The organism is Hyunsoonleella jejuensis, assembly GCF_900111025.1.
In the GTDB taxonomy this organism is placed as follows: domain Bacteria; phylum Bacteroidota; class Bacteroidia; order Flavobacteriales; family Flavobacteriaceae; genus Jejuia; species Jejuia jejuensis.
On the sequence record NZ_FOFN01000001.1, the window covers coordinates 461372 to 922744 of the forward strand.

The window sequence follows — 461373 nt, forward strand, 5'->3', positions numbered from 1 at the left end:
ATAACTCCTCCTATAGGCTGCAATAGATTTTGTAATGTTTTATCTAAACCAGAACCATAAAATATATTATCTCCTAAAATTAATGCAACACCGTCGTTACCTATAAAGTTTTCACCGATAATAAAAGCTTCCGCTAATCCATTAGGTTCTTCTTGCACAGCAAATTGAAGTTTACAACCATAATCACTTCCGTCACCTAAAAGTTCTTTAAATTTTGGCAAATCTTTTGAGGTGGAAATTATTAGAACCTCTCTAATACCTGCAGATAACAGTGTGGTAAGCGGATAATAAATCATGGGCTTATCATAAACAGGCATCAATTGTTTGCTTATTACTTTAGTAATTGGATATAATCGAGTTCCTGAGCCTCCTGCTAATATAATTCCTTTCATTATACCTTATATTTTTGAATATACCAATTGACAGTTTTTCTTATACCTGTTTCAAAATTTTCTTTTGCGTGCCATCCTAATTCTCGTGTAATTTTAGTAGAGTCTATTGCATACCTAAAATCATGCCCTGGCCTATCTTTAACAAAGGTTATTTGTTCATTATACGATGTCGATTTTGGTAAAATTTCATCTAATATGTTGCATATTGCATGTGCTATATATAAATTATCTCTTTCGTTGTTACCTCCGATATTATAAGTTTCTCCTGTTTCGCCTTGGTTAAATGCTAAACAAATTCCTTCGCAATGGTCTTCAACATACAACCAATCTCGTATGTTTTTACCATCACCATAAATAGGAATATCATCACCATGTAAAGCCCTCTTAATAATTGTTGGTATCAATTTTTCATCATGTTGTTTTGGACCGTAATTGTTTGAACAGTTAGTGGTAACAACATTTAATCCATAGGTGTGAAAATAGCTTCTTACAATGAAATCTGAAGATGCTTTTGATGCACTGTATGGGCTATTTGGAGCATATGGTGTTTGTTCTGTGAAAAGACCTTCTTTACCTAGGCTACCATAGACCTCATCCGTTGATATATGGATAAATCTCGATTTTAAATGTTCTTGTTTTACTTGATGCGGCGATTTCATCCAACAGTTTCTGGCTGCATCAAGCACGTTGAAAGTACCCAAAATATTCGTATTGATAAATATTAATGGTGATTTTATAGAGTTATCGACATGTGATTCAGCCGCAAAGTTTATAACACCCTTGAAGTTATACTTATCAAATAAACTATTAATTAATTTTCTGTTACAGATATCCCCTTTTACAAATTTATAATTTGAATGATGACTGACCTCTTTAAGATTAGATAAATCAGCTGCGTAAGTTAGCTTATCAATATTTACAATTTTAACATGTGGATAGCTATTAAGGTATTTAACAATGAAGTTAGATCCTATAAAACCAGCTCCCCCAGTTACTAATATGTTATCAAAAGCTTCTATTTTAGCTACATTAATAGACGTTCCTCTTCTTTCTCAATATATTTTTTTAACCCAATAAATAGAAATATTAAAAACGTAATTATCAAAAACAAAATTGGGACTCTTATTTTACTCTTGTCTGTAAATTTATCAACATTATATCCAGCATCTGGAAATTCTGAAATAACATTAACAATATTTTTGCTTTGAACCCTTCCTTTATAGGTGTTTTGTATTTCATTATCAAGCTCTAATTTTCGTTCTATTAATTGAGTTTCATCAACTATTAGATTTTGTTGCTTTAAAGCATCTCCTAAAAATAGGTTTGTGCCTCCGGTTGATTGTGAAACATCTTTCTGTGACTCTGTTTTTCTAATGTCCAAGTATGTCAATACTAAAGAATCATATACATTTTTTTGTATCTCCAAACTCTTTTCCCTTCTTACGAAATTCTCCATTGTTACATCTCGAATTTCTTTTAGATAACTATTATTGTTAGCTAAATTATGCTTTAAACTATCATTTAGTTTAGGGAAAATAAATTTATCTGTAGAAATAACGCTGATCTGATGTGTTTCAAAACTGTGGGATGTTAATCCATCTAAATAATCATTATAAGTAAACGTACTTTTCGTTAAAGAATCTAGTTGTGCTCTAAAATCTGAAAAAAGTTTCATTTTATCATTTTCGTCAATATCTGGTTCGATTGAAAACCCAAGTATAGACCCGGCTTCACTTAAAGATATTCCAAAGCGTTTTGCTAATTCAACCGTATCTCTGTCTTTAGACGCTAATTGGTTTAAAAAACTTATATTTTCATAAACCTGTCTTGCCGATTTATATTTTGTCTCTACTTGCATGTTACCGGCATATAAATAAGGAGCAGACTTATCTAAAAAATAGCCAATTACAACCCCAAGAACTATCGCAAAAAGGTACCATTTTAGTCTTTTAAAAAGATGAATAAGTAACATTAAAAAAATGTTATATACTCGATTTAAAACATTTCCTATAAACTTAAAAAACCTATCAAACATATTCCCAATCATCTTGAAAAGCTGTCCTAAATCTACTTCTTCAGATTGCTGTGGTTGCTGTGGCAAATCCTTACTCATAATTATATTTTATTAATTTAATATTTGTTCTAATATAGTTCTTGTTATTACATATGTTGGTTTCACACCAGAAGTCCCTAAACCTCCAGATGCAAGCGTACTGCCTGTTTTTAATGGATTATCACTGGCATAATAGGCATACCTAACTTTAACATCTGCCCTTATGTTACCTCTTACTTTTGAGGCTGCCTGAATTGCTTTTTGGTAATGTGCGCCTTCCATTTCTAACCCTATCACACTCCAGGTTGATTCAAAAAAGAACTTCAAAATATCCTTGTTTTGAAGTGATGTCCCCAACACCGTAATCATGGAACCTTCACATACATTTACCCCTGGGTATTCTAAATCCTCCTTTTTTAATTCGTTATGAAACGGATAATTATCTGCAGTTCCTTCAAAAATATGCGCTGAAGGAATCATGATATCTCCTTTATTTCCATCTAAAATTCCTGCTTTCCCCATAATAGAAACCGACTCCACATTTAAATGAATAGTTTCTTTTTTTTGCTTAAAAGGCTTCAGTAATTCATCAATGGTCTCATAAGCCTGTTCTCCAAAGGCATAATCCATGACTAATATAACAGGTTTTTTCGATTTCAAAGTGATTTCATCTACTTTAATGTCCAGTTTTGCAGTATCAATTTTTTGGGTGTCAAATATTTGAACGTCTATATTGGCACCAGAGGTATCATCAATATATATCATACCCTCTTGTAACGCCTCCTTTTCTACTTTTTTTCTTAGCTCTACATTATCGTTATTACTTAGCATTTTGTACACATCAAAAACATCGTGCTTTGCGGCTAATGTTTTAAGTGCACTTGGTGTAAAAAGTGTGTTCATTACGCTATGCATATTGGCACTTATAACATGTATTGGCCTATGTATTAATTTATGCTTGTGAAGTGTTTCTTTTATGGTGTTTGCCCAAACTTCTCCATGAATATGGTGACCAATTTCCTCACGTAATACTGGACTAAATCTTACTTCTCGCTTTATATTTGCTGTTTGCTCTTTAATGGCTAATTTACCCAGCCAATAGATAATATGCAGCAATCGTTCTGGTTGAGCGGTAATTGCAAACTCACTATATATCTTGCTTATTTCGCTAAAAGTCCTACCTAAAATATTCGCAGCATGTGTAATGGCTACTTCACGTTCTTTTTGGGTTAATTTTTTACTATTACTTACAACGTGTTCTAATTTTATCCAGTCTCTTGTAGTGCTTCCATTTTCGTCAATAAGCACACTTTTACTTATCTTATGCGATTCAATAAACAAAAATGTAAGGTGCGTTAAAATATCATAAATTTCAGAGCGTCCTCTTGTAATTTCAATATTCATCTGCTCTTCATCAATCCTGTAACAATTGCGTCTTCGTTTTTCGGGAATTATTGGCTTGAAATGAGAGTTAGAATATCCTTCGTCGCTGGTAAGGTTTATTACTGTGCACTCCTCTATGCCTCTTGGTAATCTGTCTATTACATATAATAATCCTTCTAACTCTACTTTTTCCTCAGCAATAGAACCATAAATTTCTGGACGAAGTAGCAATAACGATTGCCGTAAAGTTTCGCCCGAAACACCCATTGGTTTATAAAAGCCTCGATTGAACAAGTGCCGCATAGTAATATACATGCGTTCTATGGCATTAGAGCTTTCCTGAGCTCTTGTTCTTATATGACTTTTCTTGCTAGACATGTAATACGTAAAATCTCGCCAAAGATACTATTATTTAGTATTTGAGATATACCATTTGTATAGAGTTTTTACACCTTCTTCAATTTCTACGTTGTGTTTCCAGCCTAAGGCATTTATTTTCGAGGTATCGGTTAGTTTTTTTAAAGTTCCGTCTGGTTTTTCAGAATTAAACACAAAATCACCTTGGTAATCCACCGTTGTTTTTATTATTAGTGCCAGGTCTTTAATGGAAATATCTTTACCTGTCCCTATATTAATATGCGTGTTTCTTATTTCCATTTGAGATTCAGAAAACATGTCCTTAAAATCTCTGTTTTCCATTATAAAAATGCAAGCATCGGCCATATCTTCACTCCATAAAAATTCTCGTTTTGGTTTTCCTGTTCCCCAAATTTCAACACTTTTTGCAGACACGCCCATTTTTAAGAGATATAATTTTGCCTCATCTATGGATTTTAAATTCAGATCTTTTAAAACCGCATCGTAATCTGCGTTAGATAACAATTTAGCTAAATGCGTTTTCCGAATTAATGCCGGCAATACATGAGACGTTTCTAAATCAAAATTATCATATGGACCATATAAGTTTGTTGGCATTACCGAAATAAAATTAGTGCCATACTGTATGTTGTAGCTTTCGCACATTTTAATTCCCGCTATTTTAGCAATAGCGTAGGGTTCATTAGTATATTCAAGAGTATCTGTAAGCAAATACTCTTCTTTCATGGGTTGGGGACAGTTTTTTGGATAAATGCATGTGCTACCCAAAAACAACAGTTTCTTTACGTTGTTTACATAACTTTGATGAATTACATTATTTTGAATCATAAGATTCTCATATATAAAATCTGCACGATAGCTATTATTTGCCATAATACCGCCTACTTTGGCTGCTGCTAAAAACACGTATTCTGGCTTTTCCTCAGCAAAAAACTTAGCAACAGCTTCTTGCTGCACTAGATCGAGTTGTGCATGAGTTTTGGTGATAACATTAGAATATCCTCTGTTCTTAAGGTTTCTCAAAATGGCGGACCCCACTAAACCTTTATGACCAGCAACAAATATTTTTGAAGTTTTATTCAAAGTAATTTTTAACGGAGTAACCCCCTTCTTTTAAATATTGTTCTTTCTGCATTAATTTTAAATCACTATCCATCATATCCTCTACTAAATCTTTCAAATCGTACTTTGGTTCCCATCCTAGTTTTTTCTTAGCTTTAGATGCATCTCCTATTAACATATCCACTTCCGTGGGACGATAATATTTATCATCAATGGCAATTACCTCTTTTCCTATTTCAATTTGATAGTTTTCATTGTTACATGATTTTACAACCCCTTTTTCATGAATGCCCTCCCCTACAAATTCAAGCTCAACGCCAATATGAGCAAAACACATTTTTACTAAATCTCTTATCGCTGTAGTTTTTCCTGTTGCAATAACCCAGTCTTCGGGCGTATCCGCCTGCAAGACCATCCACATCATTCTTACATAATCTTTAGCGTGCCCCCAATCTCTTTTGGCGTCTAAATTCCCCAAATATAATTTATCTTGAAGTCCCAATGCTATCCTAGACGTGGCTCGGGTTATTTTTCTTGTTACAAAAGTTTCGCCTCTTATAGGTGATTCATGGTTAAACAAAATACCATTACAAGCAAAAATACCATAAGCTTCCCTGTAATTAACGGTAATCCAGTACGCATATAATTTCGCAATGGCATAAGGGCTTCTGGGGTAAAATGGCGTTGTCTCCGTTTGAGGCACTTCCTGAACCTTTCCATAAAGCTCTGATGTGGACGCTTGGTACACTTTGGTTTTCTTAACTAAGCCTAAAAGCCTTACCGCTTCTAAAATGCGTAAGGCGCCTATGCCATCGGTATCAGCCGTATATTCAGCCATTTCAAAAGAAACGTGTACATGACTCATTGCTGCCAAATTATAAATCTCATCTGGCTGCACTTGCTTAATAATTCTTGTTAAATTCGTGCTATCGGTTAAGTCTCCATAATGTAGAATAAAATTTCTATCTTTCTCATGAGGGTCTTGATACAAATGGTCTATCCTATCTGTGTTAAACAAAGAAGCTCTTCGTTTTATACCATGAACTTCATAGCCTTTTTTCAACAAAAACTCACTTAAATAAGCGCCATCTTGCCCAGTAACTCCAGTAATTAATGCAACTTTTTTTGGCATACTATAGTTTTTTAGTCATTCTATATCAAAACAAAAGTAATGTAATTAAGTTTCTGTTTTTTGTGCAGATAATACATCAGCTATCTTTCTATCATTCGATAACCTTGGGATTTTATTTTGTCCACCTAATTTTCCAACAGATTTCATATATTCCTGAAAACCATTTTCTTTCACTCTTGTAATTTTCAATTGCTGTAATACCTTACCTTCAATTAAATCAAAATAATAGGAGTTCTGTTTTTGAAGCGATGCATCAATCCTTTCGGCCAATTTCAATACATCTTTTGGCTCATTTTCGAATTCCACAAACCACTCGTGATAGGGTAAGCCTTCAACTGGATTTATCTGAGGTGCTACCGTGAATTCTGAAATTCGGATATCTGTTCCCTCGATAGCCTCCTGCATCGCTTGTTCAACCTCTTTTCCTATAACGTGCTCTCCAAAGGCCGAAATAAAGTGTTTTATTCTTCCTGAAACAATAATCCTGTATGGGGCTGTTGATGTAAATTGAACCGTGTCGCCAATATTATAGCCCCAAAGGCCTGCATTTGTTGAAATTATCATCACATAGTTCACGTTCACCTCAACATCTTTTATGGTAATACGCTTGGGATTATCGTTAAAAAACTCATCGGCTTTTATAAACTCATAAAATATACCTGAATTTAATTGAAGCAGCATACCTTTTTCATCCTGCTTGTCTTGAAATGCAAAAAAGCCTTCACTTGCCGGATACAATTCTATACTATCTACTTTTCTGCCAATTAAATTTTCGAATTTGGCACGATAGGGTTCGTAATTTACACCGCCAAAAATGAACAGGTTGAAATTTTTAAAAATATCTCCAACCTTTTTACCTGTTTTTTGCTGTAGTTTTTCAAAATACATCTGTACCCATGATGGAATTCCTGAAATAACCGTCATATTCTCAGGCAATGTTTCCTCAACAATGGCATCTACTTTAGTTTCCCAGTCTTCAATACAATTGGTTTCCCAAGAAGGCAATCGGTTTTTTTGAAGATATTTAGGCACATAATGTGCTACAATACCCGATAACCTTCCTAACTGAATACCATTTTGTTCGTTTAAAATCGGGCTACCTTGAAGAAAAATCATCTTGCCGTCCACAAATTTAGCATTGCCCGTTTCATTAATATACATTAAAATAGCATTTCGTGCAGCTTCCACATGGGTTGGCATGCTTTCCTTTGTAATGGGAATGTATTTAGAACCCGAAGTTGTGCCAGAGGTTTTGGCAAAATATATGGGTTTCCCTTTCCAAAGTACATCTTCCTCTCCTGCTACTACCCGCTCCACGTATGGTTTTAAAGTTTCATAATCTCTAATGGGAACGCGCTGTGCGAAATCTTCATATGTGGTAATACTATCAAAATCATGATCTTTTCCAAAAATGGTGGTGCTTGCATCTTTTATTAAACGCTTAAAGACCATTTCTTGTGTTTCAACAGGATTATTTGCCCATTTTTCAATTTTCTTCGCCACTATTTTGGCAAAAGGTTTCGCTAGTAGTGATTTTATGGACATTGTTTATTCGAAATCTATAAAGTTAGTGGGGTTAATAGGGTAGCCATCGCTCCAAAGTTCAAAATGTAAATGTGGCCCCGTGGATAATTCGCCTGTATTACCAGACGTAGCAATAACCTCTCCCGCTTTCACCAAATCGCCTTGACTTTTGGTAAGGGATGCATTGTGTTTATACACCGAAATTAAACCGTAACTATGTTCTAAAATAATAACATGGCCTGTACCCGCAGTCCATTCGGCAAAAATTACAATACCATCGGCCGTTGCTTTTATGGGTGTATCTTTTGGAACTACAATATCTACGGCATAGTGCTTTTCTTTTACATTATAAGCATCACTAATAGTACCTGTAACTGGTGGAAATAATACAAAATTGGTAATAGATGTGGCCGATTCAAACAAATTATACTTATCCTCTTTCTCTACCTTGGCCCTTAACAAGGAATCTTCTTTGGTAGGGCTTAAATCCACCTCGCTAATTTCAAGTTTTGTTGCTTCTACAATAGAATCTCTATTTAATTCTTCTGAAGTTACATCGCCTTTAAGTACTTTTTTTATAGAGCTAAAATATAGCTCGTTCATAGCTAAAACTTGCTGTAACGAATCGGTTTTAAAACTCAAATCGGTAGCCTTCTTCTTTAATGCGGTAGAAGAATATCCAGGGATATACTCCTTTAACGGTGAATATGCAATTAGTAAAATGGTGAGGCCCACTAGCAAAATACCCGATAAAGTAACCACCACAAATACGTTTAATCTGGTGAGTTTTAATGATAAACGTTCCTCGAACGTGTTTTCGTTAAGTATCACCAAACGGTACTTGTCTAGCAGTTTTCTTTTAATTTTTTTTGGTTTCTTTTTTGCCATGTTGCACACAAAATTAAATAAAATAATTTCAAGGATTTGGTTTTATCGTAATGAAACCTCTAGTAATAGTGTTAAAAACGATTTTATTAAACTTTAATTATTAACTTTGTACTTTAAATACAATTATTATGAGTTTTTATACATTACCATTAGCTATTGGAGCCCCACAAATTATTTTAATAGTAGTTGTGGTATTACTGTTGTTTGGAGGAAAAAAAATTCCTGAGTTAATGCGTGGCTTAGGTAGCGGCATTAAAGAGTTTAAGGACGCCAGTAAGGAAGACGAACCAAAAAAAGATAAAGCTGAATAAGTTTTAATCTCAATAAAAATAAAAACCAACACGCTTGTGTTGGTTTTTTTTGTGGGTTTTGTTTTGGTAAAGATTAATTCCCAATCTCAATCGTCTTAATTATCGCCTCTAATTCAAACATATAGTCGCGCTTTTCCACTGAAGGCGCAAAGGCGAACCCTTCGGCTACAATCCAGCGTTTGTTTATTTTATCTTCTATAGCATAATTGATATATGGGCCAGCCATAAATGCATTTTTTACTTGCCACATCCCCTTAGTTTCCAAAGTAGGTTTGTTATCCAAAATAGTTTCACCATGAAAAGGTGTGTATGCCATTTCGGTAGACATATAAGAACCTTCAACAGGACCTTCTATATATTTTTGCCCTATAGAATCTCTAATAGCTACAATTTTATTGACAACACTATCGGTTTTCTTAATGGCACCATAGGGCAACTCATAAAGCATTAAATTTAAAGTTCCCGTGCGGATATCTCTTCGTATCCAGAAAAAATCATCATCTTCCTTGGCAATTCTGTATGCGTTGGGGAACTCAATACTTACACCTAGCTTTTCATTAATCACTTTAGAATTATATAATGCTTTTCGCATTTGGTTTTGGCGTGCTGCCAATTCAATTTTTCTAAAGGTTTCAATTATTTTCGCTGAGTTTTCATTTAAGATAGTGATAATTTCATCTTTCGTTTTCCCTGCAATTACTATTACTTTTTGAGGTTTGGCATACACATTATCACGAATAACCATACCTGCCTTTTTTCCCATTTCAATTTTTAAAACAGTCCTCGTTCTAGTGATAAAATCTGTAAAAACTTGAGGTGGAATTTGGTTGATATTAAAGATGGGTTCGTCCTGCGGTAAACCATAAACCGGTTCTGTAAGAATATTGCGTATGGCTTCACCCAAGCGCCCTTTCCAGTTTTCATTATCTATAACTACAGAAATGTCATTAATCCTGCCTTCGGAATCAAAAAGTATCCTTTGGTTTTTAGATTTGTCGTTACACGATATAAACAATACTGCAATTATTAAAATACCTATTAGTTTTCTCATTGTGTTTGTTTTTTGGGAAGTTAGCTTTTTCCGATTTTTAACTTCATTCCTGGTTTTAGTTTATTACCACTAATACCGTTCCAATCTTTAATATTTTGGATAGAAACTCCAGAAAATTTTTGGGAAATGCTCCAAAGTGAGTCTCCATTTTGCACCGTATAGATAATTACCTCTCCCGAAATAGGCTTTGGTTTTGGTGTGTTTACAGCAACTGTAGGCTTTGAAACCACAGGTTTTCTTGGATAAATAGAAAGGCGTTGGCCAATTTTTAAATCGTTGCTTCGCAATCCATTCCAACGCTTAATATCGCTTACGCGTACCCCATAAATTCTTGCAATTTTTCCTAAATAATCACCCGATTTTACACGATAACGAATTCTATCATTTGCATTAAAAAACTGCGGTAATGGTTTTTCACGTTTTTCTAATTCTTCTTTAGCGTAAGCATATATTTTTTCTTCGTTATTTACAAAAACTCCTATAACATCAGTTGGCAATCGCAACGTATAATTTTCACCTTTAACTACAGGAATAATATCCAACTTGTAAGATGGGTTTAAAAACTGAAGCTGCTCTACGGGCGTTCCCGTAATTTCAGAAACCTGATCGAGTGTTATCATTTGCTTTACCACTACGGTATCGGTTTCAAAATATACCAATTCTGGTTTGTAACGCTTAAAACCGTGCTCTTTGGCGTACTCAAAAATGTACATGTTTGCTAAAAACGCTGGTAAATAACCTGCGGTCTCTCGAGGCAAATTATGGCGAATATTCCAATAATTTTTATATCCTCCAGAGCGGCGAATGGCTTTTGTTACGTTTCCTGGGCCCGAATTGTAAGCCGCCAAAGCCAAATCCCAATCGCCAAAAATCTGATATAATTTTGCTAAATATTTCGATGCAGCCGTTGTAGATTTTATGGGGTCGCTGCGTTCATCAACATAACTGCTTACATCTAAACCGTATTCCTTTCCTGTGCCAAACATAAACTGCCATAAACCCGTAGCGCCAACCCTAGATTTTGCATTGGGTTTTAAGGCAGATTCTACAACGGCTAAATATTTAATTTCAAGTGGAATATTTTGATTGTCCAGCTCCTGCTCAAACAGCGGAAAGTAAAACGCACTCATGGTCATGAGTTTCTGTAAGTGTTTGCGCCTGTGTTTTAAATAGGATTTTATAACACTTTCTAACGACGGATTGTAAGCCACATTAAACGGTGTTCTTGCATCCAGTTCCTTCAATCTCTTCTTTAGCGTATCAGTGGGTAGTTCTGGGTAATCTACCTCTTCAAAAGTCATTTCTGTAACCGACTTATAAATAGTATCAAACAGCGTATTATTATAGAGCTCTTCTCGCCATTTTTTGTCTATTTCTGCAAGATATTCATCATCCTTAAGCACTTTAATATTAAGGCTGTCCTCTAAAGGAATTGCCTCAATAGGGGTTACCACAATTTGTTTGGTATCCACCAAAGTGTCCTTAATTGTCTTGTTAGCCACATTGGTAGAATCTTGCTCTTGCGCTAAGCAAAACCCATTGGCAAAGAGAAAACATATGATAAAAAACCGAAAGCCCATAACTTCTAATTCGTCGCTTGTAAACGATATTATGGCTAAAATCGTATTTTTTAGTTGAAATACAAAAATAAAGACCTCATAGCGTTTAAATCTATGAGGTCTTTTCAATGTTTATATTTCAAAATCTGTTACGTATTTTGAAAAAATTCTGTCAGTTCGAGTTAATTCTACGATTGAAATGCTCAAAACTACTAGAACTTACGTTTGGCTTGATTTCTATTTTAATATCGCAGCAATACCTGGCAATGTTTTACCTTCTAAACTTTCTAACATCGCACCGCCACCAGTACTTACATAACTTACTTTGTCTTCGAAACCAAATTGCTTAACTGCCGCTACAGAATCGCCACCACCAACTAGTGAGAACGCTCCATTTTTGGTAGCTTCTGCTATAGAATTTCCAAGTTCTATAGTACCCTTTGCAAAAGTTTCCATTTCAAAAACACCAAGCGGTCCGTTCCAAAGAATAGTTTTAGAAGCCATTACCACCTTGTGGAATTGCGCTCTAGATTTTGGACCTGCATCAACACCTTCCCATCCGTCAGGAATGGCATTGATATCGCATACTTGCGTATTGGCATCATTACTAAACGCATCTGCAGCAATAGTGTCTACAGGAATATGTATTTGTACATTTTTAGCTTTAGCCTGCTCTAAAATTTCAAGCGCTAACCCCATCTTATCATCCTCACAAATAGAGTTGCCTATTGTTCCACCTTGCGCTTTTACAAAGGTAAATGCCATACCACCTCCAATTATTAAATGGTCTACTTTATCTAAAATATTTTCAATAATGGTAATTTTAGAAGATACCTTTGCACCACCAAGAATGGCTAAAACTGGTTTTTCTCCAGTTTCCATTACTTTTTTAATGCTCTCAATTTCTTGTGCCAATAAATTCCCGAAACATTTTTTGCCTTCGAAAAACTGCGCTACAATAGTTGTAGAAGCATGTGCTCTGTGAGCCGTACCAAATGCGTCGTTAACGTAAATATCGCCTAGTTTCGAAAGTTTTTCGGCAAAGGCTTCGTCGCCCGCAGTTTCTTCTTTGTAGTATCTTAGGTTTTCTAGCAATAAAATTTCTCCTGGTTCTAGGTTTGCCGCTGCAGTTTCAGCCTCTTCACCAATACAATCTGAAACAAACTTTACACCTACGCCTAAAACATCTTCTACTTTAGATACGATATGCTTTAACGAAAACTCATCTTGAAAGCCTTTTGGGCGCCCTAAATGCGACATTAAAATACAGCTGCCGCCATCTTCTAAAATTTTGATGATTGTAGGTTTTGCAGATACAATTCTTGTGGCATCGGTAACCTCAAAATTTTCGTTTAGTGGCACATTAAAATCTACACGTATTAATGCTTTTTTATTTTCGAAATTGAAATCGTTTAGCGTCTTCATTATTATGGTTTTATATCTAATTAGAACACAAATGTAACTAATTAAACAGCCATAAAAAATGACTTTTTTCACGAAAACGTTTGAAGTCCCATAATTTTTTTGAGATTAGTTTTTTGTTTGATGATAGCGTCTTGATTTTGTGAGAAAAAAATGATAACTTCGTTTAACGGCGAATATAGGGCATTCCAACGGCGCGTATCCATAAACCCATTGGCAACAATATGAAAAAACTCAAAATGCCGAAAATAAATGACTCTCATAAAAAGAATTTGCGAACAGCAATCTTTTTTGTCTTAGGCGTAATTTGCACGCTTGCAATAACGAGTCTGTGGAATAAAGCACTACCAGAAGAGCCAATTATTGTAAAAGAAGTTAGCGATTCAATAAAAGTTGTCCACGAATATAAAATTCCAAAAATTGATGATTCGTTGGAGATAACTTTAAAGAAAAAGTTAGAAAACTTGGAATTATTGAATAACTACGAAAAGGAAATCGATAATAGAATTAAGCGCATTGAAAACAAATCTAAAAATTCTGCAATTCCAAACCTTATATCTTTAAAATTTTCAGAATCTTATGAATCTAAAGGTTACACTCAAGGAAACGCAAATAGCTTTTTTAAAATGGAATGTCCGAATATTAATTCTGCGGAATTTATAGACTTCAGATTTGACTTTTTTAATCCAAAAATTCTTGATGAAATTGCCTTTCTTAGATTAAACATTTACAAGTTTGAAAAAACATCTGATAAAGAATCAAGAAGTTATATCCTAAATCAATTTTACGAACCTTACGAAAACAATGACAACTTTATCAGAATAGAAAACAATTTAAAAAGTGGGAAATACGAAATAATGATTGGATTTACATTAAAAAAAGATTTGAATAAAAAGTATCCTGACTTTTATATGAAGAAATGTATTCTAACGAAAAAATAAAAAAACTACAGCCAACAACGTATAAAATTCATTGCTAGTTCTAGCCTACTTACGAAAGTCCTCGCGGACTTTCTATCTGTGATTTATTTACTAACTTTAGTACTTAAAACACTCAACTGATCTTATACAAAACCGTTAAACGAACCCTTCCAAAAACCAGCAGTCTCCTCTCCAAAACATAGCTTCTGCAAATAACCCCGCGTTAGGGATTGCAGCCCTTCGACTCCGCTCAGGATAAACTTCATCCTTTTTAAAAACTTGAAGACGACAAGTATATAGAGCTCTTAATTGATGTAGATTGCCTGGTCGTAAACTCCTCACAATAACGTAATTTTAAAAAGATATAGCGGAAAGCCCGACCGAAGCGATCCTGCAAGGTTTCTAAAAAACCTTGTAGGTATGAGCGAAGGGAACGCCCAAAATATTTAAAAAATTCATTTACTTTTGTGCGATGCTGTTTCAGGATATTTTAGGGCAAGAACATATTAAAGCGCACTTAACGCAAAGCGCGGATAATGGGCGCATTCCACATGCGCAGCTATTTGTAGGGCCAGAAGGTAGTGGTACCTTGCCCATGGCTATTGCCTATGCGCAGTATATTTTATGTAATAATAGTGAAGGTGAAAATATAGCTGGTAACGAGGCGTGCAATTTAAAGTTTAAAAACGTTTCGCACCCTGATTTGCATTTTGCGTTTCCGGTAACTACCAGCGATAAGGTAAAAAGCAAACCTGTTTCTAGTTTCTATCTAGAGGAATGGCGACAGCTATTAAAGGAGCAGCCTTACGGCAATTTATTCGATTGGTATAAATTACTGGGTGTTGATAATAAGCAAGGGCAGATTGGTGTAGATGAGGCGCATGAGATTGTAAAATCGCTAGCCTTAAAGTCTTACGAAGGCGGTTACAAGGTGATGCTGATTTGGATGGCGGAAAAAATGAATACCCAATGTGCCAATAAATTATTGAAACTTATTGAAGAGCCGCCCAACAAAACCATTTTTTTGCTGATTGCTGAGGATGAGGAACAAATTATTAATACCATTAGATCGCGTTGCCAGATATTACATTTTCCGCCTTTGGCTGAAGCCGTGATAAAAGACGCTATTATAAACAACTACAATTTAGAAGCGTCGATTGCTACAAAAATTGCGCATCAAGCCAATGGTAATTACAATAAGGCGTGCGATTTGGTATATCATGATTCTGAAGATACCCAATTTGAAACTTGGTTTATTGCTTGGGTACGCAGTGCGTTTAAAGCGAAGGGGAACAAAGCCGCCATACACGATTTAATTTCCTGGAGTGAGGAAATAGCCAAAACTGGCCGTGAGACCCAAAAACAATTTCTCAATTTCTGTTTGGATTTTTTCCGTCAGGCATTACTACTTAATTATAACGCTACAGATTTGGTGTATCTAGAACCGAAAACGGAAAAATTTCAGCTAGAAAAGTTTGCGCCTTTTGTGCACGGGAATAACATTATGGATATTAGTAACGAACTACAAGATGCCATTTATCATATTGAACGTAATGGGAATTCTAAAATAATACTTACCGATTTATCTATTAAATTAACGCGGTTGTTGCATAAAAAAGCATAAAAAAAGCCAGACTATATGTCTGACTTTCAGTTTTTTATAAATTCAAAATCGCTTTTTATTCTTTCTTGTACTCAGCATTTAAAGCATCTAGAATTGTTTGCGTTAAGTCATTTTCTTCAGTACCATAAAGTACAGAGGCTGCAGCATCACTAGTTCCTAAAATGTAGGTATAGCCATTTTTCTTACCGTAGTCTTTTACGAAATCTTTCACTTCAACAATAAGTGTATCAATATCTGCTTGAAACGCTATTTGAATAGATTGCTGCTCTTGCTGAATTCTTTGGCTCAACAATTGCTCTTTCTGTTGAATTTCTTGCGATAATTTTTGAAGATTAGCCTGCGACATGCGTTTTGCTTTAATCTGCGCTTCTTTTAAATCTAGCTGATACGCATTCACCATGCTATCCCTTCTTTTGTTAAAAGCTTGCTCTCTTCCTTTATAACGCTCTTCTAAATCTTTTTTAGCTTGGTAATCATTAATTACGATACTATTATCTACATAACCAATTTTATTTGGTTTTTGGCAAGATGCTAAAACTAGCATCGCGAGCATTACATAAATTATGTTTTTCATTTTTTTAGTTTTTAGTTTGAATTGATTTTTTCAAATCCGCACAAATGTAATAAAGTATGCGAAATTGAAACCTGTAATGCTTGAATTTTTGTGTATAAGCAATAATTATATCAATTTGATTTTGAAATAAGAATTATCTATTAAAAACAAACGCAAATAAAGCGTTCTAAGCGACGATTAGATTTTGCTCTTGAATTTAGCGTCTTACTTGAAAAGAGGAAAGAAACTTTGTTATAATTGCTTTTAGCTGTTTTTTATGATATAAATTAAAGATGAAGCCTCTTTAGTGCGTAAGGCCTTGATATTTGATAGTAGGCCAATCCAAAATCCTTTAATTGGATTCATCTTTCCGTTTTTATATTTTTCAGAAAGCAAGCTCACATAAAATGCATCGAACCACATGGGTTTAGTTTTTACAACGTTGAAATCAAACTTAGAAACTAATCTAGAAATCGAATCACGATTAAAATGCCAAAGATGTCTGGGCACATCATAAGCAGCCCAAAACTGTTTATAATGTTTTGCATCATAGCTTTTATAATTTGGGACAGCAATTATTAAAGTGCCATTTGGTTTTAAAAGGGTTTTGAAAATTGCTATCTGATCATCTAAATTTGGTAAATGTTCCAACACATGCCAAAGTGTAATTACATCGAAACTTGACGTTTCAAATTTTAAAAGTTGTTTGGTTTCAAAAACAGAATTATTAGTTTTTTTATTTGCAATTTCTCGTGCTTGTTCGTTAGGTTCAATTCCGGTAACCAGCCAATTATTTTCTAATGCTGTTTGCAAAAAATCGCCTGTTCCGCATCCAATATCTAAAAGCTTTTTCTCTTCTGAATTTTTATGCTGAGGCTCTCGAAGCAAATAAGTATTAATTAAACCTAATTTCTTTTTCAAGGAAATACTTCGAACAATGTGATATACTTTTTCAAACACATTTCTTCTTGCATCTGTATGAGAAATGTAATCTTCACTCTCGTAATATTCGGGTAATTTTTCTTTTGAAGGTTGGGGTGTCGTTTCAAGAAAGCCGCATTCAGAATTCTCAATTAATTGAAATTCTTCTCCCGATACCGAATGGTCTTTTACAGTTAAAACAACGGTTTTATTTTTCATTTGAAATAGATTCTGAACTTGATTCAGAATGACAAAAAAAGAAAATTAAATTAGATGTTCCACGTGGAACGTTTATAAATAATTCTTAAAATTACTGGAAATTATCTCCCCATATACACGAGTAAAACAGAAATATCGTTTGGTGATACACCGCTAATTCGTGATGCCTGCGACACTGTAGCTGGTTGAATTTTTTTCAACTTTTCCCGCGCTTCATAACTCATAGATTTAATCTGTGCATAGTCAAAATTCTCAGGGATTTTTACATACTCCAATCTGTTTAGCTTATCAGCATTGTTCTTTTCCTTGGCAATGTATCCTGAATATTTTACTTGAATTTCTGTTTGCTCTATCACTTCCCTATCCAAATTATTCTCTTGAATGTATGCTTCAACGGCCTCCACTTTTCTTACATCATCCATCTCAATATTAGGTCTCGCAAATATTTTAAAAAGCTTTCCAGACTGCTTTACGGGCGCCGAATTATTAGCCTCTAAAATTGGATTTATCTCTTCGGGCTTTACACTCTGAGTTTCAAAAAAGTTAACGAATTTCTCAGCAGCTTCATGCTTTTCTTCCATGCGTTTTAAACGCTTTTCAGAAGCTAACCCTAGTTCATAGCCTTTTGGCGTTAATCGTAAATCCGCATTATCTTGACGCAACAACGTTCTGTATTCCGCTCTTGATGTAAACATGCGATACGGTTCTTCGGTGCCTTTGGTGATTAAATCGTCCACCAAAACACCGATATACGCTTCGTCTCTTTTCAGCATAAATGGCTCCTTTTCTTGAACTTTTAAGCTCGCATTTATTCCAGCCATCAACCCTTGCGATGCTGCTTCTTCGTATCCAGTAGTCCCATTAATTTGTCCTGCAAAATATAAACCCTTTACCAGCTTGGTTTCCAAAGTATGCTTTAATTGCGTTGGTGGAAAATAATCATATTCAATCGCATAACCAGGTCTAAAGAATTTCACATTTTCAAATCCAGCCACAGAACGTAGCGCTTTAAATTGCACATCTTCTGGAAGCGATGTTGAGAACCCATTTACATATACCTCTACTGTATTCCAGCCTTCCGGTTCAATAAACAATTGGTGTCTATCCTTGTCTGCAAACCGATTGATTTTATCTTCTATAGAAGGGCAATAGCGTGGTCCTAAACTTTTGATTCTACCATTAAACATTGGCGACCTGTCGAACCCTTCCCGAAGCAAGTCGTGTACTTCAGGGCTTGTATATGTCATATAACACGAACGTTGCTTTTGTAGCGGTCTAGTAATATCTAAATAAGAGAATTTCTCTGGATTTTGGTCACCCGGTTGTTCTGTCATTTTTGAGAAATCCAATGATCTGCCGTCAACTCTTGGCGGGGTTCCTGTTTTCATTCTACCAGAATCAAAACCTAAATCAACAAGCTGTTCTGTAATACCTGTCGCTGCTTTTTCTCCTGCTCTACCTCCCCCAAAGTTCTTGTCTCCTATATGAATTAAACCGTTTAAAAACGTGCCGTTTGTTAGCACCACTGTTTTAGATTTTATTTCAACCCCGAGAGATGTTTTAATACCAACAACGTTATCGCCTTCTATTAACAATCCAGACACCATTTCTTGGTAGAAATCCAAGTTAGGCGTTTGTTCCAAAAGCAGTCTCCAATCTTCAGCAAAACGCATTCTGTCGCTTTGAACCCTAGGGCTCCACATTGCTGGTCCTTTAGACTTGTTCAACATCTTGAACTGAATTGCAGATGTGTCAGACACGATACCACTGTAACCACCAAGCGCATCAATCTCCCTTACAATTTGTCCTTTGGCAATGCCGCCCATAGCAGGATTACAAGACATTTGTGCAATGTTTTGCAAATTCATTGTAACCAATAGGGTTTTACTCCCCATATTGGCAGCGGCCGCGGCAGCTTCACTACCTGCATGTCCAGCTCCAACTACAATTACATCATAAAGGTCATTAAACATAACTAAATCATTCTTTACTTAATTTATCACGCTGAACTAAATTCAGCACTTTAAGACTCAATAAGATTCTGAAACATATCCAGAATGACAAATTGTGATTATCAATGTTCCACGTGGAACATCGCTCAAATTTCGGTTTGCAAATATACGTTGAAATTTTAATTCATAGGAAATCTGCCAATATAGTAGTTTTCTTTTTCACGCATTACCTTGGCGTCATCGTCGGTTTTGTCTTTGTACCCGCAGTAATGCAATACGCCGTGTATAATCACGCGATGCAACTCATCTTCAAAAGAAACTTCAAAGTCTTTAGCGTTATCCCTTACTCTTTCCACGGATATAAAAATATCTCCTTGTATTATTTTACCTACAGAATAATCAAAACTGATGATGTCTGTTAGGGTGTCATGATGCAAAAATTCAACATTCAATTTATGTAAATACGCATCATCACAAAACACGTAATTGATTTCTTCTAATTTATGTTCCTCGCATTTAATGGTGTCAATAATCCACTTCGAAATTAAATGCTCTGAACTTAATTTAAAATCAGTTTCGTAATTAAAATTAATCATTTACTTTTTTAAAATATTGCTGCACTTTCTTTTTATAAACTTGCTGCAAAGGTAAAGCTTGACGGTTTAAAATCTCTGTAGTTTGAAAATATTGTTTTGCTTGGGGAATTTGACTTTTAGAATTATTATCAAATTGGTTTTTATTGGTTTCAGATTCACGCTTGTTGTCTTCGCCTTGTTGAAAGGTGGCGTTTTCTAATTTTAACAATTGGTGCTTCAAATTTGTCATTTTTTGAAGCGTTTCATTCGTAAAACCTTTATTTAATAAATCCAGTTCTATATCTTCCATTTGTTTGGATAGCCTATCACCAATACCGCCTTTGCCTTCCTTCTCCAAGCGCTTATCTAATGCTTCACGTAATTGCTGTTGTTTCTGATATATTTCATAAAGCAATCCTTCGTTATCAAAATAATCGCCCTGCCCTTCTCCTTCGCCACCAGATTGTTGTCCGTTTTCACCTTGCTCCCCTGGTTTTCCGTCTTTTCCTTTTTGTTGACCCTTCTCACCTTGCTTCCCGTCTTCACCTTGTTCTCCATCCTTCTCGCCTTTCCCCTTTTCATCTCCTTCTCCCTCCTTAGGTTTGCCTTTTTCGCCTTTCTTCAAACCATTTTGCATCATTTGATTTAGTTGTTCTTGACTCATTATAATGTCAGGCAACTGCATTTCTCCCTCTCCGTTTTGACTCATGGACATGCTCATGTTTTCTTGCATGTTATCTAAAATATCACTGAGCATATCGGCCAAATTATTGGTGGCCGTTATGGCAAACTGTTGACTAGAAACACCTTGATACAATTGGTTTTCAGCAAGAAGTTCTAAGGCCTTATCGATGTTAAAATAAACTTCAGAAATTTGCTTATTTACATCCTCAGACATTTTAGGCTGCCGTAAGGATAAGGCAAATAAACTATCATCAATATGCTCGAAATGCTCCTTTAAATAACTCTGTTTTTTTAAATATGTCGCATATTTATCGTTATTCTCATCAATAGTCCTAAACTCCTCCATTAAAGCTTCTTCTTCAAAAGAAAACAATACCAGATTGTCCAAAATCTGACGCAACATGTCTACATCCTCCTGCATCTGTTCACCACTCATAGACTGCATACTGCTTTGCATTTTACCAGCCATTTGTTTCATTTTTTGGGCTGCATTCTTCTGACTTTTCTGAGCGTTCTTTAGGTTTTGTTGTTGGCTATTGGGCTCACTTTGTTCTGTCTCTTGTTGTTCTCCACCCTCCTTATTTTCTTCTTGCTCCTTTTGCTCTAGTGCCTCAGTAGCTTTTTGAAGCTCATCATTAACTTCTCTTTCGTCCAATTTGTCCCGTGGAATTTCTATTGGCTTTTTCAAAGCTTTGCTCTCTTTCTCAAGTTCTTCTATTTGTTTTTGAAATTCTTCAAAATTGTCATTTACAGCATCCTGCTTTTCCTTTGTGTTTTCTTTTTCCTCAGCCTTGGATAATTGCTCTTGCTCTTTAGCCAATTGATTTAAATCATCGGCGAGTTTCTCTAACTTTTTCTCAACATAAAAACGTTTGGTAAGTTCCAACAACTGCTCTAAACTTCGCTTTTTGTTTTTGTTTTGTTTAGCAACTTCTTCAAGCTTTTTAATCAACTCTTCATTGTTAATTTTCTCCTGAAGCTTTTTCAGTTCATCTAAAACTTTCTCGTCTTTTTTTAGCTGCGCTTCATTATCCTCTAATCGCTTCTTTAGGTCTTCTTTAAAAGGATCTTGGTTTTGATTATCCTTCTGAAATTCCTCAAGATTCTCCTTTAACTTCTTATTGAAGTTTTTCATCATGTCGTCCTGTTGTTTCTGACGATTAAAAAACGATGCTAATTTCTTCTTATCATTAAAGTTTAGACTCTTTTTTTCCTTTCCCGTTTTTGTTAATTCATCCAAGCGCTTTTCTTGCTCTTCAAATTTTTTGAGCGATTTATCTAGGTCCTTTATCGTTTCCCCTTGTTGTTCTAATTGTTTTTCTTTTTCTTCTTCTTGAGTACGCCTGCGGTAATTGAAAATTGTGCTCTTTTTGCTTTTAAAACGATTTACCCTATCATTGTCGAACACTTGAAAATAGAGTTGATACGGCACACCCGATTCTATATCTAAATTATCAGGAAACGCCGAAATAAAATCCAGCACATTCGAAGTGGTGATTGGAATCTCTTTAGTTTTTTTGTCTTTTTCATTTTCGGAAGGATAATACACTAATTGTAGTTTGCTCAAGCCATAATCATCACTTACCTGTCCATAAAAATACAGGGTTTGCAAATCCAGACTATCCACCTTCATTTGTACGTTTAATTCTGGATATTCATCCTTTACCACATCTATCGAAAACGTAAGGTTCTCGTAATCTTTTAGGTTTTTATTGCTTGTGCTTATTGTATAATCGTAGTTTCTAAAAAGGCTTTTAGAAGTTTTAAACACATTATCTGATTCTACATTAAAATTCACCGTATCCTTCGCATATAAGAATACATTATCTGTTGATTTTGTCTTTAATCGCCATGTTACTTTGGTTCCCTCAGGCACGACCGCATTTCCGGTACTTTTTAAGGTTTCATTTCGTTTTTTGGTGTGCTTTGGATAATTCAGAACCATCTCAAAACCTAACAGCGTAGGTACTTCAACAATAGCAATATCATACGATTTAGAATTAACAGCGTTAGCAGATAAACTAAAGGTCACAGACTTCTGAAGTTGGGGGAAAATATATTCAAAAGCCCCTACGCCTGTTTGCTGTAAAAAATATGATTCATTATTAAAGGTGATTTGGGCATTCTCTGGAACCACATCACCTGCAGTTTTTACCAATAGCTTAAAATCCTTGCCTTCAATAGCTTTTAACTCTTCATTCACAACAAAAAACTGAAACGGGGCTGGTGGCTCATAAGCGGTTTTGTAATCTACAACACGTTTGTAACTATCGCTAAACCAATCGAAATTTCCAGTAGCATATACCAGCAGTAGTATAATAACCGGTATAATAGCATACTTTAAATAGGAGAGGTTTTGTTTAAAATTAACCGCCAATTTAAATGGAATAGGGTTGAGCTCTACCGATTTTTGATCAATACTCGCCAACAGTAATTCAGAGTCCCCGTTACTATCCTTAAGCTGAATAACATTTAGTAATTTATCATCAACTTCAGGAAAGTGCTTGCCAATGATTCTGGCTGCGCTTTCATAATCAATCCCTTTTTTAAGCTTAAATAACTTGGCTAATGGTATAGCCACAAATTTGGTAAGCAACGCTAATTCTACAGCAATAAACACCCAAAATAAAACAGTTCTGGCGGTAGTATTCAACCATAAAAAATGTTCTATGAGCAGTGTAAACAAGAAATATAAAAACCCAATGGCAAAAAACAAAATCGCACCTTTTAACAATTCGTTGGTGTGATAGCGCCTAATAAAGTGCTCTAATTTTTGCTGTATATGCTTAAAATTATCCATAGTTTGGGGTAAAACCTGTGCTTATAAGGCATTTAAACTACTAAACTACAATTTTATTTTCTTCAGCCTTTATAATTATGTGTTAATTGTATCTTTGCCAAAAATAACAAAACATGACCAAAAATGTTCGTGTGCGTTTTGCACCAAGCCCAACGGGGCCTTTACATATTGGCGGTGTTCGTACCGCTTTGTTCAACTATTTGTTTGCTAAAAAACACAACGGTACTTTTATTTTACGTATTGAAGATACCGACCAAAACAGATATGTTGAAGGCGCAGAACACTACATTATTGATGCCTTAAACTGGTGCGGCATGCCCCCAGATGAAAGCCCTGTGAATGGTGGAGCATTTGGGCCATATCGTCAAAGCGAGCGTAAAGATTTATACAAACAATATGCAGACGCCTTAATTGCTTCTGGAAATGCTTATTATGCGTTTGATACTGCTGAAGAATTAGATTTTCATAGAAAAGACCATGAAGCCAAAGGCAAAACGTTTATATATAATTGGCACAATCGTTTAAAACTGAAAAACTCCTTAGCACTTTCAAAAGAAGAAGTTGAAGCTAAATTAGAAGCTGGAGAGGATTATGTAATTCGTTTTAAATCTCCTCAAGATGAAACCTTACATCTGAAAGACATCATTCGTGGTGATATTAAAATTGACACTAATATTTTAGACGATAAAGTATTATTTAAAAGTGATGGTATGCCTACCTATCATTTAGCCAATATTGTAGACGACCATTTAATGGAAATAACACATGTTATTAGAGGTGAAGAGTGGTTGCCATCTTTAGCGTTACATTACCAATTATACCAAGCTTTTGGATGGGAAGCCTCAGAATTTGCACATTTACCATTAATTTTAAAACCTACAGGTAAAGGCAAATTAAGCAAACGTGATGGAGATAAACTAGGGTTTCCTGTATTTCCATTAGAATGGAAGGACCCAAAGACAGGTGAAGTATCCAGAGGCTATAAAGAAGATGGGTATTTTCCGGAAGCTATGGTTAATTTCTTAGCGTTTTTAGGTTGGAATCCAGGAACTGAACAAGAAATTTTTAGTTTAGAGGAGCTAGTTGCTGACTTTGATTTAGGCCGCGTCAACAAATCTGGAGCGCGTTTTGATCCTGATAAAACCAAGTGGTTTAATCACCATTACATGCAGGAGCAAAATAATGATGTGCTAGCTGAAGCTTTTAAACAATCTCAACCTGAACTTTCGGAAATTGATGTTGATTATATTTCATTGGTAATAGGCCTAATAAAAGAACGCGCAACCTTTGTATCTGATTTTTGGGAATTAAGCCATTTCTTTTTTACCGCGCCAACTTCTTATGATGAGAAAGCAGCTAAAAAAGCATTTAAGGATGGTACAGCCGATATATTAAAAACGGTGAAAAACATAATTTTGCATATAGACGATTTTACGGTTATTGCACTACAAAAAGATATTAAAGGTTGGATAACCGAAAACGACATTGGTTTTGGAAAAGTAATGATGCCACTGCGTTTAGCCTTAGTCGGTGCTTTACAAGGCCCCGATGTTTTTGATATTATGTTTATGATTGGGAAAAATGAAACGGTAAAACGCATTGAAAACGCAATTAAAAGCCTTTAACTAAAAAGAAACTACAGCCCCTAGAACTAACATATTCTGATTTCCTTTAAATCGGGCATCACCACCGGTTGTATCTAAATTTTGGTTTTCCAGCTTGCTCAATATATTGGTAAACCCATATATGTATTGTGCTCTCAACATAAAATTCCGAATACCTAAAGAAGCGCCTACCACACCATTTAGGTTAAATTGCGAAATATTAATAATATCTTCAGCCATTAAATTGGTGTAGTTGTTAATGTAATAACCTTCTTGTTCTTTATTTTTTATCTCAAGCTTGCCGTTGTATTGTAACATCGGGCCAACATCTATTGTAAAATGGTTTTCTATCACTTTTACGTTAAGTAACATTGCAACTTGTGCTTCAAACATTTTATAGTTAATAAATTCGTTTTCAGTACTTACTAAAGCTGGTCTTCCTAAAATATCAATATTACTTTCAGACAATTGCATCCCAAAACTTACATTGTACCAGCGCAAGGGAATATCAACGGTGGCCGACATTCCACCCAAAAATCCGTCGCCTTGGGATGTCACAAAATTATCAGTGGCAATATCAAATTTTGTAATGCCCCCAAAAATAGAAAAGCCATTAGTTATTGGGTACCTGCCTTTTTGAGCATGGTTAGTTGTAACAAAAGTTAGGGTAAATGCTACTAATAGAATAAGTTTATTAATTTTCATGGATTTAGGGTTAATTGCCTCAAATATAACGTAAATTAGTAATTCCATTTTTAATCATTAAAAAACACAACTATGAACTTCTTTTACATCCCATTCATCGTCTTGGGATTAATTATTTTAATCTCATCATTCTTTATTGTTAAACAACAAACTGCAGCCATAATAGAGCGTTTTGGTAAATTTCAAAGTATTCGTCAATCTGGCTTACAATTAAAAATTCCTTTAGTAGACCGTATAGCAGGAAGATTGAGTTTAAAAATTCAACAATTAGATGTTATTATAGAAACCAAAACTCTGGATGATGTTTTTGTTCGCTTAAAAGTATCTGTGCAATACAAGGTAATACGCGAAAAAGTGTATGATGCATTTTATAAGCTAGATTATCCACATGATCAAATTACATCTTATGTGTTTGATGTGGTACGTGCTGAAGTGCCAAAAATGAAGTTGGATGATGTTTTTGTGCGTAAAGATGATATTGCTATTGCCGTAAAAGCCGAATTGAATGATGCGATGATGGAATACGGTTATGATATTATTAAAACCCTGGTAACAGATATTGACCCAGACGCGCAAGTAAAAGCAGCCATGAACCGTATTAATGCCTCTGAGCGTGAAAAAATAGCTGCACAATTTGAAGGAGATGCTGCCAGAATTTTAATAGTGGAAAAAGCAAAGGCAGAAGCAGAAAGCAAGCGTTTACAAGGGCAAGGTATTGCAGACCAACGTCGTGAGATTGCTCGTGGATTAGAGGAGTCTGTTGAAGTTTTAAATCGCGTTGGAATTAACAGTCAAGAAGCTTCAGCGTTAATTGTTGTAACCCAGCATTATGATACGTTGCAATCTTTGGGTGAAGAAACTAATAGTAACTTGATTTTATTACCAAATGCACCACAAGCGGGAAGCAATATGCTGAATGATATGGTAGCGAGTTTTGCCGCAAGTAACCAAATTGGTGAGGCCATGAAACAAGCTAAAAAGAATCCTCCTAAATAGGTAAATTCTTTTTATTGATATTAAAAAAACCTCCTAGAAAATCTCGGAGGTTTTTTTATAATTTTTAATTTTAGTTCAAATTCACTTCGTAGAACTAAAAAATCAAATATCTTTTATTTAAGTATTGCTTTAGCTAAAAGGATGTCTCTCCTCCCAATCTTGCGAGGGATTCATAAAACGAAATACTTGTTTTAAAATACCGTTAAGAATATTATTTGTATGCTTTAAATACATTACCATGGGCTTAGGTTTCGCACCAACAGAACTCTTAATTTCCATAGCGGTTCTGGCATAAATAATTTGCTCAAAACCGTTTTCAATGCCAAACTTAGCCATGTCGTAAAGCATATTTAAATATAGCTGATTGGGATATTGGAGTTCCGCATCATACCCTAAAAAATAGGTTTCCAATTGTTTTCCGTTAAGAATTAAAGTGAAAAAACCAATGAGTTCGTCCTTCAAATAATATCCAAAAACCCTGAATTTGTCACCCAAATGAAGTTTATAAGTGTAAAAATGATTTTCAGGCAAAATAAAAGTGTTAAACTTAGCATTGTTCGATACATTAAGATACAAACTATGAAGTAGCCTAGAGTTTGCTTTAATGGCCTCTAAATCCATTTCTTTACAAACTATGCTATTTAGCTTCTTTTTAGCACGCTTGTATCGCGTTCTGTACTTTTTGTTCATACACGAGACATAATCCATATTTTTACACCAATCTTCCCTAATATTCATTATCATATTGGGTTGAACTGTGGCTTTGTGCAACTTTTCGTGTTTAAAATAAGAATGATGCAACACGATATCATCAACAAAAAAATCCTTTAGAAGAATGGCTCTAATAGTTTTTCTATCTTGTGTTTTTATAATCTTTTGTAATTCTGATATCCCTTTAAAAATCTCATTATAGAACGCTGTTACAGTAATATGTTCGGCATCAAAATATAAACCATGTTGCCCTGTGTGTGTTAAGTTGCCAACTACTAAAATGTTTCCCTTAAGCACTTTTGAAATAGTATCTTTAAAAAACGTTTTAAGACAAGATACCCGAGTATCTCTAAACATATCTTTTAAATATAATTGCACGCGTTGAATTAACGCCACACCTATTAGGGCTTCATCCTTAAAAACACCGATATAAAATAAATTTATATTAGAGGGCGAAGCAGCTTCTAAAGCCTTTAAGTAAGATGCACACAAAAGCGCATCATGTGCAACCAAAGCATCCCACTGGGAAGGGACCTCATCTATACTCTTGTAAATGTTATACTTTATCAATACAAAAAAGAAAAGACTGAAAATTACGATTCTCAGTCTTTAAATATGTTAAAACTTTACAAATTTATTATTGCCATCCACAAATAATAGCGCCCATAATCGCCATAACTACCATCCAATAGCCACTATTAATTAGAATATACTTTGCACCTTTACGTTCAAACAGTGCATTTGTACCAAGCACAGGAAGTACAATAAATACCGCTGCAAAAAACCCATGTAGAGCGCCATGGCCAAAAGTTCTATGCGCTGTACCATAATCGGCCATAAATGCGGTGTAGGAGGGAAGCGCATTTTCAATATCGCCGCCTACCATTCCCATTGCTCCTGTTTGATGAATGGTTAACGTTAACATACTCATAGCCAATAAAACAGCAAAGATAAAAGCCATCGCAAATATTTTTCCCATATTAGCGCTTTTCATTTTTTCTTCGGTCATATCTGCTACGTTCATCCAGGCAGTTCCAAAAACCTTAGGATTATACCAAACAAAACCAACAACAAGTGCAGAAATTGCAGCAACTAAGATTGCTAAAAAATTAATTTCCATGATTTTAAAGTTATAGTTAGTACCTAAATATAATCAAAAAATAAATGCAATTGTTTTTTTAACTTTTTGAAAATCAAGAAAATCTATACTCTTTTTGCCTCTGTAACCAGCACGTCATTTTTATCCTCTAGCGCCTTTTCTATAAAATTGTTTATGGCTTCGTTCCGTTCCAAACCATTATTTAATAGTACGCTTAACGTTAGCACTGTAGCTATACGAGTTCCTACTTTTTTCACCGCTGTACTAAACAACGGCTCCAATTCTTCATAAGTTACATTTTTCGCAAGTTCTAAAATTTCGGCACGAACATTTTGCTGTTTAGCTTCGGGTAAATTAGTGTACTTTTTTCCTAGTTGCTTAATGCTATCTATCGCCTTCCTTTTGGGTTGATGATTTGCAGATTTTTGTGACGGATTGCTAGGTTGGGTTGGTTTTTGTTTTGCCCAAGTATCCCGTAAACCAACTGTTTTATTAAATACCAATGTATCAGAAGTGGTGTCTTCATCTACATTGAAATAACCCAATCTTTGAAATTGATAACGGTCACCAACGTTAGCATCTGCAAGGCTTGGCTCCACAAAAGCTGTTATTGTTTTTAAGGAATTCGGATTTAAGAATTCCATAAAATCTTTATCCTGATGGCTGTCTGGTGCTTCGTCCATAAACAGTCTATCGTACTCTCTAACCTCGGCCTTTATAGCATGTTGAATAGACACCCAATGCAGCGTGCCTTTTACTCTTCTATCTGTGTCTTCTGAATATGTACAATGTATCTCTATAACTTCTCCTTTGGCATCCTTAACAACACTTTCGGCTTTAATTATGTAGGCGTTTTTCAACCTAACTTCTCCACCTAATTTTAATCTAAAAAACTTATTGCTTGCTTCTTCTTTAAAATCTTCTTTTTCAATATACAATTCCTTCGAAAACGGCACTTTTCTGTAACCTGCACTTTCGTCTTCCTGATTGTTTTCAGCATCCATCCATTCTACTTTATCTTCAGGATAATTTGTTATTACCAACTTTACAGGGTTTAATACAGCCATAACACGAGGCGCTGTTTTGTTTAAATCCTCACGTATACAAAATTCCAACAGCGATACGTCTATCACATTATCGCGTTTTGCTACACCAACCGTTTCTACAAACTTTCTTAATGCTGCTGGGGTATAACCTCTGCGTCTTAGTCCGGAGATTGTGGGCATTCTTGGGTCATCCCAACCTTTTACGATACCATCTTCAACTAATTTAAGCAACTTACGCTTGCTCATAATGGTATAGCTTAAGTTTAAACGTGCAAATTCGCGTTGTTTTGGCCTAAGTTTGTTTGGGTCTGCAACTTGGTCTAAAAACCAATCGTAAAGCTCTCTGTGGGGTTTAAATTCCAAGGAACATAAAGAGTGTGATATCTGCTCTATGTAATCACTCTCACCGTGTGTCCAATCGTACATAGGGTAAATGCACCAATCACTTCCTGTTCTATGGTGTTCTTTTTTTACAACACGATACATTATTGGGTCGCGCATTAACATATTCGGGTGTTGCATATCAATTTTTGCACGCAAAATATGTTCTCCTTCATCAAATTCACCATTTTTCATGCGGTTGAACAAATCAAGATTTTCGTTAACCGTTCTATTTCGGTAAGGACTATCTACTCCTGGTTCTGTTGGTGTGCCTTTTTGTTCAGCCATGGCTTCACTAGACTGGGAATCTACATAGGCTTTTCCATTTTTTATGAGCATAATGGCCCAATCATAAAGCTGCTGAAAATAATCTGAAGAGAATAAAACTTTGTCCCACTTGTAACCCAACCAAGCAATGTCGCGCTTTATAGCATCAACATACTCCTGTTCTTCCTTTGCTGGGTTTGTATCATCAAAACGCAGGTTCACAGGGGCATTGTAATATTCGCCCAAACCAAAACTGATACCTATGGCCTTAGTATGCCCAATGTGCAAATAGCCATTAGGTTCTGGTGGAAACCTAAAACGCAAATCGTTTTTAGACATTCCATTCGCCAAATCATCCTCTATAATTTGCTCTATAAAATTGAGTGATTTTCTTTCTTCAGACATAAACTCCGATACAATTATTAGTTTCTAACTAGAAACTCCATATATTAAACAAAAATATGGGCAAAATTAGGTAATTTTAGCGACTTAAAATCTGTTATAATGGGAATTATAAAAGTTTCGAATATTCGAGTATTTGCGCATCATGGCTGCCTTAAGGAGGAAACAAAAATAGGAAGTGAGTATCGTGTAGATTTAAAGGTTTCGGCCGATTTACAGACCTCCGCAAAAACTGATATGTTAGAGGATACAGTGGATTATGTTTTTTTAAACAAGGTGATTAAAGAGGAAATGGACAAACCTTCTAAATTATTGGAAACTGTTTCTAGAAGAATTCTAGATCGTATTTTTAACGAAGACGAACTGGTAAAAAAAGCAACTGTAAGTATTAGCAAGATAAATCCTCCGATAGGTGGAGATGTTGAAAAAGTTACTGTAAAGATGACGGATAAACGTAAAAAGTAATTTTATATAAGTAAAAGTCCTAATTTTTTTTACATTTGCAGCATCAATTAGGCGTCGTGGCCGAGTGGCTTAGGCACAGGTCTGCAAAACCTGCTACAGCGGTTCGATTCCGCTCGACGCCTCAAAAAAAAAGAGATACATGTGTATCTCTTTTTTATTTTATTGGATTCACTTTGTCGAACTGTTCTTTTATAAGTTCTTTTTCTTCTGGAAAAAACCCTTGAACCAATAATAAAACCCCAAAACCTAGAATTACTAATGCAATTAATTTTTTTGTTTTGAATATTAGCCTAGGGGTTAGCTTGTTTTTAAGCTTTTTTGCCACAACAATTTTTATAAGATCTACTAAAAAATAAACCAAGAGAATAGTAAAGAGAAAAGCAACAACACCATTTTCTGATTCTGTTATAGTATTGGCCAATACTATAAATGCCACCCAACCCAGCAGTACACCAATATTAATAAAATTTAATAAAAAGCCTTTTAAGAACAACTTCCCGTAACCTTTTTTAATTTCTACTTTATGATATTCCCTTACTATAGAGCGAAAGGATTTCGATGTTTTTATAAACGAAATTAGGCCATATGCCACCAAAAGTACGCCTCCAAAAATCAAAAAATTAGGGTCGTCTTTTATTTTATCTAATAGTTTATTGGTACTGAAAAACGCCACAATAATAAATAGAATATCAGCTAAAATAACGCCGCAGTCAAAAATCAATGCGCTTTTAAAACCCTTGGTGGCACTGGTTTCTAGGAGTACAAAAAATACAGGGCCTATTGTAAAGGCCAAAATTATACCAAAAGGTATTGCGGCAATTATATCGTCTAACATGTAATTTAAAAATTGCCCTACAAAGTAAAGAAATATTTTATAACCACTGTTTACCGCCAATCAATTAAGCACATAAAAAAAGCGCACCAAATATGGTGCACTTTAATTATCTAATACGTTTTTGTATTCTATTATTGCTTTACAAGCTTAACACTACTAGTACCAGAAACAGTTTCAATTTTTGCAAAATAGATTCCTTTCATAAGAGAGGCTCCATCTATCTTGGTCTCAATGGTATTTGGAGATAACATCATTACATTTTTCCCTAAAACATCATAAACTTTAATATTTGTAATTTTAGTATTTTGTGCTTTAATAGTCCAGCTTTCTTGTGTTGGGTTGGGGTAAACTGAAAATGATGTTGATTCAAAATCGTCTACACCTAAAACATTTGAAGTGCTAAAGTATATATTATCAAAATAGATTGTGCCTCCATCACTAGTAAATTTGGTTTCCTTAATATCTGTTCCATCCCATGTACCATTAGTTAAAGCCGCATAATTTGCAAAGTCAGATAAAGGAATGAAAACACTTGTCCAAGCACCAAGAACTAAAGGTTCGTCCTGTCCAGAAGGCGCTGGACCAAATCTATACCTTGGTTCTTCACCGCTTCCACAACAGATAGTCGCGGACAATGAATCATCTATTAAAAAAAATTCAAACCATGTACCTGAAACGGCATAATAGTCTAAATGCACATAGGTATATGCTGTAGTTACATCAATTGGAGTCCAGCCTGAACCAAAAAAATCTAAATTGGCTAGCTTACCTACTTTATTTCCACTAAGTGTTTCTTCGCTAATAGTAACGCCTCCGTTAAACGCGGTAAAGTTAAACCCTGGTAAGTCAGATTCGCCAACAGCTGATAATCCGCTATAAGCATACAAGTCTGTACCCGTAGAGGCAAGCTCCGATGGTGCATCTGTAGGGTCTTCAATACATGCGCTACAGTCGGGACCTCCACAATCAACACCAGTCTCGTCTCCATTCATAAGACCATCATCACATGTCGGTTCCGCGGGCGCGCCTCCAGTAACGACAATGTTATCCACAAGAAAAGTTCCTCCAGCCCCAACAAAAGCTCCAGCCGCCATATTAAAGTAAAAATATAATTCCGTTCCAGCATTATTAAATTCAGCTGGATTAGGCGTCATGTCAAAAGTTAGAGGAATCCATCCACCGCCTACGGCAACATCATTTTGAACGTTGTTGTGTGTTACAACAACTACACCTCCACCAACTTTAGAAACCTGAGTTTCAAATACTAAATTAGTACCAGTAAGGGCGGCATCAATTTTGACGTCCATCGATATACTCACGCTTCCAGAAGTACCAAAATCAAATGATGCATTATTATAGCGAAATATGTAAGCTCGCCCTGCAACATCAGAAGTATTAATACCTGATAATAAAGTTGCACCCGTAGGGTTTCCATTTGCATCGAAAGCAATATTGACTTCCGACGGATTTGAAGCAGCATCTGCAATTGGTGTCCAAACAGATTCTGAACCAGCTGCATCAAAAGACAGATTTAGCAATTCTGTTTGAGAAAAACCCAATGAAAAGCTCAAAAAAGTTAACAATAATAAAGTAATTTTTTTCATCATAATTTTGTTTTGATTAATTAATAATTATCTTAAAAGTTTAGTAGTTTCTCAAAGTTAAACCTCATTTATTGATAAAGTGGTATTTGACACCCCTACAATAAGTATACAATCTAGAAAAAACATATTCTGGTTTAACAAAAACAAAAAAGACACTGTTTAATGGTGTTTAGCGTGTTTCTAATCATCTCTAGCACGTATGAACTAGTTTTAAAACTCAGTAATGTTGTGGTAATGTTGTGGTAATGTTTTCAATTAGAAACACCATTCAATTAAAATGATAAGATTGATTGTGATTTTTAAAGAAAGAAAGGCTTAAAAATTGTATGTAAGTTTCAGATAAACAACTATTTATCTAACCTAAAAACAGAAATGGGTTCGTTGTTATTGGCTATTATTAAATACGTTTTACCATCAATATCTAAGGGCGTAATTTGCCTACTATCAGAAGGAACATAGAATCCACTTTCTTGTAAATTTGTAACTTCAAAATTATTGTTTCCATCGCCAATAAGAACACTCCCTATACCAGCGTCGTAACGTGTGGTTTCCACCTCAACACCGAAGTGATTTCCAACCGTTAGGATATCATTATTACCATCCTTATTTACGTCCATAACTAATGCAGATTTTATGGGCGCAATTTGTAATTCGTTTGGTAAAGCTTGCCTCAGTAGCTTTCCGTTATCATTTATTAGTATAATACTCTCAAAACTTTTGATTTCGTAAACTACCGCATCTTCCACTTTATTCTCGGGTAAAATTTCAACCAGTTTAGATGAAGCAAACGTGTGGTAATCCTTAAATTTTTCTGCTACATAGGGCATCTGTTGGCTAGTGCATTCTCTTCCTCTTACAGGAACATAATCATCTTTGTAAAACTTAGCTAAAACCACATCATTAGTACCGTTTTCATCAAAATCGTTAGCGTACAATTTAAAAGGATGCTCATTTGATGCCTTAAATTTATTGTTAAGTCCTAAATTACCTAAAATGTAATCGTCGTCACCATCATTGTCAAAATCGTTCGCCGTAATAGACCACCAAATACCTCTTGAATCCTCTAATCCATATTTTTCTGTTGCTTTTTCAAATAAACCCTTATCGTTTATTAGAATTTCTATATTCATCCATTCGCCGACTATTATAAGATCTTCATCTTCATCATTATCAATATCTGTGAAAACAGCATCTGTAACCATTCCAATATCCTGAAGGCTTGGAGCCTTATCAACTGATGCCTTAGTAAACTTTCCATTGTTATTGATGAGTATATAACTAGTAGGAGGGAAGCCATATTTACCGGAAATAAGACGCACACCAACAAACAAATCTAGATCACCATCTTTATCAATATCAGAGGTTTTTACACATTGTGAGCTTTCAAAAATATTTGGCAGTGCATTGCTTGTTGTAAATAAACCTGAGCCATCGTTGAGGTAAAGCCTATCTTTAAGTAAGGCATCACCTCTTTTATATTCGCTTCCTCCACTGGCAACATACAAATCTAAATCACCGTCATTATCAGCATCAAAAAATAATGCCTGCAGATCTTCTGCTGCCTTATCTGATTGCCATGGTTGTGATTGGGCTTCTACGAAGTTTCCTTCTTTGTTTTGAATATATAATATGCCGCTTTGTCCTGCAGCACCGCCAATAAACAGATCTTCCAGATTATCACCATTTACATCAGAAACTGCCATAAAAGGTCCATTTTGTGAAACATTATGTGGTAATAAAATCTCACGCTGATACTCGTTAAAATCATTTTCTTTGTGCGAATAACGTATTCCCAGTTCGGCCGGATTTACGCTAGATATAATTGTTTCCGGAGTTATTTGGCTTCTTTCCTCCTTACGAGACTTCGAGTACTTCGCTGTTAGTTCAATATTTGCGCCTATATCCTTAAAACTATTTGTTTTGCCATCTGGCCATATCACCTCAACCTTATCAACATTAGTGTCTTTTCCTAATCCAAAAAACAATCCGGGTTCAACAGAAGAGAGATAACCGCGACTAACCGTATTCTCTGCTACTTGCTTTTTACCGTTATGATGTATAATAACCTTGGTGCCATAGCCAAATTTATTGTTTTCAGACCCTTCTAAAGTAACTTTTAAAAAGTTTCCTGATGCATTATTCTTATACACGAATGCAACTGCATCCATATTGTTAATTACTACGTCTAAATCGCCATCATTATCTAAATCGCCATAGGCCATTCCGCTCGAAAAACCAGGAAAATCGAAACCCCAATCCTTTGCCACCTTCTCGAATTTCAAATCACCCATATTCTTGAAAGCATAATTGGACAAAGGAACAGAGGGGGCTTTCTTAGCCATTTCGTAAAACTCTTGAGATCCTGTTTCGAGCTTCTGATTTAATTCCACTAAAAAATCATTATTTCTTACATCTTTTTTAACACCATTGGAAATAATAATATCTCTATTACCGTCATTATCCAGATCAACCAATAAGCCTGCCCAACTCCAATCTGTTTTAGCAATACCTGCTATATTCGATACATCGGAAAAACTCTTGCCTCCTCTATTTATTTGTAAGGTGTTTGTCATGTATTGATAGTGATTACCAGCGTTAACCAGACTATCGAACTTAGCGGTGCTCATTGAACCCATATTTGTTTTGGATCTGTAATGATCAGCAGCCGCCATATCGAGGGTAATTAAATCTGTAAACCCATCATTATTAATATCTCCAGTATCGGTACCCATGCTAAATTGGGAGATGTGTTTTATTTTTTCATGAATTACATTTTTGAATGTGCCATCGCCATTATTGTAATACAAGAAATCTGGTCCATCATAGTCATTTGCTATGTAAAGATCTACCCATCCATCATTGTTGAAGTCGGCTGCACTTACGCTTAATCCATATGTTAATTCCCTAGAAATACCAGCGTTTTCGGAGACATCGTAGTATCTACCTCCCTCATTTTTATACAATTTATCACTGTAAAATTTCTCACGTTCTTTAGGAATATTAATGTAACGCATAAAAAGCCTTGCGTCTGGAAGTTGATTTACTTGATACATATCTAAATCCCCATCATTATCCATATCGAAAAACACTGCTTGAGATGAAAAGCCGGCATCTGCAAGCCCATAAGCCATTGCAGACTCTGTAAACGTAAGGTCTTGGTTATTGATGTATAATTGATTTTTACGGTCTTCGGGAACCATTGATTCGCCATTTCTGGAAACATAAATGTCTAAATACCCGTCCGAATTTACATCGGCCATCGTAACACCCCAAGACCAACCAGAATTTCGAGCTACTCTCGATTTCTTCGTTATATCCTCGAATTGAAAATTTCCTTTATTTAGAAATAATCTATCTGATACCTGATTGCCACAGAAAAAAATATCTGAAAGACCATCGTTGTTAATATCGCCAATTGCTACTCCAGCACCACTATAGATTTGATTGTAGTATAAATGGTTCACCTTTTCAGATTCCTTGATAGAATTATTGAAGTCAATTCCTGTGGTTTCTGAATCTAATAAAGTAAAGCCTCCAACAAGTGTTTCAGGATATAAGTCTCGAACTGGTTCTTGGCAAGAAACCAGGACAATGCTAAGTAACACACTTATTTTCAAATAAATGAACTTAATTTTCATTTGTATAAACCGTTTTTAAATTTTATTAAGGTGTTTTGTTCGCAAGTAAATATTATTATAAAAATATCAAAAAAAAGAACTTAATTTTTGATATACTTCTAAATTTCAGGTCCTAAACAAACCTATTTCTGTTTCTTAAAGACAATGGCTTTTTATAAAACTTAGGGATTTCATTCTTGTCCCATAAACCCCAATATGCGCCAACATCTCCTTCGGTTCCAACTTTCCACGACTCATCAAATGATGAAAAATAGAAAATGTCGATATCTTCTTCTTGAGCCCATAATTGCGTATTTATAAAATACTTCATTGCATTGTCTTTAGATGGAAATGCGCTATTAATACCGTTGCCTTCACTAGGCCATCCTGTTTCAGATATTATCACCTTCTTACCGTTACCTGCTTTAAGGGCTTTATTGTACATATCCTTCATATAAATTAGAGCATACTCAATGCTACAACCTTCCCAGTATGGGTAACAATTGGCTAAAATAACGTCACAGGCCTCTGTAATTTTTGGGCGTAACGTGAACTCATAATAGGCATCAACATAGCCTACTGGAATATTGTTAATGTCCTTTTTCACATCATAAATAAAACTCAATAATTCATCTTCAGTTAAGTCTCCCCTGTACATCACCTCATTTCCTACGGCAGCAATATCAACAGCGTCGTTTTTCGCTAATTCCTTCAATCCTGCAATTTCTTTTTGATTAATTTCGGGATCATCACCTAACCAGGCACCTACCATAGTTTTCATGCCCATTTCTTTAGCTATTATCGGAATTAGTTCATTACCTTCTGTACAAGAAAACGAACGTACCCATTTTGTATAAGGTTTAATAATTTTTAAACGTCGTCTAATCTGTTTTTCTGAAAGCTGATCTCCTGGTTGTTGTCCTTCTTTATATGGACTAAAACCTATACCATGCATACCGCCTTTTAAAATTCGTTTAAAACAGTTTTGGAGGCCTTTTGATGTTTTATTATCTAAATTATATCCAGATAACGACATCAATTTATGCGATCTATACGAGGACATTTTCTGTAATTTTTTAATTTAATTCTTTCTCTTTTCTTTTATTTAATTCTGCTCTTATCACGTTAGCACGTTCTTCAGTAACATCATAGTCATGCATTATATACATAGCAAATAGTGTTCCTGCCATCGGAAAGAAGCAAAAGAATGCATGCAATCCATCAACAGCAGTTTGTTGATCTACTGTTGCCAAATCTGGATTGAAGCCCACAATGGCAATAATAATACCGCTAAGTCCTCCTGCTATTGCAAAACCAACCTTAACCATCCACCAGTAAATAGCGCCAAAAATACCTTCTCTTCTCAATCCAGAGTTTAATTCATCAATATCAATAACGTCAGCCGTCATAGACATCATAATGGTAAACAAGCTACCTATTCCGAAGGAAAAAAACGGTAATGCAATAATGTACATCCACGGTTTGCCGGGAACAAATAAAAACCATAGCATTATATACCCTATAACAGAGATACCCTGAGACAATAAAAACGCATTTTTTTTACCCATAATTTTAGACATCCAAGTAACTATAGGAATTACAATAAAGGTTGTACCCAAAGCACCTATACACCCAAATAAGGACACCCAAATACCGCTTGCCGCGGCATCGCCGTTAAACAATTTATATACAATAACAAAAAAGGTAAGTGCTGCAACAGTGTTGAAGGCATTAAAAATTAAAAAAGTAGCGGCGCACAGTTTCCTAAACTCTTTAATCTTGAAGGCTTCGATAAAACTACGCAGTATATTAATTAAGCTACTGCCTACACTTGCTATATTCAAAGGCTCATAATCTTCGTTAACAGTAGATTTGCTCTTAATGAATAATGCTGGAACCATTGCGCAAATGGTACAAGGAATGGCTACCCAAATTGCTAGTTCTCTTGCCGCGACATCTGCAGACGGAAACCATTCTGGGTCGTACATTATAATCCAAAAAAGTGGTGCAATTACCCATGCCCATTGCCCAATCCACTGAGCCACTGCCATGATATTTGTGCGCTCATGAAAGTCATCGCTCATCTCATAGCCCATAGCAACGTAAGGCACGCTAAAAAACGTAAGACCCAAATAAAAAAGAATAGACCATAAGAAAAAATACCAAAAATTATAATCGAGACTATTGTCCTTATACAGTTGCCACATAAATACATACGCAATACCCATCATGATTGCGCCGATTAAAACATATGGTCTTCTACGTCCCCATTTTGATTTAGTATTGTCTGAAACATAACCCATTATAGGATCTGTAATCGCATCAAATATTCTTGGAAAGAAATAAATTAATGACCACATCCACCCTGGAAAACCCAAGTCTTGTACCAAAACCACCATGAATATACCCAGAATAGCAGGAAACATTTGGTTGGCTAGCATACCAATACCAAAGGCCACCTTTTGTCCTGTTGACACTTTTTTTCTAGATATTATTTCACTCATTTACTTCATAAAGTTATTTTAATATGTTGTCATGCATTACAACAAAACATTCTATTTGTTTTTAAAATTTTAAATTCTCATGCTTATCCCAAAGCCCCCAATAGGCACCAACATCACCCTCGTCACCAGTTTTCCATGATTCATCGAAAGATGAAAAGTAAAAAACAGGAATGTCGTTTTCTTTGGTCCATCTAATTGTATCTATAAAATACTTCATAGCCCCTTCTTCTGTAGCTATTGCTCCATCAAGTCCTCCGCCTTGACTAGGCCATCCTGTTTCAGTAATAATTATAGGTTTTCCTTGGGCCGCATCTATAACAGAACCATACATCGCTTGCATATGACCTAAAGCATACTCTATAGGACAACCTTCCCAATACGGATATAAATTAGCCAAAACCACATCAGTACTTTCAACCAAAATTGGATGTCTTGAAAATTCGTAATAGGCATCTACATAGCCAACGGGGATATCTAATCCTGAGAGCGCTTCTTTAACACGGTTTATATAACCAACTAACTCTTCTAAAGTTAAATCGTTTCTATATAACACTTCATTACCTACTGCAGCAACATCTACGTGCCCAGCTTTAGCCAATTCAATTAAACCCTCTATTTCCCTTTCATTATCGGTTTTATCATCGCTAAGCCATGCCCCAACCAATGTTTTTAATCCATGCTTTTTTGCCATCATTGGCACAAATTCATTTCCTTCAATGCATGAAAACGATCGAATAGCACCCACATAAGGCTTTAATATTTTGATTCGCTCCTCTACTTGAGCCTTACTAATGTCGTCCCCTGGAGACTGCCCGTCTCTATACATACTAAAGCATATACCGTGAAACCCGTCATGAATAGTTTTATGCCATAGCGCCTTCAATTCTTCTAATGAATAGTCTTCTAGGTTAATACCTTTTGTGGCAATTTGACTGTAATTAGATGTATAATATGATTTTTCTCTGTAAGACATTGCTAAATTGTTTTATTTAATTATTCATTTTTAGTTTAGAAATAATTCATTTCTATCTAAAACACTCCTCTACAATTTTTACGGGTATATATTTTTATTCTATCTACTTCTTTTGCTCCAGCGGGTATTTCTTCAAGTTCTAATCCAGGATAATCGTCTGCTGCTTTCCAATTTACAATGGTAGTAGTAAAAAAATCTGAAGCTTCTGTGTCTGCTTCATAAACTATCAAATCGTAAGCTTCTCCTAAGTCTCCCCCAAAACGAGTAACTACCTGCCATTCGCCATCCCGTTTATAGGATGTGTTTGTATGGTCTGATTGTGGATAATAACGATCATCCGTTGGCCGTATTAGCACCCAAATATCCTTTTCGTTGCCTTCTGGATATACACCCATTGTAAGAATTCTGCAATCCACGGAGTCTTTATCTATTGGGGAAATAACTTTTGCCGTACTTACTGGACCTTCAATTCTTAGCTTATTACCAATAGAAATTTGTTCAATTTGTCTGTTGTACTTTACAAGATCAGATGAGTAGCTCGAATAAATCAATACTAAAACCCCTATGATTCCTGATGGTATTCCAAATTTGGTGCTAATAAATGATGCACCTGAGTTCTTTTTTATACTGCTAAGGATTGCAATTAATATCAATACAATTCCTACTATAATTAATACTTTTGTTGACATTATATTCTGGTTTTTTAGTTAGACGCTTGCGCAATTACAGAACGCCTCTTTTTTCCTCTAATTCAGCTTTAATTTCTCTTGCTCGTTCTTCGGATAAACTGTATTTCCACATTACCCAAATTGCCAAAGCTGCCGTTACCACGGGTATAACTATATCTGCTATTCTAAGTTTTGTTAATGTGTCTGCAGTTTGTGTCGCGGCATTACCATCAAAACCTATTAAACTCAATACAAGACCTCCTAAAACCAATGCTAAGCCTTGACCAAGCTTTACAACCCACCAGTACAAGGCTCCAAAAGTTCCCTCTTTCCTAGGTCTGCCGTTTCTAAGTTCATCTAAATCACAAACATCCGCGGTCATACTCATCATTAACGTAAATAAACTTCCTAAACCGAATGACATTAAAGGGATTGGAATAAATGATAACCAAACATTATCTGGTGTAAAAGACCACCACTTTAAAATATACCCAATAATAGAAAGTGCTGTTGAGATAATAAAAGCTTTCTTTTTACCCCACTTTGTAGCCATTTTTGACACAATTGGAATAACTAGAAATGCCGACACCAAAGCTCCAATGGAACTAAACCATGCTGGCCATGTTGCTGTTGCCTCGTAACTTCCATTAAAAATATAAAAAACGAAAATAAAGAAGCTAAAAGATGCCACAATTTGGTAACCATTAAATACTAAAAATGTTGCCCCACATAATTTCATAAAAGGCTTATTCTTAACAGCTTCTCCTATACTTTTAAATAAGTCTTTCATATTAGCCATTATATTTTTAAGTGATAGGGGTTTTCTATCTCCCATATTACCAGTATCTATACCTCTACAAAAAATGGCTGGTAATATTCCTAATATTAAACAAGCAATACCAACATAAATAGCCATTGTTCTTACTCCTTCAGCTTGATCTTTAAATATATCAGGGTCTGCAATAATTACCCAAAACCAAGGCACTATTACCCAAGCTATTAAGCCTACTGTTTGAGAAAAAGCCATCAATCGTGTTCTCTCGTTGTAGTCTGAAGTCATTTCATACCCTAAGCCTACAAGAGGTGTAGCAAACATGGTATTTCCAATTAAGAATACCATGGACATTATTAAAAAATACCAAAAGTTGAAGTTAGAAGAGTTGTTCTCGTCTAGTTGCCATAGAAGCACAAATGTTATAGCGCTTAAAATACCTCCAACAAAAATATAGGGTCTACGCCTGCCCCATTTTGAACTTGTATTATCAGAGACGAATCCCATAATAGGATCAGTAATTGCATCAAAAAATCTAGGTAATCCTCCCAAAAGGCCTGCTAAAAATGGATCCATACCAAAAGCAGTTAGCAAGAAGAACATGAAGAAACCTAATGCTCCAGGATACAGGTTTAAAACCAAGTGTCCTGCTCCAAAAGCTGCTTTTTGCCCTAATGGTACTCTATCGCTTGCTGCTGTTTTTACGTTTGACATATCTTTTTGATTTAGTTAGTTTTCATTTTAGGTTTTCGGAATTACAACAGTTTGAATTGCTTGCGCATCTATTGCAAAACCAACATTTTTGCCATTTAGTGATAAGCTAATAGATTTAGGGGTTTTTGTTTCATTAAAGAGTACTACTACAGTTGAACCGTTAGGGTTTACAGCTGCAGTTGCCATTAATTGCTCATCAGAGTTCTCTAATCCAATAACTTTAGCCTCTGGCCTTATGTATTTGCTAAAATGCGCCATGGTATAATACAAAGGTGTGAAGTACACCTCATCAGTATCTGGATTCACAATTACTGGCGCAATACACCAATTTTTAAACCAGTTTGGTCCTCCTTTAGTGTCCAAAACCATATTCCAATCTACCCAACCATCAACCCAATTATTTAAGCAACCAATAATATCCCTGGCGTAACGGTTTACTGGGGCATATTTCGGGTGCATGTGCTTGTCTTCTTCTGGTGCCCATTGAAAACCCCAGTCGGTAGCTTCTTTCTTCCAGTACCAAGCATCATCATTCCAAACAGGAACCTCAGCATCCACACAAGCCTCAGATTGAATTAAAAGTTTATTTGGAGCTTTGTTATGAGCATACTGTAATTCTTCAGGAAAATAATGAAATGTACTTGCATACCAATGAATGGCGGTACCATCAAAATATTTAGAAGTTGCTTCATTTTTAAATTGAGCATCAATCCATTCCTTTAAATGTTCCCTGTTTTGATCGTAGCCCAAAATTTTTAAATCACCTTTTCCATCTGCCTCCAGTTTTGGCCCTAAATGATTCATAACAAAGTTGGTCATTTCATCTGGCGTGAAATGCATACTTTCCCAGTTGTTGCCGTTTCCTAGTGGTTCGTTTTCAACCGTAAAACCCCAAATATCAATACCTTCAGCTTTATAAGCATCTGCATACTTCGAAAAAAACAAAGCCCAACTGTCATAATATTCGGGTAGCAACTTACCACCAACCCATGCGTTATTATCTTTCATCCATGGCGCGGCTGTCCATGGTGACCCAAAAATTTTAAAGCCATCTGAAGACGCTGCCATGGCTTCTTTTATGAACGGAATTAAATCATCTTTATCCTCTTCAATAGAAAAATGTTCTAGATTTTTATCGCCTTCAACAGGTGTATAAGAATAGTTGCTTAGAGCAAAATCACAAGAATTCATATGGGTTCTTGTTAACGAATAATGCGCACCTTCTTTACTGAAATAGGCATTGATAATCTTTTTTCGATTTTCTTTACTTAGCTTATTTAATAAGTATGCCGATGCCTCTGTAAATGCACCTCCAAAACCTGTGATGGTTTGAAACTTTTGCTCAGGATTTAAGTTGATAACGACTTTCTCTTCAGTAGTTTTAAACTGAGTGATCTTAGACAATTTATGCCCCCCCTCTGAAGTTTCAAAAACTTCAATTGCCAATGTTTTATCTTCTGTATTACAACCTATCATAAGCAATGCTACCGTAAAAACCGTTATGTATTTTATAACTTTCATTGAACTAAGTTTATTACTATTAATTTGCATGCCATTCCTCGGCATTTGGAGGAACTTCAACATCTTTCATCATAGCGTCTTTATCTCCGTTATAGGTTTTTGTTATCCGGTTGCCATTTCGTGTTAGCCCATCAAATGTTCCTTTGTCCACTTCGCCCCAAAGTGCATATTTTGCTTTTCCATCAACTTTGAACAACCCAAAGTGTTTTTCAGAATTTCCTGAGTTTTCTCCACCTTTCCATGGCTCGTCAAAGCCTTCAAAGTAAAAACATGACATACCAGCCCCGTTAGTCCAATCTCTCATATGCTGATAATACAAGGCTTCTTTGTATTCATCACAAGCTTTTGAGCCTGTTGTACCATAATGTCCTGAAGAGAAACTCGCCCATCCTGTTTCGCCAATGTGAATTGGCTTGTTAACTCCAAGACTTTCCATATATTTCTTCACATTAGCTGTTTGGGTGATGGCATATTCCTTAGCCCTTAACATGGATATTTCTATTTTTTCCATATCTGTTTTACCTTCAAGACCATCTTGATTTAACCAAAATTCAGGTTGATAATGTGTATCATGCATAGGGTAGGTGTGAACCGAAAGAAAATCTACTGCCTTGATTAAATTGTTCAAATCTTCAACATGGTATTCCTCGCCGCCACCGCCCCAAGAGGCAAAATTATCGGAACTTGTTACCCATACATCCTGAGATAACTTTCCTTCTTTCTTTAAATCTTGAAGATAATTCACCCATTTCAAGATTACCCAAGGCTCAACATAATAACTGGCTGCCCATTTTACCATAGCTTCGTTACCTACAGCAATTACTTTTACAATATCTGGATACTGGTTTGCTAGAGCAACAGCTTTTTCCATTTGTGGTTTATTGGCTTCACTTTCTTCGTTATGAATTGGTTCTTGGTCTGTCCAAGCATTTTTACAGTCAATCCAAGCACCCAACATTACATACATTTCAAAACTTGGGTCGTTTGCTTTTAGCTCGCTTATAGCTTGTAAAAGATTTTCGGCTTGGGGCAAATGCACTTTGTAGGTACGAACTATTCTGATACCCATAGCATGCAGAATTTTCATGTCGTCCTTAAGTTCTTCTAGTGTAGGCTCAATACTATGATCGGCATACCTATATCCTCCATAAGACATGGCCAAATACTTTGGGTTTCCCAAAATATCTTTTGCGGTTAGTTGCTTGTTTTCTTCTCCTTTGTTCACATTACTCTTTTTGGAATTATTGCAAGACCACATAAAACAGGCTAATAGTATGATTAGAACCTTTTTCATAATTAATAATTAAATGTCATTTCAGTTCTTAACGGTGGAATATGAACTTCTGAAAGTAAATCTTCCTTGCTCCCGTTATACGTTTTGGTAATTGAACGACCGTCTCTGGTTAAACCCTTAAAAATACCCTTGTCCACCAAATCCCAAATGGCATATTTTGCTTCACCTTTTAGATTAATTAGCCCAAAATGGTTTTCAGATCCTAAAGGGTTATTAGCGTCTTTCCATGGTTCATCAAATGCTTCAAAATAAAAACAAGATATCTCTTCGCTATTTGTCCAATCTCTCATCAACTGAAAATATCGTCCTGATTTATATTCGTCTGCCGCTTTTGAACCATCGGCCCCGTAATGTTCGTTAGATAAAGTAGCCCAACCTGTTTCGCCTATATGAACGGGCTTGTTAATACCCAAACGCCTCATATAATTTACCACTGCATCAAATTGTTGTTGAGAAAACAGTAAAGCGCGTTGCATTGCCGATTCTATCTTCTCTAGATCTGATAATACTGCCTCTTCCTCTGGAACTAACCAAAATTTAGGATTATAATGTGAATTATGCATAGGGTAGGTGTGCATTGAAATATAATCTACTGCTCTAATAAGCTCATTTAAATCTTCGGTGTGATAGATTTTGTCACCACCGCCCCAAGACGAAAAATCATCTGAACTCGTTATCCATAGGTCCTTGGATAATTCTCCTTCTTTTTTTAAGTTTTGTAAATGATTTACCCATTTAAGTATAACCTTAGGACGCACAAAATAACTTGTGGCCCAGTGCACCATAGCTTCATTACCAACAGCAATAATTTTTACAATGTCTGGGTACTGTTTTGCTAGTGCCACGGCCCTGTCTATTTCACCAGCATTTTGTTCGCTTTCAATCTCATGGTTAGGCGCCAAATCTGTCCATGCGTTCTTACAATCAATCCACGCACCCAACATTACATACATTTCAAAACTTGAGTCTTTAGCTTTTAACTCCGATATCGCTCTCAATAGGTTAGGGGCTTGCTGTAATTGCACATTATAAGTTCGCAATATCCTAACGCCCATTGCAAACAATATTTTCATATCGTCCTTAAGTTCAGATATCGTAGGTTGAATATCTCGAGTTTTATGGCGATAACCCCCATAGGAAATAGCTAAATAATTAGGGTTTCCTAATATATCCGCAGCTGTAATATGTTTTTTTTTGTTAGATCTCATCATTTCGTTAGGCCTCTATTTTACTATAGAAACGATAATTTTATTTACTTCGCCCTTTCTTTCAAAAATTGATTTGGAAGCTGCCCAATCTAGCTCTAGCGAATCGAAAACTACAAGTCTACCATTATTGAAAAACACCTGTGTCTTTTCTTTGTCAGACAATTTGTAGACAATCGGCACTTGGCAATAAGTAAACCCTAAAGTGTTTTCTTCCATTGCCATTTCTTCAGTTTCTCCTTTTACATTAGTGAAAATGAAAACTGAAGATGCTTTTAAGAACTCCTTGGTTTGTAACAAACTAGGTTTGAAGCTTAATTTTCCGTCTTTAACAAAAACGCCTAATTCGCCAAAACGACTCAGAATATCTTCTTTTACTTGCCCCGTCATTCCAGGCTGTTGTGCACCTTTTGTAGCCGGCGTATGCGAATATGGATCGGTTGGGAAAGCTCCATATAATTCTGGTGATTTATGTACGCCAATACCTGCATTAATTTCGTAATAATGATCTAATAGTCTGCCAACAACTTCTGGTGTTTCGTTAGTGTCTACTGCAAGCAAACAATTCTCTTGAACAGCCAATAATAATTTCGACACCATATGCCAATAAATTGAGCCTAAACCTTCATAACCAAAGAAGGTTCCGGAACGCCCCGTGAAGGATTTATGGTCAAAAATATCCTCAAATAATTGCAGTAAAGCCCCTTCTTCCTTTTCAACTAAACCTTGATAAGAATCATCTAAATTTGATAATGCTGTTTTTAAACTATTAGCATTGTTAAAGTTGCCATTAAAGTGATACCCACCTTTAATATCTTTCTCAATTATGTGTCGGTTTCCATCCTCCAGCAATCGCTTTAATAAAAGTGATTGGTTAACTTTTTCCGAAGGAATATTGTTCTTTTTATCAAATCTTGGTAGCTCTTTATTTGGGTATAATATATAGCTGTATTGATCTTCTCTAAATAGTGCGCTTTCTTTTAAACCATCTAATAAATTGAGTGCCTGAGCAGGGGAGAGATAACCCGAACTTAAAGCCGCAACCTGACCTTCTAACATTTCCGATAGATAAGAGATAGAAACCTCATCATGGTTCTCAACCGTCATTAAATTATAGGCGTGATACATGTTGTCATCACGCTTATTGGCACCAATACTATGTTCTAAATATGATTTTGTAACTTCAATAAAACTAGAAATTTCATCTAGGCTTAATATTGATTTCTTACTTGTAAAACCTTCTTTATAAATGGTTTCTCTATAATTGCTTCCCGCATTTCCTAAGCCATCAAGTACAGTTTTACGGTCTTTATCTGAAATCGGACCTGATAAAATGTTGGCATTATCTTGAAGCGTTGCCTTAACTTTACCAAAAAATGTTAATAGTTCTTCTGAAATCGTAACTTCTTTTATTTCAGTTTTAGCAACGATTTTTTCAAAGAAATTTAAAAACCTGTAAATGTAATACAGGGTCACCATAGATACGCCATTACCAACCAAAGCGTTGTTAGCGTCGTTCCATTCAGGACGTTGTGTGTTTAACCAAATACCGCCTTCTGGAATAAAATTAGAAATTTTTGAAAGTACTGTAGCCAGTAATTTTTCAATAAAATTAACTTTATGAATACCGTCTTTTTGGTTTCTTAGCAATGCACCATCTGCACCAATTTCCTTTCTTCTCTCGTTGATTAATGCATCTAACTTGTGATCGAAATCAATAGTGTCTTTAGGGTTTTTTAATGTATCTGCATAGCTTTTGATTTTGTATGGCACATTGGCATATACAAATACATCCTGATTGAAACGCTTTTCTAGAGCATTGGGGTAGTGGTTTTGGATAATCTCTAGAAACTTTAGTAAATAAATAATTTGATGATCGCCCCAATAACCAATGTAAGACCAAGGATCATGTTCTTCTATAACCTCCCAATCAAAACCATCTTTAGTCACACGATAAGGATTGTACCCTTCAAAAGTTGTAGCGTTTAAAAACTTGTGAATCATCCCTTCCAGAAACTCAGGATATGACAGCGATAGCGCTTCCCAATTTTGGAAAATATCGCGCCAGTTGCCTTCGTAGTCTAAAATTTTAGATCCATCTACTTCACTTCGGGTATTAATAGAAAATTTATTCCATGGACGACTTGGGTCACCATGTCTTCTACTGAACTTTAGAGGTAAATATTCAAAACATAAACGTTTGAAGTTTGTATTGCTACTTTTTTCAGCAAATCCATAAATATCATTAATACTAAAGTTTTCGGGTAACGTAGTTAAAGTGTTTTGTTTTTCCTTGTAAACTTGATTATTTGCCTTTAAAATATAAGTAATGAAATCTCCCTTTTCAATAGTGTAGCCGTCATCAAAAATACCACCTCTCATAATATTGAAAAGCGTATTAGAAAAATGACGCACGTTAATTAAGGGGTCTTCTGTGACCTGCAACCCATCTGACGCTGCGGCTAACTTTATCAAGTTCTCGGTTCCTAGATCAATGTTTTTTTGAACCAGAGCATCTAAGTTGGTTTCATTTTTTATTAGCTCACAAATCTCTACCACATCTGAAATTGATTGATTTACATTGGCAGCAAACAACCAGCTTTCTTTGTCTCCAGCAGGTATTTCTAAATCAGCTGAAACAAAATAAGCGCCTTTTTCCGCTTTAACATCCACTTCTTCAGTAATACTTTCTCCTCTTCTAAAATTATCCAACTGCAAAGATGAAATAAGATGTGTGGGGTTTTCTAATCCTGTAGACCAAACTATATTTGCTTTTAAAGCCTCACTAGGTTCTGCTTTGTCAACTATTACCGCACTAAGCGCATAAATACCTAAGCCTGCATCTTGTTGAAGTTCACTTTTCTTGTAGGCATCCACTAAATTACTTCTACTATTCTGCAAATCGGCTGTTACGCTTGCAGGCAAAAGATTCTGTAAGCCATCAAGGACCGTTACTTTAAGAGTCGCATCTGAGTTGTTAATTAAGGATGCCTTTTTAATAAACCCATATTTATTACTAGAATTCCACTCATATCTATAAGTAATGCCAATATCTGTATTCTGTTGTTCAAAGATTATTTTATTGCCATAGATGTTCTTGTAAAGATTGGTTTCTGTTTTGTAAATGCCCATTTGACGAATTGAAAAAGGTTCCCAAATACTGGATTTTCCTTCAATATCAATCTGAAGAATCGTCTTACTCCCGGTAAACTCCGCCATTTCAGTGATTTTGTCGTCTGTGTAGTAAGGAAACAGTGAGTACTCAGCATTTTTACGTCCCGCCGTTAAGCCACCGTTACTTGAAATAAACATCCAATGGTTAGAGTCGCTTACGATACTCATAAAAAACGGTCGCATCTTATCACTATTGGAAATCTTATAGAATTGCTCGCCATCGAGATTTACTAATTCTCCCTTTACCCCTTTCATTTGGTTAAAAATTTTTGGTTTGTCTTTTAAGACTATTGTGGTTATTATAGTTTGGTAAAAAAAGGCTAGCCAAAATAAACTTAAGCCAGCCCTTTTAATGTCTTTTATTAAAAAATTATAACTGTTTAACTACTACGTCATCAATGTATACAACACCGCCACCATCAGCATTACCACTTCCAGTTAACTGAAGTAACAATGAAATACCTTCTGCAATATCTCCAGCAGTTTCAAATGTGCCTGTAAAAGTATTCCAAGTATTTAAAGGTTGATCTGTTGCATTGCCCAAATTATGCTCAACAGCTCCTTCCGTTTTTTCAGAAAAAGCCAAGACTTGTAAAATCGACCCTGTTCCAAGTGCGGTTGTAAATCTATATTTAAAAGTTACTTCCACTGTAGTTCCTGGAGCAATAGTTGATGCAAAACGCTCCCATTTAATATTCGGTGCTTGATTAGCTCCAGTAGTTAATTTTGCAGAATAGGTACCCGTGTTTGCTTGCTCGGTACTAACAGCAGCAATTCCTCCGTTTAAATTAAACTGCCAACAAGCGCCATCGCCATTATTAGCTTCAAAACCACCATTAGCTAGCAACTCTCCAGAAGGAGGTTCAGGACAAGCGCCACCTCCGCCGCCGCCTCCACCGGAGCCGCCGCTGTTAAGTTTTAAATCGTCAAAGTAATAGACATTGGTATTTGCTGGCCCTTCTAGATCAAAGAATATTACTAACCTATCATAAATACCACTATCAGCAGTTCCAAACGGAATGGTCAGTTCTTCCCAGTCGTTCGTTTTAGTTGTTACAGCAGAGAACCTGTCTCCAGAATTTGTAGCTCCTGAGGATGTTTTATCTTCTAGTTTCAATGCCACCTTATAACCCGATACTGGGGAAAAGACTTTTATAGAGAAACTATCTCCATCTGAAAAAGTAAATTTTTCATCAAAATCTATCTGTAGATTATCCCATGGTTGTACGCCAGATTTAGTTACTTTTCCAACTTTACAGGAGGTATTTACCGACCCATTAAAATCTGGATTGTCAACATACTCATACGTTACGTTATCTTGGAAGAATTTATTTGACTCGGACCCTTGAGTAGCTGTCGTGCCTGGGTCGTTCATAAAAGTCAAATTTAAATCAGATGGACTTAAAGACTGCATGGTTTCAGCAGTACAGCCGCCTCCACCGCCTCCGCCACCCCCGAGGTTAAGCTTAATGTCATCTATGTAGTACGCATTCGTATTTGCAACGCCTTGTAAATCAAAGAAAATCACCATCTTATCATAAATACCACTCGCGCTAGCATTAAATGGAATGGTTAACTCTTCCCATTCGTTCGTTTTTGTAGTTTGAGTTGTAGATAATACATCACCAGAATTTATAGCTCCAGCCGAACCTTTATCTTCTAGTTTCAAGGTAACGTTATAGCCAGCAACCGGCGAGTATATTTTCATTGTAATACTTGAGCCGTCTGTAAACGTAAATTTATCATCGAAATTTATTTGTAGGTTATCCCATGGTTGCACGCCAGATTTAGTAATTTTACCAACTTTACACGATTTGTTTACATCATTGTCAACATCTGGGTTGTTTACATATTCGTAGGTTACATTATCCTCGAATATACTAACCCCTCCACCGGCAACTTCAGGATCGGTTAAGAAAGTAATATTAAGGTCTGCCGTATCATAGGACTCTTCGGTTTCTGCCTCACATGCAATAGCAGAAACTATTACCGTTCTTTCAACTTCATCTGCTGCGTTACCTTGAGAATCCGAAACATTATACGTTATTACATAAGTACCCTCTGTACTCGTGTCTACAGTATCGCCTCCAACAACGATATTAGCGGTAATATCACCATCAACTTCATCAAGCGCTGTAGCACCAGGATCTGTGAATGTATCCCCTAATGTTACATTTATTGTTGCATCTCCTACTAAGGCAATTAGTGGCGCTTCGGTATCTAATACCATTATTGTTGACTCGAACGTATCTGAAGCTCCAGCAACATTTGTTGCAGTTAATTTTACCGTGTAAGATCCAATTCCATAGGCAAATACAGGATTAATTAAGCTTGAGGTCGTATTATTTTGATCACCAAAATTCCAAGTATACTTATTAGCATTCTCTGATACATTTATAAACGTAGCTACCCCTGCATCGCTTAGCGTATAGGTAAAACCTGCAGTAACTGTTGGTAAAACCGCATCATCTTCTTCGCAACCAATAAAAGCTATCGCTAAAATTAGTAATGAAATTTGTTTAAATTTTATAAATAATTGTTTCATTGTCTTTTTTATTTTGAGTTAGTTGTTTCTTTTATATACTCGCACATAATCTACCAGCATGGTTTGTGGAAAAACGGTTTCTGCGTCAGGATTTCCAGGAAGTGATCCGCCAACCGCTACATTTAAAATTATATAAAACGGGCCTCTGTTAAAGACCCATTCGCCAGGGACATCTTCTGGTGTAATTTGACTGTATAACTTGTCGTCTACATACCAATTGATATAATCTGGCCCCCATTCTATTCCGAAAATGTGGAAACCTGAGTCAAACCTAGCGCCTTCCAACTCATAAGATTTACTAATTGATTCTCCTCCAGAATATCCAGGACCATGTACAGTTCCAAAGACTGTTGTTGGTTCGTCTCCAACATATTCCATGATATCAATTTCGCCAATTTGAGGCCAAATCTCAGTGCCATTGGAATCATCACCCAAAAGCCAAAAAGCAGGCCATAACCCTTTTCCATTGGGTAACTTAATACGTGCTTCAAAACGCCCGTAGGTTTGCTCTAGCTTGCCCTTAGTAAGCAGTCTTGCCGAAGTGTAGTTTGATCCCTGAAATTGCTCTTGTTTTGCAGTTATAATAAGGAAACCATTTTGAACAGTTACATTTTCTGGGCGGTCTGTATAATACTGCAATTCGTTATTTCCCCATCCATTTTGTCCAGTACCAATTTCATACCCCCAAATACCAGGGTTAGGTGCGCCATCTGTATCAAACTCATCTGCCATAACAAGGTTCCTAAAAGTGGCTACGGTTTGAGTTTCATCTGTTTCACAGCTATAGATAACAAATACCGCTATCAATAGAAAAGACATAAACAGTAAGGTTTTTTCCTTAATATTATCATTTATTGTTTTATTCATCTTTTATCTTTTTGAATTTTAAATAATATAAATTACTCACTATAGAAGTAAATGTTGTCTAAAATGAAATTTGGTCCTCCAGCTAAGATGAGGGCTCCTAAATTGTTCTTTTGAGCAGTAAGGTCTCCATCTAAAGGAATATCTAAAGATGTCCAAGCTCCAACAGTTAAACCAGTAGCATCAAATCTTTTATCCTTGTCATCTCCATCAGGCAAACCAGTGAAGATATTTGTTTCTATCTCGCCATTCGCTCCAACGTCTCTAATTTGTATATTAATATTGGTTCCTGCTTCTTCTGTATAAATATCGACATGCATGTGTGTTAATGTTGACGCATCCACTCGATTATTAAAGAGTATTCCTGTAAAATTATTATTGGCATAAACTTGAACTAACTGTCCTGGAGGTCCAACCTCCGTAACCTCTGTAGTTGATCCACCGAAACCAGGACTAAAATTACTTTCCGTGACCGCAGTATAAACATCACTATATATAGATTTAACATTGGCAGCTGGCCTCATTGGCACCGGAGCTAGAGGCAACGCACCGCTAGAGGTTACTGTTAAAGATCCTTCTGCTTTAACACCTGCTAATTCTGCTGTTATTTCAGTCGCTCCTTCTCCAATAACGCTAACAATACCTAGTTGATTTACAATAGCAACATCGCTATCTGAAGAAATGAAATCGAAATATGCTGGAGCTCCACTAACTTCCACATTATCACCAGCAACATCGTATTTTATTGATAGGCCTTGGGATGCAATATTTAATTCGCTTCCTGTAAAGGTTTGTTGCACTAAATCCTGCCCACTAAATACAATTGGTCTTGGTTGAGAAACAATTCCTGTTTTTTCGAACTTCAACTCATCGATCCAAAAAGTCCAAGCTATTTCATTTCCATTCGGACCATCTCCAAGTGAGTCAAAACCGCCTGCAGCAAAGAAGAACATACCAGTTTCTTGAATTAACTTTGATGGATCTGGTATCGGAACTATATATTTCTTCCATCCAGTGGTCATTTGTATAACATTGGCAACAGCGTAGGAAGGTTCACTTTCTAATCGATCAAAATCGGTACCAAAACCAACTTCTACGGTTCCAGATGTAGTTCCTTGCGCCCAGAACGTTAGGGCATCATATCCTGTTAAATTTCTTCCCGCTCCACGGTCTTCAAAAATTCCGCCAATAAAGTTTCCATTGGGATCGTTAGAAGCGGGTACATCAATTCTTATCGCAGAAGTTCCTTTGTAGAATGTGTTATTATCTACACCAAAACCGTCAGTATTTGCGCCTGCTGCTGGATCGAAAGATCTAAAAAATTGATCTGTAAGTCCTACTGGGGCATCTATAAAGATGTCACCTGCTGTTGGGAATTTAGCAAATGTTGCTTCATCAGAAAGCTCTCTTTCGCAACTAAGAACAAGCACCATCGTACACGTTAAAAGGAATGTGTACTTGAAATATGTAAATTTTATATTTTTCATTTTCATCTTATTTACCGATATTAATATGTATATATGTTCTGATTTCCCATTCATTTCCATTGTCGAAACCTACCGGACTTAATGGAGGAACGCCAGGAAATGTATTTGGTGGAACCGCGGTAGGTGCATACCTTGGTGAGAACTCATCTAATGAACGCCAAATACCACGGATACCAATTTTAGTTTCTGGCATAATAAACCAATCTGGTTTGCTAATTGATGTAGAAATATCAATCATGTTTTGCACAGGGAATGTTAAATTAAAGTCACGATGGTAATCAAAAGGCCCCCAATCGTTAATTTTACAACTGTACTCCATTTTCCACTTTTTGTAAATCATTTTGATATCGCCACCAAAGCGGTCTATAGTTCTATCGCTATCACCTTGGGCTTGCGCTGTACCTCCATAAAAATTACCAATTATGCCTATATCTGGACTAACCCTAGATACAATACGAGAGCTTAACTCCCATAAATCTTGTGCTGGCGCAGCTTGAGGAAATGCGAAAAAAGTACGATTCGCTAAGAAACCAATATGTGCGTCTTGTGCTGTTGGATGGTGTCTATACACAAAACCTAAGTTAAAGGCAAACTTTGCATCCTCTGCCCTGTCGTTATCCCATTCGTAGAACCATGATCCCGGAGTAGGGTCGAAGGTTAAAAGCAACTCTCCTGCCGTAGTTTCTCTGTTGCCTCCTCGGACAGCAAAAGGATCGTCAATAAAATTTCTTAATCTTCCTGGAGCTGAAACATCGTTTGGCATTGGGTCTACCAACGGTTTTTGCCAAAGAAAATTAGGTGCTATTTGCCAATTTCCTATTAGGTAAGTAAATCCAGAAAGTATGTTGGTTTGGTTACCACTTCCAGAATCTTTAAGCTTCCATCCTGTAAAAGTTCTAGTAGCATCTGCACCACCATTGGCTACCAAGCCCATATAAGCTGCTTGTCCATACCAGTTAAACTTACCGGCTTGAAGGGTTATTTTAGCTTTCCCTCCCCAGTTATCATCTGAGTTTATTTTGTCTTGGTAAACTGTATAGTTACCTGGCCCTCCTGTTACATCTTGGAAGGTACTACCATTTAATGGACTACCTCCCCAAATTCCCCCAAGTGAAATACCTAATTTTCCAAATTCTTTTTCAAGAACCAAAGTTGCACGTTCTGTTGGCCATGGTGGAATTACACCCGATCTAACTTGGTTAGGATCCAAAATTCGACGACCGTTTTCATCAAAACTTAGTGAAGTGTTTACATCTCTATGATAAATCCCGGTAATATCCCAGTGTTTAAATTGGGTTCGGTATTTTAAAAGCATTGTTGGATTTGCGCCCCACCATAATTGCGGCCCAAATGCTGCTTTTAAACCTTTAAAGGCACGCTTTCCGTCTATCTCTAGTCCTAAAATTTCACCGTTGTAAATGTCTAGGTTAGGCCCATAATTCGCTTCTGGATACAACCCGAAAAAATCACCTTCATATCCCCAGTGGTAGTGCCCTGTTCTGTAAAAGCCTCTTACATCTGCATGTTTTGTTTGCCAATCAAACTCCGCATTGTAAACTCTTAGGCGATTATTATCTGTAATTACAATTTCTTCACCATTATCATTAATCACAGTAATTGGCCTGCCAACATTCTCGTAGAAAATCTCGTTAATCGGGTTTTGTGCCACATTTCCCAAGATATTGAAGTTGACCTCTGCAGTCATATTAGATGTTGGTTTCCCCTCAACCCCTACATAGTAAGATTGCATATGATCGAAACCAAGTTGGTTTGGAAATGTATTTGTATCTGGATCTGCATTTTCCGGGGTGGTAATTAAACTACCTCCTGTGTTAAAAGTTGTAAACTCCGCTCTAAGATTGCTTAATTTAATTTTTCCACCGCTTTGAGCATCAAGGGCTGCCTTATCTCCCCGTGCTGTTAAAACTGCATCCATTAAATTGATGCTGTTAAAATAATTTTGAATGAAATCTTGATTGACACCTTCATCGTAAGGATTCAATTGATGGGCTTCTTTTAGTGCATAGTATGCTGCTCTTGGATATAAATCGTATAAACCTCTTGGGCTTGTTGGGCCTTTGGCGCAGATACCAAACCACTCTTCATTCATATTATTTTCACCTGGTGCTAGGTCTATTGAGTATCCACCATTAGCCCATGATGCATTATTATCATGCACGTCGGCATTTTCTCTTTTATCGAAACCATACTTCCACCAGCCATCACTGAATTGAAATGTAAACCCTCCTATAGAGTTTTGTGCTTTTCCTAAACCAGCAGCATTTGCATAAATTTCTCTCCAGTTTTCTACCATGTAATAGGCCTGAGACTTCTGGTCTTCTTTATTTTCAATAGCATTGAACGCATCTGCACCGAACTCTGTAAACATAATTGGTTTATCCAATTTCGTTTTAACAACATCAAACATGTCTGTGAATGATGAGCCTCGATAAGAGTTTACGCCATAGATATCCACATCCTTACATTCCTCAGCCACAATATCAATAAATAACACATCTCCATTACATATTGCTACTGGATGTGAATCATCCATCTCTTTCATTATCTTTGCAGCCTCGTTCATTAATTTATACATGGGCCTTCCACGACTTTCTCCAATAAAGTTTATTCTGCCTTCATCATCAGGGAAATCTTCTGTTTCTGCTCCTGCCCAAAACAACCCATAGTTGTTTTCGTTACCCAATAGGTACAGCAACAGACCTGGCGTGTTTTTATATTCCTTTACTAAGTTCTTAACTTCAGAAATTAGAAATTCACTTGTTTTTGGATCATCGTATATTGTTACTGGTGTCCAAACGCCTTCAAGCGTTAATCCGTAGCGTCCAAATGAATGATTTAGCATAGTGTATATGCCATAGTTTTCGTAGATATACTTAATCCACCTTGCCGGCACACCTGTATACTGTCGAATCACATTAACATTCATGTTTCTAAGTAAAGACATCTCGGTATCTAAACCCGCTTTTATGACATCGTCTGATTTGTTCCAAAAATCAGCATTAACAGTGTTGGTGCCAATAGGAATATAATCCCAGTTCATACCATTAATCATGAAATCCTCTCCATTGACCACTAACTTCTGGCCCTCTTCATTTTCAACGACCTGTACTTTTGCTGCTTGAGCAAAAACAGAGCATGTAAATAAGAAGAAAAAGAATCGTAGAAATTTGTTTTTCATTGTTATAGTTATTTTAAGTTGTTAGTTTTATGTAGTGAAACAATTTCATGTCTTCACCGATTTATGAAATGAGGCAGGATAGTAAAATTACCTTAAAAGATTACAAATTCAATATAATTTACCCCAACAAAAAACATACATGTTAAAAAAACACCCCAAAAAATAGCAAATACGTAATAATAGAAAGGGTTTCTTGATAATTCCTTCCTATCAATTTGCAATCGATTTAATTAAATAAAAGCTTAAATGTTGTGGTAATGTATAGGTGTTTGGAGGTGTTGTATGGGATTATATCTCTAAAATATAATCTGAAAGGCTGGCTTCATGGGGTAAATCCATTTTTTTTCTTAGTCTGTAGCGCTTTACCTCCACGCTTCTAGATGAGATATTAAGCAATGGCGCTATTTCTTTGGAAGTTAAATTGAGGCGTAAATAAGCACAAAGCCTTAAATCGTTAGATGTTAAACTAGGATGCAGTTCTTTAATTTTTTTAAGGAAATCTTTATCCGCGTTATTGAAGGCTTCTTGAAACAAGTTCCAATCGTCGTTGTTATTTAAATTTCTATCGATGATTTTTATCACTTTACCCAAGGCTTTAGTGTCCTTTATACTTTCAAGCTCTTGTTTTAAACTACTTAAGAACTCATTCTTTTTAATAAGGCTCATTGTGGATATACCAAGCTCTCGGTTTTTATTTTCAATATCTTCCCTAAGTTTTTCGTTTTTGAAACGCATCAATTGTTGTTTGTTCTCAAGCTCCTTAAGCTCAAACTCTCTTGTTGATTTTTTTATCAAACGTTCTCTTTGTTTTCTATAATACCGTTTATAAATATTATGCATTAACAAAGAAAAGAGTAGAACAACTAAAACATACAGCCCAATAGCTAAATTAGATAACAACAAAGGTCGTTTAATTCGAAACGCGTAAGTGGCATTATTGGATGTTATCTGATTACCAACCCTTCCCTTTACAACAAAATTATAATCGCCGTAAGGTAGGTTTTCAAACAAAACACTTCCACGCGTTGACCAATCGCTCCATTCATCATAAATACCTTCCAATTTATAACTATATTCCGGCCTTTCAGTTTTTGAAAACTCTGAAATACTATATCTAATTCTGAGATTGTTTTCTTTATTTCTTAACTCTGGTTTTGTTGATAAATCCATGAATGTAATATCGCTTCCGCCTTTAGATGTATTTACTGTAACCCGATTGATATCGATTTTATGGTCATGGCTTTTAATTTTATCTAAATCTAAAATAACATATCCGGTGGTAGAGCCCAGTAAAAATTGCTGTTCTTCAATTGGTGTAACGCTCTCGTAACCCCTCACGTCTTCACGAATGTCTTCTGGAAAAGGAACGGTAAATATCTTTTGCTCACCACTAAGTTTAGACGGTGCTAAGTAATGTATCCCTCTGGATGAAAAACTCCATATTTTATTTGTTTTAGAATCGGCTATTATTTTTGCCGAAGTGAAATGTTCTATATTTATTAATTTACTTAATGTACTGTCTTTTTCAAAAGCCTTACGTGCTCTATTATAACTAAATACTCCATTTTTATGTGCATACAACAGGTTATCGTTATAACGAATAAGACTAGAATTTAGACCTTTTTTTAATAGTGTGTCTTTTGAATAGGTAAGTACTTCCGTAAGATCTTCGCTTAAGGTTAATTTAAAGACACCTTTATATTCATGACTTAAATAAATCTCGTTTGTATCTGCAAACTCAAAATATCTGCTTGAAATATTGAAACCCTTAACTTTATGTTTTAAGCGCCATTCTCCATTACTTTTATTCAAAATATATAATCCATCGTAATTACCCTGAATTAATTCATTAGGCTTATTCGGTAATTTTTTTATTTGCCATGTACCTTGCACATTTGCGATTTTCGAAGCCGTTGACTTGTTAATTATGAACGTTCCAGAATTATGACCACAGAACAGCGTATTTTCAATGATATTTAAAAACCAAACCTGTCCTTGTGTGCCTTCAATAAATTTAAAGTCTTCGTCACTTTTTAAAGGTTTGTAAAACAAACCTTGGTTAGTTCCCAGATACAACATTTCGTCGAACACTTTGGAAGCATAAACACTTCCAATAACGCCAGTTTTGTCAAAATAAAACTTAAAAGGAGAATTACTATTTATGCAGTTTATACCATTATCTAACCCAAGCCAAATATTATTATCTAAATCTTCAAAAACAGATAAGACCGTATTGTTGGTTAAACCTTCTTTTTGATTTATTTGGTATTTTATCTCTCCATTAATAGAAATATGTATAATACCGTCACCAATAGTACCTATTACATAGCTCTTGTCCTTTAATTGAATACTACTAAAAGCACTTACGTCTTGTAACATAGTATTAGCTGGAATATCCCAAGATGATAGACGATTATTCTCAAGCTTTAAGAACCCTTTATCCTGAGTAAGTATATATAATGCATTGTTACGATTATATATATTTACAATAAGATTGTTTTTCAAAATACTATCATTTGAAACTAAAACAGCATTACCGTTTTTTATAACAAATAACCCGTTGTTTATAGTCTGAAAATATATATCAGTATTTACCTTGAATACACCGGTAATTTTTGATTTTTGATCTATATAGGTGTAAGATTTTGTCTCCTTGTTATAAATATGAATTCTATCTAAAGACTGAAAAATAATAACATCTCCTAGTGTAAGTATTTTCCAAAACTCTTCGTCTTCTAGAAACTTTATTTGAAGTTCTTTAGCCAGCGAGGTATATTGTAATCTGCCAAACCTGTTTTTTTTCCAATACCCAAAGTCATGATAACTGCCAGTATAGATTAAATCATCTATTACTGTTACAGCACGAATTATTGTTTCATTAGGAGACCTGTATAAATTCCAAATTGCACCATTATATTCCAACAAACCTTTATTGTTGGCCACATAAATAAATCGGTTTTGAGATTGAGAAATAGACCAGTTTTGAGATTCCCCCTGATAATCGCTAGGATAAAATACATTAATAGGCGGACTCTCTTGCCCCGCTATTTTTAAAAATAAACCAGATATTACAAACAGTATACAATAACTGATGCGTTTCACATGAATTAGTTTTGTTGGGTTGTGAAGATAGTAAAATCAGGGGTTATAACCAACTTTGTATAGTTAGTGTATAGTACAATTAATAATATACATATACTTACAAAGTAAAAATTTAAGTTTTAAACAATTTTCAGTACTCGAAAAATAGTTCGAACTATTATTCTGTAACACGTTTAATTCTACCGCCAAGTACCCTGCTTTCGTCTATGCTTTCTGGGTTTCCATAAATAAATATATCACCTCCCGCACGTACTTTAGCTGTTACTTTTTTGGTAGCGTAAACATGCGCTTCGCCTGCAGCCCTGATGGATACTTCGGTTTGCTCAGTAATTAGTGTTTCGCCATTATAATCGCCCCCAGTATAAATTGATACATCTTGATGTTCAGCTTTACCTGAGGCATGTATATCTCCTCCTGTAACCGCCCTCACATTTATGTATTTTACATCAACTTTTACCTTAATTTCTGCACCTTCTTGAGCGTTCAAATCTATTTCAAATTGTTTTATAACATCATCTGAATAAATTTTTGTCCCCTCGTTTCCATCAATTACATCGATGTTGGTGTAGTGTAATTTTATTTTTGTGTTGCTGCCATCGAAGGCTTCCTCTAGCTTCATTTTAATTTTTAAGGTGCCATTCTTGTTATTTACTACAACATCGTTTTTATTCTTTCCTGTGATAACAACCTTATCAAAATCAGACTTAATTAATTCTACTTCAATTAAATCATACACTTTAAGTTCGCTAAACTCACCAACAGTTTTTTCTATTGTTTTTTGTGCTGAAGCAGTTAAAGACATTAAACATACGAGTATAATCGCTAAATATTTCATGTTATGGTTTTAGTTTATTGCTAAACACAAAATTATCAATAATTATTCCTTTGTTGCTTCGCTTTAAGAAAATATAAACATTTTAAACTAAAACCTTTACCGCTGTACCTGTAACGGAAACGAAAAAATACATACCAGAAGAGGTTTCAAAATCCAATGTAATTCCCACTACAGCGTTAGCGCCTAGTTGCGCTGCATTAGATTTTAAATTTTGAAACGCCTCTTCCTTGGCTTCGTCTATCAATGAAGACGTAATTTCTAAATTTTTCTCGGTTTTAAAAGAGTACTTCTTTTTTAAATTACTTGAAACTCCAGTAACTATTCCTAAATAATCTTTGATCTTATGGTCTTCTATAGAGTTTGTTGTTGTTAAAATCATTTGTTCTTGTTTTAAAGCAGTACTAAGATAAAAATTCTCTTTGACTGTTTTGAGGCGAATTGATTATGTACAAATTTTCATTTAACTTCGTTAATATTAGATTCGATAAATTCATACTAAAACATAAAATATGCTATCAAGATTTTACAATATTAAAAATTTAAAAAGTGACTTTACAGGTGGGTTAGTAGCTGGTGTAGTAGCTCTACCATTAGCTTTAGCTTTTGGGGTTCAATCTGGTATGGGTGCTACTGCAGGTTTATATGGTGCTATAGCCGTAGGCATATTTGCGGCGTTACTTGGTGGTACAGAAACACAAGCTAGTGGGCCTACTGGACCAATGACCGTAGTTTCAGCAACATTGGTAGCAGCAGCAATTGAAATAACGGGAAGCCTTGAAAGCGCCATGAGTATCGTTTTATTGGCCTTTCTGCTAGGTGGATTATTCCAAATAATTTTTGGGTTTCTAAACATCGCTAGTTACGTAAAGTACTTTCCTTACCCTGTAGTTTCAGGGTTTATGAGTGGTGTTGGCTTAATTATTATTATTTTACAATTATTCCCGTTTGCTGGTTTAAGTTCAGCTAAATCTACATTGGCTGTTATTCAAGATCTACCCCGCTTGTTTTCTGAAGCAAACCTAAATGCACTTCTACTCGGGGGTATCACAATTCTTATTTATTTTGTGTTTCCAAAAATTTCGAAGGCTATACCAAGTGCTTTGGTGGCACTAATAACCGCAACCCTAATAGCATATTTTATGAAAATGGATGTGCCTTTAATTGGTGAAATACCTTCAGGGTTACCCTCGTTTCAATTAGGTGGTATTTTAGAGGTAGATTCTAGTACCTATGGTATTATTTTGGAATACGCCGTAGTTCTTGCTGTTTTAGGAAGTATAGATTCTTTATTAACCTCCGTAATTGCTGATAACATGACCAAAACCAAACATAATAGCAACCGAGAACTTATTGGTCAGGGTATAGGTAATATGATTGCTGCTGCTATTGGTGGTATTCCTGGTGCTGGTGCTACAAAAGGTACTGTAGTAAATATCAATGCCGGCGGGAAAACACGCTTGTCTGGTGTATTTCATGGAATTTTTCTTTTAGCAGTTCTCTTGGGGTTAGGGCAATTGGCAGCACATATTCCGCTTTGTGTATTGGCTGGTTTATTAATTCCTATAGGTTTTAAAATTGTCGATTTTAAGGGGTTAAAACACTTGCTAAAAGTGCCTCGTGCTGATGCTGTAGTATTAATATTGGTGTTACTAATAACTACTTTTGGAAGTTTAATTCAAGCTGTGGGTATAGGTGTTGCATTGGCGTGCTTGCTATTTATGAAAAAATCTGGAGACATAAGCGAACAAGGTATGGAGGTTGGTGCAGTAGCAGATTTAGATGGCTCTAAACCATGGCAAGATGAAATAGAATTTTATGATACCTATAAAGATAAAGTTATTATTAAACATCTTTATGGGTCGTTGTTTTTTGGATTTACCTCTTATTTTAAGGATCAGATTTCACAGTTACCAAATGAAGTTAAAGCCGTAATATTTAGAATGGACCGTGTACCATATATGGATCAATCTGGTTTATATGCTTTAGAGGATATTATTTTTGATTTACGCAATGAAAACATAGAAGTTCTTTTAGTTGGTTTAAAGGAACAACCAAAAGATATGCTTGAAGGAGTTGATATTATTCCAGATTTAGTACCTAAAGAAGATATATTTGATGATATTGATGACGCCTTTATTTATTTAAAAGGGCGGTTAAGGTTAAATGAAATTAAAACATAGTTGAATACGTGCTTTTCAAAACAAAAATTATAGGTTATATCGTTTTAATGTTTGGTTTTTTATACACTTCTTGTAAGGAGGAAAAAAGAATTATCAATTTTCCTTACACGGACCTCTCAAAATCCTATTTCATACCCAAGCCTTTAAAGGTAATACCTACCCATAGCGGATTTCCTTTAGACAAGTTTACTGCTATTCATATAGGTGAAACGACAAAAGATTTTAAAAATATAGCGGGTTTTCTTGCTGAAAAAATAACGAAACAAACAGGTATTTCTCCTCATTTAAAAGCAAATGATTCTACTGAAAGTATTATTTACATCAATGCATCAAACGATTTTGATTTAGAACACCCTGAAGCGTATCATTTGAAGGTTTTAAAAGACTCAATTATTTTAACATCAAATACAGCTACGGGAGCTTTTAGAGGTATTCAAACCTTGAGACAACTAATTCCAAACAAAGCTAATGACACACTCGCTAAAAATGATATTTGGGTAATTCCTTCAGGAGAAATTACCGATACACCACAATTTGAATATAGAGGCACCATGCTTGATGTAGCAAGGCATTTTTTCAGCGTTGAGGATATAAAAAAGTATATCGATGTTTTAAGTTATTATAAAATAAACGTATTGCATTTGCATTTATCAGACGATCAAGGTTGGCGCATAGAAATTAAATCGTGGCCAAAATTGACCGAAATAGGTAGTATTACCGAAGTTGGCGGTACCAAAGGTGGTTTTTACACCCAGAAAGATTACACCGAAATTGTTAATTACGCGGCGTTACACCATATCACTATTGTTCCAGAAATTGATATGCCAGGGCATACTAATGCAGCATCATTATCGTATCGTATCTTAAACGGCAATGGTAAAGCAGTAAAGCCATATACGGGCATGCGTGTTGGTTTTAGTACTTTCGATACGCGAAAAGATACTGTTTATACTTTTATTAATGATGTTGTAAGAGAACTAGCTGCAATTACTCCAGGACCTTATTTTCATATTGGTGGCGACGAAAGTCATGTTACCAAAAAAGAAGACTACAACTATTTTGTTAATAAGGTTGAAGCAATAGTTCAAAAACATGGTAAACGCATGATTGGCTGGGATGAAACAGCTAATGCAGGTGTTGATTCTACCTCAATTGCACAAATATGGCACAGTGAAAAGAACATGAAAACTGCTATTAAAAAAGGTATGAAACTAATACTTTCTCCTGCTAAAAATGCTTATTTAGATATGAAATATGATGCGTCATCTAAATTTGGATTGGACTGGGCTGGTTTTGTTCCCGTTAATGTTGCTTACAATTGGTATCCTGAAACCATGGCTCCTAAAGCAAATATTCTAGGTATTGAAGCGCCCTTATGGTCTGAGACTATTGGTACACTATCAGAATTAGAATATTTAGCTTTTCCAAGAATTATTGGACATGCAGAAATAGGCTGGTCATTAAAAGAACATCGCAATTGGGAGGATTATAAAACACGATTAGCGCATCAATATTCATTCTTAAATCGTAATGGTGTAAATTATTACGCATCACCTTTAGTTAATTGGATGAAGGACGATTTTTAACTTTTAAATTAGTGCTTAAAATTATTCTGTTTTAGAATTTCACTTAAACTCATAGATTTATTTCAATAATTAGAAACTTTAGTTTGCTTTTCCAATTAAATTGAAATCTAAATGTTTTTTTACTAAATCAGTGTTCTTAACTTTTACAATAACTTCATCACCAAGTTGATAAACTTTTCCGTTACTTCTTCCAACCATAGCATATAAATCCTGATCGAATGCATAATGATCGTCTTTCATATCACGAACACTTACCATTCCTTCACATTTGTTTTGAATAATTTCAACATAAATACCCCAATCTGTCACCCCAGAAATTACACCTACAAACTCTTCATCCTTATGATCTTCCATAAAACGAATTTGCATGTATTTAATAGAATCGCGTTCCGCTTTTGTGGCTAACATTTCCATATTACTAGAATGTTGGCATTTTTCTTCATAATCTGCTTCATTTGCAGACTTTCCACCGTCCAAATAGCGCTGTAATAAGCGATGTGCCATTACATCAGGATAACGACGAATTGGTGAGGTAAAATGGCTATAGTAATCAAACGCTAAACCATAATGCCCAATATTATGTGTGGTATATTCAGCTTTACTCATACTTCGTATAGCTAAAGTATCTACTAAATTTTGCTCTTTCTTACCAACAACGTCCTGTAACAAATTGTTTAAGGATGCTGTTGTAGATTTTCTATCCTTGAAATTAAGTTTGTACCCAAAACGACTTACTACATTTTGTAACGAAGCAAGTTTACTTTCATCTGGTTCGTCATGCACCCGATATACAAACGTTTTTTTAGGTGATTGTTTTCCTATAAATTCTGATACTTTTCGGTTTGCTAAAAGCATGAATTCTTCAATCAACTTATTAGCAGCTTTACTGGTTTTAAAGTATACGCCTTCTGGATTATTATCTTTATCTAAATTGAATTTTACTTCAACTTTATCAAATGAAATAGCACCATCGCGCATGCGTTTACTTCTCATAATTTTAGCGAGTCTGTCTAGAGTTAAAATAGCTTTTGCTAACTCTGGTGTGGTATTGTACGCTTTTCCTGTAAGCGCAACTTCTTGTGGAATTTGAGTATTAATTTGTGACGTTTCGACTGCGCTCAACGTGACATTCGCATTATTTTCGATAACCGCTTGTGCTTCTTCATAAGCATAACGGGCATCACTGTAAGTAACGGTTCTTCCAAACCATTGGTTTTTAATTTCAGCTTTATCATTCATTTGAAATACTGCAGAAAATGTATATTTCTCTTCATTTGGACGCAGTGAACACGCATTATTTGATAATACTTCCGGCAGCATTGGTACTACACGATCTACTAAATACACTGAGGTTGCACGCTCGTAAGCTTCGTCATCTAAAACTGTACCTTCTTGTAAATAATGCGATACATCAGCAATATGAATGCCTATTTCGTATAATCCATTATCTAACACTTCAAAAGAGAGCGCATCGTCAAAATCCTTAGCATCTTTTGGATCTATAGTAAAGGTTAAATCTTTACGCATATCCCTACGTTTTGCAATTTCTGCTTCAGTAATAGAGGTATCCAATTCATTAGCAAAAGCTTCTACTTCATAAGGAAATTCGTGTGGTAATCCGTACTCTGCTAAAATCGCATGGATTTCAGTGTTATGTTCTCCAGGTTTTCCTAGAATTTTTAAAACCTTTCCATACGGTGAATCTGCTTTTTCTGGCCAATCTTCAAGCGATACTAAAACTTTATCTCCATCTTCGGCTTTTAAGGTTTTATTAATTGGTACAAAAATATCTTTGTACATTTTATTGCTATCTGGAATTACAAAAGCGTAATTACTATTCTTTTGAATTTGAATAACACCAACATATTCAGATTTTGCACGTTTAATAATATTGGTTATTTCCCCTTCAACCTTGCCACGTTTCCTTCTCTTGTACGCATAGAATTCTACTTCATCCCCATTCAAGGCTTTATTAATATTGTTTGATGCGATAAAAACATCTTCTTCAAAATCATCTGATATAATATAACCAGATCCTTTTGCAGACATATCTAAAACACCTGTGTGATATTCGGTATTCACTATAGCTTTAAATTTACCGCGTTCTACTTGTTCTATTTCTTGTTTTGCAGCAAGTTTAGCTAAGGTTTTTATTATTTGATTGCGACTACTAGCATCGTTTACACCAAGTTTTGCAGCTATTTGTTTGTAGTTAAAGGCTTGGTTTCTTTCTTTTTTTAATATACTTAAGATTGTATTTGTTAGGTTGGAAATCCCTTTTTTTCCGGATTTACCTTTTCTTTTTTTACTCATTTAATTTTGTAATCATATTCATTTCCTAAAAGTGTTAGGAATTCATTCTAAATAAACTCAATAGAAGGTGAAGTAAAGCTATTAAGTTTTTACAAAGCTACGGTTTTAATATTAAACTATATAAAATCTTTGTTAAATCGAAGTTATCCACATTATATATTATATAATAATTTTTCTTTTAAAATTTAAAAAAATAAATGATGGTTATTATAGTGTGTTGATAGCGGTATAACTTTTTTAAGTTTTATTTTGATATATATGTTATTGAATGTTGTTGATAGGAAATTAACAGCTTTAATAATTGTAATAACTTAAAATTTAGTTGATTTCAATTTACTATGAACAATTGTTCACAACCTAAACTAACAGCTATTTTTTAATAAGTATTTTAATTAACAACACTTAAAAGTACACAATGAAGTGCTGATAACTTAACTAAAAATTTACATTAACTTATTTGCATGTAAACTAAAGGTTACGGATTGAAAATTTTAAGTGATTTTCCTAATAATTTTTATAAAAATCCATCAATAGATATTAACAAGTGATTAAAAGTTTAGTGAACAGAAATTGCTTTTAGTAACTTTGCAACATAAATGTATTATTTTAATTATTATGACAATCTCTATAGGAAACGATCACGCAGGAACAGATTATAAATTTGCGATAAAAACGTTATTAGAAAGTAAAGGTATTACAGTTAATAATTATGGTACCGATACTAATGATAGTGCTGATTATTCAGACTTTGTACATCCTGTAGCAGAAGATGTAGAAAATGGTAAATCTAAATACGGCATCTTAATTTGTGGTAGTGGTAATGGTGTAGCTATGACGGCAAATAAACATCAAAATATTAGAGCTGGTTTGTGCTGGAATAAGGAAATTGTCCATCTAACCCGCAGTCATAATAATGCTAATATTTTATGTATTCCTGCAAGATATACGGCTTTAAAACAAGCTGTAGAAATGGTAGAGGTATTTTTAAATACAGAATTTGAAGGCGGTAGACATAAAAGGCGTATAGATAAAATACCATTATCTTGTTAATATATGTCACATTCTCATGGTCATAATCACTCGCATCATCACCATGGCGACTTAAAAGGTCGTAATCTTTTCATATCTATTTTACTAAATATAGTTATTACTGTAGCTCAGGTTATTGGTGGTATAATTTCCGGTAGTTTATCACTTTTAAGTGATGCGCTACATAATTTTAGTGATGTACTTTCACTTATTATCAGTTATGTAGCTAATAAACTAACTAAAAAAAAGGCCTCAACAAAAAAAACATTTGGTTATAAACGTGCTGAAATTTTAGCAGCGTTTATTAATGCGGCCACATTAATTATTGTGGCTATTTTATTAATAATTGAAGCTGTAAAACGTTTTCAAAATCCACAAGAAATAGAATCTAATTTAGTGATTTGGTTATCTTTTATTGCAATTTTAGGTAATGGTTTTAGTGTTTTATTACTCAAGAAGGACTCTGAAACTAATATGAATATGAGAAGTGCATATTTACATTTATTAACCGATATGATGGCCAGTGTAGCAGTTTTAGTAGGAGGCTTATTAATGAAATATTACGAATTGTATTGGGTTGATAGTGTTTTAACATTTATAATTGCGTTGTATTTAGTTTGGATGGGGTATGATTTATTAAAAAACTCAACAAAAGTATTGATGTTATTTACACCTGATGCTATTCCTATTCAAAAAATAGTAGATGAAATAAATGCTTTTGATGCTATAGAAAATGTTCATCATGTACATGTATGGCAACTAAATGAAGAAGAAATACATCTTGAAGCACATATTGATTTTACTGAAGATATCACGTTATCAAAGTTCGATGAGATCTTAAAAGATATTGAAACTTTAGTATTCAAAAAGTATGACATTAACCATGTAAATATTCAGCCAGAATATGGTAAAGATGATGCAAAAGAAGTAATTGTTCAGGATTAAGTTATGATAGATATTAAAGTAAAATATTTTAAAGAACTTAGTATAAATGAGCTTTACGCTATGCTTCAATTACGCAGTGAGGTATTTGTTGTAGAACAGGACTGTGTATATCAAGATATTGATGGTAAAGATCAAAAAGCGTTACATGTTTTAGGGTTTAAAAATGGAACATTAGTAGCATATACGCGACTTTTTAAGCCAAGTGATTATTTTAAAGAAGCTAGCATTGGTAGGGTAGTTGTGAAACAAGACTTTAGAGACTATAAATATGGATATGACATTATGAAAGCTTCTATAGATGCAATAGAAACGTATTTTAATGAAAGCAAAATAAAAATTTCAGCTCAAGAATATTTGAAACAATTTTATACTAATTTAGGTTTTAAACATCTAGGAACATCTTATTTAGAAGATGGTATTCCACATATAGCTATGATTAAAACATAAGTTTAACGTTTAAGAGCAAAATAACCTCTTAATATTTCTCTATTATTTAAGGTAATTTCGTACCAATAGCTATCGTTTGGTAGACGCTGTCCATTAAAGGTACCATCCCAACCTTGAGAATTTCTGGGTAGATATTTAATAAGTTTTCCAAACCTATCGTAAATTGAAATTGTGTTCACAATATTATTAGTATCACGTACTTGCCAAAAATCTCGTTTCCCATCGTTATTTGGTGTAAAGAACTTAGGAATAAATACACCATTATCTGAAATAAATACGTTAAAACTAGATTGGTTTTCGTAACAACTATTTTTAATATAAATATATATGGTTTGTGATGTGGTAATATTGGTACCAGCATTTAATTGTACTCCTGCACCAAAAGCTTGTGTAAAATAATTTCCAAATGATAGAATGGGAAGTGTATATGATGGTGCAACTACATCATCAAGAACATCAATTTCAAGAAAATCATTTACCACGGTCGCGCATTCATCCCTAGAAGCAACAAATCTAGATTGTGTATCAATATTGGTCCAATTTGTTGTACTGTAAAGAACATCATCCACAAAAACACAAACCAGCTCACCGTTTAAAGTGGCATCAAAAAGCTGCATGTTCGTATTATTAGAGTTATTAACATATAACTGACATAACTTATTATTACTACAGTCAAGAATATTTAATAGTGAATTATTGGAAACGTCAAGCGCTTCAATAAAATTACCTTGACAATACAGTTCTTCTAAATTATTATTAACGCTTAGATTTAATTCTGATAGTTGGTTTTCACCACAGCTTAATACTTGTAGACCAGTAGTGTTTGTAAGATTTAGTGCATTGAGATTATTTGATAAGCAATAGAGCCATCTTAGATTTCTATTAAAGGATAAGTCAATAGTCTCTATATTATTATACTCAAAATTAAAATCCAAAAGCAAAGGATTATTAGTAACATCAAGCGTATTTAAATCATTATTTCCACAATGAAAAATTTGTAATTCGGTATTCGAACTAACATCAATATTTGATAATTGGTTACCAATACAGAAAAGCGTGTTTAAAGATGTGTTATTAGAAACATTAAGCTCTAACAATAAATTGTTATTACAAATTAACGACAATAGATTGGGGTTATTAGAAAGATCTAAAGTTGGGATTTTATTAAAATTACACCAAAGTATGCGTAATCTAGGGTTAAAAGAGACATTTAAAGCGGTAATACCATTAAAAGCACAAAACAATTGAATCAGATTTGTATTGTTAGAGATGTTTAGTGCCGTCAAATCGTTTTCAGAGCAATCTAATACTTCTAAGGCTGTAAAATCTTCTATTCCGGTTAAATCGTTAATGTTCAATAAAGAGACATCTAGCTCTCTTACAGTGTTAATGTTTGCTGTTGGCACAAAATTATCTAGAGGTGCAACATCGTAGCCTAAATTAATTAAAGCTTGCTCAAAATTATCATCTGGAACAAAGGTGTTTTGAGCTACACCAATAAAATTGATTAGTAAAAGGAAAAAAGAGAAAAAGTAGAGATTGTTTCTCAATTAAAAAAGGTTTTATTTAAATAGAATTTGTTTTGACAGAGATCAATTAAGCTCTTCGTATGTAATTATTTCTAGATATAATTATCGTTTTAAAGCAAAATACCCTCTTATAATTTCTTTGTTATTTAACACTATTTCGTACCAATAGCTATCATTAGGTAAGTCTTTACTTTTAAATGTCCCGTCCCAGCCCTCGGATGCTGAATTTAAAGATTTTAATAACTGTCCATACCTGTTATAAATAGAAATATTGTTTATTAAGTTTTTATTATCAATTACTTTCCAAACATCATTTTTACCATCATTGTTTGGAGTAAAATATTTAGGAATTAAATAACAGTCTTCTGTTATTAAAACTTTAAAACTAGATTCATTACTAAAACAATCATCCTCATTATATATATATATTGTTTGTGATGACATTATTGTTTCACCTTCAAACAAAGGTACCCCACCTCCTTGAGAAGAGCTATAATAATCTCCATGAATTAATTTTGGCAAAGTGTATGATATCCCTATAAAGTCCTCAAAACTATCAACAGGTATTCTCATATTGCATTCATTTACAGATATAACATAATTTAGGAAATTTAAAGGAGCCCAAAAAGATCGATCACTATTTATATCATCTACAACGACACAAGTTAAATCTATATTACCAGTAAAATCAATTAATATGGTATCTTCATTATTTCCGTTATTTAAATTTAAATAACATAACTCATTGTTGCTACAATTCAACTCGATTAATTCAGTTTGTAAAGACAAGTCGAGTTCGGTAATAAAATTATTAGAACAGTTTAGAATATTAATTTTAGTATTATTAATTAAGTTTAATAAAGTAAGATTATTGCCATCACAATTCAATTGAGAAAGATTAATATTCGCTTTTAAATCTAAATTTCTAATAGAATTATTACTACAAATTAACCTACTTAATTTTAAATTTGAAGACACATCTAATGTTGAAAGATTATTGTTTTCACAAGTTAAAACGGTTAATTCAGTGTTATTAGATATATCTAAAGTTGTTAAACCATTCCCTTCGCATCGAAAAGAAGTTAGGTTTAAATTTTTACTTACATCGATGCTAGGTAACATATTGTTAAAACACCAAAAAATCTGTAAATTTTTGTTGTCACTCACATCTATTGTGCTCAATCTATTACCTTGAACAAATAACTGTGTTAATGCCTCAAAACCTTCTATCCCAGTGAGGTCTTGAATATTTCTACTACCTAAAGTTAAACTTTGAACATTAATAATATTTGCTGTTGGTACATAGTCGTCTAATGGAAGGGTGTCAAAACCTAAATCAATAAGTATCTGCTCAAAATTATCATCTGGAACAAAGGTGTTTTGAGAAAACCCTATAAGAGTTGATAAAATTAACAAGCTAACTAAAGGGTAAAATTTGTAGCACATCACTAATTATTTAGTGTTGTCTCCAACATACGTAATTAAAATCTCTACGCGCCTATCAAATTTTGGGTCACCACCCAAGGGAAAACGTCTTCGCATACCTACGAAACGCATACGTTTTTTATCTACGCCTTTTTTAGCAAAATAATCGTACACATATTTAGCCCTGGCAACCGAAAGATTTCGTTTTTTAGTTCTTTTATCAACAGCATCTCTTGTGTATTTAGTGCAACATACGTGGCCCTGAATGGTAAAATAAATATCATCGCGCTCAACTAAAGCTTTCGCTATTTCCTCCAATGTTTTTTTCGAGGAAGATACAACGGTACTATATCCCGTTTTAAAAAGAATATTTTCAAATATAATTTTATCCCCAACGTTTAAATCTCCCTTTATGCGTTCTGGAACGGTAAGGTTTTCAGTTATTTGTTCTGTATCCGGTTCTTGTTTAGCTTTGGGCTCGGGTACTTTTTCAGTAACAATAATTTCTACTTTTCTATTAAGCCCCCTAATTTTAAGAATGTCTTTTTCGTCAACTATTTTAAGAAGTATTTCCCCTTTGCCATCAACATTTCTGATTAAGGATTCGCTTATTTCATTATTTGAGAAAATCGTTTTAATTTCATCTGCACGTTGTTGAGATAGTATCATATTATAAGAATCTGCACCTACATCATCACAAAAACCATAAATTACGATAGATTCAATTTCTAAATCCTGAAGTTTGGAAATAAAAAGGAGTAACCGATTTTCTTCCGTTTTAGGCACTACAAATTCGTCAGTATTAAAATATACATCGTGTGTGTATTGGGTTTGAGAAAACCCTACACATATTTGAAAGCATAACAATATGATTACAAGTAGTCTATGCATTCTTGGGGAAAATCTATTAAAGGTTAAAGATAGTATTTTTTAGAAATCTACCTTAAATAATCCATGTACGTCATGGTATTACCGAGGATTTGCGCACTTTTCTGTATATGCTCATCATTACTTTTATAATACTCGTACAAACCTTCGCGATAAGCGTAACGCTTTACAATTTCCTCCGTGAGTGATTGTAAAATGAAATCTTTGTGTTCATCTATGGCCTGATCTTTTGAGTCTTTTAAGCCAGAAATTAATGCGTCGTAATCTGTTTTTATATCATCATTTAAATTTTCTTTAATAGAAGTCTCATAAGCCTTATATAGTGCTTTTTCAGTATCGGTTGTAAAGGAGAAATTGTTATTATCTAAATACTTTTTAAATGCATTAAAATCAGTATCATTTAATTTTAAATTATCAATATGTAATGACGGGTTATTATAATAATAGTCCGTTGCAAAATCAAAAATTAAATCGCTGCTAAGTATGGCTTTTGTAATTGTGGTGTTTTTTACTTTATTTATTGTAACATCAGGAAATATACCACCACCATCAAAAACCTTACGCCCGTTTTTGGTTTTAAATTCATTGTAGTTTTCTTGTTTTACACGAACCGCTTCACCTTTTTCATTTCTATTCCAATAATCTAAAGATTGAATACACCTTCCAGAGGGTGTATAATACCTCGAAATAGTAATTTTTATTTGTGTGCCATAAGTAAGTTGTTTTGGGCGTTGCACCAAACCTTTGCCAAAACTGCGCGCACCAACAATTACAGCCCTATCTAAATCTTGTAAAGTACCTGATACAATTTCACTGGCCGATGCGCTCGAACCATCTATTAAAACCACTAATGGAATTTCGGTATCTAAAGGATCCCTAGTTGTAAAGTATTGTTTGTTATATTTTTTTACTTTAGATTTTGTAGTAACCACCAATTGGCCTTTTGGCACAAATAGATTTACAATATTTACAGCTTCGTTTAGCAATCCACCAGGATTACCTCTTAAATCTAAAATGAGGCGTTCAGCACCTTGCGCTTTTAAGTCTCTTACGGCATAACTGGTTTCAGCAGAAGCTTTACGGTTAAATTTACTCAATACCACATACCCTGTTTTTTTATCTACCATAGAGTAATGAGGTACGGCTTTTATATCAACTTCTGCACGTTCTATGGTCGCGGTTTTTGTTTCATTATTCCTTTTAAAAGTAACATTTACTGTGCTTCCGGAGGCGCCTTTAAGCAAATTTCCAGAATCTTCCTTGTAGTCAGACACAAGAATATCTCCAACTTTTATAATTTCGTCCCCAGCTTTTAAGCCGGCTTTATCTGCGGGATAATCTTTGTAAGGTTCTACAATAACCAATTTATCTTTTAAGGTTTTTACGCGCGCACCAATACCAGTATAGTCTCCCGTGTTATTAATTCTTGCAGCCTCTACATCCTGTTCGTTCATAAAACGGGTGTAAGGGTCTAAATCGTCCAACATACTTTTTATGGCTGTATCCATTAAATCTGCAGGATTGGTTTCATCCACATAATTCATATTGATTTCTTTATATAGCGTAGTGAAAATTTCTATTTGCTTCGCTATTTCAAAAAAATCATTTTTAAATGCTGTTGTACTTAAGAACAAAACACATAAAAATGTTGGAACCAATATTTTCTTTTGAAGTAGTTTTTTCATGAGAACTATTATTTTTTATTTTTTTTAAGATAACGCCTTAACAAAAACACACCAACCCCAACGATAATAACTAAAGGCCAAATATAAAGCAGGCCTAAAAAGAATATTGAAATACCATTAAAACCGCCTTTTACTGCATTCCACATTTTTGTGCCATAACTTGATGCTATTGGGGCTTCAGAGGTTAGTTTATAAAATTCAATATCAATTGTACTTAACGATACTTTATTTTGAAGGTATTTTAAACGCCCTTGTTTTGCTTCAATTTCTTCTCTAATATTAGATAATTCTCGTTCAATTTCGAGAATTTCCTTAACATTTTTAGCTTTGTCTAAAAGCTCTAGATAACGTTTTTCTAAAGTCTGTTTTGCTTTTAATCGTGCTTCTAAGTCTATAAACTCCTCAGTTACATCTTTGGCTGAAATGCGTTTATTGTCAAAATAAGATATATTTTTACTAATAGAATCTATTGTGGGTTGAAAGTTTGAGGTTGGAACTCTTATAGTTAACCTCCTTGTAATTGTGTTATAAGATTTATTAGAGTTATCGTCTTGCACAAAACCCTTATTGGCCTTTACTGCTGAAATAATTTGATGATAACTTTTTTCTAAGTCCTGTGTTTCAAATTTTAAGTAGGAGGTCTTTATTATTTTTTGAGGCGCTTCTTCGGGTATGGGTGATACCAAACCATTAATAGTCGAAGCGTCTTTGTAAACAGTTTCAGGAGCGGATGTAAAAGTGTCATTTTCTGATGGAGGGGACGAGCACAATAAAGGCAATGTAAGCAGCAAAAAGTAGGACAATAATTTCATAACACATGTTTTAATCGTTTGAACCGACGGTTAGAAATTTTTCAAATAGCCGTTTCATACTGGTTTCAACTTGGGCAAATGTGGGTTTTTCTTTGCCAATGTACAAAATCATAAACGCGTGTTGTGTTGTTAAATTGTTAAAATAATGCGATTTATTTAACCTGTAAGCCTCTCTTAGTAAACGTTTTATTCTATTTCTATCCACTGCGGTTTTAAAATGACGTTTACTAACCGAAACTCCGGTTTTTACCAAAACGTCTTCATTAAAAGTCGTGCTTAAATATACCAGACGCAAAGGAAAAGCAGAAACTGATTGTCCTTCAGCAAAAAGCTGGTCTATCAATTTTTTGCTTTTGAGTTTTTCTTTTTTTGGGTAGGTATATTTCAAGTTATAGGAATTGTGGCGTTAAAGGTAATGAAATGGTGGAATTTTTATTTTTGTGTTACTCCAATTGATTTTGATGAAGGTAATAAAAAAAGCCTCTACTTATTTCTTTAAGTAAAGGCTTTCATTACTATAAATTGAGATATTTTACCCAACAATATGCAATTCAGTAAATTCTTTTGTTAAGGTTAAAGAATTATCTCCGTTAATCTTCAAGTCTTTTAAGTTAATATCAACATTATCCACTTGTACCTTTTTAATTTTAAAAGGCAACCCATGTAATTTCAGCTTAAAGGTCTTGTATGTTGTTGTAAACTTCCCTGTTTTGTGTTGCTGGATAATCAACTCATTTTTCTTTCCTAGCAACTTAAATGTTCTTAAACTATATCTACCCTTAATGTAATCATAACCGTCATTAGCATCTTCATATACCATAGATTCTTCTTTACCTTCTGTATAATATACATCGAGCGATAATTCATCAATGGTTTTCTCACCAACATACTGTTGAATAGGATATTTAGGTATTATAGCACCTTCTTTAACAAAAATTGGCATACTGTCTAAATCTGCATCAACCCAGATCTCTTGTCCTCCCGTAACCAACTCATCCGTCCAGAAATTATACCATTTACCTCTTGGAATATACATACGGCGACCTTTTTGGTTAGGGCCGTTTACAGGGCACACCAATATTTTTTCACCAAAAACAAACTCATCGTTTCTGTAATGTGTTTGAGGGTCTTCTTGATCGTAAAGTACTAATGATTTTAAAATTGGAATACCTTCCTCTGCATATCGCCAAAACGCTGTGTATAAGTAAGGTAATAACTGGTACCTTAACTCAATAAACTTTCTTACAACATCTGTAATGGTTTTTCCAAAAGCCCAAGGTTCTTGGTCTCCATGATCCCCAGAAGAATGCGTTCTGCAGAATGGGTGGAAAATACCTAATTGTATCCAACGCGCATATAATTCACCGTTAGGCTGCTCTGCAAAACCACCAATGTCTGATCCTACGAATGAGAATCCTGACATTGCCATACGCTGCGCCTGTAGATTTGCAATATTTAAGTGATCCCAGGTTGCGATGTTATCACCTGTCCAACTTGAGGTATAACGCTGTGTACCAGAATAAGCAGCTCTTGTTATCACAAAAGGTCGTTTTGGATAAGAGAATTTTTTTAAGCCCTGGTATGTGGCGCGTGCCATTTGCATACCGTAAACGTTATGTGCTTTTCTATGACTACAATGGTTCCCGTCATAATCATGCCTAACATCGTTAGGGAAAGTCTTTCCTGGAACATCCATTACTGCAGGCTCGTTCATATCGTTCCAAACACCTTTTACCCCTATATCTTCTACTAGTTCTTTAAAAAGATTAGACCACCAGTCTCTTACTTCTGGATTGGTAAAATCTGGGAAGTAACATTCACCAGGCCATACCTTACCTTTCATATATGGGCCATCAGCGCGCTTACAGAAATAATCTTTTTCTAGCCCTTCCTTAAACACAGAATAATCCATGTCTATTTTAATTCCCGGATCTATAATAACAATGGTTTTAAAACCATCATCCGCCAATTCCTTTACCATGCGTTTAGGGTTTGGAAAATATTCCTTACTCCAAGTAAAGCATCTAAACCCTTCCATGTAATCGATATCCAAATAAATGGCATCACAAGGAATTTGTAGTTCTCTAAATTTCGCAGTGATTTCTTTTACATTCGACTCTGGATAATAACTCCATTTACACTGGTGGTACCCTAAAGTCCAAAGTGCAGGCATTTCATGTGGCTTACCAGTTAAGTCTGTATAATTGGCGACAACCTCAGACATTTCGGGCCCGTAAATAAAATAATAATTCATTTCCCCACCATGCGCCCAAAAACTTGTGATATTTCTTCGTTCTGAACAAAAATCAAAGAACGAACGAAACGTATTATCAAAAAAGATACCGTAAGCTTTTTTATGGTGTAACGCTGTGTAGAACGGAATTGCTTTGTAGATAGGGTCTGTTTCTCTTCCGTAAGCATAAGAATCCGTTACCCAATTTTCAAAACGCTTACCTTTTAGATTGTTGTCTACAGGCTTGTCTCCAAGGCCATAGTAGCTTTCACCAGGTTGTGCCGTTTTAGACATTTTTACAACATCACCACCAAACTCATAACTTTCTTCCCAGTGGAATCCTAGTTCGTCTTCACAAATTAAGGTTTTGTCTTTAGCGTCAAAAATGGAAGCTCTTAAATCTGTTTTTGAAATATTACAGATTAACTTTGATGTTGTTATAATGTAATAGTCATCATCTTCGGTTACTTCTAAGTGGTTGTAACCTCTACTTGCATATTTTGTAATAGCATAAGAGAAGTCGTTTTCAAAAATACCAGTTGTTGTAAACCTGAATCGCAAAATACTATCGCGACGTACGGTTACTTCTAAAACTACGCCATTATCGGCAGTAAATGAGAGCACGTTAAGGTTTTTTTCGTACTTGACTATTTTTGACGGAAATAAATTCCCTTTATATTCTAATTCTGTATTTAATATCATGCAAACGAGTATTAAAATTAATTAACGAAAGTACTAAATTTTAAATGCTTGAATACGTTATTTTTATAAAAAAAAGGGTTAATTAATTAGACAAAATATAATAATAGTTAGGTTAAACTATTAAGTTTTTAAGAATGTATTAATTGGCTATTTTTTATGGTCTTAGTTGGTGATGGAATTTGAAAAAACCGCTTTTAACAGTATAATATTGTTAAGAAATTACTTTAAAAGCTTCTTTTTTGAAACCGAACATTAAAAAAAGTGCGCAATACGGTAATTACGCACTTTAAAATATAGTTTTATAAGCGCCGAGTAGCACCTTAAGATAAATCTAATTTTCTTCTATGGGCATTTTATTTAAACTCAAAAACAGTAATAGCAAGAGGCGGCAGTGTTATTTCTGCAGAATATGCCTTACCATTCCAAATTTCTTTTTTAATTGTGATTTGTTTTTTATTAGCAATACCGCTTCCTCCGAATTCCTTACTGTCGCTATTAAAAATCTCAACAAGCTTACCTTTAAAGGGTACGCCTATTTTGTAATTTTTTCTAACGGAAGGTGTTAAGTTACATACCACAGCTACACTTTCCGTTTCATTATAACCTTTTCTCATATACGAAATCACGCAATTTTCATGATCGTCATAACTAATCCATTCAAATCCTTCATTAGTAAAGGCTTTTTCATAAAGCGCTGGTGTATTTTTATAAAGTTTGTTTAGGTGTTTAAAGTAATTTTGAGTGTCTTCGTGGGGTTTAAAATCTAATAAATTCCAATCTAAACTACCCTGAAAATCCCATTCATTGTATTGCCCAAATTCACCACCCATAAACAAAAGTTTCGTTCCAGGATGCGTAAACATATAGCCATATAACAACCTTAAATTTGCAAAACGCTGCCATTCATCTCCAGGCATTCGTCCTAAAATGGAGTTTTTACCGTATACTACTTCGTCGTGCGATAGTGGCAACATAAAATTTTCGGTAAATGCATATGCCAAACTAAAAGTAATTTCGTTTTGGTGATATTTCCTATATATAGGGTCTTTTGCAAAATATTCCAATGTATCGTGCATCCAGCCCATCATCCATTTCATTCCAAAACCTAAGCCTCCCATAAAAGTTGGTTTAGATACCATTGGAAAAGCCGTAGATTCTTCAGCTATGGTTTGCACATCTGGGAAAGACGCATAAACTTCTTCGTTTAATTGCTTTAAAAAGTCAATAACAGCAAGGTTTTCCCTTCCACCGTAAATATTTGGTTCCCATTCGCCATCTTCTCTAGAGTAATCTAAAAATAGCATAGAGGCAACGGCGTCAACTCTTAATCCGTCAGCATGATATTGGTCTAACCAAAAAATAGCATTGCTGATTAAAAACGAACGTACTTCATTTCGCTCATAGTTAAAAATTAAACTTTTCCAATCTTGGTGGTAACCTTTGCGCCTATCGGGATGTTCGTATAAATGTGATCCGTCGAAAAACCCGAGCCCGTGTGCATCTTCAGGAAAGTGTGATGGCACCCAATCTAAAATAATACCTATATCGTTTTGATGGAGCTTATCCACTAAGAATTTAAACTCTTCTGGATAACCATAGCGTGATGTTGGGGCAAAATAGCCCGTTAATTGATAACCCCAAGACGGATCGTATGGGTATTCCATAATAGGCATTAACTCTACGTGTGTAAAGTTCATTTCCTTAACGTAGTTTACTAAATCATCAGCCAATTCATGATATGACATGAAACGGTTTTCTTCTACGTTTTTTTTCCACGAGCCTAAATGTACTTCGTAAACAGAATAAGGCGCATCAATAGCGTTATTCTTTTTACGTTTCTTCATCCAATTACTGTCTTTCCATTTGTAATTATCGTCCCAAACAATAGAGGCCGTTTTTGGTGGATGCTCACAGCGTCTTGCATACGGATCTGCTTTTTCGGTTTTTACATCATTATGATGGCTCTGTATTTTGTATTTGTATATAGCGCCTTTTCCAACTAATGGTATAAAGCCTTCCCAAATACCACTGGCATCCCAACGCACATTAAGTTGATGTTCTCCTTCCATCCAAAAATTAAAATCTCCAATTACAGAGACCTGTTTGGCGCTTGGTGCCCAAACAGCGAAATATGTGCCTTCAATACCATCAACGGTAACAAGATGCGACCCGAACTTCTCATAAAGGCGGAAATGTTTTCCTCCTTTGAAGAGGTTAATATCGAATTCTGTAAATAAACTGTACGGTTTAACGTGTGCCATAGTTTGTTGTTAGTTATTTATAATGTTTGAAATTCCCTTTAAAGGAATAATTGCCCATTGCGGACGAGAATTAAGCTCGTAACCTAACTCGTAAACAGCCTTTTCTAATAAGGCGTATTTTAATAAAAATATGCGTTCTTGGTTATAACCAATATTTAAATTAGCATCTCTAACTTCACTAATATAAGTACCTAAAAATAAACCGTTAATATAATCATATAGTACTTCTCCTGCCGAAAAAAGCACTTCGGTTTTTTCTGTTTCAGAATAATTGAAAATTGTGGTATAAATGGCATAATGAAAGCTCCTGAATAAACCGGCCACATCCTTTAAAGGAGGTTGTTTTACTTTTCTATCACGAATGGTACTTTCGGGCTCCCCTTCAAAATCTAAGATATAAAAATCGTTGTCTTTTACTAAAATTTGCCCTAGATGATAATCACCATGAACCCTGATGCGTTGCCCTTTAAGTTTGGTCCAATCAAAATTCACAAAACGTTTTCTAATACTATTCTTTTTATTCAAAAATTCCCGAGCCAACTCCAGTGCCATCCCATCTAGTTTGTGCAGACTATTTTCTACTGTATTTAATCTATTTTGAAACTGATACAGCAATCTGTTTTTTAGCCAAACTTCATAATCACCATTGTAATGCGCCGGTGTAAATGCCATTTCTTCAAACTCCGAGCCTAGAGCTACGTGCATCTCTGCAGTACGCTTTGCTAGAGTTTGAATTTTCTTTAAAAAATCTAAACCAACCCAATCTATCAGGATTGGAGGGATATCATTAATGTTAAGTTTTAAAAATTGCTCTGTTTTTGGAACATCGCTTATCGTGATATTTTTATCATGAAACGCTTTAAATATCCTTTGAAACTCCTTTAACATATAATCCCACGCATCCCCTTCGTTTGGAATTAGTTTTTGCATTAGGGCAATCGTGATGATATCTTTTTCAGAATCAATAATATTGATACTCCCTAAATACGGAGGCGTATTTTTAAAATCTTGTTTTTCAGATAAGTATCGGCTCATTTCGTAGTCAGGATTCTTGTCAGAGTAAATCCTTCTAAAGAACTTTAATACGCAACCATTGTTATAAATAATGGATGTGTTGCTTTGTTCTAGGCCCATAAATTTTGATGATACGTATGATGTATCTTCAAGTAAAGCACTTTTATGGTACCTCACCTTAGTACGGTCTATTGGTTCGGCAGTTAAAATACGTTCGAAAGCCAGTTTTCTAAAGGCTTCAAGGTTAACGGCATCAATTATATAGCCTTCGCTACCATTTATGGAAATGGGTAATATTCTGTCTTTATCTGCTAAGGTTTCATCGGTTACAAAAGCGATAGGTAAAAAATAGTGTTGATAAAAGGCTTCAACAAAATTTACTTCTAATATCAATCCGTAATACACTTCTTCATTCTGCTGAATCCTAAAATATTCAGATAATTCTATGTATTTTAACTTGCTGGCCTTTCCACCATACCAACGCTGTTTTTGAATGTACTCTTCTAAAACATCAGATAAAAACACTGTTATAAAGTTAGAGTCGTCTAGAAGTTGTTCCCAGGCAACATCAAAAACTAAAGGTGCTTTTATGTTATGTTTAGAAGCGGTTTCGGGCATATATTTACTTGTTAATATTGAAAATATGGAACGGTAGTGTGGGGTGTAATTCCACAAAATTCCATTCACTATGCCAGTTGTAGCGATTATCGGTTATTAAATCATGCATTTCCAAATGATGTCCCGCGTGAACGCCCAATTCATGTAACGGTAGTTGTACGGTGCCTTGTTGCGAATTGTGCGCATCTAAACTTATTACCACAAAAATATGATTGGTTTTAGCGTCGTTCCATTTGTAAAAGGCCATTAAATTATCGTTTTCAACATAACAAAATTTTATATTGTTTGTTTGCTGAAGTGCTTCATTATGGTGCCTGATGTAATTGATTTTCGCAATCACTGTGGTGAGCTTATTTTGAATATTCCAATCGTAATGTGCTATCTGGAATTTTTCAGAATTGAGATATTCTTCCTTACCAAGCAATGAATCAGATAACATATACTCGAAAACTGGCCCATAAATACCAATACTGGAGCTTAAGGTAGCGGCCAATACATAGCGTTGTATATGTTTAGATTCTCCAGTACCTTGAAGCGGAAATGGATTAATATCTGGCGTATTTGGCCAAAAATTGGGTTGCATGTATTCCCGAAGTTCTGTTTTGGTTAATTCTTCAACATACTCTATTAATTCATGTTTGGTATTTCGCCAAGTAAAGTAGGTATAGGATTGGGTATAGCCTTGTTTTGCTAATTGTTGCATTACTTTTGGAGCTGTAAATGCTTCAGCTAAAAATATAACATTAGGGTGCTTTTCTTTTACTTTGGTAATAATCCAATGCCAAAAATAGAAAGGTTTTGTGTGTGGGTTGTCTACCCTAAAAATTTCTACACCACAATCTATCCAATGCATTAAAACACTTAGACATTCGTCCCATAGTGCTTTGTAATCTTTACTTTCCCAATAAATGGGTAAAATATCCTGATATTTTTTTGGTGGGTTTTCGGCATATTGCACAGTACCGTCAGGTCGCCATTTAAACCATTGAGGGTGCTCTTTTACCCAAGGATGGTCTGGAGCTGCTTGCAAAGCATAATCCATAGCGATTTCTAAATCTTGCTCTTTTGCTTTTTGAATTAGGGACTTAAAATCATCTAAACTACCCAATTGTGGATGTATGGCTTTATGGCCTCCATGTTTTGAACCAACGCCCCACGTAGAACCAACATCGCCTTCTTTTGCTTCAGTGGTATTGTTTTTACCCTTTCTATTTACTTCACCAATAGGATGAATAGGAGGTAGGTACACTACATCAAACCCCATATTTTTTATTCTTGGGAGTAAACGCTCACAGTCTTTAAACGTACCGTGTACCCCTTCTTGTTGTGAAGCAGAACGGGGAAAAAACTCGTACCAAGTACTGAACCTCGCTTTTTTTCTGTCTACATACACCTGAAACGTTTTAGAGGTGTTTTCTAAATGTTTAATAGGATGGTTATAGAAAATGCTATGAAGCTTATCTGAAACCGCTTCATTTATAGCTTCACCATAAGCATCTTCATTTTTAAAAATAGACTCAAGGTGTTTTAAATAGTCTTTGTCCTCTTTTGAAGATACCTTTTTTAGAATTTGAGTGACGTATTCAGCGCCTTCCAACAATTCAGAACGCACATATTGGCCATCTTCAATCTTTCTAATGATACCATGTTGCCAGTTTAAGGCGTAATCTACCCATGCTTCAACCTTATAGTTGTAAAACCCTTGTTTTTCTACTGAAAAAGTAGCTTGCCATTCATCATTAAAATCTAAGGTCATTCTAAATTCGCTCCAGGTTTTATCGCTCTCGTGCTTTAACAACACTGAAGCTCCCAATACATCATGGCCGTCGGCTAGAATAAAAGCTCTTACATTAACAATTTCATTTACAATACGTTTGATATAAAAATCACCACAATTTACACTTGGTGAAACATAGTCTATTACAACTCTTTTTTGGTCTTGCATACTAGTTTGTTGGTTAAAAAAGTAAGATGAGATTTATTGAATGGTAAATTTCTTTGGTAGAACAGCTCCTTTTTTAATCACCACAATACCGTCTTTAATACAATAGTCGTCAGTTTCTGTATCTTCCAAATGCTTTCCTCCATTAATTTTTACATCGTCACCAATACGACAATTTTTATCAATAATAGCATTTTTAATAAAACAACGTTGCCCAATTCCCATGAGAATTTCAGTCTTGTTTTGATTTATTTCCTCAAGTGTTTCATACTTATCACAACCCATCATATAGGTGTTAATAACTGTAGATTCGTCTCCAATTCTAGAACGGATACCAATAACAGATTTCTCAATTTTAGCTGCACTGATGATGCACCCTTCCGCAATAACAGATTTCTCAACAACCGTATTGGCTAATTTTGTAGTTGGCAACATTCTTGCCCTAGTGTAAATACGCTTACTTTTATCGTATAAATCAAATTTTGGTATATCGTCTGTTAAACCAATATTTGCGTCAAAGAACGAGTCGATATTTCCAATATCTGTCCAATAGCCTTCATATTGGTAGCTCAAGGTTTTGTGTTTATCTATAGCGCCAGGGATAATCTCTTTACCAAAATCATTAGTATCAGGATTTTCCATAAGTTTCACTAGCAAATCTCTGTTGAAAATGTAAATACCCATGGATGCCAAATAATGACGTCCTTGGTTTTTCATATCGCCACTTACTTCTGAAATCCATTCAGGTAATAGGTCTGCAGCTGGTTTTTCTATAAAAGATGTGATGACATTTTTATCGTCAGATTTTAAAATTCCAAACTCCGTGGCTTCTTTAGCTGTTACCGGTATTGTTGCAATAGAAATTTCCGCACCGCTTTCTTCATGAGCATTTATCATCAAATCATAATCCATTTGATATAATTGATCTCCTGATAGTATTAAAAAATAATCAAAATCATGTCGTAAAAAGTGATGCATACTTTGGCGCACGGCATCAGCAGTACCTTGAAACCAAGTTTTGTTTTGTGGTGTTTGTTCTGCAGCTAGTACATCCACAAAAGCACTACTAAAAAAACTAAAGTGATATGTATTTTTTATGTGGCGATTTAACGATGCCGAATTAAATTGTGTTAAAACGTACATGCGTTTGATATCAGAGTTGATACAGTTTGAAATAGGAATATCTACCAAACGGTATTTCCCTGCGATTGGAACTGCTGGTTTTGATCTGTCCTTAGTTAAAGGATACAGTCTTGATCCTTGTCCACCACCTAAAATAATAGACAACACCTTATTATTAATCATATCTAGTTGTTTTTAGTAATTTTTGTTTCGTTTTATATTAATGATCTGTATAGTTCTTCTACTTGTTTTGCTATTGCCACCCAATCAAAATAATCCTCTACCCGCTTTCTTCCTTTAGTGGCCATAGATTCTCTAAGGTCTTTGTTTGAAATCACTTTGTTTACACCATCTGCCAGATCTCTAGCAAATTTATCAGGATTAATAGGTTCAAAAGGTGCCTCGGTTTGTTGTTCTAGCGGAATTAACAGACCGGTTTCGCCATGAACTACTACCTCTTTAATACCACCTACCGCACTAGCAACTACTGCCGTATTACAGGCCATGGCTTCAATATTAATAATGCCGAAAGGCTCGTAAATTGACGGACAACAAAACACATCGGCATGAGAGTACAGTTGGATAATCTCTTGCTTAGTTACCATTTTATCAATCCAAATCACGTTATCACGTGTTCGCTTCACCTCATTTACGGCATCTTCCATTTCTTTACCAATTTCCTTGGTATCAGGAGCACCAGCACAAAGTACTATTTGTGTATCTGGATCTATATACTTTATAGCATTTACTAAATGAATAATACCTTTTTGGCGCGTAATTCTACCTACAAAAAGCACATAAGGTTTGTTTTTGTTAACACCATATTCGTCAAGTGTTGAACTTTCAGAAGTTTGCACGTATTGTTGCAAGTTAATACCGTTGTATATCACCTTAACTTTATCTTCATCAACATTAAAATGTTTAATAACATCTTCTTTGGTTTCTTCAGATACGGCAATTAAGACATCCGCCATTTCAATAGCCGTTTTTTCTACCCAAGAAGAGGCATCGTAGCCTCTGCCCAATTGCTCACGTTTCCATGGGCGCAATGGTTCTAACGAGTGCGTGGTGATTACTAATGGTGTGCCATAGCACAATTTTGAAATAATACCAGCAAAGTGCGCATACCATGTGTGGCAATGCACCACATCAGCATCTACCGCATCGGCATTCATATGAAGCGAGGTGCTTAGCGTTTTAAAAACCGATTTTAGTTTATCATCTGAATTTTTAAAAACCCCATCTTCAAAAGGAAACCCTTTCACACTTAAATTACCATCTTTAGAATTTTGATCCCCAAAACATCTTACATCCAGTTCCATTAGTTTCGACAGCTCATCTGCTAAATATTCAACGTGTACGCCAGCGCCTCCATAAACATATGGTGGAAATTCTCGTGTGTAAAAAAGTGCCTTCATATAAAATTAAGTAAGGATTTTCAATTATAAAATCAACATCAAAAGAAAGAAATTAGTAGGATACAATACCTTCTTTTTTAACTATTATTTTAAAAATTATTAAATCAGTTTTATAATGTTGTAATCGTTTGAAATATAATAAGGTACATTACAAAACAATGCGAAATTGTTAATAACAACTTCTGTATTTTCGAGCAACCTACTACCTATGCCAACCGATTAAAACACTGTGTTTTTGGGATACCTAGCAATATGTTGCTTAACATAGCAATGCTAGAGAGGTAATTTACAAAATAATTTATTAACAATTTTAAATGAAAACACTTTTAAAGAAAAACAGGTGTTTTTTACTTTACAAGAAATTTTTAATAAAAATTTTGGAGTTATAGTAATTACTATTGAAGAATATCGATGATTTATTTAAAAAGTATGAAGAAAATAAAAAAGCTATTCCAGTTTTGGGAATAGCTCTTAATAGAAGCTTTTTGGATTAGTTTATAGCTGGGATTTAGCTAAATTCCACACTAGAGACAATGCGAGTATTTTTTTTGGTACTATTAAGTTTTGTTATCAATAAAGAGATCCCTTTTTTTCAAAGGAATTTCTGGTTAATCATTAAGCTTTAGTACTGCCATGAACGCTTGCTGAGGTATCTCTACATTACCTACTTGACGCATACGTTTTTTACCCTTTTTCTGCTTCTCTAAAAGTTTACGTTTACGAGAAATATCACCACCGTAACATTTAGCCGTAACATCTTTTCTAAGTGCTTTTACGGTTTCTCTAGATATAATTTTTGCACCAATGGCAGCTTGGATTGGAATATCGAATTGTTGACGAGGAATTAATTCCTTTAATTTTTCACACATTTTTTTTCCAATGTGCTGTGCATTATCGGCATGTATTAATGCTGAAAGCGCATCAACAGATTGGGCATTCAGTAAAATATCTAAACGCACCAATTTAGATGGCTTCATTCCAATTGGATGGTAATCAAATGAGGCATAGCCTTTAGAAACGGTTTTTAGTCTGTCATAAAAATCGAAAACAATTTCGGCTAAAGGCATTTCGAACGTTAATTCAACACGCTCTGTGGTTAAATAGGTTTGATTGATAATAAGCCCTCGTTTTTCTATACAAAGAGACATAACGTTACCAACAAAATCAGCTTTTGTGATAATTGTAGCTTTTATAAAAGGCTCTTCAACACGATTTAAAGTTGAAGGTTCTGGTAAATCTGACGGATTATTTACAACAATAATTTCATCTGGATTTTTATTAGTGAACGCATGATAGGATACGTTTGGTACAGTGGTAATTACCGTCATATCAAATTCTCGCTCTAAACGTTCTTGGATAATTTCCATATGAAGCATACCTAAGAACCCACAACGGAACCCAAACCCTAAGGCTGCTGAACTCTCTGGTTGAAAAACTAAAGAAGCATCATTTAGTTGTAACTTCTCCATAGAAGCCCGAAGTTCTTCATAATCCTCAGTATCTACAGGGTAAATACCCGCAAATACCATAGGTTTTACGTCCTCAAAGCCTTCAACAATATTAGTAGTTGGTTTTGCAAAATCTGTAATGGTATCACCTACTTTTACTTCTTTTGCAGTTTTAATGCCTGTAATCAAATAACCTACATCACCGGTTTTTATACTTTGTTTTGCTACTTGATTTAGTTTTAACGTCCCAACCTCATCGGCATAATAATCCTTATTTGTAGCAACGAATTTTATATGCTGCCCTTTTTTAATTTCACCATTAAACACCCTAAAATAGGTTTCAATACCGCGAAATGTATTATAAACAGAATCAAAAATTAAGGCTTGTAATGGTGCGTTAGGGTCACCTTTAGGTGCAGGAATACGCTCAATTATGGCAGATAAGACATTATCTACACCAAATCCAGTTTTTCCACTGGCGTGAATTACCTCCTCGGGGTCGCAACCTAGGAGATCTACAATATCATCGGTAACTTCCTCTGGGTTTGCGCTTGGTAAATCTACCTTGTTCAATACAGGTATAATTTCCAAATCGTTTTCCAAGGCAAGGTATAAATTAGAAATCGTTTGTGCTTGAATACTTTGTGCTGCATCTACAATAAGAAGTGCGCCTTCACATGCAGCAATAGAACGTGATACTTCATAGGAAAAATCTACGTGACCTGGAGTATCAATTAAGTTTAAAATATACTTTTCTCCGTTATATTCATAGTCCATTTGTATGGCGTGCGACTTGATGGTGATACCTCGTTCGCGCTCCAAATCCATATTATCTAATAATTGATCTTGCTTTTCTCTGGCCGTAACAGAACCGGTGTGGTCTAGCAAACGGTCTGCTAATGTACTCTTGCCATGATCTATATGTGCAATGATGCAAAAATTTCTAATGTTTTTCATAAAGGAATCTAAAAACCAGATGTAATTTGCAAATATAGACGATTTATCGGTTTATATCTACAGTTTTTTTCGCTTGTTAAAACCTAAATGAAGCCTATTCTATAAGCGTTGGATAACAAAAACAGAATAGGCAGAAATTATCTCACCATTATTTTTCTAACAATAGTAGTACCATCTATATTAATCATTAATATATTAAATCCATGTGCTAGCTGGTCAATGGTATAGGCACCCTGACTATTAGGCTTAATGTGTTTTATATTTTTAAGTAATACACCTCTAATATCGAATACTTTTATAGAATTAATTGCCTGCTTGGTTGTTATAAATACCTTACCATCATTGGTTGGATTAGGAAACACTTTAGCTATGGCATTTGTATCAAAACTATCAGCACTAAGAGATCCTGTAGTTGAATTCCACACTAATTTGGCCTCAGAATTCTGCGTTCCTGTAGCAATAATTTCGAAGAAATATTTCGTACCAAGAGTCAAACCATTTGCTGTATAACTTCTGTCTGAAGCTCCAAGAGTGGCTAATGGCGTGAAATTAATACCATCCGTAGAAACATTAATTTGAAATCCTGTAGGGTTTGCTCCAGAAGCAATATCCCAACTTAAATCTAATGAAGTGTCGGCCGCATTACCTGCCATGGCGTTTATTACGGTAGATTCTTTACCTCCAGTAATCACTACTTTGTAGTCTTCCGTTTCACCGAAAGCTGCAGAATCACAGGCTCCTGAGATGGGATTGAAATAAGAACGAAATCTAATTCTAGTTTCGCCATTTACTGCATCGCTAGGGATATTAATGTTGATTGTTGCTTGTTCAAAATTCCCTCCTAAATCACTAAAAGTACCATCTTGATTTGTGTCTAAATATACCTGAAAATAGCCCACAGTACCGAATCCTTGATTTTCTCTTGCAATAGTGTATGAATTTCCTGCAACTAAATTTATGGCAGGAGTGCTGTAATAATCTGAATAACCATCGTTATCTGTGGTTCCACAGTCAGCGTTTGTTGAAACATGTTCAAAATTTATACTAGCAATGGCTATTTTAGAAATACCATAAGTGTTTCCGCAACCACTAGCACTCGATGGTGGGCAGTAATTTGAACTGTAGTCAGGGGTATTAATAATAACAGACTCGCTATATACACTTCCAGATTCTTTTTTTACACGATATTCAACTTGAGTATTTGGTGGCGCCATCGTGTCACTGAAAGTATTAACGGTGCCATCAGCAGTTTTGTCAATTTCAATAAAATTAATGCCATCAATACTTCGTTCAACAATAAATGGATAGCTATCAAGGGCATCTGTCCAATTCAAATCAACTTCTTTGGTCGTATTATTAAATGTAGCCATCAAATTTTGAGGGGCTTGTTCCGCAACAAGCTTAACGACATAATCTTCAGTCTCACTAAAATTATAAAAATCGGTTGGACTTTCTGTAGAGTTTTGTGATGTACATCGCACCCTAAGTCTCGTAAAACCTGCCGTGGCATTAGGCCCTACATCTATTGTGGTATTAACGGTAAATTGAAGGTTGTTATCTGGGTTCTGAAATTTCAATTCTCCGGCATCATCAAAATCACCATCACCATTTTCGTCTAAATAAACCAGAAAGAAGGCGTTGCCTCCTTGGTTTAAATTATTTGTCATAATTTTCATTGTAGCATCATAAGATCCGCCAATAAATAACTCAGGAGTGGTGGTATAGGTGTTTACGGTAAAGACGTTGTTTAAATTTGAAGTATTATTGATAGCCGTATTTGCAAGACTAAACTCTCCAATACCTGGTAAAACATCTTCATCTCTATGTACTACATAAGGCTTAAGCGGATGGCTTACCGCGGGTGCATAATCTGAAACAGCTGAATAGGTTTTACTATTTAAGTGTCTCGCTCTTATTTTATAATTAGTACCTGCCAAAACATCCGATAGAATTACCGTGTTTTCTGATGCGGGAGTCCCAAGCATAACATTCCATGAGGTGCCTCCATCTAAAGAATATTCTATCTGAGTACCAACTTGATTAGCTGCATTGGTCCATGATAATTCATCATAGCCGCCGTTATTGGCTATAGCAAGACCAGTAGGAACAGTTGTTATTTGGCCATTACCAATATAACCCGTATGCCACTGCTCAAACCCTGCAATCATAGCCGAATACTGGCCTGGTGTAAATTCAAAACCGCAAAACCCTCCATAATAAGACATGATGTTTGCTACCGGAGGATTATATAAATCACCATTAGGATCTGTGGTATTGCTTGCATTTACACAGTTAGTTATGGTAATGCCGCCTACACCAGGATCTGCTGGAGTATCACAAATTTTGTCCCCAGCGGTAGCACAATTACTACCATTTACAAGTTCAACCCCTGCGCTAGTATCAAAAGTGTGGGCTAAAGTTAAAAAATGTCCAAATTCATGTGGTACTGTAGCTTCTGAAATATCTAAAAGTTCTACACCAGAAACGCCTCCGTAGCCAGTTGCAGTAGCTGCAGCGCCAGGGCCTGACCATCCATCATTTATCCATACGTTAACAGTGTTTGCTGTTTTGTTTTGTAATAGTGCCGTATGATTAGCATCTCCACGCGTAGGCTTTAACCATGCACTATTATCCAAGTATGTAAAATTTTCAACATAAAATTGAATACCCATTTGGCTATAAATGCGGTTGGTCTCAATTAAAGATTTATAAAATGGTTCTATAGATTTGTTCACGGAAAAATTACCGTTTGTCTCGCGCACAAAATAAATGGAAAGCGGTATGCTTTGAATATTACTAGGGCTTGGATTAACAACTAATGATTTAGAATTGATTGTTTTACCATGTAGTTTAAAAAATTTTTGACGCTGTTCAGCTGTGTAATTGGCATCAACTCCACAATAATTCTGCGCAGGTAAAAGGATTGAAAATAAAATAAATGATAAGAGAAGTAATAATTTTTTCATAGAATTTATATTTAATATCCTCAAATTTAATAAATTAAAGTATATCAAAATGGGTTAGGGCGCATTTAATCTCAGTGTCAAGGACCACTAGGGTTAAGTTGCTGATGACTATTAACAGCCTTGTTTTCGGCACAAAACATTAAACATAATAGTAAATTGATAGCTATCTTATATGTTACATATTGCGTAAAACACGCCACATTTTTTTAATTAAAAAAAACCTTAATTTTGCCCCAAAAATTATACGCTTGGTAAAAATAGACAACATAGAACTTCCAGGTTTTCCATTGCTGCTAGCACCTATGGAAGATGTGAGCGACCCACCGTTTCGTGCGTTGTGTAAAGAGCAAGGCGCCGATGTGGTGTATACCGAGTTTGTGTCTAGTGAAGGCTTAATTCGTAACGCAGCAAAAAGCGTTATGAAGTTGGATATTTATGAAAAAGAACGCCCTGTTGGCATACAGATTTTTGGTGCTAATTTAGATAGTATGCTGCAAACTATTGACATTGTTGAGAAATCTAACCCTGATATTATAGATATCAACTTTGGATGTCCCGTAAAAAAAGTAGTGAGCAAAGGGGCAGGAGCAGGTATTCTAAAAGATGTGTGTTTGATGGAGAAGCTCACTGCAGAAATGGTAAAACGCACCAATTTGCCTGTTACTGTTAAAACCAGATTAGGTTGGGATCATGATTCTATAAAAATTGTTGAGGTCGCAGAGCGTTTACAGGATGTGGGTTGTAAAGCCATTGCTATTCATGGGCGAACACGTGCACAAATGTACAAGGGAGAAGCCGATTGGAAACCTATTGCAGCCGTAAAAAACAATCCACGCATGCATATTCCTGTATTTGGAAATGGCGATGTAGATACGCCTGAAAAAGCGGTTTTAATGCGTGATGAATTTGGACTGGATGGTGCTATGATTGGGCGTGCAAGTATTGGCAATCCCTGGTTTTTTAAGCAAGTAAAACACTACTTTAAAACAGGCGAGCATTTAGCACCAATTTCTTTAGAAGAACGCGTGGAGGCTGCACGTCGCCACCTACAAATGTCTATAGATTGGAAGGGTGAAAAACTAGGTGTTTTTGAAACCCGTCGTCATTACACAAACTATTTTAAAGGCATTCCTCATTTTAAAGACTATCGAATGAAAATGGTAACCAGCGACCATTCTAAAGATGTTTTTGCCACGTTTGATGAGGTGCAAGAGAAGTTTGCGGGCTATCAGTTTACGTAAGCCCCCTAACCCCAAAAAGGGGGAATTCTTACTCAAATGGAGAAGTTGCTATGAATACTCTAGATTTATATTTTTGAATTGAAGTAAATTATAAAAATAGCTGTCAGTTCGAGTGATTCTAAGATTATCGAAATCAAAATATATTTTGATTGAAGATACCAAGCGAAGCTTGAGAATTGTATCGAGAACCTTTTAACCAATAATTTTTAAATCAAAAAAATGAAAACCCAAGTCAAAATCGTCTACTGTACGCAATGCAAATGGTTGCTTCGTGCTACATGGATGTCTCAAGAATTGTTAACAACATTTAGCGAAGAGATTGACGAACTCACTTTAGTTCCTAGTACAGGTGGCATTTTTGAAGTTTATGCGAATAACCGAAGAATTTGGTCGCGAAAGGATATGAATGGTTTTCCTGAAATCACTGCTTTAAAGCAACTCGTAAGAGATGTTATTGCTCCTAATAAAAGTTTAGGGCATATTGATAGAAAATAGACTTAGGCAAATACACCTCGCGAGAAGGATTGCAGCGGCATCCTTTTTGCTTTTTCTGCAAAAAGATATAGCGGAAAGCCTGTTTGCCATTTTTCATGGCAACTCGCCCAAAAAATATTAATTTCCAGCAACCAATTTTTCGGTTACTCTCGTCGCGCTAATTTTCGAAGATAGAATACCTAAAACTGAAATGGTTAGGAACACAATGATAAAGTTTTCGAGTTTTATGCTTACAGGGTAGGCCAGTGTTGGCGTAATGGGAACAAGCCCAAATGTTTGCTGTAACAGCACTACTATAAAACCTAAAAGTAGACCCACAACACAACCAATGAGCGTTATGGCGGAGCCTTGAAAAAAGAAAATTTTGCGCATGTGTTTTATAGGGACGCCGAGATTGAAAAGGGTATTTAACGAGGGTTTTTTTTCTAGAATCATCATGATAATAGAGCCAATAACGTTAAAGATTAGCAGTGCCGAAACTAGTGTAAGCAATAGATAAATTAATAGATTTTCACTATTGAGCATTTTATACAACGCATCGTTAAGCTGCACACGGTTTTTCACAACAATGTTGCTTCCTAAAATGGTTTGAATTTGAGATTGTACTGCAACTTGGTCAGCATCTTCACTCAGCTTAAACTCTAGGGCTGAAATTTGATGGGGTGCATAGTTTAACAAGCGGCGGGCTAAACTTATGGACGAATAAACGTATGTATCATTTAGTTTTTCGTTAATGTCAAAAATACCAACATTAATAGCCCTAACAGCATTAAATGCGTTTTTCGTTGAGGTAACTTGTCCGGTTCCCGGTTTTGGCACGTACATGTCTAAAGCCTTTCCATAGTCTAAAACTCCAAAAGACAGGTTTTGAGACACGCCCCAACCCGAAACAATTTGATTGCTTTTTTGTGTTAACCAACTGCCATGCGGAATTACAGAGTCTATACCGCTTACTTTGTTGTAGTTGCCATCTACGCCTTTTATACTAGCTAGATAGTTTTTACCTTCGGAATACACAATAACACGTTCTTCAATAACTTCAGAATACAATACGATATCATCAATATTGTTAAGCTGCTCACGCTGGGCTTCGGTAAATGTAAAGGATTTGCCAATAATGGTTTCGGCTTTTAAATCTGGATCTACAATAGTAGAAAATTGTAAGGTGAAATCTTTTAAACCTGCAAAGCCCGAAAGCACCACAAAAAGCGATGCGGCCCCTAAAACCACGCCAATAAGTGCTATTATGGTGATAAAATTAATAGCGTTGTTACTACTTTTGGAGCGCAGGTAGCGTTTGGCTATATATAAAGAAACATTCAAATTATGACTTCTTTCTTTTATCTAGTAAATCGGGGTTATCAATAGGATTGTCCTTACCTTTTAAAGACTGTTCAATACGGTCTATATACTCCAAGGAATCGTCAATAAAAAATTCAAGATTTGGCATGCGTCTTAACTGATTTTTGGTGCGTTGCGCTAATTCATGGCGAATTAACGGGGTGTTGCTTCTAATGCCTTCAACAATAGGCTTCGCTTTGTCGTTAGGAAATACGCTTAAATATACCTTGGCTACCGATAGATCTACTGTAACTTTTACTTTAGTAACCGATATAATTACACCGCGCATACCGCCTTGTGTTGCGGCACCTTGAAGTACATCCACTAAATCGCGTTGTAACACCGAACCTATTTTTTTTTGTCTTTGACTTTCTTCCATAGTTTTTTTGAATGTCTTGCATGCAAATATGATACAAAAATAAGGGATATTTTGTATCTTTCTGTAAAAGTAAGGTTTAATGAATAAAATAGAACATATAGGTATTGCGGTAAAGAGTTTGGAGGACGCTAACGCTTTGTTTGCAAAGCTTTTTGGTGAACCACATTATAAACTTGAAACAGTAAAAAGCGAGGGGGTGAGCACCTCGTTTTTTAAAGTAGGCGCGAATAAGATTGAACTTTTAGAAGCCACAAACCCAGATAGCCCTATTGCGAAGTTTATTGAAAAAAAAGGAGAAGGCATTCACCACATTGCTTTTGATGTGGACAATATTGATGCCGAAATAAAACGCCTAAAAAAGGAAGGCTTTACAGTGTTGAACGATGCACCCAAAAGAGGGGCAGACAATAAACTTGTTGCGTTTTTGCACCCAAAATCCACTAATGGTGTGCTTATAGAGTTATGCCAAGAGATTAGGGAATAAATTTCTTGTAGAGTTTTAAGAAATATAGTAATATTGCACACTCTTATTTTTAAGAGAATTACATTTCATGTAATGGGTCCTATAACTCAGTTGGTTAGAGTATCTGACTCATAATCAGAAAGTCCCTGGTTCGAGCCCAGGTGGGACCACGTTTTGAAATTATAAAGCCTTGTAAACGTTGAGTTTACGAGGCTTTTTTAGTTTCAGGGGACGATGAGGGGACGACTAAATTCCTTTAAAATCAGCTATTATTAGAAGAGCGTATCTTTTTGTACAGGCTCCACAATGTATGGTTTATTTGTATCTATGCCCTTTTTATAAATATCTCTACTAACAGGATGCGCTTTAAACTCTCTGTTGGTAAATCCAAAGGTCATTAATTCATTAATTTGTGATTGATTAAGACCATCATCTAGCCAATCTTCATATAAATCGTTAGCTAGCACTAAGGGCATACGTTTCTTTTTATTATGTACTTCCGCAAAAAAATCATTTGCCTCAGTAGTTAATATCGTAGCTGAGAATAATGATGTTTCAGAATCAATTTCATTATAAAGTCCTGCCATCAAAAACAAATCTCCTGTTGGAAATTCGTCGTTTGGTTGGTGGCAAAAATATGGGATAGCCACACCATTTTCATGATGGGGTTCAAAAAATCCATCGGCCAAAATCAAACATCTTTTGCTCTCTGCACTATTTTTAAATGATGGCTTTTCAAACATAGATTCACTTCGGGCATTCAAAGTATTACTTTTTTTTAGGAACTTATTTGGATTATGCAAAGCCCAATCTGGAACAAGACCCCAAGTTGCTGGATAAATTTGGTCTGGTTCATTCATTGGTATAATATAAACGTTACCGTGTGTGAACCCATTTAAGTGATAGTAAGGAGTGAATTCTAGCGGAATTTTATAGTTTAAATATAATTCATCATTTAGTCTTTCAAGAATTTCTGTATCTTTTTTTCTAAGTGATTTGGCGTAACACATAGTAAATAATTTAATTACCTCAATTTAACAAAAATCACTCTACTATCAGAGATTGCAAAAGTTCATCCGGAGGTGTTGATTTTGTAATTTTATTAATTGTTTCTTGAAGCGACAAAATGAGAACATCATGATTTCTATTGTCATATTTGTTATTCAATGCTTGTAGTAGTTTTATCCTATCTTCTAACAAAAGGACATTCAAATAAATCGAAAACCCCTCATCTGTAAGCCGAGGCGCACCATACAGCTTTTTCATTTTAGAAAAATAGTTCGTGTAAAGCATGTAATAAATTTAAATAATGTTTTCACATTAAGTTAATCAAATACCCAGCCAAATCCACTGGTAAAAATATAATCAATATCATTACCTGCTATCGCAGGTTGGTTATCGTAATTTAATGTAAATCCTAATTTAAGATAAAAATCTAGTGGTAAATCATATTTAAGAGTCACGTCATAATCAACCCTGGTTCTCTTTTTTTCCGATAAGCTAGAATATAGTTTAATATCTGTCTTAAGATTAATATCTTCAAAATCAAACATATTGAAACTGGTAGATAACAAGGCTTCGCTAGATGTTTTATTTAAAGATTCATCTGCGTATTCTTCAATATTATATGTAAGACCAACACTAAGCCCTAGGTATAATTTGTTGGTGCTAATCAGGAATTTCCCAAAACTTACTCCTGGGTTTATCCTTCCTTCCAAAGCTTGTTCTGTATTGGCTAAAAATGGGATATTGCCCAATAAGTACCATTTTCTTGGTAGTATGCGTATAAACTCTAAATTCGCATCAGTTCTTTTTGTTTTATCTGCATTATCTTGCCTTGAATTTAATACACTAATATCTCCTTCTATTAACCATCGTTTATCAACATAATTTAAATTTCCTCCGATGGTAAATTGTGAATTATTATTTGCTTTGGTGAAGTTATATCCAAGATCGATAGACCCTTTAATACGACTCCAGAAATTATCATCTACTTCATCCAAAGTAATTACTTCATCCAAATTGAATGACTCAATAGAATTATCTTCTAACCTTATAATAATATTTCCTCCATTATCAGTTTTAATGTTTCCGAATCGGCGCCTTCCTCTTGTGAGAATGACAAGACATTTTCGCTGAACGACGAGGCCTTTCACCTTATGAAATTTAATTTTAAAATCCTTGTCGCTATATGAGGTCTTAAAGGTTAAAACACCCTTAGAAATTGACTTAATTTCTCCTGCCAGAACATTGTTGTTCTTTAGTTGAATTGTGTCATTTTGCGTGTATCCCCATATACTGATTAAGAAAAAAAACAAAAACAGATATTTATTCATAAATCCTAATAGAACGATTGGTTATATATTTACCCACTTCCCCTGCTTATTGTTATCTGATTGCTTAGTATTACCCGATAATCCATCAGCTTAGTCTAAACTTCGTATTATGGTATATGTTTGGCTTAGTAGCGACTGAATACCCAGAACTGCTAAACAAAAAGAAGCTATTTTAATTATTGACATATTGAAAATATTACCCAAAATAAAGACAAAAAATAAACTTTGATAATATTTACAGGGTACAATATTAATTTTTTTCTAGAAATTGATTTTTAACAATGTAATAAAACATACTTCATATGAAATGCTAAGAATGACAGATGAACTAACTATTAAAGCCTCATAAACTTAACATTTACGAGGCTTTTTAATTTACCAAATTATGGACGTTACATTTACACCTAAATTTATAAGTAAAACCTTTTTAGTTTTTCGTTAATCTAAATCCAAAACAAAAATATCGTCTAAATGCTGCGCACTGTCCATTGATACTTTTAAATCATCGATAATGCCATCTTTTAAATCGTACACCCAACCATGAACTTCTAAAGGTCTTCCGTCTTTCCATGCTTGCTGCACTATCGATGTTTTTGCCAAATCGTACACTTGGGCTTTTACGTTCAATTCCACAAGACGATCGAAACGTTTTTTATCATCATCAATTTTTTTAAGCTCTGTTTTATTGTCCTTGTAAACCTCTTTTATGTTTCTTACCCACTTGTTAATCAGTCCTAGAGATTTATTTTGCATTGCAGCAGCAACACCACCACAACCATAGTGCCCACATACAATAATATGCTCTACTTTTAAATGATTCACGGCATAATCTAATACGCTTAACATGTTCATATCTGTATGCACTACCATATTGGCGATATTTCTATGTACAAAAAGCTCTCCGGGATGAGTTCCTGTTATTTCGTTTGCAGGCACTCTACTATCGGCACAACCAATCCATAGTACAGGTGGTTTTTGTCCTTTTGATAAATCCTCAAAATAGTTCTTGTCTTTTTGGGTCATTTCTTTGACCCATTCCTTATTATTGACTAATAACTGATTATAATATGTGTTTTTCATAATTTATAGTTTTTCATGTTTCTTAATACAGGCTGTACATGTATTAAAGTTATCAAAATTTTGTTTTAAAAGACAACCTTATCCAAGTTTATTAAGTTTAAAAAATTCGATGTAACTGTCGGGGTTTTCTACAACACCGCGTTCAGACACCAGTTTAATATCTATATTTCGCTCTTTTGCCTTAAATGCAAAATCTTCTAATATTTCAATAATATCATTATCCAAATACCTAGTTTTACTTACATCTAATTCTAAAAAAGAATCGGGTGGAAGATTATCTAATTCTTTGAGAATAGCTCCCTTGTTAAAAAAGGTTACCTCTTCAGCAAGTGTCATTTTTATTTTACCGTCATCTACATCTTCCCCTTCTTTATGTAAAAAGTGAGAATTTTGGAAACTTTTAATCAATATTACAGTAATACCAACCGCTAGCCCTAAACCGATACCCCAAAGTAAATCGATAAATACAATCCCTAAAACTGTTATTATAAAAGGAATCCATTGTTTCCAACCTAGGCTAAACATTTTTCTAAACGTTGATGGTTTTGCTAGTTTAAAACCTACAATAAATAATACCGCTGCTAATACAGATAGCGGAATCATATTTAAAAGTTTAGGTATTAAGATTACTGAAATTAACAAGAAAAACCCATGAATTATGGCAGACAGTTTTGTTCGTCCTCCTGATTGAATATTTGCAGAACTTCTAACAATTACTTGTGTAATTGGTAATCCTCCAATACAACCAGAAATGATATTACCTGTGCCTTGTGCCAATAACTCTCGGTTAGTGGGCGTTACATTTTTGTGCGGATCTAATTTATCCGTGGCTTCTACACATAATAAGGTTTCAAGTGAAGCTACTATAGCAATTGTAAATCCTGTTATCCAAACATCCATTCTGGTTATTGCAGAAAAATCCGGAAATGTAAATTGACCTAAAAAACTATCGAAATCTCCTGGGACAGGTACAGACACAAGGTGATTATCTGTTATACCAAGTGCACCATCTTTGGTAACTATATAGAAAACAATACCTACAACTACAGCAACCAAAGGCCCTTGTACAAGTTGAAATATTTTTCCTTTGTTACTTAAAACATTAGACCATAATAGTAAAATAGCCATCGCAACTATTGCAATAAGAGTCGCGCCCATACTAACATTACCGCTAATTAATGCATTAATAGCCTTTAAAAGTTCAGTTAGTGTATTTTCCCCATCTATTTGCAGAAATGCAAAATCGCCTTGAGGATCTTCATCCATACCAAAAAAATGCGGTATTTGCTTTAGGATAATGATGATTCCAATACCTGTAAGCATGCCTCTAATTACTGAAGACGGAAAGTAATATCCAATAATTCCAGCTCTTAAAAAGCCTAATAACAATTGTATAGCACCTCCTATAACAACAGCCACTAAAAAATTTTCGTAGCCTCCTAAAGCACCAATGGCAGTAAGCACAATTGCGGCTAAACCAGCTGCAGGACCACTTACCCCAATATTTGATCCACTTAAGCTACCAACTACTATTCCGCCGATAATACCAGCAATAAGACCAGAAAACAATGGAGCTCCACTAGCTAAGGCAATACCTAAACATAGGGGTAAAGCCACAAAAAATACTACAATACTGGCAGGGAGGTCGTTTTTTAAATATTTAAACATAAAATAAATAATTGTAAACCAAAGCGCAATAGGCTTTCGGTTTAGTTAGTAAGAAATTTGATTTGAGTTTATAGAAAAACAGTTATGTTTTTTTTGGAGGAGGAAAAGAAAGCTGAATATGTGGTTTTTTATACATTTTCAAACAGTATTCTAAATTATTTTCCTCAAAACTCATGATGCGTGCAGATAGCGGGTGCTGAATTTCTAAAACTATAAAATCTTTTTCGCCATTCTTTTCTTGACTTTTCTCCTTTTCTTCTTCTGAAGCCGCATAAATCTCAGAAACATCTATATCATCATCAATAAGAATCATAACTGTAGGTGTCACTACAATTAACATGAATATAGAAACTAATAAAATGGCGATTGTGTTTCTCAACATTGCGAGTTATACTATTAAAAAACTAAATATAACACATATTTATTAAGCTTGTAAAACTCTTTGAAAATTTTTATATCCATTGAAGAAATCCAGTTGTTTTTTTATGAGCAAGTTTTATTTCTTTTTTTAGATATTTTATGATGTATAGCACTTGTATTTTAGGCTTTTATTAGACCTAAAAACCCTTTAGTTTTTAAAACTGACTCTCTTTTAATTTTGTTATTTCTATGGAAAAAACGACAGCAGATACATTGTTTCTAAAACAAAAACACCTCAATAGCATAATTTATTATACTATGGAGGTGTTAACTTAACTTGTGAAATATCGGTTTAAGCCGTCAATTCTTTTTTAGAATCTAAATTATAGTTATCTATATTGTTTTTCAGCCCTAAACTATCGAGAGACACTTCGCCATTAGCATCTAAAATAGTCTTATCTGTTGCTACAAAAATAACTCCCTTATAATTTTTATTTACTAAACGTGTTATATTATCTCCAAGAAATTTAAACCTTTTCCCCGCTCTTTCTCCGAGAATAATCATATCTGGTCGGGACATTTCAATGTAGTTTTTAATTTCACTTTTAACATTCCCATATGCAAAAGCGGTCTTGATTTCAATATTATTATCTTTAGATATAGGCGCAACCAAGTTTTTAATTTTTTCATCTATTTTTTTAGAAACTTCCGTGATTATATTAATAGCCGACAATGGGTCTTCTGTTTGCTCAACTTCAGTTGCAGATTTCGCGTAAAAAAACTCAACATTTGCATCAATTTCATTAGATAATTTGGCGGCATAGCTTAAAGCTTGAATGGACTTTTCTTTTAAATCTGAAAGCACTAATATTTTATAATTATTATTTTTCATAATGTTTGTTTTTAATATTTAAAGTATTAATACCTAGATACTTCAACAGATTGTTTTGTTTCTGTGTTTTTATTTGAAGGCACTGTTATTGTTTCAATCCAATTATAATTTTTAGAATATGTTTTAAACTGATTTGAATCACTACTATCCATAACCTTTAAATACATCCACTCATTATCTAATAACATTTGTAGGTGTTTATTAGCCCTTATAATCGCTTCAACACGTTCTAGCGGTGCATGAATCATTGTAGTTAACCTTAGTGGTTGATGATACATATCAGTATCTGAAGACTTTAAAGATTGTAGTGGTAAGCCCATTTTTAAATCGCCTCCGTTACCTTGAACCACTCCAAAATGGCCTGTAATATTGTGCGTTACCTTAGAGCCTCCACCAAACTTATCATTATCTACTGTACTGAAATAATAATGATTATTAATCCATTGTGTTACTACCATAGGGCCGCCCATGATACCAGCTAAGGCTTTCCCTTTTGGGTCTAATTTCCAGTTGTAAGAGTGCATAAAACATCTGCCATCTAAATTGCTAGAGGCCGTTAATTTTCTAGAACCTACAATGAAAGCTGCATTTTTTGCTAATCCCCATTCTGGTCTTGTTTCGCCCCAGTTAATAGATTTAGCTTGTGCCAATGCTACACTTCCAGAAGTTACTCCAAGTCGTTCTGTTGTGGCAGTTTCTTGTACTTTAAGTAGGTTTTCTTTTAACACCCTTATAAGGCCATCATGTGTTTTTGGCACTTGATTATCAAACAATTCAATTTCATCTGTAGTAGTATTGTGCTCAGCGCCAATAAATACAGTTTGCTCTGGAATATTTATGTTGTGTGTATTTGCTAAAACGCGTCTTACTTCTTTTTCATTAGCTAAAGCAGCCAATAACCTTGCATTATGTCTGCCTGGATTTGCAGCACAAGCACCACAATCTAAACTTGAAGCAAAAGGATTGTTTGCCGTTTTACTACCGTGACCTACAAATAATACTAACGGCGCAAATTGCTCCCATCCCATTAAATCAAAACCAGATTTTACAATGGCTACTTTTTCTTCTAGAGCAATTGTTTTATGCGTTTCGTTATTATAAGTTATTTGTGGTTCACAAAATGATTCGTAATCCAGTTTATCATGTTTCACTTTTGAAAAAGCTTTTGGCATAAAAGACTGCATAATAAGTGACAATCCGTAGAATGCACCAGAACCTTCCACAAACCCGAAAGACGACGGCAACATATTTTTAAGACGCTTTAAAATACGTGTTTTAGACTTCGCTATGTTTCTATTTCTTTTGAAAGTATCGTCTTTGGTTGCTGTATTTTCAAGAGGTGTTTCTGTTATCTTATATGGTGAACCTACAATTGGCGGACAGGACTTGATGCTGATATCTTCTTGATAATGCTGATAATCGGCAGCAATTCCAAAAAATCCTGCATAGCCAAAAGTTTCATAATTTCCTGAAGCTTCTACATGACGGCGGATAAGTTCCGATCGTGTATCAATACAAAATACCATTTGTGCATCAGGTACTTCTGTATTCGCTTCTAAATTTAGAGTTTCACTTTGCGCAACTAAATTTGATGTTAACTTATTTTGAAAAGATGTCTCCCAAGCTTTTAACCAAAGATATTTCAAGGTATTTTGAGATGTATCATCATTAGTGTTTTCATCAACTTCTAAAGAAAAACCTAAGTGATTCGCAATGGTTAATCGCACTGCCAAATAATCTTCTATAGTAATTGGAAATTCTTGTTGCCATACAGTATTGGTAGTAGCTCTATGTTTGATGTAACCCGTCCAACCTGGTAAAGCAGAAATATGTGCGGTAAACAACTTGTTGTAACTAGAAATATTGTGCGCACTTAACACTTGCTCAAGAGCCTCAATACTGGTGTCTGGAATATTTTTTAAACTTGGGTTTCCAATATCCTTATCATAACTAGCTAATAATTTCCATGCTTTAAAGAATCCTTTTTCCTTGTAAGGCATTTGCCATTCGGCCATACCTTCATCCATAAACGCTGCCAACCATTTCGTCATAATCACATCCAACTTAGAATGTGTTTGCGTTGGTGCAGTTTCTTCATTCATTTTAGCAAGGTATGCTTCAGGTGCTTCAAAATATTCGGCTTCTCTTAGAATTTCAATTAAAAGTGTTCTATCAATATCATTCTTTTCAAGAGCTGTTCTGTATACTGAAGCGCTAGGATAAGACTTCGATTTTAAATAATGACCCGCTTCCTTCACAGCCTCTTCAAAAGGTAACTTTTCATACCCAGATAAAGGGTTTGATGCCACAAAGGAATATAACGGCCATGTGGTTCCTATACATTGTGTTGCTGCTTCTATGCTTAAAAGTATGTGTTCTCTTTTCGTCATAACTTATTTGTTTTTAAAGGAAACTACAGATGTGTTTAAAGGTTGAGATACATTCATTAACTTTACGTAAAGCCAAGGAATTTTGCGGTACATACCAGATAACATAATATGAAAGGCTACAAGGAATACAACACCAAATATGATGTGTACCGGGGTTAAAGCAATAGCTACATTTGCCATTGGCATATCAGACATTAAAAGGGTTACACCATTAAAAACTAAAGCATAAATACCAACACCTGCAATAATTAAAATTGGTGTGACGATTAGTTTTTTAATGCCTTCAATGTTAGCGTGATTTATAATGTTGTACACTACTTGACCAACCGTAATGGCAACTATAAAGGTTAGAAACAAACCACTATTCAATGCAATACCTTTACCAGTTATAAAACCGAAAAGTACACCACCTAATGTTGCTGAGGCTATGATGATAAGTGTCTGTAATGGCTTAATTACCATTTTTTCTGGAGGTTTAGGTAAAGAATTGCGTACTTCTTCACCAGCGGTTAAAAACAAATATGCTTTGTAGAAACCGTGAAGAATTAAATGCGTAATTGCGGCAGTGAAAAACCCTAGCCCACATTGCATTACCATAAAACTCATTTGAGCAATGGTAGAGCATGCTAATTTTTGTTTTACATTAACCTGAAGTAGCTTACTAAATTGCGCTACAATAGCTGTTACACCACCAATAATGAATATTAATAACAATACATTCGCTTCAAAAAACAGAGGAGCAAATAAAGTGAGTAAAATACCTGCACCATTTACAAACCCAGCATGCATTAAAGCAGATGCTGGTGTTGGTGAGGTCATCGCAGACAATAACCATCTGTGAAATGGAAATATAGCCGACTGAATAATAGCAGCGACTATAATAAATAGCGAAGCTAAAGAAATTTGCCATTGCGCGCCGAGTTCGAGGTTTGCTAATATTTCTGTTCTTGTGAGCCCACCAGTTACGTAAACTAACAAGGCAACGCCTAAAGCAAAACATATAGCGCCTCCAAAATAATTGGTTCTTGCAAATTTTGATGCATGTTGCGCTTCTTTCCATTCAGCATCAATCCCAATGAGTTTAGACATGATTAAACCCATTAAAAACCAAAACAATACCATAAGCAAGACATGATTTGATATTACGAATAGCATTACCGATAATGAAAAGCTAAGACACAAAAACAAGAATTGGTTTTGTAGTTTAAACCCTTTCATGTAATTCGCAGAATACATTTGAACGATACCACTAAAAAAGGATACTACCGTCCAAATAACAATGCTAAAGCCATTAATAAGAAAGATGCCCTTATAACTCCACGTTGGAAAATCAGAAAAATAGTAAGCTATTAATCCTGCGTTTACTAAGAAGATAAACCATGTAAGGGAGATTAAAATTTTTGAAAGTGTAGATTTTTTGTTTAGATAATCTAACTGATGTGTTTCCATAATAAATAAAAATCGGTTTTAGTTTTTATTTGAGTGATTTAAACATCACGTTCAAACCACGGTGCAAATTTTAAAAAACTATTTCATTGATTTTTATTTATATATTATATATTATGCATAAATATATTTTATAATAAGGCCTTATCCCTGGCTATTGTTAAGATGATATAAAAAAAGAGCATCAATTTTGATGCTCTTTTTTTATAATATAGCGTTTTAGCTTTTAAAAAGCTTTCAACAATTTAATATCTTCATTATCAATCCACCCTGTTTTCCCATCTAAAAGCTTTATTTTTTTCCAATTGTTTACAGTATCTATCACTTGAACTTTTGTGCCTTCATGCAATCTAAACGCTTCTTCACTACGCAAATTTGGCTCTGTTTTTACTTGAGATTCCCGTGCAAAAACTATGGCTGGATTATTCTTTTTGTCTAATTCAAACTTATTAAAAGCAAATGCAAGCACAATGCACAACGATAATAGGCAAATAACACTTGATACAAAGGCTATACGTTTTTTTCCTGATGAATACGACAAGTAGTATAGTAACACCAAAACCACATATAGAAAAGCTAAGACCACTGCAATTTTTGCCCAAGCATCAAAATTTAAAGAATGGGTTATGTTTTTTATAAATTTTGAAAACCCTACTTCAGGTATGTTATCTATAGCATCAATGGTCATATTGTTTGCAAAGGCCAAATTGTTTTCAATATCCCTGTCATTAGGATCTAAAAGTTTTGCTTTTTCAAAATAATAAATACTGGGCGCTACATTATTCAATCTATAATGTGCGTTGCCCAAATTAAAATACAATTCGGGAGAGTGTTTATCAGTTTCTAAAATGGCCATGTACTTATCTATGGCTTCGGCATACTTTCCCTCGTTATATAGCGCATTGCCTTCCTCAAAAAGAGTCCTATTTTGTGCTTCAGAAAACATAAAGCTTAACAGCACAATTAGTATGTAAAAGAAGTGTTTCATCTTAACGTGCCTGTTTATCTATTAATGAAATTGTTTTTGCGGCTTTTTCATAATCTTCCTGCATAGTAACATTGGTAATTGGCGTATAACGTGCCAACTCACAATTTTCGAAAATGGCTATAAAATCGTTTACCACTTCGTTTTCAACGTTTCGTTCTAGCAATAGATTTTGTATTCTGTCCTTGCTTAAATCGCTGGTCTCAATACGTAATTTTGCCTTTAAATAGTTGTGTAATGCTTTTTCTAAAGCTTCATAAAACGCTTCTTTTTTGCCCAATTGTTTTTTGGCACCTTTTAAATATTTCCTAGCAAGTCTATCTGCTTTTCTTATTTTATTTCCAGTAATATCAGCATCACGAATGTCTTTTTTTCTTTTGATTAAAACTACAAGGGGAATAGCTAAAAAAGGTGCCAACAATAAACTCCAGAACAATGTCGATTTAAAAAAATAACTCGTTTTAGTGGTGACTAAATCCGTGTTGGTTTTAATAAAAGCAAACTGATTATTGTTTGAAACCACAGTCTGTTTTATCGTATTACTCGATGGGGTGGTGGTTTCAGAACTTGTATTTACGGGGCCGTCCAGTACGTTAATAATTATTTCGTCAGAGGATAGGCGTTTGTAGGTTTTGGTTTTTACATCGAAATAAGAAAATGAAACGCTGGATAACGGATACTTCCCTTTATACTGTGGTACAATAGTGTAAGTATCTGAAATGCTTCCTTGCATGCCACTTGTTGTCGTGCTTACATTTTCTTCGTGTTCGGGCTCATAAACCTCTAAAGAACTTGGAAGTGTTAATTTAGGTAGCTTGAATAATTTTAAATTTCCTTTCCCACGGACTTCTACTTTTGCTTGTAAAGATTCCGTAGCATCCAATTCTGTTTTAGACGCCGTAACCTTAAAACTAAAATCGCCCACAGCACCACTAAAATCTGCTGGTTTTCCTTTTTCTGGCAGCGACTTTACGTTAATGGTTCTATTGCCGGCTGAAACTGTTCTGTTTACCCGTGTCATTAATCGGCTTCCAAAAATATCGCGTCGGTTTGTTGGCACTTGAACAGAGACATTTAATGATAAAGGCTCAATATTCAATCTTCCGGTGCGCTGAGGATATAAAACCGTTTTGCGCAATACTAAATAACGATATTCCTCACCATTATAAGTGCCATTTTGTACACGTTGTCCTTTGGTATCTATATTCTGGCTCCAAAAATCATCGTATTTAGGAATATCTATTTCACGCCAATTATCCACACCTGTTGTTGGGGCTACATATAGTTTATAAACCACAGTAATGGCTTCGTTTAAATAAGGATTTGAATTTGAAACTTCAGCGACTAAATGAATATTGTTAGAGGCTACATAATCCGGGTCGTTGGGATCTTTAGGTTTGTCAATGGCTGCAGTAACCTCAACCTTAATAGGTGTTGTTTTATAAATTTCACCTTCTATTTCAATAGTTGCTTGCCCTATTGTAAAGTTACCTCTGCTTTTGGGTGCTAGGAAATAGCTATATGTTTTTTTATAGGTTCTAACGCCATTTATCCAAGAATTACTCACAGATTGGTTTGGGCCTCCAATAACCGTGAAACCATTAAAACCTGGAGGATTAAAATTATCACCATCTTTATTCATCTCAAAATCTATGCGCAATCTTTCGTTTACACCTAGCTTTTCCTTACTTACTTTGGCCTCAAACTTTACTTGTGCTGAAGCCACAGTTGCTGTAAGAATGAAAAAAGTTATATGTAGTAATTTTAATAGTTTCATTTTCATTTTAGGATGTTTCGGCTTTGTTCAGCATAACAAAACTCATTTTCGTCGTACTTCCGCCTTTCGTCTCCAATCATCTGTCTACTTTTACCAATCTTTTTCTGTTTTAACCTTCACGCCTTTTTGTTTTTCGGCATTCATTTTTTCCTGTACTTTTTGTTCTTGGTTGTTCATAGCCTCTAACAAACTTTTAATTTGCTGTGGCGATAATTGTCCAGGTTTTGGCTGTGGTTTTTTCTTATCTTCTTTTTCTTTATCGCCTTTATTCTTATCTTCTTTTTGGTCTTCGGGCTTTTTTTCATCTTCCTTGTCCTCACCATCTTTCTTCTCGTCCTCTTTATCCTCGCCGTCTTTCTTATCTTTATTTTCCTCGTTCTTGTCGTCTTTGTTTTCTTTGTTTTCGTCTTTCTTATCGTCACTATTGTCTTTGTCCTCTTTATTCTCGTCGTCTTTATTTTCGTCTTCCTGCTGTTTTGCGCACTCTTTAGCTAAAGCCAAATTATAGCGTGTTTCATCATCCGAAGGGTTATTTCGTAGGGCACTCTTATAAGCTTCTACCGCTTCCTTGCACTTTTTATTTTTCATAAGCACATTGCCCATATTATGGAAAGCTTTGTGTTTGGCATCTTTAGAGGTCGCCAATTTAGCCGTTTGTTGGTGGCGGTATAAAGCTTCTTCAAAGTTACCTTTTTCGTAGTAAGAGTTTCCTAAATTATAAAGTCCAGCAATATTGTCCGATTGTTTAGACAGCGCTTTTCTATATTCCATTTCGGCAGCAACAAAATCTTCACTCACCAATTCGTTGGCTTCGTAAACATAATTATTGGCTTGTTTTTCGGCTAGCACACGTGTTTTATCATCTTGAGAAAACCCCAAAAACGATACACATAATACAAGTAATACAACTAACTTTTTCATTTTAAAAAACCTTATTTCTAAGTTATAAAACTGTCATTTTTTTTGCGTTAAAAAAACTATAAATTTGGGCGCTCCCCCGCTCGTTCGCTAGGGCTCTCAGAGCAAGGTCGGGCTTTCGGCAGTCGCTCTCTGCGAGGAGCTTCAACAAATGCCTCAATCCCTAGCGCGGGCATGTTTGCTAGAACCTATGCTTTCCCACGACCTTAGTTTATTTAAAAATTTTCGTTAAACAAATTCAATTTTTTCAACCATGCTGTTTTTCGCTCCAATAGGAAAATATCTAGAAACAAAAAGAAAATCCCAAATCCTAAAAACCATTGAAATTGGTCTTTAAAATCAGCAAACTGTTTTGCTTCAAATTCAGTTTTATCCATAGTGTTTAAAATCTCCCTGATATTTTCTACCACATCATTGGTTACTTTTCCATTAATGTAAGCGCCATCCGCCTCTTCAGCAATACCTATCAAAGTATCTTCATTTAGCTTCGTAATTACCGTTTCTCCTTGATTATCTTTTTTATAACTTACTACAACGCCGTTGCGTTTTAACGGAATAGGCCCACCTTTAACATCGCCCACACCAATAGTAAAAATACGAATACCTTCTTCATTAGCTTCTTCCGCAACATCGATGGCGGCCTCACTATGGTCTTCACCATCCGAAATTATAATAAGCACCCTATTAGTTTGTTCTTCATCGTCAAAATATGTTGTGGCTAATTTTATGGCTTCGTTAATTGCTGTACCTTGGGAGGACAACATATCGGTATTCATGTTATTCAAAAACATCTTCGCCGATGCATAATCTGTGGTAATTGGTAATTGCGGAAACGCCTTTCCTGCATAGGCAATAATACCAACACGGTCACTGGCCAAATTATTTATAATTTGCGTTACCAACTGCTTCGCTTTTTCTAACCGGTTTGGTGCAATATCCTCAGCTAACATACTTTTAGACACATCCACTGCAAATACAATATCTACGCCTTCGCGTTTCACGGTTTCTAGTTTTGTACCAATTTTTGGGTTTACCAACGCAATAGAGAAACACAGAAAAGCTAAACTCAACACTATAATTTTTAATGTTGATTTGAAAAAAGATGTATCAGGACTCAGCCTTTTCATTAGCGATTTATCCGCAAATTTTTGTTGTGTTCTATGTTTCCAAAATTGAAGCACCAAAAAGAATAGGACTACTACTGGGATTATTCCCAGCGTCCAAAACCATATTTTTTCATCTAATTGATACATTTTTCTAAAATTCCAATATTAAAATTCTAAATTTCAAACTACACAAAACTCCTAAAAATAGTAAAGCGTAATAATAACTCTAAAAGCAGCAATAATCCTGCAAATAATACAAGCGGACGATACTTTTCTTCGTAATTATAAAATTTAAATTCCTCAATTTCTGTTTTTTCTAATTTATTGATCTCTTTGTAAATTTCCTCCAACTTCTCGTTGTTGGTAGCCCTAAAGTACTTTCCGCCCGTAGCATCAGCAATTTCCTTTAGTAATTCTTCATCTATTTCAACTTGTATACGCCCATATTGAAATCTCCCGGTTCTAGGGTCTATAGCAATTGGCGACAATGCCATACCGTTGGTGCCCAACCCAATAGTATAGGTTTTAATGCCATATTCCACAGCCAATTCACTTGCTGTTCTTGGGTCGATAAACCCCGTATTGTTTACACCATCAGTTAATAGAATAATAACTTTACTTTGCGCTTTACTATCCTTTAATCGGTTTACCGAAGTGGCTAAACCCATACCAATAGCGGTTCCGCCTTCTATAATCGTATTGTATTTTATGCTTTTTAATGAGCGTAATACAATGGCTTTATCGCTAGTAATTGGTGTTTTAGTATAGCTTTCTCCAGCATATTCTACTAAACCAATGCGATCGTTAGGCCGCCCTTTAATAAATTCAGATGCTACATCTTTTAAAGCTTCTAGTCGGTTTGGTTTTAAGTCTTTGGCGAGCATACTGGCCGATACATCAATGGCCATTACAATATCGATCCCTTTGGTGGTTTTTGTTCTTGAGGACACATCAACAGACTGAGGTCTTGCCAGCGCTGTTATTAATAATGCCAAGGCTAATAGCCTGAATACAAATAGAATGTGTTTTAATTTTGGTAGCCAAGAACTAGTAACCTTAAAGCCTTTTAAGCTAGATATTTTAAGTTCAGCGGTTTGCTTTTTATTCTTAAATATATACCAAGCCATTGCTAAAGGCAATAACAAAAACAACCAAAATAATTCTTTATTTAAAAACTCAATCCCCTCTAGCATTATTCTTCTTTCTCTTCGGTTTGTAATTCTACAGAATTTAAAATTCTATCGGCAATTTGTTTACTGTAAACATCATCTTCCTTCCAAATTATTGAAATTCTATGCAATATATTATCAGCAGCAAAATGTAAAGCAACGTACTCACCATATTCCGAATCATTTGATTTAACACTGGGTAGTTTAACAGTGCCAAAAGTTTTCAATCCCTCAGCTCCATTTGGGGTTACAAATTTTTCATTTTTAACAATTATGTTTGTTGCTCCTGATTTTTCAAGCCCTTCTATTGCTTCATCTTCTGCTTTTTTTAAGTCAATATCATTTTTTGATATTGCCTTTTTCGATTTATAAGTAGTAATATCTATAACAAAAAAGTCTAGCATACTTCCATAATAGAAGCTAGTGATTTTAGCTCTGTTATTTTCTTTAGTCCTTAGCGTATCTCTACTTAGAACTTTAGGAGTGGAAATAGTTACTGGCGGCAAGCCATAATCACTCGTTACCCATTCGCCCTCTAACAACTCTTTACTTTCATGACCGATGATGGTGTCCTTTACATAATCAAAACCATATTTTATTGAAAATCCAACAATTGTAGCCATCAACAAGAATACGCTTATCCCAACGGTTAACCATACTTTTTTACGCTTCTTTTTGCGCTCTTGTTCTTCTCGATATTGTTCGTCTAAAAGCTTTTCTTCTTCGGTAGGCTCTGGCAATACTTCTTTTACATGATCAATTTCAGCATCAATAGTATTTCTATCTAGTTCTGCTAAAGCTACATCTGGAGCAGACTTTGCAAACTTCACTAAATCGGCACGTCTTAAAATGCTTTCTAAATTCTTAATGGTTTCAGTGCTTAAATCTATTTGATTGCCATCCTTTAATAGTCGCAGCTTACTTATTAATTCATCTGTTGTACTTTCCAGAGCATGGTCATACACCTTTTCATCTAAATATTTACGAATTATTAATGTCAGCTCTGAATAGTAATCTTTTAGTTGCTCGTGTTCTAAATAATGACTCTCATCTAGTTTTTGTAGCGCTAGTTTAGCTCTATCATATGGTGGCAATAATGCGATTTTTTCTTCTTCACTTAGAGGCTTCTGTCTCCAAATAAACCACCACAACAAAGCTGCTACTATGCCTAAAATTAAAAGTGTAACCACAAGGTATTTCCACCAATTGCTGCCACGTTTTTTTACTTCAATTAGAGGTTTAATATCGTACAGTCCTTGTTTTGCAGTATCTACAGCAATCGTATTTACTTCAACTTTAAGCGAATCTGTAAAGAACGTGTTGTCTCCAACGATTATTTTTTGACGTGGAATAGTATAGCTCCCAGAATCGAACTGTGTTAACCCGTATTTTTTTATTAAGCTGAATTTGTCTTTGCTTTTAACCGTATCAATAGCATAGGATTCTATCATTTCTAAAGGCGCGAACGTTTGCCCTTCTGGAAACACAACTAAATTTGTAGAGTCGGTTTCTACCTGAATATTGTAGGTGATTTGCTCTCCTATTTTGATTGATGTAGAATCGATAGAAGACGTTACTTGGGCAAAAGATAAAACAGACATAAGGCAGAAAGCACAAGATAGAAGCAATCCTTTCAAATTACCTTCACCCATTACTTCAAAATTCATAAATCTGAAATCGTTAATCATAAATCGTTACTCTTTTAGCCTCTTCTTTTAAAATAACCTAGTAGTTTTTTAACGTAACTTTCATCCACACGACAATCAATAACCCCAGCACCCGAGCGCGAAAATGTTTCTTTGTAATAATTCACCTTATTCCTATAAAACCTAGCGTAATTTTGTCGTACTTTTTTAGATGTGGTGTTTACCAATAGCATTTCACCTGTTTCTTCATCTAACATTTGCACCACACCAAGATTAGGTATCTCTTCCTCACGTTTATCATAAACCCGTATTCCCGTAACATCATGCTTACCAGATACAATTTTCATCGTACGCTCGTAATCATCAGCGATAAAGTCGGAAAGTAGAAATACGATAGCCTTCTTCTTCATTACGTTTGATAAGAATTTTAAAGCCTCGGCAATATTGGTTTGTTTACTTTCTGGTGTAAATTCTATAAGTTCTCGAATGATACGCAATACATGAGAACGCCCTTTTTTAGGTGGAATAAATAGTTCTACCTGGTCTGAAAATAAAATCAAACCAATTTTGTCATTATTCTGAGTAGCCGAAAATGCTAAGGTTGCTGCTATTTCGGTAACTACCTCATTTTTAAATTGCTGTTCTGTACCGAATAATTCTGAACCTGAAATATCTACCATAAGCATCATGGTAAGTTCACGCTCTTCCTCAAATACTTTAATGAAAGGTTCACTGTAACGTGCGGTAACATTCCAATCAATATTTCTAACATCGTCTCCAAATTGATACTGACGAACTTCACTAAATGTCATACCACGCCCTTTAAAGGTAGAATGGTATTCTCCTCCAAAAATATGATCAGACAACCGCCGTGTCTTAATCTCAATTTTGCGTACTTTTTTTAGTAATTCTTTAGTATCCATTTTTTCAATTGTCTATTGAATATTTAATATTGATTAATTAGAACTTAATAATCAATTGTCAATTATCAATTGTCAATTTTTAAGGTACTTCTATCTCGTTTACAATTTTGTTGATGATGTCTTCAGAAGTCACGTTTTCAGCTTCTGCTTCGTAAGTAATGCCAATTCTGTGGCGTAATACATCATGAACTACAGCACGAACATCTTCTGGGATTACATAACCTCTACGTTTGATGAAGGCATAACATTTAGCAGCTGTTGCTAAATTGATACTTCCACGAGGAGAGGCTCCAAAAGAAATTAATGGTTTTAAATCGGTAAGTCTATATTTTTCAGGATATCTTGTCGCAAAAATAATGTCGAGGATGTACTTTTCAATTTTTTCATCCATGTACACGTCTTTGATAGCTTCCTGTGCTGCTAAAATTTGTTTTACAGAAACTACTGGATTTACCTTGTCCCAAGCACCTTTCATATTGGCTCTCATAATTAACTGTTCCTCATCTAATTTAGGATAGTCAATTACTGTTTTTAACATAAAACGGTCAACTTGCGCTTCTGGTAATGGGTAGGTTCCTTCTTGCTCTACAGGGTTTTGCGTTGCCATTACTAAGAATGGTTTGTCTAAAACAAACGTTTCATCGCCAATGGTAACTTGCTTTTCCTGCATTGCTTCCAGTAGTGCCGATTGCACTTTTGCAGGTGCTCTGTTTATTTCATCTGCTAAAACAAAATTTGCAAAAATTGGTCCTTTCTTAATGGAGAAGTCATTCTCCTTCATGTTATAAATCAATGTACCAGTAACATCGGCAGGTAATAAATCCGGAGTAAACTGTATTCTGCTAAAACTACCATCCACAGCCTGCGCCAAGGTGTTAATCGCCAAAGTTTTTGCTAATCCAGGAACACCTTCTAATAAAATATGACCTTTACCTAAAAGGCCAATTAGCAATCGTTCTACCATGTGTTTTTGACCTACAATAACTTTATTCATTTCTAAAGTCAATAAGTCTACAAAGGCACTTTCCTTTTCAATTTTCTCGTTAATAGACTTAATATCAATTGTACTAGTGTCTTCCATCATTTTTTAAGTTTTAGAGCGTAAAAGTATGGCCCATAATTCAGGCAGTGCAAATTGTTAAAATTTTTATTTGAAACCTGTTAAAAATTGGTTAAAAAAATTGGTTAAAAGCGATGAAACCTGACTTTAACCAATAATTATGATAAGATTATCTTAAATGGTTGAAAAACATCTAAGTTTTTAAAAATAAACCTAAGTTCTAGTTTTAAGATTTGTTGATGTACCGATAAACAAAAATCATAAAAAAGGCATCATCAATGCGATAATGCCTTTTGTGGAGAAGATCGGGCTCGAACCGACGACCTCTTGACTGCCAGTCAAGCGCTCTAGCCAACTGAGCTACATCCCCTTGTTTATTATTCTACCACGGTTAGAATTAGGTGGTAAATATATGTATTAAATGACAAATTTCAATCGCGTTTATATATAAAAGTAATCTACATAATTATTAAATTGTAAACTTCTAAACATATTATTTACATGAGGATATCGGCAATTGCAAAAAGAAACATATCAAAAATTCTCCCATTTGGGGTTATATGGCTCATTTTCGCTTGCTTATTTTTATGGGTAGAATTTGCCGCTATTGGCAATCAGGAAAACACCCCTGATGCTGCCATTAAAATAACGCCCAGCATTCTAACGTTTGCATTAACTGGTATTACAATTATCGGACTTTTGGTTGGTACTATTGAAGTACTATTTCTTAGCAAACTATTTGAAAAGAAACAATTTTGGCAAAAGATTGTTGCCAAATTCATTATTTACATTCTTTTCTTTTCATTTGTAATTCTTATCAATTATCCCATTGCTGCAAGTATAGAATTAAACACATCAGTTTTTCATGCCGATGTGTGGGCAAAATATTTCAATTTTTTCTTCAGTATTACACATTTAAGCGCCATTGTTCAGCTTGGTTTCTCCTTGCTTTTTTCATTACTTTATTCTGAGGTTAGTGAGAATTTGGGACAAAATGTTCTATTGAATTTTTTTACCGGAAAATATCATAAACCTATATCAGAAACCCGGATATTTATGTTCTTAGATATGAAATCCTCAACCACAATCGCCGAAGAACTTGGGCACATAAAGTATTTTGAGCTTTTAAAATCTTATTATTTTGATCTATCGGACGCTATTATAAAAAATGAAGGAGAAGTGTATCAATATGTGGGTGATGAAATTGTAATGTCATGGAAGTTTTCAAAAGGTATCAAAAACAATAATTGCGTTAATTGTTTTTTTGATATGAAAGCTGCTCTTGAAAAGAAAAAGGAATACTATTTAAAAACCTACAGTGTACATCCTGAATTTAAGGCAGGAATTCATTTTGGAGAGGTGACTATTGGAGAAATAGGAGTTTTAAAAAAAGACATTTTTTTCACTGGTGATGTGTTAAATACTACCGCGAGAATACAGAGTTTGTGCAATAAGTATGGTGTTGAGTTTATTGCGTCTAAAAAGCTTATAGAACACCTTAAATCAAGCAAAAACTATAGTTTATCTGCTTTAAAAACGGAAAAATTAAGAGGAAAAACAAAGTTGGTTGATTTAGTAGCTATTCAAAAACTACATTAGCACTTCACTATTTCAATCCACTTAAAACCAATACGGGCGTTTTTATGAAAAAGTCTTTACGCAGAATGGTGTCTTTTTCCCATTTTTTAGCAAAAAACCCACGTTTGCGTCTTACTACACAAAGCATATCGGGACTATGCGATTGAAAATGCTCTAAAACACCCTGGAAGGTTGTAGCATTAACCGATTCTGTGGTATTTCGTATCATAGAACTCAGTTCTTCGTTCACATTAAAATCGCCTTCTTTGTGGTATGGTGTTTTTACCAATAATAAATCAATCGTAGCATTAAATTTTGCTTTGAGATCTTTTAATGGCTGTAAAACATTGTCTTTTTTTATAATAGCCGATTTTATCGCCATTAATATATTTGATGGTTTAGAAAACGTATATCCTTCAGGAACAATTAAGGCGGGTACTTCCATTTGCTTAATAATTTTCCCTGAAATTTTTCCTAGGTATACTTCGTCGTTAATAGAATTTGTTCTTGGTTCCACCAAAACCAAATCTACATCTGCAGCTTTACATGCTAACTCTAAAGTATCAATTAAATCACCTTTTAAAACCTTAACAATAACATCAATACCTTTTTTATCAACTTTGGAAACTAAATCATTTAAAAACGACAAACTCTCACGTTCTATGATGTTTTCAACCTTAATCATAGTTCCTGCTTTGGTGAATACGTTGTACACTTGTACCACAAACACCTTTGCTCCAAAAGTTTCAGCAAAATCTATAGCGTACTGTAAATGACTTACAGCATTTTTTGAAGAACCTACAGGAACTAAAATATTTTTCATAACCAGATAGTTAAAACTTAAATTTACAATAAATTTTAAGGCAAAAGTAACACAATTTAATGATACGAAAAGCAACACCTGAAGATGTAAACCAAATTTTAAAAATCACTAAAGCATGTGCAACACACATGATGCACCAAAATATTTTTCAGTGGAATGAATACTATCCAAATGCTTCGGCTTTTAATAAAGATATTGATAGGGGAGAATGCTATGTTTTAGAGTCTGCGAATGAAATTATTGGCTGCATCACAATTTCAACGTTTATGGATGAAGAATATACCCCAATAAAATGGCTAACCCCCAATAAAAATAATAGTTATATACATCGCTTAGCGGTACATCCAAAATTTCAACATAATGGCTATGCGCAACTACTGCTTACCTTTGCTGAAAATTACGCAAAAAACAACAATTATACATCTATTAGATTGGACACCTTTTCACAGAATAAAAGAAACCAAAAGTTTTACGAACTTCGCGGCTATAAAAAATTAGGTGATATTTATTTTCTGAAGCAAAGTAAATTTCCGTTTCATTGTTACGAATTGGTCCTGTGAGTTCAAATATTAGCATAAAATACATTAATAAACTGGCTGTTCCCGCATTAATTTCTGGGATTTCAGAACCTATTTTGTCTATTACAGATACTGCTATTGTTGGAAATATTGATACCAACCCTGTGGAATCCCTAGCTGCTGTAGGTATTGTTGGAACATTTTTGTCAATGCTTATTTGGATTTTAGGGCAAACCCGTAGCGCCATTTCTGCCATAGTATCGCAATACCTCGGAGCAGATAACCTAGAAAAGGTAAAAAACTTGCCAGCCCAAGCCATTTTTATCGTTACATCTTTAAGCCTATTAATCATAGTTGGGACGTATCCATTTGCGAGTCATATTTTCAAGCTTTATAACGCGTCAGACTTAATACTAGATTACAGTGTTGTGTACTACAAAATTAGAGTTTTCGGATTTCCGTTTACGCTATTCACCATAGCTGTTTTTGGTACATTTAGAGGTTTACAAAACACATATCACCCCATGATAATTGCTATTATTGGTGCTTCGGCAAATATTGTTTTAGATTTTGTCTTGGTGTACGGTATTCCTGGATATGTAGCACCCATGAATATTGAAGGAGCTGCATATGCGAGCGTTATAGCGCAAATACTTATGGCATTGTTTTCAGCCTATTATTTGCTTAAAAAGACAAGTATTCCCCTACTGCCAACGTTCCCATTTAATCCAGAAATCAAACGATTTCTTTTTATGATTCTCAATCTTTTCATAAGAACATTGGCGCTTAACATAACGCTGTATTTTGCCACCAGATTTGCTACTGGTTATGGCAAAAACTACATCGCAGCTTATACTATTGCTATTAATTTATGGTTTTTAGGTGCTTTTATTATCGATGGGTATGCAGGTGCAGGAAACATCATGTCGGGAAGGTTATTTGGTGCTCAAAATTATAAGGATTTGGTAAAATTAAATGTAAAGCTTATTAAAATTGGGCTATTGGTAGGTTTCATTTTAACCGCTATAGGATTCATGGTTTACAAACCCATTGGCATACTTTTTACGAAAGAGCCAGAAGTTTTAGAACGGTTTTACAACGTATTTTGGATAGTGCTCATTATGCAACCTATTTGCTCTATAGCCTTTATTTTTGATGGCATTTTTAAAGGCTTAGGTAAAATGGGAACTTTAAGAAATGTATTGCTGGGAGCTACATTTTTAGTGTTTATACCAATACTTTATGGGCTAGATTATCTAGATTTTAAACTCAACGGTATTTTTATAGCATTAACCTTTTGGATGATTGCCAGAGCCTTACCTCTATTGGTTAATTTCAGAAAACAATTTATACCACTCGCTAAAAACAACTAAATTTACAACATGATAACACGTAAAATCTTCCTAATGCTGAGTCTGTTTCAAACTCCAGATATAGAAGAAAAAATTAAAAATGCACCCGATGAGGGTTACGAAATAGGTGTGTTTATTGGCTCAATGATTCCGTTTGTGGTTCTCGTAATTATTGCCTACATGATTTATTATTACAGTAAAAAGCGTAACAGTAATAACAACCCATAAGTTATGGATATACTAAACTTTTTTAGTGGCAACGGCCTCTTTCTAATCCTTGCACTCGTACTAATAATTATTTATTTTGTAAATAAAAAACGAAGAAGATAGTATATTTGCCAATCAATATTATGCAAATGAGCAATATACGTATCACCAAGCAATTTTCGTTCGAAACAGGTCACGCCCTTTATGGATACGATGGCAAATGTAAAAATGTACACGGGCATAGCTATCGTCTCGATGTTACCGTGTTTGGCAAGCCCATTACAGATACTTCTAACGTAAAATACGGTATGGTAATCGATTTTGGAGACCTAAAAAAAATTGTAAAAGAAGAGATTGTTAATGTATTCGACCATGCCACTGTGTTCAACAAAAACACACCACACGTAGAGCTCGCTAAAGAATTAGAAAATAGGGGGCATAATATTTTACTGGTAGATTACCAACCTACAAGCGAAATGATGGTCATCGATTTTGCAAAAAAAATAAAAGCACGCCTACCAGAAAACATTAAGCTCCACTCTTTAAAACTGCAAGAAACTGCCACGAGTTTTGCAGAGTGGTTTGCCAACGATCAAGATTAGGTTTTGGGCGCTCCCCTTTCGGGTCGGGCTTTCCGTTAATAGTTTTGGCTCGATGCTCGCCTCGTCAAAAGCTGCCACTGCAATCCCTAGCGCGGGTTTATCTGCTAAAAACTTTCCTTAATCTTCAATTTCTACTTACCATCAAAAACCCCTTTCCATAACAAAAATTGAGATTCCTGCGTTCGCAGGAATATGCTATATTTACACCATGCAAATACCAAAAGGCAAGAAAATATATTTCGCATCAGATAATCATTTGGGTGCACCTACTAGGGAGGCATCACTGCCCCGCGAAAAGAAATTTGTTGCATGGTTAGATGAAATAAAACAAGATGCCGCTGTAATTTTTCTCCTAGGCGATTTGTTCGACTTTTGGTTTGAATACAAAACTGTTGTCCCTAGAGGTTTTACAAGAACTTTAGGTAAACTTGCCGAAATTTCAGACTCGGGTATTCCAATACACTATTTTGTTGGGAATCACGATTTGTGGATGAACGGGTACTTTGAAGAAGAATTGAATATTCCCGTATATCACAAACCCAAAGAATTCATGTTTAACGACAAGACGTTTTTTATTGGTCATGGCGATGGTCTAGGACCAGGAGATAAAGGGTATAAACGCTTAAAAAAAGTATTTACTAATCCGTTTTTTAAATGGGTTTTTCAGTGGGGACATCCAGACATTGGTATGCGCATCGCTCAATATTTTTCAGTAAAGAACAAATTGATTTCTGGTGATGATGACGCCAAATTTTTAGGAGAAGATAATGAATGGCTTGTGCAGTATTGTAAACGCAAACTAGAGGATAAACATCGCGATTATTTTGTGTTTGGCCACAGGCATTTACCGCTTAATATCAATCTTAACAACAACGCAAAATATATCAACCTTGGTGATTGGATTCAGTACTTTACTTATGCTGAGTTTGATGGAGAGACTATAGAGTTAAAGGCATTCAAAACGGATTACTAAATCTCACTAGCTTTAATATCCTCAGTTAAATCTAATTCTCTAAGGGCTTTATTTTTAAACCCCATAGTGGTAACCGTAATTAGTGTTACACAACCCCCTAAGACTACTGCTAAAGGCGCACCAAAAATTTTAGCAGCAATGCCACTTTCTAAAGCACCAAGTTCGTTAGAAGACCCTACAAACATTGAGTTTACAGCACCAACCCTGCCACGCATGTCGTCAGGTGTTTTTAGCTGTAAAATAGTTTGGCGTATCACCATGGAAACACCATCAAACACTCCCGCAACAAACAATGCAATTACGCTCAACCAAAATAACTTTGAAGCTCCAAAAACTATCATTGCCAATCCAAAACCAAATACGGAGATTAATAATTTTTTACCTGTGTTTTTAGTTATCGGAAGATAGGTTGTAGCCAGCATAGTTAAAATACTTCCTAGCGACAAAGAGGCGTTTAATATCCCAAACCCTTTAGGACCCGCATCTAAAATATCTTTGGCAAAAACAGCGAATATAGCCACTGCACCACCAAAAAGTACAGCAATCATATCTAAAGTTAGCGCCCCTAAAATCACCTTATCGTTAAAAACAAATCGCAGCCCAACTTTCAAACTCTCTTTTACCGATTCGCCTATTTTTGTATTTAAAATGGGTTTCTTTTTAATGAGAAAAACTAATGCCAAAGCAATAAGCACCAACAAAAATATAATTCCTAAGGTTTGGTGTACCCCAATCCAAGCAATTAAAAACCCTCCAATTAATGCACCTGTTACAGATGCGCCCTTCCATGTACTACTGCTCCAAGTAGCAGCATTTGGGTAAATTGGTTTTGGAACTAGTAAGGCAATCAATGAAAATATGGTTGGCCCAAAGAATGCTCTTAAAATACCGCCAAAAAATACAAGACCGTATATCCCTAATACAATGCTATTTGTTTGCCACGAGGTTTCAATGGTTTGTGATGTTAGCCAAAATAAACCGAAACTGATTAAAGAAAACAACGCAATCATTAACGCAAAGAGGTTGCGTTTTTCTTTTCTATCTACAATATGACCTGCAAATGGTGCCATAAAAAAAGCTGGAATAAATTCACAAGCTCCAATAATCCCTAAGCTTAATTTATCATTTGTAAGTGTGTATACTTGCCACTCTATAACTACAAATTGCATAGACCATCCGAAAACCAAGGCAAATCTCAATAGTAAGAAAATATTGAATTCTCTTATTCTAAGTGCAGCATAAGGATCATTTTTTGCCATGGCTAACTTTTGATATCTCGAAGTTTTAGTTGTAAAGAAACGTTACCATTCCATTCATTTTCATCAATGGAGTATACCGCATGAAATGCTTTTCCCTCGGAAACTAAATTATATTTGTCTCCCATCCCGAAACCTATGCAAACAAAACTTTGCGAACCATTTTGCGTTGCCGTTAATCTTAAATGTGTTTTATCAGCACCTACACATTTGCCATAGCCAGTATCTTTGAGATTTTCGGTCATAAATACAGGTGTCATATTACTAGGGCCATAAGGTGCAAATTGTTTTAAAATCCTATAAAATTTAGGAGTAATGATTTCTAAGTCAATCTGTGTGTCAATTTTAACCTCTGGAATCAATAAATTCCTATCAATAGTTTTAGAAACCTCATCCTCAAATGCCTGCTTGAAAGCCTTGTAGTTTTCTTCTTTTAAAGTTAACCCAGCAGCATATTTATGTCCGCCAAATTGTTCAATATATGTAGCACAGGCTTCCAAAGCATTATAAACATCAAAACCATTAACTGAGCGGGCTGAGGCTGCTAATGTTTCGCCACTTTTGGTAAACACCAAAGTGGGACGATAATAGGTTTCAGTAAGTCTAGAAGCTACTATGCCTATAACACCTTTATGCCAGGATTCATCGTAAACCACAGTAGTTAGTCTGTCTTGCTCATTTAAGGTTTCTATTTGCTCAAGGGCAGCTTCTGTAATCTCTTTATCGGTAGCTCTTCGTTCTAAATTATAGTTGTCAATATTTGCTGCATGTTTTTTTGCTAGGTCATAATCATCGTCGGTTAACAACGCCACGGCAAAGTTTCCGTGCTCCATGCGTCCTGCAGCATTAATTCTTGGGGCGATTATAAAAACAACGTCTGTTATGGTAAGTTCGGTTTTTTCAACTTGGTCTAAAATAGCTTTAATCCCTGGTCTCGGTTTGGTATTAATAACATGCAAACCAAAATAGGCAAGCACTCTATTTTCACCATTAATCGGAACAATATCAGCACCAACGGCCGTAGCTACCAAGTCTAAATAGGGTAATAAATCTTCAGGTGTTTCACCATCTTTTTCAGCTAATGCTTGAATTAATTTAAAGCCCACACCACAACCACACAATTCTTTAAAAGGATAGTTACAATCTTCGCGTTTTGGGTCTAAAACAGCGACAGCATCAGGGATTTTATCTCCAGGACGGTGGTGGTCACATATAATAAAATCGATACCCAGCGATTTTGCATAGTCTACTTTTTCAATAGCCTTAATACCGCAATCTAATGCAATAATTAATGTGAAATCGTTTTCTAAAGCAAAATTGATACCCTTTTTAGATACACCATAACCTTCATCATATCTATTTGGGATATAGGTGTAAACTAAACTATGCTTCGTTTTTAAATATGTAGACATTAACGCCACGGCCGTAGTACCATCTACATCATAATCACCATATACCAAAATATTTTCCTTATTGGCAATAGCTTGTTCTATTCTTGTCACAGCTTTGTCCATATCCTTCATTAAGTACGGATTGTGCAAATGCTTTAAACTAGGGCGAAAAAAGGCTTTTGCATCATCGTAGGTTTCAATACCTCGTTGTACCAAAAGCGTAGCAATAGTTTCATCTACTTGAAGGGCTTCCTGTAAATGTTTTACTTTCTCTAAATGTGGTTTTGGTTTAAGCGTCCAACGCATTTAAAAAGTTTTAAGTTAAAAGTGCTCTAAAGTAAAAGTTTATAGACTAAAAGCTTAAAATACTTTAGGTGCTTTTAGGGTGAAAAAACGTTTCGATACTTAATTCTGAAAACTGACGAAACATTTCCATAACGCCACAATACTTTTCAATGGATAAATCTACAGCACGTTGTAGTTTCTTTTCATTTAAATGTTCACCATAAAAATGAAAATGCATTGCTACTTTATCATAATATTTTGGATGCTCATCCGTTAAATTGGCTTCAATTTCAATATTGAAATCATCCACATCCAACTTCATTTTTTTTATCAATGCCGCTACATCAAGTCCAGAGCATCCCGCTAAACCGGAGAGCATTAAGGCTTTTGGGCGATAGCCTTCGCTTTTACCACCGTTTTCTTCGCCCGCATCGATAAATAAATTATGTCCTGACGGATTTGTGCTTTCAAATCGCATTTCTCCCAACCACTTTGTGGAAACTTTAACTGCCATTTTTCTAATAATTTTTTGTTACTTGTAGTTCTCAAAAATACTACTTAAAAAATTAAAACATGCCTTTAGTAACACCATTATCTGCAGACCACGATTTAGAAACGAAGGAACTCGCAAAGTTCTTCAATGAAACCTTAGGGTTTTGTCCAAATTCGGTATTGACGATGCAAAGGCGGCCAGCAATCAGTACGGCTTTTATTAATTTGAATAAAGCGGTTATGGCCAATGAGGGGCGTGTTACTTCAGCCTTAAAACGTATGATTGCTTGGGTAAGTAGTAACGCCACTGGTTGTCGCTATTGTCAGGCACATGCCATTCGCGCTGCAGAACGTTATGGTGCGGAGCAGGAACAATTAGATAATATTTGGGAATACAGAACGCACCCTGCTTTTAGTGAAGCAGAACGTGCTGCTTTAGACTTTAGTTTAGCCGCTTCGCAAGTGCCCAATGCGGTTGACGAAGCTATAAAAAAACGGTTATATGAATATTGGGACGAAGGCGAAATTGTAGAGATGTTAGGCGTAATTTCTTTATTTGGATACTTAAACCGTTGGAACGACTCCATGGGAACTTCTATTGAAGAAGGCGCTGTTGAAAGTGGTGAGCAGTATTTAGGAAAACATGGATGGGAGAAGGGGAAGCATTCTTGATTTTTGATTTACGATTAATGATTTCAGATTTACTTTTATAAAAATTAACCTTAAACTATGAATGATTTAAAATGCCCTAACTGTAAAGAAGAAGTGTCCCAAATAGAACTAGATTGCGAAAATTGTGGATTTCCATTATCTGGAACCGAAAAGGAAAAGGCAATTTTTATAGGAAGACAAATTTCTAATACATCTAAAATTGGTGATGCTAAAGAATCTCAAGAAAAAGCGCAACGTATTTTATATATAATTGGAGGCTTTCAAATAATTAATGGTATTTTGGTTTACTTTAATACAAAAAGTATTATGGATGTTACTTTTTATATTATTCTAGGCATACTTTTAGGCGTATTTGGATACTTTTCTTCAAAAAAACCAATCCTATTTTTGTCTTTAGCCTTGATATTAATTCTAAGTTATTACGGACTATTGTATTTAATTAACCCTGAATTTGTCTTTAAAGGTATTTTGTGGAAAATTGTCATCATTGGTTTTCTGTGTTATGGCATTTGGAACGCAATGGAAGCCCGACAACTCAAGAAAAACAATAAGTTTTTGGAAAAACAGTAATTTACTTTTAAATATTTTTTTGAAACCTTTCAAGAAATGTGGAGGTTTTTTTGCATAGGCAAACTGCACTTAATTTCATGTCTTAAACCAAACCAACATTACCTTCTATTTTCGTTTTTCTAATATTATTAATTATGAAAAACAAAAGAAGATTGAGTGCAAATTTTAAGCTGTTAGAAAAAGCTTTTAAAGTTACTATCCCGAAAATAAAAATATTACTCGAAATTTTGAAAATATTAAAAGATGTATTTGGAATCGATTAAACCAAATCTTTGATTCGCTTCCTCAATTCAGGCAACACCTCAACCTCAAACCAAGGATTCTTAGTCAACCAAAATCTATTTCTAGGCGAAGGATGTGGCAATGGCAAATACTTTGGTAAATATTCTTTGAAATTAGCTACCGTTTCGGTTAAGGTTTTTTGCGTTTGTTTTCCTAAATAATAGTTTTGGGCATACATTCCAATTAAAATTACTAGATCTACATTTTTAAGTTCATCAAATAATGGTTTGTGCCATTGCGGAGCGCATTCTGGCCGTGGTGGTAAATCGCCTGTTTTTCCTTTTCCTGGGTAACAAAACCCCATTGGAATTATGGCAAACTTTTTTTCATCATAAAAAGCTTCATCAGTTACATCAAGCCATTTTCTTAGTTGCTTACCACTGGCATCGTCCCAAGGAACTCCAGACGCATGTACTTTTGTTCCTGGTGCTTGACCTATAATCACAATTTTAGAATCTGGATGTGTGGAAACTACTGGTCTTGGCCCCAAGGCTAAATGATCCTTACAGATATTACAATGTTTTATATTTATAAGTAACTCTTGCATTAATACAAAAATCCAAATAAATACAATGGAATAATGTTTAGGCTACCAACTTCCATATCGTCCCTTACTACAAAACTATTTTTAACACCTTGTATTTGTTTTGTTTTTTTATTTTTCCCTCCAATCTCAAACGTATACGTTCTATCTATCAAAAAATCTCCTTTTTCTGCAAGATGAATGTCATGTAGGTGTTTCATTTGGTTTGCAAAAAATGTTTCGCGTAGTGTGCCTATTTCTGCATTTTGGTTTCCTAGAACATGAACTAAATTTGGGTTGTTTAGAAACAGTTTTTCGGGTTTTGTTAATGCGCCAACACCTTTTGTTGGCTTGTAAAGTTCCATTACCAAATCTGCCCTATTAAGTAGTTTTATAGCATTTATTAAAAACACTCTAGACATCCCCAAACGCTCACTAAGTCTAGTAATGTTGGGTATAAATGGTGCGCTTTGGGCTATAGCTATCAATAGTTTTTTTACTTTTCGACTATCCTCATATGGCATATTTTCAACAGCATTCAAATCAACTTCTAGAATTAGGTTTATCGTTTGGTTTAATTTCGAAGCATAACTTTGCCTATTTTCTAAATAGTAAGGATATGCGCCATGTTTCAAATACGCATCAAAATATTTAATAGGAGTAGTTAACTGTTGTTTTAAATCCCTTGCTATTTTTTTATGGTTTTTTAATAGATCGTCTAATTGAAATTTAGGAAGCTTTAATCTAAAATCTTCAAACTGAAGAAACTCTCTAAAGGATAACTCTTTTAAATGGTACATAACAACCCTTCTACTTAAATCTGATTCTCCTTTATAAATTTCTAACATTGATGACGATGTAAACACAACTTGAAGCTTTGGGAATTGGTCATAAATCAATTTTAATTCTCTAGACCAATTAGGGTATTTATGTACTTCATCTAAAATGAAATGGGTACCTCCTCTTAGTGTAAAAGATTTGGCAAGAGCTACTAAGGTATTATTCGAAAAATATAAATCATCTAATGTAGCATATAAAACCTCGCTTGTTACTGGAAGCTTATGTTTTATGTATTGAAGTAGAAGCGTGGTTTTTCCTGAACCTCTAGCTCCTTTTATTCCTATTAATCGGTTTGTCCAATCTATTTCGTTTAATAAATAACGTTCTGTTGAAGAAAGTTCTTCTAATAGTTGCTCTTGAAATGAAATTAACTCGTCCATAAATGTTTTTTATCTGAAACAAAATTAACAAATTTTGTTTTCAAACAAAAACAATAATCTAATAAATTGTTTATAGACAAAAACATTTTTGCGCTAAACTGTTTATTTTTTCCCCCCAACCACAATAACAATTTCACCTTTTGGTGGTTTGTTAGTGTAATGCTCCAAAACCTCCTTCGCTGTTCCTCGGATGGTTTCTTCGTATAATTTGGTTAGCTCTCTTGATACTGAAACTTGTCGGTCCTCTCCAAAATACTCGCAAAAATGCCCGAGTGTTTTCACCAATTTATGCGGACTTTCATAAAAAATCATGGTTCTTGTTTCTTGGGCTAGAAGTAAAAGTCGGGTTTGCCTTCCCTTCTTTACTGGCAAAAAGCCTTCAAAAACAAATTTATCATTTGGTAATCCAGAGTTTACTAAAGCAGGTACAAAGGCAGTTGCTCCTGGTAAGCATTCTATCTCTATATTGTTTTCAATACACGCTCGAGACAACAAAAATCCAGGATCGGAAATGGCAGGTGTCCCTGCATCACTTATTAATGCAATCGATGTTCCGCTTTTTAACTTTTGAATGACACCCTCAACCGTTTTATGCTCGTTATGCATGTGGTGCGATTGCATGTGTGTAGAAATCTCAAAATGTTTCAGCAGTTTTCCAGACGTTCGGGTATCTTCAGCTAGTATTAAATCCACTTCTTTTAGAACTTCAATAGCTCTAAAGGTGATGTCTTTTAAATTTCCTATTGGTGTGGGAACAAGGTAAAGTTTACTCATTAGCTAAACTTAACTTGGATAATTTCCATAAAACGTTCTGAAAACTCTTCTTTTCCTTCCCAATTATTATAATCGGGCTTTACAATAGTTTCAACAAAACGATTTGCATCTTCTAGAGTTTGTATGGTGTTTAGCTGCGAAATCACACGATCATAATCCGTATTATTCCCATCAAATAAATGCTTTATGAAGGCTATTTTATCATTTAAACCAATACTTAATCCGCCACTTTTAATACGCTCGTTTAGCGATTTTTTCTCTTGTCCGTTTTGCTTGTGCACTTTAGAAATTGGTTCAAAAACAGGTAAATCCCTAAAATCTGCGGTTAAATCTTCCAACTCACCTTTATGGCTTTCTTCTTTGGGTACGATGGATTCAATAATAGCATCTACTTCATTCTGCTCTGGTTGTTCCGGCATAAATTCTACCATGTCCTTAATTTTGTTCATCACAGGTTCAGAAATCTCATCGTCAACAACATCATCAAGATTGATATAGATTTTATCTTCAACCTCAATGTTATCACTTATTTTATTATTAAAAGCGGCGTCCAACATTCCGAAGAAGGATGAGTTATTACCAATAGTAGGAATGTCTTCATCGAAATTTTCATGTGCAAATTTTAAAACAGAAAGCTTTTCATAAAGCATACGCGCTTCATCATGCATTTTTAAAACATCTTCCTTTCCTTTTAATTTAAGAATTCTGTGTGCGATACTTACCAACTCAGATTCTAGCTTCTTCTTCATCTTAATACAATTTTAAAAATTAATGTGTTTTACACTTTTGATTTTAATAAATTTACGCCACCTTTATACAAAACGAGCGGGAGCTTGGTTTAGTACTAAATAGGCTTTAAAATTGTGTCAAAATAATTTGAATTACAAGGTGCAAAGACGATTAAGAAAATCTAAGCGTAGCCTTAGCTACGGTTCTAATTTATTAAGAAGTATTTGTGCACTATAAACAAATTATTAGTGTAATTTTAAGGTTTATTTAGTACCAGTGTTAAAATTACAAAATGTTTCTCGAAAATACCGTAAATCATAAAGAACAATTTGGATGGATTGAAGTAATCTGCGGTTCAATGTTCTCTGGAAAAACAGAAGAACTCATTCGTCGTCTTAAGCGTGCACAGTTTGCAAAACAAAAGGTTGAGATTTTTAAACCTACGGTTGATGTGCGTTACGATGAAGATATGGTAGTGAGCCACGATGAAAACCAAATTCGTTCTACGCCTGTGCCGGCAGCGGCTAATATTCCTATTTTGGCTGATGGTTGCGACGTGGTTGGTATTGACGAAGCTCAATTTTTTGATGACGAAATAGTACGGGTGTGTAACGATTTAGCAAACAAAGGTGTGCGCGTAATTGTGGCAGGATTAGATATGGATTTTAAGGGAAATCCTTTTGGGCCAATGCCAAATTTAATGGCTACGGCAGAATATGTTACCAAAGTACATGCCGTTTGTACCAGAACAGGTAATTTGGCACAGTACAGCTACCGAAAATCTAAAAATGATGATATTGTAATGTTGGGTGAAGTTGACGAATACGAGCCATTGAGTAGGGCTGCTTACTACAAGGCTACTATGAGCGAAAAGATTAAAACAATGAAAGTGAACGCTATTGAAAATGTGTCTTCTAAACAAAAGAAATCCTAATGCCAAAGGCCCAAGAAACCATTCTTGAAATAGATTTAAAAGCGCTTAAACACAATTTTGAGTATTTAAAATCTAAGTTGAATAACGGCACTAATTTTTTGGCAGTAGTTAAGGCCTTTGCTTATGGTAATGACGCAGAAGAAATTGCCAGATACTTACAAGATTTAGACATTGATTATTTTGCTGTAGCTTATGCCAACGAAGGTGCTGCATTGCGAAAAGCGGGTGTTACTAAGCCCATTTTGGTATTGCATACTTTAGCTACGAATTTTGATGTTATTCTAGATAACTGCTTAGAACCTAACCTTTATAATGCTAAAATTTTAGATGAGTTTATTGCTTTTGCAGAAGCGGAAAACCAAAAGGAATATCCAGTTCATATAAAATTTAATACAGGTTTGAATCGGTTAGGGTTTTGGGAAACTGATGTAGCTTATGTGGTTTCTAAACTAATTGCTTCAAAGGCTATAAAAGTAAAATCGCTCTTTTCCCATTTGGCAGCTAGTGAGGATTTAAGTGAACGTGACTTCACATTAGCACAAATAGAACGGTTTAAAATAATTTCTAGAAACTTTTCTAAGGCTCTTGGATATGAACCTTTGCTTCATATGAGTAATACATCGGGTGTTTTAAATTACCCCGAGGCACATTTTGATATGGTACGTTGCGGTATTGGTTTATACGGTTATGGAAACGCTCAAAAAGAGAGTGCAAACTTAAAACCGATTGCGTCCTTAAAAACGATAATCTCTCAAATTCACAAGATTGAAAAGGGCGAATCGGTTGGTTACAATCGTGCATTTAAAAGCGAAGCATTGTTTACTAAAACGGCTACTTTACCCATAGGACACGCCGATGGCATTAGTAGAATTTATGGAAATGGTAAAGGGTTTGTGACTATTAACGGTAAACAAGCGCCCATAATTGGTAATGTTTGTATGGACATGATTATGGTGAATGTTACTGACATTGATTGTGAGGAAGGGGACGAGGTTATTGTTTTTAATGGGAATACAACTTCGGCAGAAACTTTAGCAGAAGGTGCTGGCACCATTTCTTATGAATTAATTACGGGTATTTCCCAACGTGTAAAACGAGTAGTCTTAAAATAAACAGTAAAGGTTTAATTTGTTTTTTGAAGTTCTGCGATATAGAAGAGCGACAGCCAAAATAGTTATATTCATAATCCTTCCGCAAGAATAAAAATCAGCAGGTAACGTTAGCCCAAGAAATTAACTGCAATCTATAATTACAGCAAAGAGTTTTAACAAATGTTAAAATTTCTATTTTTTTAATTAAATTAGCAGTTCACTAACTAATAATTTAGAAAATATGTTAAAAGAATTCAAGGAATTTGCAATGAAGGGCAATCTTGTTGACATTGCAGTAGGTTTTGTAATGGGTGCTGCTTTTAAAGAAGTAGTGTCGTCCTTCACGGGGGGAATAGTATCGCCTTTAATAGGCTTGATATTTAATTCGGACTTTAAAGATTTGAAAATGAAATTAAAAGATGGCACTGTTAACGATGCAGGAGAAACAGTTGGCGAAGTATTTTTAGAATATGGTACATTTTTAACCAATGTAATCGATTTTATTATTGTGGCTTTTGTAATGTTTATGGTAGTGAAAGGTGTTAATAAAATGAAGAAAAAAGAGGAGCCTGCACCAGAAGCACCAGCAGGACCTACTCAAGAAGAGTTACTAATGGAAATTAGAGACGCTCTAAAAAAATAACAAAATGTTAAATAAATAACAAACTGTTATTTGTTGTTAAAAAGCCCTTATTTCCTTATAATGAGGGCTTTTTTTATGTCGGAAATTGCAATTAATACTTAGTTTTGCGGACGCACTCGATAATCGAGATTTTAAAATTTTTGGTTTAACCTTAATAATGAATGAATTTTGAATGCCTTTGACGATTTTACAAAGGTTGTTCGCTAAATAATAATAAACAGATGAAAGTAGCTGTAGTTGGTGCCACTGGAATGGTTGGCGAAGTAATGTTAAGAGTTCTTGCTGAACGTAATTTTCCTGTAACGGAATTAATACCTGTAGCCTCCGAGCGCTCTGTAGGTAAAACATTAACCTATGACGGAAAGGACTATACCGTAGTTGGTTTAGAAACTGCCGTTTCAATGAAACCAGATATCGCGTTATTTTCCGCAGGTGGTGGCACATCTTTAGAGTGGGCACCTAAATTTGCAGAGGTTGGTACAACAGTAGTTGATAATTCTTCGGCGTGGAGAATGGATGCAACCAAAAAATTAGTGGTTCCCGAGATTAATGCCAGCGAATTAACCAAAGAGGATAAAATTATTGCAAATCCAAACTGTTCTACAATTCAATTGGTCATGGCATTGAATCCACTTCATAAAAAATATAAAATGAAGCGTGTTGTAGTTTCTACATACCAATCGGTTTCTGGTACAGGAGTAAAAGCAGTACGTCAATTGGAAAACGAAATCGCTGGTGTAGAAGGCGAGATGGCATACCCATATCCTATTGGGAGAAATGCATTACCACATTGTGATGTGTTTGAAGACAATGGTTATACCAAAGAAGAAATGAAATTGGCTAGAGAACCTCAAAAAATATTAGGAGACAGTTCGTTTTCAGTTTCAGCCACGGCAGTACGAATTCCAACTGCAGGTGGACATTCAGAATCTGTAAACGTAGAGTTTGAAAACGATTTTGATTTAGCTGAAGTTCGTAAGCTTTTAGCTGCAACTCCTGGAGTTGTTGTTCAAGATGATGTTGCTAATAACAGCTACCCAATGCCAATTTTTGCACATGATAAAGATGAGGTTTTTGTGGGGCGTATTCGTCGTGATGAAACGCAACCAAATACCTTAAACATGTGGGTTGTTGCAGATAACTTGCGTAAAGGCGCTGCTACAAATACTGTACAAATTGCAGAATATTTAATTGATAATAATTTAGTGTAATTATCTATTTTTTTAACAATCAAAGCTTCTGAATATTCAGAAGCTTTTTTTTTGTTTAAGATACTTTGGTTTTGAACATTTTATATTTGCAAAACATTAACAATACCTAAACAGTATTTACTTCATAAATCCGCTACTTTTGATGAAATTTTAGCATCATTATGAAACAATTAATAGCAGCAGCACTCATTTTAGCAATAACAATGAGTTGCAAAGAAAATCAAGACAAAAAGAATATTGAGGTGAGTTATCCTGAAACAAAAACTGTTGATACTGTTGATACCTACTTTGGTGTTGAAGTAAAAGACCCCTACCGTTGGTTAGAAGATGATAGAAGTACAGATACTGAAGCATGGGTGAAAACACAAAACAAAACCACTTTCGCCTATTTGGATAAGATTCCGTTTAGAAAAGATTTAAAAGAACGCTTATCCAAATTATGGAACTACGAAAAAGTAGGATCGCCTTTTATCGAAGGTGATTACACGTATTTTTATAAGAACGATGGCTTGCAAAACCAATACGTTATTTATCGTCATAAAACAGGTGAAGACCCAAGTACAGCAACCGTTTTTCTAGATCCAAATACGTTTTCAGAAGATGGTACAATTTCTTTAGGCAACCTTAGTTTTTCGAAAAACGGAAAAATTGCCGCTTATTCAATTTCTGAAGGTGGTAGCGATTGGCGCAAGATTTTAATCATGGATGTTGAAAGCAAAAAAATTACCGAAGACACCTTGGTTGATATTAAATTCACTGGTATTTCTTGGTATAAAAATGAAGGATTCTATTATTCAAGTTATGATAAACCAGCAGGTAGCGAGCTATCAGCAAAAACAGATCAGCATAAGGTATATTATCATAAATTAGGCACACCCCAAAGTAGTGATAACGTTATTTTTGGTGCAACTCCACAAGAAAAGCACCGTTATATTTACGCTACAGTTACTGAAGACAACCGCTATTTGATTATTTCGCCAAAAGTATCAACTTCAGGAAACAAATTATACATCAAAGACCTTACAAAGCCTGATAGCAAGTTAAAGACTATTTTAGATCATACCGATAGCGACACATATGTTATTGATAATATAGGCAGCAAACTGTTTTTAGTTACCAATTTAAATGCACCCAATAAAAGAATTGTATCGGTTGATGCATCAAATCCATCTCCTAGTAATTGGGTGGATGTAATTCCTGAAACTGAACACGTATTATCGCCTTCAAGAAGTGGCACTTATTTTATAGCAGAATATATGGTCGATGCTATTTCAAAAGTGATGCAATACGATTACAACGGAAAATTAATAAGGGAAATTAAGCTTCCAGGAGTTGGAAATGCAAATGGTTTTGGCGCCAAAAAAGAGGAAAAAGAAGATTACTACACGTTCACAAATTATAACACGCCGGCTAGTATTTATAAGCTTGATTTAGAAACCGGGAATTCGGAACTATATTGGGAACCTTCTATTGCTTTTGACAGTGAGAATTACGAAAGTAACCAGATATTTTATATATCAAAAGACGGTACCAAAGTACCAATGATTATTACACATAAAAAGGGTATAGAATTAAATGGTAAAAACCCAACAATTCTTTATGGTTACGGAGGATTTAATATTAGTTTAAACCCTTCTTTTAGCATTACCAATGCGGTTTGGATGGAACAAGGTGGTATTCTAGCGGTTCCAAACCTTCGTGGTGGTGGAGAATATGGTAAAAAATGGCATATCGCTGGCATTAAATTGCAGAAGCAAAATGTGTTTGATGATTTTATTGCTGCAGGTGAATATTTAATTGAAAACAAGTATACATCTTCAGATTTTTTAGCCCTTAGAGGTGGCTCAAATGGTGGTTTATTAGTTGGAGCAGTAATGACACAACGCCCAGATTTGGCCAAAGTAGCACTACCTGCTGTTGGTGTTCTAGATATGTTACGCTACCACACATTTACTGCCGGTGCAGGTTGGGCTTACGATTACGGTACTGCAGAAGACAATAAAGAAATGTTCGAGTATTTAAAAGGGTATTCGCCTGTACATAATGTGAAAGAAGGCGTGGAATATCCTGCAACTTTAGTGACTACTGGAGATCACGATGATCGCGTTGTACCCGCACATAGTTTTAAATTTGCTGCAGAATTACAAAGCAAACAAACGGGGGGCAACCCAACTTTAATACGCATTGAAACCGATGCTGGCCATGGTGCAGGAACACCAGTAAGTAAAACCATTGAACAATACGCTGATATTTTTGGGTTTACATTGTACAACATGGGTTTTGAAACCTTACCAAGTAAAGCTAATGAAAAACTTAAAGGGTAAGTAAAAAGAAGATTAATTTCAAGTTGTAAATGGTATATACACTATTTTTGGACCTGCAAGACAATAAAACACTTGCAGGTCTTATTTTTTGATTCATGTTAAAGGTAAAACAACTCAATTTCTCTTACGCAAAAACCTCCGTTTTAAATGACATTTCTTTTGAAGCGCAACAAGGTGAAAACGTTGCTATAATTGGAGAAAGCGGTTCGGGAAAAAGTACTTTACTCAAATTATTGTATGGTGAGTATGATTTGAATGGCGGACAAATCTTTTGGAAAGACACCGAAATTTTAGGACCAAAACATAATCTTGTTGTTGGATACGATTTTATGAAATACGTTGCCCAGGAATTTGATTTGATGCCATTTATTACGGTTGAAGAAAATATAGCAAAACACTTATCTAGATTTTTCCCAGAGGAAGCTCAAAAACGGGTAGATGAATTAATCGAAGTTGTGCAGCTTGAAGCTTTTGCTAAACGGAAAGTAAAGACCTTAAGTGGTGGACAAAAGCAACGCGTAGCACTTGCTAGAGCTTTAGCCAAACAGCCTGAGATTTTATTATTGGACGAACCTTTTAGTCATATCGATAATTTTAAAAAACAAAGCTTAAGGCGTAGTGTTTTTAAATATTTAAAAAAAAACAGCATTACGTGTATTGTGGCTACTCACGATAAGGAAGATGTTCTTGGTTTTGCTGATAAAATGATTGTATTGCACAACAAGTGCATCGTGGCAAATGCAAAACCCAAATTACTTTTTGAAAACCCAAAATCTTCACTAATAGCGGCATTTTTTGGTGAGTTTAATGCGATTGATGGTGAGATTATTTATGCGCATCAACTTAAAATTACTGATAAATCTCAACTAAAAGCTACTGTAAAACAATCTTATTTTAAAGGCCATTTTTATTTAATAGAGGCTGAATTAAATGGTGTGTCTGTTTTTGTTGAACACCATTCTAAAATTAAAAAAGAGAAAATAATCTACTTAAAGATTGAAAAATAATTACCGATCAAATTTTTTCAATAATGCTGGCAAATAAAAAATATCGGTAATTAGAGCTATTGCAACCGTAATAGCACACAAGGCTCCAAAATCCCTAACCGATGGTGTTGCACTAGAGGCTATAATTAAAAAACCTCCAACCAAAGCAATTGTAGTAGATAAGAGTGCACTTCCTGTGTAATGCATAGCATTGTTCATGCGTACTTCAGGAGTACCTTGCACACGTTTACTTTTGCGGTATTTATGCACTAAATGGATGGTGTCATCCATAGCAATACCCAACATTATGGGAGTAATCATTGCGGTGGACACATCCAAAGGAATATCTAATACGCTCATAAAAATAGCTAAAATAGCCAACGGTAATACGTTTGGAATCAATACTAAAATGGTTGTTTTTAAACTTTTTATAAAAAACCAAAGACACAAAAAAGCTACAAAAAATGCTGCGAAAAATGATTTAAACTGAGTCTCTAAAATAAAATTGTTCAGTTGTGCAAAAACAACGGCAAATCCATTTATTTTCAGGAGGTAAACTTCTGTATCAAAAGAGTTGTTAAACGCGGTTTTAATATCCGCGATTAATTGCTCTAATTGTGATGTTTTTATTTCTTTAAAACTTATGGTAATGCCTGCAGAACTCAAATCATCTGCAAATAGTTTAAAAAAACTATTATCCGTATTTTCAACTGAAGCTAATGTATTTTTTATCTTTTCTTCAGAAATATTAGCCTGAAACAATACAGGCGATCGTTTCTCTAAAAATGATTTGATATTTACAATAGAAACGGGTGCAGTAATTATCGGGTTCTCCTCTAATTTGTTTTGAAACACTTCTAATTGTTTCATTGCATCTTTATTCAAAATACTACTACCATCAGCCATCGATATATCTAGTTGTAACCTTGAGCTTCCATGAAGTTGGGCTTCTACGATGCGCAAATCTTCTTTGGCTTTACCTTCGGCTAAAAGATCTAATGAATCTGTATCGATTTTTACTTGAAATACCGAAAACAAACCATAAAGCAGTACCAAAGTGAAACCCACAATAATACTGGTTTTGTAATAGGACGTTACGCGATTTACCCAATTGATGAACCTAGTTTGACTAAATAGTTTTAGTGACAATATGGGCTTGCTACTTTCAAAATTTAGGTTCATAAAACTAAAACCAATAATAGTAATAACATACACCAACAAAAAACTCAACACCAAACCAATACACGTGAAAACACCCATATTTTTAAAGGCTGGTAATGGCGATATGTACAACGCAAAATACCCCACAAAAGTGGTTAAGGTTGTATAAAAACAAGGTGTGATACTCTTTCGAACAGCCAGTGTTAGTAGCTCTACCTTACTAAGACTTTTATTTAAAAGCCCTTCTTTATGATAAATGTTAATGATATGCACCGCATCACTTACACTGTACACCATCAAAATTGTTGGGATAAGCATAGAAATCATATTCAAAGCGTACCCGAGTGATGTAATGATACCAAAGAGAAGTGAGACTGGTACCGCAACAGACAATAATGATATTATTAAATACCGTTTACTTGGTAGCAAAAAGAGTAGCATGAGTGTGATTACTAAGACCGTTAAGACACCAAATAGTAAGCTCTCTTTATAGATGCCTTTGCTATAAGCTTCGTTTAAAACTGGTGGTCCTGTTAAATAATAGTCTGTATAGTGCTTTTCAATTGTGTTTCTGATAGTACTTGCAATAATTTCCCGTTTTTCCTCTATTTGAGGCGTTGGGTTCAATTGGATGTAAAAAAACTGATGTTTAAAATCATCTGTAATAAGTTGAGAACTTATGCTAGGTAACTTAGCTAGCAAATTTTTTAAACCTTTATCACTTCGTTCAGTATTATACAAATCATCAAAAACAATTTTGTTGTTACTGTAAATGGGATATTTCGCTTTAGCTAAACTATAGGATGTTTTAACAAAAGACAGTGATTCTATATCCTGATGAAGTTGTAATAAAGTGCTACGTTCGGTTTTTCCAATGGCATTATCTACGGGAAACATGGCGATAAAAATCTCATCCGAACCAAATTCTTCCTGAAAATCGATATATGCTTTATAACTAGGATCATCTTCTAAAAACCAAATTGTAAGTGAATTGTCTATGCTTAATTTGTTGGCGGTTTGGTAACCTGCAAAACCCATTAAAATTGTTAAGACAATAATAATCGATAGCCTATACTTAATGACTGATTTTATAACCTTTTGTAAATGCTCCATGTTATACTATCGTAGAATTTTTACTAATTATTCTATTTTAGTGATTGTAAAGGTACTGCTTCTAAACGTTATTTTATCGCCTACTTGTTTTGATAGAAGTAATTGTGCAATAGGGGTAGATGGTGAAACGGCAAAAAAATATTCATCATCACAAGTTAGTTCTCCAGCGCTAATAGCAATGAAATAATTAAAACTTGAAGTGTAAGCAAGAGTACCTAAACCTATAACTTTAGATGTTTTTTCTACATTAATTTTAGTCAACACCTCTTTTAACTTCTGAATTTCCGCCAATTGATGGCCTGCTTTTTCGCGCTCTAATTGTAGCATAGCACGACCTGTTTCGTGTTTGTCTCCAGCAGAACTTTTAGTTTCTGATTGCAATGAATTTTGAATGTCTTGAATGGTGTTTTGGATGGTTTGTAAACGATGTTCTACAAACTTTAGGCATTGATTGTATAGGTGTTGTTTAGTCTTCATAAAGTTAAATCTGCTAATTCCTTGCCAACCAAACTGCCAATGGCAACACCCATACCACCTAAACGAACCCCACAATATACATTATTAGATAGTTGTTTTACAATCGCTTTTTTCTGTGGGCCAACACCCATAATGCCACTCCACCTGTGGGCAATTTCAAAAGGTTTATTAGGTAAAATTATTGTACTTAAAATAGCTTCGAGTTTCTTTTGAATGATGTCTGTTTGCTGGAATTTGGTGGTTTCTTCTCCTTTAAAATCTAAATGTCGCCCACCGCCAAGTAGAATTCTATTATCAACATTTCTAAAATAGTAGTAACCTCTATCTAAATGAAATGTACCTTTTATTTTAAGGTTTTTAATAGGGTTTGTAATCAAAACTTGAGCTCTAGCTGGTTTTACAGCTTCATTTAATAATTGAGATGCAAATCCGTTGGTGGCAAAACATAATTTTGACGCTGAAAATTCAAAATGATTGGTTTGAATGCTTACAGTACTATTGTGTTCTGAGAAGTTCATAATAGACGTGCTATTCAAAATCTTAATGCCTTTAGATTGGACTTGTTTCAATAGGGTTTCCATTAGTTGCCCAGTATCAATTTGTCCTTCAAACTGATTGAAAATATAATCTTCCTTTACACGTTTAAAGTTGAAAATATTATCCTTTAGACTGAATACGTCATCTTTAAAAATAGGCTTGAGGAGTTTGTTGACGTATGCCTTATTTTCGATACAAGAATTGAATAAAGCTTCATCCGTTTCCAAAAACAATTCGTAACCGCCTAATTGTTGGAAACTAAGTTGTTTATCACCTATGGTTTCACGCAATAATTTTAAACCAACAGCTCGTTTTTTTACAAGCTGAAAAACCTCTTCTTCCGAATGTGTTTTTAAATCTTCTAATACTTCACTTAAACTACCAAAACAAGCAAATCCTGCATTTTTGGTGCTTGCACCTTGCGGCAAAATGCCCTTTTCTAGAATGATGATTTTTGCGTTAGGCCAACGTTCACGAAGTTGTAGGGCACAATTTAAGCCCACAATACCACTACCAACCACACAATAATCGATGTTGGTAAGCCAAGACTTTATTTCCCAGTAAGAGAGTTGCACAATGCTAAGTTACTGCTTTAAAATAAATAGGGATGCCTGTATTAAGAAGCGCAAAGGAATCGCACAGTGAGGGACAGTAAAATGAAAAAAACTCCGAAAAAAATTCCGGAGTTTTATATATTTATTCTTCAACTGGCTTTTGCATCTTGAAATCTTCCATAAACTTTGTAGTATAGTTTCCGGCAACATAATCAGGATGATCCATTAATTGTCGATGAAATGGAATCGTGGTTTTTATACCTTCAATTACAAATTCATCCAAAGCTCGTTTCATTTTATTAATTGCTTCTTCGCGTGTTTGCGCTGTAGTAATTAACTTAGCAATCATAGAGTCGTAATTAGGTGGAATGGAGTATCCAGCATAAACATGCGTATCTAAACGTACACCATGACCTCCTGGTGCGTGTAGGGTTGTGATTTTACCTGGTGACGGTCTAAAACCATTGTAGGGATCTTCAGCATTGATACGACATTCTATAGAATGTAAATTCGGCTCATAATTTTTACCTGAAATTGGCACGCCAGCAGCAACTAATATCTGCTCTCTAATTAAATCGAAATCTATAACTTGTTCTGTAATAGGATGCTCCACCTGAATACGCGTATTCATTTCCATAAAGTAGAAATTACGATGTTTATCTACCAAAAATTCTACAGTTCCTGCTCCTTCATATTTAATATATTCTGCGGCTTTAACTGCAGCAGCCCCCATTTTTTTGCGTAATTGAGGTGTCATAAAAGGAGAAGGTACTTCTTCTGTTAACTTTTGATGGCGACGTTGAACAGAGCAATCTCTTTCGGATAAATGACATGCCTTACCTCGGGAGTCTCCCACTATTTGAATTTCGATATGCCTTGGCTCCTCAATGAGTTTTTCCATATACATATCGTCGTTTCCAAAAGCTGCTTTACTTTCTTGTCTTGCAGAATCCCAAGCGTCTTTTAAGTTTTCTTCCTTAAAAACACCGCGCATTCCTTTTCCACCACCACCCGCACTGGCTTTTAGCATTACGGGATATCCTACTTCTTTAGCTAGTTTTTTACATTCTTCAAATGTTTCTATAACGCCTTCACTCCCGGGAACACAAGGTACCCCAGCTGCTTTCATTGTAGCTTTGGCATTGGCTTTGTCTCCCATTTTGTCAATCATTTCAGCAGAAGCACCGATGAATTTGATACCGTGTTCCTCACAAATCTGTGAAAACTTTGCATTCTCTGATAAGAAACCATATCCTGGATGAATCGCATCAGCATTGGTAATTTCTGCAGCGGATATAACATTAGACATTTTTAAATAAGATTCGGCACTTGATGGAGGTCCTATACACACCGCCTCGTCTGCAAACTTTACATGCAAACTTTCGGCATCTGCAGTAGAATAAACAGCAACGGTTTTAATCCCCATTTCTTTACAGGTTCTAATAACGCGAAGCGCAATTTCCCCTCTATTGGCAATCAATATTTTTTTAAACATAACTTTAGTAATTAAAAATTTCAAATTCCAATCGCCAAATTCCAAATATTGGATTTTGAGATTTGTGTATTGGAATTTTTAATAGGTTATGAAGGATCTACTAAGAATAGTGGCTGATCGAACTCTACTGGAGAAGAATCATCCACTAAAATCTTCACTATTTTCCCTGAAACTTCAGATTCTATTTCGTTAAATAGTTTCATCGCTTCTATAATACACAGTACATCGCCTTCGGCAATGGTTTGCCCTACCTCGACAAATAATGGTTTGTCTGGTGATGGTTTTCTATAGAACGTTCCTATTATTGGGGATTTAATGGTAATGTATTTTGAAGTGTCATCTGCTGCCGTCGCTGGTACTTCTGTTTTTGCGGGTTCAGCAGCTGGTGCTGAGGTTTCTGGTGCTTGTGCAACAGGCGCTTGTGCAACTTGTGGTGCAGCTACGGGTGCGTATTGTACGGTTGGCGTATCGTTATCCGATCCTGTTCTTATGGTGATTTTTACATCATCCATTTCTAATTTAACCTCGCTTGCTCCAGATTTAGCAACAAACTTGATTAAGTTTTGAATCTCTTTTAAATCCATAATTCAGCTATTGGTTTTAATCGTTAGTTTTTAGAGTTATAGGCCCATTTTAAATAAATGGCGCCCCAGTTAAATCCGCCACCAAAAGCGGCAAATATTATATTATCACCTTTTTTAAGTTGCGATTCGTAATCAGCTAAGAGTAACGGCAAGGTGGCAGAAGTTGTATTTCCATACTTATGTATATTTACCATTACTTTTTCCTCTGCTAAGTCTATACGTTGTGCTGTAGCGTCTATAATACGTTTATTGGCTTGGTGCGCAGCGAGCCAATCTACAGAATCTTTATCTAAATTATTGCGCTCCAAAATTTTCACAGCTGCGTCGGCCATATTAAAAACAGCGTTCTTAAACACTGTTCTTCCTTCTTGAAATGCATAATGCCCGCCTTCGTCTAACGCTTCGTGGGTTAATGGGTGCACAGAACCACCATATTTGGCTTGTAAAAACTCACGCCCTGTACCATCACTTCTTAAATATTCGTCTTTAAGCCCTAAATCATCGGTAGTGGGTTCAAATAGTACTGCGCCAGCACCATCGCCAAAAATAATACACGTTGCCCTATCTTTATAATTAATTAACGAAGACATTTTATCTGCACCGACTAAAAGCACATTTTTATAACGTCCCGACTCAATATAAGATGCTGCAACAGACATGCCGTATAAAAAGCTAGAACAAGCTGCATCCATATCAAACGAAAACGCATTTGTAGCACCAATTTCTGCAGCTGTATACGCTGCCGTTGATGCTGCTTTCATATCCGGCGTTGCGGTAGCTACAATTACTAGTTCAATGTCTTTTGGGTCTATACCCTTTTTATCTATAAGATTTTGGGCTGCTTTTATGGCCAGATAGGAGGTGCCTTTACCTTCTTTTTTTAGGATACGACGTTCTTTAATCCCAGTTCTTGTGGTTATCCATTCGTCGTTCGTATCAACCATAGTTTCAAGAATCTGATTGGTTAATACATACTCTGGAACATAGGCTCCAACTGCGGTAATTGCTGCTGAGATTTTACTCATACGTTTTAACAAATTTGAACGAAAAATGACTTAAACGAATCAAAATTGCCTAATTTTTATCGAAAAATAGAAAATTTTGAATAATTATAGTGCAAATTAAGGCTTTTTTACCGTATAGAAATGCATATCATAAAAAAAACGCCCACAAGTGAGCGTTTTGTTATATGCATGCATAATGTTTATGCTAAGTTTTCAGCTTCTTCAGAATTATCAATAAGTACTTGACCTCTGTAGTATAATTTTCCTTCATGCCAGTGTGCTCTGTGATATAAGTGAGCTTCTCCTGTTGTTGGGCATGTAGCAATCTGTGGCGCAGTTGCTTTGTAATGTGTTCTTCTTTTATCTCTTCTTGTTTTAGAGATTTTTCTCTTAGGATGTGCCATTTTTTATGTTATTTATCCGTTAATAGTTTTTTCAATGTATTCCAACGCGGATCAATATCCTCGTTTGTTTTTTCTTTTTCCTGTTTAGGACTTAGTTCTTCTAGTTTTTCAAGTATTTCCGAATTTAATGTCCCGTCTTCAATTCCTGGATGCGTGCGCTTTACGGGTACTGCAAGCACTATAAGCTCGTAAAGGTATTGTTGGACGTTAATCTCGTGCTCGCCATGAGGCACGATAAGAATATCAATATTTTCATCGTTGTACTCTTGACCAAACTTCACTACTAAATCAAAACTGTTTTCTATGTTTTGATTGTAAGGTTCGTTTGTAACATCACAATTTACATTTACGTATCCAGAAATTTCAAAGTGTAATTCTAATAAAGTTGATTTTTTGTTTAAAACAATATCAACCTTAACATTTACATCATTAAATTCTTCAAACCCAAAATAATCAAAGAACGTTTGGTTTATCCTGTACTCAAAATCGTGATTCCCGACCTTTAATCCCACAAATGAGATTGCATATTCTTTCATTGGCTTCATGGTCACATCTATTTTGAGCCTGCAAATATATAAATTTTTTAGCTTACGCCAACTTGCTAAATGTTATTTTTTTAAGCTTAGCTTTCTTGGTTGTTTTTTTAAAGGGTTCGCTGTAAGTTCTTCAAAATCAGAACGATTTCTAAATATTTGAATTCCCATAAACAAAGCTTCTTTAAACGAACTTTCATCAGCTACTCCTTTGCCTGCTATTTCATATGCTGTTCCGTGGTCTGGTGAGGTTCTAACTCGGGTTAGGCCTGCGGTAAAGTTCACCCCTTGACCAAAGGATAGTGTTTTAAATGGAATTAAGCCTTGGTCGTGATATGAGGCAATGATTGCATCAAAGTTTTTGTAGTTATTGGAGCCAAAAAAACTATCAGCCGCATAAGGCCCATAAACTAACTTGCCACTTTCCTTAATTTTTCTTAGTGTTGGCCGCATAACATCATCATCTTCACTGCCAATTACACCGTTATCTCCCGTATGAGGGTTAATGCCTAATACTGCAATTTTTGGTTTTACAATCTTAAAATCTTTCCTTAAGGTGTCGTAAACTGTATTGATTTTATCGGTGATTAGTGCTTCCGAAATATGTTCTGATATATCCTTCACTGGTACATGGTCTGTTAATAAACCTACTTTTAAAGTATCTGTTACCATGAACATCAAACTTTTTCCACCCAATTCTTTAGCTAAATAATCGGTATGTCCAGGAAATGTGAAAGCTTCAGATTGAATATTGTGCTTATTTATCGGTGCCGTAACCAAAACATCAACTTGCTTTTGTTTTAGTGCTTTTGTTGCTGCTTCTAAAGATTTTAAAGCGTACTCACCTATTTTAGGCTCCTCCATACCAAAGTTAATAGTCACTGGTTCTTTCCAACAGTTTAGTACATTAACCTTTCCGTGGCTCAGGTTGTTAATGTCATGGATGCTATTAAAATCTATAGATGAGTTAAAATGCTTCTTAAAAAAGTGCATTACTTTTATAGAAGCAAAAATTACAGGAGTACATAGTTCAAGAATCCTGGAATCTTCAAAGGTTTTTATAATAATTTCGCCGCTAATTCCATTTAAGTCTCCAACCGAAATTCCTACTATTATATTTTCTTCATGCTTCATGAATGCCCTAATTTTGGTTTACTTTATTATCCACTTCTTAAGTTCACTAAATTTCTTCTATTTCCATGTTTTCAAATTTTGAAATGAAAAAATTCACGTACTTTTGATGTGCAAATTTAACCAAATAAACACATAATACTATGTTTACGGGAATTATTGAATCACTAGGAATGGTTACCAATTTAACGCACGAAGAAGATAACCTTCATATTACCATAAAAAGTGATATTACCAGCGAGCTGAAAATAGACCAAAGTGTTGCCCATAATGGTGTGTGTTTAACAGTGGTAAATATTAACGAGGATAACTATACGGTTACGGCTATTCAAGAAACTCTTAATAAAACAAATTTAAATACCCTGAAGGTGGGGGATGAGGTAAATCTAGAACGCGCCATGAAATTGGGTGATAGACTAGATGGCCACATAGTACAAGGGCATGTAGATCAAACCGCTATTTGTACCAATATTGAGAATGCAGATGGGAGTTGGTTTTTTTCTTTTGAATACGATGCTACCTTAAATAATATTACTATTGAAAAAGGCTCTATTACAGTTAATGGTACAAGCTTGACAGTGGTAAATTCTGGAAAAAACACGTTTAGTGTTGCTATTATACCCTATACATATGAGCACACTAACTTTAAACATTTTAAGAGAGGAACTAAAGTGAATTTAGAATTTGATGTCTTAGGAAAATATATTGCAAAATTGATGCATAATAGAATCTAAAAGCGCTATTTCTTAAATAATTTCTTTCCGCCATAAAATAGAGCAACTAAAACACCTATAAAGACACCACCATCAATGGGAAGGCCTACAGGAGGTGGAGGTTGGGGAGGCGGAGGCATATCGCCACTACCCTGTGCAACACATACAACGCTTATTAATACAAATAAGATTGAGGCTAATATTCTTTTATTTTGTATCATCATTGGGACGCAAATGTATAAAAAAAAGGGCGCTACTAAAAATATTACATCAAAAAAACATCTATGAACGGTTAAAAATATCGATAAAAAACACTTTTTTTTAACCTATCTTTTAGATTTCTAACGTAAAAACACTTGCAAAAAGTATAGCTAGATGTAAATTAATCCCTTAATTTTTACATAATTACAAAACAAATATATAAAAGATTTAGTCACTTCTGCTATTTCCAAATTAAAATATTATCATTTGATAACAATGGCTTTAAAGAAATTAAAAAAGCTGGAGTTGTACCAAATCTAAAAATCAGCAAAGAATGGGTTAAAATCACCTTCTAGAAAACGAGGTGGAAAGTCTAAATTTAACTTTTTCTGTAACGCTTTATCTTCCCATACAACTTTTAGACCTATTTGTAAATTTAAATTGTAGTTATCATCTCGTTCTGTATAGCCTGCAAACCTGTATGTTTTGTTTTTAAAACGCATAAAAAACCTAAAAAATTCGGCCATAATGTAAAATATAGTTTCGTTGCAATCTCCAGTAATATCGTACCTGTAAAATATAGGCTGTTCTTCCCGTTTATAATCAACTAAATCTTCAGCTTTTAAATCTTTGTTAGTTATTTCCCTATGTTTTAGTTTTAAATATGTTGTTTCTTTTAATGGGAGTACAATACAATGTCCGGCATAATACCCAGCCTTACCCACTATTACTAGATTAATTTCTGGAAGTAATTTAATAGCCTCTTTTATGAGGTTGGCATTCACGTAACTAGCATCTCTTTTTTGAGCATCTATAAATTTTTCTATGTGCTTAAAATCATAGTCGAAATCTATTGTTCTTAAATTATCGGTTGTAATTTGAATTTGATCTTTGTACCAACTAAGTTTCGGTAATGGATTATTCTGTTCTGATAAAGCGTATTTATTTATCTTAAAATCATAATAGGTGGGAATTGGTATATCTGCATTTAAATTATGAATCAATTGATACGGCATGAGTGTTTCAAGAACAATGGACTCCTCGTTTTCTGATTTTATTAGTGTCTCATTATTTTCCCATCGTTGCAAAGTTCTCAGATCGATATTCAAATTACTCGCTAATTTTAGCTGAGAAATATCGTAATACATGCGATAGTCTTTAAAAAGTTCTCCTATGGAATTGTACCGTTTCATAAAGGGCAGTTTGCCGTAAATATAATAAAACAGGATATTATAAAATGTAAAAGAAAAAAATGCGCTGACATCACATGTCGTACAGTTGTAAAAAACCCTACTTTATATTTGCACCTCATAAGAGACCTTAATTCCTAACTTAAGGTTAATTGGGGAGATTGAAGAGAATAGTTAATAGCAACAAGGTTAATTCTCTTGAAAAGGCAACGTTTATCGTTGCCTTTTCTAATTGTAGTAAGAATTTCATTGATGCATATTTTAAAATAGCCAATGTTTTTTAAATTCTTATATGGATGGGAATGATATAGGTATGAAACCTAAAGTGTGTGCTACTTTTTATTTATCTAGAAACCGAAATACATAAAAAAAATCAGAGGATACTATTTGTATCCTCTGAGATTTATATCATTTAAAATCGACTTAAAGCCTCTAACAGCCCTATAAGAACGTTAACTTTATTCTACAATTAGAGTAGCATCTAATTCTTTGGCTTCACCAGGTTCAAGCGTAACATCAATTTCTTGGGTTACGTAACCTGTGGCACTAAATGTAACTTTATAGTCTCCTGGAACAATATTTTCAATACTATATTCACCAGTTGCATCGGTATTTACACTAGTACTATTTGTATCATTAATTGCAACCGTTGCAATAACATCGGTAGCTAACCCAGAAACGCTTCCTACTAAAGAGGCTGGTTTTAAACTCAGCGCAATAGTTTCATCAATAATTGTAACTTCACCTTTAGTTACAGTAACTCCTTCAACTACAGTATCTGCATAATCAGAATCATCATCAGTTGGCATAATTACCACATCATAAGTTCCTGGAGGGACTCCCCACAATGCAAATTTACCTGTATCGTCGGTGTACGCCGAAATTACAAAGTCATCATCTGTTTCTGGAGTGCCCATGTCGTCTACTAATACTGAAGCCATAACAGGAACATCAGACGGACTAACCGTGCCTTCTATAATGCCAGAATTAACTTCTGCACTTACATACAAAACAGGTTTTAAAATAATATTTCCAGAATTTCCTGCAATTACAATGGATTTTTCAACATCAAAATCTAAAACAAAATCATAAACAAACCCTTCTTGAATTTCGGTGTTTACTTTTAATTTTAATCCAGATTGTTGTCCGCTAGGTGTTTTTAAATCAAACGTTTCATCTTCATCGTTTTCATCTTTAATTACAATAGTATTGCCATCTCCTAAAACCAATCGCATTTGGGTTAGTTTCCCTTCAGGAATTGGGAATCTATCTACTAGAACTTTACTAATACCTCCAGTAAAATCTAATAAATCCACAATACCGCTTTCGGCTTCTAAAGACATCCAACCGTTATCATCATCGCTGTTATCGTCCATCTTAATCATAACGTCAACTACTTCAACATTAACTGCTTCAAAATCCCCAGGAGCATCAACGAGCCTTATGGAAATAGTTGGTGCTTCAGCATTGGTTTTTGTTGTATCGGAATCATCACACGACACCAGAAACATTAAAAAAACGAATGAAAATACTAACTTTAAATACTTTGACAATTTCATAAATCTATTTTTTTCTTTAAAATTTACGACAAAATTAAAGTCTTAGACGTTTAAATGTTGTTCAAAACCGAAAAAACAGTAATGCAATCGATTAAAAATTCGATAAACGGTAAAAGTAAATGTCTTTTGAGTATTTTAGGGTCAATAAATTATAAAAATGAAGAGAACAGCATTTATAACAGGAGCCACAAGTGGTATTGGTGAAGCCACAGCCTATGAGTTTGCAAAACAAGGCATAAGACTTGTACTATGCGGAAGGCGCTTACATAGACTTAATACTATTAGAGAAGCTTTAGGCAGGTTAACCGATGTCCACATTTTAAGTTTTGATGTAAGAGATAAACAAGCAACTTTAGATGCCATTTCTTCTTTGCCCGAAGCATTTAGTAAGATTGATATATTAATCAATAATGCTGGGAATGCACACGGTTTAGATCCTATTCAAGATGGTAGTTTAGACGACTGGGATGCCATGATGGATATTAACGTAAAAGGCTTATTGTACGTAAGTAAAGCCATTATTCCACAAATGACGTCGCGTAAATCTGGACACATCATTAATATTGGGTCTTCTGCGGGAAAAGAGGTATATCCTAAGGGTAATGTGTATTGTGGTAGTAAGCACGCCGTTTTAGCTATTACGGAGGGGATGCGCGTAGATTTAAACCCATTTGGTATAAAAGTAGGCGCTATAAATCCTGGTTTGGTGGAAACCGAATTTTCTAAAGTACGTTTTAAAGGCGGTAAGGAAGCCGATGCTGTATATACCGGTTTTAAAGCGTTGCAAGCAAAGGATGTTGCCGAAGTGATTTATTTTGCAGTGTCTAGACCTGCTCATGTTAATATTGCCGATGTTTTGATGTTCTGCACAGCTCAGGCTAATAGTGTTACGGTTAAAAAGAGCCTTGACGATTAAGTGATTCTGTCTATCAGAAAGTATCTATGATTAATAAACGCTTACTTATTAAACATCTTCTAGCTCATAATGATGAGAACAGTTTTTATGACAAAAAGCGAAAAATTGATATAAGTTTTAAAGAAGGAAAAGCTAAGTTTTTAAAACATATTTGTGCGCTTTCCAATAGCAATCCCAAAAACAATTCCTACATGGTTATTGGTGTTGAGGATGAGGACAACAAGATTATTGGTGTAGATTTTTTTGATGATAGTAAAATTCAAAATTTAATTAATGCCTATTTAAACAATCCGCCTATTGTTCAATATGAAAACATACCGTTTCCGCATTTACCAGACGATAAGGTTGTGGGTTTGGTAACCATAAGACCTATTGGGAAACTTACCGCGCTACGAAAGAATATCTGGAAATACTATGGTGGTTCTGTGTTTTTTAGAGATGGTAGTATGAGTATGCCCAAGGTGTTTAAAAGCGATATTAAAGACGTAAACTCTAAGATTGTTGAGGCCATAGAACGAAACGCTCAAAACAATATTGAGCATACTTTGGATGGCGTAATAGACTTTATGAATACGCGTAAAGACTTTAATGCACAGTATAAAGTGTTTAAGGAATATTTTGTGGTGTGTTGGGCAGGACAAAAGAAAATCGTAAAAAACGAAGTGTTTTATTCTAGAGTAGATATTGAACTAATAAATGAGCAGGTGCGATTATTTTTTTCAGCTTTAGATGAAGTGTCCATTATCATTACAGAGGATACTTTTGAGATTATTGAATATGTGAATCTTGGTTACCAAAAGAACTTTAAATATTACCCTTTAGAAGAAACCACTATTAGCTTTCAGGATAATGCCCAATATAACATAGATACCAAATTATTGTTTGAGCCGCCACAGTTCAATAAAAAAACATTGTATCATATTTATAATACTAATAATGCACTTTTAGACAAATTAAAAAAGGGACTCACCTTAACTGAAAACGAAATTTTAGATCTTAAGCAATTGCCTTCTACATATTTGCTTTGTTATTTAAATGATTTTCAAGATGCTTTAACCAAACTTCAAGAAGCAAAAGACTATTTAAAAGCTCAAGGTAATGGTATTTACCTCCTATATAAAGAAACCATGCGCATTTTAAGAAAGGTAAAGTACAATTAACATTTGTTTATAAATTTAACTATAATTTAATGTTGAGGTATTTTTATTTTACGAAAAAATAGTATGTTTGCACCGCTATTAATCATTTTAACTAAACCTTGTGCTCCAAATCGAAACAGAGTCAAGGTTTTTTTATGTCCTAGTTTTTACTGGCATCCTCATTTTGTTGTGATATTAAGAGCCTTTTTATTTGTTATCTAACTAGACTACCACGGGCGATACAGCTTGATTTTGTATAAATTTTCAACTACCTTCGTTTAATTGCGGATATTAAGCCATACCAATGACACATATGCGTGAACACGTTGGGCTTCATTTCCAAGCAACCGTAATCCGAACTTAAAAAGAAAAACAAAAAAATTAAAAATTGAAACTAAAAACGATTGGCGATATTTTATTTTGGGCTTATTCTAATCTTGCAATGGCTCACGTTGCTTACAAAGATAAATCTGAAAAATATACATCCAAACATTTTGGAATAAGAAATAGATTATATAGAGGCTTGAATAATGGAGAAATGAACATAAAATCATTTTTCGATGATGAACGCCTGAAAATGATTTTGCCTCAATCTTGTAATTATTGCGGTTCAAAAGAACATTTAGCTACCGACCATTTAATTCCACGAAAAAAGGGAGGTTTAGATATTGGAGAAAATTTAGTTTGGGCTTGTAGGTCTTGTAATAGTTCGAAATCAGATAGAGATTTAATCGATTGGATGAATAAAAACGGAAAAGAACCTTCTATTCTAATCTATCGAAGGTATCTGAAAATTTTAATTACTTATTGTCGAGAAAATCAAATCATTAATGAAAACATAGAAAATATTGGAAAGTTAAATTTACCTTTCAATTTAACTTTAATCTCTGACAAGATAATTCCAATTAGTTCACTAAAACTTTGGGTAACAGAAATTGAAGATAAAACTTATAGAATTGCAAATTGGAATGTTGAAAGACCAAAAATCGGAACAAAGAAAACTAAATTAGTTATTGAACAAATTAATAAAATAAATGCAGATATATTTATATTAACAGAGACAAGCAATGCTATAAATTTAAAACCATTTTATAAAGCTGTTAAATCAATTCCTTTTGACAGAAACCCAAATGAACAATGGGTTACAATTTGGTCAAAATGGGAAATTAAAAAAGAAATTGAAACATTTGACAATAAACGAACAACCTGCGCATTAATAAAAGCACCTATTGGAGATTTAATAATTTACGGAACTATTATTCCTTATCATATGGCTGGAGTAAGTGGAAAGCGCTATGAATTTTCGGGCTATAAAGCATGGGAACTACACGAAGAAGATATTATAAGACAAAGTAACGACTGGAAAAAGATTCAATCCGAAAATAATAATATTCCTTTCTTCGTAATTGGAGATTTTAACCAAACAAGAGATAATTTACCAAAAGGTTATGGAACAATAAGCGGAAGAGATTTATTAACAAAAAAACTTAAAGAAACTGAATTAACCTGTTTAACTGGAATAGATTTTTCAAAAACAAAACAATTGAGCATTGACATTAAAAAAGGAAAAGTAAGGAGAAATATTGATCATATTTGTGTAAGTACTAATTGGTTAAACTCATTAGAAAATTACGAAATCGGAGCTTGGGATAATTTTGACAAAAATGGAAATTATATGTCTGACCATAATGGAGTTTATTTAGAATTTAAGAAAGAAAAAAAAGAAAGACTAACAAAGAACTTAGTTAAAAAATAAGCAATTTTAGGCTAATGTTGCAACGAAGTTCTCATTATAAGGTTTTCTTGATTTGGCAATAGTAAAGGCCTGTTTTAATAGTATGTTTGCACCGCTATTAATCATTTTAACTAAACCTTGTGCTCCAAATCGAAACAGAGTCAAGGTTTTTTTATGTCCTAGGTTTTACTGATATCCTCATTTTGTTGTGATATTAAGAGCTTTTTTTTGTTATCTAACTAGACCACAACGGACGACACAGCTTGATTTTGTATAAATTTTCGACTACCTTCGTTTAACGGCACATATGCGTGAATACATTGTGTCTCATTAACGAAATTAATCCCAGAAAATCGAGATAAATTTTTCACCTTTTTTTTTAATTTGGAAAGCTAAAATAAAACCATAATAATGAAAAGAATATTATTGTTATCATTCATCACCTTATTTTTCTTTGGGTGTAAGGATAATCAAAACAAACAGCAAAGTTCGGTTGAAATAACTGAACCCAAAGGAGTTGAAAATATTGCTTATAAGTGGGGGCAAATGGCGTTGACCGCAACAGCTAACGATACAGAAAAGTTTAAACCAAGACCAACAATAACCTCTAGATATTTAGGCTTAATTTTTGTTTCAATTTTTGACGCTTGGTCGCGATATGACAAAAAAGCAATTCCTGTTTATTTAAATAATGTAGAAAGGACACCAGAAAAAGAGCATTCCTTAAGAAATAAGGAAATAGCCATAAGCTATGCAGCATTTCGAACAATGAATGAATATTACTATTCTGATAAAAAACTATTTGAAGATTTTATGATACAATTGGGTTTAGACCCGCGCAATGATAGTCTTGACCCAAACACACCAGAAGGAATTGGGAATTTAGCTGCTAAAGCAGTTATTGAAGCTAGAAAGGGAGACGGAGCAAATCAATATGGAGAAGAAGAAGGATCAAATGGCGAACCCTACTTTAATTACGTTGGCTACGAACCAATAAATTCAGCTGATAAAAACGTTGATGCAAATCGTTGGCAGCCAAAATATTTTTCGGATGGAAAAGGAGGAACATTTGCCCCAGGTTGTTTGACACCATTTTGGGACAAAGTAAAACCTATTGCCTTAAAATCAGGCGACCAATTTAGGCCTGGTCCTCCACCAATGATTGGTTCTGAACAATTGGAGAAAGAAGTACAAGAAGTAATTGAAATGCAAGCCAATTTAACTGATTACCAAAAAGCTTTAGTTGAATTTATGCGTGACGGTCCACAATCCGTGCAACAAGCAGGACATTGGTTGAAATTTGCACAAGATGTTTCAAGAAGAGATAATCATACCCTAGACCAAGATGTAAAAATGTACTTCTATAACCAAGTAGTGGCAATGGATGCTTTTATTGCGTCTTGGGATTCCAAGATGTTTTATGATTATGCTAGACCATATGCATTAGTTCACAAATACTACGAGAACCAAAAAATAAAAGCTTGGGGAGGAGAAGGAAAAGGAATGATAGAAATGGACGGAAAACAATGGCGTCCTTATTCGCCAGAAACATTTTTGTGCCCCCCATTTCCAAGTTATGTTTCAGGGCATAGTACAATTAGTGGAGGATGTGCAGAAGCATTGAAAATGTGGACTGGAAGTGATGAATTTGGTTCTAGTGCCGAATTAGTTGCTGGTGCAATGACAGAACCAGATAATTTGGGAGAAAAAATAACCTTGGAATTTCCAACTTTTACAGAAACAGCAGAAATGGCTGGCATCTCAAGAGTATTAGGTGGCTACCATATACAAGCTGACAATGTAGCTGGACTCGAATTAGGTCGGAACGTGGCAAAAGAGGTTTGGAAATTCTATAAAAAACATATAGGAGAAAAATAGCTAGAAACAAACTTAAGATGCCCATAGGTAATTGCTGGTTCTCGGCTACTTTGGAAATTCGTGCGGTATTTCCAACTTGGTGTATAGTGGAAAGTTAAGCGCAAAATTACGCAACTACTTATGACCTAGACGGTTAAACCAACCCTGAAAAAAAACTAAAAAATTAGTTTGAAAACCTAAATGGTAAAGAGGCAATCCGCTTGCCCTGAGCTTGTCGAAGGGAGGGGTAACGCCCAAATAATTTTAAATAAAATCTAACTGGCTAAACGATTTGTTCAGTACTTTTTTATCGTCAACCTCAAGCCATTTATCCAACACTGTGGCATAAATAGTCCTAAAATCTATTTCGAATTTTAAGTCGCCATTATCATCTAAATTACTCAAGTTAGCCATGTCGTTGTAAAAGCCTTGCTTCTTGAGATTTTCACCAATTACGAATACATTGTTTGCGGTGCCATGGTCTGTACCCACGCTGGCATTTTGTTTTACGCGGCGCCCAAATTCAGAAAAAGTTAAGATTAAAGTATCCTTAAATGTGCCATTGTCTTTTAAATCTTTTACAAACGTTTCAATACCTTCGCTATATTGCCCTAATAAGCGTTTTTGAGTATTTAGCTGATTTGCATGGGTATCAAAACCGTTTAAGGAGGTGTAAAACACTTTTGTGTCTAAGCCGGAGTTTATAAACTGTGCCGTAGTTTTTAATTGTTTGCCAAATTTATTATTGGGATAGTCTTGAGAGGTCGACACGGTTTTACTGGTTTCGAAAATATACTTTGCCGAAGATTGTGCAGCAATCATAGACTTGTACAAATAGCCTAGGTTATGCTCGCTTAGATGCGCATCGTTTTGATGTCTATGAATATTTTTGAAATACGGGTCTTTGGATAAGTTCTGAAATGCTTTTGGGTCTTTTGTGGCTATAGCATTCACGTTTTCGCCTTTCATGGCCAACGATAAACTGTCGTCTACCTCAATCGCAGAATGGGGATGCTTACCGTAGTTATCTAAATATCTACCTAACCATCCACTCTGTGAGAATGTATCAGCATCTGATGCAGTTTGCCAAATATCCATAGACCTAAAATGCGACCGTACCGGATTTGGATAGCCCACATTATTTATAATAGACAAATAACCTTGATCGTAAAGCCGCTTTAACGGTGTTAAACTTGGATTTAAGCCAACCTCGTCGGTTAATTTTATTACATCAAATTTAGAAATGCTCAAACTTGGGCGCTCCTTATAATAAATATCGTTGTTAAAAGGGACTATGGTGTTTAACCCGTCATTACCCCCTGAAAGCTGAATAATTACCAAGCGTTTATATCCTAATGTACTGCTAGCTACTTGTTCGAACGCTCTCACAAAACTGGGTACAAAAAAGAGGCTACTTGCTAATGATGACTGTTTTAAAAATTTTCTCCTATCCATAACTAACACATTTGATATTCTGGCAAAGACATTAACTGTATGCAATATTCTTGTTTGGAATTTTTCTGTAAAGTGTCAAGATAGTTTTTAGTATCTGTGTTAATATCACACGCCAAAATATATTCCTGCAAACTGTTCAATTTTACATTTTTATAGGTTTTATTAAAGTCATCCCAATTTACATCCGTTTTTATCCATCTGCCATATGTTTTATTGAATTTTGCGTTCATTTCTTCAGATAAAACGCTACCATGGCCTTCCTTAACTTTTGAAATATAACCACTATTAAGTAACATGGAAGGTAATTTTAAACGTAACACTATGGTATTGCTATCAATCCAATTTCTGCCACCTTTCCACCCAGCTACATTGGGAGGGTCTAGTAATGTTTGACCTAACAACCTTTGAATGTATATAAGTTGTTTCCGGTTTTTAAATTCTGTTGGCACCACCGTTTTTATACCCACTAAAAATTCTATGGGGGACTTTATTTTATTACCTATATGTTGTGCATCATAAAACCAATCTGCTAATAGCATATGGCGCATTACGGTTTCAATATTATAGTCTTTGTAAAACACATCGGCCAGTTCATTTACGTGGTTTTTGTTTATGGTTTCACTCACAAAATATTTATATAACTTTCCACAAATATATGTGGCACATTGCTTCTTATTCAGAATAATATCCACAATATCTTCTCCTGAAAAATTGCCGGTTTTCCCAAAAAAGGTCTTGTCTTCAAAATCGTGCGCCCATTTTCTAAACACAAATTCACCTTTTATATTATGGGAATATCCTGTAAATGCACGCGCACTTTCCTTAATATCTTGCTCGGTATACTGTCCTTCACCCAATGTGAATAGTTCCATGAGTTCGCGTGCAAAATTCTCATTGGGTTTGTGTTTTCTGTTTTGTTTGGTGTTGAGGTATTTGGTCATTGCCGCTTCTTTTGAAATGGCATTTACAAAATCCCTAAAATTCCCAAGAGCGTATTTGCGTAAGGTGTTATTGAAGTTCTGTATGTAAACAATATTGTTATCCTCACAAACAAAGTGGTTCGCCCAAAAAAGCGTCATTTTTTCCCGTAGAACCTCTTTGGAAGTAGATAACCTTTCAATCCAAGCAGCATTCAGTTCCATTTGTTTCTGGCGACTCATTTTTTGGATTTCCATACGGGTTTTTGGGTCTAATTTCTCGCTCATCATTCCAGAGAAAACGGCTTTAATTTCAGAAGTGTCAACCTCTAATGCTGTATGTGAAGAAGAACTCTTAAAAAGGCCACTTACAATGTGTTTTTTATTCTTTTTAGATAGCTTTTCTAATTCTGAAGGTGAAATTCCAAAACCAACGCGCCAGTATAAATGCTGTATGTGTTTCTTCTTCATATTATAAAGTTTAGCGGGTTGATGGCAATATAAATATAACCCTTTAGACTTTAGAAGTTTAAAAAGGTTTAATCTTACCTATGAAGATACGAAAAAATACGGCTGAAGGTGGGCGTATTAAAAGGTTTAGTAACAAGTTTCCAAATCAGCGTTTCCTTCTCTATTAATCATTTTAATGAGGTAAACCTTGCTCACAAAAAAGTTCGCGGACGCAATTTTATTTACAAATCAAACTTAATACCTTGTGCTAAAGGCAATTCTGTAGTGTAGTTGATGGTATTGGTTTGTCTACGCATATAAATTTTCCAAGCATCAGAACCAGATTCACGTCCACCACCAGTATCTTTTTCACCACCGAAGGCACCTCCAATTTCAGCTCCAGAAGTCCCAATATTTACATTGGCAATCCCGCAATCCGAACCTGAATGTGATAAGAAGCGTTCTGCCTCACGAAGATTGTTAGTCATAATTGCTGATGATAAACCTTGAGCTACATTATTTTGGATGTCTATGGCATTTTCAACGTCTCCTGAATATTTTAATAAATATAAAACAGGCGCAAAAGTTTCATGCTGAACAATTTTAAAATCAGGTTTAGCCTCTGCAATGGCTGGTTTTACATAACAATTACTTTCGTAGCCTTCGCCTGAAAGCACACCGCCTTCAACAACTATGGTACCGCCTTCTTCAACAACCTTTTTTAATGCTTGTGTGTACATTTGTACTGCATCGGTATCAATAAGTGGGCCTACATGATTGTTCTCATCCAAGGGATTTCCAATGCGTAATTGTTTGTAGGCATCAACCACAGCTTGTTTTACTGTATCATAAACAGATTCATGAATTATTAAACGACGCGTAGATGTACAGCGTTGTCCTGCAGTGCCCACAGCTCCAAAAACAGCACCAATTACGGTCATTTTAATATCGGCATCTGGTGTTACAATAATGGCGTTATTACCGCCTAGTTCTAAGAGCGATTTCCCCAAACGACCAGCTACTTCCTGCGCTACAATTTTTCCCATTCTGGTTGAACCTGTTGCGGAAATTAATGGAATACGGGTGTCTTTGGTCATAAATTCACCTACCTTATAATCGCCATTTATTAAGCAAGAAATACCTTCGGGCAAGTTGTTTGCTGCAAATACTTCAGCAGCTATATTTTGACATGCGATACCACATAACGGCGTTTTTTCAGAAGGCTTCCAAACACAAACATCACCACAAATCCAAGCTAGAGCTGTATTCCAGGACCAAACTGCTACGGGAAAATTAAATGCTGAAATAATACCCACTACACCAAGCGGATGATATTGCTCATACATTCTGTGTCCTGGACGTTCTGAATGCATAGTGAGTCCGTGCAACTGGCGCGATAAGCCTACTGCAAAATCACAAATATCAATCATTTCCTGTACCTCGCCCAAACCTTCCTGATAACTTTTTCCCATTTCGTAGGATACCAATTTCCCTAGTGCTTCCTTTTTTTCTCGTAATTTATCTCCAAACTGACGTACGATTTCACCACGTTGAGGTGCGGGCATTAATCGCCATGTTTTAAAGGCATTTGTAGCAGCTTTCATAACGGATTCATAATCTTCTTTTGTTGTAGATTTCACTTTCCCAATTAACTGCCCGTCAACTGGGGAATAACTTTCAATAGTTTTTCCATTCGAAAAATTATTAGCCCCTGTAGAAGTGCCTTTGTTTATGGCGTTTACTCCTAAGATTTGAAGTGCGTTATCTATACCGAAATCAGATGCTACTTTGCTCATTAATTATTGATTTGTTAATTAAATTGAAATTATTTGCGAATATACTAATAAAAAGTCATTTTTATTGAATTTCACTAATGATAAAATTAGTAACTTTAAAACTTTAAATGAGACACTTTTTATGAAGAATAGCATCTTTTTATTTAGCATTATTGTTACCTTATTTTCATGTAAAAACGAACCTGACATTGAACGCAAAATAACAGCGGATACTACAGAAAAGGCAGCGTTTTCTATTGTGATACATGGTGGTGCCGGAACCATTAAAAGAGCATATATGACACCTGAAAAAGAAGCCGCTTACCAACAAAAACTTGAGGAAGCTATTCGTGTAGGCTATAACATTTTAAAAAATGGAGGTACAAGTTTAGATGCCGTAGAAAAAACTATAAATGTTATGGAAGAGTCTCCTTTGTTCAACGCTGGCAAAGGTGCCGTTTTTACTCACGAGGGCACCAACGAACACGATGCTTCTATTATGGATGGTAAAACCTTAAACGCAGGGGCATCGGCAGGAACCAAAATAGTAAAGCACCCTATTAATCTGGCGCGAGCGGTTATGGAAAATTCACCACACGTAATGTTATCTAGAGAGGGTGCAGAAATGTTTGCTAAAGCGCAAAACTTGGAAATTGTAGATCCTAGTTATTTCTACACCGAGGATCGCATGAAATCCCTAGAACGCGTAAAAGCTTCTGAGAATAAAAACGTAGCTTCATTTTATGACGGAACCCTGAAAGACTCAAAATATGGTACGGTAGGTTGTGCTGCTTTAGACAAACATGGAAATTTAGCTGCTGGCACGTCAACTGGGGGTATGACGAATAAACGTTGGGGACGCATAGGTGATGCGCCCATAATTGGAGCGGGCACTTATGCCAATAACAATACCTGTGCTGTGTCTAGTACTGGTTGGGGTGAATATTTTATTCGTGGTATGGTGGCTTATGATATTTCAGCATTAATGGAGTATAAGGAGCTTTCTTTAGCTGAAGCTGCAAAAGAAGTAATTCAAAAAAAGTTACCGCGTATTGGTAATGGAGAAGGCAACGGCGGCATTGTTGCTGTTGATAAAAATGGCAATATCGTCATGGAGTTTAATACCTCAGGAATGTATCGTGCTGCTATGAATGATAAAGGCGAATTATATATTGGCATGTACAAGGATTAATACAACATTTTATATATTCACAAAAAAAAGCTAAATGACTAAACGCTTTCAATTTAGTATCCTTATCGTTTTTAATTTTTTATGGGTTGGCGCTATAAATGCTCAGTCTTGTAACTGTTCTAAAGATTTTGATGCCTTAGATAGATTACTTCAGAAAACGCCCGCTTATAAGGATAGTAAGGCCACTTATCAAAAAACATTTCAAAATTTAAGTTCTAAATTAAATACGATAACATCTGATTATGAATGTTTGGTTTTGCTTAACAAATTGGCATTAGCTGTTAATGACAATCATATCAACGTTTTTGGAATGCCCGAAAGTAAAGGACAATATATAACCAATACAACGATAAGTTTAGATAGTTTGAAACAGGAATTATCCAAACGCCCTTTTACGGATATTGAAGGGGTTTATAAGCTTCCAAGTTATGTAACCTTGGGTGTTTATAAACATAACCAAGATTATATAGGTATTATCTTGGAATCTGAGTTGGAAAACTGGAACGCTGGAGAAATTATGTACACCTTGGTTCCTTATGGAGAAGATTTGATGCTTGCCATTTTTGGTCAGCAAAAAAACAAACGTATGGTGGCCGTATCCGAACGTATAAAAAATGGGATGTTTTTAAAACTAGGATTACGGAAACACCAGGATATTAAACCATATCACTTAGCACCATCACGCGACTCATTATTCATAAGAAAAGAGTTAAACGATAAAACAACCTATATAAAAGCAGGAAGTTTTGATTCTTTTTATCCAGTATTGTCGGATGCTGAAGCATTTTATAAAACCTTGGAAAATTCATTATCAAAAGAAAATTTAATTGTCGATTTACGAGATAATACAGGAGGTGGCGAACGCAATTCTGATGTTTTATTAGAAATTTTAACTCAGTATTCTGCAAGCAACAATATGTTTGTATTAATAAATCATAACACCGCTAGTAATGCAGAACAATTTGCAGTAAAGTTAAAAAAGCTTCCTAACACCAAAATTCTAGGAGATAAAACTCAGGGTACACTTACCTACGAATTGAAAAAGAACATTTCAAACCCTTTACCTTGCAAGAAATTTGTGGCTATTATAACCTCTAAACGCCATAAGGAATATCTGCCTTTCGAGTCTGTTGGTGTTGCTCCAGATATGTATTTAAAATATGATTCTGACTGGATAGAACAAGCAGTAAAAATTATAAACAGGCAATTAAAATATTAAGAGTTCTTTAACAGATAAGGATAGGCTAAATATAATTATGTGGACGTATCTAAATTAAAAGGATTCCACCTACGCTTTCGTTTTTTAAGTATTTTGTTAATCTAAACGCTCATCTTTATGTCATTCAAAAAACTCGTTGCTATCACCATGGTAATCGTGCTAGCTGTCTCCTGTAAAAAACAAACTGTAGAAACTGATAACCTTTTCAAATTTAGAGATTATATCAGCTATACCACATCTGGCATCACATCGGTAGCAAGCCCAATTCAAATAAATTTAGCAAACGAAGTTAAGGGGTGGGAAATGGGACAGGAAATCACCGGCAATATCGTTTCCATCACACCGCATGTTGAGGGAAAACTAAAGGTGGCTAATACGCATACCTTACTTTTTAAACCCGATGAACATTTAGAGCCAGATACAGAATATACCGTCGCTGTTAAACTTGATGATATTTACAGCAATATGCCCAAGGGTTTTGGTAATTACACTTTTCAATTTAAAACCATTACACCAAGTTTTAATGTGGTCACCAATAATTTGCAGTCCTACGGTAAAGAGTGGCAATACATGGAAGCTGTTATAAAAACTGCTGACGTTATTGCTTTAAAAGATGCTAAAACATTAGTAGAGGCCTCACAAAACGGAAAAAAATTACCTTTGGTTTTTAACGAATTAAACCAAAGCTCCAAATACTTTGAGTTTAAGATTGACAGCATTTACCGTTTAGTTGACGATACTGAAATTACAATAAAATGGAACGGGAAGAGTATTAAAGCACAAAATAATGGCGAAAACAGTGTTGCTATTCCGGGTCGAAATAACTTTACTATAGTAGATACCGAAGTAACCCAAACCCCCGAACAATTTTTGAGTATCAACTTTTCAGACCCCTTAAAAAAACAACAGAATTTTGATGGCTTGGTATCTATTCAGAATGTTAACAATCCGCGATATATTGTTGATGGTAATGTGTTGAAAGTGTATCCAGACACAAAACTTGTTGGTAGTATTCAGGTAGATGTGTTTCAAGGTATCAAAAATACCGAAGGTTATAAATTGAAAAAACCGTTTTCCGAAACTATTGCTTTTGAAGACTTAAAACCCCAAGTAAGATTAATAAGCAATGGAACCATTTTACCTAATTCCCGAGAATTAAAATTTAATTTTGAAGCGGTGAGTTTAAGCGCTGTTGATGTTCGCGTCATTAAGATTTATGAAGATAATGTGCTTCAATTTTTACAGGATAATAATTTGAACAGTAACAACCGCTACGATATTAAAAAAGTAGGGCGACGCATTACGAAACAAACCATTCAACTACAAACTGCAGCAGAAAACACAGGAAAATGGAAAGCCTACAGTATCGATTTATCTAAATTTTTTAAAGCTGATGCTGGGGCGATTTATCGCGTGGAATTAAGTTTTGGTAGGCGTTATTCGTTGTACAATTGTGAGGCAAATGCAAATACTTCGAATATTGAAAATGATAGTTATGATGATTATTACACGGAAGATTATTATGAAGACGACTTTACAGATGTTGCTTCGGCAGATGAGGATTTGCGCGAAGAAATGTACTGGGATAATCTATTATACCGCTACAAAAATTATACCTACAATTGGCGGGAGCAACAAAATCCCTGTCATGATGCCTATTATACCGAAAGTAAAATAGTATCACAAAACATGTTGGCTTCCAACTTGGGTGTTATCGCCAAACGAGGGGCCAATAATTCCTATTATTTTGCGGTAACTAATATTTTGAATACCGAGCCTGAGGCCAATGCAAAAGTAACGCTGTATGACTTTCAACAACAAGAATTAGAAAGTAGAACGACGGATACTGAAGGATTGACAATTATTGATGCCGATAATTACGCCAACTTCGCTATTGTTTCAAAAGGAAATAACACCACTTATGTAAAATTACAGGATGGTAACTCATTGTCCTTAAGTAAGTTTGATGTGTCTGGCCATCGTTTACAACGCGGGCTAAAAGGCTATCTCTATGGCGAGCGTGGGGTTTGGCGACCTGGAGACACCTTGCATTTAACATTTATGTTAAACGACAATGCCAACCCGTTACCAAAACGCCATCCTATAAAATTAGAAATCACTAATCCTAATGGTAAACTGGTGTATAAAAATGTAACTGCCGATAATCTTAATAATTTCTACAAATTCACGGTACCAACTTCAACAGAGGATAAAACAGGAAATTACAGCGCCAAGGTTTCTGTAGGTGGTGCAACTTTTAATAAAACGCTTAAAATTGAAACGGTAAAACCTAATCGCCTAAAATTAAAGGTTGATTTTGAAAATGATATTTTAACCAATAACAAACCTCTAAAAGGTACTTTGGATGTAAAATGGCTGCATGGTGCACTAGGAAAAAACTTGAAAGCTGAAGTCAAAGCGAAATTTAGTGCTGCCTTCACCGCTTTTAATAATTATAAAAACTACACCTTTAATGACCCTACACGAAACTTTGAAACGGAAGAACTAAATGTGTTTGAAGGGAAGGTGAATGAAGAGGGTTTAGCAACCATAAATAAAACACTGAATATTGGCAAAAATGCACCAGGCATGCTAAACGTACAATTTTTGGTGCGCGCTTTTGAAAATGGGGGTGATTTCTCCATGGATGCTTTCACCAAAACCTATGCGCCTTACAATACCTTTGTAGGCTTACGGTCGCCAAAAGGGAACGCTTATGGTTCGTTTTTTACAGATGAAAACCAAACCTTTGATGTGGTTGCAGTAGATGAAAAAGGCAAACCTATACAGCGCAACAATTTGGAAGTAAAAATATATAAAGTAGAGTGGCGCTGGTGGTGGAATTCATCTTATGATGATTTAGCGAGTTACGTATCCAGTAGCTATCATAGGCCCTATAAATCCTTAAAGTTAAATACCGATGCCAACGGAAAAGCTAATTTCAAAGTGAATATCCCAGATGAAGACCGTGGCCGTTATTTGATTCGAGTTTTAGACACAGAAAGTGGTCACGCCACAGGAAGGACCGCCTATTTTTATAAAAACTGGTGGCAAAAAGCACCTTCTAACGATAAGGAAGCGGCTAAAATGTTGGTGTTTTCTGCTGACAAAGAAACTTATAATGTAGGTGAAACTGCTAAAATTACTTTTGCTTCGGGAAGCGAAGGGCGTGCTTTGGTTAGTATTGAAAACGGCACGGAAGTATTGGATTATAAATGGGCAAAAACTGCTAAAGGCGAAACGGTTGTTGATATACCAATTTCAAAAGAAATGGCACCAAACGTATTCGTTAATATCTCGTTGTTACAACCTCATGCCATAACAGCTAACGATTTACCAATCCGTTTATATGGTGTTATTCCTATAATGGTAGAAAACCCAGACACGAAATTGTATCCCGAACTGCAAATGCCCAATGCTCTAAGTCCAGAACAAAGTTTTGAAGTAAAAGTTTCAGAAAAAAACAATAAACCCATGACGTACACTATTGCTATGGTTGAGGAAGGTTTATTGGATTTAACCCGTTTTAAAACACCGAATGCTTGGAATGAATTTTACAAACGGGAGGCTTTAGGCGTAAAAACCTGGGATGTGTTTGATGATGTGATTGGTGCGTATTCAGGAAGTATCGATCAGGTATTTGCCATTGGTGGAGACGGTAGTGCCGCAGCCGGTAAGAACAAAAAAGCAAACCGTTTTAAGCCTGTAGTTACCTATTTAGGGCCATTTAAATTGGATGCAGGCAAAACAAAAACACATCAAATAAAATTACCAAATTATATAGGTTCGGTACGCACTATGGTTGTGGCTGGAAATAATGAGAATGAGGCATATGGTAGCACAGACAAAACCGTTCCTGTAAAAAAGCCTTTAATGGTGTTGGCTACACTTCCAAGAAAATTAAGCCCGGGAGAAAAAGTAACATTACCTGTTACCGTTTTTGCGATGGAACCTAAAGTGAAAAACGTAAATATTAGTTTGAAATTAAGCAATGGCATTTCGGCAGTAGGTGAAACTTCAAAAAATTTAAGTTTTGCAAAACCCGATGAGCAAATGGCATATTTTGAATTGGACGTGAGTAAAGCTAAAGGTATTAACACCGTTGAAGTAATTGCAACAGGACATGGAGAAACGTCTAAATATAAAGTTGAATTGGATGTAGTGAATACAAACCCAATAACTTCAAAATCCATCGATAAAACCTTAACGGCAAATGCATCAGAAGCTATAGATTTTTCAACGTTTGGTGTTATGGGAACAAATTCTGCAACGGTAGAGTTTTCCACCCTCCCTCCTATGGATTTTACACGTCGTTTGGCATATCTCATTCGTTATCCTCACGGATGTGTGGAGCAAACCACCTCAAGTGTCTTTCCACAGTTATTTTTAGAGGATATTTTCGATTTGACCTCAAATAAAAAGCAGAAGATTCGCAAAAATATCGAGAACGGCATCAAACGCTTAGGATATTTCCAAAAACCCAATGGGGGTTTAAGTTATTGGATGGGAGAAGCTAGCGCTAATGATTGGGGCACCAGTTATGCAGGACATTTTATGATTGAAGCCGAAAAGAAAGGTTATGTATTACCGTTAACCTTTAAAAGCAATTGGTTGACATACCAGAAGCAAGCGGCTAGAAATTGGCGACCAAGTTATCGTACCTATAATTCTGATTTGGCACAAGCTTATCGACTATATACTCTAGCGTTAGCGGGTAGTCCAGATTTGGCAAGCATGAACCGTTTACGGGAGTTTAGTGAAATCTCTAATGAAGCCAAATGGCGATTGGCAGCAGCCTATGCTTTGGCAGGACAAAAAGAGGCTAGCGATAAACTGTCGCAATCGGCAAATATTAACTTTAAGCTGCAACGCTATAACTATTACACGTATGGGTCTTTAGATAGAAATCGTGCGATGGCTTTAGAAACTATGGTGCTAACCAAAAACCCTAAAACACGAGAATTAGCAGAAACCATTGCCAAAGATTTATCTAGCAACCAATGGATGAGTACGCAAACCACGGCTTACAGCTTGCTAGCCATTGCTAAAATGGTAAGTGCTAACGGTGGTAAAGCACTACAAGTAAACTATACCATTAACGGAAAAACAGAAAAAATAGACACTAAAAACGCTATTGCGCAACGTGAATTGTATATAGTGGATGGTAAAAACCGTTTGTTATTGAATAACACCAAGGAGAATGTAGTGTATATTCGGGTGCTGAACTCCGGAAAACTATCGCTTGGACAAGAATTGACCGAACAACGTGGGTTGAGTGTTTCAGTGCAATACAAAGATTTACAAGGCAATCGTATTGATGTTTCTAAATTACATCAAGGTCAGGATTTAGTAGCTGCCGTGAGTGTAAGCAACTTAAATAATAGCGCAGTAAATGATGTGGCTTTAACCGAAATATTTCCATCGGGATGGGAAATTGTAAATACGCGTTTTACCGCCTTCGGAAACACCACAACAAGTGCAGCAAGACATACCGATATTAGAGACGACCGCGTATATTTCTATTTTGATTTACCTGCAAAGGGAAAACACAGTACCAAAACCTTTAATGTAATGCTGAATGCTGCCTATTTAGGTACGTATTATTTACCAGGAATTCAAGCAGAAGCAATGTATGATGATGAATTTTTGGTGCGAACTAAAGGGCAATGGGTAACGGTTGAAAGATAAGTGTATAAGAATTTTAGAAATATTAAAAAACGTAAAGTAAGGTATTTAGTTGTTTCATTACTTCTAGTTACCTACTATTTTTGCTTACCAAAACAACTTTTTAAAGCCCCCACAGCTACAGTAATTAAAAGTGCAACTAACGATTTGTTAGGTGCTCAAATTGCTAAGGATGGCCAATGGAGATTTCCGCACAACGATAGTATTCCTAAAAAGTTTAAAACCTGTATTATTCAGTTTGAAGACGAATATTTTTATAAGCACCCTGGATTTAATCCGGTGTCTATTTTTAAAGCACTTTGGGATAATTTAAAATCTGGAGGTGTAAAACGCGGTGGTAGCACCTTGACACAACAAGTCATAAGATTATCTAGAAAAGGACAAAAACGCACCTATTTTGAGAAGTTAAAAGAACTGATTTTAGCTACACGTTTGGAATTTCGAGAATCTAAAGATAAGATTTTGGCTTATTATTCAAGTAATGCACCTTTTGGAGGGAATGTGGTGGGGTTAGACGCTGCGTCATGGCGGTATTTTAATAGAGATGCTGCTGAATTATCTTGGGCAGAAAGCGCAACTTTAGCAGCACTACCAAATGCACCCAGTTTGATTTATCCTGGAAAAAACCAAAAGCATTTATTAAAAAAACGAAATCGTCTTTTAAAAAAACTATTAAGTAACTCAATAATTGACACTTTAACCTATGAATTATCAATTGTTGAAGGATTGCCACAAAAGCCTTATCCATTACCTCAAATCGCGCCACATTTGTTACAAAAAGTAAGCGAAAATTATCACGGACAATTTGTAAAAACAACCATAGATAAACTACTTCAAGAACAGGTAAATCATATAGTAAAGACGCATTATAATCAATTAAGTCAGAACGAAATTTACAATGCAGCAGTACTAATTTTAGATGTAAACACTAGAAAAGTTTTAGCATATGTGGGTAATGCACCAACAGATAATACACACCAAAAAGATGTTGATATTATTGATAAACCAAGAAGTACGGGCAGCATTTTAAAACCTTTTTTATACGCCGCTATGTTGGATAGTGGCGATTTATTGCCCCACACCTTAGTCGCCGATGTGCCCACACAATTTGGAAATTATAACCCCGAAAATTATAACAAAACCTATGATGGTGCAGTATCCGCGAGTCGTGTATTATCTAAATCGTTAAATGTTCCTGCCGTTAGAATGTTGCAAAAGTTTGGGCTAGATCGGTTTCATCATTATTTAAAACAATTGCAGCTAAAGGATTTAAAATATGAAGCAAACCATTACGGCCTATCGTTGGTTTTGGGTGGCGCCGAAAGCAATCTATGGGATTTGTGTAAAAGTTACGCGGCATTATCCTCTACTTTGAATCATTTTTCAGAAACCTCAAGTGAATATTTTTCAAATGAATTTTGTGAACCTAGTTTTATAGCTTCTGAACGTATAGATTTTGGACAAAAAACATCGGATAAAACATTGTTTGATGCAGCTTCAATTTATTTGACCTATGAAAGCATGAAAGAAGTTAATCGGCCTGAAAGTGATGAAAGTTGGGAGTTTTTTGATGGCTCTAAACAAATTGCTTGGAAAACTGGCACCAGTTTTGGATTTCGCGATGCCTGGGCTATTGGCACCACCAAAGATTATGTAGTTGGTGTTTGGGTGGGAAATGCTGATGGTGAAGGGCGCCCTGGATTAGTTGGCGTTCAAGCTGCAGCACCTATTCTTTTTGATGTATTTGATGTGTTACCCAATAGTGATTGGTTTGCAAAACCTTTTGATGAGATGCAAGAAGTTTCTATTTGTAAATTGAGCGGTTATCGCGCTTCCGCTGATTGTGATGCTGTAGAAGATCAATACATACAACAAAGCGGATTGAAAACACAACCATGTCCGTATCATGTTTTAGTGCACTTAAACAATAATGAAACCTATCAGGTTAACTCGTCTTGCGAAGACGTTTCGAATATTATTCATAAGTCTTGGTTTGTGTTACCACCCATAATGGCACATTATTATAAAACCAAAAATCCGTTTTACAAACCATTGCCAAAATTTAGAAGTGATTGCTTGGGTGATACCTCAGTTTCTATCGATTTTATTTACCCTAAAGCAAATAACACTATTTTTTTACCTAAAGATTTTGATGGGGAAACCAACGACCTCATCTTGAAAATTGCACATTCTAAACCCGAAAGCACAGTATTTTGGTATATTGACAATACTTTTATGGGCAGTACGAAAGACATCCACGAATTAGGTATCAAACCAAAATCTGGAAAACATTGGATTATCGTGGTTGATGAATTTGGAAATGAAGCGAAACGATGGATTGAGATTTCAAAATAAATATAGCTTTTTAAGCAACCTTTAATTTTTCTTTACATCTATAGATAAAATACTTCATGAAAATATTTATACTTTTTCTCTGTTTCTTATGTTTATTTTCTTGTAACGAAGATAACGTGTGTGAAGGAGATCTATTTGAACAATTCCTTTTTATTGAAATTGTTGATGAAAGTGGAAATAACCTCATATCTAACAACACATTTAATTCAAGCGATATTATTGTAAGTAATTCTAGTGGATACGAAACAATTAATCCAGTTCAAAATATTTTAGATAAGAAAAATCTAATTGTTATTCTTGTAAATGGAAAACAAGGTAGTAATACATTTAACATTCAATTGTCCAATTCAATAACAGATACGCTTATTATGAATATAAACAATGAAAGAACTGAACCACCATGTTCTGTAACAATTTCTACTCTAAATTCAGCAGCATACAACGGTGTAAACCAAATATTGAAAGATTTTGAAGGCTACCTTATTACGATTGTAAAATAATTTATCGCAAAGTAAACCCTTTACCAGCCCACCAAGGATGAATTTCTATTTCTAATCGTCTAGCCTTAACCATAGGGTCTGAATTGGCTAAACTGTCTGCCATTTTTAAAGTGGGCACATTATAAATGGTAATGCCTCGAATATCGCCATCATCACCAAAAGGCCCTGAAATATCTGCATATCCCAATTCATACATTTTGGTTAAGTGCGCTAAGTGCTGCTTTTGTAATTCTGCCGCCTCCTCTTCGTTTTGACTGCGAATTGCCCCTCTTTTTAAAAACGCTATAAAGTATTGCTGCATTAAAATAGTATCTTTTGTTTTTTCATCTACATAGTCAAACGTTTTAAAGCCTTTAGCTGTTAATTCAGCTTTAATCTGTTTGGTGGATTTAGGGGGTTCGCCAGTTGCTACCTCTGTATTGTCTCTTTTTTCCTGGACTGATGTTTGTAATAGCTCCTTGCTTTTCACGTCATCTTTAATTTCAGAAACAGGTGTTTTTACATCTTCTTTACAGCTACAAAATAGTACGATTAGCGCTGCCAAAGTTATGGTTGTTTTTTTCATGATGACCACGTTTTATAGGGTTGTTTGCTCAAGTGCGAATTGTAATATTTTATTTGTCCAGTTACTTCCTCACCTAACCAGTTTGGTTTTTCCATGGTATCATTTTCAGAGGACAGCTCAACTTCAGCAACAATCAAACCTTCATTATCTCCTAAAAACACGTCTACTTCAAACATATGATTACCAACGTTTACCTCATAACGTATTTTATCAATTAGTGTTGGTTCGCAAAGTTTTAAAAGCGCTTCGGCATCGGTTAAGGGTATTTTGGTTTCCCATTCGAACCTGCTTAAACCATCGTTTGTTGATTTTCCTTTTACTGTTACATATCCAGAATCGTCCTTTACTCTTATTCTAACGGTTCGCTCTGGATGAGTGTTAAGAAATCCTTGAATTAATCTTGTTTTGGTATGGGCTTCATTTATAAAAGCATCTGATTTTACCAAGAATTTCCGTTCTATTTCTATCATAAGGAGCTACTTCTCAATTTAAATAAAAGACATTTAATGTCTAAATTTACACTATGTTAACCGATTTACCAATACGGAAAATAATTCATGTGGATATGGACGCGTTTTACGCTTCTGTTGAACAAATGGATAATCCTGAACTAAAAGGAAAACCCATTGCCGTAGGTGGTGGCGGTAAGCGCGGTGTGGTAAGTGCCGCAAGTTATGAAGCTAGAAAATTTGGTGTTAAAAGTGCTATGGCAGGAACTTTAGCTGCTAAATTGTGCCCTGAACTTATTTTTGTCAGGACGAATTTTGAGCGCTACAAAGAAATTTCGCAACAAATACGACGTATATTTTATGATTACACTGATTTGGTTGAACCATTATCTTTAGACGAAGCTTATTTAGACGTAACGCAAAATAAAAAGGGAAATCCGAGCGCTTCTTTAATCGCAAAAGAAATTAGAGCACGTATTTTTAATGAAGTAGGCTTAACCGCTTCGGCAGGTATTTCCATCAATAAATTTATCGCAAAAGTAGCTAGCGACTACAATAAACCTAACGGACAAAAAACGGTTAATCCAGAAGAGGTTCTTGAATTTTTAGAGCAATTGGATATTAGGAAATTCTATGGTGTTGGAAAAGTTACTACCGAAAAAATGTACCAAAAAGGAATTTTTACCGGGGCAGATTTAAAACAAAAATCTTTAGAGTATCTCGAAAATCATTTCGGGAAATCTGGCAAATATTACTACCATATTGTAAGAGGTATTCATACTAGTGAAGTAAAGCCACATCGTACCAGAAAAAGTTTAGCTGCCGAACGTACGTTTAGTGAGAATTTATCTTCTGAAATTTTTATGTTAGAAAAACTGGAGCATATTGCTGAAGAGGTGTCTCGAAGACTTTCCAAAAGTAAAGTTGCAGGAAAAACAATTACATTAAAAATAAAGTACAGTGATTTTACGCTACAAACCAGAAGTAAAACCTTGCCTTACTACTTAAGCGATAAAAGTGTAATTCTTGAAACTGCAAAATCCCTGTTATATCAAGAAAAGTTGAACAATTCGGTACGTTTATTGGGTATTTCGCTATCTAATTTAAATACTGAAAAGAAAGACAAACCAAAGATTGAAAAAACTGTAAGTGCACAATTGAAGTTTGAGTTTTAAAGACACCTAAAAACCACGTTTTTTTAAGCACGTTGTGGCTATGACAAAAATCATAGAATAAGTTGCAACATAGCAGTAATTTAACATATTGAATATCAACTAAACTGTTTAAGCTATGGGCAATATGGATGTAGAAAAGCTAAAGAGAAAAAAGGATAGGGCTAATTACGTCCATCATTTGTTGAACGATATTAAGGCATTAGACCTCATGTTGCAAAAGGGAATGATTGAAACGGAGCCTATTCGCATTGGTGCAGAACAGGAGTTTTGTCTTGTAAAAACCAACTTTTCGCCTAGCAATAATGCTTTAGAAATCCTTGAAGATATTAACGATGAGCATTTTACTACAGAAATAGGAAATTATAACCTAGAGGCAAATTTAGATCCTGTTGAGCTTAAGGGCGATTGCTTCTCAACACTCCATAGTCAACTAAAAATACTCTTAAAAAAAGCAAAGGACACTGCTAAAAAGAAGGACACCAAAATTGTATTAACTGGTATTTTGCCATCCATTGGGCTAGATAATATTGGTGAAAGCCAAATGACGCCGCTAAAACGCTACACCGTTTTAAATGAAGCCATAAAAGATTCTAGGAAACAAGATTTTAACATCCACATTCAAGGTGTTGATGAATTAAATTTATTATTCGATTCTGTAATGCTGGAAGGGTGTAACACCAGTTTTCAAATGCACTTACAGGTAAACCCAAATGAATTTATCGACACTTATAATTGGGCACAAGCCATTGCTGGACCAATTTTAAGTGCATGTACAAACTCGCCGTTACTGTTTGGTAAAGAACTGTGGAGTGAAACCAGAATAGCACTTTTTACCCAAAGTATTGATACTAGGGCAAATTCATTTTTGCTAAACGAAAATCAATCTCGGGTAAGTTTTGGTAAAAATTGGTATACAGGAACGGTAACCGATATTTTTAAGGATAATATTTCTCGTTTCAGAAGTTTTTTAACTTCAGCTTATATAAAGGATAGTGTAGATCTTATTGAAAACAATCAAATACCAAAATTATTGGCATTACAATTACATAACGGCACGGTATATCCGTGGAATCGTGTTTGCTATGGCGTTGGTAGTGAAAAACCCCACTTAAGAATAGAAAACAGATATATCCCCTCGGGACCTACCATTGTGGATGAGATTGCAAATATGGTATTTTGGGTAGGTGTAATGATGGGCAAACCCAAAAAGTATGATAACATTCATAAACAATGGGATTTTAAAGATGTAAAAACCAACTTTTTTAATGCAGCACGCTATGGTATGGCTGCCCAAATTTATTGGAACGGAACGTATATTTCGTGTTCTGATTTAATTTTAGACGAGCTACTACCAATGGCCTACAAGGGCTTATACAAGTTTGGTGTTTCACCAAAAGATGTAGAATATTATCTGGCAATTATTAAAAATAGAGTGAGAGGTTTAAACGGTTCAGAGTGGATGGTAAGAAGCTATAGGCACTTGCTGAAAAGCCATAAGCGGTTTGAAGCTATGCAAATTTTAACTTCAAAATTATACGAAAAACAAGAACATGATTACCCGGTCTCTACATGGCGTATTTTGCAAGAAACAGCAGAATTACCAGATGAAGGAAGCAGAGTAGTAAAACATATTATGCGAACTGATATTTTTTCGGTATACAAAACCGATAGTATTGAGTTGGTTTTAAATATCATGTTATGGAAAAATATTCATCATATGCCCGTTATTAGTCATAATAAGGAGTTGATAGGTGTTTTATCCTGGAGTGATATCAAGGACTATAAAGACGTAAAAGAAAGTGCAATTCAATCTGTTGGAAGCATCATGACCAAAAAGGTGATAGCAATACACGATCAAACTAAAATACCTGAGGCTAAAGCTTTGATGGAAGCTAATAACATTCATTTTTTACCCATTACCAAAGGGAATAAACTTATAGGGTTAATTACTTCAAGAGATTTATAGTTTTATGAATAACTTAGAAACAAAACCAATAGATACATCTAAAAACACGCATTTACTTTTTGAAATAGAAAAAGGTATAGCGTTACCTACCATAGTGTTTTTTGGAGGTATTCATGGGAATGAGAAGGCTGGGGTTACAGCACTAAAGCGTGTGTTGACAGATATAGATACGTATAATCTACATGGGAATGTATATGGCATATTAGGTAATTTAAAGGCGTTAGATGAAGACCAACGCTATATAGATGAAGACTTAAATAGACTTTGGACGAAAGCACACATCGAAAAAGTGCTGTCTAAAACTTCAGTCAACAATGAAGAATTACAATTACAAGAGATTTTTGGGCTGATAAAAAAATTTTTAGAAAAAAATAAAGGCCCCTTTTACTTTATAGATTTACATACTACCTCTAGCCAGAGCCTACCTTTTATTACTATTAACGATGCGTTGATAAACAGAGGGTTTTCAAAGCTTTTTCCGGTGCCGATTGTTTTGGGTATCGAAGAATATTTAGAAGGTGCCTTACTAAGTTATATCAATAGCTTAGGTTATGTGTCTATTGGTTTTGAATCTGGGCAACATACCGATATACGCTCTGTAGAAAACAATATTGCTTTTATTCATTTAGCCTTAGTGTTTTCTGGAATACTAGATAAAATCAATACAAACGTAGATCACCACTTAGAAACTTTAAAATCAGCATCTAAAGGTTCAGATCAATTTTATGAAATTGTACATTTATTGAAGATAACAGGGAAAGATCATTTTAAAATGAAAGAAGGCTTTAAAAGTTTTCAACGTATTAGTAAAGGCACACCAATTGCAACCTATAACGAAAAAGAAATCTGTTCTAATCATAACGGATATTTATTTATGCCGCTATATCAAAACAAAGGAAACGAAGGCTTTTTTATCATCAAACCTATTTTACCGTTTTTTCTTTTCCTTTCTCGAGTGTTACGTCGTTTTAAGGTAGATTCACTTTTGGTGGGTTTACCGGGTATATCTTGGGAAAGCAAAAAAGAAGGGGTTTTAAAGGCAGATTTAAAGGTGGTTCAGTTTTTAGCAAAACCAATATTTCACATACTTGGATATAGAAGCAGAACTGTAACTGAAAACAAAGTGCTTTTATATAATCGTGAACGTGTTGCTAAAAGCAAAATTTATAAAAAAGAATCGTGGTATTAAGTTTAGGTTGTCTGATTTTTAAAAATCATTCAATTGCTAAATTAGTAGTTGCTATATTTTAACAATTGAATGATTAATTATAAAAAGGAATGAATTAAAGTTGTCCCTTTTTAAAACCATAGGTGTTCTGGCCTATAAAGTCCTTTGGAAATTTGTCATCGCCCTTAAATCCAATTTCTATTTTACCGCTATCTTCTGGTATATAATTAGTTTTAAAAATATAATCCCATAAGCTTAAACTAATCCCATAATTTACACCGTACTTGCCTTCAGGTAACGTGTAGGCATGATGGTATAAATGCATTACTGGATTATTGAAAATATACTTTAGAGGCCCCCAAGTTATTTTAATGTTAGAATGGTTAAAGTGGCCAATGGCAATTGCTGCGAAATGAACAATATAGGCTTGTTCCGGTTCAAAACCACCTAGGAGCATTACGCCAAAAGTTTTTAGTGGTTTATACAATATGTTTTCCATCCAATGGTAACGCAAATGTGCGGCAAATCCCATTTCCTTCACACTATGATGTACCTTATGGAACTTCCATAAAAAGCGGTATTTATGTAATAAAACATGTGTAAACCATTGTACAAAATCGAGTATAATGAAGAATACTACCAATTGCAACCATGGCGCCCATTGTGTGATATCAATAAGAGCCAAACTTTTTGCAGTAATATTAATTTCGCTAAAAAGTAACCCCAATATTTCATAAACCCCACTTATCACAATTGAGAACATGAAAAAATTAAAATACATATAGAATGCATCTAACCAAAAATCACGTCTAAAAATAGACTGCTCTTTTCGCCAAGGAAAGCCGATTTCCAATAACCATACAATTAATGAAATAGCTGTAAGTCCCCAAAAATAATTAGTGTACCACGGAACTTCAAAGATTATGGATTTCCATGTCCAATCTAAAGTGCCATTAAAGGCATTATAAAACGCTTCTAAATACTTTTCCATTTTTTATTTATTTAATTTATACTATCATTTTCAAAAGGTAAATCGCTAAAATAACTCCACTCAGTCCACGAGCCGTCGTAATTTTTAACGTTTTTATACCCTAACAGTTGCGTAAGCACAAAATTGGTATGTGCCGAACGAACACCGCTATGGCAATACAATATGATAGAATCGTTCTTATTTAAATTACCATATATTTTTTCTAAATCTTTTATGGATTTAAATCTCTTTTCACCATTATAATGAATAGCCACTACCCAATCCATATGAATACTTTTGGGTATTCTACCTCCTTTACTAGCACCTTTTTTTTGTTTTTTTCCCGAATATTCATCTTCACTTCTAGTGTCTAGAATAACCGTGTTGTTTTTTATGGCATTAATTACCTGCTCTTTTGATGCATAATAACGCATCTTAGGAGTTTTTGTAAGTTTAAATCTGGTTGCATTAACCTTAGGCGTTTTAGTACTTACTTCTCCATTAATTGATTTCCATCCTGAGATACCACCATTTAAAAGTTTTACGTTTTCAAAATCATAGTTTTGCAGTATCCACCATAATCTAGAGGCTTCGCATAGGCCATTATCATCATAAACAATAAGAGTGTCTTTAGTTTGAATACCAAGTTTTCCAAATAAAGTTTCTATTTGTGTTTTACTTGCCATCATACCTGTATATGGGTAAGAGGTGTTTTCAATATCCGTTCGCCATATATTTAATGCACCAACTATATGCTCATTTTCATAGTTCTCTCTTTTCCTGAAATCTATTATTTTAATGTTAGGACGATGAACACTTGCCATTAATTCGTTAGCCTCTATTACATATTTCGTTTTAATTTTTGATAAATTACTAGCTTCATTTTCCTTACATGCCAAAATGAATAATAGAAATACTATGATGTTAATTCTCCAATTCATACCAATCAATACTGGTTAAAACAGCACGCCTTCCTTTTTCTTTTGGCGGATAATTTGTAACTAAGTAATTAACTATAACTTCTTGATTTTTACCTAATTCCCATAGATTTTGAGTCTCTTGCATCCACTTAATTGTAGCATTCCAACGCTCAGCATTCATTCTGTTTTGAGTTACTAATTTTGATGAGTGGCAATTAGTACAGTTATTGACTACAGTCATTAACCCCTCAGCATCAATTAAACCTGTTCGCACATGAATACCATTTTCAATTCTATCCTCATCAACTTCAATAGGTTCTAATGCTACATACTCTTGTTTTGGCGTAAACATGTTAGGATTTGCTATGTAGAATAACAAACCTCCACCAGCAACTAAAAACAATACAAAGAGCAGCGTTAAAAGGCGGTATACTTTTCTAACTTGTATCCAAAAGGCGTCTTCTTTTTGGGTCATTTACTTAACTTTTACTGCTATTCTATGACAAGCATTATTCAAATATCCTTTAGGATTCCATCCTGGTAAAAGCATTGGTTGCGCTATTCCGTTAGTATCTGTAGCTCTAGCCCAAACTTCGTAATAACCAGATTTTGGAAAATCTATACTAGCCGAAAAGTGTTGCCACGCTAAACGGTTTGCAGGTTGCTCAATATTACATGTTCTCCAAGTTGAGCCAAAATCTATGGAATATTCCATTTTAGCAACCTCTAGTTCACCCGCCCATGCATGTCCCCTAATGTTTAAAGACTGTCCTTTTTTTAGTATTGCTCCAGTTTTTGGGTATGTGATTAGCGATTTTACAGGCATAGACTCTATGATGCACATGTCTTCATCTTTTACTTTTTCTCCTGGTGCAACTGGGGTGCAAGGCACTCTATAGGCTGTACCTGTCATTTTTGTACCATCATGTACTTTATTGCGTACGCTAATTCTATTAATCCACTTGCCAGAAACCGATGCTGGCCAACCGCCAGCTACTAAGCGCAATGGATAGCCATGAACCAAAGGAATATCTTCCCCATTCATTTTAAATGCCAAAAGAGTTTCATCTTGTAGGGCTTTTTGCATTGGGCAACCTCTAGAAATCGGCTCTTTATTAGGATCTAAACTAAGATGCTTATCTATGGCATGATATCCAATATAAACGGCACTACTTTCAATGCCAGCGTCTTCTAAAACATCGCGTAAACGAACACCTGTCCAAGAAGCACAATGTACAGCACCAACTGTCCATTGGTTACCTTTTGCTGGAGGATCAAATTCTGAACGCCCGTTACCTCCACACTCTAATGTTAATTGATACGTGTGATGCTTGAATTTCGATTTCAAATCAGCTAGCGTATATTTCTTTTTGTTTTTTACCGATTCACCATCAATTTCAAGCGTCCATGTTTTTGGGTCAATAGCTTCAGGTACTAATCCATTATTTCTAATAAACATGCACGAATTAGGCGTTATCTTATCATCCAATAAATGCGCCTGTGCTTCAATATTCCATGGTTTATCATTGAGAACCACCATGTCTTTGTGCTTGTTAAATAGTTTAAACGGGTCGGGTTCTTGGAGTGCTAAAGGTGTATAGCCATTCAACATTTTAGAGCCAAAAACAAGTTCTGTACCTATCAGTGCAGCGAAAGAACCTAGTGTTCCTTTTTTTACAAAATCTCTTCTTTTCAAAATATTTCTTCTTTAGCTTTAAGAACCAATAACCTAATTTACAGCAACTAAGCATCTTCTCATGTAACTAATGTTACATTAAAAAGAATAATTTCACATTAGATTGCATTATTACAAAATATGCAATAACTAATATTATGACAAAAGATTTTGAAACTAAATTTACAGGTTGGGCATTTATTGTAGCCGCCTTGTTACTATGGTTGGGTTGGGCACTATCCCCTCACCATATTGGAGAATACATTGTAGCTTCAGATTTTGAAGCTATTGGCGAGAATGTTTGGACTTGGATTTGGATGTATCGTATTCATATTTTCGGCTGGGTTACTATGGCCATTGCCTTGTTTGCCTTAGTATCAGTAGCTGCAAGAAAACCTTATCGCGTACTTATACTGCCTGGAGCTGGCATGCTTATTATTGGTACGTTTACTTTGGCTATTGCAAATGCATATTTTTATAATTTCGGTGCTTGGGGCGTTGGACAAACGGCAGGAAAGTCTGCAGCAGAAATTCAAACATTTGTAAACGATATTTTGTACACTAATCAATATGTGACCTGCTTTATTCGATTTGGTCGTGTTTTTTCAGGGGTTGGTTTAGTCTTGTTGGGTTACGGACTAATAAGATGGCATATTGTTGCTAAATGGTTGGGCTGGTTTACGCTTTTATTAGGGCTTGCCGCCATGGGTGTTATTATGGGTATTCCAGACAATTTTGAAATATACAAGCCTTTATTTCATGTTAAAGTGATTTGGTTGGTGGCTATCGGTGCGGCAATTCTAGCTAAAGGCATTCACTTACCAAAAAATGAGTAATAACTTATTTTCAGATTAAAGAATACTGAGTCTAATTAATGCAAAAACGGCAATTCATTTTTTGAATGGATTGCCGTTTAAATATTCTAAATATCATTTCTAGATTTCAATTCTGCATCAATTTTTTTGAGGTTCACATAATTTACCAAAACCATAGGGATAAAAAAGACTGGCATCAAAACAGTAGCACTAAAACCTCCTTCTTTCCAGTTAAAAAAACTTATAACAAACATTACAGCTACAATACCGGCTAATACAAAAAATGCCATTTTAAAGGTTTTATATTTTTTTTGCAAATCTTCTGTTGCAACATGTTTAAGGTCTTCCTTTTTCATAATTAAAGCTTGTTATTAGTTTGGTCAATGTCCGCCATAAATCGACTAGGGTCTATTTGTACACCTTTTATTTCCTCTTTAGTTGTGAACGTGTAGGTAGGATAAGCCCAGGCCCAATCTTTAATTATTGTAGCAGATGTTGGTTTTTCACCTCGCATCATTTGCAAAGGAATGTAGAAATCTTCAGAGGATCCATCCTTATAAGTAACCCTCACATCAATTGGCATTGGCATTAAACCTATACGCTCAAGAGTAATAGTCTTGTCTTCAACAGATTTTACGGCATAATCAATCGTATTTGTAGTTCTTGTCCAGTCGTTCAAATACCAATCTAATTCTAAACCAGATACTTTTTCTGCTACTCTAATAAAATCGGTTCGCGTAGGATGTTTAAAAGCCCAATCTTTAAAGTACTGTTTTATTGTGGCCTTTTGATGTTCCTCTCCAATAACATAAGCTAGTTGATTTAAAAACACATAACCCTTATAGTAAGCAGAAATAGCGGAAGAACGATTGAAATAAAAACGATCTGCATGTGTTGTTTGCGGTTGTTCTGTTCCTGAGTTTACATAAGCGTAGTAAATATTATAAACACGCTGGGTTTGCGGTTCAATTGGTTTATTGAAAATTTCACTTTCTGCAAGTTCACCAAAGTATTCCGTAAAGCCTTCGTCCATCCAATAGTTAGTTAGCTCGTTGGTAGCCAACAAAAACTGAAACCACGAATGCGCCATTTCATGTGCGGTAACACCAAACAGCCCATTAAAAGTACCTTCGCCAGCTATAAGTGTGCACATGCCGTATTCCATACCGCCATCTCCACCTTGTATTATGGAGTACTGTTTGTAGGGATATTGCCCTATATTTTCACTGTAAAACTCCATTAACTCTACGGCTTTAGGTTGCAATTTTTTCCAATTGTTTAATTTTTCTTTAGGCATGGTGCTTTTATAGAAGAAGTGCAGCATTGGCCCATTAGGAACTTGCGCAGTATCATGGATATATTCAGGATCTGCTGCCCATGTAAAATCATGAACATTTGGTGCAACAAAATGCCATGTTAATTTATCGCTTTTGTGGCGTTTTACTTCTCCAGTTTCATAACCATGACCTATTTCGTTTGGGTTTTGTAAATAGCCCGTTCCGCCAACAATATAGTTTTTGTCAATGGTAAGTTTAACATCAAAATCGCCCCAAACACCATGAAATTCTCTGCCTATATAAGGGTCGGCATGCCAACCTTCATAGTCGTATTCCGCCAATTTAGGATACCACTGCGCCATAGATAATGCAACACCTTCATTATTATTCCTGCCTGAACGCCGAATTTGAACAGGCACCTGAGCATCAAAATCCATGTTAAACGTTACTTTTTCACCTGGTAGAATAGGTTTTGCTAAATCAACTTCTAAAACAGTACCTACAGTTTCGTATGTAATGGGTGTTCCATTTTGTTTTAAAGATTTTACTTTGATATAACCTATTTCGTTCTGTTTCAATTTACTAATTCTATCTCTTACTCTTCCATCAGGATCTGCTATAGTTCTAGAACGCACATCCATCTCGCTTTCTGGTTGAAACGCATTAAAGTATAAATGGTAGAATACCTTTTCTAAGACGTCTGGTGAGTTATTGGTATATATCAATTCTTGTTTACCCTCGTATTGATAGTTATTTACATCCATATCAATTTCCATTTTGTAATCTACATGCTGCTGCCAATATGTAGAGGAGGAAGTTGTGTTTGGCACAGGAGGTTGAGGTATAACTGGAGCATTGCCAATATTTTTAGAGCTTGTACAAGCAGTGAAAAATGTTAAGGCAATAATATAAAGAGGTATTCTTTTCATAGTCAATAGAATTAAGAAGGTTGTTTAAATAACAATATTTTAAACAACCTTCCAATCATAAATTTTAGTTTGCCATTTTTGATGCCATAATTAAGGCATTATAGGCATTCACAATTTTACCAGATTTCACTATGTTTTTAAATGGTTGAATATCATCAGTATTTCCACCAACAATAACCTTTGTTTTAATCTCTAAACCAGAATCCATTATAATTTGTTTTACTTGTGCCGCTGTTAATTTAGGATAGTATGAACGAAGTAACGCTGCTACACCAGCTACAGCAGGAGCAGCCATAGACGTACCGCCCTTAGTATCATACTCGTTTTCTGGCGTTGTAGAATATACTTGGGCGCCTGGAGCAAATACATCAACATTATTTTTTCCGTAGTTCGAAAAACTTGCCAACAAGCCAGAACCGTATTTTGGTGAAAGGGCGCCAACCCTAATGTAAGTATCAGATATTTCTTGTCCGTTTATATTGTCATCAGGATAGTTTGGTTCTACATCTACGTTTTTACTATCGTTACCTGCAGCATGCACAAATACAACATCGTTTTTAGCGGCGTAGGAAATAGCATCTCTTACCCAGTCGCTATGCGGTGAAAAACTTTTACCAAAACTTCCGTTAATTATTGAGGCTCCATTATCTACCGCGTAACGAATTGCTAAAGCCACATCCTTATCATACTCATCACCGTTTGGTACAGTCCTTATGCTCATTATCTCTACATTATTTGCAACCCCATTAGCGCCTTTTCCATTATTACGTTCTGCAGCAATTATGCCTGCCACATGCGTACCATGGCTTTCATCTTTTTTAACTGGTTTTACATTGCCATTACCGTAGAATTTATTACTCATATCCTCAGGGTCATCACCATTTAATCTACCCTTAAAATCTTTATTTAAGTTGTAATTCAAACGTTCGTTAATACTTTTAATGGCATCGTTTAACTCTTCTAAAGCATCAGCCATAGAATCGATATCATTGCTATACATGTATTGCGCAATCTGTTTTGCTTGCCCTAAGGATTGGTCTTCGGTTTTTATAGCCCCAACTTCTTTTTGGGTGTAATCTTTTTTACCAAAGTGTTTTGCAAGAATATCATCCGCATCTTTTACTTGCTGATAAATTTGGTCATACTGAGTTTTACGTTGAGTCCATTTAGCATACTCTTTTTCATATTCAGTCTTGGCTGCTGCGTAGTCTGGGTTACTGGTGTTTCCACTCGCTAAAATTCTAACATACTCTAACTGTTCATTGTAACCATCTCCTAAAAAATTCCAACCATGTATATCATCAATATAACCATTATTGTCATCGTCTTTCCCATTTCTAGGTTTTTCATCTTTGTTCGTCCAAATATTACCATCTAAATCTTCATGGTCTATGTCGATGCCAGAATCTATAACAGCGACTATAACGTTCTTTCCTTTTTTATTTTTGATTATTTCAGCATATGCCTTATCCACGCTCATACCCGGAATAGTATCTTTCAACAAATCTAGATGTCCCCAGTTTTGTTTTTCAGTTTCTGTTAAATCTGAAACCTTTAATGGAATGGCGTCAATATTCGCTTCGGGGGTTAATAGTATTTCTCCAGTACTCCCGCATCCCAAAAACAGGGTGCAAATTGCTAATGCTAATGTTACATGTTTAATTGTTCTCATTGTTATATTTGAATTAGTCCTTTCTTAATTAAATAGCTCCTCTGCTTTAAAAATATTTTCTAACCTCACCCCTTTTTCGGTATGTTTTACAGTTATAATTTCGTTGTAAGCGTCATGCTCTAAAAATAGATAATACCCGTTATCTGCAGCCATGTTTAGAAACTGCTCTTTTTCATTTAAAGTAAGAAGCGGTCTCATGTCGTAGCCCATAACGTAGGGTAAAGGTAAATGGCCAGTGGTTGGTAGTAAATCGGCCATAAAGCAAATGGTTTTGCCTTTATAGTGAATTATAGGAATCATTTGTTTATCAGTATGCCCATCTGCAAAAAAAATATCGAAGCCCAAAGCAGAGTTTTTAAGCAAGCTATCTTTTGATATATCTGTAAATTTTAACCGCCCGCTTTCTTCCATCGGTAAAATATTTTCTTTTAAAAACGATGCTTTTTCACGTGCATTTGGATGAATTGCCCAATCCCAATGGTCTGCATTACTCCAAAAGTGGGCATTTTTAAAAGCAGATTCGTAACCGGTTCTGTTCTTATTCCATTGAATGGCGCCCCCGCAATGATCAAAATGCAAGTGTGTTAAAAACACATCGGTAATATCATCTCGATGAAAGCCATGTTTCTTTAGTGAAGAATCAATAGTCTCATTGCCCCACATGTAGTAATACCCAAAAAACTTTTCGGATTGTTTATTGCCCATGCCTGTATCGATTAAAATTAACCGATTACCATCTTCGATAAGTAAGCACCTTGCACTTAAATCAATCATGTTTCTCTCATCGGCAGGATTGGTTCTACTCCAAAGGGTTTTGGGTACAACACCAAACATGGCGCCCCCATCTAACTTAAAATTTCCTGAATTGATTGCGTATAAATTCATAGCGAACGAATTTACAAAATATGCACAAAATCTTATATAATGTTAAGAGTTTATTATGAAATAACCTGTTGCAAACGCTTGCCAAAATCAAAAAGAGCTTTAACCTCTTTTACACTTGCCAATCGTTCTTTCCTAAAAACTAATAATGCCTTTCCGTTAGATTCTACATGATAATATGGGTTGCTTTCAAAAAACTGAGTAATATCACTATTAAAAAACTCTGTGATGGCTGCGTCATTATCTCCCAACAAATAAAAACGATCTGAAAAGTCTGAATGATTTTGAATAGGGATATCCTTAAAGCCTGCAAAGGCATATACTTTTTCTAAGAAACCCTCGCGGTCTAGGGTGAATTCTGGGATTTCTTTATCCAATTCAATATGAAGCATTGTTGAGCGTACAACTTCTTTGGCTATAAACTCACCTTCGGAAAACTCTATATCAAATAAAGAAATAGTTCCATTTCCATGGGTTAGCCTATTGTATATATGATTAATAGTTTTGGTATTAAAAAAATGAAAATCATAAAGAAGCTCAACATCCTTTATTTTTTCAGGAATATAAATTAATTGGTAATTTTCGGCTAACGACTCCATGCTTGTTTGCCGTCTTGTTAGGTTGTTTTGAATAATTTTTGGAACAGGTAATAATCGTCTTAAAGCAAATGGATGTTCAGAATCGGTATCATGCATATCAAGACCTATAACATCAAAATGGCCTCCACGTTTTTTAAACAATTCTTGGTAATCATGAATATTTTCCATTACGGTGTGATCTACAAAACTGCACAATGAAAAATCTACGATAACATCATGGTCTTCTGGAATAGCATCGAGCTTATCTTTCAGTTTGTAAAAATTTAAAAAGCTACAAAAGTGCTTAACACTTACATAAAAATCTTCCTGTCCTGCTTCTTGATACATTAGAACATTTGGTTTTAGTACGTTTCTAATAAATAAAGATGCTGTTTTATTTATTATAACATGAATAATAAGTGTAATTAAAACCCCAGAAATAATACCTGTTATGAGGCCAATTTTAAGCGTAACTAAGAGTGTTACGAAGAAAATAATGAGTTGTTCTTTTCCAATGCGACCAATATTTTTGATAACATCTGGTGATGCTAATTTATACCCTGTAAACACCAAAATTGCCATTAATGCTGGTAAGGGAATACGTGTAAGTTGCGTGCTAAATAGTACTATAAAAAACACCAAAAACATTGCATGAAAAAAGTTTGATGAACGGTTACTTGCACCGTTATTTACATTCACCGAACTTCGGGCTATTACTGTAACAACGTTTAAGCCGCCCAAAAACCCACTTCCAATAGTGGCTAGCCCCAAAGCCTTTAAATCTCGATTTACGTTAGACCGTCTTTTTCTAGAATCTAATTTATCAACCGCTTTTATGCTTAAAAGTGATTCAATACTAGCAATTAAGGTTATTGCTAATACACTGCCCCAAAAAGAGAAACTTCCAACTTTTGTAAAATTAGGCAGATGCATATCTGCAATAATTTGCTGAATACTTGGTATTCCAGAAATCATATAGGCTTTGTCAATAGGATTTTCCTCATGCAGTACAATTTCAAAATAATAACTGAAGGCTATGGATAGAATAACAATCCACATTGGTGCAGGAACAAGCTGTAAATATTTATTGCGAATTTTGGAATAGAATAGCATAATTGCTAAACTGATAACCCCGGCCAAAGCAGCAAAAATAAAGCCTTTGTTTTCATAATGAATAGCATCGTTGATTGTAAATGGAATTTCAAAAAGGTAATCTAATGTATCCTCACGCTTTATTTTATGCGCCAACATTATATGAAACTGTTTCCCAAGAATAATAAGCCCTATAGCAGCGAGCATACCTTGAATTGCAGATGACGGGAAAAAGTTAGCTAGTTTTCCCATTCTAAAAAATCCTAGAAGAATGATTAGTATACCTGAGCAAATAATCGCAGCATAAGCACTTTCAATTCCCAAAGTGGTTATGGCAACTAATAGCACCCCAACTAAGCCATTGCCAGGACCTACTATTGTTACATGACTTCCTCCAAGAATAGACACCACAACACCACCAACAATAGCTGCAATAATTCCTGCAATTGGAGGAGCATCACTAGCCATAGCCAAACCTAAACCCAATGGTAAAGCGATAAGACTTACTACAAAACCAGAAAAGATGTTTTTCGGTAATGTCTTAAAAAAATCAGCTATATTATTTTTTTTCGGACTCACTGTAAAATTAGAACATCGGTTGGTAATTCAGTTAAAATATGCTCAATATCGTGTGGAAATAAGCGGTCCCAAAACGTCATCTTGCTTGGGGCATTCATAACTAGTAAGTCTGCCCTAGATATTTGTGCGTAGTGCCCAATGGAGTATCCTTGTTTTCCAAAAATAGGCTGTAGTTTAATAATTTTATTCTTGGTATAATCTTCAGGAATATGGCTAACAATCTCCTTAATTCGTTGATTTTCTCTTAACTTAATACGTTCTTTAGCAATATTGGCGCGTCTTAAAGATTTATCATCATCCACTTTAACAGCAACATACTCTTCCCTTATTTCTTCTACAATGGTTATTTTTTCGGACATGAGATGTTTTGCAACATAAAAAGCGGTAGTAATGGTTTGCTCTGTTTTTGGGTCTTTAATTCCGTTTACAACAATGTGTTCACATGGTATTCGTTCAACCGATGGCTTTATTAAAAGCAGTATAGAGCACTTAACTTTTCTAGTTATTTTTCGGGCAATAGAGCCCATGTAATATGTTACAAAGCGCTCTCTTTTTGCAGCACCTAAAACTAATAAGTCTATTTTTTTATCCTTTGAAACTGATAAAATAACATCTACAGGCTCTCCTGTTTTAAAAACAATTTCATAGTCTAAATTATCTGTTTCAAACGTTTTTAAAAACGATGTAAGCTTTTTTGTCTTTATTTCAGATGGGTTACCTACATGAATTAAAACTAATTTAGATTGGAAAAATACTGCTAATCTAGCCGCCTCAAAAAGATTAGCCTTTAGGTTTGGAGAAAAGGCGACACCAATACCAATACTACTGAATGGTTTTAAAGACAAGTTAGTTTTATTTTAGTATGAAACGGAAAGATAGCATTTTTTAAAATATTAGAATTGCAGGCTATAAATTCAACAAAAAAAATTATAATCTGAATAAATCTTATCATTTTCTTTATTTTAGTGATTCTAAAAAAGAAAACATAATTTATGTTAGAACTTTCGGGAATTATTATTCTTGGTATTTTGGCGCAATGGGTTGCGTGGAAATTTAAAATTCCAGCTATTTTACCATTAATTTTAATAGGATTGTTAGTTGGCCCTATCGCGGCAGAATATTTAAGTGAAGACGGCAGCAAGTGGATAGAACCTATTTGGAATGGCAAAAAAGGATTATTCCCTGGAGAAGGGCTTTATTATTTTGTGTCTTTGGCTATTAGTATCATATTATTTGAGGGAGGGCTAACCCTTAAACGGTCTGAAATACGAACTGTAGGCCCCGTGATAACTAAACTTATTACTGTAGGCTCAGCAATTACATTTTTTGGAGCAGGAGCATTGGCTTACTTTATCTTTGATTTGAATTGGGAGCTGTCATTATTATTTTCTGGCTTAATTATAGTTACGGGCCCCACGGTTATAACACCTATTTTACGAAATATTCCGCTTAAAAAGGATATCTCTACCGTTCTAAAATGGGAAGGTATATTAATAGATCCGATTGGTGCATTAGTAGCGGTTTTAGTCTTTGAATTTATTAGTGTTGGAGGTGATAGTGGTTTTACCAAAACCGCACTTATTGAGTTTGGTAAAATTTTATTATTTGGTACTACATTTGGGTTTACATTCGCACACGCTTTAGCTTTTGCTGTAAACAAAAAATTTATACCCCATTACTTGTTAAATGTAGTGTCTTTATCAACGGTTCTATTGGTGTTTGTAGAGTCTGAAATTTTTGCCCATGAATCTGGTTTACTAGCTGTTGTTGTTATGGGTATGGTCTTGGCTAATGGAAAGTTGGAGAACATTAAAGAACTGCTTTATTTTAAAGAGTCGCTAAGCGTATTGCTTATTTCAATATTATTCATTCTACTAGCGGCAAATATTGACTTTAAAGATTTAGAACTACTTTATACATGGAAAACGGCATTATTATTTGCTTTAGTAGTATTTGTAATAAGACCGTTAGCTGTTTTTACAAGCACTCATGGCTCGAAATTACACTTTAACGAAAAGCTATTTATTAGTTGGGTAGGCCCTAGAGGTATCGTTGCTGCTGGTATCGCTTCGCTTTTTGGCGGTAAGCTAATAAGGCAAGGTGTAGAAGGAGCAGAATATATCACGCCTTTGGTGTTTATGATTGTGTTAGGCACTGTTTTATTAAACGCTACAACCGCACGGTTATTTGCAAAAGTAGTTGGCGTTTTCTTAAAAAGATCGGAGGGAATATTAATAGTTGGGGCGTCTCATTTTTCAAGACTGGTTGGAGAATATCTGGAAAATAATGGCAGGCATGTGGTGTTAATTGACAGTAATCAATCTAACGTACAATTAGCACAAGAACAAGGTCTTGAAGCTATAAATGCCGATATATATTCTGAAGAATTAAATAATAATATCGAATTAAATGATGTAGGTTTTCTTTTGGCTCTAACAGGAAGTAAAGACATTAACTCTTATGCCATTAATAGATTTAGAGAACAATTTGGTGAGAGTGGTTATTACCGATTGCTTACTTCTGATGAAATAGATGATGTAGAAAATAACCCGGATGAAGGGTTGTTTTCCCAAACAGATGATTTTAACAACTTAACCGAAGTAGCCAGAAAGTATCCAAAAATACACGAAACAGAAATAAAAAGCAGAGAGCATTTTGAGGAACTGATTGATTTGACCAATAACGATATTGACATAGTACCGCTATTGATAAAAGATAAAAAAGGAGTGTTAGAAATTATATCTTCACACAATAAAAAGATTGAAAAAATGGAAGATGGCTACAAACTTGTGTATATGGGAAAACCATTGAGCGTTCCTGAGGCTACACCGACGGCACAGTAGTAATTAAATAACACGTATATCGAACAAACACCTTAGGATAAAGATAGAATGTTTTATAAACAAAAACCTGCTTTAAAGCAGGTTTTTGTTTATAAGAGAAGGCACGACACTCATAGTAATGACTAAATAATTTTATAGCTTAAAAACTACAGGTCTCAATTTCAGTAACCCTTAAAGTATTTACCATACCCTTGTCTTGAATAGGCATCGCAGCTAAACTGATAAGCATATCGCCAACATCTAAATACCCCATTTTACAGGCTATAGCATTTACATCTTCTATAGTTTCGTCGGTACTTACAAACTTATCATAATAAAAGGCGTGAACACCCCACAGCAAACTTAAACGTGTTAAAATACGCTTGTTTGAAGTAAACACTAGAATATGACACGATGGTCTCCAAGCCGAAATTTGAAATGCGGTGTACCCACTATTGGTTAATGTTGAAATAGCTTTTGCATCTATTTCGTTTGCCATAACAGCCGCATGATAACAAATAGATTTTGTAATGTAGCGATTAGTGCGAATATGCGGCGGCATTTCGGGTACTTTAATAAGCGGAGAATCTTCTACACTTTTTAAAATATCGCTCATTTGCTTAATAACCTCAACAGGATAGCTCCCTACCGACGTTTCACCAGATAGCATCACTGCATCTGCTCCATCCATAACAGAATTGGCCACGTCATTAACTTCTGCTCTAGTTGGTGTTAAGCTAGAAATCATAGTTTCCATCATTTGTGTGGCAATAATTACTGGAATTCTAGCTTTTTTTGCTCTTAAAACCAGTTGCTTTTGTATTAGAGGAACCTCTTGCGCAGGCACTTCAACACCTAAATCGCCACGAGCTACCATTATACCATCACATTGGGTTACAATTTTGTCTATATTTTCAACGGCTTCTGGTTTTTCTATTTTTGCTACAATTGGAATTTTGTAGTCACTATGTTCTTTGATTAAGTCACGCAACTGCATTAAGTCTTCTGCATGACGTACAAAAGATAAAGCTATCCAATCTACATCTTGTTTTATTGCAAAAATGGCATCTTCTATATCCTTTTCGGTTAGTGCGGGTTGTGAAATATCAGTATTTGGAAGATTAACACCTTTTTTAGATTTCAAAGGTCCACCTTGAATCACTTTGGCCTTTACCTGTGTTTTTTTATCTGTAGAGACTACTTCAAAAATTAATTTCCCATCATCTAAAAGGATGCGTTCTCCTGGTTTTGCGTCTTGTGGAAACCTATCATAGGTCATGTAAACACGCTCTTTTGTGCCTTCAAAGCGTTCTCCAGTTTCAAAAATAATTTCATCACCAGGTTTTACCTCAACTTCTTCCTTCATTACACCCACACGCAATTTGGGGCCTTGTAAATCTGCTAAAATTGCGGCATTAAAACCAAACTCATCATTTAGTTCGCGTATCATAGTAATACGTTTCTTTACATCTTCGTAGTCGGCGTGAGAGAAATTAATTCTAAATACGTTAGCGCCTTCTTCCATCATACCTTTAAGAATTTCCTTTGTACTGGTTGCTGGCCCTAATGTTGCTACTATTTTGGTTTTTTTTCTTAATCCCATTAATTAAAAATTAAATGCTCCTTAGATTTCAGCGAACTTATATCAACATTGTACGCCATCGCTATCTGCGGTATCTTAAGAAGGTTATTTATTATTTTTTTTTCTTTACTATTATTAAACTCACTATCAATTTTTAAAAAGTAGTTTACCTTACCATACTCTGGAATCAAATTATAGGACTTAATTACTTTATGATGTGCATTGAATAATGATTGTTGTTGTAATTGAGAATCAGTTTCTATTTTACAAATATTAGATACTAAATTCCAATGTATTAAATTCTGTTCATCTTCATATTCAAAAACAGAATAGGTAGTATTTCCCTTATTAAAGTCTAAATCTTGGGGTTTTCTTATTAAGACAATATCTAAAGCTTTATTTAAAAGATAAGCTAATCTGTAATCTTCAATGGCACAATGAATGGCAATTAAAGTACAGGACACATCCTCAAAAACATCATCAAGAATAAGTTTATGTACTGCCATAACCTGACTTATTAGCGTGTAAATATAGTATTAAAAACATTTAGAAGTCAATGGATTTATGATTTCTTAACGCCAAAACTCAACGCAAACGTTGTAGTTGAAGTGTTTTAAAACCTAAATCATTTTAGATATTTTATTTTGAAACGCAAAAAAAGCACGTTTTGATGCTTTCTCTTCTGCTTTTTTCTTTGAAGTGGCCCTTGCTTTGGCAACAATTTTATCATCTATAGACAATTTTACTGAAAAATGTCTCACATCATCATTGCCTGTATCTTCATAAACATTGTAACCAAAAATCTTTTTTTCCTTTTGGCACCATTCTATTAAAAGGCTCTTGTAGCTTATTACTTTGCCTTCTAGCTGCTCAATATCTACATGAGGGGTAATTACACGTTTGTAAATGAATCTTTCGCAATATTTGTAGCCTTTATCTAAAAAAATAGCACCCACCAAGGCTTCAAACAAATTACCATGAATGTTGTCTCCAAACTGTCCTGCGGGTATTTTGCTTTCTACTAAATCTATAAGATTGAGTTCTTTACCAAGTTCATTTAGGTGTTCCCTACTTACTACTTTAGAGCGCATTTTGGTAAGGTAGCCCTCATCACCGCTTGGTACTTCTTGGAATAAATGTGATGCAATTACGGCGCTTAACATAGCGTCTCCCAGAAACTCCAATCTTTCGTAGTTAATAGCATTACCTTTGCTATCTTTTATGTTCATGGAGCGGTGTGTAAACGCTTTTCTAAAAATAGAAATATTTTTAGGTTTATACCCTAAGATATTTTGTAGCTGTATAAAAAAATTCCCGTTTCGTTTGGAACGGGAATTTAATATGTTACGAATGACACTCATTCGGGATTTAATCTATTTTCTTGAATAATACACAGGCGTTATGTCCACCAAATCCAAAGGTATTACTCATTGCAACTTTAACATCTCTTTTTTGAGCTTTGTTTAACGTTAAATTTAATTCTGGGTCTATGTTTTCATCAACCGTTGTATGATTAATAGTTGGCGGAACTATGCCATGCTCTATAGCCAAAATACTTGCTATAGCCTCAATGGCACCAGCAGCACCTAAAAGATGCCCTGTCATAGATTTTGTAGAATTAATATTTATGTTTTTAGCATGATCTCCAAAAACTTTAGAAATTGCTTTTAACTCTGCCACGTCGCCTAATGGTGTTGAAGTACCATGTGTGTTTATATGATCTACATCTTCAGGATTTAAACCTGCGTTTTCTAAACAGTTTTTCATAACTTCAACTACGCCAACACCTTCTGGATGTGGCGCCGTCATATGGTAAGCATCTGATGATAAACCACCACCAGCTACTTCCGCATATATTTTTGCGCCTCTAGCCTTGGCATGCTCATACTCCTCTAGAATAAGTGCACCAGCACCTTCTCCTAAAACAAAACCATCTCTAGTGCCGTCAAATGGGCGAGAAGCTGTTTCTGGACTTTCATTTCTAGTAGAAAGGGCATGCATTGCATTAAAACCACCCATACCGGCAATAGTTACAGCAGCTTCACTTCCCCCAGTTACTACTATATCACAATGTCCTAAACGTATCATGTTTAAAGCATCGAACATAGCATTTGCTGAAGACGCACATGCTGAAACCGTTGTGTAATTAGGCCCCATAAAACCATATTTTATGGAGATGTTTGCAGGTGCTATATCTGCAATCATTTTTGGAATAAAGAACGGGTTAAATCTTGGCGTACCATCACCTGCAGCAAAGTTTAAAACTTCTTGCTGAAACGTTTCAAGGCCCCCAATTCCTGCTCCCCATATTACTCCTACCCGCAATTTGTTTAGCTCATCAACGTTAAGTTTTGAGTCTGCAATTGCCTCGTCTGAGGCTACCATTGCATACTGTGCAAACTTATCCATTTTACGAGCTTCTTTTCTATCCAGAAAATCAGTTGCATTGAAGTTTTTTAGTTCGCAGGCGAACTTTGTTTTAAACTTCTCGGTATCATAATATGTAATAGGCGCAGCACCACTTTTTCCACTAATTAAGCCATCCCAATATTCATCTTTGGTATTGCCAATAGGTGTTAAAGCTCCTAGTCCTGTAACTACAACGCGCTTTATTTCCATAAAAATGTATTGCTTATTTTGCTTCTTCTATGTAAGAAATAGCTTGACCTACAGTAGCAATATTTTCTGCTTGATCGTCTGGTATTTGGATATCGAATTCTTTTTCAAATTCCATTATTAATTCCACAGTGTCTAAAGAGTCTGCTCCCAAATCGTTTGTGAAGCTAGCTTCCGCAACTACTTCGTTTTCGTCTACACCTAACTTATCTACGATAATAGCTTTTACTCTTGATGCAATGTCTGACATAATCTTTTAATTTTAAAGGTTTAATTAGTTGGCAAAAATAAAAAACTTTATTTTAATACACAGTATTACTAAAAAAATGTGTCTGTAATTTACAAAAAATTACATTCAAGTATTTACTTTTACCTTCTAATTGTTAATATTTATTCTGTTTTGTTCGAATAATCTTAACACTATAGTCTGTAAAATGAAACGTATTGTAATTTTTGCGTCCGGAAGTGGAAGTAATGCTGAAAATTTAATTAAGTTTTTTCACAACAGCGATAATGCGTCTGTTATTCAAGTATTATCTAACAATCCCCGTGCCAAAGTCTTAGATCGGGCCAAAAGATTAAAAGTTAGTGCGCTGTCTTTCAATAGAATAGCGTTTTCTAGAAGTGAAGATGTTTTAAATATTTTAAAAGCATCAAAACCTGATTTGATTGTTTTGGCGGGTTTTCTATGGAAATTCCCTGAGTTTATTTTAGATGCGTTCCCTGACAAAGTGATAAATGTGCATCCTGCGCTATTGCCCAAATACGGGGGGAAGGGTATGTATGGCATGCATGTGCACGAAGCGGTGGTTGCCAATAATGAAACTGAAACTGGTATTACTATACATTATGTAAATGAAAATTATGATGAGGGTGCTGTAATTTTTCAGGCGAAATGCAATGTAGCTGCTAATGATACTGCTGAAGATGTAGCAGCTAAAATTCATGAATTGGAAATGGAGTATTTTCCTAAGGTTGTTGATGAATTATTGAAAAAGTAAATGTCATTCAGAGCGAAGCGAAGAATTTTAAAAAGAATCTCGACGTTTTAATTTAACAGATTCTTCAGTCGTTCCTCCTTCTGAATGACAGCATATAGTTAGTTTAAGAAAATTTATATTGAGATCCTGAAACAAGTTCAGGATGGTGAAAATGGGATCTAAAAAGAAAAAGAAATACTACACCGTTTGGAAAGGCCACCACACTGGCGTTTTCGAATCTTGGGACGACTGTAAAGCGCAAATCACAAATTTTGATGGTGCACAATACAAATCTTTTTCAACGTTTGCAGCCGCTAAAAAAGCACTTAAGGGTAATTACAAAGATTATATAGGTAAAAATAAAAAATTCACTTCAGAATTATCGGAAGTACAGCTTGAGAAAATAGGGCAACCCAACTATAATTCCATTGCTGTTGATGCGGCTTCATCTGGAAATCCAGGGAAAATGGAATACCGTGGCGTAGACACAAAAACCAAAAAGCAACTCTTTATTCAAGGGCCTTTTGAAGAAGGCACAAACAATATTGGCGAGTTTCTAGCTATTGTTCATGCATTAGCATTTTTAAAAAAGAAAAATAGCAACCGCATCATATATACCGATTCTAAAACTGCTATAAGTTGGGTGAAAAAGAAAAATTGTAATACAAAATTACAACGCACAGAGAAAAATAAACCTGTATTCGACTTAGTTGATAGAGCCGTTGATTGGCTTAAAAATAATACTTACAATACCACAATTGTAAAATGGGAAACCAAAGCTTGGGGCGAAATTCCTGCTGATTTTGGGAGGAAATAGGAATTAATATGTGCAAATCTTCTTAGAAAAGTTATACTAACTAGTATGTAAACTACTTTACGTTAAGCACAAGAACATACAGGGTAAAAACAGTTTTCTTTGAGAGCAACCCCCACAGAAATTAACCTTGATTATCGAGTAAAAGACTTATATTTGCAAAAAAATGAGGACTCCTTTTTTATGAGCAAATTAATAATTGTTGGTACAGTGGCCTTTGATGCTATTGAAACACCGTTTGGTAAAACCGACAAAATTTTAGGTGGAGCAGCCACGTTTATAGGACTTTCTGCATCTCACTTTAATGTAGACGCAGCACTTGTGTCAGTTGTTGGGGGTGATTTTCCACAAGAATATTTAGACTTACTTTCTGATAAAAATCTTGATATTACAGGTATTGAAGTTGTAAAAGATGGTAAAACCTTTTTTTGGAGCGGACGCTATCATAACGATATGAATTCTCGTGACACTTTAATAACAGAATTGAACACACTTGCAGATTTTAATCCTGTTGTCCCTAAAGGTTATAACGATGCCGATGTGGTGATGTTAGGGAATTTGCATCCACTTGTGCAAGCAAGTGTTTTAGATCAGATGACGGAAAAACCTAAGTTGGTCATTTTAGATACCATGAATTTTTGGATGGATTGTGCTTTAGATGATTTGTTAAACGTTATTAAACGTGTTGATGTTATTACCATTAATGACGAGGAAGCACGACAATTAACAGGCGAATATTCTTTAGTGGTTGCTGCTAGAAAAATACATAACATGGGACCAAAGTATGTTGTAATAAAGAAAGGGGAACATGGTGCGTTGTTGTTTCATAATGAGAACGTATTCTACGCACCAGCATTACCATTAGAAGAGGTGTTTGATCCAACAGGTGCGGGAGATACTTTTGCCGGAGGATTTGCTGGTTACCTAACCAAAACTGGAGATGTGTCTTTTGAGAATATGAAAAACGCAGTGATTTATGGCTCTACTTTAGCGTCTTTCTGTGTTGAGAAATTTGGTACTGAGCGTATGCAGAACTTATCAAAAGATGAAGTTGAAAAACGATTGTTACAGTTTAAACACTTAACACAATTTGAAATAGAATTAACACAAAAAAGCACACTCTAAACGAGTGTGTTTTGGTTTAATATAATTATTAGTTCCGCGATAGCGAAATAACAAGAATTACAAATATGAGCGATGCTTTAAAACATGAATGCGGAATCGCACTCATAAGACTTAAAAAACCATTAGAGTATTATAAGGAAAAATATGGGAGTGCATTTTATGGTGTAAATAAAATGTACCTCATGATGGAAAAACAGCATAACCGCGGACAAGATGGTGCTGGTTTTGCGAGTATTAAACTAGATGTAAAACCAGGGCAACGTTATATAAGTAGAGTTAGGTCTATTGCACAACAGCCTATTCAAGATATTTTCGATCAAATAAACGAGCGCATAAATAATGAGTTTAAAAATCATCCAGAATATAATGATGATGTGGCGCTTCAAAAGAAAAACATTCCATATATAGGTGAGTTACTTTTAGGTCACGTGCGCTATGGTACTTTCGGAAAGAACAGTGTGGAGAGTGTACACCCGTTCTTAAGACAAAATAATTGGATGCACAGAAACCTAATTATGGCGGGGAACTTTAATATGACAAATGTTAAGGAACTGTTTCAAAACTTAATTGAGTTGGGACAGCATCCAAAAGAATATACAGACACCATTACGGTAATGGAAAAAATCGGTCATTTTTTAGATGACGCTGTTAGTAAAATTTACAAGAATTTAAAGAAAGAAGGCTATAATAAACAACAAGCATCGCCATTAATAGCTGAACGTCTTAAAGTATCTAAAATACTAAAAAGAGCTGCAAAAAATTGGGATGGTGGCTATGCTATGGCAGGATTAATTGGTCATGGTGATTCTTTCGTCTTGAGAGACCCAGCGGGCATTAGACCTTGTTATTATTACAGTGATGACGAAGTTATAGTTGTGGCTTCAGAGCGTCCGGTTATACAAACGGTGTTCAATGTGAAGTTTGAGGATGTAAATGAGCTGCCACCAGGACATGCCATTATCACAAAAAAATCTGGAGACTTTTCTATAAAGAAAATTTTAGAGCCTTTAGAACGAAAATCTTGCTCATTTGAGCGTATTTATTTTTCCAGAGGAAGTGATGCTGAAATTTATCAAGAGCGCAAAATGCTTGGTAAATTATTAATGCCTAAAGTATTGAAAGCTATAGAGGGTGATTTAAAAAACTCTGTCTTCTCATATATTCCTAATACTGCAGAAACATCCTTCTTTGGAATGATTGAAACAGCAGAGTCTGAGCTTAATAAAAAGAAAACCGACACCATTTTAAACGGTAAACGCAATATTTCTGCTGAAGAAGTTACACAAATTTTATCCGAGCGTATTCGTGTTGAAAAAATCGCGATTAAAGATGTTAAGCTTAGGACGTTTATAACCGAAGATAGTAGTCGTGATGATTTAGTAGCACACGTTTATGATATTACTTATGGAGTAATAAAGCCAAACGACAATTTAGTGATTATCGATGACAGTATTGTTAGAGGTACAACACTTAAAAAGAGTATTCTAAAAATGCTGGACAGATTGAATCCTAAGCGCATAGTTGTGGTGTCCTCTGCCCCACAGATACGTTATCCGGATTGTTATGGTATAGATATGGCCCGTCTTGAGGATTTAGTCGCGTTTCGGGCAGCTTTAGCGTTACTGAAAGACCATAACAAGTACCACATAGTAGAAGATGTTTATAAAAAATGTAAAGCTCAAGAAGATTTTGAGGATAAGAACGTTCAGAACTATGTAAAAGAAATTTACGATTCCTTTACAGATGATGAAATTTCTATAAAAATCTCTGAACTGTTAAGCGATACATCTATTAAGGCTGAAGTGAAAATACTTTTTCAGCCAGTAGAAAATCTTCATAGAGCTTGTCCAGAACACTTGGGAGATTGGTATTTTACAGGTAATTATCCTACCGACGGTGGTAATAGAGTAGTAAATAGAGCATTCCTTAATTTTTACGAAGGCAATAAAGAAAGAGCATATTAATTATTAATTTGATAATTTGGTTTGCGGTTAAACTATAAATCATGCATTTTGCCTGATAAATGCGCAATTCATCTAATAAATATTCTGATTATCCGAAAATAGACATAAATTGGTCTCACCATAACATAAGTAGGTTAAGTTCATGGTAGATTTGGGGCAAAAAAAGGTGAACGTTAGTTCGCCTTTTTTTATGCAATCCTATGAATAATATTGAACAAAAGTTAAGATTACAATATTGTCTTAATAATTGAATTTCCTGATAGTATAGCCATTCGTCTATATTTTATAACCTTATTTCCTTTAAGCCAATTTATAAGCAGTTCAGCCAAAATATTTTCGCATGCTTTAATAGCAATATATATTTGACTCACCATAACATAAGTAGGTTAAGTTTATGGTAGATTTGGGGCAAAAAGGTGAACTGCAAAGTTCACCTTTTTCATTTTAAGCCAAAAAAAACGCCCACTTAAAGTGGACGCTTATTACTTTTAAAAAAAACGCTTTTACTTCGCTTCTGCATAACGTTTTTCAACCTCGTTCCAGTTAATAACATTAAAAAATGCATTAATATAGTCTGGTCTGCGGTTTTGGTAATTCAAATAGTAGGCATGCTCCCAAACATCAATTCCTAAAATTGGAGTGCCGCCACAACCGATTCCTGGCATTAATGGATTGTCTTGATTTGCCGTAGAGCAAATATCTACCTTTCCACCCTTGTGTACGCACAACCAAGCCCAACCTGAACCAAATTGTGTAGCCGCAGCTTTCGAGAAAGCATCCATAAACCCTTCTTTAGAGCCAAAAGCTACTTCTATAGCGTCCTTTAGCTCTCCAGATAAATAACCTTTGCCTTCAGGATTCATAACACTCCAAAATAAAGAGTGGTTATAAAATCCGCCACCGTTGTTTCTAACAGCGCCGTTGCTCATATCTAAATTGGTAAGAATGTCTTCAATAGATTTTCCATCTAAATCGGTGCCTTCAATAGCAGCGTTTAATTTACTTGTATATCCTGCATGGTGCTTAGAATGGTGTATCTCCATTGTTCTTGCATCTATATGAGGTTCTAAAGCATCATATGCGTAACCTAATTCTGGTAATTCAAAAGCCATAATTATTTGTTTAAAATATTAATATTTAATTTCAACAAAGTTATACATAAAAGGCATCAATTAAAAATAATATATCGTTATGAACTCATTGATAGTTTTTATCTTGTATGCAAATTTAAACTATGATAAAACCAAGTGACTTTACGATTTACAATGCCTCTGCAGGTAGCGGCAAAACATATACGCTCGTAAAGGCTTATTTAAAAATTGTTTTAAGTTCTAAAAGCCAAGACGTTTTCAAGCGTATATTAGCTATTACATTTACAAATAAGGCTGTTGCCGAAATGAAAAGTAGAATTATAGATACACTTAAAACGTTTTCTGATACTTCTATTTTAAAAAGTTCTAACAATGCTATGTTTGTCTCGCTGTGCTCAGAGCTTAACGTTTCGCCAGAAGTTCTTCATCTTAAATCGAAAGTAGTTTTAGACACTATAATTCATAATTATGCTGCTTTTGATATTTCAACGATTGACGGTTTTACACACCGAATAATTAGAACTTTTGCTTACGATTTAAAACTCCCATTAAATTTCGAAGTTGAATTAGACCAAGACGCCCTTTTAAATGAGGCAGTAGATAGCCTAATAAATAAAGCTGGAACAGATAAGCAGCTTACCAATATTTTAGTGGATTTTGCAATAGAAAAGGCTGACGATGATATGAGTTGGGACGTATCGTTCGACTTTAATAAAATAGCAAAATTGCTGGTAAACGAAAATGATTTTCCTTATATAAATCAGCTAAAAGATAAAACCTTAGATGATTTTAAGGCACTTAAAACACAAATAAAGAAGGAGTTAAAACATACAGAACATGCTGTAGCCGAAGCATCGCAAAGCGCATTGTCTCTAATTGGAGAATCTGGTTTAGAATTTAGTGATTTTTCGGGGAGTTATTTGCCTAATCATTTTCAAAAATTAAGTGCGAAAAATTTTGAAGTGAATTTTACTGCTAAATGGCAGGTAGACTTAGAGAACAAGACACTTTATCCAAAACGTGTTACCGAACATATTGCCTTAACAATTGAACAAATACAACCTCAAATTGTATCGGTTTTTAATAAAACCAAACAGGGTGTATTTCATTATAAATTTTTAAAAGCATTTTACAAAAACATCACGCCGCTTTCAGTTTTAAACGCTATAAATAAAGAGCTAACACTTTTAAAGGAAGAGCAAAATAAAATGCTTATATCAGAATTTAACTCTATAATAAGTCAAGAAATTAAAGACCAGCCCACGCCTTTTATTTACGAGCGGATTGGAGAAAAATTCAAGCACTATTTTATTGATGAGTTTCAGGACACTTCGGTTAAGCAATGGGAAAACTTAATACCACTCGTTAGTAATGCATTATCCGCAGAAAACGGAAGTCTTATGTTGGTTGGTGACGCGAAACAAGCCATATACAGATGGCGTGGAGGCAAAGCGGAACAGTTTATTAATTTATTCAATGCAGATGAGCGTCCGTTTCACATGCTTCAAAATGTTAATAATTTAGACACAAATTACAGAAGTTTTAAGGAAGTGGTTCAATTTAATAACGGTTTATTCAGTTTTGTTGCAGATGTCGTTTTTCAAAATAAAGATTATGCAAAACTCTATGAGCGTGCCCACCAAAACCCTAATAGTGAAAAAAATGGTTATGTAGAGCTAACATTCTTGGATATTGATAAAGACGAAGATAGGGACGACGCTTTTACCACAGCGGTATTAAACTCAATTAGTGGAAGTGTTAGCAATGGTTTCGAATATGCCGATATTACGGTTTTAGTCAGAAAGAAAAGTGAAGGTGTTGCCGTTGCCAATTGTTTAAGTGAAAATAATATCCCTATTTTATCTTCAGAAACTTTACTAATTGCAAATTCGCCAGAAGTAACCTTCGTAAACAATATTTTAACACTTTTGGTACAGCCTGAAAATAACGAGGTTAAAATTGAAGTGTTATATTTTTTATCTGAAATATTACCTATTGAAGACAAACATCAATTTTTCGTTAACCATATCAGCCTTTCTATACATAAATTATTTTTTGCCCTAGAAGGTTTTGACATCTACCTAGATGGAGAGTTACTTTCTAAATTGCCCTTATATGATTTGGTTGAAACCATAACCAGAAGCTTTAATTTGATTAAACACCCAAATGCATACTTACAAGGGTATTTAGATGTCGTGCTCGATTTTTATCACAAAAAGGGCTCCAGTATTTTGGAGTTTTTAGACTTTTTCAGCAAGAAAAAAGACACTTTAAGTATTGTTTCGCCCGAAGGTAAAAATGCAGTACAAATCATGACTATACATAAAGCTAAAGGCTTAGAATTTAATGTTGTGATTTTTCCCTATGCCGATTTAGATATTTATAAGGATTTTGAGCATAAAGAATGGTTTAGCATAAACGAAAGTATGTATGCTGGTTTTTCTCATACTTTATTGAACTTTAGTTCGGATTTTGAGCATTTTGGTGTTCAGGGTTTAGAGCTGTTCAATAAGCATAAATCGCAACAGGAACTTGATAATATGAACCTTTTGTACGTGGCGCTAACAAGAGCCAAAGAACAACTTTATATAATTTCAAAAAATGATAACGACTTAAAAGAGGGTGCTAAAAGCACAAAATATTCAGGGTTGTTAATTAACTACCTTAAACATTTAGATCTATGGGACGATACAAACTTAACTTATAGTTTTGGAAGCGAGCAAACAAAAAGAGGTATAACCCAAGAAAATAAGTTAGTTATTGAGCAGCGCACTTTTGTATCTAATGCAAAAGAAGACATTAATATAAAAATCGTTACTAAGTCTGGGACATTATGGAATACGGAACAACAAGAAGCTATAGAAAAGGGAAATTTAATTCACGATATACTAGCTAAGATTCTAACAGGTGATGATATAGATAGAGTTTTGGAAGAAGCGTATATTTCATCTGAAATCACAGCATCCCAAAAAGAAGCCATTAAAACAAAAATTATTGAAATAGTACATCATCCAGAATTGCACACATATTATACATCAGAATATACTATTTATAATGAACGGGATATAATTACCAAAACAGGGGAAATACTTCGTCCTGACAGATTGGTTTTAAACGAAGAAAATAAAACTGTAGTGATAATGGATTACAAAACGGGAGAAGTACAAAAGAATCACCAAAAACAGTTATTTGAATATCAACGTAGTATTGAAGACATGGGATATGTTGTAATAAAAAAGATACTAATCTATGTTAACGATACTATAACCGCTAGCTATTTTTAGCTAAATCACAAAATTTTTCAATCGTATTGCGCTCATTTGAGAAAAAAGTTGTCTAAAATCATTCTGAAATACGCATGAATAAAGGTAATCTTCATTTTTTTTATATATTTGTCTTTGTTAATAACATTTAACAACTTACTTTTGTTCACAATTAACACTTAAAAATTAAACTTTTGAATATGAAAAATCTTAGCCGATTATTGTTCGCTATGTTGCTAGTACTAGGTTATAGCAACGTTGATGCGCAAGACAAAAACAACCCTTGGCAAATTACTATTGGGTTAAATGCAGTTGATGCTTACCCTAACGGAGATGGTGGCGCTTTTAGTGAGACCATTTTTGATGAATTTGTTAATGTGGAAGACCACTACAACATTTTACCATCCCTATCTACTATTTCAGTTTCTAAATATATTGGAGATGGTTTCTCTTTTGGTGTAGCCGGTTCATTAAATAAAATAGATAAATGGGGAGATGTTCCTGGTTCTAATCCAGAAGAAACCCGTGTAGTAGATGATTTATCATACTATGGTATCGACGGTACCATTAAATATGGAATTGGTGAAGTGTTAGACTGGAAAACTTTCGATCCTTTCATTGGAATCGGTGGTGGTTACACTTGGATTGATGAGATTGGAGCAGGTACTTTAAACGGTACTTTAGGTTTCAACCTTTGGTTTAGTGAAAACATTGGTTTAACTATCCAAACAGCTTATAAGCATGCTTTCGAAGATTACTTAGATACACACTTCCAACATACTGCTGGACTTTCAATTAGATTTGGAGGAACTGATACTGACGGAGATGGTATTTATGACAAGGACGATGCTTGTCCAGATGTTGCTGGTTTAGAAGAATTCAATGGATGTCCTGATAGTGATGGTGACGGTATTGAAGACAGTAAAGATGATTGTCCTAACGAAGCTGGTTCTGCTGAGTTTAATGGATGTCCTGATAGTGATGGTGATGGTGTAGTTGATAAAGATGATAAATGTCCTACTGTTGCAGGATTAAAAGCCTTAGCTGGTTGTCCAGATGCAGACGGTGATGGCGTAACTGATGCGGATGATAAGTGTCCAAATCAAGCTGGTCCAGCTGCAAACAATGGATGCCCATGGCCAGATACTGATGGTGACGGTGTATTAGATAAAGATGACAAATGTCCAGACGTTAAAGGTACTGTTGCTAACAACGGATGTCCTGAGGTTTCTGAAGAAGTTCAAAAAACTTTAAATGAGTATGCTAAAACTATCTTATTTGATTTAGGTAAATCTTCAATCAAAAAGCAATCTCAAGAAGTTTTAAATGATATAGTTGATATCCTTAAGGAGTACCCAACTTCTAAATTTACAGTTGAAGGTCATACAGATAGCACTGGTAGTGAGAAATTAAATCAATCTTTATCTGAAGCTAGAGCACTTTCTGTGAAAGAATATTTAGTTGACAATGGTATTGATGAATTTAGACTTTCTGCTCTTGGATATGGTGAAGCTAAACCAATTGACACTAACAAAACTAGAGCTGGTAGAGCTAACAACAGACGTGTTGAAATTAACTTAGTAAAATAAGTAAAACACGTTTAAAAAATAAGTTTGTAAAAACGCTTCGGATATCCCGGAGCGTTTTTTATTTTTATACATATGAATAGCTTTATTTTTGATGTTTTAAACGAACTACAAGAGAATAATTATAATCTGTCCGAATTAACATTTGTACTACCTAGCAAAAGGGCTGGTTTATTTTTAAAACACCAAATATTAAAAGTTAGTAAAACGACACGTTTTGCACCAAAAATATTGAGCATTGAAGAATTTGTTGAAGAACTTTCTCAACTAAAAAGCGCAAAAAATACCGATTTACTATTTGAGTTTTATGACACATACCTAAGTTTAACCGAAAAAACAAAACAAGATTCTTTTGAATCCTTTTCAAAATGGGGGCAAGTATTACTCCAAGATTTCAATGAAATTGATCGTTATCTTATTTCACAACAACACATTTTTGATTATTTAACGGCAATAAAAGAAATAAACCATTGGTCTTCTGAAAAAAATCAGACTGATTTTATTAAAAACTATTTACAGTTTTGGAATAAATTAGGCGCATATTACAATCACTTTACAACATCATTAATCAATAAAAATATTGGTTACCAAGGATTAATTTATAGAGAGGCGGTAGAAAATATTGAGTCATTTATACAAAACTCTAGCCATAAGAAAATAATTTTCCTTGGGTTCAACGCATTAAATACGGCCGAGGCAACAATTATTCAAGAGTTGCTGCATAACGACAAGGCTAAAATTTATTGGGATATCGACGATAAATTCATCAACAACCCAAAACATGATGCTGGGTTGTTTACAAGAGCTTATAAAAATAACTGGACATTTTTTAAAACACATCCTTTTAAATGGATTACCCAGCACTACTCAGAAGAAAAAAATATTTCGGTTTTTGGCATACCAAAAAATGTGGGGCAAGCAAAATATATCGGCGAGCTACTTGAAGATTTAGAACAAAAAAACAAGAGTTTAGAACGTACAGCCGTTGTTTTGGGTGATGAGAACTTACTTATACCAGTTTTAAACTCATTGCCAGAAAGCATAGAGGCTACAAATATAACTATGGGATTTCCACTAAAATCTATTCCCTTAGCCTCTCTTTTTGAGATACTATTCCGTATCCATAAATCAGATTCTAAAAGCTTTTATTATAAAGAAGTTATTTCGTTATTATCCAATCAGTTTGTCAAGCCTCTTTTTTTTAATGCAGATTCAGATGTTGCCAATAGGCTAATAACACATATTAATAGGAACAATGCAACCTATCTTAACGTAGAACTTTTAAAGCAGATTGCGCCAGAACACGACATTGTTTTAAATATGCTGTTTTCTGGTTGGGATGCTTCAGTAGAACGTGCGTTGACAAATTGCACTGAATTAATATTTGCAATTAAATCGTATTTAGATAGAGATAAGGCCTCAAATAGATTGTCTCTAGAATACCTGTACAGGTTTAATCAACTATTTAATGAAATCTCTAGATTAAATTCAACCTACAAGCACATCAAAGACATATCTGCTCTTCACAACATTTATATAGAGTTATTAAGTTTAGAAACTCTAGATTTTAAAGGAGAACCACTAGAAGGTTTACAAATTATGGGAATGTTAGAGTCTCGTGTTTTAGATTTTGAAACTGTAATTATTTCTTCTGTAAACGAAGGTATACTTCCCGCAGGTAAAAGCAATAACTCTTTCATACCTTTTGATGTAAAGTTAGAAAACAAGCTACCAACCTATAAAGAAAAGGATGCTGTATATACATATCACTTTTACAGGCTTTTACAACGAGCAAAAAATGTAATTATACTGTACAATACAGAAGCAGACGTACTAATAGGAGGAGAAAAAAGTAGGTTCATCACCCAATTAGAATTAGAAGGCGTACATAAAATACATCATCAAATAGTGGTACCCAAAGTTCCTATTCTTGAACAAAAATTGAAGACTATTAAAAAAACAGAAGCTTTGTTAGGAGATATATACTCTGTTGCGCAAAAAGGGTTTTCTCCATCTTCATTGACTAGTTATATTAGAAACCCAATTGATTTTTATTATCAAAAGATTTTAAAAATTAGAGAGTACGACGATGTCGAGGAAACAGTTGCAGCAAATACATTGGGCACTGTGGTTCATAATACTCTTGAGGATTTTTATAAACCACTTATAAATCAGGTGTTAACAGTTGAGGTCATAAAAGCCTTAAAACCTAGGATTGAAGAAAGGGTTCGGTTTCATTTTAAGAAAGAATTTAAAGAGGGTGATATTTCAAAAGGAAAAAATTTAATTGTGTTTGAAATCGCAAAACGCTATGTGTTAAATTTTATAAACTCTGAAATAGAGGACATAAAGAATGGCAATAAGGTAAGAATTCTTGAAATTGAAGCTGAAACTGCGGTAGATATTGATATCCCAGGAATAGATTTTCCAGTGAGGATAAAAGGGAAAGTGGATAGGGTAGATGAACGTAACGGTGTAACAAGAATAATTGATTACAAAACTGGAAACGTACAGCAAGCTCAGGTTGAAATAGTAGATTGGGAAAATATAACTACAGACTATAAAAAATACGGCAAAAGCTTTCAAGTGCTCGCATATGCTTACATGATGTGTATAGCTAATAAAATACAATTGCCAGTAGAGGCTGGTATTGTATCGTTTAAAAACTTAAAATCTGGATTTTTAAAGTTTGCAAAAAAGGAAAGCGAAAGGAGTAGAACTAAGGATTCTAGAATAACAAATGCTACAATTTTAGCTTTTGAGGGAGAATTACAGTCTTTGATTTCAGAAATTTGTAATCCTAAAATTGATTTTACAGAAAAAGAAGTTTAGTAATGACAATAGTTAAAAATTTTATTATTGAAGGAAAACACAATAAACCCATTGTAGCTGATATTTTTTACAAAGACGATAACACTCGTAAGCCCATATTAATATTTTGCCACGGCTATAAAGGTTTTAAAGATTGGGGTGCTTGGGATTTAATGGCAAATGTGTTTGCAGACTTAGGTTTTTTCTTTATTAAATTTAATTTTTCACATAATGGTGGTACTGTTGAACAGCCTATGGATTTTCCAGATTTAGAAGCGTTTGGAAATAACAATTACACTAAGGAACTTGACGATTTAAAGTCTGTTATTGATTGGATTTATGAAGCTTCCGAACTCGGAGACAATCTTGATAATAACAACATTAATTTGTTAGGTCATAGCCGAGGCGGCGGCATTGTAGTTATAAAAGCAGAAGAAGACTCTCGAGTAACTAAAGTAATCAGTCTTGCTGGAGTTTGTGCTTACGGTAAACGAACTTCAACCATCGGAGATTTAGAACAGTGGAAAAAAAATGGCGTAAAATATGTTATGAACGGAAGAACCAAACAACAGATGCCGCATTTCTATCAATTTTATGAAGACTTCAAGGCAAATGAGGAAAGGCTAACCATAAAACGGGCGGTTTCTAATTTAAAGATTCCATATCTCATTATACACGGAGATAATGATGCAAGTGTTTTGATAGATGAAGCAATTCAGCTTCATACATGGTACAAAAAAAGCAAGTTAGAAATAATTAGAGGAGCAGACCATGTGTTTAATACCAAACATCCTTGGTTAGAAAAAACAATTTCTAAAGAATTAAAAGATGCAATCGCACTTATAATAGACTTTATTAAATGCTAAATTAGATTGAAAACTCCAAGCTTTTCTACACTTAATAGGTCGTCATATATAAACAAACTTAAAACAGAGGTTTTTGATTTGGCAATTATTGGTGGTGGTATTACAGGAGCCGGTATTGCTCTTGATGCTTCAGCAAGAGGATTAAAAGTTTGTTTGGTAGAGAAAAACGATTTTGCCTCTGGCACTAGTAATAAATCAACTAAACTTATTCATGGTGGCTTGCGCTACTTGAAGAATTTTGAAATTAGTTTGGTGCGAGAATCAGGTTCTGAACGTGCTGTTGTTCATAATCTAGCACCACATTTGGTAAAACCAGAAAAAATGTTGCTACCCCTTGTTGAAGGGGGTACCTACGGAAAATGGATGACTGCCTTAGGCTTAAAAGTTTATGATTTTCTGGCAGATGTAAAAGGTGATGATAGACGCCGCATGTTAGATAAAAAAGAAACCTTAAAAAAAGAGCCTTTACTAAATAAAGATGTGGTTATCGGTGGCGGAATTTATGCTGAATATAGAACAGACGATGCACGATTAACCATCGAAATATTAAAGAAAGCAGCCTCTTATGGCGCTACAATCATCAATTATTGTGAAATGAAATCCTTCAATTATAATGATGATTTCAAGATTGAAAGTCTAAATTGTAAAGACAGAAATACGGGTAGCAACCTCATAGTAAAAGCTAGAAGCTATATATCGGCTGCCGGTCCTTGGGTAGACAGCATTCGTAAAAAAGACAATTCAATAACCAAACAACGACTTCATCTTACAAAAGGCGTTCATTTAGTATTTCCATATGATAAATTACCAGTAAAACAATCTATTTATTTTGACGTGCCAGATGGCAGAATGATATTTGCCATTCCTAGAGGGCGTGTAACTTATGTAGGTACTACAGATACAGATTATTTTGGGAATTTAGATCGTGTTATTGCAACAAAACAAGATGCAAACTATCTTTTGAGTGCTGTTAATAACACCTTTAAGTCTGTTCATCTCACTATTGATGATATTGAATCCAGTTGGGCTGGATTAAGACCATTAATCCATGAAGCGCATAAATCTGCTTCAGACTTGTCCCGAAAAGATGAAATATTCATATCAAACAGTGGCTTAATATCTATAGCAGGAGGTAAACTTACAGGCTATAGAAAAATGGCGTTTAGAGCTTTAGAAAGCGTTTTGAAATCATGTTTAAAAGAAAACACGAATAGATTTTTAGAGTCTACTACAGAATCGATCTCTTTGGTACATCCTCCGCTAACCTCAAATGATGACGTAAAAGCGTACCAACAGGAAATAGAAAGTCACTTAACACGTTTAGGGATAAAAGACACTTACTATTCGTGGTATTTATGCGCGTCTTATGGAAAACAAGCCGATATAATTGTAGAAAAATCGAAAACATTTAGTTCTACTAATGCTCTAGAAAATTTGATTAGAGCAGAACTTTGGTATAGCGTAAATTTTGAGATGGTGAATTGCCTTAATGACTTCTTTATAAGGCGTACAGGACGTTTATATTTTGATATTGAAAGTATGCATAAATTCAAAAGTGTCATCATAAAAGATATGGCAACACTTTTGAATTGGGATATTCAAAGATTATTGAAAGAAGAGGAAAAACTAAACCTAGCGATTCAGGATTCCACTACATTTTACGATAAAGATTTTGAATAAAAATTCAATACTTGCTGATTTCTCCCTGTCCTAAAAGCCGTTTTACAAAGTAAACGATATAAGGGTAGCTTATTAATATTAAGGTATGAAGACCCTAAAAACTACATCATTTGTATAAAGGCATAGTAAATAGGCATACCTAAGGTAATATTAAAGGGAAAGGTAATGCCTAAAGCCATAGGGATGTATATACCCGCATCGGCTCTTGGTTCTGCAAGTTTCATGGTAGCTGGCACAGCAATGTAAGATGCGCCGGCACCCAAAATAGCGAATAGTAGTCGGTTGCCTATACTTTCTGTTATAAAACCACTTAAATATGCTACTATTAAACCGTTGATTAGTGGTACAATAATTCCGAAAGCCAATAAAAAGAAACCATACTGTTTAAAGCCTTTAATACGTTTAGCGGTTACCATACCCATTTCTAATAAGAATAAAGAAAGGAACCCTTTAAAAATATCAGTAGTAAAAGGCTCGATACCTCTTGCTTGATTTGCATCGGCAATAAGGCCAATAACCAAACTACCAACGAGCATTAAAACACTACCACCTGTTAAGGAATGTTTTATTAAAGCTCCCATGGATTTATCGGTTTGTTTTCCAGCATCGTAGAGCATAATTAGAATTACACCAACTATAATGGCTGGTGATTCCATTATTGCCATAATAGCTACCATATGTCCGCCAAAAGTAACTCCTTGTTGTTCTAAAAAAGACACAGCTGTAACGAAAGTCACTGCGCTAACAGAACCATATGCTGCAGCTATAGCTCCTGCATTTGGCACGCCAACCTTTTTCTTAAGAGCAAAAAACGTATAAATAGGCACCAAACTAGATAATAAAATTGCAAAAACTATAGAATATAATATCTCAGAATTAAATTCGCTATGCGATAACTCCTGTCCGCCTTTAAAGCCAATAGCAAATAAAAGGTAAAGCGAAATAAACTTCGAAGAGTTTTCGGGAATCTTTAAATCGCTTTTTAAGTAGGTTGCAAGAATACCTAAGATGAAAAAAAGTAAAACAGGATTCGTTAAATTGCTGATGAGCACATCTATATTCATAATGGTTATTTTAAGTTGCGGAGGCAAAAGTATTTTATTGCAATCATATATTTTTATTTAATTTTGTTATCAAACACATAAAGCATATTTATGAATTTTACGTTACATCAATTAAAGGTTTTTAGTGTGATTGTTCAAAATAAAAGCATCACCAAAGCTGCTGAAGAGTTGAATATGACGCAACCCGCGGCATCTATACAACTAAAAAACTTTCAGGACCAGTTCGACATTCCACTTACAGAAGTATTAGGACGGCAGTTGTATGTCACTGATTTTGGTAATGAGATTTATGATATCGCTGAAAAGATTTTAAACCAGGTTGAAACCATAGATTACAGAACCCAAGCATTTAAAGGCTTATTGTCTGGTAAACTTAGAATTTCAGTTGTATCTACAGGGAATTATGTAATGCCGTATTTTTTAAATGGCTTTTTAAAACAACACCCGCAAATAGATTTGGTATTAGATGTTTCCAATAAAACCAATGTGATAAAAGATTTAGAGCAAAACGAAGTTGATTTTTCATTGGTTACCATTAGTCCGAAGCATCTAGACTTGCATGAAGAACCTATAATGATTAACAAATTGCATTTAGTTGCAGCTGCAAGCAACAGTTTAAACATTAAAAGAATAGAAGATAAATCTATTTTTAACAGAATTCCTTTAATCTACAGGGAAGAAGGTTCAGGCACACGTTTTACCATGCAAGAGTTTTTTGCAGAAGAGCATATTCAACCCAAGATTAAATTAGAATTAACTACAAACGAGGCTATAAAACAAGCGGTGGTTGCAGATATTGGAATGTCTATTGTGTCGTTGCTAAGTATTAAGAACGAATTGTCACAAAACGAATTGAAAATAATCCCTGTAAAAGGATTACCGTTAGAATCGCAATGGAAACTTATTTGGTTAAAGAAAAAGAATTTATCGCCAGTAGCCCTAGCATTTTTAGACTATGTAAAGCAAGAAAAGGATAAAGTATATAATGAGTTTTTTAAGTGGATGGAACAGTATTAGATGCTTTGCATTGTATCTGTTTGTTGCTTTTCTTCGTTCTTTTTTAAAATATTAGGAAAAATAGTTGGTGCCAAAGATTTTACAGGTTTATAAAGTACAGACTCCTCTAAATCTTCTGCACTAGCAAAAGGTATCGTTTTGTTTAATCCATCAAAAACAATAAGTACAACGCTTAAAATCAATCCGATTTTTAAGCCCCCAAAAACACCACCAAGAATTTTGTTTAAAATGCCCAAAGCCGCAAAATTAGCGAGTTTTGTTAATGCTTTTCCGGCAAGAGCAATCGCCACAACTATAATTATAAATGTAATGGCAAAAGCCACAATATTAATGTATTTCTCATCCCACGACACTTTTTCCATTAAAAATTCTGCAGCAAAATTGCTAAAATGAATAGCGCCATAAACACCTGCAACTAAAGCTGCAAGCGAAGCCACTTCCACAAATAGTCCCTTCATAAAGCCACGAATTAGCCCAAAAAGCATTAGGGCACCAAGAATAATATCAATAACTGCCATGGTTGTTTAGTTTTTGTAAATATAGATAAATTCTAACCTTGCTAACTAAAACGTAAAAAAGTCCATAAACGTTTATTAACTTTGATTTTTTTAAAATTTTAATCATAAAAACAAACAGTGTCTAGAGACGAGAAATTAAAAGAACGATGGGATTTGGTGGTTGAAAAACTCTCTAATCAGTTTGCCGATGGTGATACTCTAGATCTCGATGCCATAATTTACCTTATCGGTGTGCAGGAATTAGGGCAACTAAAGAGAACCTTTAAAAAAGACCAAAAGCTAGATTTAATGCACATTGCCATTTGCAAGCTCCTTACGCCTTATGGCTACTACGAGTTGGATTTTGTTGATGAAGACGGATGGCCTCATTATAAAACGCTAGAAGCACTTCCCTTCTTAAAAGCGGGAGAACAATCCGTTTTAATGAAAGAAGCCATCGTTAATTATTTTTTAGAAACCGAATATATTCATTAGGGCGTTACCACAAGGGTCGGGCTTTCACTACTCGCTCCCTCCTGCGTCGGGGAGCTTAAACATACCGTTCAATCCCTAACGCAACCCAACCGCAGCGTCCTTGCGAATCACACTTTTTTGTGTGATGTGGCAATCTCCTAATTTTTAGAGATTACTTCACCGTTTACTCCTAGTAATGTTGATAATTTCATTAAATTTGCCATCATTTTCAAGTTATCATGATAGAGAAAATACAAGAACTTATTGCTGAAGCCGAAGCGTTTAAAGCCCAAACTAAAGAAGAGGTAGAAGCATTCAGAATAAAATATTTAGGCAAAAAAGGATTGTTAAACCAATACTTTGCTGAGTTTAAAAATGTGGCTAACGATCAGAAAAAAGAATTTGGTCAAACTATCAACAAACTCAAAAAAACTGCTGAAGAAAAAGTAAACACCTTAAGAGAAGAGCTTGAAAGTAAAGAAGAGGTAAAAGGGGTTTATGGCGATTTGTCCCGTCCGGGGCAACCTATAGAAATTGGTGCGCGCCACCCAATTTCAATTGTAAAAAACCAAATTATTGAAATCTTTTCTCGCATTGGATTCAATGTGAGTGAAGGTCCAGAAATTGAGGACGATTGGCACAACTTTACAGCATTGAACTTGCCAGAGCACCATCCTGCTCGGGATATGCAGGACACGTTTTTTATACAAACCAATCCTGATGTGTTGTTGCGTACGCACACCAGTTCTGTGCAAGTACGCTACATGGAAAATAACAAACCGCCGATTAGAACTATTTCCCCGGGGCGTGTGTATAGAAACGAGGCAATATCTGCACGTTCGCACTGTTTTTTCCACCAAGTAGAAGGCTTGTATATTGATAAAGATGTAAGTTTTGCAGATTTAAAGCAAACCCTGCAACACTTCACTACCGAAATGTTTGGGAAAAGTAAAATACGCTTACGCCCAAGTTACTTTCCATTTACTGAGCCTAGTGCTGAGGTAGATGTGTATTGGGGCTTAGAAACCGAAACCGATTACAAAATGACCAAAGGTACGGGTTGGTTAGAAATTATGGGTTGTGGTATGGTAGACCCTAATGTTTTGGAGAATTGTGGTATCGACTCAAAAGAATACTCTGGTTTTGCTTTCGGAATGGGTATAGACCGGATTGCTTTATTACTACATCAAATCAGTGATATTCGCTTATTGAGTGAAAACGATGTGAGGTTCTTGGAGCAATTTAAGAGTGCTTTGTAGATTTTTTAGGGATATTCGTTTAACGGTCTTGATTATAAGTTTTTATGTGGTTTAGTGATATACTTTGCAAGTATAATCCACTCTTATCCAAGTTTCTTTATTGAATAGAGAAGGTTCTTTTAACAAAATAAAAAGTTCTTCGTCTGAAGGATTAGCTACAAAAGTCTTGTCTTTGATTTTATTAATTTTTGTCAGTCTATTATAATATTCGAGATTTTCAACAAACGAAGTATCTGCAATTTTACTGTTCCATATAGTTAAACTGTCATTTTTCATTTCAAGCCATACTGCAAACCATTTTCCTTCTTGGTCTATAATATTTAAAAAACACTTGTTATTGTAAGATTTTACTATCACCCTCTTTTCAAGTTTTTTCTGGAAGTGGTTAACGAAGTATCCTTTCACCAGATTTATTTCATATGCCGGTTCTTTTTCAGTATAATAGATGTCTTCATCCAACGTTAATATTATTTTTTGAGTGGTGTCTTTATCCTTTATTATTAATGTGCTTTCTTTAAATTCTACATAAGTAGAATCATTTTTTATACTTTCTAAAAAAGTATAAATGGAATCCTTATGTATCCAATTGGTGCTGTAAATAATACAGTGTTTGTCATTTATTCTTTTAACATTATAATAGATCTGTTCTTCTTTTTGAAGAAATTGGCCATTTAGGAACTCAGGCAATACATGTACAATTTCACCTTTGTTTGGAATCGGGTTCTCAAATAAAAGTATAGCGCATCCAAAAAAGAGAGTCAATAGCAATGCTAAAAAGAAGAACCTTAGTATTTTCATTTTGTTACTTTAAAAAATTAGCACCTGCGAATACAATTCCTAAAATGGTGAAAAATAGGATTTGTATTGATAAGCAACCACATTTGGTGGTTGATCAATGGTTGGAATAGCCGTAAATCTTGGATAATTAGGAATCAATTTTTCTGCTTTGGCAATATATTTATCTCTTAATTTATTATTACCCAGTCTGCCCTCAATCATTCCAAGCCAACCATAACACCAAGCTTCTATTAACTTGGGTTTTTTGACCTTGGCATTTAAATAGAGATGAATGTTTTCTTTAAATTTATTTAAATCCTCGTCATGCTTATCTCCGCCTCTCATGGCTCCATATAAATGTGCACGAGCAACATCAAGATACAAGACAACTTGGTCAGGGTCTCTTTTAATCACCATATTAAAACATTCTTTCGCCTTAACCTTATCATTAGTCATTAAATAGGCTTTACCCAACTTTATAAGTGCTTGGTTGGTGTCACCATTGGTGTCTATATAGGTTTTCCAATAGTTAACAATGTCAAAATCTGGTTCTTTGGATTTTAAGATAAGTTCACCTTGAGCTGCATAAAGTGGATCCACACCCTTTAGAGTTTTAAGGTGCGTTTTTGCAATATCCATGTTCCCGCCCATGTCCTCTGGTAACGAACCATAAAGGTCTATTAGAAACAATAAGGATTCTCTGCAATCAGGCTTTATGGCCAAAATACTCTTTAATGTTTCTGTACATAGAACCAGGTTTTTAGTTATCGATTCTTTATTATTAGTTTTCATGGCTTTATAGGCTTCTAACATTTGTAAATTGGCTAGATAGAATCTGAACATTACATTTTTAGGATCATAGTCTAGTGCTTTAATGATGTGTTCGGTTTTCTTATCGCTTTCCAGTGATCTGGCAATCTCGAAATGCGCTAAAGCATTAGTTGAATCGGATTTTATAATTTTAGACAAAACATTTATTGCCTCTTCGGTATGTCCGTCCATTCTTAGCACATAGGCTTTAATTATATCATTAGTATTGTTTTGGCTGTACAACAAAAATATAGGCTGCATTGCTAAAGCAAACACGAGGTACTTCACAATTGTTTTCATGGTTTTAATGTTAGTTAATATACTAGCTTTTGTATTTATAGTATAAGTTAAGCCTCAGTGTATTGGTCTACAATGATGTTGGTCAGTAAGCGATATCTTTTTTTTGGATGTCTTGCTAAAATTGAGATACTGATAGGAATTACAGTATTTGTTTTATCTAATACTATTTCTCAAATTGTTGGCAATGGATTAACGGATATGCGCCGTTGGTATGGCTTATATCCGTCGTTAAACGAAAGTAGCTGAAAAATTCTATAAAGTCAAAAATCTAAATAACCAAAAGAGCGATATTCTATATCCCATAAACCCTTTTAGCACTCGCAATTTGATCTTCCTCAGTAGTTTCAGGGTACAACATATACTTTGGGGCAATTATTGGTTTTGTGCTTTCAATAGAAATCTTAAAAATAGAGGCGAATGGAAATTTGCCTTCTGTTATTTTTAAAAGCGGCTGTTTTAATGCTTCAAATTCGGGCTGATGCTTTGAAATAATTTTTGCTTTACCTTTTACTTGATAGCCTTTTTGCACCAAAATATCAATAAAGCTTAAACACACATTTGGATTCTCTTTAATGTTTTTTGCAGATTGTGGAGACATAATGTTGGCTATAATAATGTCATTCTCAAAATAGGTAAACACTTCCTTTGGAGACACATTTGGGATGTTGTCTTGAGATACCGTGGCTAACCAACACAACACACTTTGGTCAATGTATTTTTTAATGTCCTCATTCATAGTTTAAATCTGTGAAAAGCCTTTCATTAAACTCTTGTTTTACCTCCACGTTTTTTGGTCCGAATTTGCTTCTATTAAACGATAACATAATGTTTCCCACTTTTTGGTAGTTGTCCCAAGGCATTGTAAAGCGAGGTGCTTCATCATTAAAATTTGTAAAAAACGCCCATTGCTTTATTAAATGGTCGGTTTGATCTACAAAAATATGGTACTTGTTATCTGGTGTAACACCAACATCACTAAACGTAAGTTGTAATACATCTGCAGTATTTCCGTTTTCCAAAACTTCCGTTTTCACATGCTTCAAGGTAACTCCTGGATCTTGTAATTTCCAAGGCATCACTAACCAGTAGGAATCGTTAATCCACCAATTTTTACCTTTTTCGAGTAGTTTGTTTAATGCTGCGTCATCAGTAATTGGAGCCTCTCCTTTAAAAGCTTTTCCCTTAAGCGTATTTATATTTACAAGTATGGTAAGAGAATCTTGCGGACTTTCAATTCTAACATCGCCCGTCCATTTATTCCAAAACAATACGCGTTTGGCAAAATCCCATTTTATAAATTTGGTATTATTATAGTTATCCACACCGCCCATGGCTTTTTCTATCTGTTTTACAATTTCGGAAGTGTTTTTAGAAGTTTGCGCATTACAGGTGGTATAGGAAAAACTTAAAAAAAGTATTATCGCCGTAAGATTTAGAATTGAAGGTAATTTCATTTTATAATTAAGTATATGTGTTTCTGGAAAATTACATAAACTTTTAGAAATAGGTTATTTTTGCTGCTTAAAATATGAGTTTTGAAAAAAGATATTGAGATTCCGAAAGTTGAGGATGTTTACATTGCTGTAGTGCTAGAACATAACACTATTTACAAAACTGATGATTGGAATGCCTACATTATTAACGATAAGGATACCGATTTAGAAATGGTAATTATTGTCTCCGAAGGCTATTCTGAAACTAAAAAGACAGCTACGTTTAGAAAGCGTATTGATAAACTTCCTGCGAAAAGCTACGCCAAAATAGAACTATTACAAGAAGATTTATTTGCACTGAATAATAGTTTTAAGGTTTCTTTTTTTGAAGGTAATGCAATGCTTGATAAAACGTATGTGTTCAGAAAAAATACAATTAACCCAAAGGCATTACAAACCATACCGCTAATGAAGGTTAAAGGTGTTTTGGTGAAATAAATACGTTGGCAAACTAGACCGCGTTAGGGATTGTAGTGGCATCCTTTTGTTTTCTTACAGATATGCTAAATTATTGATGTATAACATAGTTTTATTTGGATTCCTGCCTTCGAAGGAGTGACAAAACAAAAGATATAGCCCTTCGACTACGCTCAAGATGAACTGCAAGCCCGACCCGACACCTGCACTGAGCTTGTCGAAGTGTTAGGAGGGTAACGCCCAAATATAAGTTTTAAAGAGCAATTTACAGTTGAGTGTTCTCCTCCTCTTGTGCTGAGCTTAGTCGAAGTATGGAGGAGCTAGAGGAGGCTTTTTAATCTAACAAATCGGTTAGTTTTTTAAACACCTTTTTCGGGTTTTTGTTTTCGTATAGGATAGCATAAACGGCATCAATAATAGGTGTTTCTGCTTTTTTCTCATTATTTTGGTTAATGAGGTAAGCACTTTTTGTAGCATAATATCCTTCGGCAACCATACTCATTTCCATTTGTGCAGATTTTACGGTGTAACCCTTGCCAATCATGTTGCCAAACATGCGATTTCTAGAAAACGTAGAGTAGCCCGTTACCAATAAATCGCCTAAATACGCAGAGTTATTAATGTTACGTTTCATTTTATGTACACGTTTTATATAACGTTTCATCTCCCTAATGGCATTACTCATTAAAATGCTCTGAAAATTATCGCCATAGCCCAATCCATGGGCAATTCCCGCGGCAATAGCATAAATATTTTTGAGCATAACGCCATATTCTATACCAATAACGTCATCACTTATCTTAGTTTTTATGTAGTCGCTCGATAAACTATCGGCTATCTGTTGCGCCTTTTTGGAGTCCCAACACGAAATGGTGAGGTAAGACAAACGCTCTAGTGCTACCTCTTCTGCATGACATGGGCCTGCTATAACCGCAATATTTTCAAAGGGCACTTTGTATTTTTCATTAAAGTGCTCACCTACCAATAGGCCCGATTCTGGAACAATACCTTTTACGGCAGAAACCACGGTTTTTTTAGAAATATCTACAGTAAGCTTTTCCAGTTCACTATGAATAAAGGCAGAAGGGATTACAAATATTAAAATATCGGCCCATGTTGCCATCTCATTTATATCATTACTAAGCTTTAATTGCTCCAAATGAAATTCTACCGAACTTAAATAATTGGGGTTATGCTGCTCCCTCAACAAATGCTCTTTGGTATATATACTGCGCATATACCAACCAATTTCATCTAAATTTTCGCAAAGCATTTTCACAATAGCCGTTGCCCAACTTCCTGCTCCAAAAACCGCATATTTTAAAGGTTTATTCATAGAAAATAAAACATTATTTCTACTTCAAAAGTACGTAAAATATAGAAGAATGTATGTATATGGTGCCTTCAATAAAAATTTTTGGCACGCTGTTTGGATATATAGAAACAGAAACCCTAAAACGGATGATTATGAAGACTGCAAAATTACTTTTAAGTTTAGCGTTAGTATCAACACTTTTTACGTCTTGCTATACAGAGGTTATTGTTGATGACTTTGTGGATGCACCAATAATAAATGCAAACCAGGTACTAAATTCCCACGAACTTTGGTACGTAGATATAAACCAAACCATTGGTTTTGGTGAAGTGCCTTTTCTACAAAAAGCATTTACCATTTCGTTTATTAATGGAACAGTATATGCAAACAACAATTTAGTAGGTATCGGTAGCAGCGGCAACGGATTTGGAATTGATGTTGCAAGTTATGATGCATATAATACAATTTTGGACGTAAATCATGATATTGATGGTTTTGTAACTTTCGATGTGTTTGTGGTAGATAGCAATACTATCGAGTTATACAATCCAGATACAGATACGTCGTACTTTTTAGAAGGCTATCAGCGAAGAAATTTTGACTACGATTTTGTGTTCTATGATAATATTCATTATTTCTTACAAGAATATGAAGCTTGGGAAAAGACCTATACTAGTGAAATAGGTGTTTTAAACGAGTTTGATAACGAGAATTATTTACAATTTTTAGCTGGAGGCAATGATTCTACCTTTAGAAGTTCTCAAGATGATTTTGGGATGAACCCTAATAACTTAATTTGGGATTATACAGGAGTTTATGGTGTTGGAAATATTGCAGGAAACGAACTTTTAAAAACTTTAACATTAGATTATGATTCTTTCGACAATGAATTTTTTGAATTGAGCGTTATAGATGACGGAACCATAGAGTTGTACCACGCATCTTCTGAAACTATATACGAATTTAAAGGAAGAGGCTACATACAATACTTAAAGTCTGCTAGTACAAAAGATAAGAGTACTGCGAATAAAGAGAAGAAACGTAAGTTTAAAAGCGAAAGAAAAGAAAACCCTAGAGACAATACTAGAGGGTAGTTTTAAGATATATAAAGTGAGATCCCGCCTAGGGCGGGATTAGTTCAACTTTCAAATTTGCTTCAGGTTTTTCAGACCTTTTCAAATTTGAGTTTCACTAAAATTTTTGGTTGGTTATTTAGTTTAGAAACCGTTTAAAGCAACTTGCTTTAGGCGGTTTCTGTTTTTGCGTTAAAATATGTGACATATCCGTTATTATTGTGTCTTAAAATTGTGTAGTTTTAAACACTACAGAAAACAAAATTATTAACCTTAAATAAATTAACATGGGATTATTTTCATTTATTAAAAACGCAGGAGCAAAAGTATTTGGTATAGGCAAAACAGATGAAGAGGAAGCTGCAGAGGCTGCTGCTAAAGAATTGAAGTTAGAGCAAATAGCTGCTCAAAAATTGGAAGAAACAATTAACGATTTACAATTGAAGGTAGAAGGCCTTAATGTATTTATAGATGACGAAACTGCTACAGTAACTGGTGCTGCTTTCGACCAAGCAACTAAAGAAAAAGTAGTTTTAGTAGTAGGGAATTCTAACGGTATTGCTTTTGTAGATGATCAAATGACGGTGGAGAATCCAGAACCAGAAGCACAATTTCACACAGTTGAGAGTGGCGACACGCTTGGGAAAATCGCAAAAACATATTATGGCAATGCCATGAAATATCCTGTGATATTTGAAGCAAATAAACCAATGCTTAAAGATCCTGATAAAATATATCCTGGGCAAGTATTGCGCATTCCTGCCTTAGATTAAGGTATTTCAGATGTATTTATATTATTACTAATCCTGCTTCTTAGAAGCGGGATTTGGTGTTTTTACACCTAAATAAATTTGTTTAAAAATTAGAAACAGTACCTTACTTATAGAAGTTCATCTCATCTAAATACTGCCACGTATGATGTGGTAACATAGGTTGCACATTTTTACCTTCCTTTATAGATTTTCTAATAAAGGTTGAAGATAGTTGCATGATGGGTGCATTGATAAAATGAATTCTTGCGTGGTTGTGGAATTGGGTCTCAATTGTCTTTTCAGAAATTCTGGGATACACGTAAATATCATGTGCTTCTAAAATAAGCTCGTAATTTTTCCATTTATGAAAACTTTTAAGGTTGTCTTCCCCCATAATCAATGCAAACTCATGATCGGGATATTTTTCCTGTAAATAAGCTAAAGTATTAATGGTGTAATTGGGTTGGGGCAAATTAAACTCGATATCGCTCGGTTTTAGTTTGGTAAAATCTTTAGTGGCTTGATACACCATTTCTAAACGTTGAAAATTATCTAAAAGCGAACTCTTTTTCTTAAAAGGATTATGCGGAGTAACAACAAACCATACCTGGTCTAAATCACTAAATTCGGCAATATGGTTACCAATAACTAAATGCCCAATATGAATGGGGTTAAAAGAGCCAAAAAATAAACCAACCTTCATAATACCTTAAGAGTTTATAAACTGTCTTACTTGAGTTTCAGCTTCTATGAGTGCGTGTTCAAGGTTGTCGTTTACAATAATGGTATCAAATAAAGGTGCTGTAGCTAATTCTGCAGAGGCTTTGGCTACGCGCATATTTATTTTGTCTTCACTCTCAGTTTTACGTTTTTTCAACCTAATCTTAAGCTCATCAATACTTGGGGGCTTTACAAAAACAGCTAAAGTTTCATTAGGATATTTACGTTTTATGCGAAGTCCACCAGAAACATCAATATCAAAAATCACATTCTTTCCTAAAGCCCAAATACGTTCCACTTCAGTTTTTAGAGTACCGTAGAAATTATCTCGATAAACTTCTTCCCACTCCAAAAATTCTTCATTTTTAATTTTGGTTTTAAATGCTTTAGCCGATAAGAAGTAGTAATCTTTACCATCAATTTCATTTCCACGTTTTTCTCGGGATGTAGCAGATATAGAAAATTCTAAATTCAAATCCTCAATACCCAATAAATGGCGTACGATAGTAGTTTTTCCAGAACCTGAAGGTGCTGAAAACACTATAAGTTTACCTTGTTTTTTTTCTTTATTCATATTTATTTAACTAAATACTGCCACTTATACTGCGAACTGAATTACAAAACATTCAATAGCTGTTCCTTAATTTTTTCAAGCTCATCTTTCATTTGCACCACCAACTGCTGCATTGGTGCATAATTACTTTTTGAGCCTATGGTATTTATTTCGCGCCCCATTTCTTGACTAATGAATCCAAGTTTTTTCCCATTAGAATCTTCAGATTTAATGGATTCTACAAAATAGTTAAGATGATTTTTTAAACGCACTTTTTCTTCAGTAATATCAAACTTTTCAATATAGTATACCAGCTCCTGCTCAAATCGGTTTTCGTCGTATTTTTCTCTTAGTTCTTCAACACCTTTTTTAAGGCGTTCGCGAACACCTTCAACACGTTCTGGATCCATTTCAATAACTTTATCAAGAATATCTGCTATGGTCGCTACACGATTATTAAAATCGTTTTCTAAAACCTTACCTTCATTCAATCTGTGCTTTACTAAATCTTCAGTTGCTAGGTCAATACCTTCTGAAATAGCGTTCCACTCATTCTCGTCAATTTCTTCTCTTACTGTATTTAAGGCATCAGGAAACCTTACGGCCATTTCCAAAAGTTTTGCATCATCTGTATCAACAATATCTTTTAACTGAGCCATATACTGTTTTACTACAGGTGTGTTTAATTGTGTAGAGGTGTCTTCTGCAGTCGCTTCAACAAATATTGAAAAATCAATTTTGCCACGAACTAATTTGTCAGCAAGAGATTTTCTTATGGCTAATTCCTTCTCTCTATAAATTGAAGGCATACGTGCGTTTAAATCTAAATTTTTACTGTTTAGAGATTTGAGCTCTATGGTGATTTTTTTGGTTGGTAATTGCAGAACAGATTTTCCGTAACCTGTCATTGAATAAATCATAAAATGTGTTTTAGATATGCAAAGGTAATTAAACTACAGTATGAAATAAAAAAGGCCTTAACAATGTTGTTAAAGCCTTTGTACTCAAGGTGGGAATCGAACCCACACTTCCGAAGAAACTGGATTTTGAATCCAGCGCGTCTACCAATTCCGCCACTTGAGCAATTTAGGATTGCAAAAATATATATTTTTTCGATACGATACACTAAAATACTAGGCAATATACTTTTCAGGTTAAAATAAATGTCTAAATTTGCACCTCGTTTAAAAAAGTCATCATTTTAAATCCTATAAAACAACTAGTTAACCATGGCCGTTGTAAACACCGAAGCTAAAATTTTTGCTTGTACGCAGAGCAGAGTATTAGGGGAGAACATTGCCAAAGCTTTTGGGGCTAAACTTGGTAACGTAATTACTTCAACATACAGTGATGGTGAATTCCAACCTTCATATGAAGAGTCAATTAGGGGGACTAGGATTTTTATTATTGGTTCTACCCACCCAGAACCAAGAAATTTAATGGAAATGTTGTTGATGATTGATGCTGCAAAACGAGCATCAGCAAGACACATTACAGCAGTAATGCCTTACTTTGGTTGGGCTAGACAGGACAGAAAAGACAAACCCCGAGTACCAATAGCGGCAAAATTAGTAGCTAAAATGCTAGAAGCGGCCGGCGCTACGCGTATTATTACAATGGATTTGCACGCTGACCAAATTCAAGGGTTTTTTGAAAAACCAGTAGATCATTTATTTGCCTCTACAATTTTTCTGCCTTATTTAAAGAGCTTAAACCTATCTGATCTAACAGTAGCTTCTCCAGACATGGGAGGCTCTAAAAGAGCTTATGCGTATTCAAAGGCTTTAACAAGCGATGTGGTTATTTGTTACAAGCAACGCGCTAAGGCCAATGTAATTTCACATATGGAGTTAATAGGCGATGTTACTGGAAAGAACGTTGTGTTGGTGGATGATATGGTAGATACAGCAGGAACTTTAACGAAAGCGGCAGATTTAATGATGGAAAGAGGTGCTTTAAGCGTTAGGGCAATTTGTACACATCCTATTTTATCAGGAAATGCTTACGAAAGGATAGAAAACTCTAAGTTAGAAGAATTAATAACAACAGATTCTATTCCATTAAAGCGAGAAAGTGATAAAATAAGAGTATTAAGCTGTGCGGATTTATTTGCAGAAGTTATGGATAAAGTTCATAATAACAGGTCCATCAGTTCTAAATTTGTTATGTAAATAGTATTAAAATTAAGAATATTAATAATTATATATAAACAGAAATGAAATCAATTACAATCAACGGATCTAAAAGAGAAAGCGTGGGCAAAAAAGCAACAAAAGCCTTGCGTAATGCTGGACAGGTTCCTTGCGTATTATACGGAGGAGACCAACCAGTGCATTTCTCTGCACCAGAATTGGCTTTCTCTAAACTTGTATACACGCCTAATGCGCATACAGTTGTGATTGCCCTAGACAATGGAGAAACTTTAAATGCTGTACTGCAAGACATACAGTTTCATCCAGTAACAGATAGAATTCTACATATAGACTTTTATCAGTTGTTTGAAGATAAAGAAATTGCTCTTAACATTCCAGTAAACCTTGTTGGTAACTCAAGAGGTGTTAAAAATGGTGGTGTATTAAGAAGAAACAATAGAAAGCTACGTATTAAGGCACTACCTGCTAATTTACCAGATTTTATAGAGATAGATATTACGCCTCTTAAAATTGGAGATAAAGTAGCGGTCGGAGATTTACCAAGTGAAAATTATACCTTTTTACATTCAGATAACACTGTGGTTTGCCAGATTAAAACGGCAAGAACTGCAATTGTTGATGTTGATGATGAAGATGAAGAACTTGAAGGAGAAGAAGGAGCAGAAGCATCAGCTGAAGGAGCTGCTGCAGATGCACCAGCAGCAGAGGCTACTCAAGAATAAAACCATCTTAAATGGTATTGAAAAGCACCTTCAATTTGAAGGTGCTTTTTTATTGTAAAAAACCTTTAAAGTTGACTTAAATTTTAAATTAAAAAATATATCTTTGCACGCGAAAACTAAAAGAGGTTTTTATCAATTAAACCGCATAATATTAAATACATAAGTAATGTCTAAAGTTACAGGTAAAGTTGCACAAATAGTAGGACCAGTTATCGACGTTGAGTTTGGAGCAGGTTCAGAACTTCCAAAAATTTACGATTCATTAGAAATTAAAAGACCAGATGGTTCAATTTTGGTATTAGAAGTACAATCTCACATTGGTGAAGATACTGTTCGTACTATAGCCATGGACTCATCAGATGGTTTAAGTAGAGGAACTGAGGTTACTGCAACTGGAGCACCTATTCAAATGCCAATTGGTGAAGATGTTTACGGACGTTTATTTAACGTAATTGGTGATGCTATTGATGGTCTTGGTAATTTGCCAAAGGCAGGAAAGGCCGGATTACCAATTCACAGACAAGCTCCTAAATTCGAAGATTTATCAACTTCTACTGAAGTGCTATTTACTGGTATTAAAGTAATCGACCTTATTGAACCTTATGCAAAAGGTGGTAAAATCGGATTATTTGGTGGTGCTGGTGTTGGTAAAACAGTATTAATTCAGGAATTAATTAACAATATTGCAAAAGGCCACGGAGGGTTATCCGTATTTGCTGGTGTAGGTGAAAGAACTCGTGAAGGAAATGACCTTTTAAGAGAAATGCTAGAATCTGGTATTATTAAATATGGTGAAGACTTTATGCATTCTATGGAAGAAGGCGGATGGGATTTAGCAAAAGTTGATAAAGCTGGAATGAAAGATTCTAAAGCTACGTTTGTATTCGGACAGATGAACGAGCCTCCAGGAGCACGTGCTCGTGTTGCCTTATCTGGTTTAACTATTGCTGAATATTTCCGTGATGGTGCTGGCGATGGACAAGGAAAAGATGTATTATTCTTCGTTGATAATATCTTCCGTTTCACACAAGCAGGTTCAGAGGTATCTGCACTTCTTGGTCGTATGCCTTCTGCGGTAGGTTACCAACCTACGTTAGCAACGGAGATGGGTGCAATGCAAGAGCGTATCACATCTACTAAAAAAGGATCTATTACTTCTGTACAGGCGGTTTACGTACCTGCAGATGATTTAACAGACCCGGCTCCTGCAACCACCTTTGCTCACTTAGATGCTACTACTGTATTGTCTCGTAAAATTGCAGAGCTTGGTATTTATCCTGCGGTAGACCCGCTAGATTCTACATCAAGAATTTTAACTGCTGATATTTTAGGTGATGCCCATTATAACTGTGCACAAAGAGTTAAAGAGTTATTACAACGTTATAAAGAATTACAAGACATTATTGCTATTTTAGGTATGGAAGAATTATCTGAAGAAGATAAATTGGCTGTATCTAGGGCACGTCGTGTACAACGTTTCTTGTCTCAACCGTTCCATGTAGCAGAACAGTTTACCGGTATTCCTGGTGTATTGGTTGATATAAAAGAAACTATAAAAGGATTTAACATGATTATGGATGGTGAATTAGATCACCTTCCTGAAGCAGCTTTCAACCTTAAAGGAACTATAGAGGATGCGATTGAAGCTGGTGAGAAAATGTTAGCCGAAGCGTAAAACTAGTATGCAGTTTAGCAGTGGCAGTTAGCGGTTTTGCTACTGAGTACTGAATACTGAATACTGAATACTGAAAGATTATGTATTTAGAAATTGTATCACCAGAAGCAACTTTATTTAAAGGAGAGGTTATTAGTGTAGCTGTCCCTGGAGTAAATGGTGAGTTTGAAATGCTTAAAGATCACGCACCTATTGTGTCCTTATTAAAGGAAGGTAATGTAAAGATATCTGGAAACATTACTTTAGATGAAGAGGTGGAATCTAAATTCACGAAGTCTGATAAAGGGTTTTGGTTACCAATTACTTCTGGAACATTAGAAATGAAAGACAATAAGGTTATTGTTTTAGCTGATTAAGAAGATTAAAACTAGATATAAAAACCCCGTAACAACTTTGTTATGGGGTTTTTAATTTTAACTAACTAAAATGAAAATAAAGTTTAAAAAATAATAACCAGTAGGTTTATCGCAATGGTTGCAACGACTAAGATGGCCAACCCAATAGCGAAAGATGTATCCAGGACAGTTTCTGTAGTTTTCATAACGCGTTAATAATTAAGTTAGAATTTCTCTCGTAATTAAAAAAGAAACTCTGCGCTATTACTACACAGAGTTTCTAGTAATTCTCTCTCAAAAGAATTGATTAATAGCTTAGGTAAATGTATAGTGATGCGATGAAAAAAAAAATACGCAGTTGTACGTATTTTTTAAGAAGACAAAATTAAAATTAACCTATTATAAAGGCGAAAGCCCTAGAATATAAAACTCTAGGACTTTCAATAATTCTCCCTAAGAACTAATTAATAGCATTGTAAAGGTAATTGATAAAGCCGTAACACAAAATACGTACTTGTACGTATTTTATAGAAAGGGCTTGTTTAAATTGGCCCAAATTGATAGTGAGGTTGGTTTTTTGTCTAACCCTAGTTTAGAAACAATATTACTCCTATGCTTATCAACAGTTCTTGGTGATATAGATAATTCTTTTGCAATTTCTTGAGACGTTTTATTTTCAGATATTAGTGTAACTATTTTAAGTTCAGATTTTGTTAATAGTTCTAGCTCTTTTGGCTTTTTTTGGCTGCTGTGCTTCAAATAAGTTGCTATTTCTTCACTAAAGTAGGATTGGTTGTTTTCAACATGAGCAATACAATTTTCTATCTCTTCAATTGCAAATTCTTTAAGAATATAACCATAAACACCGTATTCTAAGGCTTTGTCATAAAGATCTTCTTCTTTGTCAAATGTTATTAAAATAATTTTTGTATCAAGATTATTTTTTTGAACGTCTTCAGCAATTTCAAGACCTGTTTTATATGGCATTCTAATATCTAGAATAGCAATCTTAGGTTTTAGTTTTACTATAAGATTATAAGCACTTTTACCATCTTCAGCGCTTCCTAAAATGTTAAATCCTTTGGATGTTAAAAAGTCTGTTAAACCACGAAGCATTAGCGGGTGATCATCCGCTATTACAATAGATGTATGCATTTAAGCTAGGAATAATTGCTATTAATTTTATCGATACATAAGTTTGGTAAAAACTTACAATTTTAAATATAGATATTTTTTCTCATAATCAATTATGGCTTTCCCTTTTTTTAAAGTGTCTGCACCAATGATACCATCAACGGGTTTGGAATTATGATTTACCAAAGCCGTATTCACGTGTGTCATATTAAACAAGACCAAAACAACTTTTTTTTGTTGCCACTTGCCTATCTTAACTTTGTTTTTTTTAGACATTTTAGTTGCCATATCTATTGCACCTGCGCCTGCAGCCAAAATGCTAGAGTCTTTAACCTTTAAATTAAAAGTGGTAATAGCCTCAAAACCTACGCAAGAACTAGACGCACCCGTATCTAAGATAAAACTCCCCTTAACGCCATTTATCGTAGCTTTCATTTCAAAGTGATTCGTTTTTGTGAGATGAAGCTTTATTTTGGTGTATTTTTTTTCAAGGAGAAAATTTTGAAGAGAAATATCCATCGGTTAGATTTTAAACAAATATAGTTCATAAAATCATTTACTTTTACAGGATAAATCATATTAAATCAATTTTGATAATAACAGACACTCATACCCATTTATACAGCGAAGCTTTTAATGAAGATAGGCACAACATGATTAATCGCGCAATTGATACAGGCGTAACCCGATTTTTTATTCCTGCAATCGATTCCACGTACACCGCATCAATGTTTCAACTGGAAAAAGATTTTCCAGAACATATTTTTTTAATGATGGGACTGCATCCAACACATGTGAAGGATAATTATTTAGAGGAGTTAACACATGTCGAGGACATGCTTTCAAAGCGACAGTTTTACGCTATTGGAGAAATAGGAATAGATTTGTACTGGGACCAATCTACACTTGAAATTCAGCAAAAAGCCTTTAAACATCAAATTCAATTAGCAAAAAAGTATAAGTTGCCCATCGTTATTCACTGTAGAGCAGCTTTTGATGAAATTTTTGAAGTCTTGGAAACTGAAAAGGGAGATGACCTATTTGGGATTTTTCATTGTTTTACAGGAACTTTAGAACAGGCACATCAGGCGCTGTCCTACAACATGAAACTTGGAATAGGTGGTGTGGTAACTTTTAAAAATGGTAAGATTGATCAGTTTTTAAATCAGATTGATTTAGAGCATATCGTGCTAGAAACTGATGCGCCGTATTTATCACCAATACCTTACAGGGGGAAGCGTAATGAAAGCGCTTATATTATTAATGTCTTAGAAAAATTATCTGATATCTATAGCAAATCGGTTGAAGACATAGCAAAAATCACAACTCGAAATTCAAAAGATATTTTTAAAATATGAGTGTTACAAAACCAAGCATACTATTAATTTATACGGGTGGTACTATAGGAATGGTAAAAGAAGCCGAAACTGGTACTTTGCGCGCCTTCAACTTTAATAACTTATCAAAGCAAATTCCAGAATTGAAACTATTGGATTGTAACATTGAGGCAATTTCCTTCGATAAGCCGATGGATTCAAGTAATATGCATCCTGATTGTTGGGTGCAAATTGCAGAAATAATTGAGTCAAATTACAATACTTTTGATGGTTTTGTAGTACTCCATGGAAGTGATACGATGAGTTATACCGCATCCGCGTTAAGTTTTATGTTAGAAAACTTATCAAAACCGGTAATTTTTACAGGGGCGCAATTACCAATCGGAGATTTAAGAACCGATGCCAAAGAGAATTTAATTACATCTATTCAAATTGCATCGTTACAGGATAAAGACCAACCTGTAATTAAAGAGGTGTGTTTATATTTTGAATATAAATTGTATCGCGGGAATCGCACTACCAAAATAAATGCAGAGCATTTTCAAGCATTTAACTCCTTAAATTATCCGTGTTTAGCAGAATCTGGAGTGCATTTAAAAATAAACCATCAATATTTATTAAAACCGACGTATAAAGAACCTTTAACGGTTCATAAGATTATGGATAATAATATAGCCTTAGTTAAGTTGTTTCCAGGAATTACATCATCATATATAAATGGTGTTTTAAATACGGGTGGTTTAAAAGCAGTTATTTTAGAAACCTACGGCTCTGGAAACTGTACAACTGATCAATGGTTTATTGATGCTGTTGCAGAAGCAATTTCAAAAGGCATTTATGTTATTAATGTAACACAATGCGTTGGTGGCGGTGTAAATATGGGGCAATATGAAAGCAGTAGTCTTTTGAAACGTATAGGTGTAATTTCTGGAAAAGACATGACAACGGAATCTGCAATTACTAAGTTAATGTATCTATTGGGGCAATTCGATTCAAAAGTATTGCTTAAAAAAGACTTTGAAACATCTCTTAGAGGAGAGATGACCTAAAATTAACTACAAAGGTTTTATTGTTTGATATTTTTTTTGTTATTTGGTCTCCCTTAAAAATTACGATTAACCCACAGAGAGGTGGCCGAGTGGTCGAAGGCGCACGCCTGGAAAGTGTGTATACCCCAAAAGGGTGTCGAGGGTTCGAATCCCTTCCTCTCTGCACAATTATATTTAGTTTTTAATTGTATTTTTTATATCTTTAACACTTTAACTAATAAAATTAAGATTTAGAACATGAAAAGATTATTTTCTATCCTTGCCATTACAGGAATGATGGTATTTGGAACTGCAAATGCAACTACTAATGCAACGGTAAATACTGCTGCAACCACTGTTGTAACTACTCAAGATAGCGAAGACGCAGCACCAGCTGAAGAACTTGGCTTTCATCAAGGATTAAAAAAGCGTTTTATTGAAGGAGGCCCAGGTTTTATGGGAATTGTATTGTTGTGTTTAATTCTTGGATTAGCAATTGCTATTGAGAGAATTATCTTTTTAAATTTATCTACAACAAATACAAAAAAACTAACTCAAAGTGTAGAAGATGCATTAGCCTCTGGTGGTGTTGAAGCTGCTAAAGAAGTTTGTAGAAACACAAAAGGTCCTATCGCGTCTATTTTCTATCAAGGTTTAGATAGAACTGATGAGGGGCTTGAGGCTGCTGAAAAAGCTGTTGTAGCTTATGGTGGTGTTCAAATGGGGCAATTAGAGAAAAATGTTTCTTGGATTTCTTTATTTATTGCCTTGGCACCAATGCTTGGTTTCATGGGTACTGTAATTGGTATGATTCAGGCGTTCGATAAAATTGAAGCTGCAGGTGACATGAACCCTTCCTTAGTTGCAGGTGGTATTAAAGTAGCACTTTTAACGACAGTATTTGGTCTTATAGTAGCAATTATTCTTCAAATATTTTACAATTATATTATTGCGAAAATAGATAGCATTGTTAATGATATGGAAGACTCTTCTATTACATTAATGGACTTGCTTATCAGACACAAAAAGTAATAATCTAAAATTGTAACTATTATGAAAAAAATATTAACCATAGTATTGGTTGTTGTTGGAGTGCTTTCCATAGCATTTCTAGCAATGATAATATCAGCCGGTGATGAAGCCGTAAAAGCTGGAGAAGCAGGTGGTTCGGTTAACTCTATTATGTATATTGCTTATATAATTTTAGGATTAACATTAGCATTTGTTGTTATATTCAGTTTAAAAAATATACTCACAAATCCGGATACTTTAAAAAGCACCTTAAAAGCGGTTGGAGCATTTGCCGTATTGGCTGCCATTTGTTATTTTGGACTTGCTAATGGCGTTGAAACACCACTTAAAGATGGTGGAACATTATCTGAGGGCGGATCAAAATTGCTAGGAGCAGGATTATATTTATTCTACTTTCTAATTGCTATCGCAGGAGGATCTATGTTGTTTTACGGAATTAAAAAAATGATTAAATAATTATGGCAAAACGAGCAGCACCTGAAGTTAATGCAGGCTCAATGGCCGACATTGCCTTCTTATTATTAATATTTTTCTTGGTAACTACTACCATTGAGAAAGACTCAGGTATTAACCGAAAATTGCCTCCAATGGAGGATAATACTGAGCCGCCTATTATTAAGCAAAAAAATATTTTTACAGTTCTAGTGAATAAGCAAGATCGTTTGCTTGTTGAAGATGAGCCAATGGAAATTAAAGACTTAAGAAAAGCTGCTGTAGAATTTTTGGATAATAATGGGGATGGCTCTTGTGAATTTTGCAAAGGCGCCAGAGATCCAAAATCATCTGACAACCCAGATAAGGCAATTATTTCTTTGAAAAATGACCGCGAAACCTCTTACGCAGCTTACATATCAGTTCAAAATGAGCTAGTTGCAGCTTACAATGAGTTAAGAAACAGACGCGCATTAGAAATAGGAGCATCTAGAGGTTTCCCAAATATGAACTATCAAGAGATGAATGTATTGCATGATGATGTAAGATGGAATGGAAACAGAAAGAAACTTGGAGACCTTATAGACCAAATTAAACTTGAGATTCCTCAGAAATTATCGGAGGTAGTTGAGTAATAATCCAGAATTAAAAACTTAAAATATGTCTAAGTTTAAAAAGAAAAAAGACGGTGGATTAGCACCAATAAATACGGCTTCGTTGCCCGATATTGTTTTTATGTTATTGTTTTTCTTTATGGTTGCAACTGTTATGCGGGAAGATACTTTAAAAATAAAGAATTCTCTTCCTGTTGCAGACCAAGTTGAAAAACTTGATAAGAAAAACCCTGTTAGTTATATCTATATGGGAAAACCAAGTGAGAACTACAAAAAATATGGTACAGAAGCTAGAATTCAGTTGAATGATGACTTTGCATCGGTAAGTGATATAGCTGCTTTTATAGCCGCGGAAAGAGCCGCTTTAAGAGAAGAATTAATACCTTTTTTAACTGTTTCTCTAAAAGTTGATAGAGATGCAAATATGGGTATTGTTGGTGATGTAAAGCAAGAGCTTAGAAAAGTAAATGCTTTGAAGATTAACTACACAACTGGAGTAGGAGATGCATTAACAAATATGCAGTAATAAAAAGAAGAAATCTTAATATTTATAAAAGGTCGCGATAGAAATATTTCGACCTTTTTTTATTGATATTTCTGCTGGAATTCTGGTAACAGCACATGATTTGAAGTTACTACAGGTAAAAACGGAAAAGAGCGAAACCATAAAGTTTCGCCCTTTTTTATTTGGTGATTATGTTAAAATTAAAGCTCTAATGCTCTTTTAACATCGTTATCCATAAGAAGTTCTATAGGATTTTCTAAAGCTTCTTTTACAGCAACTAGGAAGCCAACACTTTCTTTACCATCAATAATTCTATGGTCATAGGATAATGCTACATACATAACCGGTCTAATCTCAACTTTACCATCAACAGCAACAGGGCGTTCAACGATATTGTGCATACCTAAGATGCCACTTTGTGGAGGATTAATAATAGGCGTAGATAACATACTGCCAAATACACCGCCATTAGTAATTGTAAACGTACCACCAGTCATTTCATCAACTGTAATTTCGCCTTCTCGTGCTCTAATTGCCAAACGTTTTACTTCAGATTCTACCCCTCTAAAACTTAAATTTTCAGCATTTCTTATTACAGGAACCATTAAACCTTTAGGTCCAGAAACTGCAATACTGATATCACAGAAATCATAAGAAATCATCTCTTTACCATCAATCATAGAATTAACAGCAGGATACATTTTAAGTGCCCTTACAACGGCTAACGTGAAAAAACTCATAAACCCTAAGCTAACGCCGTGTTTCGATTTAAAAGTTTCTTTGTATTCTTTTCTTAATGCAAAAATAGGAGACATATCAACCTCATTAAATGTGGTTAACATTGCTGTTGTATTTTTAGCTTCAACTAGACGTTCTGCCACCTTACGACGTAGCATAGACATTTTACTTCTTGAACTTCCTCTAGAACCACCTGTTGGTGTTCCCATAGAAGGCACAGCCTGTATAGCATCTTCCTTAGTTACTCTGCCATCTTTTCCACTACCTTGAATAGCTGAAGCATCCATACCTTTTTCAGCCAAAATCTTTTTAGCTGCAGGACTTGCAGTTCCAGTAGCATACGTTTTAGTTTCAGAGGTTTGAGGAGCTGGAGCCGACTCTTGTTTAGGGGCTTCTTCTTTCTTTTCTTCTTTTGCAGGAGCGTCGCCTCCTTCAGGTTTTGCAGCACTAGTATCAATATGACATACTACGGCACCAACCGCAACAGCATCACCTTCTTCGGCCTTTAATGTTATAATACCGCTAGCTTCGGCAGGAAGTTCTAATGTAGCTTTATCACTATCAACTTCTGCAATAGCTTGATCTTTTTCAACATAATCTCCATCTTCAACTAACCAAGCAGCAATCTCTACTTCTGTAATAGATTCTCCTGGAGACGGTACTTTCATTTCTAAAATCATGTGTATATAATTTTAATTATATTTTAATTTGTTTTTACTCTACGATATCAAAAACTTTATTGATGACGCGTTGTTGTCGTCTTTTATCTCTTGTGCTAGAACCTGGCGCAGGAACAGAATTGAATGGTCTAGAATTCACTTCCAGTTGCACTAAATTCATGCGTTGCAACATATAGCTCCAAGCACCCATATTTTCGGGTTCTTCTTGAGCCCAGACATACTTTTTAACATTAGGGTATTTGTCAATTACTTTTTGAATTTTATCTAAATGCAACGGAAACAATTGTTCAATTCTCACTAATGCCACATTGTGAGTTCCTAACTCCTCACGTTTAGCTAATAAATCGTAATAGAATTTACCTGTACAGAACACTAATTTTTCAACGCCTTTTGCATCAATGGTATCATCGATAACTTCTTCAAAAGAACCAGTAGCTAAATCACTTATTGATGAAACAGCTTTTGGATGTCTTAACAAACTTTTTGGAGTAAATACAATAAGCGGTTTTCTAAAATCACGTTTCATTTGTCGTCTCAACAAGTGAAACATGTTTCCGGGTGTTGTACAATCTGCTACAATCATATTGTCATTACCACATAGCTGGAGATAACGTTCCATTCTAGCTGAAGAATGCTCAGAACCCTGACCTTCATACCCATGAGGTAACAACACAACAATACCGTTTTGTGCTTTCCACTTGTCCTCAGCTGCTGATAAGTACTGATCAAAAATAATTTGAGCACCATTACTAAAATCTCCAAATTGAGCCTCCCAAATGGTTAGGGTATTTGGGTTAGCCATGGCGTAACCATAATCAAAACCAAGAACACCATATTCAGATAAAAATGAATTAAAAATATCCATATTACCCTTATTTTTAGGGTTGGTATTTAAAAGATTCACGCGTTCTTCTGAAATAATATCTCGTAAAATTGCATGACGGTGACTAAAAGTACCACGTTCTACATCCTGACCAGAAATACGAACATTATAACCCTCTTCAAGTAAGCTTCCGTAGGCTAATGTTTCTGCCATTCCCCAATCTAGGGTATCAGTTTCAAAAACCATTTTAGCGCGCCCTTCCAATATGCGTTCAGCTTTACGCAAAAACTTAACACCTTCTGGTACTGTAGACACAATTTTTGAAATTTGCTTTAAATTATCCTCTGGATATGTAGTATTTTCATGCTCTAACATAGCACTAACACCTTTACGTGAAAAACCTTTCCAGCGCTCTTGCATAAATTCACGAACTTTAGATGAATCTGCCTCTTTAGCCTTTTCATATTCACGTTCTAAAGTGCTTTTGAATTCAGCAACAATATTTGTTGAATAGGACTTATCAATGGTATTTTCTGCAATTAACTTGTCAGAATAAATTTTATAAGGATTCTGGTGTTTAGAAATATTCTTGTATAGATTAGGTTGCGTAAAACGAGGCTCATCACCTTCGTTATGTCCATATTTACGATAGCCTAATAAATCGATGTATACGTCTTTTTTGTAGCGCATTCTGTAATCAAGTGCCATTTCAACTGCATGTACAACAGCTTCTGCATCATCAGCATTTACATGCATTACAGGCGACAAAGTTACTTTAGCAACATCGGTACAATAGGTGCTAGAACGCCCATCAAGATAATTTGTGGTAAACCCTATTTGGTTATTTACAACAATATGAATAGTACCTCCTGTTTTGTAACCATTTAATTGACTCATTTGAGCAACCTCATAAACAATACCCTGTCCTGCAATTGCTGCATCACCATGAACTAGAATTGGTAAAATTTTAGAATCATCACCATCATAATCGGCATCAATTTTTGCTCTGGTTATTCCTTCGGCAACTGGCCCAACAGTTTCTAAATGTGAAGGATTTGGAACTAAGTTCATTTTTATAGACTTCCCATTTTGATAGGTTTTATCTAAGGTAAGTCCTAAATGGTACTTAACATCACCATCAATATTTTCATCTTCAAAGTCTTTTCCCTCAAATTCACTAAATAGTTCGTGTAATGGTTTTCTAAAAATATTAACTAGTGTACTTAGGCGTCCACGATGCGCCATACCAAGAACACATTCTTTTACACCGTATTTTTCTACGGCCATGTATAGCGTGTTGCTTATGGCTGGAATTAAAGATTCTCCACCTTCTAATGAAAAACGTTTTTGTCCTACATATTTTGTTTGTAAAAAGTTTTCAAAAGTAACGGCTTGATTTAGTTTGGACAGAATATATTTCTTGATTTCGGGCGAATAACTAGGATGATTGTCATTAATGTTTAGCTTATCCTGCCACCATTTAATAACATCAGGATTGCGTAAATACATATATTCAACACCAATAGAATCGCAATACATGCTTTCAAGGTGTTGTATGATTACGCGGAGACTTTTTGCACCAATACCCAAAACTTCGCCAGCATTAAATACAGTATCTAAATCGTTTGGGGAAAGACCGAAATTTTCAATCGCCAATGTAGGCTCATAGGTTCTCCTATCTCGAACAGGATTTGTTTTAGTGAACAGATGTCCACGACTTCTATAGCCGTCAATTAACCTAGCCACCTGAAATTCCTTTTGAATGTGTTCAGGTATTTGCATAGTAACACCTTCAACGATTTCACCGTCTAGCCCATAATTTTCAGAACCAAAATCATAGCCTTGGAAAAAAGCTCTCCAACTGGGTTCTACACTATCAGGGTTGCGCAGGTATTGATCGTACAAATCTGCAAAATATGCTGTGTGCGCAGCGTTTAAAAAGGAAAATTTATCCATTAGTTTCTTGTGCTATCACTTTTGAAAAAACATTCTCCAAAAATACAACTTTTACTAAAATTAGATACTTGTTTGAAGATATTTGTAATGTATTATTGAACTTTTAACGAAACCTATGTAATAGGCATCAAAATTTTAACAATTAAAGAAATGTGTTGATAAAATTAAATAAAAGAAAAACACCTTCAATTTTTGAAGGTGTTTTTCATATTCAAAAGTTTTTTTGAGTTTATTGCAACGTAGGCGAGTAATTAGTTTGGTAATTACTTGCTTTTGCAACATTACCAGATTCTATAAAATTAGAACCGAAAGATTCGTCTATAGCTTCTAAAAATTTATTCGCCATAAATGCATACCCTCGCGCATTTAAGTGAATCCCATCTAAACTTATAGCACCTCCAGTAACTAAATTTGCTGTAAGATTAAAACCATCAAAATTAATTCCAGTACTTGCAACTTCTGTTAATATAGCATTTAAATCTACCAAGGCAATATTTTCGTTAGAGCTAGCCAAACTTTCTATTGTTTCATTATATGCATCTGTAGCAGTTTTAATTTCTTGTTGCTCTTGGGGCGTTAGTACCCATTTGTCCTCTAATGGAATGGCAACACCATTTGCGGTTTGGGGGTTTCCTGGAACTGCTTCTGTACCAATAAAAGTAGATGCAGGAAGCACTAATAAATCATTCGCAGTAGCTTGCCTCATACTTATTAATTGAGGGTTTAGCCCAGTTAAATCTATTAAGCTTTCATCCATAATAACAACTGCATTACCTGCTCCAGCCTCAAAATTTATGGTTCTTCTTGCTAATTCGGCATCAGCTATTTCTTGGGTAATTTGTCCAAATTGTACTAAACCGGCGAGTGCTTGTGCTACACCAGCATTGTAAGCACCGTATGCACCCATACTATTTAAAAAACTAGCAGTAGCCGCATCTAAAGGTATTGGGTTGTGAGGTACAGTTGTGAAGTGTGGTAAATCTGTAATGTAAGGTACATTCGTTACAACACCTTTTGCTCCGTTTGAGGTCAAGGAAGACACGAGTGCATTAAAAGAAGCATTAAAAGTCCCAGAATCTGTGATTGGGTTCGAGCCATCTCCACCAGATGTAGCATAACCCAGTACATCATTTCCTCCAATTTCAGAAAGCGTAAAGAATGTTGGGCTTTGTGCCATGGCATCTGCTAAAACTGTAGCACCAGGGCTTGTAGCCATTCTTACGTAGTAAGGGTTAGCTAACCCAAGAGCTAAATTTGCAGGATTGCCATAACCGTCAAATAGTAAATGAAAGCTTTTTGCTCCTGGTACACCTAAATTATTAAATGTGCCAGATAAATTATTTAGTGCTTCAGTGGTTGGTGTCGCAGGCAACGTTGCAGGTCCACTGCCATTAAAAAAGAGTCTGGGTTGCAGCTGAACGGTGCCGTTTACAAGCATACCACCAATATTGTCGTTCATTAAGGGTTGTTTAAAGTCTTCGCCACTAAGTTTTGCAAACTGTTGATATAAGATATTTGGGAACGAATTTTCTTGACTAGCCTTGAACAATGCACCATCTGTAAATCCAGCAGTAAAAGATGCTCCAATGGCTACATAGTTTGAGAAATCTGCTGTTCCAGCTGTTAATTCAGGACGTGCTACTTCTTCTGGTATTGGGCTTTCTGCGTCTTCGCAAGACAAAAACCCAATTAAAAGCGCAAAAAGTGATATATATTTAAATTTCATAGTTTCTTTTTTTTACAGGTTATTAATGGTCCAAGACACATAGTACTGAGAACCAATGAAACCGGTTCCTGCAGCAGTAAAGTATTCGTCACCAAGTAGATTTGTTGCTCCGGCTTTAAATGAAGATTTTAGACTAGGTACTCTAAAGTTTATTTGTGCGTCTAAAACATGATAAGCAGGTACATCAGCAGTTAAGAAAGAGGCTTCCCAAACATAATTATCACTCCATCTCCAAGCGAGATTAAAACCAAAATTTTTGAATACATCCGTATTCCCAAAAGTAGCTTTGAATTTATGTTCTGGTGTATTGAAATTTGTTTGAAAGTCAGAATTTGCTTGTCTATCAAAATCTAGTTTAGCATACGTATAGTTGGCTCCTAAATCAAAATCACCAAAAACCTTAGTTGATATTCCTAAAGATGCACCATAGGAATTAACCTCCTCTGTCGTATTGGTATAAGCTCTATAGGCTTGAAAATCGTTATTGGCTAGGGCAATTACAGCTAACGGTACTGGATTCCCACCAACAGGGAAAGTTTGCGACAATTCAACATCACCATAGTAAGGATTTACAACATCAACCGTTGTAATAAAGTCTTGGTATTGGTTGTAATAAGCACTAAAGTCAACAATTACCCTATCTAATTTACCTCGATATCCAACTTCAAAAGAGCTTACTTGTTCAGGATTTACTAAACCTGGATTGGCAATTTGTAAATCTGCTGGGTTTTGCGATGTTGCAAAAGCTGTTACAGAACTTCTAGTAAAAGAATTATTGTAAGCCCCAGTTCCGTTATAGGTAAATGTATTAGAACCCAATATGGCTTGTCCTGTAGGTGAGATTTGAGTGCCACTCACAGTTCTCGTAAAACGCTCGGGATTGTCAAATGCACTTCCGAGTAACGTAATTGGACCAACATTAAACCCAATATATAAGGCTTGTGTATCAGGGTTTCTAAAACCAGTTTGGAAAGAAGCTCTTACATTATGATTATTGTCTTCTCCAATGTTATATCCTAATGAAATCCTAGGTGATAAGAATGCATCAAATAATTCTGATTTGTCATATCGCATTGAAGCAGTTACTTTTAAGCGATCATCTTCCAAAAATTTCTTTTGGATTTGTGTGTAAAGACCAACTTCAGAATAAGGAATTTCATTTTCAGAATCTGTATATATTGATCCAAATGAATTTAAAACATATTTTCTATAGGAACCACCCACTTGAATTTCAGCAAAGTCAGTTAAATGACTAAAATTGTAGTTGGCATCCGAATGATAAATTTTAGATTGATCTTTTAATTGACTCCCTGTTAATATATCAGGGTCGTTAGTTACTGTTTCGAAAGCTCTTTGAAACTCTGGAGTCCCTGGTTCGAATCTTCCAGTATCTGCAGCTTGTCTTGCCGCAGCATGTGCTTGGTCTGCCGTTAGACCAGCTAATGTTCCTTGGATAAAAGCTCCAGCATATTCACCAAACCATTGATTGTCTGATTTCCATTGTCTATTAATATTTACACCAGTAAATACCATGTCATAGGAATCTCCAGCATTGTCAGCAGTTACATAACCTCTAACAAAGAAATTATCATTTTTTATTTCTAATTTATGCTGCTGTAAGAAGAAGTTTTTTATAGAGTATCTATTAGAACCCTGATAGATAGTTGAACCAGAACCTATTTTTCCAACATATTGAATTTCGAAATCATTCTCCCATGGCCGGTAAAACAATCCCCAATCTGCCTTTATACTTTTGGCGTCATAATTTGTTAAATCTGCTTCGTCATACCCTGTTCTACTTACATTTACATTAGGTACTAAATTAGCTAACGCAGGATTTGGTAACTGGCTTAAAAAGTCGGGGCTCTCCTTTACATTTCTAAGGTTAGTTGATACCAAATCACCATATACATTCACGCCATCATAATCAATATCATTTTCTCGAGTGCTGTTGGTCTTTATAAAGGTGCTGTTTCTATCTTTCCCTCTTGTATCGTTTGCGACCCAGTCAGTCCCTTGCAAATAACTGAAGTTTACCTTTGCGGCAAATTTATCACTAAACTTGTGTGCCACCCTTATACCATAATCTTTATACTCGTTATTACCAGCAGCCTCTTGAGAAGTTACACCTCCTTTTATATAACCACTTATCCCAGAATGATCAAAAGGGTTCTTGCTAGTCATAAATAAGATACCATTAAAGGCATTTGCGCCATATAAAGCGGATGCGGCTCCAGGTAAAAGTTCAACACTTTGAACATCAGTCTCTACCATACCTAATAAATTTCCCAATGGGAAGTTCAGCGCCGGGGCAGCATTATCCATACCATCAACACGCTGCATAAAACGGGTGTTAGCAAAAGTTGCGAACCCACGAGTATTTATAGATTTAAATGTTAAGCTATTAGTATTTATATCTACACCTTTTAAATTTTCTAACCCATCATAAAATTCTGCAGAAGCGGTATTTTTAATAGATTTAAGTCCGTAGCGTTCAATAGTAACCGGAGATTCAAAAATACGTTCGGGAGTTCTCGAAGCTGAAATTACTACCTCATCCAGAGCGGTACCTTCAACAAGGACTGCATTAATTTTTTGGTTATTCGACGTTATCTCTTGTGAGAATGTTTCGAAACCTACACTACTTATTTGAATAATAAACGGCGGATCTAGATTAGTTGTAAAGGTAAAACCACCGTCAAAATCGGTAATTGTACCCGTGGTGGTTCCAACAATAATAATATTGGCGCCAGGAATGGGTTGACCGTTATCATCATTAACGGTGCCGGTAATAGTTGTTTGCGCATAGGTTGTAGCACAAAACAAAAACAAGGCAAATCTGATTAATGTTTTCATTTGTATTAACTAGTTAAATTAAGGAGTTTGAGAACTTGGCTAACAGCAAGTACGGGCTAAAAATATAAAAAAATTATGCGCGCATAGTTTTTTTTGCCAAAAAAATAAGTTAAAATTTATGTTTTTGGTAAAAAAGCAATGCTAAAAATGATAATATCAAAAAGAAACAAGTAATTGTCTCTTAAAAAGAGTATTCAAAACTTATTCTACTGTAACTGATTTCGCTAGATTTCTTGGTTGATCTACATTTTTGTCTAACATAACTGCTATATGATAGGAAAGGAGTTGTAAAGGTATTGTAGTTAATAATGGAGATAAAGCCTCAATAGTATCCGGAACTTCAATAACATGGTCTGCTAGTGCTCTTACTATTGTATCGCCTTCGGTAACAACTCCAATTATTTTTCCTTTTCTTGATTTTATTTCTTGAATATTACTCACTACTTTATCGTAGTGTTCTGCTTTTGTTGCGATAACAACTATCGGCATATTTTCATCAATGAGCGCTATAGGTCCATGTTTCATTTCTGCAGCAGGATATCCTTCAGCATGAATATATGATATCTCTTTTAATTTTAAAGCACCCTCTAATGCAACAGGAAAATTATAACCTCTTCCCAAATATAAAAAGTTAGCAGCACCTTTATATATATCAGATATTAATTTAATATGTGTGTCTGATTCTAATGCCTTTTCTACTTTTGAAGGGATCATTTCCATTTCTAATAGATAATTTCTAAAATCTGAGCTAGATACAGTGCCTTTTGCTCTAGCTAAACGAAGTGCTATCAATGAAAGTACAGTAATTTGAGTGGTAAAGGCCTTTGTTGAAGCTACTCCAATTTCTGGCCCTGCATGCGTGTAGGCCCCAGCGTGGGTTTCCCTAGCAATAGATGATCCTACGACATTGCACACACCAAAAACGAAGGCTCCTTTAGATTTTGCCATTTTAATAGCTGCCAGAGTATCAGCAGTTTCGCCAGATTGAGATATGGCAATCAGAACATCATTTTCTGTAATCACAGGATTTCTATATCTAAACTCTGATGCATACTCAACCTCTACAGGAATTCGCGCCAAATCTTCAAAGATATACTCTGCAACCAAACCAGCATGCCATGATGTACCACAGGCTACAATAATAATTCTGTTTGCATTGAGAAACTTTTTCATGTTGTCTTCAACCCCTGCCATTTTTATAATAGCCTCGTTTCTTAGAAGCCTGCCCCTAAACGTATCTGTAATTGCTTTAGGTTGTTCATGAATTTCTTTCAGCATGAAGTGATCGTAACCACCTTTCTCAATTTGCTCTAAATTGAGTTGAAGTTCTTGAATGTAGGGGTCAACAGAAGAATCGTCCTTAATTTTTCTAACTTTTATACCCTTATGAAATCTTATGATAGCCATTTCTTCATCTTCCAAATAAATGGCATTTTTAGTATATTCTATAAAGGGTGAGGCATCACTAGCAATAAAAAACTCATCTTCACCGATTCCCACAGCGAGAGGGCTACCCAATCGGGCAACTACCACTTCTTCTGGCTTAGTTTTATCAAAAACCGCGATTGCATATGCCCCTATAACTTGGTTTAATGCAATTTGCACTGCTTTTCCAAGTTTAACGTCTTCTTTGCTTTTTACTTCTTCAATAAGATTTACAAGAACTTCGGTATCTGTATCAGATTTGAATGTATAGCCTCTTTTTATTAATTCTTGCTTTAGAGAATCATAGTTTTCAATAATGCCATTATGGATGATAACGAGATCTCCTGAGTTTGAGACATGTGGATGTGAATTGACGTCATTTGGTACACCATGCGTAGCCCAACGTGTATGGCCTATTCCTAAATTTCCTGCTTTAGACATTTGGGTTTCTACGCGTTCTTCTAGATCAGAGACTTTTCCTTTAGTTTTGGTCACTTTTAAGTCTGTACCATCAAATAGTGCAATACCAGCACTGTCATATCCTCTGTACTCTAATCTTTTAAGTCCTTCTATTACAATTGGGTAAGCTTCTCGAGGTCCTATGTATCCAACAATTCCACACATGGTTTATATATTATTTTTGGGGTTATTAATTGGTAGCAAATATGTAAAATATAAAAAGATGTTCTATCATTATTTATATAAAAGTACAATTTCAGCGACAAAAAACACTTTAGGAGTTTAGCAGATAAGCATTTAAATAGCAAGGGCCTTTATTTAGCTTCGGTGAAAAATATTTCAAGTCGTAATTTTTTGGTGTCATCATTACTATTACTACCATGTAAAACTGTACCTCTTGGTGTAATTACGGCAGTAGCTGGAACACCAGTAACTTCACTATCACTATCAATAATACTGGAGTTTAGATTGATGTTAACGTTGTTAGTTACAACTAATCCTAGCTTTGTGTTATCAAGATCTCTTGCCAAAATATTGTTTAATAAATCTGTAACCTTAAGTTTATATTTTGCGTTTCCTTGTTCATCAACTATTCTTGTTCCTAAACTAAATCTTCTGGACATTAAAGGATTTGAGGCTTCTGCAGTAAGATCTGAATTATAGTCTAAAATAGGGCTGTTGTTCTCTAAATTATATATATATAGCCTATCGTATGCGTGATACTCATCTCCATTAGGGTCTTCGGTATTTTCAATAGTTTCATCTTCATTGATTACCAAATGAGCTTCATTGATGAGGCGTTTCAATTGAAATTGTTCGTTTATTTCAATAAAATTACCATTTTCATCAGTTTTTCTGAAGGTCTTCTTAAAACATTCTAAGGCATCATCATCAACTTGCCCGTCGCCATCACAATCTACTAAGCCACTAAAAAGCTCGATAATGGCCATGGATCCCTCTGTTCCTTTCAAATAGAGTTTTTCATCTCCATTAGAAGTATCAGGAGTTGTAGGTAGGATATTTGTATTATAATTATTAATAAACGTATTGACTCTATTCCCGTTAAAATTCAGCACATAGCTTCCGGTTTCTCGATCGGTGTCATCGTCATCATCGTCATCGCTAGAATAATTTATTGTAATTATTGCACCACTGTCAGCTAAATTTAATAAAACCATGCTTCCTTCATTATTTATGGCATCGGTTTTAATATATAAGCCTCTAAAATGATTGAAAAAATTGTTTGCATTACTTAAAGCTGGTAGGCCTGCTTGATCTAATATAAGAGATTTCCAACGTGCTTTACTTGTGTCTGAAGTCGCTAGATTAAGTTCTAGGGCAGGTGGCAAATATGAGGTTACTTCATCTGTTCCTGTTCCGTTTTTTATCTCTCTTGGAGCTGAACTCACAGTAAAGATACTGTCACAAAATAATTGACCTATATGATCCTCAAAATTAATTACAGTATTTTCTGTTTGGGCAAAATTATCAGTAGAATTGATTTGTCCATCTGCTTTCGAATAGTAATTTTGAGAATTACTTTCAGGGTCATTAGGATTGAAATTCCTAAGGAAATAGTTATTCTCGTAAACAGTAATTTTTATAGGTTTGATATTTGCAGGATCATTGTTTTCAACATATAGAGAATCTAACTTATATGTTGGTTTTCCATCTGTATCAACACTAGTTTGTGTGCTAAAATACGGTATGGTTAAGGTAACAGACTCAATAACAGGATTTACCCCAAACATTTCAGATGTATTTGTGGCAAAACTAGAAGGTATCACTTGCGTAACAATGCTACCAGTTGTTTCTCCATATGTAGGGTCGTTGAAGAATCCTAATAAATTAGAGGTTAAACCGTTTATTTGTTGACCGCTTAAATTTCTATTGTAAGTTTTAATAGGGTATTCAATTTGTTCAGCATTAAAATTGAAATTGTCTTCGCTTAGAACATCACTTTCAATAGAATTGTATTCGGTGTCACAACTAACTGATACAAAAAAAATAAATAAGATTGCAAAACTGCAATTTAGGGCTTTAATTGTCTTCTTCATAAATCTTTAACGATGGTGTTATCCTAGAACTTCAGTGTTAAAAAACTGAGTGTAGGCTTCTCCAAATTCGTCTCTGCTTTTATATTCCATTACAGGTTTTTCGGAATTTTTGATGTACGTTTCTAAATTTTCAGGTAAAACTTCAGAACCTATAATTAAAGCATCAGAATAATCTACAGCAACTTGCATTAAGTTATTATATGTAGGCTCTTCTAACGGCTTTATGGCTTCTTCGTTTATGTTGTCAAATTTAATCTTATTGACCATATCTTTGTTTAACGTATTGTTAAAACTTTGATTGTACACCGAAGTAACTATTTTACTTTCATTAAAAAGAGGCTCATCTTTGTAATATTCTCTTAAATATAGAGGCAATAAAGATGCCAACCAACCATGAACATGTATGATGTCTGGAGCCCAATTTAATTTTTTAACCGTTTCAATTACACCTTTTGCAAAGAAAATAGCACGTTCATCATTATCTGAAAACAATTCTCCGTTTTCATCAGTTAATGTCGCTTTTCTTTTAAAATATTCATCATTATCAATGAAGTACACTTGAATTCGCTCTTTAGGTATAGAAGCTACTTTAATAATTAGGGGCATATCTAAATCATTAATTACCAGGTTAATACCTGACAACCTAATAACTTCATGTAGTTGGTGTCTTCTTTCATTAATATTTCCATAACGTGGCATAAAAATTCGGATTTGCCCACCTTGTTGATTAACCATTCTTGGTGCCTCGAATGACATTGAAGAAATTTCAGTTTCTGGTAAATAAGGCACTACTTCAGATGATACATACAATATCCTCTTATCTTTCATATATGGTTTGCTTTTGAAGATTCAAAAATAAAAACACGCAAAAGTACAAAAATTTATGCAAATTCCCCGTAAAATCATAAGTTTGCACCCGGTAATTTTTTATTGAACTGTGAAAATTTATACTGAAAAACATAAGATAATAAATGCGGTTGAAGCATTAAAATTGAAAAATCTATCGGCAGGAATGGTACCAACTATGGGTGCGCTCCATCAAGGCCATTTGCAATTGGTAATTAGAGCTCTTAAAGAAAACGATGTTGCGGTAGTTAGTATTTTCGTGAACCCTACACAGTTTGATAACAAAACCGATTTAGAAAAGTACCCCAGAACGCTTGAAAGCGATGTTAAGTTATTGGAAACTGTTAGTGAAACAGATATAATAGTATATGCGCCTACAGTTGAAGACATATATGACGGTAACACAGTTTCTGAAACATTTGATTTTGATGGTTTAGAGTACGAAATGGAAGGGAAATTCCGCTATGGCCATTTTGATGGTGTAGGTACTATTGTAAAACGTTTCTTCGAAATCGTAGCACCTAATAAAGCTTATTTTGGAGAAAAAGATTTTCAGCAACTACAAATTATCAAAAAGCTTGTTGAAAAGTACCGTATTCCAGTAAAAATTGTTGGGTGTGAAATTCATCGTGAAGCCAATGGTTTAGCTATGAGTTCTCGCAATACACGCTTAGAATCAAAATATAAAAATGCGGCACCTTTTATTTATAAAACGCTAAAAACTGCCAAAACAAAATTTGGCACAAAAAGTGCTAATAAAGTTACGGAATGGGTTGAGAACCAGTTTAAAAACCATGATTTACTTAAGTTGGAGTATTTTATAATTGCTGATACTAAAACCTTAAAACCAGTAAAACGAAAATCAAACAAAAAAACGTATCGTGCATTTATTGCGGTTTACGCTGGCGAAATTAGACTTATTGATAATATCGCATTAAATTAATTACCTTTGCCACATGCAAATTCAAGTTGTAAAATCTAAAATTCATAGAGTAAAGTGCACTGGTGCAGAACTCAACTATATTGGTAGTATCACTATTGATGAAGATTTAATGGATGCTGCAAATATTATACAAGGCGAAAAGGTTCAAATTGTAAATAACGACAATGGCGAACGCTTGGAAACCTACTGTATTCCTGGACCACGAAATAGCGGTGAAATCACACTAAACGGTGCAGCTGCTAGAAAAGTTTCGGTAGGCGATACATTAATTTTAATTACTTATGCGTTCATGGATATTGAAGAGGCAAAAGTATTTAAGCCATCTTTAGTCTTCCCTGATGAAGCTACAAACTTGTTAAAATAAGAGGTTGAATCCTAAAATAAAGAGAATATTAACTATTGCACTCCCACTAATATTGGGAGTGCTTTTAGTTTGGTATTCTTTGTCGCAAATTTCCATAGAGGAACTTTTAAAGTATTTTAAAAAGGCAGACTACACCTATGTGCTGTTAGGCATGTTCTTTGGTTTGTTGAGTCATTTATCTCGGGCATATCGTTGGCAATTTCAATTGGAGCCTATGGGGTACAGCATTAAATTAGGTAATAGTATAATGGCTGTTTTTGCCACCTATTTAATAAATTATACGATTCCAAGAGCAGGAGAAGTTGCGAGAGCTTCCATTCTAACCAACTATGAGGGAGTGCCTTTTGAAAAAGGCTTTGGTACTATTGTGGCGGAGCGTATTGCAGACATGATTGTAATGTTGGGAATAATTGCTGTTACACTTTTTCTTCAGTTTGATTTTATTTACGGATTTTTAATTGAAAAATTTAATCCTATAAAAATAACTGGAGCGTTTGTGGTATTTTTAATTTTAATTGTGTTCTTCTTTAGGTTTATTAAAAAAAGCAATTCAAAAGTGGCCTTAAAAATCAAGAACTTTGTTAGTGGTTTGGTAGAGGGCGCTTTAAGTATTTTTAAAATGAAAAAGAAATGGGCGTTCATTTTTCATACGCTATTTATTTGGACGATGTATGTACTGATGTTTTATATAACGTCTTTTTCTTTAGAAGAAATGCATAATATACCTTTTGCCGCTATTTTAATAGGCTTTATTGCAGCTAGCTTTAGTATAGCTGCTACTAATGGAGGTATTGGGTCTTATCCTGAAGCTATCGTTTTGGTATTTACAACGTTATTTTTCATTCCAGAAGACCCAAGTCGCGCTTTCGGATGGATAATTTGGTCTTCCCAAACTTTGTTGATTATGATTTTTGGTGGGTTGTCACTTATGTACCTGCCAATTTTCAACAGAAAGAAATCTTCTTAAGCAATGCAGCTTAACTTTCAATCTCTAGCTTAATTTATTACCTTGCCACTGTAAATTCTCAAATCATTTTAAAATGAAAAAGATTATCAATTTCCTGTTGATATTATTTTTAGTCTCTCATAGCATCACTGCACAGGTAAAATATGAAAATTTCAAATCCACCAAACTTGGGGAAGAACGCCAAATAAAAATTCAATTACCTAGAGGCTACAATTCAAATGAAGATAAAAGCTATCCAGTTTTTGTGGTTTTGGATGGAGATTACTTGTTTGAAGCCGTTGCGGGAAATGTTGATTATTATTCCTATTGGGAAGATATGCCAGAAGCCATTGTAGTTGGGGTTAACCAAGCTGAAACGCAATATGATGATTGCTTATATTCTGAGCAAAACTCGTTACCAGTTGAAACTGGTGCTAGTTTTTTTGAATTTATTGGGATGGAACTACTGCCTTACATAGAAACTAATTTTAGAACTGTAAATTTTAGGGTAGCTGTTGGGCATGGTAATACTGCAAATTTTATTAATTACTATTTGTTGAAATCGAGGCCGTTATTTCAAGGTTACATCGTGGCTAGTCCAGAATTTGCGCCTCAAATGCTAGATTATATCCCTGAAAGTCTAACCAAAATAGAGTCTAAAATATTTTACTATTTAGCGAACTCTGCAGCAGACACTAAATCTATTAAACAAATGACGGAAGCATTGCATACCGATTTGTCAGCCATAGAGAACGAAAACCTATCATATAGTTTTAATAGTTTTGAAAATTCAACGCATTATTCATCTCCTGCCCACGCTATTCCTAATGCGCTTCAAAATATATTTAAAGTCTTTCAACCTATAAGCAAAAAGGAATACAATGATGAAATTCTGGAATTAGAGATTTCACCTGTGGTATATTTAGAGGAAAAATACCAGGCCATAAAGGATTTATTTGGTATTGAAAAGCAAATTCTCATTAATGATTTTAGAGCTATTGCGGCAGCCATAGAGAAAAATGAATTGTTTGAATATTACGAATCTTTAGGAAAACTTGCTCGAAAAGAGTACCCTAAAACATTACTGGGAAACTACTATTTAGCTAGGTTTTATGAAGAAATGGGAGAGCCTAAAAAAGCAATGAAAACCTATCAATCTGCTTACACTTTAGATGAAATTGCTGGTATTACAAAAGATAAAGTATTAGAGTTGGCAGATGCAATAAAACAGGACTTTGGGTATTAGCTTATGGCGAAAGTAAAAACAACCTTTTTTTGTCAAAATTGTGGCACGCAGTACGCCAAATGGCAGGGGCAGTGTAATGCTTGTAAAGAGTGGAATACCATTACGGAAGAAGTGTTGCAAAAACCAGAGAAGAGTGATTGGAAGCTGTCTTCCAAATCAACAAAACGTGTTTCGAAGCCTCTTAAAATAAAGGACATTGATCTTTCGGAAGAAGCAAGGCTTAACACTTTAGACCATGAGTTTAATCGGGTTTTAGGTGGTGGTATAGTTCCTGGATCATTAACGCTTTTAGGTGGCGAGCCTGGAATTGGAAAAAGCACATTATTGCTTCAAATTTCATTAAGACTACCTTATAAAGTTCTTTATGTTTCAGGTGAGGAAAGCCAGAAACAAATAAAAATGCGTGCAGAACGCATTAATCCAGAACATAATAACTGTTACATTCTCACTGAGACAAAAACTCAAAACATTTTTAAGCAAATTGAAGCCATAGAACCAGATATCGTCATTGTCGACTCTATTCAAACGTTACACAGTGATTATATTGAATCTTCTTCTGGAAGTATTTCGCAAATAAAAGAATGCACCACTGAACTTATAAAGTTTGCGAAAGAATCGTCTACCCCAGTAATCCTTATTGGGCATATCACCAAAGACGGTAATATCGCAGGCCCAAAAATTTTAGAGCATATGGTAGATACGGTGTTGCAGTTTGAAGGAGATCGCAACTATGTGTTTAGAATATTAAGAGCCCATAAAAATCGTTTTGGTTCTACAAACGAATTGGGCATATACGAAATGCAAGGCTCTGGCTTAAGAGAAGTATCGAATCCTTCAGAAATATTAATTTCCAAGAAGGACGAAGAACTATCTGGAAATGCTGTTGCAGCAACTTTAGAGGGTATGCGCCCATTAATGATTGAAGTACAAGCGCTAGTAAGTACCGCAGTTTACGGGACTCCCCAACGTAGCGCTACAGGTTTTAATGCAAAACGCTTAAATATGCTTTTAGCTGTATTGGAGAAAAGAGCAGGATTTCGTTTAGGTGCGAAAGATGTGTTTTTAAACATTACAGGAGGTATTACCGTTGATGATCCTGCTATTGATTTAGCAGTAGTTGCGGCAATTTTGTCTTCAAATGAAGATGAGGCATTGCAACAAGATTTCTGTTTTGCGGCTGAGGTTGGACTTTCTGGTGAAATTCGTCCAGTACAAAGGGTTGAGCAACGTATTTTGGAAGCGGAAAAATTAGGATTTTCAACTATTTTTGTGTCTAAATACAATAAGATTTCCTTGAAGAATACTGCCATTAAAATTCAATTAATTTCTAAAGTTGAAGATTTAGTTGACCTGATAGTTTAATGTAGTTGTGAGCTGTGTAATTTTAGAAATTTTCATTATTCCCATTAGTGTTTTGTTTTATAGGCGTCATTTCATCGAAAAAATATTACACTTTATCTGATTTTTAATTGGTTTTATCGATTATTTACTCTAGATTTGTTGTATTATTGGCATAGTTATGCCTTATTGTGAAATAATTAAATAATCTTCCCTCAAGCTATTGTTTCACAAATTAATCCGTTGTTTTCAATTGTATCATAAGCTTAGGCTTATCTGTTTAGTACGTATTAACATATAGTATAAGTGTTTAAATTAAATCGATTTCCCCAAATCCATTTATAATGAAAATAAAACTACTATTCAGTTTTTTATTGCTGCTTTTCTTTGTTTTATCAGGAAATTCAAACACATGCTTGATAACCAACACCAATGTGAATTTCAACTGTAAAAAAAAGGATACAGGTAAAGATGGCATACTTGAAATTATTGATTTGGGTGATGATAGTAATGTATTTATGACAGCGAATACAAGCGTTGTAAACCATAAGGCATAATGAAGGAGAATGATGTCAGCAGATGTTGATTTAGAATAGTTAATATGAATAAGAGCATAGAATTTGATGTAATACTAATGCATTTCATCGATAAAAGGGTAGTTAGTAGATTTTTTTCATATTTGAACGAAAAAAATATATAACTGCCTGATAATAAAGTAATTTTGATTTACCCAAATCTATTAATTATGAAACTAAAACTACTTTTCAGTGTGTTTTTGGCACTATTTGCGTTTAATTTTTCCTTTGCGCAATACTCTGATGTACAGATAACAGTTGTCTGGAACGGTGATGCCTTCGAAAATAAGCTTGAAGTTTATAACACATCAAACGATTTAATCGCCACTATTTGCGATGACAGCCAATGTTACGTCTCTTCTCAACAGGGTGTTACTAATAGATATGGCTCTAAATATGACTTAGGGTGTGTTGCCAATGGAAATAACTATTACATTAAACTATACGATGTAGCTAATGATGGCTGGACAAGTTCAAGCTATGTTTCTGTTGTTGTAGCCGGTACCCAAGTTATAAATAATAATGGTAGTGGTGCTAATACTAGCGGACATAATATTTACTTTAATGTCTCGGGTGGTGACGCTAATTGCAGTGCCCAACCAGATACTGATGGAGACGGTATTATTGATAATTTAGATTATGACGACGATGCCGATGGAATATCAGACTCCATTGAGAATTTGGGAGAGAATAGATTTGAATGTACCTTACCCGAGTTAGCTTTTGAAAACGGAGTTTATGATGCTGCGGCAAGTTCGGGGGCAATTGATACAGTTGGAGCAGTGTATAGATTTAGTAATTCTATACAAGGTTATGATATCTTAATGGAAATTACAGAGTTAACGAATACAACAATTAGTAATATTGATGATGATTCTGTTGATACACCAAGTAACTTACAAACAGCATTAAGTTTTTCGGGAACAGGAACGCCAGGAGCAACGTTTAATTTTACTATTGTAAATGCAGGTACAACAACACCATCAACTGAAATTTTTAGAGTTAATGGAATAACCTGGGATTGTGATGGTAGTGGTAGTTTAAAGGAATCAGTAATATATTATGATCCTGCTGCATATGGTACGGAAAACCCAACTTCACTAGAAGTATTGAATTTGGGAGGAGGAGATATTCAAATAAGTGCATCTGGTTTACAAGAGGGTCCAGGTTTTTCTGATTTAAAAGTACTTAGAGCATATTACCAATTCGTCGGTAATTCTTTTTCAATGAGGATGCAGGCAATAAAAACATCTTCAGGAACTACCACAAGACAGTTTGGTATGTCCTTTACACAATGTCAATTTTTAGATTTTAATGCTAATTCACTAAATATTGTTCGTGGTGAAGATACCGATGGTGATGGATTTTTCAATCACCTAGATATAGATGCTGATAATGATGGTATTCCAGATAATATTGAAGGCCAGCCAACTGTAGGTTATATTTTACCCTCTGGGACAATAGACCCAACAACAGGTATCGATTTGGCCTACGGCAGCGGTATTTACCCGCAGGATACAGATAATGATAAGATTCCGGATTTTATTGATTCAAATTCTGATAACGATGGGTATACTGATATACAGGAAAATGGTATGGCAGATACCTTTACAGCAGCAGATGTTGATGATGATGGTTTAAATAATGCTTTTGAAACTTCTGGCGTTAATGATGCTATTTGGGATGTAAACGAAGACATAGAAGATCCAACAGATTTATCTATTTTGCCAGATGATGATGGTGATTTAATGTCTGGAGGAGATTTAGATTATAGAGATTTATTTAGTCCGAATCCACCACCAATAGCCTCTATTGATTTTGATGGTGTAGATGATTATTTATCAAGAGATGCATTTATTGATGGCTTAAGCAACGTAACATTAATGGTTTGGGTGAAGTCAGACTCAGGAAATTCTACTGATATGGTAATTGCAGGAGAAGATTCGGGTTGCAAGCTTTGGTTAGAAAATGGAAATATTCCAAAATTCACAGTAAAAACTGCTGGAAACTCTGAAGTTACAGTTACCTGTAGCTCAATTAATTTAAATGAATGGCACCATATAACAGGTACTTATAATAGTACTACAGGCGCAGTGAGCATTTTTGTTGATGGTAAATCATCTGGCTCCGCTACTGTAAGTAACACAGGGGCTGTTATAGAAAATACTGAAGACTCTAACGGAAGTTTCGAGGTTGGAAGATTATCAACTGAAGGGGTTGCAGATCATCTGCACTTTAAAGGCGATATAGATGAGATAAGGGTGTTTGATGTGGCACTTACTCAAAGCCAAATAAGTCAAATGGTATATCAAGAAATTGAGCAAAGTGGCGGAAAAGTTAGAGGTAAAGTGGTTTTAAAGCCCATTCATGATATTAGCTCGAACAATACGGTTGCATGGAGTAACCTAATTGCGTATTACCCTATGACAAACATTGTAACGGGACGTACGGAAGACTATTCTAGTTACGATAACATGCTATATATTAACTTTATTGAAACAGCTCAAGACCAAACAGCGCCCATGCCTTACCAAGCAACAAACTCTGGGTCGTGGTCATCAGAATCTACTTGGGCTCATGGCGATGTTTGGGATATAGAAGATCCAACATCAGTGAATGAGTATGGCATCGTGCAAATTTCAAATAATGTTACTATTAATGAGGATATATCTTTTTCTAGTTTAGTAATAGATTCTGGAGCTACATTCACTGTAGAGAGTGATCATGCTCTCGAAAATACATGGTATATTAATTTAAACGGCACAATAGATTTATTGGGCGATAGTCAATTAATTCAGACAGAGACGAGTGATTTGATGACAGGGTCATATGGCAAGCTACTTAGGAGGCAAGAAGGAGTATCCAATCCTTATTGGTATAACTATTGGGCGTCACCTGTAGGCAGTTTGCGTGCTACTAGTTATAAAGATAACAACACATCTACTAACAACACGAACAATTCCTCATTTACCTTACTTATGCTTAAGGATGAGTCTGGTGCAAACATGAATTTTACAACCGATTATACTCCCAATGGGCGTGTAAGCACATTTTGGTTGTATACTTATATCAATGGTCTAACGTACTATGATTGGGCAAGTATTACCAAGAGTACAGCAATAAGCCCTGGTATAGGCTATACTCAAAAGGGTACAGGGGCACCATTAATTGAACAGCAGTACATATTTGAAGGTAAGCCCAACAATGGTACCATTCTGGTTGACGTAGAAGACCGAGGAGGAGCAGGTTCTGTTGCAGGCACAAGCAAGACTGAGTTTTTATTAGGTAACCCTTATCCATCGGCATTAGACGTTCATGCTTTTATTGACGATAATGCGGGTGTTATAGATGGTACGTTGCAACTATGGCAGCAATGGAGTGGCAACTCTCACAACTTAGAGGCCTATAACGGCGGTTATGCCCAAATAAATAAAACAGGAGCGGTAAGAGCTTCACAATTTGTAGGATTAGAAGGCGCAACAACTGGCGGGCTAGAAGGTACAAAAGTGCCTACAAGGTACTTGCCAGTAGCCCAAGGCTTTATCACAGAAATTGTGGCCAATGGCACAGTAGAATTCAATAATGGCCAGCGTATCTTCATCAAGGAGTCTGATGCCAACGGTAATTACAGCAATGGTTCTGTCTTCATGAAAGGCGATAATAAGAAAGCAGGAAAAAGTGGTCAGTCAAAATCAAACGACTCAAAACCTAACAGCCTACAGAAGATTCGCTTAGAGTTTAAATCAGTAACAGGCCCCAATACCAAGCGCGAGCTGCTTTTAGGGTTTAGTGAATTTACCACGGACGGTTATGATTATGGTTACGAGGCAGAGACCCACGATGCGGGCAACAACGATCTTAATCTATCTTTGGATGGCAAGAATATGAACATACAAGCCTATGGCCAGATTACACCAGATAAGGTGGTGCCTTTAAACTTCAGATCGTCGGGCGACCATACGTTTGAAATTCACATATCTGAATTGGAAAATACACCGGCTGAACAGGATATTTACTTAAGAGACAATTTAACTGGAGACTATTTCAATTTGCGAGAAGGTCAACCATATAGATTTGTCTCAGAACAGGGCATATTTAATCAAAGGTTAGAGCTTGTGTTCCAGAATAAGGCATCTACATTGAGTGTAGAGGAGGCTAATACAGAGGAGAACTATATTTATTACGACAAGAACAACAACATCCTCTTCGCAAAGAAATTGGTGGGTGAGGTAAAGCGATTTGCACTGTACAGTATAACGGGACAGGTTGTTATGGAACTTGCAGATGTAGAACGCACAACATTAAGCAGTGGACTGCAATTGCCAAATATGGCAAGCGGTACCTACATTGCTGTGTTTAGAACAGATACGGATAGCGTAATTACAAAAAAACTAGTAGCTAATTAAGCTTAAAAGAACACATAATTATTGTAAAAATCCAAAACGAAAGTTTTGGATTTTTACGTTTTATAAGATTATTTTAACTTTTAAAGACAGCTAAACTCTAATTGATAATGGTGCCATCAGCCTTAAATTCAATATCTTTATTTTCCCCTTTTTGCTTAAATTCAACATCGTAAAACACTCCTTTGGAATGATGGTCTACCTTTTCAATTTCACTTATCTCACCATCGAAGTCTTTTTTGATTATATCCCTTATTGCTTTGGGCAAATCTTTTTTATCAATACTTGTTTCCGTTTCAATCCATGATCCATCGGGCTTAAAGTCTGCCCTATACTTAATACCGTCTATTTTGAAATGGGATTCGTAGTTGCCATGCGAATCTTTGTGCCAATCAGGGTCGTTCTCATCAGGATACTTAGCTTTAAAAGTTGCTTTAACTGCTTTGGGAGCTTGACTGTTTACTGAGTTATTGCAGCTAACCACAAGAATAAAACAAAATATTAATATTGAAGTGAATGAGTTTGTCATCGTTAATTGTTTTAAAATTAATATTACCGTAATATGACGGTTTTACGCGTATATGGTTAACTGTATTTTTAAAAATCTTAGCTCAAACCAAAAGTTGGCTCTTTTACAATAAAAAAGGTGCTATTTTCCTAAAATTCATTAAATTCGCGAACTTATAAGAAATGAGTTTCAATGAGCACTAAATTTGCTGAATATAAAGGACTTGACCTACCAAAAGTTGCAGAAGAAATTCTTAACTATTGGAAAGAAAACAATGTTTTTGAAAAAAGTGTAACTACAAGAGAAGGTAATGAACCTTATGTGTTTTATGAAGGGCCGCCATCTGCAAATGGACTTCCTGGGGTACACCACGTTTTAGCAAGAGCTATAAAAGATATTTTTCCGCGTTACAAAACGATGAAGGGTTACCAGGTAAAGCGAAAAGCAGGTTGGGATACTCATGGCTTACCTATAGAATTAGGTGTAGAAAAAGAATTAGGCATTACGAAGGAAGATATCGGTAAAACCATTTCGGTTGAAGATTACAATGCCGCGTGTAGAAAAGCGGTAATGAAATACACTGATGTTTGGAACGACCTTACTGAAAAAATGGGCTATTGGGTAGATATGGAGGATCCGTACATTACCTATGAGCCAAAATATATGGAGTCGGTTTGGTGGTTGTTAAAGCAGATTTACGATAAAAAGTTATTGTACAAAGGCTATACCATTCAACCCTATTCGCCAAAAGCGGGAACTGGATTGAGTTCTCACGAATTGAACCAACCTGGAACGTATCAAGATGTTACCGATACTACTGTGGTTGCTCAATTTAAAGCAAAACCAAAATCACTACCTGAGTTTTTAAAAGATGAAGGTGATATCCATTTCTTAGCATGGACCACAACACCTTGGACACTGCCTAGTAATACGGCATTAACTGTTGGTCCTAAAATAGAGTATGTTTTAGTTGAAACCTATAACCAATACACGTTTAAACCCATTAATGTTGTTTTAGCCAAAAAGTTGGTGAACTATCAGTTTTCTGGAAAATTCACTAAAGTTGAAGGCAAGTCAGAATTATTAAACTATAAATCTGGAGATAAGAAAATACCGTTTTATGTAGTAAAAGAGTTTATTGGTAAAGATTTAGTAGGTATTACTTATGAGCAGCTCTTACCTTATGCATTACCAAACGATAACCCAGAGAATGCTTTTAGAGTTATTTCAGGGGATTTTGTAACTACTGAAGATGGTACTGGTATTGTGCATACAGCGCCTACGTTTGGTGCGGATGATGCTTTGGTTGCAAAACAAGCTACACCAGAAGTGCCACCAATGTTGGTAAAAGATGACAATGGCACCTTAGTGCCACTTGTTGATTTACAAGGGAAATTCAGACCAGAAATGGCAGAATTTGCAGGTAAATATGTAAAGAACGAATATTATAATGAAGGTGAAGCTCCTGAACGTTCTTTAGACGTTGAGTTGGCCATCAAACTAAAAGAAGAAAACAAAGCCTTTAAGGTTGAGAAATACAAACACAGCTATCCTAATTGCTGGCGTACCGATAAGCCCATTTTATACTACCCGTTAGATTCTTGGTTTATAAAAGTAACCGATGTAAAAGATCGTATGCACAAACTTAACAATACCATTAATTGGAAGCCTAAAAGTACGGGAGAAGGGCGTTTTGGTAACTGGTTGGCAAATGCAAACGACTGGAATTTATCACGTTCGCGCTATTGGGGTATTCCGTTACCTATTTGGAGAACCGAGGATGGTAAGGAAGAATTATGCATAGGCTCTGTTGAAGAACTAAAGACGGAAATGGCAAAAGCTATTGAAGCAGGTGTTTTAGATAAAGATATTTTTGAGGATTTTGAAGTGGGTAACAATTCAGAAGAAAACTATGCGAAAATAGATTTACATAAAAATATTGTAGATGCTATTACGCTAGTATCACCATCAGGTCAACCTATGAAACGCGAAAGTGATTTGATAGACGTTTGGTTCGATTCTGGTTCTATGCCTTATGCCCAGTGGCATTACCCTTTTGAGAATAAAGATAAAATTGACAGTTGTCATTCAGAGCGCAGCGAAGAATCTAAAAAAGCAAGTGCTTTTCCTGCTGATTTCATAGCAGAAGGTGTAGACCAAACCCGTGGTTGGTTCTATACATTACATGCCATAGCTACTATGGTTTTTGATTCAATTGCCTATAAAAATGTAGTATCCAATGGATTGGTATTGGATAAGAATGGACAAAAAATGTCTAAACGCCTCGGAAATGCCATTGACCCATTTGAGACCTTAAGTACCTATGGTGCTGACGCTACGCGTTGGTATATGATTTCAAATGCAAATCCATGGGATAATTTAAAGTTCGATTTAGATGGTGTTGCCGAAGTAAAGCGTAAATTCTTTGGAACACTTTACAATACGTATTCTTTCTTCAGTTTATATACAAATCTAGATAAGTTTAGTTATACTGAAGCGGATATTACTTTAGAAGAACGCCCAGAATTAGATCGATGGATACTTTCAGAATTACACACCTTAATTAAAAAAGTAGATGCGTATTACGCCGATTATGAGCCTACAAAAGCAGCAAGAGTAATTTCAGATTTTACCCAAGATTATTTAAGTAATTGGTATGTACGCTTAAGTAGAAGGCGTTTCTGGAAAGGAGACTACCAAACCGATAAAATTTCGGCATACCAAACCCTATACACGTGCATGGTAACCATAGCAAAGTTAGGTGCGCCAATTGCACCATTCTTTATGGATAGGTTGTATTTAGATTTAAATGCAGTAACCCAAAAAGAACGGTTTGAAAGTGTACACTTAGCAGATTTCCCAATATACGAATCTACGTATGTAGATAAAAGCTTGGAGCGCAAAATGGAAGCGGCACAAACAATATCCTCATTGGTGCTGTCGTTAAGAGCTAAGGAGAAGATAAAGGTGCGTCAACCACTCCAAAAAATCATGATTCCTATTAGCAGTGCACAGCAAAAAGAAGAGATTTTAGCAGTTTCTAACTTGATAAAGCATGAAGTAAATGTGAAGGAAATTGAACTGCTTGAAGATGCTTCTGATATTTTGGTGAAACAAATAAAACCAAACTTTAAAGCACTAGGCCCGCGTTTTGGAAAGGATATGAAAACCATTGCTGGAAAAGTAATGAACTTTACTGCCGAAGATATTAACAAAATAGAGCAAAATGGCAGTTTTGATATTGAGATAAACAGAAAAAGCATTACTTTAGGACTTGATGATGTAGAAATTACATCACAAGATATTGAAGGTTGGTTGGTTGCAAATGAAGGCTCCTTAACCGTAGCGCTAGATGTTACTATTTCTGATGAATTGCGGCAAGAAGGTATTGCAAGAGAACTAGTAAATCGTATTCAGAATTTAAGAAAAGATTCTGGTTTTGAAGTAACTGATAGAATAGACGTAAAATTACAAAGGGATGAACAACTTAAACAAGCTGTTGCCTCTAACATAGAATATATAAAAACAGAAACATTAACAGAAGAATTAGAAATAATTGATACAATAAACAATGGTATAGAGATTGCGTTTGATGATGTAAATACCAAATTAAGTATCACAAAACATTAAAATTATGGCTTCAAATACAGTAAGATACTCGGATAGTGAATTGGCAGAATTTAAAAAGTTGATTCAAGAAAAAATTGAAAAAGCACAACACGATTTAGAATTGATAAAAAGTGCTTATATGAACGACCATAATAACGGTACAGACGATACATCGCCAACATTTAAGGCGTTCGATGAGGGCAGTGCTGTTATGAGCAAAGAGTCTAATTCGCAGTTAGCCATCCGTCAGGAAAAATTTATCCGCGATTTAAAAAATGCGTTGATTAGAATTGAAAATAAAACCTACGGCGTTTGTCGTGTAACAGGGAAGCTGATCAATAAAAAGCGTTTGGAGTTGGTACCACATGCTACATTAAGTATTGAAGCTAAAAACATGCAGAAATAAAATATTCCTTTGTAATCATTGAGCTTTGTCGAAATGAAAAAAGGGATCTCATAATCTAAAACGTCAATTTCTACTTGTTAGAGAATGACGTTTCTTTTTTACCAATACTGTTATTCCTGCATAGGCAGGAATCCAAAAAAACGAATGTCTTTAAAAAAATCCATTATTTTAATTATAATTATTTTACTTATCGATCAAGTAAGTAAAATATATATAAAAACTAATTTTATGCTTCATGATAGCGTTGAGGTATTCAGTTGGTTTAAGATATATTTTATAGAAAATGAAGGAATGGCCTGGGGCACACGTATTAGTGATTTTGTGTCTTTTATATCAGATAGAACTGCTAAAACTTTCCTTACACTTTTTAGAATAGTTGCCATTTTTGGCATAGGGTATTGGCTGTACAGTGCCACAAGAAAAAAGAGTTCAAGGATTTTAACCATTGCCATAGCACTTATTTTTGCTGGTGCTTTAGGTAATATTATCGATTCGGTTTTCTACGGTGTTTTCTTTAACGATAGTTACAACCAAGTAGCAACTTTTCTCCCAAAGGATGGAGGTTACGATTCTTTTTTACACGGAAAAGTAGTAGATATGCTATACTTCCCATTGTATAAAGGTTATCTTCCTGAATGGATTCCAAAATATGGTGGACAATTCTTTACGTTTTTTGAACCTGTTTTTAACATCGCTGATATGGCAATAAGCACAGGATTTGTAATGCTTATTGTGTTTAATAAACGGGCGTTCTCAAAAAAAGATTAGAAATTATATAAGGTTTTTGGCGTTACACAATAATCCAACCCGATATCCCCCTGAAAAACATCACCAATCTCATCTTCAGCTTCAAAGAACGACAATCCAATTTTAAGGGTTTCAGGTCTGCACTGGCTTAAAAACTTATCATAAAAACCTTTGCCATAACCTACGCGATTTCCGCTTTTGTCAAAAGCTAAAAGCGGAATAAATACCACATCAATTTTATTATTTGAAATTTCTATGCCATCAACAGGTTCTGGAATATTGTAATTGTTTTTTTTGATAACTGTGTTATCGGTTAACAAATAATTTGTCAGCTCTCCAGTTTCAAAATCACTTTTAGGAATGATGATGTTTTTGTCCTTTCCCGAAAGGATATTTAATATATAATCAGTATTTATTTCCTTTAGTGCTTCTATTGATAAAAAAATATGGTAATAGGAGTATTCCCAAACTGGGAGCTTCAACAATTGATTCGCAATAGCAATACTGAAATCGTCTATCTGGTTTTCCGTAAGCTCAAAACGAAGTGTTTTATATTTTTTGCGAAGTTCTTTTTTGGTCATAATCTACGGTTTAACTTTTGTAGAAATATGAAATAAAGCATCTCCTTGGTACACAATAGGCAATTCATTTACATTAATCACGTAACCTGAGTTTTGCGCTCTCACAAAGTAGTTGAATTTTCCATAAGGGTCGGTAATATTGCCGATAATATCCTCTCTTTCAATTTTAGTGCCCACCGCAATAGAGGCTTTAAACATTCCAGAATATTTAGCACGTTGCCACTTACTATCTTCAATAAAAACGCATTGCTTTTTTGGTTTGGAAGCCTTGAACACAGTTTTTAACATACCCAAATGTTTTAGCACACGTTTAGAGCCATTTACACCATAATTAGTAACCACATCATCTATATGAAAGGATTTTCCCCCTTCAAATAACAACATGTCTTTGCCTAGTTTTGTGCATGTAGTTCTAAAAGATTTGGTTAAATTTTTAGAGTATAGCACAAAGGGTGCACCAAATACTTCAGCGAGTACGTTAAGATTCTTTTGCGATTTAGCGTAACGCAGTTGAGGTGCATTAAACCTGCCAGAGCCACCCGTGTGAAAATCGATAATTAAATCGGCATGTGGTACAACTTCTTTTACCAATTTATTGGCAACACGACTCGCCAACGAACCGCCGGTACTTCCAGGGAACACCCGGTTTAAATCCCTTCCATCAGGGAATTCACGTTTTAAATTAATAAAGCCAAAAATATTAATCACAGGCATGCAAATAATAGTTCCAATTTTTGGTTTGTTAATGCCTTTAGCAATTAACTGTCTCACAATCTCTACACCATTAACTTCATCACCATGAATACCAGCCGTAAACAGAACAGTTGGGCCTTCTTTTTTGGAGCGACTTATAATTACAGGAACATTAACTGGAGATGCTGTATGAAGGTTTGCTACATCGAAATTTACTTCTTTAGTTTCTCCAGGGTTTACTTTAGTTCCTAATATGTTTAAGGGGTTCTGTTCTGCAGTCATTTACAATTAGTTAATTAATGCCTATTACGTTCAATATAGGTTATGATACTTCTCGCAATATTTTTACCCGTAGCACCTTCAATACCTTCTAATCCTGGAGTGGAATTCACTTCTAAAAGCAAAGGACCTCGATTAGATTGAAGCATATCTACGCCGCAAACAGGCAGTTTTAAAGCTAGAGAGGCTTTCATAGCTACTTTTATTTCGGCTTCACTAAGTTTTACAATTTCAGCAGAACCACCACGATGCAAATTTGAGCGAAACTCGCCTTCTTTTCCTTGACGTTTCATAGCACCAACTACATGTCCGTCTACCACTAAAGCTCTTAAATCAGCGCCCTTAGCCTCACCAATATACTCTTGCACTAGAGCGCGAGCCTGCAACCCATTAAACGCTTCAAGTACCGATTCTGCCGCATTTCTGGTTTCTGCCAAAACAACGCCTAAACCTTGGGTGCCCTCTAAAAGTTTTATAATTACGGGCGCGCCGCCAACATGCGATAGTACCTTTTCTATATCTCTGGAATAATTAGTAAAAACAGTTTTGGGCATACCTATACCTGCTTTAGATAAACGCTGAAAACTTCGTAGTTTATCACGAGAACGAATAATAGCATCAGAAGTAACAGAGGTAAACACATTCATCATTTCAAACTGTCTTACCACAGCACAACCAAAAAACGTAACAGAGGCGCCAATTCTTGGTATAATGGCATCCACATAATCTAAATAGCGGTCGTTATAGAAAATAGAAGGCTTCTCCTTCTCAATAATAATATCACATTTCAAGGGGTCAATTACTTCAATGTGATGTCCACGAAGTTCCCCCTCTTCTACAAGGCGGTTGGTGGAATACAAATTAGCATTTCTAGAGAGAATTACAATATTCATGGTGCTTTTGGCTTGAGGAAACGTGTTCTAGATCAACATCAACTAAAAATTTCTTGCTTAAAAATTGGCGCCCAATTAAAACAGGAAACTTCATATCGTCTCTAGTGCTTAAAGTTAAGTTAATTTTATAGGACTTACCAAAAACGGTAACTTCAGATTTAATTTTAAACCTGTTTTCTTTAAAACCGTTACTGCTTTTTACATCCGTTAATGAAAATTCGCTGAAAACAATTGGGGTTTTTGCATTTTCATAATCAAAATAGCAATAAAGTAAATCGCCTATAAGTTCTACCTTGGCACAATGTATCGCAGAGGTGTATGCACCTGTATCTATTTTCGATGGCACATTGTACAAATTTAGTTTTGGAAAGTCAACCTTGTCAACCCTTCCTATTATTTTTTTAGTCATTAAATATATTATAAATTAAAGTTTTGGGCGTTACCCCTTCCCTTCGAGATCCTCAGGGCAAGTGGTCGGGCTTTCTGTTGCAAGTCCTCGCCCTCCTTCGTCGGGCTGTGGGCTTTCCACTACAATCCCTAACGCACCTATCAGCCAAGGTTAGTAGCAAGTTCAAAACAAGATGCTATTTACTATGGCACTTTTACAAGCGGCGCAATGTAGAAAATTTCTAAATTCAAACAGCTGATTTTTCAATAAATAAATCACATCACTTTGCAAACTATTGTGATTTAAAAAAAACATAAAATAGTTACCTTTACAGTAATGGATACCCCCAATTTAGAGATACAATTAAAAACCCTGCCAAATCAACCCGGAGTTTATCAATACTACGATAAGGATGATACATTGATTTATGTTGGGAAAGCCAAAAACCTAAAAAAACGGGTGAGTTCTTATTTTACCAAAAACCACGAGTATGGTAAAACGCGCGTGTTGGTAAAAAAAATTGTAAAGATTAAGCATATTGTTGTCGAAACAGAGACTGATGCACTGCTCCTTGAAAACAATCTTATAAAAAAGTATCAGCCAAGATATAATGTGATGTTGAAGGACGACAAATCTTATCCGTGGATTTGTATAAAAAAAGAGCGTTTTCCGAGAGTGTTTCCTACTCGTCGTGTGTTCAAAGATGGTAGTGAATATTTTGGGCCTTATACGAGTATGAAAACCGTAAGAACACTTTTAGATTTAATTAAAGGGCTGTATAGCTTACGTACCTGCAATTATAATTTAAGTGAAGAAAAAGTAGCAGCAGGAAAATACAAACTGTGTTTAGAATACCATTTGGGAAATTGCAAAGGCCCGTGCGAAGGCTTGGAAACTGAAGAGGAATACCACGCTAATATAAAAACCATAAAAGAAATTATTAAAGGGAACTTTAAGGATTCCTTGTCTCAATTTCGAGACCAAATGAAGCGTTGTGCTGAAAACATGCAGTTCGAGGAGGCACAAAAAATAAAGGAAAAGATTGAGGTTTTAGAAAATTATCAGGCAAAATCTACCATTGTTAATCCTAAAATTAGCAATGTAGATGTGTTTTCTATTACGAGTGATGAAAGTTATGGCTATGTTAACTTTTTACAATTGTCGTACGGTTCTATCATTCGTTCACATACCTTAGAGATTAAAAAGAAATTGGATGAAACGGATAAAGAGTTATTAGAGTTGGCCATTACAGAAATAAGACAGCGTTTTAGTTCCAATTCAAAAGAAATTTATGTACCGTTTAAGGTAGATTTGGGAGAAGCTATAAAAGTTACCGTACCAAAATTGGGTGATAAAAAGCATATCGTAGATTTGTCATTAAGGAACGCCAAGTATTATAGAATGGAGCGTTTTAAGCAGATGAAAATTGTAGATCCTGATAGGCATGCCAACCGAATTATGGCACAAATGAAATCAGATTTACGTTTAAATAAGGAACCACGGCATATTGAGTGTTTCGATAATTCGAACATTCAAGGAACAAATCCTGTGGCAGCTTGCGTTGTGTTTAAAAATGGAAAACCAAGTAAGAAGGATTATCGTCATTTTAATATAAAAACCGTTGAAGGACCAGACGATTTCGCATCTATGGAGGAAGTGGTTTACAGGCGTTATAAACGCTTGTTAGATGAAGAACAGCCATTACCACAACTCATTATTATTGATGGTGGAAAGGGGCAATTATCATCAGCATTAAAGAGTTTAGACGCCTTAGGTTTGAGAGGGAAAATTGCCATCATCGGAATTGCAAAACGTTTAGAAGAATTATTTTATCCAAACGACCCAATTCCATTATATTTAGATAAGAAAAGCGAGACACTTAAAATTATTCAGCAATTACGAAACGAAGCGCATCGTTTTGGTATAGAACATCATAGAAATAGGCGCAGTAAAAATGCCTTAAATACAGAATTGGAAACGATACCAGGCGTTGGAGAAAAAACAGTTGTAGAATTGTTAAAGCACTTTAAATCGGCAAAACGGGTGGCGAATGCAAAGTTAGATGAGTTAGAAGCTATAGTTGGGGTATCGCGGGCTGAAAAGGTTTATAATTATTATCATGGGAAATAAATTCTCTCAGTCATTTCGACAACAGTAGACATTGTCTTTGCTGCTGCACTTTTAAAACTAGTAGTTGTAGCATCATAATTAAAAAAACAAAACTTGAATAGTAAACCCATCATATTAATCCTAGTCCTTCTAGTTACGTTTTTCGCAAAAGCGCAAAACACGATAGAAAATACCCAAAAACCAAAAGTAGGTTTAGTACTTAGTGGTGGAGGCGCAAAAGGACTGGCGCATATTGGGGTTTTAAAGGTTTTAGATAGTTTAGGGGTTAAGGTAGATTATGTAGCCGGGACCAGTATGGGCGCCATAGTCGGGTCTTTATATGCTAGTGGCTATTCAGGAAAGGAACTAGATTCTATTTTTAATAGCATAGATTTTGACAAGATTATAAATGATGATTTACCAAGAGCATCCAAGGCCTTTAACGAACGTAATAACGCTGAACGTTATGCCATTACCTTACCCTTCGACAATTTCAAGGTAAAATTACCATCGGCATTATCACGAGGACAAAACACCTATAATTTGCTATCAAAATTAATGCTACACGTTAGTGATATTAATAATTTTGAGGAGTTGCCCATTCCATTTTTCTGTATCGCCACGAACATCGAAACGGGAAAACAAATACAATTAGATAAGGGCAACTTAACGCATGCCGTCATTGCAAGCGGAGCGTTACCCTCCTTGTTTCAACCAGTAAGGATAGATAATGAGATATTAATCGATGGCGGTGTAGTAAATAATTATCCTATTGACGAACTACGCGCAAAAGGTATGGACATCATTATTGGGGTAGATGTTCAGGACGGATTATTAAACATTGAAGAGTTAGTATCTGCGCCCGATGTGTTGATTCAGATTAATAACTTCAGAACGATTAATGATATGAAGTTAAAAGCACCAAAAACCGATGTTTATATCAAACCAGATATCAAAGATTTCAACGTAGTGTCTTTTGATGAGGGTAATACCATAATTGCCAATGGAGAAAAAGCAGCACTGGCCCAATTAGCGTCTTTAAATATGTTATCTAAAATAAAAGATTCAGAAAGTGACAAAAAAACAATCAAAGCTGTTAGAGATAGCATTACTATTAAAAGTATCGATTTTAGAGGAAATAATAAATACACAAGATCTTATATACTTGGAAAACTAAAACTAAAAGGCGGTGAAAAAGTACCCTACTCTAAGTTTTTAAAGGGTTTAAATAGTTTAATTGCAACCAATAATTTTGATTCGTTTTATTACGATTTAGAACCAACAGATGAAGATGGTACTTACGATTTAACTGCTGAGGTTAAAGAAAATGAAACCACAACATTTTTAAAATTAGGTGTGCATTATGATGATTTATACAAAAGTGGTGCATTAGTAAATCTTACAAAAAAAGGATTGTTTTTCGGTAATGATATTGCTTCTTTAGACATGGTTTTTGGAGACAATGTGCGTTATAATTTTGAGTATTTGATAGATAAAGGCTTTTATTGGAGCATTGGTTTACGCTCCAGATATAATGCATTTAAAAAGGACGTAAATGCTGAATTGTTATTAGACGATACTGAAATTTCAAGTACAGGGTTGAATAAAATTAATGCATCATTACACGACCAAACCAACCAATTTTACTTGCAAACCTTATTTAGGAAAGATTTTGCATTAAGCCTAGGTGTAGAGCACAAACGCTTGGAAGTTACTTCTGAAACCATAACCAGGACCAATCAGGATGAGTTTGTGTTTGAAAGCACCGATTATGGAAGCGTATTTGGTATAATGAGATTAGATACTTACGACAATAAATACTTTCCAAAAAAGGGTGTTTTTTTTAACAGCGATTTTCACACCTATTTGTTTGCATCGCATTTTAACGAGGATTTCGAAAGCTTTTCAATAGCTAGGGCTACTGCTGGATATGCGTTTAGCGTATCGCCTAAACTATCCTTCAATATTCAAACAGGTGGCGGTTTTAAGTTGGGAGACAAATCTACCACTACTTTAGACTTTGCTCTTGGAGGCTATGGAAACAATCTTATCAACAACTTCATACCGTTTTATGGTTATGATTTTATTTCGCTAACGGGCAATAGTTACGTTAAAGCCTATTTTGGTATGGACTACGAAATTTTTAACAAACACCACATCACACTTGAAGGTAATTGGGCAAATATTGACGATGATATTTTTGATACTGGAGAGTGGTTTACGCTTCCAGATTACAGAGGTTATGCTTTAGGTTATGCAGTAGACAGTTTTATTGGTCCAATCCAAATAAAGTACAGCTATTCCCCTGAACAAAAAGATAGTGTTTGGTATTTTAATGTAGGTTTTTGGTTTTAACGAATCCTTAAAAAATTGGTTTGTATTTTTTTGCGATATTTGTATAGTTATGCAACTATTATTTAAAGATTTACTACAATTTCTTCATTATCTTATCAAGAGAAATCCTGAATAAGTAAGTATTCTTGTAATTTCTGTATGGTAACCGAGCTAGTAGAAATGAAAGCGGGAATCCATAAATTCACTATCTTTAGTATATTTCATTATTGCGTTATTGTCACCCTAAGCAGAGTCGAAGGGTAAACCTTAAAACTTTAAAAAATGCCATTTTATCATAAATTAGGAAACATACCTCCTAAACGACACACACAATTTAGAAAACCAGATGGTTCGTTATATTACGAGCAATTATTTGGCACTATTGGGTTTGACGGTATGTCCACAAATAGCTATCACGAACAGCGTCCAACACAAGTAAAAGCAATAAAAAACCAATATAGTGTGGCGCCTAAAATTGCCAAGTCCAATAATATAAAATCGTATCGCTTTAAAGGCTTTCAAGTGCAACCAGAAACCGATTATTTAGAAAGCCGAAAAACAGTACTCATCAATAGCGATTGTGCTATTATTTTGGCAGCACCCAAACAATCTACAAACGATTATTTCTATAAAAACACAGATGCAGATGAATTGATTTTTATCCATAAGGGTACTGGAAAGTTAAGAACCATGTTAGGCAATCTCGATTTTAAATATGGAGATTATCTGTTGGTTCCTCGAGGTATTATCTACAAAATAGACTTTGATACAGAAGATAATCGCCTGTTTATTGTAGAATCTCGCAGACCAATCTATACGCCAAAGCGGTACCGTAATTGGTTTGGGCAATTATTAGAGCATTCTCCATTTTGTGAACGCGATATTCGTAGGCCAAAGGAACTGGAAACCTATAACGAATCGGGTGAGTTTCTCATTAAAGTAAAAAAACAAGACGATATTATAGAAATGGTCTATGCATCCCATCCTTTTGATGTTGTAGGATACGATGGTTATAATTACCCATATGCCTTCTCAATTCATGATTTTGAACCCATTACCGGCCGCATTCATCAACCACCGCCGGTACATCAAACCTTCGAAACTGATGCTTTTGTGGTGTGTAGTTTTGTGCCAAGGCTATACGATTACCATCCGCAATCTATTCCAGCACCATACAATCATAGTAATATTGATAGCGATGAGGTGCTCTATTATGTAGATGGTGATTTTATGAGTAGGAACGATGTAAAGGCAGGTCATATCTCATTGCATCCGGCAGGTATTCCACATGGGCCACATCCTGGAGCTACCGAGCGTAGTATCGGTAAAACAGAAACAGAAGAGCTTGCCGTTATGGTTGATACGTTTAAGCCTTTAATGGTGACAGAAGAAGCAATGAAAATCGCGGACGATAGTTACCATACTTCGTGGTTGTAAAGCCTCCCCTAACCCCTCTGAAGGAGGGGACTGAACACTCAGAAAGAGTTTATGCTTAAGAGATTAGTTAAAAAATTATATAATAAATACTCAAATTCCCACTTTGAGTTTCCCGCCGAAGGCGGGATTAATAGGAGCCTTTTGTTATGAAAGACATAAAATCAGTGAACTACGGTTTAGAAAAAATATTTGAAGGAGCGCAGGACTTCCTGCCACTTCTAGGAACAGACTATGTGGAATTTTACGTAGGCAACGCAAAACAAGCAGCACATTTTTACAAAACAGCTTTTGGTTTTCAATCCTATGCCTACAAAGGTTTAGAAACAGGCGCAAAAGATGCGGTGAGTTATGTGTTAAAACAAGATAAAATTAAATTGGTACTTACAACACCGCTTAATAGTAGATCGCCCATAAATGACCATATCGTAAAACATGGCGATGGTGTAAAAGTTATTGCACTATGGGTGGAAGATGCCCGAAAAGCCTTTGAAGAGACTACCAGCAGAGGCGCAAAAGCATATATGGCACCTGTTGTTGAAACAGACGAACATGGCGAAGTGGTACGTTCTGGAATTTATACGTACGGCGAAACAGTGCATGTATTTGTAGAGCGTAAAAACTACAAGGGTAAGTTTTTACCAGGATTTGAAGCTTGGGAAAGTGATTATAATCCAACGTCTGTTGGGTTGAAATATATTGACCACATGGTGGGTAATGTAGGTTGGGGGCAAATGAACAAGTGGGTAAAATGGTATGAAGATGTGATGGGTTTTGAAAATTTCCTGTCTTTTGATGATAAACAAATCCACACGGAATACTCTGCATTAATGAGTAAGGTGATGAGTAATGGCAACGGACGTATAAAATTCCCAATCAATGAACCAGCAGAAGGCAAAAAGAAATCACAAATAGAGGAATATCTCGATTTTTACGAAGGTGCTGGTGTGCAGCATATTGCTGTAGCTACTGATGATATTATTTCTACAGTATCGCAATTAAGAAGTAGAGGTGTGGAGTTTTTATCTATTCCGCCAGACGAGTATTATAGGGCTGTTCCAGGGCGACTAGAAGAGCATAGTCACGAACTTAGAGAAGATATTGAAACTTTAAAAAGTTTAGGTATTATGATTGATGCGGATGAAGAAGGGTATTTACTTCAAATATTCACTAAACCTGTTGAAGACAGGCCTACGTTGTTCTTTGAAATCATTCAGCGTATGGGCGCAAAGGGTTTTGGAGCAGGTAATTTTAAAGCACTTTTTGAGTCTATTGAGAGAGAGCAAGCTAAACGAGGTACGTTATAATAAAATAAAACGGCATGATGGCTAAGTCAAATTCATCGTGCCGTTAGCGGTTTCTAACATAACTATAACACTTGTAAACTGTGGGTTTTGGATAAAATTTCTATTTTTGGAATAGTAATTGTAATTTCTTTCGTAAAAACAATAAATTGTTGAGCGTATAGTTACAGTTATATTACCCAAATAAAGATGAAAAAATTACTACTTATAATATTTGCGTTGAGTGTTGTGCAGGGTTTATTTGCGCAACAGGAGTCATCTTTTGGAGATGGCGAATGGTTTAAATTTAAAATGAGTTATAGCGGCTTTTTAAAGGCTGGAAACGCAACGCTTACTGTTAAAGATTCTAAATTAGACGATAAAGACGTGTACCATGTTGTTGGCAAGGGCTGGACAACAGGCATGATTAAATGGTTTTTTAAGGTAAAGGATAGGTATGAAAGTTACTTCGACAAAAACACCATAATACCATATAAATTTGTCCGTAATATTGATGAGGGAGGGCATACCAAGGATATTGAAATTGAGTTTGATCATAAGAACCAAAAAGCCCATGTGAATAACAAAAAGCATAAAACCAAAAAAGTAATTGATACCAAACCGAATATTCAGGATATGGTATCAACTTACTATTATTTGCGTAATAGTATTGACATAAATTCCCTAAAAATTGGTGATGAGTTTAAAGTAGATATGTTTTTTGATGAGGAGAATTATGGCTTTAAATTACAGTACTTAGGCGTAGAAACTATTGATACAGATTTTGGAGATGTGGTGGCTTTAAAATTTAGACCATATGTAATGGCTGGTCGTGTTTTTAAGGAGGAAGAAAGTTTAACGCTATGGGTCTCAAAAGACAAAAATAAAGTACCTTTGCGCATTAAAGCAGATTTGGCTGTCGGGTCGCTTAGAGCAGACCTAGAAGCCTTTAAGGGACTGAAGCACCCATTTCAAATAGTTGTTAATAATTAATGAAATTAGACTCAGACATAACCAACCAACTTAAAGTAAAGTACGAGTCTATCGACCAAGATTTAGAAGTTCATTTAGAAGGCTTGCTACACAGCAAACCCATTAGCTATTGGGATTACATTCAAACCGATGTATTGCTGAATCTTCAAAAACCCAGAACAGATTTTCCTGATGAAATGGTATTTATCATGTACCATCAAATAAGCGAACTACTTTTTAAAATGATACTTTCGGAAATTGAGCAGGTGGCAAAAAATGAAATAGACGATTTAGATACCGAAATTTTTACCGAAAAGATAATGCGTATCAGTCGTTATTTTGATGTGCTTACCTCCTCGTTCAGTATTATGAAAGATGGTATGGATATTGAGCAATACAACCAGTTTAGGACTACGTTAACACCTGCAAGCGGGTTTCAAAGTGCACAATACAGAAAAGTAGAATTTGCTTCAACTGAATTGATAAACTTGATAGACAAACGGTTTAGAGATAGTATAGATAGAAATTCATCTTATGAGAATGCATTCGAGCATTTATACTGGCAGGCGGCAGGTAAGGATTTTGAAACAGGAAAAAAAACATACACATTATCTGCTTTTGAAGAACGTTACAAAGACGAATTTATAGCGTTTACCAAGTTTTATTATACGAACAATTTATGGAGTAAGTATAAAGAATTACCAAAAGTCTCTCAAGAGAATAAGAGCCTTATAAAAGCCATGAGACATTACGATTATACAGTAAATGTAAAATGGGTTATGGCACATTATAATACAGCAAATCATTATTTAAACATTGGAGGTAAAACCGCTGAAGCTACAGGAGGTAGCGAATGGGTAAAATACATGCATCCAAAGTATCAAAAACGAATATTTTTTCCAGATTTATGGACAGAAAAAGAAATAGAAGATTGGGGGACAAATATTTAATACTTTTCTTTTTAGGCATATTAATTTTGGGGTGTAAAGACGACCCTAAACCTGAAATACAGGAAGAGGAAGTAGCCAAAGTAGAAGAGCCTGAACCAGTTATGGAGTTTGGGTTTAATCTTGATAATTATATTGTAAAGCGTGATACCATTAGAAACGGAGACACTTTTGGGGTTATTTTAGAACGTAATAATGTAGGGTATCCTGAGATTTTTAATATTGCCGAAAAAGCCAAAGACACATTCGATATTAGTAGAAGTTTACAAGTAGGCAAACCTTATACTCTTTTGTGCGCTAAAGATTCGCTAGAAACCGCAACATGCTTTATTTATCAACCTAATTTAGAAGATTATGTAGTGATTAATTTTCAAGATTCTATACAGGCTTATAGAAGCAGAAAACCCATTAAATATGTTGAAAAAGTAGCTACAGGAGTTATAGAAGACAATATTTCCCTCACTTTGGAAGAACAAGGTTTAAGTCCGCGTTTGGCTTATATAATGGCGGATGATATTTATGCATGGACTATAGATTTTAGAAGGCTTCAAAAAGGAGACCGCTTTAAAGTTATTTACACCGATAAATATATAAACGATACCATTTATACGGGCGTTCATAAAGTAAAGGCTGCTTATTTTGAACACAATAACGAGCCTTTTTACGCTTTTGAATTTATGACCGATACCGCTAAGGGCATTGTAGATTATTTCAATGATGAAGCGAAAAATTTAAGACGCGCATTTTTAAAAGCACCGGTAAAATTTAGCCGAATTTCGTCTCGCTACAATTTAAAAAGGCGCATTGCCGTTTACGGGTATCGTGTAAGAGCACATAGAGGTACTGATTTTGCAGCATCTATTGGTACGCCAATTATGGCAACTGCTAATGGTACGGTTACAAAATCTGAACGACGAGGTGGGAACGGAAATTACGTTAAAATTAGGCATAATGCTACTTACGAAACACAATATTTGCATATGAGTAAACGACTTGTAAAAGTTGGTCAATTTGTAAAACAAGGTGATGTTATTGGAGAAGTTGGTATGACGGGTAATACTGGTGGCCCTCATGTATGCTATCGCTTTTGGAAGAACGGCAAACAGGTAGACCCTTTTAAGCAAAAACTACCAGAGGCTAAACCTATTTCAGATTCGCTTAAAGTGCAATTCTTGGAGTTTATTCAGCCCATTAAATATAAGTTAGATAATATTAATTTTAAACCTCAAATTACAGAAGAAGACATTGAACCTGTAATTTACCAATCAAATTCATAATATGGCATTACCTAGTGTAAACCCAACGAAAACAGCCTCCTGGAAACGATTAGAACATCATTTTACTGAAGCTCAATATTTAAAGATGAAAGATTTGTTCGCTCAAGATGCTGAAAGAGCTAATAAATTCACTATTAAATGGGACGATTTTTATGTTGATTTCTCTAAGAATAGAATCACAGAAGAGACTTTTAAATATCTTTTAGAATTAGCAGATGATGTTAAATTAAAAGAAGCTATTGAAAGTCAGTTTTCAGGAGAAAAAATAAATAAAACAGAAGGAAGAGCAGTTTTGCATACAGCATTAAGAGCCCCAGAATCGGCCGTTGTAATGGTTGATGGTGAAAATGTTATTCCTGAAATATACAAGGTAAAGCATAAAATTGAAGGTTTTACAAACGAAGTGGTAAATGGTGACAGAAAAGGCTATACCGGAAAACCATTCACCGACGTTGTAAATATTGGTATTGGCGGTTCCGATTTAGGTCCTGCTATGGTGGTTGATGCACTGCAGTTTTATAAAAACCAGTTAACCACCCATTTTGTGAGTAATGTGGATGGCGATCATGTAAATGAGGTGATTAAGAAATTAAATCCAGAAACAACTTTATTTGTTGTTGTTTCAAAAACATTTACTACTCAAGAAACAATTTCAAACGCTAATACCATAAAATCATGGTTTCTAAAATCCGCAAATGAAGAAGATATTGCAAAACATTTTGTGGCAGTATCTACGAATTTAGATGCAGTTTCCAAATTTGGTATCGATACAAGCAATATTTTCCCGATGTGGGATTGGGTTGGAGGTCGTTTTTCATTGTGGAGTGCAGTAGGCTTATCCATTAGTTTAGCAGTTGGGTATAACAATTATGCTAGTTTATTGGAAGGCGCCCATAAAATGGACGTTCATTTTAAGAATGAAGATTTTAAAAAAAATATACCTGTAGTTTTAGGCTTAATTAGTATTTGGTACAATAACTTTTTTGATGCTGAAAGTGAAGCGGTAATTGCCTATTCTCAATATCTAAATCAGTTTGCAACGTATTTGCAACAAGGTATAATGGAAAGTAACGGAAAGAGTGTGGATAGAAACGGCAGTCCTATTGATTACCAAACAGGAACCTTAATTTGGGGAGAACCAGGAACCAATTCCCAGCATGCGTTTTTTCAATTAATTCATCAGGGCACTAAATTAATTCCGGCAGATTTTATAGGTTTTGTAGAATCGTTGCATGGTAACCAAGACCACCAAGACAAATTAACTTCGAACTTTTTAGCCCAAACGGAGGCCTTATTAAATGGAAAAACAAAAGAGCAAGTAGTAGCAGAGGGTACTTCAGAAGCTATTGTTCCATTCAAAATATTTGAAGGTAATAAGCCTACGAATACTATTTTCATTAAAAAATTAACGCCAGAAAGCTTAGGAAAGCTTATTGCTATGTACGAGCATAAAATATTTGTACAAGGTGTTATCTGGAATATTTTTAGTTATGACCAGTTTGGTGTTGAGTTAGGGAAACAATTGGCCAGTAAAATTTTAAAGGAATTTAGTGGTGAAGCCGAAAATGAACATGATAATTCTACTTTTAACTTATTGAATTATTATAGGCAAAACTCTTAAAACAGTAAAAATTTCTCATCAAAAGCACCGATATTGTGAATATCGGTGCTTTTTTGTTAATAACAAATGTTAAAATCCTTAACATTTGGTTAATATTAATCTTATAATAATCAGTATTTTTGCCTCGACTAATTTCAAATTATTAAATAATTTTTCAAAAATTATGAAAAAAACTACTAATTTATTGATTATGGTAACAATTTTGCTTTTTAGCGCTGTTGCCATGGCTCAAAGTACTATAACTGGTACTATTGTAGAGGCTGGTACGAACTTACCGCTTCCAGGCGCCAACGTTATTGAAAAAGGTACTTCAAATGGCGTAACTACAGATTTTGATGGAAACTTTTCTATTACTACTCGGGAAAATTCTGGAGAAATTGTGATAACCTATATTGGTTATAATTCAAAAACAATCGCATTTTCTGGAAATATGGCTTTAGGTAATGTTGAAATGGCATCAAGTCAAGTAGGTCTTGAGGAAATTCAAATTATTGCTTCTGTAGCTGTAGACAGAAAAACACCCGTTGCCGTATCTACTGTTAGAAAAGAAAGTATTCAACTGAAGCTTGGTAATCAAGAATTTCCAGAAATTTTAAAATCAACACCGGGTGTTTTTGTAACAAGAAATGGTGGTGGTTTTGGAGATGGAGAAGTTACAATGCGCGGTTTTAATTCTGAAAATGTAGCAGTACTTATAAACGGTATTCCCGTTAATGATATGGAAAACGGGCGTGTTTTTTGGAGTAACTGGGCTGGTCTGGGTAGTGTTACATCATCTATTCAATCGCAAAGAGGTTTAGGAGCAGCTAAAATTGCAGTGCCTTCCATTGGTGGTACGATAAACACCATTACTGAATCTACCGATTCTGAAAAAGGCGGTTTTGTTGGCTTCGATGTTGGTAACGATGGTTATACACGATATGGAGCTAAAGTATCTACAGGACTTCAAGAAAATGGACTTGCAGTAACAGCTTATGCAGATAGAACAGTTGGAGATGCTACTTATGCGGATGGAACAAATTTTCAGGCAGTCTCTTACTTTTTAAATGTCTCTTATAAGTTAAATGATGCTCATAAATTGGCATTCAATGTTTTTGGAGCAAAACAACGCCACGGCCAACGTCAAAATAGGTCGTTAATAAATGATTATAGACAAAGTGATAGAGGGATTCGCTATAATCCAGATTGGGGTTATAAAAATGGACAGATAACAAATATTGAAGATAATTTTTATCACAAACCATTAATGTCTATAAACCACTATTGGAGGATAAATGATATTACTACGTTATCTACATCATTATACGGATCGACTGGTACAGGTGGCGGCGGTGGAACTGCCGGCGACGAACAAGGAAAATTCACCAATGCCGATTATAAATTTGGAAATTTTGGACCAGTAAATCTAGATAGAATAGTTGATGAAAATATTGCTAGGGGAGCACAAGGTGCTTCTGCAATTTTAAGAGCAAGTAGAAACGATCATGTTTGGCTAGGTGCACTTAGTGTGCTGAACACAGAAATAAATGATTATTTGGATTTAAATATTGGTGCAGATTACCGTTACTATGTTGGGGAACATTTTCAAGAGGTCACAGATTTATTAGGAGGTCAATATTTTTTGAGTGATGACGATATAAACAACCCTAACAGAGCCACTTTAGTTGGAGATAAAATTAACTACCATGATAAGGGTTATCATCAATGGATTGGGGGTTTTGCGCAAGCCGAATATGATAAAGATGATTTTACTGCTTTTGCCGCAATTAACTTCAACAATAGTAGATATCAAAGAGAAGACTTTTTTCAAAAGTTGGATAGCGATCCTGCACAATTAACGGATGCAAAGAACTTTTTTGCAGTAGGTGGTAAGTTTGGTGCAAGTTACCGTTTTGATAGTATGCACAACGTATTTTTCAATGCAGGTTATTTTGAGAGAGTTCCTTTCTTAGATGATGTTTGGTTAAATTTTACTAACGACGATTTCAATGAAGGTGTGAAAAATCAAAAAATTACAAGTTTTGAGATAGGTTATGGTTTACGTTCTGAAAAGCTAGCGGCTAATGTAAATGTTTATAACACGATTTGGAAAAATAGAACTTTAACTGCTGATCAGGGTACTGGTGAAAATCTTATAACTGCAAATATAAATGGTTTAGAAGCATTACACCAAGGTGTAGAAGTAGATTTTGAATATCGTCCTTTCGATTTTATAACTGTAACAGGTATGGTGTCTTTCGGGGATTGGACTTGGAATAATAATGTTACAGATGTACCGTTTTTTGATATTGATAGAAATCCTGTTCTTAATGCTGATGGTTCTGCTAGGACTACAGATATATTCTTAAAAGGGGTTCCTGTAGGTCGTTCAGCTCAAACTACATCAGCTTTAGGTTTAAGTGTAAGACTGTCTCAAAAGACATCCTTCACATGGGATTATAATTTTTATGATAGATACTATGCCGATTTCAACTTACAGTCTAGAAATACTGCAGCTACTTTGGAGACGAAACCGTGGAAAGTTCCAAGTTATTTCCTGTCCGATATTATTTTAAAGCATGATTTTGAGTTTGGGCCTTTTAATGCTACAATTATCGGAAGAATTAACAACTTGTTAGATGAAGAGTTTATAAATAGAGCTGATGATGGTGTAGACAATGATGCTGCAACAGCTTTGGTGTTTTTTGGGCAGGGAAGAACATTTAGTATAAGTACAAAAATTAATTTCTAAATAAAAAAGAAATGAGAAAAATTATAAATATAGTTATGGTGCTAGGGTTAATACTAGTATCATGTGAAAGGTCTCTAGAAGACACATACGAGGACTTAGGTCTAGATAATACAATAGTAGGGGATACAGAAATCACTTTATCTGATGACGACTACGAGGCAATAGGTGTTGCCAATAATTTCTTCGAATCTATTGATGATGCCCGAGAATTAGTGCCAGATTATTTAACAAGTTTGTATCCGGCATGGGGGAAAGGTTCATCAGTATTGGTAAACTATGAATTGGAGTTCGGTACAGATTTACCAGAGGTTGAAGGATACACAAGTGCTACTATTTATCAACTGGACCTTGATGACTATGCAACAACAGGAGACGAAGGTGCTGCTTTTTGGCCAAACGTAGACCCTGATGATTTTGTTCCAGCTATTTTAGATAGTGAGATTGATTCTCCAATGGATGGGGATTTTGTTTTGGCAAGATATGAGCAATTTTTTGAAGAACCTGTTGTTGGTTTAGCTAATGTTTACCAAGCTTCATTCCCAACTAACTATGATGATTTTGAAAACATTGATGTTCTTGGAGCTCAAGGCTGGACTGTAGGTTCTGCAAATGTACAAGGTTCAGGGTTTCAAAGTGGAGCATTTGCCAATGAGGATTGGTTGATTTCTCCTGAAATTGATTTAACAGGTCAAACAGGTTTGAGGTTTCAGATTAATCAAGAAATTGATTTATTTGGTAGTCCTGTAGACCTATTTGATATTATAATATCAACAAATTACACAACTGGTACAGACCCTATGGCTGCAACTTGGACTGCATTAGATTTTGATAAGACCGCATACGGTAACTTAACTCTATCTCCAGATCTAGATTTTTCTGCTTATGATGGTCAAACTATTCATGTAGCATTTAAATATACATCTACAGATGATGTGTCTCCAAGATGGAGAATAGAGTCCTTCTCTATTAAAACAGTTGGTGTTGAAGGAGATACTAATAGAAAGGGCGCCTACTATGCGTATAATGGTTCACGTTGGGAATTAGACACTAATTCATATTATCTAAGTGGTTCAGATTATGATAGTATGGGTGAAAGTAGAGATAGACCAGGAAGATTTGATAATTTCAGTAGCTCGGTTCGACCAGAAGATTATCTTCCAAGATTTTTAGACAATACACCGCCATACAATTTCGCACAGGAAGAGGATCAAATCTTCTTAATATATAGGTTTTTTAACGGTAGTACAGTATTAAGAGGCAATTCTTATACTTTTACTAATGGTGTATGGACACCGCACCAAACAAAACTGCAATTCGGTCATGATGGAAAGAAATGGGTTCCAGATAATACAATAAAGTATGTTATGGGGTCTTCCGATTATACTAATATTGTAGAAGCACTTTCTACCAAATATCCAGATGCAACAAGTAGCATGAAAAATTTTGGAAACATGGATAGAAGAGCTGGGAATAGTGCAGAATGGACTAATGATATGGTACTGGAAGCTATTGCAGTTGTTTTAGATATTATAAACCCTACTGCAGCTGCAGGTCAGAAATACATAGTTACAATTGATGTTTTCAACGGATCTAGAACTACAGAAGATTTTGCAGTAATCAAAGATGAAACTACTGGCGAGTGGATTTACCAATAATAATGAATACTAATTATAATTATATGAAAAAATTAATTTTAATATTTGTCTCTCTTTGTTTTGTTGCATGTGTTAACAACGACCGCGTAGCACCAGAAGTGGGTTTAGGATTAAATGTACCCGAAGATTTAGAATTGTATTATGCTACACTTAAATTGACGCAAGATAACGAAGAAAACTATGATGCTTTAAGAAAGCTTACAGTTGATAACCATACTAACATTTTATCTTACGGTAGAAGGCATGATTATCTATATAACGCAGATGAAGATCTTTCTAATCCAGATAACGTAACTTTAATGTATACAGGTGAAAGCAGGTATTGGGAAGAATATACATCTAGTAGTAATGACTACAATCCGCAAACGTTTAATACAGAACATGTATATCCGCAGTCTTTATTGCGACTTTCTGATGCTGTAACAGACTTACATCATTTAAGATCTGTTGATGCTGATGTAAATAGCGACAGAAGCAACCTTCCTTTTGTTGATGGTAGTGGGGCCAACCAAAGAATTGGAGATGGTTGGTATCCAGGGGATGAGTGGAAAGGCGATGTAGCTAGAATGATATTGTATTTAAATGTTAGATATCGAGAAAAAATTGAAAAAGTAGGAACTGCAGAATTATTCTTAAAATGGAATGTAGAAGACCCTGTTTCAGCTTTTGAAATGCAACGTAACGAAGTTATTTTTTCTGCTCAAGGTAACCGCAATCCATTTATAGATAATCCTTATTTGGCAACATTAATTTGGGGAGGCGACGCTGCTGAAAACAAATGGGAATAGGCTAAATGCTATGATAAATTTAAACCGCTTCTTTTCATGAGGCGGTTTTTTTATAAACTAAAATCACTATTTTTGAAATCAGAATAAAATAAAACGATCATGTACGAAACAATTCAAGTATTACATTCCTATTGGGCATATCTTGTTCTTTTAATATTAGTTCTAGCAACTGGAAATGCTATTGTAAAATCTATTGGAGGAAAAGAATACAGTGCAAAGGATTTCAGAATTTCATTATTTACTTTAATTGTGTCGCACATTCAATTATTAATAGGTTTGATTTTATATTTCGTTTCACCAAGATTAGCGCTTTTTGGAGAATTGGGCATGGGTGGTGTAATGGGTGATTCTATAAACAGGTTGTACTTGGTAGAGCACCCTCTAATAAATATTATCGCGGTAGCTTTAATTACAATAGGATACTCTAAGCATAAAAAGAAATTAACTTCAGCACCAAAACTTAAAACAATAGCAATTTTTTATTCTATTGCGTTGATCTTATTCTTATCAAGAATTCCTTGGGATGCTTGGTTAGGCTAGAAATGGTTCTATTTTACTTCTTTAATCAAATACATATAAACTGGAAAATGGTCGCTAAAACCATTGCTAAACCCGCCGTCATTCCAGCTTCTGAAAGGGTAACCCTTGTATTTTCCATTTGAAGTGATGAGGTAATTTTTATTGAAAACACCTGCCTTATAATACCTAAAGGACGAATATTCTTTCTCAAGAAATGATTTGGATATAATGATTTGATCAAACAAACTCCAATTATCACGATAGGCTGTAGTGCCTAATCCACCTCTATAATAGTTTTCAAAAGGATTGTAAAGATTGTTAGTATTTACTTTATTACGTTTTCGTTTTGTTTTTAAAGCGTCTTTTAAACTAGCGTTATTGGGGTTGTCGTTCAAATCTCCCATAACAATTACTTTGGCATAAGGGTTTTCAGATTGAAGCGAATCTATGATATGCCTATTTAATTTTGCAGCAGCAATGCGTTTGGGTTCGCTTCTAGTTTCACCACCACGTCGCGATGGCCAATGGTTAACGATAATATGAATTAAATCGTCTTCCAGTTTGCCACTTACCAATAATTGATCTCTGGTCGTAATACGTTTTCCGTCCTGGTCATCATAAATTTTTAACTCGTAAGTTTTAGAACCAGTAGGTGTGAAGAGTTTTTTTTGATACAACAACCCAACATCAATGCCTCTTGCATCAGGCGAATCGTAATGTACAATACCGTAATCTTTTTCAATTAAGGTAGAATCATTCACAATATCATCTAAAACAGTTTTGTTTTCAACTTCACAAACACCGATAATTGCGGGTGTGTTTTGGGTAACTTCTTTTCCAATTTCAGAAATTACCCAAGCCATATTTTTCACTTTCTGATAGTATGCTTTTTTTCGATTTGTCTTGAGTTCCATAATAGGGCTATACTCATCAAACTTCAAAGGGTCATTTATAGTATCAAAAAGATTTTCAAGATTATAAAACGCAATAGTGTGAATTTTGAACGTTTTCTCTTGGCTATTAGCAAATATTGATATACTAAAAGCCCATAGAAATAAGAGCAATTTTAAAAAATTCATATAGTACATCTGAAAAATTTTCATAAAGCTATGAGCAAATCTTAAGCCAAAGTTAGCCTATTGATTTAAATTTATTAGAATCAATAAGTTACTTTTTCTTATTATTGGTGTCATAAAAGTGTACATGGATAAAATAACCCTTATTTTATTATTCGCAATTTTTTCATTTTTTGGGTTTTCCCAGCAAACTATTATTAAGGGAAGCGTTAAAGATGCCGTGTCCTTGCAGCCCATATTAAATGTTACTATTGAGTTGGAAGGCACAGAATTAGTAGTGCTATCAGATGTTCAAGGTGAGTTTAGTTTTAATACTAATGTGCCCCTAGGAGAGCAAATTCTCAAAATTTCCAAAACGGGATATAATATCAAACGTTTCCCGATTATTGTAAATAAAGGACAAACGATTGATATTTCAGATATGACTTTAGAGCGCGATTTGTCGCAAAGTCAAGATTTGTTTACCATTACATTATCTGATGATGAGTTGGATAACGATGCTATTGGAGCAGACAACATTACAGGTTTGTTATCTTCTTCTTTAGATGTTTTTCAGCGTACGGCTGCTTTTGAATTTAGTCAGTCGTTTTTTAGATTAAGAGGTTTAGATTCTGAAAACGGTAGTGTTCTTATTAATGGAATACCAATGAATAAATTGTTTAATGGACGACCACAATGGAGTAATTGGGGCGGATTAAATGATGTAATGCGAAATCAAGAGTTAACCACTGGTTTAGCACCTTCCGATTATAATTTTGGAGGCATTTTAGGAACCACTAATATTAATGTTAGGGCATCACAAGCAAGACAAGGAGGGCGACTTACCTATTCTTCATCCAATAGGAGCTACTCCAATCGGTTAATGGCAACCTATGCTTCAGGATTATTAAAAAATAATTGGGCTTATACCCTTTCTTTGGGTAGACGTTGGGGAAATGAAGGCTATCAAGAAGGGACGTTGTATGATGCAAATTCTATTTTTATTTCTGTTGAAAAGAAACTTAATGACAAACACAGTTTAAATTTTACAGGGATTTATGCACCAAATCGGAGAGGAAAATCATCACCAAATACGCAGGAGGTTTTTGATATAAAAGGAATAAGATATAATGAGTATTGGGGATGGCAAGATGGTGAACAACGTAATTCTCGTATCAAAGAGGTAGAAGAACCTATTGTAATGTTGAATCATTATTGGGACATATCTTCGAAAACAAGATTAAATACTAATGTAGCCTATCAATTTGGAAAATTAGGCAATAGCCGATTGGACAATAATGGCACCGATTTGGTAAACGGTGTGCCAGAAGGTGGTGGCGCAAATCCAAGTCCTAGCTATTACCAAAAATTACCAAGTTATTTTGAACGCAATTTTCCTGATGATTTGCAGTTTGCCTATTTAGCACTTCAGGAGTTTCAAAACAATGGTCAAATTGATTGGAATTCTTTATATGAAGCTAATATTTCGAATGCTCAAACAGGAGGAAATGCGCGATACGCGTTGTATGAAGATCGTGTAGATGATACTCAATTTACCTTTAATTCTGTTTTAAATTCAGAATTGAATGACAACGTATTTTTAAATGCAGGTGCAAGTCTTCAAAGGTTAAAGTCAGAGAATTTTGCTGAGGTTTTGGATTTATTGGGAGCCTCAACGTATTTGGATATAGATCAATTTGCTGAGGATGTTAATGAAGCACAGAACGATTTACAAAATCCGAATAGACTGGTTGGTGTGGGCGATACCTTTAAATATAATTACAACCTATTTGCAAATGTGATTAATGGATTTGCACAAGCCCAATTTCGATATAACAAGTTAGATGTCTTCTTATCTGGTAGCCTAACAAGCACACAATACCAGCGAGAGGGATTGTACCAAAATGGTGCATTTCCAGATAATTCTTTAGGGAAAGGTGAGACATTAAACTTCTTAGGTTTCGGCTTAAAAGGTGGCGTTACCTATAAAATTTCGGGAAAGCATTTATTAAATGTCAATAGTGGGTATCTCACTAAAGCGCCTTCCTTGAGAAACACGTATTCCAATTCAAGAGAAAATCATAATGTGGTGCCAAATATTACAGAAGAAAAAATACTGTCTGCGGATGCGAGTTACATCTTCCGATCGCCCATTATAAAAGCAAAATTAACGGGGTACTATACCAAGATTCAAGATGCAAATGAAATCTCTTTTTTCTTTGCTGATGGTATTGGTGGCGATAATGTAGCATTTATTCAAGAAATTTTACAGGGTATTGATAAGCAACACATCGGTACAGAATTGGGCATTGAAGCGCAAGTAACACCTACAATTAAATTGAAAGGTGTAGCATCGGTTGGTCAGTTTACTTACGCTAATAATCCTAATTTATATTTAACTACAGAAGCGGATGATGAATCTATTGCTGCTGGTTTTGTTGATGGGTTTAAGGATTTTGGACAAGCAAATCTTAAAAACTATAAAATTGCTGCTGGTCCGCATCGCGCCTATTCTGTTGGTTTTGAATATCGAGATCCTGATTTTTGGTGGTTTGGTGCTACTGTAAACTTTTTTACAAATACGTATATTGATGTGAGTCCGTTAACCCGTTCTTCAAATTTCACTACAGATTTTGATGGTAATGTATTTAACGATTATGATGAAGCATTGGCTAGAGAGCTTTTAAGGCAAGAGCGTTTTGATGATTATATGGTAGTGAATTTGGTGGGTGGAAAATCTTGGAAAATAGGAAGTAAATATATAAGTGTTTTTGCAAGTATAAATAATTTGTTAGATGAAGTTTTTAAAACTGGCGGATTTGAACAGGGCAGAAATGCGAATTATAGAGAGTTGAGAAATGATAAAGCTTTAGATACTCCAGTTTTCGGACCGAAATACTGGTATGGACGTGGTGCAACCTATTTTTTGAATGTGAATTATAGATTTTGAAACAGAAGCCGCACCTAACCTCCCCAAAGGGGAAGAACTCTAACTCTTGAGGAATGGAGTACTTAAAAAAGGGAAGGGCATTTGAAATTAAGAGTTTAAAATATTTTGAATATGAGTAAAAAGATAAAAGTAAGCATTCCCCTCCTTATGGAGGGGTTAGGGGAGGCCTTTTTGATTGGAATACTTTTAGTTTGCTTTTCCTGCGTAAACGACGACGATTTTGGAGTGCCAAATATCACGAGTGAAGACCCAATGATTCCAGCTGAAAAGCTAACAACGTTTAAGGCTATAAAATCGCTTTACGAACAGACGGTTAATGGCGGAAATACAACGGTAATTATTGAAGATGATATTTATATTGAAGGTTATGTGGTGTCTTCAGATGAAGGTGGTAACTTTTTTGAAGAATTGATTGTTCAGAATAAAACGGATAACAGCAATCCTGATAACGATCCACGATTAGGGTTTAAAATTGATATTAATCAAAGTAGTTTATCAGACACTTATCAGTTTGGTCAAAAGGTGTTTGTGAAAATGCAAGGGTTGACTATTGGTGAAACGAGCGGTGTGGTTACCATTGGAAAAGGTAATGGAACTAGTGTGCAACAAATTCAGCCTTCGGAATATAAAGATATTGTATTGCGAACCAATACTATTGTAGAAATACAACCTAAAATAGCAGAACCTCAAGATTTGACTGAGGCAGACTTAAGCACATTCATTCAGCTCAACAATATGCAACTTAATCGGTTTGAATTAGGTGCCACATTTGCCAGTGAATCTTTTGATGAATTTGATGGCTTGCGACTCATGGAAAGTTGTGATTCTGGTGTACAAATCATTATGCAAACTAGTACCTTTTCAGATTTTAAATCGCTGATTGTACCACAAGGAAATGGTAGCATTACTGGGATTTTTAGTCGCGATTTTAGAGATGATTTTAATGTGATTTTGCCTAAAAGTTCTTCTGATATTAATTTTGAAAGTGATGACAGATGCGACCCATTAGAGTTTTCTTGTGGTCTTGCCTCAACAGTAGGATCACAGAATTTATTGTATGAAGATTTTGAGTCGCAACGAAATAATAGACCCATTGAAATTGATGGTTGGACAAATTATATTGAAGCAGGAACGGAAGCTTGGGAGGGTTATTCTTCAACATCGTCAAATGCGTCTTTAGGGCGTTCTTGTAGATTTCAATCGGCTAGTTCTGGTGATGAAAGTAATATTGGTTGGTTAATAACTCCTCCAATAGATTTGGATGCGCAAGATGGCGAGTCCTTGCGCTTCAAAACCTCAAACAGTTTAGCCGATAGCAGTTATATGGAAGTGTTTTATGCTGATGACTGGGATGGTACCGAAGCAGGTGTTACAGCTGCAACGTGGCAAATTTTAAGTGACGCTTATGTTGTAAAAGATTCTGATTCTTTTGCGGAATGGTTTAGCTCTGGTAATGTAGATTTATCCTGCCTTTCTGGAACCATTCATATCGCATTTAAATATACGGGAAGCGGGCAATCTACATTTGATGGCGTTTATGAGTTGGATGAAATTAGTGTAGATTATACGCCATAGAAACTACTTGTAATTGTTTATAAATTACCAGTCATCTTGTTGCGTTTTATCTAAAAATGTCCAAGCCACTAGACGACTTATTTTATTGCCTTGACCCATTGAAAGTGTCTTTACTTCTTTGGCTTCTACTTTTTTTAAAGTGTTATAAATAGATCGAAGGTTAGACTCTTTTGATACTAAAGTAGTAAACCAAAAGCAAGATGTTTTAAATTTTCTGCTTTCAAATATCATATCTTTAACAAACTTTGCTTCTCCACCTTTGCACCAAAGCTCATTAGGTTTTCCACCAAAATTTAAGACAGGTTTTATCGGTTTTTGCTTTGTAAGATTTTTTATTTTACGAATTGCACTAGCCTCAGCTTCTTCTGCAGATGAATGAAAAGGTGGATTACAAATGGTAACATCAAATTTTTCATTTGTGCGGATAACACCATCAAAAATATGTCTTGGTGTGTTTTGTAATCGCAATTCAATAGCATCCTTTAGACCAGGATTTTGCTCCACTATTTTTCTAGCTGAGGCAATAGCAACGGCATCAACATCTGAACCAATAAACGACCAATTGTATTCATGGTTTCCTATGATGGGATAGATACAATTAGCACCTACACCAATATCCAAGCACGTTATGTTTTTTCCTTTTGGAATTATACCCTCGTTTGATGAAGCTAATAGATCTGCTATATTGTGAATATAATCGGCTCTTCCTGGTATTGGAGGGCATAGGTAATACTTCGGAATATCCCAGTATTTTATATTATAGTATTGCTTAAGCAATGCTATATTTAGTGTTTTTACAGCTGCGGGATCAAAAAAGTTTATAGATTGATTTCCATATTTATTGGGCTTAACAAATTGTGCTAACTCAGGGGAAGTGTCTATTAATTTAGCAAATTCATAACGACCACGATGCTTATTACGAGGGTGTAATTGCGTTTTCTCTTTGGGTAATTGATTTTTTTTCGATTGCATCCAACAGAATCCTTATTTCTTCAAAATAGTATAAACAGGAAAATGGTCGCTATACCCACCTTTATATTTTTTTCCAACATAAGTTCTAAAAGGCGAACCTTTAAAAGGGCCTTTAAACTGTTTTAAAAAATCAACATCCAAAATATTGGCCTTGAAAAACTCAAATTCACTTTTTGAACTTTTAAAAAAATTGGTTGAAATTAAAATTTGGTCAAAAACGAACCATTGGCGCTTGTGTTTTACCGTGCCACGTGTAAAAGAACGCAACGTTTCAAAAGGGTTGAATAAATCATGATCCTCCACCAACCGCTTTAAACTTTCATTCTCCGGATTGTCATTAAAATCTCCTAAAATCAATATTTTAGCATCTTTGTCATCTCTTGTAATGGAAGAAATAATTTCACTTACCTTTTCAGAAGCGGCCAAACGCTTAAATTCTGTTTCTTTTAACCCTTCTCGTCTTGATGACCAATGATTCATGATAAGATGAACTTTTTCACCATCCAAATGTCCTGAGACTAATAAAATATCTCGGGTATAGTCTGGAAATCCATCTAAATCCATTAATTCCACCTTAAATGTTTCCGTGTGCGAAGGTTCAAAAACATTAGTGTCATATAACATGGCAACATCAATACCACGTTCGTCTAAAGAATCAAAATGCACATATTCATAATTTAAGTCTTCTAAATGTTTAGAGTTTAGCAAATCCTCCAGAACTCTGGCGTTTTCAACTTCGGCTAAACCAATTATAGCAGGATGTTTGCCTGTTTCTTGTAAGCCAATATTAGAAATGGCAAATCCTAGTTTTCGTAACTTATTTTTATATCTTTTGGGTGTCCATCGTTTTACGGATTCCGGCAAAAAATCGCCATCATTGGTAAATTTGCTATCTCGTAAATCAAATAAATTTTCAATATTGTAAAATGCCACAGTTTGCATATCGTGGCGTACGGTAATATCTTCGATGTTTTCTGTCATGACTCAAAAATATAAAAATAAAAATGACTTCAATTATGTAACTTTGTACTATGATTGAAAAGAAAGAGATTGGTTTAGAAAAGACTGTGTTGCTTGGAATAATTACCCAAGATCAGGATGAAGAGAAGTTAAAGGAATATCTGGATGAACTAGAGTTTTTAACTTATACTGCTGGTGGAAATGCTGTGGCAAGATTTACGCAAAAAATGGATAAACCAGACCCAAAAACATTTTTAGGTTCTGGAAAAATGGAACAGGTGAGGCACTACGTTGAAGAGAATGAGGTGAGCACCGCTATTTTTGACGATGAATTGTCTGCTACTCAAGAACGTAATATTAGTAAAATACTGGGGTGCAAGGTTTTAGACAGAACGAACTTGATTTTAGATATTTTTGCCCAACGTGCGCAGACGAGTTATGCCAGAACACAAGTAGAATTGGCGCAGTACGAATATTTGCTCCCACGATTAAGAGGTATGTGGACGCATTTAGAGCGCCAGCGAGGTGGTATAGGTATGCGTGGTCCTGGTGAAACAGAGATTGAAACTGATAGGCGTATTGTTCGAGATAAAATTTCTCAATTAAAGGAACGTATTAAAACAATCGACAAGCAAATGGCAGTGCAACGCGGTAACCGTGGAAAAATGGTTCGTGTGGCACTAGTAGGATATACCAATGTTGGAAAATCCACATTAATGAATGTCATTAGTAAAAGCGACGTCTTCGCTGAAAATAAGCTGTTTGCAACGCTTGATACTACGGTTAGAAAAGTAGTAATTCAAAACTTACCGTTTTTATTAAGCGATACTGTTGGATTCATTAGAAAGTTGCCTACACAATTGGTTGAGAGTTTTAAAAGCACATTAGATGAGGTAAGAGAGGCAGACTTGTTGTTGCATGTTGTAGATATTTCACACCCAAATTTTGAAGAGCATATTGCGTCCGTTAATAAAATTTTAGGTGAAATAGATAGCAGTGATAAACCCACCATAATGGTATTTAATAAAATTGATGCCTACGAACCAGAACCTTTGGGCGAAGAAGAAGATGAGAAAACGGCTAAGCATTATACTTTAGGTGAATGGAAAAAAACATGGATGGGGAAGGTAGGCAACAACGCATTATTCATTTCCGCGTTAAATAAAGATAATTTAGAAGATTTTAAAAAACGCGTTTACGACGAAGTGCGAGAAATTCATGTCACACGTTTTCCGTATAATCAATTTTTATATCCAGATTATAACTACGAAGATATGTCGTAATTGGGTTCCCGTGCTCTAGCGATTAAGGGCTGTTTGTTAATAGTCTCCGAAGCTCCATTTGTAGATACTTTGGTTGTGGACTGACTATTACACTATCCCTAATACAAAAAATGCGCTTCCTTTTTTCTAGGAAGCGCATTTTTTATGAAGTTCAATTTATAAATTTATAAGAAATATAAATATTAGAATTTATAGCTTAAACCAAATGTGTAGTACGTCTGCAAATCGTTATCAACCGTTTCAAAAGTAGCATTTGGATCGCCTCCATCGGCAGGAGCAAGTGTTTGGATATAATTTAAAGCTTCCTGTTTATTGCTTCTTAAACCAAAATCAAAACCTACACCAATCATTTTCCATAATGTATAGCTAAACGAATTGGTCCAGGTCCAGTTAGATAAGTCGCTAGATTTATAACTTTGGAATGCAGATAAATTCGTTTTAAATGCAATTGCACCTATTTGTCGTGTATAATCGGCGACAATTTTGGCACCTAAAGACGATTCGAAAACGGCATCGTTATCGGCAAAAACAAAGTTGTAGTTTAATGGGTGTACAACTACTACTAAATTTTCAATAGGTGTCCATGTACCACCAATACCAACATCGAGATAGCCAGGGTTGTTAAAGTTATTTAAAATTGTGGTTCTGTATTCCATAAGAGCAGAAGCCGCTAAATTTTTAACAACATTTCTACCATATAAAGATGATATGTTAAATACATCAGTAGTTGGCTCAAAACTGTCGCTATCGGTAGCAATATCCTTATTATCAAGTTTAACCCAATTTAAGTTTGTAGTTAAGGAGTTTCTCCAAAAATATTTGTCTTGAATTAAATTAGCAAAACCGTTAAGCGTAAAACCTATATTACCAGAACTGTTATTTGGGGCACCTTGTGCATACCAATTATTAAAGTTTGATATGCTACCGCCAATAACTCCAAAGGCACCAGTCCTCCAACCAGGGAGGGCATCTATTTTAGCTTGTAAAGCATCTGCCTCTGCTTGTGCAGCATCAGCTTCAGCCTGTTTTTCAGCTTTTTGTGTTTCTAATTCTTCCTTTGTCTGAGCACTAATAGCTGAAAGACTAAGACATAATACTGTAAGAAATAGTAGTTTTTTCATTATAATTAGTTTTTTTAAATGTGTGAGCAAATATAAATTAATTTTAACAAATGTTAAGATGATAGTTAAAATTAAACCTCTTAAGATTCGATATTATATACCATTATTTCTTTTTATACAGCGGCACTGAAGAACAAGCCTCTCCATACATAATGGATTTTGCAATAGGTTTTAGTTTACTGCTTAGCATGATATAAGCATTTTGTGGTACAGGCTTATTTGAGCAGCCCTTTACAATAATTGGTTTGTCTTTATACTGCGAAACATCAAGATTGTTAATGACATCTTGATAAATTGAAGTTTCCAGTTGTTCTAGATTGCCAACAATTATTTTTTTGGCATAAGGTTCTAAGTTGATGCTAAGTAACATATATGCCCAACCTGGAATAATGGCATCTGTACTGCAAGTTAGCGCGATATAATTGTCTTGATATTTACTCCAATCAAATTCAGAAACTTGTTGCCTGAAATCTTTTTCACGAAGCACAAATTCTTCAAATAACCAATCTTTAATATCAAATATTACTCGATTTCCTTTAGGATAAAAATCTTCAAGGTCTATAGTAACTAATTTGCTATTCGCTACGCGATTTATAATTTCATCTGCCATAATAAAATTTTAAGTTTATAGTCCGTGCATACTGCAACTGATGCAAACCTAAATTAAAGCATTCCTAATTCTAACTTCGCTTCTTCACTCATTAAATCCTGAGACCAAGGCGGATCAAAAGTAATTTCTACTTCAGCGTCATTTACATCGTTCAACGATTTTACCTTTTCTTCAACTTCTAGTGGTAGTGTTTCGGCCACGGGACAGTTGGGAGTAGTCAACGTCATTAAAATCTTAACGTCATAATCTTCGTTTACAAATACATCATAAATCAACCCTAATTCGTAAATATCAACTGGTATTTCGGGGTCGTAAATGGTTTTTAAAACATTTACTATTTTTTCGCCTAATTCGGCCGTGTCTATTGTTGTTTCGCTCATTTTATTAATTGTTTAAGCGTTTATTCGTTGAGTTGTTTAAACGCATCAACGATTAAACTTAATTCAATTGTGTTTGGTACGCTATGGCATACATTTTTAATTGCTTCACCATACTTACTAATCCGTTAGCTCTAGTAGGTGATAGATGTTCTTTCAAGCCAATTTTATCAATAAAGCTGGTATCGGCATCAATAATGTCTTTGGGGTGCTGATTTGAAAATACACGTATTAAAATAGCGATAATACCTTTAGTTATTATAGCATCACTATCAGCGGTAAACGTTACTTTATCATCGTTCATTTCAGCATGTACCCAAACCTTGCTTTGGCAACCTTTTATAATGTTATTGTCGGTTTTATATTGGTCGTCAATTAAGGGTAAATCCTTTCCTAGATCAATCATATATTGGTACCGTTCTTCCCAATCTTCAAACATTGAGAATTCGTCTATAATTTCGTTTTGAATGTCTTCAATACTCATACGTTCAATTTTATACAAAAATACAATAAGAAATATTGCTATTCAATGTTTTCGGTGGATGATAAGATTTCTTTAACTAATGAAGCAATTTCTTTTGGAGGATTGCCATGATCAAAAGGGGTAGATTCATAAATTTTTCCATTGGAAATAATTTTAAGATGTGCTATTGCGGCGCCATCATACTGAAATGCTTTACTTGGTGCTTCAAGATCTGATATGTTTTCAAGATTTATATCGTCATAAAGTTTTATTAATGTACTCCAATATGGCCTACTACATGCAATTTTTAAAGATGTGGCGTTTCTCTTTTTTGAAAAACGAATAGTATCCTTTTCTATTTTAATATGCTTATAAGTGCCTCTGGAAGTAGCAGAATATTCGAAAATAACTTGTTTTTCCAAGGTTGTTTTAACGGCAGACAATAACAGAGTTTTTTTGTTAAATAATGAAAATCCATTTTCTGAAAAGAATACAGTATCGGCATTTTCAAGGGCATTTAAAACTTGAGTTTCTAATGTATTTTTATCCTCAGAACACAGCATTCGTGTTGCTCCTAAAGGACTGAATTTTAATGAGTTTTCACTTAAGGTATATGATCCAAAAAAACGATTGCATCCTGAAAATCCTGATACTTGTTGAGTGCTGTCGTTAAATGAAATACTCAAATTATAAGCTGTAACATCTTCATTGTTTAAAGTATTTATGTTGTAAATACCGTTAAGCTCTTTTAAAATTATATTGGTGTTTTGTTTGTCTTGCATGATTTGATATTCATTTGGCCCCCAACAGCAACGCAGTATGACTAGGCCAATAAGTAATGCTATATATTTCATTTATACATATTTTTAATTTATAAAGGTGAACATACAAAAAAGACACCAAAGTTTATAAAACTTTTAATTTTCTTCTTTTGATGTTTTACAGTAATGTAACTATTGTGTTTAGTTGTTCTCTCCAGAAAGAGTGGGTGTATTATTTTAAGACAGCATCATTTTAGCTTTCTTAACACCTTCAACTAGCGCATCAATTTCTAGCTTTGTGTTGTAGAATGCGAATGACGCACGAATGGTTCCCGGAATTTTGTAGAAATCCATAATGGGTTGTGCGCAATGGTGTCCTGTTCTAACGGCAATTCCTAATTTATCTAAAATGGTACCAACATCATACGGGTGAATGCCTTCTAGATTAAATGAAATTACAGACGTTTTGTGCTTTGACGTACCGTATATTTTTAAACCTTCAATTTCTAGAAGTTTTGCAGTGGCATATTCCAAAAGTTCGTTTTCGTAGGTTGCAATATTGTCAAAACCAACACTATTCATATAATCAATAGCTGCACCAAATGCAATACCACCACAAATATTAGGAGTTCCAGCTTCAAATTTATGCGGTAAATCTGCGTAAGTTGTTTTTTTAAAAGTAACTTCGGCTATCATTTCACCACCACCTTGGTATGGGGGTAATTTGTTAAGCCATTTTTCTTTTCCGTAAAGCATTCCCACACCGGTAGGCCCGCATATTTTATGAGCTGAGGTTACATAAAAGTCAGCATCTAAAGCTTGAACATCTGGCACTAAATGTGGTACAGATTGGGCGCCATCGATTAATACTGCAGCTCCTACGTCATGAGCTTTTCCAATAATGTATTCTATAGGGTTTATGGTGCCTAACGCGTTTGATATATGGTTGACAAACACCAACTTGGTAGTTTTGGATAATAGAGCATCAAATTCTGAAAGGATAAGTTCCCCATTTTCATTCATTGGGATTACCTTCAAGGTTGCCCCAGTGCGTTCACACAACATTTGCCACGGCACAATATTACTATGATGTTCTAGTGCTGAAACAATAACGTCATCGCCTTTCTTTAGAAATGAAGAAAAACCATTGGCCACCAAATTAATGCCGTGTGTTGTACCTGATGTAAAGATGATTTCATGAGGGAACTTCGCGTTAAAATGTTGCCGTATCTTTTGTCTTGAAGCTTCGTATAAATCGGTAGCTTCCTGACTTAATGTATGAACTCCACGATGTATGTTGGCGTTGTAATTTGAATAATAATCTACAATGACATCTATAACCTGTTGAGGTGTTTGGGATGTTGCAGCATTATCCAAATACACCAAAGGTTTCCCATTTACTTTGCGAGAAAGTATCGGGAAGTCTTTTCGTATGTCTTCTACATTGAACATGGCAGATAATTTAGCCCCGATAGAAGCGGCATCCTTTTTTGAGGAACGAGAAAAAGATACAGCGGATAGCGGGAAATAGCTTCAAATAAAACTTATTATAGATCGAATCCAATATTTACCCCTAATTTATTGGCAATAATCTTGGTGATACGTTGTTTTAATTCAGGAATTTTAACGGATTCTAGAACATTGTTACTAAAAGCAAACATTAACAAAGCGCGGGCTTCTTTCTTTGGAATGCCGCGTGAACGCATGTAAAACATAGCGCTTTCATCTAACTGACCAATAGTACAACCGTGCGAACATTTTACATCATCGGCAAAAATCTCTAACTGAGGTTTGGTGTTTATGGATGCTTTATCGCTGATTAAAATATTGTTATTAGCTTGAAAGGCATTGGTTTTTTGGGCTTCTTTTTCTACAATTACTTTCCCGTTGAAAACGCCCGTAGAGCGGTCGCCAAAAATACCTTTATAGTCTTGATGACTTTCGCAATTTGGTTCTATATGATGCACCAAAGTGTTGTGGTCTACATGCTGTTTTTCGCCAATAATGGTAATGCCTTTTAAGGTAGAATCGATACGTTCACCTTCTTGATAAAAGTTTAAGTTGTTACGCGTTAATTTACCTCCAAAGGAAAATGTATGCACCGATGCTAAACTTTCTCTTTTTTGCTTGATAAAGGTATTATCAATTAAAGATGCGGTGGCTTTATCGTTTTGAATTTTGTAATAGTCTACGATAGCACGTTTGCTTGCGAAAACTTCGGTAACGCTATTGGTTAAAACAGGGTTATCGGTTAAGCTTTGATGACGTTCGATAATCTGTACATGCGAATTCTCACCAACTACAACCAAATTACGAGGTTGCAGCATAGTTGCGGATTCATTTCCAGTAGAAAAGTGAATGATTTGAATTGGTTTTTCTACAATTTTATTTTTTGGAATATGAATATAAGCGCCTTCTTGAGAAAATGCTGTGTTTAATGCTGATAAACTATCTTTTTCTGCAGCTTTATTGAAGTAGTTCTCTATAACCAATTGGTATTTAGGCTTACTTAATGCGGCCGACATTAGGCAAACATCAATACCGTCGTGCGTTGTTTGCGATAGGTGGGATGAATACTTACCATCAATAAATATAATTTTGTAAGTATCAATATCATGAATAAAATATTTTTTTACTTCATGATAATCTAGCGCGTTTTCTTGCTTTGGAAAAACGCTATAGTCTTCCTTTAAGATACTATTTAACGATGTGTATTTCCAAGCTTCCTCCTTTTTTGATGGAAACCCCTTTTCTTCAAATATTTTTATGGCTTCAGACCTAACATCGTGGGCATAGGCATCTACATCCACTCTATTTTCGAATGCTAAAAATGATGAAACTAATTTATCTTTTAAATCCATGTTTTTCAGTATTCAGTATTCAGTATTCAGTATTATATTCAGTTTCGGTGAACACTTACTGCGACTGTATACTGGTTACTGGCGCTATGCGCCAACTTCCTCTTTAATCCAATCGTAACCTTTTGCTTCTAGCTCGTGTGCCAATTCTTTTGATCCAGATTTTACAATTCTGCCATTGTGTAAAACGTGCACATAATCAGGAACAATATAATCTAACAAACGCTGATAGTGCGTAATTACAACAACGGCATTATCTTTGCTTTTTAGTTTATTCACGCCATTTGCTACAATACGAAGCGCGTCGATATCCAAACCAGAGTCTGTTTCATCAAGAATTGCCAATTTTGGTTCTAACATGGCCATTTGAAAGATCTCATTACGCTTCTTTTCTCCACCAGAAAACCCTTCGTTTAAAGAACGCGATAAAAACTTGCGGTCTATTTCTAACATCTCCGATTTTTCACGAATAAGTTTTAACATATCCTTTGCAGCCATTTCTTCCAATCCTCTTGCTTTACGAGATTCGTTGATGGCTGTTTTCATAAAGTTGGTAACGGACACACCCGGAATTTCTACAGGATACTGGAATGACAAAAACACACCTTTGTGTGCGCGTTCTTCAGCGGCTAGTTCTTCAATATCCTCACCTTCAAAAATGATATTTCCTTCAGTAACTTCGTAATCTTCTCTTCCAGCAATAACAGATGCTAACGTGCTCTTTCCAGAGCCGTTAGGTCCCATGATAGCATGAACTTCTCCTGGTTTTACTTCAAGATTAACACCTCTTAAGATAGTCTTATCTTCAACGCTTGCGTGTAAATTGTTTATTTTTAACATAGTTTATTTTTGAAATTCCAAATATCAAAAACAAAATTCCAAATTATTACTCTTGTTTATATTTTTGAAATTTAGGGTTTGCTATTTGTGATTTAATTTTATAATTAGCTTCCTAATTTTATTATATTGTTTTCTTCTTTAGAGCCTGGTTTTACATCTATTATTTCTAGGATCTCCACCTTGTTTTCCCAAAGAATGGTTTCGTGTTTTTCGTTTGTTATTTTTGCCCTCACTTCCACCTGAACCATATCTGTAGAAGCGGTTTTAAAACTTTCTGCTTTCTCATTGAGCTCATTAAATTTATGTGTTGGTAAAACGCCATAAATTTCTGAATTCGTTTGTAAAACTGCAGCACCTCCATGATAGACATAATCTCCTTTCAAAAGTGTAAGACCATCATTTTGCTTTTCAGTTCGTTGATTTGTTTCCTCAGAGACGACATCTTTCGTTTCTGATTTTGAATCGTTTTTACAACTTAAAAGTGCTGAAAAAGTTAGCACTAGAATGAATGCTTTTTTCATTTTTATTAATTTAACCAACACTTCCTTCTAAACTTATTTCTAATAATTTTTGAGCCTCTACAGCAAATTCCATTGGGAGTTTGTTTAATACTTCCTTGCTGAAACCATTTACAATTAAAGCAATAGCTTTTTCGGTATCAATACCACGCTGGTTACAATAAAAAATTTGATCTTCACCAATTTTACTAGTTGTAGCTTCATGCTCAATTTTAGCCGATTGATTCTTTGCCTCAATATATGGGAAGGTATGTGCACCACATTCATTACCCATCAATAAACTATCACACTGTGAAAAATTACGAGCGTTTTCGGCTCTGGAATTTACCTGAACCAAACCACGATAGCTGTTTTGAGATTTTCCTGCTGAAATACCTTTTGATATAATGGTTGACTTCGTATTTTTTCCTAAGTGAATCATTTTTGTTCCTGTATCAGCTTGTTGGTAATTGTTCGTTACTGCAATAGAGTAGAATTCTCCAACTGAGTTATCTCCCTTTAATACACACGATGGATATTTCCAAGTTACTGCAGAACCTGTCTCTACTTGTGTCCAAGAGATTTTTGCATTCGTTTCACATAAACCGCGTTTGGTCACAAAATTGTAAACACCACCTTTACCTTCTGCATTACCTGGAAACCAGTTTTGCACTGTGGAATATTTTATTTCAGCATCATCTAAAGCTATAAGCTCGACAACGGCAGCGTGCAATTGGTTTTCATCACGACTTGGTGCTGTACAACCTTCTAGATAACTCACATAACTACCTTCATCAGCAATTACTAAAGTTCTTTCGAATTGCCCTGTACCAGCTTGGTTTATTCTAAAATATGTTGAAAGTTCCATTGGGCATCTTACCCCTTTTGGAATATAGCAAAACGAGCCATCACTAAATACGGCAGAGTTTAATGCTGCATAAAAATTATCTTTTCTGGGAACAACGGTGCCAATATATTTTTTAACTAGTTCAGGATGCTCTTTTATAGCTTCTGAAATACTCATGAAAATAATACCTTTTTCACCTAAAGTTTTCTTGAATGTTGTTGCTACAGAAACCGAGTCTACAACTACATCCATAGCTACACCAGCCAATTTCTTTTGTTCATCTAACGAAATACCTAGTTTCTCAAAAGTTGCTAATAATTCTGGGTCAACTTCGTCAATACTATCATATTTGGGTTTGCTATTTGGAGCAGAGTAGTAAGAGATGCCTTGAAAATCAGGCTTTTTATAACGCACGTTTGCCCATTCTGGTTCTTCCATGTTTTCCCAAATACGAAATGCCTCCAAGCGCCATTCCGTCATCCATTCTGGTTCTTCTTTCTTTTTAGAGATAGCGCGAACAATATCTTCGTTTAAACCATTTGGAAACGTATCCGATGCAATATCTGTATAAAAACCATATTCGTATTCCTTGGTTTTTAGTTCTTCGCGAAGATCATCTTCAGTATATTTAGACATAAATTTTTCTTGTTTTATAATGAAAACGATTCACCGCAACCGCAAGTTCTATTTGCGTTGGGATTATTAAAAACAAAACCTGTTCCGTTTAATCCACCGGAGTATTCAAGGGTTGTTCCAATCAGGTATAAAAAACTTTTTTTGTCAACAATAATTTTCACACCATTATCTTCAAAAACCTTATCGCCTTCTTGCTGTTCTTTATCAAATTTCAAGTCGTAGGATAAACCCGAACAACCGCCACTTTTTACACCTACGCGAATATAATCGGTAGTTGCGTTGTAACCGTCATCAGCCATAAGTTCAATAACTTTTTTCTTAGCTGTATCAGAGACTTTTATCATATTCTTTCTAATTAAATTTAGTAGTGTATTAATATTTTTTATTAAGACAGTTTCTAAATAGAGGACAAATATACAATATAAGTCATTTAATTAAGCATAACCTAACATTATATTAGCATATAGGTTTATAGGTTTTTACTATGATAAAAAATGGAAAGTATGAACCGGTAGTAGTGCCTTTGAAATCAATAAAATAACTGATTTTTCTTAAAAGCTTATAACTCGTAACCTATATGGTTTAATAGGTTTGCTGTTCTTTTACTTTTGAAGTAATTTGAAAAAGAGTTCGTTTCACCGAAAGCAGAAAGATTCATAATATTACCACTATCTGTTGAAATAAAATGATTGTTGCAGCATTTGCAAACCAGCTCAGATGTGTCCTCATCGATTTTTGACACTAAGGTAAAATTATGGCCAAATATGGCGCAGAATCTATTGATAGGTGTTTCAAACATCATTATCATGCTAAATTTGGGGTATTCAAATATCGTAAATACTTTAGTTATTATCGGTAAAATGTATTTTTTTTCGACGAAATACATATTTTTTTAAGATGTATCGCTTAAAGAAGAGTTTCAATTTTACTAATTGGAAAAACTTGGGTTGTTTACAAACGCATCATCAGATAATGTAAGAAGGAAGGCTTTTAAGTCTGTTTTGTCCTTTTCTGAAAGGTTCACGCCACCCTGTGCTACTTTTTTCATTAAAGGGTCTATAGTTGAAGAGTTTTTTAAGCCTTCACTGTAATGGTTAATTACTTCTTCAAGCGTATTAAATCTCCCGTCATGCATGTATGGCGCGGTAAATTTTAAGTTTCGAAGAGATGGCGATCTAAATTTTCCGTTATCAGCGGGATCTCCCGTAACAGCACCCAAGCCTAAATCGGTAAACGTTTCGTCTAAGCCGTTGTTATGAAAAGCATTGTCTGTCCATAAAGGATTTTTATCACTACCATGGCAATGAAAACAGTCGCCTCTAGCTTCATCCATAAATACATCAAAACCATTTTGCTCCTCAGGTGTTAATTGTGCTTCACCTAAAAGAAACTTATCAAATTTTGAGTTTGCTGAAATTAGTGTGCGCTCAAATTGCGCAATAGCCTTGGTTACTAACGTTGAGTCGATTCGTGAAGTGCCAAACGCTTGTTGAAATAATATTGGGTACTCTACGTGTTCTTGTAGTTTTTTTTCAACCTCGGCCCAAGTGCTTTTCATTTCGCTAGGATCAGTTACAGGACTAAATGCTTGATGTTCTAGACTAAATGATTTGCCGTCCCAAAAGAATTTTTCATCGTAATTCCAAGCAAGATTAAATAATGGCATTGCGTTTCTGTTTCCCAAAGTGCCATCGATACCATCGCTAAATCTAGCGGTATCAGTAAATGCATTTTTTGGCGCGTGGCAATCGGCACAAGCTTGTGTGTTATTTCCTGAAAGTATAGGGTCAAAAAACAGTTTTTTCCCCAATGCAACACCTTCAGTTGTTTGAGGGTTGTTATTTGGAATTACCGGGGCTATAATATTGTCTTGAAACAGCTTGGGGATATTTAATGCGCTTGGTGTGGGAGCATAACTTTCAGTACTTTCATTAGAGCAGGAACAGTAAAAGAAAGCCATTATAAGCATGATATGTATGTGCCATTTCTTCAAAATATATTACTCTACAGAAATTAAACTGAATACGTTTTGTCCGTTTTCAAACATTAAAACTTGGGCATCAAAATTAGGCATTAGCATTGTATTCAGTACATTTAAATCCCAAATGTTAGGGTTGTTAAACCATTCGGCAATATTCATTTCTATATTAATATTTGTACCATCAGAAATGGTGATTTCTCCTAAATCTATCTCAAAAAATGTATCTTGGAACTTAGGAGGGCTCACAGAATTATCTATAGCCCTAATAGCATGATAAGCATAACCAGTTTCTGTACTGGTGTTGTCTATAAATTTACCTTCCAACTGCATATAATGATAACCGCCTCCTAATTGTGAGGGCACATTCCAAGATGCAGCATTTAAATCTTGATAGTTGTTATAATTATCATCATTATTAAAGCCAAATATAAAAGAGACGTTCTTGTAATTTCCTGATGGAATAGTGAGACTTGGGTTAAATGATAAATTTTGGCTGTTCTCTACATCAATCAATTTATATTCGTTTAAAACGAGCTTTTCGTTATTAAAGGTTGTGAAGGTTATATCTGAAACAAGATACCGCAAGCGCTCTATACTCAATTGATCCCCTTTGGCATTGGTGAATTTTATAGTGTTAAAATCTGCTTGCGTTACGGGCATATTATCCCATGCATGAGAAAAACTGAATGAGATATTAGCTTCGGCATTGGTTGTGTTGGTGGAGTCGCTTTCACATCTCAGCAATAAAAAAGAAAGGATAAGAATATAAGTTATATGCTTCATTGTAAAGGTATTTTAAATAGTAATACATCTGTAAATCCTTTGTTTGTAGTAATGTCTTGATCGGAACTACTGGATTCCCCAACAGCAATAATTGCATCGTTATTAAGCTGAATAGCGTCAAAGGCAAAATCAACATTGGACCCTCCAATTGAGGTTCGCCATTCCAAATCACCATTAGCGCCAATCTTAAAAACCCAAGCATCATTCTGACCGTTGTTTTTTGAAAGGTCTCCATCAGAACTTCTCGAACTTCCTGAAATGATAAAGCCGCCATCTGAAGCTTTTGAGACCGAACGTGCCGTATCAAAACTTGTGCCTCCATACGTTTTTGTCCACAACAGGTCGCCATTTGATGTGATTTTGGTGATGAGCACATCGGCAGCACCGTTATTACTAGAAACGTCCTTATCCTTGCTTCTAGTGTCTCCAACGATGACAAAATTACCGTCAATAGTGCCTGTAATGCCCCAAGCTTCATCAATTTCAGAGCCGCCTACAGATTTTTCCCAGATGAGATTGCCTGTATCTGATAGTTTCACTATCCAAAAATCGTAAGTGCCTTTGTTGTTTTTTATATCCACATCATCACTATCCGATGAGCCTACAATAATAAAATTGTTGTCCTCGGTTTCAACAACATCATAAGGTGTATCGGTAAATGTGCCACCAAAAAACTTGCTCCATTCTTTCTCACCGTTTACGTTTAGTTTTATTGCCCAATAATCACCTCCTGCATGTAATGAAGCCAATGTTTTACTGTTGCCTTGGCCTCCAGAAGCTGAGACGTCTAAAACGCCCGTCACTAAAAAGCCGCCATTATTTGTTTCTGTTAAAGCATAACCAATATCTGCTCCTAAAAACCCAAATGATTTTTGCCAAATAATATTTCCCGAAACATCCAATTTAGCAATCCAAAAATCATGTGCTCCAGCATTTTCAGAAACATCGCCATCTGTACTTTTACTATAACCCAAAATCGCGTATCCGCCATTTGTAGTTTCAATGATATCTAGCCCTCTATCGTCATCACTTCCGCCATATGTGTTTTGCCATTGCAATGCGTCATTACCATCAAATTTTAGAAGCCAAAAATCGAAAGATTCGTTTGTTTTATTTTGAATATCACCATCTAAACTTTGTGTATGGCCTAAAATGGCATAACCGCCATCTGATGTTTTAATGACTGACTGTGCGCTTTCATTTAAACTGCCTCCAAGAGTTTTTACAAACTCAGTAGATTTACTAATAATTGTATTGGAAGCATTATCATCAGTTTTCGAGCAATTTACAAGGATGAAAAAGGATATAAAAAAGAATACTACGTTATGTGAAACACTGTTTTTCATTTGGGGTATGGTAAACGTAATTACTCACTTTTCCGAACTATAAAAAGTCCACGATTTATGTCGCTAATTACAATATTTCCGCTTGTAAAATAAGGGTACACATTCCAAGCGCCATCAAAAGCGGTCGCGTCGTCTTGAGGATAGGTGTCGAAAAAACCAACTTCAGTATAAGATTTATTGTCTATGTTACTAATATCAAGAACACGCATCCCTGCTCTATAGCTAGCTTGAAAATAGGTATCGCCTTTAACGTAGCCATTGTGGTCTATGGAAGGGTTGTTAGCTAAATAATCGAAATGGTACAAGGGATTATCTAAATCAGAAAAATCAAAAGTGATAATCCTTGTATTGTTCCCAACACGCACTTCATCTAACTCATCACCTAAAATAAAATATCGCATATCTTCTGTAAACCATCCTTGATGTGCATACCTGACATTTGGATAGGAAATCGTTGCTATTTTTATAGGATTAGATTTGTCAGTCACATCTGCAATAACTACTTCATTTTCGTTGCTTCCAATTAAAATTTCTTTACCTGTATAATCGGTATCAGGCCCTGTGTAAGTTACAACTTGCGCGTCATGAGAATAGCCCCCTTCTGAAAAACCACCTTCAATAACTGGAGATTTAGGGTTTTGAATGTTAATAAAAATAGGTCCTCCAGCATAAGTATTGTTGCGGTTACCGCCTACGGTGTAAGCATATCCGCTATCTTCATTAATAACCACATTGTGCGCTCTACCAATATCTTCCAAACGAGCATCTGGAGTAAAAACTTCGGGCGGATTCGCAACTGTTCTAAGACGTGTTAAATCAAAAACCTGTAAACCATGACTGTCTTCACCTTGGTTGTTATCTGCCACGATAAATGCATGATTCTGGTAAACCTTTACATCTCGCCAGGGACTCGCCGTAGTCGCTGTTGGCACATTTCCCAAATACAACGGGTTTTCAATATCTGAAATATCAATAAATGCCGTATTTCTGTCAGTAGCAATAAGGGCATATTCTTTACCTGTATCGGGATCTGTCCATCCCCAAGAATCATTTGCGGCAGTTGCTCCAAAAGTCGATAAAGGCAAATACGCCATTAAATCGTAACCGCTACATGGATAAATATCGGCCAAACCATTTTCGCAAATAGCCAAAGGTGCACCAGCATTATTTTGGCAAATATCGCCTATGCCGTCATTGTTGCTATCTTCTTGATTGGGGTTTGGTGCGTCGACACAGTTATCAATAGCATCAGCAACACCGTCATTGTCAGTGTCTGCAATAGCGATACGTTCTACGGGTTCGCTATTACAAGAAGACAATAGTGATGAAATAGCAAAAGAGACAAAAAATACTTTCGCCAAGTTTTTAATAACGTTCATAAAGTGCTGGTTTTCTTTTTCAATGCCTAAGCAAAACGCTAAGTGCTTATTTAATATTGCAGTAAACTACGATAGTGCACAAATTTAACGTATTAAAATTAAATGATTTAATTAATAAATTAAATTAAAAAGCCTTCTTATTTTTGCAGTATGATAGAAGATAAAAACCAATCGCGGACCGATTTGAGTAATTTGGGTGAATTTGCACTCATTGAGCACTTAACAAAACAATTTAAAATTAATCATAAATCCACCATAAAGGGTATTGGAGATGATGCCGCGGTATTAGATTTTAAGGATAAAAAAGTAGTTGTTACTACTGATCTGTTAGTTGAAGGTGTGCATTTTGATCTCAGTTATATGCCATTAAAGCATTTAGGGTATAAAGCAGTAATGGTAAATTTATCGGATGTGTATGCTATGAATGCTGAAGCCACACAAATTACAGTTTCCATAGCGGTCTCTAACAGGTTTCCTTTAGAAGCTTTGGAAGAAATATATGCAGGGATTGAAACGGCCGCAAACTTATATAATATTGATGTTGTAGGAGGAGACACCACGTCTTCAACCAAGGGCTTGTTAATATCTGTTACTGCATTAGGTGAAGTTTCTAATACTGATGTGGTTTACAGAAGTGGGGCAAAACCTAATGATTTGTTAGTGGTTTCAGGAGATTTAGGAGCTGCCTACATGGGTTTACAGGTTTTAGAACGTGAAAAGGAGGTTTATAAGGTTAACCCCAATAGCCAACCAGATTTAGAGCCTTACACTTATATTATCGAACGACAACTGAAGCCTGAGGCTAGAAAGGATATCGTTAAACTGTTAAAAGACTTAGAGGTGAAACCTACATCAATGATTGATATTAGCGATGGTTTGTCTTCAGAAATTATTCATTTATGTACAAATAGTAAAGTAGGATGTGATTTGTATGAAAATAAAATCCCGCTGGATCCTCAAGTGATTTCTACTTGTGAAGAATTCAATATCGATAGTACTACTGTAGCGTTAAACGGAGGTGAAGATTACGAATTGTTGTTTACGATTTCCCAAGAAGATTTTCCTAAAATAAAGGCGAACCCGAATTTATCTGTCATAGGATATATTACGGAAGTTTCTGCTGGAATGCATTTAGTGACCAGAGCCGAGACAAAAATTGAGCTAAAAGCGCAAGGATGGAAGAATTTTAATGCGTAAAAACAAGCAATTCAGAATTGTATTCCTTTGTCTTTAATCTAACTCTATTCTTTTTTTGGTGAATGCGTTCTAAAACGTCATTTATTTCTTTGAACTTAGGAGTAAGTTCGGTTAAGTTGCCTTTGCCGTTAGTAGTAAGCTGTTTTTTGCAGTTGCAACAGGTGTATTCTTTTACATGGTATGTTACATGTCTAGACACTTTATAGTTGTGTCCAAAAACTTTGCAATGGATATTCTTCATTTTGTTCGCATATTAATAATTTTAGTGAGAGAAGTGTGAAATTATTAAAAACGAACTATAAATGTTAATAAACGGTTAATAAATCGACGAAGCGAATGTTTTCTTCTTTAAACGATTCATTCTAGATTGATGAATACGCTCTAGAATAGCATTTATTTCTTGAAATTTCGGTGTAAGTTCAACCAAATTCCCGTTGCTGCTAGTGGTTAATTGCTTTTTACAATGTGCGCATGTATATTCTTTGACGTGGCGCGTTACTCTTTTAGTAACTTGATAGTTGTGACCAAAAATGTTGCAATACATCTTAGGTATAAAAGCGGAGTTAGTACTTTTTTGCATAGGTTAAGTTTTATCAATTCAACTAAAATAGGACCTAAACATACTAAATATTTATCAATTATTCGACATAAAGCTTAATTATTCGATGAAACGCATTATTTTTTGTAGTAATTCTTCTTTATTTTCAATATAGCTCATGTGCCCATCGGGAAATAGTACAATTTCTATGTCGGTATTTTTAGTTTGATCGACCAAAAGTTTATAATCTAAAACGGGGTCTTCTTTTCCCAAAATTAGCATTTTATTAAAACTACCGTTTTTAAATACATCCTCTCTGTTCTTTCTTATCTTCATGCCTTCTAATGCTGCAATAATACCTTGCAATGGCGTTTTTTGTGCATCTAGAGTTAATGCATTTATTTCTTTGGAAAACACACTGCGATTTTTCAGGCTGAATAAATTAGAGATTGCGATTCGTATGAAGGTTCTGTGATTTTCTTTTACAGCTAAAATTGCTCTATCTCTGTTCTTTTGCTTTTCCCTGGTGTCAGCACTTGCCGTAGAATTTATCAAACATAAACCTCTTACTTCATTTTGATATTTATCCGCAAAGGCCAATGCTACGTAACCTCCCATAGAGTGTCCCAATACATAGGAGTGTTGTATCCTTAAATGCTTTAAAATAGCTTTTACAGCCTCAGCCATTTGTTCCATAGTATGTATATATCCCAAACAACCAGATTTTCCGTGCCCTAACAAATCAATACAAATTACTCTATTTTTTTTCTTTAAGGCAGGTACAAATGGATTCCAAATACTGCTATTTTCTAAAAATCCATGTAGCAGCACTATTGGCTGTCCTTCCCCGTTATCTGTATAAAAAATGGGAGTGCCTTTGTGTTCTAAAACCATAATTAATTTATCTTGGGCAAAGATAAAATCATCCTATGAATAAAACTAAGGCATTGGCAATTACTAGTTTTGCTTTATTTTCCCTTTTTTTCGGAGCTGGCAATTTATTATTGCCGCCACTTCTAGGTTATAATTCTGGAGACCATTGGCTGTGGGTAAGTATTGGCTTTATGCTTACGGCAGTTTTTGTACCTATTTTGGGTATTTATGCACATTCTAAACTACAAGGCACTCTGTTTGATTTTGGAAAAAAAGTATCCCCCAGCTTTAGTTTTTTATATTGTGTAATTATTTATATTATCGCAGTTGCCATTCCGTCGCCACGAACTGCTGCGGCAACATACGAAATTGCGATTGCACCAAATTTTAATGTTGGCGCACTCAGCACTAGTCTTGTATACTTTGCGTTTGTTTTGGTTTTTGTCTTTAATCGCTCTAAGATTCTACAGTTGATAGGTAAATATTTAACTCCTGTTATTGTAATTATTTTATTGCTTGTTATACTAGTCAGTCTTTTTACTTTAGATTTTAGAGTTGCTTCTGTTCCTATGGAGTTTCCTTTGCTAAATGGAGTTTTTGAGGGGTATCAAACATTTGATGCTATTGGTTCTGTTGTGGTAGGCGCGGTAATTATCATTTCAATAAACCAAAAATTTGATTATTCTTTTGAGGAAAAGAAAGCGCTTATTAAAAAATCAGGAATTATTTCAGGATTAGGACTGTTTTTAATTTATCTAGGATTAATTGCTACAGGTGCTTTTTTCAGTGCGGAAATTGATTTGGATGATACCTTGAGCAACAATATGCAGCGAGCCAATCTATTGAGACACATAAGCAATAATGCTTTAGGAAATATTGGCGGTTCTGTTTTAAGTATTTTGATAGGTTTAGCCTGTTTTACTACCGCTGTTGGCATAGTTACTGGAGCTGCAGATTACTTTAAAGGGTTGTTTAAAAATTCTAAAACCGTTTATGTTATTGCGGCAATTTTAGCATGTGTTTTTGGTGTTGTAGTAGGGCAGTTAAATTTTAACGCTATTATCGTTATCGCCATCCCGTTTTTGTTATTTATTTATCCTATAACTATTATTTTAATCTTGCTAAATGCTATTCCAGAACGTTTTGCATCAGTACTAGTATTTCGTTTGGTGGTATTGGTAACATTTCTTTTTAGTATTCCAGATGTAATTGGATTTATTTTGCCTTCTGAAACTTTAGAAGGAATAATCGCCTATATCCCATTAGCAGAACATAGTTTTGGGTGGGTTTTACCAGCTTTTATAACCTTTATTTTGGTGAATGTGCTTTCAAGGAAGGGCTTGTCGGTTTAAGATTTTACTTTTTTTATTGCTGTAAAGGCCTTGTCTACAAATTCGTCTTCTACTAAAATAGTGAATTCATTAGTAGTGGAAAGCACTTCATATAATACAACACCTTCCCAAGCTAATCGCTTAAAAAAGTGATAATAAAGACCAGCGATTTTGGAGTTGTCCTGAGGTAAATTAATACTTATTGCCGAAAGATTTTCTTGAATAACAATAAAATGTTCCTGAATTAAATGTTCATTCACAAAATCATTTAAACTACTGGAAACTATAATATTACTTTCGTGAATACCCCTAGTAAAGGTGTAAAAAAACTTATCTTCTTGGTTAATGCGTTCCAGTATTTTCGCATGATTATCTATTAAAGTCGCTGAATTTTTTACTGTAAAATCCGTAAGATTAGAGCGCACTGTAATGTCACCTAAGTTTTGGATAACACGTTTCATTTTTACCGTATTCCCTAATGTTGGCGGTGGATTATAACGCCTTAAAGCCATCATTATAGCCCCAGGCTTCACATCTTTTTTTAGCATTTTACTTATAGGTTCGGTAAGTTCTACCGCCAGAGCGCTAAAGTTAATTATGTTTCGCGCCAACGCTTCCTCTAGATAAGGTTGCGTAATTAAAATGTCTTCAACGCAATTAGATACAGTTTTCATGTTAATTATTTAACAATTTGTGTAAAAATAAACATTTTTTTACATAAATATGTCATGTTTGTAGATGTGTTCTACTTTTGCGCTTCAAAATAATGATAATGAAGGTTTTAAAATTTGGAGGAACATCTGTTGGGTCTGTTGAAAACATGGCTAATGTAAAACAGATTATCAACGATGGCGATAAAAAAATAGTTGTACTTTCTGCAATGTCTGGTACAACCAATAGTTTAGTTGAAATAGCTAAAAATATTAAAGATTCTAATTCGGAAAAGGCGTTAGAGACTATTAATTTACTTCATGAGAAATACACAACAGTAATTAACGAGCTTTTACCAAATCAACGGTTAAACTCATTAACAAAAAGCTATATTTCAGAGCGTTTTAACTTCTTAGTAGAATGCACTTACAAAACGTTTTCTCAAGTATTAGAAAATGAAATTTTGGCTCAAGGTGAGTTGATGTCAACATTTATGTTTCATACATTTTTAGAGCAAGAAGGTATCAGTTCTGCCTTATTACCTGCTTTGGATTTTATGAGAATAGATGAGCATAAAGAACCATCGTTTCATTATATAAAACAAAATTTAAGTAAAGTTTTAACAGAAGCAGGTAATGCTGAAATATACATTACCCAAGGCTTTATATGTTTGGATGATAATGGCGAGGTTTCAAACTTACAAAGAGGTGGAAGTGATTATACGGCTACAATAATTGGAGCAGCAATTAAAGCCGAAGAAGTGCAGATTTGGACTGATATTGATGGCATGCATAATAACGACCCTAGGTTTGTTGAGGGTACTAAGCCTATTTCGGACCTGTCATTTGATGAGGCGGCGGAGTTGGCTTATTTTGGTGCTAAAATCTTGCACCCACAAACCGTTTTGCCAGTTAGGGAAGATGGAATTCCTGTACGTTTAAAAAACACCATGGATCCAGAGGCCAAGGGTACTTCTATTACCAGCAGCCATTTTGAAACCGGTATAAAAGCCATAGCTGCAAAGGATAACATTACAGCCATTAAAATAAAGTCTGGAAGAATGCTTCAAGCGCATGGGTTTTTGAAAAAGGTGTTTGAAATTTTTGAAACTTATGAAACGTCAATAGATATGATTACAACATCAGAAGTGGCAGTATCATTAACTATTGATGACGACAAGAATTTAGATAAAATAATATCAGAATTGGAAGCTTTTGCTTCAATAGAGGTAGATAAAAATCAAAGTATTATATGTTTGGTCGGTCACTCTATTGTAAACCATGAGAAGACCTATAAGCTATTTAAAATACTTAAGGATGTTAAGATAAGGATGATATCGTATGGCGGAAGTAGAAATAATATCTCCTTACTTGTCGACACTACAAATAAAGTAACCACATTGCAAAAACTAAATAATTATTTATTTGAATTAGTCACTCTACAACAATAATTTTAGTTAACAAAAAAGAGGCGCTAAGCCTCTTTTTTTATGCATTCATAATGGTTTCGATTTCATCAATTTCAATCGGGATGTTTTTCATAAGATTAATGGGCTCTCCAGTGTTTTGAATTACAACATCATCTTCTAGCCTAACCCCAAAACCTTCCTCAGGAATATAGATTCCAGGTTCAACAGTAAATACCATATTTGCTTGCATTGGCTCTGTTAAAATACCATAGTCATGCGTGTCTAATCCCATATGGTGACTCGTTCCATGCATAAAGTATTTTTTATAGGCGGGCCATTCAGGGTTTTCATTTTTCACGTCAGCTTTATCAAGCAACCCCAAGTCTAACAATTCAGATGTCATAAGTTTACCTACTTCAACATGATAGTCGCCCCAATATGCGCCTGGAACCAACATTTTAGTAGCTTCATTCTTTACGTTTAGAACAGCATTGTAAACGGCTTTTTGTCTTTCAGAAAAGCGACCTGAAACAGGTACGGTTCTTGTCATATCACTAGCATAGTTCGCATATTCTGCCCCAACATCCATTAAAATTAAATCGCCTGCTTTACATTTCTGGTTGTTCTCAACATAATGTAATACATTCGCGTTGTTTCCAGAAGCTATAATGGGTGTATATGCGAAGCCTTTAGACCGACTTCTTATAAATTCGTGAATGAACTCCGCTTCAATTTCATATTCCGTAACTCCAGGTTTTATAAAATTTAAAATACGCTTGAAACCCTTTTCTGTAATATTACATGCTTTCTGAATGAGTTCAATTTCTACATCTTCTTTAACCGAACGTAAGCGTTGTAAAATAGGATTACTTTTAGCTACAGAATGAGCTGGGTATTTTTCTTTTAACCATTTTGTAAAGCGGTCTTCACGAGTTTCTACTTCAACCGAGGCTCTATAATGTTCGTTAGTGTTGATGTAAACCGTATCGCACTGCGTCATGATCTCAAAAAGCACTTTTTCTAGATCTTGTAGCCAATACACCGTTTTTACACCGCTTGTTTCAAACGCTTTTTCTTTTGTTAATTTCTCGCCTTCCCACACAGCAATATGTTCATTAGTTTCACGTAGAAACAAAATTTCTTTGTGTTTCTCTTTGGGGCAATCAGGAAAAATCACCAAAATGCTTTCTTCTTGATCTACACCGCTCAAATAGAAAATATCTCGGTGTTGTTGAAAGGGCATGGTGCTGTCTGCGCTTATGGGATATATATCGTTTGAGTTGAAAATGGCTAAACTGTTGGGCTTCATTTTAGAAGCAAATTTGGCTCTGTTATTTATAAATAATTGATTGTCTATTGCAGAATATTTCATGTGCTTGTTGCGTTGATTTCTTTAATTAAGGTAAAAGTATAAATAAAAAAACAGATTTTTATTCGTTATATTTGAAACTTTACCTCGACCTAATTAATAAATCACAATACCTAAAACGAATGAGAAAAACCCCACTTTTAAGTCTTTTATGTTTGATGTTTTTATACCTATTCTTACCTAATCATATTGTAGCCCAAGTATTGATAGAAAAAATACCCTTACGAACACAAATCGAAAATTCAGATTTAGTTGTTGAAGGAGAAGTTATAGGAAAAATATCTACTTGGGATGATAACCATAACCTTATTTATACAATAAATACTATAGAGGTATTTAAGGTTTTTAAGGGCACAACAGCTTCTACCATAGAGGTGATTACCGTAGGTGGAACAGTTGGCATGCAGGCTTTAGTTGCGCATCCTAGTTTAAAATTGCGTAAAGGAGATGTTGGTGTGTTTACCTTAGAAAATAACAACTTATCTTTTTCAAAAAGAGCAAACTCCAAAACACCAAAGTTTAAACCCTATGGCTTATCCCAAGGGTTTTATAAATATAACTTATCAGAAGATTTAGCGGCTAATCCTTTTGTGAGGAAGCAAAATATTAGCGGCGATTTTTACAACGAAATTCAACAATATTCAAAATCTCATTTTGTTGAACTTAAAGCATTTGAAGCTAAAGAAAGTTTTTCTAAAAATGCAACAGGTAAAGTGTTTTTGCCACCAAGTGCTCTTACTCTAAATAAAACAACGGTAACAGCTGGAACAAAAGACCCATTAACCATCACAGGATCTGGGTTTGGCGCGGTACAAGGAAAAGTACAGTTTAGAAATGCTGATGATGGTGGTGCAACATTTATTGATGCCTTGGATACACAGGTGATAAGTTGGGCAGACGATCAAATAGTGGTTGAGGTGCCTTCTGATGCGGGAACGGGTACAGTTAAGGTTAGAGATGATAATGGAGCTCTATCCCCTGAATCATCAACACTAACAGTGCTTTATGCTGAAATAAATGTGGTGACAACTGCTGGGGGTAACCCAGAAACCGCGTATCAAGTGCAACATGTAGGGCAAAATATTAGTGGGGGTATGACCTGGCGTATGCAAACTGATTTTTTTAATGATACAGAAGTTCCAGGAGCAAAAGCAGCGTTTACACGAGCATTTAATAACTGGATATGTGAAACAGGAATTAATTATGAAATAGGGACGAGCCCCACTACGGTAGACTCGGCTGGTGGTTCAACAGATGGGACTAATGTTATACGATTTGATAATGGAAGTGAGCTTGATTCTGGCACATTAGGGGTATGCTATTCTTTTTTTTCCGGATGTAGTGATGGAGGGGGCTCATTTAATTGGTATGTTTCAGAGCTTGATTTAGTATTTAACGACACAACAAACTGGTACACGGGAACAGGTGCTCCTGCTTCAGGACAAATTGATTTTGAAAGTATTGCATTACATGAATTAGGGCACAGCCATCAATTGGCACATATTATTGATCCCAATAATAATACGGTAGGTAATAATGCAGAAGATGTAATGCATTATGCTTTTAGTAATGGAGAGTTTCAAAGACTAATTACCGCAAATAATAGTACTGCCGCAAATGTGATACAAGATAGGAGTACTGCATCAAACCCATGTCCACCTTTTGTACTAGCTCCAATGAGTGATGCTGCTTGTGCGCTAAGTGTTGAAAACGCTATTTTAGAAAATGGAGTAAAGCTTTATCCCAACCCTACAGACAACATGTTGTTTATTAAAAACTCATCATACTTAACGTTAAAACGGGCTTTAATCTATGATTTAAGCGGACGCCGTATTGTTGAGTTCGATATTTCAAAAGGTCTAAAAGTTAAGACCATAAATCTATCTAACATCTCTAGCGGTGTTTATTTTATAAAAATAGCATCTGATGAAGCTTCTGTTGTAAGGAAGATAGTAATTCAATAAGTCAGTTCACGAAATTAATTTTTAAGACATACTGAATTGAATTCCTTTTTTAAGGTTTTCATCAAGTTTTAGGAACGTTAATTAAAACCATTCTAAATAATGAAAACATAGCATTTGAGAGTTGTCTAAGAGCGTGTCCATAACTACCTTTGTGTAAATTAAAATTTTAATAAACAATGGCCGGATTTTTTAAATCTTCGATTGGAAGAAAAGTAGCTATGGCACTTTCTGCTTTTTTCCTTATGTTCTTCTTAATTATCCATTTAGCTGTAAATATTACATCACTATTTAGTGCAGATTTATTTAACGAATTATCTCATTTTATGGGAACAAATCCGTTAGTGCAATTTGCATTGCAACCTGTTTTAATTGTTGGTGTGGTATTTCATTTTGTAATGGGTTTTATTTTAGAGATTCAAAATAAAAAAGCAAACGGTGTAAGTTATGCCAGAAACAATGGGGCAGCCAACTCGTCATGGGTGAGTAGAAATATGATTTATAGCGGCTTGGTAGTTTTAGCATTTTTAGTGTTGCACTTTATCGATTTTTGGATACCAGAAATTAATACCAAATATATTGTTGGGGATATGTCTGGAATGCATGATGGAGAATATCGTTATTTCCATGAGCTTGTAGAGAAATTTCAAAGTCCGTTAAGAGTAGCAGCATATGTTATCTCTTTTGTACTTTTAGGTTTGCATTTAGCACACGGTTTTACATCGGCATTCCAATCTGTAGGTTCTTCTGCAGGACGTAAAAAAACGTTACAACAAATTGGTAAGGCATATTCAATTATTATCCCGTTAGGATTTATAATTATTGCAGTGTATCATCATTTAAATCCACACCATTAATCTTAAATATTATGGCTTTAGATTCAAAAGTACCAGAAGGTCCAATTCAAGATAAATGGACAGACTATAAAAATAAAATTAATCTTGTAAATCCTGCCAACAAGCGTCATATTGATGTTATTGTGGTTGGAACAGGTTTAGCAGGAGGTTCTGCAGCTGCTACATTGGCCGAATTAGGTTACAATGTAAAAGCATTTGCTTACCAAGATTCTCCAAGACGTGCACACTCTATTGCTGCACAAGGAGGTATTAACGCTGCTAAAAATTATCAGGGTGACGGTGACTCCACTTACAGATTATTTTATGATACAGTAAAGGGAGGCGATTACCGTTCGCGTGAAGCCAATGTATATAGGTTAGCAGAGGTTTCGGCAAATATTATCGACCAATGTGTAGCACAAGGTGTTCCATTTGCGCGTGATTATGGTGGTTTGTTAGATAATCGTTCTTTTGGCGGGGTGTTAGTGTCAAGAACATTTTATGCTAAAGGACAAACAGGTCAGCAATTATTGTTAGGGGCTTATTCTGCTATGAACCGTCAAATAGCGCGTGGTAAGATTGAAATGTTTAACCGCCACGAGATGTTAGATGTTGTTATTGTTGATGGAAAGGCTCGAGGTATTATTGCAAGAAATTTAATTACCGGTGAAATAGAGCGTCATTCAGCACATGCCGTTGTTGTGGGTACGGGCGGATATGGTAATGTATATTTCTTATCAACCAATGCAATGGGTAGTAATGTTACTGCTGCTTGGAAAATCCATAAAAAAGGCGCGTATTTCGCTAACCCTTGTTATACTCAAATTCACCCAACTTGTATTCCACGTTCGGGAGATTATCAATCAAAACTGACTTTGATGTCGGAGTCGCTTCGTAACGACGGACGTATTTGGGTGCCAGCGAAACTAGAAGATGCTAAAGCGATTAGAGAAGGCAAGAAGAAACCGACAGATTTATCAGAAGAGGAAAGAGACTACTATTTAGAACGTCGCTATCCAGCGTTTGGAAACCTAGTGCCAAGAGACGTGGCTTCAAGAGCTGCTAAAGAACGTTGTGATGCAGGATTTGGTGTGAATGCCACTGGAGAAGCGGTGTATTTAGATTTTGCTGATGCGATTAACCGTTATGGAAGTGAGCAAGCTAAAATCCATAATATCTCAAATCCTTCAAAAGCAAAAATATACGAATTAGGTAAAGCTATAGTTGAAGCTAAATATGGGAACCTATTTCAAATGTATGAGAAGATTGTAGATGAAAACCCGTATGAAACTCCTATGATGATTTATCCAGCGGTACATTATACTATGGGAGGTGTTTGGGTAGATTATAACTTAATGACTACTGTACCAGGATTGTATTGCATTGGAGAAGCAAATTTCTCTGATCACGGTGCAAACCGACTTGGAGCCTCTGCATTAATGCAAGGTTTGGCCGATGGTTATTTTGTATTGCCATACACTATTGGAGACTACCTAGCCGATGATATTAGAACTGGTAAAATCCCAACGGATACAAAAGAGTTTGATGAAGCAGAGAAAGAAGTTAAAGATAGAATTGAATTCTTTACCACTAATAATGGGACAAAATCTGTAGATTATTTTCATAAGAAACTTGGAAAGGTAATGTGGGATAAATGCGGTATGTCTAGAAATGAAAAAGGGCTTAAAGAAGCTATAAAAGAAATAAAAGAAATTCGTGAAGAATTTTGGAAAGATGTAAAAGTTCCAGGAAAGGCCGATGAAATGAACCCTGAATTAGAAAAGGCAGGACGTGTTGCCGATTTCTTAGAACTAGGAGAGTTATTTGCTAAGGATGCCTTGGTAAGAGAAGAATCTGCTGGAGGTCACTTTAGGGAAGAATATCAAACTCCAGAGGGAGAGGCAAAACGCAGAAAAGAGTTTCAATATGTTTCTGCTTGGGAATATGTAGGAGAGCCAAGTGAGGCTAAATTACATAAAGAACCTCTGGTTTATGAAAATATTGAAGTAAAAGAAAGAAGTTACAAATAAAAAAGACGCTATGAATTTAACGCTTAAAATTTGGAGACAAAAAGACTCGAATGCAAAGGGTCAGATGGTAGATTATAAAGTTACAGATATTTCAGAACACATGTCTTTTTTAGAAATGATGGACGTGTTGAACGAACAACTTGTAGGGAAAGGAGAAGAACCTGTAGCTTTCGATCATGATTGTAGAGAAGGTATTTGTGGTATGTGCTCTATGTATATAAATGGAGAGGCACATGGTCCAGATAGAGGTATTACAACATGCCAGTTGCACATGAGAATGTTTAAGGATGGAGACACTATAACTATTGAACCATTTAGAGCAGCAGCATTTCCTGTTATCAAAGATTTAGTAGTAGATAGAACCGCTTTTGAACGGATTCAGCAGGCAGGAGGTTTTATTTCTGTAAATACTTCAGGAAATACCCAGGATGCCAATTCAATTCCTATTTCTAAACATGCTGCCGATGAGGCGATGGATGCCGCTACTTGTATTGGTTGTGGCGCTTGTGTTGCCACATGTAAAAACTCTAGTGCAATGTTGTTTGTTGGTGCCAAAGTATCGCAATACGCTTTACTGCCACAAGGACAAGTTGAAGCAGCAGATCGTGTGAAGAACATGGTAGCTCAAATGGATTTAGAAGGTTTTGGTAACTGTACAAATACAGGAGCTTGTGAAGTGGAATGTCCAAAAGGCATTTCGTTGGATAATATTGCCAGAATGAATCGTGAGTTAATAAAAGCTTCCGTATAAACGAATTTACTAAGATAATTTAGGCTCATAGCAAAACTATGGGCCTTTTTTTATACCTTCATTTTCGTTTTAATTTAACTACAATGAGATGTAAAGTCCTTTTTTACTGTTTATTATTCGTTGTTTTATCTGCCTGTGCTCAGGGTAAAACTATGTTTGATGCTGATCTATTGTTATCAGACGTTAAAATATTAGCTTCTGATATGTTTGAAGGCAGAAAAACTGGAACGGAGGGTTCAAAAAAAGCACGTAACTACATCATAAACCAGTTTGAAACATTAGAAGTAAAACCACTTATTAATGCCTTTGAACAAGGATTTGACTTTTCATACGCCAACCAAAAATATACAGGAACAAATGTATTAGGGATTATTCATGGAGCTACCAAACCCGAAGAGTATATAGTTATTAGTGCACATTACGATCATTTAGGAATTCAAAATAGCACAGTCTATAATGGGGCTGATGATAATGCATCAGGAGTATCTGCGCTACTAGCATTTGCCCAATATTTTAAGAAAAACCCACCAAAACATTCAGTGATTTTAGCTGCTTTTGATGCCGAAGAACTTGGTTTGGAAGGTTCAAAGTATTACGTAAAGCATCCTATTGTTTCAGAAGATAAAATTGTGTGCAATATTAATATGGATATGATTAGTAGAAGTAATAATAGCGAGCTGTTTATTGTGGGCGCTAAGACGCATAAATCATTAGAAGCACTTTTAAATGAATTTACATCCGCATCAAAAAAGGTAAAATTAACTTTAGGGCATGATGGTTCTGATAATTTAGAAGATTGGACATATTCGTCCGACCATGCATCATTTTATAGAAAGGAAATTCCCTTTTTGTATTTTGGTGTTGCAGACCATAAGGATTATCATAAACATACGGACGATTACGACAAGATTCACCCAGATTTTTATAAAGAGGTAGTTCGTCAAATTATTCTATTGTTTAATAAAATAGACCAAATTACTTTTTAAAAATAAGCCTTCAACTGAATATTCCCTGTATGGATAGTTTTACTAGTCTCAGTTTTTCTTCCGAAGTAACTCAAATTCAAATCTAAGAATTTTGTCAGTTTTTTTTGGGCTAATAGCGTCCATGTAAAATTATTGCCTGGTTGTAAACCTTCCAACATTTGAAATGCTACAGGTGTATTTGGATTGCCATCAAAGTTGTTTAAAAAGTAATTTACTTCACCATTTACGGCGCCCTTTTCATTTTTAGATAAATTGAAGCCTACGCCAAATTTTTGTTGAGACAACGCTTCCAGCCCACCAATGGTATTATCTTTTGTGGTGTATTGATAAAAGATATCAAAACGGCTATTTTCATTGAATAAATAGGATAGTTTTGGGTTAAGCAATGCTTCATCAAACTTAAAGTTTTTACTTGTGAAGTTTTCACTTGAGCTTTCGTTAGAACCTACTGCAGATTGAAACGTAATCAACCAACTTTCTTGTATTTTATGATTGAAATTCAATTGATGGCTTCTTAGATTATTTTCTAACAAACCAACCGAAAGTGTGTTGCTCGATTTGTTGGAAAGATATGTGTAAGAGGTAGTATACTTTTGTTTTCCTCGATTAAAAAACAGAACATTTCTAAAATTTAATTGTAAGCCTAATTGGTTTTCGGCATTACTTTCAAACGGATTCAAATTGAAATTACTACCATTTCTTCTAATTTTTCTATCGATTAAATAACTGGTTTGATTGTAAAAATGCGACCAAAATTTCTTTGATTTTTCTTCTGAAACACGCCACTGCGCAGGATTGATAGTTAAAGTTTGGCTAAACCTATTTTGATGTGTTCTAATAAAAACACGATTTGGCAGTAATACTCTAATGTAATTGCCTTGATCTTGAAACTGAGCAATCTCGAATTCCTCTAATTCTTGAATACCGTTATTGTTGTAATCAATCCAGGTATAGGTGCCCTGTCCTGCTTCTACTTCTACATAGGTGAAATCTTGTTGCGGTAAAAATCCTGAATTGGTCTCAAATACCGTGTTGCTTTGTACAATATTCTTAAATAGTTTCTGATTGTATTGTAATCTAGAATTTAAAGAATTCTCGTCTTGAATGGTGTCACTTTCATGAGTTAAAGTTCTGTAATTGGCATACAACGAGAGGTTGGTATTTTTATTTTGAATGATACGCGAATCAACATAAAACGTATTTGAAGTATTTACTTTTTGAAGTTGATTATTCCTAATACTATCATTTACGCGATGTTTATAGCCAAATTGCGCAAAAACTTTAGTGCTATCACCAACACCAACAAAGGTTTCGTAAGCTATAAATTTCTGGCTTAAAGGCGTTAATGTTTTTGTGGCTATTTCGGCTTGCTCGTTGTCTTCAATTGACAATTTTGCGCCTACCCAACTTTTGCTCATACCGTAGGTTAGAGTATTATGAGATCTTAAAAATGTTGAGGTATTAATGCTGGATTCTGCATTTAAAAAACTGGTTCTGGAGTTTATCCGAAAGCGATTCAGAAGTAAATTAGCAATGGCAATATGTCTACTGCCATTGAAACCTGAAGCAAAATTTAAATATTCAAACTGATAATTGATGCGCCCTTTTTTTAAGTGCGAAAAATTAAGACCGGAATTTAAAAAAGTTTGTGTACCCAAATCGCCCACGCGTTGATTTCCTCTGGGTTGTTCTAAATTCCAGTCACGATTAAATTCTGCATTATACAGAATTTCAATACTTCTAAAATTGTCTTGAATGTAATCGGTATTGATATATGCGTTTAAATTCCACAAACTATCATTTTTAATAATACTCTGTTTTAGATTAAATCTACCTGCAAAACCGTCATTATCGTCATCGTCTATTGCTGAAAACAAGTTTAAATCATTTTTACTTCCAGCCAACTCAAAATCAATTTGAGTTTTTTCAGAAGGTGTATAATTGCCATTTACAACCGCCATTTGTAGTTTCGTAGGTGCAATAAGTTGTACAATTGGGGCATAATTTCCTTGTAATTCACCAGCATATTCGTAGATGTTATTAATGGCGTTGGTGCTACTTAGAACATAATCTCCTTGATTAGGGCCAACTAGTGTAAAGGATACTCTGAATAATTCCTCGTTTGGATTATTAGAGAATACAAAAACCTCATTGCCACCAACAATGTCCTTTCGGTACAAAATTCTATTCTCACTAAAAGACTCTTGGATTTCAGAAGGCGCAGACATTTGTGTTCGGTCATCTCCGGCATTAGATAAAACTTGAACTTGTGCTTCCGATAGATTTTGTTGTAACGGTTGATTTTTAGCATCATTTTCAGAATATACCGAAACACCAATCTTTAATTTTTCATTTTTAAAATTCCCACCGCCATAAGCTACCAATCGCGAATAGTTTCGATCACTAAATTGATAATCTACTGTAATTCGCATTTCTGAAGTAATAGGAAATGTAGTATTAAAAATAATTTCGCCAGCATTATAATCAATAATATAATCCTTGTCTTCGCCACGCTCTAAAGGAATTCCATTAACATAAACCGTTTCGCTTCCAGAGACTATTAATACAAATAATTCACCGTTTTGCCCTTGTAATTTATAAGGCCCTTGGTTGCCTTCTTGGGCAATAAACTGGCTTGTAGTAAACTGTCCGCGAACCAATGCTCCAGCGGCAAATACTTGTGTTTGGGTATCCGTTCCGCCTAAATTTGCATTAATGGATAACCCTTGTACACGTTTGGAAAACGCACCAAAGAAAGAATTGGTGTTTTGTAAATCGATATCACCTGCGCGAATATTCCAATTGTCACTAAACAGTTCAATAAATACTTGATCAAATTCATCCAAACGTTGGCTATACCCGCTCTCTTGTAAGGGAATATTCGCGTCTTGAATAGATGCTCTTAATGATACCTTCTCGTTTAGTTTCCCTGTAATTTGTAAATCTAATTCACTATTCAACACAGAGTTTTGATTGTTTCCAACGGTAACACCTCTAGAGATACTTCCAGAGGTAGTTAATCCATCAAAAGGCACAAAATTTCTTGAGGTATTGGATTGGGAAAGCTGATATAGTTTTTCAACGCCTTCGTTATTTTTTACAATAATGCTTTCGTCTAATTGCTTATAGGTTTTGGTTAAAAATTCAGGAAATTTTAAATAGTTAATGATAATAGAGTCACTAGCAACTGGTTTTTTAAACGTTAATTTCGCAGTAGGAAAATCGATGTTATAAAATGAAGAGTCTAAAATTTTATTATTTTTTGTTTTAACCGAAAACCAACTGGAATTAATACTTACGCTATCTACCAAAATGGTATCTCTTACTGCTACTTTTTTAGTTTTGTATTTGCTGTTTTGGCTTTGGGCAAAACCACCAAAACTTAACAATACAAACGTAATTAGTAGGACGTACTTCATTAGGTATTTAAACTATATTTAGCTTAAAATATTATGTTAATAGAATTCGTTATAACTCCTTAGGTGAATTATGGTGTAAAAGTAACGTATTATTTATTTTAGCTGAAATTCTTAAAGAGGCTAATGAAGATTATTTCCTATAACGTAAATGGCATTCGTGCTGCTATAAACAAAGGTTTTATTAACTGGTTAAAAAGTGCAAGTCCAGACGTTGTTTGTTTGCAAGAAATAAAGGCCATGAAAGACCAGTTAGACTTAAGTCTGTTTGAAGAAGCAGGCTATACCTATAACTATTGGTTTAGTGCTCAAAAAAAGGGCTATAGTGGCGTGGCAATTTTAAGCAAATTTGAACCTCGGCATGTGGAATATGGAACAGGTATTGAGTCGATGGATTTTGAAGGACGTAACCTAAGAGTTGATTTTGATGGGGTTTCCGTAATGAGTTTGTATTTGCCTTCAGGTACTAATGATGCACGTCTAAATCATAAGCTAGAGTATATGGATATGTTTCAAGAGTATATCGATAACTTGAAAAAAGATATTCCAAAATTGGTGATTTGCGGCGATTACAACATTTGTCATGAAGAAATTGATATTCATAATCCAAAAATGAAAGGTGTATCAGGATTTCTTCCCGTAGAACGCGAATGGATTGGAAATTTTATTGATAGTGGGTTTATCGATTCCTTCCGGTACCTTAACCCAGACCGACAAGAGTATAGCTGGTGGAGTTACAGAGCCAATGCACGTGCCAACAATAAAGGTTGGCGACTAGATTATGCAATGGTTTCACAGCCATTACAAGAAAATATAAAAAGAGCCGTTATACTAACCGAAGCGGTGCATAGCGACCACTGTCCAATTTTATTGGAAATAGAACGTTAAGCCTATAAATCAAATTAAAATATCCTAAACAATGATGAAACAAAGTTTATTAATCTTTATCCTTTTGGTATTTACAACCTCTTGTGTCTCACCTAAAATATATAAAGATTTAGAGAGTAAATATGCCACTTTAAAACAAGAAAACAGAAAGCTGACTAAGGAAAACGAATCACTTTTAGCAGGAAAAACAAGTGCAGAAAACGATTTAAAACAGTTACAAGCAGCTTATGACGAAGCTATTGCTGAACGCAACCGCTTAAGAAGTGATTATGCGGCGACTAAATCTAATCTTGATAATTTAAAAGCATCTTACGCTGCTTTGGAAAAGAATAGCTCAGAGGCGATTACAAAAAATTCTAAAAAAAACAGGGAATTGTTAGCAGAACTGGAAGCTAAGGAACAGGCTCTAGCAGCTGAAAGCGAGCGTTTACAGAAACTTAAACAAGCCTTGGAAGAGCGTTCTAACCGCATAGCAGAATTAGAAAATGTAATTGCAACAAAAGACGCGGCGATGACACAGTTAAAAAATGCGATTTCAAGAGCCCTAACAGATTTTGAAGGCAAAGGCTTAACTGTTGAGCAACGCGGTGGCAAGGTATATGTATCTATGGAAAACAAATTGTTATTCCAATCAGGGAGTTGGGCAGTGAATGCTGATGGAAAAACTGCAGTTAGAAGTCTTGGAAATGTATTATCCGAAAACCCTGATATTGCTGTACTTATAGAGGGTCATACAGATAACATACCTTATTCTGGTAATGGTGCACTTACGAGCAATTGGGATTTATCCACAAAACGTGCCACTGCTATCGTAAATATTTTACGGGAAAATACAGCGATAAATCCAGAAAACTTAACCGCAGCCGGTCGTGGTGAATATGCACCGGTTGCCTCGAACGACACGGAGGAAGGTAGAGCAAAAAACAGACGAATCGAAGTAATTCTAACGCCTAAATTAGATGAATTGTCTCGCTTATTGAACGAGTAGTAGCAGGGCGTTACCCCGCTTGGTCGCTGAGGCTCTCGAAGCGGGGTAGGGCTTTACTCATTGGTTTATATTTAAATTAAAGAATTCGTGAATGTAAACAACATTTCACTAGTTGCTCTCTGCGAGGAACTCCAACATATAGCCTGCACTGAGCGCAGTCAAAGTGTTCAATCCCTAACGCATAAAAAACCGTTAATAAGGGTAATAGGCTCTTAACGGTTTTTTATCTTTACACTTCGCCTAGAAATTCAAGATGTCTAACATGACTAATCATCTAAAATGAAATACACTAAAATACCTAATACCGATATAGAAGTAAGTAAAATATGCCTTGGCACCATGACGTGGGGAAACCAAAACACGCAAGACGAAGGCTTTAAACAAATGGACTATGCCTTAGATAGCGGAGTGAATTTCTTTGATACTGCTGAATTATATCCCGTTCCTGCAAATGCTGAAACCTATGCAGAAACCGAAAGAATTATCGGCAATTGGTTCAGGAAAACAGGCTATAGAGATAAGATTGTACTAGCATCAAAAATTTGCGGTCCAGGGGATTATACAGCTCATGTTCGGAAAACGGGATTTAGTACAAATGCTCTAAATGAAGCTTTAGATAATAGTTTAAAACGCTTACAAACCGATTATATCGATTTGTATCAATTGCATTGGCCAGAGCGACAAACCAATTATTTTGGACAGCGAGATTTCAAATATAATCCAAATGATGCTTGGGAAGATAACTTTCATGAAATACTACAAACTTTAAATGGTTTTGTTAAAGCTGGAAAAGTAAGAGAAATAGGAATTTCGAACGAGAGGTCATGGGGAGTAATGCGTTATTTGGAAGAATCTAAAACAAATAACTTACCGAGAGTAAAGACCATACAAAACCCCTACTCTTTGCTGAATCGCACTTTTGAAAGTGATTTAGCTGAAATGTCCATTAGAGAAAATATTGGGCTTTTGGCATATTCGCCATTGGCATCTGGTTCGCTTTCTGGTAAATATATTGATGGCAAACTACCAAAAAACTCAAGATTTGATTTGTTTCCGAGATTTGCAGGGCGTTATAATAGCCCACAAGCTTTAGAAGCCACAAAACGCTATTTTAAAATAGCCGAAAAACATGGTTTGTCTTTAACTCAAATGTCATTGGCATTTATAAATCAACAACCATTTTTAACTGGAAATATTATTGGGGCAACAACGCTTGAGCAGCTTAAAGAAAATATTGATAGTATTCATATAGATTTAAGTGAAGACATTATCAAGGAGATTAATGCGGTGCATAATGCTATTCCTAATCCTGCACCTTAAGTTTTTGATAAATTTAGTGTTGTGTATCTAAAAACAAAAAACCCGCAAACTTAAAAAGTAGCGGGTTTTTTTTAATTATTTAATTTGATTACCATTTTTATCAAAAAAATGATATTCTAAATATGTGTAAGCATCGCGGGGTAAAATCTTCACCCATTTTTTGTGTTCTAAAAACCATTTAGAACGTATAGATGGAAAGCCTTTGGTTAAAAAGGCCGCTATAAAAGGATGTGTGTTTAGGGTCACCTTCTTATAGTCTTTTTTAAATAGTATTTCAAGATCATGGTTTATTTTTTGCACCAAACTTATAGGTGCTTCTACCTCAGAACCGTTTATAATCTCATCAGGATTCTCCTCACGAGTTTTTATATTCATTTCGGGGCGTGTACGTTGTCTTGTAATTTGTATCAAACCAAATTTACTTGGTGGCAGTATTTTATGTTTTGCTCTATCGTCCTTCATTTCATCGCGAAGGTGATTAAAGAGTTTCTGCCTATTTTCAGACTTTGTCATGTCTATAAAATCAATTACAATGATGCCGCCCATATCCCGCAAACGCAGTTGGCGTGCAATTTCTGTAGCTGAAATTAAGTTAACTTCTAAGGCTGTTTCCTCTTGGTTGTTAGATTTGTTAGATCTGTTGCCGCTGTTTACATCTATAACATGCAGCGCTTCGGTGTGTTCTATTACCAAATAGGCGCCTTTTGTCATGGAAACAGTTTTTCCAAAAGAGGTTTTTATCTGTCTTTCAATTCCGAATTTTTCGAAAATTGGAACTTTAGATTGATACAATTTAACTATTGCTTCTTTTTTAGGTGCAATTTCTTGCAAGTAATCTTTAATTTGGTAGTACAGCGTTTCATCATCTACTGTTATTCCAGTAAAGGAATCATTAAATATGTCTCGTAAGATTGACGAGGCCTTGTTCATTTCCCCTAATACTTTACTAGGGTGATGCGCTTTGTACAATTTTTTACACATTGCATTCCAACGATGGAGCAAATTCTGTAAATCTTTATCTAATTCGGCTACTTTTTTGCCTTGTGCTACAGTGCGAACTATTATACCAAAACCTTGTGGTGTAATACTTTTTACCAATCGTTTTAAGCGGTCTTTTTCTTCACGATCCTCTATCTTTTGTGAAATAGAAATTCGGTTGGAAAAAGGCATTAAAACAATATATCTACCAGCTACCGATAACTCTGAGGTTATCCGCGGCCCTTTTGTAGATATGGGTTCTTTAACAATTTGTACTAATAGCGATTGATTGGATTTTAAGACGTCGGCAATTTTGCCATCTTTCTCAATATCCTTTTCAAATGGGAAGTTTTTTAAAGAAAAATCTTTTAATTTACCTGTGCTTACACGTTTTGTGAATTTTAAAAGTGAAGGTAATTTAGGCCCTAAATCATGATAGTGCAAAAAAGCATCTTTATCATACCCTACATTTACAAATGCAGCGTTTAGTCCTGGAACAGTTTTACGAATTTTGGCGATAAACACGTCGCCAACCGAAAAATTGTTATCATCTTCATCCTTTTGTAATTCAATAAGTTTTCCATCTTTTAATAAGGCAAAATCAACAGCTTCTGAATTAGATCGAATAATCAATTCTTTATCCATTGTGTTAATTTTAATCCATTGCACGAAGGCGCAACAGATGGATTATACATTATTTTTTCACAGGATTTTAATCCGTGGAGTTCAAAATACACTAGTTGTAGTGTTAAAAATATATGAACTCATTTCAAAGAACTTTGTTGTTGTTACAATCAAAAAAAGTAGCTATCTTAACTACTTTTTCGATTTATTTTTTCTTTTTGTGACGGTTAGCGCGTCTACGTTTTTTACGCTTATGCGTCGCTACCTTATGTCTTTTGCGTTTTTTACCACTTGGCATAAATAGTGTCTTTTTAAATTAATAATTTATCTTGATATTTTACTTAACTTCTACATTAGATTTAACACCTTCAACAAAAACTTTTGCAGGCTTAAATGCAGGTATGTTATGTGCCGGAATTTTTATAGTAGTATTTTTAGAGATATTTCTTCCAGTTTTTTCTGCTCTTGTTTTAATTATAAAGCTTCCAAAACCTCTTAAATATACATTATCACCACTTTCAAGTGACGTTTTTACTTCTTCCATAAATGTTTCAACGGTTGCTTGAACATCTCCTTTTTCTATTCCTAATTTCTCAGAAATTTTTGCTACTAAATCAGCCTTTGTCATTTTTAATCTTTTTATTATTCGGGTTATATAAATTCTAAAAGGGATGCAAATATATGCATTTAATATTCAATATTTCAAACCTAATTCATTAAAATTTAAGATTATAAACGTTTATTTTAGCACTTCGTAGAAAATTAATCCATGGCTTTTTCAGAAATTTTAATTCGCTGGTATTCAAGCAATAAAAGATGTTTGCCTTGGCGCGAAACCCAAAACCCATATTTTATTTGGCTATCGGAAATTATTTTACAGCAAACACAGGTGAAACAAGGATTGCCGTATTACGAAGCTTTTACTGAACATTTTCCAACGGTTTTTGATTTGGCAAACGCAAAGGAAAGTGAGGTGTTAAAACTCTGGCAAGGACTTGGATATTATTCTCGTGCTAGGAACTTACATTTTACGGCGAAATACGTGGTAAATGAATGTAATGGCGTTTTTCCTAAGACCTATAAAGACCTTTTAAACCTGAAAGGTGTTGGCGATTACACTGCCAGTGCCATAGCATCTATTTGTTTTAATGAAGCTACTGCAGTTGTAGATGGTAACGTGTACCGTGTGTTATCCCGTTATTTTGGTATTAAAACACCAATAAATTCCACAGCAGGCATTAAAGCGTTTAAAACTTTAGCCCAAGAACTACTAGATAAAAAAGACCCCGCAACGTTTAACCAAGCCATTATGGAATTTGGTGCGACACAATGTAGGCCCAAGAATCCAGAGTGCATGTTTTGTCCGTTTCAAGAATCTTGTGTCGCATATAATAAGGGTAAGGTTGATGAACTTCCTGTGAAGTTAAAAAAGCTTAAAGTAAAGCAGCGCTATTTTAATTTTTTGGTGTTTCTATCGGAAGACAAAAAAACCGTTTTAGAAAAACGAGAAGGAAAGGGTATTTGGCAGAATCTGTATCAGTTCCCTTTGATAGAAACGGATAAGAATATGAATTATAATCAGTTTTTAAAATTAGTTGAGAGTCATCCAATCCCTAAAGGAAAATCTTTTGAACTGCATCAATATAATGACGTACCGAAAGTTCATAAGTTATCCCATCAACATTTGAATACGACCTTTTGGATAGTTAGTATTGATTCGGTTGAGAATGGTGTGCCTTTTGAAACAATTACTAAATACCCTGTACCTATTTTGATTGGGAAGTTTATTGAGGAGTTTGAAAGTTAGGGCTTACCTTGACAAGCAAATAGCTAAGATTAAGTGCCTATAATCCTTAGTCATAACTCCATCCCTTTTCTATCTTGGTAATTTGTCCTTTTCCGTCAAAATATACACTTGAACGATACCATGCAAAATCTCTAATTAAATACTTTATATTACTCCTTTTGCTTAAAAAAGAATCACGGGTATATAAAAATTGGATTTCATTTTTCAAAGTCCACTTTCGTAATGGTTCCCCAATGAGTTCAACAACTTCTTCCATACTTAAGTCCATTTGTATTAAGTCGAACTTTTCAGGGGTGTAGTTTTCAGAAAATTCTGTATCAATGTACGGATCAAATATATTGTAACCCTCCATTAAAGAAACTCCTCCAAAAAGGAATACAAAAGCGAGAATTGGTATAAATATGATACTAGTAAGTATTTTGTATAGAATTCTCATTTAAAAATAACAGGCTGTAACGCAGTAAACAAATAACCAAAAATAAATAATAGGGCACTTAAGCCAAATGAAAGTTTAAAGCTTTTGATAAAGGATGATTTTCGATTTCGCTTAGACCAAACGCTAATAGATAAAGATATAACCAAACCTCCAATAATAATAACAGCGCTAATAAATAGTATTAATTTTCCAATATTATAAGGGGCTGCAGCGGCTACAGATAAGAGCATTGCTATACAAAACATAAATATGCTAAAAACCCATTTTCTGATGTCCTTCATTCGAATTGATATTTGGTTGGATTGATAACGATTAAGTGAACATAATATTGCTCTTGTTAAACCTAATAGTTGCCGATATCTCTGCTTTAGGGATTGCAGCGGTAGCTTTTGGCGAGGCGCATCGCGCCAAAACTATTAGCGGAAAGCCTGACCCCCGCTTTGAGAGCCTCAGCGACCGAGGGGGTAATGCCCAAAATATAATATGTCTTAGAATATTCTTATTTTTTTACTAATTTTAAAAATGTGAAGAATGAATACTTACTTTTGCATTCTCTAAAACATTTAAATTATGGCAGGTTCATTAAATAAAGTAATGCTAATTGGTAATTTGGGCGATGATGTTAAAATGCACTATTTTGAAGGTGGTGGTTGCGTAGGGCGTTTTCCCTTGGCAACTAGCGAAACCTACATGAGCAAGCAAACCAACGAACGTATTACCAATACCGAATGGCATAATATAGTGGTAAGAAACAAAGGTGCGGAAATTTGCGAAAAGTATTTGAGTAAAGGTGATAAGGTATATATTGAAGGCCGTATAAAAACTAGAAAATGGACAGATGATAAGGGTAACGACCGTTATTCTACAGAAATTCAATGTACCGATTTTACGTTTTTATCTACTAAAAAAGAAAGCGAGGCCAATGCTGCCAATTCTGGTAGTAGTGGACAAGCAAGTCCTTCAGCTCCAAGTCAGCCTCCTGTGGATGATAACGATGATTTACCATTTTAACCTTAAGTTTAACTAAATCCGAATTAGGTGGATCCTGAACCCCCGAGTTTACATTTTTTATTTTTAGCAATTGATATTCCAGTTGTTTTTGGCTTTGTGTTGCTTTTTGTACTGTTATGTTGTTCTGCATTAATTTCTGGAGCAGAGGTGGCACTGTTTTCGTTAACAAGAACCGATATTGATAACCATCCTGAAGCAGAAAGCAGGCCATTTAAAATTATTCTTCAACTATTAGAGCGCCCTAAAAAGCTATTGGCAACAATTTTAGTAGCCAATAATTTCATAAATATTGCCATAGTGCTATTATTTGCTTATTTGGGTGATTTTATGTTTGGAGGTGTTACAAATCCAACGGCAAAATTTATTTTAGAAGTTATTGTTGTTACTTTTTTGATTTTGTTATTTGGTGAAATTTTACCAAAAATTTATGCCAGTAGAAACAACCTTAAATTTGCCGGTATTATGGCCTATCCTCTAAGGGTTTTAGATGTATTGTTATCTCCTGTAAGCTTACCTATGCGTAGCGTTACTTTAGGTATACATAATAAATTAGGGAAGCAAAAATCTAATTTAAGCGTGGATCAATTATCTCAAGCCTTAGAGTTAACAAGTCATGAAGACACTTCAAAAGAAGAAAAGAAAATTTTACAAGGTATAGTTTCATTTGGAAATACAGATACCAAGCAGGTTATGCGCCCGCGTATCGATATTTTCGCCTTAAATGCATCGCAAAAATATACAGAGATTATCCCTGAAATTGTTGAGAACGGATATTCTAGAATACCAGTTTACGAAGAAAACATAGATCAAATAAAAGGAATTCTTTATGTAAAGGATTTGTTGCCGTACATAGATAGAAAACAATTTGATTGGACAAACCTACTGCGAGAACCGTTCTTCGTGCCAGAGAATAAAAAGCTGGATGATTTGATGGCGGAGTTCCAAGAGAAAAAAGTGCACTTGGCTGTTGTTGTTGATGAATACGGAGGCACTTCAGGATTAATTTCTTTAGAAGATATTATTGAAGAAATTGTAGGTGATATTAGCGATGAGTTTGATGATGAAGATTTAAACTACTCTAAGCTAGATGATAAAAATTATGTTTTTGAAGGAAAAACAGCTTTAAAAGATTTTTACAAAGTGATTAAGCTAGAAGATGATTCTATTTTTGATGATGAAAAAGGTGAAGCCGAAACCATTGCAGGGTTTGTTTTAGAAATTTCTGGAAGTTTCCCCAAACTACAATCTAAAATATTTTTTAGAGATTACGTTTTCACAATAGAGGCTATGGATAAAAAACGCATAAAACGCGTAAAGGTTACAATTATTTAACATGAAGCTACAACTTGGCATATTATTAGGTTTCGTTTTTATTTTCGTGTCTTGCGGCGGGGAAGATTATCTGCCTAAACCAAAAGCATATTTAAGATTGGATTTTCCTGAAGCGACCTATAAAACACAACATCTACCAAAAATGCCGTTATCTTTTGAAGTGAGTAGTTTGGTTGAAGATATAAGCGTTAAACCCTTAAAAAGCACAACTGAAAGTTATGGTGTGAACTTGCATTATAAACCATTAAAAGCTACTTTATTTTTAACGTATAAGGCCATTGAAGGCAAGGAAAAGAACTTGAATGATTTTTTAAGAGATGCCCAAAAACTAACTTTAGAACACACAAAGAAAGCAGATGAAATTCCAGTATATCCTTATGAAAATGCTGAACGGAGGGTGTATGGTATGCTATCGGAAGTTAAGGGGAATGCTGCTTCTCCAGCGCAGTTTTATGTTACGGACAGTATAAATCATTTTTTAACAGGCTCTTTGTATTTTAAGGCGAAACCCAATTACGATTCTATTTTACCTGCAGCGAATTATTTGCAAAAGGATATTCAGCGTATTATAGAAACTATCGAGTGGCAATAAAAAAGCTTCCCTTTTAAGGGAAGCTTTTTTATCAACACTTAATTTTAAAAAAATCAATTCGTAAGATTGATTGCATTATGGGATCATTCTCACAAAAGAAGGAATGTCAACATGGGGCTTAAGCTTTTTGTGCGCAACAGGCTTTTTTGCAATCTGCCTTACAGGCCATTTTTTCAGTACCTGTTGCTTTGTTTTTACAACAGTCTTTTTCACAACCAGGTTCGCAGGCTTTAGTTTTAGCTTCATTAGAGAACGCGTCAACCGTTTTCATGTCGCTAACCTTGTAAGTGTCGGCAACACCTGTAACGGTAGCTTCCAAACTATTAGGAGTTACTTTAGCTTCATCGTACTCCACCATAGCTAATTCGTTTTCAAAATCAACTTTAGCATAGGTTACACCTTCCATTTTTGCAATTTTCTTTTCAATGGTGGCAGCACAACCTACGGCACATGTCATGCCTTTCACGGTAAATTCAGCTTTAGCATAGGTTGCGTTTGGGTCTAATTCTTTTTTAGCCTCAGTGGTTTCAACTTCAATGGTTTTTACTTCGGCTTCTTTGTTATTTTTACAGTTTGTCGCCAATAGAAAACATAATGTAGCGCCAAGAATGTATGTTATTGTTTTCATATGAAATGGGTATTTTAAAAATATGTTACAAAATTACTAAATAATGCGATTTATTGGGTTAAAAACTTCACTTTTGTGCCCTTAGAATAATACGTGGTAGTAATGGCTGTAAAATCCGTAAAATGGATATATCTTGTTGTACTTTCTCTTATTTGGGGAAGTTCGTTCATTTTAATTAAAAAGGGGCTAGTAGGTTTAACCCCTGTGCAACTAGGTGCTATTCGTATTATTTTTACAACGGTTTTTTTATTTGTTGTTGGTTTTAATCGTATAAAATCTATAAAACTAAAGGAATGGAAATGGGTAATTCTCACGGGGCTTTTAGGTACATTTTTCCCTTCATTTTTATTTGCTTTTGCAGAAACAGAAATTGATAGCTCTGTAGCTTCTATTTTAAATTCCCTAGTGCCTTTAAACACTATTATACTTGGGTTTTTTGTTTTTAAACTGAAGTCTACAAGGCGACAGGTTTTGGGAGTATTTATTGGACTTACTGGTACAATGTTGTTGATCTTAAATGGAGCATCCCTGAATCCAAATCAAAACTATCTGTATGTTGCATTTGTAATATTAGCTACCTTAATGTATGCAGCGAGCGTAAATATTTTAAAACGCTACTTACAGCATGTGAGCGCCCTTACTATAGCTGTCGGGAATTTTGCCGCTATAGTATTGCCAGCAGTTATAATATTGGTGTTTTCAGGGTTTTTTAAACCAGAGGTACTGTCTGCGCCTACTTTAAAACCGGCATTATGCTACATGCTAATTTTGTCGTTATTCGGTACGGCAATAGCCAAAGTAATGTTTAACAAGTTGGTACACATCGCCACTCCGGTTTTTGCCTCTTCCGTTACGTATTTAATGCCAATAATTGCAGTTTTTTGGGGTGTGTTAGATGGTGAGCGTTTTGGGATTGTCCAGGGGTTAGCGACGCTAATCATCTTAATTGGCGTGTATTTAGCGCATAAGCGTAAGTAGGTTTTTATCTAAGGAATCACTATTAAATTATTAAAAGTCGTTTTTTTTTACGAACTTTAAGAGATTTGAAAAGTTAAACAAACCAATCTATTTTAGAAGTATAACCTATTGTCTTAGGAGATATACTAATTTTGAAATAACCAATAAAATTTAGCTTTTATGAAAAACTTGATTCTTCCCATTCGTTTTGGCTTAGTTACAAGCGCAGTGCTAATTGCCTATTTTTTGGTGCTCTCTTTATTTGATAAGCATACCAATCCGGCATTTAGTTTAGTTAATGCAGCAATAACACTTCTTGGAATTTATGAAGCTGTGAAAATTAGTAAGCTGCAGCATAACTCAGACTTTTCATACGGAGAAGGCTTCAAAACAGGCTTAGTTACGGGTGCGGTTGCTACTGTTGTTTTTACATTGTTTTTTTTACTATATGCCACCGAAATTAATGCAGAATTCCTACCTGTTTTACTTGAAAAAATGAATTGGGGCTTTAAATCTCATATTGGTCTAATTGTGTTTGTTGTTGCTATTATGGGATTTTCTACAACATTGGTGTCATCGCTAACGGTAATGCAGCTATTTAAGAAATCGCGGAATATTGCTTCATAATAGCATATAAAAAAGCCCAAGAGTAAATATCTTGGGCTTCAACTTATTACTTAATGAAGTTGGACTTCTTCTTTTTAATTGAAATCAGCTTCAGAGACTCCATCATTCACTTTGATACTGGTTATTTTCATAGATATATTTTGAGGTCCAGCCATTATACTTATGCTGTGAGGTACTTTTATGTTATTTACAGAAGTATACTCACTATAATCTACAATAGATGTGATTTTTTGCCCTTGAGTTTCAGTTGTTGATTCCTCGCGTACTAACAATCCACTTTCAACACTGTAATAGCGATGCGACGGTTTATCACCAAGCATTACTTTTACTTTGTAAACATCTTTATCCTCAATAGATATGATACTTTCTAAAGTTATTTGGGCATCTTTATAATGCAGTTCCGGGAATATAGTTTTACCACTTTTCTTTTCTGCAATTTCTTCAGAGGTTAACTCTTTTTTCATGCCTTGTTGCTCCATATAACCACCCTCTCCATTAAATTTCTGCTTCATAATAACGCCCATACCTTGTGCTGTCATTTCCATAGACTCTTTGTTTGGCGCCATTTCTTTTATTTCTGCAGTTAACGTAACCGGTACATTTTTAATGCTTACATCAGCAGTTTTATAAAGTGTTTTTACTAACGTAGCATTTTCTTTACCGCCAATTGCTTTAATGTAATTATCAATTACAGATTGGGCAGTAACACCATCAGGTATTGGTTTTGAGAACTCTGGTTTTGGTACTTCATTGGCATATTTGTCGTAATAATTTATAGGAATACCTGTTTTTTCTAGGTTTGATAAAACATCACTTCCTTTACCAACAACAATAATTCGAGCTTGATCTGCCAAGAAATACTTATTAGCTGCTTTTTGAACATCTTCTATTGTTACAGCATTAATTTTTTCTAGGTAGTTTTTATAGAAATCATCAGGAAGATTATTTAATTTAATATTTAGCGCATAGTTTGCAATGGTTTGTGGTCTTTCTAAAGCCATAACAAAACTGCCTGCATATGCTGCTTTTGCTGCTGCAAGGGTTTCGGCAGTAACGGGCTCTGTTCTAATGCGTTTTACCTCCTTTAGCATTTCAACAACTGAGCTATCTGTTACTTCATTTCTTACCTCTGCTGTTGCCAAAAAGCGAGAAGCACCATATCTAGAAGCGCCAATTCTTGAATAGGAGCCATAGGTATAAGCTTTATCATCTCTTAGATTTTGAAATAAATATCCAGTTGCTCCACCACCAATAATATAATTGGCTATAAGTGCCGCATAGTAATCCTCATCTCCCATTTTCAATTCTACATTATTTGTAAGTATAATGTTTGACTGAACTGCATTTGGCATGTCAACAAAATTAATTGTTGTTTCTTTCAGATTAGCATTAGGTTTTGGCATTTCTGGTTGCGCATCAACTGTATTTTTCCATGCTCCAAAATGCTTCTTAATAGTAGACTTAATTTTTTTTGCATTAACATCACCAATTACAACTAAATAAGCATTTTTAGGGTTGAAATTCCTTTTATAATTATCTACAACATCAGTAAAAGCAATGTTGTTTAAACTTTCATTGCTAACATATTCACCATAGGGATGACGCATTCCATAAGTTAATGCATCCTGAACACGATCAGCAATTGCTTGAACACTTTTTTCTTGAGTTTTTAATCCTTCAGATAGTTTATCCTTTTCTTTTTTAAATTCTTCTTCTGTTAGTAAAGGATTTATTGCAGCGTCTGCTAACAATTCTATGATTCTATCTGAGTATTTTGATAGAGAACTCGCAAAAGCACTCTGTGAACCAAAGGATAAGCTAGCCCCTAAAAAGTCAATTTCTTCATTAAACTCATCTTTAGGAATAGAGGTGGTACCATTTCCTAGCATTGTTCCTAAGATATTAGAAACCCCTGCTTTATCACCCTCGGCAGAAGGTGTATTATCTATTCTTAAAGAAAAAGAAACTCTAGGTAATTTATGATTTTCAACTACCAAAACTGTGAGCCCATTTTTTAATTGAAATTCCTTAGGAGTATCAAGAGAGATTTTTGGCGCAGGCCCTGGTTCTGGTTGTTTAGTTCTATCTAATTGTGCATTAACGCCAACCGACATTAAAAGCATAATGATTAAAACGTATATATTAGATTTCATAATTTTCATATCTTTTTTAATTATCTTTTTTTGGCAAATATTCTAATTCTAAACGCTGATTAGGATTCAAGTATTTCTTTGCAACCCTTTGTATGTCTTCTCTTGTTATAGCGCGATAAATATCAATTTCAGTATTTATTAAATTGATATCTCCGTATAATAAGTAATAATCTACCAATGAATTTGCAATACCCGAAATGCTTGAGTTCGAGTTTACAAAATTGTTTTCAAACTGATTTTGTAGCTTTTGAAAGTCTCTTTCAGAAATAAGTTCATTTTGTAATTTTTCTATTTCCTCATCCATTTCAGCTAGTAGCTCCTTAAGGCTAACCTCACCTAACGGAAGCGCAAATAAAGCATAAATACCAGCATCAACTTGTGTTAGGTTTACTGCTTGTACCGCTAAAGCCTGTTTTTGTTTGTCAACTAGTTTCTTGTAAAGCACAGAACTTTTACCATTGCTTAAATATGAAGAAATCATATTGAGAACATAACTGTCTTTTTCAGTTTGCGCAGGAGTTCTGTAGGCTGCAATTATTGCAGGTATTTGAATGTTCGAATCATAAAACTTTTTGTGTATCGTTTCAGTTATAGGCTCATCTTCTGGAAAGTTTCTAACAGGTTTTGGGCCAGTTTTTATGTCGCTAAAGTAAGCTTCAATTAATTCTTTTGTCTTGGAAGTTTCAATGTCTCCAGCGACTACCATAACTGAATTTGTGGGTACATACCACTTATCAAAATAAGCTTGAAATTCTTCTAATGTAGCAGCGTCAAGGTGTTCCATTTCACCAATATTCTTGTTCCTATACGGATGTTTCTCAAATAAACCCTCAGTTACTGCAAATAATATTTGGCCGTATGGAGAATTGTCGTAACGTAAACGTTTCTCTTCCTTTACAACTTCGTTTTGGGTGTCAACTGCATCTTGATCGATAATAGGGTGGAGTAGTCTTTCTGATTCCATCCAAAGCGCCAATTCCAAATTATTAGAAGGAAATGTTTGATAGTAATAGGTTCTGTCTAAGGATGTATTTGCATTTCCTTGACCGCCATTTGCGGCTCTAATTTTACGCCATGTGCCTTTTTCAATGTTTTTTGTTGGACCAGAGGCCAATAGATGCTCAAAAAAATGAGCAAAACCTGTACGTTCTGGATTATTATCTCCCCCGAGGTCTTTACCGCCAACATCGTGCATTACGCCAACGGTGATTACCGGTGCAGAATTATCTTGGTGCAGAATAACATGTAAGCCATTTTCCAAGGTGTACTCTTCAAAATCTACTTCTTGGGCAGTTGCTGTAAAAGCAGAAAATACCAGTGAAGCACATAATATTAAGTGTTTTTTCATAGTAAGTTATTATTTAATTAATAAGGTGTTTGTCTTTGCAAAAGGACAATTTGTTACAAAAGAAGATTAAAAATATTAAAATAATATATAGTATTCAGGCAATTTTAGAGGATTTAATGAAATTTTTACTAGATCGATTTTCTCAGTTGTCGTATTACTGTAGAATACGCTAAAATTCGTTAAAATAATTTGTCAAAATAAGAGGTTATGATTTGTAGATTAATTAATTAGAATTATATTTGCACCCGCCTTAGAGAAATCTATGGCATTTATAATTAATAAAAATTAATAAAAACGTTACGCTATGTACGCAATTGTAGAGATAGCAGGGCATCAATTTAAAGTTGAAAAAGACCAAAAAGTTTTTGTTAATCGTTTACAAACAGAAGAAGGTAAGAAAGTTTCTTTCGATAATGTTCTTTTAATTGGAGACGGTAACAATGTAACTGTAGGCGCCCCAGCTATAGACGGAGCACAGGTAAGTGCAAAAGTCTTAAAGCACCTTAAAGGAGATAAGGTGATAGTTTTCAAAAAGAAAAGAAGAAAGGGTTACCGTGTAAAAAACGGACATAGACAATCTTTATCTGAAATCGTAATTGAAAGCATCGTAGCTTCTGGAGCTAAAAAAGCAGCTCCAAAAAAGGAAACTATAAAGGCTGAACCTAAAGCAAAAGTAGAGGTTCAAGCAGCAGCTCCAAAAGCTGAAGCTAAACCAGCTAAAAAAGCAACAGGAAAAGCCGATGATTTAAAGAAAATTGAAGGTGTTGGTCCTAAAATCGCTTCAACGTTAGTAGAAGCAGGTATTGCAACTTTTGCTGATTTAGCAAAAACTAAACCTGAAGCAATTTCTGAAATCATTTCTGGAGTTCGTGGAAATCACGTAACCGATACTTGGCCAGCACAAGCTAAATTGGCTGCAGAAGGTAAGTGGGACGAGCTTAAAAAATGGCAAGACGAATTAGATGGTGGTAAAGCATAAGCTTTTCATCGTAGTAATAATATAAAATCGAAATAAAATGGCACATAAAAAAGGAGTCGGAAGTTCGAAAAACGGTAGAGAATCAGAATCGAAACGCTTAGGTGTTAAGATTTTTGGTGGTCAAGCAGCTAAAGCTGGTAATATTATCGTAAGACAAAGAGGGAATACACATCACCCAGGTGAAAACGTATATTCTTCAAAAGATCATACATTACATGCCTATGTAGATGGTATCGTAAAATTTACAAAGAAAAAAGACAACAAGTCTTATGTTTCTATCGAGCCGTTTGAAGCTTAAGAAACAATTTCTTTAAAAAGCTCAACCCTTTCTGGAAACAGAGAGGGTTTTTTATTTCAACATATCCCGAACAATCTTTAAATGGTGTTTAGTATGTATTTCTATAAAGCGGACAGTTTGTTTTTTAGTTAAGTCTCCAAATAGAAAATGTTCGAAATGTGAAGTTTTAGGAAGAGACTTTATTTTTTCTAGATTTGTCTTTGCAAGAGCCAGTTGATTTAATAAATTTTCTGAGGTAATAACGTCGGGAGGTAAAACCACTTTAGGCGATTTTCCTTTGCCTCTCGGAAAATATCCAAAAGTGAACATAACGGTTCTCGTAAGATTGAAATTTGAAGTGTATGTCTTTGGGTCAGATGCTTCTAGCATCTTACAAACACCATTTACAACCTTTAAGGCATGGTCTAATTGCCAACCAATTGTGGATTTTGAGACATGTTCGTTTTTAAAATCTTTCTTTGGAATGTTTTCCTCTATTTCGGCTAATAATTGTTTTACTTGTTTTATCCTGGAATTGCGCATATGTTGAAAATATTTTAAAAGATATTAATAAAATTATTAACTTTAAGGTATAGTGATTGTTCGTGCAACGCAATTTTGAGTGGTTTATAACACAAAACTTCAAAAAATTTCGAATTGAACGAATCCCGTTCTTTGTGGGATTGATTTTTTTAACTTCAAATAACTTAATTATGTTACCGTTTAGATCAGAAATAAGGAACTCCCCAACCCGACCTACAATTAAAATTTTTTTAAGTGATGAATCTTTAGATGGCCGAATCAAAAAACATTTGCAGCATTTTAAGGAAATCGAGGAAATTGAGATTTGTGATAGTGTTGCACAAAATAGAGCCTGCGAGAGTATCACTGTATTTTTGAAAGATGATGTAGATATCAATAAAATGAAACAGTCTATCGACTCTAGTTTATGGTGGTATTTTGAAGAGGATTTGGTGGATTAAAGAATTTCTCCAGTATCTAAATACATTAGCACATCATTTAGGCAAGTGCTCAAATTCTCTTTAATCTCTTTTGTCCAAAACCGAAACACGGTAAATCCCATATCCTTTAATTGTTGGTTGACTTCCCTGTCACGTTGCATATTGCGTTCTATTTTGGGTCTCCAAAACTCACGATTGGTTTTTAATTTTGGTTTACGCTCGTCCCAATTGTATCCGTGCCAAAATTCACCATCAATAAAAATAGCCAATCTGTGTTTTTTTATGGATACATCTGGTTTTCCGGGAAGCGATTTACTGTCAACTCTATAACGTACACCTTTTGCCCATAGGGCTTTTCTAAACAAAAGTTCTGGCTTTGTATTTTTCCCTCTAATCTTGCTCATAATTTTTGAGCGTTTTTTAGTGGTGTAAAAACCGGATTCCTCGTTAAATCTTGGAACTTGTATTTTTTCTTCAGAATAAGACATTATATATCTATGTAAGTTCGAGTGATTTGTAAAAAGCGAAATCGTATCGAGAACATTTAAGATAGCCAAATTTACTTGAAAAAGCGTAATTTTCGCGTTAGGGATTGAGGGATTTGTTGAAGCTCCCCGACGTAGGAGGGAGCGACTCCCGAAAGCCCGACCTGACAAAAGGAAGGTAACGCCCAACTTCTCGATACAATTCCTCATGCTTCGGAATCACTCGAAGTGACAAAAAAACCCAAACATTGCTGCTTGGGATTTGGAATTTATTTTTTGGAATTTGAGGATTCCCATCTTCGTGGGAATGACAGAATAAATTAGTATCTGTAATACTCTGGCTTAAATGGTCCTTCAACCTTTACACCGATATAATCGGCCTGATCTTTACGAAGCTCGGTAAGTTCTACACCAATTTTAGCCAAGTGTAATTTTGCTACTTTTTCATCAAGGTGTTTTGGTAACATATACACATCGTTTTCGTATTTGTCGCTATTGTTCCAAAGCTCTATTTGTGCCAAGGTTTGGTTTGTGAACGAATTACTCATTACAAAACTTGGGTGGCCCGTAGCACAACCAAGGTTTACCAAACGTCCTTCTGCAAGTATAATAATGTCTTTGCCGTTAACGGTATATTTGTCAACCTGTGGCTTAATAGTGTTTTTGGTATGGCCATGATTTTTGTTCAACCAAGCCATATCAATTTCATTATCAAAATGCCCAATGTTACACACAATAGCTTTGTCTTTTAAAGCTTCGAAATGTTTTGCTTGAACGATGTCTTTGTTTCCTGTGGTTGTAATTACAATGTCGGCAACAGGCGCAACAGTTTCTAATTTTTTCACCTCAAAACCATCCATCGCAGCTTGTAATGCGCAAATTGGGTCTATTTCGGTAACGGTAACAATACTTCCAGCGCCTCTAAAAGATGCAGCCGTACCTTTACCAACATCGCCATAACCACAAACTACTACGCGTTTTCCAGCCAACATTACGTCGGTTGCACGACGAATAGCATCTACAGCACTTTCTTTACAGCCGTATTTATTATCAAATTTAGATTTTGTTACAGAATCGTTTACATTAATAGCAGGCATTGGTAATGTGCCTTTTTTTACACGCTCATATAACCTATGCACCCCGGTTGTAGTTTCTTCACTAAGCCCTTTAACACCCGAAACTAATTCTGGGTATTTATCTAAAACCATATTAGTTAAATCACCGCCATCATCCAAAATCATGTTTAATGGCTGCCTGTCTTCTCCAAAGAAAAGCGTTTGTTCTATACACCAATCAAATTCTTCCTCGGTCATGTCTTTCCACGCATATACAGCAGTTCCAGCAGCAGCAATAGCAGCAGCAGCTTGGTCTTGTGTTGAGAATATATTACAAGAACTCCAAGTAACCTCTGCACCTAGTGCTTGTAAAGTTTCAATCAACACAGCCGTTTGAATCGTCATGTGCAAACATCCTGCAATTCTTGCACCTTTTAAAGGTTGTTCGTTTTTGTATTCTTCACGTAAACTCATCAACCCAGGCATTTCAGCTTCGGCTAACTCTATTTCTTTTCGTCCCCAATCTGCTAAAGAGATATCTTTTACTTTGTGGGCTACGTAAGGCAATGTTTTTGTACTCATAGTAACTTTTTTCTTTTGTTTAAAAACCTAAAGTTGATTGTGATTACTGCGTAATTTGGTTAAATTCGCCTACCAAATTGTTTCATCCGTCTTAGGCGGTGCAAAGATAACTATTAAGTTTTAGAATATTAAATGCCGTTATATAAAACCATTACTCCAAATTCACAAACTACTGTTAAAATCTGGAAGATTACAGAAAGTTATGATGAACTAATGGCTATAGTGGATTTAAAACCCAACTCTTTAGAGCGTGTTTTAGGTATGAAGAGCGAACTGCACCAGCGCGGTTTTTTAAGTGTAAGATGGTTGTTAAGGGAGTTTGGGTACACTGATAAGGATTTGTTTTATGACGATTTTGGAAAACCCCATTTAAAAGATGGTAAACAAATTTCTATATCGCATTCCTTTAATTTTTCGGCGGTCATTATTAGTGATTTGATTGTAGGAATTGATATAGAAAAGCAGCGGGATAAAATTTCGATTATCGCTCATAAATTTGTGGATTATGAATTTGATTATTTAGACAAAACTTCTGGTGATTACATTAAAAAATTAACCGTGATTTGGTGCGTAAAAGAATCGCTTTATAAATTATATTGCACAACAGGATTGAGTTTTAAAAACCATTGTTTGGTGGTTCCCTTTACTATTCAAGATGAGGCGACCATTGCTTGGATTGATTATAAGGATGCCAAAAGCCGATACTATGTGGAGTTTATAGAATTTGAAGGCTTTACTTGTGCCTACGCCATTGCCTGATGTCTATTTATAAAAACATATTAGATGCTATTACTAGGGGTGAAAAACTATTCGCGGTTTTAATTGACCCTGATAAATTCCCGGTTAGTCGTTCAGAACAGTTTATTAAAAAAGTAAAAGCGTCTATTGCTACTCATATTTTTGTTGGTGGAAGTACTGTCTCGAGTGGTGCTACCGAAATCCTTGTTCAAGCCATTAAAAAACATACTCATTTACCAATAGTTTTATTTCCTGGTGATGTAACTCAAATTACAGATGCTGCTGATGCATTATTGTTTTTATCGTTGCTTTCTGGGAGGAATCCAGAATATTTGATAGGGAAACATGTTGAAGCAGTCTCAAAATTAAGAAACACCAATTTAGAAGTTATCCCAACAGGTTATATTTTGATTGAAAGTGGTAAAGAAACAATGGTTTCGAGAGTCACCCATACAGAAGCAATTTCAAGAGATGATTTGCAAATAGTAGTTGATACCGCCAAGGCAGGCGAGCTTTTGGGAATGCAACTAATGTATTTAGAAGGTGGTAGTGGAGCCAAAACACCAATAACAAAAAATGTTATTGAATCTGTTAAAAATGAATTGAATATTCCGCTAATTGTAGGTGGAGGCATCCGAAGCATGTCACAAATAGAAGACACATATAGTGCAGGAGCTGATATTATAGTAGTTGGCACTGCTTTTGAAGAAGATGACGAGTTGTTTGAGGAATTGAAAAAATAGCTTGTATGGTCGCTGAGGTTCTCAAAGCGATAAGAATTTAAAGCAACGTGACTTCGAGAGCCTTAGTCACCAAAAACTATATAAAGATTCCCACCTTCGTGAGAATAACAAAAAGATAAACCATGAGAATATCCGTAGAACTAACATTAACACCATTACAAGACGATTTTGAGCCAGCAATTATCCATTTTATTAAGAAGTTAAGAGCTTCAAATTTAAAAGTGTTAGAAAACCCTTTAAGCACTCAAGTTTACGGAGATTATGACGAAGTAATGCAGGTTTTAAACTCTGAAATAAAAGAAGCTTTCGAACTTATTGAAAAGGGATTGCTCTACATGAAAATTGTAAAATCAGACAGACATGACTATGAGCCCCATTTTTGATTTTTTTCTTGAGCCTTATAGAAATAGGGAAACATTTTTAATAATTTTAGAAGCCATAGCTTTTGTGTTTGGCATCGCAAGTGTAATTTATGCGAAGCGAGAAAATATTCTAGTCTATCCCACGGGTTTGGTAGCTACAATTATTACAGTTTACATCTTTTTACAAGATGAATTGATGGGAGATATGATGATGAATTTCTATTATTCTATAATGAGTATTTATGGATGGTGGAATTGGTCTAGAAAAAAAGAAGATAAATATGTGTTGCCGATTTCTAGAACGACTTCAAAAGAAAAAATTATTGGTTTCGGCATGTTTTTACTAACGATGTTAGTTACATATTTTGTATATAAAGGTTATGGAACCGAAATAACATCATCAAACTATATTGACATTTTTACATCGGGTGTATTTTTTACAGCAATGTGGTTTATGGCTAACAAAAAATTAGAAAATTGGACACTCTGGATTTTCGCTGATATCATCACAGTGCCATTATATGCATACCGAGGTTGGGGTATGTTGTCGCTACAATATTTAATCTTTACTATATTAGCCATCCAAGGCTACATCACATGGAAGAAAAGTATAAACAGCAACCTGCAAGCTGCGTAAAGGTAGTATTGTTTGGTCCTGAATCTACAGGAAAAACAACCTTATCACGTCAATTAGCACGATATTACAATTCGGTTTGGGTACCAGAATACGCCCGGGAGTATCTGCAAAATAAATGGAATAACGAACGTAAAACCTGCGAGCCTCATGATTTATTACCAATTGCCGAAGGACAAATGAAACTAGAAAATGAGTTGGCACAAAAAACAGATAGTGTATTAATTTGTGATACCGATTTACTGGAAACCAAAGTATATTCTGAAGCATATTACATTGGAACGTGCGACCCAATCCTTGAAAAACACGCCTTACAGAATACTTACGATTTGTATTTTTTAACCTATATTGACACGCCTTGGGAAGCTGATGATTTGCGTGATAAACCAAATGCCAGAGAAGAAATGTTTGAGGCATTTAAAAATGAATTAATAAAACAAAACAGGCCATTTGTTCTGCTTAAAGGCAATAAAAAAGAACGATTGGAAACAGCTGTAAAGCATATAGACAAACTATTAAAGACTTAAATAATGTTTACTGAAAAAGACATCGAGCAAATTCATAGAAAGGGAATAACTTTAGATCAAGTAAATGCTCAAATAGACCGTTTAAAAAATGGGATGACTCATTCCCGATTGTTAGCAGCAGCAACAGTTGGTAGGGGCATTCATAGATTTGATGAAAGTGAGATTGATGGACTTATAAAACTATATGATGAAAAAAAGGAAGAGTATGACCTTCTAAAATTTGTGCCAGCATCGGGAGCAGCAACCAGAATGTTTAAATTTCTTTTCCAATTTTTAAAGCGGTTCAGTATTACAAAGGATAACATAAAGAAATATGTTGAAAAGTACGGTGATGAATTGATAGAAGTATTCGTTACAAATCTTTCTAATTTTCCTTTTTATGAGGAAGTTATGGATAAAGTAAAAACGCAAGTCCCAAATTTTAACAGCTTAACAGAAGAAGAACAATATGTGCAGTTTATAAAAACAATGCTAGACGAAAATGAACTAAACTACAGCTTTTTCCCAAAAGGCTTGTTGCCTTTTCATAAATATGGAGATGGCTATATTACTGCATTTGAGGAACACTTATACGAATCTACACTTTACGCCTCTTCAAAAGGAAATGCTAATTTGCACTTTACGGTTTCAGAAAAGCACCAAGATTATTTTTTAGAGCTGTTAAAAGAAATAAAACTACGATTAGAAAAAACAACTAATGTTGCCTTTAATGTGTCTTTCTCTTTTCAAAAAGAGGCGACAGAGACTATAGCTTTAACTAAAGACGATAAAGTTTTTAGGAATGAAGATGAATCTATATTATTTAGACCTGGAGGCCATGGTGCCCTACTAGAAAATTTAAATGATTTAGAAAGTGATATCATTTTCATAAAAAATATCGATAACATTACTGTAAAAGATAGAAATGAGGAAGACTCAAAGTACAAGAAATTACTGGCAGGTGTTTTGTTAAAAATACAAAACCAAGTGTTTGATTATTTACACGAGTTGGATAAAGGCAATATTGATGATGCAGATATTACCGCTATGGCTTATTTTTTAAGAAAGCAATTAGGTGTTTATATCCATCCTGATTTTAGCGACTTTAGTTTTGAAGGAAAAATAAATTATTTGAGATATAAATTTGATCGTCCAATTAGAGTTTGCGGTATGGTGAAAAATGAAGGCGAACCTGGTGGTGGCCCATTTTGGGTAAAAGATAAAAATGATGAGATTTCACTGCAAATTGTAGAGTTTGCACAAATAGATTTTAGTAAAAAACAACAACAATCTATCGTATATAAGGCGTCTCACTTTAATCCAACTGATTTGGTATGCGGTGTTAAAAACTATAAAGGAGAGAAATTTAATTTATTGGAATATGTTGATCCCGAGGCCGCTTTTATCACTATGAAAACCCAGAATGGTGTTGATATACACGCATTAGAGCTTCCTGGATTATGGAATGGTAGTATGGCACATTGGAATTCTATTTTTGTTGAAGTTCCTTTATCAACATTCAATCCTGTTAAAACAGTAAACGATTTATTAAAACCTGCCCATCAAAGTTCGTAATGTTTGATGAAGAAGCATTATTAAAAGAGTTGAGTTTTAAGGCTGTAAAAAGTTCTGGTAGCGGTGGTCAGCATGTTAATAAGGTGGCTTCAAAAATTGAATTATATTTTAATCTGAATATATCTGAAGTATTTAACGATGCACAAAAGAGCAATATTCAAGAAAAACTCAAAAATAGATTAACGAAAGATGGCGTTTTAATTTTACAATGCGACGAATCTAGAAGCCAGCATAAAAATAAAGAGATAGTAATAAAGCGATTTTTAAAGCTGCTAAAAAATACTTTAGTAGAAGAAAAAAAACGCGTACCAACTAAAATTCCTAGAGCTGTCGTACGCAAGCGACTAAAAAATAAGAAATACCGATCTGAAAAAAAGGCAAATAGAAAAAAGCCTGATATAGATTAAAAAAAATAACCTATTTCATAGCGCTAATTACAAATTCGTTCTTAAATTTGCAGCGTTCTCAAAAAGGGGTGCCTATAAGTGGCTGAGATCATACCCATTGAACCTAGAACAGGTAATGCTGTTTAGGAAATCGAATTTATAATGTGATTGCGAGAAGTTTGAAAAACAAATTGGCAAACTCTTAATAAATTCAAAAAATTAATTTATTAACATTAAAGAATAATTACCTCTTTTTATTCGATTATTATTTATGTAATCGACATGAAAAATTTATTTCTTTTATTGGCACTTTTTGTGCTATCGGTCTGCGCCAATGCGCAAAACAATCAAAAACAACAAGATTCAACTAAAACAGAAAAATTAGACGAGGTTTTAGTTAGCGCAGTTCGTGTAAGTGCAGATGCGCCAATTACACACTCTAACGTTTCAAAAGAAGAATTGGCAAAGCGCAACTTAGGGCAGGACATTCCAATTTTACTCAATTATTTGCCATCGGTAGTTACTACTAGTGATGCTGGAGCAGGAATTGGCTACACTGGTATTCGTGTTCGTGGTACCGATGCAACAAGAGTTAATGTTACCATTAACGGAATCCCTTACAACGATCCCGAAAGTCAAGGGACATTTTGGGTAAACTTGGGTGATTTTGCATCATCAACAGAGAGTTTACAGTTGCAGCGAGGTGTAGGTACATCAACCAATGGTTCTGGAGCATTTGGAGCAAGTTTAAACTTATTGACTGATGCGTTTTCTAAAGAAGCCTCAGCAGAAATAGCCAATAGTTTTGGTAGTTTCAATACTAGAAAACACACAGTTAAGGTAAGTACAGGGTTGCTTAACGATCATTTTGAAGTGTCTGGACGATTTTCAAAAATAGATTCTGATGGTTATGTAGACAGAGCTTTTACAGATTTAAAATCGTATTTTCTTCAAGGTATTTATAAAGATGATAATACATTAATTAAAGCGTTGACTTTCGGAAATATAGAACGCACCTATCAATCGTGGTTTGGTTTAACCGCTGAACAGTTGCGAGAAAATCGTCGTCAAAACCCATACACTTATGAAAATGAAACCGACAACTATTGGCAAGACCACTATCAGTTGCATTGGAATCAGCGTTTTGATAATAATTGGTCTACAAACTTAGGTTTGAATTATACCAAAGGGCGTGGTTATTTTGAGCAATATAAACCAGACGAATCTGCTGAGGATTTTGCCAATTTAATAGAAGATGATTCCGATGTTATAGTTCGTAGATGGTTAGATAACAATTTTTATGTATTGAATGCCAATGTAACTTATAAAAACAATAGTTTAGAAATTATTTCTGGAGTGTCTATGAGCTCATATACTGGAGACCATTTTGGGGAAGTAATTTGGGGAAGTAATTTAGCGCCTAACACTCAAATAAGAGACAGGTATTACGATGGTGATGCCACTAAAAATGATTTTAGCGTGTTTTCTAAAGCTACCTTTAGATTTGCTGAAAAATTTACTGGATTTATTGATTTGCAAGGGCGTTTTGTAAGTTATAAAACCAACGGAACAAGCTCCGATGTTGTGCCCTTTGTTACAGATGCAAATTTCAACTTCTTTAACCCAAAAGTTGGATTAACCTATCGCCATTGCGATTTTAATAGTTTTTATGCGTCTTTTGCGGTAGCTAACAGAGAACCAAATCGTGATGATTTTCAAGGTGGTGTAACTGAACACGAAACGTTGAACGATATCGAATTAGGGTGGCGCTATACCAGTAAAAAAGCGAGTATTAATACCAATTTGTATTATATGTTTTATAAAAATCAATTGGTGCTAACTGGTGAGTTAGACGATGTTGGCAGTCCGCTTAGAGCATCATCGGGAAAAAGCTATAGGCTTGGTCTAGAAGTGGATGCTAACATTCAATTCTCTAAATTTTTAAGTACTTCAACAAATGTTGCCTTAAGTAGTAATAAAAATCAAAATTTTACGACGTCCCTTAATGGTGAATTGGTAAATCTTGGCGATACAAATATTTCGTTTTCACCAGAAGTGGTTGTTGGAAATGCCATAAACGTTTTTCCTGTTGAACGCCTACAGGTATCACTGTTAAACAAGTACGTTGGGGAACAATTTATGGGCAATACCGATAACCCTGAATCTATCCTAGAAAGTTATTTTGTAAATGATTTTAACGTGAATTATGAGATTATACCAAACAAACTGTTTAAATCTATTGTGTTGTCTGGTTTAATAAATAATATTTTTAATGTGGAGTATGTATCCAACGGCTATTTTGGTTCGTTTGATTTTGATGATAACACGAGCCCAACGGGAACTACTACAGGTTTTTTTGCTGGGTATTATCCGCAGGCCACAACTAACTTTTTGTTAGGGGCAACTTTAAAATTTTAAGAATTTAATTAAGGGTTGAAGGCGCGGTTGGTTTTAATACTAACTGCGTTTTCTTTTTTAGAGTAAGAGTGGTGCGTTAGGGATTGCAGTGGTAGCTTTTGGTCCCGCCAATGTGGGAAGCCAAAACTTTTAACAGAAAGCCCGACCACTTGCACTGAGCTTGTTGAAGTGTTGTGGTAACGCCCAATAGGTTTAATTAAAAACAACTAAGATGTTACCATTTTGTTCTACACGATAACGCCTTAATGTACAACGTAAATTTCCGTTATTCACAGGCTGGCCTGTGAATAAATTGTATTCATTTTCATCGTCGCAACCGCATTTTGCAGTAAGACCTTCTATGGTTAAAATAGAACAGGTATTGAAAACATGGTTTGGGTCGGCCGCATCAAATGCCGCGTAACCGCTTCCTGTATTGGTAATGATAATGCCACCATTACCAGCATTTGGGATATATACTGGATTGCTCGGAAAATTTAGTTGACTGAATTGAGGAAAATTTAAATTTATAGATTCGTTTACGTTAACATCTAACAAAAATTGACAGTTTTCATCGTTTAAGGAATTGCTACTGCACGTAGTTAGCATTAACAGACAGATGAAGGCAATGAGGATTCTCATAAAATCTTTAAAATTAGATGGCAATTTACGATAAAATACAATGGACATTTAAATATTTTGTATATTTGCCTTACTATCTCGTGAAAGCGGGATTTTTTTATTTTATCCCTGTCAGCTACAGGGGTTTTGTTAATTTAAACGATGAAGTTATGAGTAAAGTATCTTACTATACACCGGAGGGGTTAAAAAAATTGCGAGACGAATTACAACAATTAAAAGATGTTGAACGTGTAAAGGCATCTAAAGCTATTGCAGAGGCTAGAGATAAAGGTGATTTGAGTGAGAATGCCGAATATGATGCTGCCAAGGAGGCTCAAGGCATGCTAGAAATGCGAATTGCAAAATTGGAAGAAGCTTTAGCAGGTGCGCGTATCATCGATGAATCTCAATTAGATATGTCTAAGGCCTTAGTGCTATCTAAAGTGAAAATAAAAAACCAAACCAATGGTATGGAAATGACGTATACGCTGGTTGCTGATGGTGAGGCAGATTTGGCTTCAGGAAAAATCTCCGTGAATTCTCCTATTGGAAAAGGACTTTTAGGAAAGTCGGTTGGTGAAGTAGCAGAGATTCAAGTACCTAATGGCGTGATGAAATTTGATATTATTGAAATTTCTAGATAGAAAACCTTATGGCTTCAATTTTCACTAAAATAGTTAACGGCGAGATACCTTGTTATAAGGTGGCAGAGACTGATGCATTTTTAGCGTTTTTAGACGTTAACCCTAATACAGAAGGTCATACTTTATGTATTCCAAAGAAAGAAGTTGATAAGTTGTTTGATTTAGATGAAGCTACTTACAGCGGTTTAATGGCATTTTCTAGGAAGGTAGCTTTGGCTATAGAAAAAACAATTCCTTGTAATCGTGTAGGGCTTACCGTTATAGGTTTGGAAGTGCCACATGCCCATGTACATTTAATTCCCTTAAAATCTATGGATGATGCGCGCTTTATTAAAAAAGTTAAAATGATGCCTGAAGATTTAAATAAAATAGCCGCCAAAATACGTGCTAATCTCTAATATTTCCCTACGTAAAACGCTAAAAAGCCAATTATAGTAAAAGCAATAATTAATGCTGAAATTACTATAGTCCAGAATATTTTTTTGAAGTATTTTGATGCTGGTTTTGGTACAAATGCTTTTTGCTGATATTCAAATACGCGTTCTATATCATCCGTCCATCGTTCTGGATAAATAATACTTTCGCAAGTGTTGCAATACAATTCGTGACTTATCTCGTTAGAAATTGATTTATAGAAAGCCGTTTCAATAAACTTTTGCCTAAAGGTAAGTTGCAAGCCGTCTGTACTAAAACATTCAGGACAGTTATTTTTTAATGCTACTTTTTTTATGGTTTTTAACGCTTCAGTTTTCATTAGTTATAGCGTTTTAAACTAATTTGAAAGGTTGTGCCTTTTCCAATAGTAGATTGGAGTACTCTTATTCTGCCTTTATGAAAATCTTCTACAATACGTTTAGTTAAAGACAGTCCTAAACCCCAACCACGCTTTTTTGTTGTGTATCCGGGCTCAAAAATGGTATTAAAATTCTTTTTCGGGATACCTTTTCCAGTGTCAGATATTTTAATCTTAACATCATTTTCTAAAGGTGTAATTTCGATAGTTATTTTACCTCTCCCTTTCATGGCGTCAATACCATTTTTTACTAAATTTTCAATGGTCCAGCTATAAAGTTGTTTGTTTATTTTCACAGGGATTTCATCATAAGGAGCTATCATTTCAAACGCAACCAAATCAGAAGAACGTCGTTTTAAGTAGTCGTAAGCTTGTTTGGTCTCAAAAATAATATCGGCAGTTTCTAGTGTTGGTAAAGAGCCAATTTTACTAAAACGCTCTGTAATGGTTTGCAGTCTATCAATATCTTTTTCAATTTCTATAATGTAGTCAGGGTTTACATTTTCAGTTTTCAATAACTCGGTCCATCCTATTAAAGATGATAAGGGTGTACCAATTTGATGCGCTGTTTCTTTAGCCATACCAGACCAAAGTTTGTTTTGGCTTGCGTTTTTAGTGCTTTTGTAAAAAAAGAAGATAACACCTGCAAAAAGAAAAATTATGAGCAATAGAGCCAGAGGATAGTACTTTAGTTTGTTTAGTAGCGGTGAGTTACCGTAATATATGGTTTGTAATAGTTTACCGTCGTAAGTTACCTTAATAGGGTTGTACTCATTTTTAAACTTAGCAATAAGTTTTTGAACTTTAATAGAATCATTCGCTACATTTTCCTTAATGTTTCTAGTGTCATAACTACCGTCTTTATGAACAATAATCATTGGTGTGGTTTTGTTGCTTTGAAGCACTTCAATAGGAAGGTTTCCAATGTTAGCATCAAGGTTGTCAGTAGTTGATAACTCCTTAGAGGCAAAAGACCAATTTTTCATTTTTACACGTTCTTCTTCCTTAAAATTCTGAAAAAATACGTAAGTATTCCACAAGATTAACAATACGATAATGAAGGAAACGGCTATCATTATCCAACGAAATGTATTAGAATATTTGGTAAAAAGCATTCAAATTCTGATTAGGCAGTAATATAATGCAAATCTGTTAATATTATTGCCCAAGTTGTTAGTAAATCGGTTTTTATAAGCCTATAAGAATAGTTACATTTGTTCAAATCTAAAAAAACGGATGGCTTCATTTACCCCAAATACATTATCTACTAGCAAATTACATGGTTATTTGTTAAGTGCTGTTGCACCAAGGCCAATTGCTTTTGCAAGTACTATTGATGCTGATGGGAACGTGAATTTATCACCATTTAGTTTTTTTAATGTCTTTAGCGCAAACCCTCCGGTGATGGTTTTTTCACCGGCAAGACGTGTTAGGGATAATACAACCAAACATACGTTACACAACGTTGAAGCCACCAAGGAAGTGGTAATAAACGTGGTTAATTATGACTTGGTTCACCAAATGTCCTTAGCAAGTACAGAATATGCTGAAGATATAAATGAGTTTGAAAAAGCGGGGTTAACGATGTTAAAATCTGACGTTGTTAAACCATTTAGGGTTGCAGAATCTCCTATACAATTTGAATGTAAAGTAAATCAAATAGTAAAATTAGGAACTGAAGGAGGTGCGGGAAATTTAGTGATTTGTGAAGTAGTAAAATTTCATATTGATGACGAACTTTTGAATAAAGATGATACCATAAATCAAAAAAAGTTAGATTTGGTTGCGAGAGCAGGTGGAAGTTATTATACTAGAGCCAATAAAGGTTTTTTCGAAATACCAAAACCGTTATCAACCTTAGGAATTGGAGTTGATAACTTTCCAGATCATGTTAAAAATAGTATGATTTTAACAGGAAATAATTTGGGGATGCTTGGTAATGTTGAAGCATTACCATCAAAAGAAGAAGTTGATGCGTTTGTGGCAGATTTAGGTTCTCGATATCCAAAGATTAAAGAGGCAAACCACAGGGAAAAACATACTTTGGCGCGCAAATATTTGAGTTATGGCGACGTACAAAGTGCTTGGAAAATCCTCCTGTCATAAAAACAACATTAATAAAAAAGAATAGATAATAAACAATAGATAACAATGGAAGTTCAAGGAAGAATTAAAATGATTGGTGAAACCCAAACCTTTGGAAGTAACGGATTTAGAAAAAGAGAAGTAGTAGTGACTACTGAAGAGCAATACCCACAACATATTTTAGTGGAGTTCGTACAAGACAAAACAGATTTGTTAAACAACTATCAGGTTGGACAACAGGTAAAAGTTAATATTAATTTGCGAGGAAGAGAGTGGGTGAATCCACAAGGAGAAACTAAATATTTTAACTCTATACAAGGCTGGAGAATAGAAGCATTGCAACCTGCAGCTCAAGTAGAAAATATGCCGCCAGTACCTCCTGCTGATGCTTTTGAGCCTGCTGGAGATTTAAATGAAGATGATCACGACGATTTGCCGTTCTAGGTAACCACAATTGTGGTGTTTACGTCATCAAAAAATCAATATACGAGCCTCATTGTTTTTAAAAAACAATGAGGTTTGTTATTTTTATAACAAACGTAATTATCTATAAGTTGATAGAGAAAATTTAAAATAAGTAATGAAATTCTTAACCGAAGATTTATGGTTTCCAAATGTTTCTGAAGCATCAGAAGATGGTATTTTAGCCATTGGCGGCGATCTATCTGTAGCACGTTTGTTATTAGCATACCGTTCGGGTATTTTTCCTTGGTTTGAGACAGACGAGCCTATTTTATGGTGGAGTCCAGATCCTAGATTTGTACTTTTTCCAAAAAAATTGAAGGTTTCAAAAAGCATGCGACAAGTATTGCGTAATAAGAACTACACTGTTACTGTAAACAAAGCATTTGTTGATGTTATTAAGGCTTGTGCAAAAGCTAAACGTGGTGGGCAAACGGGTACTTGGATTACTCAAAATATGATTAATGCTTTTACAGAATTACACAATTTGGGATATGCGAAATCGGTTGAGGTTTGGAAGAGCGATGATTTAGTTGGGGGATTATATGGCATAGATTTAGGTAACGGTATTTTTACGGGTGAAAGTATGTTTGCTACAGAAAGCAATGCCAGCAAGGTGGGGTTTATAACATTTGTTCAAAACACAGACTATAAATTAATAGACTGCCAGGTTTTTACAAATCATTTGGCAAGTTTAGGTGCCGAGGAGATTTCTAGAGATGCGTTTTTAAAATTTTTAAAAGGTTGAATTTTTGGCGTTTTAAATCTTAATTCAGTAAGATAAAAGCTGTGTGAGTTGTAGAATTAAATTTTTATAATAGCGCTAGTTAATACGAATAAAAAATGATTTGCTTTTAAATTAAAAGCCTCTAACCTATGTTCTAAACCTGTTTGTAATTTTAGTTTTTCATTGATTTGCCATCCTATTTGAGTTGCAATCCTCACGTCTGTTTCGGGTTTATCTAGTTTGCTTAAACTTAAAAGCGCTTCAATAGTATTCACCATATAGGTTTCACCAATATCTAGTTTTTCACCATTTAAAGGAAAATCTACTGCAAACCTGTACCGTTGCCTAAAAATAGTTTTAGCATCTAGAATACGCTGTTCCGAGCGCAAGCGATGGCCAAAATGTACACCCAAGGTTTGTTTTGTATAGTTGTATTGTTGAGTTATACGTGTTTCGTCACTTCCAGTTTCGAACCAGTCTCTATTTCGGTAATAAATTCCAATACTTAGTTTGTGGTAATAGTTTAGTTTGAAGGTTGAAAAGTGAAAAACATCCATCTGCTGTTGTTGATATTGCAAACCATCATCATTATATAATACGTACCTGCTTCTAAAAGCAAAATTTACTTTATAGGTTTCTGATATGCTATGATTAAGCGATATAGCAGATTCACCAAGAGAAGAAAAGCTATTCTGTGCTTCTATTAAGAAACATATAAAACTCAAGGTTACGAAACATAAACTTTTAATACAAGGCATGCTCATAGGAAGATGAGGTTACTTTTCTGGATTTTTCAAAAACTCCGTTTTTGTCAAAAGTCAGTTCTCTTAGTTCGTGTTCGTCTTCAGTTTTTACTTCAGCAATTATTTCAAAATGGGTGTGTTCATTAAAAGGTTTTTCAATTACATGTTGAATAAATTGCCTATCAGTTTTATTGGTAGTATTCACATATTGTTTTTGAACTTTAACGATAGTGAATTTTTTATAGTTAGCATTAAAATAATCAGAAATATTATGATATGTCTTTTTAGGAATATGTCTTTTCTTTATAACAATTTCTATATCCTCTAGCTGACCCAACGTGTCAAACTCAACACTATAATGCTCTTTTTTATATTTGAATTTAACCTCAAAACTTTTTTTTTCACCATCGCTTTCTCTGTAATACTTCAAGTAGTTTACATCTTGCGAAATAGTATTAAAATAACTTTTAGCATTTGCGGGAAACTCTGAGGCAGGAATACGCTCTTCTTTTTCATTTTTAGACTGTGAAAACGAAAAGGAAAACCATAAAACAAAAAACAACAAACTATACTTCATCATATCTAAAACAATTTACTTCATGATCATTTACCATACCCGTTGCTTGCATATGGGCATACACTACAGTAGTGCCCACAAATTTAAAGCCTCGATTTTTTAAATCTTTACTTATCGTATCGCTTAAGGCTGTATTGGCTGGCGCTTTTCTATAATCTTTAATAGTGTTTTTAACTGGCTTACCATCTACAAAGCCCCATATGTACTTGCTAAAACTTTCAAACTCTTCTTGAATTTTTATAAAAGCCCGTGCATTGGTAACTGTTGCATTTATCTTTAGTTTATTGCGAATGATGCCTGCATCTTGAAGTAACGCATTAATTTTATCCTCCCCATAACTGGCAATCTTTTTATAGTTGAAGTTATCAAAAGCTTTTCTAAAATTTTCACGTTTTCGCAGCACAGTAATCCAACTTAAACCCGCTTGAAAAGTTTCTAAAATTAAAAACTCGAATAGTTTATCGTCATCATAAACAGGAACACCCCATTCTTCATCATGATAGGTTTCATAAAGCGTGTCCCCTTCGCACCAACCACATCTGTGTTTTTTTATCATAATGCTATTAAAATCTAAATGTACTTTTTTTAATTATTTTTTAGTAGAAACCCTTGTAATTTTTTCTTGCATTCAGCAACCTATGTTACATTCTATGTTTAAGATATAAACTTACTTTGTAATGTAATGAGAATAAAACAGACAAACCACTTGTAAATAAATAGAAAATGATAGACCCAATAATAAAAAGAAGTTTAGACAAAGCCATGTCTTATGATGATTACACGGTTTTGATGAATACGTTAGTAGAGAACGATGCTACTACTGGAACTGAGCAAACAGAAGCCCTAGTTGCCTATACAAAACTTAATGCAAGACGCATGAAACGCTGGGATAAAACGTTAAAAATTACCTCTGAAGCACAACAAAGCATCACTGGTATTTCAAAAAAATTAACTTGGTTGGTTATTACAGAAAGTTGGTGTGGTGATGCTGCACATGTGGTTCCTGTTTTAAATAAACTTTCGGAATTAAATGATAATATTGATTTTAAAATAGTACTTCGTGATGAAAACTTGGAGTTAATGGATATGTTTTTAACCAATGGAGGTCGTGCTATTGCAAAACTTATAATAATTGATAATGAAACAGGCCAGGTGTTAAATACGTTTGGGCCAAGACCAAGTAAAGCCACAGCTTTAGTAAATAATTATAAAGCTGAACACGGTGTATTAACACCAGAGTTTAAGGAAGATTTACAATTATGGTACAATAAAGACAAAGGGCAAAATATTATTGAAGATATTGCGCTTATACTTCAAGAGCTTCAACTAGAAATGTGTGTTTAACATAAAAAAAGCTTAAAGTATAAATGCCTGATAAAAATGCGATTCTTATGAATCGCATTTTTATTGCAGAAAGGTTATGGTTATTTTTTTAAACATGATAAAAGTCAGCAGATTACAGAAAGCAACCTATTAAATTTGTTTTGTTGTCTTAAAAGCATGTATCATGAAAACTATTATAGAATCTGGTATCAAAAAAAGTATGCCTTATCAAGCATATCGAGATTTAGTTGAAGATTTAGTTGAAAAAAGAGCTACTACCGGTCATGAGCAATCTACGGCATTAATTAACTATACCAAGTTAAACGCTAAACGCATGAGGCGTTGGGACAAAACCTTAAAAGTATCGGATGCGGCGAAAAAGCGACTCTCTAAATTCGATATGAAAGTTACATGGTTAGTTATAACAGAGAGTTGGTGTGGTGATGCTGCCCATATATTGCCTGTGCTAAATAAAATTGCAGAAATGAATCCTAATATAAACTATCGCCTAGTATTGCGTGATGAGAATCCCAAATTAATGGATGCCTTCCTTACTTATGGTAATAGAGCTATACCAAAGTTAATTATTATCGATAATGCTACAGGTAATATTTTAAATACTTACGGGCCGAGACCAAGTGAAGCAACCGGTTTTGTAAATAGATTTAAAGCAATGAATGGAACATTAACCGAAAGTTTTAAACAGGACTTACAACATTGGTACAATGATAATAAGGGGCAAAATGTAATTGACGATATCACCGAAATATTAAGTCAGTTACAATCGGCTACCGTTTACCAATAAAATTAAAAGTAATAGAGCCTATTTGGGTTGGTTTTGCGCTGTTTTTGCTAAACCTAGAATCTCTAGCATATTGAAGAGCGTGCTCTATTAAACATTCGTTTGAAGACGTTGAAGAGGTATTGGTATAAGCATCAATAACATCGCCATCGGCATTAACCGTAATATTTACCACTATTTTACCGCTTGTTTCGCATAAGTAAACAGGTATAGGTAGGTAAATATCATCACGGTTTTTTAGAGAATAGCTTACGGTACTTTTAGTATTGGCTCCTTCACCTTTTTGTTTTTTAAGAAGTTCGTTTACTTTACTAAATGAAGAGAGGTCCTCGTTTTTTAGTTTGGCGGGATTACTTTCCTTGTATTTGGATTTATAACTCTCAATGGCGCTAGAATTATCTAGGTTACTCGATTTAGGTTCGTAATCTTCGGGAGGGGCTATAGGTTTATAAGCCTCGGCAAAATGTTTATTGTTTTTTGTTTCGTTAAACGCCTTATTCGTTTCGGCTTTCGCATTATTCATATTCTCTAATGCCTCAAGAATTTTAATTTCCTCTTCCGTTAGTTCAGGTTCAGGTTCAATTTCGTAATAGCTTTCGGCAGTTTTCTCATTTTGTTTTTTTAGGCTTAGGTTGAAAACAGAGAGTACCACCGTACCTGTAATAAGTAGGGTGATTAATAGGGCTTTATGTTGATTTGTTAGGCTCAAATCTATATTTTAACAATGTCTTTACATTGAAATATACGTAAATATACAGAATTTAGTTTTTTAAGCTATTTATGAAGCGTTCAATAGACATTGCATTTTCAATAGAAAAGTCACCAATTTTAGTACGTTTTAATGCTGAAAGGTGGGCACCAGAGTTTAGAGCTTTTCCAAAATCGTTAGCAAGTGAGCGGATGTAAGTACCTTTACTACACACTACTCTAAAATCAAGATGTAACCCTTCAATCTTTGTAATTTCAAATTCTAGAATACGAACTGTTCTAGATGTAATTTCCACCGTTTCACCAGCACGGGCAAATTCATATAAGCGTTTCCCGTCTTTTTTTATTGCAGAAAATACAGGCGGAAATTGTTGAATGTCTCCAATAAATTCGGTCGTAGTTTTATGAACTAAATCTTTAGAAATATGGTCTGTTGGATAGGTTTCGTTAATTTCTGTTTCTAAATCAAAAGAAGGTGTTGTACTTCCTAATACAAAGGTGCCAGTATATTCTTTAATCTGCCCTTGATAGGTATTAATCTCTTTGGTTTTTTTTCCAGTACAAATCACCAATAAACCAGTAGCTAGGGGATCTAAAGTACCTGCATGTCCTACCTTTATTTTTTTTATATTGAATGCTTGCCTAATTTCCCAGCGTAGTTTGTTCACTACCTGAAAAGACGTCCAATTCAAAGGTTTATCTACCAATAAAATTTGTCCGGAAAGGAAATCTTCAGCAGTCATTATTTGTTAATTAAGGCTACGACAATGGCAATAATGCCAACTATAACGCAGTACATTGCAAAGTAGGATAGTTTACTTTTTCTTACTAAAGCAATCATCCACGTACAGGCAAATAATCCTGCAACAAAAGCAGCAATAAAACCAATGGAGAGTGCTGCAAAGTTCTGGCTTTGTGTAGAAATTTCACCGCTTAAAATATCCTTTGCAATTTTTCCGAAAATTAGTGGTACCACCATTAAAAATGAAAAGCGCGCAGCCTTCGTTTTGTCATTTCCTAATAATACCGATGTTGAAATTGTAGCACCGGAGCGAGATATTCCTGGAAGCATCGCTATAGCTTGAGAAATGCCAATTACAAAAGCATTGCTAAAACTTACTTTTTTATTAGTGTTTTTAGCTTTGTCTGCTAAAAATAAAAGTAGTGCAGTTATAATGAGCATGCAGCCAACAAGTAGAATATTACCTCCAAAAAGTGCTTCCAATTGTTGTTCAAAAAATAAACCAACAACTACGGCGGGTATCATAGACACTACAATTTTAGCTAGAAATTGCATGTCTTCATTCCATTGGAATTTTAAAATACCTCTTATAATTTCATAAATATCCTTTCTAAATACCACCATAGTACTTAAGGCAGTGGCAAAGTGAAGCACAACGGTAAAAAGTAAACTTTCCTTTGGGTCGGGAATATCTCCCAAAATAGCTTTCCCCAATTCTAAATGACCACTAGAGGATACAGGTAAAAATTCGGTGAGCCCTTGAATAATTCCTAATATAATAGCATCGATTACATCCATGGCGCAAAAATATTAAAATACTCATACAATTAAGTTTTTGAACATTAAACTTTAGATAAAGTGTATTTTAGAGGTATGAAAATTGTGGTTGCACCAGATAAATTCAAAAAATCTTTAACAGGATTACAGTTTTGCGATTCGGTGGAAGCCAGTATTCTCAAAGTTTTACCCAATTGCGAGATTTTAAAATTACCGTTGGCTGATGGTGGTGACGGCACAATTGAAATTGTAAATTACTATTTGAAAGGTACTGTTATTACAGTAACAGTAAACAGTCCGTTTTTTAAAAAAATTAAAGCAACCTATTTATATGCTGAAGTAGAGCAAACTGCGTTTCTTGAAATGGCAGAAGCTTCTGGAGTAAAATTGTTAAGACCTAAGGATTTTGATTGCAAAAATGCAACGACTTTGGGCACTGGGGAAATGATTCTGGATGCTATTAATAGAGGGGCAAAAAAAATTATACTAGGTATTGGCGGAAGTGCCACAAACGATTGCGGTATGGGTATGGCAACCGCTTTGGGTTATCGGTTTTTAGATGCAGACAACAGAATAGTAAAACCAATAGGGGCTAACTTATCAAAAGTTAGCACCATTGATACTTCACAAATGCACCCAAAACTAAAAGAAGTAAAATTTAATATCGCATGTGATGTTTCCAATCCGCTTTATGGCAAGAACGGATCAGCGTATGTCTATGCAAAACAAAAAGGAGCAACAACTGATGATATAGTGCTGTTGGATAAAGGGCTTCAGGATTTTGCAAAAGTAATTGAAGCTATATTTGGTATTAATCCACAACAGGTTGAAGGAGCAGGAGCAGCAGGTGGTATGGGTATTGCATCAAAGGTGTTCTTAAAAGGTACTTTACAACGAGGGGTGAATCTTGTGAAAGACTTAGCGCAATTTGATAAAAAATTAATAGATACAGATTGGATTATTACTGGTGAGGGAAATTTGGATGCGCAAACCTTTTCTGGAAAAACGATTCAAGGAGTATTAGCTTCTGCAAAAGCGAAAAAGATAAAAGTAGCTGCCTTTTGTGGAGGTGTAGATTTAAATAAGGAAGAAATTAAGGAGTTAGGGTTGGTATATGTGGATGCAGTTTTGAATTATACAAACAATACTGAAGATGCGATGAAAAATAGTTTGGGATATTTGAAAATTATAGCTAAAAACTTTGCTAAAAACTTGATATAAAACTTATGTTAATCTAGAGCAATCAAAGTATGAGAAACTGTATTGATAACTACTTCTTATCCGGATTTAACAAAATAGCATAAATCTGAATGCCAAACCCAATAAGTACAAGTGTTGGTGCTAATCTTATACGTCTCCAAGAGAAGATTTCAGGGTTAAAAAGGTTAGGGTCGTCACTACCGCCACCGGCCATTAAAATAAAACCAAGTGCAATACAGCCTAGACCAATAAACATCCATTTATAGTTTTTCTTGCCGAAAACAAATATTGGTTTTGTAGCTTCTTTGCGTTTTTTTTCTCCCATAGTTTCAAAGAATTAGTGCAAATTAAGTGATTTATTTAAGATGAAATGTTAATATGAGTTTAAAATTTCTTTTGCGTTAGGGATTGAGTCCCGCACGTGCGGGATTGGAGCTCCTCGCAGAGAGCGACTCGCGAAAGCTCGACCCACCTGCACTGAGCTTGTCGAATTGTTGTGGGTAACGCCCAAATAACACTAATAATACAACTCATCTGTTTTTAAATTCAAGAAGCGTTGTGTCGCAATATGTGTACTTATCCAAGTAATAACGATGCCCAATCCCAAAATAAGTACAAACAATAACACCATTAAAACTGGGTTTGCCAACAATTCCAATTCGGGGAAGGTTTTATTGATGTAATACAATACAATGGCCATTCCTATCATTGCTAAAACAGCGCCAATAATGCCCAATCTTATACTTTTCCATACAAACGGACGCCGAATAAACCGTTTGGTAGCACCCACCATTTGCATGGTTTTTATCGTAAAACGTTTAGAATATACTGCTAGTCGCAGCGAGCTGTTTATTAATAAAACAGCAATTAAAGTAAAAAGGCCACTAATCACTAATACCCAAAAACTTATTTTCTTTACGTTATCGTTCATTAGGTTTACCAAATCGTTATCATAAGTTACTTCATCTACAAAGGTCTTATTCAGGGCTTCGGCTGAAATTTTTTCCAAATGTTCAGAGGTTACAAAATCTGCCTTTAAGTGCACATCTATAGAATTCTGCAATGGGTTGTAACCTACAAAATCCATAAAATCCTCACCAGTTTCGGCTTTCATAAACTCAGCGGCCTGTTCTTTAGAGACGTACTCGGTAGATTTTACATAATCGGCCATAGCCAAACTTTTTTCAAGCTGCTTACGTTCTACTTCCTTGGCGGTATCTTTTAAATAAATGGTAACTACCACTTGTTCTTTAAAATGATCGGAGACTTTTTTGGCATTCAAAACCAACATACCCAATAAACCCAATAAAAACAACACTAATGCAATACTAACAACAACCGAAACATATGAAGATACCAAGCGACGTTTTTGATGTTTTTCAAAGGATGAACTCATAGAGGAACTGGATTAATGCTGTAAAAATAATAAAGTATTCTAATTCGTTGTTCTTTACAACGTGTAAACTTTTAACATTGGTATAATAAGTTTAAATTTGCGCTTTTATTAAGCGGAAGAGATTAAAAGAGAATGAAATACAATTTCAACGAGATAGAAGCCAAATGGCAAAAGTATTGGGCAGACCATCAAACATTTAAAGCTGAGAACAATAGCGACAAACCAAAATATTACGTTTTGGATATGTTTCCTTACCCAAGTGGTGCAGGTTTACATGTTGGGCATCCCTTAGGGTATATTGCTTCAGATATTTATGCGCGATACAAGCGCCACCAGGGCTTTAATGTGTTGCACCCACAAGGCTATGATAGTTTTGGATTACCTGCAGAGCAATATGCGATTCAAACCGGGCAACACCCGGCGATTACTACTGCAGAAAATATTAAGACTTACCGCCGTCAACTAGATCAAATTGGATTCTCGTTCGATTGGTCTCGTGAAGTACGAACGTCCGATCCAAGTTATTACAAATGGACGCAGTGGATTTTCATTCAACTATTCAATTCTTGGTATAATAATGATTCTAACAAAGCTGAAGATATTTCGGAATTAGTTAAAATTTTTGAAACTGAAGGAAATGCAACCGTAAATGCGGTTTGTGACGATGATATAAAGGCATTTTCTGCTGAAGAATGGACTAGTTTTTCTTCGGAAGAACAACAAAAGATATTACTACAATACAGATTGACGTATTTAGCTGAAACTGAAGTGAACTGGTGTCCTGCATTGGGAACTGTTTTAGCAAATGATGAAATTGTTAATGGTGTTTCAGAGCGTGGTGGACATCCTGTTATCAGAAAAAAAATGACCCAATGGAGCATGCGCATTTCTGCTTATGCAGAACGGTTGCTTCAAGGTTTAGATAAAATAGACTGGACAGATAGTTTAAAGGAAAGTCAGCGTAACTGGATTGGGAAATCGGTGGGAGCCTCGGTAACTTTTAATGTGAATGACCATGACGCCGTTATTGATGTGTTTACCACAAGACCTGATACCATTTTCGGTGTAAGTTTTATGACATTAGCTCCAGAACACGAATTAGTATCGCAAATAACAACTCCAGAACAAAAGGAAGACGTTGATGCTTATATTGAAGCCACTGCAAAACGCAGTGAACGTGATAGAATGGCAGATGTAAAAACCATTTCAGGTGCGTTTACGGGTGCCTACGCAGAACATCCATTCACAAAAGAACCCATTCCAATTTGGATTGGTGATTATGTGTTGGCAGGGTACGGAACAGGGGCAGTAATGTCAGTACCATGTGGAGACCAGCGCGATTATGATTTCGCGAAGCATTTTAATATACCCATTCCTAATATATTCAGCCCCCTAGCCCCCAAAGAGGGAACAGATGCGGATGATTTAATAGCAACTGAAGCTTTTGCTGAAAAATCAGGGTTTGTTTTAAAGAATTCAGGTTTCTTAAATGGATTGAAATATAAAGAGGCTACGAAAAAAGTAATAGCCGAACTTGAAACTATTGGACAAGGAAAAGGAACAACTAACTATCGTTTACGTGACGCCGTATTTTCCAGACAACGCTATTGGGGGGAACCGTTTCCGGTGTATTATGATGAAACTGGGATGCCTCAAATGATAGACGAGCAATTTTTACCATTAGAGTTACCCGAAGTAGATAAATATTTACCAACAGAAACAGGTGAACCGCCTCTAGGCAATGCCAAAAAATGGCATTGGTTGCAATACGGTGATAGGGCGGAAATCGTCTCCAAAGAGGAGTTTGAGAATTCCTCCCCTTCGGGGAGGTTAGGTGGGGCTCTTGAATTGAACACCATGCCAGGGTGGGCAGGAAGTTCGTGGTATTTTAACCGCTATATGGACGCGAATAACCCCAATGAATTTGCGAGTAAAGAAGCGTTGGCGTATTGGCAAGATGTAGATTTATACATTGGCGGTAGCGAGCACGCTGCAGGCCACTTGTTATACTCTCGTTTTTGGCAAAAATTCTTGTTTGATAAAGGCCTAGTGCCCGTTGATGAATACGCCAAAAAGCTGATTAATCAAGGGATGATTTTGGGGACTAGTGCAATAGTGTATCGAATTTCTGGAACAAATAAGTATGTATCAAAGGGGTTGAAGGATAAATATGATATCGAAGAGCTTAGAGTCGATGTGAATATGGTAAACTCATCAGATGAAATTGATGTAGAACAGCTTAAACAATGGCAACCTCAGTTTAAAGATGCTGAGTTTATAATGGAGGATGGCAAATACATTGTTGGTAGAGAGGTTGAAAAAATGTCTAAGAGATGGTTCAACGTCGTTAATCCAGACGATATCGTTGCGGATTATGGCGCAGATAGCTTACGTTTATACGAAATGTTTTTAGGACCGTTAGAGCAATACAAACCTTGGAATACTGCGGGTATTACTGGCGTACACAACTTCCTTAAAAAATTATGGAAACTATACCACCAAGGAGAAAACGGCAGTTTCTACGTTTCGGGTGAGAGTTCCCCTCCTTCGGAGGGGTTAGGGGAGGCCTTAAAAACACTTCATAAAACCATCAAAAAGGTACAAGAAGATATCGAGAACTTCTCATTCAACACATCGGTGTCAACATTTATGATCGCAGTGAATGAATTGACGGCACAAAAATGTACTTCAAAAGAAATTTTAGAACCTTTATTGATATTGATTTCGCCTTATGCACCGCATATTGCTGAAGAATTATGGAGTCAGTTAGGAAATAGCGGTTCAATTTCAACAGCGCCATTTCCAGAATTCGATGAAAGTCATTTGGTAGAAAGCAGTAAAAATTACCCAATTTCATTTAATGGTAAAATGCGTTTCACTATGGAATTGCCTTTAGATTTAAGTAAAGACGAGATTGAAAAAGCAGTTCTAGAAAACGAAAAAACTCAAGACCAATTACAAGGGAGAACACCTAAAAAAGTAATTGTAGTACCTGGGAAAATTGTAAATATAGTTGGCTAATGTACATTTATAACGTTACAGTAAATATAGACGAATCCATTCACGACGAGTGGTTAATATGGATTAAAGAACATATTCCGCAAGTTTTAGGTACTGGCAAATTTGAAAAGGCTACCTTAACCAGAGTTTTGGTAGAGGAAGATATGGGAGGCGTAACGTATTCTATTCAATACCGTTCTTATTCTAGAGAAGCTTTGGATGCTTATTATAAAGAAGATGCCGAAAAATTGAGAAGCGCTGGTATGAAAAAGTTTGCCGACAAAATGTTAGCCTTTAGAACCGAACTTCAAATTATTGACGAATACACAGTAAATTTCACGTAAAGCTAAAGGCCAAAAGCCAGTAGCTAAAAGCTATGTCTGTAAAAGCAAAGAAACATCTAGGTCAGCATTTTTTAAGGGATGAAAGTATCGCCGAAAAAATAGCGGACACTCTTTCGCTTAAAGGTTATAAAAATGTACTTGAGATTGGTCCGGGGATGGGTGTGCTTACTAAATATTTGCTTAAAAAAGATATTACTACTTACGTTATAGAAATCGATTCAGAATCTGTAGAATACCTGCAGGCCAATTACCTGAATTTAGCACCAAGAATTATAGAAAAAGATTTCTTAAAGTATGATTTAAACGATGTGTTTAAAGGCGAATCTTTAGCTATTATTGGCAACTTTCCGTATAATATTTCAACTCAAATTGTATTTAAAACTTTAGAAATGCGAAATCAAATTCCTGAGTTTTCAGGTATGTTTCAAAAGGAAGTTGCGCAGCGCATTTGCTCTAAAGAAGGCAGTAAAGTGTATGGGATTTTGTCGGTATTGACCCAAGCGTTTTATGATGCCGAATATTTATTTACCGTACCGCCATCTGTATTTAATCCACCACCAAAAGTAGATTCAGGCGTACTTCGACTTACCCGAAAAGAAAACTACACATTGCCCTGCGATGAAAAATTATTCTTCAAAGTGGTAAAAGTAGGCTTCCAGCAACGAAGAAAAACATTGCGTAACAGTTTAAAAACATTGGATTTGTCTGATAATTTAAAAGCAAATGTTATATTTGGCAAACGTCCGGAACAATTGCAGGTTCAAGAGTTTATCGAACTTACGCAATTAATTGAAAACGACAGAAAACCATAAGCTACTGATAGGTCTAGTTATTCCGATTGGTATCGGAATCGTATCGAAACCCAAAAAGATTTCTAATCTATTAAGTGTTCTCGATACAATTATTTTTTCGCATTAGCTTAAAAATAGTCGCTCGGACTCATATGAAAACGAAATAACCTCCACAATGATGGAAGAGGAAGAAAAAGGAAAGATACAATTTGAGCTCACTGAAGAACTTTTGGAGCAGGTAGAAGGTCTTGTAGAATCGCAAGATGATAAGGCACTTCGAAACTTGTTAAAAGAGTATCACTATGCAGATATTGCTGAAATTCTAGACGAACTTAATCTAGAACAGGCGATTTACGTTATTAAATTGTTGGATTCTGAAACGACTTCAGACATCTTAATGGAGCTCGATGAAGATAATCGAGAAAAAGTTCTAAAAAATCTTACTGCCAAAGAAATTGCCGAAGAGGTAGAGGAATTAGATACCGATGACGCGGCAGATATCATTGCAGAGCTTCCTGAGGAACGTCAGCAAGCTGTAATATCTCAAATTGAAGACCAAGAGCATAAAGAGGAAATCAAGGAACTTTTAGCTTACGATGAAGATACTGCCGGTGGTTTAATGGCAAAAGAGCTTGTAAAGGTTTATGAAACCTGGACTGTTGCGGGATGTTTAAGACGCATTAGAGGTCAAGCTAAAGAGGTGACTCGAGTACATTCGGTTTATGTAGTTAATAAAGAAGAAAAACTCATAGGACGTCTATCTTTAAAGGATTTGGTAGTTGCGAAAAGCGATCAGAAAATAGCCGATATTTATATATCTAGTGTAGATTATGTTGATGTAAATGAAGATGTAGAAGAAGTTGCCAGAGTTATGGCGAAGTACGACTTAGAAGCCATTCCAGTTGTAGACGAAAACAAAACCCTCTTAGGACGCATTACTATTGATGATATTGTAGACGTATTAAAAGAAGAAGCAGAAAAAGACTATCAAATGGCTGCTGGTATTACGGGTGATGTAGATTCTGATGATAGCATACTGCAACTTACCCGTGCACGTTTGCCTTGGTTATTTTTAGGATTGGTTGGTGGTATTGGCGCATTTATTATTATGGAAGGCTTTCAAGAATCCTTTAGCAAATATGCGGTATTGTTCTTTTTTACGCCTCTTATTGCGGCAATGGCAGGTAATGTAGGTGTACAGTCTAGCGCAATAATTGTGCAAGGTTTGGCTAATGATGACGTTAAAGGGAGTGTTAATAGTAGACTCCTTAAAGAAATGTTACTGGCCGCTCTTAATGGCGTTATACTCGCAATAGTTTTATTTCTTTTTGTATGGGCAACCAAAGGAGAAATCAATACGGCATTGGCAGTATCAGCATCTTTAGTAGCGGTAATCATTGTAGCGGGACTCATCGGAACGTTTGTGCCACTTTTTTTGGATAAACGTGGTATAGACCCAGCCATCGCCACAGGCCCGTTCATTACAACAAGTAATGATATTTTCGGAATTCTTATCTACTTCTGGATTGCGAAAATGATTTTGGGCATATAATAACTACTACGGTTAGCCATCGGGAGGTCAGGGTTTGTTCATTGCCTTATATTTTAAATTAAATGAATATAAATATTTCACTACGCAATCCTAAAAGCAATAGGTAAAGCACAAACAGTACTTAAATAGAAATCTCATTATTTTCATAACGTTTGGGGACTTCATACATTTGTAAGATGAAAATACTTCACCTAGATACTAATCATGAACTTTTACTAAATCAACTTAACGATTTAGGGTTTGAGAATCATGAAGATTACACCTCTTCAAAAGAAGAAGTTGAAGCTAGAATCGCTAAGTATGATGGTATTATTATTCGAAGTCGATTTTCCATCGACAAACAATTTCTAGATGCTGCCACAAGTCTAAAATTTATTGGTCGTGTAGGTGCAGGACTAGAAAATATAGATTGTGGCTATGCCGAAAAAAAAGGGGTATATTTAATTTCGGCACCGGAAGGTAATAGAAACGCTGTTGGCGAACATGCTTTGGGAATGTTACTATCACTTTTTAATAAGCTAAATAAAGCAGATAACGAAGTACGACAAGGCAAATGGTTGCGTGAAGATAATAGAGGTATTGAGCTTGATGGGAGAACCGTTGGGTTAATTGGTTATGGTAATATGGGAAAAGCTTTTGCAAAAAAATTACGTGGTTTTGATGTTGAAGTGATCTGCTACGATATTAAACCTAATGTTGCAGACGACAATGCTAGACAAGTTTCACTTAAAGAATTTCAAGAAAAAGTAGATATAGTAAGTTTACATACGCCACAAACACCTTTAACACTAAACATGATAAATACAGGTTTTATCAATCAGTTTAAAAAATCATTTTGGTTAATAAATACAGCAAGAGGTAAAAGTGTGGTTACTTCAGACTTAGTTAAAGCATTGAAATCTGGTAAAATTCATGGCGCAGGACTCGATGTTTTAGAATATGAAAAAAAGTCCTTTGAGAGTTTGTTTTCTTCTGAGATGCCAGAGGCTTTTCAATATTTAATCAATGCTGAAAATGTATTGTTATCGCCACATGTTGCAGGTTGGACAGTTGAAAGTAAAGAGAAGTTGGCACAAACTATAGTAGATAAGATTAAAGCTAAATTTTGCTAGTTCTCGATACAAAATTTTTCGTGCCTCAAAATTACTCGAACTGACATTCAGATAAATCAATAGCTATCGTCGCATCACTCGAACTGACAATAGGCTAAATTAACTTACAGTTGTCACTTCGAGTGGTTTCGACTTTTTGTCGAAATTGTATCGAGAAGCTTCAAAAGTTTAAACATGAAAATTTACAACGTTTATATTTTAAGATGTTCGGATGACACTTATTATACAGGCATCACTTCAAATTTAGATAAAAGACTGTTAGAGCATCAGATAGGAAAACATGCAGATAGTTATACTTTTAAACGAAGACCTGTTTCGTTGGAGTTTTACGCAGAATTCACAAATGTTGAATTGGCCATTTCTTCAGAAAAGCAAATTAAAAAATGGTCTAGGGCTAAAAAAGAGGCTTTAATTAATGGTGAGTTTGATAAGTTGCCAAATCTGGCTAAAAAGAAGTTTAGAAAATAATATGGTTCTCGATACGATGCTCCTATCGTCGCATCACTCGAACTGACAATAGGCTAAATTAACTTACAGTTGTCACTTCGAGTGGTTTCGACTTTTTTGTCGAAATTGTATCGAGAAGCATATAAAGATTTTTATTAGTTTTAATCCATGAAAAAAACCATTCTAGTTTTTTCTGGCTTAATATTAGCGCTGGTACTTTTATTTCAGTTAAGCACCTATTCCATCTATTCGGGCAATTTAAAGACTGAAGTTGCCGTGGCTGTAATTGCAGTTGTATTTTTAGTTGTTGGCATCTATATCAATAAAAAAACGCTTCATAAACAACAAACGGATACAAAAGACATTAATCTTCAAAAAATAAAAGATTTAGAAATAACAGAAAGAGAATATGAAGTACTGCAAGCTATTTCAGAAGGATTGTCTAACAAAGAAATAGCGGATAAATTATTTATATCGGAAAGCACTATTAAAACCCATGTATCTAATCTCTTAGTAAAACTGAATGCCAAACGTAGAACGCAAGCACTTCAAATAGCAAAATTGTATCAAATCATTTAAAATTCATACATTTAAACAAAAGTACTAGTAGATTGGTACTTTAGTATGACCTCTAATTCTACCTGCAGTCCTAGTTTTGTTTCAAATTATTAATCAAAATTATATTACATGAAATTAGGTGCATTTTCTATTAGTTTAAGCGTGAAGGATATTCATAAATCCAAAACATTTTACGAAACTTTAGGCTTTAGCGTTTTCGCTGGAGATATTAAACACAATTACCTTATCATGAAAAACGGTAATGCGCTCGTTGGTTTATTCCAAGGCATGTTTGAGCAAAACATTTTAACTTTTAATCCAGGTTGGGATGAAAACGCAAACCCACTTGAAGCGTTTGATGATGTAAGAGATATTCAAAAGCATTTAAAAGGCGCAAACATAAAGCTAGAACGGGAAGCAGACCAAACAACATCAGGTCCGGCTAGTATGGTGTTTTATGACCCTGATGGAAATACTATTTTAATAGACCAACACGTATAGGAAACGTCAATACATTTTTAATTATGAAACAAACAATTTTAAAATATGGCGGTTACGGTGCTATTGTTGGCTTTTTAATTTTTGTCATCCATTTAGCTTTAGGAAAAGATTTAGATTTCGGAACTCTAGAAATCTTAGGATATGTTTCCATTTTTGTGTCTCTCTCTTTTATTTATTTTGGAATTAGATATTACAGAGATAAGATTAACAACGGCAAAATTTCTCTTGGAAATGCACTATTAATAGGTGTTTTAATTTCTGTATTGGTTGGTATTGGTATAGGCATAGCAGATTATATTTATACGCAATATATCAATCCAAACTTTTTTAAGGATTATACACAAATGCTGATTGAAGAAGGTAGGGGCGATGAGGTTATTGAAATGACGAGCACAACGGGCGCATTATTTATGTTGGTTTTAGTAACCATTATTGGATTTATTATATCTTTAATTTCAGGTTTAATTTTGCAGCGTAAGTAAACAATCTATGCAATACGAAGCAACATCAATAGAAGATTACATCCGTCAGGTTCCCCAAGAAAGACAAGCTACATTGCAGAAACTTAGAACGGTAATTAATAAGAATTTGCCCAAAGGATTCGAAGAAGGTATTATCTATAAAATGATTGGGTATTATGTACCATACTCGGTATATCCTGACGGATACCATTGCGACTCTAAAACACCTTTGCCATTTATGAGTTTTGCTTCACAGAAAAATTCTGTGAACTTATACCATAGCGGTATTTATGCAAAAAAAGAGTTACACGATTGGTTCGTAAATGAATATCCTAAACATAGTCAGCGAAAGTTGGATATGGGAAAAAGTTGTATTCGTTTTAAATATTTAGATGATATTCCTTTTGAATTAATTGGTGAACTCACTAGAAAAATGACCTGCGAGGAGTGGATTAAAATTTACGAAAACGCTATAAAGAAGGCATAAAACATGAAAAATAGAGTTACAGGAATAGGTGGTTTATTTTTTAAAACAAAAGATCCAAAAGCCACTAAGGCATGGTATAAAAAACATTTAGGATTTAATACAGATGAATATGGCTGTACTTTTTGGTGGAAGGATAACGAAGGCAATGCGTGTTCTACGCAATGGAGCCCGTTTCCCGAGGACACCAAATATTATGAGCCAACTAAAAAGGATTTTATGTTTAATTACCGCGTTGAAAATTTGGTAGAATTACTAGAGCTTTTAAAAGCGGAAGGTGTAACTGTAGTTGGAGAAATGGAAGAATATGAATATGGAAAATTTGGATGGATTTTAGATAACGACGGTAATAAAATTGAGCTTTGGGAACCAGTTGATGAAGCTTTTAAATAGATAAATTTGGGAATAGTAGAAACGCTTCAGTCATTTCATCTTTCGGTTTTTCAATGGATTGCTATAGTGTTGGCTGCCTTTATTTTGGGTTTTTCAAAATCTGGCATAAAAGGTATTGGTGTTATTATTATTTTAATTTTAGCTTTCGTTTTTGGGGAAAAGGCATCTACAGGTATTTTATTGCCCATGTTAATTTCGGCCGATATTATCGCGGTAAGTTATTACAATAGACATACGCAATGGCGTTTTATTAAGAAGCTAATACCATCTATGGTTATTGGTGTTTTGGTGGGCGTTTGGGTAGGCGATACTATATCAGAGCTTGTATTTAAGCGTATTATGGCTATTATCATTATTGGTTCTGTAGGTATTATGTGGTTTTTTGAAAAGCGCAAAACCAATGCTATTCCACATAATAAAGTGTTTTCGAATTCAGCTGGATTTTTAGCGGGTTTTTCTACTATGATAGGTAATTTAGCAGGCCCAATTTCTAATATTTATTTTTTGGCAATGCGATTGCCTAAAAACGAATTTATAGGTACAGCTGCATGGTTATTTTTTATAATTAATGTGTTTAAATTGCCGTTTCATTATTTTGTTTGGGAAACCGTAACTAAAGAAAGTCTTATTCTAAATTTAGTCTTAGTTCCTGCAATAGTCTCTGGGTTTTTTATGGGAGCAGCACTTGTTAAAAAAATATCAAACGTTAATTACAGAAAGTTTATAATAATTGTTACGGGCGTTGGAGGTGTTTTGCTACTATGCCGATAGTATTACAAAACTTTTTATAGTTTGAAGCACATAGAGTTAGTAGTAAATGTATTTTTTACTATTTTTAAATACGAATCAAAAAAAAACTAGAAATCATGTCAGACGAAAAAAATTTAAGCGACGATTTAAACGATATGTTAGATGACGCTAAGGATGGTGCAAAAAAAGCAGCAGATAAAGCTGGGGAAATGGCTAGTGAAGCCAAAGAAAAGGCGAAAGAAATTGCCAATGAAGCAAAAGAGTCGGCTAATGAGTTTGCTGAAAGCGCCAAGGAGACGTTCGTTTCTAAGGACAATAAAAAGATTTTAGCTGGAATTTTAGGAATTCTAGTTGGTTGGTTGGGTATACATAAATTTGTTTTGGGTTACCAAAAGGAAGGTATAATTTTGCTCGTTATTTCACTCATTGGAATTGTTTTGTCTTGCGTTGGAGTTGGTGTTTTAGTGGTATGGGCTACAGGTTTAGTTGGTTTAATAGAAGGAATCATCTATTTAACCAAATCAGACGAAGAGTTTTACAACACCTACCAAGTTGGCAAGAAACCTTGGTTCTAAAAATAACTAAAGCCTAAAGAACTAGTTCTTTAGGCTTTTTTCACAATATAATTATAGCCTTTTAAGAGTATCTAAATTTGACAGTTATGTTGAACCATTAGCCAAATGGTAGTAACAGTAACTGCCTATGTACACACGATTTTACAATACATAAGTAAGCAGGAATCTTGCTTATATAATACTATTTTAGGTGAAGTTGTTTTGTTTCAACCCACCATTTCAAAACATTTGAAGACGATTTGCAATTTCTTAATTAGAGAGTGCTTACATGAGTTTCAAACCGTAAAATTGTTACTTCGACAAAACAAATCTAGCTGCTGGGTTTAATCCTAATTCTTAGTTTAAAGCGTTAAACATCAACTAAGTCTTATCCATGATTTTCGGCAGCTATAAGCGTTTTTCCATTATTTTTTCAGACTTAAAAATATCACAACCCATAATCAAAAGGCAGTAACTCGCCAACGCGTTGTTTTCCCATCACACCAGAAAACTGCACTTTATCTACATTTGTATAGTTTCCGTAAAAATCTATAAATATAGCAGGTGTTAAAAAATATATAGAAGATTGTTCCCATCTGCCGAACAAAATGTTTAATGGTTGTTCTATAGATACTCGTTTTATGCTAGAGTTATTCTTATGTTCTATTTTAAAATAGTCTTTCGGGGTCACTTTGTTTTTTCCATCATAAATTTCGTAACCCCGTTCAGCTAATTTACCAGCATACAAAGCTCTCATAAATTCTAGCCTTGAACCTTCATAGGCTTTTGCTCGATTTTTAAAGGCTTTTGCCTTATTAAATATTTTTAAATCTTTGTAAAATGTAGTGCCATAAAAGCCAACAGAGGCAACATCAAAAGGATTAAAACTTTTGTTTAAAGGATGAAATTTTAAAGTAAATGTGGTCACATCATAAGTTATTACGTACTGCAATGCTTTGTTTTCTATTTGTAATGGTGTTTTGGAGTAGGCTGTTAGCGTTCTATCGTTTTTATTATAGCGAAGAACAATGTCATCTTCATTTAATATTTTACATGAGTTTCCAAATCTTGAAGTCCCTAAAAACTCTTTTCTAAAAAACTTCAATTTTTGTCTTCTGGTCATGCCATCATTGGCATTTACAAGAACTTCACTTAAGGCTTCAGTATTTTCTTCTAGTAATACTGTTATCTTATTTTTACTTCTGTAATCAGAAATTATTTGTTTTTTATAACCTAGAAAAGATATGATTAAAGGCGATTGTATAGCTTTTGTGTAGCGTATCGAGAATTCTCCGTTGCTATTGGTAATAACACCTAAGGTAGTATTATCAAAATAAACGGTAGCGGTTTCTATTGGTGTTTTGGTTTTTGCATCCAAAACCACACCTTCTAGGGTTTGCCCAATGGTTGTTTCACAAAGAAACAGAAAGCATGTAACAAGAAATACGTTACGTAGTTTCATTATTCTCCATGAATTTACGCTCCAATTCTGCTTGAAATTCTTCCATAACAGGACGGACGGTGCTTTCTGGGAGATCTGCTATTTTAATGTACATCAACCCATCAACAGAGTTGTTAAATAAAGGGTCTACATTAAATGCTACCAATTTTGCATTTTGTTTTATATACTTTTTAAGCAACACAGGCAGGCGTAATGCACCAGGCTCTATTTCGTCAATGAATTTATCAAACTTGTTTAAATCGGCTTCAGTTTCATCAAAAACAAAATCTTTATCCGCATCTTTAAGCTTTACTTTGAATTCCTTTTTAGGGCGTACATACTGCGCAATATAAGGGTCGTAGTAATGTGATTTCATGAACTCAATCATCAAAGATTTGGAGAAATTTGAAAACTGATTACTAATGCTCACACCTCCAATCAAATAGTTGTGTTCAGGATAACGTAGTGTGGTGTGCACGATGCCTTTCCAAAGTAAGAACAGTGGCATTGGTTTTTGTTGGTATTCTTTAATGATGAATGCACGCCCCATTTCAATGGACTCGCTCATCATTTTATAGAGTTCTGGTTCAAAGCGAAATAAATCTTGTAGATAGAACCCATCGATACCATAAAGTTTAAAAATTTTAGAACCTAAACCCATTCTATATGCGCCTGCAATGAGCTGTTTCTCGTTGTCCCATAAAAACATATGGTGGTAATAATTGTCAAACGCATCTAAATCTATTGCTTCGTTGGTGCCTTCACCAACCTCTCTAAACGTAATTTCCCGTAATCTGCCTATTTCCCTTAGGATATTTGGAATCTTTTTAGCATCAGCTAAAAACACTTCATAGTTTTTACTTTCTAAAAGTCTGGAGTTGTCTTCTCTCAGGGCCTCAACTTCTTTTGCCATTATATCACTATCAATGGGAGTAACAATGTTTTTAGGAGATTTGGGCACTTTTAAGGATGACGGAATATTCAGTATTTTTGATTTATCTTCAAAGGTGTTGGATAGCATATAAGTTTTTTTCCGAATGAATTCCGAAAAGTCTTCTAAAGACTCATATTCCTTTTGATCGGTAACCGAAATGGGCTTTCCTATGCGTACTTTTATGGTACGTCGTTTTTGAGTTAACAATTCTGAAGGTAGTTTGGCAGTTCTAAACGTATCGCTAATCTTAGATAGCTTGTAAAACAACTTACTATTTTTTGCATGAAAGTATATGGGTACAATGGGCACTTCAGCCTTTTTTACCAGTTTCATAGCGGCTTCCTCCCATGGTCTGTCCACTACTAGTTTCCCATCTCGGTATGTTGATACTTCGCCCGCAGGAAAAATACCTAATGGATGCCCCTCGCGCAAATGTAAAATGGCATTTTTAAACCCTGCAATACTAGATTTAACGTCCTTTCTGTCCTCAAAAGGATTTACGGGCATAATATAGGGTTTTAAGGGGGTAATACGGTGTAATAAAAAGTTAGCGATAATTTTAAAATCGCTACGTTGTTCTAACATTAGTTTCAGTAATAGAATCCCATCAATACCTCCAAGTGGATGATTTGAGATTGTAATGTAAGCACCGTCTTTTGGCAGGCGTTTAAGGTCTTCTTCAGGAATTTCAAACTTAATTTGAAAATCTTCTAAAATTCCATTTAAAAAATCAACTTTCTCAAGATGTTTGTTGCGCTTATAAATTTTGTTCAGGGTGGATATTTTAAGAACTTTCATTAATAACCATCCTATAAAAGTGCCTATAAAGCCATATTTATCTAATTGTATGGCTTTTGCCACTTCCTTAGCGGTTACCAAACCTGTATCTTGTTGTTTCCCCATCGGCGTAAAAGTAATAAATAAAACTATTTAGTAACTATTTGCACAGTTTCTTGTGTTAATTGCTTTAGTAATACCGTTTTATCCTCTTCCAAGTGTTTAAGGACTTCGTTGTTGTAATGTCTTATAGTGTATAATGATACGTTTTCATCACAGGTTACCCTAAATTTTGCTTTCAAATGCTGCAATAGTTTTTCTAAATTATTAAAGCTGTTTTCTAAACAAACGGAAAAACTAATGGCTGAATTTTGAATAACATCCACTTTCATTTTATAAGTATGCAGTAACTTGAATATGTCGCTAATATTGTCCTCAACGATATACGAAAAATCCAAAGATGATAGTGAGATTAAAACTTGGTTTTTTTTCAGAATAAAACAAGGCACATTGGGTTGTAAAGTAATTCCTTTTCCAACCCTTGTACCGTCATCTTTTGGATTTAAAAACGACTTTACAAAGAGTGGGATTTCTTTACGCTGCAAAGGCTGTAAGGTTTTTGGATGAATGACTGAGGCTCCATAAAAAGCCAATTCTATAGCTTCTTCGTATGAAATTTGATGTAACAATTGTGCGTTATCAAAATAACGTGGATCTGCATTTAGAACCCCAGGTACATCTTTCCAAATGGTAACACTTTCGGCATTTAGGCAATAAGCATAAATTGCAGCAGTGTAATCGCTACCTTCTCTTCCTAGCGTAGTTGTAAAGTTGTTGGCATCACTACCTAAAAATCCTTGCGTAATATTTAGTGTTTTTTTATCAAAAGAGGATGTGATGTTCTGCTGGGTAGTTTCCCAATTTACATTAGCTCTTCGATAGTAATTGTCGGTTTTTATATGTGTTCTAGCGTCAATCCAGTCATTTTTAATACCAATATTATTAAGGTAGGCACTGATTATGGTTGTAGCAACCAATTCTCCATAACTTATGGTTTGGTCGTAAACGTAATTGTAGTCTGGCGATTTATTGGTTCTTAAAAAATCATCCAGTTCCCTGAATAGATGTGTTACTTTTTTGAAAATTGGGTGCGACTCATTTTCAAATAAATCTAATAAAATACTATTATGGTATTTTATTACATCTTGCACGGCGCTATTTAATTCTGCTTTGTTTTCAAAGTAATTTTTAATTACAATTTCTAATGCATTGGTGGTTTTTCCCATGGCCGAAACCACAATGAGTATGTTCTTATGTCCAACGAGTTTTAATATGTTGGCTAAATTCTTAACGCTATCAGCATCTTTTACTGATGCGCCACCAAACTTAAATATTTGCATCTTCTAATTTAGAAATATAGTTTTTAATTGCTTCTTGATTCATTTGAACAACATCCCAATCGCGCATAACTTTAGCGCCATTTTTTTCATAGAATGTAATAGCGGGTTCATTCCAGTCTAGTACCTCCCAATTAATGCGTTTTACACCCAGGTTGTAGCCATATTTTACAACTTCATCTAATAATTTAGATCCGATACCTTTACCACGCATCGATTCGCTTACGATTAAATCTTCCAAATGAATAGCTCTACCTTTCCATGTAGAATAACGATTATATACCAATGCAATACCTTTTATTTGAGAATTAACCTCTGCTACAAAGCAATGAAATTGTGGATTTTCCCCAAAACCATCATTTTCTAATTCCGTAACCGTAACTTCAACAGCATGCGGTTCTTTTTCAAATGTAGCCAGTTCTTGTATCAAACTCAGAACTTTTAACATATCCTCTTTTTTTGCGTCTCTGATTATTAGTTCCATACTTTTTTCAAATGAATTTCAAAGATAGTTTAAAGTTGCGCATTTTATAACAATTATAAATAGCGAAAACGTTGTAGTTCGCTAAATTTTAATGATATTTGTATACGTAAATTTAGAAATCTATGGCACCTAAAAAGCAAACACTTGGCGAATTTATTATTGAAAATCAAGCTTCTTTCAAATATTCTTCTGGGGAACTATCTAGTCTGTTAAATTCAATCCGTTTAGCAGCAAAAGTGGTAAATCATGAAGTGAATAAAGCAGGTTTGGTTGATATTATTGGAGCTGCTGGTGATACAAATATTCAAGGAGAAGACCAACAGAAGCTAGATGTGTATGCTAACGACAAATTTAAACAAACATTAACTCGCCGAAACATTATCTGTGGTTTGGCAAGTGAAGAAGAGGATGATTTTATTTCGATCAATAGTCAGGATGAAAACCATCAAAATAAATATGTGGTTTTGATTGATCCTTTGGATGGTTCTTCAAACATAGATGTTAATGTGTCCGTGGGGACCATATTTTCTATTTACAGAAGGGTAACACCGATAGGAACACCTGTTCAGCTGGAAGATTTTTTACAGGAAGGTAGTGCACAGGTGGCTGCGGGTTATGTGGTTTATGGTACTTCTACGATGTTGGTTTACACTACAGGTGATGGCGTAAATGGTTTCACACTAAACCCTGCTATTGGCTCATTCTATTTGTCTCATCCAGATATGGAATTCCCTGAAGATGGTACTATCTATTCCGTTAACGAAGGTAATTATATTCATTTTCCTCAAGGTATAAAAAATTATATCAAGTACTGTCAATTAGAAGAAGAGGATAGGCCATATACATCGAGATATATTGGGTCTTTGGTGTCGGATTTCCACAGGAATATGATAAAAGGTGGTATTTATTTGTACCCACAAAGCTCTAAAAACCCTAATGGTAAGCTAAGATTACTATACGAATGTAATCCAATAGCATTTTTAGCAGAACAGGCCAACGGAAAAGCGAGTGATGGTTTTACTAGAATAATGGATATAAAGCCTACTGAACTACATGAACGTGTACCGTTTATTTGCGGCAGTAAAAACATGGTGGATAAGGCTGAGGAGTTTATGCAGAAAGCACGAAATTAATATTAATTGCTTAGCTTAAGCAAAGTGAAAATATAAAGAGGTATAGTGCCTATTTTTAGGCATAAAAAAAAGCGAACTCCACGGTTCGCTTTTTTTTCTCAATACATCATCTTTTAATGTAAGCCCACTAAATCTCCAGCGTCATCTTTAGTTGGCAAATCTGTTTTCCCCATTAAGTAAATATCTACTTGTCTTGCAGCTTCTCTACCCTCGGAGATGGCCCATACGATTAAGGATTGTCCGCGACGCATATCGCCAGCTGTAAAAATATTTGGGATATTCGTTTGGTATTTTCCGTATTCAGCTTTGTAATTTGAGCGTGCATCTGTTTTAATGCCTAATGTATCAGCAAGCGTAGATTCTGGCCCTGTGAAACCAAGTGCCAATAAAGCTAAATCACATGGCCATGTTTTTTCTGTGCCTTCAATTTCTATTAGTTGCGGACGTTGCCCAGGCACCATCTTCCATTCGACATTTACAGTTTTTAATCCTGTTAATTTGTTGTTTTCGTCGGTAATAAACTCTTTTGTATTTATCAACCAATTACGCTCAACACCTTCTTCATGAGAAGAAGAGGTTTTAAGTTGTAATGGCCAAAAAGGCCAAGGTGTAGTTGGCGAACGATGCCCCGGTGGTTTCGGCATAATCTCGAAATTAACTACAGATTTTGCACCATGCCGGTTAGAGGTGCCAATACAGTCTGAACCTGTATCTCCTCCACCGATAACTATAACGTTTTTATCGGTAGCCATTATTTGGTTTTCTACTTTTTTACCAAATAGTACTTTGGTTTGTTGTGTTAAGAAATCCATAGCCTGTACCACACCATCAGCCTCAATACCTGGGGTTGGTAAGCTTCGTCTTTCGGTAGCACCACCACATAACACAACGGCATCAAACGCTTTTAATTCTTCAACATCATAATTTACGCCTACATTTACATTTGTTTTAAACGTGATACCTTCTGCTTCTAAAATTGCTAAACGACGATCGATGATTTCCTTTTCCATTTTAAAATTAGGAATACCGTAACGTAATAAACCTCCTATTTCATCATCGCGTTCAAAAACAGTCACGGTATGTCCAGCTCTGTTTAACTGCTGTGCAGCAGCTAAACCAGCGGGTCCAGAACCTACAACAGCAATTGTTTTACCAGTTCTTGTTTTTGGAGGTTGCGGTTTAATCCAGCCTTCTTGAAAGGCACGCTCAACAATTTGCTTTTCTATGTTTTCAATAGAAACAGGATCTTCTATAATACCTAAGACACATGATTTTTCACAGGGTGCAGGACATAATCTACCAGTAAATTCTGGAAAATTATTCGTGGAATGTAATATCCATGAGGCTTTTTGCCACTCGCCCTGATGTACCATATGGTTGAAATCTGGAATAAGATTCCCTAAGGGACACCCACTATGACAAAACGGAATACCACAATCCATGCAGCGCGATCCTTGTTTTGTGATTTCCTCTTCTGAAAGAGGTACTGTAAATTCTTTATAATGTTTTATACGGTCTTTTACAGGCACGTATTTTTCGTCCTGTCTTTCAAATTCTTTAAAACCTGTTACTTTCCCCATGATTCTAAGCTGTTAATTCTTCTACCATTTGTTCTTCGGTCTCTAAACGTTTTAAAGCACGTTTATATTCAATTGGCATTACTTTTACAAAGTTGCCCAATGTTGTGTCCCAATCAGATAATAATGTTTTGGCAATTTCACTACTGGTGTACAATAGGTGTTTCTCAATAGCCGCTTTTAATTCATTTGCGTCTTCAGTAGAAATATCCTCAAACTCTATAGTTTCTGTATTACATAAGCCATTTACAAATTTATTGTCTGGATCATACACATAAGCAATTCCACCGCTCATACCAGCGGCAAAGTTTCGTCCTGTTTTACCAAGCACGATAACACGACCACCCGTCATGTATTCACAACAGTGATCTCCAACACCTTCTACAACTGCAGTAGCTCCAGAGTTACGGACTGCAAAACGCTCGCCAGCAATTCCATTTATATAAGCTTGCCCGTTTACTGCGCCGAATAAACAAACGTTTCCAACAATAATATTTTCATTGGCTTTGAAATCGGCATTTTCAGGTTTTTTCACAATTAGTTTAGCACCTGAAAGCCCTTTTCCTAAATAATCATTGGTGTTTCCTTCTAAAGTAAAGGTTAATCCGAAAGCACCAAACGCCCCAAAACTTTGTCCTGCCGAACCTTTAAAATTGATGTTAAGTGTGTCTTCGGGCAAGCCTAGGTGACCGTAGATTTTTGAAAGTTCGTTGCTTACAATAGCTCCAACGGTACGATTGATATTGCTTATTGGATACTGTAAAGTCATTTTTTCCTTACGATACATAGCGCGATGTGCATCCTTTAAAATCGTAAAATCTAATACGTTATCTAAATTGTGATCTTGCTTTTCTGTATTTCTAACAATCAATTTATTATATGCAGCTGGCCTGTGTAAAATACTTGATAAATCTAAACCTTTAGCTTTATAATGCTTTATGGCTTTATTCGCATTAATTTTATGGGTTTGCCCTACCATTTCTTCCATGGTTCTAAACCCAAGTTGTGCCATGATGCCACGTAATTCTTCAGCTACATAAAAGAAGAAGTTGATAACATGTTCAGGTGTACCCTTAAAGTTTTTACGTAGTTCTTTATCTTGAGTAGCGATACCTACAGGACAGGTATTTAAATGACACTTCCGCATCATAATACAACCAGAAGCTACGAGAGGCGCAGTTGCAAAACCAAATTCCTCAGCACCAAGAAGTGCAGCTACGGCAACGTCTCGCCCAGTCTTTAACTGTCCGTCGCACTCCACCACGATTCTACTTCTCAAGTTGTTTAAAACAAGTGTTTGTTGCGCTTCAGACAAACCAAGTTCCCAAGGTAATCCGGCATGTTTTAATGATGTTAAAGGAGAAGCTCCTGTGCCACCATCGTATCCAGAAATTAGTACAACATCGGCTTTAGCTTTTGCTACACCAGCAGCAATAGTACCTACACCAACTTCGGAAACTAACTTTACGTTAATTCTAGCATCACGGTTCGCGTTTTTTAAATCGAAAATTAATTGTGCTAAATCTTCAATAGAATAGATATCGTGATGTGGAGGTGGTGAAATTAACCCTACAAAAGGCGTTGAGTTACGTGCATTTGCAATCCATGGCAATACTTTTTCGCCAGGTAATTGTCCGCCTTCTCCGGGTTTAGCACCTTGTGCCATTTTTATTTGAATCTCTCTGGCATTCGTTAAATAGTGAGAAGTTACACCAAAACGACCAGAAGCTACTTGTTTTATCGCAGAGTTTCTACTATCTCCATTTACATCGGGATGAAAACGGTTTCTGTCCTCTCCGCCTTCACCAGAGTTAGATTTCCCGCCAATGCGGTTCATAGCAATTGCTAAATTTTCATGAGCCTCACGAGAAATAGAGCCGTAAGACATCGCGCCTGTTTTAAAACGCTTTACAATCTCTGTCCATGGTTCAACTTCATCTAAAGGAATAGGGTCTAAGTTGTCAAACTCAAACAACCCACGAATGGTCATTAAGTTTTCAGATTGTTCGTTTATAGCTTTAGAATATACATCATAACTTGCTTGATCGCTTAAACGAACTGCTTGTTGTAATTTGGCAACAGTAGTAGGGTTAAACATATGGCGCTCGCCGTTACGTCTCCAACGATAATCACCGCCAATATTCAAACCTAATTTTTTGTCAATAGGTTTATCTGGATAAGCTTGTTTGTAACGTTGGTCTATTTCTTTTTCTATTTCATAAAGTCCGATACCTTCAATTCTAGAAGCGGTATAAGGGAAATATTTTTCTACGAAAGATGAGTTAAAACCAACAATTTCGAAAATTTGAGAACCTCGATAAGAATGTAGGGTAGAAATACCAATCTTATTCATGATTTTTAGAATGCCCTTACCAATAGCTTTATTGAAGTTTTCAACAGCTTGATCTTCATTTAAATCGGCAATAAATCCTTCTTTAACCTGCATTCTAATAATTTCGTTTACCATATAAGGGTTGATGGCACTTGCGCCATAACCAAATAAAGTTGCGAAATGATGCGGTTCGCGAGGTTCAGCAGATTCAATAATAATATCAAAATACGATCGCTTACGTAAACGATTCATTTGATGGTTTACATAAGAACATGCCAATAGTGCAGGAATTGGTGCAAATTCTTGGTTAACACCCCTGTCGGACAATATGATAATGTTTGTTTTGCGCTCTAATGCTTTTTCTATCTGAACAATGATAGCGTCTAAAGCATCTTCTAAACCGTTCATTCCTTGCGCTTTTGGGTATAGCATTTGAATGGTTTCTGCTTTAAAGCTCTCAATTTTTATAGTTCTGATTTTCTCTAAATCTGCATTTGAAATTACCGGGTTTTGAATTCTCAGTTTTCTACATTGTCTCTCTGTTATACTGAAAATATTACGGTCCTTTCCAAGATTCAAACTAATATCGGTAACAATTTCTTCACGAATCCCATCTAAAGGTGGGTTTGTAACTTGTGCGAATAATTGCTTGAAGTAGTTAGAAATAAGTTGAGGTCTATCTGATAAAACTGCCAAAGGCGTATCGATACCCATTGAACCTAAGGCTTCTTTACCTTTCATGGCCATGGGTGTAATTACCTCTTGTATGTCTTCAAACGTGTAATTGAATAAACGTTGTCTTGTTTTGATATCAATGGTCTCTATGGGGCAAGTATCATTGGTATAAGGAACATCTCTTAAATGTAAACGTGTTTTATCAAGCCACGCTTTATAAGGGCGTTGGTTTACAATTTTTGTCTTTATCTCTTCATCGTCGATAATGCGTCCTTCATTCATGTCTACCAAAAACATTTTTCCAGGTTCCAATCTTCCGTGGGATTCAATGTCTTCTGGCTCAATATCCACCACACCAACTTCTGATGCCATGATTAGTTTACCGCTTTTGGTTACAGTATATCTAGAGGGTCTTAATCCGTTTCTGTCTAATAAAGCACCAATGTAATCGCCATCTGTAAATGGCACTGATGCGGGTCCGTCCCAAGGTTCCATAATACAGCCATTGTACTCGTAGAACGATTTTTTGTCCTCACTCATGGTGGCGTGTTTTTCCCATGCTTCAGGAATCATCATCATCATAATTTCGGGAAGGGAGCGATCGGAATGTGTTAATAATTCAACCACCATATCCATTGAAGCCGAATCTGATTTCCCTGGAAGGATAATTGGAAATAATTTATCTATTTGAGGCCCAAAAACATCACTTCTCATAATTTCTTCGCGCACACGCATTCTACTTACGTTACCTCGTAGCGTGTTAATTTCACCATTCTGACACATAAAACGGAATGGTTGTGCCAGTTCCCAAGTAGGCATTGTATTAGTAGAGAAACGTTGGTGTACCAAAGCTAATCGTGTAACAAGGTCTTCTTGTTGCAAATCAGTATAATATGGACCAATATCTTCAGGCATTATAATACCTTTATATATTAAGGTAGTAGTTGATAAACTGGGTACGTAAAAATAAGAGCCTTCAGATATCTTTGATTTTCTTATGGTATGCTCTGTGATTTTACGTGCCGCATATAATTTAGCTTTGAACGTAGCTTCGTCAATAACGTTGGTTTTGCCAATAAATAATTGCTCTATCCTTGGTTCGGAGGCCAATGCAATTTGCCCGAGTTGTGTAGAATCTACAGGTACTTTTCTCCATCCTAAAACAGTAAGTCCTTGTTCATTTACTTCCTTTTCAAAAATATCCTTACAGTATTTGTATTGGTTTTCAACTTTTGGTAAAAAAACCATTCCTACTGCGTACTCTCTTTGGTCGGGGATATTAAAATCACAAACACGTTTAAAATAATCGTGAGGGATATCTATTAACAAACCAGCGCCATCACCAGTTCTGCCATCTGCACTTACACCTCCACGATGCTCCAGTTTAACGAGAATTTCTAACGCGTCGTGAATAATTTGGTTTGTTCGTTCTCCTTTAAGATTACAAATAAAACCTGCGCCACAATTTTCGTGCTCGAATTCGGGGGAATATAAACCTTGTTTCTTCAACATAATCAACGATATATAAGATTAAAAAAAGCGTCGAATTACAAATGTAGGCATTGAAATTATATTTCTAATAAGGCAATTTCATTATTTCGATTTTTTAATCGAACATTACTTTTAAATGGTTTTCTATCAATAATAATGAGATATTTTAATAAATATTCAATGGATAAAATTTAAGGATAAATAAGAATTTGTGAATTATTGAAAGGGATTGCTGTTTTTGTTAAAAAAATACGCATCATAAGCAAACAAAACCTGACGATTATTCAATAAATAAGGTTATTGATATTTCATAAAATTAAGTTAAAATAACAATACCCCTAAAAAAATGGGGGTAAAATTTGATAAATCATAAAAATGAATCAATTACCCCTATTTTTTTATGGGGGTAAATCTTTTTTAAATAGTTTAGCCCCGTCTTAAGGAAATAAATTTTAAAAATTAATAACCAAAATTTAAACAATTATGAAAAAATTACTTACCCTTTCAATGCTTCTTATAGCAACTGTATTATTTGCGCAAGAAGATGAAAAACCAAAATTGAGTATCAGTGGTAGTGTTGATGCTTATTATCAAACATATTTAACTGCTTCTGATAATGATGCCCCAACTTTCGGAACGGCTTTCGCTGGTCAGTCTGGTTTCGCTTTAGGTATGGGGAACATTATTGCAACGTATGAAGGTGAAAAAGTAGGTGCTGTTCTGGATTTAGTTGCAGGTCCAAGAGGTGCCGGTGCCACTTTTAATACTGATATTGTAGATGGTATCGTTAACCAAGCATATGTGTACTGGAATGTTTCTGAAGGAACTACCTTAACTTTTGGTAGATGGAACACGTTTTTAGGATATGAAGTAATTGCGCCAGCCGCAAACTTTAACTATAGCTGTTCTTACTTATTCTCAAGCGGACCATTTTCACACATGGGTTTAAAGGCTGATTTCGCTTTATCTGAGGATTTTAGTTTAATGTTAGCTATCACTAACCCATGGGATACTAACGATATTTCAATGACAGGAGAGTACGCTCTTGGAGCTCAACTTGGTTATAAAGGTCAATTCTTAAACCTGTACTATGATAGTGGAAATAGCGGAGGTTTAGGTTTTGAAATCGATTATACGGGTGGTTTTGATTTGTCAGACTCATTTTTCTTAGGTATCAATGCCGCTTATAATGATAATGACGGATCTGGTTTCTATGGAGCTGCTTTGTACCCCCAAATAGCTACTTCTGATAGTTTTTCTATAGGATTAAGAGGGGAATACTTTGCTATTCATGGTGATGGTGATGATTTACCATCTGTATTTGCTACAACTTTAACAGGAAGCTATTCCGTAGACAACTTAATTATCAAGCCTGAAATTAGGTTAGATGCTTTGACTAATCAAGATGATGGTCAGTTTTACGGAAACTTTGTTGATAGTGATGGAGTTGGCACTGACAGTTTAGCAGCTTTTACTTTAGCCGCAATAGTAACGTTCTAAGTAAAACGAGATTGATAAAAAAATAAAATAAAGAATAGAGCGAGTTCTTTATGAAAAGGAACTCGCTTTGTTCACATTATAATTACTAACCATAAAAAACAAATATTATGTCATTATTAAACATGCCCCTTATAATGCAAGATACCGCCGCTGTAGAAGGCGATATGGGAATGATGTGGATGCTTATCTCTGGTATTCTAGTATTCTTAATGCAAGCAGGGTTCACATTAGTGGAGTCTGGCTTTACACGCTCTAAAAACGTGGTGAATATTGCTATGAAAAATGTATTGGATATAGCAGTAGGGTCACTAATGTTCTGGTTTGTTGGATACTCTTTAATGTATGGAGAATCTTCTTCTGGATGGATTGGTTGGAGTGGTTTTATGTTTAACCAAGGTCCAGCAGATTTGTTTTTCCAAACAGTATTTTGTGCTACTGCAGCTACTATTGTTTCAGGAGCTATTGCTGGTAGAACGAAATATACTACCTATATTATTTTCTCGATTATTATGACTGTAATCATTTACCCAATTGCTGGTGGATGGGAATGGAATGGTGGTTGGTTAAATGATACTGATGGTATCATGCCAGCTGAATTTATTGATTTTGCAGGGTCTTCAATTGTACATGCTGTTGGTGGATGGGCTGCTTTGGTTGCTGCAATACTTGTAGGGCCAAGACTAGGTAAATACATTAATGGTAAGGCTGTAGACATTCCAGGTCATAACAAACTTCTTGCAACACTAGGTGTATTCATACTTTGGTTCGGATGGTTCGGATTCAACGGTGGGTCTCAATTAGCATGGGGTGGTGATGATGCCACTGGTGCTTCTATGGTAGTTTTAGTAACTAACTTAGCTGCCTCTGCAGGAGCTATAGGTGCCCTTTTCTTATCATGGTTAAGATATAAAAAGCCAAATTTAGATATGACCCTTAACGGTGCTTTAGCTGGTTTGGTAAGTATTACAGCGGGTTGTGGAAACATGACAGAAGGTGGTGCTATAATTGCAGGTTTTATTGGAGGTATTATTGTTGTATTCTCTATGGAATTTGTAGAGCAAAAACTTAAGATTGATGATGCTGTTGGTGCTTTTTCAGTACACGGTGTAGCAGGTTTCTGGGGAACCATTGTAATTGGTCTTTGGGGTATTGATGGCGATACTGGTATTGGTTTATTCAATGGTGGTGGTGCTAATCAGTTTTTAGCGCAATTAATAGGTGCCTTGGCATATGCTATTTGGGCCGTGGTAACTTCTTGGATTTTCTTAACTATTCTTAAGAAAACTCTTGGATTAAGAGTTTCTGAGAAAGAAGAAATAGAAGGATTAGATCTTTCTGAGCACGGTGCTCTAGCTTATCCTGGTAAAAGGCAAAGAGAAATAGAAGACTAAGCTAATTGAAATACATTCAATAATTAATGTAAGTTTTCAAATTAGTTAGTTTGTTAAAAAAGGATGCTTTTTAATATAAAAAAAGCATCCTTTTTATACGTTTTTTAGAAAACTAATAATAGTTTTTGATTAATCCATGAATATTCTTAGTCACCCTATTATTTTTCTATTTTTGAATTCTTACTAATCAAAATACAGGCATATTATGAAAAAAATCGAAGCAATTATTAGAAAATCAAAATACAGCACCGTTAGAGACGCATTGCATGAAGTTGGTGTGAATTTTTTCTCCTACTGGGATGTAACTGGTTTGGGAAATGAAAAGGAAGGTCATGTTTACAGAGGTGTTAGTTACAGTACAAGTGATATACAGCGTAGATACCTCTCCATTGTAGTAAATGATGATTTTGAAGAGGTAACTATTAAAACAATTTTAGAATCTGCTTCCACTGGAGAAGTGGGAGATGGTAAAATTTTCGTTTCAGATGTAAGCGAATGTTACAGAATTAGAACAGGAGAAAAGGGTGGCGACACTTTAAAATAATAACCAATTAAAAATATATAGATAACTAAGATATTATGGAACAAGGATTATTTACAGCAAACAATGTATGGATGATGATCTGTACGGCATTGGTTTTTTTCATGCATACAGGATTTGCATTTTTAGAAATAGGACTAACGAGACAAAAAAATACGATCAATATTTTATTTAAAAATATTTTTATAATTACCGTAGGGTTATTATTATATTATATTGCAGGGTTTAACTTAATGTATCCTGGATTTGAAGAAGGTGCTGCAGGATTTATTGATTTTGCAGGATTTGGAATAGCAGCTCCAGAAGGAGGAATGACTCCGGAATATGCGGATGGCGGTTACACATGGTGGACAGATTTCTTATTTCAAGGCATGTTCGCTGCGACCGCTGCAACTATTGTGTCTGGTGCTGTTGCTGAACGTATGAAAATAGGACCATTTATGATGTTTACCGTATTATACGTAGGCTTGGTGTATCCAATTGCTGGTTCTTGGAAATGGGGAGGTGGTTTCTTAGACCAAATGGGATTCTATGACTTCGCAGGTTCTACATTGGTGCACTCTGTTGGCGGTTGGGCTGCTTTAGTGGCAGTTTGGTTGCTTGGTGCTAGAATTGGTAAATTTAAAAACGGAAAACCACAGGCAATTCCAGGGCATAGTATTCCCTTAGCTACGGCAGGTGTTTTAATTCTTTGGTTGGGCTGGTTTGGATTTAATGGTGGCTCTGTGCTCTCAGCGGATCCAGAATTAACCTCTTTAACACTAGTTACTACATGTTTAGCTGCAGCTGCAGGTGGTGTAGTTGCTGCATTTGTATCCTTTTTAAAGTATAAGAATTTAGATTTAACCATGTTCTTAAATGGTATTTTAGGAGGTCTTGTTGGTATTACAGCTGGTGCAGATGTAATGACACCAGAAAGCGCTATCATTATTGGTGCTATTGCTGGGTCGTTAATTGTATTTGCAGTTGCATTTATTGATGCTATTAAATTAGATGACCCAGTAGGGGCTATTGCAGTACACTTAGTTTGTGGTATCTGGGGGACTTTAGCAGTTGGTATCTTTTCAACAAACCCAGAACACTCATTCTTAACACAATTAACAGGAGTAGCTTGTTATGCAGCGTTCTGCTTAGTGTCAGCGTTCCTTATCATATTTACACTTAAGAAAACAGTTGGAATTAGAGTTCCTGAAAGAGAAGAACTGGAAGGTCTTGATGCTCATGAGCATGGAATGGATGCTTATCCAGATTTCCGATTGAACGAACATTAATATTTTATTAATTTAGTTGATATAAAATGCCCCACAATCGTGGGGCATTTTTTGTTTGGAGGTTGGTACGGTTTTCAATGTATTTAATTTTTTCACACTGTTTATGATCTCATTTAATTATCAAAAAAAACCTGTTATACTTTGGGCTAATAACATCGCTATTTACAGTATTTTGAAAAAGAAGAATGTTTTTCAACCATCTAATAGTATAGTTTTTATTGAGAATTGTTAAGTACTTCAAGTAGCTACAGTGCCAAAAAACTAAACTAATGAAACACAAAAAACCCCAATCCGCAATTTGTGCGGATTGGGGTTGTTTTTAATGCAATGCTTTTTTGTTAAGCAGAGTTTCTACTAGCATTAATATTACCAAATAACGAGCGTGTTACTATTTTTTCGTAAATCACTTTCTCAGGATCATCCTTCGGTACTCCAGCTTTTTCAAATTCTTGAATTTTCTTAAGAGCGTATTGCTGAATAGTTAATAACGGCAATACGATAGACTCCCTAACCTCAATAGATGCTTTACTCGTTGGTTCGTTTTCCATAAGTTCATCGTATCCAGAAAGTTTAAGAAGTAAGCGTTTTGTATTAAGATACTCTTCAAATATAATCTTCCAAAAATCACCAAACTCTTCGTCTTTAGACATATATTTTGTTAGATCAAAAAACGATTTTGTTAGTGACATCATACTATTATCAATAAGCGTTTTAAAGAATTTAGAGTTTTTGTAAAGTTGCTCTACTTTCACCCATTCATCTCTGTCTTCGTACTTCTTTAAAGCTGTTCCAACGCCATAAAATCCAGGTACGTTTTGTTTTAATTGACTCCAAGATCCAACAAATGGGATGGCTCGTAAGTCTGAAAACACAAGTTTGTCTGATGTTCCACGTTTTGATGGTCTACTTCCAATATTTGTTTTGGCATAGTATTTTAAAGTACTCATACGTTCCAAATAAGGAATAAACATCGGGTGGTTTTTAAAATCTTTATAAGTTTGGTAACTGGTTTCTGCCAGCTCTTCCATAACGGCCCTGTCTTCGTCAGATAGTTTATTGCGCTCACCGTCGATCCTGTTTTTAATACCAGAACTTATTAGCTGTTCTGCATTGTATTGAGCCGAGTCTAGCGTCCCAAAATTAGAACTAACTGTTTGTCCTTGAATGGTAACCTGTACTTCCTTATCTTCTATGGTTGGACCCAATGAAGAATAGAAGTTGTGTGTTTTACCACCGCCTCTTGCTGGCGGTCCACCCCGACCATCAAAGAATATGGCCGTAATATCATACTTTCTAGACATTGCAGTAAGTAGCTCTTTCGCTTTGTAGATACCCCAATTGGCCATTAAATAACCACCATCTTTCGTGCCATCAGAGAATCCAAGCATTATGTTTTGCTTGCTACCTCTAGCCCTTAAATGTGCCATGTACTCTGGGTTTTGGTATAGTTGTTCCATTACGCCAGGAGCATTCTCTAAATCAGGAATAGTTTCAAATAGAGGCGCAATATCTACGGTGAGATTATCTTTAAAGGCAACAATTTTTAACATTGCAAATAGTTGCATAACGTTAAGCGCTGTTTGGTTGTTGCTAATAATGTAACGATTTGCACCACGTTCGCCATTGCTCTTTTGAATGTCTTTAATTATCGCTATTGTTTTTAGCGTATTTCTAACCATTTCATCTTCAAAAACATCTAAATCATGAATTTCATCGGTAGCTTTTGATAAAATATCAATTTGTTTAGCTTCTGATAATTCATGGTAATTTTCAGGAAAAGATGTACTCCCTTTTTCTATCAGATGATCAATTACCGTTGTAAAAACAGAATGGTGAATTCTACTATCTTGCCTAATATCCAACGATGCGAAATGGTATCCGAATAAATGAACCCTGTTAATAAGATGATTGAGTTCGCTCACGTAAAGCGACTGGTGCTCTTTTACTACTAGATTTCTAATGCTTAATAATTCAAGCCTTAGCTCTTTTTCGGTTATAGCTTTCTTATGGTTTAAATCTATACTGTAATCATACATTATAGTTTCTAAACGGATTATGCGTTCCTCAACGCCTCTAAAGGTTAATTTTTTTCGTAAAGATTTTAGGTCTTCGTAGTATTTTTTTAGAATTGTTTTTTTAAGTTTATTTGCAACCTTAAGGGTAGTTTTTGGTTTTACAAAAGGATTACCGTCTCTATCGCCTCCAGGCCAAAACCCAACATTTATAATATCGTTGTGCTTTTTACCATCGGCATATATATTGGTTTGAATATAATTATAAATTTCTCCAAATGTTGAATAAAATACATTGTCTAAATACCAAATTAAACTCTTTGCCTCATCATAAGGCGTAGGTTTTTTATGTTTGAAAAAAGGTGTTTTTCCAAGTTGTCCGAATAAATTATTGATTTCTGAAAGGTCGTTTTCCTTTATAGCTTTAGTTAATGAGGTTATGATACCTAAAACAGAACCCGGATAAAATTGGGTTGGGTGCGCGGTTAAAACAATACGTACTTTGAACTCTTCTAAAAATGCTTTAAGTTCTTCCATTTTACCTTCAGACATTGCAGAACCTTTCAAGTTTCTTAAAGTTCCTACACCATCCATGTTGTTAACAACCGGGAAAGCGGCATCCTCTATAGCATCAAACAGTACCACTTGTCGCTCAATATATTGGATAAACCTGAACAATAGGTTGATCTGACTTTGTTTATTGCGTCGAGCTTGATATTTTGTAAAAAACGTCTCTACAATGGTTGTGGGGTCATCACCGTTTTTAAAACCTTTCTCGCATGTTTCATGAAATAATGGCAATAAAACTCCTGTTTTTGTAACTGCATCAAAAGGTAAGGTCATAAATATACTGTTGTATATTTGGTATTTAGACAGTACTGTTTGATTGAATCTAATTAACTTTGGTTCTACAGACATATATTCGGTTTTTATAAAATGAACAGTAAAAATACTAAAGGTTTGTTGAAACCAACGGCTTCACTTAAAATTTTGTCAATATTTGCTATTTAAGGAATTCCCATTGAAGATAATTAAAAAACTTTACGGTAATCTCAATATTTTTTAATTAAACACAGTCAAATATGATTTATATCATGTTCTTCGCTGGCAATTAAGAATACATTAGCCGATTAATAAAAACTTAAATAATGCATAATACACATTCATTTCATATCCCCGTGATGGGAATTGGGTTTACAGTAGACACGCCACTTAAAGTAGCTCATTTGGGTATAGATTCGGTAATTTCTTTAGTTGATGATATCCTTTTAGAGAAATTAAGAAAAATGTACAGTGAAAAATTTAAAATACCATACACTGAGATTACTAATAAAATAGATGATTTTAGAGCAAAAAGGATTACTGCGTATTTAAATATGATAAATGATTTTGTGGAACAAAAATTTGAGTCTATGAAGTATATGCCTTTGGAGAAAAATGATGAGCTTTTAAACCACATAAATATGCTGCCAAATGGTTCTAAACTTAAAGCTGAATTTAAAAAGTTTACATCAAATGCATTAGATTTTTCAGAGGTAAAACAATGGGTGTCAGATAAGCTAAGCTTAGGGCGTATTGATGTGAATATTATGACTAAAGTGGATAAAGATAATTACAAGGATGATGAAAAATTACCAGTAGAATATAATGATGCTCATGCTGCCTTAAGAGGTTTTGCAAAAAGTAAATTGAATTCATCTGTAGTACTTTCAGCAGGAATGAACCCGAGGTTATTTTCTTATATGGCTAAGTTTGATGATTTTTTTCCAGATGAAAAGGGATGCTTTAAGAAAAAAATTATTCTAAAAGTAAGTGATTACAGATCAGCTTTAATACAAGGTAAATTTTTGTCAAAAAAAGGATTATGGGTATCGGAATATAGAATTGAATCTGGCTTAAATTGTGGAGGTCATGCGTTTGCAACTGATGGTTATTTGCTCGGGCCAGTTTTGGCAGAATTTAACGAAAAAAGTGAAGAATTAAGAATATCAATCTTAAATGTATTACGGCAAGAGTTATTGCAACAAAACAGGCCTGTTCCAAAAGAGACGCTTTCTTTTAAAGTGAGCGCTCAAGGTGGCGTAGGAACAAATGAAGAACATCAGTTTTTGTTAGACAATTACAATTTAGATTCTGTAGGTTGGGGCAGTCCATTTCTAGTAGTTCCAGAGGTAACAACTGTTGATAAGGATACTTTAAAATTATTGGTGCAAGCAAAAGAAGACGATTTGTATTTAAGTAATATTTCGCCTCTAGGGGTGCCTTTTAATAATTTGAAAAACAATACTAAAGACTTTGAGAAACAGGTTTTAATTGATAAAGGAAGACCTGGAAGTTCATGTCCTAAAAAATTTGTTGCACTTAATAAAGAGTTTAAAGAAAAGGGAATGTGTACAGCCTCTAGGGAATATCAATATTCAAAAATAAAGGCTCTTGAACATGAGAATTTACCCCATGCACTCTATAAAAAAGAATACTCAAAAATTATTGAAAAGTCTTGCGTTTGTGTTGGGTTAGGTACATCGTCCCTACTAGCTTATAGTTTAGACACAAAGGTTGAAGGAGCGGGCGTTTCTATTTGTCCGGGGCCAAATATGGCATACTACGATAAGGTGGTTAGTCTAAAACATATGGTAGGTCATATATATGGTAAAAAGAATGTGCTTACTAGGCAAGATCGTCCTAATATGTTTATTAAAGAACTGCAGTTATATATGGATTATTTAAAAAATAAGTTTGAAGAAGCTAAAACATCCATGAGTAAAAAAGAAGAAAAGTATTTTTTAACCTTTACTGATAATTTGAAAGCGGGTATAGCGTATTATCAAAATATGTTTCGGGATGTAAAAAAGTCATACATAACGATAAAGGCTACTGTACAATCTGAATTAGAAAAGCACGAAGCTGCCTTAAATCAAATACAATTAGATATTCAAAATCTTTCGTATACTCAAAAATAATAGGTTTTTTTACTTTGGGCTTTTTAAGTTTTGTTAGCAATTCAATAGTTTGGCTATTAATATTTTAGTTTTTCCCATGAAAAATTAAAGGTCTTTAATTCAAATTAATTTTTTGTTTGGAATCGCATGTCAGCAAACCAATTTATTAAGATATTTGCATCTTAAGGTATGTGGTATTTGAGGCAACTCTACTACTTATAAGCATCATTTAAAAGGACAATGGATTTAGTAAAAGAAATAAACCGCCTAAAAAAAGAAAAAAACGCAGTAATATTAGCGCATTATTACCAAATTGGGGAAATACAGGATATTGCAGATTATGTTGGTGATAGTTTGGGTCTGTCTCAAAAAGCGGCTGAAACCGATGCGGATATGATTGTGTTCGCCGGTGTCCATTTTATGGCAGAAACCGCTAAAATTTTAAGTCCTTCAAAAAAAGTTGTTTTGCCAGATGTTAATGCGGGTTGCTCGTTGGCAGATTCTTGTCCGCCTGAGGCCTTTGAGGAATTCACAAAGGCTCATCCAAATCATGTGGTAATTACTTATGTGAATTGTTCTGCTGAAATTAAAGCATTAAGTGATATAGTTTGTACCTCTTCGAATGCCTTAAAAATAGTAGAATCTATTCCTAAGGATACACCAATTATTTTTGCACCTGATAAAAATTTGGGGCGCTACATCATCAGTGAAACAGGTAGAGATATGTTGCTTTGGGATGGTAGTTGCGTGGTTCATGAAGCGTTTTCTATGGATAAATTAATAGAGCTTCACAAGAAACATCCAGATTATAAAATTATAGCGCATCCAGAATCTGAAACGCATATTTTAAACACGGCTACTTATATTGGTTCTACATCAGGCATGATTAATTATGTGAAGGAGCATCAGGATCAGAAATTTATTGTAGCTACCGAAGCAGGTATTCTGCATAAAATGCAAGAAGAAATGCCAAATACAGAGTTAATCCCTGCTCCAGCAAAAGAAGATAACACTTGTGCGTGTAGTGAATGTCATTTTATGAAAATGAATACCATGCAAAAATTATACGATTGCATGTTGAATGAGTCTCCTGAAATTCAGGTGGATCCTGCAATTATAGATCGTGCATTATTGCCTATTGAACGCATGTTAGAGCTTTCAAAATAAATTATGATTATTACTAATTATTTGGTGATTGGATCTGGTATTGCTGGACTTACATTTGCTGTTAAAATTGCAGAACAATTTCCAGAGAAAAAAGTGGTAATTGTAACAAAAGCCAGTGAAGACGAATCTAACACCAAGTATGCCCAAGGCGGTGTTGCCGTGGTGTTAAATAAAGCACTGGACTCCTTTAAAAAACACATAAAAGATACGCTTATTGCAGGCGATGGCCTTTGTAAAGAAGATGTCGTTAAAATGGTAGTTGAAGAAGGGCCTAAACGATTAGAAGAACTTTTGCTTTGGGGTGCTAATTTTGATACTGATCCTGATGGAGATTTTAACTTAGGAAAAGAGGGCGGACATTCCGAATATCGGGTAGTGCACCATAAAGATGTAACAGGTTACGAAATAGAGCGGGCTTTATTAACCCGAGTGCACCAACTACCAAATATTGAAATATTACCATATCACTTTGCTATAGATTTAATAACCGATCATCATATTGTTGATGCTAAAGTAAAGCCTAAAACATGTTACGGTGCTTATGTTCTAAACCAAAAAACAGGGCATATTTTCACGGTAAAGTCAGATACTACTTTGTTGGCAACTGGGGGCATTGGTTGCGTTTATGGCCATACTACAAACCCGGTAATTGCTACGGGTGATGGCATTGCTATGGCTTACCGTGCTAAAGCAAGAATTAAGGATATGGAGTTTGTACAATTTCATCCCACAGCATTGTACGATGCTGAAGGTGGTTCGTCATTTTTAATTTCAGAAGCTGTAAGGGGCTTTGGTGCTTACCTTCGCAATGCAAAAGGCTATCGCTTTATGCCAGATTATGATGATCGTGCAGAATTGGCATCGCGCGATATTGTATCCCAGAGTATTGATAGTGAATTGAAAAAATCTGGAGACTCTCATGTGTTTTTAGATTGTACACATTTGGATATGGATGTTTTTATTGAACATTTTCCAAATATTTATAACGAATGTTTAGAGCGCCATATCGATATCAAAACAGATTGGATTCCGGTGGTACCTGCTTCTCATTATTTATGTGGTGGGATTAAGGTGGACAAAAAGGGAAAAACTACAATTAAGAACTTGTTCGCCTGTGGGGAGTGTTCTAGAACCGGATTACACGGTGCAAATAGATTAGCATCAAACTCGCTACTTGAAGCTTTGGTGTATGCGCATAACATTTATAAATATCATACCAAGCATAAAATAGAAACAGTAGCGTTAGATATTCCAAGATGGAACGATGAGGGCACAACCATCACCGAAGAGCATGTTTTAATTCAACATAACTTAAAAGAATTACAAGCCTTAATGCGCGATTATGTGGGAATTGTTCGTAATAACGTAAGATTAAAGCGCGCTATAAAGCGTTTAGATGTGATTTATAGCGAAGTTGAAGATTTGTATAAAGAATCTAAGGTAACCACTTCGTTATGTGAATTGAGAAACATGGTAAATGTGGCGCATTTAATTATTCAACAATCATTAGATCGAAAAGAGAACAGAGGAGGGTATTTTAATAGCGATAATATTGATGTAATAGTTGGGTAGTGCCTTTAGAAAAGTACATAAAAAAGGCGCTTCCCTCAAAGCGCCTTTTTAGTTTTGGGCAAAAAAAGATTTATTTGCTCAACATCAGCAATTCGTTACAAATAACCTCAGTTACATAACGTTTTTCGCCGCTTGCTGTTTCGTAACTTCTATTTGTTAATTTACCTTCAATGGCAACTTCTTTACCTTTTGAGATGTAGTTTTCAACTACATTTACAAGGCCACCTCTAACTACTACGTTGTGCCAGTAGGCTCGCTCTACTTTATTACCATCCTTGTCCTTATAGCTGTCATCTGTGGCTAGCGAAAATTTCGCCATTTTATTACCATCTTTAAAGTTAATAATTTCAGGATCTTGTCCTAATCTACCAATCAACTGTACTTTGTTTCTAAGTGCGTTCATAATTTTAAATTTTAATGTCTACCTGTTTCTGGTAGACGGGTTTAACAGTTAATACTATCGAGTTCTTATGTTTCGACACTGCAAATATCAAACAGCATCAAAAAAATATTCGGTAATTACGCATTTAAATTCGTTTGTAAATATTTGTAGTCGTTTGTAAACGGATAATAGTTTATTTCGTATATTTGTGTTTTATTACATGATGACATTCCACATAGAGACAGAACGCTTAATTTTAAGAGAACTCCGATTGACGGATTTAGAAGGAATGTTTGAATTAGATTCAGATCCTGAGGTTCATAAATATCTAGGAAATAAACCTGTGAAAACAAAGGCAGAATCTCAAAAGATTTTGGAGAGTGTTATTCATCAATATAAAGACAGAGGTATCGGACGTTTTGCGGCTATTGAAAAATCATCTGGAGATTTCATCGGGTGGTCTGGAATTAGATTAAACACAGAATATAATATGAATGGCTTTACCAAATATTACGATGTTGGCTACAGGCTTATAAAACGGTATTGGGGCCAGGGCTATGCAACCGAATCTGGAAAAGCAGCTGTAGATTATGCATTCAATATTTTAAAGCTTCAAAGGTTATATGCAACCACTGAAATTAATAACCAAGCGTCACACAATGCACTTTTAAAAATAGGTTTAAGTTTTATTGAAGATTTTTATTTTGAACAGGAAGATTTGCAATTACGCTGGTATATAATTGAAAACAAATAATTATGAAAAAACAATGCTTAGAATGTGGGGACAAAATTGTAGGTAGAATTGATAAAAAGTTCTGTAGTGATGGTTGCAGAAATGCTTATAATAATCGCATAAACAAAGACAGTAAAAATCTAATTAGAAATACTAATAATAGGTTGCGTAAAAACCATAGAATTTTGGAGCAGTTAAATCCAGATGGTAAAGTTACGCGCTCTAAAGCCACCCTAGTGGAACGCGGTTTCGATTTTAATTATTTTACAAGTATTTATACCACAAAAGCAGGAAAAGTATACTATTTTGTCTACGATCAGGGCTATTTGCCATTAGATGGTGATTACTATGCATTGGTAAAACGAAAGCGATAATTATGGTGTAACAATTATTTAAAATGAATAACTAATAAGTAAAACCTTTTGCTTTAAATGTCATCCTCAATCATAATTCCTTCAATAATTGTAGTAGCTGTTACTATTGGTATTCTTTCATATTACTTCGGGAAGAAGCAAAGTATTTTAAGAAGCCTCTCAAAATTAAAGTACAAGGATATTCTTCAATTTAGAACTAACGAACCTACAAAAGTTACAGGTAAGGTGCTGCATGTGCATGAGCCATTTATTGCACCTTTTACCAAACGAAAATGTGTGGCTTTTGAATTTAAAATTCAGCAGAAGAAAAGTTCAGGCAAAAACAGTTATTGGAAAACCTTAGTTAAGGAAAATAATATTCAAGACTTCTTTGTGGAACAAAAAGGAGAAGTCGTTATGATAAAACCCAATACAAACCCAGTAAATTTAAAAATATATTTGGAGGCAGACAAAAAAGTATCCTCTGGATTTTTGAACGACCCAACCCCAGAATTTCAAGACGTACTGTCTGCTTACAACATAAACAGCGCAAACCTATTTGGTTTTAATAGAACGTTGCGCTACACCGAGCGTATTTTAGAAGTTGGCGAAACCGTTACCGTTGGGGGAATTGCAAAATGGAAAGCCTTAGATACAGCCATAAATGGTTACAGTTACTCTAAAATAGCAGCTTTAGAAAGTAGCGACAAACAAAAAATAATTATTACAGATTTACCAGCAGCTAGAGTACAAAAACAACAGCGCTTATAAAGTGTTTATTTCCAAGTTTGCCCTTTCAGCTTCATAGCAGCCTTTAAGACATCTTTTTGACTAATTTGCCCTACCAATTTACCATCTTCAACTATTGGGAAACGTCGGCGTTTAGAATTCAAAAACTTATTTGCGGCGTCAAAAATATTCATATTGCCGTCTATAGTTTCAACGTCATTAACCATATGTTTTTCTATGGTTTGGTCTTGCATTGGCATGTTGTAATATCTACTTTCGCTTATTTGCTTAATACAGTCGCCCTCAGAAATTATACCAATCAACTCATGTTTGTCATTTACTACAGGTCCTCCCGAAATTCTATTTTTTATAAGTGCTTGCATCACACTCTCAATAGTTTGATGAGGCGTAAAGGTTATCAAATTCCTTGTCATGTAATCACTCACTTTTAGTGGTGTATCTTCTGCTGTAGATTGTTGTCTTCTCGACCCTTGAAAACTTTTAATGCCCATAATATTTAATTTTTGATTAAACTAAATGTAACTAAAAAAAATCAGTTTTCCTAAAAGTATCCTTTAACACCATAACCACATGTATAATTTATGTATTTTTATAAGAACTAACTACTAAACTATAATCATGTTTAAAAAAGCTGTTGCAGTTCTGCTCATTGTACTTGCCGTATATTGGAGCTTTTCAACAATAATTCCAAGCAAGATTTCAACTATTGATGCGCCAGATCAAGAGTTTTCAACACAACGTGCACTTGTTCATTTAAAGGAAATTACAAAGGCACCACATTACCTTGGCAGTACTGCGCATGCAGAAGTTAGAGATTATATTGTTAGCGCCCTTGAAGATTTAGGCATAAAAACCGAATTACAAACCGACTATGCCATTGGAAAATGGGGAAACTTCTCAAAACCTACAAATATTTTGGGACGCATTGAAGGAACAGGAAATGGAAAAGCGTTGCTGCTCATGACGCATTACGATAGTCACCCTCATTCCTCATTCGGGGCGAGTGACGCAGGCTCTGGCGTAGTAACAATTTTAGAAGGATTGCGTGCTTTTTTAAGTAAAACAAAAACACCTAAAAACGATATTATAGTTTTAATTACCGATGGCGAGGAGTTGGGGTTAAATGGTGCCGATATTTTTGTTAATAAACACCCATGGGCAAAAGAGGTTGGATTAGCAGTGAATTTTGAGGCACGCGGGAGTGGAGGTCCTGGAATTATGTTCGTAGAGACTAACAGGGGAAATGCAAATTTAATTGAAGGGTTTGTAGATGCTAATCCCGAGTTTCCTTTGGCGAACTCCCTGTTTTACAGTCTTTATAAGTTATTACCGAATGATACCGATTTAACCCGATTTAGAGAAGATGGTGATATTGATGGTTTTAATTTTGCTTTTATCGATGATCATTTTGATTACCACACGGCATTAGATAATTATGAAAGGTTAGATAGAAATACATTAGAACACCAAGGGCATTATCTTATGGCAATGCTAAATTATTTTAGTGAAGCCAATTTAGATCAATTAAAAAGCATTGATGACCTCGTCTATTTTAATTTACCGTTTTTTAAGATGCTTACCTACCCGTTTTCATGGGTTTTGCCCTTGTTCATAGTAGCAGTTTTAGGGTTTGTTTTATTAGTAGTTTATGGTTTTAAAAGGCGAAAAATAGAATTAAAACCTGTAGGTAAGGGTTTTGTTGCTTTTTTTGTAGCACTGTTACTCTGCGCGTTATTTGGGATATTCTTTTGGAAGTTTCTTGTTGCTGTGTACCCAGAATATTCAGAAATGTTACATGGATTTACCTATAACGGTCATACTTATATCGCCGCATTTGCTTGTTTTGCTATAGCTATATGCATGTTGGCATACGGTAAAGTATATAAACCAAAAAATGTAGCAAGTTTAATGGTAGCACCTTTATTTTTGTGGATAGTCATTTGCGGTGCAATAACCTTTAAGCTCCAAGGCGCAAGTTTTTTTATTGTTCCAGTACTTTTTGGATTATTAAGTTTCTTTGTGTTATTGAAAAGAAAAAACCTAAGCCTAATCTTGTTAACACTGTTAGGGTTTCCGGCATTATTTGTGTTTTCACCTTTGGTACAACTATTACCAGTGGGGCTTGGGTTAAAAATGTTGGTGTCGTCAACGGTTTTAATAGTATTAATATTTGGCTTATTACTTTCGGTTTTTGCTTCTTTTAGACGTAAAAAAAGATGGGGATATTTGTTTTTAGTCTTCGGAATGTATTATCTAGTAAGTGCACACATGTCATCTGATTTTAATCGCGAACGACCAAAACCAAATAGTTTGTTGTATGTTTTAGATGCTGATAGACATACGGCAAAATGGATGTCTTACGATAAGTTGTTGGATGATTGGACGGCTAACTTTTTTGATAAATCATCAAAAGATACAGCACATGTTGCGTTTAGTAGTAAGTACAATACTAAAATTGAATTTGCAAAAACTACCGAGCCTGCTATAATTCCAAAGCCCATTATTGAGATAGTGAACGATACTGTGATAGGAGATTTTAAATCTGTTGAAATTTGTATTACGCCACAACGAAATATTCAACGCATGGAGTTTTTTGCCGATACCAGTTACGTTTTTCATGAATTTAAAATTAACGGACTTGATGTGAAAAAAGATAAAGAAAAAACTGTTTTTAGCAATCGCAGCACAACAGGGCTATTTAGGTATTATGTGTCTAAAAATGAACCTTTAGAGCTGCATATTATAATTCCTAAAAACCAAGACACCCAGTTTTTACTCTATGAAGCATCTTATGATTTATTGGATAATAAAGCCCTAAATGTGCCAAATCGTTATACCAGTATGATGCCCAAACCTTTTGTGCTAAATGATGCCGTTGTGATTAAGAAAAGTATACAAATAAACTAACTCACAATAATTAATAAACTTTTAAGACATTAAGTCCCAAATTTTTATAGTTTTGGGCATCAAATTAAAAATTTAGAATGATGAAACGAATTATGATGTTGGCAATTTGCGCATTGACGTTACAAATAGGGGGTCAAAGCAATGCTGAATTAATAAAACACTTTGAGGCCTACGGTAAGCAAATGCGTGCTCAAGGTGATGTACAAGGTATTATAAATGCCATGACGCACTTAAATATTTTAGAGCCATCGGAAGCAAGAAAAGATACTTTAGCTTACATCTATATGAGCGAAGGACAGTATATGCAAGCATTAAACACTATTGGAATTGATGTAAAAGTTGACGATTCTGATATTGCCGTTGAGGTTAAAGCCATGTCGCTTAAAGCGGTTAAACAACCAGAGCGTGCTTTGGTGCATTTTAACGAAATGTTTAAAAGAAATCCTGGTCCTGAGTTGGCATATGAATTGGCGGAACTAAATTTACAATTACAAAAATTGGATGAAGCACTAAAGCATATTAATTATGGTTTGGCAAATGCTAAAGACGATATGAAACGAGCCTACTACGAAAAACAGCAGCCATACCAAGTAGACCTTAAAAGTGCATTTATGTACCTAAAGGCCTTACAGTTGTTTCAACAGGATAGAAATAATAATATAGATGCTGCGGTTGATATTTTAGATGATACCCTAAAAGCGTCACCTAACTTTAATTTAGTAAATCTTACTAAAAACGAATTGTTAAGACAAAAACAGATAATGCAAGCCCAAGCGGCACAACCAAAACAGTAAGTGTTTTTGGCAATATAATGTACAAGGGGCATCAAAATTTTGATGCCCTATTTATATATTAAACTTTTTAAAAGTCCAACATATTTTCAATTTTCATATACATTAATTGGGTTCTAAGTTGTTAAAAATAAAATAATTTATGTGTATCACCTTTAGAAGACGTATTGCCTAAAAATCCTCTTCTCAGTTGTTTATTACAATGCCGAAATTATCGACAACAGCTATTTATGTTGAAGACAACAACATTTAAAATTTCCTTAAATCCGGTTTGATAACTTTAAAATAAGTAATACCTTAAGAGTTTCAAAACGTATAATTATTGGACCCTTTGTTGTACGATATAACTATTGTGGGTGGCGGTATTGTTGGTGCAGCTACTGCATATAAAATTCAAAATAAATATCCAGAGTTAAAACTGCTTCTTATTGAAAAAGAAACCAGTTTAGCGGCGCACCAAACAGGAAATAATTCTGGCGTTATTCATTCAGGATTATATTACACACCGGGGTCTTTAAAAGCAAAAATGTGTTCAGACGGCAGAAAGCAACTTGTGCATTTTGCCAAAAAGTACCATGTTGCCCATGAAGTTTGTGGTAAAGTTGTTGCAGCAACTGATGAAAGAGAACTACCGTATTTAGATAACATATTTAATAACGGACTTCAAAATGGAATCGAGGGCATTGAAAAGATAAATGCCAATGAGTTAAACGATATTGAGCCGCATGTTGAAAGTATTGGTGGTATTTGGGTGCCTTGTACCGGTATAATTGATTTTAAAGGGGCAACAGAAACTATGGCGGGTTTAATCTTGAGCGTGCAACCTAAAAGTAAAATTGTTTTAGGTGAAACGGTTTTAGATTGTTCCCATAATTCTGAAATTTCTACGGTGACTACCTCAAAACATCAATACAAAACAAAACACGTTATTTTTTGTGGCGGGTTACAAGCGGACCGACTCGCAAAACAAGAAGGTGTAAATCTTAAACAAAAAGTAGTTGGTTTTAGGGGTGATTATTATAATTTAACTGAAGCGGCAAAGCATAAGGTGAAACATTTGATTTACCCTGTACCCAATCCTGCATTTCCTTTTTTGGGTGTTCATTTTACAAGAATGGTAAATGGCGATGTAGAATGTGGTCCAAATGCAGTATTAACATTTAAGCGCGAAGGTTATGGGAAAACCGATTTTAATTTAAAAGATGCGGCTGATGCTTTAGCTTATTCTGGAACATGGAATTTACTAAGAAGACACACCAAGTTTGCCGTTAATGAATACCGACGTGCATTTTCGAAAACCTTATTTTTGAAAACATTACAACGGTTAATACCTTCTTTAAAAGCAGAGGATATAGTTCCTGGAAGAGCCGGGGTAAGAGCCATGTTGCTTAAAGAAAATGGGGAGATGCAAGAAGATTTTGAGATTGCTTATAAAGGGAAAAGTATCCATGTACTTAATGCGCCTTCCCCTGCAGCTACCGCATGCTTAGCCATTGGAGATAAAATTTGTGATATGGCAACAGAATATTTTAATTTGAATTAATGATGCAAGATGAATTAAAAATAGCTTTGGTACAAGCTGATTTGGTTTGGGAAAATCCTGAACAAAATCGATTAAACTTTGCTGCCAAAATAGAAAGTATAGACGAGCCATTTGATGTTGTTGTACTCCCAGAAATGTTCACTTCTGGTTTTTCGATGGACGCTAAATCTGTATCTGAAAATATGGATGGGGCTACAGTATCTTGGTTAAAAAGTTTGTCAAAAACTAAACAAATAGCAATTGCTGGAAGCATTGTGATTTTTGAAAACAACAACTATTATAACAGGTTTTTATTTATTGAACCTTCGGGAAGACTAACGTATTATGATAAACGACATACCTTTACTTTAGCAGGAGAGCATAAGGTTTATACCGCTGGAAAAGAGAGGGTAATTATAGATTATAAAGGTTGGAAAATTTGTCCGATGGTATGTTATGATTTACGTTTTCCCGTTTGGGCTAGAAATACCGAGAATTATGATGTTTTAATTTATGTTGCCAATTGGCCAATACCTAGAATTGATGCTTGGGATGCCTTGCTTAAAGCAAGAGCTATCGAAAACATGAGCTATTGCATAGGTGTAAACAGAGTTGGTGTTGATGGTATAGATGTAAAATACTGTGGCAGTTCAGCAACATATGATGTTTTAGGAAAAAAATTGACCAATATACCTTTACATAGAGAAGCTATAGAAGTAGTAACGCTCAGTAAAAATCATATACGTAAATTCAGGAATACTTTAAAATTTTTAAATGATAGGGATGAATTTAATCTTTTAGAGTAAAGCTCGTTTCAGAGTCCCAACCGGCACGTACCTCGTCAATTTGTTTTTCAGAATGTTTTACAATTTCGGGTTGGATACCCCTTAGGTAATTCCCCGTATCATAAATACCATTACCGTTAGCATCAAAAATTACGCGTATAAAATAATTTCCTGGGTTTATATTTAAGAAGTCAAAAGGCTTTTGTTCAGTGGCATATTTTTCATACTTTACTTTGCCCTCTTTATCGGTTAGTTGCACTATTACGGGATACGTAGCATTGATTAATCTAATACGATGATTGCCATAACTATCTAACTTTTTGGTTCTTAATGAAAATTGAAGGGTGTCGTTCGTGTTTTCAAAAAAGTCAGTAAATGCATCAGGGAAAACAGACATGTTATATTCATTATCTTCAGTTTTTTTAAAACCAATTGTATATGTATTGCTCAAAGAATCAAATGACTTTATTGAAAATTCTACTGGTAATGAGTCTTTATCAATTAACGTAATTTTAGATGCATCAAACTTCGTAAACGGAATATTCCCAGAGATCTTAAAATCCTCATCATATTGAATGGTGCCACTAGGTTCAGCATCTATTAGTAATGAATCGCGTTCCTTATCTCGAATTCTAACGGTGTATGCTTTCGAAATTTGTGGGTGCTCAATATGCATTACCACAGAGTCTACTTCTAACTTAGGTTTGTACCAATAGTAAAGCGTATCTGTATCCTTATTTTTAGAAACACGGTACTCAAAATCTTCTGGGACTTCAGAATCCAACGAAAATTTTACGCCTTCAGGACTGCCTTCATAACCAATCAATATCTTTTCGCCATTTACCAACTGAGGTCTGGATGGGTTGAAATCTACTACCTCATTAAATAATCTTAAATTATAAGTGCTGTCTGTAGGGAGTGTGATAAACTCCTTTTTAAAAGCTATTTGGTCGGATTTTTGCTGGTAAATATTGTCACCATTTTTGTCTTTTAAGGCCACCAACAAGTATTTGCCCGCTTTCGCATTTTCAATGGTGAAGGAGGTTAAACTATCTAATGTATTGGTAATGTATTTTGGCGTTTCTTTGTAAATAATAGAATCGGTAAAGGTAGAATCTACTTCATAAAGCATTACAGAAACAAAGGTTTCAGGTTCGCGTTTTAATGCATCTGAAATGTTTCCAGATACGGTTAGAGAATCTATATAATCACCCGTAGAAAATACATAGCGATAATAAGTGTATGGGTTACCTTCGTTGTTGTCCTCTATGCTATTGCCAAAATTAAAGGCATAAGTGGTGTTTGGGGGCAGTGTATCGTAGATTTTTATTTTTATGGTTTTACTGGCGCTTCCTAGAGGGGTGATTTCTGGTTGCGTTTTCATTGGGGGTGAAATAATTAATTGCTTTTGTAAGTTTTTAATTTTTATATACTCGTCAAACTCAATTCTTATTTCTTTTGCTTTAAAATTCGTTGAGTAGTTTTCTGGCGAAGTGCTTACAATTACAGGAGGGTCAATATCTTTTTCTCCACCCTCAGGTGTTCCTCTGTTGGCACAATTAATAAATATACAACCAATAATTATCGCTAAAAAAAAGTTTAAAAACCTGTTGTGCATTCTCTAATTAAATTTTAAACAAACCTACATAAATTTACTCGATAATCGAGATTTAATACTCCTGAGCTGCATTCAAAAATGAAAATTAATTCCAACCAAAATTGTCTTAGCTTTCCAAGAGTAGTTAACTTCAAAGTAAACGGTAATATCATCAAGCTATTGCCATGGTAGCGATACTTATTTTAATAATTTTTGCTTGACTTAAAGCAGAGCAACATGCCTCTAAAGTTGCGCCTGTTGTAATAATGTCATCTACTATAAGCACATGTTTGTTTTCAATTTTTAGGATGTTTTTTACGGCGAAAATTTCATTGTTGTTATTCCAACGTGCTAAACGACCTTTAGTGGTTTGAGATGTTGTATCAGAAATTTTCACTAGTACATCATCAACATACTCTGCATTTAAAGCTTCAGCAATTTGTTGTCCAAATTTTGTAACCTGATTATACCCTCTTTTTTTAAGCTTTTTTTTGTGCATAGGAACTGGGATTACCATATCAATGTCTTGGTATGCTGCAACTTCAGCAAGCTCGCCTCCTAACCAATTTCCTAAAAGTTCACCGATATGCTCGTAACCTTTATACTTTAAACCATGGATAAGTTGTTGCACAGGGCCTTTTTTTTCAAAACGAAACAAAGCAGTGGCTAGTTCAACTTTAGCTCGTCCTCGCAATACTTTTTTAACACTATCATCATTGTTAAAGTGAAAATCAGTAACTGGTAAATCATGCCTGCAATTGATACAGATGGTCTCTTCATTATCAGAAAGATAACTAGAACAAGCGTAACAAACCTTAGGGAATAATAAGTTGATGACTGATTTCAAAAGTTATAGATTAATGCGCTTTGTAAACTTAAATAAAAAAAACACGTTATTAGGTCTTAATTTTCATCAAACTAGCTACACAGTTTACCGCGGTTTTATATTTTTGCACCTATGGCAAATCAAGACGATACATTTAAGAAGGTTATTTCGCATGCAAAGGAGTACGGATATGTATTTCAAAGTAGTGAAATTTATGACGGTTTAAGCGCAGTTTACGACTACGCGCAAAACGGAGCAGAGTTAAAAAAGAACATTCGCGACTATTGGTGGCGCGCTATGGTTCAGATGAATGAGAATATTGTAGGAATAGATGCTGCAATTTTTATGCATCCTACCACATGGAAAGCTTCAGGACATGTTGATGCGTTTAACGACCCTTTAATTGATAATAAGGATTCGAAAAAACGCTATCGTGCCGATGTGTTGATTGAGGATTACTGCGCCAAAATTGAAGCTAAAATAGATAAAGAAGTAGCAAAAGCTGCAAAGCGTTTTGGTGAAGCATTTAACAAAGAAGAGTTCGTTACAACTAATGGGCGTGTTTTAGGGTATCAAAAGAAAATTAATGAAACCTTATCTAGGATGGCAAAATCTTTAGAAAATGAAGATTTAGCTGATGTAAAAGCTTTAATTGAAGAGTTGGAAATCGCAGATCCACTAACAGGAAGCAAGAATTGGACAGATGTTAAGCAGTTCAACTTGATGTTTGGTACAAAGCTTGGGGCATCTGCCGAAAATGCAATGGATCTGTATTTGCGACCAGAAACAGCACAAGGTATTTTTGTCAACTTTTTAAATGTTCAGAAAACAAGCCGTTTGAAAATTCCGTTTGGTATTGCACAAACAGGTAAGGCTTTTAGAAATGAGATTGTAGCCAGACAATTTATTTTTAGAATGCGAGAGTTTGAGCAAATGGAGATGCAGTTTTTTATAAAACCTGGCACGCAGGGTGAATGGTATGAGTATTGGAAAGAAACCAGGTTAAAGTGGCATTTATCTTTAGGCATGGGTGAAGAGAATTATCGTTTTCATGATCATGAAAAATTAGCGCATTATGCCGATGCTGCCGCAGATATTGAATTTAAGTTCCCATTTGGATTTAAAGAATTGGAAGGGATACATTCTAGAACAGACTTTGATTTAAGTCAACACGAAAAATTCTCAGGGAAAAAATTACAATATTTTGATCCTGAAGAAAACAAAAGTTATGTGCCTTATGTTTTAGAAACTTCTATTGGTTTAGATAGGATGTTTTTAGCGGTATTTTCTAATTCGCTGCAAGAAGAGGAACTGGAAAATGGCACAACACGAACAGTTTTAAAATTGCCAAGTGTATTAGCACCAGTAAAAGCAGCAGTGTTGCCATTAGTAAAGAAAGATGGTTTACCTGAAATTGCACGTAACATTGTTGAAGATTTAAAATGGGATTTCAACATTATTTATGATGAAAAGGACGCGGTAGGAAGACGTTATAGAAGACAAGACGCTAACGGCACACCGTTTTGTATTACCGTAGATCATGACACCTTAGAAGATAATACCGTTACAATACGTCATAGAGACTCAATGGCGCAAGAGCGCGTAAAAATTGAAGATTTAAGGACTATCATCAAAAAAGATGTAGATGTGCGTAATTGGTTGATGAAGATGAAGTAACAAATTCCTGCGGAAGCAGGAGTCTCAAACACATAAAAAAACCAACTTTTAAGTTGGTTTTTTTATGCTGTAGTTATGTTCTAATTGTTAAAGCCTGTAACCTAAATTAATACCACCTTTTAAAACAAGGCTATAATCTGTATTTCCGTTATTAAATAAATTTCTTCCAAGACCATTAAACCATTCTACACTAAAACCTCCTTTAGTAATCCATTTTCCCCCAAAAGCAAAACCAAGCGCAAAATCGGTTACAAAATCATCACCAGGGCCACTCACTAAAGCAATACTCCTATCTAGAGAGTTTAACATACCAAAGCCTTCAATAAAAAAACCAGCAGCATACTTTTTTCCGAAATAAAAACGATAGAATGGAGATATATAATATTTTACATCGTCTTTAAGTTCGCTGTCAAATGCAATTAAGCCAGAAATGCCAAAAGCAGATTCTTCGTTGATGGTTCGTTCGTATGTGCCTTCAAAAGCGCCATATAACATGAGCAAACCGTTAATCTTAAATTCATTAAAGTTTTTAGAAAGGCTAACTGTATTTGTTAGATTATTGTGGTCTTGTTCTTGCGAGATCAGAATGGTTGGAGATAAAATTATAACCCCAATTAAAAACAGAATTTTCTTCATGTTGTAATAGTTGGTTTTTTTTTTAAAATCTATACCCTAGACGTATTCCACCTTTACCAATAATTTCATAATCTTGATCATTATTGTTGAATAGGTTTCGGCCTATACCAAATCCTATTTCACCAACAAACCCACTTTTAGTAATCCATTTACCACCTATACCAATTCCCAACGCAAAATCTGTTACTTCTTTGGTCTTAATATCTGTATCAATAAAGTTATTAAAATTCCATGTGTCTGTTGAGTTTAGCATCCCGAAGCCTTCAACATAAAAACCAGCAGCATATTTTTTTCCAAAATAAAAACGATAATAAGGAGAAATGAAATAATTGATGTCATCACTCACATCGTCATCAATAGGCAAAAACACTGAAATTCCTAGTCCAGACTCTTCATTTATGGTTCTTTCGTAAGTGACTTCAAATGCACCAAGCACCAAAAAAAGACCATTTAATTTTATTTCGTTAAAATTTGTTTGAGTATCATTTTGGTTGTTATCCTGGTTGTTTTCCTGAGAAAATGAGGTGCTAAATGAAAGTGTCGCCAAAAGCGCTGCAAAGTATAGGTTTTTCATAAAATCTAATTTAGAATAGCTGTAAGTAATTACATAATAGATGTAATTTTATTACAAAGGTTGCGCAAATAATATGCTTTTTTTAAGGCGTGATATTAGATTTTTACTTGACGCTGTATCAATTGAGATAGTGATATAAATGTTTCGGTGCGGGATACGCCATTAATTTCCTGTATAGTATTTAATATCTGCATTAAATGGTCGTTACTTTTACAAATTACTTTTAAAAACACATTCCAATTTCCTGTAGTGTAATGGCACTCCAAAACTTCAGGAACACGTTTTAAGAGTTTTATAATTAATGGAGCATCGGCAGCTTTGTCAAAATATACGCCTACAAATGCCATGGTATCATAACCTAGTACTTCTGGGTTTACTACGAATTTTGAACCGGCTAAAAGCCCTGATTTTTCTAATTTGCGAAGTCGTTGATGTATGGCAGCACCTGAAATGCCAACGTTTCTAGCGATTTCTAAAATAGGTGTTCGTGCATCTTCCATTAAAGTACGCAGTATTTTTTTATCAATACCATCAATCTCGGTCTGTTTCTTTTTAGCCATTTGTGTTATAGTTTAGAAGGTAAAAGTAATAATTTGATTGCAATTAGAAACTTTTTTTTGGTTTTAAAGTTTGCAGAAACGAATCTATAGCAATGAAACTGATTTTATGATTTTAGAACGGTAATAGCAGGTAAGCCCGCGCTAAGGATAGTAGCGGCATCCTTTTAACATTGGTGGCTGAGGTTCTCGAAGCCACCAATGTTAAAAGATACAGCGGATAGCCTGACCCAAAGGGTAGCCCCCAAAAGAATAATCTAATTATTCAAAGGATTATACCCCAAATACGGCACGTCGTTTTCATTAAATTCAATACCATATTTTTGCAACTCTTTTAAAATGGGCCCATAAATTTCTTTTGTGATGGGTATTTGAACGCCAGGGCTAGTAATTTTACCATTAAGAATGGCCAGTGTAGCCATAGCTACTGGTAGTCCAACGGTTTTGGCCATAGCAGTGTAGGTTTGGCCCTCCCCAATTACCACCATATTGGCATCAATTTGATGTTTGTTGCCATTTAGTTCGTACCCAAATTTGTGGTACATCACAATCATATCTTTATCGTCCTTACTCAGTGTCCAGCTATCCATTAATATTTTTTGGAGGATTTGTGCTGGGGTTGCATTTTGGAGTCCAATTTTTTTGTCTGGATTAAAAATGTCGAGTTCTACCAATTTGTCCCAAACCACATCGTCTTGGTCGATTTTTAATTCGTGCCTTAGTTTTAATTCCACAGAATCCTTATGGCTGTAGGGTAGAAAGGCATTGGTAAAATCGCGATAGCTCATGGTTTCACTATCTTCTATGGTAAAACTATCATCAGTCATTCCAAGGGTAACAAAAATATTCCAAGCGCGACTAAAACCTACGCGTCTCATTGTGCCGCGATATAAGGTTTTAACGTTTTGTAAACCATAGGCTTCACGATATTTCAAGGAATCGCGATTAGCATAGGCTTCGAATCTGCCATATCCATCAATATCTAAAAATTCTGTACGCCTAAACAAACGCTGGTAGGGAATGTATTTGTAGCTACCCTCTTGTAAAAATTTTGCGGCACCTCCTTGTCCGGCGGTAACAACATTTCTAGGATTCCATGTAAATTTATAATTCCAAAGGTTGTTATCACTTTCGGGAGCTACCAATCCACCAGTAAAAGATTCAAAAAGAATAATTTTTCCGCCCTCGTCCCTTATACGATCAAGGACTTGCATTGCACTCATATGGTCAATACCTGGATCAACACCTATTTCGTTCATCAAAATAACGCCGTTAGTTTTAGCTTCATCGTTAAGTTCAATCATTTCCTTGCTCACATAGGAAGCCGTAACCAAATGTATTTTATGTTTCACGCAATCATTGGCTACTAAGGGGTGGAAGCGGGCTGGAAGCATCGATATCACTATATCTGAGTTTTTTATGGTTTTTGAGCGTTGGGCATCATCAAAAACATCAAAGACCATAGCTACAGCGTTAGGATGGTTGTTTAATAATTGCTGCGCACTATTAATATTGATATCAGCAACCGTGATATGTAAGTTTTCAGATTGAGATCTATCTAAAAGGTACTGTAGAAGGCATGAGGTTGATTTTCCTGAACCGATCACTAAAATTTTTCGCATATTGCTAATAGTTGAGTAAATTTGAGAAACTTATTTATATAAAATGACTAAAATAATAGTAATTACTGCAGCCCTTATGGGCGTGTTTGCCATTATTCTCGGTGCCTTTGCATCCCATGGTTTAAAAGCTCATTTAGCTCCAGAACAGCTTCAAACTTTTGAAACTGGTGTACGCTACCAAATGTATCACGCCTTGTTTTTGCTTTTTGTTGGTAGTTCTGCACTCGTAGCTCCAGAGTATAAAACCACTATTTTTTATCTGGTTATTGTGGGTGTGATTTTATTTTCTGGCTCTATTTATGGTCTGGCTACAAATACATTATCTAATTTCAATTTTAAAACCATTGGATTTATAACACCAATTGGCGGATTGCTTTTAATTGCGGCATGGGGTGTTTTAATTGTTAATTTCATAAAATTAAAGTCCTAAAAATACGAATTTTATATTTTTAGTTTAAAATATTATCATAATTTTGCGTAATAATTATTTCATAAAATTAATTTAGTATGAATAGTAATCTTACTACGCAATCGATTTCGTTAAAACATTATGGTATTAAAGACGCTAAGGTGCGGTACCAACTGCCACCTGAAGACTTACATCGTATAACTATTGAAAAAGGGCATGGTGTTGAGGCTTCTTCTGGTGCCTTGGCAGTTAACACAGGAGAGTTTACGGGGCGTTCTCCCAAAGACAGATTTATTGTAAAAGATACTATTACTGAAGATAAAATTTGGTGGGGCGACATTAATAAACCGTTTTCACCCAACGATTTTGATGCGTTATATGATAAGGTAACGACGTATTTGTCTGGAAAAGAGGTTTTTGTACGAGATTGTTATGCTTGTGCTGATGATAAGTACAAGTTGAATATTCGCGTAATTAATGAATACCCTTGGAGTAACATGTTTGCCTATAACATGTTTTTGAGACCCAACGATGCAGAATTGGAGGATTTTACACCAGAATGGACAGTGGTAAATGCGCCTGGTTTTATGGCGAATGCCGAAACAGATGGTACAAGACAACATAATTTTGCTATTTTAAATTTCACAAAAAAAATAGCTCTAGTAGGAGGAACTGGTTATACAGGAGAAATAAAAAAAGGTATATTCTCTGCACTTAACTTTATATTACCTGTTGAAAAAAATACGTTGCCCATGCATTGTAGTGCCAATGTTGGTAAAGAAGGCGATACTGCTATTTTCTTTGGGTTATCTGGTACCGGAAAAACCACTTTATCTACAGATCCTAACCGCAGTCTCATTGGTGACGATGAACATGGATGGACTAACGAAAACTCAGTATTCAACTTTGAAGGTGGCTGTTATGCTAAAGTGATTAATCTTTCAGAAGAAAAAGAGCCAGAAATTTATAAAGCCATTAAGTTTGGGGCTATTCTTGAAAATGTTATTTTAGATGACAATGGTGTAGTAGATTTTGAAAATACATCAATTACTCAAAATACAAGAGTAAGTTACCCAATTCATCATATTGAAAATATTAAAATACCTTCGGTAGGCAAGAATCCAAAAAATATATTCTTTTTAACGGCTGATGCCTTTGGTGTAATTCCTCCTATTTCCAAACTAACACCTAGTCAGGCAGCATATCATTTTATTTCAGGATATACAGCGAAAGTTGCTGGGACAGAGGCAGGTGTCAAGGAACCTCAGCCATCGTTTTCAGCATGTTTTGGTGCCCCTTTTATGCCTTTACATCCTGCGAAATACGCAGAAATGTTAAGTAAAAAGATGATTGAAGCAGGAGTAAATGTATGGTTGATTAATACAGGATGGACGGGTGGTCCTTACGGTGTTGGAACACGAATGGAACTAAAATACACACGCGCTATGATTAACGCAGTATTAAACGGAGATTTAGGATTATATAATTATGATGATTATCATATTCACTCTGTATTTGGGGTAGCACAACCAAGAAGTTGTCCGGGGGTGCCTACAAGTGTATTGAGTCCAAGAGCTACGTGGAACGACGATAAAGCTTATTATACAACAGCATTTAAACTAACTAACGCCTTTAGGGAAAATTTTAAAAAGTTTGAAGCGCATTGTACAGAAGAAATAAGACGCGGCGGTCCTCAGCGTTACGCGTTTTAAAGTAATAAAAAAGCGTTTTCAATTTGAAAACGCTTTTTTTTAATTCAGTATTAAAGGTAGGATTTATTTTCCTTTATTAACCTTTTCAATATATTTTTCTAAAGCCATAGTCATCGAAGGTGTTTCAGGGGTTGGTGCAGCAATATCTACACGTAATCCTTTTTCTTCAACAGCTTTTATTGTAGTATTTCCAAAAACAGCTATACGAGTATTGTTTTGTTTGAAATCTGGAAAGTTTTGAAATAACGATTCAATTCCAGATGGGCTAAAAAACACGAGAACATCGTAGTAAACATTTGCTAAATCAGATAGGTCGCTCACTACAGTTTTGTAGAACGTTGCTTGTTTCCAATTTACACCTAAACCATCTAGAGTCTCTGGTACTAAAGGTTTCACTTTGTCTGTATTTGGTAATAGGAATTTTTCGTCTTTATATTTTTTAATCAATGGAGATAGTTCTGGAAAAGTACGCTTACCCACGTAAATTTTACGTTTTCTATAAACCACATATTTTTGAAGATAGTATGCTACAGCCTCTGACTGACAAAAATATTTCATAGTGTCAGGCACCTTAAAACGCATTTCTTTGGCTACTCTAAAAAAGTGATCTACTGCGTTTCTACTTGTTAAAATTATGGCAGTATAGTTATTTAAGTCAATTTTTTGTTGCCTAATTTCTTTTGCAGGAACACCTTCAACGTGAATAAAAGGTCTAAAATCTATTTTCACTTTATTTTTCTCCTGTAGGTCAAAGTAGGGAGAGTTCTCAATTTTAGGTTCTGGTTGAGATACTAAAATGGTCTTCACTTTCATAGGTCAAAAATAGTTTAATTAGGCACTAAAAACCGCGTAAATAATTACATAGGGTGCGATTTCGAGAGCGCAAAGATACAAAATAAAATAGAAAAAGTTATTTTTTATCTCATTTTGATACATTTTGTAAGAAGTAACTAAACCGCTAATATTCAATATAAAAAGTATGGCAATAATAGTAAAAATAACAGCTTTGGTAGGTGTTATGCTAAAGATTAAAATAGCATTAATTGGGAGCAATAATAATCCTAAATAATTTTTATAGCTTATTTTTTGAAATAGGTATATGTCTACTATGGTATCTATCTCAAAAAGGCTAGCAAGCAAGCGTTCTAAAAGCACCTTGGCGAGCATAAAAATTGCAATACCGATAGCTAATTTAAAAATTAGCGTAATGTTTATAGTTATTGCGTTGTTAAGGTTTTCAATACACAATACGCCGAAGATTGCGCCGGATATTACCAAATTTAAAAACAGCAAACCATCATAATAATCTAAAAACTTTTGGTCTTTGCCATAAATTTTTAAATATCGTGAATTACTGATGATCAAAATAAATTCGTTAAAACGTTTTGAAGCAATGCTTTTAGCCAAAGTTATAGTAACTAGACAAATAAGTAATAGTATGGTGTAAAGCGTATGTGACGGCACTTCTCGAAGCATGGGTTAAAATTATCATAAATTTTAAAGAATGAGAGAATTATTGCGAAATTTTTAAAAAAAAGAATGGCTTAAAAATGTACATTTGTTTCAATATTGTTTTCAATGAAAGACGCTGTTGTAATTATTCCAACTTATAATGAGATTGAAAATATCGAGCTAATTATCGAGGCTATATTTTCACAATCTAAACACATACATATTCTAATAGTTGATGATAATTCTCCAGATGGTACGGCAGACAAAGTAAAGGAACTTCAAGATAAATTTTTAGGACGTTTACATTTAAAACAGCGCGAGGAAAAATCGGGTTTAGGAACTGCTTACATTCTAGGGTTTAAATGGAGTTTGGTGAGAAGCTATGAGTATGTTTTTGAAATGGATGCTGATTTTTCGCATAACCCGAAAGACTTAATAAGATTGTATAATGCCTGTGCCAAAGCGGGTGCAGATATGTCTATTGGTTCGCGCTACATTACCGGTGTAAACGTGGTAAATTGGCCGATGAGTAGAGTTTTAATGTCTTACTTGGCATCAAAATACGTGCGTTTCATTACAGGTATGAAAATTAAAGACACCACTGCTGGTTTTGTATGTTATAAACGAAAGGTATTAGAAAGTTTAGATTTAACAAAAATTAAATTTATAGGTTATGCATTTCAAATTGAAATGAAGTTTAAAACGTATTTAAAACATTTTAAAATAGTTGAAGTTCCCGTTATCTTTACCGATAGAACTCGAGGCGAATCTAAGTTGAGTTCAGGTATTATTTCTGAAGCGGTTTTTGGGGTTCTCTCTATGAAATTGAAAAGTTTATTTAAAAGAAAGGATTTGTAATGAAGCTAAAACGTACACTTATTAAAAACGCTAAAATTGTAAATGAAGGTGAAACCTTTAGCGGAGATATATTGATTGAGGGTGAATTTATAAAACAAATAGATACCTCAATTAGTGCAAAATGGACTGATGTAAGTATTATTGATGCTGAAGGTAAATATGTGTTGCCAGGAGCTATTGACGACCAGGTGCATTTTAGGGAGCCAGGACTTACGCATAAAGCAGATATTGCAACAGAGTCTAAAGCGGCCTTGGCTGGAGGGATTACTTCCTTTATTGAAATGCCAAATACAAACCCGCAAACAACTACGGTTGAAAAGCTCGAGGAAAAGTTTGCCATAGCATCTAAAACATCTGCTGCGAACTATTCGTTTATGTTTGGCGGTACAAACGATAATCTGGAAGAGATTTTAAAGGTTGACGAAACAGCGGTTGCAGGCTTAAAATTGTTTTTGGGCTCTTCAACAGGAAATATGCTCGTGGACGATCCAAAAGTTTTAGAAAAGATTTTTAAAAGTACCAATATGGTAATTTCGGTGCATTGTGAAGATGAGGCTACTATTCGAGAAAATCTTGAAAACCATATTAAGGAGTTTGGAGAGGATATTCCAATAGAAAAGCACCCTATTATAAGAAGTGAGGAAGCATGTTACCTATCCTCTTCAACAGCTATCGAACTTGCTAAAAAAACGGGTGCAAGATTACATGTGTTTCATTTGTCAACTGGAAAGGAGACTAAATTGTTTACGAATAAAATTCCTTTAAAAGATAAAAAGATTACTGCTGAAGTGTGTATTCACCATTTATGGTTTTCAGATGAAGACTACAAGACTAAAGGTACGTTTATAAAGTGGAATCCAGCCGTTAAAACAGCAAAGGACAGAGAACAATTATGGCAGGCACTTTTAGATGATAGAATTGATGTAATTGCTACAGACCACGCGCCACATACTATTGAGGAGAAGAAAAACGTTTATACTAAAGCGCCCTCAGGTGGTCCGTTGGTACAACATGCCTTACCTGCTATGTTAGAAATGTACCATAAAGGTAAAATCTCAATTGAGAAAATAGTAGAAAAAATGTGCCATAACCCCGCGATTTTATTTCAAGTAGAGCGCAGAGGATATATAAAAGAAGGGTATTATGCAGATTTAGTTTTGGTAGATTTAAATAATCCGTGGACTGTAAAAAAGGATAATATTCTTTACAAATGTGGATGGTCTCCTTTTGAAGGCGCAACATTTAAATCTAGAATTACACATACTATTTTAAACGGTACTTTGGTGTACCAAAATTTTAAATTTCAAGATGTAAAGGTAGCTAAAAGATTAACATTCAATAGATAATGCAAAAAAAATTAATAGTGCTATGTTGTTTTTTTGTTGTGCTTTCTTCGTGCTACAAATACAACAAACCTGATAAACCAAAAAATCTAATTCCAGAAGATGAAATGGTTCATATTTTATTGGACTTAAAACTCATTGCAGCGGTCACAGGAAGAGATAAGGAAGTTCTAGATAGTGCCAAAGTTGATGCTGAAGGTTATATCTATAAAAAATATAATATTGATAGCTTACAGTTTGCCAAAAGCAATACCTATTATACCTATTACATGGATGAGTATGCTGAGATTTATGTAAAAGTAAAGGATAGCTTATCTAAGTTAAAAACCTACTACAAAGACATTCTCGACAAAGAGCGAGAGGAAAAAAAGAAGGCAGATTCTTTAAAGACAGTAAAAAAGGAATTGAAGGAACTGGAAATTGATGTAGAAATGGGAACTGGTGGGCATGAAGAGTTAGAAAACATAGAACTTATTGAGCCTGTTTCAGATAATGTTGGGCAATCTTAACAATCACCTTATCTATAGCTTCAAATTTAAAGTTTAGTGTCGTTGCCACTTTATGACTGTCGTAATGCTTTTCCGTAGTTAAAGATTTTACCAGTTGTTTTGTTAGGCGTCTTCGTTTACCCGTAAGTTTTTGTTTTAACCAGTCTAATCGCCAACCTATTTGCAATAACCAAGGTGCTGCTAGTTTTTGTGGTGGCTTTACACTTAAAGCTGTTGCCATAGTTTTTAGAAAAAATTTGTACGACCAGTTTTCGGCGACCAAAACATAGCGTTCATTTTTTTTGTCGCTTTTAAGCAACTGTATCATAATGGTCACAACATCGGTTACAGAAACTAAACCAAGACTTCCCGAAGTGTAATAGTTTAAGCCATGAAAAACTTTTTTAAATAAACTTCCAGACCCATAACGCCAAATGCCAGCGCCAAGAATAACTCCAGGATTTACAATTACGGCATCTAGCCCTTCTTGTGTGGCACGCCAAACTTCCATTTCAGCACCATATTTAGTAATGGCGTAAACACTATTGTCATCCTCAGGATTCCAATGGGTTTCTTCTGTTATAGGTTCATTTTTAGGCGAATTTCCAATAGTTGCTATAGAGCTTACATAACACAATTTTTTAACTTGATTTGAGATACATAGATTTACCACATTGGCGGTGCCTTCAATGTTACTGCGACGTAACTGTTGGTATTTGTCTGGTTCAAAAGATACAAAGGCGGCGCAATGATATACGTATATTATCCCATGCAATGCTTCGTCTAGCGCAGGAATATCTAATATATCAGCCTTAACCCATTCAATTTTATCAAAAAGCTGCTGGTAGTTGTTGGTATAGCAAGAGAACACACGTTTTACATTTTCAAGTTTACGCTCGGTTCTATAAATGGCTCGTACTTTTTCATCACTAGAAACTAATCTATAGAGTAAGTGCGCACCAACCAAACCTGTACCTCCAGTTACTAAAATCATATAACGAAATTAAAGAATTATTCAGAATCGATGCCTATTTCTACACGTATTTTTATATTTGCGCTAGTTTTCTAAAATAACATATAATGACAACCAATTTTGTAGAAGAATTAACATGGAGAGGCATGATTCACACAGTAATGCCAGGAGCTGAGGAGCATTTAATGGAAGGTATGAAAAGCGCTTATGTTGGGTTCGATCCAACAGCAGATTCTCTACATATTGGTAACTTAGTGCCTATTATGCTTTTAGCGCATTATCAACGTTGCGGACATAAACCTGTGGCTTTAGTTGGTGGTGCTACGGGTATGATTGGCGATCCTTCAGGAAAGTCCAGTGAGCGCAATTTGTTAGACGAGAAAACACTTCGCCATAATCAAGAAGCTATAAAAAAGCAACTAGCACATTTTTTAGATTTTGAAAGTGATGCCGATAATGCTGCGGTTTTGGTGAATAATTATGATTGGATGAAGGAATTCTCCTTTTTAGAATTTATCCGTGATGTTGGTAAGCATATTACCGTAAACTATATGATGGCGAAGGATTCCGTAAAAAACAGGATTTCATCGGATGATTCTGAAGGGATGAGCTTTACCGAGTTTACGTATCAGTTGGTGCAAGGTTACGACTTTTTACATTTATACAGAGCCAATGATTGCACCATCCAAATGGGCGGAAGCGACCAATGGGGGAATATTACCACAGGTACGGAGTTGATTAGGAGAATTGGCGGCGGAAAAGGCTATGCCATTACATGTCCACTAATTACGAAGTCTGATGGTTCTAAATTTGGAAAGTCTGAAGGAGGAAATGTGTGGTTAGATGCTAACAGAACGTCGCCTTATAAATTTTACCAATATTGGTTGAACTCGAGTGATGAAGATGCTGAAAAGTATATCAAGATTTTCACATTTTTAACTGAAGATGACATAAATAGTATTATTGCAGAGCATAGAGAAGCACCACATTTAAGAGTGCTACAAAAGTGTTTAGCTGAGGAAATTACTACAATGGTACACTCTAAATCAGATTTAGAAAATGCTATAAAGGCTAGTAATATTCTCTTCGGAAAATCTACAAGTGATGATTTAAAAGCACTTAATGAACAAACGTTTTTAGATGTTTTCGATGGTGTGCCGCAAACCGAAATTGATAAATCTGAGATTCTGGAAGGGTTGGATATGATTGGTGCTCTTGCCGAAAAAGGCGGGTTTCTTAAATCTAATGGAGAGGCTAGACGTGCGCTTAAAGAAAATTCTATTTCAGTGAACAAAGAAAAAGTGAAAGAGGATTATAAAATCACTGGAGCAGATTTAATCAACAATAAGTTTGTGCTTTTGCAACGTGGTAAAAAGAATTATTTTGTTATTACTGTAAAATAAAAAAAGTCCCGATTTTAAACGGGACTTTTCTAACTAACCAACTTACTAAAAATAACCTTTCTTAATCTTAGCTTCTATTTTGTCGAAATAATATCTAGAACCTTACAGCACCATTAAATTACATCCGCGAACATCGGCATTATCAAAACGTCCAATAATTTCAAAGGAATCATCAGGGTACACTTTTCCTAAATCTTGAGTAGCAATGAATGAGCAGGAATGTATGTTTGCTAAATCAATTATATTAATACCACCAGTTTTTCCTTTACCTTGTAGTGATAGAGGATCTTCAGTATCTCGAGTAAAAACTTTCATCCAGGGAGGGCAATTAAAAATACCATTGCCTTTTGAATAGGCCTGACTCAACAATTCCGTCATACCATATTCACTATGAATTTGGTTTACGCCAAATCCGTTTTTAAGAATCTGATGCAGCTCGGTTCTAATCAATTCCCTTCTTCTGCCCTTCATACCGCCGGTTTCCATTACTACGGTATTTTTTAGTTGAAACGATTGCTGTTCCACTAAATCCAGCAGTGCAAAAGACACGCCAATTAGCAGCGTTTTTTTGCCTTCAGAATTTAACCTATGGAGTGTTTCTGTTAATTCCAAAAGGTTATTTAAGTAAAATCCACTATCAGAACTGTTAGATTGTGCTATCAAATCATTCACCATATAAACCAATGAAGAGCCTTCGCGTTCTAAATAGGAAGGCAGTAAGGCTAAAATCGCATAATCTTCAATAGCGCCATAAAAATGAGAAAAACCCTTTCTAAAACTGTTTTTGTAAACATCAAGATCTGTAACATAATGTTTGCTGGTCATATTTCCAGTAGTTCCAGAGCTTGTAAATACAGTTTCAATTGGGGTGTCTTTACAAATGATTTTTCGAGTTTTAAAAAAATCTATTGGCAAAAAAGGAATGTCTTCAATCAATTTTACATCACTGGGGTGTTTGTACAACAAATCGCAAAACGACCTATAAACTCTATTATGTTGAAACTGAAATTGAAAAATTTCTAGAGCTATCGCATTAAATTCGGTTTTGTCTTTTATCTTAAAAATGGAATTGATGTCTATCATGTTAAGAAACTACGTTCCAATCAGGTGCCTTATTAAAGGCTTTTAAATTAGTGCAAAAGTATGGAAATAAAAAAAGCATCGCGAGAAGCAATGCTTTGTATGATGTTTTAAATGACAATAATTAACGTATCACCAATTTTCGTGTTTCGCTAACAGCATTTTCTGTGATTTTCAAAATATAAACTCCAGAGTTTAAAGATGAAATATCTAATTCCTTTCTGGTGGTAACAGTTGCTTTTATTTGTTTTCCGAGTACATTATAAATAGCTACTTTTTTTAAAGCGTTTCTATTGTTACTCGTGATATAAATTGTAGAAGTGTTCCCATTTGCAGGGTTTGGGTATACCGAAAGGCCCGCAATTTGTAGTCTCGCAGCATCGGGTGCTACACTGCCTTGTGCAAATCCCCTTTGAAATGGCAGGCAAATAAATACGATAAAAATCAAAAAAAAGTAGATGTTCTTCATAAAACACTTTTATATGGGCTAAAAATACTACAACAATAACAAAAGCCATACCAAAATAGTGTTAAAGATTTAGGTTTTACATCGAAATGTATCGTTTTTGTTGGCTAGTGTTACCATTTTGTTATTAATGTTTTAAATTTTATGATTTAACAGTAATAGTTTTATCTTTACTTTTCTGAAACAATTGTATCAATTTTTAATGAATAAAAAGGATATAAAAATACTTCTCGTAGATGATGAACCTGATATCTTAGAGATTGTTGGGTATAATTTATCTAACGAAGGTTATCAAGTAATTACTGCTGAAAATGGTGTAGAAGCTGTTAAAAAAGCTAAGAAAGAACGCCCGCAATTGATAATTTTAGATGTTATGATGCCAGAAATGGATGGTATTGAAGCATGTGAAAACATTAGAAAGCATCCTGAATTAAAAGACGTAGTGATTACATTTTTAACTGCGAGAGGTGAAGATTATTCTCAAGTCGCTGGTTTTGATGCCGGTGCCGACGATTACATTACAAAACCCATAAAACCTAAAGTTTTGGTGAGTAAAGTAAAAGCACTTTTACGTCGTTTTAAAGATGAAGTTAAAGATACCGTAAAGGTTGGTAATCTTGTAATAAATAGAGATGAATATAAAATTGTTCTAAAAGGGAACGAGATAATTTTACCAAGAAAAGAATTTGAATTACTATCTTTATTGGCATCGAAACCAGGTAAAGTTTTTAAACGTGATGAAATCCTAGACAAAGTTTGGGGTAATGAGGTTGTTGTTGGCGGACGAACAATTGATGTTCATATTCGTAAACTACGGGAAAAAATAGGAGATAAAAGTTTTAAAACTGTCAAAGGTGTCGGCTACAAGTTCGTGGACTAATGCAGGTAAAATTTAAAAAATCTTATAAATTTGCGATAAAAACAGCACTTTACATTACCATGTTATTTACACTCTTAATGAGTGTTTTTTTGTATTACTACTTTTCTTTTAAATGGTTACCTGTGTTATTGTTTGGCATTGGTTGCTATATCATTTCTTTTGTTATTATTCAATTTCGTGTGGAACGGTATATCTATAGACGGGTAAAAAGTATTTATGACGATTTAACGCTTTTAGAATCTACAAGTATCACCAGAGGAGCTATTACTACCGATATGGTAACTTTAACACAAGAAATCGACAAGTTTGCGCGTGATAAAAAACTAGAGATTGAAACTTTAAAGGTTAGGGAGCAATATCGTAAAGAGTTTTTAGGAAATATATCCCATGAATTAAAAACACCACTTTTCACTATTCAAGGTTATATTTTAACGCTTTTAGATGGCGCAATGGAAGATAAAAAAATTAGGAAAAAATATTTAGAACGTGCCAATAGTGCTGTAGAACGTTTGGCATATATTGTTAGCGATTTAGACTTAATTACGAAGCTAGAAGCTGGAGATTTACGCTTGCAACCTGAGGTGTTTGATATTGTAGCACTAATAAAAGAGGTGTTTGGTATGGTAGAAATGCGTGCCAATGAGAAAAAAATAACACTAACTTTTGATAGGGATTATGTAAAACCTGTTATGGTACGCGCAGATAAAGAACGTATTCAACAAGTTTTGGTAAATCTTATAATAAACTCCTTAAAATACGGCAGGGTTAAAGGTACAACCGAAGTAAGTATAGAAAACCTAATTAAAAATAAGGCGATCATTAGAGTTACCGATAATGGTGAGGGTATAGAAAAAGCCCATTTAGCACGTTTGTTTGAAAGGTTTTATCGTGTTGACAAAAGTGGCTCCAGACAAGAAGGGGGTTCCGGTTTGGGGCTATCCATTGTAAAGCATATTATAGAGGCGCACGATGAACGTATTTATGTAGAAAGTGAATATGGCGTGGGTAGTGAATTCTCATTCACCTTAGAAAAGGCTAAATAAATCGTTATAATCAATTTTAGTATTAAAACTCTTTAAGCCTTTATAATTAGAAATCTTATCTAGCATAAAAATACTAAAATCATCTTGTTCGCAACTCGGTACAAATCCTTGGTCTGTGAGCCGTTTTGCCAAATATTCCTGTTCGGTTTGTCCGGGAGTAGGGATAAAAAAAGCTTTCTTCTCTAATTTTGCAAGATCCATTATGGTGGTATAACCAGACCTAGAGAGAACCAATTTACTTCTGTTAATTGTTTTTTCAAGACGTTTGGAAGTCATAAAATTAAAAAAAGTAATACCGTTGTTTTGTTCTATGTATTGGTCCTTCTCGGGAATGCCTCGAACAAATACTATAGTGCCAGCAAAGTTTTTAACTTCCTTTAGTAATTTATCTTCAAGTAAAGTACGTTGCGGTTCTGGGCCAGAAAGTAAAACCAGTAAATCAATATCGGTAGTAGTATCAACTTTTTGAAACCTACTTATCGGACCAATATATTTAGTCTTTACACTTAAGTAGTTTTTATGTCCCAATTTACCCGATAAATTCAAATCGCCTTCAGCATCAGGGACCCAGCATTCGTTAAAACGCGACATGTATTTTTCATGTAATTTTGTACTCAACCAGGTAGTGCTGCCACTTAAAACATTTAATTGATGTGTAATAAATGCACAGGGAATACCTTGGTAATTGACGCCTAATCGGTTATCTGATATAATACCTGCAATATTGTGCGTTTCAATAATCTCAGCTATCGCTTTTTTTTCTGCTTTAATGGCCTTTAAAAGTTTGGGTGAATCTTTAATAAGTTTCAGCTTAAAATATGCACCTTTTTTAGAGTAAGCAATGTTGTAGGAGGGCAATTCAATAGAAGAAAACTTAGGAAACTCCTTTTTTAGCAACTGGAGCGCTACGCCGTCACTTGCAATTATGGGCTGAAATCCAAATAAATCTAGTGCTTTGATGATGGGGATGCATCTCGTAGCATGTCCTAGCCCCCAGTTTAACGGTGCAACAAGTATTCGTTTCTTCATTTAAAAAATTTGGGCGTGCCTCTCGTACCTCAAGTCGGGCTTTCCGCTATATCTTTTTTTTAAAACTTCGCTTCGATATATTTACCCAAAATATATTTTGGTCTCGAAAGTCTCATAAAAAAAGATCCCGCATCAATCCCTCACGCAAGTTTTCGCTAAATTCAAAAGTAAAGATACTAACACTGTCTTATATTTCCTTAATTTTGTTAATTCAAACCAAATGATAAGAAATAGTTAAGATACTTTGGGAAGTAAAAACAAACTCAAACGGTTTAAGGAAAACGAAACCTTTGCTAATGTATTTCAGCCAACAAGAGAAGAACTTGTTAATGGCAATTTCGACTTAAAAGGACAATGGAATGCAAAATTCTTTAATAATAATAATCCAATTGTTTTGGAGTTAGGTTGTGGTAAAGGAGAATATTCGGTAGCATTAGCACAAAAATATCCTAACAAAAATTGTATTGGTGTTGATATAAAGGGTGCCCGTTTTTGGCGAGGTGCGAAAACAGCAATTGAAGATAATTTACCAAACGTGGCATTTCTTAGAACCCAAATTGAACTCATAGATTTTGCCTTTGCCGAAAATGAAGTAGATGAAATTTGGATTACTTTTCCCGATCCGCAAATAAAATACAAACGCACCAAGCATAGGTTAACCAACATGGAATTTTTAAAGCGCTATAGGCACATTTTAAAACCCGATGGTGTAGTGAATTTGAAAACCGATAGCGAATTTATGCATGGTTATACCCTTGGGCTTTTGCATGGTGCCGGCCATGACGTAATATATGCCAATCATAATGTATATAAGCAGGAAGGCAGCCCTGAGGAAGTTACCAGTATTCAAACCTTTTACGAATCTCAATATTTAGAGCAGAACAAGCCCATTACTTATATTAGGTTTAAAATCAATTAATTTATGAGTTTAACCTTCATCTTTTTTTTAGGATTATTTTTTGCGCTTGTTGGGGTAGTTCCGCCAGGGTTATTAAACATGACTGCTGCAAAAATTAGCCTTAAAGAGGGACACGTAAGAGGTATTGTGTTTTCTATTGGGGTTTGTGTTGTGGTATTTGCCCAAACCTATGTTGCGGCAATATTTGCACGCTATTTAAGCAAGCATCCAGAAGTGATAGATATTTTAAGAAGTGTAGCTTTGGTGATTTTTGTGCTCATTACTGTTTATTTTTTATTTATTGCAAAGGCTTCATCCCAACAGCAAATTCAACCCAAAATAAAGAGTAAGCATAGTCGGTTTTTTCAGGGCATGTTAATGTCGGCAATTAATATGTTTCCTATTCCTTATCAAGCTTATATGACGATAACTTTGGCCTCAGTAGGGTGGTTAAACTTTGAGCAAACTAGTATTATTTCTTATGTTGCAGGTGCTTGTATGGGTACTTTTGTAATGTTGTATGTGTATATTTTCTTTTTCGATAGGATTAAAAGTAAATCCCTTACCTCGCAGAAAAATATGAATTACATAATTGGTAGCATTACTGGAATAATTTCTATTATTACCTTAGTAAATATTGTAAAGGACTGGTAGAATGAAAGCCGAAACCCTAACTTTTTTTGATAAAGTTTACAAAGTGGCTCGATTAATTCCACTAGGGCGAGTTACCAGCTACGGTGCTATAGCGAAACATTTAGGAGCTTCTAGAAGTGCGAGAATGGTAGGTTACGCAATGAACGGCTCTAGGGGCAAAGATGTACCAGCACATCGTGTGGTAAATAGAAATGGCCTGTTAACAGGTAAGCATCATTTTGATGGTACAAATTTGATGCAGCAACTTTTAGAAAGTGAAGGTATTAAGGTGAAAGATAACCAAATTCAAGATTTTGATGCGGTGTTTTGGGATCCAGGAAAAGAATTGTGATTATATCCTAGTTTTTATAAAATTTACAAATACCAACCCATAACCAAACCCAATAATTACATCAATAAAACTTCTAATGTCTAGCTGCTGTCTTATGTCATTATTGCCTATCTTTGCGTTTAGAATGATTCTTAATAAATTATGAAGCTTAATAAAAAAGATATATTAAAAGCCCTTGAAACTATTACCGTTCCTGGAGAAGGACAAAATATGGTGGAAAGTGGCGCTGTAAAAAACGTGGTAACATTTGCTGATGAGGTTATCGTAGACATCACCATAAAAAATCCTAGTCTGCAAGCTAAAAAACGTACCGAGGTCGATATTCTAAAAACGATTCACGAGAAGGTATATGAAAAAGCTAAAATTACTGTAAATGTAAAAGTTGAAGCTTCAGAAAAACCAAAAGCCAATGTAATTAAGGGAAAACCAATTCCAGGTATTCAAAATATAGTAGCAGTAGCTTCTGGAAAAGGCGGTGTTGGTAAATCTACCGTTACGGCAAATTTAGCTGTGTCTTTATCTAAAATGGGCTTTAAAGTAGGGGTTTTAGATGCCGATATTTATGGGCCATCCATTCCCATTATGTTTGATGTTGAAGCCGAAAAACCTTTAGCTGTAAATATAGATGGTAAGTCTAAAATGAAGCCAATTGAAAATTATGGCGTAAAAGTTTTATCTATTGGGTTTTTCACACAACCTGATCAAGCTGTAGTATGGCGCGGACCAATGGCCGCTAAAGCGTTAAACCAAATGATTTTTGACGCACATTGGGGAGAATTAGATTTCTTGTTACTAGATTTACCTCCAGGAACAGGAGATATTCATTTAAGTATCATGCAATCACTTCCAATAACTGGAGCAGTTGTTGTTAGTACACCGCAAAATGTAGCTTTAGCTGATGCTAAGAAAGGTGTAGCAATGTTTCAACAAGATAGTATTCAAGTACCAGTTTTAGGAATTATCGAAAACATGGCGTATTTTACACCAGACGAACTGCCAGATAATAAATATTATATTTTTGGACACGAAGGTGCGAAAAACTTGGCGGAGGACTTGGAGGTGCCATTTTTAGGAGAAATTCCGCTGGTACAAAGTATCAGGGAAGCAGGTGACATAGGTCGTCCTGCTGCGTTACAAACGGCAACACCTCTTGAGCAGGCTTTTGAAAAACTAACACAAAACGTTGTGCAGGAAGTTGTAAGAAGAAATGAAAGTTTACCACCAACGGAAGCAATAAAAATCACGACAATGGCTGGGTGTTCAGCTGTAAAAAAATAAGAGTTGAACTTGATGTAGCCTCAAGTTTTTTAAGATATTAAAATTGAAATAATGACCAGTGAAGAAATAAAATCAAACGTTGAAAAAGCCTTGGATGAAATCCGTCCGTTCCTACAAAGTGATGGTGGCGATATTTCGTTATTGTCCATTGAAGATGACAAGCTCGTTAGGGTGCAATTACAAGGCGCTTGCGTTGGTTGTAGTGTAAACCAAATGACACTAAAATCTGGAGTAGAAATGACGATTAAAAAATATGCGCCACAAATAGAGCAGGTGGTTAATATTGAGCTGTAACCATATTTAAATCCTTAAAAAGATTCAGTTTTAGATGCTTTTTCATAATAAAGCACACTCAAAATAGTCACAAAATTAAATAATCCTCAATTTTTTTAAATCCTATTAAATTAGTAGGAAAAACATTTAAAAGTTTAAAAACTTCACTTAAATTTGCGGCACGAAAAATGCTATGCTCATAGAGTAGCACAAATAGTAAACCATGCAAGACATAAACATAAAGATAACAGATAGAGATGGTGTAACCCACGACATTGTAGCGCCAACCGATATGGCTATGAATTTAATGGAAGTAGTACGTTCCTACGAATTAGCTCCAGAGGGTACCATTGGTGTTTGTGGCGGTATGGCCATGTGTGCCTCTTGCCAATGTTATGTGTTGAGCGAAACGGAACTGCCACCCATGTCTGATGACGAGGAAGCAATGTTATCTGAAGCTTTTGATGTGCAAGACAACTCGCGCTTGGGATGTCAAATCCAAATGACGCCTGATATGGAAGGTCTTGAAGTAGAGCTTGCCCCTGAGAGTTAGACTTCCCCTGTGACTTTGTCCTTAATTTAGTGTCATATTATTAATGACATTAATTAAAATTTTCCAAGATAGATTCGGTAATTATAGGTTTTTCTTTAAGCCAAATAATCAAATCATTTTTTTTAGCGAGCCCTTCATTTCAAAACGTCAATGTTTAGAGAAAGTAGACTTTTTTAGAACTAATTCTAGAATAGATAAAAACTACAAAAGATTAAGAGCAGAATGTGGGAGTTATTATTTCGTTTATCTCAACCATATTAATGGTGAAATAATCGGGACTAGCGAGAGTTATGTGGATGCCAGTGCTATGGAACATTCAATTACATTAATGAGAATGGGAACGAAAAATGTTAAATTAGATAAAGAAATATATATGGTTTAGCTAATTGTTCATTCCACAACCCCTTCCGTCTTGTAATGCATAACCTATTTTTTTGGCGTTACCCTTTTAGGGTCGGGCTTTCGGGAGTCGCTCCCTCCTGCGTCGGGGAGCTTCAACAAATCCCTCAATCCCTAACGCGAGTATACTTGCCAGCTTACCACCAAACCAGAAATACTTTTTTCATCAAACCACTTTTATACTTCACCCAAATTAATGCGGAATACTTTTGCTCAAAATAGTCTTTTGTAATAGTTGTGATTTCCTTAAAACTTAACCAGTCCACATTTGTATGTGGTGTTATTAACCAGTCTTTCTTTGCAGGAATATAAAACTTGCAATCTCTAAAAACTGCTAGTTCATTTTTGGTAATATAAAACCCAACAACACAATCATCATTTAAGGTGTTGAGCTGAATATTTTGATTGGCAAATGGTAAAAATAACTGCGCTTTAAAATACACTTGCTGTTTAATGGTTGCAGCTTTTAGATCAAATGTATCAAGATAGGGTTTACAGGTATTAGTGTGTAAAAGTGGTAGTTGCTTATCTTTTAATTTGGTAAGCTTTTCAATTAACGCATCTTTTCGGTTGGGGCCAATAAAATGCTCAATTTCATAAGTGCCTACCGAATTATCATACAAATAAAACTTATAAATAATTTCTAAATGAATAGGCTGCTTATTTTTTAGAAGTAAACAATCTAACTCACCTAAAGTCAGTTTGTCTTTTCGAATTTGAATATTTTCAGCTAAAACACGAATATTTTTTTGTTGAGTCAATTCAAAAGACACAAGGCGCTCAATATATTTGCCTAAACGTAATCCTGATTCAATAGTAATATTAATTTTTGATATCGAAGATTCGATTTTAAATTGCCTTAGACCAAAAACTTGATTACCACGCCATAAACAAGGTGTTTTTAAGAAACCTTCATAACGTGTCTGGAGCGTATTTTTCATTCCTGTAATGCAAGAATCTAATATTAAATTTCAATCCGTTCTATAATCCTGTAACTTTCTTGGGCCTTCCAACAAAACTCTAACAATCTGCAAGGTGCCATCATCTTTAGTTGCAATTTGCCATTTAATTAAAGAAATAGTGCCGTTCTCAATTTCTAAGCCCGTAATACTTCTGGGGTGTACGCAGCTACCATCATTAAAAAAAGCAATGTCTCCAGGCTCTGGGAAACGTGGGCGATGTGTGTGCCCTGTAATGGTTAATAGGTTGTTGTTTTCTGTAATCCATTTTTTGGTGCGTCGTTCTACTTTAATAAGTTCTTTGTAATTTTTAGCAGGACTTGTAGGGTCTGCAATTCCCATAACATTTAAAGGTTTCCAAAGGATACGTACCAAAAATCTGCTCCATTTCCAAAAAAGGTAATTCCACCAATCGGCTTGGTGTCCATGGGTTAAGAATAATTCCTGTTCAGTAGAACAATGTTTTAAAACAATACCTTCATGATAGGTAATGTCTCCAAAAAGTTCTACATCTTCGCCAACTTTTGGATCAAAATAAGTAGATAAATGCTCTTTTACATAATTTGGATCTCGGTATACCATATCATGGTTACCATATATCATGTGTAAACGCTTATCCTTATGAAACAATTTCATAAGCATGAATACATTTTTATGCGCATTTAAAATGGAATCAAAGGATAGGTTCTCCCAAAGTTCATCGCCATCACCCAATTCACAATATTGAAATCCTTCAGCGTAATAATGTTTTAGGGCATGAAAGTAAATATTACGATTATTAGCAAAATCATCAGCAAAACTATTATCGCCACGGTGGCAGTCACTAAAAAGTATAAACTTGCTGTCATCGTCAAAGTCAACAATTTTAGCATTTTTGTAGGCGTGGTCTAATCGTTTTTTAGAAGAAAACATGCAAAAAGATCTTTAGGCTAATATAGGTAATTTAGTCAGTACTATATCCTATTTTTTCTAAAGCATGAGGCAGCATTCTACTCACAAATTGGGTGTAAGCGAATGTAGATGGATGCAAACCATCACTAGCAACTAAGTTGGGATTTTCTATACCTTGTCGCGTAATATCAGTAATGAAAACATAGGTGATATTATTTTCATTACAATAATTTTGAATGTAATTGTTGTATGTATTAATACCTTGTGAAATAGCTAAATTTCCATTTCCAAAGGGTGTAAACGCATAATCTGGAATAGAAACCACTATTAGGTTTGCTTTTTTGCCACTAGCATATTTTGTGGCTTCGGCTACCAGTTCTGGGAACTCTTTTTCAAATATTTCAAAAGGTATGCCTTGAAATTGATTATTAACACCAATAAGCAAGGTGGCTAAATCATAATCTTCAGCGAGTGTTTCATTACTAATGGCGCTTTTTAGTGCAGTTGTTGTCCATCCTGTTCTAGCAATTACTTTTAGTTCAACCTCTCGATCGGCAATTTTTTCTTTAATGCTATCTTTAAGCTGTTCTGGAAATCTACAGGTTGCACAAACGCTTTCACCTATGGTATAGCTATCACCTAGAGACAATATTTTTAAAGTACTTTGGTTTTCTGGGTTAGTGTCATCAGGTTTTGTTTGATCATCAATTTCCATTTCAGGTGTCTCAGTATTTAACTCTGAATTTGCGGAACACCCAATAGTTACTAAAAAGATCAAACCAATCCATAGCAAAGGAAAGTTTAATTTCATTTTTATTTTAAATATACAACTTTGCGATAAAACAATAAAATCTGGAAGTGCATCCAGATTTTATCTAGTAATCTAATAATATTTATAACAGATGTTAACTAGCTTTTCTAAATAAAGGATCTGCACCAATAGTTCCAACTAAACTTTCTAGATACGAATTTGATTTTACATTTTCATAAGCTACTTTTAAAGCTTCTAGTTTTTGCTTAATCTTCATTTCAGCAACTAAGATTTCGTTTTGAGGATTAGCAATAAAATCTTCTAGATAAGCAATTTGCGCGTCATAAAAACACATGTCTTTTTGTTGTTTTAGTTTTAAACGGTCTTTATACCATTCGCTATTAATAATATAATCTCTATCGAATAATTTACGTAGTTCAGGATCGCTAATATCCTTGCCTTCGTAATGTCCGTAGGCCATTATATGTAGTAGGATTTTTAGCGGTGGAATAGCAGACGCTACGCTGCCGTCCTTAAAATAATTTAAAGCCACTTTTTGCTGTGCTTCAACTATGTTTTTAATGCCGTCTACATAATCATCTAATCCTTGCAATTCTGGTTTAAGCATACGTTCGCTAAATACGGCATTTGGCTCATCAAAAATTCTATTTAAACACCTGTAATTAAATGTTTTTGTAATTCTATAGCCCAATCTACTCGCTAAAATAGTTTCCCCTTCATATTCAAAATCATGAAGCTTTTCTAAGGAGCCATTAGCGATTAAAGCTTTTGGATCTCTATCAATTGGTTCTAATCTTGCCCAAATTTCTGGAATTAATAAGCTTACATCATGGTCTATTTTGTTTTCAGCACCAACATATCCTGCAGCAGTACTAAATCCGTTCGATTCTGTAAGAATATGGGATAGTAGTGCATTGTTTAAATCTGTTGTTGGCGTTAACATGTTAAACGGTGCTTTAGTTAATGCGCCTTCAGAACCTGCACCAGTAGTAGATGGCGATTTACCCGTTAAGCTACAAATAAAGTCCATAAACAACTCTGGAGTTTCTTGGTAATGTATTGGGTTGTAAACGGCTAATGGGCGAATTCCGGCTTTTTTGTCAACAGGATTATTTCTTCTTCCTGGTAAAACGGCATTTACAACATGTACTATAGGTTCTTCGAGTTTTACTTGTCTAGCTAAGCGCACGCCCATATCGGCTAAATAAGAGGCTTCTGTTTCATTAAAAAACCTATTAGGTTCCAAGTAGCGCGGGTTTTTAGTAGGTTCTCCATCAACAATTCGTGTGTGAGATGGTACTACAAAATATTCCTCTTCTTTATCGCTTTTTACAATACCTTCTATAAAGTCTTGTACCGGTTTGGTGTACTTGTCAAAATTTATAGTGTCCTCATAAAGTGCAATTGCATCCTCTTTTTTCATTAACTCATAATTGGTTAAGAATCGGCCATCTGTTATTAAATCTAACTCTGCACCTTTATCGTAACCTCTCACTACAGCCTCATCAGGTCTTTGGAATAGATGTGCTTCACAATTGGTAAGTACTTTTAAACTTTTGTTAGTGAACTCTGGATTGAGGTTTTGTAATTGTTCTCTAGGTAAAGTAATGGATGCAGAAATATCATCTTCAGTTTGTATTTTTTCACTAGGGGAAAAATCCGAACGCAATTTGTTTAACATCCAGTTGCCTTTCTGGTTAAAACCAATACGAACATAACTACCCATAACAGGAGTATTGTTATACCTTAATCCTGTGCCCTTTTTGCCGTTTACAATTTCTACAGACATGTATTCTTTCCAGTTTAAGGTGCCATGTGCTTGTCTGTATAAGCGCTTTACAAATAATACAAGGGAACGGATGTGAACAGGGATATTTTTTAAGAATTCATTATATTCATCTGAGTTTTCCTCTGAAGGAATTAATAGCTTTACCGCAGAACTCAGAGATCTTTCTTCACTTAAAAAGTGTCTTGATTTCGGTCTATTAGGATCTTTTACTTTCCAACGTGTAGAATAATTAAATTCTATAATTTCATCTGCTTTTTTAAAGTCTTCTTCAATATCTATAATGTTGAAATTACTGTAGGTAATTGCGTTTTGCATAGATTTTGAAATTTCTGATTTACCACCACCTGATACCGTACAGGGTTTATGGCAAAACACACCTTCTGCAAAGGTGTCTACAATGCGCCAAAGATCAACTGCCTTGTGTTTTTCCAGCCTAAATTTATTACCTGTGGGATGTACATAGGTTTTGTAGGGCGATAATGTTAATTTTTGTGGTTTTCCTTTGTGTTCCCAAGTAATACTATTGGTGTTAGTATTTACATAGGCAAATTCAGGAATGTAAAGAATGTTGGGGTACTTTTTGTCTATAGCGTAACCTTCAGGTTGCACATCAATACTGTCTCCTAGCAGTTCTTTTACGTTTTCAAAACTGTGGCGATAATTGTGGAACTCAGTATAGTCTCTTCCATCAAGGGTGTCACCCATAACTCTTCTGGCAAAGGCAATGGCACCACCAGCATGTTCTTCTTCAACTAAACCAAATAAATTGGCAGAATAACTAATTTGCGTTTTTATCTCCTTCTTAGAGTATCCATAATAGTTATCGGCGATTAAAGTTACTACAACACCTCTATCGTCTCTACAAGTAATTTTAAAAGCACTACCGTCATTGTACAGTTCGTTTTCGTCTTTCCAACACATACCATCTCTACGCTGGCGTTCTGTAGCTTCATCATAATGTGGTAAGCCAACATCTTTTTTCTTTAAAGTTTTAAGTTGTGGTGCTAGTACAATACAGCCTGTATGTCCTGTCCAATGATCGGTGTCTAAAGCGGCATCATTTTGTGCCAAGTTGGGGTCTCCAGCATTACCAAAAATGGATTCTACAAAATCTAAGTTACTCACTAAATTACCCGGTGCAAAAAAGCGGACTTCTAATGATTTTTTTGATGTTACACCTTTTACCTCCGGACAAACGGTAGGTCTCAACAACATGGATACCATTACCTCGGCCTTGTCTTCTTGACTAGAAGTAAAAGGCAAGACTTTTAAGTCCTTTGGAGGCGAAAAAGCCGAATTTAAAAAATGAGCAAATGCAATTTTAGGGACTTCCTTTTTGTCTAAAGGCACTGGTAGGCCGCCTTCAACAATGTGAAATGTGCCTTTGGTAGTTCGTTTATCATGTAAGGGATTGTTTAAAATACCCTGTTTCACTCTGTTGGAAGTTACCAAATCACTCTTAAAAGTAGTGCCGTCAGGAGGTAAGCTTACTTCTCTGGCTTGTCCTTTTTTGGATAACACCAAAGTGTTATTTGGAATTACGTATGGTTTGTTAAGAGAAACATCTTTTAAATAATCATTTAAAAAATTTTGAATTCTTGAATCTGCTGGACAATGATGAGTGGCTAAAAGACGCGATTTTTCTTGAAAGCCTTTAATTAATCCGCTTGTTAATTCTTCAAACTTAGGATTGCAATATTGCGTTTTACTATTTTCTTTGTCTTTAAATGTAGGTTGTCCTAGAGAAGCTAATTGTAAATTGGTGAATTGGATAATGTCTTTTCTTAATTCTTTCATGATAATTTAAACTATTGAATGTAAAACCAATACATTCTTGTGCGAAACAAAATTACCGTGAGAATTATTCTTAAAACCTGTCAAAAATCATATTATAGGTCTTTTTTAATAACAATGAAGTATAAAAAAGGTATAGGACCAAAAAAAGCGCTATTTAAAGGCGTTAAGGCCTGTGATGTCTAAGCCCGTAATCAATAAATGAATATCATGTGTACCTTCATAAGTAATCACACTTTCTAAATTCATAGCATGCCGCATAATACTGTATTCGCCAGTAATTCCCATACCTCCTAATATTTGTCTTGCTTCACGCGCAATATGAATTGCCATATCAACATTATTACGTTTCGCCATAGATATTTGCGCGGAAGTTGCTGTACCATTTTCTCGCATTACGCCCAACCTCCATGCTAATAGTTGTGCTTTGGTAATTTCAGTAATCATTTCAGCAAGTTTCTTTTGCTGCAGTTGAAACTGGCCTATAGGTTTCCCAAATTGCAAGCGCTCCTTACTATACCTTAATGCTGTGTCATAACAATCCATAGCTGCGCCAATGGCTCCCCATGCGATACCATATCTTGCAGAATCTAAACAACCTAAAGGTGCGCCTAAGCCAGACTTATTGGGCAGTAAATTTTCTTTTGGCACTTTTACATTATCAAAAATAAGCTCGCCGGTGGCTGATGCACGCAACGACCATTTATTATGTGTTTCAGGGGTGGTAAATCCTTCCATTCCTCGTTCTACAATTAACCCATGAATTCTACCTTCTTCATTTTTGGCCCAAACAATAGCTATTTGCGCAAATGGCGCATTGCTTATCCACATTTTTGCACCGTTAAGTAAATAGTGGTCGCCTTTATCCTTAAAATTGGTGGTCATACCTCCAGGATTGCTACCATGGTCTGGTTCTGTTAATCCGAAACACCCCATCCATTCGCCGCTTGCTAATTTAGGTAGGTACTTTTGGCGTTGTTCTTCGTTTCCGTATTTCCAAATGGGATACATCACTAAAGAGGATTGTACAGATGCAGTAGACCGCACGCCTGAATCACCTCGCTCTATTTCTTGCATAATCAATCCGTATGAAATTTGATCTAAACCAGCGCCGCCATATTCCATAGGAATATATGGGCCAAAAGCGCCAATTTCAGCGAGACCACTAATAATTTGATTTGGAAACTCTCCTTTTTGTGCATAGTCTTCAATAATGGGAGACACCTCTCGTTTAACCCATTCTCGGGCAGCACCACGTACCAGTTTATGCTCATCGGTAAGTAATTCGTCTAAATTGTAGTAATCTGGAGCTTCAAATAGGTCTGGCTTCATAGCAACATCAATGAGGTTTAAAAATGAGAATTAGCAACGAATCTTATGTTTTTTTAAGAATTCATCATTTAATTTTATCAAATTTAAAGAATATTTATTGATATCATTACATTTTCAAGTAGAAATCTTTAGTTAGGTCAATATAATCTTGGGTGTATTGGTGTCTTTGGGTTTCAATAACCAGTTCGCGAATTATGATATTGCTTTTGTGGAAAGAAAATTCAATAAGGCTTCGCTTTATATCGGAAGTTGGATTGCCTTTAACGCGTAAAATACGATTTGGAAACAGATGAATAAGACTAGCTTCTTCTATATATTTTTTTTCTTCTTTAAAAGGGAGGACTATAGAAAACTTACCTTTATCTGATAGAAATTTAACAACAGCCAAAATGATATGTTCCATTGGCATGGCATCGCTAAAACGAGCTAAATCTCTAGATGTATTATTTGTTTTGTAATCTTCGGAATAAAAGGGTGGATTGCAAATAATAAGATCAAATTTTTCATCAACAGCTTCAATGTACTCTAATAGAGACGCATGAAAACAAAAAAGTCTGTCGTTCCAAGGTGAGTTTTCAAAGTTTTCAGCGCATTGTTCAAAGGCATCATCATCAATTTCTATAGCTTCTATTTGTTGTGCATTGCTTCGTTGTGCCATCATGAGGCTTAAAATACCTGTACCAGCACCAATATCTAAAATATTATAAGGATTGTGTTTAACCGAAGTCCATGCACCTAAAAGCACGCCATCTGTACCTACTTTCATGGCACATTGGTCTTGTTGAATAGAGAATTGTTTAAATTGAAAAAGTTGTTCAGACATAACCTATTCCTCTAGATATAAATCAATTAAACCTTCAGGTGTTTCAACAAGAATAGTTTTGTTGTCTCTGTCTACGGTTATTATAAATTCATCATTCATCGGGATTAAAATCTCAGTACCATTCCTGTCAATTTCAAAAAGCGATTGCGCAGTAGTATCATTAATTGCTTTTATAGTGCCGACATCTCCAAAGTTTTTATCTCTTACGGTAAACCCAATTACTTCATGGAAGTAAAATTTGTTGCCTTCAAGTTTAGGTAATAAATCGAGAGGTAGAAATAAACCACATTTCATAATAGCGTCTGCATCTACTTCAGTATCTACATCTTCAAATTTAAGCCTGAGTAATTCAGATTTGTGAAGTTGGGAATGTTCTACAAAAAAAGGAACAAGATTGTTACGCAATTCTAAAAAAATAGCATCAAGATTTTCGTAAAGTTCTGGTTGGTCTGTGTCTAATTTTGCTAGAACCTCACCTTTAAAGCTATACTTTTTTACAATTTTACCTAAGTAAAAACAATCTTCTTTTTTCATGACAAATTATTTATTTGTCACCCTGAACTGTCACACTGAGCTTGTCGAAGTGTTGTTTCAGGGTCTTAATTATTAATTATTTAATGAAGATCCCGCTCTTCAGCGGAATTTGTTCAATTACGTATTTTGTGAGCCAAAATACTATTTCACAAAAAAACTCCGATATTTCTATCGGAGTTTAAAAGTATAAAAAATTAATTTTTATTCTTCTTCTTTTTCACCTGCTTCAGATTCTGCAGCCGCAGCACTTTCTTCAGCAGCTTCTTCTAAAGCTTCAACTTCTTCACTCGCATCTTCAGCTTCTTCAACAACAGGAGCAGCCGCAGCTATTCTTGCTTCATTAACTGCCTTTTCAGCTGCTAATGCATCTGCTTTAGCCTTAGCTTCAGCTTCTGATAACCCTTCGACTTTCGCTTGAATTTTAGCTTCTTTTTCTTCTAACCAAGCAGTAAATTTTGCTTCCGCTTGCTCTTCAGTTAAAGCACCTTTTTTAACACCACCTGCAAGATGGTTTTTTAATAAAGCACCTCTGTAAGATAGAAGTGTTCTTGCTGTATCGGTTGGTTGTGCACCATTTTGTAACCATTTTACAGCGCCATCAACGTCTAATTCTACAGTTGCTGGGTTTGTGTTAGGATTGTAAGCACCCAATTTTTCTAGGTATTTACCATCTCTTTTTGATCGTGAGTCTGCTGCTACGATCCAGTAGAAAGGTTTCCCTTTTTTACCGTGTCTTTGTAATCTAATTTTTACTGGCATAGTAATTAATTATTTGAGGTTCTCGACCTCGGTTATTAATGAGGGCGCAAATATACCATATTTTTTGAATTCCAATAGAATTTTTGATTCGAAATTTTATTTTTTAATATCTGGAAATTAATGGGTTAAAAACTTAAAACAATAAACAAGTTGGATTAGGTAGTTCAATGCTTTGTAAAAAAGATAATTTGCCGGTTTTGGTATCTATTTTAAACACTGAAATGTTACTACTTCTTCTATTGGCAACAAGAAGAAATTTTCCAGAGGGATCTAGTGTAAAATTTCGTGGCCAGTTGCCTTCTGTACTTACGTTTTCAATACGTTCAATGGTGCCGTCTTCTATGTTTCTACTAAAAAGGGCAATTGTGTTTTCACCACGATTAGAACCGTACAAGAAACGCTCATCTTTTGATAAATGGATATCAGCACATGCCACTTGTCCCTCATAATCATCGTTTAGGGTAGTATCAAAATCAATGCGGTTAAAACCAGAAGCTGTTTTTTCAATAGAAGTTATGGAGCCGCCATATTCATTAATCACATAAATAAATCTATCGTCTTTGGTGAGCGCGAAATGACGTGGGCCCGGGTTTCCTTGCATGTCAACAATAGCATCAGATTTTAAAATGTAATTTCCGTTGTCCAGTACATAATGATAAACCGCATTATTACCTAAGTCGGCGACATATAAGTCATTATTATGAAACTGTGCTGAATGTGCTCTTGCGGGTTTGTCGCCTTTATTATGATTAAAAACTTGTGATGCTTCATTTAAGCTTCCATCAGTATTAATATCATATATAGCAATAGTGCCACCACCGTAATTAGAAACCACTGTTTTCGTGCCTATTTCATTTACAGCAATATGGCATGGCCCTTTGCCATTGCTGCTCACAGAGTTAACCAATTTGAGTTTGTCTTCACTATGTAATTTAAAGGAAGATACACCTGTTTCCTCACTGCCTTCGCCCACAGCATATATGAATTTCTTGTTAGGAGCAAATGCAATAAAAGTAGGGCTTTTAGCTTCTGCAGCTAATGTGATGTTAGAGACTTCTCCTGTTTTAGAATTAAAATCTACCTTATAAATACCTTTACTTTCTCCTTCACTACCTGTACCTATATATAATGGTGTGTTTTGTGATTTACAGTTCAAAAAAAATAATGGAATTGCTAGTAAAATAAAGCGTTTAACCGTCATAATGTTAAAATTTAAAAGCCTAATTTATGATAAATTATCTTAAATGAGCTTCTATTATGTTAATCATTCTTAAAACTATGATAAACCCTGTTAAATAGCTTGACAGAAAGCTTTATTTGCTGTATATTAAGATTGCAGATGTGAAACAATATGCATCTTAAAAAAAAATATTGAAATTTAAAAATGAAAATGATATTATGAAGTACACTGAGAAAATTTCAAACAAGTTAAACGAGTTATTAATAAAGAATTATGATGCCGAAAAAGGGTATCTTAATGCTGCTGAAAACGTAGATAGTCCAACTTTAAAAATCTTTTTTAAGCGAAGAGCAACCGAGCGTAGTGAATTTGCTAAAGAGATTAGGGCAGAAATTTTGCGCTATGGTGAAGATCTAAAAGATTCAGGTAGCTTTAAAGGCGCAGTACATAGAAACTGGATGAGTTTAAAATCGCTATTTTCAACTAACGATGAAGAAGCAATCTTAGAAGAAGCTATAAGGGGCGAAGAGGCGAGTCTAGAAGAGTACGATGAAATCTTGAAGGATAGAACCTTACCGCCGACTATCGATGCTATGTTATCTAGACATAGAAGTTCAATTCAGTCAGCCATTAATACTGAAAAAGTACACGAAGAGTTAGTGTCATAGACATTAATTATTTGGGTTAAGTAAAAAATCCCGCTTGATTTTTATCAAGCGGGATTTTTTTTGTTCAAAACTCTTAATAACTCCGTTTTAAATAAGTGCAAAATCTACCTATTTTTATATGCTCGTTATTTTTTTGTTAGCGGTTAAACGAATCAACAAATAAACACCTTATATGTACTTAATTTTTGATACAGAAACCACAGGTTTACCAAAACGCTGGGACGCACCAATTACAGATGTTGATAACTGGCCGAGGTGTATACAAATTGCATGGCAACTTCATGATGCGATGGGGAACTGTATTGATCATCAAGATTACTTGGTGAAACCTGAAGGATTTAATATTCCATATGATGCTGAGAAAATTCATGGCATTTCTACCGAATTAGCAGAGGAGCAAGGTGTGCCTTTAGCAGAAGTTCTAGAAAAGTTTAACGAAGCTCTAGGTAAAACCAAATTTGTTGTAGGCCAGAATGTAAAGTTCGATTTGAACATCATGGGTGCGGAGTTTGTGCGAGGCGATGTTGCAAATCCGCTACAAGAACTTCCCGTTTTAGACACCTGTACAGAGCATACGGCGCAATTATGTCAGATTCCAGGAGGACGTTACGGTAAATTTAAACTACCAACCTTAACTGAGCTCCATGAGTTTTTGTTCAATGAACCATTCGCTGAAGCCCATAATGCCACTGCCGATGTAGAAGCAACAACGCGCTGTTTTTTAGAGCTGGTACGCTTAAGCGAATACACTAAAGAACAGCTCGATGTTCAGCCTGATTATTTTAAGAACTTCAAACAAGCGAATCCTGACACGATTCAAACCATCGGATTAAAGCACGTTAATCTTAAAAAAGAAAGTGCTAAAATTAGGGAGCGCGTTAAAAAGACGAAATCTAGTATTTCGTCTGAAGAGATAAAACAAAATGTATCCGATTTAGCCAATGTAGAATTTGTGCATTTGCATAACCATTCCCAGTTTTCGGTATTGCAGTCTACCATGAGTGTGTCAGATTTAGCAAGTGCAGCAGCAGAGCATCATATGCCAGCGGTAGCATTAACGGATCACGCGAATATGATGGGCGCATTTCATTTTATAAATGCGATAAACAAAGTGAATAGCGGTATCAAGGCAAAAAATGCTGAAGCCGAAGAAAAAGGAGAAACTACTGAAGTAAAACTTATAAAGCCTATTGTGGGCTGCGAATTTTTTGTTTGTGAAGACCATACCGATAAAACCAGAAAAGATAATGGTTATCAAATAGTTTTACTTGCAAAGAATAAAAATGGCTATCACAATTTAGCAAAACTATCTTCTCATGCCTTTGTAGATGGGTTTTATTATTTACCAAGAATTGATAAAAAATTGATTCAGCAATACAAGGAAGATTTAATTGTGTTGACTGGAAATTTATATGGCGAAGTGCCAAGTAAAGTTTTAAATATTGGAGAGAATCAAGCTGAAGAAGCTTTGCTTTGGTGGAAGAATGAGTTTGGCGACGATTTGTACGTAGAGTTAATGCGCCATAATCAAGAGGATGAAAACCGTGTTAATCCAACCTTGATTAAATTGGCAAAAAAGCATGATGTAAAACTAGTTGCAACTAATAACACCTACTACCAAAAACAAGAAGATGCCAACGCGCATGATATTTTATTGTGTGTAAAAGATGGTGAAAAACAGGCTACACCAATTGGTCGTGGTCGCGGGTATCGTTACGGGTTGCCTAACCAAGAATACTATTTTAAGTCTTCAGAAGAAATGAAGGCGCTATTTCGAGATATTCCCGAAGCAATTTTAAATGTTCAAGAAGTGGTTGATAAAGTGGAAGCATTTCAATTGGCGCGTGATGTTTTGTTGCCTGCTTTCGATATTCCAGATGAATTCAAACATGAGGAGGATGAGGTTGATGGTGGTAAGCGTGGTGAGAATGCCTATTTAAGACATTTGGTGTATGAAGGTGCCAAAAAGCGTTATGGTGAACCGCTTTCAGAAGAAGTTACAGAACGTCTCGATTTTGAGTTAAACGTTATTGAAAATACGGGTTATCCCGGATATTTCTTAATTGTTGAAGACTTTATCCGCGAAGCCAGAAATATGGATGTTTCTGTGGGTCCAGGTCGCGGTTCTGCAGCAGGTTCTGTAGCTGCATACTGTTTATGGATTACAAATATTGATCCGCTGAAGTACGATTTGCTTTTTGAGCGTTTTTTAAATCCAGATCGTATCAGTATGCCAGATATCGATATCGATTTTGATGATGAAGGAAGAAGTCGTGTTATGGATTACGTGATTGAAAAATATGGCGCTAACCAAGTGGCTCAAATTATTACGTATGGTACTATGGCGGCAAAATCGTCTATTCGTGATACCGCGCGAGTACTGGATTTACCATTATTTGACGCCGATAGAATTGCGAAACTAATACCAAATATGTCTAAACTGAATAAGATTTTTGGTTTAGATGAAAAGGAGCTCGGAAAGAAATTTAGGGCAGAAGATTTAGAAAAAGTCAACCAACTTCTAAATATTTCTGAAGGAAGTGATTTAGAAGCTGAAACCGTGAATACGGCCCGAGCGCTTGAAGGTTCGGTAAGAAATACAGGGATTCATGCTTGTGGTGTTATTATCACACCAGATGACATTACCAAGTTCGTTCCAGTAGCCACGGCAAAGGATTCTGATTTATATGTGACGCAGTTTGACAATTCTGTTGTAGAATCTGCCGGCTTATTGAAAATGGATTTCTTAGGATTAAAGACGCTTACTTTAATTAAGGATACCGTTAAAATCGTTAAAGCCAAACATGACGTTCAGTTAGAGCCTGAGAGTTTTCCTTTAGATGATGAAAAGACGTATGAGTTATTTCAAAGAGGGGAAACTATTGGTGTATTCCAGTACGAATCTCCCGGAATGCAAAAACACCTTCGTGATTTAAAACCAACAGTTTTTGAAGATTTAATTGCAATGAATGCGCTTTATCGTCCAGGGCCAATGGAATATATTCCAAGTTTCGTAAGAAGAAAACATGGTGATGAAGACATCGAATACGATTTGCCAGCCATGGAAGAATACCTAAAGGAAACCTATGGTATAACCGTGTATCAAGAGCAGGTGATGTTATTGTCGCAAAAATTGGCAGATTTTACCAAAGGTGAAGCTGATGTACTCCGTAAAGCGATGGGGAAAAAGCAAATCGCGGTTCTAGCAAAAATGAAACCTAAGTTTATTGAACAAGCCACGGCCAATGGACATGACGCTAAAGTTTTAGAAAAAGTATGGAAGGACTGGGAAGCGTTTGCGAGTTACGCCTTTAATAAATCACATTCCACATGTTATGCGTGGATTGCCTACCAAACAGCTTATTTAAAAGCGCATTATCCTGCAGAATATATGGCTGCGGTGCTCTCAAACAACATGAACGACATTAAGCAGGTAACGTTCTTTATGGAAGAGTGTAAACGCATGAAGTTGGATGTTTTAGGGCCAGATGTGAACGAGAGTTACTATAAATTTTCTGTAAATAAAGACGGTGCAGTGCGTTTCGGTATGGGTGCCATAAAAGGTGTAGGCCATGGAGCAGTAATGACTATTGTAGAAAACAGAAAAAAAGAGGGACCATATAAATCTATTTTCGATTTAGCAAAGCGTATTGATTTGCGAGCGGCTAATAAAAAAGCCTTTGAAAACTTAGCCTTGGCAGGTGGTTTCGATGGGTTGGGAGACACTCATCGTGCACAATACTTTCATGATGATGGAGACGGCATTACCTTTTTAGAGAAAGCCATTAAATATGCACAGAAGTACAAGGAAAATGAAAATTCTGCACAGGTAAGCCTATTTGGAGAGGCTAGCGATGTACAAATACCAGAGCCAGAAGTGCCGCCTTGTGAAGAGTGGGGCACTATGAAGACCTTGAGTAAAGAGCGGGAAGTCGTTGGGGTTTATATTTCCGGTCATCCATTAGACGATTTTAAAACGGAGATGAACACCTTTTGTAATGCTACAGTGGGCATGTTTAATAACTTGGAGCCTTATGTAAACCGAGAATTAGTATTTGGAGGTGTAGTGACCGATGTGCAACACCGTGTGAGTAAACAAGGCAAAGGGTGGGCATTATTTACTGTTGAAGATTATACCGATAGTTACGAGTTTAGAATTTTTGGTGAAGAGTATCTAAAGCATAGACATTTTTTGTTGCAGAATAATTTTGTGTTTGTAAAAACTTTTGTTCGAGAAGGATGGGTAAATAAGGATACAGGGAAAAAAAGTGATCCGCGGTTACAATTCAACAGTTTCCAGTTATTGCATGATGTGATGGAACAGTATACAAAAAAACTATCCATACAGGTTGATATTAAAGATTTAACAGAGCAAAAAATAATTGCTTTAAAAGAGTTACTGCACATGCATCCAGGGAATCAAGCTTTAAATTTTTTAATATACGATACTAGGGAACAAATGAAATTAACGATGCCAAGTAGAAAACAAAAGGTCAAGGTATCTCAGGAGTTATTAAATGAGTTAGAGGCCCAAGATTTTAGGTTTAAGTTGAATTAAGATTTCTTTAATCGAAGTGTAAACTAGTTTGAAATTTAGGGTTTTGCTGCAGTATAATAGCAAATTGTAACATTTTGCAGTGTTTTGCTACAGATATGCTATTAAAACATATTATTATGAAAGCAACTAAAAATGTATTACTGGTTATTGGTTCTATGGCATTGTCTGCTTCTTTTTTTGGAATAGTTAATGGCGATACTCTTATGGAACATTGTTTAAATATTGTATGTGGTTCTAGTCTAATTTTTGGGTATTTTCAGTTTAATAAGCTGAACGGGACAGAAGGAAAATGTTAGCATATAATTTTCTAGGTATGCCATGCGCAAGGGATAGTAGCCCTTCGACTGCGCTCAGGATAAACTCTAGCTTTTTGCGAGGCGCGCATCGAGCCAAAACTATTAACGGATAGCCCGACCCCGACCTAAGGAGGGGTTGCGCCCAAACCAAATAAACCTAACTGATGCCGTTATAGGGAAAACAAATTGACGGTTTGTAAGCTTTGGAATATTTTTTGACTAATTTTGTGTAATTAAAATGAATTAAGAACTTATTAAATATATATTATGGCATTAGAAATAACAGATGCGACGTTTGAAGAAACAGTATTAAAAAGTGATAAACCAGTATTGGTAGATTTTTGGGCTGCTTGGTGTGGACCTTGTAGAATGGTTGGCCCAGTAATTGAGCAAATTAGCGATGAGTATGAAGGTAAAGCTGTTGTTGGTAAGGTAGATGTTGATGCTAACCAAGAGTTTGCTGCGAAGTATGGTGTGCGTAATATTCCAACAGTTTTGGTGTTTCAGAATGGTGAAGTGGTTGGACGACAAGTTGGTGTTGCGCCTAAGAATGCATACACAGACGCGATAGATTCGCTTTTGTAGTAGAAAAAGAAAAGAAAGTTGAAAAGGTTTGCCATATGGTGAACCTTTTTTTTATTTTAGATGTTTATTAAATAAAATATTAAGATGAGTAAACTAAAAATACAAGACGCCATAGATAGTAAGTTAATTGAGCAACGCAAAGTATTTTTGTGGGGACAGGTGGATGACAAGTCTGCCAAACATGTCATTGATAGATTATTATATTTAGACGCGTTGGAAACTGCTGATATACAATTGTATATTAATAGTCCTGGAGGTTATGTAACTTCTGGTTTTGCGATGTATGACTGTATTCAGTCCTTAAAGAGTGATGTGTCAACTATCTGTACGGGGTTAGCAGCTTCTATGGGTTCTATTTTATTATCGGTAGGTACAAAAGGGAAGCGTTTTATTCAGCCGCATGCGCGTGTGATGATTCATCAACCAAGTGGAGGCGCACGAGGACAAGCGAGTGATATTGAAATTACGGCTCAAGAGATTTTAAAAACAAAGGAGCTAAGTGCCAAGATTTTAGCTGATAATTGTGGACAGACTTTTGAAAAGGTGATGAAAGATTTTAATCGCGATCACTGGATGGGAGCTGAAGAATCTGTGGCCTACGGCATAGTGGATAAAGTTATATAAAGCCCCTAACCCCCAGTTGGGGGAACTCTTACTCTTGTAGATTGGGTGTTTTGTAAATTGAATATATAATAAATAGACCTGATGAATTTCATTCTTTTTAGATTATGAGTGAAATTCCTCCCCTTTGGGGAGGTTAGGAGGGGCTTCTCGTATGGATATACAAACGGAACTAAATAAAGCCGAAGGTTTTAAAAATCTGGAATTACTTGCTAAACAAGTAGTTGAAGGTTTTATTGCCGGTATGCATAAGAGTCCGTTTCATGGGTTTTCAGCGGAATTCGCAGAACATAAAATTTACAATCGTGGTGAAAGTACACGCCATATAGATTGGAAGTTATATGCTAAAACCGATAAGCTTTACACCAAACGTTATGATGATGAAACGAATTTACGTTGCCACATTATATTGGATAACAGTAGCTCCATGCATTACCCAAAATTAGAATCTTTTTCCATTGATAGCTTAAATAAAATAGGGTTTTCGGTATTGGCTGCAGCATCTTTAATGCAGATTTTAAAAAAACAGCGTGATGCTGTTGGCTTAAGTATTTATAGTGATGAATATGATTATTACGCGCCCGAAAAGGGTAGTGAACGTCATCATCAAATGTTACTCAAACATTTGAGCGATGCTGTAATTTCGAAACCTTTAAATAAAGAGACGGAGACCTATAAGTATTTACATGAAATAGCAGAAAAGATTCATAGGCGCTCATTGATATTTTTATTTACGGATATGTTTCAAACCTCCGAAGATGAGGTGAAGTTGTTCGAGGCACTTCGGCATTTAAAATATAATAAACATGAGGTGATTCTGTTTCATGTGTTTGATAAAGAAAAAGAATTGCAGTTTGATTTTGATAATAGCCCCAAACGTTTTATAGATGTTGAAACGGGAGCGTATATCAATTTATATGCTGATTCGATAAAAGAGAATTACAGTAAATCTGTGAATGATTATTTTGAAGCACTACGTTTAAAATGCATGCAATATAAAATCAAATATGTAGAGGCTGATACTAACAAGAGTTTCAATTCTATTTTAACAGCCTATATGGTGGAACGCCAAAAATTTAGATAAAAAAACCTTACTATTTTCGCCTAAGCTAATTACTCACCTTAAGCCGAACTCTTGCTCTAGAGTGTAAATTGTGAGATTGTAAAAAATACTTTAAAAAACTTAAAAAAAGATTTGACTTATAAAAAAAGGCGTGTATATTTGCATCCGCAATAGAGCAACGGTCTGGTAGTTCAGTTGGTTAGAATATCTGCCTGTCACGCAGGGGGTCGCGGGTTCGAGTCCCGTCCAGACCGCAAAAATTGCAAAAAAAGCTCTGAGAAATTAGAGCTTTTTTATTATAAAGATGTTGTGTTGTTCACGCCTTAGGCGTGATGTAGTTTACTAAGTTTACTTGGTAACCAATGGAAAGCTTTCCTTTTTTCTGAATAAGAAGATTGGGATGCTTTTTTGTTTTATACAACTCTCCTCCATAATAGATCGTCCTGGTGTCTATTGCCAATGGCATCTGATCTTAATTGTATTAAAGCTAATTCATTCCTAGAAAGAATAACAACAAAACCGAATACACAGAATTAGGTTTTTAATCCTAAATTAATTACCAGTCATCTAATTATTTCCAAAATACTCAAATTGAGTATAGGCTCTTTCTTTGTTTAGGGTTACCTTAAAATTCTATTAACCAAGCAATTCAAAATAATGAAAAGAAAATTACTCTATGTTTTTACGCTTTTTTTAGTTTTTACATGTTCAAAGGTTGAGCCCCTTTATGATATTACAAAAGAAAAAATTGTTTTAGAAGAAGGTTTGGATATTGATTATGATGATTTAATTGCCTTAACGTTTGATGAAGAATCTGATGTTGATGAAAACGGAGGTTTTGAAATTGATAATCCAACCGATGGAGACTTGCCAATTGTTTTCTTGAAAGATGATGAGATAATTTTTGGATATTATGAAAAAACAGGAAACAACAACACTGTTTCTGTTGATGATATTCTATTGTTTTATTTTTCATTACATCCTGAAATTGTAAAGCAAGGAGTAGAAAGAGCATCCTTATTAGGCAGTATAAAATCTAATGACAACTACGAGAGCTTAAAGAATGAGATAAAAACGTCGTTAGGAGAGAATGTAACACCCTTTAAAAATCAAGACTTCGTAAAAATACTAAATGAAAGTGGTTATGAAATTGGCATAAAAACTAGAACAGATAAAGGGAATAGGCATTCCAAAAAAACAGATAAATACAATTTTACCTTTACAAGAGATGGCATAATAGAGTGGGAAAAGAAATTTCCTGTTTATTGTACTGTTGGACTTGAAATAGTAGATAAAAAAACTAATGAATCTGTTTCAGGAACTCAATTATTAGATAAATCTGGGTTAGACTTATTAGCTCCTGGTTCTGCAATTGAATGGCTTTATAAGTATTTTACAACTGAAGAATCAGATACCAAGGTGAGATATGAATTACCTAAAGATGGAGAATATCAAATTAATTTGTCTAACGGAGTTGATAATTTTGGTACAAAAGAATTTGAATCCAAGATTGATGAGATAAACAGAATAAATTTGGGTATTGATATAGTTAGTTTTATGATTCCTATAGGAATTGAAAAGGTATTGGGTAAAGCGGATTGTAGAGATGCTATTGTAGGGTTTTTTAAAGGTATTTCTCTATCAAGCTTGAAAACTGTATTTTATTTAAATGGAAATCTTAATGAGGTTGAAGCTGAAAAAGAGTTGTTCAATATATCAAATGACATTTATGATGAAATAGTAAAATGTGCTTTAGGAGGAAAAGGCATAAAATTCATTGATAAAATAAAAGATATTGGAGATAAGTATTTTAATAAAGTAAAAGATGGAGCAAGTATAGCTCTTTTTATCAGAGACTATGTTGTATCTGATATTAAAAGTTCTGAGACCAGATATTTTTATGACGGAGTATCCTTTGGTACATTAAGTCAACAAAATCTTTCAGGGCTGGAGTTTATTAATTCAGATGGGAATACTGAATTTAATGGAAAAACAGGTGATGAGCATTTTTATAAGTTAGAAATTAAGGAAGAAGTTATTACCCATGAAGTAGATCGGCTTCTTTGGACATCTGTAAGTGCGGTCGCTGAAGAACAAACAGCTATTGGGGTTCCTTTTGAGATAACGAAAAGTAATGATGGGGACGCTAAGTTAATTGAAGTTGATAAAATTGTTGAGGCAAGGGTAGATGGGACTAGTATTGGCGAAACTACCATTGATGGCATACTTCAATTAAAATTTGAAACAGGAACCAAAAATAGTCAGTTCGAAATCACACCTGCCTTTGAAAGCAATGGTTTACTCATAAACGAAGCAATTACTCTAAAGGTTTTAGAGACTTCATATGTTTACCCAGAAAATGGTGCTTATGGTCAAAACATTTTAAACAGAGAGGCTAGTATAAATCCTCCAGGTAATTTTTCGTTGCATGCAAATATCCCGGAAGGAAAAGATTTAAGAGTTAAGGTAATTGGTAATTTTGCTGTTGTTGGAAATTCAGGTAATGGCTGGACGTGGAATACAACTGTAGTACAACAACCCTATGAAGTAACAGCTGATTTCACATCAACTCAAACTGGTTTGGTAGATGTAGGTCTGCTTGTTAACCCTAGTGGCATAACAAGAATAGAGGTTTATGAAAACGGAGATACAGTGGCTACTTGGACGAGATAGACATTACTAGAAGGTTGAACAATTTATGCATTGCTATAACAGGTGCAATTTGCAGCAATAGTTGTTTTATGAAAAAAGCTCTGAGAAATTAGAGCTTTTTTCGTATAAAGATGTTGTGTTGTTCACGCCTTAGGCGTGATGTAGTTTACTAAGTTTACTTGGTAACCAATGGAAAGCTTTCCTTTTTTCTGAATAAGAAGATTGGGATGCTTTTTTGTTTTATAGCAATTGGTATTTTGCTATATACTTTTTGTGTTTTTCTAGAAATTTTAGAAACAAAACAAATTACTTCTAAGCTGTAATTTATTCATACTTAGTTTATATATAAACTCTCGGTTTTCATTACATTTAAACTTTTAATTTCAAAACATTTCTCATGGAGCACATATATAGTAAATGGTATCACCCGTACGAACCGGCCAAGGCATATAGCAAGCGCGTAGCCTATTTTAGTATGGAGTTTGGGATAGATCAAAGTTTTAATATTTATTCTGGTGGTTTGGGGTTTTTGGCTGGCTCTCATATGCGATCGGGCTTTGAGTTGAAGCAAAATATGATAGGGATAGGTATGCTATGGAAGTATGGTTATTATGACCAAGCAAGAAATGAAGACCAAACCTTGAAAACAGAGTTTAATGAGAAACATTTTAACTTTCTTGAAGATACAGGAATTGAAGTTGAAATTAAGTTGCATGACAATCCGCATGTAAAAGTAAGGGCTTATGTTTTAAAACCGGAAATTTTTGGCACCGTTCCTATGTATTTTTTAACAACTGATGTGGATGGTAACGATCACCTGTCTAGAACAATCACAAACCATTTATACGATAAAAACCAAGTTACACGTGTATCACAAAGTATAGTTTTGGGTATTGGTGGAGCTAAAGTTGTAGAGGCTTTAGGTGGTGCAGAGACTTACCATTTAAACGAAGGACATGCATTGCCAGCATTTTATTATTTAAGGGATAGAGGTGTTTCAAAACATCAAATGGTTTTTACAACGCATACTCCAGAAAAAGCAGGAAATGAAGAACGAGATGCATGGCATTTAAATCGATGTGGGTTTTTTGGAAGACAACTTTCTAATGAAGAATTAGAAAAAGAAATGGTTAATGGAGGCATGATTAATTATACGGTTTCTGCATTAAGAATGTCTAAAAAAGCCAATGGGGTTTCTAAGCTGCATGCTAAAGTAGCTAACGCTATGTGGAAGGATTACAGCGGTATTAGTGAGATTATCCCTATAACAAATGCTCAAAATCAAAAATTCTGGCAAGATGAAATTATTAAAGAAGCGTGGATCTCAAAAAATAGAAAGGCTTATAAGGAAAGAAAGCTAGCACTAAAACAAGAGCTATTCAAAGAAGTAAAAAAACAAACAGGAAAAGTGTTTGACACCAATGTGCTAACATTTGTATGGGCACGACGATTTGCAGCCTATAAAAGAGCAGATTTACTACTGCATGATTTTGATCGTTTTAAGAGATTGATAACGAATAGCAAATATCCTGTACAAATTATTTGGGCAGGGAAACCATACCCTTATGACTACGGTGCAATAGATGTGTTTAATCATTTAGTACACCAATGCAAGAATGAGCCTAATCTTGCCGTTTTAATTGGGTATGAAATAGATTTATCGAAACGATTAAAATGTGGTTCGGATATATGGTTAAATACGCCCAGAATTACGCGAGAAGCTTCGGGTACAAGCGGTATGACTGCCGCAATGAATGGCTCGGTAAATGTTTCAACAAATGATGGATGGATTCCTGAATTTGAAAAAGACGGCGAAAATTGTTTTGTATTACCCCCATTAGATCATAATCTTCCAACTTGGGACCAGGATAAAATTGATACAAACAATCTTTATAATATTTTGGAGCAAAATGTAATCCCAACCTATTATGATAATCCAGATAAATGGCAGGATATTGTTTTTAAAGCAATGGACGACGTTATTCCCGATTTTACAACCCAAAGAATGGCCGATGAGTATTATAAAAAATTGTTTTAACCTTTTCATTTTTTTTAATCCTTGAAAGGGTTTTATGAAAGAATCTTTATTATTTGGTAATAATCTGTCGTTTTTGGTAAAGTACAACCTGCCTATAAAAACGTATCATTTTCAATTTTTAGATATTTATATTTTGTTTTAACTATCAAACAAATATTTCTAGTAAAAGTAGCACTATGTAAATGAGATGGGCAAATTTGCTTGTTAGAATAAATTATGATTCAATTCTATTAAACTTGTTTTTTTAGCTCTCTATTTTTGTAAATTGCAAATTAGTTATACTTAATTCAAACCCTTATGGTAACCTTAAAACAACTTGCAAAAGAGTTAAACGTTTCTATATCAACTGTTTCAAAAGCACTCAATGACAGCGAGGAAATTAGCGAAGAGACTAGAAAGCGTGTTAAAGAACTTGCAACGTTATATAATTATAAACCAAATAAGGTAGCTTTAAGTTTAAAACAAAACAAAACAAAGACTATTGGTGTAATTATACCCGATATTCTCAACTATTTTTTATCTAAAGTACTTTATGGAATAGAAAGAGAAGCCAATAAGCATGGTTATAATATTATCACTTGTATTTCGAATGAATCTTTAGAAAAGGAAAAAGCAAGTTTAGAGCTTTTGGCCAATGGCAGTGTAGACGGATTTATATTAAGTATTGCTGAAGAAACTCAAACTAAAAACGAAATCAATCATTTTAAAGATACTATAGCGCAAGGTTTGCCGATAGTAATGTTTGATAGGGTAGCACACGATGTAAAATGTGATAAAGTTATAGTTGATGATTTTAACGCTACGTATAGTGCAACCAAAAGTTTAATTAATGAAGGTAGAAAGCATATTGTTTTTGTTAGTAAAATTGATAATATTAGTGTAGGCAAGCTGCGAGAACGAGGCTATAATAAAGCCATATTAGAGGAAAGTTTTCAGCCGCATGTTGTTTTAGTTAAAAAAGGTGATGATGCACAACAGATAATAAAACAACTCTACAAAAAAAATAAAAATATAGATGGAGTTGTAGCCGCAGATAGCGCATCTGGCATTATAGCAATTAATATGGCTAGGAACTTTAAGAAAAAAGTACCAAAGGATATTTCGGTAATTGGATTCTCTAGCAAATCTGTTTCAAACCATTCAGTTCCTAAACTGACTATAATACGCCAGCATGCGAAAAAAATAGGGTCAAAAGCCGCCGAATTATTAATAGATAGGTTAAAAACTAACGGCGAACCCCCTCAAAATTTCTCTACCAAAATAGTTAAAACAACATTGGTGAAAAGTAAATCTACTTTGTAATAGAAATAGGTTTCCGGTTTATCTATGCTTTTTATCGATAAAAAATGTATTTCATCGATTATATTGCATTTCAAGTAAGTTTGAATGTAATTTAGCTATGCTTTAGAGCATTTTATCCCTCCGCTCATATTAAAGCTTAATTAATCCTTTTTTTGACCCCTAGGTCTCAAATTCCCTCAAAATAGAATATAGCTTCGTTTGCTTTCAAGCATTCGATTTAATTAATTATCCATTTTTTCCCTCAGTCAATATCAAATTTGTATTTGGTTTTGGCAGCGAGTATTTAAAGAAAAATAGTATAACAATTAAATAGAATATTTATGAAAGCCCTAAAGATTACATTGATTTTAGCAGTATTATTTGCATCATTAACATCTTGTGTAAAACAAGACTTGAACGAGGATGACTTATTAGAAAATATGGAAACTAAAGAAATAGCCGCTCCGATAACTGGAGGTGGTGTTGATCAGTAAAATTAATTAAATTATTGTAAAAAGACCCATTACTTTTATGTAGTGGGTCTTTTTTTTGGGCTTAGTTAGAAAATTATGATAAATTTGAATCAAACGTAAATGTAGTCATTCTTGAGGAATCTTTTTACAGCTATTATATTCCAGTCATTATTCTTTGCAGTTCAATTCTGTCCTGCTCAAGAAAATGTAAGTCTTAAAAAAATAGATTCACTCAAAAGGATCTTGCTAGACAATGAAATTCAAGATTCTCTCTCAATTGCAAAAGCACATTATAATATAGGGGAGTTATATAGATTTAGTTTTATAGGAGATAGTGCATATTATTACTACTTCAAAGCTGACAAAATATTTAAGAAACTCAATAACAGCTTTTTCTCAGCAAAAACACTTTACGGTATAGCGGTTGCACAGAAAAATGAAAAGGATTTTACCGCTAGTGAAGTGACATCAATTGAAGCGCTTTCTATTTTAAATCAATTGGAACCAACCTATGAAGTGAAAAAATACAAATCATATGTTTACAATAATTTGGGGCTATTATTTGGTGAATTGGAGCAATTTGAAGAGTCAATATCATACCATGAAAAAGCTATTAGTTTGAAGCAAGAATATGACTCTGAAAACTCTTATAACATTAATATTTCAAGAAATAATTTGGCTCTTTCATATAAAAAATGGGGTAAGTATGAACTTGCAATCCGCTATTATGGTGATATTTTGTCAAAAAAAAGCCTAAAAAAAGAAAGACCAAATTTTTACTCGTTAGTACTCGACAATTATGCACACACGCAATATTTAAATGGAAATTTAGATAATTTACCAGAATTAT

397 protein-coding genes and 6 tRNA genes (2 of these 403 only partly in view) are annotated in these 461373 nt (G+C 35.0%); 190 read left to right on the forward strand and 213 right to left on the reverse strand.

Annotation, left to right across the window (positions count from 1 at the left end; genetic code table 11):
- The 8 genes in view from rfbA to BMY39_RS02040 are tightly spaced (at most 45 nt apart) and all read right to left on the reverse strand, a layout consistent with a single transcriptional unit that may run on beyond the window.
- Positions 1–392 carry the 5' portion of a glucose-1-phosphate thymidylyltransferase RfbA gene (rfbA, locus tag BMY39_RS02005; protein WP_092574741.1) on the reverse strand. Its footprint begins 481 nt before the window's first position, so only the first 392 of its 873 coding nucleotides appear in the window; the start codon lies at positions 390–392; its stop codon lies beyond the left edge, outside the window.
- On the reverse strand, positions 392–1411 hold the full coding sequence (gene rfbB, locus BMY39_RS02010) for a dTDP-glucose 4,6-dehydratase (protein ID WP_092574745.1): 1020 nt from the start codon (positions 1409–1411) through the stop codon (positions 392–394). The genes rfbA and rfbB overlap by 1 nt, the downstream gene beginning before the upstream one ends.
- 5 nt (positions 1412–1416) lie before the next feature.
- The gene (locus tag BMY39_RS02015; protein ID WP_092574746.1) at positions 1417–2505 is read right to left on the reverse strand and encodes a hypothetical protein; all 1089 of its coding nucleotides are present in this window, start codon (positions 2503–2505) and stop codon (positions 1417–1419) included.
- A 12-nt stretch (positions 2506–2517) separates the two neighbouring features.
- Complete coding sequence (locus BMY39_RS02020) at positions 2518–4206, reverse strand: DUF6909 family protein (protein ID WP_092574748.1); 1689 nt, start codon at positions 4204–4206, stop codon at positions 2518–2520.
- Between the two features lie 30 nt (positions 4207–4236).
- Positions 4237–5289 carry a GDP-L-fucose synthase family protein gene (locus BMY39_RS02025; RefSeq protein WP_092574751.1) on the reverse strand — a complete coding sequence of 351 codons (1053 nt, stop codon included), beginning with the start codon at positions 5287–5289 and terminating at the stop codon, positions 4237–4239.
- Positions 5282–6400 carry a GDP-mannose 4,6-dehydratase gene (gene gmd, locus BMY39_RS02030; RefSeq protein ID WP_092574756.1) on the reverse strand — a complete coding sequence of 373 codons (1119 nt, stop codon included), beginning with the start codon at positions 6398–6400 and terminating at the stop codon, positions 5282–5284. The genes BMY39_RS02025 and gmd overlap by 8 nt, the downstream gene beginning before the upstream one ends.
- A 45-nt stretch (positions 6401–6445) precedes the next feature.
- Positions 6446–7945, reverse strand: a complete 1500-nt coding sequence (locus tag BMY39_RS02035) for a GH3 auxin-responsive promoter family protein (RefSeq protein ID WP_092574760.1) — start codon at positions 7943–7945, stop codon at positions 6446–6448.
- Positions 7946–7948: 3 nt separating this feature from the next.
- Positions 7949–8812 (reverse strand): M23 family metallopeptidase, encoded by an 864-nt coding sequence (locus tag BMY39_RS02040; protein WP_092574762.1) that lies wholly within the window; start codon positions 8810–8812, stop codon positions 7949–7951.
- 128 nt (positions 8813–8940) lie between these two features.
- Between BMY39_RS02040 and BMY39_RS02045 the strand changes: the two genes are divergently transcribed.
- Positions 8941–9123, forward strand: coding sequence for a twin-arginine translocase TatA/TatE family subunit (locus BMY39_RS02045; RefSeq protein WP_092574766.1), 183 nt, complete (start codon positions 8941–8943; stop codon positions 9121–9123).
- Positions 9124–9196: 73 nt separating this feature from the next.
- Here the strand turns inward: BMY39_RS02045 and BMY39_RS02050 are convergent, their stop codons facing one another.
- From BMY39_RS02050 to BMY39_RS02060, 3 genes are all read right to left on the reverse strand, one after another.
- On the reverse strand, positions 9197–10174 hold the full coding sequence (locus tag BMY39_RS02050; protein ID WP_092574769.1) for a DUF4837 family protein: 978 nt from the start codon (positions 10172–10174) through the stop codon (positions 9197–9199).
- A gap of 20 nt (positions 10175–10194) precedes the next feature.
- Positions 10195–11754: a LysM peptidoglycan-binding domain-containing protein gene (locus tag BMY39_RS02055; protein ID WP_092577526.1), complete on the reverse strand. Its 1560-nt coding sequence runs from the start codon at positions 11752–11754 to the stop codon at positions 10195–10197.
- 216 nt (positions 11755–11970) lie between these two features.
- Entirely contained in the window at positions 11971–13158 is a 1188-nt protein-coding gene (locus BMY39_RS02060) for a phosphoglycerate kinase (protein WP_092574772.1), read from the reverse strand.
- A 236-nt stretch (positions 13159–13394) separates the two neighbouring features.
- Between BMY39_RS02060 and BMY39_RS02065 the strand changes: the two genes are divergently transcribed.
- Both BMY39_RS02065 and BMY39_RS02070 read left to right on the forward strand, forming a co-directional pair.
- Entirely contained in the window at positions 13395–14096 is a 702-nt protein-coding gene (locus BMY39_RS02065) for a hypothetical protein (RefSeq protein WP_143064729.1), read from the forward strand.
- A 451-nt stretch (positions 14097–14547) separates the two neighbouring features.
- Positions 14548–15699, forward strand: a complete 1152-nt coding sequence (locus BMY39_RS02070; RefSeq protein WP_092574776.1) for a DNA polymerase III subunit — start codon at positions 14548–14550, stop codon at positions 15697–15699.
- A 55-nt stretch (positions 15700–15754) separates the two neighbouring features.
- Here the strand turns inward: BMY39_RS02070 and BMY39_RS02075 are convergent, their stop codons facing one another.
- The 5 genes from BMY39_RS02075 to BMY39_RS02095 form a co-directional block, all read right to left on the reverse strand.
- Complete coding sequence (locus tag BMY39_RS02075; protein WP_092574778.1) at positions 15755–16273, reverse strand: OmpH/Skp family outer membrane protein; 519 nt, start codon at positions 16271–16273, stop codon at positions 15755–15757.
- 243 nt (positions 16274–16516) lie between these two features.
- Positions 16517–17392, reverse strand: coding sequence for a class I SAM-dependent methyltransferase (locus BMY39_RS02080; RefSeq protein WP_092574782.1), 876 nt, complete (start codon positions 17390–17392; stop codon positions 16517–16519).
- A 101-nt stretch (positions 17393–17493) separates the two neighbouring features.
- Positions 17494–19365, reverse strand: a complete 1872-nt coding sequence (gene mnmG, locus BMY39_RS02085; RefSeq protein WP_092574787.1) for a tRNA uridine-5-carboxymethylaminomethyl(34) synthesis enzyme MnmG — start codon at positions 19363–19365, stop codon at positions 17494–17496.
- Between the two features lie 158 nt (positions 19366–19523).
- Positions 19524–19940, reverse strand: a complete 417-nt coding sequence (gene ybeY, locus BMY39_RS02090) for an rRNA maturation RNase YbeY (RefSeq protein ID WP_092574790.1) — start codon at positions 19938–19940, stop codon at positions 19524–19526.
- Entirely contained in the window at positions 19933–23403 is a 3471-nt protein-coding gene (locus BMY39_RS02095) for a DUF4175 family protein (protein WP_092574793.1), read from the reverse strand. Before BMY39_RS02095 ends, ybeY begins: the two co-directional genes overlap by 8 nt.
- Positions 23404–23516: 113 nt before the next feature.
- On the opposite strand from BMY39_RS02095, the gene gltX reads away from it, so the two are divergent.
- Positions 23517–25028: a glutamate--tRNA ligase gene (gene gltX, locus BMY39_RS02100; RefSeq protein WP_092574795.1), complete on the forward strand. Its 1512-nt coding sequence runs from the start codon at positions 23517–23519 to the stop codon at positions 25026–25028.
- On the opposite strand, the gene BMY39_RS02105 is transcribed toward gltX, so the two are convergent.
- A complete protein-coding gene (locus BMY39_RS02105) occupies positions 25029–25712 on the reverse strand; it encodes a hypothetical protein (RefSeq protein ID WP_092577529.1) in 684 nt (227 codons plus the stop codon). It lies immediately after the preceding gene.
- Between the two features lie 72 nt (positions 25713–25784).
- Here BMY39_RS02105 and BMY39_RS02110 point away from each other — a divergent pair, with 72 nt between their 5' ends.
- Positions 25785–26708, forward strand: a complete 924-nt coding sequence (locus BMY39_RS02110; RefSeq protein WP_092574798.1) for an SPFH domain-containing protein — start codon at positions 25785–25787, stop codon at positions 26706–26708.
- Positions 26709–26837: 129 nt separating this feature from the next.
- Here BMY39_RS02110 and BMY39_RS02115 read toward each other — a convergent pair whose 3' ends face one another.
- The 3 genes from BMY39_RS02115 to BMY39_RS02125 form a co-directional block, all read right to left on the reverse strand.
- The gene (locus BMY39_RS02115) at positions 26838–27989 is read right to left on the reverse strand and encodes a GNAT family protein (RefSeq protein ID WP_092574801.1); all 1152 of its coding nucleotides are present in this window, start codon (positions 27987–27989) and stop codon (positions 26838–26840) included.
- A gap of 67 nt (positions 27990–28056) precedes the next feature.
- Positions 28057–28539 carry a DUF1761 domain-containing protein gene (locus tag BMY39_RS02120; RefSeq protein ID WP_092574804.1) on the reverse strand — a complete coding sequence of 161 codons (483 nt, stop codon included), beginning with the start codon at positions 28537–28539 and terminating at the stop codon, positions 28057–28059.
- An 83-nt stretch (positions 28540–28622) separates the two neighbouring features.
- The gene (locus BMY39_RS02125; protein WP_092574808.1) at positions 28623–30617 is read right to left on the reverse strand and encodes a glutamine--tRNA ligase/YqeY domain fusion protein; all 1995 of its coding nucleotides are present in this window, start codon (positions 30615–30617) and stop codon (positions 28623–28625) included.
- 99 nt (positions 30618–30716) lie between these two features.
- Here BMY39_RS02125 and folB point away from each other — a divergent pair, with 99 nt between their 5' ends.
- Positions 30717–31079, forward strand: a complete 363-nt coding sequence (folB, locus tag BMY39_RS02130) for a dihydroneopterin aldolase (protein WP_092574811.1) — start codon at positions 30717–30719, stop codon at positions 31077–31079.
- A gap of 50 nt (positions 31080–31129) precedes the next feature.
- A tRNA-Cys gene (locus BMY39_RS02135) sits at positions 31130–31201 on the forward strand.
- 32 nt (positions 31202–31233) lie between these two features.
- On the opposite strand, the gene BMY39_RS02140 is transcribed toward BMY39_RS02135, so the two are convergent.
- The 19 genes from BMY39_RS02140 to BMY39_RS02230 all read right to left on the reverse strand — a co-directional run bounded on the left by BMY39_RS02140 (position 31234) and on the right by BMY39_RS02230 (position 62371).
- Positions 31234–31914, reverse strand: a complete 681-nt coding sequence (locus tag BMY39_RS02140) for a LysE family translocator (protein WP_092577532.1) — start codon at positions 31912–31914, stop codon at positions 31234–31236.
- A 131-nt stretch (positions 31915–32045) separates the two neighbouring features.
- Positions 32046–33521 (reverse strand): T9SS type A sorting domain-containing protein, encoded by a 1476-nt coding sequence (locus tag BMY39_RS02145; RefSeq protein ID WP_143064730.1) that lies wholly within the window; start codon positions 33519–33521, stop codon positions 32046–32048.
- 344 nt (positions 33522–33865) lie between these two features.
- A complete protein-coding gene (locus tag BMY39_RS02150; protein WP_092574819.1) occupies positions 33866–37156 on the reverse strand; it encodes a VCBS repeat-containing protein in 3291 nt (1096 codons plus the stop codon).
- Positions 37157–37268: 112 nt separating this feature from the next.
- Positions 37269–38198, reverse strand: coding sequence for a glycoside hydrolase family 17 protein (locus BMY39_RS02155; RefSeq protein ID WP_092574824.1), 930 nt, complete (start codon positions 38196–38198; stop codon positions 37269–37271).
- A 13-nt stretch (positions 38199–38211) separates the two neighbouring features.
- Positions 38212–39639: an MFS transporter gene (locus tag BMY39_RS02160; RefSeq protein WP_092574826.1), complete on the reverse strand. Its 1428-nt coding sequence runs from the start codon at positions 39637–39639 to the stop codon at positions 38212–38214.
- Between the two features lie 61 nt (positions 39640–39700).
- A complete protein-coding gene (locus tag BMY39_RS02165; RefSeq protein WP_092574828.1) occupies positions 39701–40612 on the reverse strand; it encodes a glycoside hydrolase family 17 protein in 912 nt (303 codons plus the stop codon).
- A 56-nt stretch (positions 40613–40668) separates the two neighbouring features.
- Positions 40669–41301 (reverse strand): hypothetical protein, encoded by a 633-nt coding sequence (locus tag BMY39_RS02170; protein ID WP_092574830.1) that lies wholly within the window; start codon positions 41299–41301, stop codon positions 40669–40671.
- A gap of 34 nt (positions 41302–41335) precedes the next feature.
- Entirely contained in the window at positions 41336–42766 is a 1431-nt protein-coding gene (locus BMY39_RS02175; RefSeq protein WP_092574833.1) for an MFS transporter, read from the reverse strand.
- Between the two features lie 27 nt (positions 42767–42793).
- Positions 42794–44287, reverse strand: a complete 1494-nt coding sequence (locus BMY39_RS02180) for a glycoside hydrolase family 30 protein (RefSeq protein WP_092577539.1) — start codon at positions 44285–44287, stop codon at positions 42794–42796.
- Between the two features lie 19 nt (positions 44288–44306).
- Positions 44307–45581, reverse strand: coding sequence for a glycosyl hydrolase family 17 protein (locus BMY39_RS02185; RefSeq protein WP_092574835.1), 1275 nt, complete (start codon positions 45579–45581; stop codon positions 44307–44309).
- A gap of 2 nt (positions 45582–45583) precedes the next feature.
- The gene (locus BMY39_RS02190) at positions 45584–46792 is read right to left on the reverse strand and encodes a glycoside hydrolase family 17 protein (RefSeq protein ID WP_092574837.1); all 1209 of its coding nucleotides are present in this window, start codon (positions 46790–46792) and stop codon (positions 45584–45586) included.
- A 12-nt stretch (positions 46793–46804) separates the two neighbouring features.
- Entirely contained in the window at positions 46805–50215 is a 3411-nt protein-coding gene (locus BMY39_RS02195; RefSeq protein WP_092574839.1) for a hypothetical protein, read from the reverse strand.
- A gap of 115 nt (positions 50216–50330) precedes the next feature.
- Positions 50331–52505, reverse strand: a complete 2175-nt coding sequence (locus tag BMY39_RS02200; RefSeq protein ID WP_092574841.1) for an immunoglobulin-like domain-containing protein — start codon at positions 52503–52505, stop codon at positions 50331–50333.
- Positions 52506–52523: 18 nt separating this feature from the next.
- Positions 52524–53372 (reverse strand): glycoside hydrolase family 16 protein, encoded by an 849-nt coding sequence (locus tag BMY39_RS02205; protein ID WP_092574843.1) that lies wholly within the window; start codon positions 53370–53372, stop codon positions 52524–52526.
- Positions 53373–53404: 32 nt separating this feature from the next.
- Positions 53405–54856, reverse strand: a complete 1452-nt coding sequence (locus tag BMY39_RS02210) for a CIA30 family protein (RefSeq protein WP_092577542.1) — start codon at positions 54854–54856, stop codon at positions 53405–53407.
- A 7-nt stretch (positions 54857–54863) separates the two neighbouring features.
- Positions 54864–58055: a glycoside hydrolase family 2 TIM barrel-domain containing protein gene (locus tag BMY39_RS02215; protein WP_092574845.1), complete on the reverse strand. Its 3192-nt coding sequence runs from the start codon at positions 58053–58055 to the stop codon at positions 54864–54866.
- 288 nt (positions 58056–58343) lie between these two features.
- Complete coding sequence (locus BMY39_RS02220) at positions 58344–61157, reverse strand: helix-turn-helix and ligand-binding sensor domain-containing protein (RefSeq protein WP_245738138.1); 2814 nt, start codon at positions 61155–61157, stop codon at positions 58344–58346.
- Positions 61158–61314: 157 nt separating this feature from the next.
- Entirely contained in the window at positions 61315–61992 is a 678-nt protein-coding gene (locus BMY39_RS02225; protein ID WP_092574847.1) for a head GIN domain-containing protein, read from the reverse strand.
- Positions 61993–62074: 82 nt separating this feature from the next.
- Entirely contained in the window at positions 62075–62371 is a 297-nt protein-coding gene (locus BMY39_RS02230; RefSeq protein ID WP_092574849.1) for a heavy metal-binding domain-containing protein, read from the reverse strand.
- Between the two features lie 130 nt (positions 62372–62501).
- Here BMY39_RS02230 and BMY39_RS02235 point away from each other — a divergent pair, with 130 nt between their 5' ends.
- Both BMY39_RS02235 and BMY39_RS02240 read left to right on the forward strand, forming a co-directional pair.
- A complete protein-coding gene (locus BMY39_RS02235; RefSeq protein WP_092574851.1) occupies positions 62502–64172 on the forward strand; it encodes a SulP family inorganic anion transporter in 1671 nt (556 codons plus the stop codon).
- 47 nt (positions 64173–64219) lie between these two features.
- A complete protein-coding gene (locus tag BMY39_RS02240; protein WP_092574853.1) occupies positions 64220–65758 on the forward strand; it encodes a beta-N-acetylhexosaminidase in 1539 nt (512 codons plus the stop codon).
- Positions 65759–65836: 78 nt separating this feature from the next.
- Here BMY39_RS02240 and rnr read toward each other — a convergent pair whose 3' ends face one another.
- Entirely contained in the window at positions 65837–68071 is a 2235-nt protein-coding gene (rnr, locus tag BMY39_RS02245) for a ribonuclease R (RefSeq protein WP_092574856.1), read from the reverse strand.
- Between the two features lie 615 nt (positions 68072–68686).
- Here rnr and rpiB point away from each other — a divergent pair.
- The 3 genes from rpiB to BMY39_RS02260 are packed head-to-tail and all read left to right on the forward strand — an operon-like array spanning position 68687 to position 70492.
- Positions 68687–69121 (forward strand): ribose 5-phosphate isomerase B, encoded by a 435-nt coding sequence (rpiB, locus tag BMY39_RS02250; protein WP_092574858.1) that lies wholly within the window; start codon positions 68687–68689, stop codon positions 69119–69121.
- Between the two features lie 3 nt (positions 69122–69124).
- Positions 69125–70045, forward strand: coding sequence for a cation diffusion facilitator family transporter (locus BMY39_RS02255; protein ID WP_092574860.1), 921 nt, complete (start codon positions 69125–69127; stop codon positions 70043–70045).
- Positions 70046–70048: 3 nt separating this feature from the next.
- Entirely contained in the window at positions 70049–70492 is a 444-nt protein-coding gene (locus BMY39_RS02260) for a GNAT family N-acetyltransferase (protein ID WP_092574862.1), read from the forward strand.
- A 2-nt stretch (positions 70493–70494) separates the two neighbouring features.
- Here BMY39_RS02260 and BMY39_RS02265 read toward each other — a convergent pair whose 3' ends face one another.
- The 14 genes from BMY39_RS02265 to BMY39_RS02330 all read right to left on the reverse strand — a co-directional run bounded on the left by BMY39_RS02265 (position 70495) and on the right by BMY39_RS02330 (position 93512).
- Complete coding sequence (locus tag BMY39_RS02265) at positions 70495–72042, reverse strand: T9SS type B sorting domain-containing protein (RefSeq protein ID WP_092574864.1); 1548 nt, start codon at positions 72040–72042, stop codon at positions 70495–70497.
- An 81-nt stretch (positions 72043–72123) separates the two neighbouring features.
- Positions 72124–73437 (reverse strand): T9SS type B sorting domain-containing protein, encoded by a 1314-nt coding sequence (locus tag BMY39_RS02270; RefSeq protein WP_177176528.1) that lies wholly within the window; start codon positions 73435–73437, stop codon positions 72124–72126.
- 36 nt (positions 73438–73473) lie between these two features.
- Entirely contained in the window at positions 73474–74337 is an 864-nt protein-coding gene (locus BMY39_RS02275; protein WP_092574868.1) for an OmpA family protein, read from the reverse strand.
- Between the two features lie 47 nt (positions 74338–74384).
- The gene (locus BMY39_RS02280) at positions 74385–76019 is read right to left on the reverse strand and encodes a S41 family peptidase (protein ID WP_092574870.1); all 1635 of its coding nucleotides are present in this window, start codon (positions 76017–76019) and stop codon (positions 74385–74387) included.
- Between the two features lie 8 nt (positions 76020–76027).
- Positions 76028–76831, reverse strand: coding sequence for a DUF4349 domain-containing protein (locus BMY39_RS02285; protein ID WP_092574872.1), 804 nt, complete (start codon positions 76829–76831; stop codon positions 76028–76030).
- Positions 76832–76841: 10 nt separating this feature from the next.
- On the reverse strand, positions 76842–77219 hold the full coding sequence (gene rnpA / locus BMY39_RS02290) for a ribonuclease P protein component (protein ID WP_092574874.1): 378 nt from the start codon (positions 77217–77219) through the stop codon (positions 76842–76844).
- Between the two features lie 144 nt (positions 77220–77363).
- The gene (locus BMY39_RS02295) at positions 77364–79766 is read right to left on the reverse strand and encodes a glycoside hydrolase family 31 protein (protein WP_092574875.1); all 2403 of its coding nucleotides are present in this window, start codon (positions 79764–79766) and stop codon (positions 77364–77366) included.
- 353 nt (positions 79767–80119) lie between these two features.
- The gene (gene glgB, locus BMY39_RS02300) at positions 80120–82027 is read right to left on the reverse strand and encodes a 1,4-alpha-glucan branching protein GlgB (RefSeq protein WP_092574877.1); all 1908 of its coding nucleotides are present in this window, start codon (positions 82025–82027) and stop codon (positions 80120–80122) included.
- 9 nt (positions 82028–82036) lie between these two features.
- Positions 82037–83659, reverse strand: coding sequence for a trehalose synthase (locus BMY39_RS02305; RefSeq protein ID WP_092574879.1), 1623 nt, complete (start codon positions 83657–83659; stop codon positions 82037–82039).
- A 4-nt stretch (positions 83660–83663) separates the two neighbouring features.
- Positions 83664–85604, reverse strand: a complete 1941-nt coding sequence (locus BMY39_RS02310) for an alpha-1,4-glucan--maltose-1-phosphate maltosyltransferase (protein ID WP_092574880.1) — start codon at positions 85602–85604, stop codon at positions 83664–83666.
- A 33-nt stretch (positions 85605–85637) separates the two neighbouring features.
- Complete coding sequence (locus tag BMY39_RS02315) at positions 85638–86906, reverse strand: glucose-1-phosphate adenylyltransferase (protein ID WP_092574882.1); 1269 nt, start codon at positions 86904–86906, stop codon at positions 85638–85640.
- Positions 86907–86938: 32 nt separating this feature from the next.
- Positions 86939–88141, reverse strand: a complete 1203-nt coding sequence (gene glgA / locus BMY39_RS02320; protein ID WP_092574885.1) for a glycogen synthase — start codon at positions 88139–88141, stop codon at positions 86939–86941.
- 608 nt (positions 88142–88749) lie between these two features.
- Positions 88750–90546 carry a translation elongation factor 4 gene (gene lepA / locus BMY39_RS02325; protein WP_092574887.1) on the reverse strand — a complete coding sequence of 599 codons (1797 nt, stop codon included), beginning with the start codon at positions 90544–90546 and terminating at the stop codon, positions 88750–88752.
- 137 nt (positions 90547–90683) lie between these two features.
- Positions 90684–93512 (reverse strand): GEVED domain-containing protein, encoded by a 2829-nt coding sequence (locus BMY39_RS02330; protein ID WP_092574888.1) that lies wholly within the window; start codon positions 93510–93512, stop codon positions 90684–90686.
- 248 nt (positions 93513–93760) lie between these two features.
- Here BMY39_RS02330 and dusB point away from each other — a divergent pair, with 248 nt between their 5' ends.
- Both dusB and BMY39_RS02340 read left to right on the forward strand, forming a co-directional pair.
- Positions 93761–94753: a tRNA dihydrouridine synthase DusB gene (gene dusB / locus BMY39_RS02335; protein ID WP_092577548.1), complete on the forward strand. Its 993-nt coding sequence runs from the start codon at positions 93761–93763 to the stop codon at positions 94751–94753.
- Between the two features lie 219 nt (positions 94754–94972).
- The gene (locus tag BMY39_RS02340) at positions 94973–95248 is read left to right on the forward strand and encodes an Rdx family protein (RefSeq protein ID WP_092574891.1); all 276 of its coding nucleotides are present in this window, start codon (positions 94973–94975) and stop codon (positions 95246–95248) included.
- A 117-nt stretch (positions 95249–95365) separates the two neighbouring features.
- Here the strand turns inward: BMY39_RS02340 and BMY39_RS02345 are convergent, their stop codons facing one another.
- Entirely contained in the window at positions 95366–96571 is a 1206-nt protein-coding gene (locus BMY39_RS02345; protein ID WP_092574893.1) for an ABC transporter permease, read from the reverse strand.
- A gap of 1 nt (position 96572) precedes the next feature.
- Positions 96573–96968: a 30S ribosome-binding factor RbfA gene (gene rbfA / locus BMY39_RS02350; protein ID WP_092574895.1), complete on the reverse strand. Its 396-nt coding sequence runs from the start codon at positions 96966–96968 to the stop codon at positions 96573–96575.
- Between the two features lie 79 nt (positions 96969–97047).
- On the opposite strand from rbfA, the gene mce reads away from it, so the two are divergent.
- A complete protein-coding gene (gene mce / locus BMY39_RS02355) occupies positions 97048–97452 on the forward strand; it encodes a methylmalonyl-CoA epimerase (protein WP_092574897.1) in 405 nt (134 codons plus the stop codon).
- 75 nt (positions 97453–97527) lie between these two features.
- A tRNA-Ile gene (locus BMY39_RS02360) sits at positions 97528–97601 on the forward strand.
- Between the two features lie 102 nt (positions 97602–97703).
- Here the strand turns inward: BMY39_RS02360 and BMY39_RS02365 are convergent.
- From BMY39_RS02365 to BMY39_RS02450, 18 genes are all read right to left on the reverse strand, one after another.
- Positions 97704–98441, reverse strand: coding sequence for an SOS response-associated peptidase (locus BMY39_RS02365; protein ID WP_092574899.1), 738 nt, complete (start codon positions 98439–98441; stop codon positions 97704–97706).
- A 34-nt stretch (positions 98442–98475) separates the two neighbouring features.
- A complete protein-coding gene (locus BMY39_RS02370; RefSeq protein WP_092574901.1) occupies positions 98476–98697 on the reverse strand; it encodes a hypothetical protein in 222 nt (73 codons plus the stop codon).
- A gap of 59 nt (positions 98698–98756) precedes the next feature.
- Complete coding sequence (locus BMY39_RS02375) at positions 98757–99767, reverse strand: DUF481 domain-containing protein (protein WP_092574903.1); 1011 nt, start codon at positions 99765–99767, stop codon at positions 98757–98759.
- Positions 99768–100205: 438 nt separating this feature from the next.
- Positions 100206–100847 (reverse strand): carbonate dehydratase, encoded by a 642-nt coding sequence (can, locus tag BMY39_RS02380; RefSeq protein WP_092574905.1) that lies wholly within the window; start codon positions 100845–100847, stop codon positions 100206–100208.
- 78 nt (positions 100848–100925) lie between these two features.
- Positions 100926–102515 (reverse strand): SulP family inorganic anion transporter, encoded by a 1590-nt coding sequence (locus tag BMY39_RS02385; RefSeq protein ID WP_092574907.1) that lies wholly within the window; start codon positions 102513–102515, stop codon positions 100926–100928.
- 82 nt (positions 102516–102597) lie between these two features.
- Entirely contained in the window at positions 102598–102897 is a 300-nt protein-coding gene (locus BMY39_RS02390) for a hypothetical protein (protein ID WP_143064732.1), read from the reverse strand.
- A 330-nt stretch (positions 102898–103227) separates the two neighbouring features.
- Positions 103228–103767, reverse strand: a complete 540-nt coding sequence (locus BMY39_RS02395; RefSeq protein WP_092574911.1) for a universal stress protein — start codon at positions 103765–103767, stop codon at positions 103228–103230.
- 26 nt (positions 103768–103793) lie between these two features.
- Positions 103794–106157, reverse strand: coding sequence for a DUF2309 domain-containing protein (locus BMY39_RS02400; protein WP_092574913.1), 2364 nt, complete (start codon positions 106155–106157; stop codon positions 103794–103796).
- 3 nt (positions 106158–106160) lie between these two features.
- A complete protein-coding gene (locus BMY39_RS02405) occupies positions 106161–107606 on the reverse strand; it encodes a proton-conducting transporter transmembrane domain-containing protein (RefSeq protein ID WP_092574915.1) in 1446 nt (481 codons plus the stop codon).
- 223 nt (positions 107607–107829) lie between these two features.
- On the reverse strand, positions 107830–108591 hold the full coding sequence (locus BMY39_RS02410) for a tetratricopeptide repeat protein (protein WP_092574916.1): 762 nt from the start codon (positions 108589–108591) through the stop codon (positions 107830–107832).
- 1 nt (position 108592) lies between these two features.
- Positions 108593–110365, reverse strand: a complete 1773-nt coding sequence (locus BMY39_RS02415; RefSeq protein ID WP_092577551.1) for a BatD family protein — start codon at positions 110363–110365, stop codon at positions 108593–108595.
- 90 nt (positions 110366–110455) lie between these two features.
- Entirely contained in the window at positions 110456–111286 is an 831-nt protein-coding gene (locus BMY39_RS02420; RefSeq protein ID WP_092574918.1) for a tetratricopeptide repeat protein, read from the reverse strand.
- 212 nt (positions 111287–111498) lie between these two features.
- A complete protein-coding gene (locus tag BMY39_RS02425) occupies positions 111499–112536 on the reverse strand; it encodes a VWA domain-containing protein (protein ID WP_092574919.1) in 1038 nt (345 codons plus the stop codon).
- 38 nt (positions 112537–112574) lie between these two features.
- The gene (locus BMY39_RS02430) at positions 112575–113582 is read right to left on the reverse strand and encodes a vWA domain-containing protein (RefSeq protein WP_092574923.1); all 1008 of its coding nucleotides are present in this window, start codon (positions 113580–113582) and stop codon (positions 112575–112577) included.
- Complete coding sequence (locus BMY39_RS02435; protein WP_092577552.1) at positions 113582–115225, reverse strand: BatD family protein; 1644 nt, start codon at positions 115223–115225, stop codon at positions 113582–113584. The genes BMY39_RS02430 and BMY39_RS02435 overlap by 1 nt, the downstream gene beginning before the upstream one ends.
- 35 nt (positions 115226–115260) lie before the next feature.
- Positions 115261–116127, reverse strand: coding sequence for a DUF58 domain-containing protein (locus tag BMY39_RS02440; protein WP_092574925.1), 867 nt, complete (start codon positions 116125–116127; stop codon positions 115261–115263).
- 79 nt (positions 116128–116206) lie between these two features.
- Positions 116207–117208, reverse strand: a complete 1002-nt coding sequence (locus BMY39_RS02445; protein WP_092574927.1) for an AAA family ATPase — start codon at positions 117206–117208, stop codon at positions 116207–116209.
- A gap of 275 nt (positions 117209–117483) precedes the next feature.
- Positions 117484–117557 (reverse strand) — tRNA-Ala (locus BMY39_RS02450).
- 131 nt (positions 117558–117688) lie between these two features.
- Between BMY39_RS02450 and BMY39_RS02455 the strand changes: the two genes are divergently transcribed.
- Positions 117689–118786 carry an adenylate/guanylate cyclase domain-containing protein gene (locus BMY39_RS02455; protein WP_092574931.1) on the forward strand — a complete coding sequence of 366 codons (1098 nt, stop codon included), beginning with the start codon at positions 117689–117691 and terminating at the stop codon, positions 118784–118786.
- 7 nt (positions 118787–118793) lie between these two features.
- Here BMY39_RS02455 and BMY39_RS02460 read toward each other — a convergent pair whose 3' ends face one another.
- Entirely contained in the window at positions 118794–119588 is a 795-nt protein-coding gene (locus tag BMY39_RS02460; RefSeq protein ID WP_092577556.1) for a universal stress protein, read from the reverse strand.
- A 59-nt stretch (positions 119589–119647) separates the two neighbouring features.
- On the opposite strand from BMY39_RS02460, the gene BMY39_RS02465 reads away from it, so the two are divergent.
- The 5 genes from BMY39_RS02465 (at position 119648) to BMY39_RS02485 (ending at position 123240) form a co-directional block, all read left to right on the forward strand.
- Positions 119648–120148, forward strand: a complete 501-nt coding sequence (locus BMY39_RS02465) for a GNAT family N-acetyltransferase (RefSeq protein WP_092574933.1) — start codon at positions 119648–119650, stop codon at positions 120146–120148.
- The gene (locus BMY39_RS02470; protein ID WP_092577559.1) at positions 120145–121479 is read left to right on the forward strand and encodes an MATE family efflux transporter; all 1335 of its coding nucleotides are present in this window, start codon (positions 120145–120147) and stop codon (positions 121477–121479) included. The genes BMY39_RS02465 and BMY39_RS02470 overlap by 4 nt, the downstream gene beginning before the upstream one ends.
- Positions 121480–121488: 9 nt before the next feature.
- Positions 121489–121686, forward strand: a complete 198-nt coding sequence (locus BMY39_RS02475) for a hypothetical protein (protein ID WP_245738142.1) — start codon at positions 121489–121491, stop codon at positions 121684–121686.
- Positions 121687–121814: 128 nt separating this feature from the next.
- A complete protein-coding gene (locus BMY39_RS02480; protein WP_092574935.1) occupies positions 121815–122267 on the forward strand; it encodes a 6-pyruvoyl trahydropterin synthase family protein in 453 nt (150 codons plus the stop codon).
- Positions 122268–122475: 208 nt separating this feature from the next.
- Positions 122476–123240, forward strand: coding sequence for a UDP-2,3-diacylglucosamine diphosphatase (locus BMY39_RS02485; RefSeq protein WP_092574937.1), 765 nt, complete (start codon positions 122476–122478; stop codon positions 123238–123240).
- On the opposite strand, the gene BMY39_RS02490 is transcribed toward BMY39_RS02485, so the two are convergent.
- The 3 genes from BMY39_RS02490 to BMY39_RS02500 form a co-directional block, all read right to left on the reverse strand.
- Complete coding sequence (locus BMY39_RS02490) at positions 123237–124499, reverse strand: MFS transporter (RefSeq protein WP_092574938.1); 1263 nt, start codon at positions 124497–124499, stop codon at positions 123237–123239. The two genes, BMY39_RS02485 and BMY39_RS02490, sit on opposite strands and share 4 nt — an antisense overlap.
- Positions 124500–124501: 2 nt before the next feature.
- Entirely contained in the window at positions 124502–126193 is a 1692-nt protein-coding gene (gene recJ, locus BMY39_RS02495; RefSeq protein WP_092574940.1) for a single-stranded-DNA-specific exonuclease RecJ, read from the reverse strand.
- 64 nt (positions 126194–126257) lie between these two features.
- Entirely contained in the window at positions 126258–126686 is a 429-nt protein-coding gene (locus BMY39_RS02500) for an OsmC family protein (protein ID WP_092574942.1), read from the reverse strand.
- A gap of 59 nt (positions 126687–126745) precedes the next feature.
- Between BMY39_RS02500 and BMY39_RS02505 the strand changes: the two genes are divergently transcribed.
- Both BMY39_RS02505 and BMY39_RS02510 read left to right on the forward strand, forming a co-directional pair.
- A complete protein-coding gene (locus BMY39_RS02505; RefSeq protein ID WP_092574944.1) occupies positions 126746–127336 on the forward strand; it encodes a carboxymuconolactone decarboxylase family protein in 591 nt (196 codons plus the stop codon).
- A gap of 57 nt (positions 127337–127393) precedes the next feature.
- Positions 127394–127906: a hypothetical protein gene (locus BMY39_RS02510; RefSeq protein WP_092574946.1), complete on the forward strand. Its 513-nt coding sequence runs from the start codon at positions 127394–127396 to the stop codon at positions 127904–127906.
- A 259-nt stretch (positions 127907–128165) separates the two neighbouring features.
- Here the strand turns inward: BMY39_RS02510 and BMY39_RS02515 are convergent, their stop codons facing one another.
- From BMY39_RS02515 to BMY39_RS02530, 4 genes are all read right to left on the reverse strand, one after another.
- On the reverse strand, positions 128166–128735 hold the full coding sequence (locus tag BMY39_RS02515) for a uracil-DNA glycosylase family protein (protein WP_092574948.1): 570 nt from the start codon (positions 128733–128735) through the stop codon (positions 128166–128168).
- Positions 128735–129931: an ATP-binding protein gene (locus BMY39_RS02520; RefSeq protein ID WP_092574950.1), complete on the reverse strand. Its 1197-nt coding sequence runs from the start codon at positions 129929–129931 to the stop codon at positions 128735–128737. Before BMY39_RS02520 ends, BMY39_RS02515 begins: the two co-directional genes overlap by 1 nt.
- 102 nt (positions 129932–130033) lie before the next feature.
- Positions 130034–130705, reverse strand: coding sequence for a 16S rRNA (cytidine(1402)-2'-O)-methyltransferase (rsmI, locus tag BMY39_RS02525; protein WP_092574952.1), 672 nt, complete (start codon positions 130703–130705; stop codon positions 130034–130036).
- On the reverse strand, positions 130705–131454 hold the full coding sequence (locus BMY39_RS02530) for a hypothetical protein (protein ID WP_092574954.1): 750 nt from the start codon (positions 131452–131454) through the stop codon (positions 130705–130707). The genes rsmI and BMY39_RS02530 overlap by 1 nt, the downstream gene beginning before the upstream one ends.
- A gap of 272 nt (positions 131455–131726) precedes the next feature.
- Here BMY39_RS02530 and BMY39_RS02535 point away from each other — a divergent pair, with 272 nt between their 5' ends.
- From BMY39_RS02535 to BMY39_RS02560, 6 genes are all read left to right on the forward strand, one after another.
- A complete protein-coding gene (locus tag BMY39_RS02535) occupies positions 131727–132368 on the forward strand; it encodes a thymidine kinase (RefSeq protein ID WP_092574956.1) in 642 nt (213 codons plus the stop codon).
- On the forward strand, positions 132368–133480 hold the full coding sequence (gene alr / locus BMY39_RS02540; RefSeq protein WP_092574958.1) for an alanine racemase: 1113 nt from the start codon (positions 132368–132370) through the stop codon (positions 133478–133480). Before BMY39_RS02535 ends, alr begins: the two co-directional genes overlap by 1 nt.
- 220 nt (positions 133481–133700) lie before the next feature.
- Positions 133701–134102: a large-conductance mechanosensitive channel protein MscL gene (mscL, locus tag BMY39_RS02545; protein ID WP_092574960.1), complete on the forward strand. Its 402-nt coding sequence runs from the start codon at positions 133701–133703 to the stop codon at positions 134100–134102.
- A gap of 221 nt (positions 134103–134323) precedes the next feature.
- The gene (locus tag BMY39_RS02550) at positions 134324–135313 is read left to right on the forward strand and encodes an aspartate-semialdehyde dehydrogenase (RefSeq protein WP_092574962.1); all 990 of its coding nucleotides are present in this window, start codon (positions 134324–134326) and stop codon (positions 135311–135313) included.
- A 161-nt stretch (positions 135314–135474) separates the two neighbouring features.
- Complete coding sequence (locus BMY39_RS02555) at positions 135475–137637, forward strand: prolyl oligopeptidase family serine peptidase (protein ID WP_092574965.1); 2163 nt, start codon at positions 135475–135477, stop codon at positions 137635–137637.
- A gap of 95 nt (positions 137638–137732) precedes the next feature.
- Entirely contained in the window at positions 137733–138644 is a 912-nt protein-coding gene (locus BMY39_RS02560) for an ABC transporter ATP-binding protein (RefSeq protein ID WP_092574967.1), read from the forward strand.
- Here the strand turns inward: BMY39_RS02560 and BMY39_RS02565 are convergent, their stop codons facing one another.
- The 9 genes from BMY39_RS02565 to pdxA form a co-directional block, all read right to left on the reverse strand.
- Positions 138645–140897 (reverse strand): efflux RND transporter permease subunit, encoded by a 2253-nt coding sequence (locus tag BMY39_RS02565; RefSeq protein ID WP_092574969.1) that lies wholly within the window; start codon positions 140895–140897, stop codon positions 138645–138647.
- 27 nt (positions 140898–140924) lie between these two features.
- On the reverse strand, positions 140925–141374 hold the full coding sequence (locus tag BMY39_RS02570; RefSeq protein ID WP_092574971.1) for a 3-oxoacyl-ACP synthase: 450 nt from the start codon (positions 141372–141374) through the stop codon (positions 140925–140927).
- The gene (locus tag BMY39_RS02575) at positions 141371–142486 is read right to left on the reverse strand and encodes an NAD(P)/FAD-dependent oxidoreductase (RefSeq protein ID WP_092574973.1); all 1116 of its coding nucleotides are present in this window, start codon (positions 142484–142486) and stop codon (positions 141371–141373) included. Before BMY39_RS02575 ends, BMY39_RS02570 begins: the two co-directional genes overlap by 4 nt.
- Before the next feature lie 121 nt (positions 142487–142607).
- Positions 142608–143960, reverse strand: a complete 1353-nt coding sequence (accC, locus tag BMY39_RS02580) for an acetyl-CoA carboxylase biotin carboxylase subunit (protein WP_092577572.1) — start codon at positions 143958–143960, stop codon at positions 142608–142610.
- Between the two features lie 86 nt (positions 143961–144046).
- The gene (gene accB, locus BMY39_RS02585) at positions 144047–144544 is read right to left on the reverse strand and encodes an acetyl-CoA carboxylase biotin carboxyl carrier protein (RefSeq protein ID WP_092574974.1); all 498 of its coding nucleotides are present in this window, start codon (positions 144542–144544) and stop codon (positions 144047–144049) included.
- 23 nt (positions 144545–144567) lie between these two features.
- Positions 144568–145569, reverse strand: coding sequence for a beta-ketoacyl-ACP synthase III (locus tag BMY39_RS02590; protein WP_092574976.1), 1002 nt, complete (start codon positions 145567–145569; stop codon positions 144568–144570).
- Between the two features lie 179 nt (positions 145570–145748).
- Positions 145749–145952 carry a 50S ribosomal protein L32 gene (rpmF, locus tag BMY39_RS02595; RefSeq protein WP_092574979.1) on the reverse strand — a complete coding sequence of 68 codons (204 nt, stop codon included), beginning with the start codon at positions 145950–145952 and terminating at the stop codon, positions 145749–145751.
- Positions 145953–145960: 8 nt separating this feature from the next.
- Positions 145961–146497 carry a YceD family protein gene (locus tag BMY39_RS02600; protein WP_092574981.1) on the reverse strand — a complete coding sequence of 179 codons (537 nt, stop codon included), beginning with the start codon at positions 146495–146497 and terminating at the stop codon, positions 145961–145963.
- A 63-nt stretch (positions 146498–146560) separates the two neighbouring features.
- Positions 146561–147619: a 4-hydroxythreonine-4-phosphate dehydrogenase PdxA gene (gene pdxA / locus BMY39_RS02605; RefSeq protein WP_092574983.1), complete on the reverse strand. Its 1059-nt coding sequence runs from the start codon at positions 147617–147619 to the stop codon at positions 146561–146563.
- Positions 147620–147759: 140 nt separating this feature from the next.
- Between pdxA and BMY39_RS02610 the strand changes: the two genes are divergently transcribed.
- Together BMY39_RS02610 and BMY39_RS15040 are read left to right on the forward strand one after the other, a co-directional pair.
- Positions 147760–148350: a riboflavin synthase gene (locus BMY39_RS02610; RefSeq protein ID WP_092574985.1), complete on the forward strand. Its 591-nt coding sequence runs from the start codon at positions 147760–147762 to the stop codon at positions 148348–148350.
- A 75-nt stretch (positions 148351–148425) separates the two neighbouring features.
- Positions 148426–148617 carry a hypothetical protein gene (locus BMY39_RS15040; RefSeq protein WP_177176529.1) on the forward strand — a complete coding sequence of 64 codons (192 nt, stop codon included), beginning with the start codon at positions 148426–148428 and terminating at the stop codon, positions 148615–148617.
- Between the two features lie 230 nt (positions 148618–148847).
- Here the strand turns inward: BMY39_RS15040 and BMY39_RS02620 are convergent, their stop codons facing one another.
- Positions 148848–149723: a helix-turn-helix domain-containing protein gene (locus tag BMY39_RS02620; RefSeq protein ID WP_092574989.1), complete on the reverse strand. Its 876-nt coding sequence runs from the start codon at positions 149721–149723 to the stop codon at positions 148848–148850.
- A gap of 455 nt (positions 149724–150178) precedes the next feature.
- Complete coding sequence (locus tag BMY39_RS02625) at positions 150179–151279, reverse strand: DUF4382 domain-containing protein (protein WP_092574991.1); 1101 nt, start codon at positions 151277–151279, stop codon at positions 150179–150181.
- 157 nt (positions 151280–151436) lie between these two features.
- Between BMY39_RS02625 and BMY39_RS02630 the strand changes: the two genes are divergently transcribed.
- From BMY39_RS02630 to BMY39_RS02650, 4 genes are all read left to right on the forward strand, one after another.
- Positions 151437–152195: an SDR family NAD(P)-dependent oxidoreductase gene (locus BMY39_RS02630; RefSeq protein WP_092574993.1), complete on the forward strand. Its 759-nt coding sequence runs from the start codon at positions 151437–151439 to the stop codon at positions 152193–152195.
- Positions 152196–152221: 26 nt separating this feature from the next.
- On the forward strand, positions 152222–153355 hold the full coding sequence (locus BMY39_RS02635; RefSeq protein WP_092574995.1) for an ATP-binding protein: 1134 nt from the start codon (positions 152222–152224) through the stop codon (positions 153353–153355).
- A gap of 367 nt (positions 153356–153722) precedes the next feature.
- Positions 153723–155090 (forward strand): HNH endonuclease, encoded by a 1368-nt coding sequence (locus tag BMY39_RS02645; RefSeq protein ID WP_177176530.1) that lies wholly within the window; start codon positions 153723–153725, stop codon positions 155088–155090.
- A gap of 390 nt (positions 155091–155480) precedes the next feature.
- On the forward strand, positions 155481–156947 hold the full coding sequence (locus tag BMY39_RS02650) for a vanadium-dependent haloperoxidase (RefSeq protein WP_092574999.1): 1467 nt from the start codon (positions 155481–155483) through the stop codon (positions 156945–156947).
- 243 nt (positions 156948–157190) lie between these two features.
- Here the strand turns inward: BMY39_RS02650 and BMY39_RS02655 are convergent, their stop codons facing one another.
- The 3 genes from BMY39_RS02655 to amaB all read right to left on the reverse strand — a co-directional run bounded on the left by BMY39_RS02655 (position 157191) and on the right by amaB (position 161544).
- A complete protein-coding gene (locus tag BMY39_RS02655; RefSeq protein WP_092575005.1) occupies positions 157191–158381 on the reverse strand; it encodes a DUF1501 domain-containing protein in 1191 nt (396 codons plus the stop codon).
- Positions 158382–158383: 2 nt separating this feature from the next.
- A complete protein-coding gene (locus BMY39_RS02660; RefSeq protein ID WP_092575008.1) occupies positions 158384–159769 on the reverse strand; it encodes a DUF1800 domain-containing protein in 1386 nt (461 codons plus the stop codon).
- Between the two features lie 221 nt (positions 159770–159990).
- Positions 159991–161544 (reverse strand): L-piperidine-6-carboxylate dehydrogenase, encoded by a 1554-nt coding sequence (gene amaB, locus BMY39_RS02665; RefSeq protein WP_092575012.1) that lies wholly within the window; start codon positions 161542–161544, stop codon positions 159991–159993.
- A gap of 121 nt (positions 161545–161665) precedes the next feature.
- Here amaB and BMY39_RS02670 point away from each other — a divergent pair, with 121 nt between their 5' ends.
- From BMY39_RS02670 to BMY39_RS02690, 5 genes are all read left to right on the forward strand, one after another.
- On the forward strand, positions 161666–162715 hold the full coding sequence (locus BMY39_RS02670) for an isoaspartyl peptidase/L-asparaginase family protein (RefSeq protein WP_092577584.1): 1050 nt from the start codon (positions 161666–161668) through the stop codon (positions 162713–162715).
- A gap of 34 nt (positions 162716–162749) precedes the next feature.
- Entirely contained in the window at positions 162750–163934 is a 1185-nt protein-coding gene (locus BMY39_RS02675) for a S41 family peptidase (protein ID WP_092575016.1), read from the forward strand.
- Positions 163935–164051: 117 nt separating this feature from the next.
- Positions 164052–169622 (forward strand): alpha-2-macroglobulin family protein, encoded by a 5571-nt coding sequence (locus BMY39_RS02680; RefSeq protein WP_092575018.1) that lies wholly within the window; start codon positions 164052–164054, stop codon positions 169620–169622.
- Positions 169623–171974, forward strand: a complete 2352-nt coding sequence (gene pbpC, locus BMY39_RS02685; protein ID WP_092575020.1) for a penicillin-binding protein 1C — start codon at positions 169623–169625, stop codon at positions 171972–171974.
- Positions 171975–172090: 116 nt separating this feature from the next.
- Positions 172091–172474, forward strand: a complete 384-nt coding sequence (locus tag BMY39_RS02690; RefSeq protein WP_177176531.1) for a hypothetical protein — start codon at positions 172091–172093, stop codon at positions 172472–172474.
- A 1-nt stretch (position 172475) separates the two neighbouring features.
- Here the strand turns inward: BMY39_RS02690 and BMY39_RS02695 are convergent, their stop codons facing one another.
- Together BMY39_RS02695 and BMY39_RS02700 are read right to left on the reverse strand one after the other, a co-directional pair.
- Positions 172476–173039: a YciI family protein gene (locus BMY39_RS02695; RefSeq protein WP_092575027.1), complete on the reverse strand. Its 564-nt coding sequence runs from the start codon at positions 173037–173039 to the stop codon at positions 172476–172478.
- On the reverse strand, positions 173036–173509 hold the full coding sequence (locus BMY39_RS02700) for a CYTH domain-containing protein (RefSeq protein WP_092575028.1): 474 nt from the start codon (positions 173507–173509) through the stop codon (positions 173036–173038). The genes BMY39_RS02695 and BMY39_RS02700 overlap by 4 nt, the downstream gene beginning before the upstream one ends.
- Before the next feature lie 53 nt (positions 173510–173562).
- On the opposite strand from BMY39_RS02700, the gene dinB reads away from it, so the two are divergent.
- The 3 genes from dinB (at position 173563) to BMY39_RS02715 (ending at position 177818) form a co-directional block, all read left to right on the forward strand.
- Positions 173563–174663 carry a DNA polymerase IV gene (gene dinB, locus BMY39_RS02705; protein WP_092575030.1) on the forward strand — a complete coding sequence of 367 codons (1101 nt, stop codon included), beginning with the start codon at positions 173563–173565 and terminating at the stop codon, positions 174661–174663.
- Positions 174664–174787: 124 nt separating this feature from the next.
- Positions 174788–176629, forward strand: coding sequence for a CBS domain-containing protein (locus BMY39_RS02710; RefSeq protein WP_245738144.1), 1842 nt, complete (start codon positions 174788–174790; stop codon positions 176627–176629).
- Between the two features lie 4 nt (positions 176630–176633).
- A complete protein-coding gene (locus BMY39_RS02715) occupies positions 176634–177818 on the forward strand; it encodes a M14 family metallopeptidase (protein WP_092575035.1) in 1185 nt (394 codons plus the stop codon).
- Between the two features lie 94 nt (positions 177819–177912).
- On the opposite strand, the gene BMY39_RS02720 is transcribed toward BMY39_RS02715, so the two are convergent.
- Genes BMY39_RS02720 through BMY39_RS02735 form a run of 4 tightly spaced genes read right to left on the reverse strand, consistent with a single transcriptional unit; the run spans position 177913 to position 181383 of the window.
- Positions 177913–178788 (reverse strand): sterol desaturase family protein, encoded by an 876-nt coding sequence (locus BMY39_RS02720; RefSeq protein ID WP_092575036.1) that lies wholly within the window; start codon positions 178786–178788, stop codon positions 177913–177915.
- 11 nt (positions 178789–178799) lie between these two features.
- The gene (locus BMY39_RS02725) at positions 178800–179708 is read right to left on the reverse strand and encodes a sulfurtransferase (RefSeq protein ID WP_092575038.1); all 909 of its coding nucleotides are present in this window, start codon (positions 179706–179708) and stop codon (positions 178800–178802) included.
- Positions 179692–180162: a monoheme cytochrome C gene (locus BMY39_RS02730; protein ID WP_092575041.1), complete on the reverse strand. Its 471-nt coding sequence runs from the start codon at positions 180160–180162 to the stop codon at positions 179692–179694. Before BMY39_RS02730 ends, BMY39_RS02725 begins: the two co-directional genes overlap by 17 nt.
- The gene (locus tag BMY39_RS02735; RefSeq protein WP_092575043.1) at positions 180163–181383 is read right to left on the reverse strand and encodes a sulfite oxidase; all 1221 of its coding nucleotides are present in this window, start codon (positions 181381–181383) and stop codon (positions 180163–180165) included.
- A 137-nt stretch (positions 181384–181520) separates the two neighbouring features.
- Here BMY39_RS02735 and BMY39_RS02740 point away from each other — a divergent pair, with 137 nt between their 5' ends.
- A complete protein-coding gene (locus tag BMY39_RS02740) occupies positions 181521–182198 on the forward strand; it encodes a hypothetical protein (RefSeq protein ID WP_092575045.1) in 678 nt (225 codons plus the stop codon).
- Positions 182199–182284: 86 nt separating this feature from the next.
- Here the strand turns inward: BMY39_RS02740 and BMY39_RS02745 are convergent, their stop codons facing one another.
- The 6 genes from BMY39_RS02745 to BMY39_RS02770 form a co-directional block, all read right to left on the reverse strand.
- The gene (locus BMY39_RS02745) at positions 182285–182533 is read right to left on the reverse strand and encodes a hypothetical protein (RefSeq protein WP_092575047.1); all 249 of its coding nucleotides are present in this window, start codon (positions 182531–182533) and stop codon (positions 182285–182287) included.
- A gap of 2 nt (positions 182534–182535) precedes the next feature.
- Entirely contained in the window at positions 182536–184383 is a 1848-nt protein-coding gene (locus BMY39_RS02750; protein ID WP_092575049.1) for a M1 family metallopeptidase, read from the reverse strand.
- A gap of 64 nt (positions 184384–184447) precedes the next feature.
- On the reverse strand, positions 184448–186055 hold the full coding sequence (locus tag BMY39_RS02755) for a S8 family peptidase (protein ID WP_092575051.1): 1608 nt from the start codon (positions 186053–186055) through the stop codon (positions 184448–184450).
- A 24-nt stretch (positions 186056–186079) separates the two neighbouring features.
- Positions 186080–186940: an MBL fold metallo-hydrolase gene (locus tag BMY39_RS02760; protein ID WP_092575053.1), complete on the reverse strand. Its 861-nt coding sequence runs from the start codon at positions 186938–186940 to the stop codon at positions 186080–186082.
- Between the two features lie 53 nt (positions 186941–186993).
- Complete coding sequence (locus BMY39_RS02765; protein ID WP_092575055.1) at positions 186994–189186, reverse strand: SulP family inorganic anion transporter; 2193 nt, start codon at positions 189184–189186, stop codon at positions 186994–186996.
- Positions 189183–190031, reverse strand: coding sequence for a universal stress protein (locus tag BMY39_RS02770; protein ID WP_092575057.1), 849 nt, complete (start codon positions 190029–190031; stop codon positions 189183–189185). The genes BMY39_RS02765 and BMY39_RS02770 overlap by 4 nt, the downstream gene beginning before the upstream one ends.
- Positions 190032–190178: 147 nt before the next feature.
- On the opposite strand from BMY39_RS02770, the gene BMY39_RS02775 reads away from it, so the two are divergent.
- On the forward strand, positions 190179–192029 hold the full coding sequence (locus BMY39_RS02775; RefSeq protein ID WP_092575059.1) for a cation:proton antiporter: 1851 nt from the start codon (positions 190179–190181) through the stop codon (positions 192027–192029).
- A gap of 139 nt (positions 192030–192168) precedes the next feature.
- Here BMY39_RS02775 and pyk read toward each other — a convergent pair whose 3' ends face one another.
- From pyk to BMY39_RS02800, 5 genes are all read right to left on the reverse strand, one after another.
- Positions 192169–193611 (reverse strand): pyruvate kinase, encoded by a 1443-nt coding sequence (gene pyk / locus BMY39_RS02780; RefSeq protein WP_092575061.1) that lies wholly within the window; start codon positions 193609–193611, stop codon positions 192169–192171.
- Positions 193611–194096 (reverse strand): IPExxxVDY family protein, encoded by a 486-nt coding sequence (locus BMY39_RS02785; RefSeq protein WP_092575063.1) that lies wholly within the window; start codon positions 194094–194096, stop codon positions 193611–193613. Before BMY39_RS02785 ends, pyk begins: the two co-directional genes overlap by 1 nt.
- Positions 194097–194210: 114 nt before the next feature.
- Positions 194211–194951: a ribonuclease III gene (gene rnc, locus BMY39_RS02790; RefSeq protein ID WP_092575066.1), complete on the reverse strand. Its 741-nt coding sequence runs from the start codon at positions 194949–194951 to the stop codon at positions 194211–194213.
- A gap of 7 nt (positions 194952–194958) precedes the next feature.
- Complete coding sequence (fabF, locus tag BMY39_RS02795) at positions 194959–196209, reverse strand: beta-ketoacyl-ACP synthase II (RefSeq protein ID WP_092575070.1); 1251 nt, start codon at positions 196207–196209, stop codon at positions 194959–194961.
- Between the two features lie 13 nt (positions 196210–196222).
- Entirely contained in the window at positions 196223–196456 is a 234-nt protein-coding gene (locus BMY39_RS02800; RefSeq protein WP_009778413.1) for an acyl carrier protein, read from the reverse strand.
- 184 nt (positions 196457–196640) lie between these two features.
- Here BMY39_RS02800 and purN point away from each other — a divergent pair, with 184 nt between their 5' ends.
- The 4 genes from purN to BMY39_RS02820 all read left to right on the forward strand — a co-directional run bounded on the left by purN (position 196641) and on the right by BMY39_RS02820 (position 201089).
- Entirely contained in the window at positions 196641–197207 is a 567-nt protein-coding gene (gene purN, locus BMY39_RS02805; protein WP_092575071.1) for a phosphoribosylglycinamide formyltransferase, read from the forward strand.
- A gap of 151 nt (positions 197208–197358) precedes the next feature.
- Entirely contained in the window at positions 197359–198003 is a 645-nt protein-coding gene (locus BMY39_RS02810; protein ID WP_092577590.1) for a ribonuclease H1 domain-containing protein, read from the forward strand.
- A 180-nt stretch (positions 198004–198183) separates the two neighbouring features.
- Positions 198184–199125, forward strand: a complete 942-nt coding sequence (locus BMY39_RS02815) for a PfkB family carbohydrate kinase (RefSeq protein WP_092575073.1) — start codon at positions 198184–198186, stop codon at positions 199123–199125.
- A 65-nt stretch (positions 199126–199190) separates the two neighbouring features.
- Positions 199191–201089 carry an amidophosphoribosyltransferase gene (locus BMY39_RS02820; protein ID WP_092575074.1) on the forward strand — a complete coding sequence of 633 codons (1899 nt, stop codon included), beginning with the start codon at positions 199191–199193 and terminating at the stop codon, positions 201087–201089.
- A gap of 503 nt (positions 201090–201592) precedes the next feature.
- Here the strand turns inward: BMY39_RS02820 and BMY39_RS02825 are convergent.
- Positions 201593–202201 carry a superoxide dismutase gene (locus BMY39_RS02825; protein WP_092575076.1) on the reverse strand — a complete coding sequence of 203 codons (609 nt, stop codon included), beginning with the start codon at positions 202199–202201 and terminating at the stop codon, positions 201593–201595.
- Positions 202202–202323: 122 nt separating this feature from the next.
- On the opposite strand from BMY39_RS02825, the gene BMY39_RS02830 reads away from it, so the two are divergent.
- The 5 genes from BMY39_RS02830 to BMY39_RS02850 all read left to right on the forward strand — a co-directional run bounded on the left by BMY39_RS02830 (position 202324) and on the right by BMY39_RS02850 (position 212386).
- Positions 202324–205464 (forward strand): UvrD-helicase domain-containing protein, encoded by a 3141-nt coding sequence (locus BMY39_RS02830; RefSeq protein WP_092575078.1) that lies wholly within the window; start codon positions 202324–202326, stop codon positions 205462–205464.
- Between the two features lie 179 nt (positions 205465–205643).
- A complete protein-coding gene (locus tag BMY39_RS02835) occupies positions 205644–207032 on the forward strand; it encodes an OmpA family protein (protein WP_092575080.1) in 1389 nt (462 codons plus the stop codon).
- 72 nt (positions 207033–207104) lie between these two features.
- On the forward strand, positions 207105–209861 hold the full coding sequence (locus BMY39_RS02840) for a PD-(D/E)XK nuclease family protein (RefSeq protein WP_092575083.1): 2757 nt from the start codon (positions 207105–207107) through the stop codon (positions 209859–209861).
- A 2-nt stretch (positions 209862–209863) separates the two neighbouring features.
- Positions 209864–210706 (forward strand): alpha/beta hydrolase family protein, encoded by an 843-nt coding sequence (locus tag BMY39_RS02845; RefSeq protein ID WP_092575089.1) that lies wholly within the window; start codon positions 209864–209866, stop codon positions 210704–210706.
- A gap of 6 nt (positions 210707–210712) precedes the next feature.
- Positions 210713–212386, forward strand: coding sequence for a glycerol-3-phosphate dehydrogenase/oxidase (locus BMY39_RS02850; protein ID WP_245738145.1), 1674 nt, complete (start codon positions 210713–210715; stop codon positions 212384–212386).
- Between the two features lie 101 nt (positions 212387–212487).
- On the opposite strand, the gene BMY39_RS02855 is transcribed toward BMY39_RS02850, so the two are convergent.
- The gene (locus tag BMY39_RS02855; protein ID WP_092575093.1) at positions 212488–213450 is read right to left on the reverse strand and encodes a sodium-dependent bicarbonate transport family permease; all 963 of its coding nucleotides are present in this window, start codon (positions 213448–213450) and stop codon (positions 212488–212490) included.
- 90 nt (positions 213451–213540) lie between these two features.
- Between BMY39_RS02855 and BMY39_RS02860 the strand changes: the two genes are divergently transcribed.
- Positions 213541–214467, forward strand: coding sequence for a LysR family transcriptional regulator (locus BMY39_RS02860; protein WP_092575095.1), 927 nt, complete (start codon positions 213541–213543; stop codon positions 214465–214467).
- Here the strand turns inward: BMY39_RS02860 and BMY39_RS02865 are convergent.
- On the reverse strand, positions 214464–214985 hold the full coding sequence (locus tag BMY39_RS02865) for a CvpA family protein (RefSeq protein WP_092575097.1): 522 nt from the start codon (positions 214983–214985) through the stop codon (positions 214464–214466). The genes BMY39_RS02860 and BMY39_RS02865 overlap by 4 nt on opposite strands.
- A 117-nt stretch (positions 214986–215102) precedes the next feature.
- Between BMY39_RS02865 and BMY39_RS02870 the strand changes: the two genes are divergently transcribed.
- Both BMY39_RS02870 and pheS read left to right on the forward strand, forming a co-directional pair.
- Positions 215103–215459 (forward strand): hypothetical protein, encoded by a 357-nt coding sequence (locus BMY39_RS02870; RefSeq protein WP_092575099.1) that lies wholly within the window; start codon positions 215103–215105, stop codon positions 215457–215459.
- Positions 215460–215677: 218 nt separating this feature from the next.
- A complete protein-coding gene (gene pheS, locus BMY39_RS02875; RefSeq protein ID WP_092575101.1) occupies positions 215678–216697 on the forward strand; it encodes a phenylalanine--tRNA ligase subunit alpha in 1020 nt (339 codons plus the stop codon).
- Positions 216698–216748: 51 nt separating this feature from the next.
- On the opposite strand, the gene BMY39_RS02880 is transcribed toward pheS, so the two are convergent.
- Positions 216749–217495, reverse strand: coding sequence for a hypothetical protein (locus tag BMY39_RS02880; protein WP_092575103.1), 747 nt, complete (start codon positions 217493–217495; stop codon positions 216749–216751).
- Positions 217496–217534: 39 nt separating this feature from the next.
- Complete coding sequence (locus BMY39_RS02885; protein ID WP_092575105.1) at positions 217535–218584, reverse strand: tetratricopeptide repeat protein; 1050 nt, start codon at positions 218582–218584, stop codon at positions 217535–217537.
- Positions 218585–218641: 57 nt separating this feature from the next.
- Here BMY39_RS02885 and BMY39_RS15045 point away from each other — a divergent pair, with 57 nt between their 5' ends.
- Complete coding sequence (locus tag BMY39_RS15045) at positions 218642–218830, forward strand: hypothetical protein (protein WP_177176532.1); 189 nt, start codon at positions 218642–218644, stop codon at positions 218828–218830.
- Between the two features lie 46 nt (positions 218831–218876).
- Here BMY39_RS15045 and BMY39_RS02890 read toward each other — a convergent pair whose 3' ends face one another.
- Positions 218877–219320 (reverse strand): pyridoxamine 5'-phosphate oxidase family protein, encoded by a 444-nt coding sequence (locus BMY39_RS02890; RefSeq protein WP_092575107.1) that lies wholly within the window; start codon positions 219318–219320, stop codon positions 218877–218879.
- The gene (locus BMY39_RS02895; protein WP_092575110.1) at positions 219313–220038 is read right to left on the reverse strand and encodes a hypothetical protein; all 726 of its coding nucleotides are present in this window, start codon (positions 220036–220038) and stop codon (positions 219313–219315) included. Before BMY39_RS02895 ends, BMY39_RS02890 begins: the two co-directional genes overlap by 8 nt.
- Before the next feature lie 81 nt (positions 220039–220119).
- On the opposite strand from BMY39_RS02895, the gene BMY39_RS02900 reads away from it, so the two are divergent.
- Positions 220120–220515, forward strand: coding sequence for a hypothetical protein (locus tag BMY39_RS02900; protein WP_092575113.1), 396 nt, complete (start codon positions 220120–220122; stop codon positions 220513–220515).
- Positions 220516–220828: 313 nt separating this feature from the next.
- On the opposite strand, the gene BMY39_RS02905 is transcribed toward BMY39_RS02900, so the two are convergent.
- Complete coding sequence (locus BMY39_RS02905; RefSeq protein ID WP_092575116.1) at positions 220829–221830, reverse strand: NAD(P)H-dependent glycerol-3-phosphate dehydrogenase; 1002 nt, start codon at positions 221828–221830, stop codon at positions 220829–220831.
- 131 nt (positions 221831–221961) lie between these two features.
- Here BMY39_RS02905 and BMY39_RS02910 point away from each other — a divergent pair, with 131 nt between their 5' ends.
- Entirely contained in the window at positions 221962–222903 is a 942-nt protein-coding gene (locus tag BMY39_RS02910; protein ID WP_092577597.1) for a nicotinic acid mononucleotide adenyltransferase, read from the forward strand.
- A gap of 266 nt (positions 222904–223169) precedes the next feature.
- The gene (lysM, locus tag BMY39_RS02915) at positions 223170–223655 is read left to right on the forward strand and encodes a peptidoglycan-binding protein LysM (protein ID WP_092575119.1); all 486 of its coding nucleotides are present in this window, start codon (positions 223170–223172) and stop codon (positions 223653–223655) included.
- Between the two features lie 103 nt (positions 223656–223758).
- Here the strand turns inward: lysM and nadD are convergent, their stop codons facing one another.
- The 4 genes from nadD to BMY39_RS02935 form a co-directional block, all read right to left on the reverse strand.
- Positions 223759–224337, reverse strand: a complete 579-nt coding sequence (nadD, locus tag BMY39_RS02920) for a nicotinate (nicotinamide) nucleotide adenylyltransferase (RefSeq protein ID WP_092575123.1) — start codon at positions 224335–224337, stop codon at positions 223759–223761.
- A 6-nt stretch (positions 224338–224343) separates the two neighbouring features.
- Complete coding sequence (gene gmk, locus BMY39_RS02925; RefSeq protein ID WP_092575126.1) at positions 224344–224928, reverse strand: guanylate kinase; 585 nt, start codon at positions 224926–224928, stop codon at positions 224344–224346.
- Positions 224929–224969: 41 nt separating this feature from the next.
- Entirely contained in the window at positions 224970–225827 is an 858-nt protein-coding gene (locus BMY39_RS02930; protein WP_092575129.1) for a YicC/YloC family endoribonuclease, read from the reverse strand.
- A gap of 81 nt (positions 225828–225908) precedes the next feature.
- Positions 225909–225990, reverse strand: a tRNA-Leu gene (locus BMY39_RS02935).
- Between the two features lie 146 nt (positions 225991–226136).
- On the opposite strand from BMY39_RS02935, the gene BMY39_RS02940 reads away from it, so the two are divergent.
- The 4 genes from BMY39_RS02940 (at position 226137) to BMY39_RS02955 (ending at position 229813) form a co-directional block, all read left to right on the forward strand.
- Positions 226137–227078 carry a ribose-phosphate pyrophosphokinase gene (locus BMY39_RS02940; RefSeq protein WP_092575131.1) on the forward strand — a complete coding sequence of 314 codons (942 nt, stop codon included), beginning with the start codon at positions 226137–226139 and terminating at the stop codon, positions 227076–227078.
- Positions 227079–227122: 44 nt separating this feature from the next.
- Positions 227123–227782 (forward strand): 50S ribosomal protein L25/general stress protein Ctc, encoded by a 660-nt coding sequence (locus BMY39_RS02945; protein WP_092575133.1) that lies wholly within the window; start codon positions 227123–227125, stop codon positions 227780–227782.
- 166 nt (positions 227783–227948) lie between these two features.
- Positions 227949–229457: a F0F1 ATP synthase subunit beta gene (gene atpD / locus BMY39_RS02950; RefSeq protein WP_092575135.1), complete on the forward strand. Its 1509-nt coding sequence runs from the start codon at positions 227949–227951 to the stop codon at positions 229455–229457.
- 80 nt (positions 229458–229537) lie between these two features.
- Positions 229538–229813 carry a F0F1 ATP synthase subunit delta/epsilon gene (locus BMY39_RS02955; protein WP_092575137.1) on the forward strand — a complete coding sequence of 92 codons (276 nt, stop codon included), beginning with the start codon at positions 229538–229540 and terminating at the stop codon, positions 229811–229813.
- Between the two features lie 504 nt (positions 229814–230317).
- Here BMY39_RS02955 and BMY39_RS02960 read toward each other — a convergent pair.
- Entirely contained in the window at positions 230318–230947 is a 630-nt protein-coding gene (locus BMY39_RS02960; RefSeq protein WP_092575138.1) for a response regulator, read from the reverse strand.
- A 54-nt stretch (positions 230948–231001) separates the two neighbouring features.
- Positions 231002–231445, reverse strand: a complete 444-nt coding sequence (locus BMY39_RS02965; RefSeq protein WP_092575140.1) for a retropepsin-like aspartic protease family protein — start codon at positions 231443–231445, stop codon at positions 231002–231004.
- A 71-nt stretch (positions 231446–231516) separates the two neighbouring features.
- Here BMY39_RS02965 and BMY39_RS02970 point away from each other — a divergent pair, with 71 nt between their 5' ends.
- The 7 genes from BMY39_RS02970 (at position 231517) to BMY39_RS03000 (ending at position 235895) form a co-directional block, all read left to right on the forward strand.
- Positions 231517–232284 (forward strand): TatD family hydrolase, encoded by a 768-nt coding sequence (locus BMY39_RS02970; RefSeq protein ID WP_092575142.1) that lies wholly within the window; start codon positions 231517–231519, stop codon positions 232282–232284.
- On the forward strand, positions 232281–233312 hold the full coding sequence (locus BMY39_RS02975; protein WP_092575144.1) for an asparaginase: 1032 nt from the start codon (positions 232281–232283) through the stop codon (positions 233310–233312). The genes BMY39_RS02970 and BMY39_RS02975 overlap by 4 nt, the downstream gene beginning before the upstream one ends.
- A gap of 75 nt (positions 233313–233387) precedes the next feature.
- Positions 233388–233475, forward strand: a tRNA-Ser gene (locus tag BMY39_RS02980).
- Between the two features lie 74 nt (positions 233476–233549).
- Entirely contained in the window at positions 233550–234323 is a 774-nt protein-coding gene (locus BMY39_RS02985) for a MotA/TolQ/ExbB proton channel family protein (protein ID WP_092575146.1), read from the forward strand.
- Positions 234324–234344: 21 nt separating this feature from the next.
- Positions 234345–234779, forward strand: coding sequence for a hypothetical protein (locus tag BMY39_RS02990; RefSeq protein WP_092575149.1), 435 nt, complete (start codon positions 234345–234347; stop codon positions 234777–234779).
- A gap of 2 nt (positions 234780–234781) precedes the next feature.
- Positions 234782–235390 (forward strand): ExbD/TolR family protein, encoded by a 609-nt coding sequence (locus BMY39_RS02995; RefSeq protein ID WP_092575151.1) that lies wholly within the window; start codon positions 234782–234784, stop codon positions 235388–235390.
- Positions 235391–235415: 25 nt separating this feature from the next.
- Positions 235416–235895, forward strand: coding sequence for an ExbD/TolR family protein (locus tag BMY39_RS03000; protein WP_092575153.1), 480 nt, complete (start codon positions 235416–235418; stop codon positions 235893–235895).
- Between the two features lie 179 nt (positions 235896–236074).
- Here the strand turns inward: BMY39_RS03000 and odhB are convergent, their stop codons facing one another.
- The 7 genes from odhB to BMY39_RS03035 form a co-directional block, all read right to left on the reverse strand.
- Complete coding sequence (odhB, locus tag BMY39_RS03005; RefSeq protein ID WP_092575155.1) at positions 236075–237292, reverse strand: 2-oxoglutarate dehydrogenase complex dihydrolipoyllysine-residue succinyltransferase; 1218 nt, start codon at positions 237290–237292, stop codon at positions 236075–236077.
- A gap of 34 nt (positions 237293–237326) precedes the next feature.
- Entirely contained in the window at positions 237327–240071 is a 2745-nt protein-coding gene (locus BMY39_RS03010; protein ID WP_092575157.1) for a 2-oxoglutarate dehydrogenase E1 component, read from the reverse strand.
- 229 nt (positions 240072–240300) lie between these two features.
- On the reverse strand, positions 240301–241797 hold the full coding sequence (locus BMY39_RS03015) for an SGNH/GDSL hydrolase family protein (RefSeq protein ID WP_092575159.1): 1497 nt from the start codon (positions 241795–241797) through the stop codon (positions 240301–240303).
- Positions 241798–241809: 12 nt separating this feature from the next.
- Positions 241810–244653, reverse strand: a complete 2844-nt coding sequence (locus BMY39_RS03020) for a TonB-dependent receptor (RefSeq protein ID WP_092575162.1) — start codon at positions 244651–244653, stop codon at positions 241810–241812.
- 201 nt (positions 244654–244854) lie between these two features.
- On the reverse strand, positions 244855–246702 hold the full coding sequence (gene glmS, locus BMY39_RS03025) for a glutamine--fructose-6-phosphate transaminase (isomerizing) (RefSeq protein WP_092575165.1): 1848 nt from the start codon (positions 246700–246702) through the stop codon (positions 244855–244857).
- A 149-nt stretch (positions 246703–246851) separates the two neighbouring features.
- Positions 246852–248594, reverse strand: a complete 1743-nt coding sequence (locus BMY39_RS03030; protein WP_092575167.1) for a BamH family beta-barrel-assembly machinery protein — start codon at positions 248592–248594, stop codon at positions 246852–246854.
- A gap of 18 nt (positions 248595–248612) precedes the next feature.
- On the reverse strand, positions 248613–249422 hold the full coding sequence (locus BMY39_RS03035) for a glycogen/starch synthase (RefSeq protein ID WP_092575170.1): 810 nt from the start codon (positions 249420–249422) through the stop codon (positions 248613–248615).
- Positions 249423–249531: 109 nt separating this feature from the next.
- Here BMY39_RS03035 and panC point away from each other — a divergent pair, with 109 nt between their 5' ends.
- From panC to BMY39_RS03070, 7 genes are all read left to right on the forward strand, one after another.
- Positions 249532–250383 (forward strand): pantoate--beta-alanine ligase, encoded by an 852-nt coding sequence (panC, locus tag BMY39_RS03040; protein ID WP_092575172.1) that lies wholly within the window; start codon positions 249532–249534, stop codon positions 250381–250383.
- A 13-nt stretch (positions 250384–250396) separates the two neighbouring features.
- Entirely contained in the window at positions 250397–250747 is a 351-nt protein-coding gene (gene panD / locus BMY39_RS03045) for an aspartate 1-decarboxylase (RefSeq protein WP_034042051.1), read from the forward strand.
- 4 nt (positions 250748–250751) lie between these two features.
- Complete coding sequence (locus tag BMY39_RS03050) at positions 250752–251714, forward strand: lysylphosphatidylglycerol synthase transmembrane domain-containing protein (protein WP_092575174.1); 963 nt, start codon at positions 250752–250754, stop codon at positions 251712–251714.
- Between the two features lie 73 nt (positions 251715–251787).
- Positions 251788–252939, forward strand: a complete 1152-nt coding sequence (locus tag BMY39_RS03055; RefSeq protein WP_092575177.1) for an alpha/beta hydrolase — start codon at positions 251788–251790, stop codon at positions 252937–252939.
- Between the two features lie 3 nt (positions 252940–252942).
- Positions 252943–254301 (forward strand): DNA repair protein RadA, encoded by a 1359-nt coding sequence (radA, locus tag BMY39_RS03060; RefSeq protein ID WP_092575180.1) that lies wholly within the window; start codon positions 252943–252945, stop codon positions 254299–254301.
- A 320-nt stretch (positions 254302–254621) separates the two neighbouring features.
- On the forward strand, positions 254622–254834 hold the full coding sequence (locus BMY39_RS03065) for a hypothetical protein (RefSeq protein WP_092575183.1): 213 nt from the start codon (positions 254622–254624) through the stop codon (positions 254832–254834).
- Between the two features lie 188 nt (positions 254835–255022).
- Entirely contained in the window at positions 255023–259258 is a 4236-nt protein-coding gene (locus BMY39_RS03070; protein ID WP_092575185.1) for a LamG domain-containing protein, read from the forward strand.
- Positions 259259–259355: 97 nt separating this feature from the next.
- Here BMY39_RS03070 and BMY39_RS03075 read toward each other — a convergent pair whose 3' ends face one another.
- On the reverse strand, positions 259356–259784 hold the full coding sequence (locus tag BMY39_RS03075) for a PepSY-like domain-containing protein (protein ID WP_092575187.1): 429 nt from the start codon (positions 259782–259784) through the stop codon (positions 259356–259358).
- 171 nt (positions 259785–259955) lie between these two features.
- Between BMY39_RS03075 and ileS the strand changes: the two genes are divergently transcribed.
- The 3 genes from ileS (at position 259956) to BMY39_RS03090 (ending at position 264546) form a co-directional block, all read left to right on the forward strand.
- On the forward strand, positions 259956–263393 hold the full coding sequence (gene ileS / locus BMY39_RS03080; protein ID WP_092575189.1) for an isoleucine--tRNA ligase: 3438 nt from the start codon (positions 259956–259958) through the stop codon (positions 263391–263393).
- Positions 263394–263397: 4 nt separating this feature from the next.
- On the forward strand, positions 263398–263778 hold the full coding sequence (locus tag BMY39_RS03085) for a TraR/DksA family transcriptional regulator (RefSeq protein WP_092575191.1): 381 nt from the start codon (positions 263398–263400) through the stop codon (positions 263776–263778).
- Positions 263779–263922: 144 nt separating this feature from the next.
- Complete coding sequence (locus tag BMY39_RS03090; RefSeq protein WP_092575193.1) at positions 263923–264546, forward strand: lipoprotein signal peptidase; 624 nt, start codon at positions 263923–263925, stop codon at positions 264544–264546.
- Here BMY39_RS03090 and BMY39_RS03095 read toward each other — a convergent pair.
- Genes BMY39_RS03095 through BMY39_RS03110 form a run of 4 tightly spaced genes read right to left on the reverse strand, consistent with a single transcriptional unit; the run spans position 264543 to position 267380 of the window.
- Positions 264543–265106 (reverse strand): 5-formyltetrahydrofolate cyclo-ligase, encoded by a 564-nt coding sequence (locus tag BMY39_RS03095; RefSeq protein ID WP_092575195.1) that lies wholly within the window; start codon positions 265104–265106, stop codon positions 264543–264545. The genes BMY39_RS03090 and BMY39_RS03095 overlap by 4 nt on opposite strands.
- 3 nt (positions 265107–265109) lie before the next feature.
- Entirely contained in the window at positions 265110–266081 is a 972-nt protein-coding gene (locus tag BMY39_RS03100; RefSeq protein WP_092575197.1) for a succinylglutamate desuccinylase/aspartoacylase family protein, read from the reverse strand.
- Between the two features lie 14 nt (positions 266082–266095).
- Complete coding sequence (rimK, locus tag BMY39_RS03105) at positions 266096–266971, reverse strand: 30S ribosomal protein S6--L-glutamate ligase (protein WP_092575199.1); 876 nt, start codon at positions 266969–266971, stop codon at positions 266096–266098.
- Positions 266949–267380: an ATP-dependent zinc protease family protein gene (locus BMY39_RS03110; protein ID WP_092575201.1), complete on the reverse strand. Its 432-nt coding sequence runs from the start codon at positions 267378–267380 to the stop codon at positions 266949–266951. The genes rimK and BMY39_RS03110 overlap by 23 nt, the downstream gene beginning before the upstream one ends.
- A 315-nt stretch (positions 267381–267695) precedes the next feature.
- Between BMY39_RS03110 and uvrC the strand changes: the two genes are divergently transcribed.
- The 12 genes from uvrC to BMY39_RS03170 all read left to right on the forward strand — a co-directional run bounded on the left by uvrC (position 267696) and on the right by BMY39_RS03170 (position 285050).
- Complete coding sequence (gene uvrC, locus BMY39_RS03115) at positions 267696–269489, forward strand: excinuclease ABC subunit UvrC (RefSeq protein ID WP_092575204.1); 1794 nt, start codon at positions 267696–267698, stop codon at positions 269487–269489.
- 93 nt (positions 269490–269582) lie between these two features.
- On the forward strand, positions 269583–271823 hold the full coding sequence (locus tag BMY39_RS03120; RefSeq protein ID WP_092575207.1) for a patatin-like phospholipase family protein: 2241 nt from the start codon (positions 269583–269585) through the stop codon (positions 271821–271823).
- A 261-nt stretch (positions 271824–272084) separates the two neighbouring features.
- Positions 272085–273239, forward strand: a complete 1155-nt coding sequence (locus BMY39_RS03125) for a homogentisate 1,2-dioxygenase (protein WP_092575210.1) — start codon at positions 272085–272087, stop codon at positions 273237–273239.
- A 146-nt stretch (positions 273240–273385) separates the two neighbouring features.
- Positions 273386–274543 (forward strand): 4-hydroxyphenylpyruvate dioxygenase, encoded by a 1158-nt coding sequence (hppD, locus tag BMY39_RS03130; RefSeq protein ID WP_092575213.1) that lies wholly within the window; start codon positions 273386–273388, stop codon positions 274541–274543.
- A 186-nt stretch (positions 274544–274729) separates the two neighbouring features.
- Positions 274730–275512, forward strand: coding sequence for a DUF3108 domain-containing protein (locus tag BMY39_RS03135; RefSeq protein ID WP_092575215.1), 783 nt, complete (start codon positions 274730–274732; stop codon positions 275510–275512).
- A complete protein-coding gene (locus tag BMY39_RS03140; RefSeq protein WP_092575217.1) occupies positions 275512–276441 on the forward strand; it encodes a tryptophan 2,3-dioxygenase family protein in 930 nt (309 codons plus the stop codon). The genes BMY39_RS03135 and BMY39_RS03140 overlap by 1 nt, the downstream gene beginning before the upstream one ends.
- Entirely contained in the window at positions 276399–277715 is a 1317-nt protein-coding gene (locus BMY39_RS03145) for a M23 family metallopeptidase (RefSeq protein ID WP_092575222.1), read from the forward strand. Before BMY39_RS03140 ends, BMY39_RS03145 begins: the two co-directional genes overlap by 43 nt.
- Before the next feature lies 1 nt (position 277716).
- A complete protein-coding gene (gene pgi / locus BMY39_RS03150; protein ID WP_092575225.1) occupies positions 277717–279336 on the forward strand; it encodes a glucose-6-phosphate isomerase in 1620 nt (539 codons plus the stop codon).
- A gap of 163 nt (positions 279337–279499) precedes the next feature.
- Positions 279500–282067 carry a TonB-dependent receptor gene (locus BMY39_RS03155; RefSeq protein WP_092575228.1) on the forward strand — a complete coding sequence of 856 codons (2568 nt, stop codon included), beginning with the start codon at positions 279500–279502 and terminating at the stop codon, positions 282065–282067.
- Positions 282068–282078: 11 nt separating this feature from the next.
- Complete coding sequence (locus BMY39_RS03160) at positions 282079–283722, forward strand: choice-of-anchor J domain-containing protein (RefSeq protein ID WP_092575234.1); 1644 nt, start codon at positions 282079–282081, stop codon at positions 283720–283722.
- A 23-nt stretch (positions 283723–283745) separates the two neighbouring features.
- Positions 283746–284510 carry an endonuclease I family protein gene (locus BMY39_RS03165; RefSeq protein WP_092577600.1) on the forward strand — a complete coding sequence of 255 codons (765 nt, stop codon included), beginning with the start codon at positions 283746–283748 and terminating at the stop codon, positions 284508–284510.
- Positions 284511–284609: 99 nt separating this feature from the next.
- Entirely contained in the window at positions 284610–285050 is a 441-nt protein-coding gene (locus BMY39_RS03170) for a hypothetical protein (RefSeq protein ID WP_092575240.1), read from the forward strand.
- 8 nt (positions 285051–285058) lie between these two features.
- On the opposite strand, the gene BMY39_RS03175 is transcribed toward BMY39_RS03170, so the two are convergent.
- The gene (locus BMY39_RS03175; protein WP_177176533.1) at positions 285059–286108 is read right to left on the reverse strand and encodes an endonuclease/exonuclease/phosphatase family protein; all 1050 of its coding nucleotides are present in this window, start codon (positions 286106–286108) and stop codon (positions 285059–285061) included.
- A gap of 124 nt (positions 286109–286232) precedes the next feature.
- On the opposite strand from BMY39_RS03175, the gene BMY39_RS03180 reads away from it, so the two are divergent.
- Both BMY39_RS03180 and BMY39_RS03185 read left to right on the forward strand, forming a co-directional pair.
- Complete coding sequence (locus BMY39_RS03180; protein WP_092575244.1) at positions 286233–289034, forward strand: carboxypeptidase-like regulatory domain-containing protein; 2802 nt, start codon at positions 286233–286235, stop codon at positions 289032–289034.
- 111 nt (positions 289035–289145) lie between these two features.
- Entirely contained in the window at positions 289146–290609 is a 1464-nt protein-coding gene (locus BMY39_RS03185; protein WP_092575247.1) for a DUF5689 domain-containing protein, read from the forward strand.
- 24 nt (positions 290610–290633) lie between these two features.
- On the opposite strand, the gene rlmF is transcribed toward BMY39_RS03185, so the two are convergent.
- Together rlmF and BMY39_RS03195 are read right to left on the reverse strand one after the other, a co-directional pair.
- Positions 290634–291581: a 23S rRNA (adenine(1618)-N(6))-methyltransferase RlmF gene (gene rlmF / locus BMY39_RS03190; RefSeq protein WP_092575250.1), complete on the reverse strand. Its 948-nt coding sequence runs from the start codon at positions 291579–291581 to the stop codon at positions 290634–290636.
- Between the two features lie 12 nt (positions 291582–291593).
- Positions 291594–292562 carry an endonuclease/exonuclease/phosphatase family protein gene (locus BMY39_RS03195; RefSeq protein WP_092575252.1) on the reverse strand — a complete coding sequence of 323 codons (969 nt, stop codon included), beginning with the start codon at positions 292560–292562 and terminating at the stop codon, positions 291594–291596.
- A 50-nt stretch (positions 292563–292612) separates the two neighbouring features.
- Between BMY39_RS03195 and hflX the strand changes: the two genes are divergently transcribed.
- Positions 292613–293824, forward strand: a complete 1212-nt coding sequence (gene hflX / locus BMY39_RS03200) for a GTPase HflX (protein WP_092575255.1) — start codon at positions 292613–292615, stop codon at positions 293822–293824.
- A 182-nt stretch (positions 293825–294006) separates the two neighbouring features.
- Here hflX and BMY39_RS03205 read toward each other — a convergent pair whose 3' ends face one another.
- The 15 genes from BMY39_RS03205 to BMY39_RS03280 all read right to left on the reverse strand — a co-directional run bounded on the left by BMY39_RS03205 (position 294007) and on the right by BMY39_RS03280 (position 308323).
- Positions 294007–294945, reverse strand: a complete 939-nt coding sequence (locus BMY39_RS03205; RefSeq protein ID WP_092575258.1) for a DUF3078 domain-containing protein — start codon at positions 294943–294945, stop codon at positions 294007–294009.
- 103 nt (positions 294946–295048) lie between these two features.
- Positions 295049–295555 carry a DUF2480 family protein gene (locus BMY39_RS03210; RefSeq protein WP_092575260.1) on the reverse strand — a complete coding sequence of 169 codons (507 nt, stop codon included), beginning with the start codon at positions 295553–295555 and terminating at the stop codon, positions 295049–295051.
- 53 nt (positions 295556–295608) lie between these two features.
- A complete protein-coding gene (locus BMY39_RS03215; RefSeq protein WP_092575263.1) occupies positions 295609–295935 on the reverse strand; it encodes a DUF59 domain-containing protein in 327 nt (108 codons plus the stop codon).
- A 58-nt stretch (positions 295936–295993) separates the two neighbouring features.
- Positions 295994–296416 (reverse strand): SufE family protein, encoded by a 423-nt coding sequence (locus BMY39_RS03220; RefSeq protein WP_092575266.1) that lies wholly within the window; start codon positions 296414–296416, stop codon positions 295994–295996.
- Between the two features lie 38 nt (positions 296417–296454).
- Positions 296455–297249: an META domain-containing protein gene (locus BMY39_RS03225; protein WP_092575269.1), complete on the reverse strand. Its 795-nt coding sequence runs from the start codon at positions 297247–297249 to the stop codon at positions 296455–296457.
- 144 nt (positions 297250–297393) lie between these two features.
- Complete coding sequence (locus BMY39_RS03230; protein WP_092575276.1) at positions 297394–298608, reverse strand: aminotransferase class V-fold PLP-dependent enzyme; 1215 nt, start codon at positions 298606–298608, stop codon at positions 297394–297396.
- 95 nt (positions 298609–298703) lie between these two features.
- The gene (sufD, locus tag BMY39_RS03235; protein ID WP_092575279.1) at positions 298704–300017 is read right to left on the reverse strand and encodes a Fe-S cluster assembly protein SufD; all 1314 of its coding nucleotides are present in this window, start codon (positions 300015–300017) and stop codon (positions 298704–298706) included.
- A gap of 84 nt (positions 300018–300101) precedes the next feature.
- A complete protein-coding gene (gene sufC, locus BMY39_RS03240; RefSeq protein ID WP_092575284.1) occupies positions 300102–300854 on the reverse strand; it encodes a Fe-S cluster assembly ATPase SufC in 753 nt (250 codons plus the stop codon).
- 104 nt (positions 300855–300958) lie between these two features.
- Positions 300959–301375, reverse strand: a complete 417-nt coding sequence (locus tag BMY39_RS03245; protein ID WP_092575288.1) for a hypothetical protein — start codon at positions 301373–301375, stop codon at positions 300959–300961.
- 10 nt (positions 301376–301385) lie between these two features.
- Positions 301386–302834 (reverse strand): Fe-S cluster assembly protein SufB, encoded by a 1449-nt coding sequence (gene sufB / locus BMY39_RS03250; protein ID WP_092575293.1) that lies wholly within the window; start codon positions 302832–302834, stop codon positions 301386–301388.
- Between the two features lie 14 nt (positions 302835–302848).
- The gene (locus tag BMY39_RS03255) at positions 302849–303178 is read right to left on the reverse strand and encodes a HesB/IscA family protein (RefSeq protein WP_092575296.1); all 330 of its coding nucleotides are present in this window, start codon (positions 303176–303178) and stop codon (positions 302849–302851) included.
- Positions 303179–303762: 584 nt separating this feature from the next.
- Positions 303763–304827 carry a cytochrome-c peroxidase gene (locus BMY39_RS03265; protein ID WP_394333958.1) on the reverse strand — a complete coding sequence of 355 codons (1065 nt, stop codon included), beginning with the start codon at positions 304825–304827 and terminating at the stop codon, positions 303763–303765.
- A 6-nt stretch (positions 304828–304833) separates the two neighbouring features.
- Positions 304834–305598: an MbnP family protein gene (locus tag BMY39_RS03270; RefSeq protein ID WP_092575309.1), complete on the reverse strand. Its 765-nt coding sequence runs from the start codon at positions 305596–305598 to the stop codon at positions 304834–304836.
- Positions 305595–306944, reverse strand: a complete 1350-nt coding sequence (locus BMY39_RS03275) for a hypothetical protein (RefSeq protein WP_092575312.1) — start codon at positions 306942–306944, stop codon at positions 305595–305597. Before BMY39_RS03275 ends, BMY39_RS03270 begins: the two co-directional genes overlap by 4 nt.
- A gap of 20 nt (positions 306945–306964) precedes the next feature.
- Positions 306965–308323, reverse strand: a complete 1359-nt coding sequence (locus BMY39_RS03280) for a choice-of-anchor B family protein (RefSeq protein ID WP_092575316.1) — start codon at positions 308321–308323, stop codon at positions 306965–306967.
- 150 nt (positions 308324–308473) lie between these two features.
- On the opposite strand from BMY39_RS03280, the gene thiL reads away from it, so the two are divergent.
- Positions 308474–309520 (forward strand): thiamine-phosphate kinase, encoded by a 1047-nt coding sequence (gene thiL / locus BMY39_RS03285; protein ID WP_092575319.1) that lies wholly within the window; start codon positions 308474–308476, stop codon positions 309518–309520.
- Here the strand turns inward: thiL and BMY39_RS03290 are convergent.
- From BMY39_RS03290 to BMY39_RS03300, 3 genes are all read right to left on the reverse strand, one after another.
- Positions 309510–309761, reverse strand: coding sequence for a hypothetical protein (locus tag BMY39_RS03290; protein ID WP_092575322.1), 252 nt, complete (start codon positions 309759–309761; stop codon positions 309510–309512). The two genes, thiL and BMY39_RS03290, sit on opposite strands and share 11 nt — an antisense overlap.
- Positions 309762–309836: 75 nt before the next feature.
- Positions 309837–310100 carry a hypothetical protein gene (locus BMY39_RS03295; RefSeq protein ID WP_092575325.1) on the reverse strand — a complete coding sequence of 88 codons (264 nt, stop codon included), beginning with the start codon at positions 310098–310100 and terminating at the stop codon, positions 309837–309839.
- Between the two features lie 78 nt (positions 310101–310178).
- Complete coding sequence (locus BMY39_RS03300) at positions 310179–310952, reverse strand: alpha/beta fold hydrolase (protein WP_092575328.1); 774 nt, start codon at positions 310950–310952, stop codon at positions 310179–310181.
- A 35-nt stretch (positions 310953–310987) separates the two neighbouring features.
- Between BMY39_RS03300 and BMY39_RS03305 the strand changes: the two genes are divergently transcribed.
- The gene (locus BMY39_RS03305) at positions 310988–312283 is read left to right on the forward strand and encodes a branched-chain amino acid transport system II carrier protein (protein ID WP_092575331.1); all 1296 of its coding nucleotides are present in this window, start codon (positions 310988–310990) and stop codon (positions 312281–312283) included.
- On the opposite strand, the gene BMY39_RS03310 is transcribed toward BMY39_RS03305, so the two are convergent.
- Positions 312280–312936 (reverse strand): hypothetical protein, encoded by a 657-nt coding sequence (locus tag BMY39_RS03310; protein ID WP_092575334.1) that lies wholly within the window; start codon positions 312934–312936, stop codon positions 312280–312282. The genes BMY39_RS03305 and BMY39_RS03310 overlap by 4 nt on opposite strands.
- 98 nt (positions 312937–313034) lie before the next feature.
- Between BMY39_RS03310 and BMY39_RS03315 the strand changes: the two genes are divergently transcribed.
- A complete protein-coding gene (locus tag BMY39_RS03315; protein ID WP_092575337.1) occupies positions 313035–314363 on the forward strand; it encodes an aspartate kinase in 1329 nt (442 codons plus the stop codon).
- 37 nt (positions 314364–314400) lie between these two features.
- Here the strand turns inward: BMY39_RS03315 and BMY39_RS03320 are convergent, their stop codons facing one another.
- Positions 314401–315693, reverse strand: coding sequence for an aminopeptidase P family protein (locus tag BMY39_RS03320; RefSeq protein ID WP_092575345.1), 1293 nt, complete (start codon positions 315691–315693; stop codon positions 314401–314403).
- A gap of 119 nt (positions 315694–315812) precedes the next feature.
- Here BMY39_RS03320 and BMY39_RS03325 point away from each other — a divergent pair, with 119 nt between their 5' ends.
- From BMY39_RS03325 to BMY39_RS03345, 5 genes are all read left to right on the forward strand, one after another.
- Positions 315813–317654 (forward strand): T9SS type A sorting domain-containing protein, encoded by a 1842-nt coding sequence (locus BMY39_RS03325; protein WP_092575349.1) that lies wholly within the window; start codon positions 315813–315815, stop codon positions 317652–317654.
- Positions 317655–317830: 176 nt separating this feature from the next.
- The gene (locus BMY39_RS03330) at positions 317831–318508 is read left to right on the forward strand and encodes a succinate dehydrogenase cytochrome b subunit (RefSeq protein WP_092575354.1); all 678 of its coding nucleotides are present in this window, start codon (positions 317831–317833) and stop codon (positions 318506–318508) included.
- A gap of 8 nt (positions 318509–318516) precedes the next feature.
- A complete protein-coding gene (locus BMY39_RS03335) occupies positions 318517–320517 on the forward strand; it encodes a fumarate reductase/succinate dehydrogenase flavoprotein subunit (RefSeq protein WP_177176559.1) in 2001 nt (666 codons plus the stop codon).
- 10 nt (positions 320518–320527) lie between these two features.
- Positions 320528–321268: a succinate dehydrogenase/fumarate reductase iron-sulfur subunit gene (locus BMY39_RS03340; RefSeq protein ID WP_092575361.1), complete on the forward strand. Its 741-nt coding sequence runs from the start codon at positions 320528–320530 to the stop codon at positions 321266–321268.
- 83 nt (positions 321269–321351) lie between these two features.
- Positions 321352–322254: a M28 family peptidase gene (locus tag BMY39_RS03345; RefSeq protein WP_092577607.1), complete on the forward strand. Its 903-nt coding sequence runs from the start codon at positions 321352–321354 to the stop codon at positions 322252–322254.
- On the opposite strand, the gene BMY39_RS03350 is transcribed toward BMY39_RS03345, so the two are convergent.
- Positions 322251–325673 (reverse strand): hypothetical protein, encoded by a 3423-nt coding sequence (locus tag BMY39_RS03350; protein ID WP_092575364.1) that lies wholly within the window; start codon positions 325671–325673, stop codon positions 322251–322253. The genes BMY39_RS03345 and BMY39_RS03350 overlap by 4 nt on opposite strands.
- Positions 325674–325796: 123 nt before the next feature.
- Here BMY39_RS03350 and BMY39_RS03355 point away from each other — a divergent pair, with 123 nt between their 5' ends.
- The 3 genes from BMY39_RS03355 to BMY39_RS03365 all read left to right on the forward strand — a co-directional run bounded on the left by BMY39_RS03355 (position 325797) and on the right by BMY39_RS03365 (position 328866).
- The gene (locus BMY39_RS03355; RefSeq protein WP_092575367.1) at positions 325797–326558 is read left to right on the forward strand and encodes an exodeoxyribonuclease III; all 762 of its coding nucleotides are present in this window, start codon (positions 325797–325799) and stop codon (positions 326556–326558) included.
- Positions 326559–326592: 34 nt separating this feature from the next.
- Entirely contained in the window at positions 326593–327546 is a 954-nt protein-coding gene (locus tag BMY39_RS03360; RefSeq protein WP_394333960.1) for an OmpA family protein, read from the forward strand.
- A gap of 279 nt (positions 327547–327825) precedes the next feature.
- Positions 327826–328866: an aldo/keto reductase gene (locus tag BMY39_RS03365; protein ID WP_092575373.1), complete on the forward strand. Its 1041-nt coding sequence runs from the start codon at positions 327826–327828 to the stop codon at positions 328864–328866.
- 75 nt (positions 328867–328941) lie between these two features.
- Here BMY39_RS03365 and BMY39_RS03370 read toward each other — a convergent pair whose 3' ends face one another.
- Entirely contained in the window at positions 328942–330489 is a 1548-nt protein-coding gene (locus tag BMY39_RS03370; protein ID WP_092575376.1) for an Rne/Rng family ribonuclease, read from the reverse strand.
- A gap of 316 nt (positions 330490–330805) precedes the next feature.
- Positions 330806–331114 carry an HU family DNA-binding protein gene (locus BMY39_RS03375; protein WP_262490328.1) on the reverse strand — a complete coding sequence of 103 codons (309 nt, stop codon included), beginning with the start codon at positions 331112–331114 and terminating at the stop codon, positions 330806–330808.
- Between the two features lie 123 nt (positions 331115–331237).
- Between BMY39_RS03375 and mutY the strand changes: the two genes are divergently transcribed.
- Entirely contained in the window at positions 331238–332275 is a 1038-nt protein-coding gene (gene mutY / locus BMY39_RS03380) for an A/G-specific adenine glycosylase (protein WP_092575382.1), read from the forward strand.
- A 46-nt stretch (positions 332276–332321) separates the two neighbouring features.
- On the opposite strand, the gene BMY39_RS03385 is transcribed toward mutY, so the two are convergent.
- Entirely contained in the window at positions 332322–332711 is a 390-nt protein-coding gene (locus BMY39_RS03385) for a hypothetical protein (RefSeq protein ID WP_092575385.1), read from the reverse strand.
- A gap of 570 nt (positions 332712–333281) precedes the next feature.
- Here BMY39_RS03385 and BMY39_RS03395 point away from each other — a divergent pair.
- From BMY39_RS03395 to gldD, 3 genes are read left to right on the forward strand one after another with little or no spacing between them, the layout of a single operon-like run.
- Entirely contained in the window at positions 333282–333722 is a 441-nt protein-coding gene (locus BMY39_RS03395) for a single-stranded DNA-binding protein (protein WP_092575391.1), read from the forward strand.
- A 27-nt stretch (positions 333723–333749) separates the two neighbouring features.
- Positions 333750–335054 carry a gliding motility-associated protein GldE gene (locus BMY39_RS03400; protein ID WP_092575394.1) on the forward strand — a complete coding sequence of 435 codons (1305 nt, stop codon included), beginning with the start codon at positions 333750–333752 and terminating at the stop codon, positions 335052–335054.
- A 1-nt stretch (position 335055) separates the two neighbouring features.
- Complete coding sequence (gene gldD / locus BMY39_RS03405) at positions 335056–335646, forward strand: gliding motility lipoprotein GldD (protein WP_092575397.1); 591 nt, start codon at positions 335056–335058, stop codon at positions 335644–335646.
- Between the two features lie 118 nt (positions 335647–335764).
- Here the strand turns inward: gldD and BMY39_RS03410 are convergent, their stop codons facing one another.
- Entirely contained in the window at positions 335765–336274 is a 510-nt protein-coding gene (locus BMY39_RS03410; RefSeq protein ID WP_092575400.1) for a heavy-metal-associated domain-containing protein, read from the reverse strand.
- 102 nt (positions 336275–336376) lie between these two features.
- On the opposite strand from BMY39_RS03410, the gene BMY39_RS03415 reads away from it, so the two are divergent.
- On the forward strand, positions 336377–337252 hold the full coding sequence (locus BMY39_RS03415; RefSeq protein ID WP_092575403.1) for a DMT family transporter: 876 nt from the start codon (positions 336377–336379) through the stop codon (positions 337250–337252).
- Between the two features lie 159 nt (positions 337253–337411).
- The gene (locus BMY39_RS03420; RefSeq protein ID WP_092575405.1) at positions 337412–337858 is read left to right on the forward strand and encodes a DUF4199 domain-containing protein; all 447 of its coding nucleotides are present in this window, start codon (positions 337412–337414) and stop codon (positions 337856–337858) included.
- 74 nt (positions 337859–337932) lie between these two features.
- Here BMY39_RS03420 and BMY39_RS03425 read toward each other — a convergent pair whose 3' ends face one another.
- Both BMY39_RS03425 and BMY39_RS03430 read right to left on the reverse strand, forming a co-directional pair.
- Complete coding sequence (locus BMY39_RS03425; RefSeq protein ID WP_177176534.1) at positions 337933–340011, reverse strand: M16 family metallopeptidase; 2079 nt, start codon at positions 340009–340011, stop codon at positions 337933–337935.
- Between the two features lie 16 nt (positions 340012–340027).
- A complete protein-coding gene (locus BMY39_RS03430) occupies positions 340028–341359 on the reverse strand; it encodes a M16 family metallopeptidase (protein WP_092575408.1) in 1332 nt (443 codons plus the stop codon).
- 304 nt (positions 341360–341663) lie between these two features.
- Between BMY39_RS03430 and rplU the strand changes: the two genes are divergently transcribed.
- Positions 341664–342338 (forward strand): 50S ribosomal protein L21, encoded by a 675-nt coding sequence (rplU, locus tag BMY39_RS03435; RefSeq protein WP_092575411.1) that lies wholly within the window; start codon positions 341664–341666, stop codon positions 342336–342338.
- Between the two features lie 37 nt (positions 342339–342375).
- Positions 342376–342636 carry a 50S ribosomal protein L27 gene (gene rpmA / locus BMY39_RS03440; RefSeq protein WP_092575414.1) on the forward strand — a complete coding sequence of 87 codons (261 nt, stop codon included), beginning with the start codon at positions 342376–342378 and terminating at the stop codon, positions 342634–342636.
- Between the two features lie 51 nt (positions 342637–342687).
- Here rpmA and BMY39_RS03445 read toward each other — a convergent pair whose 3' ends face one another.
- Complete coding sequence (locus BMY39_RS03445) at positions 342688–343158, reverse strand: DUF1569 domain-containing protein (RefSeq protein ID WP_092575417.1); 471 nt, start codon at positions 343156–343158, stop codon at positions 342688–342690.
- Between the two features lie 170 nt (positions 343159–343328).
- On the opposite strand from BMY39_RS03445, the gene BMY39_RS03450 reads away from it, so the two are divergent.
- The gene (locus BMY39_RS03450; protein ID WP_092575420.1) at positions 343329–343598 is read left to right on the forward strand and encodes a hypothetical protein; all 270 of its coding nucleotides are present in this window, start codon (positions 343329–343331) and stop codon (positions 343596–343598) included.
- Here BMY39_RS03450 and BMY39_RS03455 read toward each other — a convergent pair.
- Both BMY39_RS03455 and ahcY read right to left on the reverse strand, forming a co-directional pair.
- A complete protein-coding gene (locus tag BMY39_RS03455; protein WP_092575423.1) occupies positions 343595–344065 on the reverse strand; it encodes a very short patch repair endonuclease in 471 nt (156 codons plus the stop codon). The genes BMY39_RS03450 and BMY39_RS03455 overlap by 4 nt on opposite strands.
- A 317-nt stretch (positions 344066–344382) precedes the next feature.
- Entirely contained in the window at positions 344383–345699 is a 1317-nt protein-coding gene (gene ahcY, locus BMY39_RS03460) for an adenosylhomocysteinase (RefSeq protein WP_092575426.1), read from the reverse strand.
- Positions 345700–345831: 132 nt separating this feature from the next.
- On the opposite strand from ahcY, the gene BMY39_RS03465 reads away from it, so the two are divergent.
- From BMY39_RS03465 to BMY39_RS03500, 8 genes are all read left to right on the forward strand, one after another.
- Positions 345832–346458: a 4'-phosphopantetheinyl transferase family protein gene (locus BMY39_RS03465; RefSeq protein ID WP_092575429.1), complete on the forward strand. Its 627-nt coding sequence runs from the start codon at positions 345832–345834 to the stop codon at positions 346456–346458.
- Positions 346458–347180, forward strand: coding sequence for a phosphoglycerol geranylgeranyltransferase (locus BMY39_RS03470; RefSeq protein ID WP_092575433.1), 723 nt, complete (start codon positions 346458–346460; stop codon positions 347178–347180). Before BMY39_RS03465 ends, BMY39_RS03470 begins: the two co-directional genes overlap by 1 nt.
- 122 nt (positions 347181–347302) lie before the next feature.
- On the forward strand, positions 347303–347563 hold the full coding sequence (locus BMY39_RS03475; protein WP_092575438.1) for a thiamine-binding protein: 261 nt from the start codon (positions 347303–347305) through the stop codon (positions 347561–347563).
- Entirely contained in the window at positions 347547–348179 is a 633-nt protein-coding gene (gene pnuC / locus BMY39_RS03480) for a nicotinamide riboside transporter PnuC (protein WP_092575441.1), read from the forward strand. Before BMY39_RS03475 ends, pnuC begins: the two co-directional genes overlap by 17 nt.
- Positions 348140–348703 (forward strand): AAA family ATPase, encoded by a 564-nt coding sequence (locus BMY39_RS03485; protein WP_092575444.1) that lies wholly within the window; start codon positions 348140–348142, stop codon positions 348701–348703. Before pnuC ends, BMY39_RS03485 begins: the two co-directional genes overlap by 40 nt.
- A 3-nt stretch (positions 348704–348706) precedes the next feature.
- Positions 348707–350257 carry a DUF4301 family protein gene (locus BMY39_RS03490; protein ID WP_092575445.1) on the forward strand — a complete coding sequence of 517 codons (1551 nt, stop codon included), beginning with the start codon at positions 348707–348709 and terminating at the stop codon, positions 350255–350257.
- Positions 350257–350664, forward strand: coding sequence for an alternative ribosome rescue aminoacyl-tRNA hydrolase ArfB (gene arfB / locus BMY39_RS03495; RefSeq protein ID WP_092575449.1), 408 nt, complete (start codon positions 350257–350259; stop codon positions 350662–350664). The genes BMY39_RS03490 and arfB overlap by 1 nt, the downstream gene beginning before the upstream one ends.
- A 261-nt stretch (positions 350665–350925) precedes the next feature.
- On the forward strand, positions 350926–353061 hold the full coding sequence (locus BMY39_RS03500) for a TonB-dependent receptor (protein WP_092575453.1): 2136 nt from the start codon (positions 350926–350928) through the stop codon (positions 353059–353061).
- 192 nt (positions 353062–353253) lie between these two features.
- Here the strand turns inward: BMY39_RS03500 and BMY39_RS03505 are convergent, their stop codons facing one another.
- A complete protein-coding gene (locus tag BMY39_RS03505) occupies positions 353254–353682 on the reverse strand; it encodes a Rieske (2Fe-2S) protein (protein WP_177176535.1) in 429 nt (142 codons plus the stop codon).
- A gap of 149 nt (positions 353683–353831) precedes the next feature.
- On the opposite strand from BMY39_RS03505, the gene greA reads away from it, so the two are divergent.
- On the forward strand, positions 353832–354305 hold the full coding sequence (gene greA, locus BMY39_RS03510) for a transcription elongation factor GreA (protein WP_092577617.1): 474 nt from the start codon (positions 353832–353834) through the stop codon (positions 354303–354305).
- An 8-nt stretch (positions 354306–354313) separates the two neighbouring features.
- Positions 354314–354703 carry an HIT family protein gene (locus tag BMY39_RS03515; protein ID WP_092575459.1) on the forward strand — a complete coding sequence of 130 codons (390 nt, stop codon included), beginning with the start codon at positions 354314–354316 and terminating at the stop codon, positions 354701–354703.
- Here BMY39_RS03515 and BMY39_RS03520 read toward each other — a convergent pair.
- Both BMY39_RS03520 and BMY39_RS03525 read right to left on the reverse strand, forming a co-directional pair.
- Complete coding sequence (locus BMY39_RS03520; RefSeq protein ID WP_092575461.1) at positions 354700–355059, reverse strand: hypothetical protein; 360 nt, start codon at positions 355057–355059, stop codon at positions 354700–354702. The two genes, BMY39_RS03515 and BMY39_RS03520, sit on opposite strands and share 4 nt — an antisense overlap.
- Positions 355059–356213 (reverse strand): sensor histidine kinase, encoded by a 1155-nt coding sequence (locus BMY39_RS03525; protein WP_092575464.1) that lies wholly within the window; start codon positions 356211–356213, stop codon positions 355059–355061. Before BMY39_RS03525 ends, BMY39_RS03520 begins: the two co-directional genes overlap by 1 nt.
- A gap of 121 nt (positions 356214–356334) precedes the next feature.
- Here BMY39_RS03525 and BMY39_RS03530 point away from each other — a divergent pair, with 121 nt between their 5' ends.
- The 3 genes from BMY39_RS03530 to aat all read left to right on the forward strand — a co-directional run bounded on the left by BMY39_RS03530 (position 356335) and on the right by aat (position 358393).
- Positions 356335–357204 (forward strand): flavin reductase family protein, encoded by an 870-nt coding sequence (locus tag BMY39_RS03530; protein ID WP_092575467.1) that lies wholly within the window; start codon positions 356335–356337, stop codon positions 357202–357204.
- Positions 357205–357249: 45 nt separating this feature from the next.
- A complete protein-coding gene (locus BMY39_RS03535; protein WP_092575470.1) occupies positions 357250–357627 on the forward strand; it encodes a DUF3127 domain-containing protein in 378 nt (125 codons plus the stop codon).
- A gap of 136 nt (positions 357628–357763) precedes the next feature.
- Positions 357764–358393: a leucyl/phenylalanyl-tRNA--protein transferase gene (aat, locus tag BMY39_RS03540; protein WP_092575473.1), complete on the forward strand. Its 630-nt coding sequence runs from the start codon at positions 357764–357766 to the stop codon at positions 358391–358393.
- 56 nt (positions 358394–358449) lie between these two features.
- Here aat and BMY39_RS03545 read toward each other — a convergent pair whose 3' ends face one another.
- The 3 genes from BMY39_RS03545 to BMY39_RS03555 are packed head-to-tail and all read right to left on the reverse strand — an operon-like array spanning position 358450 to position 360248.
- Entirely contained in the window at positions 358450–359130 is a 681-nt protein-coding gene (locus BMY39_RS03545; RefSeq protein ID WP_092577620.1) for a DUF2490 domain-containing protein, read from the reverse strand.
- On the reverse strand, positions 359117–359695 hold the full coding sequence (locus BMY39_RS03550) for a hypothetical protein (RefSeq protein WP_143064734.1): 579 nt from the start codon (positions 359693–359695) through the stop codon (positions 359117–359119). The genes BMY39_RS03545 and BMY39_RS03550 overlap by 14 nt, the downstream gene beginning before the upstream one ends.
- Positions 359682–360248, reverse strand: coding sequence for a DNA-3-methyladenine glycosylase I (locus BMY39_RS03555; RefSeq protein WP_092575478.1), 567 nt, complete (start codon positions 360246–360248; stop codon positions 359682–359684). Before BMY39_RS03555 ends, BMY39_RS03550 begins: the two co-directional genes overlap by 14 nt.
- 167 nt (positions 360249–360415) lie before the next feature.
- Here BMY39_RS03555 and BMY39_RS03560 point away from each other — a divergent pair, with 167 nt between their 5' ends.
- A complete protein-coding gene (locus BMY39_RS03560) occupies positions 360416–361036 on the forward strand; it encodes a thioredoxin family protein (protein ID WP_177176536.1) in 621 nt (206 codons plus the stop codon).
- A 163-nt stretch (positions 361037–361199) separates the two neighbouring features.
- Positions 361200–361820: a thioredoxin family protein gene (locus tag BMY39_RS03565; protein ID WP_092575481.1), complete on the forward strand. Its 621-nt coding sequence runs from the start codon at positions 361200–361202 to the stop codon at positions 361818–361820.
- On the opposite strand, the gene BMY39_RS03570 is transcribed toward BMY39_RS03565, so the two are convergent.
- The 3 genes from BMY39_RS03570 to BMY39_RS03580 are packed head-to-tail and all read right to left on the reverse strand — an operon-like array spanning position 361804 to position 364065.
- Positions 361804–362526 (reverse strand): hypothetical protein, encoded by a 723-nt coding sequence (locus BMY39_RS03570; protein WP_245738149.1) that lies wholly within the window; start codon positions 362524–362526, stop codon positions 361804–361806. The two genes, BMY39_RS03565 and BMY39_RS03570, sit on opposite strands and share 17 nt — an antisense overlap.
- 52 nt (positions 362527–362578) lie before the next feature.
- A complete protein-coding gene (gene truB / locus BMY39_RS03575; RefSeq protein WP_092575487.1) occupies positions 362579–363268 on the reverse strand; it encodes a tRNA pseudouridine(55) synthase TruB in 690 nt (229 codons plus the stop codon).
- Positions 363268–364065, reverse strand: coding sequence for an undecaprenyl-diphosphate phosphatase (locus BMY39_RS03580; protein ID WP_092575490.1), 798 nt, complete (start codon positions 364063–364065; stop codon positions 363268–363270). The genes truB and BMY39_RS03580 overlap by 1 nt, the downstream gene beginning before the upstream one ends.
- A 75-nt stretch (positions 364066–364140) precedes the next feature.
- Here BMY39_RS03580 and BMY39_RS03585 point away from each other — a divergent pair, with 75 nt between their 5' ends.
- Complete coding sequence (locus tag BMY39_RS03585) at positions 364141–365265, forward strand: glycerate kinase (protein ID WP_092575493.1); 1125 nt, start codon at positions 364141–364143, stop codon at positions 365263–365265.
- 49 nt (positions 365266–365314) lie between these two features.
- Here the strand turns inward: BMY39_RS03585 and BMY39_RS03590 are convergent, their stop codons facing one another.
- Positions 365315–365569: a DUF3098 domain-containing protein gene (locus BMY39_RS03590; protein ID WP_092575496.1), complete on the reverse strand. Its 255-nt coding sequence runs from the start codon at positions 365567–365569 to the stop codon at positions 365315–365317.
- A gap of 192 nt (positions 365570–365761) precedes the next feature.
- Positions 365762–366640 (reverse strand): cell division protein FtsX, encoded by an 879-nt coding sequence (locus BMY39_RS03595; protein WP_092575499.1) that lies wholly within the window; start codon positions 366638–366640, stop codon positions 365762–365764.
- Positions 366641–366772: 132 nt separating this feature from the next.
- Here BMY39_RS03595 and leuS point away from each other — a divergent pair, with 132 nt between their 5' ends.
- From leuS to BMY39_RS03660, 13 genes are all read left to right on the forward strand, one after another.
- Positions 366773–369661 (forward strand): leucine--tRNA ligase, encoded by a 2889-nt coding sequence (leuS, locus tag BMY39_RS03600; RefSeq protein ID WP_092575502.1) that lies wholly within the window; start codon positions 366773–366775, stop codon positions 369659–369661.
- Positions 369661–369984, forward strand: a complete 324-nt coding sequence (locus tag BMY39_RS03605) for a DUF4286 family protein (RefSeq protein WP_092575505.1) — start codon at positions 369661–369663, stop codon at positions 369982–369984. Before leuS ends, BMY39_RS03605 begins: the two co-directional genes overlap by 1 nt.
- A gap of 32 nt (positions 369985–370016) precedes the next feature.
- Positions 370017–370796 carry a 16S rRNA (adenine(1518)-N(6)/adenine(1519)-N(6))-dimethyltransferase RsmA gene (gene rsmA, locus BMY39_RS03610; protein WP_092575508.1) on the forward strand — a complete coding sequence of 260 codons (780 nt, stop codon included), beginning with the start codon at positions 370017–370019 and terminating at the stop codon, positions 370794–370796.
- Between the two features lie 154 nt (positions 370797–370950).
- Entirely contained in the window at positions 370951–372327 is a 1377-nt protein-coding gene (gene mgtE / locus BMY39_RS03615; RefSeq protein WP_245738151.1) for a magnesium transporter, read from the forward strand.
- Between the two features lie 176 nt (positions 372328–372503).
- Positions 372504–373439: a 2-hydroxyacid dehydrogenase gene (locus tag BMY39_RS03620; protein ID WP_092575511.1), complete on the forward strand. Its 936-nt coding sequence runs from the start codon at positions 372504–372506 to the stop codon at positions 373437–373439.
- Positions 373440–373613: 174 nt separating this feature from the next.
- Positions 373614–373907, forward strand: a complete 294-nt coding sequence (locus tag BMY39_RS03625) for a GIY-YIG nuclease family protein (protein ID WP_092575515.1) — start codon at positions 373614–373616, stop codon at positions 373905–373907.
- A gap of 147 nt (positions 373908–374054) precedes the next feature.
- Entirely contained in the window at positions 374055–374465 is a 411-nt protein-coding gene (locus tag BMY39_RS15335; protein ID WP_092575518.1) for a response regulator transcription factor, read from the forward strand.
- 108 nt (positions 374466–374573) lie between these two features.
- A complete protein-coding gene (locus BMY39_RS03635; protein WP_092575521.1) occupies positions 374574–374945 on the forward strand; it encodes a VOC family protein in 372 nt (123 codons plus the stop codon).
- A 23-nt stretch (positions 374946–374968) separates the two neighbouring features.
- A complete protein-coding gene (locus BMY39_RS03640; protein WP_092575524.1) occupies positions 374969–375427 on the forward strand; it encodes a DUF4199 domain-containing protein in 459 nt (152 codons plus the stop codon).
- Between the two features lie 7 nt (positions 375428–375434).
- Entirely contained in the window at positions 375435–375893 is a 459-nt protein-coding gene (locus tag BMY39_RS03645; protein ID WP_092575527.1) for a DUF1801 domain-containing protein, read from the forward strand.
- A gap of 3 nt (positions 375894–375896) precedes the next feature.
- Positions 375897–376283 carry a VOC family protein gene (locus tag BMY39_RS03650; RefSeq protein ID WP_092575528.1) on the forward strand — a complete coding sequence of 129 codons (387 nt, stop codon included), beginning with the start codon at positions 375897–375899 and terminating at the stop codon, positions 376281–376283.
- A gap of 6 nt (positions 376284–376289) precedes the next feature.
- On the forward strand, positions 376290–377054 hold the full coding sequence (locus BMY39_RS03655; RefSeq protein WP_092575531.1) for a sulfite exporter TauE/SafE family protein: 765 nt from the start codon (positions 376290–376292) through the stop codon (positions 377052–377054).
- A 95-nt stretch (positions 377055–377149) separates the two neighbouring features.
- A complete protein-coding gene (locus tag BMY39_RS03660; RefSeq protein WP_092575534.1) occupies positions 377150–377608 on the forward strand; it encodes an NINE protein in 459 nt (152 codons plus the stop codon).
- A 427-nt stretch (positions 377609–378035) separates the two neighbouring features.
- Here BMY39_RS03660 and BMY39_RS03665 read toward each other — a convergent pair whose 3' ends face one another.
- Genes BMY39_RS03665 through BMY39_RS03680 form a run of 4 tightly spaced genes read right to left on the reverse strand, consistent with a single transcriptional unit; the run spans position 378036 to position 382620 of the window.
- Complete coding sequence (locus tag BMY39_RS03665; RefSeq protein WP_092575537.1) at positions 378036–379049, reverse strand: carboxypeptidase-like regulatory domain-containing protein; 1014 nt, start codon at positions 379047–379049, stop codon at positions 378036–378038.
- Positions 379036–380865, reverse strand: coding sequence for a GNAT family N-acyltransferase (locus tag BMY39_RS03670; RefSeq protein ID WP_092575540.1), 1830 nt, complete (start codon positions 380863–380865; stop codon positions 379036–379038). The genes BMY39_RS03665 and BMY39_RS03670 overlap by 14 nt, the downstream gene beginning before the upstream one ends.
- A gap of 23 nt (positions 380866–380888) precedes the next feature.
- The gene (locus tag BMY39_RS03675; RefSeq protein WP_092575543.1) at positions 380889–382139 is read right to left on the reverse strand and encodes an aspartate kinase; all 1251 of its coding nucleotides are present in this window, start codon (positions 382137–382139) and stop codon (positions 380889–380891) included.
- A complete protein-coding gene (locus BMY39_RS03680) occupies positions 382126–382620 on the reverse strand; it encodes a GNAT family N-acetyltransferase (RefSeq protein WP_092575546.1) in 495 nt (164 codons plus the stop codon). The genes BMY39_RS03675 and BMY39_RS03680 overlap by 14 nt, the downstream gene beginning before the upstream one ends.
- A gap of 122 nt (positions 382621–382742) precedes the next feature.
- Between BMY39_RS03680 and fbp the strand changes: the two genes are divergently transcribed.
- Positions 382743–383753: a class 1 fructose-bisphosphatase gene (fbp, locus tag BMY39_RS03685; protein WP_092575549.1), complete on the forward strand. Its 1011-nt coding sequence runs from the start codon at positions 382743–382745 to the stop codon at positions 383751–383753.
- Positions 383754–383866: 113 nt separating this feature from the next.
- Here fbp and BMY39_RS03690 read toward each other — a convergent pair whose 3' ends face one another.
- Both BMY39_RS03690 and gltB read right to left on the reverse strand, forming a co-directional pair.
- On the reverse strand, positions 383867–385333 hold the full coding sequence (locus BMY39_RS03690; RefSeq protein ID WP_092575552.1) for a glutamate synthase subunit beta: 1467 nt from the start codon (positions 385331–385333) through the stop codon (positions 383867–383869).
- A 4-nt stretch (positions 385334–385337) separates the two neighbouring features.
- On the reverse strand, positions 385338–389849 hold the full coding sequence (gene gltB / locus BMY39_RS03695; protein WP_245738153.1) for a glutamate synthase large subunit: 4512 nt from the start codon (positions 389847–389849) through the stop codon (positions 385338–385340).
- Positions 389850–390311: 462 nt separating this feature from the next.
- Between gltB and BMY39_RS03700 the strand changes: the two genes are divergently transcribed.
- The 4 genes from BMY39_RS03700 to BMY39_RS03715 all read left to right on the forward strand — a co-directional run bounded on the left by BMY39_RS03700 (position 390312) and on the right by BMY39_RS03715 (position 394531).
- Positions 390312–391328, forward strand: coding sequence for an outer membrane beta-barrel protein (locus BMY39_RS03700; RefSeq protein WP_092575554.1), 1017 nt, complete (start codon positions 390312–390314; stop codon positions 391326–391328).
- Positions 391329–391435: 107 nt separating this feature from the next.
- The gene (locus BMY39_RS03705) at positions 391436–392719 is read left to right on the forward strand and encodes an ammonium transporter (RefSeq protein ID WP_092575557.1); all 1284 of its coding nucleotides are present in this window, start codon (positions 391436–391438) and stop codon (positions 392717–392719) included.
- Between the two features lie 205 nt (positions 392720–392924).
- Positions 392925–393263, forward strand: coding sequence for a P-II family nitrogen regulator (locus BMY39_RS03710; protein WP_092575560.1), 339 nt, complete (start codon positions 392925–392927; stop codon positions 393261–393263).
- A 35-nt stretch (positions 393264–393298) separates the two neighbouring features.
- Positions 393299–394531: an ammonium transporter gene (locus tag BMY39_RS03715; protein ID WP_092575563.1), complete on the forward strand. Its 1233-nt coding sequence runs from the start codon at positions 393299–393301 to the stop codon at positions 394529–394531.
- Positions 394532–394869: 338 nt separating this feature from the next.
- Here the strand turns inward: BMY39_RS03715 and BMY39_RS03720 are convergent, their stop codons facing one another.
- Positions 394870–397461, reverse strand: coding sequence for a phosphoenolpyruvate carboxylase (locus BMY39_RS03720; RefSeq protein ID WP_092575565.1), 2592 nt, complete (start codon positions 397459–397461; stop codon positions 394870–394872).
- 230 nt (positions 397462–397691) lie between these two features.
- On the opposite strand from BMY39_RS03720, the gene BMY39_RS03725 reads away from it, so the two are divergent.
- From BMY39_RS03725 to nadB, 3 genes are all read left to right on the forward strand, one after another.
- Positions 397692–399503 (forward strand): hypothetical protein, encoded by a 1812-nt coding sequence (locus tag BMY39_RS03725; protein ID WP_092575568.1) that lies wholly within the window; start codon positions 397692–397694, stop codon positions 399501–399503.
- Between the two features lie 219 nt (positions 399504–399722).
- Positions 399723–400649, forward strand: a complete 927-nt coding sequence (nadA, locus tag BMY39_RS03730) for a quinolinate synthase NadA (RefSeq protein WP_092575570.1) — start codon at positions 399723–399725, stop codon at positions 400647–400649.
- A 3-nt stretch (positions 400650–400652) separates the two neighbouring features.
- Complete coding sequence (gene nadB, locus BMY39_RS03735) at positions 400653–402221, forward strand: L-aspartate oxidase (protein WP_177176537.1); 1569 nt, start codon at positions 400653–400655, stop codon at positions 402219–402221.
- A gap of 70 nt (positions 402222–402291) precedes the next feature.
- On the opposite strand, the gene BMY39_RS03740 is transcribed toward nadB, so the two are convergent.
- Positions 402292–402624 carry a single-stranded DNA-binding protein gene (locus tag BMY39_RS03740; RefSeq protein ID WP_092575573.1) on the reverse strand — a complete coding sequence of 111 codons (333 nt, stop codon included), beginning with the start codon at positions 402622–402624 and terminating at the stop codon, positions 402292–402294.
- Between the two features lie 199 nt (positions 402625–402823).
- On the opposite strand from BMY39_RS03740, the gene BMY39_RS03745 reads away from it, so the two are divergent.
- Genes BMY39_RS03745 through BMY39_RS03755 form a run of 3 tightly spaced genes read left to right on the forward strand, consistent with a single transcriptional unit; the run spans position 402824 to position 404460 of the window.
- Complete coding sequence (locus BMY39_RS03745) at positions 402824–403357, forward strand: GNAT family N-acetyltransferase (protein ID WP_245738156.1); 534 nt, start codon at positions 402824–402826, stop codon at positions 403355–403357.
- A gap of 2 nt (positions 403358–403359) precedes the next feature.
- Positions 403360–403710, forward strand: a complete 351-nt coding sequence (locus BMY39_RS03750; RefSeq protein ID WP_092575579.1) for a hypothetical protein — start codon at positions 403360–403362, stop codon at positions 403708–403710.
- A gap of 57 nt (positions 403711–403767) precedes the next feature.
- Positions 403768–404460, forward strand: coding sequence for a hypothetical protein (locus tag BMY39_RS03755; protein ID WP_092575581.1), 693 nt, complete (start codon positions 403768–403770; stop codon positions 404458–404460).
- A 5-nt stretch (positions 404461–404465) separates the two neighbouring features.
- Here the strand turns inward: BMY39_RS03755 and BMY39_RS03760 are convergent, their stop codons facing one another.
- Positions 404466–404930, reverse strand: coding sequence for a CBS domain-containing protein (locus BMY39_RS03760; RefSeq protein ID WP_092575584.1), 465 nt, complete (start codon positions 404928–404930; stop codon positions 404466–404468).
- A 127-nt stretch (positions 404931–405057) separates the two neighbouring features.
- Here BMY39_RS03760 and BMY39_RS03765 point away from each other — a divergent pair, with 127 nt between their 5' ends.
- The 4 genes from BMY39_RS03765 (at position 405058) to BMY39_RS03780 (ending at position 410465) form a co-directional block, all read left to right on the forward strand.
- A complete protein-coding gene (locus BMY39_RS03765; RefSeq protein ID WP_092575587.1) occupies positions 405058–407346 on the forward strand; it encodes a M28 family peptidase in 2289 nt (762 codons plus the stop codon).
- Between the two features lie 77 nt (positions 407347–407423).
- Positions 407424–408140, forward strand: coding sequence for a hypothetical protein (locus tag BMY39_RS03770; protein WP_317039317.1), 717 nt, complete (start codon positions 407424–407426; stop codon positions 408138–408140).
- Between the two features lie 328 nt (positions 408141–408468).
- The gene (lhgO, locus tag BMY39_RS03775) at positions 408469–409680 is read left to right on the forward strand and encodes an L-2-hydroxyglutarate oxidase (RefSeq protein WP_092577637.1); all 1212 of its coding nucleotides are present in this window, start codon (positions 408469–408471) and stop codon (positions 409678–409680) included.
- Positions 409680–410465 carry an amidohydrolase gene (locus BMY39_RS03780; RefSeq protein WP_317039318.1) on the forward strand — a complete coding sequence of 262 codons (786 nt, stop codon included), beginning with the start codon at positions 409680–409682 and terminating at the stop codon, positions 410463–410465. Before lhgO ends, BMY39_RS03780 begins: the two co-directional genes overlap by 1 nt.
- Here the strand turns inward: BMY39_RS03780 and BMY39_RS03785 are convergent.
- Both BMY39_RS03785 and BMY39_RS03790 read right to left on the reverse strand, forming a co-directional pair.
- Entirely contained in the window at positions 410449–412062 is a 1614-nt protein-coding gene (locus BMY39_RS03785; protein ID WP_092575593.1) for an Ig-like domain-containing domain, read from the reverse strand. The genes BMY39_RS03780 and BMY39_RS03785 overlap by 17 nt on opposite strands.
- Positions 412063–412213: 151 nt before the next feature.
- Positions 412214–412888, reverse strand: coding sequence for a ComF family protein (locus BMY39_RS03790; protein ID WP_092575596.1), 675 nt, complete (start codon positions 412886–412888; stop codon positions 412214–412216).
- Positions 412889–412999: 111 nt separating this feature from the next.
- Here BMY39_RS03790 and BMY39_RS03795 point away from each other — a divergent pair, with 111 nt between their 5' ends.
- The gene (locus tag BMY39_RS03795; protein WP_092575599.1) at positions 413000–414544 is read left to right on the forward strand and encodes a glycine--tRNA ligase; all 1545 of its coding nucleotides are present in this window, start codon (positions 413000–413002) and stop codon (positions 414542–414544) included.
- Between the two features lie 87 nt (positions 414545–414631).
- Here the strand turns inward: BMY39_RS03795 and BMY39_RS03800 are convergent, their stop codons facing one another.
- From BMY39_RS03800 to BMY39_RS03815, 4 genes are all read right to left on the reverse strand, one after another.
- Positions 414632–415180, reverse strand: coding sequence for a hypothetical protein (locus BMY39_RS03800; RefSeq protein WP_092575602.1), 549 nt, complete (start codon positions 415178–415180; stop codon positions 414632–414634).
- A 22-nt stretch (positions 415181–415202) separates the two neighbouring features.
- A complete protein-coding gene (locus tag BMY39_RS03805; RefSeq protein WP_092575605.1) occupies positions 415203–415754 on the reverse strand; it encodes a hypothetical protein in 552 nt (183 codons plus the stop codon).
- Positions 415755–415849: 95 nt separating this feature from the next.
- Complete coding sequence (locus tag BMY39_RS03810) at positions 415850–416314, reverse strand: Lrp/AsnC ligand binding domain-containing protein (RefSeq protein WP_092575608.1); 465 nt, start codon at positions 416312–416314, stop codon at positions 415850–415852.
- A gap of 254 nt (positions 416315–416568) precedes the next feature.
- Positions 416569–417933, reverse strand: a complete 1365-nt coding sequence (locus BMY39_RS03815) for a saccharopine dehydrogenase family protein (RefSeq protein WP_092575611.1) — start codon at positions 417931–417933, stop codon at positions 416569–416571.
- Positions 417934–417976: 43 nt separating this feature from the next.
- On the opposite strand from BMY39_RS03815, the gene BMY39_RS03820 reads away from it, so the two are divergent.
- A complete protein-coding gene (locus BMY39_RS03820) occupies positions 417977–418363 on the forward strand; it encodes a DUF423 domain-containing protein (RefSeq protein ID WP_092575614.1) in 387 nt (128 codons plus the stop codon).
- A 77-nt stretch (positions 418364–418440) separates the two neighbouring features.
- A complete protein-coding gene (gene pckA / locus BMY39_RS03825; protein ID WP_092575617.1) occupies positions 418441–420054 on the forward strand; it encodes a phosphoenolpyruvate carboxykinase (ATP) in 1614 nt (537 codons plus the stop codon).
- Positions 420055–420117: 63 nt separating this feature from the next.
- Here the strand turns inward: pckA and BMY39_RS03830 are convergent, their stop codons facing one another.
- Positions 420118–420867, reverse strand: coding sequence for a uroporphyrinogen-III synthase (locus BMY39_RS03830; RefSeq protein ID WP_092575620.1), 750 nt, complete (start codon positions 420865–420867; stop codon positions 420118–420120).
- Positions 420868–420885: 18 nt separating this feature from the next.
- Positions 420886–421530 carry a DUF4271 domain-containing protein gene (locus BMY39_RS03835; protein ID WP_092575623.1) on the reverse strand — a complete coding sequence of 215 codons (645 nt, stop codon included), beginning with the start codon at positions 421528–421530 and terminating at the stop codon, positions 420886–420888.
- 102 nt (positions 421531–421632) lie between these two features.
- Between BMY39_RS03835 and BMY39_RS03840 the strand changes: the two genes are divergently transcribed.
- Genes BMY39_RS03840 through BMY39_RS03850 form a run of 3 tightly spaced genes read left to right on the forward strand, consistent with a single transcriptional unit; the run spans position 421633 to position 424216 of the window.
- On the forward strand, positions 421633–422364 hold the full coding sequence (locus BMY39_RS03840) for a polyprenol monophosphomannose synthase (RefSeq protein WP_092575628.1): 732 nt from the start codon (positions 421633–421635) through the stop codon (positions 422362–422364).
- Positions 422364–423710 carry a dihydroorotase gene (locus BMY39_RS03845; RefSeq protein ID WP_092575631.1) on the forward strand — a complete coding sequence of 449 codons (1347 nt, stop codon included), beginning with the start codon at positions 422364–422366 and terminating at the stop codon, positions 423708–423710. Before BMY39_RS03840 ends, BMY39_RS03845 begins: the two co-directional genes overlap by 1 nt.
- Complete coding sequence (locus tag BMY39_RS03850) at positions 423710–424216, forward strand: DUF4296 domain-containing protein (RefSeq protein ID WP_092575634.1); 507 nt, start codon at positions 423710–423712, stop codon at positions 424214–424216. The genes BMY39_RS03845 and BMY39_RS03850 overlap by 1 nt, the downstream gene beginning before the upstream one ends.
- On the opposite strand, the gene BMY39_RS03855 is transcribed toward BMY39_RS03850, so the two are convergent.
- On the reverse strand, positions 424179–425189 hold the full coding sequence (locus BMY39_RS03855) for an NAD-dependent epimerase/dehydratase family protein (RefSeq protein WP_092575637.1): 1011 nt from the start codon (positions 425187–425189) through the stop codon (positions 424179–424181). The two genes, BMY39_RS03850 and BMY39_RS03855, sit on opposite strands and share 38 nt — an antisense overlap.
- Before the next feature lie 86 nt (positions 425190–425275).
- Between BMY39_RS03855 and tyrS the strand changes: the two genes are divergently transcribed.
- Positions 425276–426571, forward strand: coding sequence for a tyrosine--tRNA ligase (gene tyrS, locus BMY39_RS03860; RefSeq protein ID WP_092575641.1), 1296 nt, complete (start codon positions 425276–425278; stop codon positions 426569–426571).
- Positions 426572–426673: 102 nt separating this feature from the next.
- On the opposite strand, the gene BMY39_RS03865 is transcribed toward tyrS, so the two are convergent.
- Together BMY39_RS03865 and BMY39_RS03870 are read right to left on the reverse strand one after the other, a co-directional pair.
- Positions 426674–427654 (reverse strand): LuxE/PaaK family acyltransferase, encoded by a 981-nt coding sequence (locus tag BMY39_RS03865; RefSeq protein ID WP_092575648.1) that lies wholly within the window; start codon positions 427652–427654, stop codon positions 426674–426676.
- Between the two features lie 121 nt (positions 427655–427775).
- On the reverse strand, positions 427776–428120 hold the full coding sequence (locus BMY39_RS03870) for a T9SS type A sorting domain-containing protein (RefSeq protein ID WP_092575653.1): 345 nt from the start codon (positions 428118–428120) through the stop codon (positions 427776–427778).
- A 199-nt stretch (positions 428121–428319) separates the two neighbouring features.
- On the opposite strand from BMY39_RS03870, the gene BMY39_RS03875 reads away from it, so the two are divergent.
- Positions 428320–428997 carry a response regulator transcription factor gene (locus BMY39_RS03875; RefSeq protein ID WP_092575658.1) on the forward strand — a complete coding sequence of 226 codons (678 nt, stop codon included), beginning with the start codon at positions 428320–428322 and terminating at the stop codon, positions 428995–428997.
- On the forward strand, positions 428997–430040 hold the full coding sequence (locus BMY39_RS03880) for a sensor histidine kinase (protein ID WP_092575662.1): 1044 nt from the start codon (positions 428997–428999) through the stop codon (positions 430038–430040). The genes BMY39_RS03875 and BMY39_RS03880 overlap by 1 nt, the downstream gene beginning before the upstream one ends.
- Here BMY39_RS03880 and BMY39_RS03885 read toward each other — a convergent pair.
- On the reverse strand, positions 430023–431069 hold the full coding sequence (locus BMY39_RS03885; RefSeq protein ID WP_092575666.1) for a glycosyltransferase: 1047 nt from the start codon (positions 431067–431069) through the stop codon (positions 430023–430025). The genes BMY39_RS03880 and BMY39_RS03885 overlap by 18 nt on opposite strands.
- A gap of 244 nt (positions 431070–431313) precedes the next feature.
- On the opposite strand from BMY39_RS03885, the gene trmB reads away from it, so the two are divergent.
- The 7 genes from trmB (at position 431314) to BMY39_RS03920 (ending at position 435438) form a co-directional block, all read left to right on the forward strand.
- Entirely contained in the window at positions 431314–431988 is a 675-nt protein-coding gene (gene trmB, locus BMY39_RS03890) for a tRNA (guanosine(46)-N7)-methyltransferase TrmB (RefSeq protein WP_092575670.1), read from the forward strand.
- A gap of 3 nt (positions 431989–431991) precedes the next feature.
- The gene (locus tag BMY39_RS03895; protein ID WP_092575675.1) at positions 431992–432621 is read left to right on the forward strand and encodes a LysE family transporter; all 630 of its coding nucleotides are present in this window, start codon (positions 431992–431994) and stop codon (positions 432619–432621) included.
- A gap of 1 nt (position 432622) precedes the next feature.
- Positions 432623–432952 carry an MGMT family protein gene (locus BMY39_RS03900; protein WP_092575681.1) on the forward strand — a complete coding sequence of 110 codons (330 nt, stop codon included), beginning with the start codon at positions 432623–432625 and terminating at the stop codon, positions 432950–432952.
- A 141-nt stretch (positions 432953–433093) separates the two neighbouring features.
- Positions 433094–434230 carry an Mrp/NBP35 family ATP-binding protein gene (locus BMY39_RS03905; protein WP_092575684.1) on the forward strand — a complete coding sequence of 379 codons (1137 nt, stop codon included), beginning with the start codon at positions 433094–433096 and terminating at the stop codon, positions 434228–434230.
- Between the two features lie 51 nt (positions 434231–434281).
- Positions 434282–434524: a NifU family protein gene (locus BMY39_RS03910; protein WP_092575690.1), complete on the forward strand. Its 243-nt coding sequence runs from the start codon at positions 434282–434284 to the stop codon at positions 434522–434524.
- Between the two features lie 202 nt (positions 434525–434726).
- Entirely contained in the window at positions 434727–435056 is a 330-nt protein-coding gene (locus BMY39_RS03915; protein ID WP_092575695.1) for a 2Fe-2S iron-sulfur cluster-binding family protein, read from the forward strand.
- Between the two features lie 43 nt (positions 435057–435099).
- Positions 435100–435438: a YegP family protein gene (locus tag BMY39_RS03920; RefSeq protein ID WP_092575699.1), complete on the forward strand. Its 339-nt coding sequence runs from the start codon at positions 435100–435102 to the stop codon at positions 435436–435438.
- A 154-nt stretch (positions 435439–435592) separates the two neighbouring features.
- On the opposite strand, the gene BMY39_RS03925 is transcribed toward BMY39_RS03920, so the two are convergent.
- The 9 genes from BMY39_RS03925 to BMY39_RS03965 all read right to left on the reverse strand — a co-directional run bounded on the left by BMY39_RS03925 (position 435593) and on the right by BMY39_RS03965 (position 446309).
- Complete coding sequence (locus BMY39_RS03925) at positions 435593–436396, reverse strand: DUF1853 family protein (protein ID WP_092575702.1); 804 nt, start codon at positions 436394–436396, stop codon at positions 435593–435595.
- A 30-nt stretch (positions 436397–436426) separates the two neighbouring features.
- Entirely contained in the window at positions 436427–437326 is a 900-nt protein-coding gene (locus tag BMY39_RS03930; protein ID WP_092575705.1) for a metallophosphoesterase family protein, read from the reverse strand.
- 31 nt (positions 437327–437357) lie between these two features.
- Positions 437358–438116: an SGNH/GDSL hydrolase family protein gene (locus BMY39_RS03935; RefSeq protein WP_092575708.1), complete on the reverse strand. Its 759-nt coding sequence runs from the start codon at positions 438114–438116 to the stop codon at positions 437358–437360.
- A gap of 94 nt (positions 438117–438210) precedes the next feature.
- Positions 438211–441663 carry a PPi-type phosphoenolpyruvate carboxykinase family protein gene (locus BMY39_RS03940; RefSeq protein WP_092575711.1) on the reverse strand — a complete coding sequence of 1151 codons (3453 nt, stop codon included), beginning with the start codon at positions 441661–441663 and terminating at the stop codon, positions 438211–438213.
- Positions 441664–441813: 150 nt separating this feature from the next.
- Positions 441814–442992, reverse strand: coding sequence for an acyl-CoA dehydrogenase family protein (locus BMY39_RS03945; protein ID WP_092575716.1), 1179 nt, complete (start codon positions 442990–442992; stop codon positions 441814–441816).
- Between the two features lie 106 nt (positions 442993–443098).
- On the reverse strand, positions 443099–443815 hold the full coding sequence (locus tag BMY39_RS03950; RefSeq protein ID WP_092575723.1) for a tRNA1(Val) (adenine(37)-N6)-methyltransferase: 717 nt from the start codon (positions 443813–443815) through the stop codon (positions 443099–443101).
- A 3-nt stretch (positions 443816–443818) separates the two neighbouring features.
- The gene (gene rimM, locus BMY39_RS03955) at positions 443819–444349 is read right to left on the reverse strand and encodes a ribosome maturation factor RimM (RefSeq protein WP_092575728.1); all 531 of its coding nucleotides are present in this window, start codon (positions 444347–444349) and stop codon (positions 443819–443821) included.
- A gap of 201 nt (positions 444350–444550) precedes the next feature.
- The gene (locus BMY39_RS03960; protein ID WP_092575731.1) at positions 444551–445108 is read right to left on the reverse strand and encodes a 30S ribosomal protein S16; all 558 of its coding nucleotides are present in this window, start codon (positions 445106–445108) and stop codon (positions 444551–444553) included.
- Between the two features lie 133 nt (positions 445109–445241).
- Positions 445242–446309, reverse strand: coding sequence for a lactonase family protein (locus tag BMY39_RS03965; protein ID WP_092575734.1), 1068 nt, complete (start codon positions 446307–446309; stop codon positions 445242–445244).
- A 197-nt stretch (positions 446310–446506) separates the two neighbouring features.
- Between BMY39_RS03965 and BMY39_RS03970 the strand changes: the two genes are divergently transcribed.
- From BMY39_RS03970 to BMY39_RS04020, 12 genes are all read left to right on the forward strand, one after another.
- Positions 446507–446956 carry a ferritin-like domain-containing protein gene (locus BMY39_RS03970; protein ID WP_092575739.1) on the forward strand — a complete coding sequence of 150 codons (450 nt, stop codon included), beginning with the start codon at positions 446507–446509 and terminating at the stop codon, positions 446954–446956.
- Between the two features lie 172 nt (positions 446957–447128).
- Positions 447129–451514: a DNA polymerase III subunit alpha gene (gene dnaE, locus BMY39_RS03975; RefSeq protein ID WP_092575743.1), complete on the forward strand. Its 4386-nt coding sequence runs from the start codon at positions 447129–447131 to the stop codon at positions 451512–451514.
- A 116-nt stretch (positions 451515–451630) separates the two neighbouring features.
- Entirely contained in the window at positions 451631–451810 is a 180-nt protein-coding gene (locus tag BMY39_RS03980) for a hypothetical protein (protein ID WP_143064735.1), read from the forward strand.
- Positions 451811–452077: 267 nt separating this feature from the next.
- Entirely contained in the window at positions 452078–452395 is a 318-nt protein-coding gene (gene trxA, locus BMY39_RS03985; protein WP_092575749.1) for a thioredoxin, read from the forward strand.
- A gap of 84 nt (positions 452396–452479) precedes the next feature.
- Positions 452480–453019, forward strand: a complete 540-nt coding sequence (locus BMY39_RS03990) for a ClpP family protease (RefSeq protein WP_177176538.1) — start codon at positions 452480–452482, stop codon at positions 453017–453019.
- 151 nt (positions 453020–453170) lie between these two features.
- A complete protein-coding gene (locus BMY39_RS03995; RefSeq protein WP_092575757.1) occupies positions 453171–454100 on the forward strand; it encodes a DUF58 domain-containing protein in 930 nt (309 codons plus the stop codon).
- A gap of 159 nt (positions 454101–454259) precedes the next feature.
- A tRNA-Asp gene (locus BMY39_RS04000) sits at positions 454260–454333 on the forward strand.
- Positions 454334–454736: 403 nt separating this feature from the next.
- On the forward strand, positions 454737–456752 hold the full coding sequence (locus BMY39_RS04005) for a hypothetical protein (RefSeq protein WP_092575760.1): 2016 nt from the start codon (positions 454737–454739) through the stop codon (positions 456750–456752).
- 376 nt (positions 456753–457128) lie between these two features.
- Positions 457129–458769: an alpha-glucan family phosphorylase gene (glgP, locus tag BMY39_RS04010; protein WP_092575764.1), complete on the forward strand. Its 1641-nt coding sequence runs from the start codon at positions 457129–457131 to the stop codon at positions 458767–458769.
- Positions 458770–459066: 297 nt separating this feature from the next.
- Entirely contained in the window at positions 459067–460071 is a 1005-nt protein-coding gene (locus tag BMY39_RS04015; protein ID WP_092575767.1) for a LacI family DNA-binding transcriptional regulator, read from the forward strand.
- A 320-nt stretch (positions 460072–460391) separates the two neighbouring features.
- Positions 460392–460544 carry a hypothetical protein gene (locus tag BMY39_RS15050; RefSeq protein WP_177176539.1) on the forward strand — a complete coding sequence of 51 codons (153 nt, stop codon included), beginning with the start codon at positions 460392–460394 and terminating at the stop codon, positions 460542–460544.
- 111 nt (positions 460545–460655) lie between these two features.
- A protein-coding gene (locus BMY39_RS04020) for an ATP-binding protein (protein WP_092575770.1) crosses the window boundary here: on the forward strand, positions 460656–461373 show its 5' end (the start). Its footprint extends 1136 nt past the window's final position; 718 of the gene's 1854 nt are visible here — the first part of the coding sequence; it begins with the start codon at positions 460656–460658; its stop codon lies beyond the right edge, outside the window.

What these genes read in the sequence shown, in the direction of transcription:
- BMY39_RS02015 (WP_092574746.1), bottom strand. Translation starts at nt 2,505, where the DNA reads ATGAGTAAGGATTTGCCACAGCAACCACAGCAATCTGAAGAAGTAGAT.
- BMY39_RS02020 (WP_092574748.1), bottom strand. Translation starts at nt 4,206, where the DNA reads ATGTCTAGCAAGAAAAGTCATATAAGAACAAGAGCTCAGGAAAGCTCT.
- gmd (WP_092574756.1), bottom strand. Translation starts at nt 6,400, where the DNA reads ATGCCAAAAAAAGTTGCATTAATTACTGGAGTTACTGGGCAAGATGGC.
- BMY39_RS02035 (WP_092574760.1), bottom strand. Translation starts at nt 7,945, where the DNA reads ATGTCCATAAAATCACTACTAGCGAAACCTTTTGCCAAAATAGTGGCG.
- BMY39_RS02040 (WP_092574762.1), bottom strand. Translation starts at nt 8,812, where the DNA reads ATGGCAAAAAAGAAACCAAAAAAAATTAAAAGAAAACTGCTAGACAAG.
- BMY39_RS02045 (WP_092574766.1), top strand. Translation starts at nt 8,941, where the DNA reads ATGAGTTTTTATACATTACCATTAGCTATTGGAGCCCCACAAATTATT.
- BMY39_RS02050 (WP_092574769.1), bottom strand. Translation starts at nt 10,174, where the DNA reads ATGAGAAAACTAATAGGTATTTTAATAATTGCAGTATTGTTTATATCG.
- BMY39_RS02055 (WP_092577526.1), bottom strand. Translation starts at nt 11,754, where the DNA reads ATGGGCTTTCGGTTTTTTATCATATGTTTTCTCTTTGCCAATGGGTTT.
- BMY39_RS02060 (WP_092574772.1), bottom strand. Translation starts at nt 13,158, where the DNA reads ATGAAGACGCTAAACGATTTCAATTTCGAAAATAAAAAAGCATTAATA.
- BMY39_RS02065 (WP_143064729.1), top strand. Translation starts at nt 13,395, where the DNA reads ATGCCGAAAATAAATGACTCTCATAAAAAGAATTTGCGAACAGCAATC.
- BMY39_RS02070 (WP_092574776.1), top strand. Translation starts at nt 14,548, where the DNA reads ATGCTGTTTCAGGATATTTTAGGGCAAGAACATATTAAAGCGCACTTA.
- BMY39_RS02075 (WP_092574778.1), bottom strand. Translation starts at nt 16,273, where the DNA reads ATGAAAAACATAATTTATGTAATGCTCGCGATGCTAGTTTTAGCATCT.
- BMY39_RS02080 (WP_092574782.1), bottom strand. Translation starts at nt 17,392, where the DNA reads ATGAAAAATAAAACCGTTGTTTTAACTGTAAAAGACCATTCGGTATCG.
- mnmG (WP_092574787.1), bottom strand. Translation starts at nt 19,365, where the DNA reads ATGTTTAATGACCTTTATGATGTAATTGTAGTTGGAGCTGGACATGCA.
- ybeY (WP_092574790.1), bottom strand. Translation starts at nt 19,940, where the DNA reads ATGATTAATTTTAATTACGAAACTGATTTTAAATTAAGTTCAGAGCAT.
- BMY39_RS02095 (WP_092574793.1), bottom strand. Translation starts at nt 23,403, where the DNA reads ATGGATAATTTTAAGCATATACAGCAAAAATTAGAGCACTTTATTAGG.
- gltX (WP_092574795.1), top strand. Translation starts at nt 23,517, where the DNA reads ATGACCAAAAATGTTCGTGTGCGTTTTGCACCAAGCCCAACGGGGCCT.
- BMY39_RS02105 (WP_092577529.1), bottom strand. Translation starts at nt 25,712, where the DNA reads ATGAAAATTAATAAACTTATTCTATTAGTAGCATTTACCCTAACTTTT.
- BMY39_RS02110 (WP_092574798.1), top strand. Translation starts at nt 25,785, where the DNA reads ATGAACTTCTTTTACATCCCATTCATCGTCTTGGGATTAATTATTTTA.
- BMY39_RS02120 (WP_092574804.1), bottom strand. Translation starts at nt 28,539, where the DNA reads ATGGAAATTAATTTTTTAGCAATCTTAGTTGCTGCAATTTCTGCACTT.
- BMY39_RS02125 (WP_092574808.1), bottom strand. Translation starts at nt 30,617, where the DNA reads ATGTCTGAAGAAAGAAAATCACTCAATTTTATAGAGCAAATTATAGAG.
- folB (WP_092574811.1), top strand. Translation starts at nt 30,717, where the DNA reads ATGGGAATTATAAAAGTTTCGAATATTCGAGTATTTGCGCATCATGGC.
- BMY39_RS02140 (WP_092577532.1), bottom strand. Translation starts at nt 31,914, where the DNA reads ATGTTAGACGATATAATTGCCGCAATACCTTTTGGTATAATTTTGGCC.
- BMY39_RS02145 (WP_143064730.1), bottom strand. Translation starts at nt 33,521, where the DNA reads ATGATGAAAAAAATTACTTTATTATTGTTAACTTTTTTGAGCTTTTCA.
- BMY39_RS02150 (WP_092574819.1), bottom strand. Translation starts at nt 37,156, where the DNA reads ATGAAAATTAAGTTCATTTATTTGAAAATAAGTGTGTTACTTAGCATT.
- BMY39_RS02155 (WP_092574824.1), bottom strand. Translation starts at nt 38,198, where the DNA reads ATGTCCTCGTATAGATCGCATAAATTGATGTCGTTATCTGGATATAAT.
- BMY39_RS02160 (WP_092574826.1), bottom strand. Translation starts at nt 39,639, where the DNA reads ATGAGTGAAATAATATCTAGAAAAAAAGTGTCAACAGGACAAAAGGTG.
- BMY39_RS02165 (WP_092574828.1), bottom strand. Translation starts at nt 40,612, where the DNA reads ATGTCTTACAGAGAAAAATCATATTATACATCTAATTACAGTCAAATT.
- BMY39_RS02170 (WP_092574830.1), bottom strand. Translation starts at nt 41,301, where the DNA reads ATGTCAACAAAAGTATTAATTATAGTAGGAATTGTATTGATATTAATT.
- BMY39_RS02175 (WP_092574833.1), bottom strand. Translation starts at nt 42,766, where the DNA reads ATGTCAAACGTAAAAACAGCAGCAAGCGATAGAGTACCATTAGGGCAA.
- BMY39_RS02180 (WP_092577539.1), bottom strand. Translation starts at nt 44,287, where the DNA reads ATGAAAGTTATAAAATACATAACGGTTTTTACGGTAGCATTGCTTATG.
- BMY39_RS02185 (WP_092574835.1), bottom strand. Translation starts at nt 45,581, where the DNA reads ATGAAAAAGGTTCTAATCATACTATTAGCCTGTTTTATGTGGTCTTGC.
- BMY39_RS02190 (WP_092574837.1), bottom strand. Translation starts at nt 46,792, where the DNA reads ATGATGAGATCTAACAAAAAAAAACATATTACAGCTGCGGATATATTA.
- BMY39_RS02195 (WP_092574839.1), bottom strand. Translation starts at nt 50,215, where the DNA reads ATGAAAGGGGTAAAGGGAGAATTAGTAAATCTCGATGGCGAGCAATTC.
- BMY39_RS02200 (WP_092574841.1), bottom strand. Translation starts at nt 52,505, where the DNA reads ATGAAACAATTATTTATAAAATTTAAACAAATTTCATTACTAATTTTA.
- BMY39_RS02205 (WP_092574843.1), bottom strand. Translation starts at nt 53,372, where the DNA reads ATGAATAAAACAATAAATGATAATATTAAGGAAAAAACCTTACTGTTT.
- BMY39_RS02210 (WP_092577542.1), bottom strand. Translation starts at nt 54,856, where the DNA reads ATGAAAAATATAAAATTTACATATTTCAAGTACACATTCCTTTTAACG.
- BMY39_RS02215 (WP_092574845.1), bottom strand. Translation starts at nt 58,055, where the DNA reads ATGAAAAACAAATTTCTACGATTCTTTTTCTTCTTATTTACATGCTCT.
- BMY39_RS02225 (WP_092574847.1), bottom strand. Translation starts at nt 61,992, where the DNA reads ATGAAATATTTAGCGATTATACTCGTATGTTTAATGTCTTTAACTGCT.
- BMY39_RS02230 (WP_092574849.1), bottom strand. Translation starts at nt 62,371, where the DNA reads ATGATTTTAACAACAACAAACTCTATAGAAGACCATAAGATCAAAGAT.
- BMY39_RS02235 (WP_092574851.1), top strand. Translation starts at nt 62,502, where the DNA reads ATGCTATCAAGATTTTACAATATTAAAAATTTAAAAAGTGACTTTACA.
- BMY39_RS02240 (WP_092574853.1), top strand. Translation starts at nt 64,220, where the DNA reads ATGTTTGGTTTTTTATACACTTCTTGTAAGGAGGAAAAAAGAATTATC.
- rnr (WP_092574856.1), bottom strand. Translation starts at nt 68,071, where the DNA reads ATGAGTAAAAAAAGAAAAGGTAAATCCGGAAAAAAAGGGATTTCCAAC.
- rpiB (WP_092574858.1), top strand. Translation starts at nt 68,687, where the DNA reads ATGACAATCTCTATAGGAAACGATCACGCAGGAACAGATTATAAATTT.
- BMY39_RS02255 (WP_092574860.1), top strand. Translation starts at nt 69,125, where the DNA reads ATGTCACATTCTCATGGTCATAATCACTCGCATCATCACCATGGCGAC.
- BMY39_RS02260 (WP_092574862.1), top strand. Translation starts at nt 70,049, where the DNA reads ATGATAGATATTAAAGTAAAATATTTTAAAGAACTTAGTATAAATGAG.
- BMY39_RS02275 (WP_092574868.1), bottom strand. Translation starts at nt 74,337, where the DNA reads ATGCATAGACTACTTGTAATCATATTGTTATGCTTTCAAATATGTGTA.
- BMY39_RS02280 (WP_092574870.1), bottom strand. Translation starts at nt 76,019, where the DNA reads ATGAAAAAACTACTTCAAAAGAAAATATTGGTTCCAACATTTTTATGT.
- BMY39_RS02285 (WP_092574872.1), bottom strand. Translation starts at nt 76,831, where the DNA reads ATGAAATTATTGTCCTACTTTTTGCTGCTTACATTGCCTTTATTGTGC.
- BMY39_RS02295 (WP_092574875.1), bottom strand. Translation starts at nt 79,766, where the DNA reads ATGATATTAAATACAGAATTAGAATATAAAGGGAATTTATTTCCGTCA.
- glgB (WP_092574877.1), bottom strand. Translation starts at nt 82,027, where the DNA reads ATGGCACACGTTAAACCGTACAGTTTATTTACAGAATTCGATATTAAC.
- BMY39_RS02305 (WP_092574879.1), bottom strand. Translation starts at nt 83,659, where the DNA reads ATGCCCGAAACCGCTTCTAAACATAACATAAAAGCACCTTTAGTTTTT.
- BMY39_RS02310 (WP_092574880.1), bottom strand. Translation starts at nt 85,604, where the DNA reads ATGCAAGACCAAAAAAGAGTTGTAATAGACTATGTTTCACCAAGTGTA.
- BMY39_RS02315 (WP_092574882.1), bottom strand. Translation starts at nt 86,906, where the DNA reads ATGATTAATAATAAGGTGTTGTCTATTATTTTAGGTGGTGGACAAGGA.
- glgA (WP_092574885.1), bottom strand. Translation starts at nt 88,141, where the DNA reads ATGAAGGCACTTTTTTACACACGAGAATTTCCACCATATGTTTATGGA.
- lepA (WP_092574887.1), bottom strand. Translation starts at nt 90,546, where the DNA reads ATGAAAAACATTAGAAATTTTTGCATCATTGCACATATAGATCATGGC.
- BMY39_RS02330 (WP_092574888.1), bottom strand. Translation starts at nt 93,512, where the DNA reads ATGAAAAAATTATTACTTCTCTTATCATTTATTTTATTTTCAATCCTT.
- BMY39_RS02340 (WP_092574891.1), top strand. Translation starts at nt 94,973, where the DNA reads ATGAAAACCCAAGTCAAAATCGTCTACTGTACGCAATGCAAATGGTTG.
- rbfA (WP_092574895.1), bottom strand. Translation starts at nt 96,968, where the DNA reads ATGGAAGAAAGTCAAAGACAAAAAAAAATAGGTTCGGTGTTACAACGC.
- mce (WP_092574897.1), top strand. Translation starts at nt 97,048, where the DNA reads ATGAATAAAATAGAACATATAGGTATTGCGGTAAAGAGTTTGGAGGAC.
- BMY39_RS02365 (WP_092574899.1), bottom strand. Translation starts at nt 98,441, where the DNA reads ATGTGTTACGCCAAATCACTTAGAAAAAAAGATACAGAAATTCTTGAA.
- BMY39_RS02370 (WP_092574901.1), bottom strand. Translation starts at nt 98,697, where the DNA reads ATGAAAAAGCTGTATGGTGCGCCTCGGCTTACAGATGAGGGGTTTTCG.
- BMY39_RS02375 (WP_092574903.1), bottom strand. Translation starts at nt 99,767, where the DNA reads ATGAATAAATATCTGTTTTTGTTTTTTTTCTTAATCAGTATATGGGGA.
- can (WP_092574905.1), bottom strand. Translation starts at nt 100,847, where the DNA reads ATGAAAAACACATATTATAATCAGTTATTAGTCAATAATAAGGAATGG.
- BMY39_RS02385 (WP_092574907.1), bottom strand. Translation starts at nt 102,515, where the DNA reads ATGTTTAAATATTTAAAAAACGACCTCCCTGCCAGTATTGTAGTATTT.
- BMY39_RS02390 (WP_143064732.1), bottom strand. Translation starts at nt 102,897, where the DNA reads ATGTTGAGAAACACAATCGCCATTTTATTAGTTTCTATATTCATGTTA.
- BMY39_RS02395 (WP_092574911.1), bottom strand. Translation starts at nt 103,767, where the DNA reads ATGAAAAATAATAATTATAAAATATTAGTGCTTTCAGATTTAAAAGAA.
- BMY39_RS02400 (WP_092574913.1), bottom strand. Translation starts at nt 106,157, where the DNA reads ATGACGAAAAGAGAACACATACTTTTAAGCATAGAAGCAGCAACACAA.
- BMY39_RS02405 (WP_092574915.1), bottom strand. Translation starts at nt 107,606, where the DNA reads ATGGAAACACATCAGTTAGATTATCTAAACAAAAAATCTACACTTTCA.
- BMY39_RS02410 (WP_092574916.1), bottom strand. Translation starts at nt 108,591, where the DNA reads ATGAAACACTTCTTTTACATACTAATTGTGCTGTTAAGCTTTATGTTT.
- BMY39_RS02415 (WP_092577551.1), bottom strand. Translation starts at nt 110,365, where the DNA reads ATGAAACTATTAAAATTACTACATATAACTTTTTTCATTCTTACAGCA.
- BMY39_RS02420 (WP_092574918.1), bottom strand. Translation starts at nt 111,286, where the DNA reads ATGAAAAAGTTAGTTGTATTACTTGTATTATGTGTATCGTTTTTGGGG.
- BMY39_RS02425 (WP_092574919.1), bottom strand. Translation starts at nt 112,536, where the DNA reads ATGTATCAATTAGATGAAAAAATATGGTTTTGGACGCTGGGAATAATC.
- BMY39_RS02430 (WP_092574923.1), bottom strand. Translation starts at nt 113,582, where the DNA reads ATGCTAGAGGGGATTGAGTTTTTAAATAAAGAATTATTTTGGTTGTTT.
- BMY39_RS02435 (WP_092577552.1), bottom strand. Translation starts at nt 115,225, where the DNA reads ATGAATTTTGAAGTAATGGGTGAAGGTAATTTGAAAGGATTGCTTCTA.
- BMY39_RS02440 (WP_092574925.1), bottom strand. Translation starts at nt 116,127, where the DNA reads ATGGATACTAAAGAATTACTAAAAAAAGTACGCAAAATTGAGATTAAG.
- BMY39_RS02445 (WP_092574927.1), bottom strand. Translation starts at nt 117,208, where the DNA reads ATGGAAGACACTAGTACAATTGATATTAAGTCTATTAACGAGAAAATT.
- BMY39_RS02455 (WP_092574931.1), top strand. Translation starts at nt 117,689, where the DNA reads ATGAGGATATCGGCAATTGCAAAAAGAAACATATCAAAAATTCTCCCA.
- BMY39_RS02460 (WP_092577556.1), bottom strand. Translation starts at nt 119,588, where the DNA reads ATGAAAAATATTTTAGTTCCTGTAGGTTCTTCAAAAAATGCTGTAAGT.
- BMY39_RS02465 (WP_092574933.1), top strand. Translation starts at nt 119,648, where the DNA reads ATGATACGAAAAGCAACACCTGAAGATGTAAACCAAATTTTAAAAATC.
- BMY39_RS02475 (WP_245738142.1), top strand. Translation starts at nt 121,489, where the DNA reads ATGATAACACGTAAAATCTTCCTAATGCTGAGTCTGTTTCAAACTCCA.
- BMY39_RS02480 (WP_092574935.1), top strand. Translation starts at nt 121,815, where the DNA reads ATGAGCAATATACGTATCACCAAGCAATTTTCGTTCGAAACAGGTCAC.
- BMY39_RS02485 (WP_092574937.1), top strand. Translation starts at nt 122,476, where the DNA reads ATGCAAATACCAAAAGGCAAGAAAATATATTTCGCATCAGATAATCAT.
- BMY39_RS02490 (WP_092574938.1), bottom strand. Translation starts at nt 124,499, where the DNA reads ATGGCAAAAAATGATCCTTATGCTGCACTTAGAATAAGAGAATTCAAT.
- recJ (WP_092574940.1), bottom strand. Translation starts at nt 126,193, where the DNA reads ATGCGTTGGACGCTTAAACCAAAACCACATTTAGAGAAAGTAAAACAT.
- BMY39_RS02500 (WP_092574942.1), bottom strand. Translation starts at nt 126,686, where the DNA reads ATGGCAGTTAAAGTTTCCACAAAGTGGTTGGGAGAAATGCGATTTGAA.
- BMY39_RS02505 (WP_092574944.1), top strand. Translation starts at nt 126,746, where the DNA reads ATGCCTTTAGTAACACCATTATCTGCAGACCACGATTTAGAAACGAAG.
- BMY39_RS02510 (WP_092574946.1), top strand. Translation starts at nt 127,394, where the DNA reads ATGAATGATTTAAAATGCCCTAACTGTAAAGAAGAAGTGTCCCAAATA.
- BMY39_RS02515 (WP_092574948.1), bottom strand. Translation starts at nt 128,735, where the DNA reads ATGCAAGAGTTACTTATAAATATAAAACATTGTAATATCTGTAAGGAT.
- BMY39_RS02520 (WP_092574950.1), bottom strand. Translation starts at nt 129,931, where the DNA reads ATGGACGAGTTAATTTCATTTCAAGAGCAACTATTAGAAGAACTTTCT.
- rsmI (WP_092574952.1), bottom strand. Translation starts at nt 130,705, where the DNA reads ATGAGTAAACTTTACCTTGTTCCCACACCAATAGGAAATTTAAAAGAC.
- BMY39_RS02530 (WP_092574954.1), bottom strand. Translation starts at nt 131,454, where the DNA reads ATGAAGAAGAAGCTAGAATCTGAGTTGGTAAGTATCGCACACAGAATT.
- BMY39_RS02535 (WP_092574956.1), top strand. Translation starts at nt 131,727, where the DNA reads ATGTTTCTCGAAAATACCGTAAATCATAAAGAACAATTTGGATGGATT.
- alr (WP_092574958.1), top strand. Translation starts at nt 132,368, where the DNA reads ATGCCAAAGGCCCAAGAAACCATTCTTGAAATAGATTTAAAAGCGCTT.
- mscL (WP_092574960.1), top strand. Translation starts at nt 133,701, where the DNA reads ATGTTAAAAGAATTCAAGGAATTTGCAATGAAGGGCAATCTTGTTGAC.
- BMY39_RS02550 (WP_092574962.1), top strand. Translation starts at nt 134,324, where the DNA reads ATGAAAGTAGCTGTAGTTGGTGCCACTGGAATGGTTGGCGAAGTAATG.
- BMY39_RS02555 (WP_092574965.1), top strand. Translation starts at nt 135,475, where the DNA reads ATGAAACAATTAATAGCAGCAGCACTCATTTTAGCAATAACAATGAGT.
- BMY39_RS02560 (WP_092574967.1), top strand. Translation starts at nt 137,733, where the DNA reads ATGTTAAAGGTAAAACAACTCAATTTCTCTTACGCAAAAACCTCCGTT.
- BMY39_RS02565 (WP_092574969.1), bottom strand. Translation starts at nt 140,897, where the DNA reads ATGGAGCATTTACAAAAGGTTATAAAATCAGTCATTAAGTATAGGCTA.
- BMY39_RS02570 (WP_092574971.1), bottom strand. Translation starts at nt 141,374, where the DNA reads ATGAAGACTAAACAACACCTATACAATCAATGCCTAAAGTTTGTAGAA.
- accC (WP_092577572.1), bottom strand. Translation starts at nt 143,960, where the DNA reads ATGTTTAAAAAAATATTGATTGCCAATAGAGGGGAAATTGCGCTTCGC.
- accB (WP_092574974.1), bottom strand. Translation starts at nt 144,544, where the DNA reads ATGGATTTAAAAGAGATTCAAAACTTAATCAAGTTTGTTGCTAAATCT.
- BMY39_RS02590 (WP_092574976.1), bottom strand. Translation starts at nt 145,569, where the DNA reads ATGAGTAAAATCTCAGCAGCAATTACCGCAGTTGGAGCCTATGTTCCA.
- rpmF (WP_092574979.1), bottom strand. Translation starts at nt 145,952, where the DNA reads ATGGCACATCCTAAGAGAAAAATCTCTAAAACAAGAAGAGATAAAAGA.
- BMY39_RS02600 (WP_092574981.1), bottom strand. Translation starts at nt 146,497, where the DNA reads ATGAAGCCAATGAAAGAATATGCAATCTCATTTGTGGGATTAAAGGTC.
- pdxA (WP_092574983.1), bottom strand. Translation starts at nt 147,619, where the DNA reads ATGAAGCATGAAGAAAATATAATAGTAGGAATTTCGGTTGGAGACTTA.
- BMY39_RS02610 (WP_092574985.1), top strand. Translation starts at nt 147,760, where the DNA reads ATGTTTACGGGAATTATTGAATCACTAGGAATGGTTACCAATTTAACG.
- BMY39_RS15040 (WP_177176529.1), top strand. Translation starts at nt 148,426, where the DNA reads ATGGGAAGGCCTACAGGAGGTGGAGGTTGGGGAGGCGGAGGCATATCG.
- BMY39_RS02620 (WP_092574989.1), bottom strand. Translation starts at nt 149,723, where the DNA reads ATGAAACGGTACAATTCCATAGGAGAACTTTTTAAAGACTATCGCATG.
- BMY39_RS02625 (WP_092574991.1), bottom strand. Translation starts at nt 151,279, where the DNA reads ATGAAATTGTCAAAGTATTTAAAGTTAGTATTTTCATTCGTTTTTTTA.
- BMY39_RS02630 (WP_092574993.1), top strand. Translation starts at nt 151,437, where the DNA reads ATGAAGAGAACAGCATTTATAACAGGAGCCACAAGTGGTATTGGTGAA.
- BMY39_RS02635 (WP_092574995.1), top strand. Translation starts at nt 152,222, where the DNA reads ATGATTAATAAACGCTTACTTATTAAACATCTTCTAGCTCATAATGAT.
- BMY39_RS02650 (WP_092574999.1), top strand. Translation starts at nt 155,481, where the DNA reads ATGAAAAGAATATTATTGTTATCATTCATCACCTTATTTTTCTTTGGG.
- BMY39_RS02655 (WP_092575005.1), bottom strand. Translation starts at nt 158,381, where the DNA reads ATGGATAGGAGAAAATTTTTAAAACAGTCATCATTAGCAAGTAGCCTC.
- BMY39_RS02660 (WP_092575008.1), bottom strand. Translation starts at nt 159,769, where the DNA reads ATGAAGAAGAAACACATACAGCATTTATACTGGCGCGTTGGTTTTGGA.
- amaB (WP_092575012.1), bottom strand. Translation starts at nt 161,544, where the DNA reads ATGAGCAAAGTAGCATCTGATTTCGGTATAGATAACGCACTTCAAATC.
- BMY39_RS02670 (WP_092577584.1), top strand. Translation starts at nt 161,666, where the DNA reads ATGAAGAATAGCATCTTTTTATTTAGCATTATTGTTACCTTATTTTCA.
- BMY39_RS02675 (WP_092575016.1), top strand. Translation starts at nt 162,750, where the DNA reads ATGACTAAACGCTTTCAATTTAGTATCCTTATCGTTTTTAATTTTTTA.
- BMY39_RS02680 (WP_092575018.1), top strand. Translation starts at nt 164,052, where the DNA reads ATGTCATTCAAAAAACTCGTTGCTATCACCATGGTAATCGTGCTAGCT.
- BMY39_RS02695 (WP_092575027.1), bottom strand. Translation starts at nt 173,039, where the DNA reads ATGAAAAAAACAACCATAACTTTGGCAGCGCTAATCGTACTATTTTGT.
- BMY39_RS02700 (WP_092575028.1), bottom strand. Translation starts at nt 173,509, where the DNA reads ATGATAGAAATAGAACGGAAATTCTTGGTAAAATCAGATGCTTTTATA.
- dinB (WP_092575030.1), top strand. Translation starts at nt 173,563, where the DNA reads ATGTTAACCGATTTACCAATACGGAAAATAATTCATGTGGATATGGAC.
- BMY39_RS02710 (WP_245738144.1), top strand. Translation starts at nt 174,788, where the DNA reads ATGGATGTAGAAAAGCTAAAGAGAAAAAAGGATAGGGCTAATTACGTC.
- BMY39_RS02715 (WP_092575035.1), top strand. Translation starts at nt 176,634, where the DNA reads ATGAATAACTTAGAAACAAAACCAATAGATACATCTAAAAACACGCAT.
- BMY39_RS02720 (WP_092575036.1), bottom strand. Translation starts at nt 178,788, where the DNA reads ATGGAAAAGTATTTAGAAGCGTTTTATAATGCCTTTAATGGCACTTTA.
- BMY39_RS02725 (WP_092575038.1), bottom strand. Translation starts at nt 179,708, where the DNA reads ATGAATTGGAGAATTAACATCATAGTATTTCTATTATTCATTTTGGCA.
- BMY39_RS02730 (WP_092575041.1), bottom strand. Translation starts at nt 180,162, where the DNA reads ATGACCCAAAAAGAAGACGCCTTTTGGATACAAGTTAGAAAAGTATAC.
- BMY39_RS02740 (WP_092575045.1), top strand. Translation starts at nt 181,521, where the DNA reads ATGACAAAAGATTTTGAAACTAAATTTACAGGTTGGGCATTTATTGTA.
- BMY39_RS02745 (WP_092575047.1), bottom strand. Translation starts at nt 182,533, where the DNA reads ATGAAAAAGGAAGACCTTAAACATGTTGCAACAGAAGATTTGCAAAAA.
- BMY39_RS02750 (WP_092575049.1), bottom strand. Translation starts at nt 184,383, where the DNA reads ATGAAAAGAATACCTCTTTATATTATTGCCTTAACATTTTTCACTGCT.
- BMY39_RS02755 (WP_092575051.1), bottom strand. Translation starts at nt 186,055, where the DNA reads ATGAGAACAATTAAACATGTAACATTAGCATTAGCAATTTGCACCCTG.
- BMY39_RS02760 (WP_092575053.1), bottom strand. Translation starts at nt 186,940, where the DNA reads ATGAATTTATACGCAATCAATTCAGGAAATTTTAAGTTAGATGGGGGC.
- BMY39_RS02775 (WP_092575059.1), top strand. Translation starts at nt 190,179, where the DNA reads ATGTTAGAACTTTCGGGAATTATTATTCTTGGTATTTTGGCGCAATGG.
- pyk (WP_092575061.1), bottom strand. Translation starts at nt 193,611, where the DNA reads ATGGGATTAAGAAAAAAAACCAAAATAGTAGCAACATTAGGGCCAGCA.
- BMY39_RS02785 (WP_092575063.1), bottom strand. Translation starts at nt 194,096, where the DNA reads ATGGCAGTACATAAACTTATTCTTGATGATGTTTTTGAGGATGTGTCC.
- rnc (WP_092575066.1), bottom strand. Translation starts at nt 194,951, where the DNA reads ATGAGTGTCATTCGTAACATATTAAATTCCCGTTCCAAACGAAACGGG.
- fabF (WP_092575070.1), bottom strand. Translation starts at nt 196,209, where the DNA reads ATGGAAATAAAGCGCGTTGTAGTTACAGGACTAGGAGCTTTAACACCT.
- BMY39_RS02800 (WP_009778413.1), bottom strand. Translation starts at nt 196,456, where the DNA reads ATGTCAGACATTGCATCAAGAGTAAAAGCTATTATCGTAGATAAGTTA.
- purN (WP_092575071.1), top strand. Translation starts at nt 196,641, where the DNA reads ATGAAACGTATTGTAATTTTTGCGTCCGGAAGTGGAAGTAATGCTGAA.
- BMY39_RS02810 (WP_092577590.1), top strand. Translation starts at nt 197,359, where the DNA reads ATGGGATCTAAAAAGAAAAAGAAATACTACACCGTTTGGAAAGGCCAC.
- BMY39_RS02815 (WP_092575073.1), top strand. Translation starts at nt 198,184, where the DNA reads ATGAGCAAATTAATAATTGTTGGTACAGTGGCCTTTGATGCTATTGAA.
- BMY39_RS02820 (WP_092575074.1), top strand. Translation starts at nt 199,191, where the DNA reads ATGAGCGATGCTTTAAAACATGAATGCGGAATCGCACTCATAAGACTT.
- BMY39_RS02825 (WP_092575076.1), bottom strand. Translation starts at nt 202,201, where the DNA reads ATGGCTTTTGAATTACCAGAATTAGGTTACGCATATGATGCTTTAGAA.
- BMY39_RS02830 (WP_092575078.1), top strand. Translation starts at nt 202,324, where the DNA reads ATGATAAAACCAAGTGACTTTACGATTTACAATGCCTCTGCAGGTAGC.
- BMY39_RS02835 (WP_092575080.1), top strand. Translation starts at nt 205,644, where the DNA reads ATGAAAAATCTTAGCCGATTATTGTTCGCTATGTTGCTAGTACTAGGT.
- BMY39_RS02840 (WP_092575083.1), top strand. Translation starts at nt 207,105, where the DNA reads ATGAATAGCTTTATTTTTGATGTTTTAAACGAACTACAAGAGAATAAT.
- BMY39_RS02845 (WP_092575089.1), top strand. Translation starts at nt 209,864, where the DNA reads ATGACAATAGTTAAAAATTTTATTATTGAAGGAAAACACAATAAACCC.
- BMY39_RS02855 (WP_092575093.1), bottom strand. Translation starts at nt 213,450, where the DNA reads ATGAATATAGATGTGCTCATCAGCAATTTAACGAATCCTGTTTTACTT.
- BMY39_RS02860 (WP_092575095.1), top strand. Translation starts at nt 213,541, where the DNA reads ATGAATTTTACGTTACATCAATTAAAGGTTTTTAGTGTGATTGTTCAA.
- BMY39_RS02865 (WP_092575097.1), bottom strand. Translation starts at nt 214,985, where the DNA reads ATGGCAGTTATTGATATTATTCTTGGTGCCCTAATGCTTTTTGGGCTA.
- pheS (WP_092575101.1), top strand. Translation starts at nt 215,678, where the DNA reads ATGATAGAGAAAATACAAGAACTTATTGCTGAAGCCGAAGCGTTTAAA.
- BMY39_RS02880 (WP_092575103.1), bottom strand. Translation starts at nt 217,495, where the DNA reads ATGAAAATACTAAGGTTCTTCTTTTTAGCATTGCTATTGACTCTCTTT.
- BMY39_RS02885 (WP_092575105.1), bottom strand. Translation starts at nt 218,584, where the DNA reads ATGAAAACAATTGTGAAGTACCTCGTGTTTGCTTTAGCAATGCAGCCT.
- BMY39_RS02890 (WP_092575107.1), bottom strand. Translation starts at nt 219,320, where the DNA reads ATGAATGAGGACATTAAAAAATACATTGACCAAAGTGTGTTGTGTTGG.
- BMY39_RS02895 (WP_092575110.1), bottom strand. Translation starts at nt 220,038, where the DNA reads ATGAAATTACCTTCAATTCTAAATCTTACGGCGATAATACTTTTTTTA.
- BMY39_RS02905 (WP_092575116.1), bottom strand. Translation starts at nt 221,830, where the DNA reads ATGAATAAACCTTTAAAATATGCGGTTTTTGGAGCAGGAAGTTGGGCA.
- BMY39_RS02910 (WP_092577597.1), top strand. Translation starts at nt 221,962, where the DNA reads ATGAAGACTGCAAAATTACTTTTAAGTTTAGCGTTAGTATCAACACTT.
- lysM (WP_092575119.1), top strand. Translation starts at nt 223,170, where the DNA reads ATGGGATTATTTTCATTTATTAAAAACGCAGGAGCAAAAGTATTTGGT.
- nadD (WP_092575123.1), bottom strand. Translation starts at nt 224,337, where the DNA reads ATGAAGGTTGGTTTATTTTTTGGCTCTTTTAACCCCATTCATATTGGG.
- gmk (WP_092575126.1), bottom strand. Translation starts at nt 224,928, where the DNA reads ATGAATAAAGAAAAAAAACAAGGTAAACTTATAGTGTTTTCAGCACCT.
- BMY39_RS02930 (WP_092575129.1), bottom strand. Translation starts at nt 225,827, where the DNA reads ATGATTTATTCAATGACAGGTTACGGAAAATCTGTTCTGCAATTACCA.
- BMY39_RS02940 (WP_092575131.1), top strand. Translation starts at nt 226,137, where the DNA reads ATGGCCGTTGTAAACACCGAAGCTAAAATTTTTGCTTGTACGCAGAGC.
- BMY39_RS02945 (WP_092575133.1), top strand. Translation starts at nt 227,123, where the DNA reads ATGAAATCAATTACAATCAACGGATCTAAAAGAGAAAGCGTGGGCAAA.
- atpD (WP_092575135.1), top strand. Translation starts at nt 227,949, where the DNA reads ATGTCTAAAGTTACAGGTAAAGTTGCACAAATAGTAGGACCAGTTATC.
- BMY39_RS02955 (WP_092575137.1), top strand. Translation starts at nt 229,538, where the DNA reads ATGTATTTAGAAATTGTATCACCAGAAGCAACTTTATTTAAAGGAGAG.
- BMY39_RS02960 (WP_092575138.1), bottom strand. Translation starts at nt 230,947, where the DNA reads ATGCATACATCTATTGTAATAGCGGATGATCACCCGCTAATGCTTCGT.
- BMY39_RS02965 (WP_092575140.1), bottom strand. Translation starts at nt 231,445, where the DNA reads ATGGATATTTCTCTTCAAAATTTTCTCCTTGAAAAAAAATACACCAAA.
- BMY39_RS02975 (WP_092575144.1), top strand. Translation starts at nt 232,281, where the DNA reads ATGAGTGTTACAAAACCAAGCATACTATTAATTTATACGGGTGGTACT.
- BMY39_RS02985 (WP_092575146.1), top strand. Translation starts at nt 233,550, where the DNA reads ATGAAAAGATTATTTTCTATCCTTGCCATTACAGGAATGATGGTATTT.
- BMY39_RS02990 (WP_092575149.1), top strand. Translation starts at nt 234,345, where the DNA reads ATGAAAAAAATATTAACCATAGTATTGGTTGTTGTTGGAGTGCTTTCC.
- BMY39_RS02995 (WP_092575151.1), top strand. Translation starts at nt 234,782, where the DNA reads ATGGCAAAACGAGCAGCACCTGAAGTTAATGCAGGCTCAATGGCCGAC.
- BMY39_RS03000 (WP_092575153.1), top strand. Translation starts at nt 235,416, where the DNA reads ATGTCTAAGTTTAAAAAGAAAAAAGACGGTGGATTAGCACCAATAAAT.
- odhB (WP_092575155.1), bottom strand. Translation starts at nt 237,292, where the DNA reads ATGATTTTAGAAATGAAAGTACCGTCTCCAGGAGAATCTATTACAGAA.
- BMY39_RS03010 (WP_092575157.1), bottom strand. Translation starts at nt 240,071, where the DNA reads ATGGATAAATTTTCCTTTTTAAACGCTGCGCACACAGCATATTTTGCA.
- BMY39_RS03015 (WP_092575159.1), bottom strand. Translation starts at nt 241,797, where the DNA reads ATGAAATTTAAATATATATCACTTTTTGCGCTTTTAATTGGGTTTTTG.
- BMY39_RS03020 (WP_092575162.1), bottom strand. Translation starts at nt 244,653, where the DNA reads ATGAAAACATTAATCAGATTTGCCTTGTTTTTGTTTTGTGCTACAACC.
- glmS (WP_092575165.1), bottom strand. Translation starts at nt 246,702, where the DNA reads ATGTGTGGAATTGTTGGATACATAGGACCTCGAGAAGCTTACCCAATT.
- BMY39_RS03030 (WP_092575167.1), bottom strand. Translation starts at nt 248,594, where the DNA reads ATGAAGAAGACAATTAAAGCCCTAAATTGCAGTTTTGCAATCTTATTT.
- BMY39_RS03035 (WP_092575170.1), bottom strand. Translation starts at nt 249,422, where the DNA reads ATGAAAGATAAGAGGATATTGTATGTATCATCTGAAGTAGTGCCTTAT.
- panD (WP_034042051.1), top strand. Translation starts at nt 250,397, where the DNA reads ATGCAAATTCAAGTTGTAAAATCTAAAATTCATAGAGTAAAGTGCACT.
- BMY39_RS03055 (WP_092575177.1), top strand. Translation starts at nt 251,788, where the DNA reads ATGAAAAAGATTATCAATTTCCTGTTGATATTATTTTTAGTCTCTCAT.
- radA (WP_092575180.1), top strand. Translation starts at nt 252,943, where the DNA reads ATGGCGAAAGTAAAAACAACCTTTTTTTGTCAAAATTGTGGCACGCAG.
- BMY39_RS03065 (WP_092575183.1), top strand. Translation starts at nt 254,622, where the DNA reads ATGAAAATAAAACTACTATTCAGTTTTTTATTGCTGCTTTTCTTTGTT.
- BMY39_RS03070 (WP_092575185.1), top strand. Translation starts at nt 255,023, where the DNA reads ATGAAACTAAAACTACTTTTCAGTGTGTTTTTGGCACTATTTGCGTTT.
- BMY39_RS03075 (WP_092575187.1), bottom strand. Translation starts at nt 259,784, where the DNA reads ATGACAAACTCATTCACTTCAATATTAATATTTTGTTTTATTCTTGTG.
- ileS (WP_092575189.1), top strand. Translation starts at nt 259,956, where the DNA reads ATGAGCACTAAATTTGCTGAATATAAAGGACTTGACCTACCAAAAGTT.
- BMY39_RS03085 (WP_092575191.1), top strand. Translation starts at nt 263,398, where the DNA reads ATGGCTTCAAATACAGTAAGATACTCGGATAGTGAATTGGCAGAATTT.
- BMY39_RS03090 (WP_092575193.1), top strand. Translation starts at nt 263,923, where the DNA reads ATGTCTTTAAAAAAATCCATTATTTTAATTATAATTATTTTACTTATC.
- BMY39_RS03095 (WP_092575195.1), bottom strand. Translation starts at nt 265,106, where the DNA reads ATGACCAAAAAAGAACTTCGCAAAAAATATAAAACACTTCGTTTTGAG.
- BMY39_RS03100 (WP_092575197.1), bottom strand. Translation starts at nt 266,081, where the DNA reads ATGACTGCAGAACAGAACCCCTTAAACATATTAGGAACTAAAGTAAAC.
- rimK (WP_092575199.1), bottom strand. Translation starts at nt 266,971, where the DNA reads ATGAATATTGTAATTCTCTCTAGAAATGCTAATTTGTATTCCACCAAC.
- BMY39_RS03110 (WP_092575201.1), bottom strand. Translation starts at nt 267,380, where the DNA reads ATGACTAAAAAAATAATAGGAAGGGTTGACAAGGTTGACTTTCCAAAA.
- uvrC (WP_092575204.1), top strand. Translation starts at nt 267,696, where the DNA reads ATGGATACCCCCAATTTAGAGATACAATTAAAAACCCTGCCAAATCAA.
- BMY39_RS03125 (WP_092575210.1), top strand. Translation starts at nt 272,085, where the DNA reads ATGCCATTTTATCATAAATTAGGAAACATACCTCCTAAACGACACACA.
- hppD (WP_092575213.1), top strand. Translation starts at nt 273,386, where the DNA reads ATGAAAGACATAAAATCAGTGAACTACGGTTTAGAAAAAATATTTGAA.
- BMY39_RS03135 (WP_092575215.1), top strand. Translation starts at nt 274,730, where the DNA reads ATGAAAAAATTACTACTTATAATATTTGCGTTGAGTGTTGTGCAGGGT.
- BMY39_RS03140 (WP_092575217.1), top strand. Translation starts at nt 275,512, where the DNA reads ATGAAATTAGACTCAGACATAACCAACCAACTTAAAGTAAAGTACGAG.
- BMY39_RS03145 (WP_092575222.1), top strand. Translation starts at nt 276,399, where the DNA reads ATGGACAGAAAAAGAAATAGAAGATTGGGGGACAAATATTTAATACTT.
- pgi (WP_092575225.1), top strand. Translation starts at nt 277,717, where the DNA reads ATGGCATTACCTAGTGTAAACCCAACGAAAACAGCCTCCTGGAAACGA.
- BMY39_RS03155 (WP_092575228.1), top strand. Translation starts at nt 279,500, where the DNA reads ATGAAAAAAACTACTAATTTATTGATTATGGTAACAATTTTGCTTTTT.
- BMY39_RS03160 (WP_092575234.1), top strand. Translation starts at nt 282,079, where the DNA reads ATGAGAAAAATTATAAATATAGTTATGGTGCTAGGGTTAATACTAGTA.
- BMY39_RS03165 (WP_092577600.1), top strand. Translation starts at nt 283,746, where the DNA reads ATGAAAAAATTAATTTTAATATTTGTCTCTCTTTGTTTTGTTGCATGT.
- BMY39_RS03170 (WP_092575240.1), top strand. Translation starts at nt 284,610, where the DNA reads ATGTACGAAACAATTCAAGTATTACATTCCTATTGGGCATATCTTGTT.
- BMY39_RS03175 (WP_177176533.1), bottom strand. Translation starts at nt 286,108, where the DNA reads ATGAATTTTTTAAAATTGCTCTTATTTCTATGGGCTTTTAGTATATCA.
- BMY39_RS03180 (WP_092575244.1), top strand. Translation starts at nt 286,233, where the DNA reads ATGGATAAAATAACCCTTATTTTATTATTCGCAATTTTTTCATTTTTT.
- BMY39_RS03185 (WP_092575247.1), top strand. Translation starts at nt 289,146, where the DNA reads ATGAGTAAAAAGATAAAAGTAAGCATTCCCCTCCTTATGGAGGGGTTA.
- rlmF (WP_092575250.1), bottom strand. Translation starts at nt 291,581, where the DNA reads ATGCAATCGAAAAAAAATCAATTACCCAAAGAGAAAACGCAATTACAC.
- BMY39_RS03195 (WP_092575252.1), bottom strand. Translation starts at nt 292,562, where the DNA reads ATGACAGAAAACATCGAAGATATTACCGTACGCCACGATATGCAAACT.
- hflX (WP_092575255.1), top strand. Translation starts at nt 292,613, where the DNA reads ATGATTGAAAAGAAAGAGATTGGTTTAGAAAAGACTGTGTTGCTTGGA.
- BMY39_RS03205 (WP_092575258.1), bottom strand. Translation starts at nt 294,945, where the DNA reads ATGAAAAAACTACTATTTCTTACAGTATTATGTCTTAGTCTTTCAGCT.
- BMY39_RS03210 (WP_092575260.1), bottom strand. Translation starts at nt 295,555, where the DNA reads ATGGCAGATGAAATTATAAATCGCGTAGCGAATAGCAAATTAGTTACT.
- BMY39_RS03215 (WP_092575263.1), bottom strand. Translation starts at nt 295,935, where the DNA reads ATGAGCGAAACAACAATAGACACGGCCGAATTAGGCGAAAAAATAGTA.
- BMY39_RS03220 (WP_092575266.1), bottom strand. Translation starts at nt 296,416, where the DNA reads ATGAGTATTGAAGACATTCAAAACGAAATTATAGACGAATTCTCAATG.
- BMY39_RS03225 (WP_092575269.1), bottom strand. Translation starts at nt 297,249, where the DNA reads ATGAAATATATAGCATTACTTATTGGCCTAGTCATACTGCGTTGCTGT.
- BMY39_RS03230 (WP_092575276.1), bottom strand. Translation starts at nt 298,608, where the DNA reads ATGTTCAATGTAGAAGACATACGAAAAGACTTCCCGATACTTTCTCGC.
- sufD (WP_092575279.1), bottom strand. Translation starts at nt 300,017, where the DNA reads ATGGATTTAAAAGATAAATTAGTTTCATCATTTTTAGCATTCGAAAAT.
- sufC (WP_092575284.1), bottom strand. Translation starts at nt 300,854, where the DNA reads ATGTTAAAAATAAACAATTTACACGCAAGCGTTGAAGATAAGACTATC.
- BMY39_RS03245 (WP_092575288.1), bottom strand. Translation starts at nt 301,375, where the DNA reads ATGAAAAAAGCATTCATTCTAGTGCTAACTTTTTCAGCACTTTTAAGT.
- sufB (WP_092575293.1), bottom strand. Translation starts at nt 302,834, where the DNA reads ATGTCTAAATATACTGAAGATGATCTTCGCGAAGAACTAAAAACCAAG.
- BMY39_RS03255 (WP_092575296.1), bottom strand. Translation starts at nt 303,178, where the DNA reads ATGATAAAAGTCTCTGATACAGCTAAGAAAAAAGTTATTGAACTTATG.
- BMY39_RS03270 (WP_092575309.1), bottom strand. Translation starts at nt 305,598, where the DNA reads ATGAAGCATATAACTTATATTCTTATCCTTTCTTTTTTATTGCTGAGA.
- BMY39_RS03275 (WP_092575312.1), bottom strand. Translation starts at nt 306,944, where the DNA reads ATGAAAAACAGTGTTTCACATAACGTAGTATTCTTTTTTATATCCTTT.
- BMY39_RS03280 (WP_092575316.1), bottom strand. Translation starts at nt 308,323, where the DNA reads ATGAACGTTATTAAAAACTTGGCGAAAGTATTTTTTGTCTCTTTTGCT.
- thiL (WP_092575319.1), top strand. Translation starts at nt 308,474, where the DNA reads ATGATAGAAGATAAAAACCAATCGCGGACCGATTTGAGTAATTTGGGT.
- BMY39_RS03290 (WP_092575322.1), bottom strand. Translation starts at nt 309,761, where the DNA reads ATGAAGAATATCCATTGCAAAGTTTTTGGACACAACTATAAAGTGTCT.
- BMY39_RS03295 (WP_092575325.1), bottom strand. Translation starts at nt 310,100, where the DNA reads ATGCAAAAAAGTACTAACTCCGCTTTTATACCTAAGATGTATTGCAAC.
- BMY39_RS03300 (WP_092575328.1), bottom strand. Translation starts at nt 310,952, where the DNA reads ATGGTTTTAGAACACAAAGGCACTCCCATTTTTTATACAGATAACGGG.
- BMY39_RS03305 (WP_092575331.1), top strand. Translation starts at nt 310,988, where the DNA reads ATGAATAAAACTAAGGCATTGGCAATTACTAGTTTTGCTTTATTTTCC.
- BMY39_RS03310 (WP_092575334.1), bottom strand. Translation starts at nt 312,936, where the DNA reads ATGAAAACTGTATCTAATTGCGTTGAAGACATTTTAATTACGCAACCT.
- BMY39_RS03315 (WP_092575337.1), top strand. Translation starts at nt 313,035, where the DNA reads ATGAAGGTTTTAAAATTTGGAGGAACATCTGTTGGGTCTGTTGAAAAC.
- BMY39_RS03320 (WP_092575345.1), bottom strand. Translation starts at nt 315,693, where the DNA reads ATGAAATATTCTGCAATAGACAATCAATTATTTATAAATAACAGAGCC.
- BMY39_RS03325 (WP_092575349.1), top strand. Translation starts at nt 315,813, where the DNA reads ATGAGAAAAACCCCACTTTTAAGTCTTTTATGTTTGATGTTTTTATAC.
- BMY39_RS03330 (WP_092575354.1), top strand. Translation starts at nt 317,831, where the DNA reads ATGGCCGGATTTTTTAAATCTTCGATTGGAAGAAAAGTAGCTATGGCA.
- BMY39_RS03340 (WP_092575361.1), top strand. Translation starts at nt 320,528, where the DNA reads ATGAATTTAACGCTTAAAATTTGGAGACAAAAAGACTCGAATGCAAAG.
- BMY39_RS03345 (WP_092577607.1), top strand. Translation starts at nt 321,352, where the DNA reads ATGAGATGTAAAGTCCTTTTTTACTGTTTATTATTCGTTGTTTTATCT.
- BMY39_RS03350 (WP_092575364.1), bottom strand. Translation starts at nt 325,673, where the DNA reads ATGAAGTACGTCCTACTAATTACGTTTGTATTGTTAAGTTTTGGTGGT.
- BMY39_RS03355 (WP_092575367.1), top strand. Translation starts at nt 325,797, where the DNA reads ATGAAGATTATTTCCTATAACGTAAATGGCATTCGTGCTGCTATAAAC.
- BMY39_RS03360 (WP_394333960.1), top strand. Translation starts at nt 326,593, where the DNA reads ATGAAACAAAGTTTATTAATCTTTATCCTTTTGGTATTTACAACCTCT.
- BMY39_RS03365 (WP_092575373.1), top strand. Translation starts at nt 327,826, where the DNA reads ATGAAATACACTAAAATACCTAATACCGATATAGAAGTAAGTAAAATA.
- BMY39_RS03370 (WP_092575376.1), bottom strand. Translation starts at nt 330,489, where the DNA reads ATGGATAAAGAATTGATTATTCGATCTAATTCAGAAGCTGTTGATTTT.
- mutY (WP_092575382.1), top strand. Translation starts at nt 331,238, where the DNA reads ATGGCTTTTTCAGAAATTTTAATTCGCTGGTATTCAAGCAATAAAAGA.
- BMY39_RS03385 (WP_092575385.1), bottom strand. Translation starts at nt 332,711, where the DNA reads ATGAGAATTCTATACAAAATACTTACTAGTATCATATTTATACCAATT.
- BMY39_RS03395 (WP_092575391.1), top strand. Translation starts at nt 333,282, where the DNA reads ATGGCAGGTTCATTAAATAAAGTAATGCTAATTGGTAATTTGGGCGAT.
- gldD (WP_092575397.1), top strand. Translation starts at nt 335,056, where the DNA reads ATGAAGCTACAACTTGGCATATTATTAGGTTTCGTTTTTATTTTCGTG.
- BMY39_RS03410 (WP_092575400.1), bottom strand. Translation starts at nt 336,274, where the DNA reads ATGAAAACAATAACATACATTCTTGGCGCTACATTATGTTTTCTATTG.
- BMY39_RS03415 (WP_092575403.1), top strand. Translation starts at nt 336,377, where the DNA reads ATGGCTGTAAAATCCGTAAAATGGATATATCTTGTTGTACTTTCTCTT.
- BMY39_RS03420 (WP_092575405.1), top strand. Translation starts at nt 337,412, where the DNA reads ATGAAAAACTTGATTCTTCCCATTCGTTTTGGCTTAGTTACAAGCGCA.
- BMY39_RS03425 (WP_177176534.1), bottom strand. Translation starts at nt 340,011, where the DNA reads ATGAAATCTAATATATACGTTTTAATCATTATGCTTTTAATGTCGGTT.
- BMY39_RS03430 (WP_092575408.1), bottom strand. Translation starts at nt 341,359, where the DNA reads ATGAAAAAACACTTAATATTATGTGCTTCACTGGTATTTTCTGCTTTT.
- rplU (WP_092575411.1), top strand. Translation starts at nt 341,664, where the DNA reads ATGTACGCAATTGTAGAGATAGCAGGGCATCAATTTAAAGTTGAAAAA.
- rpmA (WP_092575414.1), top strand. Translation starts at nt 342,376, where the DNA reads ATGGCACATAAAAAAGGAGTCGGAAGTTCGAAAAACGGTAGAGAATCA.
- BMY39_RS03445 (WP_092575417.1), bottom strand. Translation starts at nt 343,158, where the DNA reads ATGCGCAATTCCAGGATAAAACAAGTAAAACAATTATTAGCCGAAATA.
- BMY39_RS03450 (WP_092575420.1), top strand. Translation starts at nt 343,329, where the DNA reads ATGTTACCGTTTAGATCAGAAATAAGGAACTCCCCAACCCGACCTACA.
- BMY39_RS03455 (WP_092575423.1), bottom strand. Translation starts at nt 344,065, where the DNA reads ATGTCTTATTCTGAAGAAAAAATACAAGTTCCAAGATTTAACGAGGAA.
- ahcY (WP_092575426.1), bottom strand. Translation starts at nt 345,699, where the DNA reads ATGAGTACAAAAACATTGCCTTACGTAGCCCACAAAGTAAAAGATATC.
- BMY39_RS03465 (WP_092575429.1), top strand. Translation starts at nt 345,832, where the DNA reads ATGCCGTTATATAAAACCATTACTCCAAATTCACAAACTACTGTTAAA.
- BMY39_RS03470 (WP_092575433.1), top strand. Translation starts at nt 346,458, where the DNA reads ATGTCTATTTATAAAAACATATTAGATGCTATTACTAGGGGTGAAAAA.
- BMY39_RS03475 (WP_092575438.1), top strand. Translation starts at nt 347,303, where the DNA reads ATGAGAATATCCGTAGAACTAACATTAACACCATTACAAGACGATTTT.
- pnuC (WP_092575441.1), top strand. Translation starts at nt 347,547, where the DNA reads ATGAGCCCCATTTTTGATTTTTTTCTTGAGCCTTATAGAAATAGGGAA.
- BMY39_RS03485 (WP_092575444.1), top strand. Translation starts at nt 348,140, where the DNA reads ATGGAAGAAAAGTATAAACAGCAACCTGCAAGCTGCGTAAAGGTAGTA.
- BMY39_RS03490 (WP_092575445.1), top strand. Translation starts at nt 348,707, where the DNA reads ATGTTTACTGAAAAAGACATCGAGCAAATTCATAGAAAGGGAATAACT.
- arfB (WP_092575449.1), top strand. Translation starts at nt 350,257, where the DNA reads ATGTTTGATGAAGAAGCATTATTAAAAGAGTTGAGTTTTAAGGCTGTA.
- BMY39_RS03500 (WP_092575453.1), top strand. Translation starts at nt 350,926, where the DNA reads ATGAAAAATTTATTTCTTTTATTGGCACTTTTTGTGCTATCGGTCTGC.
- BMY39_RS03505 (WP_177176535.1), bottom strand. Translation starts at nt 353,682, where the DNA reads ATGAGAATCCTCATTGCCTTCATCTGTCTGTTAATGCTAACTACGTGC.
- greA (WP_092577617.1), top strand. Translation starts at nt 353,832, where the DNA reads ATGAGTAAAGTATCTTACTATACACCGGAGGGGTTAAAAAAATTGCGA.
- BMY39_RS03515 (WP_092575459.1), top strand. Translation starts at nt 354,314, where the DNA reads ATGGCTTCAATTTTCACTAAAATAGTTAACGGCGAGATACCTTGTTAT.
- BMY39_RS03520 (WP_092575461.1), bottom strand. Translation starts at nt 355,059, where the DNA reads ATGAAAACTGAAGCGTTAAAAACCATAAAAAAAGTAGCATTAAAAAAT.
- BMY39_RS03525 (WP_092575464.1), bottom strand. Translation starts at nt 356,213, where the DNA reads ATGCTTTTTACCAAATATTCTAATACATTTCGTTGGATAATGATAGCC.
- BMY39_RS03530 (WP_092575467.1), top strand. Translation starts at nt 356,335, where the DNA reads ATGGCTTCATTTACCCCAAATACATTATCTACTAGCAAATTACATGGT.
- BMY39_RS03535 (WP_092575470.1), top strand. Translation starts at nt 357,250, where the DNA reads ATGGAAGTTCAAGGAAGAATTAAAATGATTGGTGAAACCCAAACCTTT.
- aat (WP_092575473.1), top strand. Translation starts at nt 357,764, where the DNA reads ATGAAATTCTTAACCGAAGATTTATGGTTTCCAAATGTTTCTGAAGCA.
- BMY39_RS03545 (WP_092577620.1), bottom strand. Translation starts at nt 359,130, where the DNA reads ATGCCTTGTATTAAAAGTTTATGTTTCGTAACCTTGAGTTTTATATGT.
- BMY39_RS03550 (WP_143064734.1), bottom strand. Translation starts at nt 359,695, where the DNA reads ATGATGAAGTATAGTTTGTTGTTTTTTGTTTTATGGTTTTCCTTTTCG.
- BMY39_RS03555 (WP_092575478.1), bottom strand. Translation starts at nt 360,248, where the DNA reads ATGATAAAAAAACACAGATGTGGTTGGTGCGAAGGGGACACGCTTTAT.
- BMY39_RS03560 (WP_177176536.1), top strand. Translation starts at nt 360,416, where the DNA reads ATGATAGACCCAATAATAAAAAGAAGTTTAGACAAAGCCATGTCTTAT.
- BMY39_RS03565 (WP_092575481.1), top strand. Translation starts at nt 361,200, where the DNA reads ATGAAAACTATTATAGAATCTGGTATCAAAAAAAGTATGCCTTATCAA.
- truB (WP_092575487.1), bottom strand. Translation starts at nt 363,268, where the DNA reads ATGACTGCTGAAGATTTCCTTTCCGGACAAATTTTATTGGTAGATAAA.
- BMY39_RS03580 (WP_092575490.1), bottom strand. Translation starts at nt 364,065, where the DNA reads ATGGATGTAATCGATGCTATTATATTAGGAATTATTCAAGGGCTCACC.
- BMY39_RS03585 (WP_092575493.1), top strand. Translation starts at nt 364,141, where the DNA reads ATGAAAATTGTGGTTGCACCAGATAAATTCAAAAAATCTTTAACAGGA.
- BMY39_RS03590 (WP_092575496.1), bottom strand. Translation starts at nt 365,569, where the DNA reads ATGGGAGAAAAAAAACGCAAAGAAGCTACAAAACCAATATTTGTTTTC.
- BMY39_RS03595 (WP_092575499.1), bottom strand. Translation starts at nt 366,640, where the DNA reads ATGAGTTCATCCTTTGAAAAACATCAAAAACGTCGCTTGGTATCTTCA.
- leuS (WP_092575502.1), top strand. Translation starts at nt 366,773, where the DNA reads ATGAAATACAATTTCAACGAGATAGAAGCCAAATGGCAAAAGTATTGG.
- BMY39_RS03605 (WP_092575505.1), top strand. Translation starts at nt 369,661, where the DNA reads ATGTACATTTATAACGTTACAGTAAATATAGACGAATCCATTCACGAC.
- rsmA (WP_092575508.1), top strand. Translation starts at nt 370,017, where the DNA reads ATGTCTGTAAAAGCAAAGAAACATCTAGGTCAGCATTTTTTAAGGGAT.
- mgtE (WP_245738151.1), top strand. Translation starts at nt 370,951, where the DNA reads ATGATGGAAGAGGAAGAAAAAGGAAAGATACAATTTGAGCTCACTGAA.
- BMY39_RS03620 (WP_092575511.1), top strand. Translation starts at nt 372,504, where the DNA reads ATGAAAATACTTCACCTAGATACTAATCATGAACTTTTACTAAATCAA.
- BMY39_RS03625 (WP_092575515.1), top strand. Translation starts at nt 373,614, where the DNA reads ATGAAAATTTACAACGTTTATATTTTAAGATGTTCGGATGACACTTAT.
- BMY39_RS15335 (WP_092575518.1), top strand. Translation starts at nt 374,055, where the DNA reads ATGAAAAAAACCATTCTAGTTTTTTCTGGCTTAATATTAGCGCTGGTA.
- BMY39_RS03635 (WP_092575521.1), top strand. Translation starts at nt 374,574, where the DNA reads ATGAAATTAGGTGCATTTTCTATTAGTTTAAGCGTGAAGGATATTCAT.
- BMY39_RS03640 (WP_092575524.1), top strand. Translation starts at nt 374,969, where the DNA reads ATGAAACAAACAATTTTAAAATATGGCGGTTACGGTGCTATTGTTGGC.
- BMY39_RS03645 (WP_092575527.1), top strand. Translation starts at nt 375,435, where the DNA reads ATGCAATACGAAGCAACATCAATAGAAGATTACATCCGTCAGGTTCCC.
- BMY39_RS03650 (WP_092575528.1), top strand. Translation starts at nt 375,897, where the DNA reads ATGAAAAATAGAGTTACAGGAATAGGTGGTTTATTTTTTAAAACAAAA.
- BMY39_RS03660 (WP_092575534.1), top strand. Translation starts at nt 377,150, where the DNA reads ATGTCAGACGAAAAAAATTTAAGCGACGATTTAAACGATATGTTAGAT.
- BMY39_RS03665 (WP_092575537.1), bottom strand. Translation starts at nt 379,049, where the DNA reads ATGAAACTACGTAACGTATTTCTTGTTACATGCTTTCTGTTTCTTTGT.
- BMY39_RS03670 (WP_092575540.1), bottom strand. Translation starts at nt 380,865, where the DNA reads ATGGGGAAACAACAAGATACAGGTTTGGTAACCGCTAAGGAAGTGGCA.
- BMY39_RS03675 (WP_092575543.1), bottom strand. Translation starts at nt 382,139, where the DNA reads ATGCAAATATTTAAGTTTGGTGGCGCATCAGTAAAAGATGCTGATAGC.
- BMY39_RS03680 (WP_092575546.1), bottom strand. Translation starts at nt 382,620, where the DNA reads ATGGAACTAATAATCAGAGACGCAAAAAAAGAGGATATGTTAAAAGTT.
- fbp (WP_092575549.1), top strand. Translation starts at nt 382,743, where the DNA reads ATGGCACCTAAAAAGCAAACACTTGGCGAATTTATTATTGAAAATCAA.
- BMY39_RS03690 (WP_092575552.1), bottom strand. Translation starts at nt 385,333, where the DNA reads ATGGGGAAAGTAACAGGTTTTAAAGAATTTGAAAGACAGGACGAAAAA.
- gltB (WP_245738153.1), bottom strand. Translation starts at nt 389,849, where the DNA reads ATGTTGAAGAAACAAGGTTTATATTCCCCCGAATTCGAGCACGAAAAT.
- BMY39_RS03700 (WP_092575554.1), top strand. Translation starts at nt 390,312, where the DNA reads ATGAAAAAATTACTTACCCTTTCAATGCTTCTTATAGCAACTGTATTA.
- BMY39_RS03705 (WP_092575557.1), top strand. Translation starts at nt 391,436, where the DNA reads ATGTCATTATTAAACATGCCCCTTATAATGCAAGATACCGCCGCTGTA.
- BMY39_RS03710 (WP_092575560.1), top strand. Translation starts at nt 392,925, where the DNA reads ATGAAAAAAATCGAAGCAATTATTAGAAAATCAAAATACAGCACCGTT.
- BMY39_RS03715 (WP_092575563.1), top strand. Translation starts at nt 393,299, where the DNA reads ATGGAACAAGGATTATTTACAGCAAACAATGTATGGATGATGATCTGT.
- BMY39_RS03720 (WP_092575565.1), bottom strand. Translation starts at nt 397,461, where the DNA reads ATGTCTGTAGAACCAAAGTTAATTAGATTCAATCAAACAGTACTGTCT.
- BMY39_RS03725 (WP_092575568.1), top strand. Translation starts at nt 397,692, where the DNA reads ATGCATAATACACATTCATTTCATATCCCCGTGATGGGAATTGGGTTT.
- nadA (WP_092575570.1), top strand. Translation starts at nt 399,723, where the DNA reads ATGGATTTAGTAAAAGAAATAAACCGCCTAAAAAAAGAAAAAAACGCA.
- nadB (WP_177176537.1), top strand. Translation starts at nt 400,653, where the DNA reads ATGATTATTACTAATTATTTGGTGATTGGATCTGGTATTGCTGGACTT.
- BMY39_RS03740 (WP_092575573.1), bottom strand. Translation starts at nt 402,624, where the DNA reads ATGAACGCACTTAGAAACAAAGTACAGTTGATTGGTAGATTAGGACAA.
- BMY39_RS03745 (WP_245738156.1), top strand. Translation starts at nt 402,824, where the DNA reads ATGATGACATTCCACATAGAGACAGAACGCTTAATTTTAAGAGAACTC.
- BMY39_RS03750 (WP_092575579.1), top strand. Translation starts at nt 403,360, where the DNA reads ATGAAAAAACAATGCTTAGAATGTGGGGACAAAATTGTAGGTAGAATT.
- BMY39_RS03755 (WP_092575581.1), top strand. Translation starts at nt 403,768, where the DNA reads ATGTCATCCTCAATCATAATTCCTTCAATAATTGTAGTAGCTGTTACT.
- BMY39_RS03760 (WP_092575584.1), bottom strand. Translation starts at nt 404,930, where the DNA reads ATGGGCATTAAAAGTTTTCAAGGGTCGAGAAGACAACAATCTACAGCA.
- BMY39_RS03765 (WP_092575587.1), top strand. Translation starts at nt 405,058, where the DNA reads ATGTTTAAAAAAGCTGTTGCAGTTCTGCTCATTGTACTTGCCGTATAT.
- BMY39_RS03770 (WP_317039317.1), top strand. Translation starts at nt 407,424, where the DNA reads ATGATGAAACGAATTATGATGTTGGCAATTTGCGCATTGACGTTACAA.
- BMY39_RS03780 (WP_317039318.1), top strand. Translation starts at nt 409,680, where the DNA reads ATGATGCAAGATGAATTAAAAATAGCTTTGGTACAAGCTGATTTGGTT.
- BMY39_RS03785 (WP_092575593.1), bottom strand. Translation starts at nt 412,062, where the DNA reads ATGCACAACAGGTTTTTAAACTTTTTTTTAGCGATAATTATTGGTTGT.
- BMY39_RS03795 (WP_092575599.1), top strand. Translation starts at nt 413,000, where the DNA reads ATGGCAAATCAAGACGATACATTTAAGAAGGTTATTTCGCATGCAAAG.
- BMY39_RS03800 (WP_092575602.1), bottom strand. Translation starts at nt 415,180, where the DNA reads ATGAAGAAAATTCTGTTTTTAATTGGGGTTATAATTTTATCTCCAACC.
- BMY39_RS03805 (WP_092575605.1), bottom strand. Translation starts at nt 415,754, where the DNA reads ATGAAAAACCTATACTTTGCAGCGCTTTTGGCGACACTTTCATTTAGC.
- BMY39_RS03810 (WP_092575608.1), bottom strand. Translation starts at nt 416,314, where the DNA reads ATGGCTAAAAAGAAACAGACCGAGATTGATGGTATTGATAAAAAAATA.
- BMY39_RS03815 (WP_092575611.1), bottom strand. Translation starts at nt 417,933, where the DNA reads ATGCGAAAAATTTTAGTGATCGGTTCAGGAAAATCAACCTCATGCCTT.
- BMY39_RS03820 (WP_092575614.1), top strand. Translation starts at nt 417,977, where the DNA reads ATGACTAAAATAATAGTAATTACTGCAGCCCTTATGGGCGTGTTTGCC.
- pckA (WP_092575617.1), top strand. Translation starts at nt 418,441, where the DNA reads ATGAATAGTAATCTTACTACGCAATCGATTTCGTTAAAACATTATGGT.
- BMY39_RS03830 (WP_092575620.1), bottom strand. Translation starts at nt 420,867, where the DNA reads ATGAAAGTGAAGACCATTTTAGTATCTCAACCAGAACCTAAAATTGAG.
- BMY39_RS03835 (WP_092575623.1), bottom strand. Translation starts at nt 421,530, where the DNA reads ATGCTTCGAGAAGTGCCGTCACATACGCTTTACACCATACTATTACTT.
- BMY39_RS03840 (WP_092575628.1), top strand. Translation starts at nt 421,633, where the DNA reads ATGAAAGACGCTGTTGTAATTATTCCAACTTATAATGAGATTGAAAAT.
- BMY39_RS03845 (WP_092575631.1), top strand. Translation starts at nt 422,364, where the DNA reads ATGAAGCTAAAACGTACACTTATTAAAAACGCTAAAATTGTAAATGAA.
- BMY39_RS03850 (WP_092575634.1), top strand. Translation starts at nt 423,710, where the DNA reads ATGCAAAAAAAATTAATAGTGCTATGTTGTTTTTTTGTTGTGCTTTCT.
- BMY39_RS03855 (WP_092575637.1), bottom strand. Translation starts at nt 425,189, where the DNA reads ATGATTTTAGTAACTGGAGGTACAGGTTTGGTTGGTGCGCACTTACTC.
- tyrS (WP_092575641.1), top strand. Translation starts at nt 425,276, where the DNA reads ATGACAACCAATTTTGTAGAAGAATTAACATGGAGAGGCATGATTCAC.
- BMY39_RS03865 (WP_092575648.1), bottom strand. Translation starts at nt 427,654, where the DNA reads ATGATAGACATCAATTCCATTTTTAAGATAAAAGACAAAACCGAATTT.
- BMY39_RS03870 (WP_092575653.1), bottom strand. Translation starts at nt 428,120, where the DNA reads ATGAAGAACATCTACTTTTTTTTGATTTTTATCGTATTTATTTGCCTG.
- BMY39_RS03875 (WP_092575658.1), top strand. Translation starts at nt 428,320, where the DNA reads ATGAATAAAAAGGATATAAAAATACTTCTCGTAGATGATGAACCTGAT.
- BMY39_RS03880 (WP_092575662.1), top strand. Translation starts at nt 428,997, where the DNA reads ATGCAGGTAAAATTTAAAAAATCTTATAAATTTGCGATAAAAACAGCA.
- BMY39_RS03885 (WP_092575666.1), bottom strand. Translation starts at nt 431,069, where the DNA reads ATGAAGAAACGAATACTTGTTGCACCGTTAAACTGGGGGCTAGGACAT.
- BMY39_RS03895 (WP_092575675.1), top strand. Translation starts at nt 431,992, where the DNA reads ATGAGTTTAACCTTCATCTTTTTTTTAGGATTATTTTTTGCGCTTGTT.
- BMY39_RS03900 (WP_092575681.1), top strand. Translation starts at nt 432,623, where the DNA reads ATGAAAGCCGAAACCCTAACTTTTTTTGATAAAGTTTACAAAGTGGCT.
- BMY39_RS03905 (WP_092575684.1), top strand. Translation starts at nt 433,094, where the DNA reads ATGAAGCTTAATAAAAAAGATATATTAAAAGCCCTTGAAACTATTACC.
- BMY39_RS03910 (WP_092575690.1), top strand. Translation starts at nt 434,282, where the DNA reads ATGACCAGTGAAGAAATAAAATCAAACGTTGAAAAAGCCTTGGATGAA.
- BMY39_RS03915 (WP_092575695.1), top strand. Translation starts at nt 434,727, where the DNA reads ATGCAAGACATAAACATAAAGATAACAGATAGAGATGGTGTAACCCAC.
- BMY39_RS03920 (WP_092575699.1), top strand. Translation starts at nt 435,100, where the DNA reads ATGACATTAATTAAAATTTTCCAAGATAGATTCGGTAATTATAGGTTT.
- BMY39_RS03925 (WP_092575702.1), bottom strand. Translation starts at nt 436,396, where the DNA reads ATGAAAAATACGCTCCAGACACGTTATGAAGGTTTCTTAAAAACACCT.
- BMY39_RS03930 (WP_092575705.1), bottom strand. Translation starts at nt 437,326, where the DNA reads ATGTTTTCTTCTAAAAAACGATTAGACCACGCCTACAAAAATGCTAAA.
- BMY39_RS03935 (WP_092575708.1), bottom strand. Translation starts at nt 438,116, where the DNA reads ATGAAATTAAACTTTCCTTTGCTATGGATTGGTTTGATCTTTTTAGTA.
- BMY39_RS03940 (WP_092575711.1), bottom strand. Translation starts at nt 441,663, where the DNA reads ATGAAAGAATTAAGAAAAGACATTATCCAATTCACCAATTTACAATTA.
- BMY39_RS03945 (WP_092575716.1), bottom strand. Translation starts at nt 442,992, where the DNA reads ATGAAGCCAGACCTATTTGAAGCTCCAGATTACTACAATTTAGACGAA.
- BMY39_RS03950 (WP_092575723.1), bottom strand. Translation starts at nt 443,815, where the DNA reads ATGTCTGAACAACTTTTTCAATTTAAACAATTCTCTATTCAACAAGAC.
- rimM (WP_092575728.1), bottom strand. Translation starts at nt 444,349, where the DNA reads ATGAAAAAAGAAGATTGTTTTTACTTAGGTAAAATTGTAAAAAAGTAT.
- BMY39_RS03960 (WP_092575731.1), bottom strand. Translation starts at nt 445,108, where the DNA reads ATGCCAGTAAAAATTAGATTACAAAGACACGGTAAAAAAGGGAAACCT.
- BMY39_RS03965 (WP_092575734.1), bottom strand. Translation starts at nt 446,309, where the DNA reads ATGACGGTTAAACGCTTTATTTTACTAGCAATTCCATTATTTTTTTTG.
- BMY39_RS03970 (WP_092575739.1), top strand. Translation starts at nt 446,507, where the DNA reads ATGAAGTACACTGAGAAAATTTCAAACAAGTTAAACGAGTTATTAATA.
- dnaE (WP_092575743.1), top strand. Translation starts at nt 447,129, where the DNA reads ATGTACTTAATTTTTGATACAGAAACCACAGGTTTACCAAAACGCTGG.
- BMY39_RS03980 (WP_143064735.1), top strand. Translation starts at nt 451,631, where the DNA reads ATGAAAGCAACTAAAAATGTATTACTGGTTATTGGTTCTATGGCATTG.
- trxA (WP_092575749.1), top strand. Translation starts at nt 452,078, where the DNA reads ATGGCATTAGAAATAACAGATGCGACGTTTGAAGAAACAGTATTAAAA.
- BMY39_RS03990 (WP_177176538.1), top strand. Translation starts at nt 452,480, where the DNA reads ATGAGTAAACTAAAAATACAAGACGCCATAGATAGTAAGTTAATTGAG.
- BMY39_RS03995 (WP_092575757.1), top strand. Translation starts at nt 453,171, where the DNA reads ATGGATATACAAACGGAACTAAATAAAGCCGAAGGTTTTAAAAATCTG.
- BMY39_RS04005 (WP_092575760.1), top strand. Translation starts at nt 454,737, where the DNA reads ATGAAAAGAAAATTACTCTATGTTTTTACGCTTTTTTTAGTTTTTACA.
- glgP (WP_092575764.1), top strand. Translation starts at nt 457,129, where the DNA reads ATGGAGCACATATATAGTAAATGGTATCACCCGTACGAACCGGCCAAG.
- BMY39_RS04015 (WP_092575767.1), top strand. Translation starts at nt 459,067, where the DNA reads ATGGTAACCTTAAAACAACTTGCAAAAGAGTTAAACGTTTCTATATCA.
- BMY39_RS15050 (WP_177176539.1), top strand. Translation starts at nt 460,392, where the DNA reads ATGAAAGCCCTAAAGATTACATTGATTTTAGCAGTATTATTTGCATCA.